This is a genomic window from Halomonas sp. 113 (assembly GCF_904067645.1).
GTDB lineage: Bacteria > Pseudomonadota > Gammaproteobacteria > Pseudomonadales > Halomonadaceae > Vreelandella > Vreelandella titanicae.
The window spans coordinates 4,156,601-4,617,973 of the sequence record NZ_LR881453.1 but is presented as its reverse complement, the minus strand read 5'-3'; the positions used below and the strand labels follow the sequence as shown (position 1 = coordinate 4,617,973).

Sequence of the window (461,373 nt, the reverse complement as noted above, 5' to 3'; positions counted from 1 at the left end):
AAGTGTGCTGCATCGTCAGCATGCTGGAACGTTGTAGGCGCGCTATAAACTAGCCAGTGGGGAACTGGCCAGCGATCCCTGGTGGGGAAATATGGTTGAGCTGCTGTATTGGCAGCAAGCCGCCGCGCCAATGCTTGCTGGCGCGCATAGACAAACCACGCCGCCGCCAGTTGCACGGTACCGGCAGGGGGCCGCCAAACGGTGCGGTGATCAATAGGGGCCGTCGCGAGCGGGGCTGCTAGACGTTCGCTGAGGAAAGCCTCAAGCACTTCCAGTCGCTCCTGCGGCGCGGTACCGGTTAACGCCAAGCTGAAGGTGTCTGTAGCCCCGGTTGGGGCGGCAGTCGCGTGGTAGTCGATAATCGAGTTAGCTAACTGATCCACCAGGTAGCCTTGGTTTAACGAATCAGCAACGTCGCTAAGGGCGTTAAACTGATGACGTGAAACGGACGATGGTAGCGGCCACAATAGCTCAACGGCGTGGGCCGTCCCGACCACCTTCGCGCGGGGCAGGCTGCCCCAGCGGGGCGTAATGGCAAGCGCCGGAGCGTTGGGTGGTAGCGGGTTAAACAGCGTTGCCATGCGTTGAATAAGGCGGGTCACCGCTTCTGTGGCCCTGGGGCTGATAATTGCAATGCTAACGCGGCCGCCGTGGTAGTGGTTGCGGTGAAACGTGGTCAGCGCCTCATGAAGCAACCAAATGTGATGGCCCAGCGTTTGTGCGTTGCCGTGGCGGCAGCCAGCACCGATATGCTGCGGGTCACTGAGCGTGGCGATGGCTGATAGCCGTTGCATTGCCGAGCTGTGTTGGCGGGCCTGCCATTCGGCGTCAATGGCGGCGACTTCGGTGCGAATGGTCGGCGGCGAAATAGTGGGCGTGGCCAACTGGCTGGCAACAGTGAGAGCCGCCGCTTCTAGGCTGTCTGCCGGGATCGAGAGATGCACATCGGTGACGTAGTCATCGGTGTGGGCGTTCAGGCTGCCCTGGTGCTGGGCAAACCAAGTGAGCAGGCTGGTGTTAGAGGAGGCTGTCAGTGGTGCAGTGGTGAGCACGTGCTCCAGTAAGTGGGCCAGACCTGGTAGGGTGGAAGGCTCATCCAAATAGCCCGCTGCAATAGTGATGCTAACGTGGGCATGGGTTAAATGGGGTGCGTGGGCCAGCATGCCCTGCACGCCGTTAGGCAGGGAGATGCAGGTCTGTGGGAAGCGTAGGTTAGCCATTGAGCAGGCTGCGTAGTAGTGCGCGCAGTTTGCCGGGGCGTACCGGCTTGTTTAACTGCGGCACGCCGGCATTGCGTAACCGCCTTTGCCAGTGATCAGAGCGGTCGGCACTGATAATGGCTGCGGGTAAGTGCGGGTCATGCCAATGGTGGCGAAGTTGTCGTATGGCCTCCAACCCGGTCACGCTATCGTCTAAGTGCAAGTCGACCAGCAACATATCCGGCGCCTCCAAGCAGGCTTTGGCGGCCACCATATCCAGCGCGGTATCGCAACTGACCTGCCATTCACTTAGCAACAGCGCCATGCCTTCAAGAATGGCTGGTTCGTTATCCAGGATCAGTACGCGCACCCCTTCGAACTCGGCGTCAGCGGAAAACGGCGCGCTGGGGGTGGGTATTTGGCTAAAGGAAACAGCGCTGGCACGGGGCACCCTAACCGCAAAACAGGAGCCTTGGCCGGGTGCAGAGCGCACAGAAAGCGGGTGCTCAAGGCGCTGGCTAATCCGTTCCACAATCGCAAGCCCTAGGCCAACGCCCTGGCGATCGCGCGCGCGGGTGGCATTGAGTTGATGAAATTCGCGGAAAATAAGCTGGTAGTCGCTTTCGGGAATACCAATACCGCTATCGACGACGTTTATAGCCAGGCTGGTGTCACCGTGGCGTCGTACGCCTAGGCAAATGCCGCCACGCTGGGTATAGCGGCAAGCATTAGCCAGAAAGTTGCGCACAATACGGCTGAGTAGATGAGGGTCGCTGGTCACCGCTTGATGGCAGGGCACATAGCGCAGCGTTAACCCTTTTCGTTGCGCCACGGGGGCAAACTCGTCAGCGAGATTGCTAAGAATATCGTCGAGATTAAAGTGGCGTAGTTGCGGCTGTACCTGGCCGTGATCCAGTTTTGAAATATCCAAGAGATCGGAAAGAATCGCTTCGGCGCCTTCCAGCGAGTTTTGCACCCTCTCAACCAGGGCTAGATTATCGCTGTCGTTCAAGCGCTCCTGTAGTGAGGCCACCAATAAGCGTGCAGCGTTCATGGGTTGCAGTAGGTCATGGCTAGCGGCGGCTAGGTAGCGGTCTTTGCTGAGGTTGGCAAACTCGGCAGCATCGCGCGCGCTTCTAAGCTCCTCATTGAGTCGTTCAAGTGCCTGGGTGCGATCAGCTACCCGGGCTTCCAAGTGGGCGTTGAGTGTTTCTAAGTGCTGGCGGGCGCGCTCACGCTCGGTAATATCTGCCACAAAGCCTTCGATCAGGTCTTCGTCTCCGGCAAGCTCGGCGGGCTTTTTGATCAGCGTAATGGCGACGGGAACTTGGTGATCAGAAGCTCCTTGCAGCAAGGTGGTTTGGCCTGTTACGTGCCCTTGAATGAGCAGCAGGTCGCGCAGCTGTTGCCCAGTGGTAGCATTAACAAAGAGCGCGTCAAAGCGGGCACAGCGCTCCAGGGTATGCGCTACGCTGCTATCGTCAAGCATGGCGGCAAGTGCCGGGTTGGCGGCGCGCAGTTTGCCAGAGAGCGATGCCTGAAAAATGCCGTGTAGAGCGTTTTCAAACAGCCATTTATAGCGATTGCGCTCAACTTCAAGCTCTTCTAAGCGCACTGAAAGCTCGCGATAGTAGCTTTTGCGCGCCGACTGCTGACCCAGCCCGAGCAGATCGCTGACCGAAAAGCCCGAAGGATCGTTGGCTTTTTTCATAGCGCCTCTTCGTACACCACCGCTACATCCCTTGAGTTGGAACGGCGCGGGTTGGTCAAAATACAAGGGTCGCCCAGCGCGTGGTTGGTGAGGAACGGCACGTCGCTGCGTGAGACGCCCATCTTGCTAAGCGTGCCTCCCAGACCAACCGCATGTTTTAAATCGACTAAGTACCGGAACAGCGATTTTTTGATCTGCTGCTGTGACAGCCCTCGGCAGTCGATACCGACGGCTTCGGCGACCCGCTTAAAACGATCGGGGGCGGCATCATAGTTATAGGCCACCACATGCTCTAACAGCATAGCGTTGCACAAACCGTGGGGGAGATCCAAGAAGCCGCCCAAACTATGCGACATAGCGTGTACTGCGCCCAATATAGCGTTTGAGAACGCCAAGCCCGCTTGCATGCTGCCCAGCATTACCTGAGCGCGCAGCTCGCCATCGGTAGGGTTCGCCACCAGCGCCTCAAGATGGCTGCTGATCAAACGCATGGCTTCCAAGGCGTGGGTGTCGGTGAGCGGGCCGCTGCCGGTTGAAACGAACGCTTCAATGGCATGCACTAACGCGTCGACCCCGGTACAAGCGGTCAGGTAGGGCGACATGGTCATGGTGACTTCAGGATCGATCAGCGACACATCCGGCACGACGGCCTTGCTGATAATCGAGAATTTCATGCGCCGCTGCTGATCAGAAATAATCGCAAACTGGGAAATATCCGCCGAGGTGCCCGCCGTTGAAGGAATAAAAATCAGCGGAGGAATCGGCACGCGAATAGTATCAACGCCTTCAAAATCGAGAATGTGCCCGCCGTGGGCCGTGACGATGCCAATCCCCTTGGCGCAGTCCATCGGGCTGCCACCGCCTATCGCCACAATCGCCTTGCAGCCGGTTGCACGATAGATCTCGGCACCGGCCATAATCTCATCTACCCGGGGGTTGGGGGAGACGGCGGTAAAACGCTCAACGGCAATGTTGGCTTCCAGCAGTTTGGCTTCAATATCGGCCACCCAGCCTGCCAGCAGTACGCCAGGATCAGAGACCAGAAGTACCTTTTCTGCCCCAAAAGTAGAGACGTAATTGCCTGCCGCGTGGCGGGCACCGTCGCCAAAAATAATTTCAGGCGCGACAAACTTACGAAGTTGCGTGAGTGGCGAAGTCATGGGGCGGTCTCGTTTATAATTGTTAACCATTATCTTAAGCACCTTAGGAGATTGTTGCGTTACGACCTTGGTGCCGTCGTTAGGGGGCAAGTCATCTTATTGATAAAAGACCAGCTCGCGAGCCAGCATGGTTTGGCGCGCTTGAGGGTGGCGAATGCCGTGGCATTCGTTACTGAATAGCAGTGTTTGCGCCTCGCCGCCCTGCTGTTCGATATGCCGCGCCATTGCATGAGTTTGCTCTGGCACCACTACAGCGTCTTTGCCACCCTGGATAAACAGTGCCCGCAAAGGGCGCTGGCAACGGGTGATGTGGTAAGCAGGGCTGCGCTGGGCGAGCTGGGTCTCGTCTCCGATTAGCCAGGCCAAGTAGCCGGATTCAAAGCGGTGTGTTTTTGCTGATAGCGATAACGCATCGGTTACCCCGTACAGGCTAGTGGCCGCAGCAAACAGGGGCATGGTGGCCAGGGCATTGAGGGAGGTAAACCCGCCAGCGCTTTGGCCACGGATAAAGCAGCGCGCTGTATCTATTGCAAAGCGCTCGCAGGCGGCATTAACCAGGGCGATCACATCGTCAGTATCGCTAATGCCCCACTGGCCCGCTAAACACTCACGGTAGCGGCGGCCAAAGTTGCCGCTGCCCCGTGGGTTGATATCCAGCACATGAAAGCCCTGCTGTTGCCAATAGGCTACCAGCGGGTCGTAAATAGGGTAGGTGGCGGCGGTAGGTCCACCATGAACGCGGACAATCAGCGGTGCAGCGCGGTTGACTAAGGCTGAGTAGAGAAAGCCGTGCACCGTTTCGCCTTCGTTGCCAACGGGGGCTTCCAGCCATTGCGCGATGGCGGAATTTTTGGCCACTAGGCTACCCGCTACGTTATCCACAACGTTACCCGCTAGGCAGCGGTGTGGACAATTTCCGGTAAAACGTATCAGCTGGGCGGCGCTGGTAGCGCTTTGCACAATAGCGTATTCACCGTGCCTTGCCAGCGTGATGCTTACCACACGACCAGGGGTAGGTAGCACTGCTTCCACCTGCTCGCCGGAGCGTCGGTAAAGCTGAGCCGCCCCCTGGTGCAGTTGGCAGTAAACCTGCCGATTGCCCCTCCAAGCGTGCTGGTGCTCACCCAGTTGCCACGGTGTGGTGATGTGATCAACCGAGGCGCTGCTCAGGCAAAGGGGGGTGGCCAGGTTTACCTGCCAGGGCTGCCACCAGCCAGCGTGGTCGCTCATGCAGATCAGCGCGTTATGAGGGCCAAACTGCGGCTGGCTAATCGCTGCGCCGAAGTCCCAGCGCTCAAAGGCTACAAGCCTACCGTTAGCCATCACCTGTGCGAGGTGCAATTGGCTACGCTGCCACGGCATATGAGGCAGTGACCAGCTCACCCACGCTAAATAGTTGCCGTCGTCGCTTAATATCGGCGCGCCGTAGAAGTCGGCGCCTTCTGCCAATACCTGCCGATGGCTGGCAGTGATGGCGATCAGACGCTGACCATGGGTATCTTCCTCAACCGCTAATACACGCTGGCGCTTAGGGTCTGCGCACAGCCCTCCGTAGGCTGTTTGTGGCCGCTTCTGCCAGCAGTGGCTGGCGCCGTGGTGGTCGCGGTGCATAATCGCCTGGTCGTGCTGGCGCACCCAAACGATGCCCTCCAGCAGTGGCGTATAGCTGCCGCCGCCGTACTGGTTCACGCGGCTGCCCACAGCGTCATCTACCAAACATTGCGGCGCCTCGTTGCTGTCAGCCGCCCATCGCCAAAGCTGCATGTCGCCCGTTTGCGGGCAGCGAGCCAGCCAGTAAACGGCCTGGGAGTCGCTGTGCAGTTCGCCCAATGTGTCAGTGGGTTCGGCGGCATCTGCCAGGGTAAGCCGCATAGGTGTGTGCTCCTTATTGTGGGGTATCCCACAGCAGCCGTGTTTCATAGTGAGGATAAAGCTGCATCACGCTACGGGTAAACTCGTATTCAGTAAGCGCTAGGGTATTAAAGGTATCAGGAATCTCGACGGCCAAGGCATGGTTGGCACCCAGCCCTTCGCTAGCCACGTTACTGAGGTGCTGGTCTAGCCATGCGAGGTAGTGAGCGGTTTGCTCTAAAACCGTGTTGGGCGGCGCGCTGGGGCCATGGCCGGGCACGGCGATTCTGGCGTTGAGAGCACGAAGATCGTTAAGTTCTTCCTGCCACTGTTGCAAGCCAGGGCTATGAGCCGTGGCGGCAGCACGCTGGTAGAAGCCCATATCGCCCAAAAACAGTACCCCGGTGGAATGATCCATAATGACCAGGTCACCACCACTGTGGCCGCGCATGGCGTATAGCGTGAGTGGGTAGCTTCCCAGCGTTACCTCGCCTGCCTCAAGCGTGTCGGGTAGGGCAGTATGCGTGCGCGCCAAGCTGCGTCCGGTCAGCCGCTCTACGTTATCGATCAGTGCTGCTCGGTCGCGGGCCTTCAGCGCACGAGTGCTGGCTAAGGTGAGGTGCTCTGCCTCGTCGAAGGCGGCATTACCGAAAAAGTGATCGGGGTGGTGGTGGGTATTCAAAACCCAGCGTACGGGGTGGGAGGTGTGCTGAGCAATCAGTTTTTTTAGTGCTTCGCCAAAGCGTGGGCTGCTGCCGCTGTCGATGAGGATGGTGCCGTTAGGCGTGGCAATAAATGCTTGGTTGCCGATATGGCCGCAGTTGCTGGTGGAAAGCTCTTCTCTTAAGCCTTCCACCATCCAGGTGTTCTCTGCAATTGGCTGGGCAGTTAGCGCACGTTCGCAGAACATGACCGGCTCGTTGGCCGCTAACGGTGTGGTTAGTAGCGACGCTATGCTCGCCAGTAAGCGCATTTTCATGGCTTCAGACCAATAGAGAAGCGGTTGCCGTTGTTGTCCCGGGCGCCAATGACATAGCCTTCCGCAGAGGGACGCATATGAAGCCCTAGGGTGGGGTTGGCGCTCACCGACGCTTCGATATCCAGCGCGGCCACTTTCTGGCCCTGCTGATCCAGCAGCTCAAACGACTGTACGTAAAAGGCGGGTTGGCTGGGGATTAAGCCGCTGTCCATGGGGTGAGAAAGGCGCACCCGCAGGCGCTGTTCGCTCTCATTGGCAAACAGCCGACCCTGCAGCTCGCCGAAGGTGTTTTCCCAGTCGTTGTCAGCGCCGGCAATACCCGGCGTGGTACAGCCGCCGCCTTCTGCTTCAATGTAGGTGCCGCCCACATGCCAGGTAGCCCCCTGTTTCACTGCTACGCGTACCGCGGAAGCTTGTTCCAAGCGAATATTTAACGAAAGCTTGGCGAGACCATGGCTCATCGGTGAGTAGTGAAATAGGCGGGGAATAGGATTGAGATCCACCCAGGCGATGATGTCGGTTATCGGCTCGCCGCTGGCTTCTAATCCGCTGGCGTCTAACTCAATGGGCACTTGGCCTGAGTCTTCGGCGAAACTTGGCGCGCTAACAATGACCCGCTCATCAAACACCACGGGGGCGTCGCCCAAAAAGCGCTCGCGGTATACAGGCCACATAAAGGAATTAAGCGGATCCTGTTCAGCGCTGTTCACTGCGGCCAACGCGGTGGAGGGCAACATAACTATTAACCAGATAAACGCCGCGAGGAGTGCAGTGAGAGCCTCGGTGAGCTGTTGTAACGTGCTGATGGGTGTTGGGGTTGCCATAGTGCCTCCCAGCTTAGGGATTACTGTCTGGTCGTTTCGATGCTGACCGTTTCTAACCAGGTGCGGATGGCCCACAGCCCTTCTTGGCTGACGTAGTCGGACATACGCGGCATGAGTACACGGCCGTTGCGCTCGGATCCGTTCGTAACCAGCTCTTTGAACCACTCATCGCCCCATGGGCCGTTCTCCAGCTCGCGCAGGTCGGGGGCGATGCCGCCGGATTTCGCTTCCAGGCCGTGGCAAGCGGCGCAATTGCTGTTATAAGCGCGGGCGCCAATGTCCACGGCTAGATCATGCTGGGGGTGATCACGATAAGGGTTCTCTTCCCGCCATTCGTCACCTAAGCGCTCGAGATCTTTAATATCAACGGCTTGCGGGGTAACGCTGCCGTGAGACCATGCCAGTGGTGCAGCCAGCAAAGCCATAAGGGCGATAGCCCCCGCTTGGCCTATGGGTGTTTTGGTAGAGGCCGTTTTTGAGATGGCCGTTGTGACTGTTTTTGAGTGGGTTTTTGAGATGGTGTTTGAGATGGTTTTTGTAAGCGTTGTCATGGAATAGCTCCTCAGGGGATCAATGTATCGTCACCTGAGTGAGCATAGGCAGGCGCACATGCCGAACCTATAGCACCTTAGGTATCGCTAGCCTCCTCCTTTGGAAGTAGTGCTAATTTAGGATGAGAACGCGACTGGAGGGGTAGATGGGTTTTTGATCCGGGCTTCTAAGCTGAGTTTAGTCTTGCTGGCACCACGCAAGCAGTAGCTTGGCCGCTTTGCAGCCATTGCATTGTGATCATTACTCGGATGGAAAACCCATGACATACGCTATCAATAACAACACGTCAGCCCGCACAATTTCGTGGCCCTTTCGCCTGCGTACCCTCACTGCCGCTGTTGCTTATGCTTCTGCTCTAGGTATTGGAAGCGTTGCACTGACAGCCCACGCCAGTGAGGTGACCTGGGACGATATTCTCAATGACCATAACACCACTGAAACGGTGCTGATGTACGGCATGGGCGTGAAAGCCCAGCGCTACAGCCCGCTTGATCAAATTAACGCAGACAATGTAGAGATGCTGACCCCTGCATGGTCTCACTCCTTTGGCGATGAAATGCAGCGTGGCCAGGAGTCACAGGCGCTGATCCATGAAGGCGTTATCTATGTTACCGGCTCCTATTCACGTATTTTTGCCATTGATGCACGTACTGGAAAGAGGCTGTGGTCTTATAACCATCGACTGCCCAGCGATATTCGCCCCTGCTGTGACGTGGTGAACCGAGGCGCGGCCATATACGGCGACAAGGTGTTCTTCGGTACGCTGGATGCGGGGATTGTGGCGCTCAATAAAGATACCGGGGAAGTAGTGTGGCGCGAACGCTTTGGTGACCACCGCGCGGGTTATACCATGACTGGCGCGCCAACGATTGTAGAGGATAGCGAAACGGGCCGCGTATTGCTGATTCATGGCTCGTCAGGGGATGAGTTCGGTATTGTCGGTAAGCTCTATGCCCGTGACCCTGATACCGGTGAAGAGATTTGGATGCGCCCCTTTGTTGAGGGCCATATGGGGCGTTTGAACGGTGAGGAGGGCACCCCGACGGGTGATGCCAGCGCGCCCTCCTGGCCCGATGACCCAGACAGCGAAACCGGCAAAGTACAGGCCTGGAGCCAAGGTGGCGGTGCGCCATGGCAGAGCGCCAGCTTCGACCCTGACACCAATACCATTATCATTGGCGCGGGTAACCCGGCCCCCTGGAATGGCTGGGCACGCACCTCTGAAGACGGCGACCCGTCTGACTACGACAGCCTCTATACCTCTGGTCAACTGGGTATCGACCCCTCGACCGGCGAAGTGAAGTGGTTCTATCAGCACACGCCCAACGACACCTGGGACTTCTCGGGCAATAACGAAATCGTACTGTTCGAATACGAAGATGAGAATGGCCAAACGGTGAATGCGGGCGCCCACGCTGACCGTAATGGCTTCTTCTATGTCACTGACCGCACCAACGGCGAACTTATCAACGCCTTTCCCTTTGTCGATAACATCACCTGGGCGACCCATATCGATCTGGAAACCGGCCGCCCGGTTGAGGCTGAAGGCCAGCGCCCACCGCGATTGGAAGAGGGCCAAACCCGCTCGGAGCCTGTTGAAGTATCGCCTCCATTCCTGGGCGGTAAAAACTGGAACCCCATGGCGTATAGCGAAGATACCGGGCTGTTCTACGTACCGGGTAATCACTGGAAAGAGGATTACTGGACCGAGGAAGTCGAGTATGTAGAAGGCGCCGCTTACTTGGGTATGGGCTTCCGTATCAAGCGTATGTACGACGATCATGTGGGTATTCTGCGCGCCATAGACCCGGTGACCGGCGAATATGCTTGGGAGCATAAAGAGCCTATGCCGCTATGGGCAGGCGTGCTAGCCACCCACGGTGATTTGGTGTTTACCGGTACGGGGGATGGCTACTTCAAAGCCTTCCATGCTGAAACCGGGGAGGAGCTTTGGAAGTTCCAGGTAGGCACCGGCATCATTTCACCACCGGTTACCTGGGAAATGGACGGTGAGCAGTACATCGGTGTCACCGCCGGTTATGGCGGCGCAGTTCCGCTTTGGGGCGGTGATATGGCTGAACTGACGCGACCGATTGCTCAGGGCGGCTCGTTCTGGGTCTTCAAGTTACCGTCCTTCGTTAAAGAGCTGGCGAACCGTTAAGTTATTAACACCTCTTGGGCGGCCTTTGCCGCCCTTTTTTGAATGAAGATAACGGTAATGGAGAACAATAATGATAACTCGTCATACTGTGCCTTTATGGCGCCGTCAAATAACGGCGATGTTTCTCTACCTTAGCGTGATAGGCAGTGTCGTTGCCGATGACTATGTTGAAGCGTATCAACCGCCAGTGCATAACGGCTGCGAGCTGGTGCCAGGCGCCCAGTGCGCCAATAGGGACTTATCTGGCGGTGACTTTGCTAACCTTGATTTGCAAGGCGCTAACTTTGCGGGCAGCAATTTAGACGGCTCGGATTTCCGCCACAGCAATCTACGCAGCGTCGATTTTGAAGGTGCATCGCTCCGCAACGCTAACCTTAATCGCGCGCGTATGCCCAACACCCACCTGCGTGGTGCCGACCTTTCCCACGCCAGTTTGGTTGGGTTGGATAGTTGGAGTATTTATGCCCAGGGAGCGACGTTTGATCATGCTGACCTGACGGGGGCCAATTTGGCGTTCGCCCGACTGTCTGGGGCCAGTATGCAGGGAGCGAAGCTGATGGGCAGCAACCTGGAAATGGCCTGGATGAATAAGGTCAACCTGATAGGGGCTGATCTGCGCGATGCTAACCTGCAAGAAGTCAAAATGAACATTGCCCGTCTTAACGATGCCGATATGACCGGTGCACGTATCCACTACGGTAACTTCCAAATGGCTCAAATGGAGGGATGTACCGGCTGCCCGTTTGATTGGGAGTGATACCATCATGTCGACACAACACTCGGCGCACTCTGTGCGCCGCTATATCATTTGTTTGGTGTGGATAAGTGGAATAGTTAGCGGCGTGGCGGAGGCTGACGTGCCTGCCGCGGCGTTTAACCAACAAGGCTATCGGTTACCGCCATTTAAAGCACCCGTCACTGCACCGCTACCCGGGGTGACCACGTTAGATGACGATACATTTCAAGTATTGCTGGAATCGTCGTCGGTCATCCTGGTGGATGTCTACGCGCTAACTTGGCATAACGGCCTTTTTCTGCAGGATAGCCCTCACTTAACGATCCCCGGCAGTATTTGGCTGCCTAACGTGGGCGCCCCTACTTTGGAAGATGAATGGCGTGATTACTTCACGCAAACACTCGATGCGCAGCGTGAGAACGCAGAGGTAGCGCCGTTGGTGTTCTTTTGCCGCAGCGACTGCTGGCTTTCCTGGAATGCTGCCCGGCGTGCTGAGGCAATGGGCTATGAAGAGCTGTATTGGTACCCCGATGGGGTGGATGGCTGGCAAGCGAGCGGTCATTCATTAGCAGCTGTTTGCCCGCAGCTGCCTGCCCATGCTGAGCGAGCCACCTGCGAGCCTTAATGGGTTTATTACTGATAAATAGGTTTATTGCCGATAAATCAGCTCGGGCGTTTGGCGGGGCGAAGGCTCCGCTGAACCATCCTGGCTCTGTAACTGCCTTGTTTGCAACTGCTTTGATTGGCGGGCATTGCGGGGAATTAGGGTCGCCTGCTCAGGCTTGCTTTGGGCGTTTTCTGTGATAAGGCTCTCTAGCAACCCATGCTGGGGGGAGTGCTGGCACACCGGGTCAGTGGCGTTCATATCGCCGGTTAACAAATAAGCCTGGCAACGGCAGCCGCCATGGTCTTTATCGCGCTCGTCACACTGCTGGCAGAGCGTGGGCATCCACTGAGTGCCGCGAAAACGGTTAAAGGCATCGCTTTGGTACCAAATGTCCTGCAGCGATGTCTCTTTTACGTTGGGAAATGCCATCGGCAGCTCCCTGGCGCTATGGCAGGGCAACACGGCACCATCCGGAGCAACGGTCATAAAGATGCTGCCCCAGCCGCCCATGCACGCTTTAGGCGCTTGCTCAAAGTAGTCTGGTACTACAAACAGCAACGACATATCGCGGCCCCGTGCCGCCAGTGTTTCCCGCCAGCGGTTGGTTTCCTCTTCGGCATGTACCAACTGTTCACGGGTAGGCATCAACGCTTGGCGATTTAAAAATGCCCAGCCGTAATACTGGCAGTTGGCCAGTTCAACCGCATCCGCGCCTAGCTCATCGCAGAGGGCTATCAGCTCGCCAATTTGATCGATATTGTGCCGATGCAGCACCACGTTCAATACCATAGGGTAGCCAGCGGCCTTGACCGCTTTGGCCATGGCCAGCTTGTTGGCATGGGCCTTGGTAGAGCCGGCCAGCGCCTGGGCCAGTTCGGGGTCGGCAGCCTGCAGGCTAATCTGAATATGATCCAGTCCTGCCTCTGCCAGAGCGTCTACCCGCTGAGCAGTAAGGCCCACGCCAGAGGTCAGCAGGTTGGTATAAAAGCCTAGCTTGCGTGCTTCGCTGACGAGCGCTTCCAGATCTTGGCGAATCAGCGGTTCGCCGCCGGAAAAGCCCAACTGAGCCGACCCCATGGCCCGCGCCTGACGCAGCACGCTAAGCCACGCTTCGGTATCCAGCTCGTTTTGGTAGCGGGTAAATGCCAGCGGGTTAGAGCAGTAGGCACACTGCAGCGGGCAGCGGTAGGTAAGTTCTGCCAGCAGCCATAAGGGCGGTGAGATAGCTTCGGCGGTTGGATTCGCTTTGTTTTGATTAACCGTATTACCATTAACCACAGTGCACCTCCTTCACGGTCAGCCAGCCGTTGCTGCGGGCTTCTTCAATAAACTGCACGACATCGTCTGCTAAGGTCTCGGCGCCTGGATATCGCCGCTGTAGGGTGGCGATAATGTCAGCGACGGATTGGCGGCCATCGACCTGTTCAAGAATCGCTCCGGCAGTCGTGCTGAGTTTGACCATACCTTCGGGGTAAAGAATGACGTGGCAACCCTGAATGGCCTCCCACTGTAACCGCCAGCCGCGTCGCAGTTGGTAAATGTCTTGCTGTGCCATGTTGAATTCCCCGGCGCTAGTCAATCAAGGTCGAGTAAAGTGAGTGCTCAAGCCCACGGTGATATACCGCTTCACGGGTGACGGTGTGGTAAGGCGGGCGGTCTAACTGATAGGCCATGGTCATCGCATCCAACATGCTCCACAGCACATCGAGCTTGAATTGCAGGATGTCCAGCGCACGCTGCTGCAGCGCCACCGTTGTACACACGCTTAAGGCGATTTCCAGCCCGTGCTCAACGTCCCGGCGGGCTTCGCTGAGGCGCTTACGAAAGTAGCGATAGCCCTGCTCGTTAATCCACGGGTAGTGCTGGGGCCAGGTGTCCAGGCGGTTTTGGTGGGCTAGCGGAGCAAACAGCTCGGTAAGCGATGAGATCGCGGCCTCCTGCCAGGGGGCTTGGGCTACAAAGTGGCGGTAGGCATCCACCGCAAAGCGCACACCGGGTAACACGCGCTCCTGGGAAAGCAGCGTATGGCGGTGTAATCCCACGGCTTCACCGAGGGCCAGCCAGGCTTCAATCCCACCTTCATCATCAGCGTGGCCGTCGTGGTCTAACAGACGCTGTACCCATCGCCTGCGGGTGGCTGCATCCGGGCAGTTGGCCAGTAGCGCGGCGTCTTTTTGGGGAATCATCAGTTGGTAGTAAAAGCGGTTAGCCACCCAGCCCTGCAACTGTTCTCGGCTAAGTTCTCCGTTGGCCATCGCCTGCTGAAAGGGGTGGTTAAGATGGTAGTACTGCCCTTTACTCATCAGCGCTTCACGGAACGCCTCCCGATTGAGCGGGGTGGCAGCAGCGCAGGGTGTTATCGCGGTTAGCGCCATGATCAATCTCCTAATATTGGCGATAGGGCTATAGCGTAAGTTTCATACCGTCGTAAGCCGTTTCGATGCCTGCGTCTTGAAGTGTTTGTGCCGCCTCGCTGGTGCGGTCTAAAATCGGGTTGGTGTTGTTGATATGAATTAAAATGCGCCGCGTACTGCAGGGTAGTTCTTTAAGTAGCTCATACATGCCGCCGCTGCCATTGAGCGCGAGGTGTCCCATCTGTTGGCCTGTTGAGGTGCCAACGCCTAGTGCCTGCATTTCGTCGTCTTCCCACAGGGTGCCGTCCACCATCACCACATCGGCAGCGTGTAAGAAGCGCATGGCCAGTGGCGTGGGGTTGCCAAGTCCTGGGGCGTAGCACAGCGACTTACCGCTGCGGCGGTCGACCATATACAGCCCTAAATTATCGCCACAGGAAGTAGCTCCGCGCCGTGGTGAGTAGGGCGGGGCATTGCTGTGTAGCGCAAAGGCGGTAAGTGCGATATCCGGCAGGAAGGAAATCGAAAACTCGACAACCTCCTGATGCTCTTTCAAGCTAACCGGCTGCCAGCGCAGCCCGCCCCAGTGCTCCAACATTGGGAACAGTGGAAACCCAGTAGATAAATCGTCATGTACATTGGGCGTGCACCATACATCCAGCGGACAGCCCTCTCTTAGGGAAAGTAGCCCGGTGACGTGGTCGATCTGGGCATCCACCAGCAGCACGCCACGAATACCGCTGCCACGCAGTTCGTTTGGCCATAATTCCGGGTTGGCGTTGAGCTGGGCGCGAATGTCAGGGGAGGCGTTGCATAGCAGCCACTGTTTGCCATCAACGCTTAACGCAATGGATGACTGAGTGCGTGATTGATGGTCGCCGCTGCCTTGGCGAGCGTGGAAGCAGTTCGGGCAGTTGCAATTCCACTGAGGAAAACCGCCCCCTGCGGCAGCCCCAAGAACTATCACCTGCATAGGCTGGCCTCTTAAGTTGGTGTTGCGGTGAAAGCCCCTGCCTAGTATGAGCGAGCTGATATAGACAGGGGGCACGACTTAGCGGGTAGAGATATAGAGCGTTACTTCAAAGCCAAGGCGCATATCTTGATAGGTCGGTTTCGTCCACATAAGGAACTCTCCTGCGTTGTTAAGTATGTTGTCGTGAGTGGTATTGCAACTGTCGTTACAAGTGTTACTACCTGTGTTGATGCAGGTACTATCAGCGGTTCAGCGTTATTGCCATACCCGCTTCTTCAGTTAAGCACAGGTAAAGACAACTGCCTGCGGTACTTTGGAAGTAGTTTTCTCGCTCTTTTCGGTGGGGCTTGAAGCCTCAACCAGCCCATGTTGTAGTTAAACAACCCAGTTGAATCAAAGGTTGAATAGTATCTGGCAGCCGCCCCGTTAGATCCTAGACTGCTAACAGGCGTTTATGACGAAGGTCGAAAATGGGCAGTGCTTACCTGCTGTGTGGCGGCGCTGTAGTAAGGTAACTGTAGGAAGGTAACAGCAGAAAAAAACAAAGGAGAAAGCGAGTGAAAATAGGCGCACCGAAAGAGAGTGCCCGGGGGGAAGCGCGCGTCGCGCTGACCCCTGAGAGCGCGAAGCAGATCCAAAAACTGGGCCACGAGTGCTTGGTAGAAACCGGCGCTGGCTTGGCAGCGGGCTTTAATGACGACACTTATCGTGATGCAGGCGTTACCGTCGTGGACGGGGCTGATGCGCTCTGGAACGACGCTGAGGTGGTCATTAAAGTCCGAGAGCCCTCTGATGAAGAGGCCGAGCGGCTGCGGGAAGGCCAAACCTTGATTGCCTTCTTCTGGCCAGCGCAAAACGAAGCGCTGCTCGAGAAGTGCAAGTCCCAGGGCGCCACCGTTATTGCTATGGATATGGTGCCGCGTATTTCACGGGCGCAGAAAATGGACGCGCTCTCCTCCATGGCCAATATCGCCGGCTACCGGGCGGTGATAGAGGCGGGCAACAACTTTGGCCGCTTCTTCACTGGCCAGGTAACGGCGGCAGGTAAAGTGCCCCCGGCCAAGGTGTTGGTCATTGGCGCTGGCGTGGCGGGATTGGCGGCGATCGGCACGGCCACCAGCCTGGGCGCCGTAGTGCGCGCCTTTGACGTACGCCCCGAGGTCTCTGAACAAATCGAATCCATGGGCGCGGAGTTTCTGTTCCTCGATTTCGAAGATAGCCAGGACGGTTCCGAAAGCGGTGGCTACGCCTCGCCCTCAAGCCCGGAGTTCCGCGAAAAGCAGCTTGAGTGTTTCCGCGAGCAGGCGGCCGATGTGGACATCGTGATTACCACCGCGCTGATTCCCGGCAAGCCCGCACCTAAGCTGTGGTTGGAAGATATGGTCGAGGCCATGAAGCCGGGCTCGGTGGTGATCGACTTAGCGGCTGAGAAAGGCGGCAATTGCGATCTCACTAAGCCAGACGAGCGGGTGGTGTCGGATAATGGCGTGGTGGTGATCGGCTACACCGACTTCCCCTCGCGCATGGCAACGCAATCATCGCTTCTCTACGCCACCAATATCCGCCATATGTTGACCGATCTGACGCCAGAGAAAGACGGCGTGATCAATCATAATATGGAAGATGACGTGATTCGTGGCGCCACCGTGACGCACCAGGGTGAGGTCACCTTCCCACCGCCGCCGCCCAAGGTGAAAGCGATTGGCGCGGCCAAGCCGAAGAAGAAAGAAAAAGAGCCCACGCCGGAAGAGAAAAAAGCCGCCGAACATGCGGCGTTCAAGGCGCAAACCAAGCGTCAAATCGGATTGCTGGCTGTCGGCGGTGCGCTCATGCTGCTGCTTGGCCAGGTGGCGCCGACCTCATTTATGCAGCACTTTATTGTCTTTGTGCTGGCCTGCTTTATCGGCTTCCAGGTGATTTGGAACGTGAGTCATTCGCTGCATACGCCTTTAATGGCGGTGACTAACGCGATCTCGGGCATCATTATTCTCGGTGCTATTTTGCAGATTGGCACGAGTAGCGTGATCGTGGGCATATTAGCGGCGATTTCGGTGCTGATCGCGTCAATCAATATTGTGGGTGGCTTCCTGGTGACACGCCGGATGCTGGCCATGTTCCAAAAATCTTAAGCGGCGGAGAGACGATATGTTAGGACAAGGATTCGTATCTGCCGCGGCAATCGCGGCGAGTGTGCTGTTTATTCTGTCGCTGGGCGGCCTGAGTAACCAAGAAAAAGCCAAACGAGCCGTGTGGTACGGCATTGTGGGCATGGCGGTGGCGGTGTTCTTTACCGCTTTAGGCCCGGGTATTGGCGGCTACTGGTGGCTGATTCCGATGATGGTGATTGGGGCAGGCATCGGCGTGTACGTAGCGGGCAAGGTCGAGATGACCGAAATGCCCCAGCTAGTGGCGGCGCTGCACAGCTTTGTCGGTTTAGCCGCGGTGTTTGTGGCCTGGAGTGCGGACTTAGAGCGCCGCCGGGTCATGGCGGCGCAGGCAGTGGATGGTGCCGCACAGGAGTTTTCCGCTTTTGCCGCGCTGGTGGCCACCAAGGCCCCAGACGAACTCACCTTTCTGCAAATTGAGGTGGTTTTCGCCATCTTTATCGGCGCGGTGACCTTCACCGGCTCGGTAATAGCGTTTGGCAAGCTGGCAGGTAAAGTCGACGGTAAACCACGCCAACTGCCTGGCGGCCATTTGCTCAACGCCGGGGCGGCCGTGCTATCACTGCTATTGGCGATTTTGTACCTCAACGGCGCAGGCTTCTGGACGCTGCTAGTGCTCGCAGCGCTGGCGTTCTTTATTGGCTATCATCTGATTATGGGTATTGGCGGGGCCGATATGCCGGTGGTGGTCTCAATGCTTAACAGCTACTCCGGCTGGGCGGCGGCGGCGGTCGGCTTTACGCTCTCCAACGACCTGCTGATTGTCACCGGTGCGCTGGTGGGCTCCTCCGGTGCGATTCTTTCTTACATTATGTGTAAGGCGATGAACCGCAACTTCGTCAATGTGATCCTAGGCGGCTTTGGCGGAAGCACTGGGCCAGCGGCGGAGATCGAAGGCGAGCAGGTGGCGATTGACGCTGGTGGTGTAGCTAGCGCCCTGAACGATGCCGATAGCGTGATTATCGTGCCGGGCTACGGCATGGCAGTGGCCCAGGCGCAAAGCGCAGTGAGCGACCTAGTGCGTAAGCTGCGTGCAGCGGGCAAGACCGTGCGCTTCGGTATCCACCCGGTCGCGGGTCGCTTGCCAGGGCATATGAACGTACTGCTGGCAGAAGCCAAGGTGCCTTACGATATCGTGTTGGAAATGGATGAAATCAACGACGATTTCGCCACCACCGACGTGGTGATCGTGATTGGCTCCAACGACATTGTGAACCCTGCGGCCGAGGAAGACCCCAATAGCCCCATCGCTGGTATGCCGGTATTGAAGGTATGGGAAGCCAAGCAGGTGTTTGTCAGTAAACGCGGCCAGGGCACCGGCTACTCCGGTATCGAAAACCCGCTGTTCTTCAAAGAGAACACGCGGATGTTTTATGGCGATGCCCGGGATAGCCTGAATACACTGCTGCCGTTGATTGATTAGGCCTTTGCAACTTTTAGCTACCCATGCAACTTAGCTAGACGCTAGGTTACTAAGAGCCATTAAGTACTGAGCCCGCGAGCAATCGCGGGCTTTTTAGTTGCGCGACTGCCCATGGATCGATGCCGATCAGTTCGGCGTCCATGTCGCGTTTCCTCCAGCGTATTAACCGCATAGCGGGCGAGTCGAATGCCAACTCGTCAGCCCAGGCGGCGAGGGCGGATTGCTCTCTCATCGAGTATCGTCTTCGGCAGCGTGAACCAGATACAGGTGCCTTTTCCCGGCTTGCTCTCGATGACGAGTTGGGACTCGTGGCGCTTCAGCACTTCGGAGACGATAGCGAGTCCCAGCCCGGTGCCTTCACCCCGCTCACGTCCAATCGTGGTGCGATAGAAGCGCTGTGAGATAAGGGGGATTTCTTTTTCGGGGATGCCGACACCGGTATCTCTGACTCCGATCTTGAGTCGGGTATCGTCGAACTCGAGAATCCGGATCGAGACCGTGCCGCCGGTGTTGGTGGCGGTGATGGCATTGTCGACCATATTGGTCAGCGCGTGATCGATCAGTTCGATGTCGGCGGAGACCTCGGCTATCGCCGCCTGGTTCTCCACACGAAGCTCGATGCCTTTCTCCAGCGCGCGAGGGTGAAATTTACCTAGAATGTCGTTGGCCAATTCGGCGAAGGAGAACGTGCTTGGGCATAGCGGTCGGCCAGCGATATTGGCGCGAGACATCTGAGAGAGCTGGTCGGCCAACTGGGCCAGTCGTTCCACGTTGGCGCGAATGGCGTCCAGACCGCTGCGTGTTTCATCGTCGAGAGGCCTGCGATCCAACTGCTTGGCATAGCCTAACAGGGAGGTCATCGGCGTGCGGAATTCGTGGGACAGGTTGGCGATGAGTTCCCGACGCTGGCGGTCGGTATCGTGCAGCGCCTCGACCTGGGCTTCGATGGTGGCCGCCATGTCGTTGAAGGCACGCCCGAGCCGGCCGATTTCGTCGTCGATCGACTCGGGACTGCGCTGCCGGTAATCGCCCTCGGCAAAGTGTTGGACGGTGCGGGTCAGCCGGGAAAAGCGGCGCGTCAGAAAAGCGAAGAGGGCGAGACCCACCGCCAGCGTCAATGCCAACGCCACGCAGCCTGCGATGAGCAGCGTGCGCGAGATGCTGCTCGTCTGCCAGATGTTGGCCATCGAGACGTCTGTGTTGGCCTCCAGTTGCACCATCAGATAGCCCGATTGCTGCTGCGGGCCGTAGGTGATCGGGGCAACCGAAAAAACGCCCTCGTCGCCCCGGCAGGGCATGTCTGCGTAGACCGGCAGCATGGGCATGTCGGAAAGCAGTTCGTCGATAGCACCCCGGTCGATTCGCCGGCCGAGTCCACAGCGGTCGGGGCCGTAAGCGCCAACCACCGTGCCGTCAGTGTCGAGCGCGTAGAGCGAAAGCGCCGGATTGATGGTCATGACCTGCTCTACGGCCGCTCGAGTCGAGGGGGCGTCGACGCCGTCGTCGAGCGAATCCTGCAGTACGCGGGTCAGGTGATGGGCCATGTCGATCTCATTGCGTTGCAGCCATTCGCGTCCCAACTGGTTGAACTGATCGACTGCCACCAGCGTGGTCGTGGTGGAGAGTGCGATCATGCTCACCAGATAGACGAACACGATGCGCGCGAACAGGCTGCGGTAGGTTCTGCGCAACGATTGGCCGAGGCTCATGGGGCGTTCTCGTCGGAGGCTGATGCCGGGGCGACGGCGGCGTCGGTGAACCGGTAACCGGTGCCCCATACGGTGAGAATGTACTCGGGCCGCGCCGGGTCTGGCTCTATCTTGCTGCGCAACCGATTGATGTGTGTATTGACGGTGTGATCAAAGCCGTCGAATTCCGGGCCCCATACGGCATCGAGCAACTCGCTGCGGGAAAATCCCTTACCAGGGTGGCGGGCAAAGAACACCAGTAGGGCGAACTCCCGGGTCGTGAGTTGAATCATGTTTCCGTCGAATTTGACGCTGTAACCGTCGATGTCGATCTCCAGCGCTTTTATCTTCATAAGCGTCGACGACGTACGCTCCTCCATCGCCTTTCGACGACGCAGAAGCGCTTGGATTCTCGCCAATAGGATGTCGGTGTCGAATGGCTTGGTGATGTAGTCGTCGGCACCGATTTCCAGACCGACGACCACGTCCCGCGTGCCGGCGAGCGCCGTCAGCATGATGATCGGAATGGTGGCGTCGTGAGTGCGAATGTCTCGACACACGGCGAGACCGTCGATGCCCGGTAACATCAGATCAAGAACGACGAGCGAGGCATTCCGCCATCGATGCAAGGCTTCTTCCCCGGTCGAAACCCAGGTCGGCTGATGGCCCGCCTGTACGAGAATGCTCGTTAATAGCCGACCGATATCGGGATCGTCCTCGACGCAAAGTATCGGGCACGACATATCGGTTCTCCTCTAAGTGAGCTGTGAATCCTAGCCCAATGTACCTCGTCAATCATCACGGAAACGTTATCACCGAACGTTATGATTCCGTGATGATTGAGCTGAATTTCCTGTTTATCTTGGGCAAGCCGTGTCGGACCGGACACGGTTTGCCTAGATAAATCAGGAGAGCATCATGACCCGCACGACACCCAAATATCTACTCGCCTTGAGTGCTGTACTGCTGAGTGGCGGCCTTGCCTTCACCACGCTCGCCAGTGCCCAGACCGACAATATGTCCCAGGACTCGATGAGTCAGGACGGCATGAGCCACGATGATGGCATGAGCCACGACGATGGCATGAGCCACGACGACGGCATGAGCCACGACGATGGCATGAGCCACGACGATGGCATGAGCCACGACGATGGCATGAGCCACGACGATGGCATGAGCCACGACGATGGTATGAGCCACGACGATGGCATGAGCCACGACGATAGCATGAGCCATGACGAAATGAGCAGCGACTCCATGGAGCATGCCAACTAAAAGTTGCGGTCCGGCAGCTAGGCGCTGTCTGGTTTGCCGGACGCTTTCGTTTCGAGGTCAATATCATGTCTGAGTCTGTCAAAGCTACGATCGATAGTGACTCGACCGGTAATGTGCCCGGTGCGCCGGCCACACGAGTGATCAAACGACATACGTTAGCGACTCGTCTGTGGCATTGGACGAATCTCGTCTGCCTGATCGTGTTGCTGATGAGCGGTTTGCAGATATTCAATGCACACCCCGCGCTCTATTGGGGGGAGCAATCCGATTTCGCCAACCCTTTCATCGCGATCCATGCGCGCACCGCTGAGGACGGCGAGCGCATGGGCGTGGTTCGCATCGCGGGGCAGGCGTTCGACACCACCGGTGTACTGGGGCTCTCCGATGACAACGGCCAACTACGCGAACGGGCCTTCCCCCGCTGGGCGACGCTGCCGGGGGACAAGTGGCTGACGATGGGGCGCAACTGGCATTTTCTGGCTGCGTGGATCTTCGTGCCGCTGGTTGTCGCGTATCTGCTCTATATCCTGCTGGTGCCCCAACGACGACGGGCGCTGTTTCCAACGTGGGTGCAGTTGAAGAACATTCCGCGGACACTACTTGATCATGCGCGGCTGCGTTTTCATCACGAAGCTGACTACAACGGTATCCAGAAGCTGACCTATCTTCTGGTGCTGTTCGGGTTGCTGCCAGTAATGATTCTGTCGGGGCTGACTATGGCACCCAGTGTCAACGCTGCCTGGCCGTGGCTCACCGAACTTTTCGGCGGACGACAGAGTGCTCGCACCTTTCATTTTCTCTGTGCAACGGCTCTCATTGGCTTTTTCGTCGTGCACATCGCGCTGGTGCTGGTATCCGGCGTTTTCAACAACCTGCGCTCGATGGTAAGCGGTCGCTACCGTATCCAGGTAGAAGCGCATGACGGATCGGAGCCGAGGCATGACTGACTCGAACACCAGACACTCGACATCACCAGCGCCTGACCGCGCTCGACGGCGGCTACTGGGTGGCCTGTGCGCGTTGGGGGCTGGCACCTTCCTCACCGGCTGCGATCGACTGTCGGAAAGCGCGCCTGTGCGCGCGGCGCTGAGCAACGTCGAGCAACTCTCTTACAAGGCCCAGCGTCTGATCGCCTCGCGCCAGGCACTCGCCAAGGAGTTCGACGAGAGTCAGATCGCGCCGGTGTTTCGTCCCAATGGCACCACCAACCCGCAGGAGGATTACTATCGTGCCTGGGTCGAGAATGGATTCGCCGACTGGCGTCTGACCATCGACGGGCTGGTCGAAGAGCCGATGACGCTGTCGTTGCCGGCGCTTCGGGAGATGGCTTCACGAACCCAGATCACTCGTCACGATTGCGTCGAGGGTTGGAGCTGTATCGGGCAGTGGACCGGCGTTCCTCTGGCGGATCTGCTTGATCGGGTGCGTCCGGCAGATACCGCGCGCTTCGTGGTTTTTCACTGTGCAGATCACACCTACGGTGGGTCGGATCTGTATTACGAGAGCCTCGACATGATCGAGGCGTATCATCCGCAGACGCTGCTTGCCTACGATCTCAACGGCGAACCGCTACCGGTGGCCAATGGGGCGCCGATCCGTCTGCGCGCCGAGCGTCAGTTGGGTTACAAGCAGGCCAAGTACGTGATGCGCGTCGAACTGGTGGAAAGCTTCAAACAGCTCCACGGCGGCAAGGGAGGATATTGGGAGGATAGGGGCTATGACTGGTGGGCGGGCATCTAGGCGATGACCGCCGAGCGCTTGAGGGCTTCACTTTAGGCTCGTCGTACAATCTTTAACGTGCTATCTGTTGTCTGAGGTCCCGATACTTCCGCTCGACGGCTGGGCCGACTAGATTCTGTGCAGGGTACTGCTACTCCTGCTATGGTCGAATACCCCCTTATGTATTGAGCAATCGCTACTATGAATCAACGCCCCAATCCCCGAGTGCTGCTGCGTTTGTTGGGTCTACTGCGCCCCTACCGCACGCGGCTGGCTCTGGCTGGCCTAGCGCTACTCATGGCATCGGGAAGCGTGCTACTGCTGGGGAATGGGCTGCGCTTAATCATCGACCGCGGTTTTCTGGACGCGGATGCGCAGGCGCTAGCGCAAACACTGGCCCTGATGCTGGTGGTAGTGGCCGTGCTGGCGTTTGCCTCCGCACTGCGCTACTACCAAGTGACCTGGATTGGCGAGCGCTTGGCCGCCGACCTTCGCCAGCGAGTGTTTGATCATTTACTCACTTTAGAACCCAGCTTTTTCGAGAGCGCAAGCGACGGCCGCGCCGCGGGGGAAATTGCCTCACGGCTGACGGCGGACACCAGCGTACTGCAGAGCCTGTTTGGCTCCTCGGTATCGCTGGCGCTGCGTAATCTGGTCATGCTGGTGGGCGCCGTGGTGCTAATGCTGGTCACTCAACCGTGGCTCTCGGCAATGGTGCTGATTGGCATCCCCGCCACTCTGCTGCCCATCGTGTGGTACGGCCGCCGGGTGCGGCGGCTTTCGCGCACCAGTCAGGATCGCGTGGCCGAACTAGGTCGCTATGCTGAGGAGGCGCTGAGCGGTATTAAAACGCTCCAGGCATTTACCCACGAGGCGGTGGATAAAAGCCACTATGGCCAGCGGGTTGAACAGGCCTTTGGCAGCGCCGTAGAGCGCACTCAGCAGCGCGCCTGGTTAACCGGTGTCGCCATGCTGGTGGTGTTTACGGCGGTTGGCTTAATGCTCTGGCAGGGCGGTCAGGCAGTGCTAAACGGAACCATGAGTGCGGGCGAGCTATCGGCGTTTATCTTTTACGCCGTGCTGGCAGCAGGGGCCATTGCCACCCTGGCCGAGGTGGCAGGGGATGTACAGCGTGCGGCAGGCGCTGCCGAGCGCTTATTGGAGCTGCTCGATACCCAGCCCGCTATCCAGTCGCCGGTAAATCCGCAGAGCCTGCCAAGCCCTTCGCGTGGTGAGATTACCCTGGAGAACGTCACCTTTACCTACCCTGGTCGGGAAACCCCAGCGCTGAACGGGTTTGATCTACATATCAAGCCGGGAGAACGAGTAGCGGTGGTGGGGCCTTCCGGGGCAGGTAAAAGCACGCTGTTGGCGCTGCTGCTACGCTTTTATGACCCCAGCCAGGGGCGCATTACCTTGGATGATAGGGATGTCCGTACGCTAGATCTTGCCGCCTTACGCAGTGCCATGGGGTTAGTGGCGCAGGAGCCGGTGCTGTTTAGCGGCTCGGTGGCCGAGAATCTTCGCTACGGAGACCCCGAGGCTGATATCGATAGATTGCGCCTTGCCGCTCAGGATGCCAGCGCCCTCGACTTTATCGATGCGCTGCCACAAGGCTTTGATACGCCCCTGGGGCCCGGTGGGGTGCAGCTCTCCGGTGGACAGCGTCAGCGGCTCGCTATTGCTCGGGCGCTGCTCAAAAATCCTGCGGTACTGCTGTTGGATGAAGCCACCAGCGCCTTGGATGCGGAGAGTGAGCGGCTGGTGCAGCAGGCGCTGGATCGACTGATGGTGGGGCGCACCAGCATCGTGATCGCCCACCGGTTGGCGACTGTCATCGCCGCTGACCGCTTGCTGGTGCTTGATGGTGGGAAACTGGTAGCGGCGGGCACTCACGCGGAATTGCTCACCACCAGCGCGCTCTATCGTCATTTAGCCGCGTTGCAGTTTGGCGGTGAAACGTTATAAAACGATTCTTTTAATGATGGGAATACCGATGTCGAGCTTCTGTCAGCGCCTTAATGCCGTAAATGCCCCTTCGATTGGTCTGGGCTGTATGAACCTCTCCCACGGTTACGGCAGCATTGTGCCGGAAAGCGCAGCCCTACGGGCGTTGGATGAGGCCTTTGATATGGGCTATCGCCACTTCGATACCGCCACGCTGTATGGCGCCACGGCCAATGAGAAAGTGGTCGGGCGCGCCCTGGAGGGCAAGCGGCACCAACTCTTTCTGGCCAGTAAATGCGGCATGGCGATGGACCCTGAGTCAGGCAAGCGGGTGATTGATGGCCGCCCGGAAACCCTGCGCAAGCAGTGCGAAGCAAGCCTTGAGCGCCTGCGTACCGACCATTTAGATCTCTACTACCTGCACCGCATGGATCGCCAAGTCCCCATTGAAGAGAGCGTGGGTGCGCTGGGGCGCCTGGTGGAAGAAGGCAAGATTGGTGGTGTGGGGTTATCTGAAATTTCTGCGCTAACGCTGCGCCGTGCGGTCACCGAATATCCCATTGCCGCGGTGCAGTCGGAATACTCGCTGTGGACGCGCAACCCGGAAATCGCCCTGATCGATGCGTGCCGCGAAGTGGGAACTGCCCTGGTGGCGTTTAGCCCGTTGGGAAGAGGCTTCTTAACCGGTGCCATTCAGGATCCAGCGCGCCTAGAGGAGGGCGATATACGCCGTCACATGCCGCGCTTCAGCGCCGACAACTACCCGCATAATCTAAAACTATTTGAACGCCTTGCGTCGCTGGCGCAGGCCTTAAGCGTCACGCCGGGGCAGCTGGCACTGGCGTGGCTGAAAGCCAAAGGCGACGATATTATCCCCATTCCCGGCACTCGCTCCGCTGACCACATGCGCGAAAATTTAGCCGCGGAAACGCTGCACCTGGATGTCACCAGCTTGTCTCAGTTGAATGCCATGATGATGCCAGACCAAGTGGCAGGCGCCCGCTACAACGAGGCCCAGCAGGCAGATATCGACACCGAAGAATTTTAACCACTGTAGCGCCAGCAGACTGCCGATGTATAAAAGCTATTAGATCGGTCACAAAAAGCAAATTGTGCCTATGAGGGATCTGCTTTAAAACAGTACCAAGTGAGTGAAGCGCCCTTCCCCTGCACAGCAGGCAGAGCGATAGCACTATCGTAAGCGTTAGGGGGCTCACCGTCAGTCGACTTGGTAGCCGCTCTTTTCAACATACCCAAGACGAACGCAACCAAGACACAAGCCGTTAAGACACAATGAAGTTAGAGGGAGAGAGCTATGAGTGGTAAATGTCCTGTAATGCATGGTGGTAATACCTCCACGGGCACGTCTAACAAAGACTGGTGGCCGGAAGGAATTAACCTGGATATCTTGCACCAGCATGACCGCAAAACGAACCCGATGGATGCTGATTTTGACTATCGGGAAGAGGTCAGAAAGCTCGATTTTGACGCGCTGAAGCAAGACGTTCACACGCTGATGACAGACAGCCAATCCTGGTGGCCTGCCGATTGGGGCCACTACGGCGGTCTAATGATCCGTATGGCGTGGCACTCTGCGGGTACTTATCGCCTGGCAGATGGCCGCGGTGGCGGCGGTACCGGTAGCCAGCGTTTTGCACCACTCAACTCCTGGCCGGATAACGTTAGTCTTGATAAAGCGCGCCGTCTGCTGTGGCCGATCAAGAAAAAGTATGGCAACAAGATCAGCTGGGCCGACCTGATGATTCTAGCCGGTACTGTTGCCTACGAATCAATGGGACTGCCTGCCTACGGCTTCTCGTTTGGTCGCGAGGATATCTGGCACCCGGAAAAAGATATCTACTGGGGCGATGAGAAAGAGTGGCTGGCACCTTCCGACGAGCGCTATGCGGACGTAGAAAAGCCGGAAACCATGGAAAACCCGCTGGCCGCCGTGCAGATGGGCCTTATTTACGTTAACCCTGAAGGTGTTAATGGTGTACCCGACCCGCTGAAGACCGGCCAGCAGATACGCGAAACCTTCGCTCGTATGGCGATGAACGACGAAGAGACCGCAGCCCTGACTGCCGGTGGTCACACCGTGGGTAAGTGCCACGGTAACGGCGACGCGGCAGCACTGAGTGCTGAGCCCGAAGCATCGGACGTTGAAAATCAGGGGTTGGGCTGGGGCAACCCAACCATGGGTGGCAAAGCGAGTAATGCCGTAACGTCTGGCATTGAAGGCGCCTGGACAACCAACCCAACGCAGTTCGATATGGGCTACTTCGATCTGTTGTTCGGCTACGAGTGGGAGCTGCGTAAGAGCCCAGCAGGCGCTCACCAGTGGGAACCGGTGAACATTAAGGAAGAGGACAAGCCGGTTGATGCCAGCGACCCCTCTATTCGCCACAATCCGATCATGACCGATGCGGATATGGCCATGAAAATGGATCCGACCTACCGCGCCATTTGTGAAAAATTCATGGCGGATCCGGAGTACTTCAAGCAAACGTTCGCTAAAGCATGGTTCAAACTGACCCACCGTGACCTAGGCCCGAAATCGCGCTACATCGGCCCGGAAGTGCCCGCTGAAGACTTGATCTGGCAGGATCCTATTCCGGCTGGTAGCACTGACTACAGCGAAGAAGTGGTTAAGCAGAAAATCGCCGAGGCCGGCCTGAGCATCAGTGACATGGTCAGCACCGCCTGGGACAGTGCTCGCACTTACCGCGGCTCTGACATGCGTGGCGGCGCCAATGGTGCCCGCATTCGTTTAGCGCCTCAGAAAGACTGGGAAGGCAACGAGCCTGCGCGTCTCGCCAGCGTATTAGCAGTGTACGAGAAGATTTCTGCCGACACCGGCGCAAGCCTTGCCGACGTGATCGTTCTGGCCGGTAGTTTCGCCATTGAGAAAGCCGCCAAAGCCGCAGGCTACGACGTTCGCGTACCTTTCCTGAAAGGGCGTGGCGATGCTTCTGCCGAGATGACCGACGGCGAATCGTTTGAGCCGCTAGAGCCGCTGGCTGACGGTTTCCGTAATTGGCAGAAGAAAGACTATGTAGTGAAGCCGGAAGAGCTGTTGCTGGATCGCGCTCAACTGATGGGACTGACAGGGCCGGAAATGGTCGTGCTACTTGGCGGTATGCGTGTACTCGGCACCAACTATGGTGGCACCAAGCATGGCGTGTTCACCGACCGTGAAGGCCAACTGACCAACGACTTCTTCGTCAACCTGACCGACATGGGCAACACTTGGAAGCCGGTGGGCAAAAATGCCTATGAGATCCGCGATCGTCAAACCGACGCTGTTAAGTGGACCGCTTCCCGTGTTGACCTGGTGTTCGGATCTAACTCGCTGCTGCGCTCTTACGCGGAAGTCTACGCCCAGGATGATAACGACGAGAAGTTTGTCAAAGACTTCGTCGCCGCCTGGACGAAAGTGATGAACGCGGATCGCTTTGACGTCGCTTAAGCGCTCACACTAAGTACTAGGCACTTTAGTTCTTGTGTAAGTAAGCCTGCATCTTAGGATGCAGGCTTTTTTATTAGGCGCTCACTAAAAGGCACCCAAGCGGGTGCCTTTTAGCCTTATTAATGATGAGAAATTAGAACTCTTCCCATTCTGCCACTTCATGCTTTTGCTGAGTGGCCTGGGGAGGGCGGCTAGGTGCTTGAGGTAGTGCAGTGCCTGTCCGCGCTTTATGTGCTGCCGTATAGGGTAGCGCAGAGTTCTCAGCGCCGCCTTCACTGAGCACAAACTCGCTCATCAGTTGATCCAGCCGTTGCGCATTATCGCGCATATTGGTGGCAAGCGTGGCGCTCTGGCTGACCATGGCAGCATTCTGCTGGGTCATCATATCCATCTCTGCCACTGCGGTATTGACCTGTTGGATGCCAGTGGTTTGTTCCCGGGCGCCGGCAGCAATCTCGGCGATCACATCCGACACTTGAGTAACGCTGTGCCGAATCTCCTTCATGCGATCAGCCGCCGCCTTGACAATATCACCGCCTTCTTTTGAATGACTCACGGACATATCAATCAGTGCACGAATATCATGTGCCGCAGATGCCGAGCGACTGGCGAGTGTGCGGACTTCGCTCGCTACAACAGCAAAACCACGGCCCTGTTCGCCGGCGCGGGCAGCCTCCACCGATGCGTTGAGTGCCAATATATTGGTTTGAAACGCGATCGAGTCAATCAAGCCAATGATGTCGCTTATTTTATTGGCCGAATCACTAATCGCGGCCATCTTGGCTTCCATTTGATTCATCGAATCGGTGCCTCGCTCTGAGGCATTGGCTGCTTCTAACGCGAGGCTATTCGCCTGCTCGGAGGCTTGGGAAGTATGCGTTACCGTTGAGTGAATTTGCTCCATTGAGGCGGACGTTTCCTGAAGATTAGCCGCCGCTTGTTCGGTACGTGACGAAAGCTCCTGAGTGCCATCCGCCATATCGCTGGCATCGGATAGTACCGTGCGGGCGTTTTGGCGCACTTCATGAAGGGTAGACTGCATACGCTCCACAAAGGCGTTAAAGCCGTGGGCGAGATCGCCGATTTCATCCTGGGTTTTGGCTTCTAAACGGCGCGTTAAATCACCTTTTCCTTTGGCAATATCCGCCATGGCACTGGCGGTATGCTTGATGGGGGCAAGTGAACGCCGCGCCGCATAGGCAACCACCACCAACAGCAATGCCAAGAGCAGTCCACCCGCCAGCAGCAGCGACTGCAGCAGGCTGTTAGTCACGGTCGTAAAGGCGGTGATGGGCACGGTGACCCCGACCACCCAGGAAGTGCCTTCCACTGGGCTCCACATAAGCACGGTCTGCTCACCGCTGGGCATGGTTATTTCACCGGAGCCCGCTGTGCCGCTGAGTATTTGCTGACTCAATGCATCCAGCCCTTGGTAGCCCTGCTGGTCGGCATCGGTGTAATTGAGCGACATGCGATACTCTTCAACCGGGTGAGCAATGACTTGCCCTTGGCTGTCGATTAACCAGCCGTAGCTGCCATCGCCAACATTAATATCGGAGGTAATATCAGATACGGCGGCCATGGAGACAGTCATACCCAGCAGTCCCGCTCGATTGCCACGTTCATCGAATACAGTATCAGCGACAATAGCCGTTGGCAGGCCACTCACCATGGAGATAACCGGATCGCTGAGCAGACTATCCTGGGTGCCGTCAGTCACTAAGGATTTGAAATAAGGACGTTCTGCTATCTCCAAGTTGACGCCTGCGTGAGTTAGGGTCGCTCCGGATGCGTCAGCAAAGAACAGAGACTCGATGGTGCCCCCCGGCGGATAGCGCTTTTCGAGCCAAGCGCGGTGAGACGCAAGCGGCACGTCTTCCACCAAACGCTCATCCTGAGCAAGTACGGAGATCCAATTACGGTACCCGGTAATCCAGCGGCTGATTTCATCTGCCCGCGCTTCTACCTGCCGCTTACCGGCATTATCAATTAACGCTGGAATGGCCTGATTAAGCTGTTGATTGACGACAAAGCCTAAAATAACGGCTACCACTAAGAGAGGTATAGCGACAGCGACCAGCAGTTTCTGCGTCAGTGAAAGACGAGAAATTTTTTTCATTTGTTGCCTCGATATGTTGGCCAGAAGCAAAGCACGAGGATGTTGATGAGTGCCATGCTTTGACTGTTTAATGGTTCCCTGGGTGTTATTCTTACTACCGCTAATCATTAACGGCCGATCCTGCACTTGCTTAAATATTTGAGTTTTTTAATATCTTTTTGGCTTACATAGTAATGTTAAACTAAAAGTCTGTTTTGGCTTTTAATGTAACTTTTGTTGTATTTTTGTATGGCGCTTGCGCGCTTCTTGTATTTTTTAGTGATTTTGTTAAATCATCGGGGTAGTCGACATCAGTGCACACGCCTGGGTCGTTGAGAAAGACATGAATAACACGTTTGCTATGCTTTTTGATGACAGGACTTGCACCTCTGTCGTTTTCTAAAAGTGCCAATTCGTGCCAGAATTCTCTTCCAAAAACAACAGGATGCCCTGGGTTTCCTTGGTGTAGCGGCTGTACGATACTCTCTGGAGTGGCCATTTTTGTTAATACATTGCATGTTTCTTCGCTTACCCACGGGAGGTCGGCTAGCCATACTGCAGCAGCATGATAATGATGCAAGCTTTCATCGCTGCAGAGTTGTCTAAAAGCATCGCTAATACTGTAACCAAGCCCTAAATGACTGCGCTGACTAACAATAATTTGATTAGTTGGTGTAAGGCCGAGTGACTGGGCGTTATCTTCGGGTTTGATAACAACACGGTTATTAGAAAAAGTTTTCTGAATAGTTCGTAAAGTGGAGCTAAGCAGCGTTTCCCCATTGCCTAACTTGGCGACTCTTTTATCGCTGCCAAAGCGGCTTGATTGGCCTGCCGCCATCACAATGGCTATGATATCGCTACAAGGCATGGCGTTCTTTTCCGCGAGAGAGGCGAGCAATATCGGCCATCACGGCTAGCGCAATTTCAGCCGGTGTTTTGCTGCCCAGATTAAGCCCAATGGGCATGGCAATTCTTGCTACTTGGCTTTCCGTCAGGCCGCCAGAACGTAGCAGTCGTTCGGCGCGCTGCTGTGATGTCTGCTGAGAGCCCATAACGCCAATGTAAAAGGCGTCCGTTCGGACGGCTTCGATCATCGCTAAATCATCGATACGCGGGTCATGGGTCAAGGCCACAACGGCAGTATTGGCATGGCAACCGCCCGAGGCAATAAACACCGAGGGCAGTACCGCCTGCACTTCCACTCCGGCGACAGCAAAGTTTTGCCTAGCTTCGTCTCTGGGATCGCAGACAATCACTTCAAAGCCAAGCGTTTGGGCAAACAGCGCACAGGGCGCAGAGACTGAAGAGATCCCCGCGATAATCAGTCGTAGCGCAGGGCCTATGCGAATATTGACGCTATCTGTATCGAAAGTAACGGTGGGCTCGGTGTTATTCGATGGGTTAAAGCGCTTGCCGCTGCCATCCAGTGTGATACAGCGGGTTAGCGGTTGGCGACCCAGTAGCGTGGCATGCATCACTTCTAGGTGAGTGAGGTTTTCGGTGTTGGGCGCTAGCCGTTCAACCAACACTTCAAGGCGACCACCGCAGGGTAAACGAATATCCGCTGAACCAGCGTCACCGCCATAGCGCACCCGTTGAACCGGTTCGTTAAACTCACCCTTTTGAAGCCTTGCGATAAAGTCTTCTTCGACACAGCCACCTGACAGTGACCCCAGATAGTCGCCTGTCGAACATGCGACCAGCATGGCACCCGGCTCCCGGGGGGCCGAGCCAAAAGTTTTCAGAACTGTGCATAGCCAAACGGTCAGCCCCTGGTTGGCCCATTTCAACGCACGTTCGATAACCTGTAGATCAAGATGGTGCATTAAATCGCCGCCTCCATGGGGAGTCGAAGGGCGGCTTTCAGTGCATCGCGAATGGTATCAGGGGTAAAAGGGGGATGGGTAAAGCGTACCCCCGTGGCATCAAAAAGCGCGTTGGCAATCGCGGGAGCGCCGGGCAGTGAGGCGGACTCCCCAACACCGAGTGGGGGCAGTTCAGGGCGATCAAGCAGCATGACGTCGATGGGAGGCAGCTCCGAGAAACGCAGAATAGGGTAGCCGCCCCACTCTCTGCTGGTCGGTAAACCATCCTCAAAGGTTACCCGCTCCTTTAAAGTGCGGCTGAGCATCTGGATCACATTGCCATGCACCTGATGGCGAACGCCGGCGGGGTTCACCATCAAGCCTGCATCCTGGCCTACATATAAGTTCTCGACGACAACCCGCCCACTCTTCACATTGACTTTTAGCTCAATCACCCAGGCGGCGAGCGCGGCGCCAAAGCCGGGAAATTTACTATGTACGTACTGGGCGTAAGCGAAGCCTCGGCCGTAGCGCCACTCGCCATCGCTACTCGGATTGGCGTTAGCGGTGCAGGGCTTCCAGTTCGCACGTTCGGCTAGCGCTTCGACAAGCTCGCAGGCGCGGTTATCTGCTAAGTAGCGTAACCGGTAGGCGACAGGATCTTCACCCGCCAAGTAGGCGAGTTCATCAATATAGCTTTCGTGGGCGAAGGTGCTGGGCAGCGCCGAGACACCACGCAGCCAGGAGGCGCGCATCAGGGTCGGGACGTCGTCGCACACTATTTGGCGATGAGGATAGCGGTAGGGCGGCACCGACGTTCGATCCCCCATTTCAAAGGGGATATCAATCGGTGAGGCAGCACCGGTCAGCAGTAGTGCCAGGGTGGGCGCACTGTTAGAGGGGTAGCGCGTATTAAAGCGATAGCCTGCTGGGCTGCCATCTGCGTTTAAGCCGCCCTGAATGGCCATATACTGAGCAGCCCCTTTAGGCTCCCAGGTGTGCTCCTGCTCACGGGTTAGTTGTACACGAACAGGTCGACCCACCGCCTGAGACAGCAGCACTGCATCCGCGCCAACGTCGTCGGCGCAGTTGCGGCCATAGCAGCCTGATGTTTCCATGCGGGTAATGGTGATAACGCCTTCGTCCAAACCGGTAAGGCGGGCGAGGTCGGCGCGCAGGCTGTGTGGATTTTGGGTGCCCGACCATACGTGAAGGCCATCTTCGTTGGCATCGGCGACAGAGCACGAAGGGCCGATGGAGCCATGCAGCTGGAATGGCCACACATAGTGACGATTGAGCGGATGCTGTGCGGCAGCCAGAGCGTTATCGAGATCACCCTCTTCGAGGAGTATGCGCTGCTTGCTAGGCAGGTCAAGCAGTGCTTGCTCTATGTTGTCCAACTGAGGCAAGCCTTCGATTGGGCGCCACTGGATCTTTAGCTGTTTGGCTGCGGCAGCAGCCTGCTCTTCACGCTCGGCCACCACGCCAACAAAGTCACCGACCACCACCACGCTTACCACACCTGGCAAATGCGCCACAGAGCTTTTATCTACCGCGATTAAACTGTTGCCAATAAAGTCGCCGCTATCATGGCCTACATAAGGCGGGCGAATCACTCGCCCATGCAGCATGTTGGGCAGACGTAGGTCGTGGATAAAGGTCAATTGCCCGGTGGCCTTGGCGGGTATATCCACGCGGGAGGTCGATTGGCCGACCAGGGTATAATGGCTGACCGGTTTAAGCGGCACCTCATCGGCAAGCTTTAATGCATGACGGGTGCCCCGCAGTAACTCCCCAAAGCTAACGGATGAGCGGTTATTATCACTTGGCGTAATGGCGCCGTTCTGGCAGCTAAGTAGCGAGCGTTCAGTGTCAAAGTGCTGTGCTGCCAGGGTTAATAGGTACTCCCGCGCCTGTGCCGCAGCTCGACGTAAAGGCTCGGCAGTGATCTGAATCGACGCACTGGCAATGGTGGGGCCTTGGTTGGGGGCTTCAACGGAGTTGCCCAGTACCATGGTAACGCTGTCGAACGCGACGCTAAGCTCTTCTGCGACAATTTGAGCGAGCGCCGTGCGTATGCCAGTGCCCAGGTCTACGTGGCCGTTGAAAGCCACGATATGACTATCGCTCAGTACGGCAATAAATATCTCAGGCTCATGTGGGGTGAAGTTTGAGTGTGTACCTGGCTGTCCGGGCGCGGGTTTAGGGGGCGTAACCGGGTCGCGATAGATCACCAGGACATCAGACCCATACAGCAGTGACTCTCTTGTATAGTCTGATTTATCAGCCATGTCTGCCTCCCACGCTCGCATTTAAGATGATCAGTGCGGATGAATTTTAGGTGATGAAAGAGCAATAACTAAGGTAAAATTATAGCGTGTACGCCATAAAAGCATGATGAATTGATCCAGCGCAAGGAGTATTTCATACGTTGATGCATCATTTTGTGAACCAGTGCCATACTCGATACACGACGTCGCCAATAGATTAAGGATATGGAATGACAACGGATAGTGCGTTCAAACACTCGTCTTCCAGCGAGCACTCTACACCTTCAGAGCAAGGGTATGATTTTTCTGAGCAAGTAGGGCATTTACTGCGTAAAGCCTACCAGCGGCATACGGCTATTTTTCAGCGCTACAGCAGCGATAAACAGCTCACGGCCATCCAGTTTGTAACGCTGTGCACGGTGATGGAGCGCGGCCCCAGCTCGTTAACCGATATCGTCAACGCCACGGCGATTGATCCAGCCACTATTCGTGGCGTCATTAAACGTCTTAAAGCACGGGGGTGGATCGCACTAACCACCGACCCCAATGATCAACGCAAAGTCATGGTCGTGATCACCGAGCCCGGTGAGACATTAGTCGAGGGCATGGTGCCCAATGCCAAGCAAATTAGCGATCAGACCATGAAAAATCTCAACCCGGCAGAGCGGGTTGCTTTAATGCATCTGCTGGAAAAAATGAACGCGGATGGGTGACCCAAAAGAGAGGCCCTCTCCCGCGTTTTATAGGTCCTCCTACCGCTTCATTAAGTAACCCAATGTTTCATCCAGTCCAATCACATCCCCATATTTGCTATCGATATCAAACAGGTTAGCTTCATGGGGCGCGGGGTGGCGGTCGCCCACGCAATCACGTACCACCATCACCCGAAAGCCGTGCTGTACGCCGTCAACGGCGGTGGCGCGAATGCAGCCGCTGGTGGAGCAGCCGGTGATGATCAGCGTATCGATACCCATGGCGACCAGCGTGGAGGCGAGCGAGGTGCCAAAGAACGCGCTGGCATACTGTTTGGTCATTACCAGCTCATCTTCACGGGGTGCCACCTCGGGGCAGAACTCGGCGTAAGGGTTGCCCGCCACCATCGCCCGCATGACCGGTGCCTTCTTGACCCAAATGCCGCCATCGATCTGATCCGGGGCGTGATAAAGGATGTTGGTGTGGATAACAGGCGTACCTGTACGCCGCGCGGTGTTTAATAGCGGCGGCATATTGGCCACGGCGTCCACCACACCCTGGGCAAATAACGGCGAGCCGGGGGTGGTGTAGCCCTGCATAAAATCAACTACCAGCAACACGGGTTTTTTACCAAAACCAATGCGCCCATCCCAGACGCCTTTGTAGTTGTTATCTAAGCTGTCATCTAAAGAGCTGTCACCAGCACCGCTGCTGCTGGTTGCCTGGCTGGGATTCGTCATGGCGCTATCTCCTAATAAGCCCCTGATAAGAGTGCACCCGCACCTGGGACAATAGGCTCCAGGTCGAGCGCCTTAAGCATGGCGTAGGTGGTCGCGATAGCTGCGGTTACCACCGGCTTACCGGTCAGGGCTTCGACCTTGGCGACGGCTGGCAGCGATGGCATTTGTACACAGGCTGACAAGACGATAGCGTCCACGTTACTTAAATCGAGACTGGCGACGATCTCGGGGAGATTGGCGGGGTCGTGGCGAGCGACATCCAGGTTATTGGGAATCTCAAGCGCGCGGTAGTCGAGCACATCGATCCCTTCCTGACGAATGTAGTCCACCACCATTTCGGTCAGCGGCTTCATGTAGGGGGCCACTACCACCACGCGCTTGGCTTTCATCACTCCCAGGGCATCCACCAGCGCACCGGCGCTGGTGACCACTGGCGTGTCGCAGCCGTTCTCTTCGGTGCGGCTGCGCAGACGCTTTTGCGACTCTCGGTGGTAGCCGGGCCCCATCGCCATAATGGCAACCAGGCAGGCATACCCCATCACATCCACCGCTGCATCAGAAAGCTCCAGGGCGCAGCGATCCGACTCTGCATCCATGGCAGCCAGTTCGTCCTTGCTGACGTTCTTCATGCGCATGCGGCTGGAGTGAAAGGTAAAGCGTTCCGGGCGGATTAACTGCCGCGCCGTAAGCATGGCGGGTATTTCGGTCTCCATGGTGATATTGGAGCTGGGGACGATCTGGCCGATACGGTAGCTTTTGATCTCGTTCTTTATATAGTTGCTGGTCATGGTATTTGGCCTCTCTTAGAGTTCGCTGCCCAGGAAGTCTTCAAACGCGGCAAAAAAACCGTCGAAGTCATCCCAGGGAATCATGTGACCCGCTTTTTCCGCGGTAGAAATACGAACCGTCGGTAGAAGGGCGCGTATTTCGGCGCGATCTTCATCCTGGATAACACCGCCTTTGCCTGCACACATCAGCAGCGTGGGCACTTTGATAGCGGGGAAATCCTGGTGGATATCGACGCTGTGGAACTCTTCAAACGCCTGAACAATGGCGGGCTCAAAGCAAGTATGTAACCACTCGGCGCGTAACCGCAGTTGCTCGTCGCTCCAGGTGGGGCAGTAGTGGCGCATGGTCTCGATATCGGCACCACGTGTGCAGTCGCGAATCGAATCCACGTACCAGGGCAGCTTGCTGGGGTACTCACGGCGTCCTGGCCCTGAAACCGGTGGGTCGATAAGTACCAGTTTGTCGATTCCCGTGGCGCCGCGACTCATGGCGCGTAGCGCAAAGCGCGCACCCATGGAGTGGCCCGCCAGAATGACATTGCTCAGACCCAGCGCATCAATAAAGGCGATCACATCGTCGGCGCAAGTGTCGGTGTCATAATCGAGCTCGGGTCCGGTAGACGACAAGCCGCGTCCACGAACATCCAGCACATAAGTGTCGAAATGCTGGCCGAGCCGCTCGGCCACAAAACGCCAGGTGATGGCTGGGCTGGTAATGCCCGGTATCAGTACCAGCGGTTGGCGCGAAGTCTCGGCGCTGTCGGCAAAGCGCAGGTAGTGCTGACGAATACCATTGGCGTGCACGTTGGCGCCATAGAGATAGGTGCTGTTCATGCTGGGCTCCCTTGACTGGTTGGTTGCTTCAGCGGTACTTCAAAGGGGTCATAGGCGAATACCCAGGCCGGGTCTTCGTCTTCCCGTAACCAGGTATTGTCGTGGGAAACCTGCTGAACCCGCGAGGCGCGTTCAAAACGGTTGGTGCGGTAAAGTTCGAATGCCTGCTGGTAGTGCTCGGCGCCCACTTCCTCCAGGCAGCGTACCAGCATGGCGGCATCCTCGATGGCCATGGCAGCGCCCTGGGCCATATGAGGCTTCATCGGGTGGCAGGCATCGCCCAGCAGCACCAGTCGATTTTCATGCCACAGTGGCAGCGGGTTGCGCTCCAGCAAGGGCCATTTGGTGACGGTTTCAGTGCAGTCAATCAGCGCTTGTACGGTGGGGTGGTAACCCTCGAATGCTTTGCGCATCTCTTCCCGTGAGCTGTCGACGAAGGAAGTGCCGTGGTTCCAATCGGGTTCAGGCACGCCGGTAACGTAGTAATACTCCTTCTCGTCGCCGGTCACGAAGTACACCATCATGTGCCGGTCTTCCGACCACCACTTCACGCAGGCTTCGAAATCCAGGTCATATGCCTTGAGTTTTTCGGCAGAGATAATTGCCCGGTGAGCGACCCAGCCGCTATAGATCGGAGCCTCTGGGCCCAGTAGCTTCTCGCGCAGCCGAGAATTGACACCGTCTGCGCCGATTACCAGGTCGGCCTCTTCCGTCGAACCGTCAGCGAAGGTCATGACGACCTTGTTGCCGCTGTCGTCGACATCGACCAGGCGCTTATCGAAATAGAGGTTGTCCTGGTCGAGCGTGCTGACCATCAATTCGTGCAAATCACCACGGTGTACGGTGATGTAGGCCGCCCCATAGTTTTCGCGAGCAAACTCGCCTAGCGGGATGCGAGACTGATACTCGCCGGTCATACCGTTGCGGCTAAACCAGTAATCGGGGTGTGAGCCCATGGCATTGAGCTTCTCCTCAATGCCGATCCGGCGCATTACTTTCATCACGTTGGGGCCAAGGTGAATGCCTGCCCCAAGGCGCGCAAACGCTGGTGCCTGTTCGTACACCTTGGTGGGGTAACCCGCTTTCTGCAGTAGTGCGCCTGCAGCGGCGCCGCCAAGGCCCGCGCCAATAACGGCTATGGTGGGTTTATTGTTCATATCCTGGTTTCCTCGCTGTTTTATTCGCCTATCACTCGTTTCTGAATGCGTTCGTGAATGCTATAAAACAACGTATACACCATTTATTTTTTGGTCAAGAATTAGTTTCGAAATTATTTTTTAACGAAAACAAGGCGGTATTTTTAAATAAATACATGAATTTAATGGATTTATTGCTGTTTTTTTGGTTTTATGCAAAAACTTGAACAACGTGTACATTGAGTGCTATACGTTTATTAGGCTTATTTTTATAGCGTACGCACCTTTAATGCTCGATGGGTATTAGCTCTGCACTCAGCTGGTGCAAGTCGATTGGCCGTATGTGAAAGGTAGATGAAAATAGGCTGGTTTAAGGTGCTACGAAGCGTGTTTGGCAGGCAGTATTTATTAGTAATATCTAAGTCATATCCAAGCCCTACTCAGAGCAAGAGGGCGGGCTTAACAATAACGATGATGATCCCCTATGATGCTAAAGCTAACTATCAATGGGCAAGAACGCGAGCTGGCCGTGCCGCCGCAGACACCATTGCTCAATGTGTTGCGTAACGACCTGGCGCTCAATGGACCCAAGTATGGCTGTGGTTTGGGCGAGTGTGGGGCATGCAGCGTATTGATTGATGGCATGGCCGCACGCACCTGCGTGCTGCCCGTGTCCGCTGCCGTTGGCCATGAGGTAACTACCCTTGATGGTCTTTCCCAGGGCGGTGAGCTTGACCCTGTACAACAAGCCTTTATCGATGCTCAGGCAGCCCAGTGTGGCTACTGTTTGAACGGCATGATCATCACTATTCGTGCGCTGCTAAATCATAATACCCAACCCTCTACGCAGCAGATTCGCACCGCTTTAGAGCATAACCTCTGCCGATGTGGCACCCATGTTGAAATTCTCCAGGCAGCGGAGCGTGCCGTGGTCATTAACGCGGCCGCGTTGCAGGAGGCTTCTCATGAGTGAAGGGTCGATGCTCCATGGTCAGCAAGAACAGGCCGGCATCCCCGCGCTGCTAGCGAAGGCACGTTTTGGTGTCGTCGTGCGTCCACCTTACTACCGGTGGAATGGTGAGCGTTTTGAGAGTGATCGCTTAGTTGGCGTCGATAGCAGCCGCATTGCCTCACTATCTGGATCTATTGAAGTCGTGGTGGAAGGGAATTTTGTGGGGGTGGTTGCCGATAGTTTGGCCTTGGCGACCGATGCCGCTAAACAACTGAAGGTTGAGTGGCAGGCCGTTCACCAGACGCCCGAACAAGCGCCTGAAAGCGATCAAGCGCCCTCTGATTCGCCTCTTGTTATGCCTGGCCAGTCGTACATGCATTCGAACCATGGGTATGGCTGGCCGAGTCGCATGCGCTGGGGCAGTCACCCCAGCTTGGTAATTGCCGATTGTTGCGACCAACAATTGAGTGTGTGGGGGCAAACCGTCACCCCAGCGGCGCTTAAACAGGATCTAAGCCGGTTAACCGCGCTGAATATTAGCCAGATTGAGCTTTATAGCGCCGATGGTAAACACGCATCAAATCAGGCCTCAGGGCTGGGTCGCCATTGCGGTGACGATGCCGCGGTGGATGCGGCGTTGATGTCGCGGACGGTGGGCGGCCCGGTAGCCGTCTGGCTTGATGCCCGCTACACCAAAGATGTTCAGGCATTGGGCCAAGCGCAGCGAATTAGCCTAAACGCGGATATTGCCAGTAGTGGTGAGATAGCCCGTTATCACTATCAGCAGGCCAATCTCACTGGTGAAGTGGCTGCCGTAGGGTTGTTGTTGAGTGGTAGGGCCGCGATAACACCGTCTAGCGCTGAGGCCTCCGCCGGCGAGCAAGACACAACGCCGTTCTCGCCCTATGTATTTCGTGACCAATACCTTGCCGCACGCTCCCAGTCAGACTCGCTCTCCACCAATTCCACCTTGATGGGTATACAGCAGACGTTCGCTCGAGAATCTTTTTTAGATGAGGTTGCCCGCGAGAGTGACCAAGACCCTGTCGTGCTGCGACTTCGACATCTTGACGATGCGCGTGGTATTGAGCTGATTGAGTCCGTTGCTAAACGGGCCGAGTGGCAAAGGGCGTTCAATCCATCAGCGGACTCTTTACCCCAGGATCTATTGCGCGGGCGGGGTTTTGCCTACTCCCAACTACCTGACCGCGAACAACGTGTGGAATCGGGAGTGCGCTCTGCCTGGATTGCCGATGTGGAGGTCAATCGCGTTACCGGCGATGTTCAGCTTACCCGTTTGGTCGTTGGTCAGGACGTCGGCTCTGATGTGGATACTGATCGCCTTCAGCAAACGCTACAGGCCCGGATCTTGGGTGAAGCGCGCCCCCTTTTGGGGCAGGCACCCAGTTTCGACGAGTGGGGTGACGGCAGTCGTACGCTGACTAAAAGTGAATATTCAGCAGGATTACCAACCACCGCTTCTTCGCCAAGCCCTGTTGAGGAAGGTGTTAATCAAACCGCCGGTGAAGACGTATTAACCGGTGCGGAGCTATCGCCGGGTGTTGCGGTAATAGCCAATGCGCTTTTTGATGCCACTGGCCTGCGTTTTCGCCAACCACCGTTTACCGCCAATCGCGTGCGCCAGGCACTCGAAGCTTCGTCCACCGAGGAGGCAGGGCGCCCATCTAAATTGAAACCGCCGCGGTCAACGAAACGGCGCTGGTTAGCCGCCGCAGCGTTTACCACTATTGCGGGCACTGTTGCCATGGCATGGCCGTGGAAAGGGGCCATTGCGCCTGTCTCTCGGCCAGCTAGCAACCTCTATTCCGCCGAGACCATTGAGCGTGGGCGACTCGTTGCGGCTGCAGGCGACTGCGCGGCGTGTCATACCACAGAAGGTGGCGTGACCAATGCCGGTGGGCGTGGGTTTGAGACACCTTTCGGGACGCTCTACAGCACGAACATTACGCCGGATGAGGCGACGGGGATTGGTCAGTGGTCTTACGCAGCCTTTGAGCGCGCCATGCGCCACGGCATTAGCCGCGATGGCAGCCACCTGTATCCCGCGTTCCCCTATACGGCGTTTGCCAAGACCAGTGATGCCGATTTACAGGCGCTTTACGCCTACTTAATGGCTCAGCCCCCCGTGTCGACTGAAAAAAAAGCCAATGCGCTCACTTTCCCCTTCAGTGTGCGTAGCTTAATGGCAGGCTGGAATACGCTTTATCACGACGCAACTCCTTTCCAGCCTGACCCCATGCAGAGCGAACTGTATAACCGGGGAGCCTACCTTGCCGAAGGGTTGGGCCACTGCAGCGCTTGCCATAGTCCCCGCAATGCCATGGGCGCTGAGAAAAGCGGCGAGGCGTACTTTGCCGGTGCCTTTGTAGATGGTTGGGAAGCACCACCGCTTAATACGCTGTCGCGTGCGCCCATCCCGTGGAGTGAAACATCGCTTTACGACTATCTGCGCCACGGTGAATCTGAGCTTCACGGCGTTGCCTCTGGCCCTATGGCCCCGGTGGTAGCGGGGCTGGCTGAGCTGCCTGAATACGATGTGCGGGCTATTGCTCACTATGTGGCCGCCCAGATGCAGGCGCCCACAAGTAATAGCGATGCGGCTGTGGCGGAAGCTACGCAGCGCGTGACCAGTGCAGCCGTTAGCTCAACAGAAATGGAGGCAGGGGAGCGGCTCTTCGAGGGCGCCTGTGCGGCGTGCCATGTCGATTCTGGCGTTCCTACCTTTTCGAGGGCGGGCACTAATCTGGCGCTGAATACCAATTTACACAGCGATCATCCCGATAACGTTATTCAGTCAATTTTGGGGGGTGTCCACGCCGAACATGTTCCCGGTATTGGTAGCATGCCAGGCTTTGCCGACAGCTTTAGTAATACCCAGGTCGCTGATTTGACGACCTATCTCCGAGCGCGTTTTGCCCCAGAGAAAGCGCCTTGGCAAAAAGTAAAACAACGTATCGCAGATATACGCCAGCCTCACCACAACAACACTCACTCTTCTCCCTGACGTAATAAAACGAGGTGGATTATGAAACGCAGTAAATGGATATGGCTAGTATGGGCAGTGGTCCTGCTGAGCTACCTGGTGCCTTATACCCTCTTGAGCGGTGTCGCGCTTTGGTACGGCAGTTTCCTGTTCTGGATGTTGGCAGGGTTGGCCATCATTGCGCTGAATGTGTTTATCACTAAAGATTTTGAGGAGCACAGCAATGACTGAGTCACTTATCTGGTGGTCCATTGCCATCTACTTATTAATCGCTATTGGCATTGCGATTATGTCTCGCCAAGGCCCTTCCGAAAGTATGTCGGGATACTTCCTGGGTAACCGACAAATGAACGGCTTTGTCTCGGCGCTGAGCTACAGTGCCACTACCTACAGTGCCTTTATGATGGTGGGCTTGGCAGGTCTTACCTATGCCGGCGGCGTTGGCGCGCTCGGTTTTGAAATCATCTATTTCGCCGGTGTCTCTCTGGTGGCTGTTTTCGGTCCCAAATTCTGGGCAGTCGGCAAGAAGTTCGGCTATGTGACGCCCAGCGAGATGCTGGGCCACCGCTACAACAGCAAACATGTGGCCATGGCTGTCTCGATTGCCAGTTGTATCTTCCTGATTCCCTACTCGGCCGTTCAGCTCGCGGGTGTCGGTTACCTGTTGCAGGGGATTACTGATGGCGCGATTACCTTTACTACCGGGGTGGTGCTGGCCACGGTGATCGCTATCTTCTTCTCCTATATCGCGGGGATTCGTTCGGTGATGTGGACCGACTCGCTCCAGGCCATCATGATGATTGTTGCCTCAACCCTGGTGGCCTTCCTGGTGATCCAGGGCTTGGGTGGTTTCGGCGCACTATTCGATACGCTGGCAACGGAACATCCGCAGTCACTCACGGTGCCTGGCCCTGGCCTGTTCAGCTTTGTCACTTTCCTGGGGCTCACCATTCCCTGGTTCTTCTTTAGTATCTCCAACCCACAGGTCAGTCAACGCCTGTTTATGCCCTCCTCGCTGCGCTCCATGCGCCACATGCTGATTGGCTTCCTGGTGTTTGGTTTTATCTACACCATGGTCTCTGTGCTTTGGGGTTTCTCTGCCTTAGCCGCTTTCCCAAGTCTTGCAAGTGCAGATTTAGCCACGCCCACGCTGTTGGCCTCGGAGTTTGTACCGCCAGTGCTTGGCGTCATCGTAATGATCGGCATCATGGCCGCCGCCGTCTCCACCATCGATTCGATCATGCTGACCCTGGCGTCCATGGTCTCCCGCGACGTCTATGCGAACGTTAAATCGAACGTCAGTGAAAAGCGCCAACTGCTGGTGGGCAAGTTCGTGGTGCCGGTGATCGCACTGATGGCGCTGGCCTTTGCCGAGCTGCAGCTTGACCTTATTGCGGTGCTGTCGGTGGCTGCTTCCTCTGGTCTGGTAGCCATGGTGCCCGCCCTTATCGGTGCCTTCTATTGGAAGCGCGGTACTGGCGTCGGTGCACTGGTAAGCGTGGTGGGCACCAGCGCCTTTGTACTGCTGATGTATGCCACTGGTAATTCACTGCTGGGCCTGCCCGCCGGTGTATGGGGCATTGTGGTCGCTAGTGTGCTGTTTGTTGGCGTTAGTTTAGCCACCAAGCCTCATCAAGCCACCACGGATGCTTTCTTTGCGGCTATCTCTGAAGAGCTGAGCAAAAAGCGCAGCACTACCACCGATCAAGCGACGAAAGAGGCGGCTGCCTAATTGACGTTCAGCTTTGACCCGATAACACCATAGAGCGCTTGGTGTGCCCAAAGGCGAGCACGAGCGCTCTCAGCTAACACTTCCCGGTACGTTACAGCTGTGCTTTCGCCTGGGGAGTTAGGAGACTTTATGGATCACGCAAGCTTTGCCGAAATTTGCCTCCATCAGCTAAAAATGTCCGGCGTACATGAAGGCGAAAAACTCGTCGTACTGACCCAGGGCAGCGAACGCCTTGATTATGCGGATGCCTTTATGGCGGCGGGGCAGCGTTTAGGCGCCAATATGTACCACATGCGGTTACCCGCGCCGTTACCTACCGGCGGCTGGGCCGTGGGAGCAACGGGGCTTGCTAGCATGCCCGATGCGGTGGAAGCGCTTAAAAACTGCGACATGTTGATCGATTGTATTTTCCTGCTGTTCTCTCCCGAACAAATGGCGATCCAAGCCGCGGGTACGCGTATATTGACGGCGGTTGAACCGCCAGAACTGCTGGCCAGAATGTTGCCCACCAAAGAGCTAAGGGAAAAGGTCGAACTGGCCGCCGCGCTGCTGGAAAAAGCCAAAGTGATGCGCATCACCTCGCCCCACGGCACGGATGTCACCTACCAACTGAATACTTATGAGACGGTTGCTGAGTATGCCTGTACCGACGAACCGGGGCGTTGGGATCACTGGCCCTCTGGCTTTGTGTTCACCGGCGGTGATGACGATGGCGTTGATGGCACCATTGTGGTGGCGCCGGGCGATATTCTGCTTCCCCAAAACATGTATGTTCGAGAGCCTATTACCTACACCATTGAAAAGGGCTGGATTACCGATATACGTGGTGGGCTCGATGCGGAGCTAGTGAAATCCTATATGGATAGCTTTAACGACCCGCGCGGCATGGGCATGAGCCACGTAGGCTGGGGCATGAACCCTAATGCCAAATGGCACCGCATGGTGCCGGGGGAGTTCCCGGGTGGCATGGGGATGGAACCGCGTAGCTTTTATGGCAACGTAATGTTCTCCACCGGCCCTAACAGCGAACTGGGCGGGTCTAACGATACCGCCTGCCATCTGGATATTCCCATGCGCAACTGCTCGCTCTTCCTGGACGATGAGCCCATCGTCATTGATGGCGATATCGTCGTTAAGGAACTGCAGATGGCTAGAAGCTAGCGCTCTTGAGACACGAGATACTGATAAAGCCCCTGGTTCGGGGCTTTTTTACTTTAGTGCCAAACCGTTAGCTGATGTCGGTAATCATCTTGCGCTTGGCTGGCGCTGGCAGGGGTTAACCAAACCTGGGTGCCGGGTAAACACTGGGCCAGCGTAGCGCAGGCGATGGGGGTGAGGGCGCCTAGGCGCGGGTAGCCGCCGATTGTCTGGCGGTCATTCATCAGCACGATTGGCTGGCCGTCCGGCGGCACTTGAACTGCTCCCAGCGGAATGCCTTCGGAAATAATGCCCTTTAGTGAGCCGTGTAGGGCTGGGCCGGTGAGGCGTACGCCCATCCGGTCGGCGCGATTATCCACTGTCCAGGGTTGGTTGAACGCCTGGAAAAGTGCATGGCCACTGAAGGAGGCGATTTGCGAGCCGAGCACGATGGGTAAGCGGCAGCCAGACGCAGGCATGCGCGGGCCCTGGCTTTCAGGAATGCGCCGCACTGCCGGAGCGGTGCCTTTCCAGGTTAACCGGTCGCCCACTTTTAGCGGTTTGCCATCTTCCTGTAAGCCCCCCAATTGCTCGCGGGCAGTGCAGGAGCGGCTGCCCAGCACTTCTGGCGCATTTAGCCCGCCGGGAAAGGCGAGATAGGCGCGCAAACCCTGGCGCGGTTGGCGAAATACCAGGCGCTGGCCCGGCAGTAGCTTGAAACTGGTATTGGGTGCAAACGGTTTGCCATCCAACTGGGCGTCTAGATCGGCGCCGGTCAACGCCAGACGCACTTCGCGTTCGGTTTCAAAGCTCAAGCCGCCGCCCATGACGATTTCCAGCGCAGCGCTGTTTAAAGCGTTACCCAGCAGCCAGTTAGCCCAGCGAAAAGAGATCCAGTCGGCAGCGCCGCCCTGAGTAACGCCTAAGTGGCCGACGCCAAATCGTCCGGCATCTTGAATCAGCGTTAGTGGTCCCGCTTGCTTAACCACCAGCCCCTTGTGTGCTTCATTCATGGTGACGTGACTCATGGGCGCTCCTCCATGGGCGTGGTATCGCCACCATCTGCTTCAAACTCTTCCCGGGAGATCGCTCTAAAGCGCACCTTATCGCCGGGGCGAAACAGGGGATCGCCACGTTTGGCGTGCTCGAATAGCGGCACGTTGGTGCGCCCTAGAATATTCCAGCCGCCCGGCGAGAGCAGTGGGTAGATCGCGGTTTGACGATCGGCAATGCCCACGCTACCTGCTGCGACTTTACGGCGCGGCGTTTTCAAGCGCGGCGTAGCGAGAGATTCGTCTACCAAACCCATAAAACCGTAGCCGGGGGCAAACCCCAGCGCGAACACGCAGTAGTCGTGGTTGCAGTGCTGCGCTATCAAGTCATCAATGCTTAAGCCTGCGCGTTTGGCGACCATGGGTAACTCGGGGCCCACGCTTTCGTCGTACCACACCGGGATATCGTGCAGCTCACCGGCTTGAGTATCCACAGGGGTAAGACCAGAAAGCGCCTTGTGAATAAGTTGAATCGCCTCGCTATGGGTTAACTGCTGGCAGTCGTAATGCAGCAACAGCGTGGTGTAAGAGGGCACTAGATCAATTAACGCTGAACCAAAGGTGCTACGCAACTTTTGGTCGGCAGCGATGACCCAGGCCATATTGGCCTCATCGATGGTGTCGAACAATCGCACCATCAGGGCGTCCATCGCGGCAGTTTCAACTCTTCTTTCACTAATGGGTTTCACGCCTGCTCCAGCGCCTGAAAGGCCTCGCGAATAGCGCGCACGGCGGCCACTGACTCGGGGTTATCGCCGTGAACGCAGAGCGTATCGCAGGCTAGGTGCAGCGGTGTTCCATCAAGCGCGGTGAGCGGCTCGCCTTTGGCCAGCATTACCGCTTGATTGACGATAGTGTTTTGGTCGTGGTGCACAGCGTTAGGCAGCCGTCGTGAGGCCAAGTGGCCGTTACCGTCATAAGCGCGGTCGGCAAAGGTCTCGAACCAGAGGGTAATGCCTATTTGGGCGGCCAACTCGCGATGTGGTTCGGGGTCGGCGGTGGACATAATCATTAACGGCAGGCTGGCATCATAAGCACGTACTGCGCGCATGACGCCTTCGAGCAGCGCCGAGTTGGCGGCCATATCGTTGTACAGCGCACCATGAGGTTTGATGTAGCTCAGTTGGGTGCCTTCCGCTTGGCAGATGCCCGCCAAAGCCCCCACTTGGTAGAGCACCATATCTTCCGCTTCTTCCGGCGAGCAGGCCATTGAGCGGCGACCAAAGCCCATCAAATCCGGATAACCCGGGTGCGCGCCAACGCGGACGCCATTTTGAACCGCTAGTTTGACGGTGCGGCGCATGACATGGGGGTCGGAGGCATGGAAGCCGCAGGCGATGTTGGCGCAGTCGACGAAAGGCATCGCATCGGCATCCAGGCCGAGGTGCCAGTTGCCGAAACTTTCGCCCATATCGCAATTAAGCAGGGGGATGGCCATAGCGACTCCTATGTCGATGCAGTGGGTGCGCTTGATTGGTTAGCGCTGAATTGTAGTCCACCACCAATATATGAACATGGCTTGCCCAGTGCCAATCGTTTTTGACGATACTAACTATCGGACGCTTCTATCATATTGTTATTTATTGGAAAAAGGGTTGACGCTTGGGCACGATACGCTTATCACATTAGGAGCGGGGCGTGATAATAACGTTGGTGAGATAGCGCTGCTGGGAGTGGCCTTAAAGTTGCATAGTGGTCTTGAAGTTGCGTAGTGGTGGTCAAGTTGCGTAGCTATCAGGTCGTCATGAGCCGTAGCACTCCGCCGGTCTCTTTGCGTATCAGCACAGCAGTGTTTTTACTCCAGTAAGTCATATTTGTAGGCGAGTCACTATGCTCGATTTTAAAGAACTTGAGGCGTTCGTATGGGCAGTGAGGCTCGGCTCCTTCCGTAAGGCGGCGACCCGCCTGCACCTTACTCAGCCCTCTGTTTCTGAGCGTATTTCACGCTTGGAAACCACGGTAGGAGAGTTGCTGCTGGAGCGTGCCGCCAGGCCTATTCAGCCTACTATGCGGGGCCGCGAGTTCTTTGTGCACGCTGAGCGGATGCTGCACCAGCGTGATGAAGCGATGAAGCTTTTCGATGACGAAGAGGCGTTTTCTGCACCATTGCGGCTCGGCACGATTGAAACCATCGCCCATAGCTGGTTTCCCGAATTTATGCGCCGTTTAACCGAGCGGTATCCGCGTTTGACCATTGAACTGACGGTCGATTACTCGCCGGTGCTCAATGAGCGGCTACTGGGCAACGAACTGGATATTGTATTGGCGATGAATGGCTATTCACCGCAAAAGCAGATCGAGTACGAGTCCTTGAGCCCTTATGAAATGGGCATGTTTGTCTCTCCGCGGCACGTCAAGCAACTGGGCGAAAGTGCCGACACTTGGGGCAAGCAGTTGCCGTTTATTTCATTTGGTAAGCAGGCTCGTCCCTATGCAGAGTTGGTGAGTTATTTGGCAGAGCAGGGAATCGCTAATCCTCGTATCCATAGCGTCAGCACGCTAATGACCATTGTACGCATGACCACCGAAGGGCTGGGGATTGGCGCGCTGCCTGTCGCCACCGTGCTGGATGAGTGGCAGCGAGGGGAGCTCTACCGTCTCTCGCTACCGGTGCCGTTACCGGCCATGCACTATGATGTGATATGGCGCAACGCTAACCACCCGCGCTTTTGTCGTGGCGTTGCCCGATTGGCTCAGCAGTGTGCCTGCAGCTATGCTCAGGCGCGCCGTGCCGATATGACAACAACACTTTTCTCCGGGCGCTGGGTTACTGCCAGTGCCTCCTCTGGTACCACCGAAGCAACACACTATTAGCACCATACTATTAATAGAAATAAGAGGGTTCTTATGATGCGCAAGACAATAACGACTTCATTGCTCCTGGCGACCGCCTGCGGTTTAACGGTGACGGCTCATGCCGCGGAATGGACCATGGCCACGCCTTACGGTGATGCCAGCTTTCATACCCAAAACAACAAGCAGTTCGCTGAGGACGTGGCCGAAGCTACCGATGGCGAGTTAACCATTACCGTACATAGCGGCGGCTCGTTGGTATCGCATGGTGAAATCAAGCCGTCGGTTCGCCGTGGCACCATTGATGCGGGTGAAGTATTCCTCTCCGTTCTTTCCAACGATGATCCCATTTTCGAAGTGGATACACTGCCTGGTGTGGCCGGCAGCTATGACGACGCCTACGCGCTGTGGGAAGCCACCAAGCCGATGATCACCGAGCTGTTTGCCTATGAAGGGTTGATTCCGCTCTACGCCGTCGCTTGGCCTGCGCAAGGTATCTATACCTCTGAACCTCTTACTGACCCTGAGCAGTTTGAAGGCTTGCGCGTTCGTGCACCTAACATCAATACCCAGCGCTTTGTCGATAATCTGGGCGGTAGCCCCACCGAAACCGAAGAGTCTGATATACCCACTGCGTTTAGCACTGGCCGTGTGGATGCCATGATCACCTCAAGCTCTACCGGTAACTCCATGGCGGCGTGGGATTACGTGACTGATTACACCGACGCTAACCTATGGCTGCCAAAAAATATCGTCTTCATTAGCCAACGTAGTTTTGATGGCCTGGATGAAGCGACTCAGGACGCTCTGATGGAAGCCGCCGCTGAGGCTGAAAAACGTGGTTGGGAGATGAGCCGCGAAGATAATCAGGCGAGCTTAGAAGCTCTGCAAGAGAACGGTATCTCTGTTTCAGAGCCTAACGAAGCCGTTTCAGAGGCACTCCAGGCAGCCGGTGACAAACTGTTTGAAGATTGGCAGTCCCGTGCTGACGACGAAGCCAAACAGGCGCTGGAATCCTATCGCGAGCAGCGCGACAGCTAAGCGCTATTTAGCCTAAACACGGTTTAAGCTAAGTACTTTTTAACTAGGCTCTATCGTGATGGTTTCCGCAGGGGCGGTGATTTTGGCGCTGCCCCTGCTTTTGCTACGCGCTTTTCCTAAGTACGTTTTATAAGTACGTTTCCCGCGTGCTTCGTGAGGCTGCGAACATGACGTTTAAATTCGACAAGCTCTATCGCCTGGGTGCTTGGGGTGCGGCGGCCTGCATGGTTGCCATTTGCACGCTGATAGCGCTTCAGGTGACCTTCCGCCTGGTAGATGCCCTGCTGGTGCTCGTGGGACTGAGCCGCCTAGGCATGAGTATTACCGGCGTTTCGGAAATCGCTTCTTATCTATTGGTGGGGGCGACCTTTCTGGGGTTGGCCTACACCTTTGTGCATCACGCCCATATTCGCGTGACGCTGTTGATTACCCGGCTACCACCGGCAATTCGTGTGTGGTTTGAAGTGTTTTGCCTCATCATCGCCCTGGCGATCAGCTTAATGCTCAGTTACGGCCTCATTGGGTTGGCGAGGGAGAGCCTGCAGTACAACGATGTCTCTTCAGGCTTTGTGTCGATCCCGCTTTGGATACCCCAGCTTGTGCTCGCGACCAGCGTAGGACTGCTCTGTTTGGCGCTGGCTGAAGCCCTGTTTATGGCGCTACGGATTGCCATTCGCGATCCTGCGAGTTTTCGTGAAGCGACTGCCCCAGATGAAAGCGAGGGCCACTAAATGGTGACGATAGCTATGTCTTGGTTGAGTACGTCGTCTGTGTTGAGTACGCAGCGGTTAACGGGACCACTGTTAACACTGCTTCTGCCGTTTAAATTGGAGAGATCCTTGTGCTGCTACTTAGTCTCGCCACCATTTTCACCCTCGTGGTTCTGCTAGGGAGCGGGGTGTGGATTGCCTTTGCGCTAATCGGCACTGCCTGGATAGCGCTAGAGTTCTTCAGCTCTTTCTCGCCAGGCGCTATTTTAGCCTCCGATTTTTGGGGCGCCAGCTACGGTTGGGATCTCACCGCGCTGCCTATGTTTATCTGGATGGGGGAAATTCTGTTTCGCTCTGGGCTTGCGGACAATATGTTTCGTGGCCTGTCGCCCTGGCTGAACCGACTGCCGGGACGTTTATTGCATACCAATATTATTGGCAGCGGCATGTTTGCAGCGGTGTGCGGCTCTTCGGCGGCCACCTGTGCCACGGTGGGCAAAATGACCCTGCCAGAGCTCGAGCGGCGGGATTACGACAGCAATATGGCGATTGGCACCTTGGCCAGCGCCTCCACTTTGGGACTTTTGATTCCACCCTCCATTGTGCTCATCGTTTACGGTGTGGTCACCGAACAGTCGATCTCCAGGCTGTTTATGGCCGGTATTGGCCCGGGACTGATGATCCTGGCCATGTTTATGAGCTACCTCATTTTGTGGGCGTTGCTCAAGGGCAACCGTGAAGGGCTTACCGGCGAAGATGAATCCGGTATGAGCTTTGCTGAAAAGCTGCGCAATACCTGGTCGCTGGTACCTATTCTGCTGTTGATCGGCGGGATTATCTTTTCGATCTATGGCGGGTTAGCGTCGCCTACTGAGGCCGCGGCAGTCGGTGTGGTATTGTCAATCGTGATTGCGCGCTTTAACGGTCACTTTGATCGCGACATTTTTAAAAGCTCGCTGTTTGCCGCCGTGCGTACCGCCTGCATGATCGCTTTTATTATTGCCGGTGCGTCGTTTTTAACCTCGGCCATGGGCTTTACCCAGGTGCCCATGAAGCTGGCGCAGGCGATTGGTGAGATGGGGCTTTCACCTACCATGCTGCTGATTGCGCTTACCTTGCTGCTGCTGGTGATGGGCTGTTTTCTCGACGGTATCTCGCTGATCCTGCTAGTCACCGCGATTATCATGCCGCTGGTGAGCGCCGCTGGGTTCGACCTGATCTGGTTCGGTATTTATCTGGTCGTGGTGGTCGAGATGTCCCAGATTACCCCACCGGTGGGCTTCAACCTGTTCGTGATTCAGGGGCTAACCGGTAAAGATATTCTGACCATTACCAAAGCCACGTTGCCGTTCTTTCTTCTCATGCTGTTGGCGATTGCCTTAATGCACATCTTTCCGGGTATCGCTCTCTATCTACCTGAGGCAATGACTCGGTGAGGTGCTTATAAAAGAAAGACGGTTAAGCATGAACTAGGGAGCCTCTGATTAACGTAATGAGCGCAGGCCAGACAAGGCAAAAATCAACGAAAAAGCGGAGTTTACGTGGGGGTAAATGAGCATTTTGAGGCGATTTTTAACGCCGTATGGGCAAGCGCAATAGTTAATCAGAGGTCTCCTAGAAAAAACGCTCTGGCCGGAACGCCTGATGGCATGCATGTTCTGGCCAGAGGTTTAAGATTTAGCGCGGGATTGGGGGTTAAGTTTTTTGAAAGCAATGTTTTTGTTGAATCCATCCGGGTCGCTGTACCCTTTACGCAACATCGTTAATGCTTTGTGTTGGGCTTCTCTACGGCTATTGAGTATAAGCGTATGACTTAGCAAGAGCTGCTGAGCATTTTCAAGCAGCTCTTTGGGATCAATAGCCGCGGGGGTGTCAATCATCAGCGTTTTAGCGATCAACTCCATTTTGGGCTGAACTTCTTGTAGAACGCTTTTAAATGAGAGAGAGGGCACATCCGCTTTCGTGCTTATATCGGCTATCAGGGCGGCCAGCTGTTCTTCAGGAGCTTTTGATAGGCAGGCATCCGCCGTGGGGCCGGATAGACGAACACACATATCCATTAAGCTATCGCTTTGATAGCAGGCGTGACTAAAACGCATGGTGTTGACCATCGCCGATGGGAGCCCCCATTTGGCTGCCAGCCATGCCCCAATAACGGTGTGGTCACCACCAAAGTAACGCTGCTCCTCCTCAATAAGCTGGGTATGGGAGATAGCACTATCACTATAGAGTTCGTCTGCTTGCTCGGGGTAAGTCGCACTCAGTGCCAATATGCCAATATCCTGTAGCAGCGCTGCTGTAAACGCATTACCTGCCTGTTTAGGGCACGCTTGTTCAGCAAGTTGGCGCGCTATCAGCGCAGACATGATAGACCGTCGCCAAATATGAGTATGCTGCGGCCCTTTACTGGGGTGCTGAAAAAGGTTAAAGCTCAACACGACCGTTAACGTTGCATCTAGTCCTAGCCGCTGGATAGCCTCCAGGCATGTTTGTGTCGGATTGGCGGAGCGGGTGTGGTGGACGCTATTGGCGAGAGATATTAACCGAGTGGTCAACGCTGGATCGTGTTCAATGGTGTCGGCAACATCGTTGATAGTCGCTTTTGACGATTGCGTTAATCTGAGGATGCGTAATGCGATTGAGGGAAGCGAAGGTAAGCGTTGGCACTTGAGGAAATCGCTGATCAGAAAACCAGGCAGTGCTTCAGTTAGCATTCCATACAGTGCTTCATCCTTGGTCGATGTATTAGTCACGTTATCTCCTGCGCACTTTGTAGCGTAGCCGCCAGCCATTATGAGGCGATATCTAATTTTACCATATATCCAGCTACTGTTGACGTTGTTATAGTTGGAAAAGAGCGGTTTGTGCTTTGTAGGCCGCTATATATACTTTATGAGGTTAGTGGCAGGCGTCCAAGCCGCTTCAGAATTAAAAAAGTGAGTGCAACAATGCACACAAAGAACGACGCGGCCGATATATTCCGCCAATTGGCAGAAGGCGTAGGGCACAGTGGGAGCCCGCGTTTTTATGCAACGTTGGTTGAACGTTTAGCGACGATACTAGGCGTTGATCATGTGTTAGTCGCCGATGTAACTCAATTGCATCGGGCTGAGACGTTGGCCGTTTGGTCAAATGGCAACTTGCTGAGCAATGTTACTTACACGCTGACCGGTACCCCTTGCGAGACTGTGTTAGGACGCGAAACCTGCCTTTATGACCATGATGTTCAGTCACGCTTTCCTGACGATAAACTGCTTTGTGAACTGGGTGCCGAGAGTTATTTGGGGCGGGCGCTCTATGCGGCGGATGGTTCGCTAGTTGGTTTGTTAGCGGTACTCAAAAACGCCCCCATGCAGTTGGACGATCTAGCCAATGAGATATTGCAAATCGCCGCCGCCCAGGCGGGTGCAGAGCTGTGCCGACAAAAAGCAGAGCAGGCATTAAGAAAGAGCGAAGAGGTCGCGCGGGAAAGTGAACGCCGTTTGGATACGCTGCTCAACCATCTGCCGGGCATGGCCTATCGCTGCCTGAATGACCGCAATTGGACTATGCAACTGGTGAGCCAAGGGGCCGAAACGCTGACCGGGTACCGGCCTGACGAATTACAGGGTAATCGGCTGATCAGTTTTGCTGCCCTGATTCATCCTGATGACCAGGACAGGGTCTTCCATGAGGTACAGTCGGCCATTGCCAACAGATGCCCTTACCGTGTGATCTACCAGCTGCGCCATCGCGACGGTGGTTATCGGTGGATGTGGGAGCAAGGCCAAGCCGTCATAGATGAGGCGGGCGAAATCGTATGCTTGGAAGGGTTTATCTCGGATGTGACCGACCAGCAAGAGTCGCAGCGGGTGCAAAACGCTGTGGTTCAAGTGGCTTCTACGGTCACGACCCAAGTCGGGGATGGTTATTTTCAGCAGTTGATTGTGACCTTGGTCAAGGTGCTGGAAGCCGATGCAGGCTTTATTGCGTTGCTGCATACTTCACCCCAGGGCGATGAAAATGTCTATGGGCAGGCGACGACTGTCAGCATGGTGGTTGATGGGGCTCAGCGAGAACAGCACACCTTTGCGCTGCGAGGCTCGCCCAGCGAGCAGGTAGTGTTGGAGCGTGAAGCAGTCATGCATGATGGTTCGCCGCTGTTATTACCAGGCACACTGCTACCCACAAGGGCATGGATTGGGCGGCGTTTGGATAATGCCAACGGCGAGGCCATTGGCGTGATGATGGTATTTTATCGACAGCCGCTGACCACCAATGCGTTCGCCACCTCTGTGCTGCAAATTCTTTCGACCGGTGCTGCAGCAGAGCTTGAGCGTCGGCGCGACCATCGGCACATGCACCAGTTAGCCTATACCGACAGTACCACCGGTTTACCTAATCGCGTCCGTTTTATGGAGTTGCTAGCGCAAATGTGGCAAGAAGCCCAGCAAGGCGAGCATGGGCTTTCACTGCTGTTATTGGATATCCGCCGTTTTAAAGAGGTCAACGATCTGCACGGTCACCAAGTGGGCGATCAACTGCTGGTGACAGTGGCTGATCGTTTAGCGAAGATCAGCCACTCATACGGCTCGTTGGCGCGTTTGTCAGGGGATGAATTTGCCCTGCTGGTGGCCGATACCACCCCTCGTGACATTGGCAGCCTTGTGGAGCAGCTACGCTTAGTGGTTAAGCCGCCGCTTCATCTGGAGCGGCGTGTCTTTCACCTCGATGTCAGCATCGGTTTTGCTCATTATCCGCAGCATGTGAGCGAGGCGGGCGAACTATTTAACGCTGCCAGCATTGCTCTCCACCACGCCAAGCGGCGCGAAAATAGTATCTGCCCCTACTCCCAAACGATGCGCCACGCGCTACATCGACGCCAACAGATGACCGAGCGACTCAGCGCGGCAATTACTGAACACAAGTTAGAACTCTACTTTCAGCCTCAGGTGAACCTTACCAGTGGTCAGTTGACCGGTGCAGAAGCCCTGTGCCGCTGGCACGATGCCGAGTGGGGCTGGGTGAGCCCCGGCGAGTTTATTCCCCTGGCTGAAGAGCGTGGTTTGATTCGTGCCTTGGGAGACTGGGTGCTGGAAGAGTCCGCAAGGCAGCTACTGGCATGGCGTGAACAGCCTGAGGGTGGGCTGCCAGGGAGGCTATCGATCAATATTTCCGCCCAACAGTTTGCCGATCCTGAGCTTACCCACCACATTGCGCAACTCACCGCCGGCGTTTCGTCGAGCGCTATCGCCCTGGAGCTCACTGAAAGTGATTTTATGCGCGACCCAGATCAGGCCGTTGAGATCACCCACGCCATGCGACAAGCGGGCTATGCTCTCTCTATCGATGATTTCGGCACCGGCTATTCTTCGCTTTCCTACCTACGGCGCTTCGCTGCCGACGCACTGAAAATTGATATTTCCTTTGTGCGTGAAATGCTCGAAAACAAAAATGACCGCACCATTGTTCAGGCCATCATCGCCATGGCAAAAGCGCTAGAGATGAAAACCGTGGCGGAAGGCGTTGAAACGCGCGACCAAGCGAATTTGCTTGCCGCAATGGGTTGCAATGAGGCACAAGGGTACTGGTTTGGCCGCCCGCTGCCTGCCGATGAGTTTGCGACGCAGTGGTTAACTACTTAGTCTTCTAGTTTGCTCATCGTCGTCTTCTATTAGCGTCATCGTCCTGTCATCACCTTTGGCATACCCTACGCGCCGCCAACCCGCGATGAAAGGAGTGCTCCCATGCGCCTGGCCCTGTTTGATCTTGACGACACCCTCCTGGACGGAGACTGCAGCGACCGCTGGAATTTATGGATGATAGAGCAAGGCTGGATCAGCGATGCCGAAGCGTTTATGGCGCGGGCGGAGAAAATGCACCAGGCCTATCACGCGGGGAAGCTAAAGCTTGAAGAGTATTTGGCCATGACCCTAGCACCGCTGCGAGGGCGCAGAGTGAGAGATGTGCAAAAAGAGGTCGAGCGCTTTGTTGCCACGCACCTGCAACCGCGTATTTTTGAACAAGCTTGGGCCTGTCTGGAAGCGCACCGCCAGGCAGGCGATACCCTGGTACTGATTTCCGCCTCGTCACGGCATCTGGTCGAGCCGATAGCGACCACTCTGGGTATTGAACACGTGCTGGCGGTAGAGCTAAGCGTGGAGCACGGCATCAATGAAGACGCGCGCTATACCGGCGGCAGCGAGGGTATTTTTTCTTATCGTGGCGGTAAGGTGCTGCGCTTAAAACAGTGGTTGGCCGAGCAGCAGTTCACCCCTAGCCACACTACTTTCTACTCAGACTCCCGCAACGACCTCCCGCTGTTGCAGTACGTGGATTGCCCTGTAGCGGTCAATCCCGATCCAGTACTCGCTGAAGTGGCTAGCGTTGAAGGTTGGCGGCGCTTAGACTGGCGGGCGCCCTCAAGCGCTTCGTCACCTAATGCTCTGCCAGGAAAATCGGCACATGTCTGATGCCTACTATCTAAAGTTAACCGAACAGCTTCGTACCTTGATCGACCAAAATGCTGCCCTGTGGGAAGGAAAGCTCCCTGCAGAGCGGTCATTGGCCGAGCGTTTTGCCACCACTCGTGTGACCCTGCGCCAAGCGCTTTCACAGTTGGAAATGGAGGGCTTAATCCACCGCAGCAACCGGCGCGGCTGGTTTATTTCTCCTGCCCGTTTAGTTTACGACCCCACCCGTGACGCGGGCTTTAACGACTATGTACGTGCACAGGGGCGGCAGCCACGCACGGCAGTATTGAAGCTGGAAACCCGTGCCCATCTGCCTGCCGCGCGGGCACTGAATCTGCCGGATGACCAGCCGTTTCAGCATATTCGCCGCCGCCGCTACGTGGATGACCGCGCGGTGCTGGTGGAGTCGCTGTGGGTGGTGCCCGAGCGTGCCCCAGAGTTGCTAGATATCTATAGTGGGCAATCGCTTTGGGGGCTGTTGCGCGAGCGCTGGGGGCACTACCTGGCCAATCGCTCTATTCGCATGGTCTCAGAAGCGCTTTCGCCAATGGATGCCGAAGAGCTATTCGTTGCGCCCGGCACTGCCGGGTTAAATATTAACCGTGCCATTTTAGACGACCAGCAGCGCCCTATTGAGTTTGATGAAGAGCACTGGCTGCACGATTCGCTGTGTATCAGTGTGGAGCTATCCGGTCAGCGCTAGCGGAAACGACCTAGTCGTGGTCATCATCAGTTAAAAAAACGGTCAAACAAGCGTCATCGCAGTGTCATTTAAAGCCTGCAGACTTCTGGTCTATACCAATTAGCCAGGAGCCCACCATCATGATGCCACGCCGTTTATTCCCCTCCACCTTGCTTGCAGGTGCCGCAGCCGTTGCACTTGCTTCAAGCGCCCAGGCCACTGAATTAACCGTGTATACCGCCGTTGAGTCAGATGACCTGCAAAAATACGCCGAACGCTTCAGCGCGGCGCACCCGGATATCGAGATTAACTGGGTGCGCGACTCCACCGGCGTGATTACCGCCCGCCTGCTGGCCGAGAAAGACAATCCCCAGGCTGACGTGATCTGGGGCCTGGCCGCTACCAGCCTGCTGGTGTTGGAAGAGGAGGGCATGCTGGAGCGCTACGCTCCCGCTGGCGTTGAGAATCTCGACCCCAAATTTGTCGATGTGGCCTATCGTGATGGTGAAGACCCAGCTTGGGTGGGTATGGACGCCTGGGTCGCTGCTATTTGCTACAACACCATTGAGGGCGAGCGCCAGGGCGTGCCGATGCCGACCTCTTGGGAAGATCTCACCCAGCCAGAGTTTGAAGGCCATGTGATTATGCCTAACCCCAACTCGTCGGGTACCGGCTACCTGGATGTGGCCAGCTGGCTGCAGCTATGGGAAGAGGATCAGGGCTGGGATTATATGGATCGCCTGCATAACAACATTGCCCGTTACACCCATTCTGGCTCTGCTCCCTGCAGCCTGGCGGCCACCGGTGAAACCGTGGTGGGCGTGTCATTTGCTTTCCGCGGTGCGCGCTTGAAGTCCCAGGGTGCGCCTATTGAAGTTATCTTCCCTGAAGAAGGGCTGGGCTGGGATATGGAGGCCGCCGCTATTATGACTGGTACCGACAAGCAGGAAGCCGCGCAAACGCTTATGGATTGGGCAATCTCCCGCGATGCCAACGAACTCTATAACGAAGGCTATGCAGTGGTTGCCTACCCAGGTGTGGCACAGCCGATTGAAAACTACCCCTCCGATATTACTGATCGCATGATCGACGCCGACTTCCAGTGGGCTGCCGTCAATCGCGAACGCGTGCTGGCCGAGTGGCAGCGTCGCTACGATGGTAAAACCGAGCAATAAGCCGCGATCAGTTGCCCCGGCCAGTGTGCCGGGGCATGGAGATGTTATGCACACGACAATGACATCGCTGCTGGCGGCCGACGCGCCGACAGTGATGACCCCCACGACGCCCCATTTACGCATTGAAGCGGTGACCAAGCGTTTTGGTACCTTTACTGCACTGGACAACATTTCCCTGACCATTAACGAGGGGGAGTTTGTCTGCTTTTTAGGTCCCTCCGGCTGCGGCAAAACCACCCTGCTGCGCACGATTGCAGGGCTGACCCAGCAAACGACGGGAACGCTTATTCAGCGTGACAAGGATATCTCCACGCTGCCCACCCAGGCGCGGGATTTCGGCATTGTGTTCCAGTCCTATGCGCTGTTTCCCAACCTAACGGTGTTTAACAACGTGGCCTATGGGTTGCGCAACCGGCGGGTAGAGCGGTCACGCATCCAAGCACGGGTGAGTGAGCTGCTTGCGTTGGTGAACTTGACGGGTAGCGACAACAAGTACCCGGCGGCACTTTCCGGCGGACAACAGCAGCGCGTGGCGCTGGCGCGGGCACTGGCCACCGAGCCTGGCCTGCTGCTGCTGGACGAGCCGCTTTCGGCGTTGGACGCCCGGGTGCGGGGCCACCTGCGCAGCCAGATTAAAGCCCTGCAGGCGCGCCTCGGGGTGACCACCATCATGGTGACCCACGACCAGGAAGAAGCGCTGACCATGGCCGACCGCATCGTGGTGATGAACCACGGCGTGATCGAGCAAGTGGGCACCCCGGCCGAGATCTACCACCAGCCTGCCAGCGCCTTTGTGGCCTCGTTCATTGGCAGCATGAACTTCCTGGAAGTGACCGCTCAGGGCGATAACCAAGCGCTGCTGGGTACCACGCCCTGCGCCTGCCTATCGCATACCCTGAAAGTGGGCCAAGCCGCCCAGTTGGCTATTCGGCCCGAGGCGGTGGCACTTAGCCGTCAAGCGGGAGCGCTGAATGGTGAGGTGATCGGCATCGAGTTTTTAGGTCCCTTTCAGCGGGTCACTTTGCGCCTAACGGACGTTGACCAAACGCTCATTGCCGATGTGCCTAGCCGCGATAGTACCGACCTAAGCCTTTACCAGGGGCAGGTTCTAGGCATTCACCTGCCCGCCGAAGCCGCTCGTCTTTACCCCGCCGGGAGCAGCCAGCAATGATCGCCGAGAGCTTTGTAAAATCGGCGACCAAGCCGTCGCTAGAGTCGCTGATCCGCTTGTTGGCGTTACTCGCTGGCGTTGCATTGCTGGTGGTGGGGCTGCTGTTCCCACTCGTGACCATGCTGATCAAGAGCCTGCAAAACCGCGCCGGCGACTTTATCGGCCTGGCTAACTTCGCGCACTATTTTCAAACCCCGGCGCTGGTCAATTCGATTGCCAACTCGTTGCGGGTGGCGCTGATGACCACCGGTGTGGTGGTCGGGTTAGCGTTTTTATGCGCCTACGGGATCACTCGAACCTGCATGCCGGGCAAGCGGCTATTTCGCATGTTGGCGATTTTGCCCATTCTGGCGCCATCGCTGCTGCCCGCGATTAGCTTGGTCTATCTGTTTGGCAATCAGGGGTTTCTGCGCGATTTACTGGTCGGCCACTCGGTTTATGGGCCTATCGGCATTGTGATGGGCATGAGCTTCTGGATATTTCCCCACGCGCTAATGCTGCTGACCACCGCGCTGACCAACAGCGATGCGCGGCTCTACGAAGCGGCCGAAGCGCTGGGAACCCCCAAGTGGCGTACGTTTTTGACTATTACGTTGCCCGGCGTGCGCTACGGGCTGATTTCCTGCCTGTTTGTGGTGTTTACCCTGGCGATTACCGACTTCGGCGTGCCCAAAATCATCGGCGGTCAGTTCAGTGTGCTGGCTACCGACGTCTACCGCCAAGTGGTGGGGCAACAGAACTTTCAGATGGGGGCTGTGGTGAGCGTGATTCTGCTGCTGCCTGCAGTGCTCTCGTTTATCGTTGACCGCTGGATACAGCGGCGCCAAGTGGCGCAACTCTCGGCACGGGCCGTGCCGTGGCAGCCTAGCCCCAGCCCGCTGCGGGATTGGATATTTACACTGCTGTGCTACGCGGTGGCGGGGGCCATTGTGCTGGTGATCGGCACAGCGGTGTATGCGTCGCTGGTGCAGTTCTGGCCCTACAACTTATCGATAACCTTTGAGCATTATACCTTCCAAGGCATGGCCGATGGTGGTTGGGGGGCGTGGTTTAACTCGCTCAAGTTAGCGTTTAGCGTGGCCTTGGTGGGCACGTTAGTGATCTTCTTTAACGCCTGGCTAATCGAAAAGAGTGAAGGCTTTCGCCCGCTGCGCCAAGGGCTGCACTTTATGGCCATGCTGCCCATGGCGGTGCCTGGCATGGTGCTGGGGCTTGCCTATATCTTCTTTTTCAATCAGGCGGGCAACCCGTTTAACTGGCTGTACGGCACTTTGATGATTCTGGTGCTCAACACGTTGGTACATTTCTATACGGTGTGCCACTTAACGTCGGTGACCGCGCTAAAACAGCTCGACCCTGAGTTTGAAGCCGTCGGGGCCTCACTGAAAGTGCCGTTTTGGACGACCTTCTGCCGGGTAACGCTACCGGTGTCGCTGCCTGCGGTGCTGGATATATCGGTTTACCTGTTCGTCAATGCGATGACCACGGTTTCCGCGGTGGTGTTTCTCTACAACAGCGACACGCGACTGGCCTCGGTGGCGGTGCTACACCTGGATGAGGCGGGCTACTTTGCCAGCGCTGCGGCCATGGCCGTGCTGATTTTCCTCACCTCGTTGGTAGTTAAGCTGCTTCACACCGCGCTCACCCATGTTTTATTGAACAACGCCCAGCGCTGGCGCCATGCGTGCTAGCTGACACCTAGACAGCCGCTGTGCTTACTATTAAAGTGTTTTAAAAATCTGGTATATACCAAAATGACCGATAACGTGTGCAAGGACGTAAAAGCCCCCTACCTATTAACCCCCGGGCCGCTGACTACTTCCCATGCGACCAAAGCTGCCATGCTGCGTGACTGGGGCTCCTGGGATGACGATTTTAACCAAGTGACTGCCGGCATTCGCACCCAGCTGCTTGCCATGGCCGAGGCAGCAAGCGACGAGTACGCCTGCGTGCCTATGCAGGGCAGCGGCACCTTTGCTGTTGAGAGTGCGCTGGCTTGCGCCACTGATCCCAACGGTAAAGTACTGGTGCTGATGAATGGTGCTTACGGCAAGCGAGCCGGCCAACTGCTGGATACCATAGGGCGCGTCTATATCACCTTGGATAAAGGCGACTATCTGCCACCCCAGCCCAATGAGGTGGCGGCGCTGCTGGAGCAATATCCTGATATTACAGCGGTATTTTTAGTGCACTGTGAAACCAGCTCGGGCATTTTGAACCCGTTAGAGGCGATTGCAGAGGTGGTGAACGCTCATGGTAAAACGCTCATCGTCGATGCGATGAGTTCCTTTGGCGGCGTACCCATCAGCCTCGCGAAAACACCCATCGATGTGCTGGTTTCCTCTGCCAACAAGTGCATCGAGGGCGTGCCTGGATTTGGTTTTGTGATTATTCGCAAAGCGCTGCTTGAAGCAGGCAAGGGGCGCGCCCACTCACTGAGCCTGGATCTGCACGACCAGTGGTCGTATATGGAACGCACTGGTCAGTGGCGCTTTACGCCGCCCACTCACACCGTGGTGGCCTTTCAGGCCGCACTTGCCCAGCACCGGGAAGAAGGCGGTGTGCCAGGGCGCTGCGCGCGCTATACCCGCAATCGTGATGCGCTGGTAAAAGGCATGCGAGCGCTAGGCTTCAGCACGCTGTTAGAAGACGAATGGCTATCGCCGATCATCACTACCTTCTTAAGCCCAACCGATCCAGCGTTTGAGTTTAACGCTTTCTACGCGGCGCTAAAGGCGCGCGGGTTTTTGATCTATCCCGGCAAGTTGACTGAAGTGGAGAGTTTTCGTATCGGCTGCATTGGTCAGCTAGGCACCACGGTGATCGCGGAACTGCTAAGCGCCATTCAAAACACACTTGCCGAGATGGGCGTTAGCCTTTTTCCAGGCCTATCTTCACAATCAGGGAGCGCCTAATGCAGTATCAATCTCCCCAATGCTTGCAAGCGGTTATCTGTGACTGGGCAGGCACGCTGGTCGACTTTGGCTCCTTTGCGCCTACCCAGATCTTCGTCGAAGCGTTTGCTGAGCTGGGCGTGGCGATTAGCCTGGAAGAAGCTCGCGGCCCCATGGGTATGGGTAAGTGGGATCATATTCGGACACTCTGCAACCATCCAGACATCGCCGAACGCTTTGTTCAGGCGGTAGGCCACGCGCCTTCTGATGACGATGTAACGGCGCTTTATGAGCGCTTTATGCCGCTGCAGATTGCCAAAATTGCCGACCACTCGGCGGTGATTCCCGGCGCGCTCGACACCTTAACTACGCTGCGCGCCCAGGGGCTGAAAATCGGTTCCTGCTCTGGCTACCCGGCGGTGGTGATGGAAAAAGTCGTCGCTTTGGCTGCGGATAACGGCCTGCAAGTTGATCACGTAGTGGCGACGGATGAGGTGCCCAATGGCCGTCCGTATCCTGCTCAGGCGCTGGCCAATGTGATCGCGTTAGGCATCAGCGATGTGGCAGCGTGTATTAAAGTGGACGACACCATGCCGGGCATTCTTGAAGGGCGCAGCGCGGGGATGTGGACGGTGGCGCTTACCTGCTCGGGCAATGCGCTGGGGCTAACCTATGCGCAATATCAAGCGTTGAGTGATGCCGAGCGCCACGCCGCCCACGAGCGGGTGGCCGCGCAGTTTGCCCCCTCAGCACCGCACTATTGCATTGAGACTATTGCCGAGCTACCCAGCGTTGTCGAAGCCATCAATGCCCGCCTTCGCCGTGGAGAGCGTCCTTGAGCCCAGCCGCGCTTGCTCTAGTGCTGGTCTCGGTATGTATGCACGCCGGATGGAATGTGTTGGGCAAACGCAATGCGCCGTCGTTAGCCTCTTTTACCCTGGCTTACGGCGCGGGTGGCGCGGTGATGCTGCCGCTGGTGTTGATTGGGCCGTCACTCACTGCATTACCAAGTGCATTCTGGGGCTGGCTGGCGCTTTCTGGGCTGTGTCAAATGCTCTACATGGGCGGCTTAGCCTGGGCCTACGCGCGAGGGGACGTTAGCGTACTCTACCCCATCGCCCGGGCATTGCCGGTAGTGCTAGTGCCGCTGGTATCCATTGCGCTGCTGGGTAGTCGGGTGCTGGATAGATGGGACGGCCTTGGCATGGTGCTAGTCGTGGCAGGCGCGCTTTGCCTGCCGCTTAGCCATCCGCAGGCGCGCAGGATATCCACCTATCTCACCCCGGCCATGGGGTTTGCGCTACTAGCGGCGGCAGGCACCGTTGGCTATTCGCTGATCGACAAGCAGGCCCTCGGGCTAATGCAGGGGGCAGGGCACAGCGGGTTAACCGCCGGGGCGGTGTTTATGGTGCTGCAAGCGCTGATGACGCTAACCTGGTCGGTACCACTGCTGGCGCTGCTGCCCGCAGAACGGCGCCGGCTACCCGCGCTCCGTCAGCAGGGATTTACCATGCTGATCGTTACCGGGTTGATGATGACCTGCACTTACGGTCTAGTATTAATCGCCATGGCGCTTACCAAAGAGGTGAGTTATGTGGTGGCACTGCGCCAGCTCTCCATTCCGGTGGGCGTGCTAATGGGTGTGCTGTGGCTGAAGGAGCCCGCATCCAGGGCAAAAGCTGTCGGCACTCTGGTGATGTTGGCGGGGCTGGTGCTGGTGGCGCTTTAGACAATTACGCTGGCGGCGCTTTTGGCACCGCCAGCGTAAGGTGATCTAGCCAGCCATCGTCGTTGTTTTCGGCTGCCAGCGGATTGTCAGTTCTTCGATGCTACTGGGCATCCCCAGCTGATTCCGCTTGGGGGCTGTCATTTGGTTGATAAGCAGTGGAATATAAGATGGTCAAGATAATGGCAGTGAATATATATATGAACGTGTTTACTAGTGGGGTTATCAAAGCAAAAGATATCAGGCTAAAGAATTGACCGCCAATCAAGCTAGAAAAAAGTCCAATGCAATATTCAAAAATAAATAGCAGAGCGATTAATAAGGCAAGTGAAAAGAATAGCGACCACTGGCAATTTTTAGTCATGCTCAAAGATTCTCTCAACGATATGCTTCTGTCAATCGCTACACCTACAAAAATAAGCGACAGCCTTAATGTGAAAAATAAAGTGATTAAGAAAAAAGTTAAGGGGATAACGCCCATTAAGACGTTATACATAATTAGGGTTAAAGAAGCTCCGATAAACATGCTTGGTATTATCCATAAGGCCAGGAATCCAATGCTATACAGGAGATATTTTATTTCTCGCTTTTTGAATTTCAATTTAAAAGCTTCTGGCTGTTCGTCGAGTAAGATTATCCGCATTGTATTTATTGAGATAATCGTCAGAATGGCCATGTCAGCAACAAAGAAAAGTATATATAAAAGTGAGCTGGCACTGCCGTATGAAAGACCTGTATAGACTGATCCGTAGCGTGCTAGTTGAAGTAAGATGTATAGGGTTAAAGGCAGAGTAACGCCTTTTGATATAGCGCTCCGATGCTGGGACATAAGATACAGTGAGCCGAGAGTGAATTTTGCAAACATACAAATTCCTTAGTTTTAGTGTGTTGTCAAGCAGACAGGTTGGTAGTTTTAAAAAACACCTATAAGAGAGGTGATAGAGTAAGGCGGTTGATTTCAGTAAATAAATGCGTTGGATTTTTTTTTTTTAGAAAGTTTTAATTTTTGTTAACTTTATGCATTTTGTATTTGGCAGCTGGGGAAAAACGGTAAGACGATAATGCTTCTGCAACGCTATCGTTAAGGAAGACAGCTAGATGCCTTCCTTAACGAGTATTGAATAAGGCAACTTCCCTGTTGTGTTTGCCGGGTGAGTTAAGGGGGTAAAACTATTTGTTGTTCATTTTATGACTAAGGCCAAGTTTCAGTTTCGGTGGGAAGGGGAGTATCGACTTGCCATTCCTCAGCAAGTCGCTGACCTTCTGCGATTTGCTCAGGGGTCAGCAGGGAAACTGCATAGTCTTTATTTTCCCGACCTACGGGGCTCCCTCTGTCATCAGCTATCGAGGCATATGTATACGCTAGAACCAAATTTTCAGGCACCCCTAAGCCTTGTCCGTAAAGGGAGCTTAAGTTGGCCATAGAGTTTGCTTCTCCTTGTTCAGCTGCAAGCTGATACCATTTAGCTGATTCGGAGTAATTTTGTTCAACGCCTTCCCCATTAAAATACATTAAAGCAAGGTTGTGTTGTGCTTTAGCAAACCCCTCATTTGCAGAAGAATTATATAAATCAAAGGCTTGGGAGCTGCTTTGAGGGACGCCTTTTCCTTCTTCGTATAAGACAGCGAGATTGTATTTTCCTATAGGATCGTCACTGTCTGCTGAAAGCTGTGCCCAATATACAGCTTTCTCCTCATCTTGTTGCACCCCCTGCCCATTGTAGTACATGTTAAATAAATAATTGGCAGAATTTGAAGCACCTTGCTCCGCAGCTAATTCAAACCACCTGGATGCTTCCGAATAATCACGTCTTACACCCCTGCCGTAATAATACATACGCGCTAGGTTATGCTGTGCACCGGCCATCCCTTGTTCTGCTGCTTGGCGGTACCAATAGATAGCTTTTGTATGGTTTGGTACCCTAAAACCGTTCTTATCTCTACCTGTCTCATAAATCCAAGCTAAGTTATTTTGGGCTATTTCATCTCCCTGTTCTGCTGCTAGTGTTAACCAATCAGCGGCTTTCTCGAAATTTTGCTCAACACCTCTACCTCTAAGATACATGTCGCCTAAGAGTGCTTGTGCATCTGGATTGCCCTCTTCAGCCAATGGTCTAAAGTTCTCAAGTGCAACAGTGTAGTCTTCGTTTCGTAAAGCCTCTCTGCCTTCCTCTAGAGAGCTGGCCATGACACTGAATGTTGTCAGTAACAAATATAAAGGTAATGCAGCTATGATTTTTTTAAATAAATTCATTCGGTTCACCATTTCAGAAGTTAGGTTCTTTAGCTTGGTAATCTAAGGGGTTGATATCTATGCCTTCTGGAGATTGAACCTCTTTTGCCCCTTTTTCTAAAGCATCTCTTAGCGCCGATCGCGGGTTGCTAGGCACGCCTATCTGGGGAGCATCAAATGCTCCCTCGGGTACAGGCCCCGGCCATCTTTCAAAATTAGGAATTAACTCGCCAGTATCTGGATTAAAAAGACTCCCATTATTATTCATATGCGAACAAACGCCGTGTATCGTCGCAGATTCCAAGAATTGAGCAAAGAATCCCACGCCAGGCTTTCTGCTTAGAACTGCCATAATAGAGTTGCGAGTGTTAGCAACCCCTGAATAATCTGGGACTTTCGTCCAGTCTTCAATGTCGCTAATACAACTATTAATAATTTGGTTATTGACGGAAGAGTCATATACAGAGTTTGCGCCTTCATGTGACCAACTGCTGCCACTCAACCCCAACGGATCCACCATCCCCGTCGGATTGGTCACATACCCATACAAATTCGTGCCGCCACTTAAACCAATCGGATCCTGGCTAATATATCGCCCTTGCTGCGGGTCATAATAGCGGTGGCGGTTGTAGTAGAGGCCGCTTTCTTCGTCGTGCCATTGGCCCTGGAACCTGATTGGTTGGGTGACGTTGCGCACGGCGCGTTGGTTTTTGACTGCGGCCCAGTCGTCAGGTTCGGCCAGCCAGCGGGGTTGGCCGTGGGGGGGGACCAGCTGCATCGGGGTGCCCAGGGCATCGGTGATATAGGCGCTGAGTACTTGGCCTTGTTGAGTGTCATCAATGCGCAGCATGGGCACAAAACTCCCAGGCTCATAGACCACGGTAGTGCGCTGGCTATCCGTTTCTTCCCTTACAATGCGGTCACCATCCCAGCCGTAGTGGGTGGTGGCGGTGGTGCCATTGGTGTGACGTACGGTTTTGCTGATGCGTCTTCCCAGGCCGTCGTAGCGGTAGGTGGCTTCGCGGGTCGCCCCCAGCTCGCTGGCGTGGGTCAGGTGCACTAAGCGGTTGGCGCCGTCGTAGCCCAGGGTTAGGCGTTCGCCGTTGGGCTGTTGGCGTTCGATCAGGTTGCCAGCGCCGTCGTAGCGGTAGCGGGTACCGTTTAATTGACCAAGGCGGTTATCAGGCAGGGCCTGTTGGCCTTCTAGCCGATTACCCGCCGCGTCCACGCTATAGCGGTGGGCGTGGTCGCCGTGCTGGCTGCCGATCAAGCGCCCGGCAGCGTCGTAACTGTAGGCGATGACTTTTTCTGCTGGATCACCTTGCAGGCTGCGGAAGCTCATACGGCCCAGGGCGTCGTATTGGTAGCTCTGCTGGCTGGTGGTGTCCGGGCTGCGCAGGGTGAGGTGATCCAGCTGACCGAGATTGGTGTAGCCCCGCTCCAACATTAATGGCTGGTGATGGTCATTGGCACTGGTACTAAGACGGCGCTGGGTCTCCCGGTGCAGGGCATCGGGTTCGAGGGCGATTTCCAGATCCAGGCCGGGGGCGCTTAGGCCGTGCAGGTGGCCGCTGCCGTAGGTGTGCCAGTTAAGCGCCGGTAGCTCGCCGAACTGGCTGGCTTGGGGCGCGCCGTTGGCGGTCAAGGTGTGCTGGTGCTGCCATATCCAACCGCTAGCTTCTTCTAGGCCGGTATGCCGCTGCTGTTCACCGATTAATCGCTGGGCGTGGTCGTAGCTGAACGTGACCTCGCCGTGATCGTTGGTGACGCTGACCAGTTGACCATTGGTGCCCCACTGGTACTGCTCCGTGCTGGCCGGGGCGTGCTCGGTCGCAGGTAGATGGCGGGCAGTCAGACGACCGGCTTCGTCATAGTCGTAACGGGTCACCAGCGGTTGGCCGTCCGGGCCTGGGCGGTTGGCTTCCAGCCGCTCGATCAATTGACCGGCTTCATCGTAGCGGTACTGCTGCTCGCGGCCATCGGGGCCGGTCTCGCTGGCTAAGCGATCCATCTCGTCATAAGCAAAGCGGTAGACCGCGCCATTGCCTAGGGTCAGCTCGCTGAGGCGGCCAATGTCATCGTAAGCGGTAAATTGTTGGCTACCGTCGGCCTCGATACGCTGCACCGGGCGGCCGTGGTCATCAAAGAAGAACTGCTGCCGAAACCCTTGGGGGCCTTCCAGCTCCACCAGTCGCCCTAAAGAATCCACATGGTGGTGCCAGTAGAGCCCGTCAGGAAGCTGGGTGGCGATGCGCCGACCCATCTCGTCGTGTTGGGTGCGGGTGGTCTCGTTCAGCGCATTGGTGACGCTGGCCAGATAGCCGTTTCGGTCGTAGGCGTACTCGGTACGCTGCTGTGAGCAGTCGATCTGGGCGGTAACTTGGCCCAGGGCGTTCCACTCGCGCTGGTGGGTGGCCCCGCCTGCATCGGTGAGAGTAGTCGGGCGATCGGGTAACTGTTCATTCTCATAAGCGAAGGCGGTGGTGCCTTCCGGCCCGGAGACCTCCAGCGGATGGCCGAGGTCGTTGCGTGTGATTTGCCAGCGCTGATCGTCAGGGCCTTCGATATTGATCGGTTGCCCCAAAGCATCGCGCTCAATCGCCCAACGCGTGCCGTCTGGGCCCGTCTGAGCGATCACCTGACCATGGTCGTCGCGCTCAATCAGCGTCTCGTGACCCAGCGGATCCACCGTCGCTACCTTGAGACCCGCCCGGTCATAGCGAAACTCGATCCGCGAGCCGTCGGCGCGGGTGTGGGCCGTCCAGCGGCGACCGGGCCCACTGCCCACGAAGTGGTAGCGCTCCTCCCGGTCTAGGCTGTCGGTGACCAGGGTGTGATCCATCTGGTAGCTGTACGTCCGCGCTAAACCGCCGGCTTCCTGCTGGCCGACCACCCGGCCATCCGGGGCGTGGCGATCCCAGGTGTAGTGCGCTTCCATGCCCCCGGGGACCCGGTGGGCGGTGAGCATATGGTCTTGCCACTCGAACTCGCGCACCACCTCGCCGTGGCGGTGACGTACGGCAATCAAATCCCCCACGGGGCTAAACGAGTAGCGCACCAGCCAGTCGTCCTGGGCGCTGCCGTCGTGCGCTTGCACCAGCTTGACGCCGGTTAGGCGCTGCCCGGCATCGTCGGGCTGGGCAGGAAGCAGGCTGTCGTAAACGAATTGGTAGCGACGCTGGGCGCTGTCGGTCACCGTGACCAGCAGACCGGCTTCCCAGTAGTACTGGGTAGCATAGCCGTTGCGGTCGCGCTCTTCGATTAAGGGCCAGCGAGCAGCGTTATCTTTTGAGCTATCACCTGAAGGCGTATCCGAGGTTGCCGCCACGTCTGCTGGATGGGCAAACACATAGTAAAGCCCGCTGGCATCGCTAAGAACAATACGTTCGGGATCCTGGCGCAGCGCCTCATCCAACACTTGCCAGCGAGGCGCGTTACTTTCTTCATCGGCTGAAGCACCCCCACGGCGTATCCATAGCTGCTCGGTGGGCGAGAAGCGTGCTTGGCCGGGGGCCAGTGGCCCAAAGGTAATCGCACGGCCCTGGGCATCGTGGACAATACAGGCGTCATCGTTAAGGGTGAGGGCGAGACTTTCGCCGGGTACCGACCAGCCCTGACCGAGTACCCCAATCCGCCCGTTGCTGGAGAGATAGCCACGGCTAAACACAAACGGCCGTGGCGCGGGTAGCGCAAAATCGGTCTCGGCGGGCAGCAGCTTGGCGCCCAGCAGCGGGTTCACCGGGCTACCCACCGCGGGTTGGCAGGCACTGCAGTCGTCGGCCAGGCCATCGGTGATGTCGATATCGTCTAACGCTAGCGGGGTCGCGGCGGCAATCTCACTGCTCAGCAGCGGTGCCTGGTGCGGCTCGAGGGTGACGTCCTCGCTCTCCTCAGGCTCGGCTTCCCCGGGTAAGCGGGGCAGTACAATGGCGTGGCCCTGGCCGCGCCCGGGGCTACCGCCGGAGTTGATCTTGACCTGGGGGCCGACAATGGTCACCCCGCCGGGGTCGAGCTTGATAAAGCTACCCCCGGCTTTAAGGGTGATTTCGCTACCCGCTTCCAGGACGATCTGGCTGCCCGCTTTGTGGTGCAGCTCGCGGCCGGTCTCGACCAGTTGGGCTTCACCGTAGACCTCATGGCGGGTCTGATCGACCTGGAGGTGGTCATCGCCCTTGATCTGAGTGTAGCGCTTGCCGTGTACGGTGAGATGGTCGTCGTTATGGATTTCGCTCAAGCGGTTGCGGTGGAGCTTAAGGTGGCTGTCCCGACGGATCTCCTCGGTGCGGTCGTTAAGGGTCAGCAGCTCCAGGTCTTTCTGGGCATGCAGCCAGATCTGCTCTTCGCCGGTGGCGTCCTCAAAGCGCAGTTCGTTAAAGCCTTCCGACTTATGGCTCTGGGTGCGGATCACCGTGCGGGTCTTGTTGGCCGGCAGTGGATAGGGCGGGGTATTCACCGCGTGGTAGGTGCGCCCGGTGACCAGCGGCTGATCGGGGTCGCCCTCTAAAAACGAGACAATGACCTCGTGGCCGATCCGGGGGATCGCCATACTGCCGTAGCCACCGCCTGCCCAACCCTGAGCCACCCGTATCCAACAGCTGGCGGTCTCGTTGGGTTCGGCGTAGCGATCCCAGGGGAACTGCACCTTGACCCGGCCGTGTTCGTCGCAGTAGATCTCTTCGCCTTCCGGCCCCACCACAAAGGCCACCTGGGGGCCGTCAACGCGAGGTTTAGGATTGGGCACCGGGCGGAAAGTCTGATCCTTCGGCATGATCACCACGTCGTTGTGGTAACGGGTCATCAGCTCGCCTGACTGGGCACTGCTCCCGTTATTTCCCCGCGCCATGCCATCTTCTTCCAACGCCTGGGGCTGTTCGCCGTGGTGCACCACCGAGACCACCTGCCACGCCTGGTTAAGGCTATCGATATCGTGGTCGGTGAGGGTAAAGCAGAGGCCAGGAGCAAGTTCCGGCAGGTCACTCTCGGCCTCGGCGGTAATGGCGTCGGCGCGCAGGGCCTCTAACCGGTGGCGGGTAAACGGCTTGCCGGAGGCGTCCTTCTTGTAGCGGCCAGGGTAGTCAAAGTGTTCGTAATCCTCCCGCTGGGCGTGTTCGCCCAAGTTGGGAGCGAGGTGCTCATGGATCTGCGCATAGGGCGGGTTTTTAAAGGTGTAGTCCTTGAGCATCGCCGAGGCGGGGCGCACGCGGTTGGCCTGACGCAATTTACGCAGGTGGCGTCGGGGCGGTGTGCCTCCGGCGCGGCCGTGGTAGGTGCGCTCGCCCACGCTGGGCAATACCACGGTGGCATCGGCAAACACCAGCTGGTGTTTGCCGCCCTCGGCGTTCTCAAACTCATGGAAATAGAAGCAGCCCTCTTCGGCGGCTAAACGCTCGATAAAGGCCAGATCGGTCTCCCGGTACTGAACCAAAAACTCCCGATCAAGGGGCGTGCGAGTAGTCGCAAAGCCGATATCGGTGAGGCTACGCTCATTAGCGAGGGTGGTGATGGCGTCAAAAGGCGAGGTGTCCTGAAAGATCCGCGAATTATGGCGCAGCGATAGCCGCCACAGAGCGGGGCGGATCTCGACCCGGTAAAAGCTGCGGCGGTGCCCCCTATCGCCGCGGTGAAGCTCTGAAATCATCCCATGCACCCGGCGTAGCGGCTCGCCGTCCTGCCAAATGGTCAGCGTGGCGTTTTGATCCAAGCAGTCGCTGGGCGATAGGTTGTGGGTACGGCTGGCAAACTCAACCGAGAGCGCAAACGGCTCCGACAGCGCCTCGCGATGGGTAAAGCGCACCACGGCGGTGTCATCGGCCCCGGGTAGGGTCAGGGTAAATTGCAGGCCCGTTTTGTCCGCCATCGCTCCGCTCCTTGGATCAAGTAAATGAGAAACGATCAGGGTAGCGGGCCGGGGCCAGAGAGCAAGGCCTGGAAGGCAAGTGACAGGGATCTCTTACACGTTTGTAAGAGATCTCTTACAAAATTTTAAGCGATGTCTTACAGCTTAAACGCTTAAAGGATGATCGTATGAAAATGAGCTGCACTCCGTAATGAATCCCGCCCTATTTCAGCGCCTGCCAAATCAGATTAAAACCGACTAAAAACATGGCAAAAATCACCAGCCGGTAGAACAGCGTCTCGTTGACGCGACTTTGCAGCCATAGGCCGTTGCGTACACCGATCCAGGCGATGGGTACTAGCAGTAGCGATGCCCAGGCGCTGGTAACGTTGATTTCGCCAAGCCACATATAGGGCGCTAGCTTGATCACGTTGACTACGGCAAAGGTCACTGCGCAGGTGGCGATAAACGTCTCTTTCGATAGTTTGCGCGGCAGCAGGTAAACGTTCAGCGGCGGCGCGCCCGCATGGGCCATAAAGCTGGTAAAGCCGCAGACGCTTGCCGCTGGCAATGCCCAGCGGGTGGAGATAGGTTTCTTGGCAACGGGCTTGAGCAGCATGTAAGCGGCGAACAGCAGGGTGATCACGCCGAGAGTCAGGCGTAAGCCCTGTTCACTCAAACTGCCAAACAGCAGCGTCCCTACCGTCACGCCGATAAACAGCCCCGGCACAAAGCGCCAGACCTCAGTGGCGTCCTGCTTGCCCCACCATGCTTTCACCGCAAACACGTCCATCACCAGCAGTAGCGGCAATAGTAAGCCAGCTGCCTGGGCGGGGCTGATCGCCAGCGCCATTAGCGGTACCGAGAGCGTGCCAAAACCACCCGCAAAGCCACCTTTTGAAACGCCGGTCAGGTAAACGGAAAATGCAATTAACAACCAGGCGATGACGGAGTATTCGGGGAGCATTGAAGCCTCTGGATAAATGAAATAGCTAACCGTAGGAATAGCGAACAATAAAAAGCCCCACATCAGCGGGGCTAGTTAGCATAGCATCCAATAAACGTTAGCGGGCGAAGAGTCGTTCCATCAAGCGTTCATCAGCCACTCGTGGTCGGGGTCGTTGTGGAATTTCCATGCCCGCTTGGGCCCCGCCATCACATTTAAGTAGTAGAGCGAGTAGCCATGGGAGGCGCCTACTGGATGGTAGCCCTTGGGCACCAACACACAGCAGCCGTTTTCCACCGCCATGGTTTCATCAAGGCTGCGGTCATCGGTGTAAACGCGCTGGAAGGCGAACCCTTGTTCAGGGTTAATGCGGTGGTAGTAGGTCTCTTCCAGATGTGATTCGTGGGGTAAGTTATCCACATCGTGTTTGTGGGGCGGGTAGCTCGACCAGTTACCCGCAGGTGTGAATACTTCGACTACTAATAGGCTATCGGCGGGCTCGGTTTCCGGCAGAATATCGTGAACATGGCGGGTGTTGGTGCCTTGGCCACGGGTGCTTTTTTTGATTTTGTCGGGAGCGATTAGCCTAGGGGCGTGATTGCCATGCCCTGGGGCGGCGCACACCGCTAGCTCTAAGTCTGTGGTTGCTTCCACCGAGTAGCTAACCCCATTGGGTAGGTAAACCGCGTAGGGTGGAATTTGTTCAAAGATATCCATGCGCTGGCCGATATCTTCAAAGCGGTGCTCGCCGCAGGTTACCGTGGCGCGACCGGTGAGCAGCACCAGGCAGATTTCCTGATCATCGCTGCTGGCCTCCAGGCGCTGACCCTTGGCGAGTTTATGCACCCGAAAGCCGACATGCTGCCAGCCAGCCGATTCAGGGGTAACGTCAATCACGGTGCCTTGGGTATCTGGGGCGGTGGGGCGTACCAGTAGGGAAGCCATATGTCGCTCCTTCTGATGGTTAGCTGCTCTGTTGGCAGCTAGCCGTTGTCGATATGAAGGGTCTCCACAGACCCGTTTGCGTCTGTTTAGATCGAGGCATCGAGCAGAATTTTGCGACCTTCACGCAATGAAAGCTCCGCTGCATCGGCTAAGCGCAACGCCTCTAGGCCATCCTGGGCACCTGCGAGTGGCGCACGTTTCTCCTTCCATGCGGCGACAAAGTCGCCAATTTCCAGTTGGTAGGCTTGGGCATAGCGCTCCAGGAAGAACCACTTGGGTTTGTCTTCCACTTGGCCTGCTTCACCGGTGAAGCGCAGCCGGGTGTCGCTCTCATTTTGGACCTGCAGCATGCCTTGGCTGCCAAAGGCTTCGATACGCTGATCGTAGCCGTAGCAGGCACGTCGTGAGTTGCTGATTTGGCACAGCTTTCCACTGGCTGTGGTAAGGGTGACCATGGCGGTATCCACATCACCCGCTTCGCCAATCGCTGGGTCGATAATGCTACTGCCGACGGCAAAGACACTTTCGATGGGTTCATCGAGCAGCCAGCGCGCCATGTCCAGATCGTGAATCATCATGTCCCGAAACAGGCCGCCGGACTCAGCCACGTACTCGGCGGGCGGGGGAGAGGGGTCGCGGCTAATAATCGTTAGCGTTTCAAGTGCGCCAATACGCCCTTTGGTAATCGCTTTTTTCAGTGCCGAAAACTGAGGATCGTGGCGGCGGTTAAAGCCTAACGCGCAGGTCACTGGATGCTCACTGAGTACCTGCAGAGCATCTCGCGTGCGGGCTAAATCCAGGGCGATGGGTTTTTCGCACAGAATCGCCTTGCCAGCGCGGGCGGCACGCTCCAGATACTCCGCATGGGTGGGCGTGCTTGAAGCAATCAGTACGGCGTCAATGGTGTCATCCGCGAAGATTTCATCCACAGAGGCCGCTCGGCTGGCGTACTGCTCGGCCAACGCTTCTGCGGCAGGCTGATGAAAATCGGCCACGGCGGCCAGGGTAACGTTCGGGTGCGAGTGAATGGCCTGGGCGTGCACCTTGCCGATGCGTCCAGCGCCGATAAGCGCGAGTTTCATAAGCTCTCCTGTTTTGTTGTTGGTGTTGGCTCGTTGTGGCGTTTAGGCCTTATGTTGTTTGTCACGGCCCTTTTCTTTGTCGCGTGTTTTGTCTTGCCGCACGCCCAGGGCAATTGCCAAGGTCTGGGTCAAGCAGAGCGACGCGGTCAAACTGCGGAAACTTTTTACTTCAGCTTCGTTGACAACGAAGACGACATCCGCGAAACGGGCCAGCGGGCTGAGGTTCGAATCGGTAATCACTACAATAGGTAGACCGCGCTGATGGGCGTCTTCGCAGGCTTTTTGGCTCTCTTCTGCATAGGGGGAAAAGCTGATGGTCAGTAGGGCGTCGTGTTGGCTCATAGCGCGCAGCTGCTCGCCGTACATCCCACCCAAACCATTGACCAGCAGCGCAGGCTTATCCACATGGGCCAGGGCATAGGTCATGTAGCTGGCGACCATGAAGCTTCGCCGTGCCCCCATCACATGAATCGCATGAGCCTTTTCAAAAATATCCAGCGCCTTCTCCAGGCTCTCTGGATCGATACGGCTGGGAAGCTGCTCCAGAACAGCGCGATTGGCATCGGCGAACTCCCACAACAGCTGGGTGCTGTCGGGTGTTTCCCCGGTGGCGCTACGTACTGCGCGAATCCGTTCTGTGTAGTTAGGCAATTCATCGACTAGGCGGCTGCGAAACAGCTGCTGCATTTCGGAAAAACCCTTAAAGCCCAAGCTATTGGCCAAGCGGATTAAGGTGGATGGAGTGACATCTGCCTGCTCAGCAATTTTGGCCACGGTTGCCAGAGCAACCTCCTGGGGGTGATCAAGCACAAAACGAGCGGTTTGCTGTAAGCGTTTGCTTAGCGTGGCGTACTCGGCGGTGATCAGCGTTTCCAGCTCGCGGTAGCTTTGTGGTGGCTGCGGCATACAAATTCCTTAGCGTTAACTCATGTACCACTCATTCACTCATGCACGACTGGGCAGTAGCACTGAGCAAAGTGGCTGGCTGTTATGCAGTCTAGTTGATTGGAATAAATATTCCATTTATACAAAAGTATAGAATAAATAATTTGCAGTAATTGCTATTTGGAATCTATATTTCATATCGCCAAGGCATTTAATGCCACTTCCCTACCAACAACGATAACGTTATGAGGAATTATTTATGGCACGTCTATCTCAATGGCTTCTAGCCTCTGCCGCCACCACGGTATTAATGGCGGGAACTGCACAAGCACAAGAACCGGAACAAGAAGCGAGCCGTTTCGTCATGGTGACCCATGGTGTTCCCTCTGATCCTTTCTGGTCCGTGGTGAAAAACGGCGCAGAGGCAGCCGCTGATCTCGTAGGCGCTGAGCTGGAGTACCGTGCACCATCGACCTTTGATATGGCCAAGATGCAGCAACTCGTACAGGCAGCGGTGGCATCTGATCCGGATGGCTTGATCCTCTCTTTTACTGACGAAAACGCCCTGGGCGGCGCTGTCCAAAATGCTGTCGATAACGGCATCCCAGTGATCACCATTAACTCCGGTGGTGACGTGGCGAGGGATTATGGTGCCCGGCTGCACGTCGGGCAGAGTGAATACGAGGCGGGCAAACAGGCCGCCGAGCGCATGCAGGAACTGGGCGTCGAGAAAGGCGTCTGCGTTAACCATGAGCAAGGCAACCAGGGACTTGATCAGCGCTGTGATGGCTTTGTAGAAGGCTTTGACGGCAATGCTGAGCAGCTAGCGACCACCTACGACCCCACCAATATTCGCAATGCCATTGTCGCTTACCTTAATGAGAACAGTGATGTGCGTGGTGTGCTGACCCTGGGTGCATTGGCCGCTGATCCGATGATTCGGGCCATGCGTGAGCAGGGGGCAACCGATATGTTCACCCTCGGCACCTTTGACCTTTCACCCGGTATTTTGGAAGCCTTGGATGCGGGTGAGCTGGACTTCGCGATCGACCAACAGCAGTACATGCAGGGCTACTTGCCCGTCATGTTCCTAGATCAGTTCGTCAAGAACGGACTGCTACCCGCAGGGGATGTTGCCACCGGCCCAGGGTTTGTCACTCAAGAAAACGCTGCACAAGTCATTGAGCTGAGTAGCCAGGGCATCCGTTGATAACTACCTAATCGAAAAAGGCTCGACGGTGTCGAGCCTTGGGGGTCGATCGCCATGAATTCTACTGAAACGAAACAGTCGGTTGCGCCAGCAACCGCTCCTCAAGATGAGCGTATCCAGAGAGTCTCTTTCTGGAAGAAGGCTCTTAATCGTCCGGAGCTGGGGGCGCTGGCCGGTGCCGTGTTGGTGCTTGCCTTCTTTATCGCTGCTTCCAGCGGCACTGGGATGTTTACCCCAGCGGGTATTATTAATTTTCTTGAAGTCGCCGCTCAGCTCGGCATTATCGCCACGGCGGCTGCGTTGCTGATGATCGGCGGAGAGTTTGATCTTTCGATTGGTTCGATGATTGGCTTGGCAGGCATTCTGATTGCCATCCCTGCGGTGGAGTATGGCTGGCCGCTGTGGGCCGCAATTTTACTGGCGTTCGCCTGTGCGGGCCTGGTGGGCTGGATTAACGGTAATCTGGTCAATAAAACGGGGTTGCCGTCATTTATCGTTACCCTGGGCTTCCTGTTCATTCTGCGTGGTCTGGCTATCGGTACTAGCCGGTTGTTGACGGGACGTACTCAGGTGGGGGGCGTTCAGGATCATATCCCCGGTGATTGGTTCGCGGCGCTTTTCTCTGGAGAAGTTGCTACGGGACTATTTAGTTGGATGGCGGAAAATGGCTGGATGGCGACCAACTTTGCGGGCAACCCCACGGTCACCGGTATTCCCGTCTCAATTGTCTGGTGGCTGGGCTTAACCGCTGTAGCGACTTGGGTGCTGCTGTGCACGCCTTACGGCAACTGGATCTTCGCCAGCGGTGGTGATGCCAATGCGGCGCGCAATTCGGGCGTCCCCGTCCACCGCGTCAAGATTTCACTGTTCATGTTCACCGCTTTCTCCGCCACCATCTTTGCCTGCATACAAGTCATGGATACTGGTTCGGCGGACACTATCCGTGGCCTGCTAAAAGAACTGGAAGCCATTATTGCTGTGGTGATCGGTGGCGCTTTGCTGACCGGTGGTTATGGCTCCGCTATAGGTGCCGCCCTGGGTGCGCTGATCTTCGGCATGGTGCAAATGGGCATTTTTTACACCGGTGTTAACACCGACTGGTTCCAGGTCTTCCTGGGCGTGATGTTGCTGGTGGCGGTGCTATTCAACAATTACATGCGCAAAAAGGCGATGGAGGCTAAATAACATGACTACACGCACTCCAATGATTGAAATGCGCAGTGTCAGCAAACACTTCGGCAGCGTCATCGCCATCAGTGATATCTCGATGCAGGTCTATTCCGGTGAGGTTATGTGCCTGCTGGGTGATAACGGTGCTGGCAAGTCAACGTTGATTAAAACCCTTTCCGGTGTTCACCAGCCCACCCATGGCGAGATGCTACTGGATGGCAAGCCCGCTCGTTTCAAGTCCCCGGCTTACGCGCTCGACGCCGGTATCGCGACAGTTTTCCAGGATCTGGCGATGGTGCCGTTGATGTCGATTACCCGTAACTTTTTTATGGGCCGCGAACCGACGGTGGGCTGGGGGCCTTTAAAGCGCATTAACTGGAAGTATGCCGACCGGGTTGCCAAAGAGGAAATGGCTAAAATCGGTATTGATGTGCGCGACCCAAGCCAGCCGGTGGGCACGCTTTCTGGCGGGGAGCGCCAGTGTGTGGCGATTGCCCGTGCCGTCTATTTTGGCGCTAAAGTGCTGATTCTTGATGAGCCTACGTCAGCGCTTGGGGTTAAGCAGGCCTCTGTCGTACTGCGCTACATTGCCAAAGCCCGCGCGGATGGCCTGGCGGTCATCTTTATTACCCACAATGTTCACCATGCTTACCCAGTGGCCGATGCGTTCACCTTATTGTCACGCGGCGGCAGTTTGGGCTCATTCCGCAAAGAAGAAGTCAGCCGCGAAGAAGTGCTCAACATGATGGCGGGTGGCGCTGAGCTTGAAAGCCTGGATGCGGAGCTTGCGGAATTCCAGCGGGACGATAAAGCCAAGAAGGCCAGCTTAGCCGAACAAGACGCCCAGCCCGTGAATGAAACAAGCAGCACTGAACCCCCTTCACCGCGAACGGCGAGCGGCTATTAAGGAGCCATGATGAATAAACCTACCCCATCATCCCCGTTCACGCTGGCCGTCTGCGCTGAAATGGTGTTCCGCCGCTTGCCCGTGTTGGAGCGTGTTAAGCGTATTTCTGAACTGGGTTTTCAGGTCGAAATCTGGGACTGGACTAAGCATGACATTGACGCACTGGCCAATAGCGGGGCGACATTTTCCTCCATGACCGGCTATGTCACCGGCACCTTAGCGGATGCCGCCGGGGCAGATGAACTGCTACGCACCGCCGCTGAGTCGGTTGAGGTGGCCAAACGACTGGGTATTCCACGTCTCAACCTGCACGGCACAGGGTTGGATGGCGAAGGTCTTCCCGTGAAACCTTGCCAACAGATGACCGGCGCGATGTGGTTAAAAGCACGCGATACCCTCAATCGGCTGGCGGATCTCGGCGAGCAGAACGACGTCACCTTTGTGCTTGAAAATCTCAATACCGACGTTGATCACCCAGGAGTGCCGTTTGCGCGCTTGGAAGATGTTCTAGCGCTGGTGGAAAGTGTTGATCGGCCCAGCTTGCGCATTATGTTGGACGTTTATCACGCCCAAATTGGCGAAGGTAATTTGATTGAATTGATTCGCCGCTGTGGGCCGTACATTGGTGAAGTGCAAGTGGCTGATGTGCCAGGGCGCTGCGAACCGGGAACCGGCGAGATTAACTACCCGGCCATTGCCAAAGTGCTGAACGACATAGGTTATCGCGGCACCGTAGGACTGGAAGGCTGGGCCTCTGGCGACGACGACCTCGCGCTCGACCGATTCCGTGCCGCCTTCACACTTTAATCCACGGTTGATAAGCCTTATCGATTGCCAGCCAAGACGCTTTTATGCCCAGTGCCATCCTGTGACTAGTACCACGAATTTGTGACGTGGGGAGACATTTATGCTGAATAACAATAGTCAACACCGACCGCTTGACCTGATTTGTCTTGGACGCGTGGCGGTCGATCTTTACGCCGAGCAGATTGGCAGCCGTTTAGAAGACGTGGCCAGCTTTGCCAAGTACCTAGGCGGGAGCTCGGGCAATATGGCCTACGGCACCGCTCGCCTCGGGTTGAAATCCGCCATGCTCTCGCGGGTCGGCGACGAGCAGATGGGCAACTTCGTGCGCGAAGAGCTGGAGCGGGTGGGCGTGGATACCTCCGCGCTTCAAACCGACCCCGAGCGCCACACCGGCCTGGTGCTGCTAGCCTTAAAAGACCGCGAAAGCTTCCCGCTGCTGTTTTATCGCCGCGACTGTGCCGATATGGCCATCGACGCCGACGCCATCGACCCTGAATTTATTGCTCGAGCAAAAGCGCTGGCAATTACCGGCACCCATCTTTCTACCGATACCACCCGGCGGGCGTGTCGCAAGGCACTGGACGCCGCCGCCCATTATGGCGTGAAGCGGGTGCTGGATATCGACTATCGCCCCGTGCTGTGGGGGCTGACTAACCCTGGTGATGGTGAAACCCGCTTTATCGCCGATGATAAAGTGACCACCGACCTGCAGCGCTGGTTGCCAGATTTTGATCTGATTGTAGGTACCGAAGAGGAGTTTCATATTGCCGGCGGCAGCACGGACACCTTAGTGGCTCTGCGCGCGGTGCGTGAAGTTAGCAAAGCTACCCTGGTATGCAAGCTGGGGCCCATGGGCTGTGTGGTGTTTGAAGGCGCGATTCCTGGCCGCATTGAAGACGGTATTTTAGTTAAGGGCGTACAGGTCGAGGTGCTCAATGTGCTGGGTGCCGGGGATGCCTTTATGAGTGGCTTGCTACGCGGCTGGCTGCGCAATGAACCCTGGCAAACCAGCGCCGGTTATGCCAATGCCTGCGGCGCGCTGGTGGTCTCCCGCCACGGCTGCGCCCCGGCCATGCCCACCGAAGACGAGTTATTTGATTACCTGGCGCGCCGCGATGAGGTGCCTCGTCCGGATACCGATCAACGCCTAAATCATCTGCACCGGGTCACCACCCGAGTGCCTGCTCAGTGGCCCGAAGTGTTGGGCCTGGCGTTTGACCACCGCCGTCAGCTCACCGATATGGCCCGCGAAGCGTATGCCGACAGTGCGCGACTGCCAGCACTCAAAAAACTCCTGGTCACCGCCGCCGAAGAGGGTGCCAAACTGGGCGGTATTTCCACGCCCGCGATCCTGGTAGACGACGTGCTGGGTCAAGACGCGCTCAATCAAGCCAGTGGGAAAGGCTGGTGGATCGGTCGACCGGTAGAGCTCCCAGGCTCACGACCTTTGCGCTTCCAGCATGGCGATGATTTAGGTGCCTGCCTGCGCAACTGGCCTAGAGAGCAGATCATTAAATGTCTGGTGTTCTATCATCCCGACGATGAACTCTCGCTGCGCCTGGAGCAGGAGGAGCGGCTGCGTCAGCTCTACCAGGCGGCCTGTGCTTATGGGCTGGAGCTGCTGATTGAAGTCATTCCGCCCGCCGACATGCCCAATGACGATACCACTTTGCCGCGCAGCCTTCAGCGGCTCTACAACCTGGGTATTCGCCCAGACTGGTGGAAACTACCTGCCATGTCAGACGCTGCCTGGCAGGCGGTTGGCGACACCATTGAGCGGGAAGATACCTACTGCCGTGGGGTCGTGCTGCTCGGGCTAGACGCCCCTATGGACGATATGAAACGTGGCTTTGAAGCAGCGGCCAATCATGCCTGCTGTAAGGGGTTCACCGTTGGCCGCACGCTATTTGCCAGCGCCAGCCGCGACTGGCTGGCTGGGCGTATCGACGATGCCCGCTTGGTAGAGCGGGTCGCCCAGAACTATGCCGAGTTGATAAAGGCGTGGCGGCAACTAAGGCAGGCGGAGCCGCAAACGCAGGCCCACACGGAGGAGGCGTAAAATGAGCACCATTCGACTCACCATGGCCCAGGCGTTGGTCAAGTACCTTGCTGCACAACGTATAGAGGTGGATGGCCAAGAAGTGGCGCTGTTTGAAGGCGTGTTTGCGATTTTTGGTCATGGCAATGTGGCCGGAATGGGGGAAGCGCTTTACCACGTGCAAGACACGCTTCCGACCTTTCGCGCTCACAACGAACAGGCCATGGCCCACGCGGCGATTGCCTTTGCCAAAGCCAATAATCGCCAGCGCTTAATGGCCGCGACCAGCTCGATAGGCCCGGGGGCGACCAATATGGTCACCGCCGCAGCACTCGCCCACGCCAACCGCTTGCCGATCCTGCTGCTGCCGGGGGACACCTTCGCCACCCGCGAACCCGACCCGGTACTCCAGCAGGTGGAGCATTTTGGTGACCCGACCATTAGCGTCAACGACTGTTTTCGTCCGGTGTCGCGTTACTTCGACCGTATTAATCGCCCCGAGCAGCTGCTGACCAGTTTGCCCCAGGCGATTGCTACCCTGCTTGACCCTGAGCACTGCGGCCCCGCGACCCTGGCATTGCCCCAGGATGTGCAAACCTTTGCCTACGATTACCCGGAGGCCTTTTTTGCTCCCAGGGTGCATCGCATTCGCCGCTCGCCACCGGATGCATACGAGCTTCGTCAAGCAATCGCCGCGCTGCAACAGGCCAAGCGCCCGCTGATTATCGCCGGCGGCGGCGTGCATTACGCCGCTGCCTGCGATGCCCTGGCAGAGTTTGCTAAAGCGCGGGGCATCCCGGTAGCCGAAACCCAGGCCGGCAAAGGCGCGTTGGCCGATAGCCACCCCTGCGCAGTGGGTGCCATTGGGGTGACCGGCAGCGCAGCCGCCAACCAATTGGCGGAGCAGGCGGATGTCATTCTGGCGGTGGGCACGCGGCTGCAGGACTTTACCACCGGCTCACGAGCGCTATTTGAAGGAAGCGATAAAACGCTTATCGCCCTCAACGTTGGCCGCTTCGACAGCCTGAAGCATCAAGCGCTGCCGTTAAGCTGCGATGCCTTGGTCGGGCTGGGTCAACTCGACGCGGCGCTGGGTGAATGGCGCGGCGGCGATGAATGGCGCGAGCAGACCGGCACGCTCAAGCGCGAGTGGGCCGAAATAGTGCGCAACGTGACCGCCGACCAAGGGCTGGCGCTGCCCACCGATGCCCAGGTGATCGGTGCGGTTAATCGCCAAGCAGGCAACGATACCACCGTGGTATGCGCCGCCGGTGGCTTGCCCGGCGAGCTGCATAAGCTCTGGCAATGCTCGGGCCCTGGCAGCTACCACGTGGAGTACGGCTTCTCCTGCATGGGCTATGAAATTGCGGGCGGGCTGGGCGTCAAGATGGCCAAGCCAGAGCGGGAAGTGGTGGTGATGGTGGGCGATGGTAGCTACCTGATGCACAACTCGGAGCTGGCAACCTCGGTGATGCTGGGCCACAAGCTGATTGTGGTGGTGTTGGATAACCGCGGCTATGGCTGCATCAACCGCTTGCAGCAGGCCACAGGCGGCGCGGGGTTCAACAACCTTCTGCAAGATTGCCGCACTGTGGAAGCAGGCGCTCCCAAAACCGATTTCGCCGCCCATGCCAAATCTCTGGGCTGTGAGTCTGAATCAGTGAGCGGCATTGCGGAGCTGGAGCAGGCGCTGGTGCGCGCTCGCAGCGCCACCTCGACCTATGTGATTGCCCTGGATACCGATCCGCTACCCAGCACCCAGGAAGGCGGTGCCTGGTGGGAGGTGGCCGTGCCCGAGGTTTCCGAGCGTGAAGCGGTCAATAAAGCCTATCAAGGGTACCGCGAAGCCAAGCAGCGCCAACGCCATTAATACCAACAAACATAATCATAAGGAATACGCTATGCCAACGGTTACTTTAGGCATCAACCCGCTCACCTGGACGAACGACGACTTGCCCAGCCTGGGCGGCGCAACACCACTGGAAACCTGTTTGAAAGAGGGCCGCGAAGCGGGGTTTAGCGGCTTTGAATTAGGTAACAAGTTTCCCCGAACGCCTGACGCCTTGAACCAGGTGCTTAGCGCCCACGACTTGGCACTCGTTTCGGGCTGGTACTCCGCGCAGCTGTTGGAGCGCACTCCTGAAGAAGAGATTGATGCCATTCAGGATCATATGAACCTGCTCAAGCAGTGCGGTGCCAAGGTGATGGTGCTGTGCGAAGTCACCCATTGTGTACACGGCGATCAGGAGCGCCCGCTTTCCCAGCGTCCGCACCTTTCCGAGCAAGAGTGGCAGCGACTGCTGCATGGCCTGGATGTCGTGGGCGACTACCTGAAATCCCAGGGCATTCAGCTGGTGTATCACCACCATTTGGGCACGGTGATCGAAAGCCAGGCCGACGTTGAACGCTTGATGGATAACACCGGTGAAGGCGTGGGGCTGCTGCTTGATTTTGGTCATTTGCGCGGGGCTGGCGGCGACCCGCTCGCCATCGCCAAACGCTACAGCCAGCGTATCCATCATGTGCACTGCAAGGACCTGCGCTTCCCAGTGCTGGAAGCGGTACGCAACCGCGACAAAAGCTTTTTAAACGGCGTGTTAGACGGCCTGTTTACGGTGCCGGGGGATGGCAATGTGGATTTCCTGCCCGCCTTAACCCACCTGCGCGAACAGGGCTACCAGGGTTGGTTAGTGGTTGAAGCCGAACAAGACCCGGAAGTCGCCCACCCGCTGACCTACGCCCGCCTGGGTTACCGCAACCTACGTCAACTTGCCGAGCGGGCAGGCTTCGACGTTGCCAGCTAAACAGCACCAGCGCCGCCTTTTAATCAGGAGTTTGTATGAAGACGCTATCCCACTATCTTAATGGCCAGCTCTCCGCCGTTCAGAGCCAGCACACTTCGCCGGTTTATAATCCGGCCACCGGTGAGCAGAGCGCCCAGGTGGCGTTGGCCACCGCCGATGAAACCCGCGAAGCAGTGCGTATCGCCGACGAGGCCTTTGCCGACTGGTCTAAAACTTCGCCGCTAAAGCGCGCGCGTATTTTGTTTAAGTTCAAGGCGCTGGTCGAGGAGCACACCGATGAGCTTGCACGACTGGTCTCCAGCGAACACGGCAAGGTGTTTTCTGACGCCAAAGGCGAAGTGACTCGCGGCCTGGAAGTGGTCGAGTTTGCCTGCGGCATTCCCCACCTTCAGAAGGGCGAGCACTCCATGAACGTCGGCACCGGCGTTGATAGTTACTCAATGATGCAGCCGCTGGGCGTGTGCGCCGGTATCTCTCCGTTCAACTTTCCCGCCATGGTGCCTATGTGGATGTTCCCCATCGCCCTGGCTTGCGGCAACACCTTCGTCATGAAGCCTTCAGAGAAAGACCCCTCTACGCCGCTGCGCTTAGCCGAGCTGCTTAAAGAAGCGGGCCTGCCGGATGGCGTTTTCAACGTTATCAATGGCGATAAAGAGGCGGTGGATGTGCTGCTTACCGATGAGCGTGTTCAGGCGGTGAGCTTTGTGGGCTCTACCCCAATTGCTGAGTACATCTACGCTACCGCATCAGCCCATGGCAAGCGTGTTCAGGCACTGGGCGGCGCCAAAAACCATATGGTGATCATGCCCGATGCGGATCTAGATCAAGCCGTGGGTGCTCTGATGGGCGCGGCCTATGGCTCGGCAGGCGAGCGCTGCATGGCGATTTCGGTGGCCGTACCCGTTGGCGAAGAGACCGCCAACCGCCTGCGCGAAAAACTGGTGGCCGAACTGGATAAACTCACGGTCGGGCCTGGCCTGGTCGATGGCCCCGATAATGATATGGGGCCGCTGATCACCCGCGAGCATCGCGAAAAAGTGGCGGGTTATATCCAAACCGGCGTGGATGAAGGCGCAGAGTTAGTGGTAGACGGTCGCCAGACCACGATTGACGGGGCAGGCGATGGCTACTTTATCGGCGGCAGCCTGTTTGACCATGTCACGCCCAGCATGCGTATTCACTCCGAGGAGATCTTCGGCCCGGTGCTGGCCATTGCCCGCGTGGCGAGCTTCGACGAGGCGGTCAGCATGATCAACGCCCACGAATACGGCAATGGCACGGCGATCTTTACCAGGAATGGCGATGCGGCGCGTCAGTACTGCGAGCAGATCCAGGTCGGCATGGTCGGCGTTAACGTACCAATTCCGGTGCCCATGGCGTTCCATAGCTTCGGCGGCTGGAAGCGTTCGCTGTTTGGCCCGCTGCATATGCACGGCCCCGACGGTGTGCGTTTCTACACCCGTATGAAAACCATCACCCAGCGCTGGCCCAGCGGCATCCGTGAAGAGACCAACCACTTCACCATGCCGACCATGTAAACAGTCTACGGGGCACGCCACCATTCAACGCCGGGCCCAGCCCGGCGTTATTGTTTTATAATAGGGGTAACGATAATGAAAACCCTCAAGATTGGCCTAATCGGCACCGGTTTTATGGGCAAGGCCCACGCCATTGCTTTTAATGCGGCGTCCAGCGTTTTTGAACTGCCCGCTAAACCCGTTTGCGAACTGCTGGCGGATGTCGACCTCGCTACTGCAGAGAGCCGAGCGCGGGCCTGGGGATTTGCCCGCGCCACCGACGACTGGCGTGCCCTGGTGGCCGACAGTGACGTGGATGTGGTGGATATCTGCGCGCCCAATTTCCTGCATAAAGAGATGGCGTTAGCCGCCATTGCGGCGGGCAAGCATGTTTACGCTGAAAAACCGCTGGCGCTGAGTACGGCAGACGCTGACGAGATGGTCGCCGCGGCTGAAAAGGCGGGTGTCAAAACCCTGGTGGGTTTTAACTACATTCGCAATTCCGCCACCCAACTGGCCCGACAGATTGTCGCCAGTGGCGATATCGGAGAGCTGATTCACTTTCGTGGGCGGCACAATGAGGACTACCTGCTCGACCCGGAAAAGCCCCACGATTGGCATACCAAACGGGCGACCGCAGGCGCCGGTGCGTTAGGCGATGTGGGGTCGCATATTCTTAATATGGCCGAGTTTTTAACCGGGCAGCGCATTACCGAGGTATGCGGCCAGCTACAAACCGTCATTGCAACGCGCCCCAATGCTAACGGCAGCGGGATGGCTGCGGTGGAAAACGACGATCAGGCCCAGGCCATGCTGCGGTTTGACCAGGGGTTAATCGGTAATATCGAAACCTCCCGGGTGGCGGCTGGCCGCAAAATGGGCTTGGCCTACACGCTAACGGGCACCAAAGGCGCCATTGTGTTTGACCAGGAGCGCATGAGCGAGCTGCAGCTATATCGCCACGGCGACGCCCACGGCAGGCGCGGGTTCACTACTCTGTTAGCGGGCCCCGAACACCCTGACTATGCCGCTTTCAGCCCCGCACCGGGGCATGGTCTGGGCTATAACGATCAGAAGATTATCGAGGTGCGCGATCTTGTGGAGGGCATCATCAACGACCGTCCCCTCTATCCAGACTTCCGCGAAGCCGCGCGGGTTAATCGATTAATAGAGGCCGTCGAAACGTCAGATCAGACGGGGCAGTGGGCGACAGTATAGCCGTTACTTCTACACTAAGCGCTTGGGCCTTTCTATAAAGGCCCAAGCGCAGGCTGGAAAGAAAAGTCACAAAATAATCAGCGTCGCGAGACCGAGGAATGACAAAAAGCCAACCACATCGGTAACGGTCGTCAAAATAACCGCACCCGACAACGCGGGGTCGATCTGGAGCTTTTTCAACACCATGGGGATGAGTACGCCGGATAAGTTGGCGAGACTCATATTGATAAAGATGGCCAGTGTGATCACCAGTGTAATCATGGCGTCGCCAAACCAGATATGGGCAATCAAGCCGACCACTAACGCCCAAACCAAGCCGTTACTCATACCCACCCACATCTCTTTGTTATACAGCCAGCGGACGTTGTTACCCGCGAGCTGCCCCAGCGCCAAGCCGCGTATAACCACGGTGAGGGTTTGACTACCCGCAATACCCCCCATACTCGCCACCACCGGCATCAAAATGGCCAACGCCACAATTTGATCCAATGCAGCCTCGAATTGACCAATAACGAAGGCGGCTAAAAAAGCCGTTAACAGATTAATACCCAGCCAAATGCCGCGACTTTTCGCACTGCGTAAAACGGGCGTGAAGACTTCCTCTTCGTTACTGACGCCGGACATATGCTTTAACGTCATGTCAGCGTCGTCTTGGGTGATTTCCAGTACGTCGGCGGCGTTTAGCTGGCCTACTAATAACCCATCGCTATCGCACACGGGCACAAAGTGTAGCTCTTTAGAGCGCAATAACGCCGCTGCATCACTGACTTTCATTTGATCATTTAGAGTGAAAAAGTCATCCATGTAATCATCAACCATCGCATCTTGTGGTTGCTTGATTAAATCAATCAGGGTCAAAGTGCCGAGTAAGCGTTTGTCTTTATCCGTAATCATGATCTGCTGCGACTCATCGTCGAGCAGATGGTGGATGCGGATATAGCGCTGTACGGCCTCTAACGACACGCCCTGTTTTACATTGACGGTCTCGGGATCCATGTAACGGCCAACAACGTCATCTTCATAGGCGTGAAGATTCTCAACCTGGGCGCGGATCTCTTGCTCTAGGCTAGCGTAGACGCTGGTTTTTATGGCTTCATCAGCAACATCTAAAACTTCAGCAACTTCTTGAGCATCCAAGCCTTTAACAATTGCTTCTACATCGCTGGCCGATAAATCCTCGATGTAGTCAGCACGGATGTCTTCGTCAACTTCGGCGAGAACCTCGCCGATTAACTCGTCGGGAATATACTCCCAAAGAAAATCTCGCGTTTTGGCCGGGAAGGATTCCAGTGTTCGCGCAATGTCTAAAATATCGAGTTCAGAGAAATGCGCTTTTAGTGCCGCTGCGTCTGGGTCATCTAGCAGGTTTTGAAGGTAGAGAAGCTGCTCTTCGGAATTGGTGTACTTTTCATCATCGCGCATAGAGTCCGTCCTTGTTGGAAGCTAAGTGTTGAAGAGGTGCAAACTCCTGGCGGCTCGCTTTATGAATGTTATAGACAGGTATGGTTGAACGCCACGCGAACACCTTAGGCCATGCGCTGCTGGGCAGAAACGGGCGGTACGTCGGTGCCAATCATCTCATCATCGGCGCCGGCCCAGGTCAGCGTGCCGTGGGTGAAATCCAGCGGCGCTGGGTAGTGGGCACGTTCGTCAAGGGTGAGGTGTGCGGGAAGCGTTGAAGACATGGCGTATCCGTGAACATCTTATACGCCAAGACTAAAGGGTGTGCATTATTTGTACAGCAGTAACCGCCTGATCGGCGTCATTGAGGCGCTGGATCAGACGGTTCGAGGTGGGTGTTTTATTCCTTATCCATTTCTAAACAGGAAACTATAGGCATTTAACGCAGGTACGCCGCCTAGGTGGGCGTAGAGTACTTTGGAGCCTGGCGGGAATTCGCCGTTGCACACCATGTCGATCATGCCGTGCATGGATTTACCTTCGTAAACGGGGTCGGTGAGTACACCTTCGAGGCGGGCACATAGGCGAATGGCTTCCAGCGTGCCTTCGTTGGGCAGGCCGTACTCGGGGCCGCCGTAGCGGGTATCCAAAATGACATCGTCATCGCTAACACCGCCTTCCAATTCCACCAGCTCGGCCGTATTGCGCGCAATGCGCAGGATCTGTTCACGGGTTTGCTCAGGCTTGGCAGAGGCGTCAATGCCAATCACTCGCTGGGCACGGCCATCGGCGGCAAACCCCACCACCATGCCTGCCTGGGTGCTGCCGGTGACCGAGCACACCACGATATAGTCAAACGTGAAGCCTAGCTCTTTCTCCTGCTGCCGCACCTCTTCAGCAAAGCCTACAAAGCCTAAGCCGCCGTAAGGGTGCTCGGAACAGCCAGCGGGAATCGGGAAGGGCTTACCGCCTCGCTGGCGAACATCCTCCATGGCCTGCTCCCAGCTAGGGCGAATGCCGATATCAAAGCCAGCGTCGTCCATTCGCACATCGGCGCCCATGATGCGTGACATCTCGATATTGCCCACGCGGTCATACACTGCATCGGAGTAGTTAACCCAGTTCTCTTGCACCAATACGCACTGCATGCCCAGGTGAGCGGCCACCGCGGCAACCTGGCGGGTCTGGTTGGATTGAATACCGCCAATCGATACCAGCGTATCGCAGCCCTGCTCAATCGCTTCGGGAATCAAGTACTCCAGCTTGCGCGTTTTGTTGCCGCCAAAGGCCAGGCCGCTGTTGCAGTCTTCGCGCTTGGCGTAGAGCTCTACTTCACCGCCTAAATGTTCACTTAGCCGCTTGAGCGGCGTAATGGGAGAGGGGCCAAAGGTAAGCGGGTAACGTGGGAAGCGTTCGAGGTTCATAGCAATCTCCAGCTTTAAAACATTGGGTGCGATATAGGGCGGCTAAGGTTGTTGTGAACAATGGACGTGCTCTCTGCTATTCATAGTAAGTGTTAGTCGTGATTTTTGTGTTGCAAAGTCGGCTGGTTTAAAGCAATAAAAGTTGATAAAACATATTTTATGTGGTCTTAAATAGTGTTTATAGATAAATAAGGTAAATAATAGTGCGCTCAAAAACCTGCCGTTCACGCCCTGAGCCTGATGATCAGGCCGCTGAGCTAGACCGAACAGATCGGCGTATCCTTAAACTGCTTCAGGAAGATGCCACACTCTCCAATGTGGCACTGGCAGAGCAGGTGAACTTGAGCCCGGCGGCGTGCTTACGCAGGGTGGAAAGGCTCAAGCGGGATGGGGTAATCAGCAGGGTGGTGGCGCATTTAGACCCGGAGCAGCTACAGGCAGGTATGGTGGTGTTGATTGGAGTCGTATTGGATCGCTCGACGCCTTCATCCTTCGCCGCCTTTGAGGAGGCGGCCCAGAAGGTGTCAGGCTGTATGGAGTGCCACGTGGTTACCGGGGAGTTTGACTATTTCATGTTGGTACGCACCCGGGACAGCCAAAGCTTCAACAGGCTGCACGCCGAACAGTTGCTCTACCTGCCCGGCGTGCGTCAGATCCGCTCGTTTATGGGGCTGCGACAGGTGGTCTCTACCCATAAGGTGCTGGTTTAGGCGTGTGTTAAGAAGACGAAGGCTCTGGCCGAGTAGCCAGCCAAACGGCAATCAGCATTAGTAGAGCGATCACGCCCCAGCGTGTCCAGCCGGGGCCGAGTGACCAAGCGGTGATCAGAGCACTCAACGCTATCATGCTAACAGCCGCCAACTTAGCGTGCCGGGGGATGGCGTGCTCTTGCTCCCAGGTAACCAGCAGTGGCCCGACATAGTGGCGGGAGCGGATCCAGGCCTCAAAGCGCGGTGAGCCTTTGGAGGCACAGTAAACAGCCATTAGCATAAACACGGTGGTCGGCAGCAGGGGCAGAAAGATGCCTAATACACCGATGCTAAAACTCATCCCTGCCAACACGACCCACATGGGGCTGATCAGTCTCATTCTTGCTCCCCAATTGGCACACGGTGATGCCTATATTGCCCGTTACGTATGGATAAGTATGGACTTATATGAGGGCTTTGCCACTCGACTCGTTGGCTGCTGAAAGCTGTCTTAAGGCGCCAGGGCGAGCAGAGGCTTGCCATGGGGGCCGCCCTCAATGTGCTGAAGTTCGGCTGCGTAAATCTTCGCAATGGTCGCGGGGTTAAGCACCTGGCTGGGTAGTCCGTGGTCAATACGCTGCCCTTGATGCAGCAACCATACCCGGTCAGCGTAGGTGCTGGCGAGATTAAGGTCGTGGAGCACGCAAACAATCGCCATGCGGTGCTGTGCGGCCCAGCCGCGTAGTTGCCGCATCAAGCGCTGCTGCTGGCCGATATCCAAGGCACTGGTCGGCTCATCCAGCAATAAAATACCACCATCCTTGGCGGTGGGAGAGCCCCTTGAGAGTAGTTGGCAGGCGCCCCGTGCGATCATCACCCGCTGGCGTTCGCCACCGGAAAGCGAGAGTACGCTGCGCTTGGCGAGGTGGGTTAGATCCAGGTCGTTAAGTAGCGCTGCGACCAGTGATTTGGCCGGGTTACTGCCTAGACTCAACAGTTCGTCGGTTTGCCAGTCAAAGCCGGGCAGTTCCTGCTGGGCGACCAGGGCACGCCGGTTGGCAAGTTCGGCGATGGGCCATTCACGCAGGGGTTTGCCATCCAAATGTAGCTCGCCCTGCTCGGCAGGGCGAAAGCCTGACAGCATGCTGAGTAGCGTGCTCTTGCCCGCGCCGTTGGGGCCGACAATGGCAAGTAGCTCGCCAGGGCGAATTGTGCCGTCTAGTGGGGCGATAGCGGGGGTGGTGGTTAAACCAGCCTGATGGAGCGTTAGCATGCTCGGTTTCTGCGCATCAGTAGGTACAGGAAGTAGGGGCCGCCCAGCAGGCTGGTAAGCAGTCCCACGGGTATCTCCGCCGGGGCAGCAACGGTGCGGGCTAGCGTATCAGCCACGACTAGAAGCAGCGCGCCACCGAGCATTGAGGCGTGCAGCAGCAGCCGATGGCCAGGCCCTAACCAAAGCCGTAGGCAGTGGGGTACCAGCAGGCCCAAAAAGCCAATTACTCCGGTGAGCGCTACACACAAACCTACGCCCAGCGAGGTCGCGACCACCACCCGGCGTTTTAAGCGGCTTGCATCCAGCCCCGCCGCATGCGCGGTAGCTTCGCCCAGCTGGAGCAGGTCGAGTTCACGTGCGCTGCGCATTAACAGCCACAGAGCAGCGGCAATCAGTATCAGGGCTAGCGCCGTGGTGCGCCACAGGGCGTTAGTCAGTGTGCCCATGCCCCATAAACTAAGCTGGCGAAGCTGCTCATCGCTGGCGATAAAGGCTAAAACCCCACCGCTAGCCCCGGCGAGAGTGTTGATGGCCAAACCAGCTAGTAGCAGGGTCATCACAGCGGCACTGCCGCCGCCCTGACGCTTGGCGATGCCAAAGACAATCAAACAGACGCATAAGGCGCCTAAAAAGCCTGCCGCAAACTGACCGTAAAGGCTGCCTGCGCTGCTGTCTTGAAAGAGCACAATCCACACTGCTACGAAAAGCCCAGCACCACTGGCAAGGCCGAGCAGGGTCGGGTCGGCCAGCGGGTTACGAAACAGCCCCTGCATGGCGGCGCCGCTACCGGCAAGCATCGCTCCCACGGCCACGCCCAGCAGTAAGCGCGGCAGGCGCAGCTGCCACCACACCTGCACGCTGAGTGGATCGGCTTGGCCGCGGAGTACTCCCCAAGGGGAGATGCCCAGTGCGCCAGAGGAGGCCGCCCAGCCTAAAGCCAGTAGCAACGCAGCGGTTAATCCGACGAGAACGCGGGTAGTGCGGCTAACCGGCAGCCGCACCCGGAAACGGTAAGTGTTAAGAATGGCTATCATGGGCTTAGCTGGGCAGTGCTGTTTTGAGCAGTACTGTTTTGAACGGAACTGTTTTGGACAGAATTAGCCTGGGCGCTAGTCGGTGCGCCCAATAGCGCTTCAACGTCCTGGCGCAGGGTGAGTAGCTGATCGGGCGTGCGCGGGCCAAAGCCAAGCAGCGCTTGGTCATCAATGACAATCAACTGCTGCTCTCGGCCTGCGGGGGTTAACGCCATACCGGGTAACTGCCATAGAGCGGCTTCGCCACCCATTGCCGCCAGGCCCCGCTCGGAGACAATCACAACCTCCGGCGCTTGCCGGGCCAGGGCTTCGGCACCCACGCTGTGGTAGCCCTGCATCTCGGCGAAGGCATTTGCCAGGCCCACCGCTTCGAGCGTGCTATGCGCTGCCGTGTCGCTGCCCGCCGCACGGGGGGTTAAGCCGCTATGCTGCATGATAAACATAGCGCGGGTCGTCGGTAGGGCGGGCAGGTTGGCTAGCCGGTCAAGTTTCTCGTTCAAGGCGTCTGCTAAGGCCTCTGCCGCGTCGCGACGGTCAGTTAATCGGCCGACGGCGTGGACTTTATCGGCGATGGCATTGAGGGTGGGTGGGGCGTTGATAATCTCTACGCTGACACCGACAGCCGCTAGCTGCTCCAGCACTTCCTTGGGGCCTGCGTGCCCGGCGGCTAACACCTGGTCAGGTTTAACCGATAGGACGCTTTCAGCGGAGAGCTGGCGCAGGTAACCCACCGAGGGCAGCTCCGCCATGGCGGGTGGATGCACTACAGTGTCATCCCGAGCGATAACGTTGATATCGGCATCCAAGGCGGCCAGGGTTTCGGCGATATCGCCGCCCAGCACCACCCAGCGCTCGTCAGCATGGGCCAGAGGTGTTCCAGCCAGTAGCCATCCCAGTACGACGATCCCCAACAAGCGTGTCTTTACATGGTTGAGGGTCATGCCACCGCCTCTTGGTTGCCGAGCTCACTTAGTAACTGCCTCCACTCGCGACGCTCCACACGGCCCTCCTGACGCTCTGCGTAAAGTTGCAGCACTAGCGAGCCTTCGGCATCGAAGGCTTCAATGCTGGTCACGCCGCCGTCGCGGTTGGGCTTGCTGACTTGCCATACTTGGTCAATCGCAGTGTCATCAAGGTGCAGGGTGAACTGCTCGCCAAATAGATTCAGCCAGCCGTGGGCGCGTTGAGGGGTGGGCAATGTGCCGGTGTGGATCTGCACGCAGCCGGGGCTAGCGACAAACAGCATCAACGGCAGCGCGCGAAGGCTGGCGTGCTGAAGCACTGTTTCCAGGGCATTGACGGGCAGCGTTTGGGTATAGCGTCCCTCCATTAACTGGTTGGCCTCAATACGCTCCAGATGATGGCGCTGGAGGAGGGCAAAGAACTGGTGCACATCGCGCATCGCGCCCCACTCGCTAGCGAGGGTCGGCGCTTCGGGCAGTGGGCGCTTCAAGCGAGGCATGCTCTGGGTAAACGCTGGCGTATCCCGAGTGCCCAAGGCCGCTAAGGCACCCCAGGGACGCGGCAGTGGGTTCTCCAGGGCAAAGCATTTGTGAACGGCGCAGCCATGTTGATTGAATATCTGCAGGCTCCAGCGCCACTGCGCCTCTTGAGTACTGGTGGCAGGCATAGAATCACGAATCAGGCAGGCCCAGTGCCAGCTCGTATAGAGCAAGCGTAGATCCAGGCCACCTGGGTCGAGTAACAGGCCTGTTTGTGGCCCGCCGCTAAGTTCAGGGTAGTCGCCGGTTTGCTCTAGCACGGCCAGCCGGGAACGGGTCAACGCTTTAACCCGCCCCAGTTGGGGCAGGTAGGCGGCGATATCGCTGGGCGAGAGCGGCAGCGTCCATACGTCGCGCCCTAAACGAGCGGCCTGCAGCTCGCCTTCACTGATCGATAAGCGTTCGGCAATCTCAATCGCAGGTAGCCGCGGCTGCGCGGCGCGCGCCGCGTCAAAGGCTTCGATAATCGCGATCTGTTGGGATGTAATCATGACGCACCTCTATCGGGTTGACTGCGTGGATTTACCACTGCCAGTTGAGGGTGGCGAACAGGCTGCGCCCATCGCCCAGGCTGCCGTCGGGGCGGTACCACACCTTGTCGCCAATATTGGCAAGGCGCAGCGAGGTATCCACGGCCGGGGTGATTTGCCAAGCGAGATGCACATCGTGCAACCCATAGCCGGGCAGGCGCTCGTCATCGCCCTGCTTATCGAAAGATTGGGCAAAACGCGCTTGCCAGCCCAGGCGGATATCGCTGTTATACAGAACCACCTCGCTTCCCAGGGTGGCTTCCAACGGTGTTTGACTGCCTAGGGGCTCGCCAGAATCGCGGTCTTTACCGGAGACTTCCGAAAGGCCCACAAAGCTTGTGAGTAGCGGGAAAGTGCTGGGCTGCCAGGTCACCCGGGCGTCATAGCCCCATAGCTGGGCGCGCTGAACGTTCACTGCCTGGGTGGTGCCCGCCATGATGTCGACGTGGGTGTCGATAAAATCGTCGGCGCGGGTGTCGAAGTAGCTGGCACGAACCTGCCAGTCGCCCTGATGCCAGACCACGCCGCTTTCCCAGGTGTGGCTGGATTCAGGCGAGAGACTAGGGTTGGGAATCCAGTAATTGTCCGGTGTGCAGAAGGCTGGCCCGGCGCAGAAACCGGCAAAGTGGCGCTCGTTGGCGTAAAGCTCGGATAGGCTAGGAGCGCGGAAGGCCTCAGCGTAGCCCGAAAACAGCATCAAGGCGTCATCGGGCCGCCAGGCAAGACGAAAGCGCGGTGACACTTGGTCGTGGACGCTATCGGATTCATTTTGGCCGCTGGCGTCGTAACGGTCGTAGCGGGCTCCCAGGCCAATATCAAACTGCCCGGCGCCGCCATCGGCTAAATAGCGCCCAGCGGTAAGAGTAGTGTCGAGATAGGCTGACTGGGTATCGATATCGGCTTTAGGAAAGCCATTGGCATCGCCACTTGGCCGTTGGCGGGCCTGCTCCAGTTCGGCACCGAACACCAGCGTTTGCGAGAGCCAGCCGTGATCCATAGTGTGGAAGCCGTCGCTCTGAAGCCCGACGCGCTCTAGGGTGCGGTTGGCCTCGGGCTCGTCGATATCCTGCTGGCTAAAGGTAAGCTGCGAAGTGACTTCGGTGGCAGCGCTGGGCTGCCAGCGGTGGCCCAACTGGACGTTGTTGCTTTCCACATCGCGGTCGCGCAGCGGATTGCTGGCATCGGTTGAAAGCTGTTGTGGGTTGGCGGGCTGGGTGGCGCGTTCGTCGTAGTGCTGCCAGCTGATAAATACCCGCTGGTCGTCGTTTGGCTCCCAACCGCCTTTTAGCAGCAGACTATTGAGCGTTGCATCCTCTTCGGCTTCATCGCCCCCGGCGCGGCGAATATCGCCGGATTCACTGCGGCCGATTGAAAACAGGCCATCCACCAGGCCGTTGGCGGTATTGCGGCGGCCGAAGCCAGTCAGGCTCCCCCGCATTTCGTTGCTGGCCGTCGCACCGCCTACGGAAAGGCGTACGCCGCTATCTTCGCCGGGGGCAAGCAGGTCGTTGGCATTCACACTGGTGAAGCTGACGACACCGCCCATGGCATTACTGCCGTACAAGCTGGAGAGCGCACCGCGTGCTATCTGTACTTCTTGAATCAGGCCAGGGTCGAGAAAGAAGTTACCGATGTGGCCGGTGGAGATATCCTGACGAACGCCATCCAAACGTACCAGCACCCCTTTGCTGCCAAAGCCGCGCATACCTAAGGTTTGGCCATTTCGGCGCCCTTGGCCAGCCACATGTAGGCCGGGTTGGCGGCTAAGTACGTCTTCAACCCGGCTGGCGGTGGCCAGCACAGCATCATCGCGATCAATAATATCGATAATCAGCGGTGCCCGTGAAAGGTCCGTAGGCGCTCGGGTGCCGGTGACCGTCACTGGGTTAAGCTCGGCGTCGTCTGCTTGGGCGGTTAACAGTGGAAGCAGCGTTAAAAAGAGGCCACCAAAAGCGCGTGTGTGGTTCATAAGCCAGAGATTTCCAACAGGGATAAGTGGAAGAGGTCGCTGGCTGGGTGCGATGGGCTACCTGGCTGGCTTTGCTGTATAAGTCTTTAAATTAATCAGGGGCTGAAATATTAAGAGCTTTAGGCGTTAAGAATTAACTTGCCGCTTTTAGTACGGCGCAACACATAGCGGCGCTGTTCATGGTGGATAACCAACTGGTCTGAGTTGCCAAGTAATTCTTTGCTATTCACCTCGTGGGCCACCTCGCGGGTCGTCGAGGCCGACGTATCTCCCTGGCCAGTGCCCTTAGCGGGTAACTGCATGAGAGAGTAACTCCTGTGTTAATGATAACTATTAGCGTTAATTTAGCAGAGTTGCAGACATCCCTCAATAGGGTTTGGGGAGTAAAAGTGACTAGCATTCGACCTTTCTTCATCTAAATGCAGGCGCTCCGTCATCGTGCTGTCATTAAGCTTCTTTAGTGTCTCGTAACGTTCAATCGTTGACCTACAAACGATCAGGGGGAGACTAAAATGAGTAAAGAGATCGAAGATCATCGCCTGTTTAACCACAGCGGCAACCAACCTTTCGCGGAAGTATTGGCGCGTCATGTATCCCGGCGTGATGTGATGCGCGGTGGTTTGAGCATGGCGGCTGCCTCGATGCTTAGTTTTGGTGGCGCTGCTCAAGCGCTTGCCTCAAGCAGCAGCCAAAAAACACCCCTGACACTGGCGTTTGAGGCGGTTCAAGGATCACGCACCGATGCCGTGGTGGTGCCGGAAGGTTATGTGGCCCAAGTCTTGGTGCCGTGGGGCACGCCGCTGAACCAAAATGTTACCTGGCAGCCCGAGCAGCCGATGACCGCTGAGCGTCAGGCGGAGAGTGTGGGCATGCACCATGACGGCATGGCCGGTTTTGCCCTGGATACCGACAACGCCTCGCGCCGTTTTGTGCTGGCGCTCAACAATGAGTATATCGACCAAGCAGCGCTATGGGCGCCCCAAGGAGGCCCCACTAATGCGGATGAGGGCCAGCGGCCAGCAGCTGAGTCGCGCACTGAGATCAACGCTCACGGTGTCACCCTTGTTGAGGTCGAAAAGAACGCCAGTGGCCAATGGGCGCATGTGCCGGGTTCGCGTTATAACCGTCGCCTCACCAGTGCGACGGTGATGGAACTTTCCGGGCCAGTGGCGGGCAGTGACTACGTCAAAACGCGCTTTTCGCCTGAGGGTACCCAAACCCGTGGTACCAACAATAACTGTGGTAACGGGGTAACGCCCTGGGGCACCTATATTGCCTGTGAAGAGAACTGGCCCAATGTGTTCGTTAATCATGGCGAACGCTTCCAGGACGACGCGCGGATTGGTATTCCCACCGATAAAAGCCGCTATGGTTGGGATACTTCGGCGGGAGACGCCTCTGAACAGAATGACGAATTTGCTCGCTTCGACATTACCCCGCGCGGCGAGCGTGCTGAAGATGATTATCGCAACGAAGCACGCACGTTCGGCTACCAGGTGGAGGTCGACCCCTATAGTGATGCATTGGCGGTTAAGCGTACGGCACTTGGCCGTTTCCGCCATGAAGGGTGTTGGTTAGGCAAGCTGGAAGCCGGTCAGCCAGTGGTTTACTACTCGGGGCACGATTCCCGCAACGAGTACGTATATAAATATGTTTCTGATGCTGCCTGGGATCCCGCCGATGCCAACCGTCCAGGTGAAGAGTACGATCGTCTTGCCATTGGCAACAAATATTTGGATAACGGCACCCTCTATGTGGCTCGTTTCCATGCCGATGGCAGCGGTGAGTGGCTACCGCTAACGCCTAGTGCTCAAACGCGCGATGGTCGCACGCTGGCGGCGGCGTTGGGGCTAGCCGACGACGATGCGGCAGGTATCATCATCAACACCTGCGATGCAGCGGATTTATTGGGTGCCACGCCAATGGACCGCCCTGAGTGGGCTTCCGTCGATCCTGCCTCCGGCGAGGTGTATCTCACCCTAACCAATAACACTCAGCGTACCGCTGAAGAGACAACCCCAACTTACACTAATGACGGTGAGCATCTGGAACAAGTAGGTGTTGGTTACGATTTAGCGCCCACCAATGCCGCCAACCCTCGCGCCAATAACGAAGCAGGGCATATTATTCGCTGGCGCGAAAGCCGGTTGCCCAACGCCTTTACTTGGGAGGTGTTTGTGTTTGGCGCGGCCGCTGACGATGCCGATAATCACTCGGGCCTGACAGAAATGAATCAGTTCGCCAGTCCCGATGGGCTCTGGTTCGACGAGCGAGAGGATGGTCAGGGTATCCTCTGGATCCAAACCGATAACGGTTATGATGGAGTAACCGAGTACACCAACGACCAACTGCTTGCCGTGGTACCTAACGGGCTCGACGATATTCAAGGCACCGGCCCGGTGATTAACAGCAGCAACCAGCAACAGCTTAAGCGCTTTGCGGTAGGGCCGAACGGCTGCGAAGTGACGGGTATTTTTGCCACACCGGATAAAACCGCGCTGTTTATTAACATTCAGCACCCGGGTAACTGGCCCGCGGATGGTAGTGAGCTAGTGCAAGACGCCACTGTTGCAGCCAGCGGCCAAGTACGCCCTCGGGCGTCAACCGTTGTTATTCAAAAACGTGATGGCGGGCCGATAGGAGTTTAAAAGCAGGCGTTGAGCAAAAAGCTTAGTAACTATATGAGATGCTTAAAACGCTATTAAGGGCTTCATTAAAAGCTTCGAACCTCTCATAGGTTCGAAGCTTTTTTGATTCTAGGCCTGCTGAACTTGCCGCTTTTTCTGCCGGGCTTCTAGCGCGTGAATGGCATCGACCTTCAATGGGAGCTGGTTGGCCCAGAGAATATCTTCTCGACAATGGCCAATATCCAACAGTACGTGGTCATCGTAGGCTAGTAGCGGCAGTATATGGCGGCGGAAAAGCCAACGCCGCCGGTAACGCCACCAGGCCATATCGAGCGTACGAATTAACCTCATCGACGGCATGGCAGGCATGTAAAAATGCAGTGCTGGTGGCTTGGGCGGCGGCGCCAGTTGGCGAGCTTTTTCCCAGGCGTTATGGGCATGTTGGGCTGGGCATTCACACTTCATCGCGCACCTCCTTTTATTCACAACGGCTGTACAGTCAATGGCGCCAGGGCGCTAACTGGGCAGCTGTGATCAGTGATTAATAAGTGGGAGGGTCGCGACCTCTGGTTATCAGCTTGGCGCTTTACCTTGGATCAATCAAACGAAAAGAACTACACTGTGAGTTAAGTTTTTCTGAAAGGTGGGTGTGATGAATCAACTCTCTAGCATAGCTCCCAGCCGGGCCGTCTTGCCGCTACTGGATAGCGAGGTGCTGCGCACCTTTGTGACCATTGCCGAAAGCGGCAGCTTCACCCGCGCCGCCCAGCAGCTATTTCGCACCCCTTCCGCGCTGAGTATGCAGATCAAACGCCTGGAAGAGATCCTCGGCCAGACGCTGTTTGTCCGCGAGGCGCGGCACGTACGCCTGACTGCTGAGGGGGAAGTGCTGCTGGGTTATGGGCGGCGGCTACTGAAACTCAATGCAGAAGCCGTGACCCAGTTTTTAGCCCCTACCATAGAGGGGCGTGTAGGGCTGGGGATAACGGATGACGTGGTAGGGCGTATTTTACCCACGGTACTCGCCCAGTTTGCCCGCTCGCACCCGGCGGTGCAGGTCGATGTCGTGGTGGGGCGCAGCAAAGATTTGCTCGCCCAGCTGGATGATGGAGAGCTCGATCTTGCGCTGGTAATGAGCGTAGAGCCTGGCCAGACGCCGCGCGGCGACATTGTTCATAGCGAACCGTTAGTATGGGCGGGCCGGGAGGATGGTGTTGCCGTACAGCGAACGCCACTGCCGGTGACCTTGGCCCAACAGGGGTGCGCGTGGCGTAGGATCGCGCTTAACGCCCTTGATCATGCCGGGGTTAATTACCGAATCGCATACTCCTGCGACCACTGTGCCGGGCAGGAAGCGGCTATGCTGGCCGATCTGGCCGTGACGGCTTTTCCAAAAAGCTTGATTCGGCCACCGCTCAAGCGTCTCCACAACGAGTCACTGCCACCGCTAGGGGATTATCAAGTAGCGCTGGTGAAGCGTGCAGGCAGTGGTGATGCCAGCGAGGTGTTAGCCGAACGCGTGGTGGAGGCGTTTCGTGAGGGGTGAAGGTAATGCTATAAGGCTAGCCCTCCATTAAGGTACGAAGCGGGAGTTGCTCTTTATTGATTGGGGTCTTGATAACGATGTAGCTGAAGTACTTTTCAATGCCGATTTCGTCCTCAATAAGTGCCTCCATCACTCGTTGGTAATGGGCAATGCTGCGCGCTATAAAGCGCAGTAAATAGTCATAACCGCCGCTGATAAGGTGGCACTCCATGACTTCATCGACCTGACGAATTTTTTGTTCAAAGCGTAGAAAGTCTTCTCGATGGTGATCTGACAGGGTGACCTCCGTAAAGACGGTAACGCTTTCCATCATTTTCGATAGATTGAGTCGGGCTTGAAACGAGGTGATATAACCAGCGGCTTCCAATCGTGTGACTCGCTGTAGGCAGGGACTAGGCGATAGACCGACAGCATCGGCCAAATGAACATTAGTCATTCTGCCATCTGATTGAAGCTGAACGAGAATATTGATATCGATACGATCAAGGCGAACGCTAGCCACCATGCAAAGTCCTTTATTTGTTAGAGGGGCAGGAAAAAACGCCCCGTTGATTTGAACTAATACCTTTGTCTAAAGCAATTCGCCGCGTAGAGCAAGCTGATGCTGATAAATAAAATCGCTTAGTGAGATACATGACTGCTTATAGGGCTGGTCGGCTTTGGCATTGCGAGAGATGCGGCAGTGCCCCCCTCGGCTATTATTCGAGGCGGGGCCAGCCGTTAAAAGCAGGACGTGTCTATTCGCCTCCATCTCCCGAAGCTTGGCGCGAGCGGCCACAAAGCTACCAGTGGTTAGCCGCTCAATGCCTGAAAGCCCAATACGCTGATTAAAAGCCAAGAACTCCTGCTCATTAAGGGAAGTCACCACTCTGAGCTGATAGAACTTGCGCAGATAGTGAATAGCACCAGGCGCATCTTCATAAAGTGTTCCAAAGCCTAACGAACTGGCGAACTCAATCCCTTCCTGCCAATCCGCCTCTAGCCCCCAGCGGTTGGCCAGTGCTCGGTAGACAGTGCAGTGCGCTGAAACGGCGCCCATCTGCTCATCCGTTAGCTCATGCAGTGCCTGTACATAGTCTGCTAATACCTGCTCCTGCGGTGGCGGGGCAGGCATCAACGCTAACAGTGGTGATAGGCCCCGCACAATGTCTCTATCGCGATCAATCAGCACACCATGGGCATCCATGCATAGCGTCGTATAGTCGGTCAATTGCATGACGTCCTGCTCTCCTGGCTGTTGCGATTAACTAGTGCGCGGCGCTGGATAACGCTTTGTCTAAAATTTCCAGTGCTTCGTCGGTTTGTTGGTCGCTTGTATTCAGCGGTGCCAGGAAGCGAATGACATTGCGGTAAACGCCGCACTTAATCACCAGCAAACCTGCTCCACGGCAGTTATCGATGACCTGTTGCACCAGCGTGGCATCCTCAGGAATGGCCTGTGGGCCTTTGATAAGCTCAATGGCGAGCATTGGGCCTTGCCCACGTACCTCGGCAATTAAAGGGTGCTTGGCTTGAAGCTGACGCAGTCCTGTTTCCAGGCGTTTCCCCATGGCTATACCACGTTCAAGCAGTTGCTCATCGGCAAAAATATTCAGCACCGCCAGTGCGGCTGCACAGCTCAGCGCACTGCCTCCATAAGTTCCTCCAAGCCCACCAGGCGCGGGAGCTTGCATCATCTCGGTACGCCCAACCACGCCTGAGATCGGCAAGCCGCCGCCTAGGCTTTTAGCGACAGTGACTAAGTCGGGGAGGATATTGCTATGTTCAAAGCCAAACATCTTACCCGTGCGCCCAAAGCCGGTCTGAATTTCATCGGCGATGAGTACGATACCGTGGCGTTCAGTCAATGCACGGAGTGCCTGCATAAATTCGACCGGCGCAGGCAGAAAGCCGCCATCACCCTGTACCGGTTCGATCAAGATAGCGGCGACCTGGTCGGGAACAACTTCAGTGGCGAACAGCGTTTCCAGTTCAGCAAGCACATCCTCACTGCTGACTCCACGCAGTGGATCCGGGTAGCTGACGTGGTGTATCGCGGGGGCAAAAGGGCCAAAATTTTGTCGATAGGGCTGGCTCATGCCGGTGAGCGTGGTGCCCAGTAGTGTGCGTCCGTGAAAGCCTCCGCGAAAGGCAATCACGTTGGGGCGCCCGGTGTGGGAGCGGGCAATTTTGATGGCGTTTTCCACCGCTTCAGCACCGGAGGTAAAGAGCACGCTTTGGTAGGCGTTGTCACCGCCGACCAACTGGGCTAGTTGGCTAGCCAGTTCTATATAGCCAGGGTAGGCAGCCACCTGGAAGCTCATGTGGGAAATACGTTCAACCTGGGCCTGAACCGCCGCCACCACCCGAGGGTGATTGTGGCCTACATTGAGTACGCCGATACCTCCCACGAAATCCAAATAGCGTTGGCCATCGGCGTCAAAGACTTCGCTGCCGCGGGCATGTGAAATCACAATAGGATGAGCATTCACTACACCGCGAGGAATAGATTGCTCGCGCTGGCGCAGCATTGAGTGAGAAGAGTTGGCATCGCTAGTCATCTGCAGGCTCCATGAAAATCTTAACTGTTATCGATACATGCTGTGGGTTGTGTTGGAGCTGCTTGCACAACGTGAAGAGCGAACGCCAACACGTTTCATAGGTTATCTTTGTTGTCAAAACTGTGACGCCAGACCTTGCCTCAGTAACCGCGTAATCCTTCGTATTTGCTAGCTTGTGCAGCATGATTCACTGTTATGGGGAGGGTAGTGTAATCTGCGTCTTAAGCGTGGATTTAGGCGCAACGCTTTGCCTTATAACCGTCAAAACGGTATCCGCTGCCGCTCAAACCACCGTAGGATGAAGTTTTAACTAAGGACACGATGCGATGGCACTGCTGTATAAATCTGACCCGGTGCGTGGGGCTCGGTGGAAAGCGCTTTTTGCCCAACACGCGCCTGATATTGAGTTCCGCCAATGGCCTGATATTGGTGATCCTAACGAGATTAGATATTTGTTAGCATGGCAGCCCCCAGAAAACTTAATGGATTGCCTACCGTCCCTGGAGGTGCTATTCGCCACTTCTGCGGGTGTCGATCAGTTTGATTTTGACGCACTGCCCCCGGAAGTGCTGCTGGTACGTATGCTCGACCCTGCCATTGAGAGTGGAATGATTGAGTACGCTACCTTTGCCACGCTGTGGCTGCATCGCCGCATGGGTGACTATGTGCGTCAGCAGCGCAAGGGGAAGTGGCAGGCGCATATGGTAGTGCCTGCAGCTCAGCGGCGTATTGGAGTCCTTGGTTTAGGCCAACTGGGCAGTACGATAGCCTCGCATTTGGCAGGCTACGGTTTCGCTGTTAGTGGCTGGGCGCGCTCGTCGCGACAGGTGCAAGAGGTTGCCTGTTATCATGGTGAGGCAGCGCTGGATGAGTTTCTCTCTTCCAGTGACATTCTTATTTGCGTGCTGCCGCTGACCGACGCCACCCGTGGTATTCTCAACAGAGATCTTTTTGCACGCCTGCCTGAAGGTGCGGCCTTGATCAATATTGGCCGTGGCGAGCACTTGGTTGACCACGATCTGACTCAAGCGCTCGATGATGGGCATTTAAGTGCGGCGGTATTGGATGTGTTGAGTGAAGAACCGCCCGCCGACGATCACCCTTTCTGGCAAGACGAGCGTATTTTGTTAACCCCCCATGTCGCTGCTATGACCCAGCCAGAAACCGCTTTTCCTGTTTTGCTCGATAACTTGCGCCGTCACCAGCAAGGGCATCTGATGGTCGGGCAGGTGGATCCTCAGCGCGGCTACTAGCACCGCAAAATAGCACTTCCCCACTCGCTCGCCGTGTATACTGCGGCGAGCGATCTGCTGTTATGAACGTTAGTACCACAAGATCCTGACTTAACCACCCAACATAATCGCTCGCCGACTTTTCGTACAAGGCCTAAACGCTTAATCATTAAAATTGTATATCTTAGAAAGTTCGCATAAATCCCAGTTTCCGCCAGTCAATACAGCACAGACTTTTTCATCTGGTTTGGTTTTTATACTGCCGGCCAACAAAGCGCCAATACCAATTGAAGCGGCTGGTTCAACTATCAATTTCGCGTCTTTGGCAAGAGTTCGCATGCCTGCAATAATATACTCGTCTTCTACGAGAATGATTTCGTCTACATATTCTTCAATAATCGGGTATGGGTTCTGGCCAGGTACACTTATTCTTAATCCATCCGCAATGGTGTTTTGTAAAGGAAGCGATATACGCTTTTTTTGTATCCTGCTTTGAAAATATTTAGGTGTTAAGGCGGGTTCTACACCTATTACACGTACCGATGGTTTGATTTCTTTGATAGCAGTGGCGATTCCTGAAATAAGGCCTCCACCGCCCATAGGGATAATGACCGTACCAACATCTTCCAAATCTTCCAGTATTTCACATCCAATTGTCCCCTGACCCGCCATTACCATCGGATCCTCAAAAGCGTGAACAACTGCATATTTCTTTTCTTCGGAAATTTCATATACTCTTTTCCATCGGGCAGCCGTATCGCCATCGAAAAGTATGACTTCTGCCCCAAGCGCTTTTGTATTGGTAATTTTAATTTTTGGCGTGGTTACTGGAAGCACTAATATTGCTTTTACACCAAGCAATCTGGCCGCGTAGGCAAGTCCCTGTGCATGATTGCCCGAAGAGGTAGCAATTATGCCGTTAGCGATATCTTCTTTTGGGAGAGATAGTGACTTGTTTAAAGCCCCACGGATTTTAAAGGCTCCGGTAACTTGTAGGTTTTCTGGCTTAAGATATATTTGACAGCCAAGCGCTTCATCCATTTTCTCACCGCGTAATAACGGTGTGTGTTTAATGTAAGGTTTTAGTCGTCCTTGGGCTTCACGAATATCCTGAATTGTAGGGCTGTCATACATAGTGCTTGTCTCCATGAATAATGTTAGTTAAAAAATTCGAAAAAAGTCCCAGTATTGCTTTTGATCGCATTGTTATAAATTTTTATGGCAGTGGTGTTGTCTTGTATGGCCATTCCTGTAGAGTCGAAAATTGTGATTTCTTTATCATTTTCTCTTCCAGGTTTTTTGTTCAGAATTATTTCGCCAATTTCGCCATGGATAGAGTCTTTGGTAATGATGTTTTTACTTAAAGGGTGCCATGTTTCTCCTTTTTCAACGCACTGCTCTATGGAGTCATTTACTATTTTGGCATTTCTGAATATCTCTGGGTCCAGTTCTTGTTTACCTTGCTGGTCTGTACCAATGGCAACAATGTGTGTGCCGGGCTTGATCCAGTCTGCATCGACCAGTGGACCTTTTCCACGGGTTGTAGTAACTAATATGTCAGCCTGCTCAACGGCCTCTTTTTTTGAATTTGCTAAGATCACAGGAATACCGAACTCACTTTCGATATCTTCCTTATAGCTGGCAAGCGTCTCCGGAGTTCTGCTCCAGGCATGGATTTCTTCAATCTTCATCACTTCATTGATTGCTCGAATTTGCATCCTTGCTTGGTTGCCGGTGCCAATCGTCGTGATTTTTTTTGAGTTCTTTCTTGCTAGCACTTTTACCGAAACAGCCCCCGCGGCTCCAGTTCTAAGTCCGGTGATCAAACTTCCATCCATAACACAGATCAACGCGCAACTCATCGCATCGAATAGGAGTATGGTTCCCATACCGCTAGGTAGGCCGTGTGCTGCCGGGTTATCAACAAAACCTCCTGAAGAGGATTTCATCGATATAATTTCATTAGCTTTATAGTAGCCAAGTTTAAAATCGATTTCTCCGCGAGGAGAAGGCAGATGTATCCCAATATAGTCAGGTTGTACCACCTCCCTGCTGCTGAATGCTTCGTATGCCTCCCGTACAGCATCTATGGTTTCCTTCATACATATTAATTTGCTGACTTCTTCCTTTTTAAGTAAAAGTGTCTTCATTTAAAGTGTCTCTTGATTTTGTAATCAGGTATAAGCTCAGCTATTAATAACGTTTGCATGCGACCTGACCACGAGTGACTTATGGGTATCTATATATTCTTCTAGAAGAGGTGACCGCCATAGCGCGGGCACCTCATTAGCCTTCCTAGAGCTAGTCCAGCCCACCCATATGAAACGCTTTCTCTTCCAGATACTCATCAAGGCCTTGGTGTGCGCCTTCACGGCCTAACCCCGACTGTTTCATTCCACCAAACGGGGCGACTTCCATTGAAATGGAACCGGTGTTGAGGCCGACCATACCGAACTCCAGTGCTTCGCCGACCCGCCAGGCCCGGCGCACGCTCTCGGTAAAAAAGTAGGCAGCTAGCCCGTACGGCGTTGCATTGGCAATGCGTAGGGCTTCTTCTTCTTGCTCAAACTGCATAATGGGTGCCACAGGGCCAAAGGTTTCCTCCTGTGTGATCAGCATGGCTTCGGTGACTTTTTTAATAAGTACCGGCGCCACAAAGCGATCATGGCCACTGGGTACATCGCCAAGCATCAGTTCAGCGCCATGGGATAAGGCGTCATCGATATGGCGAGCGACTTTGCTCACCGCTTGGTCGTTGATAAGTGGGCCGATAGTGGTGCCTTCCTCCATCCCGTCGCCACAGCGCAATGCTTCGATTTCGGTCGCTAGTCGGGCGACAAAGCGGTCATGAATACCGGACTGAACCAGAATGCGGTTAGCGCAGACGCAGGTCTGGCCCGCATTGCGGAATTTGCTCGCCATGGCCCCGGCCACCGCTAGCTCCAGATCGGCATCGTCAAAAATGATTAGTGGGGCGTTGCCGCCCAGTTCCAGGCTAAGGCGCTTAATATCGTCAGCGCTCTGACGCATTAGCAGGCTACCCACCCGCGTAGAACCGGTGAAGGAAAGCTTGCGTACGGTTGGGTTGGAGGTCAGTTCACCGCCAATCCCTTCGGGCAGACCGGTGACAATATTGATGACACCTGGGGGAAAGCCTGCCCGTTCTGAGAGTACCGCCAAAGCGAGCGCCGACAGCGGGGTGAGTTCTGAAGGCTTGATAACGATCGGGCAACCAGCCGCTAACGCTGGCGCGCACTTGCGGGTAATCATCGCTATGGGAAAGTTCCAGGGGGTTATCGCACCGCACACACCCACCGGCTGTTTAAGGATCACAATGCGTCGATCCGCGCTGGGGGAGGGGATGGTCTCGCCATAGGCGCGGCGTGCTTCTTCCGCAAACCACTTGATAAAACTTGCGCCATACTTAACCTCCCCTTGTGATTCGGCCAGCGGCTTCCCCTGTTCAAGGGTCATCAATACCGCCAGGTCGTCGCTGTTTGCCAGTATCAAGGCATGCCAGCGCTCCAGCAGTGCAGCACGCTCTGCCGCAGGGCGGGCACGCCACGCTGGCCAAGCCGCTTCGGCGGCCTCGATTGCACGCCGGGTTTCGCTGGCGCCCATGCTGGGCACGTTGGCTAGCGCTTTGCCGGTGGCGGGGTTAGTGACGATCAGCGTGTCAGCGCTATCGGCATCACACCATTGCGCGTTGATAAAGGCCTGCTCGCGTAGCAGTTCACGGTTATTGAGGGGTAGAGACGACATGTTTTTTCCTTGTCATATAAATAGGCTGGTTTTTAATCGATTGGCGCCATTCAACACCCTTATCTTAAGCTGGCGCGGTTGACGCTTGCGTGTGGCTTGACCATTGGCAATCTTCCAGCCAGCCGGGCTGTAACTCAGGCACTGAGCCGATCAGCTTGCGCGTGTAATCATGCTGTGGCTGATTGAGCACCCTGCTGCAGGGGCCGAATTCCACACATTCACCCTGGTAAAGCACCATGACGTCGTCACACAGTGAACGTACCGTCGATATATCGTGGCTGATAAATAAGTAGGTAACGCCAAGCTCTCGGCGCAGCTCTGCCAACAATTCAAGAATGGCAGCGCCGACGACGGTATCTAACGCCGATGTCACTTCATCGCAAAGAATCAGGTCGGGTTCCGCCGCGAGCGCTCGGGCAAGATTGACGCGCTGTTTTTGACCACCAGAAAGCTCGCTGGGCTTGCGGTCGAGCAGTGTGCGCGGCAGTTTGACGAGATCCATTAACTCTTCAACCCGACGCTTGCGTGCCTCGCGGCTCATATTGAAGTAGGTTTCCAGCGGCCGGTTGAGCAGCCGCCTGACCGAGTGGGCGGGGTTGAGCGCATTGTCGGCGCTCTGGAAGACGATCTGGATACGCCGAAACTGGTCGGGTGTGCGGCCACGCAGCGTCGGCGGTAGCTCACGGCAATTGAACTGAACCTCCCCCCGTGACGGGGCCACCAACCCAGCGACTGCCCGGGCAAGCGTTGATTTGCCGGACCCGGATTCACCAATCACGCCTAACGCCTGACCGCGATCAATGCGCAGTTGGATATGATCCAGCACGACATTTTTCGGCAGCCCATTGCGATCACAGCGCCCGTAGCCCACTTGCAGATCATCGATACGCAACAGTTCGTCGTCGCTTGTCGGAAGGCCAGTGGGCACGCGGGTCTCCGGTCGCGCCGCCGCCAATAAGCTACGCGTGTAGGCATGGCCTGGATTGTCCAGGATTTGCCCAATGGGCCCTTGCTCCTGCTCCTCCCCGGCCTGTAGCACCAGCACGTGATCGGCAATCTGTGCCACCACGGCGAGGTCGTGAGAGACGTACAGCGCCGTGGTACCCCGCTCGCGCATAACGCGCTTGAAGGCCCGCAGCACATCGACCTGGGTGGTCACATCCAGTGCCGTGGTCGGCTCATCCAAAATCACCAGGGCGGGATCGGTAATCAGGGCCATGGCGGCCATAAGGCGCTGTAGCTGGCCCCCGGAGACCTGGTGGGGATATCGGTCGCCGATATGTTCTGGGTCGGGCAGGGCCAGCTCGCCAAACAGCTGAATGGCTTTCTGCTGCGCTTGCTGGCGATCCATCACGCCATGGATAAGCGCGCCTTCGATGACCTGATCCATCAGGCGGCGTGAGGGATTGAACGCTGCTGCGGCGCTTTGGGCAATGTAGGTCACCCGGTGGCCGCGCAGTGCACGGGTTTCCACGGCTGAAAGCGAAAGTATGTCGGTCTCTCCCAACTGCACGCTGCCACCGGCAATCCTGCATCCGCGCCTGGCATACCCCATCATGGCCAGCGCAATGGTGGTCTTGCCCGAACCGGACTCACCGATTAATGCCATCACTTCGCCAGGCTTAAGCGCGAAATTGATCTGGCTGACGATAGTGCGCTCATCCTCACCAGGCGGGGTCGCACAGATATCAAGATCGCGTACGATCAGTGATTCACCTTGCATAGTGTCACTCCTTCTGGTTGTCGCGGCTGCTCGACAGGCTGTCGATCAATAGATTGGCACCGACGGTTAATGAACCAATGGCCAGCGCCGGGGCAATCACTGCCAACGCCCCCTGGCTAAGGCCACCGATATTTTCGCGCACCAGAGAGCCCAGATCGGCGACGGGGGGTTGCACGCCTAGCCCCAAAAAACTCATGCCACTGAGCAGCAGGACGATAAACACAAAACGCATGCCCATATCGGTGAGCACGGATTGGATCATGTTAGGAAAAATTTCCACAGCGGCTATGTAAAGCCGTCCTTCTCCCCGGGTACGAGCGACCTGCACGTACTCCAGGGTGGCGAGATTTTTAGCCAAACTATGGGCAATACGGAAAGAGCCCGGCGCATAGCTGAGCACTGCTGCCAGGATAAGCAGAGGAATAGAGGTGCCAAAGGCTGACACCATCACCAGGGCCATCATTTTGCTGGGGATCGAGATGAGTGTGTCGAATATCCGGCGGATACTCTCCTCCAGCCAGTTCGGCAGTAACACTGTTAACATGCCAAATCCCGCCCCAACCAGGCTCGACAATAGCGCGGCCACCAGCGCCAGACCCACAGTATAGCGAGCACCCGTTAACATGCGGCTGAGCATATCGCGGCCCATGTAGTCGGTGCCGAGCAGGTGGGTGGAGCTTGCCCCGCCGTATATCTGATCAGAGACAAAGGCCCCCATTGGGTAGGGGGCGAACAGTGGTCCAAATATGGCCACTAACAGCCAGAAGCTGAACAAGCCAAGACCGATCCAACGGGTTAGTTGCAGCCGGGAATGGTTGCGTTGTTTGGGTGAGGTAATCGGCAGGCGACTGCCCGCCATAGCCTGTTGATGTATGTTTCCCTTGGTGGATGTTATTGCCTTGATGTTATTCATTGGTTTCGCAGCCTCGGGTTAGAGAGGATCGCGCACAGGTCGGCCAGCAGGACCAGCAGTAGATATGCGCCGCAAAAAATCATTGCGCAAGCCTGTACCAGGGCGAGATCGCGGTTGGAAACCGCATCGACCATCAAACTGGCGATGCCTGGATAATTGAAGATGGTTTCGACAATAATGACGCTGCCGATCAGGTAAGAGAGGCTCATTGCCACTGTATTAGCAATCGGGCCGACGGCGTTAGGCAGCGCATGGCGCAGTACACGCCGCACAGGCGGAACGCCTTTGAGGCGGGCCATCTCAACATAAGCGCTGTCGAGTTGGTCAATTAAAGCGGCCCGCGTCATACGCGCCATTTGGGCAATTAATACGCTACACAGGGTGAGCACCGGCATAGCGTAAATTTTCATAAAGGCGCCCAAGCTGTCGACGGTTGACACATAGGAGAGTGCCGGTAGCCAGCCGAGTTGCACGGCGAAAATCAGCACCGCCAGGGTGGCGACCAGAAACTCGGGCACCGCCACCATCGACAGGGTGATCAGGTTCAGGGTGCGGTCAAGAATCCCCCCCCGACGCATGGCAGCAGCGATACCCATGATGAGTGCCACGGGGACTGAGATAACGGTTGTAATGCCGGCTAGCAATAGCGAACTGGGTAGGCGATCATTGACCAGTTGTATAACATCTACGCCGTTGCTGGCAGAGCGGCCAAGGTCGCCGGTGACAAAACTGCTGAGCCATTGCCAGTAACGCAACAAGGGTGGTTGGTCGAGACCTAGCTGGGCACGCAGTGCCTCTACCTGTTCAGGCGTGGCAAATTGGCCTAGCACCTGCTGGGCGGTATCGCCTGGTAGCAGCGAGGTAATCGCAAAGATCACCAGCGATACCATCAGTAGGGTAATAAGACTGGAAGCTAAGCGACCTAGCACCAGTCCAAAAAGAGAGTCACGCATCATTCTTCTCCGGCTCAAGAGCCATTGTTATCATCACCAGGGCTATGTTATGCGCACCAGTGATGATATCTATGGTCTGTAATCACAGTAAGGGAGCAGAAATTAGCCTTTCCACCAGACATATTCAGCGAACATATAGCCCATAAAGCCACCCAGAGGTACGGTGCGATCCATCCCGCCAATTCGTTTGTCGTAGCCTTCAACGCTGCTTATGAAGACGGGGATACCGATACCGCCTTCTTCATGAATCATGGTCTGCATATCGGCGTACATCTGTTTGCGGGTGGCTTCATCGGGTTCAGCCCGTGAGGCAATCACTAATTGATCAAACTGCTCGTTGTGCCAGCCGGCTTCATTCCATGCTGCACTGGATAGGAAAAACTGCGAGAGCAAAATGTTGTCCGTAGGGCGCGGATCGATATTGCCGAATCCGAGTGGATGCTTCATCCAGTGGTTCGACCAGTAGCCATCGGAGGGAACCCGGTTGATATTAAGGTTTAACCCGGCCTGAGCCGCAGACTGCTGAAGGAGCACGGCTATATCTTCTGACGATTTAGCTGCTGGAGAAGCTACTAGCGGTACGGTAGCACCTGCCAGCCCTGCTTTGGCTAGTAAAGAAGCTGCTCGCTCTGGATCGTACTCGCGCTGAGGAAGGCCATCGAAGTAATAGGGAGAGCTTGGGGTAATAGGGTGATCGTTAGCGATCTCACCATAGCCCCGCAGGGCGACGCGCTTGATCTGCTCGCGGTCGAAGAGATACTTCATCGCCTCGCGAAATTCAGGTCGGCTGGTAGGCTGTTGGTCAAAGCGCATAACCAAATCGGTGTAGTTACCCGCGTTAGTCGCTTTCACTTGGTAGCCGTCAATAGTTTTCATGCGCTCCGCAGAGTTGCCACTCACTTCATTAATCATATGCACATCGCCGGAGAGAAGCGCATTGACCCGCGAAGATTCGTCGCTGATACCCACCATCTCGATGGCATCCAGGTAGGGCTGACCATCGCGCCAGTAGTTCTCATTCCGAAGGCCTAGCGAACGCACGCCGGGAGTAAACTCTTGGCACTTAAAGGCGCCGGTACCTAGCCCTTTCGAGAAATCGTTAGTGCCGTCTACCACAATGGCCAGATGCGGAACGGCCAGGATAGAGGGTAACTCAATATTGGGAGAGGAGAGATTGAATTCGACGCGCTGATCGTCCAACGCTCTAATACTTTCAATTTGATCGACTAGGGTGGCGACCTTCGAACCCGTTGCGGGGTCTTTATGCCGCATGATCGAAAAAATTACGTCCTGAGGCGTTAACGGTTTACCGTCATGGAAAGTAACACCGCGACGCAGGGTAAAGATCCAATGGCTGCCGTTGTCAGTATTTTCAAACGACTCTGCCAGGCAGGGTTGGGGCGTCATACTCTCATCGAACTGTGTCAGTCCGTTATAAAACATGTAAGTACGGGCGTAGTCGATGGCCGTCGCTCCTAACGCAGGATCCAAAGTATCTTTAGTTGAGGAGGAGTGCGCCGCGACGCGAATACGGCCGCCGTACTGAGGTGTCGCGTTTTCGCTATCCGCCGCCCATGCCGAAGAAAAACCGGGAAAGGAACCGGCCGCGGCAGCAAAGACACCTGCCGCGCCAATGACTTTCATGGCCTCGCGTCGAGACATTCCGCGCTGCATGGCGTTGTAAACCTGCATGCTTTGTTCGGGAGAAACAAACAGATCATTGGGGTGTTTTTCACGTGTCATAAGCCTTCTCCTTACTGCGATTAAGTGTTTTTGTGAGTCTGGCAGCGTTTGTTTAGCTCTTTTTGTTGTAGTGTTTTTATAGTTTTGGTGTAGTGCCGTGTTGGCTTCGGTTATGGCTTAATGCAATCGATCCTGTAGTCGGTACCAGCTACCCACTAAAGGTAAAAACCACGGTTTACCAAAATGGCCGGGTATGGCTGGCCACTTAGTGTCTTGCCAAGGGTGGCTTTGGCGATTGCCTAGGATGACATCGGCGAGGACATGCCCCATATGCACCGACATCTGTACGCCATGGCCGCTATAGCCCATGGCGTAGTACATGCCGTTGTGCTGCCCTGCATGGGGAAACCGGTCTTGGCTCATATCTACCAGCCCGCCCCAGCAGTAGTCGAGCCGCACCCCTTTTAATTGGGGAAAGGCTGCTTCCAGCCCCCGGCGCAGTATCTCGCCGCTTTTGGCATCCGATTGGCTGCCGGACATGGCAAACCGTGCCCGCCCGCCAAACAGCAGCCGATTGTCGGCGGTAAGCCGGAAGTAGTGACCGACGATGCGGCTGGTGACATAGGAGCGTCGCTGGGGTAACAGCTGGGCACACTGGGCGGCTGAAAGCGGCTCGGTGACAACAATAAAGCTGCCCACCGGTACCAGGCGGCGGCGAAACCAGCTTAGCGGCCCTGTTTGCGAAGCACCGGTGGCCAACAGCACGTTTTCGGCACGAATATCCCCGCTGGGTGTGCCTAATCGATACGCTGACGCCTCACGGATTAAGCGGGTCATCGGCGTATGTTCAAATATATGTGCACCATGGCTGGCCGCCGCTTCGGCTAAGCCGATACCGAAGCGCCCCATATGCATTTGACCACCGTTATGCTGCAGCAACCCGCCATGGTAGAGCGGTGAATCGACCTCTTCTTTAACGGCGGCTGCGGACAGCATCTCCACGTCGCTATCCACATCACGGCGAATGGCATCGCAGGTGCGCGCCAGTTTTTCGTAGTGTTCCGGTTTAGCCGCCAGTTTCAGCTTGCCGTGGTGCAGGTAGTCGCAGTCGATAGCTTCATCGGCAATCACCTGTTCGACGCTGGAGACGGCATTGGCGTAGGTGGTGTAGTGAGCAATAGCGCGTTCGCGGCCAAGCTGCTCGACCAGACTGGCGTAGTCTTGAGCCACGCCGGTGTTGCACTGACCGCCGTTGCGCCCTGAAGCTTCACCAATGAGTTGGCCCGCTTCCAGTAGCGCTACACGGGCACCGCCTCGGGCTAGCGTGCGGGCAGCCGATAGCCCGGTAAAACCACCACCCACCACCGCAACATCGTAGTGCTCTTGAGTGAATGCTTGCTGGCCCCCGCTAAAGGACGGAGCCGTGGACAGCCAATAGGAGTTAAGTTGCATGGGCGACTCCTGCACGGTTCGCGTAATAAACGGCTTAAAGGCCGACGAGTGCTGGCAAGTCGCGGATATCGTTAATTTTGGTGGCCCCATAGCCGTCGCAATAGGGTTCGTGATTGCGTGCCACGAAGGCTTTGTTCTTAATACCCATTAGGTGAGCTGAAATAAGGTCATAGCGGAAGCTTGATGAGACGTGCAGCAGCTCTTCTGGGTGGCAGTCCAAACTGTCGATCATGGCTTCGAAGGCGGCTAAACGTGGCTTATAGACTTTGAACGTATCGGCGGTGAAGACTTTGTGAAAGGGCACCTCAAGCTTTTGCACGTTCGACATGATTTGGCTGTCATCGGCGTTGGAATAAATCACCAGAGGGATTTTGTCGGCAATTTTAGCCAGTCCCTCAATCACGTCTGGATGTGGACCCCAGGTAGGCACCGCCTGATAATAGAGCATGCCTTCGTTGTCACGGTATTCGATGCCCCAACGTTTGCAGGTGCGCTCCAGCGCCGCGCAGAGAACCTCGGCGTAGGGCTTCCACTCGCCGAGCACTTCGTCAAAACGATAGGCGCCAAAGTCTTGTACGAAGCGCTCCATGCGGTCAGCATCGGGGATGCGATCAGCGAAAATCTCGCGCGTCATGCGCCCCATCTGGAAGTTGGTGAGTGTGCCGTAACAATCAAAGGTGATGTACTTAGGGCGCATAATCTCGCTCATGGTGTTTGATCCTCTTTATAGTGATGGTGGTTAAGTCGTCCTTTAGCGCATCCACTCATTTCATTACAGCATTCTTGAGCAGGCGCCAGACGCTGAAAGTGCGCGCTTGGCTAACACAAACCGCATTTTTTTTGGATGGATGCAGCACAGAATGCGGCAAGCTGCTTACATCATTTCTGGCTGGCGAATACGGCTGCCATTGGAAAACCGTTTGATGTGGTAAGGCATGGGATCGACAACGGGTGTTGAGTTTGTCGCCAAATCGGCTGCCAGCCTTCCTGCTCCAGGCCCAATACCAAAGCCGTGGCCGCTAAAGCCAGCGGCGACAATAAAGCCTGGGATGGCATCAACTGGGGAAATGATGGGTATCATATCCGGCGTGGTGTCGATCATTCCGGCCCAAGCGCGGGCAATATGGACACCTTTAAGCGCGGGATACTCTGACTGCAGTGCAGCCAGGGCAGCCCGTGCTTGAGGCAGGTCAGGGGTGGGGTCAAGAACTCGCTGACGTTCAAACGGCGATATCTGATCAAACTGCCAGCTTCCTGCTGCTTCTGGACCGTTAAAGAAAGAAGAGCCAATGCGTATCTGCAGCTTCTTGGCTAATTTACTGCGGTAGGCAGCGTAGAATTTACGTGCGTAGCGAAGCCCTTGTGGGCTAATTTCTACTCGGCCAAATCCTGGAAGTGCCAAAGTGTAGCTACCATCAAGGCGGCGTCGCAGAGCTACCTTGGGGGTGGTAATACAGCCATTTGTTACCTCCGGTGCGGCGGTGGTCTGCAGCACGGTGCCCATGATATTGGCTGAGGGTAGCTCCACGCCGTGGCGACGACAGAAGCGAGAGCTCCAGGCCCCGCCTGCACAGATGACAGTCGAAGTTTTTATGAATCCGTGCTCGGTCCAAACACCGCTCACTCGTCCGCCCTGCATTTCAAGCCCGCGGACAGCACAATTTTGGTGAATATAGGCGCCTTGTTCACGGGCCCCAGTGGTGATAGCCGAGCAGGCCATCGAGGGTTCTGCAAGTGCATCGTTTGGGGACCAAACGCCGCCAATACATGGCGTAGTGGTGCCTGGTGCACGCGCACGTGCTTCTTCGGCACTTAGCATTTGGCTGGTAAAGCCCTGTTCGCGGGCTTGTCGTCCCCATGCCTCCCATTTAGCAAGGTTGGCTTGGCTATCTGTGGTGTAAAGAATTCCGTTGCGACGAAACCCCACGTCATGCCCAATCTCTTTGGAGAACGCTTCCCAGCGATCAACACTGTACATGGCGAGTGGTAGTTCGAACATGTCACGATTCTGCTGACGTACCCAACCCCAGTTACGGCTTGACTGCTCACACCCGATAAGCCCCTTCTCCAGCAGTGCAACCGATACCCCTTGTCGGGCCAGCTCATATGCTGCGGTTGTGCCCACAATACCGCCCCCTATTACGACAACATCAACCTGCTCAGCCAGTGCGGGACTATCTTGTACGGCGTCCACATTGATAAACATGCTGCTACCCCCATTTTGTAGATAAAGTACTCATCCAGTACGTTGCGGCTGCGCAATTCACTGGTTGAGGTCGATCAGCACGCTTTTGTGCTGCAGGCAGGCATCAAACGCTGCCCGACCTAGGTCTCGGCCCACACCAGAACGCTTGTAGCCGCCAGTGGGCAGAATGTAATCGTTACTTCGACCGTAGCGGTTAACCCATACCGTGCCCGCCGAGAGGCTTTTTACGGTACGTAGCGCGCGACCCAGATCAGCGGTATGAATACCAGCAGCCAAACCGTAAACATCGTGTTCGGCCAGCGCTAACGCCTCCTCTTCATTTTCGAAGGTCTGGATCGTTAACACGGGGCCGAAGATTTCTTCCTCTACGGCTGGATTGTGGCGGTCATTCATATGCAGCAGGGTGGGTTGGTAAAAGTGGCCACCATCATTTCGTTCAAAGCGTTCCCCACCGCTCAGCAGCTCAGCGCCAGCTTCACGTGCGCGTGCCACGATGGATTCAATACGCTCCAACTGGGTGTTGGAAATAATCGGTGAAAACCAACCGCCTGTTTTCCAGGTGTGACCAGGGGTGAGGGCTTGGAAAAGCCCACTAAGCCGCTCGATCATGGGCTCAAGCAGTTCGCGTTGGATCAATAACCGCGAACCTGCGACACACACTTGCCCAGCGTTGCCGGTAATCGCGGCGGCAAGGGTTTTTGCGGTTCGATCAATATCCGGGATATCCGCAAACACCAGTTGAGGGCTTTTGCCACCAAGCTCCAGGGTGACCGGTTTGGGCCCGGTTTCTGCACAGGCGCCCATGATGGTGCGCCCGGTGACCGTTGATCCAGTGAAGGTTACCTTGGCTACATAGGGGTGACGACATAGCGCATCGCCGGTCAACGGTCCATTACCCTGGATGACGTTGAACACCCCTGGTGGCATGCCTGCCTCAATGGCTAACTCTGCCAGCCGTACGGCGGTGAAAGGGGTCATCTCTGAAGGCTTAAGCACCACCGTGTTACCCGCCGCCAAGGCAGGGGCTACTTTCCAGCAGGTCATGCTGAGCGGGAAGTTCCAGGGCGCTATCGCGCCAACGACGCCCAGCGGCTCGGCAATCTGCATGCCCAGATGGTCGTGGGCAGTCGCGGCTACCTCGCCGCCGTGCTTATCGGCGAATTCAGCAAAAAAGCGAATGCCCTCAGCGGTGTAGGGCACATCCCATGCCCGTGCCTGATCAATTGGCCGAGTGGAGCCGAGTGATTCCAGCGGGGCGAGGTAGTCAATATCAGCTTCAATCAGATCCGCCCAACGTCGCATAATGCGTGCCCGTTCCCGCGGCGCGCAGCGTGACCACTCTCCGCGCAAAAAAGCTTGGTGAGCACTGGTCACCGCATCATCGACGCGACTAGCATCGGCCATGGGCAGTTCGGCATAGACGGCCCCGTCGGAGGGGCGCGATACGCTGAGAGCACTTGAGTCACTAACACGCTGTCCCTGAATAAAGTGCGCACAGGGAAGGGCAATACGCCCAGGATCGAAACTTGGCATGATTGTTCTCGATTTTAAAAGGAGTAGGCATGTTCCATTAGGGAACCAAAACGTAGCTACCATCCTAGGTCGTATGCCCCAGCATGCGGTGCTGAGTACAGGGGGGTTGGGCGCAGGTGATGCGCTCACCTGTAGCGGCGACGGTCAAATCTGCTGAATTGCGTAAAGCGCCCTTTTATGGCGTGGCATCGCACCGCCCTGAGTGCCAAAGTAGCGGCAAACTGTTCAACATTAGCTCAAGGAAAATAGTGCGATGACTGACTCTCCATCTACGGCAGCTTCAGCTAAAGCTCCCTCACGCTGTGATAGCGATGGTTTACAGTGGCGAACAATGACCGTTCACGATCTTAAGGCGGCGCATAGCCTGTCGCTCAGACTTGGCTGGCCTCATCGCATAGACGATTGGCGCCAAATGCTCGACGTGGGAGAAGGTGTCGTCTTAGAAAACCTCGAAGGCGAATTGATTGGTACGGGGTTCTGCCTCAATCAAGGACTCGTTGCCACAGTGGGGTTGGTGGTTATTAGCGACGTCTGGCAGGGCCACGGCTTGGGGCGTGAGATGATGAAGCGCTTGATGACAATCGCGGACGCGAGAACGATGCTATTAGTGGCTACGAGCGCTGGCTTGCCGTTGTACCAAAAGTTAGGGTTTGAGCCATGCAATCGGATCTGCCAATACCAAGGGGGGGTAAATGGCGCATCTCCGGCGCCGCTATTGCCTGGCTTACGCGCGATAGAGGCAAGCGATCATGCTGCACTGCTCGCCCTCTCGCCCGACAACCCGGCTTATGCGGCTGCCGTTCGATATGCAAGTGGTGGGGTAGTGATTGAAAATGAGGGCGTAATTGAAGGGCTGGCGCTTAAGCGTCCATTTGGACGCGGTGAGCATATTGGTCCCATTCTGGCACGCAGTGCCGAACAAGCCCAGGCGCTGGTATCGGCACTGCTGACGGATGCTGAGGGTGATTTTATACGCATCGACTTGGTTGATCCCGGCGACGATAGCTGGCTCACTGCAACCGGGCTTACTTGCGTCGACGAAGTCACTCGCATGCGCTGTGGCGATGCTGTAGCGGAAGGGCCACTAACGCGCTTTGGCTTGATTACTCAGGCAATGGGTTAGCCTTGGAGGCATCTTATGGACGCTAATATAAGGGATGCAGCCAACTCCATCGCTGCTCAGCTCTATGTCCAACGGCGTGATTTCCATCGCTATCCTGAGCAGGGGTGGATGGAGTTTCGCACCGCCAGCCATGTGGCTGAGCGGCTTAGCCAATTGGGCTTTGCCGTTCAGTTGGGGCCAGAAGTAGTGAGTGATAGCGCGCGTATGGGCGTGCCGGATATACAAACGCTGAACGAAGCGTTGGCACGTGCACGTACTCAGGGTGCCATTGAGCGCTGGTTGCCTGCCTTGGAAGGGGGCTTTACCGGCGTGGTGGGTACACTGGATACCCAGCGACCTGGGCCAACCCAGGCATTCCGTTTCGACCTTGATGCGTTGCCAATCGTTGAGTCCACTGAGGAACATCACCGTCCTTACCAGGAGGGTTTTCACTCGCTCAACCAAGGTTCTATGCATGCCTGCGGTCATGATGGCCATGCCACCATTGGGCTGGGGATGGCGGAACTGCTGTGCCAATTTTCCAGCCAGCTGTGTGGCAAAATAAAATTGATTTTTCAACCCGCCGAAGAAGGCGTTCGGGGTGCCCAATCGATGGTCGAAGCGGGTGTCGTGGATGACGTTGATAGGCTGGTTGCGACGCACTTGGGGCTCGGCCACGCCAGCGGTCATGTAATTTGCGCCGCCGATGGTTTTCTTGCCACCACCAAACTGGATGCGTACTTTTCAGGCACAGCAGCCCACGCCGGCGGGCAGCCAGAGGTCGGCCAAAATGCCTTGCTGGCAGCAGCCCAGGCTGCTCTTGGTTTGCATGCCATTGCCCCCCATAGCAAAGGCGCTGCGCGGGTTAATGTCGGCCAACTGCATGCCGGGAGTGGGCGTAATATCATTGCCGATAGTGCGCTGTTACGGCTGGAAACCCGTGGTGCCACAGCGGATATAAATGGCTATTTGGAAAGTCGTGCCCACGAGGTACTTAAAGGCGCTGCCGCTATGCAGGGCGTTAGCGTCTCTATTGAGCGCGTAGGCGCTGCTAGTGCGTGTGCCGCCAGCCCTGCTTTGGTAGAAAACATTGCTTCTTGCCTCGCCGATTATTCTGGTATCACCCAGTTAGTGAGACACGATATAACGCCAGCGGGCTCTGAAGATGCCACCTCACTAATGACTAGAGTGATGGAGCGCGGTGGCCAGGCAAGCTACATGATCTTCGGTGCCGATCTTGCGGCTGGTCATCACAACGCCTGCTTTGACTTTGATGAGGCAGTGATACCACTAGCAGTAGGCGCGTTGATGCAGATAGCTCTTGATTCCTGAATGTGATAGGCCGGCCGTTATTGGTGTGAAAAGCGCTATTCAACCAGCCCCGCTAGGCGGTTATGGCGCTTAGCAGGGCTGGTTGACGGAGGGTTTTAGGCAACCTGACTTTCAAACTCGTTAGGAATCAAAAAACCGCGCAGAATTTTCTCCATTCGTTTGCGTGCATCAGCATGCTCGCGATCAAGAAAATGTCCTGCGTTGGGCACGACTTCGAACTCGCATTTCGGCATATAGTCGTCGGCAATCAGAATGTCTTCCGGCGTTGTGTACTCATCCAGTTTGCCATTCACGAACAGGGTCGGTATCTCAATATTACCCAGTAGCTGCTCGTAGTCGGTGTCGTTCATGGAGAGTATTTGTTCAATATGAAAGCAGACTTGTTGAAGCTCTTGATCATCTAACCGTGAGAGATGCCGGTAATTAATATATTTTAGTAAGCGGGGTAAGTATTTGCCCACTTCTTCATTAAGCAGGTTAGCCGCAGTTTTAACATCGCCAATTTTAATATAATGGCGAGCACCATTGATATAGCGCAGCATGCCGTCGTTAAGCTGAGTTGAAAATGAGGCTAGCACTGCTCTTTTAATCGATGAGGGGGATTGCGCCAATGCCATCATGGCGGCATAGCCTCCCCAAGAAACGGAAAGTAACGACGTTGGTTGGTAACGTTCAATCAGAGCTAGGAGGATATTGACTTCATCCTCCTTGGTAATGATGCCACCCACAGGGTTATGTGGTTTTGACTGGCCAGCAAAAGGCAAGTCAAACAGGATAACGTTTAACCCGTCACTCAAATATTTGACACAGTTGGTAAAAGAGGCGGTAGTAGCTAGCGCGCCGTTGACCATAATAATACTTTCAGTATTTTGTGGCTGTTGATAGATTTCTACATGCACGCAATGATTGCCTATCTTAACGAGCTCGGTGTTGGCTTTCATGATGTTTTCCTTGCAGTAATTGGGTCAGTTAATGCGAGTCTAGTGCGTGCATGTCTGCGTAATGGGTTCTGAACCTAATAAGTTCATTAGCTGTCACAAGTGTGCAAGTTTTTTAGTATTTCTTTATTTGTGTTTACCTGATTGTTGAAGGTATAGGCGACTGCGTATGTAGGATATTGCTGACAGCATTTGTAAGAGATTCGCTATACTTATGTAAGAAATATCTTATAAGTAATTTTTTAATACAAAGTTGTTAAGTAATGTGTGGTCAAGTGAGATTGGATTAATTAACATATGTTAAATATGACTGATGGTTTTACGGCGATGAACGATAAGTTCAGCAAAAAGGTGAAAGAGTAAATAGATGAGGGTAACGGGAAAAGGGGGTGGGGAAATAGAAGAAAGAGGCAACCCCTCACCTATCTCCAGTGAGGGGCATAACGACTTAAAGAGCGACTTGATCAGTACGCGACGCAGAAACGTTGGTTGGTGTTATGTGGGTTTTCCAGCTCATCAATCATGGCGATGGCGTAATCCTGCACGGAAATACGGCTGTTGCCTTCGCTATCGGTGAGTAGCGTATCGCCGCCAAGCCGGAAACTACCCGTGCGCTCGCCGGGGAAAATCTCGGCGGCGGGAGAGAGAAACGTCCACGCTTGCGCCGCTTGCCCGCGCAGCGTTTCAAGGGCCGTTTTCGCCCCTTCCGCCGTGGCCCGGTACTCTGCTGGAAAACCCGGTGCATCTAACAAAAGCTTACCCGGCGCTACCTCGAGCGTCGCCGCGCCACCCACTATCAGTAGCCTGGGTACGGAAGCTTGTTGAGTGGCTGACAAAATCGAGTGAAAGCCTTTGAGGTAATAGCCGTAAACATCCTCTTGGGCATGGCCACTAAAGGCGCTGATAACGGCCTCGGCACCGCGTAGCTGCTCTGCAAGTGCATCGGTATTTAACACATCACTTTTAACGGTAGTGAGATTCTCCTGTGGCGCTACCCGCTCAGGTCGGGTCACTAACGCCGTCACGTGATGGCCGCGGGAGAGCGCTTCGGTTAATAGGGCGGATCCAATGAATCCGCTAGCGCCAATCAGTGCAATCTTCATAACAGTTCTCCTTAAGTAGGTTGTCGCTGCATTGTCGGACGCTTTATTGATTTGAAAAATAGCGATTAACGTAATTTACTGTTATCGATTTCATAACAGTAGGGCGATGAATGACCACCGCCAACGAGTTCGATTTAAACGGTTTACCGATCTTTGTCGCTCTGGTGGAAGCCGGCAGCTTTACCAAAGCAGCGGAGCGGCTAGGCTGCACGAAAACCCGTGTCAGCCTGCAAATTCGGCAGCTGGAAACGCGCCTGGGTGTCACGCTGTTCCTCCGCACCACGCGGCGGGTTCAGCTCACTCAGGCCGGAGAGGCGCTCTACCATCAGTGCCGCCCGCTGTTAATAGATCTACAGGGGGCGCTTGCCAGTGCTGTGAGCGACACCCAACAGCTGCACGGCGAGTTGCGTATCACGGCGCCCGAAGATTACGCCGCCGGGGTGTTGAGCGACGCGGTAGTGGCGTTTAGCCGCTTGCACCCTGCGCTGCATATAGAACTACGTAGCGGCGACCAAGTAAGCGATATGGTGCAGGACGGCATCGATTTAGCGTTTCGTCTAGGCTGGCTAAAAGACTCCACGCTACGCGCCCGTCGAATAGGCACTTTTCAACAGCATGTGGTGGCTGCTCCTGATTATCTGAAACGCTACGGCACGCCTTCACACCCCAAGGCGCTGGAAGACCATGCGTGGATCGCCTTTACACCGTTAAAAGCACCGTTAACTTGGGCTTTCCAGCGACGCGATGAGCGGTATGAGGTGCAAATGAGCGCAGGGTTGGCAGCCAACTCAACGGTGAGCTTAGTCGCACTGATGGTCGCTGGCGGCGGTCTCTCCGTATTGCCGGATATGACCGCGGCGCCAGAGATCGCGGCTGGGCGTTTAGTGCGAGTACTTGAAGAGTGGACACTGCCGGAAGGCGGCGCCTATGCAGTCTATCCGCCGGGGCGGCACATAACCGCCAAAGCGCGCGCATTTATGACCTTTTTTGACGCCTGGTTACAAAGAGAGTCCTAACGGGGTGCTGCACTTAATTCGCTGTCACTTTCATAAGTTAGGTTGGTTTCCCAGCTTTCGCTGCTAACGGCTATCGCTGCATGAATACCGGCGGTATCGCCTGCTTTGAAGGCCGCATAGATAGCTTTATGGTCCTTCAAGGCGGTTTCCGGTAGTGAGCGCATAGAGGTTTCCAGTGCGGCTTCGATCAGTTGCAGTAAGGTTTCGCCGACGCGGATGGTCATGGGGTTATGGGTGCTGTGCAGAATGGCGCGATGGAAGGCAATATCGTGCTTGGAGGTTTGAGCACCCGCGCGGATGGCTTCTTCCATGGCGTCGATACTCTGCTGAATACGTTGATGATCCTCTGCCGTTGCCCCGCTCATTGCTTGAAGTGTGTAAGCCGGTTCAAACATGCGGCGAAACTCCAGTACATCCCGCGTCATGCCTCGCGCCAGGATCATCCCGAACGCCATCGGGTCGACGAGCGGCGTGCCTGGTTCGCGGCGAATCATGGTGCCTTGACCCCGTTTGACCTCAACGATCCCTATCGCTTGCAGCATCTTGATGGCTTCACGCACGCTGGATTTACCAATGCCCAGGGTGTGAGTGAGCTCCGTTTCCGAGGGCAGGTAATCCCCTGGCTTGAGGTCGCCTCGTATAAGAGCGGTTTTAATACGCTCTAGCAGTTGCAGCGCAACTGAACTGCGATCCATTGAATCTCCAAAAGAGGTTGTACGGGTCGAGCTAATCTCGGGCTGGCGTTTAAAACTCATGAGGGCCTCGCGTGGCTCATCGGTGTTTCCTGCATTTTATCAATGCCCTAAGCCTAGCGGCTTAAGACAGCCGATTGCATATATTTAAAAGACATATTCTTATCTTCCATTGTTTTATGTGACTGCCTTGCTAATGGTTTGTTCTTTAGTCTAGTCTGAAATCAGACATCTGATGTCTGTTGTTTGTGACGCAAAGCATAAAAGATGAGAACCTGAATGACCAAAAAGCACATCGTGGTATTGACCACGGGCGGCACTATTGCCAGCAAGCCCAGTGATTCAGGCCGAAGCCAGTCAGGGGAGCTAAGCGGCGAGCAGCTGCTGGATCAGGTAGCGCTGCCGCAGGGTGTCGACGTCACGTTAGAGGTGATGTCGATCCTGCAGAAACCCAGTAATGCCGTCACTCTCGCCGATCTTGCTGAACTCCATTGCCAGGGGCGGAGAGCATTGTCGCGAGCCGATGTGGACGGTCTGGTGATTACCCACGGTACCGATACCTTGGAAGAGACCGCTTACTTTTTATCGCTCACGCTGCCAGCGGATAAACCTTGTGTGATCACCGGTTCCCAGCGGGCGCCTCACCAGTTAGGTACCGACGCCTTTAAAAATATCTGCGATGCCATCGTGGCGGCGGTTAGCCCCCAACTGAGTCAGCTTGGCTGTGTCGTGGTGTTCAACGAGTCGCTGTTTGCTGCGCGCTATGCCCGCAAGGTGAGCAGTTTCCAGTTGCATGGATTTGACGCCCCCGGTGCTGGTGCGCTGGGGTATATCGACGGGCAACGGCTCAAGCTTTATCACACGGGAACGGCGATAGCGCCCCCTATTGAAAGGTGGGATGCCCCGCTGCCGCGTGTCGACCTACTGCCCGCCTATCTGGATGCTTCGCCCACGCTGTTGAAAGCCTGCGTAGAGAGTGGCGCGAAGGGGGTGGTGATCGATGGCTTAGGCCGGGGCCACGTGCCACCTGGCTGGATGAACGAAATACGAGCATTGGTTAGCACAGGTGTCCCTGTAGCGGTCGTGAGTAGTTGCGCTCAAGGGCCGGTGAACACCAGTTATGAGTTTAGCGGCAGCCTGGCTGATTTGGTCTCGGCTGGGGTGATCACGCTCAACGATATCAGTGCACGCAAGGCAAGGCTTGCACTTGCCTTGCTGCTGAGTAGTACCCCGCGCGAAGCGCTGGGGGATGCGATGGAACGCTTAATGGCGTGAGCGGCCTTTTAACCTTGCTCAACTGCAATAACAGGAAACTAAAAAGCAATTCCCCATAATTAAATAAGGTGCTGGACATGAAACTAACGCTGACAAAAGCCACCCTCTCTGCTGCTATTGCCGTCGCTTCTCTAAGTGCGGCTCAACTCCATGCGGCCGACTATACCTTCAGCTTCGCACACGTGTTGATTGAAGAAACGCCGAACGGCCAGGCGGCGCTGCGCTTTAAAGAGGAGGTAGAGGAGAAGTCCGATGGTCGTATCGAGATTAACGTGCTGCCGGCCGCTCAGGTGGGTGGCGACGTTGAAATCATAGAGCAGATTCAGATGGGCCTGGTCGATATCGGTATTCCACCCACGGCCACGCTGGGCAACTTTGAGCCGCGCATGCAGATTTTGGATCTGCCGTTCTTAATTGCCGATTACGACACCATGGTGGAAACTCTGGACGGTGAAGTGGGTCGCGAAATCCTCGACACCCTGAACGGCCATAATATGTACGGCGTCAACTTCTGGGGCGCAGGTTTCCGTCATATCACCAACAATGACCGCCCGATCGAAACTCCCGAAGATATGGACAGCATCCGCATGCGTACCATGCAGGCGCCGATTATCATCTCCACCTATGAAAACCTGGGGGCTAACGCCACCGCAATGGCTTTCACCGAGGTTTACAACGGCCTGCAGCAGGGCGTGGTGTCGGGGCAGGAAAACCCACTGGCCAACATTTACACCATGCGTTTTCACGAGGTGCAGGATTATCTCTCGCTGACCAATCACGCCTACCACGCCTATGCGGCGGTAATAAATCAGGACTCCTGGGATTCACTGCCGGAAGATCTGCAAGCGGTCATGCTGGAAGCCTTCGATAACGGCCGAGACACGTCCCGTGCGCTAACGCTGCAGGACGAAGAGACCATCATGGAAGAGATCAAAGACGAAATTGCGATCAATGAGCTCACCCCAGAGCAGCGCGACGCCTTTATTGAAGCCAGCATGCCGGTGCACGAAGAGTATGAAGATATCGTCACCACGGAGTTGCTGCATAAAGTATATGACGCTGTGGGTATCGAGTATTGATCCAACGGGTCTACTAAGGCCTGGCTCCTCTCTTCTTACCCCTTTCAGGGTGTGGATATCTCATGTTCGAAGCGCTCAACAAATGTCTTGATCGCTTGGAAAGTGTGGCGATGGTCGTTTTCATGTCGATTGCGACCATCCTCACTACCATCCAAGTCGTGTATCGCTACGGCTTTAGCGGTTCGCTATTTTGGGCTGAAGAAGTCGTTATTTACTCCATTATCTGTATGAGTTTTATAGGTGCCAGTATGGGGGTGCGCCATGGCACGCATATTTCGGTGGATGTGCTGAATGCCATTGCCTCGCCCGCTGTGAACCGCTGGCTGCACATGATCGCAGCACTGATCGGTATCGTGTTCGCTGGCTTCATGACCTATTACGGCTTTGTTCTCTATTTCAGCACGTTGGATCGCGGACAGTTAACCGCTGCACTTCGCCTGCCGATGGCATGGTTCTATCTGCCGATTGGCGTTTCCGGTGTACTGCTGATTCTGCGTTATCTATGGGTAATCAATGAAGTCTGGAAAAAGCCTCCGGTGAGTCTCTCCGAAGAGCTTGTGGCTGAGTCGGATAAGCTCATTTAACCCTGGAGGGCGACCATGATTACTGCATTATTACCGATCTTTTTTGCCGTTCTACTGCTTGGGCTGCCAATCTTTGCTTCCTTGGCATTGGCGGTGTTTCTTGCCATTGAATTCTTTGGCGCTACCAATCCGGTAATCGTGCCGATGCGCATGTTTACCGGCATGAACAACTTCTCGCTGATGGCGATTCCGTTCTTTATTTTGGCGGCGGAACTGATGCGGATTGGCGGGCTTTCCGACCGGCTGATCAATCTTGCCAAGGCGCTGGTAGGGTGGGTGCCAGGCGGCTTGGCAGCAGCCACGGTGCTGTCTTGTCTCTTCTTCGGGGCCATTTCTGGTTCAAGCCCGGCCACGGTGGTGGCCATTGGCTCGATCATGTTCCCGGCGCTTGTCGCTGCTGGCTACGATAAACGCTTTGCGATTGGGTTGATCGCTACCGCCGGTACCTTGGGGCCGATCGTACCGCCGAGTATTGCGCTGATTATCTATGGCTCAGTGACCGGTACTTCAGTGGGGCGGCTGTTTGCAGCGGGCCTGCTGCCTGCCATTGTGATTGCTTCGATTCTCATCGCCTACTGCATCGTCTTTAGCAGCATCAAAGGCTATGAGCGCGCCCCTTTCCCCTCGCTGAGGCAAATCTTGGTAGCCTTTAAAGATGCTGCCTGGGGCCTTGGCCTGCCGGTGATTCTGCTGGGGGGCATCTACAGTGGCGTCTTTACCCCGACCGAATCGGCGGCGGTCGCCTGCGTATATGGCCTGTTTGTCGGCATGGTGGTTTATCGCACCATTAACGTAACGGAACTGGTGGGTACGCTAAGAAGCTCTGGGTTGATTTCCGCGACGCTGCTGCTGATTACTGCGGGTGCCTCTGCCTTCTCTTGGCTGCTCGCCATTACCGGTACGCCTAGCCAGTTGGCAGGCGAGGTGCTGTCGTGGACAGACGATCCGTTTCAGGTCATGGCGCTGTTTAATGTCGTGATGATCGTTGCTGGCTTCTTCCTCGATAGCGCCTCGGCCATCATTGTGCTCTCGCCACTGCTGCAACCGATTGCGGCCCAGGTAGGCGTGGACCCGGTACATTTTGGGGTGATCACGCTGATCAACTTCTCGGTGGGCATGATTACGCCGCCGGTCGGGTTGAACCTGTTCGTCGCTATGTCGATCTCCAAGATGTCGCTGCAGGAAGTATTCAAGGCCTGTTTGCCGCTGATTGGCTTGATGCTATTAGCGCTGATCATCATCACCTATATACCGTGGCTAAGTACCTGGCTGCCCTCGTTAATCTATTAACAGCTGGTTTAATGAAGCTAAACAATAAGGACAACGAACCATGAGCAAAACGATTGAACAAGCGGTGGCGGAGCAGGGCCTTACGTTACCGGCGATTCCAAGGCCGCGTGGCATGTTTCTGCCCTGGTCTCAGTTGGGCAGCCAGCTGTTTTTAGCCGGGCAGATTTGTGAGCGTGGCGGTGATGTTCTCTATCCCGGTAAGGTAGGGGCTGAGTTCGATCTTGAAACCGGCAAGCTGGCGGCCCAGGCGTGCGCCTTGAACCTGCTGGCCTCGCTCAGCAATGCCCTTGATGGCGATTTTTCCCGCGTGGTGCGATGCGTGCGCATGAATGGGTTCGTCAATGTGGCGCCGGGCTTTCATGATGTGCCGTTGGTCATTAACGGCGCGTCCGAACTTTTTGTCGCGCTGTTTGGCGATGCGGGGCGTCATGCTAGAACCGCCATTGGGGTAGCGACACTACCCGGCAATGCGGCGGTGGAAGTCGAAGCGATTTTTGAAGTGCGTTAAGCACCCACAGAGGTACGTAAAGCATGCAGGATTCACCCATTTTTCTACCGTTGCGTGAGCAGCGCGAGCGGCTGCGGGCGGGCACGCTGACCGCTACCGCGCTGGCCGAAGCGGCAATCGCTGCTTATCAGCAGCGCGGCAAACACGACCACGCCTACCTCACCTGGAACGGCGAGCAGGCACTGGCAATGGCAAAAGCTGCCGATGCGGTGCTCGCCCAGGGTGGTGATGCGGGAGCGCTAATGGGCATGACGGTATCGATCAAGGATATCTACGCCGTGACTGGGCTACCCACCTATGCGGGCTCTTCTCAACGCCTGCCGAAGCGCTGGGAGCGTCTCGGCCCGGTGGTGAGCACGCTATTGAAACAGCTGCCTTCTGTGATGGGCAAAACCCACTCCGTTGAGTTTGCCTTTGGCGGCTTGGGCACCAATGCCCATTGGGGAGCACCACGCAACCCCTGGGATGCACATCAGCACCGCACGCCTGGCGGCTCCAGCTCCGGCGCGGGTGTTTCTTTGGTGGGCGGCACGGCAAGTTTGGCATTAGGCACCGATACCGCCGGTTCAGTACGTATTCCCGCCTCAATGACCGGCGTAGTAGGCCTGAAAACCACCGCGGGGCGCTGGTCGACCGAGCAGATTGTGCCGCTTTCAAGCACGTTGGATACTCCAGGGTTACTGGCGCATCGGGTAGATGACCTTGCTTTTGCGTTCGATGCGTTGGATGGCGGCCTTAGTGGTCAGGATGATCGAGTGCCAGCAACGCCAACGCTTGCCGGGTTGACCTTTGGGATGCCCGAAACGTTTTTCTGGGAAGACTGCAGTCCAGGTGTCGCGGAAACCGTTCGTGCTGCTATTAAGCAACTGGAAGCCGCCGGGGCGCGAATAGTGACCCTCGAGTTGCCCGGCATCGACGAAGCGTACGAACTCTTCAAGCTGGGCGGTGTGGCTGCGCCGGAATTGGCAGCGTTTCTAAACACCGAGCTACCCGAGATGATTGACTCCCTGGATCCTAACGTCGCCGCCCGCGTTAAAGCGGCAGATGACATGCCTGCCTGGGAGTATGTGCGTCGTCGCACGGTGCTGGACTCGCTTGCCGCCTCTGCTGCCGCTCGCATGGCCGATGTAGATGCAGTCCTTACTCCCACGGTAGCGATTACCCCGCCCACTATCGAAAGTCTCGAGCCAGAAGGCGCCTATCCCAAAGCCAACATGCATGCTCTGCGCAACACCGTGATCGCTAATTTCCTAGGCCTGTGTGCCTTAACGCTGCCGGTTGGGAAAGACGCCGCAGGTATGCCCGTTGGCCTGCAAGTGCTGGCCGGGCCGTGGCAAGACGCCAACCTGCTGGCAATCGGTCAGGCAATTGAAAACGAGCTGGGATCAGGCTTGGAGATTCTTGGTCAACCGCCAGTGATATGAGCGCTGAGGCGGCCTAAGTACTCCCGCCGGTTTGGAGCGTAAAGCCCACATCGTGCTGGCGGCGGTAGACGTTTTTACCGCTTAGTCGCCGAATGAGTTCTTTGGCGGCTAAGCGGCCCATCTCTTCTCTGGGTGAAAGAATGGTAGTGAGCTGAGGAGTTACGTGCTGACCAAGGGGCAGGCCGTTAAACCCGGCAATGGCGATATCCCCTGGCACGTTTAGCCCTTGACGTTGAGCAGCTAGCAGGGCGCCTGCCGCCAGGTCGTCGTTGGCAAAGTGAATGGCTTGGGTATGAGGGTATTGCGCGAGCACTTGGGCCAGTCCTTCAGCGCCCGCCTGTAGGCTGCCCAGGGTATCTAGTTCCAGTAGTGGGGCGTCGATTCCTTTCTCCTTTAGTACCGCTTTATGGCCTTCGTAACGCATGCTGGCGCGATAATCCTGCGAGAGCCGGGCGCCTACATAAACAATCTGGCGGTAGCCTTTTTCGATAAGATGGCCGGCCATGCAGCGACCTGCCGCCACGTGATCCAGGCCAACGTTAAGATCCATGCCTTTGCCCAGCTCCATCACCTCCATAATGGGGTGATCCCAGTTCGCCAGCAACGTATGACACGCCTTGTTATGGCGCAGCCCAGCGGTGACCAGTGCAGAGCATGACCAGCCCAGAAAAGTACGTACCAACTGATACTCGCGGTCTAGATCGTAGTCGGTGTTACCTAGCAGTATCTGGTAGCCCTCGGCTTCCAGCGTCTCCTGCAGCCCCTTGATGACTTCCACAAACACGCTATTGATCAGTGACGGCACGATCACGGCAATCAGCCGTGATCGGGATGAGGCCAGACTACCGGCTACCAAGTTGGGTACGTAGCCCAGTTTCTCTACGGCTTGTAGAACACTCAGGCGTGCACTATCGCTGACCTTATCAGGGTTGTTCAGTGCTCGAGATGCGGTAATCGGTGATACCCCTGCCGCTTGCGCCACTTGGCTGAGCGTGACTTGGTCGGAGCTTCGGCGCTGCCTAGCAGGGCTGGGAGAGGCAGCGTTGGGGGAGTCTTTAGACATTGGTCGCACGTCCCTGATTTTCAGCTTGTCGTAACGCCAACAATAATCTAAAACGAATGGTAGCGCTATCATGACAGCGCTACCATTTAGCTTCTAATTGCACCGCGACGATAGCAACAAACACAACAACGTTCTCAGTAACAGTCTCAACAGCCGTCTCAACCACTGTCTCAACAACAAAGAGGTGCCGTTAGGTGAGCCAACACGATAAGCAATCACTTCAAGTAGGTCTTATTGGCCTGGGCGCCATGGGCATGGGTACGGCCACCGCTTTGCTCAAGCAGGGATTTAATGTGACCGGGTGTGATATTTCCGCTGGGGCACGCGATGCCTTCGCGGCAGCAGGGGGGCAAAGCGTAACCACTCCTGCCGAGCTGGCTCACTGCCATATCGTGTTGGTGGTTGTCGTTAACGGGGCGCAGGTTGAGCAAGTGCTGTTCGGTGAACAGAGTGTGGTAAGCCACTTGGCCCGGGGCAGTCTGATCATACAGTGCGCCACGGTGGCGCCCAGCCAGGCCAAACAGCTTGGTGAGCGTGTGGCGGCAGAGGGTTTGCTGCTGCTGGATGCGCCGATTAGCGGCGGTGCTGCTAAAGCCAAAAGTGGTGAACTATCGGTAATGGCATCCGGGGCAACGGAGGCATTTACCTACGCCGAAGCAGTGCTAAACGCTATGGCTGCCAAGGTTTATCGCCTTGGCGATGCGCCTGGCGTTGGCTCAAGTATGAAACTGGTCAATCAACTGCTGGCAGGTGTGCATATCGCCACCGCCGCTGAAGCCATGGCGTTGGGCATTCGTATGGGGCTCGACCCAGAGGTTATTTATGACGTCATTACCCACTCGGCGGGCAACTCCTGGATGTTCGAAAACCGCGTGCCGCATATCCTGAGTGGTGACTACACGCCGCTTTCGGCGGTGGATATCTTCGTCAAAGATCTCAACATCGTGCATCAAACCGGCCGCGAGCTGGCATTGGCAACACCGGTAGCGTCCAGCGCTCTGCAGCAGTTTACCGCTGCCAGCGGTGCAGGTTTTGGTCGCGAAGATGACTCGGCAGTGATTAAAGTCTACCAGCGGTTATCGGGCATCGCGTTGCCAGAAGCTGCCAACGACGCCCAGGGAGCCTAATAAAATGGGGATGGGAGCGAACATCGTACTGGGCGCTATTGCCGATGACTTCACTGGAGCGACCGACCTTGCCAATAACCTAGTGCGCGGCGGTATGCGCTGCCTGCAGGTGATTGGCGTGCCCCAGCAAGAAATCGACCTCGCTGATATCGATGCAGTGGTCGTGGCGCTGAAATCGCGTTCCTGCCCAGTAGACGAAGCCGTGGCGGACTCACTGGCTGCCCTTGAGTGGCTTCGCCAGCAGGGCGCCCGGCAGCTGTTCTTCAAGTACTGCTCCACCTTTGACTCCACCGACCAGGGCAATATCGGCCCGGTGGCGGATGCGCTGCTGGAAGCCCTGGACGCGTACCAAACAGTGATGGTGCCCGCCTTCCCGGTTAACGGCCGTACGGTCTACCAAGGCCATCTGTTTGTGGGCGACCGCTTGCTCAACGACAGCGGTATGCAGCACCACCCACTGAACCCCATGCAGGACGCGGATCTCGTGCGAGTACTCGCCCGCCAAACGCCGCACCCGGTGGGCTTAGCCAACCGCGCGGTGCTGGTTCAAGGCGCAGAGGCGACCCGCACTCACTTAACGATGCTGGCAGATCAGGGGGTTCGCCATGTGATCTGTGATTCCCTGGATGAGCAGGATCTGGATGTACTTGCCGAAGCTACGGTTGCGATGCCCTTGGTCACCGGCGGTTCAGGGCTAGGGCAGGCGTTGCCCGCCCAGTATCGTGCACAGGGCTGGCTGGGCACGATCAGTGAGCCGGGGCGTTTATCGCCTGCCTCGGGCGGTGCACTGGTGCTCTCCGGCAGCTGTTCCCGTGCCACGCTGGCACAAGTAGCGGATTTTCTGGCCAAGCACCCTGATGGCGGCTTCGCCCTTGATCCCTTGGCGTTGGCTGAAGGAGGACAACAGCAGGAAGAGGCGCTGGCCTTTGCCCGCAAGCGCTTATCTCAAGAGGCGCCGGTACTGCTCTATGCCTCGGCTGATACTGAAAAGGTTAACGCCGCCCAGCAAGCTCTTGGCGTTGCGCATGCGGGTGCGCTGGTGGAAAAAGCATTGAGCCAACTGGCAGTGACGCTGGTTAACGAAGGCGTGGGCCGGTTGCTGGTCGCCGGGGGCGAAACCTCCGGCGCGGTGGTCTCGGCGCTGGGCATTGCCACCCTGCGCATCGGCGAGCAGATCGACCCCGGCGTACCCTGGACCCAAGCCCCTCTAGCCGGTCGCAATGCGCCGCTGTCGCTGGCGCTGAAATCTGGCAACTTTGGTGGCGTCGACTTTTTTACTCGGGCGTTTGAGGTGCTGGTATGAGCATCCACTTGCATCGCCATCCCCAGAACAGTTTACGTGAGCAGATCAGCACTCTGGGGAAATCGCTGTTTGACCGCGGCCTGACCATGGGCTCTAGCGGTAATATCAGCGTGCGCCTGGACGATGGCGGCTGGCTGATGACACCCACTAACGCATGCTTGGGGCGGCTGGATCCTGCGCGAATCTCTCATTTGGACAGTAACGGCCAACTGATGAGTGGCGACTCGCCCACCAAAGAGCAGTTTTTGCATATGGCGATGTATGAGGAGCGCCCGCAATCCGGCGCGATTGTGCACCTGCACTCCACTCACTCGGTGGCGGTCTCTTGCCTGCCGGGCGTAGATCCCTGCGACTGCATACCACCACTCACTGCCTACTACGTGATGCGAGTGGGGAAACTGCCGCTGGTGCCGTATCACATTCCTGGCGACCCCAAACTGGGCGATGCAGTGCGGGGGTTAGCGGGCAAACACAGCGCGGTATTGCTGGCTAACCACGGCCCGGTGGTGGCGGGTAAAAACCTCGAGGCAGCGATCTACGCCACCGAAGAATTGGAAGAAACCGCCAAGCTCTACCTGCTGCTACGGGGTGAAAACCCGCGAGGGCTAACGCCGGAACAGGTGGCGGAGCTGGAAGCGCGCTTTCCACGGGATTAACGACGTACTTAACAATGACGTACTGAACAACAAGAGCACCACGATGATTCGATTAGCCGCCAACCTCAGCATGCTGTTTAACGAGCACGCCTTTATGGATCGCTTTGCCGCTGCTGCGAAGGCGGGCTTTAAAGGCGTTGAGTACCTGTTCCCGTACGCCTATGCCGACGATGAGTTAAGAGATGCGCTGAACAAGCACCAACTGGAGCAAGTGCTGTTTAATCTGCCGCCAGGTGATTGGGATGCAGGTGAGCGAGGCTTGGCGAGCTTGCCGGGTCGAGAAGGAGAGTTTCGTGACTCGGTGATTGAAGGGCTACGTTACGCCGAGGCGCTCAACTGCCCTCGGGTGCATGCCATGGCGGGGCTGCTCCCGGAAGATGCCGATGCCGCGACCCAGGCTGAACACCACGCCACCTATATCCGCAATCTGCATTTTGCTACGGAAGAGGCGGCGAAAGTTGGCCGAGAGATACTGATCGAGCCGATTAATACGCGCGATATGCCCGGCTTTTTTCTCTCTCGCCAGGCCCAGGCCATGGCGGTATTGGAAGAGGTTGGGGCAGAAAATCTAAAGCTACAGTTTGATCTCTACCACTGCCAAATTATGGACGGCAACTTGATTCGCCACCTTGAGCGCCAGTTCAGCTCCATAGGGCATATTCAAGTCGCAGGCGTACCCGGGCGCCACGAACCGGATGTGGGGGAGGTGCATTACCCGGCCATCTTCGAGCGCTTAAGCGCGCTGGGCTATAGCGGCTGGATCGGCTGCGAGTATCGCCCCCAGGCCGACACTCGCGCGGGGCTGGGGTGGGGCGAGGTGTGGGGCCTAACCACACACTGATCGGCACTATCTGCTCGACTCCCACTGATCGGCCCCAACTGAATGAACAATAACAACACTACAACAGGATCCTCACGATGCATATTGCCATTACCGGTGCTGCTGGGTTTCTCGGCCAGCGTTTAGTCAACCAATTGCTTGAACGCGGTGAGCTTCGCCAACAGCCCATTACGCGCTTGACACTGATTGATCAGATCGAAGCGCCGCAGCCTGCAGCGGGAAGTGTTGCTGTGACATCAGTGGCGCTGGATATTACCCAACCCGACGCACTGGATAGCGTGTTAGAGCAGCGACCTGATGTGATCTACCACCTGGCGGCGGTCGTAAGCTCCGCCGCAGAAGCCGATTTGGAACTCGGTATGCGGGTTAACTTCGATGCCACACGGGCGCTGCTGGAAGGTTGCCGGGAGCAGGAGCTATCCGATACTCGCTTGATTATGGCCAGCTCCGTGGCGGCCTACGGCGGTGAGTTGCCGGAGGTACTGGATGATATGACGGCACTCCATCCGCAAAACTCCTACGGTGCACAAAAAGCCATGTGCGAGCTGCTCATCAACGATTACAGCCGCCGAGGGCTCATTGATGGTTTAGTGCTGCGCCTACCGACGATTGTGATTCGACCCGGCCGCCCTAATGCTGCGGCCTCCAGCTTTGCTTCCAGCATCCTACGTGAGCCGCTCAAGGGCGAAGAGGCGGTTTGCCCGGTGCCTACCGAGCTGCCGATGTTTGTGATGTCACCGGGCAAAGTGGTGGCGGCGCTGATTCATGGTGCGGAAGTGCCGAGCGAAGCCCTGGCCTCTTTTCGCGCCTTTATGCTACCCGGCATTACCGTCACGGTGGCCGATATGCTGGCAGCACTGCGCGATGTGGCCGGCGAGAAAGCGCTTTCGCTGGTACGCCATGAGCCTGACCCGCGCATTGAAGCCATTGTGGCGAGCTGGCCTGCGCGTTTTGAAACCGCGAAAGCCAAGCAGCTTGGTTTTGTGGGCGACGACAACTTTAAACAGATTATTGATGCGTTCGTTACTGAACCGTCGTGAGTTCCGGCCTGCCACCCGAGGTAGGCAAAAGCCTGGGGCGACGCTAGCAATAGCGTGTGTCGCTCCACACTCCACCCTCACAACAACATAAAGAGGGCACTTCAATGACTAAGCAACACTCTACAAAGACACCCACAATTACACGCCATGCCCTGGTGGCGGCGATTAGCGGTATTGCTACCGTTGGCATTGCACTACAAGCCCATGCGGCGACGGAAGTGAACCTGGGGCACACCCTTTCTGATAGCTCCCACTACTCAGTGGGTGCAGATGCCTTTAAAGAGGCGCTGGAGCGTTTGTCTGATGGCGAATTTACGGTAACCGAGCACACCTCGGGGTCACTGGGCGGCGAGCGGGAGATGATCGAAGGTTTGCAAATTGGCACTGTCGATGTGGTGATTACCTCCACCGGCCCGCTAGGTAACTTCGTTCCCGAAACCTATGTGCTCGACCTGCCGTTCCTGTTCGAAAACTACGACCAGGCGCGCTGCGTGCTGGATAGTGAGCTTGGCGACGAGCTACTGGAAAAAATGGGCGATCACGATTTGATCGGCCTGGCTTGGACAGAGAATGGCTTCCGCCATTTGACCAATAGCCAGAGAGAAATTGCCACACCAGCAGATGCCGAAGGCCTGCGCGTTCGCACCATGGAGAACGAGGTGCATCAGGAGGCTTTCCGTCAGATGGGTGCTCGGCCAACGCCGATGGCCTTCCCGGAACTGTTCACGGCACTTCAACAGGGTACCGTCGATGGCCAGGAGAACCCGATTACGGTCATCGTCGCCACCAACTTCTGGGAAGTGCAGGATTATCTCTCATTAACCGGGCACGTCTATTCGCCGGCCATCGTCCTGGGGTCGCCGATTCTGCTAGATGGCTTAAGTGACGAAGAGCGTGGCTGGTTTAGGGAAGCTGCTGTCGCATCTGCTGAAGCAACCCGTGAAGAGGTCTCGCGGCTAGAGCGTGAAGGCGTGGCGCTGCTGGAAGAGAATGGTATGACGGTAAAGACCGACATTGATGTTGCTCCTTTCCAGGAAGCGGTTCAGCCCGCCTATGAGATATTTACTTCTGAGTACGGCACCGAAATGCTGGAGCGCATTCAGGACAAAGCCAGCAGTTGCTGAGCGCTTCTTCCTCCCCGGCCTTCGGCGTAGCCGGAGGCCGCTTTGGCATGGTGATCTCTTATGCTAGCGGTATTTCTTCGTTTTGAGCATCAGTTAACCCGGCTTGCAATGCTGATTGCAGTGGTGATGCTGGCGATATCGGTAACCCTCAGCTTTTATCAGGTGCTCACCCGCTTTGTGTTTAACGCCCCTTCTACCTGGACGGAAGTCGCCTCCCGCGCTGCCATGATCTGGTGCGTATTTATGGCCGCTGCCGCCACCTTTCGGGGCGGTTACATGATGGCGGTGGAGGTCGTTTATAAAGTGGTACCTGCGCGTTTTCTCACTCTTTTAGAGGTGCTCATTGTGGTGTGCTGCCTGCTGGTGCTTGGGGTGCTGATCCATTACGGCATCCAAATGACGATGCGGGTGAGCAATCAAACAATGTCGGGAATGAATATTTCGATGTCGTGGGCCTATGCGGCGATTCCCACGGGTTCAAGTTTTGCCATTGTGGCTGTTGCGGCTCGGCTTTTAGCGCAGCTCAGTGGACGTGAAAAGGTAGGGCCGGAGAATAGCGAAATTACTCCTGAGAAGGCGTTGGTTGAAGATGGCCATCTCCCTAAAGGAGGGGCGCAGTCATGAATATGGTTATTGGCCTGTCGCTGATCATTCTATTCACCTTCGGCGTGCCGATCGCGATTTCGATTATCCTGGCGTCAATTATCGGCATCGAATTCTTTACTCGCTTGCCACTGTTGCTGGTGCCGCAGCAGATGTTTATCGGTATTGATAAATTCCCGCTCATGGCGATCCCATTTTTTATTCTTGCCGGGAATTTGATGGCCGCAGGGGGCATCTCCCAGCGCTTGGTGGACTTAGCCAAATCTATCGTGGGGAAGGTGCAGGGTGGCTTGGCCATGTCCTGCGTACTGACCTGCATGATGTTTGCGGCGGTGTCAGGCTCCAGTGTGGCCACCACCTTCGCGATTGGCGCCATCCTGATTCCGGCGATGGTGAAACATGGCTACCCAAAGCCATTGGCTGCCTCCATTCAGGCGTCATCCGCTGAGCTGGGTGTGCTTATACCCCCGTCGATTCCTCTCATTCTGTATGGCGTGAGTACCGATACGTCCATTGGCCAACTGTTCCTCGCCGGCATTGGCCCCGGCATATTGATTGGCAGCGCGCTGATACTCTTTCTCTACCTGTTTTGCAAGGTGCGCGGTTACGGCAAGGACGACTATAAAGACAGCACCGGATTTATGATCTCGGTAAAGCGTGCCTGGGTGGCCATGCTAATGCCGGTGGTCGTGATTGGCGGTATCTATGGCGGGATATTTACCCCGACTGAAGCCTCCGCCGTGGCCGTGTTTTTTGCCCTGATCGTGGGCGGTTTCTACTACCGTGAACTGAAGGTCGATGACCTGTGGCCGATTATGCGCCAGAGCGTGATCTCTACCGCCGCCGTTATGTTGATTATTGCCGCGGCCTCGCTATTTAGTTTTCTGCTTAGCCGCACGGGGCTACCTGCACAAATCGCCACCCTGGTCACCAATACCATCAATGATCCTCTGATGTTTTTGCTGGTGGTCAATGCATTGCTGTTGGTTGTCGGCATGTTTATCGAAACTTCCGCCGCTATTCTGGTGTTGGCACCGATATTGACCCCGATTGCAATGCAGTTTGGCATCCACCCCGTCCATTTTGGGCTGGTGATGGTGGTTAATCTGGCGCTTGGCATGATTACGCCGCCGCTCGGCGTAAACCTCTTTGCTGCCTGTGCGGTTGCCAAAATCTCGATCGATCAAATGCTGCCATGGCTGGTGCGCTTTGTGCTGGTGGTATTGGCCTGCCTAATGGCGATTACCTATATGCCGTGGATTTCCATGGGGCTGGTGACTGCTTTTTACGGTTAATTTTTTACTGAATCCTGTCGCTTTTTAGCATTACCCGAACAATGACAATTAAAGGAGTGCGATATGCAAGATGCATTAGTGTTACCGCCTCAGCAGGCGCTGATTGGTGGTGAGTGGGTTGATACGGCCACTACCTTACAAGTAGAAGCACCAGCTTCGTGTGAGCCTTTGGCACGTATAGCACGTAGCCAGGAGGGTGACGTTAAGGCAGCCGTTGAGTCGGCACACCAGGCGTTTTCCGGCCAATTGGGCGAGTGGGCGAGTTGGTCTGCCCGGCAGCGCAGCGAATGGTTGCTACGCTTTGCAAATATTATCGAGGCGCATCACGAGCAACTGGCACAGCTTGAGTGTGCTGATACCGGGAAGCCCATGACTCAAGCCAGGGGCGATATTGGTGCCTGCGCACGCTACTTTCGCTTCTATGGTGGTGCGGCGGACAAGCTCCACGGTGAAACCATCCCCTTTGAGACCGACTTCGCGGTCATGACCCTGCGTGAGCCCTACGGCGTGTGTGCGCAAATTATTCCCTGGAACTACCCATCGCAGATCTTCGGGCGCTGTGTGGCCGCGGCGCTGGCCGCGGGTAACACCGTTGTGCTCAAGCCCGCGGAGGATGCCTGTTTAAGCGTACTGCGTTTAGCGCAACTGGCAGTGGATCATGGCCTTCCGGCGGGTGCACTCAACGTGGTGCCAGGGCTTGGTGCTGAAGCGGGCGCTGCCCTTGCTGCCCACCCAAACATTGATCATCTCTCCTTTACCGGCTCGCCAGAGACCGGCACCCATGTCGCCCAGGCGGCCGCGCAGCACCATGTACCCGTCACCCTGGAACTTGGCGGTAAGTCTCCCCAATTAGTGTTTGCCGATGCGGATATTGATGCCGCGCTTCCTGCGGTGGTGCGCGGCATTATTCAGAATGCCGGGCAGACCTGCTCCGCAGGCAGCCGTTTGCTGGTGCAGCGGGAGATCGCTGAGAGCGTGGTCGCTAACCTCAGCGAGCGCTTCGCTGCACTGCGCTGTGATGCAGGCGAAGCGGATGCTGACTGCGGCCCACTGATCAATGCGCGTCAAAAAGCCAAGCTGGAAGCGCGTTTGGCGGCCGCCGAAGCCGACGGTATTCGCGTGGCAGCAAAAGGTCAGTTAGCCGCAAGCGCGCCAAGCGGCGGCCACTTCGTAGTGCCTCAACTACTCACCGATATTCCCGAAGGGCATGAAGTGCTTCAAGAAGAGTTGTTTGGCCCAGTGCTGGTGGTGCAGGTGTTTGAGGACGAAGCGGAAGCTCTGGCGCTGGCTAATGCTACCGATTTTGGCCTCTGTGCCGGTATTTGGACGCGCGATGGTGGTCGCCAGCTCCGTTTGGCTAAAGGTATTCGCAGCGGTCAGGTATTCATCAATAACTACGGTGCCGCCGGTGGTGTAGAGCTACCATTTGGTGGCGTTGGGCGTTCCGGCCATGGCCGAGAGAAAGGCTTTGAAGGTCTGCGTAGCTATACCCGAATTAAGACGGTTGCTATCAAGCACGACTAATCACCATTAATGGAGCAATGACAATGACAACATCTCGCCAGGTAGGCATCGTCGGCGTAGGCCTTATGGGCCATGGGATTGCCAGCAGTCTGCTGCGCGCAGGCCACCAAGTCAGCTTTCTCAATCACTCGGGCAATCAGCCCGTAGATGACCTGCTGGTCGCCGGTGCTACCGCGTTGAATTCAGGCCGAGAGGTAGCACAGAGCGCTGAGGTGGTGATTCTGTGCGTGACCGGCTCACCCCAAGTAGAAGCGGTGCTATTTGAACCTAACGGCGTTTTGGAAGGGATAACGCCCGGTAGTATCGTGGTGGATTGCTCCACCGCCTTGCCCAGTTCAACAGAAAACGTCGCTGCCAGAGTCACAGAGGCTGGCGGGCGCTTTATGGATGCCGCCATGACGCGCACCCCCAAAGAAGCGGCTGAAGGGCGGCTCAACTTGATTGTTGGTGCGCCGAAGGCACTGTTCGATGAAACGCTGCCTCTGCTGCAGGGCTTTGCCGAAAATATTGCCCATGCGGGCGATGTGGGCGCGGGGCATACCCTTAAACTGCTGCATAATTTTGTTTCGCTTGGGTTTTCTGCGGTATTGGCGGAGGCCACTGTCGCTTCACGTAAAGCGGGCATCAGCGATACCGCCTTGCTTGAAGTGCTTGGCGCAGGCGGCGGCGGTGGGGTAGTACTCGAGCGGCTGCGCCCCTATATCGCTGACAATGACCCTTCAGGCTTTAAGTTTAGCGTTGCCAATGCCAGCAAAGACCTCGGTTACTACCATACGATGACCGAAGACCTCGCCGTGGAGGGAGGTATCGCTGAAGCCGTCCGCAACCTGTATAAATCGGTAGAGGATCAAAGCCTGCCAATACCCGCGCTAATCGGTGTGCTAGAGCGGCGTTAAAACAGATTGTGATTTTTCAATGGGCTGTGTTTGGCCTAGGTATTCCCATACGCCGCCAAAAACACATCCACGGCGCTACTGACCTGATGATGCAGCTCTTCATCGCTGGGGAGGTGGCGAACGCCCATGCGGACTTCTGTGACCAGCATGCCTTGCCACATACTGCACAGGTGGCTGGCGGCAAGCGTGGGTGTGCCAAGCGTTAAATGCCCGGTTTGGGCTAGTCCCTCCAATTTCTCCTGCAGCCACTGCTTAGTGGCCCAAGGGCCTGCCTCAAAAAAAGCCTGTAGCAGCTCAGGGTGCTGCTCTCCCTGAGTGTTCATCACCCGCTCAACCGCTAAGACATGGGGTTCCAACAAAAAGTGCACTAAGCTCATGCCGACTTCGATCAATGATTGGCGAACCCCCTCGTGGGTGTCGGGCAGTTTATCTAATCCCCTGCGGATGATTTCGGTTTCGCGCCGTATCACACTGCCAAACAGTGCCTCTTTGGTCACAAAGTGGCCGTAGACTGTGACTTTGGAAACACCCGCTTCTCGGGCAACGGCTTCCATCGTTACCCCCTCTAAACCGTGGCGAAAAAACAGACACGCCGCCGCATCCATCATGGCATCCCGTTTAACCATATCCTTGGGTCGGCCAGCGCGGCGCTTTGGTTCAGGCGATGTATGTTGGGGCTCTGTCATTCGGTGCAATCCGGGCTATTGAGTAAATAAATATTGAACGTGAGAGTACAAATATTATAGTGAACGGTATCGTTCAAGAATAAACCATTTCGAGGCCAACATGGGCACTCCTCTAAAAACTTCCTGGAACCACCGGTTTCGCGGCACGCTGGCGGCGCTGTTGATGGTAGGTGCCACACTGGCGACGGTATTTTCTCTCTCCAGTCAGCACAGCAGTGCTCAGCAGGCCCGCCAGCAAGGCGCTGATAACGCCCTGTTACAGGTGTCGACCAAGGCCCTGGAGCAAGCCGAGCAACTGCAACGCGATGTGCGCTTAACCGGACGTGTGGTGGCGCGCCAGTCGGTATCGCTGGCGTTCGAACCCGCAGGGCGGGTTAGTGCTGTGTCAGCAGACAGAGGCGATGCGGTTGCACAGGGGGATGTGCTTGCCACGCTGGATACCCGTCGATTGGAAAGCCGCTTAGCGGAGGTAGCTGCACGCAGTGAAGAAGCCCGTGCCAGCCTCGTCCTGGCTCAGCGCCAGGAGGAGCGTGAAGCGCAGCTAAACCAGAATAACTTTGCCAGCCGCACGGCGCTGGATCAGGCCCGGACAGATCGACTGACCCTCCAGGCTCGCCTGGCGGCGCTGGCAGCCGAGCGCGATAGCCTTACCGCCGATTTGGATGACAGCACGTTAAAAGCGCCCTTCGGCGGACGAGTGATCGAGCGCCATGTCAGTGTCGGCAGCTTGGTGAGTAGCGGCACTACCGCTTTCGATCTTATCGATGTCGAGCAGTTAGAAGCGCATCTTGGCCTACCCGCAGCGCTGGCCGCGACGTTTACGCCAGGTGAAGTCGTTGAGCTGATGGTGAATGGTGAGGAAGTCAGCGGTAAGGTACGTGCTCGGCTCCCCCAGGTTGATAGCGACAGTCGCACCCAGACGCTGGTGGTGTCGCTGGAAACCCCAGACCATGCCGTGCCCGGCGATCTGGCAGAGCTGCGCTACAAGATCACAGAACCCGCAAACGGATACTGGGTGCCGTTGGATTCCCTGCAAGCCGCCGACCGTGGCCTGTGGAACGTATTGGTGGCCGAGCCGTTAGAGAACGATCACTACCGTGTGGCCCAGGCCAGCGTGGAGCTATTGCATAGTGAAGGAGACCAAGCCTTTGTACGCGGCACGCTGGCGTCGGGCATGCGGCTGATTACCGGTGGCACCCACCGTGTAACGCCAGGTCAGCAGGTCACGCTAAGCGAGGAAGTGGCCTATGAAGCGCCTTGAGTGGTTATTTAACCGTCGACTGTTAGCGCTAGCCCTGGGCCTTCTCGTTGTCGCCGGGCTGTCGGCCATTCAAACGCTGCCACGCGCGGAAGACCCCCATTTGGTGGCGCGCATGGCCACCGTGCTTGCGCCTTTTCCTGGCGCCACCCCCGAGCAGGTCGAAGCTTTAGTGGCGCGTCCCATTGAGGATGAGCTACGCACCATCGCTGAGATTAACGTGCTGGAATCCACCTCTCGCCAGGGCATTGCGGTGATTAGCCTTGAGCTTGAGGATGCCGTGACCAATGTAACGCCGGTGTGGAGCCGCGTGCGCGACAAGCTGGCCGATGTCGCCCCTACACTGCCTGACGGCGTACAAACGCCGGAGCTGCTGGATGATCGAGGCTACGCATTTAGCATCGTGGCCGCATTGCGCTGGACACTGGATACCCCGCCCAATCCCCAACTGATGGAGCGCTACGCCGAGCGTTTGGAAGCAGCGTTTAGAAACGTCCCTGGCACGGAGTATACCCACCGCTTTGGCGTGGCGGGGGAGCAGGTAGAGGTGAGGGTTAACCCGCTTGAACTGAACGCCTTGGGGCTCTCCGTCGGGCAATTAGCGGCCACTATTGAGGCAAGCGATGGACGACGTACCGCAGGTGAAGTGGTCACCGACGGCCACCGGCTGACGGTGGGGCTAAGCGGTGAGTTTGATGCGCTCGATAGGCTACGCGAGATAGAAGTGACGACTCGGCAGGGGCACACCGTAAGACTTGGCGAGTTGGCTGAGCTACGCCGGGGCGTGCAAGACCCGCCCGCCGCAGTGGCACTGCTTAACGGCGAACGAGCGGTGTATGTCGGCGCACGTATGGCTCCCGGCCAGCGAATCGATAACTGGGTGGAAAAAGCACAAGAGCAGTTGGCGGTGTTCGCCGATGAATTGCCTGTCGGCATCGCGGTTGAAGAGGTTTTCGAACAGGCCAGTTACACCAACCAGCGCTTAAGTGACGTGGCTGGCAGCCTGCTGATGGGGCTAGCGCTGGTGGTGGCGATCCTGTTCATCACTATGGGCTGGCGCTCGGCGGTGACGGTGGGGTTGGCGATCCCCGCCACGGCTCTGCTCACCCTGGCGTTCTTCAAGCCGCTGGGTATCGATATTCACCAGATGAGCATTACCGGCATTATCGTGGCGCTGGGGCTAATGGTCGACAATGCCATTGTGATGACCAACGCCCTGCGCGAGCGCTTTTTGAAAGGCGATTCAGCGCTTGCCGCTACCCGGGACACATTGCGCCACTTAGCGGTGCCGCTGCTGGCCAGCACCTTAACCACCATATTGGCGTTTATGCCGATTGTGTTGATGCCGGGCCCAGCGGGGGAGTTCGTGGGGCCCCTGGCCATGGCGGTGATGGTCGCACTGGTAAGTTCTTATCTGGTTTCGCTGCTGCTGGTGCCTGCGCTGTCACCCATGCTGTTAGCCAGGGTCGCTGATAAACCTCCAACGCCTCGAAATAACGGCGTCAGTGGGATGCTCAAGCGCGGCTTCCGCCGTACGGTACGCAGCGCGCTGCGTCACCCCTGGGCCGCCATGATCATCACCCTGTGTGTGCCCGTGGGTGGCATGGCGTTGATGCCCACGCTGGATGTGGCGTTTTTTCCTCCCGCAGACCGCGACCAGTTTCACATTGAGGTGCGCCTGCCCCCCGCCAGCAGTATGGCCAACACCGAAGCACTGGCCCATGAAGTCGATGCCATGATTCGTGAGTTGCCGGGCATCACCCGCGTCTCGGCGTTTGTCGGTGAAAGCGCGCCAATGATGTACTACAACGTGCTTACCAATGAGGATAACAACCCGGCATTTTTGCACCTGATTGTGGACACAGCGTCTTTACAAATCACTAATGAACGAGTGCCCGCCTTACAGCAGGCGCTTGATCGGCGTTTCCCTCAGGCCCAAAGCGTAGTGCGCAAGTATGAGCAGGGGCCGCCGTTTAAAGCCCCGATTGAGCTACGTGTCTATGGTGATGATCTAGCGGTGCTGTCATCGCTGGGACTTGAGCTAGCGGGTCTGATGCACCAACTGCCTCAGGTGACCCATGTGCGCGCTGGCATGCAGCGTGATTTGCCCAGGTTAACCCTGGATATCGACCACACCGCACTGAGTGATGCGGGTCTAACGCCGCAGCGGCTAGCGGAACAAGTGGGGGCCGCGCTCTCGGGGCAATCGGCAGGCATGCTGCTGGAGGATACGCAGCAACTGCCTGTGCGGGTGCGCTACGCCGATGAGTGGCGCACTAACGCAGAACAGCTGGCGGCGCTGCGCCTGGTCAGCGATCAAGTAGCTGAGGGACTGCCACTGGCGGCGGTGGCAGAGGTGTCACTCACGCCTGCCTGGAGCGTGATTACCCGCCGTAACGCTGAACGGATGCAGTTGGTACAAGGGTACCTGGTGGCCGACGCTCTTCCGGCGGTCTCCATGGCTCAGTTGGATGCCAAGCTTCAGGCAGCGTTGGCGTCGGGGGCGTTTCAATTGCCCCCTGGTTACCGAATCGAAACCGGTGGTGAAGCCGCCGAGCGAGATGACGCCGTGGGCAAGTTGCTTGCCTCGGTGGTGTTGCTGGTCATAGCCATGGTGGCCACCGTGGTATTGGCATTTAACTCCTTTCGGCGGGCCGCCATCGTATTTATTGCCGGCGCCCAGGCGATGGGTATGGGTATTGTGGCGCTGCTACTAAGCGGGCATGCGTTTGGGTTTGTGATTATCGTCGGCATCATGGGGCTGGTGGGAGTAGCGATTAATGCCACTATTATCATTATTGCTGCCTTTGATGACGATGAAGCCGCCCGCCGAGGCGATATCGATGCCATGCTGGCGGTGATCAGTGGCCCCACCAGCCGGCATATCGTTTCGACCACGGTCACTACCTTTGCAGGCTTAATTCCGTTGATGTTGGCTACCGGCGGGCTATGGCCACCATTCGCGCAAACCGTTGGTTTTGGACTGCTCTTAGCGACGCTAGTGTCGTTTTTCTTTACCCCTGCCCTTTATCGGCTGTGGGTATCGAGATCTGTTGACGTTGAGTCTCATGACCGCACGACTATTTTACAAGGATGAGTAAAATAGAATGTATCAACAATCGGTCAAAAGCGTAATGAAGCGAGTGGATAACGCCCTTTATCTAGTCAAAGAGCAAGGGCGGTATCGCGTTTCAACGGGTGGCCTATTAAAATCGGCGCAGCAGGCTTAAGCCGGGTCGCGATCAACCGCAAACGCTGACCATGCCTGACGAACGGTCATAATTTCCAAGCGATTGATGTTGATATGGGCGGGCAGCGTGGCCAAGTAGTAAAGCTGCTCGGCGATATCCTCTGCTTGAAGTGGCGTCGTACCCCGGTAAAGTGCATCCGAAGCGGCCTGGTCGCCTTTAGTTCTGACCAGCGTAAACTCGGTTTCTGCCATGCCGGGCGCCAGGTCAGTGACTCGCACGCCAGTACCTAACAGATCGCAGCGTAGGTTGTAGCTGAACTGCTGAACAAAGGCTTTCGACGCGCCATACACATGCCCGCCAGGATAAGGCCACTGACCCGCCACCGAGCCGAGATTGAGAATACTCGCGCCTTTACCGGTTTTCAGCAGCAGCGGCAGCGCCGCGTGTGTCACATTGACCAACCCCGTGATATTGGTGTCGATCATGGTGTGCCAATCCTCCAGCGCCACCTTTTGCGCCGGTTCCGGTGCCAGGGCTAACCCCGCATTATTGATTAAACACGTCAGCGGCAGAAACGTTTCCGGTAAGTTGCTAATGGCATCAGTCACCGCATCACTATCGCGGACATCCAGCGCCAGTGTTAGCACGGGCACCTGCTTGGAAAGCTCCTCCTCAAGTGCTTTGAGGCGCTCTACGCGTCGCCCGGTTAAAATCAATGACCAGCCCGCTTTGGCAAAGCGCTGGGCAGCCGCTTTACCAAACCCTGACGTCGCTCCGGTAATAAGTACGCTAGGCATTGCAATTTCTCCACGTTATTCAAGCTATTTAAAGGCAAATAATTAAAGGCGATGGGCGCGTTCTTACATCACTGTAAGCAACGCTGGTTCAAGCCTTTAGGGCCAGTTCGTGCCTGTTACTGTGACATCGCTGTTTTCCAATGCGTCTGTCCCTTTGGCACGTAAAGACTGGCCCTACAGCCTAAACGGTTGACTCACTAGGCTGGCAAGCACGCTATTTCTTAACGGATTACTTAAGGTGCTTGCTATGAATACCAATATTGCCGCTTCACATCCACCCGAAAGCGGTGTGGATAATACTTATGTACACACCTTAGATCGCCAGTATGTGTTCCACTCCTGGGCACAGCAAGGCAGTTTAGACCCCATGGTGATTGCAGGGGCTGAAGGGTGTCGCGTATGGGACTATGTGGGGCGCTCGTATCTGGATTTTAGTAGCCAGTTAGTCAATACCAATATCGGCCATCAGCACCCCAAAGTGGTGAGCGCGATTCAAGCCCAGGCCGCGAGCCTGTGTACCATTGCCCCCGCCCATGCCAACTTGGCTAGGGGCGAAGCGGCCAAGCGCATTATCGCCAAAGCGCCCGCTGGGTTTAGTAAGGTGTTTTTCACCAATGCGGGCGCGGATGCCAATGAAAATGCCATTCGTATGGCGCGTCTTTATACCGGGCGAAGCAAAATACTATCCGCCTACCGCTCCTATCACGGCAACACCGGTTCAGCGATTGCTGCCACCGGTGATTGGCGGCGGGTGCCCAATGAGTATGCCAGCGGCCATGTGCACTTCTTCAACCCTTACCTTTATCGCAGTGAGTTTTGGGCGCGCAATGAAGAGGAGGAGCGTGAGCGGGCGTTGCAACACCTGCGCCGGGTAATTGAGTGCGAAGGTGCTAATGCGGTCGCGGCCATCCTGCTGGAAACCATTCCCGGTACGGCTGGCGTACTGTTACCTCCGAAGGCGTATCTTCAGGGCGTTAGAAAACTCGCCGATGAGTTCGGTATTGTACTGATTCTAGATGAAGTGATGGCTGGCTTTGGTCGCACAGGGCGCTGGTTCGCTTTTGAACATTACGACATGGCGCCGGACTTAATCGTCTTCGCCAAAGGGGTGAACTCGGGCTATGTGCCTGCCGGGGGCGTGATTATCTCTGAATCCATCTCACGCTATTTCGATGACCACTTCTTTGTCGGCGGTCTGACGTATTCCGGCCACCCGCTGGCAATGGCGGCGATAGTCGCGACCCTGGATGCGATGGAAGCAGAAGGCGTGGTTGCAAACGCTGACTCGGTGGGTAATGGCCCGTTAGCCGCAGGGTTGCAACAGCTTGCCGAGCGATACGCCATCATTGGTGATTGGCGGGGCGTTGGTGTGTTTCATGCTTTGGAGCTCGTCAGCGACCCGGTTTACAAAACGCCACTGCCAGGGGCGGAAGTGCTGCAACTCAAGCAGCAATTAATGGAAAACGGCCTGCTGGTCTTTACCGTTGAGAACCGTATCCATGTGGTTCCGCCGTGTATCGTAACGGCCGCTGAAGTAGAGGAGGGTTTAGCCATCTTGGATCGCGTGTTGAAAAACTGTACGGCATCACGCTAGATTGGTTTTTAAATGCCCGTTTTAAGTGCCCGTTGTTAAAGTACCCGTTCTCAAGTGCTTAGAGCGTTATCGTAGGCGAAACCCAGGCGCTGTATGCCTGGGTCGATACGCTCCCTCTCGATGGCGCCAAACCCTAGCCGGAAAAAGCGCCGCGTCGGGGCGGCATCGAAGAAGTGCTGGAAGCCGGGTTCAATCAACACACCCCGCTGGGCGGCATGCCAGGCTAGCCGCTGAGTATCGATGCCCGCATCCGCTTCCATCCAGAAGGCGCTGGAGCGACTGCTGCTGTGGCTGAGGCAGCCGGGCAATGCCTGGTCAATAGCGAGCCGCATCGTGTCGCGCCGCCGGTCGATCTCCTCCACATGGAGCTTTAGGTAGCGTTCGTAATAGCCTTGAGAAATAAACTGTGCCAGCTGGTGCTGTAACGCGGCGGGTGGGTGACGGTACATCATGCGGCGCAGCGCTCGCAGCTCGTCAATCACTTCAGCATCGGCCACGACATAACCCATGCGCAGCCCAGGCGAGAGCGCCTTGGATAAGCTGCCCATGTAGATAATTCGCGCGCTCTGCGCGCTGGCTTTGAGGGCTGGCAGCGCGAACTGGTCGCCATGAATCTCGGCGTCGTAGTCATCCTCAATCACGATTTGGTCGTGATGGGGTAGCTGGGCCAGTAGAGCTTCGCGCCTCTCGCGGCTCATGGTCACACCTGTGGGCACCTGATGACTGGGCATGACGTACAGATAGTCACACTGCTGAGACCCCTCAAGACGCATGCCTTCCGTATCCACGGTTTGCAACTGCAGGCAGGCACCGCGCTGGGCAAACACATTCATTGCTTCGCGGTAACCGGGAGATTCTAGCGCCACGCGAGTGCCCCGATGGCAGAGCAGTTGCGCGATCAGATAGAGTGCATTTTGCGTTCCCATGGTGATCAGAATCTCTTCTGAGCGAGCAAAAATTCCCCGGCGCGGCAAAATACGTTTGCGCAATTGCTCAATCAGGAGCGGGTCGTCCTGGTCAATACGATCGCGCAGCCAGGGTTTATCGCGTTGCGAACTCAATAAGCGCCGAGAAACATCTCGCCACTGGGCTAACGGAAAAAGTCGCGTATCTAACTGGCCGTAAATAAACGGGTAGGCATATTCCGACCAATTGCCGGGCTTGAGGATTCCTTGGTAGTTAGTAGGGCGCTGAGCAATGCGTTTGTGCCAGTTTGGTGCGCTTATTGCGCCGTTATTGGTTTCGGTTAACGCTGTTAGTGATGAACTAAGCGTTGATTGAGGGTCGCTATAATCAGGGTGTAAATAGTAGCCGCTACGAGGGCGACTTATTAAATAGCCATCCTCGACCAGCTTTTCGTAAACAATCGCCACCGTATTACGCGAAATACCCAGCTGTTGTGAAAGCTTGCGGCAAGAGGGCAGCGCGTCCTCGCTGGGTAAACTGCCCATACGAATCGCTTCCAGCAGCGTTTTGCGTAGTTGTTCTTGCAGGCAGGCGCCAGTGTTAGGGTCGACCTCAAGACACAGTGATGTCATGCACATCTCCTCTTCAAAACCCTGGCCATCTAGCCCATTCACTCAAGCATCTCTCCTTAAACAAAGCATCTTTCGTGCCAGCTCTGTTGTTGGCAGCGGCTATCGGTAACTGTCCTTTTAATTTGCGCTAACTGGCTCTAATCGCAGAGAGGATAAAAATCTAGGGTGAAGTCAGCTTCTGCAAACAGTGGGCGAGCGATGTTTTGACTGCTTTTTCTAAAACGTATTTTTTAAAAGCGTATTTTTGAAAACCTAGGGGATATCAGACGATGAAAAAAATAGCTGCCTTAGCCTCCGCAATAAGCATCGGCGCGCTTGCTTTAAGTGCGTCACTGACCGTTTCCGCTGCGGATTTAGATGAAATAGAGAGCCGTGGCTATATGAGCGTGGCCACCGAAGATAACTACGCGCCGTTCAACTTTATGAGTGGCAGCGACCCCGATGGCTTTATCAAAGATATATTGATTGAACTGGAGGAGTACTCTGACTTCGAGATCCGCCAGGATATTTTGCCTTGGACGGGGCTTTTGGCCTCGGTTTCATCGGGCCAATACGACATGGCACTTACCGGCGCGTCGGTGACCGACGAACGCCTGCGGGTATTTAACTACGCGCCGCCGTTTGCATCGGCACAGCACTTTTACATCAAGCGGGCAGGTGATGAGCGTATCAACAGCATTGAAGACTTAAGCGGTATGACGCTGGGTGTTCAGGCGGGCAGTGCCCTGCTATCGCGCCTACCAGAGTTGGAGGTCATGCTGGAAGAGAGCGGTGGCGAGCTGGGCGACGTGATGGAGTATGAGGCCTATCCAGAAATCTACGCTGACCTGGCCAACGGTCGTGTCGATTACGTGATTAACTCTATCGTGCCGGTTAATGATCTGATCCGTGAGCGTTCTGACGTATTTGAAGCTGGTCAAGCCGTCTCCGGTCCAGGCTTCGTGGCCTGGCCGATGCCTAAAGACAGCCCACAACTACTGACCTATATCACCGACTTTATGAGCCACCTGCGTGATTCTGGCCACCTGGCCGAGCTGCAGGAAAAGTGGTTTGGCGAGTCCTTTGATGACCTGCCGACAACCCCTATCACCTCAGTGGAAGAGTTCCACGAAATGGCCGGTATGTAAGCCATCACATTCGCCTGCCGCCCAGCCTGGGCGGCGGTTTTCTTATCGCGAATTAGGGGGTGAGCATGGACAGTAGCGCATGGGGGCTTCTCATCCAGGGCGCCTGGACAACGCTTTGGATATCCGGCATCTCCATTGCCATCGGTGTGGTAATGGGGCTTTTGATTGCATTGCTTAGGGTGGCCAAAATTCCCGTTTTGCATCAATTGCTAGGCGTCTACATTAGCTTGGCGCGGGCAACGCCGCTGGTGACGCTGGTGCTGTTTATCTTCTTAACCGCGCCGACCATGGGCGTTAACCTCAACCGCAATGTGGCCGGTATTATCGCGTTAACCCTCAATACCACTGCTTTTAACGCTGAAATCTGGCGCTCTGCCTTTAACAACTTCTCCAAAGAGCAGCGTGAAGCGGCCCTGGCCATCGGTATGACACCGTGGGTCTATTTCCGCCGTATTATGCTGCCACAAATCACCATTACCAGCCTGCCGGGCTTGGTGAATGAAATGTCATTTCTGATTAAAGGCAGCCCCGCTATTGCGGTCATCGGCGTCGTCGACCTGACCCGTGTGACCAACCGTATTTCGGCGGTGACCTACGACCCACTGCCACCCATTTTAGCGGCTGCGGCGCTGTATATGCTGATTATCAGTCTGTTGGTGTGGTTTCAACGTGTGGCTGAGCGTAAAGCCAGCCGGCTGGCCGTTTAAGGTGGTCGTTTAGGGAGTCTCTATGAGCAACTGGGAAATTCTTTGGTCATCTTACGATGTGTTTTTAAGTGGTTTTTATAACACCTTAAAGCTATTTGGTTTATCCGCTGTCTTGGCTTTTTTAATGGGCAGCGCCATGGTGTTTTTATTGGAGGGTTCCCGCCCACGGTTAAAGGTTCCGCTGCGGATTTTTATCGATGGCATGCGTATGCTGCCATTTTTGATCCTGGCCTACCTGCTGTATTACGGCTTACCTAGTGCAGGCATCCGCATGAGTGCCTGGACGGCCGGGATTATCGCCCTGGTGATCTACCATGGCGCATACTTCGCGGAGATTCTGCGCGGCTGCCGCGCTACCTTCGCCCAAGGGCAGGTAGAGGCAGCAATCGCCCAAGGGTTCTCGCAGCCCCAAATGTTTATGCGCATTATCTTGCCGCAGCTGATTTTGAAAACCCGCGGCTTATTGGGTAATCAGTTGATTATCCTACTCAAAGACACCGCCTTTCTGGTGATCATCACCATGCGCGAACTCACCGCGGCGGCGAGCAGCCTGTCGAGCACCTACTTCATTCCCATGGAAGCGTTCATCGTGGTGATCGGCTTCTACTGGCTGATCAGTATTGGTTTAGAACTATTTATCAAAATGATTGGCCGTTTTGGCGCCAAGCGAGGATTCGAAAATGCCTGAGACCGCTGCTGTTAGTATTCGTAACCTTTCCAAAAGCTTCGATGGCACCGAAGTGCTGCGGGATGTATCGCTGGAAGTTCAGCCCGGCGAAGTGGTGAGTATTTTGGGCTCATCGGGTTCGGGTAAATCTACCCTGCTACGCTGCATTAACTGGCTTGAGCAACCCGACTGGGGCGACATCCGTATTGCTGGTGATCGCATTGGCGTGAGTGACACTGGAAAACACATGTCGCGCCGTGAGCTGGCAGGCATGCGCGCGCGCTTGGGCATGGTGTTCCAAGGCTTTAACCTCTGGCCTCATTTAAGCGTGCTGCGCAATGTCACCGAGGCGCCTATTCATGTTCAGGGGCTAAGCAAAACCGAGGCTGGCGCGCGGGCCATGGCGCTGCTCGAAAAAGTCGGCATGGCCGACAAGCGTGAGCAATATCCCTACACACTCTCTGGTGGTCAGAAACAGCGGGTAGCGATTGCGCGGGCACTCGCCATGCAGCCTAAGGTGATGCTGTTCGATGAGCCCACTTCAGCCCTCGACCCCGAGCTGGTGGGGGAAGTGCTTGGGGTGATCAAAGACCTCTCCAAAGAAGGCTACACCATGGTACTGGTGACCCACGAAATGGAGTTTGCCCGGGCAGTCTCCGATCAAGTGGTCTTTCTCGACAAAGGCATCATCATTGAAAAATCCCACCCCAGCAAGTTCTTTGAGAACCCTAAAACCGACCGAGTACGGCGCTTTCTGGAACTTGAAGCGCCTGCGGTGTGAGCACACTGAATCTGGCGCTGGCTAGATCATTACCCCAACTGCCTGCGCCAGCGGTTCTCTATGGTATCCAGTTCTGCCGGGCCGTACTGTGCATGATCATGCGGCCCGTAGTAGGCCCATAATTGATCGCCATAATCGAAGTGCCACCACTCGCTGGGCAGGTTGGTGAAGCCTTGCTGCTGCAGGGTGTGATAGAGCAGGCGGCGGTTATCCCGCGCCTTATGTTGCTGCGGGGTAAGCATTTCCAGCTTTTCGAAATAGTCGCTATGGGAGGCGGGAAGCGCCTCGTCAAACAGGGTGCCCATATCCAGTGGCAGGCCATCGGCATCGCAAAGCGTGACATCGACGGCGCCGCCGGTGAGGTGCGGGCTGGGGGCTAAAGGGTCGCGACTGGGTACCGATACGAACTCTCTTGTACGCTCCAATAGCTCCGCTTCGCTGAGGTCTGGATGGTGGTGGTGGATGGCTTCATGCAGGGTATCAAACAAGTACTGCTGCACCCGCCATGGCCGCCAGCCATCCAGTACGATCAACCCGATGCCCTCGGGTAAGCTACGTGCCGCAGCGAGCAGCGCCCGATAAACCCCCTCACGAACGAAACACTCCGGCACCGCACCCGGAATACCCAGCCGAGCATAGGCGGGGAACACGCTGACCGGTGCCGGGGCGAGGCTCATCGGTACCAAGCGCTCGCCGTTATCTTCGATAGGCGCGCGGCGCAGCTGTTCCCAGCAGGGAGCTGAATGGCTGGGTATAGGCGGCAAGGCCTTCAATAGTGTGCTCAAAGGCATTATGTTATCCAAGCAGAGTGTTATCCAAGCTGGTTATTAAAACTAGTTGTCAAAACTGAGTAGGCAGCCATAGCGTCAGCGATGGAAAAAGGATTAATAGAATAAGCACCGCAATCGCCGTCAGCACAAAGGGCCAAATGGTTCTAAATAGCGACACTATCTCAAGCCGACTAACCGCGGCGGCCACGAACACACAGGCGCCCAGCGGTGGCGTGATCAATGCAATGGTAATGTTCAGTGTGATGATGACGCCCAGATGAATGGGGTCTATACCCGCCATCATAGCCACCGGCGCAAAGATCGGCGTCAGTAGCATCAATGCCGACACCTCCTCCATAAACATGCCCGTGATGAAGGTGATTGCACTAAGCAGTAATAAAATAACCACGCTATTGTCCACGTAGGGTGATAGCAGGGATACAAACTGCGCAGGTACTTGCGCATAGGAGAGCAGCCAGCTAATCGTCGCCGAGGCCGCCATGATGAGAAAAATCGCCGAGGTTAAGCGTGCCGTATCAAGGATGGCTTGCCAGCACTCTTTAAAGCGTAACCCTCCCAGCACAAAGCCACATAAGGCCACATACAGCGCTGTCAACGCGCCAGATTCTGTAGGCGTCACAAAGCCCAGCACGATGCCAGCAACAATAATAAAGGGAGCGATAAGCGCGGGCAGAGCGGCCGCGAAGGCTATGCCAAGTTGGCCGATTGAGGGCAACTGGCCACTTTTGGGTAATCGGTGGCGCCAGGCATACCAGGCGTTCATGCCCATAAAGGCAACCCCCAGCAGCAGACCTGGTACTACGCCCGCCAGAAATAGATCGCCTACTGAGGTGTTGGTCAGTGAGGCGTAGAGGATCATAAAGATACTGGGTGGAATAATCGGGCCGATCAGCGAGCTACCGGCGGTCAACCCAGCGGCAAAAGCCCTTGAGTAGCCCTCCTTCTCCATGGCAGGTACTAACAGCGACCCCAGTGCCGAGGTATCCGCCACCGCTGAGCCATTGACGCCTGCGAAGAACACGCTCGACACCACGTTGACGTGGCCCATGCCGCCCCGCAAGTGCCCCACTATCAGGCGGGCGAACCCCATCAGGCGCTCGGTTAAGCCGCTGACGTTCATCAGGTTGCCAGCGAAGATGAATAACGGAATAGCCATCAAGGAGAACACATTGATACCGCCAAAGAATTGCTGGGGCAGCATACGTGGAATCATCGAGGGGTCGACAAACAGAAAGCCTACTATCGCCGTGGTCAGCAGTGCGATGAACAGAGGAAGCCCAAGCAAAACGTGGCCGAGGAAAACCACCAGCATCGTCACAATCATAAGGAGTCCTCAACGGTTGTGGATGGAGAGTCCTCAACGGTTTTAAGTGGCGCGGGGCCATAGAGAAGCGCATGCCAAGCCAGTAATAAAAAGCCAACGGGTAGCGAGAGGAGGGGCACCGTGCGGCTAATGCCAAGCCCTGAGGTGGTAAACATGCTGACCGAGAGTGCATAGCGATAGCTGACCCAGGCCCCCCCCGCTGCAATCAGCAGGGTGAGCAGCCACTGGTACACGTTCAGCAAACGCGCGAGAGGGGGTGGCAGTAGCTTCTCCAACAGACCAACGCGCATGTGACCCCCTTCCGACCAGACGGTGCCAGCCGCGAGCATCACGGTGGCGATAATCAAAAATCGCGATATCTCATCTGTCCAAATAGGGGCACCACCGACGATGTAGCGGGCAAACACCCCATACAATATGGCCGCAACATTGAGGCATAGCAGCGCGCTCGCCAGGGTTAGGGACACCGGGCGGCTGATCGCCAGTAGACGGGATCGAAGCGTATTAAACATGGCAGCCTTCCAGGAAGCACAGAAACGTTAAGCACTAGAACATTCAGTACTGGGATATTAAGTACTGGAAATTAGGGGGCCGGTAAGGTACCAGCCCCTGTTGTTAACAGCCGTTAGTCGAGCAGTTCGCTCATGCCTGCATCTTCCAGGGCCATATCGATCCAGCGTTGCTCGATATCACGTTCTTCGAGCCACTCAAGATAGGCGGGCTGTCCAATGTCGCGGAAAGCGGTGAGCTCCTCTTCAGAAGGGCGAATCACTTCCATACCTTGCTCTTCCAGGTAGGCGATACGTGCCTCAACCTGTTCCTCGTTGTGCTCACGGGCATTGTGATTAGCTTCGGAGACGGCCTCCATAAAGGTGCTGCGAAGCTCATCGTCCCAACCTGCGATCATGTCGCTATTGCCCACCAGGAACTGATCGGAGTATTGGATATTGGCTAGGGTCAGGTAATCCTGCACTTCGTAGAGGCTGCCCAGGATGATATACATCGGCGGGTTCATCTGGCCGTCGGCCACTCCTGTACGCAGTCCCATGTAGGTCTCTGTCCAGGGAATGGGAGTACCGGAGGCACCGAAGGATTCATAGAGGGCTACCTGGCTGGGATCCATGGCCCGGAAACGCAGCCCTTCGAAGTCGTCCGGGTGGCTGATAGGCCGTTCATTGTTGGTGAATGCCAGGAAGCCCCCCTCTTCGACGACCGCCAGCATATCGATACCGGCACGCTCCTGCAGAGCATTACTGACTTCCTGCCAATACTCTCCTTCATCGAAGAAGCTACGCGCCGCCGCAAAGTCGTCGAACAGAAACGGAATAGCGCTGACGAAGATCTCATCAACGAGAGGAGAGACGCCTGCAAATGACGCCACGTTGAGCATGGGCGTATTCATGGTTTGTTCCATGCGCTCCTCTTCATCACCCAGCATGCTATTCGGGTAGAGCTCAAGCTGTATCTCACCGTCAGTTTTTTCGTCTACCAACGTTTTAAGGTTCTCTGCAAAGACGTGGACAGCATTCTTTTCGGGATCTGGGGCACCGTTGTAACTCAGATTAATGGTGGTAGCTGCAAGAGTGTTTCCTGCCATCATGGCAGAGCCAATCAGGCAAGCCGAGATGAGTCGTTTGGGTGAAAAGTGCTGAGTAAACATCGTAAGTCTCCTGGTTTATTGTCGTGAGCTATGAGGCGCTAAGGGCGCGTTATTGGATTTATAAGGAGTGCTTACTAGAAGACTATGTATTGAGGTGTTGACTATGCAATACCTAAACTGTGGCTTTTATTGCAACAGTCGTGGTGCATCGGCGGAGAAAAAGCGCATGCCTTTGTGCAAATGATCGATGCAAGTGATTGAGGCGACCGGGAGTTCCTGCCCTTTCAGGCTAACAATTTGTGCCCGCGTACCGTTCATCACCGGGTACTGCATGGGTAGTGTGAAGATCTCACCGCGCTCAATCTCATCCGCTACGGTGAGTTCGGGCATAAACGTAACGCCGATGCCTGAGCGGACGAAATTCTTTAACACCGAAACAGAGTTGGTGTGCAGGCGTGCTTCAAGATGAATGCGCTCCTGGTGGGCCACCATATTGACCATTTGCCGCATACCAAAAGGATTGTCCATTAACGCCAGGGGCCACCCCTTTAAGTCATGCAGGGTTACCGGGCGGTTAAGATCACTTAGTGGGTGATTGGGGGGCACAATCACATCGAGCGGCTGGCGCGTTTCCACGTGGCAGAAAAGTTGCGGGTCTACCGGCGGTGCATAAAGTAGCGCTATATCCACTTCACGATCTTTGAGTAACGACATCGCTTCGTTGACACCCGCCATGCGAATTTCGACATTGATACCGGAAAACGCTGACATAAAAGTGCCTAACGGTGCGGCGATCAGGTCAGCGATAAACCCTTCTCCCACGGCAATACGAACTTCCCCTTTCGTTAGGCTTTGAAGTGCCATTAGCTGGGAAAGCACCGCTTCTTCTGAAGCCCGCTGGGCATGAAAATGGTGCACCAGTAGCTGGCCCGCTGCGGTTGCGCGCATCCCTCTTCCGTGCCGCTCGCATAGCTGGGTATCCAACTCTTCTTCTAGTGCTTTTAGTTGGCGGCTAACGGCAGAAGCATCGACATTCAGGTGGGCCGCGGCGCGCCTGAGCGAGCCGCGGCGAATCACTTCATTGAGGTAGGTTAATGCACGCTGGTTAAGCATAAAACACGCCTGTAGTGGAGTGTTTTATATCTTACCCGCTATCACATTATTGCTGGCTCTTAATGTAAATAGTTTTTTAATGTGATTAGTTTTACGCGATCGGTTTTAGCCTGGAAGACGGCCATAGTCGTGAACGCTTATTCCACGGGGCTTATTCCAAGGACTCACTCCAAGGGTGTTATTCCACGGGCCGGGCACGCTGGATGATTGCCGCGCAATCCAGCCCGGTGGGTAGCGTGCCTGTATTGAGGCCACTGCGGTCGGCAAGGCGACCAGCGCAGAATGCATCGGCCACATAAGCGGGGGCGTGCTGAACCAGCAGGGCGCCCTGTAACGCTAGGGCCATGCCGTCCGCCAGTTGGCGGGCGCGGTACTGGAGCGTTTGAGTATCCTGCATCTGCCGCTGTAATTGGTGGATAAAACGGTCAAGATGCCCATTGGCGCCCTGTGAAAGGCCGAGTTCGGCGAAGTAGGCGTCGAGTACTTCGGGCTGTTTTTCAATCGCGCGCAGGATATCCAAGCACTGCACATTTCCGCTGCCTTCCCAAATGGCGTTGATGGGCGACTCGCGAAACAGGCGCGCCATTATGTGGGTCTCCATGACGCCGCTTCCACCAATCACCTCCATTGCCTCGTATGCGTGGTGGGGCGTGCGTTTACATATCCAGTACTTGCCCACAGGGGTGGCGATTCGCGAAAGCAGGCGCTCATGCTCGTTGTCCTGATGATCCATGGCGCGGGCCATACGCAGCATTAAGGTGGTGGCGGCTTCGCTCTCAATAGCCAAGTCAGCGAGCACATTTTGCATCAGCGGCTGCTCGCTGAGCCGCTTCCCAAAGGCATGCCGATGAGAGGCGTGATGAATGGCCTGGGCGGTGGCTTGGCGCATTCCGGCAGCTGAACCAATCATGCAGTCGTAGCGGGTCATGGCGACCATCTCGATGATGGTGCGCACGCCGCGGCCTTCATCGCCCACCATCCAGGCAAAGGCGCCCCGCAGCTCGGTCTCGCTGGAAGCATTCGATACATTGCCCATTTTACGTTTTAGCTGCTGTATATGAAGCGGGTTCTTACTGCCGTCGGGCCGCCAGCGTGGCAGCAAGAAACAGCTCAAGCCACTGGGCGCCTGGGCGAGTACCAGAAATGCATCGCACATTGGCGCGGAGACAAACCATTTATGCCCCACCAGCTCAAAAGCTTCCCCCGGCCCGCCTTGATCAATCGGGTAGGCGCGGGTGGTGTTCAAACGCACATCGGAGCCGCCCTGCTTTTCGGTCATTGCCATGCCCAGAGTGAGGCCCTGTTTCTCGAAATAGGGGACGTTGCGCGGGTCGTAATGTGGGGCGGTGATTTTATCGCCCCAGCTCTCAAGCAGGCTGGGTTGATGGCGCAGTGCGGGCAGGGCTGCAAAGGTCATGGTAATCGGACAGCCGTGGCCCGCTTCTACCTGGGCCTGTAAAAAGTAGTTGGCGGCCCGATAAACATGCGCACCGGTCCGAGGGGTTCGCCAGGGGCTAGCATGCAAGCCGTGCTCTATCGCCGTTTGCATAAGCTGATGATAGGCGGGATGAAACTCGATCAAATCGACCCGATGGCCTTGCTGGTCGTGGGTCACTAACTGGGGGGAGTAACGGTTGGCCTCAACCCCCAAGGCAATCGCCTCAGCAGAGCCCGCCCACTGGCCAAACGTCTTGAGTGGGGCATCGTCGTCAGACCCGCTTTCACGGTTAACGCCTTCCTGAAGAACGCGATCAGCTGTGTAGCTATTGTAGCTTTCCAGCGGTGGCGGCTGGTTTTCTACCTGGTGAGTGCTAGCTTGGAGTTGATCGGCCAGGGGGTAATGATGGTTCATGGCAGGCACCTAGCGCGTAACGACGATAAGGGTGATTGTTTAAACGAACGTTTTACGGCTCATATATTTTGGAGCGTTTATGAGAGCATAGTTGCTGGACGGAGTAGTTGCTGGACGGAAAAGTCGCTAAAAACGGAAGGCGAAGAGGGGGAGGGATGGATCCTGCTTTGCTCAGTCAGCGTATTTAACCGACAATGCCGCTTATCCTTCTCAGTCACGGGTACTATCGATGCAAGCAAACGCGATGCAGACAAACGGCTTTTTTGACGAAATTGGCGAAACTATCGGTGAAGCCATCCGCGTGGTGGTGGAGTTTCTGCTGGGCATTTTCACCAACTTCTTCGGTGCGTTCGGCGATTTCATCGATGGCCTGACGCGTTCGCTGGGAATCAGTGATTCCTTTTTCAGCATTGCTGTCTTAGTGATTGGGCTGCTGATTCTGTGGGGCGGTTTGCGCGCTTTTCTGCGAGGCTCGATAATCGGCGGTATTGTACGTACCGTATTGGGGCTGTTTATTCTTTCGTGGTTGATGATGTAGACACACTGAGAGGAGGAGTAGATGAAGCAGTTTGCGTTGATCGCCTATGATTACACCGATGAGGGGGCCTTAAACCGCCGCCTGGCTTGTCGCGAGCTGCACCTGGAAGGACTGCGTAATCTCTATCGGTCGGGTAATTTCGTAAGTGGTGGGGTAGTGCTGAACGATGAAGGTAAAATGATCGGTTCAAATGCACATTTCAGATTTGCTACTCGAGAAGATTTAGAGGCTTGGCTGGCGCAAGAGCCTTATATGACTGAGCGTGTCTAGGAGCAGGTCGATATACGCGAAGTTAAGCTGTTTGATCCCTCTATATAGTATGACGAACGAGCTCGGGTATTGTTTATAAAAAATGTCATAAAATAATGCCCCCGTTTCTCTCCTTGGTTAACACCCCATACACTGATGATGAGCAATCGCGTTGCCCTTGAGTCAGTTTCATCAGGGGCATGATAGATTGTCATTTGCTTATTTGGTGCATTTTGGCATCATTTGCACTCATTTTGTGCAAAGCGAGTGTAATGAAAACTTATCTTGGCAAGATGCGGGGGCAGCCAGTCAAGCGTGCCCGGGTAGGCTGGCAGGATGCTTTTTGGTCATGGGTCGGGGCCTTTACTGGTATGGCGGTCATTTGCTGGTTAAGCTCGGCGTGGCTGTCACAACAACTGCTCATCGTAGGCTCCTTCGGCGCAACCTCGGTGCTCATCTACGCAGCACCTGAAAGCCCTTTTGCCCAGCCCAGCCATGTACTCTTTGGCAGCGTGCTCTCCGCGGGTATTGGCGTTGCTTGCTACCAACTGCTGGGAGCGACCCCCCTCTCAATGGCTCTGGCCGTATCACTGTCGGTGCTGGGTATGCAGCTAACCCATACTGTTCACCCACCAGGAGCCGCGGCGGCTCTGATTGCGGTAGGCGGGGGTGCCAGCGTTCATCAACTGGGGTGGTGGTATCCTCTTTTGCCAATCGGAGCGGGCAGTATAGTGATGCTGGTAATCGCCATATTGGTCAATAACCTTGCCCGTCACCGCCGTTATCCGCGCTACTGGTAATGTTAAAATTGGCTCAGCTGTTGTTCCAGAGCAAAGATATGGGCATCTTTGGCGCCTAGTTCCCGCAGCGCCACGGCGAGGTTGACCAAGTAGTCGCGGTTGGGGCCGCTGGGCCCATGGGCGTTGGCAATTTGCTGGGCGATCTCATCAAGCGGCGCGTCGCCCAAAAAGGCCGGATTGTCATCGCTGGCCAGATAAATAAGCCCTTCGCTCTGTTCGGTTCCGTTGCCTTTCTCGTCCATAAACGTCAGCGGTACTTTTTCCCGCAAATAGCCGTTCTTCTCCCGCACATCCAACGGCGCGAGCACTTCCGGGGCAATGCGGTAGGCCATGCCGTGGCAAATCGAATCTTTGGCGCGGATCAGCGTTGCCACCCGCCCAGGCGCTTCAGGCGTGCCGCGGTGATCATGGGAGCCCTGCCAAAATCGCCGCTCCCAGCCGTGTATATACGCCGGGCGGCGCTCCAGGTAGGCAAAGTCAGCCTTCCAAATCAGTGAGCCGTAGCCGAATAGCCATATCGCCGCATGGCCTTCGAAGAAGTTTCTTTGCTGGTTAAGTGCAGTGGTATCAAGCATCGGTATCAGGCAGCGTTTTTAAGGCACATTTTTCAAGTAACATGGGGGCCAACGACGGTGTAAAACCACCATCTTAACATGTCACGGTTGATCACCCACACGATTGTCAAGACCACGACTGGAGGCAGCCATGCGCGCGATTTTTCTGGTGGATAACGGCTCGCTACGAGCGCAGGCAACGCTGAATTTACGCCGCGTGGCGGCTTCGCTTAGCGGGCTTGTAGGCGAAACCGTGCAGGCGGCCTCGCTGCTGCACTCCAATAAGATTCCTGCGGATGAGGTGGGAGGTATTCCCGCCACTACCCTTGGCCCCGCCGCGGAACGCAGTGCCGAACAGGGGGCAACGGAGATTATCGTGCTACCGTTCTTTTTTGGCCCCAGCAAAGCGCTGACGGGTTATCTGCCCGAGCGCATGGCCACGCTGCAGGAGCGCTTTCCCCACGTTAAGGTGCGGGTAGCCCAGCCCTTAGTGGATGAGTTCGGCGATAACGACCTGCGTTTAGCCCATCTGCTGGCCGATAACGTGCGCGACAAGCTTCGCCCAGGTACTAAACCGCATGTGGCGCTGGTGGATCACGGCAGCCCGATTCCTGAGGTTACCGCCGTACGCAACCGCCTGGCGGGGCAGCTTAGCGTGCTGCTAGCCGATGACGTAGCGTGTGTTGCCGCTGCCTCCATGGAGCGGCGCGAGGGCGATGAGTACCGCTTTAATGAGCCACTGCTGGAAAACTTGCTGGCGCTACCCGAGTTTAAGATAGGCTCGGTGATCCTGGCGATGCTGTTTCTTTCGCCGGGGCGCCACGCCGGGGAGGGCGGCGATATTGCCGAGATTTGTGCAGCGGCTGAACAGCAGTATCCAGGGCTTTCCATTACCACGACGAAGCTGGTGGGGGAGCATCAAGGGATCGTTGATATATTGCACTCGCGGCTGCGCCAAGCGCTTGATGATGAACGCTTTCTACTCGATATCCTGGCAATCGCCTGACGCCACTAGGGTTTGATGGGTGAATACACGCCTAATAGCGCGTAGAATCGCGAGCCTTTCTATTCGTTGTAAGCTGTCGTCGTTACTGACAATGCGCTAACCAGGGCTCCTTTTGTGATCGCTACCGCCAATATCACCATGCAGTTTGGGGCCAAGCCCCTGTTTGAAAATGTCTCCGTTAAATTCAATAACGGCAACCGTTACGGCCTGATTGGCGCGAACGGCTGCGGCAAATCCACCTTTATGAAAATTCTCGGTGGCGATTTGGAGCCCACTTCCGGCCAGGTGATGCTGGATAGCAGTACACGGCTGGGTAAGCTGCGTCAGGATCAGTTTGCGTTTGAAAACGAGCGGGTGATCGATACCGTCATCATGGGCAATGTAGAGCTCTGGTCGGTCGCCGCTGAGCGTGAACGCATTTACTCCCTGGCAGAGATGAGCGAAGAGGACGGCATGGCCGTCGCTGACCTGGAAGTGCGCTTCGCCGAGCTGGACGGCTACACCGCCGAGCCCCGCGCAGGCGAACTGCTGCTAGGTCTGGGAATTCCCATTGAGCAACACACGGGCCCGATGAGCGAAGTTTCTCCCGGCTGGAAGCTGCGCGTGCTGCTCGCCCAGGCGCTATTCGCTGACCCGGATGTACTGTTGCTGGATGAGCCGACCAACCACCTGGATATCAACACCATCCGCTGGCTGGAAGATATTCTTAAAGCGCGCAGCAGCACCATGATCATCATCTCCCACGACCGCCACTTCCTGAACAGCGTTTGTACCCATATGGCAGATCTGGATTACGGTGAAATCACCCTGTTCCCGGGTAACTACGATGATTACATGACCGCCGCCACCGCCGTTCGCGAGCGTCAGCACTCGGATAACGCCAAGAAAAAGGCCCAGATTGCCGAGCTGCAGCAGTTCGTGAGCCGCTTCTCCGCTAACGCCTCGAAAGCTAAGCAGGCTACGTCTAGAGCGCGTCAAATCGATAAAATCAAACTGGAAGATATCAAGCCTTCCAGCCGCGTAAGCCCCTTTATCCGCTTTGATCAGGCGAAGAAAATCCACCGTAATGCCGTCAACGTGGACGGCATTACCAAGAGCTATGAGGGCGACAAGCCGCTGTTCGAGCGTCTTTCCATGACCGTGGAAGCCGGTGAGCGCATTGCTATTATCGGCCCCAACGGCATCGGCAAAACCACGCTGCTGAAAACCCTGGCGGGCGAGTTACACCCGGACGCGGGCGAAGTGAAGTGGACCGAAGCCGCTGAAGTGGGGGTTTTTGCTCAGGATCACAGCGACGACTTTGCCGTCGATGCCACGTTGTTTGAGTGGATGTCAGCATGGACTCAAGGTGGCGAGCAGGTGGTTCGCGGTGCTCTGGGGCGGATGCTGTTTTCCAGCGACGATATTGGAAAATCGGTGAAGGTCATTTCCGGTGGCGAGCAGGGGCGCATGCTGTTTGGTAAGTTAATCCTTACTCAGCCCAACGTAATGCTGATGGATGAGCCGACTAACCACTTGGATATGGAGTCTATCGAGGCGTTGAACCTGGCCCTGGAGAACTACCCCGGCACGCTGATGTTTGTGAGCCACGACCGTGAGTTCGTCTCGTCACTGGCCACGCGCATTATTGATATGCAGCCGGAAGGCATTGTCGATTTCAGCGGCAGCTACGATGACTACCTGCGCAGCCAAGGAGTCGTGTGACGCTGTTTTTTTCAGCATGGTTCTTTGTAAGAATAGCTCTGTAAATCTATTCGCCGATAATTTGCTCAAAAGTGCTGTCGGTGGCGAGTTCGCGCTCGTCATTGAGCATTTTGCCGCTAAACACCGTCTGCATCTCTTTGGCGAGTTCTACGTAGACATGCATTTGTTGATTACGTCGCTTACGTAGCGGTGGTTTCACTAATAAGCTAATACCCTTGATGGGCTCATGAGTTTCCCCGCGCAGCAGGTCAGGCATTTCCCCCGGTGGAAAGGCGTTGGCGATAGTGACTGGGTTGGAAGGCTGTTGGCCGTCGATTAAAAATATCTTCTTGAGCGCGTCGTAGTGAGCGTCTTTCTCCCGCAGCCACTGGGTAAGGCGCTCGTCTGAATCTTCACTGGGTTGATCAAAGATTATAAAAAGCGAATGCTGCTTCACTTTTTTAGTTTGCTTTGAGGGTGCAGGGGTGTCAGGTTCTTGAGCTTTTTCAGAGTTGTCTGCTTGTACCGGACGAGGCGCAGCGGCTTTCGCTTTCGCTGCGCGCCGTCGGCGGCGCCAGGGCACAATGACATATATAAATATCGCTGTTGCCATTGCGCCTAATACCAGCGATGCGAAGGCGAGTACTATTATAGTAGTGGTGCGATCCATACTCTCAGAATCCTTTTTTTAATCAGCGCTCAGGCTTTATTTAGCCGACGACAGTTTGTTTACGCCCAAAGAACAGCCACGACCACGCGGCATTGACCATAAGCTGCAGCGCGTAAGCCGCTAAGCTTGCTGAGCGCCATACTGAGTCATTCGCCATATAAATACGCCAAGCGACGATAGCCATCAACAAATACAGTATGCCCCAAGCGAAGGGGAAAGCGATATTCGGTGGTGTCCAGCTTGGCTTACTTAGTTCGCGGAACCAACCATCAGGCCGAAAGCGCGCACCCAGTCGTGGCGGCAAGGCCGACGAGCAGTAGAGACACCAGCAGCGCTAATAGCGAAGCAAGCATTCATTACCTGTATGTTCAAACGAAAGAATCAATAGCCTAGCAGCGTTTATCCAAGAGGCTCAACACAAAGTAATCACGAGCCGCAATGAGTCAATTGTATTGCCTGAGTTTACCGTGTTCGCGCAAGGCAGTATTGTTTTGTCAAACAACCTAATGAAGCGCTACTCATGAAATACTGCTCAACAACCGATGATATCGATAGTACCTTTCTGGCAAGTGCGGGAAGTGCTGCTTGGCATCGGCATATGGCGAGCTTGGTACGCTCATCGGGACAGCGCGATTTCCCCGTTCGTCTGGAGCAAGTGCTGCGCGCGCTAACCGGTTTCGATACGATTCTGATCAATACCTACAAAGGGCGTCATAGACCACTACTGATTCACGACGATTACCCGTCAGAAAATCGCCCTCAAGCGATAGATCGCTACCTCAGCGGTGCGTATTTATTGGATCCTTTTTTTACCGCCATGAGTGGTGGCCTGGATAGCGGTGTGCACCGGTTGCGGGAGCTAGCCCCTGATCGTTTTGAATCCAGTGATTACTATGCCCACTATTATCGCGCGTTAGGATTGGCGGATGAGGTTGGTCTCTTCGCACGTGTGGGGGATGATGTCTTGATGGTGGTATCGCTGGGCTTTCAGGCAGAAGCTCCCTTGAAACGACGTGCATTGCAGGTGTTGAAGAATGTGGTGCCGATGATCGAAACCTTGTTGATGGAGTTCTGGAAATGGCAGGGCGTCCTCTTCCAGCCGACATTGGAAAAGGACGCCCCGGTGGAAGCTGCCTTCGTAAGCTTTGGCCGAGAGGTTTTAACGGCACGTGAACAGGAAATCGTTCGTCTGTTGCTTGCGGGGCACTCGACCAAATCAGCGGCCCGGGAACTGGATATCAGCGATGGCACTGTGAAGGTACACCGCAAGCATATTTACCAGCGTCTGGATGTCTCCAGTCAATCGCAGTTGTTCCAGCTATTTCTTGAACACGTGGCTCTCATTTCCCGGCAGTTGAGAGGTTAAGGTGCTAGGTTTGTAGCGCCATCCAGATGGTTTTGATCTCGGTATACTCGTCAAGCGAGTGAAGCGATTTATCCCGTCCATTACCGGATTGCTTAACCCCACCGAACGGCACTGTCATGTCCGGGCCTGCCCAGTTGTTAACGTAGACCTGCCCGGAGTGCAGCTTGCGTGAGACGCGCATAATACGATCAATGTCCTGGCTCCAGACGGCGGCCGCCAAGCCGTAGTCGCTGTCGTTGGCAAGTGTCAATGCCTCCTCTTCGGTATCGAAGCCAAACACCGACAGCACCGGCCCGAAGATCTCCTCGCGACCTATGGTCATGGCCGGGGTGACATCGTCAAACACGGTGGGAGGAATAAAGAGCCCGGAGCTATCTAATGGCTGTCCCCCGGTACGAAGCGTGGCACCCTCTTCCTGCCCCTGGCGGATATAATCAAGCACCCGCTGGTATTGAGTGTTATCGACCATCGCCCCCATAAAGCTTTGCGGGTCGAGTGGGTCGCCTGGTTGCATGGCAGCCGCAGCGTCCACCACTTTCTCGACGAAAGCGTGGCGAATGCTATTTTCCACCAACAGCCGCGAGCCAGCGATACAGACTTCACCTTGGTTATGAAAAATCGCAGCGGCTGCGTTTTGAGCTGCAACGTCTAGATTTTTGCAGTCGGCAAAGATGATGTTGGGGCTTTTGCCGCCGCACTCCAGATAAACGCGTTTCAAATTGGATTGGCCTGCGTACTGCATGAGCTGTTTGCCCACTTGAGTGGAGCCGGTAAAGGCGAGGCAGTCGACCTGCATCGACAGGGCTAGCGCTTTACCCACGGTATGGCCATAGCCGGGGAGTACTTGAAACACCCCGGCGGGTAGGCCCGCTTGTTGGCTTAGCTGGGCAAGGCGTAGCGCCGATAATGGCGATTTTTCTGACGGTTTGAGAATAACGCTGTTACCGGCCGCCAATGCCGGTGCAATCTTCCAGGTGGTCATCATGAGCGGGAAGTTCCAGGGGACGATGGAGACCACCACCCCGAGTGGCTCGCGCACAATCAGGCCGAGGTGTTGATCACCCGTCGGGGCCACCTCACCGTAAAGCTTATCGATACTTTCGGCGGTATAGCGCAGGCAGCCGATGGCGCCGTCAATATCCCCCAGCGCACTGGTAATCGGTTTTCCCATATCCAGAGTGTCTAGCAGGGCAAGCTCGTGCCTATGGGCCTGCATTAACGCCGCCAGTTCAAGTAACGTGGCTTTGCGCTGAGCTGGCGCGCGGCGCGACCACTCCCCCCGGTCAAAGGCCTGTCGAGCTGCGTGGGTAGCGAGCTCGGCATCGGCGTCATCGCAGCTGGCGACCTCTGCCAACACTTCACCGGTGGCTGGGTTCACCGTGGATAGGGTGGCGCCGCGCTGTGCATCGACAAAGGTGTCGTTGATATAGGCGCGGGTTTCAAAGGAGAGTGTGTCTGCCAGTGCTTGCCACTCGGCCAGGTTCGTTGGGACAGTTGTGCTCATTGGGTAACCTCAAGGTCGTTAGCGTTATGCAGTAGCGCGTCGCACAGCACCTGGGTGCCAAGTGCACACTGCTCTGGCGTTGAGTACTCGGCTTCGTTATGGCTAATGCCATCGCGGCAGGGAATGAAGATCATCGCGGTGGGCGCCACCCGTGATACATACACCGCATCATGGCCCGCCCCACTGAGCATACGGCGGTAAGCAATGCCGCGTGCCTTTGTGGCCTGCTCGATGGACGCAATGCACTGCTCGTTGAAGGCCACTACTGGGGAGTTCCAGAGGCGTTGCGGCGTTACTTTGACACCAAAGGCCTCTACTAAGGCCTCTAGCTCGCTATAGAAGCGAGCCTCCAGCGCGTCTAGCTGATCATCGTGCACATGACGTAGGTCGACCGTCATGGTGACCTGGGTGGGAATCACGTTGCGAGAAGGCGTATCGATCTCCAGACAGCCAAAGGTGACCTTGCTGTCGCCACTGGTGTCGCTGGCGGCGATAGCGTATAGCCGGTCAATGAGCCGGGCGGCAGCGGCCAGGGCGTCGTGACGATATGCCATGGGGGTGGTGCCCGCATGGGCAGCGTTGCCTTCGATCATCAGGTCAAACCAGCGCATCCCTTGCACCCCGGTGACCACACCGATATCTAAGCCCTCCTCTTCAAGCACCGGCCCCTGTTCGATATGCAGTTCCAGAAAACTGGCTAACCGAGGCTCGCCAATAGGCAGGCTTCCCTTCATGCCTGTCTCCTCAAGGGCCCGTTCAAAACTGATCCCCTGTTCGTCCTGGCGAGCGAGGGTCTCCTCCACAGTAAACACCCCCGCATAGGTGCCGGAAGCCATCATTGCAGGGGCAAAACGGCTGCCTTCCTCGTTCGTCCAAACGATCAGTTCCAGAGGTCGTTCGGTCACGATTTGGTGATCGTGTAGGGTGCGAAACACTTCCAGACCCGCGAGAACCCCCAGCACGCCGTCGAAACGACCGCCTTTGGGCTGTGTATCCAGGTGGCTGCCGACAGCGGCGGGCGCCAGATCCTCACGTGCGCCGGGCCGCCGGAAAAAAAGATTACCCACTGCATCACTGCGAACATGGCAGCCAATATCGGCGCACCACTCGATCAACTGCTGCCGACCGGCGGTATCTTCGGGGGTCAGTGCTAAGCGGTTGCTGCCGCCATTGGAGGTAGCGCCGATCTCTGCCATGGCCATTAAACTTGACCACAATCGCTGGCCATCGATGGAAACTTGCATGGCGTGTCTCCTGTTGTGTTTGTTGGGTTAAGGAGATCCACCATAGGAGGCCTTTCGCGCAGCCGATATACCCCAATGGGGATATATTCCCGACACTGTTTTCCCCGCTAGCCTGTGAAGTCACCTCAACAACGGCTTCCTAATAAGCGAGGGTATGACGATGACTCAACAGCAGGCGAAAGGCTCTTACGACGCGAAAGACCTTTGGCAAAAAGATAAAAATCACTTTATCCATCCCTTTACCGACTTCAGTGTGTTCCACGAAAACGGCTGTGACTTAATTACCGACAGTGATGGTATCTATGTCGAAGATGCACACGGCAACCGCTTTATCGATGGGATTGCCGGCCTGTGGTGTGTCAATGTGGGCCACGGCCGTGCCGAAATTGGCCAGGCGATGGCCGAGCAAGCCACACGCATGGCCTACTTTTCCACTTTTAATAATCTCTCCAATGCCCCGGCCACCGAGCTGGCGGCCAAGCTCTCAGAGCTTGCGCCTGCCCACTTGAACCATGTGTTTTATAGCTGCGGCGGGTCAACGGCAAACGATGCCACCATCCGGCTTGTGCATTACTACTTCAATCGCTTGGGCAAGCCTTCGAAAAAGCGGATCTTGTCGCGCACCAATGCCTACCACGGCACCACCTACATGGCGGCGAGCCTGACCGGTATCGCCAGCAATAACTGGCAGTTCGATACACTTGATCTGGTGACCCATCTGAGCGAAGCCAACTGCTATCGCCGCCCAGAGGGGATGAGTGAGGCCGAGTATTGTGATCACCTGGTCGATGAACTCGAGCAGACCATTGGCCGGCTAGGGGCGGATAACATAGCGGCCTTCATCGCAGAGCCCATCATGGGCGCAGGCGGTGTATTGGTGGCACCTCAGGGCTACCATTCCCGCGTGCAGGCCATATGCCGTGCCAACGATATTCTATTTATTGCCGATGAAGTGGTGACAGGCTTTGGTCGCTTAGGGCACTTCTTTGCTTCAGAAGCCGTGTTTGAGACCCAGCCCGATATTATCAATGTGGCGAAAGGGCTTTCATCTGGGTATGCCCCATTAGGTGCAACGCTGATATCTGACGCTCTGTATGCGGTACTAAGTACTCCTCAAGGCCCCGGCGGGGTATTGAGCACCGGCTTCACCTATTCCGGGCATCCCGTGAGCTGTGCTGCAGCGCTTAAAAATATCGAAATCATTGAGCGTGAAGGCATTTGTGAGAATGTTCGCGAAGTTGGCCCCTATCTTGAGTCCAAGCTCAAAACGCTCGCCTCTCATGAAACGGTAGGTGATATACGTGGCAGTCATTTCATGATGGCGATTGAAAATGTGGCTAATAAAACAACCAAAGAATTACTCCCCGTTGACGCGCGCGTAGGTGACCGCGTGGCCGCTGAAGCACAGAAACGTGGTTTGATTATTCGGCCGGTTGGTCATCTCAATATCATCTCGCCGCCCCTGATCTGGACGCGTCAAGTAGTCGACGACGTCGTTGCTATTCTCGACGAAGCGTTTGCCGCCACCACACGCTCACTTAAAGCGGATGGTTACCTATAAACACTGCTATTCGGGACGGGCGTTAGCGCCCGTCTTCAGTAGTGACCTACGACAACGATAAAGGGGAATAACCAATGGAAGAGTATGGAGTTTTAAGCCTTATACCCACGTTAGTGGTTTTAGTCATGGCGATTATTACCAAGCGCACGATTGAGTCCCTTCTGGCAGGCGCGCTGGTAGGCTTATTAATGTTTCAACCCCTCAATGTCATTACCCAAGGGTCGGATATACTGCTATCGGTATTGGGTAATGACACGGTGACGTGGATTATTCTGGTGTGCGGGCTATTTGGTAGCTTGATTGCCTTGCTGGTAAAAACCGGAGGGGTGTTAAGCTTTGGTGATGCCGTTACCCGACGCATCCATACCCGCCGACAAAGCTTGTTAGCTACCTGGGGGCTGGGACTAATCATTTTTGTCGATGACTATCTCAATGCGCTGACCATTAGCGCTTCCATGAAGAAAATCACTGATCGCTTTAACATATCCCGTGAGAAGTTGGCCTATATCGTTGACTCTACTGCAGCGCCGATCTGTATTCTCGTACCGTTTTCCACCTGGGCTGTGTTCTTTGCAGGTTTGCTGGAAGAGAATAATGTCGCTGGTAACGGCATGGAGCTGTACATCCAAGCCATACCGTTTATGTTTTACGCCTGGATAGCGGCGGCGCTGGTGCCCCTGGTGGCACTGGGCATTATCCCCAATCTTGGCCCGATGCGAGCAGCGGAGGCCCGCGCTGAAGCTGGCCAGCCGCAACCAGATGGCGCTGACGACAGCGCGCTGGAAATAGAAGATACAGGCAAAAAACGCCCTCATCTGCTCAATTTTCTGCTTCCCATTGCGACGCTGATTTTCTTCACCTGGTATTTTGAGATTGATGTGCTGCGCGGCGTGATTGTGGCGCTTGCAGTGACGCTAGTGCTTATCGCGGTGCAACGGCTGTTAAGCTTCAACGATACGTTTGACACCGCGTTGGATGGCTTCAAAGCCATGATTATGCCACTCGGCACGCTGGTGGCTGGGTTTGTGCTTAAGGAGGTCAATGACCTACTTGGCTTAACCAACTATGTGATCGAGAGTGTTCAACCTTTAATGACCGCGGGTATGCTACCGGCGGTTGTCTTCGTCACCATGGCCTTTCTCGCTTTTGCGACCGCCTCCTTCTGGGGACTGTTTGCCGTGGCGATGCCTATCGTATTACCGCTTGCCAGTAGTATGGATGCGCATATGCCGCTCGTGGTGGGGGCTTTAATCTCCGCCAGTGCCTTTGGCAGCCACGCCTGCTTTTACGGTGATTCTACCGTCCTTTCTGCCCAAGGGGCGGGGTGTACGCCAATGGCCCATGCGTTAACGCAACTTCCCTATGTCCTAATCGCCGCTGCCGTGGCAACCGGCTTCTTTATAGTGGTGGGGAATATATGAAACACGCGCCGACCTTTCCTACAACGGCCACCGAACCTCTGGCGCGTGAGCTAACACCCAAAGCATTGGGCTTTTCAATGCCGGCGGAGTTTGCGCCTCATGCAGCCTGCTGGATGCTGTGGCCACAGCGCCCAGATACATGGCGCTACGGTGCGAAGCCCGCTCAGCAAGCCTTTGTGGATGTGGCTGTGGAGATTGCTGAGAGCGAGATGGTCTTCGTGGGGGTTAACGATGAGCAGTATGAAAATGCCCGTAATCAGTTGCCTGCGCATATTCGGGTGGTTGAGTTGTCCAGCAATGATGCTTGGATGCGCGATGTCGGCCCCACCTTCATTACCCATCCCGATGGGCGACTCGCCATGGTGGACTGGGAGTTCAATGCCTGGGGCGGGTTGAAGGAGGGGCTCTACTTCCCATGGGACAAAGACAAGCGGGTTCGTTGTAAAATCAGTGAGATGCTGGGTATTCAACGATTCGAGGCCCCGCTCGTATTAGAAGGAGGAGCCATTCATGTGGATGGTGAAGGTACGCTCATCACCACGGAAGAGTGCTTGCTGAATCCTAATCGTAATCCGGAGATGAGCCGCGCCACGATCGAACACTGGCTGCAGGAGTATTTAGGTGTCAGTCACATCATCTGGTTACCGCGTGGCTGTTATCTCGACGAGACCGATGGTCACGTAGACAACCTGTGCTGCTTTATTGCGCCAGGCCAAGTGGCGCTAACGTGGTGTGAGGATGAGCAGGATCCTCAGGGCGCTATTTGCCGGGAAGCCTTGCGTGTGCTGGAAAACGCCACGGATGCTAAAGGCAGGCAGCTCACTATCCATAAGCTGCCGCAGCCAGGCCCACTTTATATTGCCGACGATGAAGCCAGTGGACTTGACCGCCTCAACAGCTCGCATCCCCGGTTACCTGGGGATCGAATGGCGGGGTCTTACGTCAACTTTTATATTAGTAACTCGGCCATTGTGATGCCCTTGCTGGATCCTCGTTACGATGAACAGGCCAAAGGCATTCTATCCCGGTTATTTCCCACGAAGAGGGTGATCGGCGTTGCGGCAAGGGAAATACTGCTTGGCGGCGGGAACATTCACTGCATAACTCAGCAGCAACCACGCGTATAGCGTTTCGCAGGAAAAACGCCTTGTTCAGCCACAGGCTGAACAAGGCGTGGTGATAAAAATCACTCTTGGTCGTTACTGGATACGGTCATAGCCATTATTCATAAATGGATAGTCGGTGTATCCCTTCTCATCACCGCCATAGAACGTTTCGTGGTTCGGCTCGGTGAGTGGTGCGTTAACTCGGAAGCGCTCCGGCAAGTCGGGGTTGGCGATGTAGGGGCGGCCAAAGGCCACGGCATCAGTGGTGTTTTCGCTGATGCGTTTATCGGCGCGCTCGGCGTCGTAGTTGCCGCAGTAGATCAGGCTGCCGCTAAAACGTTCGCGCATCTGCTCGCGGAAACCCGCGGGGAAGGTGATATCGCCGCCCGCCCAGTTGGGTTCGTTGAGGTGCAGGTAAGCCAGCCCACGCTTGGAAAGCTGATCGGCCATGTAGAAGGCCATCGCTTCCGGCTCGTCGTCGGTCAACCCAAAGAGTTCGATAAACGGCGTCATGCGGATACCAACGCGATCAGCCCCGTAAACGTCAATCACCGCATCAACCACTTCCAGCGGGAAGCGAGCCCGGTTTTCCAGCGATCCGCCATACTGGTCGGTACGCTTGTTGGTGCCCGTCGCCAGGAACTGGTTAAGCAAGTAGGCGTTCGCGGCGTGGACTTCGACCATGTCGAAGCCGGCACGCTTGGCGCGTTCGGCCGCTTGGCGATAGTCGGCAACAATGCCTGGGATCTCGTTGGTTTCCAGCGCACGTGGCGTGCTGGTGGGGTGCTGACCCGCGGTGCCATCTTCAAACTCTACGAAACACTGAGCGCCTTCACCTTTTAACGCACTCGGCGCAACGGGCTGCTGGCCGTCAGGTTGAACCATTTCATGAGAAACGCGCCCAACGTGCCAAAGCTGCAAGGCAATACGGCCACCTTTAGCGTGTACCGCATTGACCACGCCTTTCCAGCCAGCTTCCTGCGCATCCGTCCAAATGCCGGGCGTATACACATAGCCACGGGCAGTGGGAGAGATGTTGGTAGCTTCGCTGATGATTAGTCCCGAGCCAGCGCGTTGACCGTAATAAGCTTCCTGCATCTCGCCCGGTACGCTATCTGGCGTACGCGAACGAGTCAGTGGCGCCATAATGACGCGATTAGGAATCGATAGGCTGCCCAGTTGGAGGGGAGTAAACAGTGTTTCGAAAGCCATCAATTAAGCTCCTTTTGAATGCTTCGATGAAATAGTACGCACAAGAATAGACCAGTTTACTAGTTAGTGCCAGCCAGATATTTTTAAACGTATTTATGCGCTAGATAACCTTTTATGTGGCATCCAAACTCGCGATCTCTCTGGTACTCTTGCTGCTTATTACCAAGGATGTTGTTGATAGCATGTTAAAAAACGCCCCTCAGCGCCGCCCTTATCAGGTGGCGGAAACCATTAAATGCTGGATCGTGGACAGGCACCTAAAGCCGGGTGACCGGCTACCTAGCGAGTCGGAACTGATGGAGACCCTGCAGGTGTCGAAAGGGACAGTGCGCGAGAGTACGCGAGTACTGGAAGCCCAGGGGTTGGTCGAAACTCGCACAGGGCCCGGAGGCGGCGCTTTTGTGCGTGAGATGAGCGAGGCCAAAGCGGTATCGCTATTAAGTAATTACCTGTTTTTCAAAGAGATATCAATCAAGGATATCTACCAGATACGCTTGGCGTTAGAGCCTGAATTAGCTGCTTCGTTAGCGGGGAAAGTGGCTGCCAGCGATATGACACGCTTACGTGAAAGCCTGCATAGTTACGCAGACCCTGCGGACGATAGTGAGGCTGAGCGTCAGCAACACCTTGATTCGCTGCATTTCCATCTGATGCTGGCAGAACTGGCCGGTGGCAATCAACTGCTGACATTTATTATCCGCTTCACCATACAGGTGCTCTCAGATCTGACGATTTATCACCGTCTTTATGAGCCCGTTACCCACGATTTAGGACAGACTGGCTGTCGTTATCATGCAGAAATTTTGGATGCCATTGAGCTTGGTGATGCCGAAAGCGCCTATAACATCATGCGCGAGCATATGCTTGATGCCCAACAAGTGATGAATCAGCAGGAGGCTCAGGTACGCCGAGGCTTTTTACCTGAGCCACTAGCGTAACGAGCTAAGGGCGTAAAACATTATGGGTGTTTCAGTTGCTGTAAAAATGCCATGACCACTCGCGTCGCGGCTTCGCCGTCTTCGGCGGTAATAGCTTCGTCGGGATGGTGGCTAAGCCCATCTTTACAGCGCACAAACAGCATCCCTATATCGGTCAATGCCTGCATCGCTAAACCATCATGCCCTGCGCCGCTGAATAGCGGTGCTGCCGGTTGGCCAACCTCAGTGCAGGCTTCTTTGAGGGCTGACATCATCCAGTCTGCACAGGCCACCGCATCGGCGCTGTAAGTGTTTTCAATGTTAAGTGCCAACCCTCGGCGAGTGGCGACTTCCGTTAAGGCAGCTGTTACGACGTCTCGCCCTTGCTGGCGAATGCTCGCTTTGGGTGAGCGCAGCTCTATCGTGAACGTTACCTGAGCAGGTATAACGTTGACCGCATTGGGGTGGACATCGAGCCTGCCCACCACGCCGACCAACTCATCGGTATTCTGCAGTACGCTATCGATGGCAAGCACCATTTCCGCCGCGCCGACTAGCGCGTCATGACGTATGCTCATCGGTGTAGTGCCTGCGTGTCCGGCCTTGCCGCTTAGCGTGACTTGGTGGCGTTCAATGCCTGTTAAAGCCGTAACGATCCCCACGGCATGATCGCGCTGTTCCAGGATTGGCCCTTGTTCAATATGTACTTCTAAAAATCCCAAGGTGTTGGCGGGGTCGCGGGCGGTAGCGGGGATATCCTCAGGTGTGCAACCGAAGGCTATTAATGCCTCTCGCAGAGAGATTCCCTCGGCATCCTGGGCTTCCAGTTGGTCAGGTGTCACGCTCCCGGCCAGCGCTTTACTGCCGACCAGCGTGGTAGGGAAGCGAACGCCCTCTTCGTCGCCAAACGCGACCACTTCTATCCCGAATGGCAGCGTCACGCCTTCGCGTTTAAGTGCCTCCAAGGCCAATAGCGGTAGGGCCACGCCCAGCATGCCGTCGTATTTGCCGCCTTCTATCACTGAATCTTGATGAGATCCCATAATGAAGGTTTTCTCACCCGCTTGAGCCTTGGGGCAGCGACCCACAAGATTGCCGGCGGCATCCAGTTGGGGAGTAAGCCCCGCGTGTTCCATCCAGAGGCTGATTAGCGGCAGTACCTGACGATGCGCCTGGGAGCAAAACAGTCGCGTGACTCCGGGGCCTGGCTCAGAGTATTGGGCAGCTTCGTCCAGGCGGTCAATTAATGCCCTCCCCAGCTCGCCTTGGTTAAAAGCAGTGTGAGCAACCGTGTTGGTCATAAACTCTCCAATAGGCGCTGGCACGGGGTGCCAGCAACAGAATAGGCGTTCTTTTAGCGCAGTGGCAGCTGGCGCCAAAAGGCTTGAAAGTCACTGGCCATAAATCGGTCGGCTAACGCCCGCAAAGTACCCACGACGTCTTCCGACCAGTCGACGCGCAAATCGATGGGGGCTTGCTGAAACGACTCGATACGCAGTGCGGCCGAGCGTACACCGCGCTTATCGCCACCCGCTGATAGAGCAGCATCAAGAGCATCAATCAGATGCGTAAGCAGATGTTGGTCGTGATGAATAGGGAAGCGGGGCGACTCGTCGCGCTGAATGGCAGCGCTGCTATTAGTGGCGCTAAGGCGTAAAAATTGCTCTGCAAAAATCCTCACGACCTCGGTGCTCTGCAGCATATTCCCAGCGGCAGCGACGCTAGGGAAGCAGGTTTCAGCCACTTCCGGCACATTCTCTGCACCTGAATGTGCTGATGTGCGGCCCTGAGAATCCATCACCAAACATTGGCGCGATCCCGAGTCGTTGTCCTCGCTTACGGCGGCTCTAAGCGCCTGCCGGGCGCTGGCGCCCGCGGCAAGTGCTTCGTATATCCGAGCTGGGTACCACGGGTTGGTAAAGCGCCCTTGGGTGGCGCATGCCCCAATGCCTCGCCAACAGTGATGTACATAGCCTCCCACCGCCACTCCGCCTGTAGCGGTGATGGTAGCGACGGTGCCCGTGTCAGGATTGCAATGAACAAGTGAAAGCGTCATCGCGGTTTCCTATGTTGTTCAGTAACCCACGAGATGGCCAATCACCAACCCTACCCAGGCTAATACATACACCAACGCCATAAAGGGCATAATCGCCTTCAACCACTGGGCGTATGAGACGCGCCCCAACGCCAGCATGGCGAGTGTGCCGCCAGACGTGGGAACAATCAGGTTCGTTAAGCCGTCACCGACTTGGAATGCAGTGATCATCAGTTGACGGCTCATACCCACAAGATCCGCCACTGGAATCAGAATGGGCATTGTCACCAGTGCCTGACCAGAACCGGAAGGGATAAAGAGGTTGATAATACCCTGCACCACACTGGCCATAATCGCGGAAAATATTGACGGAATGCCGTCGATCATAGCGCTCAGCGAGTTAACGATGGTGTCAATAATCACTGCTTGCTCAAGGATGACCTGAATAGAGGCTGCCACCCCGATCACCAGCGCGCCTGCGGTCACGCTGGCTGCGCCCTCCATCATCTGTTTAACAATGCCGTTCGCCGATAGGCCGTTTAAGGCGCCAATGATGATCGCCAGCAGCAGGAACGTGCCTGCAATTTCATTGATATACCAACCGCGAGTGAACACGCCAATGAGCATAGCGACTAGTCCACCCACAAACACGACCATCGTAAGAATGTTGCGTTTGGTGAGAGAGTATTCGCTAAGCGGCTTGCTCAGTGCTTCCGCGTTATCCGGCTCTTCAAACTCCATTTTGACGACGCGTTTGCAGATATACAGCGAGAGCAGTGCAAGTGACGAAAGCACCAGCAACGTACGTAGCCAAGCGCCAGAGAAGGTCGGCAGTTCCGCGATCCCTTGAGCAACCCCCACGGTATAGGGATTGATGGGCGAGAGCGCAAAACCAATCCCAATACCACCAACGGCCATAGTGGTACCCACCAAACTGGAGCAGCCAATGGCGCTGGCGATGAGAACCGCAATGGGGACTAATGCAATGTTGTTTTCAAACCCGACGGCGACACCAAAAAAGCCGTAGATAAAGGTACCGACGACAATAATCACGTTACGCCGCTCAACGCCAACACGATTAACCGCTACGCCGATCGCGTTCTCTAACGCGCCGGTCTTTTGCAGAATATGAAACAGACCACCGGCGATAAAGACGATAAATAAATACTGCGAGGCGGAGATAAGCCCTTCAGGAATCGCCACAAAAATATTGAAGAGTGGGATGTTGGCAACGTCTTCCAAGTAGGCAAAAGAGCCCGGCACCACCACCGTTCGGCCATCTTGGGTAACACGTTCAAACTCACCAGCGGGGATAATGAAGGTCAGAAAATAGGTAGCAACCAGAATAATAAAGATTAGCACCATGGGGTCGGGAACCGCCTGATACCACTTTTTACGCGAGCCAGAGGCTGCCGCGGTTTGTTGTTCAGCCATGAGGATACCCTGTCTTGTGATGTGTCTCAGCGTTGACGCTCGTTGGCGCCTTATCTTGAATTTATCATGATAAATAGCAGGGTCAAGTAAGGCTGAATTTTCAAACGGCAGGAACACGCCGATTAGACTGATTTGGAGGCCTTAATCGCACGCTTGTTTGTGGAAAAGGGAATTAACGTCGTTGCCAAGGCCAGCGCCGTTTGGCAGGAGTGTCGATCTGCTGGAGCGCACTCGAGAGTGGCAACATAATGGCACCCAGTTGGCGATAGCAGATCGCGCTGCTGAGCACCCCTGGGCACTGTTTGAGTAGCAGCTCGCACTGTTGCGAGGCGATATAGAGCTGTTCGGTGACGGCTGGGGCAAACAGCGGCTTGGACTGTTGGCAGCAGCGAGTGAGCTCCCGCGACAGCATGGAAAGCATGCTGGTATCCATCCAGCAGGGCAGCGGGTCTTCCAGGCGGCCGGCAATAGAATGCTGCACCGCTTCAAAAGAAGTGCGCAAAAATATGACCGTTTGGCGAAGTTGCCGCTGCTCGCTAGTCATTCCACTGCTCCCTCACGCTGGTTGCTTCCTGTGGGCATAATGTGGGCATAGACCCGACCATCTACTATTTGAAGTAAAGAGAGTGTTTCTCATTTGCATCTTTATTGACGATAGCGCTACTCCATCGACCTGTCAATGCTATGGCTATAAGGCGCAGTAGCTTATGAGCTCGCCTCAAACAGCTGCCAGTCGTTATTGGTCAGTGGTTTTGCTCCATTTTCAGTCACCACCACGGTGTCGCTTATGCCAACGCCCCACTGGCCGGGCACCCGCAGGCAGAGTGGCAGGTGAAACACCATGTTGGTTTCAAAAGTGCGGGCCTGCCCTTTGGCGATAAAGCCGGTGCCCTCCACCCAGCTAGGCGGAAACTGAGCGCCCACGGCATAGCCAAAGACACCGGAGAAAAAATACTGGTCACGCTGGGGGGCGAGTAGGGCATCAGCCGCCTGGGCCGCGGCATCAAAGGTATTGCCCGGACGCATGGCGTCGCAGAGCGCTTCAAACAGTGAGCGGCACAGATCCCGAGTGGAGGAGAGAGCCGGGTTTGGAGCGCCCGTCACGGCAGTGCGCATCATGGGCGCCGTATAGCGTTGATAGGCGGCGCCGAACTCTAGGAAAACCGGTTCGTTAGGCTGTATGACACGCCGCTTATGGTTGACGTGAATCACACCAATACGGTGCCCACTGGTCACAATTGGCTGGAGGCTCATAAACTCGCTGCCGTTTTCGAGCAGCGCTTTGGCGCCCACGGCGGCAATATCGTTGTCGGTCATGCCGGGGCGAATACTCTGTATCGCGGTCTCTAACCCGAGAGCGGTGATTCGTGCGCTCTCTTGCAGCATTTCAAGCTCGGCGGGGCTTTTTACGATCCTAATCGCATCGACCACTGTGCCTGCTTCGCTAAAACGCTCACGGCCGATAGTCTGCATCAGCGCATCAATGACGCCAAAGCGTAGCCCGCTGCTCCAGCCATCAATACCAATTTTCGAGCAAGGGGAAAGCAGGTCTGCCAGTGGCGTGATGATTTCATCCAAGTTTTCCCAGCGGTAACCGATGATCTCATCGACCCGAGCGGTAACTACTGCCGCACCGGTTTCAATCGAGGCGACTTGTAGCACTAGCCGCGCTTGGGTGCAGACTAGGCAAGCGTGCACCGAGACTTCAAAAGTGTGGTAGCCGGTGAGGTAATTGATATCGGCGGGGTCGGTTAGCAGCAGCGCATCTAATCCATGCTCTGCCATGGCATTGCGCACCTTATCCAGGCGCACCTGGTATTCGGCAGTGGGAAAAGGCAGCTCACTTTGGGCGAGCGTTTCCGCAAGGGCTGTGCGGTAGTGGTGGTAATCCATAGCGACCTCCATTAATAGGTAAGGTCAGTATAGGCACCTGCTTTAAGCTCGCTTTTATCTGCCTCAACGCTAGCGGGTGAGCAGGAATACCCCTTGCACAAAATAGAAAACCCCAATACCGGTGACGATCCAACGTGTCCAGGTGCGGAAGTTGGCATCGGTGAGGCGGTGTAAAATGCGGTTGCCGGTGTGGGTGCCCAAGATCGCAAACGGCGCCGCTAGCAGCACAATGCCCCATTCGCCGGTACTAAGCGCCATGGCGGCACCCAGGTAGAAGATGATTTTAATGCTGTGAGCCACTACCTGAATCATTGCCTTGGTCGCCACGACTTGACGGCGATCCATGCGTGAGCGCACAAAGAAAATATCGATTAGCGGCCCGGAAACCCCTGCCGCTATCGTCAAACCACCAGAGGCGATGCCGCAGCACAGCGCGTGGCTGGCGCGGTTGGCATCCAGATGAAACCAGCGCTTGGGTATCCACACCAGAATCGGCATTAGGCCAATCAACAGCGATACGCTGGCGGCATTAGGGCTGTAGTTAAACAGCAGCAGTAAGCCCGCGGCACTCAGTACGCCAAGCGTCATAAAGGCGACAATACGCCAGACAATAAAGCGCCGCGATAGCCACGCTCGTGATCCATTCGCGGTGAGTTGGATAACGCCGTGCACCGCCATGGCCGTGCCTGCGGGAAAGATCAGCAGCAGAAACCACAGCAGTACCAAACCGCCCGCCATGCCAAACACACCCGACAGCATCGAGGTGAAAAACACCACGCTCACAAAAGCAATGCCTATCCATAGACTCATACTGTTCTTCCTTGCTCTTTTTTACTCTTTCTTAACGACGGCAAAACGGCCAGACCTGATAAAACTTGCGGCACTGAAACTCCGCTTCGCAGCTGTTGAGCTGGGCTTGGTAGCGATTAGCGCGAGCGGCTACTTGTCTCCCTGCGCTTAATACGTGGGACTTACCGCGATAAGTGCCACGTTGGTAGCCGCCCGCGCCTTCATGATAGGCGTAGTAGAGATGCTCAGGATTGGTTAGCGATATGCCCGCCTGCTGCTGGGAGCGGCGGTTGTACCAACCAATAAAATCCGTGGCGTGCTTCATATGGGTACGCCGGGCAAACAGGCTGCCCGCTTGATCCTCATACTCTTCCCAAACCGGGTCTTGGGCCTGGGCGTAGCCTTTAGCAGAAGAGGGGCGGGGGCCGGGGATAAAGCCTAGATAGTACTTGCGATCAGGACGGATATGACTGCGAAACGATGACTCCTGTTGAATAAACGCCATCTGGGTGGCGATCGGTGTGCCCCACTTTTCCTGCGACTCCCGGGCGTAATCGTACCAACTAGACTGCTCGCGGAAGATCTCGCAGATATTGCTTTGATCCTGGGGCGGGTTCGGCGCAAAAATGGCGCAGCCGGAAAGCAGCGTTAAAAGGCTCAGCGTTACCCATAGGCGCAGCTTAGTGAAAGCCGCAGGGAAGCAAGACGAGAAATCAGCGCTAAAGTGCTCAGTGATACCATCAACCGGGTGACGCATAGTAAGTCCTTGTGAATAGTCTCTTGTGGATAAGTCATTGGGAGCCTGTGGGTAAGCATTGGGTAACTGTATTTTATCAATAGCCCTAGCGTAACAGGGCCTCTAAGCAGCGGCGCAGCCGTTGTGCTTCGCGCACTAAGGTTTCACCCGAGAGCATACCCACCCCCATTACAAGACCAGACCGTGAGTCGCCCTTAGCGCATACCGGACTCAACGGACGCACAATTAAGTGCTCTTTTAATAGCGTTTGAGCAATCTGTACATCGTTTACCTGGGGCTCAAACCCAACGCATAGGCTAATAGCACTGCTCGGCGGCGAAACGCTGCGCACTAGCGGTAATGAGCGAAGCTGATCATGTAGCACCTGTTGGCGCCCCAGGTAGTCGCGCTGAATGCGTCGACACCAGGCGTCCAGATCGCCATCAAAAATAAACTGCGCCAGCACTGCCTGATCCAGCATGCGTCCTTCGCGGAAGAGTTCGCTGCGCAGGCGGTTCATTGGCCCCGCTAAATGGCGCGGCACGACTAAGTAGCCTAAGCGCAGGCCTGGAAACATCATCTTGGAAAAAGAGCCCACCAGCAAGTGGCGCTCCGAGTGCGGATAGAAGAGCAGGTTAGAATGGTCGTCGCGGTTAAACTCGTAATCATCTTCGACAATATATGCGGGCGCTAAGGCATCGCATAAGCGCTGTTTATCCGCCGCGCGGGTAGGCACGCTGAGCGGGTAGTGGTGCGAGCCGGTCAGGTAGGCCAATTGCACCGAGGTAGAAACCGGAGGAAGGCGGTGCCCCTGTCCTGGCAGCCACGCCACCGGTTCGATTTCCAAACCAGCGGCGGTAAAGACATTGCGCGCCCCCCAGTAGCAGGGCGACTCCATAGCCACGGTATCGCCAACATCAGCCAGCGCCACGGCGCATAGCTCAATGCCGTTATGGGTACCGTCGGTGATGATGATCTGCTCCGTGTCGCAGCTAATATTGCGCCAGCGCGCCAAAAAATCGCGTATCGCGCGCTTTAACGGCCCGTAGCCGCCGGTGGAGTATGAGAGCAGCAGTGCGTTTTGCGGCACCGTTACGCTTGAGTAGAGCTGGCGCCACTTACGCATCGGGAACTGGGCGATATCAGGAATACCGGGCACGAAGGCGCCGCTTTGAACTGCGCTAGCGCCAGGGCCATCCAGTACCCGCTGGGCACGTTGAGAGAGCTGCGCATTGCCACGCAGGGGAGAGTTTGGCGTCACGGGGCGGCTCGTCCAGGTGCCTTGGCCGTGGGCGGTTTTAAGCAGTGCCTCTTCGAGTAGCGTATGAATTGCCAGTGCCAGGGTTTGACGGGCAACGCCCAAGGCATCCGCCAACTGTCGGTGAGAGGGCAGCCGCAATCCGGAAGGCCACTGCTGGGTAATGGCTTGACGCAATGCTTGCTCTATACGCACCTGCTTACTCAACCGCTCCGGTTGGAGTGCATAAAGTTGTACAAGTTGGTGCACCACCTCCTTGCGTTCCATTTGGACTCCCCTTAATACCGCTTAACCCGCTAACCGCGGGCTCTTAGACGAAAGCCGTATAAAAATAATGCACCCTTTCGGTGCGTATAAAAAGTGGTCTAGTTAAACACAAAAGTGGTGCATTCGTGTTTTCTCTCTCGCCTGCTAGCTTGTGGCTATCCTGTGTTTAGCAACACCGTTTAAAACGCGCCTGCTTAAAGCGAGACGGCTAAAACAGGATCAGAATACTGCGCCCCTGAGCGCCTACGACAACATCCAATAACTCGCAGGACATTTCAAATGACCACACCCTCATCAGAACAGGAAGGGCTCGTCCGTGTATTGGCCCGTGGCGATGTATTAGCGCTGGCCTTCGGCGCGATGATCGGCTGGGGCTGGATTGTGCTTACCGGTACCGCGATTCAATCCGCTGGCAGCCTGGGCGCCATTATAGCCTTTATTATCGGCGGCTTAGCGATTGTCTTGGTCGGGCTCACCTATGCAGAGCTTGCCGCTGCGATGCCCAAAGTGGGTGGCGAGCATGTTTACAGCTACCGCGCTTTAGGTCATTTGCCCTCTTTTTTGTGCACTTGGGCGATTATTTTGGGCTACTTAAGCGTAGTGGCCTTTGAAGCCGTCGCCCTGCCCACGGTGATCGAACACCTGGCACCCAACTACGCCGTTGGCCACCTCTGGACGATTGCCGGTTGGGAAGTGAAAGCCACCTGGGTCGCGGTAGGCGTCGGCGGTTCGCTGGTCATGATGATCATCAACTACTTCGGCGTGACCACCGCGGCGTTGCTGCAAAAAGTGGTTACCGGGTTAATTCTGCTGGTGGGGGTGATGTTTGTCACCGGTTCGCTGTTTGAAGGCGAAACCATCAATATGATGCCGCTGTTCACTCAAGCCGATAGCGGCGTGTTCGCAGGCATAGTGGCGGTGCTGGTGATGGTGCCGTTCCTGTTTGTGGGCTTTGACGTTATTCCCCAGGCGGCGGAAGAGATCAACCTGCCCTACAAAGCCATCGGCAAGGTACTGATGATGTCGGTGATCCTGGCGGTGGTGTGGTACGCGCTGATCATTCTGGCCACCAGCCTGGCGTTGAACAGCGATGAGCTGGCGGCAAGCTCGCTTAGCGTGCCGGACGCCATGGGCAGCCTGTTTAATGCCGAGTGGGCCAGCAACTTAATGGTCATGGCGGGTATTGCGGGGATTATTACTAGCTGGAACGCCTTCTATATTGGCGGCTCCCGGGCAATCTATGCCCTGGCCAAAGCAGGCATGCTGCCTGCGCCGTTCGCCAAGCTGCACCCTCGCTACAGAACCCCGACCAATGCCATCTTTATGATGGGCTTTCTCTCCTGCTTGGCACCCTTCTTTGGCCGCCCGGCGCTGGTATGGATCGTTAATGCGGGGGGCTTAGGCATCGTGTTGGCCTACCTGTTTGTCGCCATCTCCTTTGTCGTGCTGCGGGTGCGTGAGCCGGATATGCCCCGCCCATTCAAAGTGAATAACGGCAAGCTGTGCGGCATCCTCGCGATCATCCTCTCTTTCGGTATGGCGTGCCTCTACCTGCCCGGTAGCCCGGCGGCGCTGAGCGTTGCGGAGTGGACTATTTTTGCCGGGTGGGCGGCGCTGGGCATCGTGCTGTATCTGCATGCGTTGCGCACCTATGGTCGCGAGTACAGCGACCGTCATATGAAAGTGGATCTGTAAGCCTCTTAACACGTTACCCAGGAGCAATGTATGAGCTTTATTGAACAGTGGTTGCACGATGGCGTCGCGGGCCTGATTGGCGATGAGTGGCGCGCAGGGAAACAGACATTTGCGGTCGATAATCCCGCCACCGGCGAAACGATTGCCCGCGTAGCCGATATGGACGGGGATGATGCCCGTGATGCGGTGGCCGCCGCTTATAACGCTGGTGCCGCTTGGCGCGCTACGCCGGTGAAGCAGCGCTCAGCGCTGCTGCGCCATTGGTTTGAACTGATCATTGAGCACGCCGATGACCTGGCCCGCCTGATGACCTTGGAACAGGGCAAGCCGCTGGCGGAAGCCAAGGGTGAAGTGATCTACGGCGCCTCGTTTATCGAGTTCTTCGCTGAAGAAGCCAAACGTATGGCGGGTGAAACCCTGCCCAGCCACGGTGCCGACAAGCGCCTGCTAGTGCTGCGCGAGCCGGTGGGTGTGGTGGCGGCAATTACCCCCTGGAACTTCCCTCTTGCGATGATTACCCGTAAGTGCGCCCCGGCCCTGGCCGCGGGCTGCACCGTGGTGATCAAGCCCGCTGAAGCGACGCCGCTCACCGCGCTGGCGGCCGCTTACCTTGCACTGGAGGCAGGCCTGCCTGCGGGCACCATCAACGTGATTACCGCTTCAAAACCCGCGGCCGTGGGTGAAGTGCTCACCACCGATCCACGGGTGCGCAAAGTGTCGTTTACCGGCTCAACGCCGGTGGGCAAACACCTGCTGGCCCAGTGCGCCAGCACGGTGAAGAAAACCGCCATGGAACTGGGCGGCAACGCACCCTTTATCGTCTTTGACGACGCCGATGTGGATGCCGCAGTTAATGGCGCGATTGCCTCCAAATTCCGCAACGCCGGACAAACCTGCGTATGCACCAACCGCTTTCTGGTCCAGGACGGCATTTACGACGCGTTCGTTAGCAAGCTGACCGAGCGAGTGAGCGCGCTAAACGTAGGTGACGGCCTGGCGGAAGGCAGCATCATCGGCCCGCTGATCAATCAAGCGGCGGTGGACAAGGTTCAGCGCCATGTCGATGACGCGTTGAACCAAGGCGCGCGGCTGCTCTGCGGTGGCAAACCCCATGCAGCGGGCGAGCGCTTCTTCACTCCCACGGTACTGGCGGACGTCACCACGAAAATGGCGGTGGCCGATGAAGAGACCTTTGGCCCGGTCGCGCCGGTGTTCCGCTTCCAGCGCGATGAAGAAGCTATCGCCATGGCCAACGATACGCCGTTTGGTCTGGCGGCCTACTTCTACTCCACTGACTACCGCCGCATCTGGCACACCATGGAACAGTTGGAGTACGGCATGGTCGGCGTAAATGAAGGGTTGATCTCCACCGAGCTGGCGCCGTTTGGCGGCGTAAAAGAGTCCGGGTTGGGGCGTGAAGGTTCCCATCACGGTCTCGATGAATTTACCGAACTGAAATACGTCTGCGTTGGCGGCTTATAAAGAGAACGATGATGACTAACCAAGAATTGAATGACCTGAAAAACCGCTACGTGGCCAACGGTGCCGCCACGACAACCACCCAGTTTGCCGAGCGCGCTGAAAACGCCGAGCTGTGGGACGCCGACGGCAACCGTTGGATCGATTTCGCCGGTGGGATTGGCGTATTGAACCTGGGCCACCGCCACCCGAAAATTGTCGCCGCGGTTGAAGCGCAGCTTAAGAAAGTTATGCACACCAGCGCCGCGGTAATCTCCTACGCGCCCTACGTGCAGCTGTGTCAAAAGCTGTGTGAATTGAGCCCGGTGCGCGGCCCCGAGCGTAAGGCGATGCTGGTCAATACCGGTGCCGAAGCGCTGGAAAACGCCGTGAAGATTGCCCGCGCCGCCACTGGCCGCACCGGCATTATCACCTTCGACGGCGCCTTCCACGGCCGCACCATGATGACTCTGGCCATGACCGGCAAGGTGCTGCCCTACAAGAACGACTTCGGCCCGATGCCGGGCGACGTGTTCCGCGCACCGTTCCCCAACCCGCTGCACGGCATCAGCGAAGAGGCGTCCCTTGAAGCCATTCGCACGCTGTTCAAAACCGATATCGCCCCGCACCGCACGGCAGCCATCGTGATTGAGCCGGTACAGGGCGAAGGCGGTTTCTACATCGCCTCGCCGGACTACCTGAAAGCGCTGCGCGCCCTGTGCGACGAGCACGGCATTCTGCTGATCGCTGATGAAGTGCAGTCCGGCTTTGCCCGCACCGGCAAGCTGTTTGCCCTCGAACACAGCGGTATCGAAGCGGATATCCTCACCACCGCCAAAAGCCTGGCCAACGGCATGCCGCTCTCTGCGGTTGTGGGCAGTGCCAAGGTAATGGACGCCTCCGGCCCCAACTCCCTAGGCGGCACCTACAGCGGCAACCCGCTCTCCTGCGCAGCGGCGCTGGCGGTGATTGAGGTGATCGAAGAAGAGAATATTCTTGAGCGCAGCGAGCAGATGGGCAAAATGCTCGCCGAGCGTTTCGCGGTATGGGAAGAGCGTTTCCCCGCCGTGGCCCACGGCCGTCAGCTAGGCGCCATGGCAGCGTTTGAATTGCTTGATAGCGACGGCAAGCCAGATACTCAGATGACCGGCGCGCTATGTGCCAAAGCCCGCGAGAAAGGCCTGATCCTGCTCTCCTGCGGGTTCTACGGTAACAGCATCCGAATTCTGGTGCCGCTGACGGTTTCTTCTGCGGTGTTGGAAGAAGGCTTGAGCATTATCGAACAGTCCTTGGAAGCGCTTAGCTAATATCGTCTAAGCAACACTAAGCCCGCCCTCGTCAGACAGCAAAAGCTGTTGGCGAGGGCGGGTTTTGTGCTTCATAGAGGAAGCTTGAATGTTTTTGAGTTGCCGTGTGCTTAGCCTTTGACCCTATAGTCTTTCATAAACCTAGACAACCACTGAGTGGGGGTAAGACCGAAGGCTTTCTTAAAGTGGTTTGTCATGTGACTCTGGTCATTGAAACCAGCTAACATCGAGGCGTACGACAACGAATAGCCCTGGGTCAAATAGTGTTTTACGCACGCAAGGCGCCGCATAGTTAGATAGCGGTATGGGCTTGTTCCGTATAGTGCCCTGAAGTCTCTTGATAAACTCCATTTTTCGCGGCCGCTTACGAATGCTAAGTCATCCAGTGTAATCTGAGAATCCAACGAATAGTGGATATATTCTCTAGCCTTTTCTGCAGCGCTATAGTCATATGCCACCCTTCCTCTTTTATGTCCTGCCACAGCAGCAAGAACGTTGGCTAGCTCAAAAAGGATGTCTTCCTCTTCAAGTTGCTCATGAGCCGTATCTAAATCATTCATAAGGAATTCTGTGGCGGCATAAAGTCGAGAGTCTGTGCTAATGCCATCCTTTATATAGGGTAAAGGGCGACCACCAAGCACAGTTTGAAGCACGCGTGGTTCAATATACATGATGCGGTAGTGGAAGCCTTCGTTCGTACCCGCCTCACCGTCGTGGAGTTCATCTGGATGAATCACAATGGTATTGCCCGGCAAGCTAGTCCTTTTTTCACCTCGGTAATTGAAACAATGCACCCCTGCCAGCGTTCTGCCAACAGCATACGTATCGTGCCGGTGAGGTTCGAAAGCAACGCCAGAGAAAAAGGCTTCGAATCTTTCTATCTGCGTATTGAAAAAAGAATTTAGCATAGGCGGTAAGTTGTCTGCTGTTGGCTGAAGACAGGGCAATCATGCAACGGAATATGTGGATAAGCAAAGCGGATTGGCCGTTTTGGCAATCAATATACTCTCTCTTTGAAAGACTTTCATGTTACAAGCTTTTCAGCTCAATACGTAATATAAAGTAGTAGCGATGAGTGTGGTAAAAATCAAACCGAATTTTAACATGATGGCTAGTATGACTACTGAAATAAAAGCCAAAAGGGATAGAGATAGCCCGTTAGTTATTTCTGGCATCACAATATAAGTAATGAAGCAAATGAAAATAGAGCTAGGTAGTACTTCATCGATCAGATTCTGAGTCTTTTCTCCAAAGTTGATAATGATCAAAGAGGGCAGAACTCTTACCATCAGGCTTGTTAATAAAAGAGCCATAATCACCCAGAGATTATTCATCATATTGTGCCCTCAGTACCTGCTCTTTAATAGATAATAGATAGTGGATAATAAAACTACAGATGGGATCCAAAAGTAGACAGAACCAAGGGTGTAGTAGAGAAAACCGCTTACTATAAAGCCTAGTATTGCTTTTGGAACAGTGATCAAACCGCTTTTATATGGTCGATTTTTAAGATACGAGATGGCAAGAAAAAGAAGCACTAAGCTTGCAGGGATGCTGGCATTAATCCCATCAGGTAAAAGGTTGGGGTAAAGCTCTGCTACAATACCGCCTGTTACCCCGAATAGTATCCAGCACCCGAAAATGGTGAAGCGAATTATTAGCATAGCTCTTTGGTTATGGCCTTGCTCAATTGCATAAGCTTCATCGCCGAGTGTATGCGACGAAAAAACCTTAAGCAGCTTGTTGGGTGGTAGCTTTTTTGAGCACGAAAGCGAGATAGCAAAGTACCTACTATTAATCATGACGGAAACGAAGAGAATAGTTAAAAAGGTGGCGCCAGAGCTAGAAAGAGGTAGTGCAGCGAATTGCCCACTACCAGAAAAGCCTAGTAGGCTTACAAGGAAGATTTCTAAAATGCTCCAGTCTGCTTTATAAGCAGTAAAGCCGAATAGCATGCTAACTGGTGCGATTGCAAAGATAGCTGTTGTTATATTAGCTGTTAGTCCTCGTTTCTCTGCTTCATTAGAAGTGGGGTCGGGCTTTGCAACGTTGAAGTATTCACTCATTTTTGCATTGCTCTTTTTAGAGACACTGACTGGCCTTTTTTTCGTGTGTTGGGCCATAGCTTCGGTTTTCCCATTTGTTTATTTCAACGACCCAAATGTCTCTATAACCTGTATGGTCAGTCTGCGGGGTGATATCTGTTGCATAATGAATATATCTTTCATCATCTATTAAGATTGCTTGGTTTTCTTGTAAAGTTGTTTCTAATACAATTTTGTTTGATTTTGGGTCAATGACCTGAGTGACTCCGCCGGATACATTATGTCGTTTTACTACAGCAATGACGCTGAATTCATGGCCGTCTCTGTGGGGCCCTTCAGGAACAGTTACACCTTTAAATTCATGATCACATACTACGCGAATTTGATTAACATTAGCTTGATATTGACCAGACTTGGCCAGAGTCAAGGAGTCCATAATCTTTGCGACTATGGGAGTAGGGTCAATTTCAAGCTGATCTCTATGTCGTTTTACACCTCCCGCTTCAGCTAAGCGTATATGTTTGGCAGATTGCACATACTTTCTTTGTGGCAATAGAGCAAGTACCCAGGATCCTTCCTCCCAATAGATGAAATATTGTGAAAGCCGAATGTGGCGTCTGCGACTCAAGCTGTGCTGATCACGAGGCATATTGTTGAATGAATCAATGATCTCCTTTGAAAGGATAGGAGTATTTATGACTGCAAAACCATGGGATTCAAAATCGTTTTCAATTTGTACGGCTGGATTAATATTTTTTGCTTCCATTTTCTAGTTCCTTATTACGTATGTTTTACAGCTCAAAAGTAGCCAGTTCGTACGGCTGAAGGCTTTGTATATGTTTTTTGGTGATTTCACGATAAAAGTCGCAAGTAGCTGGCTCGACAGCATCTATAGAGTCAAATTTCTTTTCTAAGCTGCCTAAGCACAAACCAGCACAGAATCCTTCAATTTCGCATCCATTACAGAACGATGGGTTGTTTCGTCGGAGGTCATTATGGTTTTGATAATTTTGTGAAGTTAGCAAGTCGGTGCGTTCGCTGATGTTACCTAAGATCGTTGAGCCAGCCTTGCAGGAAAAAACTGAACCATTTGGCTCAATGCTTAATTGGGCGCCTTTGGCAGAGCAATTTTTGAAGCCACGGTATGACACCGCATCGAACCCAAGCATTACTTGGAAAATTTGATGCCAATAGCCAGTCAGAATAATACCTTGTGTTCGACCGTACTCTATGACGCTCCATAGGCGCTCAACGATCCTTTCGGTACCGTATTTTGTGTAGAAAGTCGGGTCGAAATCGACTACAACGCCGATTTCAGTAGCGCCAACCTCGACAGCTAGATCTACAATTGAATAATCAAAGTCATCCCAAGTAGATGATGTTAGCGCTGAATTTAGCGCTACTCTATTGTTGTACTTTTGTAACATTAGCAGCCCTTCCATTACTGTAGGCATGCTAGGCTCTCCATTTTTTAAAGGTCTATTCGGGCTGTTAGGAGAGTCAACGCTGACACAAACTGCTACGTTATATTCTGAAAAAGTTTTTGCGACTTCATCAGTAATTAAAGACCCATTGGTCACGGTAGAGTATTGAAGAGCAATGCCATCGTATTCGTGACCAAATCGTTTGAGAACTTCATTTATAGTCTTCCAGTTCAATAGCGGTTCGCCACCAAAAAACTGAATCATTGCATTTAATGAACCGGATGCCTTTACTATTTGTAGTGCATCTTCAACATAGGAAATGCCTGATTTAGCCTTCATATGTCGATTCTTTGGATCAAACTGATGCGCAAAACGCTCTTCAGATGCATACATAGAATCATTAATATCAATCTTGATGCTTTCCCTGGCAATTATTCTAGATTCATCCAGAGAGTTCATCGTGTCTTCGACAGATAGTTCTTGCCCCTGCACTCCTTCAAAGCAGTACGTGCAGCCAAAATTACATGCATTCGCCATAACCAATTGAATGACGGTTACCAAGTCTGTTTTCTTTTCTTGGCTACCCTCTAAGGATGTTTGAGTAACTTCACTAGAAGGCACGATCAATTTTCGCAATGCTAATTGCTGAATTAACTCTTCAGTCCGGTCATTCGATTCTTTTGTCAGCAATGATTTTGGGATGGATCTGCCCGATTGAAAGGACATAAGTATGCCCATTGAAGCTTCGTCTAGAAGAGACAAGCCACCAAGTAGACGGTGGTACACAGCAGTATGTTCGTTAACTTGGCTGTGGATTAGCTCTTTAGAGAGGGTGTAATTTACCCACGACGTTGGTTGCTCCATCAGTTGAAGCTCCTTATATGGGAATTAAGATGAAGGACAGGCTTGGCCCATCCTTCAAATGGTTTTTTATTTAGTAAGTTTTGTTTTAAAAGTCACTTGATCACCTGCTGCGGGGTTGCCACCAATGGTTCCGCCAACCGTGCCACCGACTGTTCCTCCAACTGTGCCACCTACTGTCCCGCCAACCGTTCCTCCAACGGTGCCACCAACAGTACCGCCAAATCCTGGCTTAATTGATCGTTTCATGATCTGCTTTCTCCAGATATGTAGTTATTTGATTTGTACACTGACGATGAGTGCGCTGTAGAGCAGCAAGAAAAAAGCCGCTCTGTAGACAGCCTATGTGAAGCAGTTGATAGATGTATTGTAAGATCGTGCATGCCAAGCGGATGGATAAGATGCTGGCAGAGCGTTTGGTGGTTCGGGAGGAACGCTTCTTCGCCGTGGCCCACGGCCGCCAGCTAGGCGCCATGGCGGGGTTTGAATTGCTTGATAGCGAAGGGAAACCTGAGCAGCGGTCACCGGTGCGCTCTGTGCCAAAGCCCGCGAGAAAGGCCTGATGCTCTCTCCAGCGGCTTCTACGGCCACAGCATCCGCATTCTGGTACCGCTGACGGTGCCGTCTTCGGTGTTGGAATAGGGCTTGAGCATAATCGAACAGTCGCTGGGAGCGTTGAGCTAATACCTTTCTAAGCATTACCTAACCCGCCGTCGTCAAACAGCGAAAGCTGCTGGCGATGGGCGGGTTTTTGGTTTCAGTGTGACTTCAGCGTTTCACTTCTCTGAACTGCGCCACATCCAGAGAAAGTATTTTGATTAGTAGCTTAGGCGAGTTCAGCATATGTTGGTGTTTTCTGACACTTGTCCCGGATTCCTGTGCAAGATTACTCCGGTTGGTCGCAGGTTGTTCATGCTCCAGTAACGAACTAGAGACGGAAAGCTACTCAAGCCAGCGGCAGGGCCTGCTCGGCAACTGATCGTTGGACAGGCTCAATCGCTGACTGTCACAAGCTGCACCGCAGCGACGATCTGACGTATCATCACGAAGATCGAGTGGTTTGGCCTTTTTTTAGCTCGGTTTTGCAGTGGTCATGTCTTAAATTTAATTGAATACGAGCTGTGCCTAAAAAATTCGCGCCTGACGCATGTGACCTTATGAGTCAAAGTATGGATATAAAAATAGAACACCTATGACCACTCCTACCCAAATTGACACTACCAGCTTGCTCACCATATTGGGCGTTATAGCCGCAGTGTGGGCGCTGATCTCACCTACTAATAGGCTTCGACTTCGCTTCTGCATGACTTGGAGAGATTGGTTTGTCGGCGGCGTGATTTTCCTCCTCATTCACTATTTAGTTTTTGCGCCTGCCTTGGATGAGCTTGGGCTGTACTACAGCCTGGGGGCTTGGAAATGGGGACTCGATAGTTCGAGTGCGGTTTATCTGCTGCTTCTTTCTGCTGCCTGCTACTTTTTTTGGCGTACAAGATTTCCTACTCTTGCCCGAGAAAGAGTCCACATATTTCGTGAGTTGATTGAAAACTTACATCTCACCAAGCGCTACGACGAGTTGGTGCTGCTAGTTGAGCCTCAACTGCCGAAACTGATTTCCTTGACTAAGAAACAGCCCTTGCTCGGTGATAGGCCCACAGCATCATCGGGATGGCGAAAGCGCTTGAGTTCATTGCTTCAACAGTTGAAGTCGTGGAGCTTGGCCCGTGATGGCGCAGACACGCAAGCCCACGAGACTCTCTTGAATCTAGTCACCTCACCAGAGCTGACTATACATCTAGCGGTGGCACACCCACATTTTTGCCTTAAGCTCCTTGAAGCCGATGAAGCGATACGCTCCGACTTCATTGACCACTACATGGATGCACTGCTCGATGCTCCTGGAAGTCGCCTCTACGTGGAGCTGAAAAATAACCAAAACCTGAATGGTGGGAGTCGGTTGTACCTTCCGGAAAATAACAGGTTGCTTTGCTTTTTCTTTGCCGATGCAGAGGAGGCACTGAAGAATGGTCTAGATAAGGCCATTGGTGAGGCGGTATGCAGGCGTCTAGATGAAGATAGTAAACTGATTGAGAAACTCAACAAACCGTTGGGTTCCTACTATGAAGTGGGTAGGTTCCGCTGCCCAATCAATTCGGGAATTACACTCTTCGAAATCATGATTCACGAGGGCATCCATCAGGGCCTGCAGGATCACATGTGGTTGCACTATTTTGAGCACTTCGCGAAAAAAATCCTCAAACAAATGTCTATGCCGCCGGACGAGGAAGGCTTTCAAGAGTGGCCGACGCCTTTTCACTATCTTCTCTACCGCTTGGTCAGCATTGCCACAGATTGGGCTGAACAGTGCGCGCGGATTAATGACTCTGAGATTCCCGAGGTTACTCGTAACGATGATGGCTTTGATCCGCAATACATTTCTAAGGAAGCCACCAAGGTACTTGGCTCGATGCTAAAAGGCATCATTCCAAGTGAAAAACTTTCTGCATCATTCAAAACTTATCTGCTGGAAGTTGTCATTCACAGTTATATCAAGCTCCAGAGTGAACGTAACCTTGTGGATGTTTCATCGTCATTACTGACTGCGGTGATCTCGGGAACGGGCATTCCGACCAAGCGTGCATATCGAGTGGCCTTGAAGGATACATTCGAAAGGATTGACCACGTCATGAGGAATAATGCGTCAACATTCAAACAAGCCTTAGACGCCTCGCTTGTGCAATGATAATAACGGCTGAAGCCGGATAAGTCAGTGAGAACTATTAATTATTAATAACTCTCTCCCGGTGAGCTGGTCAGTAAAACCGTTCTGCTTACACCATGATTTTTCTTGATACAGCCATGACTTCTGGGGATAAGCTAGTAAGCCATAACCAATCGTAACCGCTACATATCCTCCAGCCCGCCCTCGTCAAAAAGCGATAGCTGCTGCCGATGGGCGGGTTTTTTGTGTCGAGTGCGTTTGAGAGGCCGACGCTGGCTGGCGAGCTTATCCACAATCGCTTGACTGGCTTCTCTGGCCTCTGGCGTGCGGCGCAATTCATACAGCATCTTCTTCCAGTAGCGCGCCTCACACTCAAAGTCGTTGGGCAGTGGATAGTATTCGCCAGGCTGAAAACCGAATCGTTGGCCCAGGCTTTCCGGCAGCGACCAGGGTTTGGCGCGCCACTCTAACGGCAGAACCGTTAACTCCGGCACCCAGCGGGCGATAAACTCGCCGCTGGGGTCGTTATCCTCCGCCTGTTTGATGGGGTTATACACCCGTAGTGCATTGGTGCCCGTTGCGCCTGCCTGCATCTGCACTTGGGGGTAGTGAATGCCGGGCTCAAAATCAGTAAACAGCCGCGCTAAGTGCAATGCTGGTTCGTACCAGTGCAGCCCAAGGCCAAAGGTGGCGTGGGAGATCAACATAGCGCGCATGCGAAAGTTGATCCAGCCGGTGGCGATCAGGCTGCGCATGCAGGCATCCACCAGCGGCACGCCGGTTTGCCCGCGCTTCCAGGCGATCAGGTTGGGGTGGTTGGGGTCGCGTTCGCGCAGGCCGCGCAACGCGGGGTGGAGGGTTTGTGACTCAATGCTTGGCTCGCTTTCGAGCTTTTGAATAAAGTGGCAGTGCCAGTGAAGCCGGGAGGCGAAGGCGCGCAGCGAGCGCGACCAAGCGGTGTCTTCAGCATGCTTTTTTCGTTGGCGGCGCAGCGACTGCACCACTTCGCGCATGGAGAGCGTGCCCCAAGCCAAATGGGGCGAAAGCCGCGAGCCAAATTCCCAGGCAAGCAAAGGTTTAGACAGCGAGCCGCGATAGCGCCGCCCGCGCTGGCTTACAAAGCTGCGCCACACTGCGCGGCCTTCGCTGCGGCCACCTGGCTGCCGCTCGGGGCAGGGCGTGGTATCAAACCCTAGCGTCAGGTTATGAAGGTGTTCAACGTCAATGTGATGAAAGGCTTGCCAACCCTCAGCCGCCTGGGTGTTTTGCGGGGCAGTGGCGGTGGGCGCCGTCATTAACGCTTCCCACTGCTTTTCCCATGCATCGCGCTCTGCCACCCGGGATTTCAGGCCGCGTATTACGCCGTGCTGGCGTGCTTCATGCCATGGCGCGTCTTGCTGTTGGCACCATGCCTTGACGCTTTTATCGCGGGCAAAGCTCCAGGCGTTGCCGGTCTCTTCATGGGAGTGAAGAGCAAACTCGCCGTAATGGGTTTTCAGGGCGTTCAGCAAATCGATAATATCGCCTTGCCAAAGACACAGCGGCAGGCCCAGTGTTTCCAATGCGTTTGAAAGGTCTATCAGTGAGTCCGCGGCAAACTGCCAGTGGCGCAGGGCACTATCTGGCGCTTGCCACTGGCCGGGTTCAATCGCAAAGACGGGCAGTACTGGGCCTGCCATGGCGGCGTTGGCAAGCGGCGCATGATCATGAATACGTAAATCGCGTTTGAACCAAACAACCTGGATAGGTGCCTTAGCCATGCCGTACCTTGCGGTTGAGCGGCTTTACGCCGCTAAGTCTATTCGCCACTAAAATGTGACGTTACCATCAAGCTACCGTTTGCCAAATCAACCCAACAGGACCAACCCAGCAGGGTCAACTCTGCAGGAACAACCCCCTAGGAGAGTAACGATGTATATTGCCATGAACCGTTTTCGGATTGCCCCAGGCCGCGAAGAGGACTTTTTAGAGGTGTGGCGTAACCGCGACTCTCACCTGGATGAAGTGCCGGGCTTCAAACAGTTCAAGATGCTGCAGGGCGAAAGCCAGGAAGATCACACCGTGTTTATCTCCCACAGCGTGTGGGAGTCGGAAGAAGCCTTCCGCGCCTGGACCAAGTCAGATGCGTTCCGGAAAGCCCATGCCAATGCCAAGTCACCCGAAGGTATTTATCTTGGCCCACCTAAGTTTGAAGGTTATGAAGTCGTGCTGTAAGTCATGCTTCATTAATCTAGGCAATAACTGGCGGCGTCAGCGGTGGCAAATAGCGCTCCAGCAGCTGAGCGGCATGCAGTATTTTTAGATCTTGGTATTTGCCTGCCACAAGGTGCAACCCTACCGGCAGCCCTTGGCTGTCCAGCCCGCAAGGCATGGAGGCGGCGGGCTGTTGGGTAAGGTTGAAGGGGTAGCTAAATGGCGTCCAATCCATCCAGTCTTTACAGCGCCCGCTTGGCGGCACGTTGTGGCCGGCTGCAAAGGGGGCAATGGGCATGGTGGGGGTAACCAGCAGGTCATACTGCTGATGAAAGGTTGCCATATGGGCCGTTAATTCGCTACGTTCCCGCCGCGCGGCGAGATAGGCGGAAAGCGAGATATCCTGACCCCGCCGTGCGATATCCAGAAATCCTGGGTCGAGTGCCGCTTGCTGTTGTTCATTGAGCTTTTCGAGTGCTTGAGTAGCGCCTGCGAACCAGAGCGTATTGAAGGTCTTGAGTGGATCGCTAAAGCCAGGATCAACTTGCACTACTGTGGCTCCCAGCGCTTCAAGGTGACCCACGGCCTCCTCAACTCGCTGAGCAATATCAGTCGCTACGTCTACATATCCGAGGTTGGCGCTAAAGGCGATTCGCCAGCCGCGTAGATCCGCAGGAGGTGGCGTTAGCCAGTCCGGCCCAAGTGGATTACCAGAGTAGCCATCCCGAGCATCGGGTTGCGCCATCACGCTAAGCATTAATGCGCTGTCCGCTGCGGTGCGGGTCATGGGGCCTAGATGAGAAAGCGTGCTCATGGTGCTGGAGGGCCACTGAGGCACCCAGCCGAAGGTGGGTTTAATACCAAACGTGCCGGTAAAGCTGCACGGAATGCGTATCGAGCCACCCGCATCGCTGCCTTGGTGCAGCAGGCCCAGGTTAAGCGCTGCGGCGGCCCCCGCGCCGCCGGATGAGCCCCCTGGGGTAAGTTCAGTGTTCCAGGGGTTGCGGGTAATACCGTGCAGCGGATTGTCGGTGACGCCCTTCCAGCCAAACTCCGGCGAAGTGGTCTTGCCAATCACGATAGCCCCGGCATTACGAAGATGACGGCTGATTGGCGCATCCACCTCCCAAGGGCCATCCGGTGTGGTGGTCTTTGAACCCAGGCGAGTGGGCAACCCTTTGGTTAAGGTTAAATCCTTAATGGTAACGGGGATGCCGTCCAGCGGGCCGCAGGGGGTGCCTGTCTGCCAGCGCCGAGCGGAGTCGGCTGCTAACCGGCGGGCCTCTTTGCCGTTAACACAGGTGAAGGCATTGACCTTTGGGGTATCCCGCTCAATACGCGCCAAGCAGTCATCGACCAGCGTTGCCGGCGAGAGCGATCCCTCGCCGAAGCGTGCCAATGCGTCGACTGTTGTGAGTGTTTCAAAGGTGTCAGCCATAGTTACTCCCCGCTTTCTACACCGGCTGCCTCTAACATCGCGTGCAGTAGGACGTTACAGCCAGCGTGGACATGCTCTGGTGTGGCGCTTTCGATCTCGTTGTGGCTGATACCATCCTTGCAGGGAATAAAGATCATCGCGGCAGGGGCTACGCGACCAACAAACATCGCATCGTGGCCTGCGCCACTGATGATATCCATATGCGATAGCTGAAGCTTTTCAGCTGCTTGGCGCACGGCATCAACACACGCTTTATTGAAGTGCTCAGGTGCAAAGTCGGCAGTGGGTGTCAGCTCGTACGCCAGCCCGTGACGTTGGCAAATTTCTTCAACAGCGGCGGTAACTGCTTGCCCCATTTTCCCAAGTGCTTGCGGTTCCCAGTGACGCATATCCAGAGTCATTTTGACCTGACCGGGAATCACATTGCGCGAACCGGGGTGCAGCGTCATGCAGCCCACCGTGCCGCGACCGTGGGGCTGATGATCGAAAGCGATACGGTTGAGCGCTTGGGCGACTTCGGCTGCACCCATCATGGCATCCCGGCGTAGGTTCATCGGCGTGGGGCCTGCGTGGGCTTCAAGTCCGGTCAGGGTTAAATCAAACCACTTCTGACCAAGCCCACCGATAACCACACCAATGGTGGTGGCGGTGTCTTCAAGAATAGGGCCTTGCTCGATATGAGGTTCAAAGTAGGCTTTGATTTCGTGTGGCGAGACTTCATCGCTACCACGGTAGTGAATGGCGTCCAGGGCATCGCTGACCGTGACGCCATCAGTGTCGGTACGCGCCATCATGGCGTCAAACTCAAGCACGCCACTAAACACACCTGAGCCCATCATGCAGGGCGGGAAGCGGCAACCCTCTTCGTTGGTCCAGGCGACGACTTCGATAGGGGATTGTGTGGTGATGTTGTGCTGGTTAAGGGTGCGAATCACTTCCAGACCGGAGAGCACGCCAAAACAGCCGTCGTACTTGCCGCCGGTAGGCTGGCTATCCAAGTGGCTGCCTGCCATCACTGCTTTGGCGTTGGGGTCGCTGCCTTCTCGGCGGGCAAAAATATTGCCGATATTATCAATGCGAATCGTGCAGCCCTCGGCGCGACACCATTGAATAGATAGATCACGCCCCTGACGTTCTAGATCGGTAAGCGCCTGACGATTGACGCCGCCTTTAGGAGTGGCGCCTAGTTTGGCCATCTCCATTAGTGCTTCCCAGAGGCGGTCGCTGTCGGTACGTAGGCTGGTGATATCAGTTGTTGGCGAAACGTAGGTGTTCATCTCAGTATCCTCGCAAGGTTAAACGGACAGGTTTTCCGTTGGTAAGTCATGTAGCTTGGATCGATGGTTCTGAAGGTTGGGAGAATCATTGCTGATCAGCATTTGCGCGGCCATTTCCGCTTCCAGTGCGCTCATATGAAGCTCGGCATCGGCCATATGTTCGGCCATTACCTGACGCACACGCTGAGTAGCTTCAGCGCGGTAGGCGTCCACCAGCAGGCGGTGGTAGTCCTGATTGGCGTGATCGAACTGCTTGCGTTCGGGCACGTAAGCTTTCTTTATCACTACCAAATCACGCAGCATGTCGTTTAAAAACTGGCACATAAACGCGAGCAAAGGGTTAGGGCAGACACGCGCCAACAGTTGGTGAAACTCCAGCTCCAAAAAGCGCTGGTGGCGGTGATCCTCTTCATCGCTCGCGCAGCAGGTGCAGGCCGACATATTTGCTTCCAACTGCTGAAAGTCGTGCTCGGTTAGCCTTCCCACCACTGATGCCGCCAGTTCTACTTCCAACAGTTTGCGCAACTGATAAACCTGCTTGCCATCCAACTGCTGAAAATGCAGGAAGTTACGCAACATTCGACTGGCGGGTTCCATGCCTGGTTGGTTGATCACCGCGCCCCCTTTAGGCCCGGTTTTTAAGGTAATAAGCCCCTCAACCTCAAGAATCTTAAGCGCTTCACGCACGGTGGCCTTGGCGCTACCGTATAGCTCCATTAGCGCTTTTTCGTTCGGTAGCCGGTCGCCTTCTCCCAGTGACTCGGCGGCAATCCAGCGCTTGATGTCGTCGCTAATCAGCTCGGCAAGCTTGGGTCGGCGCCTTGAAGCTGGGCCAGAGGTTGAAACTGTTTTTGAAACAGGGGCTTGAGTCATCAACACACTCCTTAGCTGTGGTTAGCGCTGCTGGATACTTCTTGGGTATGGGCGGGCAAACGTTCAGGGTGGTACTCAGCATCGTAGTCGTAGCGTGCCTGGGTAAACCGTTCCACTACTGCTGTATCGCGGCGGTGCAGCGCATAGCTTAGGCCTACAAACAGCGCCGCATTCAGCAATAGCCCCCAAATACCTGCATGGTAGCCAAAAGGTGCGCTTAGCGGGCCAAAGGTCATCAGTAGTACACAGGCAACGCCAGCCCAAAGCCCAGCGAGCGCCGCAGTGGGATGGGCTTTTTTCCAGCTGATAGCGCCGATGGTGGGAATAACCAGCTGTGCGGTGCCCGCCAGCGCCGCAATGCCGATAGTCACCAACACGCCAGGAACGGTAAGCGCCATGATGTAAGCTGCCAGAGAGAAGCCTACTAACGATAAACGACCGATATAAACGATCCGCGCTTGGCTTGCTTCCCGGTTTACATAGCGCTTGTAGATATCCATCGTGACGACGGTGGAGACCGCGTGAATTTGTGAGTTGGCCGTAGACATAGCGGCCGAAGCGCCTGCCGCCATAATCAGCGAGGCAAGCAGGTAAGGGGCGTAATCCATTAACATGATGGGCAGGATTTGATCGGGATTTTCCACATCGGGCTCAAGCAGCACCCCGGAGTAACCAGACAGCACCGAGCCCACATAGGCAAAGGCTGCCAAACCGAGTAGAAACGGCATTAAATTAAACAGCTTGCCGTGTTTGACCGAGTACATACGCAGCCAGATCTGCGGGCCCATAAAGGCACCAATGGCGGTAATGGCAAACAGCGAGAACCACATGGGGTAGCCCATCGTACCGTTAGGTCCGGGCATGGTGAGGTGTTCGGAAGATGTTTGCTGAAGCTGGCTAAATAGCGCTGCTGGCCCGCCTACCTGGTTGGAAATATAGTAGCCCGCGTACAGCATGCCAAAGAACAGCAGCGCGCCATAAATAACGTCGGTCCAGGCGATGGCGCGGATGCCGCCAATCCATACGTAGATAATAATGATGAAGTAGAACAGCAGCGCGGCGAGCCAGAACGGAATCAAACCACCGGAGGCAACTTCGATTAAGTAGGCGCCCCCGGTTAGCTGAATCTGCAAATAAGGCACGGTGAAAATCAGCGTAATCGCGGCAACGGTAATGCGCAGCGCCTCGCTGTTGTAAAAGTCGCCAATTAAATCTGAAGGGGTTAAGTAATTGAATCGCTTACCTAGAAACCACACTCGCTTACCGATCCAGTAGTACATAAAACCAAACAGCAGGTTCCAGGCTAGTGCGGTAAGAAATACCGGCCCATTGGTATAAAAGGTGGCATTAGAGCCAAGGAAGGCAAAGGCACTCCACCAGGTTGCCGCCACGGTGAAAAATACCGCAATACTGCCCATGGCGCGACCTTGAACAAAAAAGTCTTCACTGGTTTCTTGCGATTGGCGTGCTGATAGAACCCCCACCATCAAGGGGATAATCATAAATGCCGCAATAATTAATAGACTGCCGGTCATGTTTAATCCCCCGTCTTAGTGTTGTTTAGTGGCGCTTTCCGGTGTCGATGTTGGGCTGCCCCAGTTGGTGAAATAGGCCACCAAAAAAAGCGCCGTTAGCACAAACCACCAAAACAAGTTCCACACCAACAGGAAAGGGATACCCATCAACAGGGGCTCTATCCGGTTAGCCAGCATAATGACGGGGCTTTCCAGCATAAAGAAACTGAAAAGCATGACGCTGTAAATCAACAGCTTGAGGGGAGTTAAATACTTCATAGCGAGTTTGCCCTATGTCCATAGTGAATTGTTTATATTGAGTTTGTGAACGGTATTTTCAGTACGCAGCCACCAACAGCGAGCTTCTTGGAAGCATCGTTATAGGTGCCAATTACTGGTTGGGAGTGCTCCATAGATTTATTGTATTTATTCGTATAAATATAATGATTAGGTGCTTTTTTAACCGGCGTCAAGGTCAAGAAGCATGGCTAGATGCCTTGTTACGTATAAATTCTCTAACGTGAACAAAAGAAGAGCGTAATTTTATAAACGTGTCTGGTGGCGCATGCTGAGGCAATGCCCTATAGCGATGGAGCTGGACACCATGTTTGGAATAAAAAGCAAAACCCCCGCTGAAACCTCGAGTGCCCCGTCAGCAGAGACGCCCTCAAAAACGGCGCTTAACCAGCACTATTGGATGCCGTTTAGCGCCAACCGCGATTTTCGTGCTAACCCGCGCGTTATCGCCGGGGCGGAAGGGCGTTACTACATTGATGATCAGGGCCGTAAGCTGTTTGATTCCCTTTCCGGGCTTTGGACCTGCGGCGCTGGCCATAACCGTGAAGAGATACAGAAAGCCGTGGCGGCGCAGCTCGGCAGTCTCGATTTTGCCCCCGGTTTTCAAATTGGCCATCCGCTGGCGTTCAAGCTGGCGGAAAAGGTGGCTAGCCTCACGCCTGCCGGGCTGGATCATGTATTTTTCACCAACTCAGGATCTGAAGCCGCCGATACCTCAGTCAAGATGGCCAAAGCCTACTGGCGTTTAAAAGGCAAGCCGGAGAAGACTCGTATGATCGGCCGCGCCAAGGGCTATCATGGGGTGAATATTGGCGGCACCAGCCTGGGCGGTATCGGTGGTAATCGTAAACACTACGGTCAGTTGCTGGATGTATCGCATCTGCCGCATACGTTACAAGCGGGCCATGCTTACACCCGTGGTCAAGCGGAAACCGGTGCCGAGCTTGCCGATGCGCTGTTGGATCAAATCGCCCTGCACGACGCTTCAACCATTGCAGCGGTGATCGTTGAGCCGATGTCCGGCTCGGCGGGGGTGATCGTGCCACCTAAAGGCTATCTGGATCGGCTGCGTGAGATCTGCAGTGCCCACGATATTCTGCTGATCTTTGACGAAGTGATCACCGCCTTTGGCCGCAGTGGTGCGACCACCGGCGCCGAAGCCTTTGGCGTCACGCCGGATATCATGAACGTGGCCAAGCAGATCACCAACGGCGCCATCCCCATGGGCGCAGTGATCGCCTCTAGCGAGATTTTCGATACCTTTATGCACGCCGGTGGCCCCCAACACGCCATTGAATTTTCCCATGGCTATACCTACAGCGCTCACCCGGTGGCCTGCGCGGCAGGTTTGGCGGCGCTTGAGATGATGGAGCGTGAAAACTTCCCCGCCCAGGTTAGCGCCATTGCGCCCGCCTTTGAACAGAAGCTGCACGCCCTGAAAGGTCGCAATCATATCGTCGATATTCGTAACTACGGCTTGGCTGGCGCTATTCAGTTAACACCCCGCGATGGCGACCCAACGATTCGCCCCCGGGATGCGCATATGGTGCTTTGGGAGTCTGGCTTCTACGTGCGCTACGGCGGCGACACCCTACAGTTTGGCCCGCCCTTTGGCACCACCGAGGCCGAGCTAGAGCGGCTGTTCGACGCGGTGGCGACCACCTTGGATTCGTTGGCATAAGTGACTGATCTAAACTTCAGAGAGTTTGAATATGAGTAATGTTTCCCATCTGATTAACGGTGAATTAGTGCAAAGCCAACGCACGCTGGATGTCACCAACCCCTCAACGGGCAAGGTGGTTCGCCAAGTGGCTGACGCTGATGCCGCTGACGTAGAGCGTGCAATTGCCGCCGCCCAGGCGGCATTTCCCGCTTGGCGCGATACACCGCCCGCCAAGCGCGCCCAGGTGATGTACCGCTTTAAGCAGTTGCTCGAAGATAACGCTAACCGCTTGGTGCAACTGGTCAGTGAAGAGCACGGCAAAACTCCCGAAGACGCCATGGGCGAACTCAAGCGCGGCATTGAGAACGTCGAGTACGCCTGTGGGGTGCCAGAGCTGCTCAAAGGAGAGTATTCCCACAATGTAGGGCCGGGCATTGATGCCTGGTCAAACTTCCAGCCATTGGGTGTGGTGGCAGGTATCACCCCGTTTAACTTCCCCGCCATGGTGCCGCTGTGGATGTACCCCATGGCGATTGCCTGCGGTAATACGTTTATATTGAAGCCTTCGGAGAAAGACCCTTCGGCGGCCATGGCAGTAGCCGAACTGCTTCAAGAAGCGGGGCTACCCAAAGGTGTAATGAATGTAGTCCACGGCGGTCGCGAAGCGGTGGAAACGCTGCTGGATGCCAAGGCCGTTAAAGCCATTTCCTTTGTCGGCTCAACGCCAGTGGCTGAGGCGATCTACTCTCGTGGTTCCGCCGCGGGTAAGCGCGTTCAGGCGTTAGGTGGGGCGAAGAACCACGCCGTGGTGCTGCCGGATGCCGACCTGGAAAACGCCGCCAACACATTAATGGGCGCAGCGTTTGGTAGTTGCGGCGAGCGCTGCATGGCGATCTCGGTAGCGGTATGCGTGGGCGACGAGACCGCAGACCGTTTGGTTGAAACCCTACTTCCTAAAATCGCTCAATTAAAAGTCGGCCCCGGCACCAAGCGGGATCTGGATATGGGGCCGCTGGTGACCGCTGAGCACCGGGATAAAGTCCTCGGCTACATCGAAGATGGCGTAAAGGCTGGCGCGACACTGGTTGCCGATGGTCGCGACCTTCAAGTCTCAGGCTATGAAGAGGGCTATTTCGTGGGCGGCTGCTTGTTCGATAACGTCACCGCCGAAATGCGCATCTACCAGGAAGAGATCTTTGGGCCGGTGCTTTGCGTGGTGCGCGTGGGTAGCCTGGATGACGCCATGCAACTGATCAACGACCACGAGTATGGCAACGGCACCTGCCTGTTCACCCGCGATGGCGAAGCCGCCCGCCGCTTTACCGATGGTATCGAGGTTGGCATGGTGGGCGTGAATGTGCCGCTCCCGGTGCCCGTGGCGTACCACAGCTTTGGTGGTTGGAAGCGCTCGCTGTTTGGGGATCTTCACGCCTACGGGCCGGACTCGGTGCGCTTCTATACTCGCCGCAAGGCGGTCTCCCAGCGCTGGCCGTCGGTGAGCGAGGCCACCCGGGCCGAGTTCTCGTTCCCCAACAATCAAAGTTGACGTCTTAGAGTAACTAGGACATCTTCTCAGCACCGTCGCTCTGCGATGGTGCTTTTTTTGGTGCGTACTTCAGACGTATAGGGACGAGAACAGCGTGGCGAGAACCCAGGACGAAATTCGGCAAACCAACGTAAAAAAGATTCTCCAGGCGGCAGAGCAGTTGTTTGCCGAAAAGGGCTATGCAGGTGCTTCCATGGGCGAAATCGCACAACTGGCAGAGATTCCCAAGTCCAACGTGCACTACTATTTCTCGACCAAAAATGCGCTGTATCAAGATGTTCTGTTAGAGCTTCTTGAGGTGTGGAAACAGGATGCTCTCTGCTTCGAGCTCTACGATGATCCTCGCGTCGTGCTTTCCACCTACATTCGCGCCAAGATGAACCACTCCCGTAACCGCGCCCACGGCTCGAAAGTATGGGCAGCCGAAGTCATGCAGGGCGCGCCGATCCTTAAAGAGCGCCTGCGCGACAACCTCTATGAATGGGCCAAGCTCAAAGAGTCGAAAATTCGCGAGTGGGTCGAGTCAGGTCAAATCAACCCCGTCGAGCCTTCATACCTCCTTTATATGATTTGGGCCTCCACCCAGCACTACGCTGATTTTGACTACCAGATCTACCTGCTCAACGACGACCAACCGCTGGACGACTTACAGTTCGAAAAAGCTGTGCAGTCGGTCACCTCGGTGATCTTGAGGGGCATTGGGCTGACGGCTTAGTTCATCCAACACGGTTATAGAAACAAAAATTGTGACTAAAGTATAAGTTAAAAAGCTATATATATAGCTTATTGTGTTTTCATCTTTGGCATGACCTATATTAGTTAAGCTAAAGATGCTTAATTTTCTCATTAATAGTTGATGCATCAAGCTCAATAAACAATAAATAGAGGAATTTATGATGAAGCTTAAACAAAAAATAGCTTTTGGAAATGCGGCAGCCTACACCGCTATCGCCATTGCTTTAACGTTTGGGAGTATCTCGTTATCCAGTGCAAATCCAACCTCAATGCATCACGCCAGTAATGGTGAGGCCTCTATTGGTTATAGCGTTCAGGGAGAGGGACCCCTAATTGTTGTGATTGCATCGACTGGACGTGGTACTGCAGAGTTTTCGCCTTTAGCAGATCGTCTTGTAGAATTGGGTTATCGCGTTGCCCTGCCTGAGCCTAGGGGTATTGAGCCTAGTTACGGGCCAATGAGTGAGGTCGACTTTCACGACTTTGCAGATGACTTTGCAGCGGTGATTAATGCTGAAGGCGGCAGCGCTATTGTAGCAGGCCATGCATACGGAAATTGGATCGCAAGAACGATAGCTTCTGATCATCCGGAGCTTGTGCGCGGTGTTGCTCTCGTCGCGGCAGGAGCCAAAAATTGGCCTTCTGAGCTTAGCGATGCCATTACGATGATTAATGATCCAGATTCGACCCAAGATCAAAGACTTGCTGGGCTACGGCTTGCTTTTTTTGCCAACAGTAGTGATCCAACGGCTTGGTTGGAAGGATGGCATCCGGACGTCACGGTCAGTCAGCGTGCTGCACGCAAGTTAACTGACCGTGATAGTTGGTGGGTCGCGGGCTCTGCTCCTATTCTTGACCTGCAAGGTGGAGAGGACCCTTTCCGTCCTGATGCATCTCGCCAAGAACTGGCAGATGAATTTGGCAGTCGTGTGAGTGTTGTGATTATTCCTGAGGCGAGTCATGCACTGCCTGCGGAAAAGCCGATCGAAACCGCTGACGCTATAGCCGAATGGGCAGATCAACTGCCAAGCCAATAAGTGTAATCAATACTTAAAATACTCATAACAGATAGATGCATCGCGCAAGTTAGTGATGTGACTATCTTAGCTGATTTAATAATTAAAAGAGCGTGTTTAGATGCTTAAAGATAAACGAAAAACAATAGTTAAAATGCTGTTTTTATCGGGTTTTATATCACCTTATGTAAGTGCTTTAGACTTCAAGGTGGATGAAACGGATGTGTCTGTTTATGGCTATGCCAAGTTGGACGTTATCTATGATGTTAATGATGATTTAGGTAACAGTACCAATCGAGGAGGGGCGAGACTCTCGGGTGCTCCTGGAAGTGATGGGCATACGCGTCTACATGCTTACGAGAGCAGAGTGGGCTTCAGTACCGCAACGCTTGTTGAAGGAAGTCTGCTCAAGACAAAGCTGGAAGGGGACTTCTATGGTAATGGTGGAGGCGACTTTCGGTTACGTCATGCATACGGTGAGTGGCAAGGATTATTGGCGGGTAAGACCTGGACCAACTTTACGGGCTTAGTAGCAGTAACGCCGCTTGTCGATTTTACGGGACCAGGGGGGCGGCCACGCGCTGCTCGACAGGCACAGCTACGTTACACGATGGATAATTTTTCTTTCTCATTGGAAGACCCTGAGAAAATTGGTGGTTTAGAAGATGCGCCGGGGACTAAAAGCTCGTTGCCAGACGTTACCGCACGCTATACCGACCGGTCCGGCCGGTTCGGGTACTCCTTGTCTACTGTAGCGCGTTCACTAGAATATGACAGTGAGGGCACGAGTGCAGGGTCTTCCAGCGATAGTGCGTTTGGCTGGGGATTAGCCGCAGAGGCCGCGTGGGACGTAACGAGTGCGCTAACACTGCGCGCTGGATACGCCGAGGGGGATGGTATTGGTGGCTATATAAATGGTGGCGTTAATCCAAGCCCTGCGTATGTAAACGAGGGGGGCGATCTTGAAACGATTCGCACCTCGGGGGGGACGTTGGGGGCTAGTCTTGAAGCAGGCCCAGGGAACATTAATGCAGCTTACAGTTTGGTTAGTGCTGACCTGGATAGTAATCCGGCTTATCTAAATCGTAATGAGTCATTTGAAGAGGCGTGGCTGAACTATATCTGGTCGCCAGCCTCTCCCATTACCTATGGGGTAGAAGTTGGTTGGCATCGTCGAGAAACGGTAAATGGGGCCGCTGGAGATGCTGTAAGAATTCAGGGAATGGTTAAGTACGCATTCTAAAAATCCGGCTGTTCGACGAAAGGCTTAAAGATAAAAGCTATATATATAGCTTATAGTTGTTTTGTGTTGCACAGCTAGACCGGGTGCGTGGTACGCCAAAATAATCAGCCGCAGGTAAGTGGTTTTGACCTAACGTGTGGCTCAAAGGGGGTGTTGGCATGTTCAATACTTTGAAAAATGTATGTTTTGTATCAGTTCTAGCGATGGCTGCATCAACTGCGGTGGCAGTGGCGCAAGAGACCAATAATTTACCTCAATCCATGGTATGGAGTTCTTACGACCTAGGTTCAGCTGGATATTCTGAGGCGTCAGCTATCGCCAATGCGGTTCAGAATAAGTTTGATACGAGAGTGCGCGTATTGCCTTCTGGTACGTCGATAGGTCGGTTACTACCCATCAAAACAGGCAGAGCACAATTTGGATTTCTTTCCAATGAAGTTTTCTTCGCTTCTGAGGGGACACACGAGTTTGCGGATCCAACATGGGGGCCGCAAGAGATTCGAGTCATGTTGGGGCGGCCCGCCTCAGTCGGCTTGATTGCTGCTGGTGATTTGGGCGCTGAGGAAGTCGAAGACCTAAGAGGACATCGGGTTGGCTTTGTGCGAGGCAACCCCGCGCTTAATCTCAAAACCGACGCCTATTTAGCGTTTGGTGGATTAACCCGCGACGATGTCGATGTCGTGTGGTATGGCAGCTATGGCGCTCTTAAGGATGCCATCATCGCGGGACAGCTGGACGCCATGGGAATGGTACCAACCTCCTCTTTAGCTCGCGAAATTGAATCATCCTCTCGCGGCATGACGTGGTTGGAATTCCCGCCCGAAGATACCGCTGGGTGGGAGGCAGCCAGGTCGCTGATAAGCTTTGCTGAGCCCATTCAACAGGCGGTGGGGGCGGGCATCTCTGAAGAAGAGCCCGTATGGATGCTTGGCTATCGCTACCCCATGCTGACGACTTACGCAGATACATCTGAAGAAGAAGTTTATAACTTAGTGAAAGCGATCGATGAAAGTTATGGATTATTTAAAGATGCTACCTCGCAAGCAAGTAACTGGGATGTCTCAAAGTCTATTGTTCCGCCTGCTGATGCACCCTGGCATGAAGGTGCCATCCGTTATGCAAAAGAGCAGGGATATTGGACTGAAGAAGCTCAACAGTGGCAGGAAGCAAGGCTAAGCCGCTTTGAGCAAATTCAACAGGCCTGGTCTGAAGCGCGCGAGGCATTTGAGCAGTCTGGTCAACCCGAGGATGAGTGGCCGACTTTCTGGGACAGCTATCGCAATCAGCACGTGTCCACTTGAGGCCCATGCTCAGCTGAACAATAGGTTCAGCTGAGCATCGTTGTTTCATGAAGGTCTGCCTTCTTTAAGGTGGCGACGGATGCTAGCTTCAGGAATTTAAACGCTATGACGCAACTATCTGAAAAACCAGCTAACAATATGGTCACGGCACAACATAAAGTGGCGCGGGGAGTAGTGCTCAGCCTTGGTCTGATAGGCATACTTCTCAATATTGATCGTTTATTTAATACCCAAATGTTTGTCGGCTTTGTAATGCTGGATACCTCCTACTTCTATCTGTTGTTGGGGATTTTTCTTGCATTGGTCTTTCAGGTATATCCGTTGGGTGCGGGGAGGGCGAGTGCCGCGATTGATTGGAGCCTGACGCTTACCACGCTAATCGCCGCCGGGTATTTGGCGTGGAGCGGTGAGCGTATCCTGATGGAAGGCTGGGATATTATCGCGCCTCCGCTGGCTCAGGCCATTGCCGGATTACTGTGTTTACTCGTGCTTGAGGCATTGCGTCGGACCGGTGGCCTAGTGCTGTTGGCTATCTGCTTTGTGTTTTTCGTCTATCCGTTATTTTCCGAGAAAATGCCAGGCTTTCTGTGGGGGCCTTCTACAGATTTATCCGGCCTAGTCATGATGCATGCATTAGGTACAGAGAGCATCATTGGCGTACCCATGAGGGTAGTCGCTGGGCTGTTGATCGGCTTTTTGGTGTTTGGCTCTGCGCTGGTCGTGACCGGTGGTGGAGAGTTCTTTATGAATTTTGCCTCGGCGTTACTAGGCCGAACCCGTGGTGGTCCCTCCAAAGTTGCCATCCTTTCCAGTGGCTTTTTTGGATCGCTTTCGGGCAGCGTGATTTCCAACGTAGTGACTACGGGGCAAATGACGATTCCTACCATGAAGCGGGTTGGCTACCCAGCGCGTTACGCTGCGGCCATTGAGGCCTGCGCCTCCACTGGAGGAGCGCTAATGCCACCGGTCATGGGCACGGTGGCATTCATCATGGCCGAAAATCTCAACGTCTCTTATGCCACCGTTATGGTTGCTGCGATTGTACCGGCAGTACTCTTCTACCTCGCCTTGCTATTGCAGGCAGACTGCTATGCTGCACGCAACCAGCTCGCTGGTCAGGATGAAGCAGAGATTCCCAAGGTCGGTGCAGTTCTCAAGTCTGGCTGGCATTTTCTGCTATCGCTGGTTGTTCTGGTTTACTTGATTGTTAGCACTGGTATTGAAGCTCAGGCACCCTATTACGCCGCTGCGATGCTGTTTTTGACCAGCATCATAAAGGGTTGGGTAACCGGCAAAGATCGCATCACGCTGACTCACTTCAGCGCCCTGTTGGAAGACAGTATTCGTAATATCGCCAATATCGTCGGCATCCTTGCGGGTATCGGTTTAATTGTCGGCGCGTTGTCTTATACCGGCGTAGGTGGTGCTTTTTCCGGCGGATTGGTACAGCTGGCAGGCGATAGCACTGTCTTGCTTTTGATACTGGGTGCTCTGGCATCCTTCATACTGGGTATGGGGATGACCGTCAGTGCCTGCTACATCTTCCTGGCCATTGTATTAGGGCCTGCATTGACAGATGTCGGATTAGACCCAGTGGCCGCGCACCTGTTCATTCTCTACTGGGGCATGCTGTCTTACATCACGCCTCCCGTCGCTCTGGCTGCTTTTGCCGCCTCAGTAATCGCCAAATCAGAAGGAATGCGCACCGGCTTTCTCGCTATGCGTCTGGGTGCCATTAATTTTGTATTGCCTTTTCTTTTTGTGCTGAACCCCACCCTTGTTCTGCGTGGGGATATGGGCGACATCATTCATAACGTTGGCACGGCGTTAATTGCCGTTTGGTTAATGGCATGCAGTGCTGAAGGTTGGCTGCACGGCGTAGGGCGTCTTTCAGTACTTTCGCGGATATTGCTCTGTCTCGCGGCAATCGGCTTAGTGATGCCGGGATACATCACGGATGCTGGGGCTTTCGTGGTGCTAATGGGCGTCGCCATGACTACTCGTATGTTGCATAAGCGAAACCCTTCGGAAGCGTTGAAATCGGTCAATCAATGAAAGACGACTTTTCTCACATACCGCAACGGAGGAGTATCTAATGCCGCATACGTCATTACAGACTGCACCAATGCTGGATAAAGTTTCATTTAGCGTGGAAGGCGATGTCGCCATCATCCGTATCAATAATCCACCGGTTAATGCTGGCTCGCATGCGGTGCGCTCAGGCTTGATTAAAGCTCTAGCCCAGACGGCAAACCATACGCTGGCAGGTGTCGTGATTATCGGTGAGGGGCGTAGCTTCATTGCTGGTTCCGACTTGAAAGAATTCGGTAAGCCGCTTGGTCTGCCGGAACTGCCGGATGTCATCACCGCCATCGAAACACTGGAGTTGCCGGTTGTGGCGGCACTCCATGGGGTCGCGCTTGGTGGGGGGCTAGAGTTGGCGCTTGGCTGTGATTATCGCATCGCGTCTGTAGGTACCAAGCTGGGGCTTCCGGAAGTCTCGCTGGGTATGGTGCCCGGCGCTGGCGGCACGCAGCGCCTGCCGCGACTGATCGGGCGAAGCCGCGCTATGGAAATGATCTGCGGTGCGCAGAGAATTGAAGCTGATGAAGCCCTGGCGCTGGGGCTAATCGATGCCTTAGCCGAAGAGGATCTGCTGGCTACGGCGAAACAGTGGCTGAAAGCTGAGCTTCGCACCAAACGTCTGGCCAAAGCGATTCGGGTACCTGAAGAGTCCGCCGAACGGCTCAGCACTAGTGCTGAGCGTGCTCTTAAGCGCGGCAAGCACCGTCCAAATATTGCTGAGGCCATCCGCTTGGTGGAAAGTACCGCTGATGGTGGTGTTGATAAAACGCTTGCCGAAGAACGTCGCGTTTTCCAACAGCTGCGATTGAGCGACGACGCCTTCGCGCTGCGTTATCTGTTTTTCGCTGAGCGGCGGGCGGCTGCCGTCGACGGTCTTGATAGTACGCTAGCCCGCAATGTTTCCGGCGTGGGGGTTGTGGGCGGGGGCACCATGGGCCAAGGCATCGCATTGGCGTTTCTGGCCAAGCAGCATCACGTCGTGATTGCCGAGCGTGATGCAGAGGTCTTGGGTGCGGCGCTGAACCGCCTGCGTGACACTCTTCAGCGCCAAGTCGATAAGGGCCGGCTTAACAACGCCCAGCGCGATGAGCAGTTGGCGCGTCTATCTGGTGTGACGGAACTGGATGCCATGGCGGATTGCGATCTTGTCATCGAGGCAGTGTTTGAAGATCTGGATGCCAAGAGAATGGTGCTCAACGCACTTGAAACCGTGCTACCGGCCGAGACTTTGATCGCGACCAACACGTCCTACCTTGATATTGATGCTATGGCGCAGACGCTCGATCACCCGCAGCGACTATTGGGGCTTCACTTTTTCAGTCCAGCTAACGTCATGCCGCTGCTGGAAATTGTGCGAGCTAACGCAACGGCAGATTGGGCTTTGGCCTCTGCTTTGAAGCTGGCACGGCGGTTGGGCAAGCAGCCCGTCGTCTCGCGAGTTGCTGAAGGTTTTATCGGCAATCGTATCTACGCCGCCTATCGCCGCCGAGCTGAATTGTTAGTGCTTGATGGTGCGCGCCCTGAAGATGTTGATACGGCAGTAGAAGCGTTCGGTTTCGCCATGGGCCCGTTTGCGGTTTCCGACATGTCTGGGCTGGATATTGCCTGGGCCATGCGTAAACGCCAAGCCGCTGATCGAGATCCCTCAGCTCGCTATGTGACCATTGCTGATCGTCTTTGCGAAGCAGGCCGCCTAGGGCGCAAGACTGGTAAAGGCTGGTACGACTATAGCGATGGCCGGGGCAAGCCGGATCCTATGGTCACTAACATCATTGACGAAGCACGCCGAGAGGCGGGGGTTACTCCCACAACCTTCGACAGCGAAATGATCCAGCGGCAACTGCTGGCGGCAATGGTCAACGAAGCGGCCTGCCTTTTAGAAGAGGACGTTGCCCAGCGCCCCTCCGATATCGATGTCACGCTGGCCAACGGTTACGGATTTCCACGCTGGCGCGGTGGGCCTCTGTATTGGGCCAGCCGACAGCCAAGCGATGCGCTGGCTATCGATTTCGATAAATTGGCGGCGGGTATCGGCCACGAATATCGTGCGGGCCCGGTACGCGCAGTGCTCGAGTCACTTAAGGTAGAAACAGAGGAGAGCACCTGATGCAGGATGTCTTTATTTGCGATTACATTCGAACACCGATTGGCCGCTACGGCGGTGCACTGTCGTCGATTCGAACAGACGATCTGGCGGCTCTACCGTTAAAGGCCTTGATGTCACGTTATTCATCAATGGATTGGGGCTCGCTGGGTGATGTCATCTACGGGTGTGCCAATCAAGCTGGCGAAGATAACCGTTCGGTGGCACGCATGGCGCTGTTGTTAGCGGGGCTGCCGGAGAGCGTATCGGGTACCACCATCAATCGGCTCTGTGGCTCTGGAATGGATGCCGTACTCGCAGGGTACCGCCAGATTGCCTTAGGCGAGAGCGATTTGGCTATTGCCGGGGGCGTAGAGAGCATGAGCCGTGCGCCATTCGTGATGCCTAAAGCGATGTCACCATTTTCGCGTCAGGCCTCAATTGAAGATACCACCATCGGTTGGCGTTTCATTAACCCACTGATGCAGAAGCGTTTCGGTACTGATGCCATGCCGGAAACGGCCGAGAACGTGGCGGCGGACTTCGCCATCTCACGTGCAGATCAAGATGCTTTTGCCCTACGCAGTCAACAGCGTACGGCGGTCGCGATGCGTGAAGGCTGGCATGCCAACGAGATCATTCCAGTAAGCGTACCGCAGCGCAAGGGTGACCCGCTGATTATCGACTCCGATGAGCATCCTCGGCAAACCTCAATCGAAAAACTGGCGGCATTGTCGACGCCCTTTCGCAGCGATGGCAGCGTCACCGCTGGTAATGCCTCCGGCGTTAACGATGGTGCCGCGGCGCTGGTGTTGGCCAGTGAAGCCGGTATCGCGCGTCACGGTTTAAAGCCACTGGCGCGAATCGTTGGCGGTGCTACCGCTGGCGTACCACCCCGCATCATGGGTATGGGGCCTGCGCCAGCGACGGAAAAATTATGCGAACGATTGAAACTAACGCCCCGTGATTTCGATGTCATCGAACTCAACGAAGCCTTTGCTAGCCAGGCGCTGGCCGTACTGCGTCGATTAGGCCTGCCCGACGATGCGGAGCACGTTAATGCATACGGCGGTGCGATTGCGCTGGGTCACCCGCTGGGCATGTCCGGAGCACGGATCACCGGAACCGCAGCACGCAGACTGGCGGAAAATGGCGGAAAGAGAGCGCTGGCTACGATGTGTATTGGGGTCGGTCAGGGAATTTCAATCGCGCTCGAAGCGGTTTGAGCTTTTTAAATCAGCCAATAATTTTGACGAATAGGAATACCGCATGGGACTGGATATTGCGTTTAACAACGGTGTGGCCGAAATCACCATCAATTGCCCGCCTGTCAACGCTATTACGCTGGATATATATCAGCAGATCGGTGAAGCCTTTGAGGTCGCTGAAACTTGGCAAAATATCCACTGTATCGTTTTCACCGGCGCGGGTACTCGCGCTTTCTGCGCAGGCTTGGATCTCAACGAGTTTCTCGCTGCCACGATTGAAGAAGATCCGGCGCGAGCACGGATCGTACGTCGCTGCTTTGCCTCGATTCGCGAGGCAGCCATCCCAACGATTGCAGCAGTGAACGGGCCAGCACTAGGGGCTGGAACGGTACTGGCATCAGTTTGTGACATTCGCATTGCCGCTGAAACGGCTCGCTTCGGAATGCCGGAAATCAATGTAGGGCGCTGTGGTGGTGCGGCACACATGGGTCGGCATCTTCCGCAAGGAATGTTGCGGAAGATGTTCTTCACTGGCGAGCCGATTGATGCCCAGGAAGCCTGGCGTTTGGGTTTCGTACAAGAGGTTACGTCGCCAGAAGACCTGATGGAAACCGCCCGTGCTTTGGCAATGAAAATCGCCGCCAAAGCGCCTCTTGGGCTGCGTTATGGCAAGCAGGCGCTCAATCAGATCGAATTTCTGCCCGTGGATGAAGGGTATGCCATCGAACAACGCTTCAGCACTCTATTGATGGCGACCGAAGATGCCCGCGAAGCGACACGCTCGGTTGTTGAAAAACGCAAACCGGAATTCAGGGGGCGCTAATGCTAACGGCAAATATCAACGGTACACAGCTTGCTTACCAGGTTGAAGAAGTTTCACCCGACGCCCCTTGGATCGTATTCGGTAACTCCCTAGTGACCAATTTGTCCGTTTGGGGAGCCCAGGCAGAAGCCTTAAGGGGTCACTGCAACGTGCTGCGCTACGATCAGCGCGGGCATGGTGATTCGGCATTATCGCCAGTACCTGTCGATTTTAATCTGTTGGGAAGCGATCTGCTGAGGCTGCTTGACCAATGCGGTATCCAACGTTGTGTTTACGTTGGGTTATCCATGGGGGTTCCGACTGGCTTGGCAGCTTATAGCGAGGCGCCGGAACGTTTTGAAGCACTGGTCTTTATGGACGGGCAGGCGAGCTCGGCACCCAATGCGATTGAGACTTGGGGTGAGCGTATCGACTTCGCCCAAGAAAAAGGAATGTTGAATTTCGCTCAAGCAACGGCACAGCGCTGGCTAACGCCTGATAGTCACGCTGAACGACTGGGCCCGCTTGAACGCATGATTTCAGCGACGCCACTGGAAGGATTTGTTGCTGGCGCGACAGCCCTCCAGAAGTATGACTATGCCGAGGTAATTAAGCAGATCGATTGCCCCGTGCAATGCATCGCCGGTGCTGAGGACGGCAAAATGCCGGAGAACTTGCGTGGCTTGGCCGCTCAACTGGAAGGCGCGGATTTTGAGGCTATTGATAATGCCGGTCATGTTCCTTGTTTCGAACAGCCAGCGGCGGTCAATCGTGTGCTGACTGGCTTTCTACAGCGTGTGGGAGCTTGGCAATGAGCATGAAGCTGCATTGGTCGCCGCGCTCGCCATTCGTGCGCAAGGTGATGATCGTTTTGGATGAAGCAGGCCTTGATGAGCAGGTCGAGCGGGTGCGCTCGGTCGTCGCCATGGCCTCTCCGCCTAATCCGGATGTGTTGTCAGACAATCCGTTAGCGAAAATTCCTACGCTGGTCACCGAGCAGGGCATGGCGCTGTTCGATAGTCGAGTCATCTGTGAGTATCTCGATCATCAGTCACACGCAGGACTCTTTCCTGACGCCATGGATGTGCGTATCCAACAGTTGCGCTGGCAGGCATTGGCCGATGGGTTGACCGATATTCTGCTGCTTTGGCGCAACGAGCTACACCGAGATGGCGGTCCATGGCAGGTTGTCTGCGATGGCTACGAGACCAAGGTAAAAGCGACGATGGCGCAACTCGACCAAGAAGCCAAGGCGCTGAGTGCAACGGGCTTTGGTATTGGCCATGTGGCACTGGTCTGCGCCTTGGGTCAGCTTGACTTCCGGTGGTCTGGCAGTGGTTGGGAGCAGCGTTTTCCGGCCCTGTTTACGGTGTATCAGGATCTTTGTCAGCGCCCATCTGTCGCGGCTCATCCTATCGTTGACGATGCTCCCGCGGGAGATGACGTCAGCGTTCTGCAATTTTAATAGGAGTTCGATATGTCAGGACCGCTTTCACATATTCGCGTGCTTGATCTGAGCCGCATCATGGCAGGCCCATGGGCCGGACAGATTCTTGCCGACCTGGGGGCTGAAGTCATCAAGGTCGAGCGCGCCGGGGTAGGCGATGATACGCGTCGCTGGGGCCCTCCCTTTCTGAAGTCTGAGTCCGGGGAAGAAACTCAGGAGTCCGGCTACTATCTGTCGGTAAATCGCGGCAAAAAATCTGTCGAGGTGGATATCACGTCTGAGACTGGCCAGGCAAATATTCGTGAACTCGCCCGCACCTCGGACATTTTACTCGAGAACTTCAAGGTGGGAACGTTGGAGCGTTATGGCTTGGGCGCTGAGCAGCTGCACGAGGTCAACCCCGATCTGATCTACTGCTCTATTACCGGTTTTGGCCAGGATGGCCCCAGGGCCAATGATGTCGCTTACGATTTCATGATCCAGGCGATGGGCGGGCTTATGAGTGTCACCGGCGTGCCGGATGGTGAGCCGGGCGAGGGGCCGCAGAAAGTCGGTGTGCCAATCGTCGACATCATGACCGGGATGTACAGCGTCATTTCGGTACTGGCAGCGCTAGCTAATCGCAGTCAGAACGGGGGAGGAGAGCAGGTCGATATCGCCATGCTCGACGTCGCCACAGCGATGCTGGCGAACCAGGCGATGAACCACCTAGTATCTGGCAACACGCCAACCCGCAAGGGGAATAAACATCCCAATATTCAGCCGCAGGATGTATTTCCGGTACGCGATGGTTATCTCGTGTTGGCGGTTGGCAACGACGAGCAGTTCGTGCGCTTTGCCAAGGCTATCGGTAAGCCCGAACTCTCGGAAGACCCACGCTATGCCACCAATGCAGAGCGTGTGAATAACCTTGATGCGCTGCATCCTTTGATCAGTGAGCGTCTTCGCGAGAAGGATCTAGCGGATTGGCTGACCGCGTTTCAGGAGCTCAAGGTTCCCTGCGGCCCCATTAATACGGTGCCGATGGTGCTGGACGAGCCACAGATCAAGCACCGTCAGATGCTGCGCTACTTGCCTCATCCGCTGGCTGGCAAAGTGCCTCAAGTGGTCTCTCCCATGCGTTTCAAGGCATCACCTTTATCGTTTGATAACGCGCCACCTCTGCTGGGCGAACACAATGATGAAATTCTGAAGCCGCTTGGTATTGGTAAGGAGAATAAATGAACGGTGCTAAACGAATAAGTTTTCCGACACCGGAAACGATGACCGAAGCTCAGCTTGAAGTTTATGAACAAATCGTCTCTGGCCCGCGTCGTACGCTGGTCGGGCCGCTTCGAGCTGCGCTGCATAATCCAGTCCTGGCAGATCGCTGGCAACGATTGGGTCAGGTGCTGCGTTTCGAAACCTCGATCCCGACGCATCTGAACGAGTTGGCCATCTTAGTAACCGCTCGTCGCTGGAACAGCGAATTGGAGTGGGCGATACACGCCGGCGATGCAGATCGCGCGGGCTTATCCTCTGAGATTGCCGCCGCTATCCGTACCTGCTCGCTGCCCGATTTTGGCGAGGACGACGCGGCGCGGGAGATCTACGAATTTTCTCGCCAAGTCCTGCAGCAGGGCGACATCGAGGACGATGTCTATCAGGCCATCGTCGTGCGCTGGGGAGAGGTGGGGGCTGTCGAGTTGACCGCAGTAATTGGCTATTACTCGATGGTTGCGATGACACTGAACGTGCATCGCATTCCTTTACCAGACGGCGTCACCGCATCGCTGCCCGGCTCACCGATGACGCTGGCACAAATGCCGGCAGCAGATACAGCTGTTTAACGTTTTAAAGTCGCAGTGTCAGTGAGGCGCGGCTTTGAGCATCTAGCCAACCGCGATATTCTGAGCAGCGAGCAGGAGGTCATAATGAAGTGCACGACACGCTGGGTGCTGTCGACGTCGACCGTCTGTGTCGCGATGTTGCCGCAAATTGCAGTGGCGAATTCTGATGCCTGCGCCAGTTTGGTTGTTCAGTCCACTGACCGGATGGAGATCGTTGCGACGACCTGGGTTGAGGCTGGAGCCGACCATGACACCAATGCCGATCTACCCGCTTACTGCAGAGTCGATGGAATTATAGACGCTCATCTCGGTGCAGGAGACCGCCCGCTTGGCCAAAAATTTGACCTGCGGATGCCGGATAATTGGAACGGTCGGTTCTACTTCCAAGGTGGCGGGGGGCTCGACGGGCGAGTTCGCCCTGCTATCGGCAGCGGGCAGCCTGACGGGAACACGCCTGCTTTGGCCGAAGGTTACGCGGTTATCTCAACCAATGCGGGCCACGACTATCCAGACGGTTCCTTCGGATTCGACACGGAAGCACGAGAGGTCTGGGGTTACCGAGCGATTGAGGATGTGACCCTGGCCGGCAAATCGCTGGTCAGCGCGCATTTTGGCGAGGATCCGCATCATTCTTATCTTGTCGGCTGCTCGAACGGCGGACGGCAAGGCATGATGGCCAGCCAGCGCTATCCGGACCTATACGACGGCATTGTCGCGGGTGCTCCGGTCTTCCGTCTGAGTCGATCCCATATCGACACAGCCTGGGGGCTCCAGAACCTCACGGCGATCGCGCCCGAGAATGATGACGGCGACCCTATTCTTGCCCGAGCTTATAGCGACGCCAATCTTGCGCTGCTGTCGGATGACATCCTCGCAGCCTGCGACGGGCTTGACGGGCTCGAGGACGGACTGGTCTCGGACGTAGGGCAGTGTGACTACGATCCTGCCCGCCTACAATGTAACGGCGACAAGAACGAGAGTTGTCTTTCAACGGATCAAGTGCGGGTGATGCAGACCATCCATTCTGGCTCCCACGATAGCGCAGGCCATGCGTGGTACGTGCCATGGCCCTTTGACCCGGGTATCGCCGATGAAGGCTGGCGCAGATGGCGTCTTGGTGATTCCGAAACGAAAGAGCCCAATGCGATCAAGGCGGGTCTCAGCAACAACGGGATTAAACACGTCTTCATCACGCCGGCCGATGGCGATTTTGACATCCAGAATTTTGACTTTGATACCGATCCCCTGAGGATGGAGGCCTCTGCCGACTTTGCTGACGCCGTGTCTGCCGACTTGTCAGCCTTTCGCGATAGGGGAGGCAAGATCCTGATATATCATGGCGCGAGCGATCCAGCCACATCAGCCTTCGACACAGCACGCTACTACGATAAATTGACGCAAGAGTCGGGTGGGCTCGCAGCCACGACAGACTTCGCAAGGCTGTTCTTGGTTCCCAGTATGGGGCATTGCCGGGGCGGCACAGGTCTCGATGAGTTCGATGCACTGGCCGCCATCGTTGCCTGGGTTGAGGAAAATGACGCCCCCGAAACCTTGACGGCTAGTAGCACCGAGATGCCAAGCATAACGCGGCCTCTCTGCCCCTATCCGACCACTGCCTTTTATGATGGCTCAGGTAATACTAATAGCGCAGGCAGCTTTTCCTGCACATGAACCGGTCGGATCGGCTGGTTCTGCCGCCGATCTGACTAAGCGAAAGGGAACATAGATACGATGTTCTACGACCCTCGTACCGAATCCCACGGATTGCCCCACAACCCTTGGCTTGCCCTGATCGTGCCTCGGCCAATTGGTTGGGTTTCGACCTTATCGGTGGACGGCACGCCCAACCTTGCGCCCTACAGCTGCTTCAATGCGATTTCTTCGAAGCCACCTTTCGTCATGTTTTCGTCCGATAGCCCCAAAGACAGCGCGACCAATGCTGAGAAAACAGGCGTCTTTTGTATCAACATCGCCACCTATGCGTTGCGTGAGGCGATGAATCAAAGTGCAGCCGCCTACCCATCAGAGGTCGATGAATTTGAAGCTTCAGGCCTCACCGCCGAGCCCTGTCGAAACATTCCTTGCGTCCGGGTCAAAGAGTCCCCAGTGAGTATCGAATGTCGCCTGTCACAACTGATTACCTTGACGCCCTCGACCGGCGAGCAGTGCACCAACCGTGTTGTTATCGGCGAGGTGATCGGTATTCATATAGACGAGTCGATTCTGCGTGAAGGGCTTGTCGATGTAGAGCTCTTACGACCACTTGGCCGGATGGGTTATCGCGAATATACAGTTCCACCGCGCTCTTTTGAGATGCTGCGGCCCGTACTGGATTAAGTCTCGGCATCAGGCGCATCCAAAACGCGAACCCTAAATGAGCACGCATGAGCAATTATGAAAGTCTTATCTTGAATGTGGCAGATTATATTTCCACTATTACCATCAAACGCCCGCCAATGGACGGAAACAGATCTGCCTATCGCGAGTGACCATTTGTTTGAATTTTCTAACGGTTGATGATGTAGAGCCAGATCAAATAATCTTCCATCCTGATCATGAGTCTATAGAATAGCTTTATAGATGATAATTTGCTCATAACGCTGATGGGAGACATTTGTCATGCAGAAGTCTGGAAGCACAGCTGAGCTTTTGGGTAAAAGTGCAGTGGCTCGTTATATACAGTTAGCAGGATTGTTTCGACGCCTAATTGTAGCCGGCGAGTGGCGAGTTGGAAGTCAAATTCCTACGGTTGCGGAGCTCTCCAGTGAGTATCAAGTCGCGAATATGACCATTCGACAAGCTTTAACCCAGCTGGAAAGAGAAGGGCTGATTGAGCGCTTTCGAGCCAAGGGTACTTTTGTCCGCAAGCGCCCTGGGCAGGATCTTTGGTGTGAAGTACAGACAGACTGGAACGGTATGTTGATGTCGCGTGCAAACGCAAAAATTTCCGTTTTGTCTGATCAACATGGGACAACGCTTGATCAATCGCTACTTGAGTACGGTAGTGTTGCGCCTGCTTATAGGCACTTAAGGCGACTGCATACTCGGGAAGAAACTCCCTTTTTGATTGCCGATGTCTACATCGATGAAAGGCTACGCTCATTAATTCCAGAGGAGAGGTACACCACAACGACAGCGATGCGCTTAGTATCGGAACTGCCAGGCGTAAAAATTGTTGATGCACGACAGATTCTGTCTATTGGGGAGGCGGACCCAGAAACAGCATCATATTTAGAGATTTCATTGGGCGCTCCTATTGCGGTTGTTCAGCGCTTGGCAATCGATGATCAGGGTGTTCTGATTTTGGTGGCTAATGGACTTTATCGTGGAGATAAGGTGCGTATTGATATGAAATTACTCAAATAAAAAAACAACATCAAGAAAGTGGCCTCGCTAATCTGAAAAGGAGCGAATGATGGACAGTATAGGACAGCCTATTATCGGTGTTGGCGCTATTCTTGTCCGGCCTGACGGATCAGTACTGCTTGGGTACCGCGATAAGCCCGGTGAATCGCCAAGCTGGTGCTTACCAGGTGGCCATGTTGATGCGGGGGAGTCATTTGAGATGGCTGCTGTTCGCGAAATTGCAGAAGAAACGGGGATTTCCGAGCTGCAACGTGTGAAGATACTGGCGATAACCCAACACCTGAGTAGCTCAGTCTCTACAGTTACCGGTGCAGTGTTAGTTACGGTGAAGCAGGATGCCGAAGCAGCATTGCTTGAGCCAGAGGTGTTTACTCAATGGCGCTGGTTTAGCTCCGGCGCTCTTCCCTCGCCGTTATTCGCGGCAAGTCAGGCGGTATTGTCATATTGGCTTGGCGATGAGTCGCCAAGCGGCTGGGAGACATATCCTATCGCTCAAGCAGAGTGAGTTTTGCTATGTAGAGCGCAAGCTTTCCATCGGCACAGACGTATCAAACTTATGCCGCTTACGCGACAGTAGCGTGCGGAACTTGCGCAGATTATCATCGCCATAGAGCACGCGATCACAAAAGCTGTCGTACTCATCTAAATCAGCGACTGTCACTATCAATACAAAATCACACTCGCCGGTTACCTGATAGCACTGCTTCACTTCAGGGGCGCTCAGCGCTGTTGTTAAAAAACGCTGGTAGAGTGATTTGTTATCCCTCTCCATGGTGACTTCTACCACCATGTGCAAGCACTGCCCCAAGGCGTCAGGGTTGAGTAGTGCTACCTCCCGTTCAATGATTCCAGCGTCGCGTAATCGATTAACGCGCTTTAAACAGGCCGAGGGCGAAAGCCCTATCGCATCCGCTAGCGCCTGGTTGGTCAGGCTGGAGTTACGCTGAAGCTGGTCAAGGATTCGTCGATCAATGGCGTCCATGAAATAAAATGTCCTTTCTGAGCTCATAAAGAACGAATAGTGATTGTTAGTGCGGAATTGAAAAGAATATTCTGCATCTGCCCCATTATCATAACCGTTGTTCAAATGATGGCAACGGGGGCTTGATGCAGATAAAAATTCATCATCTATGGGCTTGGGTAACTCACCTATTACAAGACGCGCTGCGCGTGTACCTGACGCTGCTCAAAATCCTGATTCCAGCATTGCTTATCGTCAAAGCATTAGAGCTCTTGGGTGTTATCGGCTGGCTGGGAAAGGTATTAGCTCCCTTAATGAGCATACTCGGTTTGCCCGAGCAGTTGGGCGTTGTGTGGGCGGCGGCGCTCTTTACCAACTTGTACACCGCCATTGCGGTATTTCTTCAAGTAGCTGGTGATATGCACTTGAGTGCCGAGCAAGTGACAGTGCTGGGTGCATTAATGCTGGTAGGGCACTCAATTCCTGTTGAGGGGGCCGTTGCCAAGCGCGCTGGCGTACCTTGGTGGGCTACGTTAGTCCTGCGCGTAGGTGGGGCTTTGCTGCTTGCTTGGCTCTTGCACTGCTTCTATTCGTATTTTGGTTTGTTGCAAGCGCCAGTAGCATTGGTATGGCAACCAAGCTTGTCGACAGCGCCAACGCTAAGCAGTTGGGCTATTGCACAGCTTGAAACGCTAGCGCTTATCTTTGTGATTATTTTAACGCTGATTGTGCTCCTAAAACTTCTGAAAAAGCTCGGCCTGGAGCGCTGGATTCATCTTGGCTTGCTACCGCTACTCAAGCTATTAGGTATTGGCCGTTCGGCAGCGAATGTAACGGTGATTGGTTTTACGTTGGGATTAAGCTATGGCGCAGGGCTGCTGATTCGGGATGTGCAAAATGGCGTCCTCAGCAAGCGCGATAGCACGCTTGCACTATGCTTTCTCGGCCTCTGCCATAGCGTTATAGAAGACACGCTGCTGATCTTGATGCTCGGGGCCGATATAGCGGGCATTTTATGGGCACGGCTACTCTTTGCTGTTATTGTCACCGCTATGATTGCCCGTTGGCCCGCAACCACAATCAATAGGGCGCTACACCGGCTGCCGTAAGCGTAAAATGGATAGGCCCAATCCGATAAAAGCACTACCCATCAGGCGATTGACCCATGTCACCCGCGAGCGACTGCTCAGCCAGCGGGCGAGATGCTTGGCAAGGGTGCCGTAGGTCATCAAGGTGACAAAGGAGAGTGCCATGAAGGTACCTACCATGATGGAGAACTGAGGAAGCAAGGCGCGCTGCGTATCCAAAAACTGTGGAAACAGGGCAGTGAAGAACAGGATCGCCTTAGGGTTGCTCATGGCGACCAGTACACCTTCACTGACAGTGCGCCATCTGGGAGTGGGGTTTGCCGGGCTGGTTGAGACCGCAAGGGAGGTTTTGCTCCGCCACTGACGAATGCCCAGGTAGATCAAGTAGGCTGCGCCGCCCAGTTTAAGCAGGTTGAACAGCACTTCCGAGGCGTTCAACACCACCCCCAGCCCCAAGACTGCTGCACTGGCCAGTATGAGTAGGCCAGTGATATTCCCCAGCGACGAAAGCGCCACGCGCTTGGCTCCTCCTGCCATGCCATTGCGCACCGCGACTAGAAAAGCGGGCCCGGGGCTGGCAATGCTGACCAGTGCCACGGCAACAAAAAGCAACCAAGTGGAAAGCAGCATGGGCGCATCTCCTGACGGGGTTGAAGTGACTCATCGCATTAATCCTAATGGATAACACCCGTGTAGACGACTAAAAAGCGTATTTAAGGTGTGGCGAATAAAATGAATGTGTTTCGCGCAATATAGGACTTGTCCTTTCGGTTTCCGGGTCAGGAAGTGGTCGGGGCGGCGACTCAAACTCTCAGCAAGCCTCTAATATCTCTTTTGACAGAGACTCCCCGTTCAGTGTGCGTGCGTACTGTGACAGCTAAACTTTGCTGGCGACCAAAAGGGCGGTCAGCGATCTTAGGCAATTCTGCCCAAAATACCGGATTTTGTAAGACATTCGCTATTGGGTTTGTAAGATATCTCTTAAAAATCGATGACTGAATTGATTTTGCTAGGAGATGCTGTAGTTTTTCCCGGCGTTGCTATCAGGGTTAAAGTCCTAAGCAATAAATGGCATCGACTTAATACGACTTTTTATAGAAGAGCCCTTTCTCAACAAGATGAAAAAGGGCGATCCCTCATGGCGGCATTCAGTATTGATGGCGCTTGTGTTTAGCCTTACTGGGTTTCAGGCGCATGCCTTTATTTATTTCGATTATTACCAGCTTTCCTACCGTCATCTTTACAGTACTGCTAAGTGTCGCCGTTCTTTACTGGTTAGTTTCGCTATCGGGATTGGTCGATAGCGACGTAGTCGAGGGTGATGTTGGCGAAGGCGGTTCGCTGGCGCTGGGTGGTTTACTGGCAACGCTGGGCTTGCACGGCGTTCCCCTGCCGCTAGTGATTACGCTGCTGGCATTAACCGGCTGGCTGTTTAGCTATTTCGCAATGTTGTTGTTAGGAACACACCTAAACCCAGGCCTGTTGCTGTGGGTGTTTAATGGCGTCGTGCTGATATTAGGGTTTGTTGTCGCCACTATTATCACGTCCTTGCTGATTCGCCCTATGCGGCCACTTTTTCGCCCCGCTCAGCACCTGCCTATTGAACAGCGTTTGACAGGTAAGCAATGCACGGTTCGCTCGGCAGAGGTGACAAAAGAGAAAGGCCGCGCCGATGCGCATATCGATGGTGACCATCTTATTTTGCAAGTGCGAAGCGACTCAGCGCTGGTGCGTGGTGAGCGCGCCATCATTATTCAGTACCTGTTTACTGAAGATGCGTACTGGGTGGTATCTGAAAAAGATTTTGAAGCCGGCTTAGCCGATTAATTGCCTTGGTGCAGGAGATAAAGATGGATTTGTCGTGGATCATGCCACTACTGGTTAGTGTCAGTGTGATTGTTATTGCACTGCTTGCAATACTGGCACTGTTTAAAGCCTTTTATCGAAAAATAGATCAAGGTCAGGCGTTAATCGTCAATGACCTCTCCACGACTCCTAAGGTTTATTTTACTGGCGCCATGGTGCTGCCCGTTGTTCACCGTTCCGAAACCATGAAGGTGTCGGTGATCACCCTGGAGCTCAATCGTACCGGGAAAGAGGGGCTGATTTGCCGCGATAATTTGCGTGCCGATATTAGCGTAGCATTCTACCTACGCGTCAATGCCACTGCCGAAGACGTCTTGCGCGTTGCTAAATCCGTAGGTGTTGGTCGTGCGTCCGATCGCGATGCCGTTAATGAGTTGTTTAACGCCAAGTTCAGCGAAGCATTGAAGACCGTCGGTAAAAAGATGGACTTTATGCAGCTCTTCGAAGAGCGCCAGCAGTTCCGCGACGCCATTGTTGAGACCATTGGTCAGGATCTTAATGGCTATATTCTCGAAGACGTTGCGATTGATTATTTAGAGCAGACGCCGAAAAGCTCTTTGGATCCGAACAACATCCTGGATTCAGAAGGTATCAAATGTATCACCGAGATTACCGCCCGGCACAATGTTGAGACCAACCGCCTGGAGCGCGACCAAGAGCTGGAAATTCAGCGCAAGAATGTATCCGCACGCGAAGCAGCGTTAGAACTTGAGCGAACTCAGGCCGATGCCGAGGCGCGTCAGCGTCGTGAAATCGAAAGCTTGCAGTCTCGTGAGCAGTCCGAAGCCGAGCAGGTGCTTCAGCAAGAACGTGCGAAAAGCGAAGCCGCGCGGATTAAAACCGACGAAGAGCTGGCGATTGCTGAAGAGAACAAGCAGCGCCAGATCGAAATGGCCACCAAGGCCCGCGAACGTGCGGTACAGATCGAAGAGGTGCGCATTCGTCAGGCAAAAGAGCTTGAGGATGTAACCCGTGAGCGTGCGGTAGAAATTGAACGAATCGGTATGGAGAAAGCGCTGGAAGAAGAGCGCAAAGAGATTGCCGACATTACCAGCCAGCGTATTGCGGTTGAGCGCAGCGTGGCCGAAGAAGAAGAGAATATTAACGATGTGCGCAACCGCGCCGAGGCGGAGCGCCAGAAGGTCACTCGCTTGACCGCTGCTCAAGCCGAAGCGGAAGAGCGCAAGCTCAAAGAGGTGCGCGCCGCGGAAGCAGTCTTCGAGCGCTCCAAGCTGGAAGCGGAGGAAGCGGTTATTCGCGCCCAAGCCGATCTGGATGTGGCAGAGAAGAAATCCGCCGCAGAAGAGAAGCAGGCGCGTGGCCAACAGGCGCTTGCCGCCGCAGACGGGTTGGCCGAAGCGCAAGTGCTGGAAGCGCGTGCTCACGCCCAGCGCAGTGAAGGCTTTGCCCTTGCCGAGGTTAAAACGGCCAATGCGAAAGCTGACGAAGATGCCGGGCTGGCGGAGGTGCGTATTCTTGAACAGCGCCTTGAAGCCGAGGCCATGGGCGAGGAAAAACTGGGCACTGCGAAAGCACAGTCCAGAGAAGCAATGGCCAAAGCCGAAGCGAATGGCTTGGTCGAGAAGCTGCGCGCTTACGACAATATGTCCGAAGAGGCTCGCCACTTCGAAGAGTTCCGTATGAACCTGGAGGTTCACGAAAAAGAAGTCATGGCGCAAATCGAAGCTCAGCGCATCGGTATGCTCGAAAATGGCAAAGTAATGGCTGCCGCGATGCACAATGCCAAGTTTGAACTGATTGGTGGCGACAGCGATGTGTTTGAAAAACTCACCGCTGGCCTAGGCTACGGTAAAGCAGTACAGGGCGTGCTTGATAAGTCGCCAGCGCTGCAAGCCACCCTGGCGGGCTTGGCAAATCGTGCCTTGAACGCTGACGCAGGTAAAGCCTCCGAATCTGCCTAAAGGGTAGGGTGACTCTCTATGCAGAGAGTCGCTTTACCTCCTATGCAGAGAGTCTCGGCCTACGTCGTTCCAAGCGGCCGGTGATACCTTTCCAAGACCGCAATCGTCACCCCATTGCGGTCTTTGCTATTTCTAGTGAGCACTTTTTCAGGATGACTACTATGTCGAAGGAGCACTCTTCGGTTGAAAACATCGTCAGAGAAAGCACCGCATTCGAGACAATAAAGCGGCGCTTGAGAACCCAGGGCGGCGAACTGGGCGATTCGATCGGTAAACTGAATGACGCCCGCGCTGACGTTTTCGGTAGCAGTAGCATGGCGCTGTTGGGCCGGGCCCGGGTACGTACCGAAAATAACGCCATTGCCCGCGATATGGTGCGCATTGGCGAGCAAATCCTGTTTGGCTTTAACGTGCAATTGGGATTGCGCAAAGAGCTTGAGGCGAGCGATATCTTTGCGCTTTATCACCTAAAAGACGACGAAGAGGGGCTTGAGTTAAGCGAAGCGCCGATGGCGGATAGCTTTCTCACCGAGAGCCGCTTTGTTCAGGATTTCAAAGAACTCCAGAAATACTACAGTCACGCTACGCTGGTTCAACTGGTCACCCTGAACAACAAGCTGCTGATCGCTTTTCAAATAGGTGAAAAACTTAGCGATCTGCGTGTCTTCCGTTGGGAGTTAGCCGCCAGCGGCGAGGTGAGCCGCTATATCGATAACCGCGGCGAGCGCGACTTGGTGTTCCCCGACCGCTTCGCCTTCCCCTGGCAGACAGCAGGCCGGGATATGCAAGAGCAGGGTCGCGCACCCCATCTGAATATCCTTGATACCGTCTTCGTGGATAACCTGCGCGGACACATTACCTTCAAGATCGAGAACAACACCAGTAGCGGCGAGGGTGTCTTTAGCGACCCGGTGGAGTCAGACTCCCAGTCGCTGGACGATGCCAGCTTTGAATATGCTGATCTTGGTGCGGTGGTGCTGATTCGTATTTTGCCCTTCAATGAGCAACAGTGGCGCTACTACCTTTTCAACCGTGCTGAGCAGCACGTTAAACGTGTCGATGCCATGGCGGGCTCCGTCGTTGAGCTGCCGGAAAACCACGGCCTGATTTTTCCCTCAGGCTACTACTTAAATACGGGTGAGTTGACCACCTACGAAGTACCCGAGGAAGACCTGCGCTTCAAACGTATGGTGCGCTCGCCAAACGGCGAAGATGTTCTCTACACTTTCTACGCGCCGCAAACCGGGCAGGTGGTGCTTTATCGCTACAACTTGATCCGCAAGCAGGTCGATACCCCCATGGTGGGGCACGGGGCGGCGATACTTGAAAACGGCCATCTGGCGATTTTTTACGCTGAAGACGAGCCTACGCTGGTACACCCTATCCAGGTATGGGCCACGCCCTTTATGTCGGAGCGCTTCCATGCCCAGGATGCGGTGCGTAACGACACGCCTCTAGGCCGAATTGGCAACCCTGATCTGGTACGCGGCATTGCCGAGCTCAATAGCATCGTGCAGCTCGCTAACGAGCAGCAGGCGTCAGAGCGGCACTTTAACGCCATCATCCGGCGGGTCGACCGCACGCTGAACCAGTTCCACTGGATTGGTGAAGCTGACTTTAAAACCATTCACGCCGCGCTTGAACAGCTAAAGCACACCGCTGAACTGATGCTCGATGAGTATGAGAAAGTCCAGGCGATTCGTGCCCAGACAGCCCAGGCGCTAGATGAGGTTGAAAAACAGCAGGCGACGCTGCTGCGGGAGCTAAAGCCCAGCAGTTGGAAAACTCCCGACCTATTCGTCACCTACCTGAAGCACTTACGCGACCATCGTGGCCGACTGATGGCGCTGCGTGAGCGCCGCTACCTGGATGAAGAGCGCCTGCAAACCTTAGAGCAAGCGCTGGATAAAGCGGAACAATCGCTGACCCAGCAGACCTTTAGCTTTCTTGCTCAGCCAGAAGCTCTGGATGGCTACCGGGAAACCCTGGCGACGTTGAAAGAGCAGGTGGGTGAGGCAGAGAATCGCCAGCAGTTGGCGGAGTACGTGGAGCGTTATCGCGAATTAACCGCGGGCCTGGATATGATTCAAGGGTTGCTGTCGTCGATGTCTGGCGGCGATGCTATTGAGCATACGCGGATTACCGAGAACATCTCCAGCATCTACGCCTCGATTAATCAGCAGCGCTCCGAAGCGGAGATCCGTTTAAGAGAGCAGGGGAGCGCAGAGGCTCAGGCACAGTTTGCAGCCCAGATTCGCCTGTTTGAGCAGAGCCTGGCTAATGGTGTTGGTGCACTGCGGGAACCCGATGACTGCGACCAGTTGATGACGCGAATCCTTGACCAACTCCAGGAGTTGGAGAGTCAGTTCGGCGAATTTGATGAATTTTTAACCACCATTCTTGAGCAGCGTGAAAGTGCCCACGAGAGCATCGAAGCACGCCGCCAGCAGCTGCAGGATGAGCGTCAACGTCGCGTCTCTACTCTAACGGACGCCAGTCAGCGGATTTTGACCAACGTGGAGCGCCGTACGGAACGCTTTGAAACCCTCGAAGAGCTGCATAGCTTCTTCGCGGCGGATGCCATGGTCGGCAAAGTGCGCAGCATGATCGATGAGCTGCGCAATATGGGCGGCAATCTTGAGGCGGACGATATCGCCGGACGCCTGCGCTCCTCCCAAGACGCCGCCATGCGTAGCGTGCGCGACCGTTCCGATATTTATGAATCCGGTGGTGATGTTATTCGCTTAGGGCCGCGCCACCGCTTCAGCGTCAACCAGCAGCATCTTGATTTAACCCTGGTGCCTCGCCAAGAGCGCATCATGCTGCATCTGACGGGCACCCAGTATTACGAGCCGCTGGAAGATGAGCGGCTGACCGAGCTGCAAGACTACTGGAGTATGCTGCTGCCTTCTGAAAGCCCCGCGGTCTATCGCGCCGAGTATCTTGCTTATCGCTTTATGGACGAGTTGGCGCAGCCCGGTGCTAAGCCGATTAATGTGGAAGATTTCAGCGAGTTGCAGCGTCAGATTGCCAATTTTGCCTCGCCGCGCTACCGCGAAAGCTACGAAAAAGGTATCCACGATCACGATGCTGCGTTAATCGTACGCACCTTGTGGCCAGCCCGCCAAAGTGCTGGCTTGCTAGGGTTTGGGCCACTGCCGCGGGCATTGGCAATGCTGTTCTGGGCCGATCGTATTCATGATGAAGAGGCGACCCGTAACCTGCGCGCTCGCTGTCTTTCGGCAGGCATTCTGTGCCGCATTATGAATAACGAGGATCTGCTACGGGCTTTGATTCAGGAAGTGCAGCCGCAGCTTAACGCTTTTGTAGCGGCCCAGCAGATCAACTGCTCGGTGAGTGAGATAAGCAGTGCCACGGACTTTCTGGTGCGCCAACTAGCGGAAGAGGGGGAGCGTTTTCCGGTCACTCAGTACGCCGCCAGCCTGGTGGAAAGCTTTACCACCTCCATGCAGCAGCAGGGGCACTACGCACATTTCCAAGAGGCCCTGGCCGTGGTGGCGGGTAACCCCGGTGCCCGCTGGGTGATCACTTCCCACTGGCTCCAGGCTCACGCGGGGCAAGCCAAGCAAGAGGCTTTGCTGCACTACCTGCCTGAAGCGATTGCCATGCTCAATACGGCTGACCGGTTAGCCACCGCGCCCCATAATGTTGAACTAGCCTTCACCATTACCGGCTTGCTGGGCCAGCACGGACGGCTTGAGCAGCAGGAGCTCACGCTTCAGCTCGATGACTTTCAGGAGCGACTGCGCCACCACGAGCAGGTTGTTATAAGCAACTGGACGGCGTTACAAGAGCGTCGCCAGCTGATTTTACGTGAGCAGCGGGAGCGGTTGCGGCTTGAAGAGTACCTACCTAAACCGCTCAACTCCTTCGTGCGCAATAAGCTGATTACCGAAAGCTACCTACCCATTATTGGCGATAACCTGGCTAAGCAGATGGGCACGGTAGGTGATACGCGGCGAACGGATAATAGCGGTTTGCTGATGATGATCTCCCCGCCCGGCTACGGTAAAACCACACTTATGGAGTATGTGGCGAACCGCCTGGGACTGATCTTTATGAAGATTAATTGCCCCAGCCTTGGCCATGATGTGACCTCCCTGGATCCTGACGCGGCTACGCACTCCACTGCCCGGGCCGAGCTGACCAAGCTCAACCTCGCCTTTGAGATGGGCAACAACGTGATGCTCTATCTGGATGATATTCAGCATACTCACCCGGAGTTTTTGCAGAAGTTTATCTCGTTATGTGACGGCAGTCGTCGGGTTGACGGCATCTGGAATGGACGTACCAAGACCTACGATATGCGCGGTAAGCGCTTCTGTATCGCCATGGCGGGTAACCCCTACACCGAAAGCGGCGACGTGTTCAAAGTGCCCGATATGCTGGCCAACCGCGCCGATGTTTATAACCTGGGCGATGTATTAAGCGGCATGGAAGAGGTGTTTGCGCTCTCCTACATCGAGAACGCCATGAGTACCAATACCGTGCTTGCCTCTTTAGCCACGCGGGGCATGGACGATTTCTACCGCTTTGTTGATATCGCCATGGGCCGCGAGGTGCCAAGCACCGAGTTTGAACACGACTATAGCGCCGCAGAGCGTGAAGAGATCGTGGCGGTGCTGAAGAATATGTTTAAAGCCCGAGAAGTGGTGCTACGCGTCAATCAGCAGTATATCGCCTCCAGCGCCCAGGCAGATGAGTACCGCACCGAGCCGCCATTCCGCCTACAGGGCAGCTACCGCAATATGAATCGGTTGGCGGAGAAGATGTCACCGATCCTCAGCGACGACGAACTTGAAGCGATCATTGATGACCACTACGTCGGCGAAGCGCAACTGTTAACCCAGGGCGCCGAAGAGAATCTACTCAAGCTGAAAGAGCTTAGAGGCACCTTGAGCGAGGAAGAAAAACAGCGCTGGGAAGATATCAAGCGTGAGTTCCAACGTCGGCAACTAACTGGGGGTAATGAAGAGACCGGTGCCCTAGTGGTGCGTCAATTAAGCTTAATTGCGGAGGGGGTTGGTCAATGGGGGAAGGTAAGAACGGAGGATAGTTAATGTTGCCTGACGAATCGCTTCCACGTTTATCTATCAATATATGGGAAGGTGGAGGTGAATAAAAAACGGATCAAAGCGATATACCTACTGATTTCGATTGCTCTTGCCTTGATCATTGCATCACTGATGGTTTACGTAGCACTTGATCATAATACTCAAGGAGAGTTCTGCGCGTACACAACCGACATGTCTTCCTGCGATTACCAGCACGAGGCCATCGCTTCTGTATTTCTAGGATGGCTGTTTGCATCTTTGTTTGTCTTCGGAGTTCCGGCGGTTCTGGTGTGTATCATCAGTCGATGCATTGGCTTTTTCAGGCTATTGATAAAGCGATAGCCTGGGGACGATAACCATTTGATGGGATTACCTCGATACCGAGGTAATCCTCTTTCATATTATGAATATCCCCGACCTAACACCTGCCTAAAGCACTCACTCAATAGCGGAGTAAGGGTTTTCTGCCATTAAGAAAGCGCGTAAGTCGGCTTTTTGAGAGTGGCTATGCAGCCACTCGCTCACGTCACAGGCTTTTTGGTAGTCAGAATCACCAAACTTGCTGCGATACAGCTGCTCAAAGGTGTCACTGGTTTTTTCCTGACGTATCCGCTTTTGCCAGGTGTCTGTCAGTATGCTGTTCAGATTGCCCGCAAGTCCTTCGGCGACCAGCATTTCCCACTCGCCTTTATTCAGCCAAACGCCGCCTACCCGCGCGCTATAGTCGATCCTATGAGCATTATCTTTGGCGATTCGAAACTTGCTCATAATGCCGCCGGTCACTGGGCAAATAAGTGCGCCTACGGTATCTTCCACCTCAATGCTTTCAACGCAAATATCCTCAAACACATGTTCGGGATGACGTTCTTTCCAGCTAATGTAATCTTCAATCAAGATCCAATTGCCGCCGCAATTGTCGCAAGTATGACTACGGAAAAGAGCATCCAGAAAGCTGGGGACTAGTTTCCCTGCTGGCATGCGGTACATTTCATCGGCGCGTTCCTAGTGTTAAGTTTATGATATCTTTCTCATATACAAAAGTTGTCACAAAGATTAATTAAGAGCAAGCTATCACGCCGAGTAATTGACTCTTAAAACTTAACCGACGCCTGAAGGCTGACTTCCAGCGGGTCGCCGACCACTACCCGTGTGCTGCCACCGCTTGAGGGGTAGTAAGTAGTATCGAACAGGTTCTTGGCGTTGAGCTGCAGGTGCAGGTTGTCGCCTAGCCAAGGGGTATCCCAGCCGATAAACGCATCGGCGACGGTGTAGGCGTCTAGCTGGAAACTATTGTCGGCATCGCCTTCGCGCTCACCCACGTAGCGTACCCCGCCGCCCAAGCGCCAGTTGCCCATTTCCGGGCCGGTATTCAGGTCGTGAGCCAAGTAAAGGCTTGCGGTGTGGCGTGCGGCGTTGGTTAGCCGGTTACCTTCGGTACCTTCGGTATCTTTCAACACCTCGGTATCGGTATAGGCGTAAGCGCCTAACAGCGAAAGCTGATCGGTCAACTGGCCGGAAACCGTTAGCTCCACACCCCGGGAGCCCGCTTCGCCTACCGTGCGGGTGACGCCGTTGTCGGAGACGGCCACATTCTCCTTGCGGATATCAAATAGCGCAGCGGCTAACGAGAGCTGGTCGTTCCATAGGTGTTTGACGCCGATCTCACTGCCCATACTGTGCTCAGGATCCAGCGTCTTGCCCGTATCGCTGTCGGCGCCATTGGGCACAAAGGCTTCGCTATAGCTGGCATAAACCGACGTATCCGGAGTCAGGCGATGCAGCAGGCTGACCGACGGCAGGAAAATATCGTCGCTGATATCGGTGGCGGTCACGAAGGGGCGGCCACGGCCACCAAACTGCTCATAGCGGGTATAGCGCCCGCCTAGCCCCAGCGTCCAGCGGTCGTTGAAGTGCCAACGGTCATTGAGATAAACGCCGGTCGTATTAATCTCATCCAAGCGGTTGCTTCGCGAGGTGTTAAGGCGATCTCTATCCAGATTAAGACCGCCGTAGCTCATATCATAAATATTCTGGTCGGTGACCGCCGAGCCGCGATACACATCGCCCACGTAATCCCGGCGGCGTTCGTGATCAATCCCGACAGTCAGGTCGTGGCGCATGCCGGCCAGAGTGGCGGTACCGGTGGTATCCCAGGCGGTGTATTGCACACGGCGGTCAAAGCCGTAGTTGGCGTCTGCACGGCGGGTTAGTGCGCCGGTGTCTTCATTCACACGCAATACCCGCGGTTGGCCATCGCTGTACTGGCGGCGGTTCCAGCCGTAGGTCAATCTTGTCGACCAGTCGTCGTTGATATCCTGCTCCCACCAGGCGGTGACCGCTTCGTCGTGACCAAATACCCGCGACCAGGGTTCATCGAAACGGCGGTCATTGGGTACCTTGGCGGGTTCACCGTCGACAATCACCGTGCCGCGATCCAGGTCCAGGTCGTAGTCGCGATACTCATAGGAGATCTGCGCGCGACTGTCGTTGCCTTCCCAGCGTAGCGAGGGGGCAACGATAGTGCGTCGATTGTTACCGAAGGCTCGAAAGGAGTCTTCATCTTCATGGTGGACGATAAAGCGGAAGGCAAGCCCGGTATCGGCAAGTGGGCCAGTGACATCGACGCTGGCATTGCCGCCACCCAAGGAGGTGGCTTCGGCGCTGATTTCGCGCTGCCACTCGTACTCCGGGCGTTTGGTCACCAGGTTGATCACCCCGCCAGGATCCTGCTGGCCTTGAAAGAGTGAGGCTGGCCCCTTGAGTACTTCTACATGGTCTACCGTTGCCATGGAGAAGGTGCCCCGGGGCTGGCGAATGCCGTCGATCAACGTCGAACCATCGCTGTTGCTGCCAAAGCCGCGTTTGATATAGCCATCCTCGGTGCCCCCCATATTGTTGCCTTCGGTGACCCCCGCAACCATCGCCATCGCCTCAGTGAGGCTGTCGATATTATGATCGGCCATCACCTGGGCGGTGACCGTCTCTACGGTGCGGGCTTCTTCCAGAAACGACACCGGCTGTTTGCTGGCCAAACTAGAACGCTGGGCACGATAACTCTGCGGGGCCACGTCAGTGAGGCGATCCGAAGTGACGATCAGTGTTTCTGAAACTGTTTCTGAAGTAGTCTCGTTGGCTTGTTGCGCGAAGGCATATGGCAGCGGGTTCAGTAGTAGCAGCGGCGAAAACAGTGCAATGGTTCGAGAACGGCGCATGGGCGGTATAGATCCTTTTTGTCGTCAGTGGGTGGAATGAGCAAGCGTTATTGCGCGTTGAGTGCGCCCCAGAAATGTCCCTCGCGGCTTAGCGCTGGTGGGGCGGGCAGCAGCGCGTCGAAGGTAGCGGCCGGGTCGAGGACGGCGAAGCGTTCGGGGTAGAGCCATTGGGCAATGCGTTCTAGTGCCACAATGGCAAAGGGGCCTTGGTGGAAGCCGTGCCACAGCGCGTAGAACTGACCTTGCTGAACGGCGTCGAGATGCTGCCAGCCGGGCAGTTCGTGGCTAAGCGAGCGCAGGTCTTGGGCAATCTCTGCATCGCTAACCCCAAGCCCCACGCTGATACCATCCCCCGCTGCCCACTGCCCCGCGGTATTGATAACGACGTCGGGCGGGTGGCTCAGTACCCATTCGTTGCTTAGCGTCGCCGAAGCGCCGGGGGTTAACGCATCGGCGATATTCTCGCCGCCTGCCCGTGCGACCAGGTCGGCCAGCCCGTTTCTTAAATTGGTACGGCAGCAGTCAACTTTTACTCCAGGGGCGACATTGATCAGTACCCTGGGCGGTTCAGTGGGATGCTCTGTCAACCTCAGCTCTGCCAAACCCTGGTCGATACGCGCCAAGCGCTGTTCAATCAGAGAGATCATACGATTGGCCCGTGGCGTCGCGTTTAATGCCTCACCTAAAAGAGCCAGGCTTTTGGGCGTGTTTTCCAATGGGTGACGGTTAAAGTCTATAAACAGGTAGGCAATACCCAACTCGTCGAGTAGCTGCGCCAAAGGGGAGCCTTCAACGCTGCTGGCACGTGAGAGATCAAACAGCACCAGATCCGGGGCCAGATTCAGTAGCGCTTCGCTATCGAGCTGAGGGGTTGGCGCGTGTGAAAGCGTAGGCAACTGGGCAAGCGCGGGCCACTGGGTAGTAAAACGCTGGGCCATGGAAGGGTCGAACACGGCCAACGGATAGGCCCATCCCGCCAAGTGTTCGGTCGGGTTATCCAGTAAGGTGGCCAGTGCATAGAGCTGGCGCGGCTGGGTAAGAAATAGCCGTAATGGCGGTGCTGAAAGCGTTACCTGGCGCCCGGCGAGATCGGTAAGTTGTTTGGGAAAGCCCGCCTGTGAACCGGCTGCCCAACAAGCGGTAGTGCTTAACAGACTGATCCAACACAACAGATTGATAGCCAGGTGGCGCATTGGGTTATCCTGGATTGACGTCGCTAAATGGAGTGCGCAGTTTGCTCACTGACGCGATCGCTAAGCACAATTGGCCGCCCCAACGAGCATTGCTCGACCCGTGACTCGACCCCGTAGGCGGCGTGCAGTACGTCGGGGGTAATCACCGTGTGAGGGTCGCCGGCAGCCAACAGACCACCGTTGCCAAACAGCAGCACTTGGTCGCAGAAGCGCAGGGCCAGATTGATATCGTGGATAGCCATCAGGCAGACCGACTGCCGTTCCGCAATCACTGTGCGCACGGTATCGATCAGTGCCAGCTGCCAACGCAAATCCAGCGCACTGGTGGGCTCATCCAGCAGTAACAGCGCCGGTTGACGGGCAATCGCCTGGGCCAGACCCACCATCTGGCGCTGACCGCCGGAAAGCTCGCTTAGCGGGCGTAAGGCTAGCGGTCGAATGGCCAGCGCATCGAACACACGCTCAATCAATGCCTCAATCGCCGCGCGGCTTAAATCGGGGCGCACCGCACGGCAGGCGCTGAGCACCGCTTCATAAGCGACTAACGTGGTGGCCTGAGGGAGCATTTGCGGCAAATAGCCCACATGGCGCATCCGCGCTGCGCCGCTGAGGGTGGCGAGGTCGATATCGTTGAGCTGCATTCGCCCGCTGGCCGGTTGTAAGCCCGCGATAGCTTTTAACAGGGTCGATTTACCCACCGCATTGGGCCCCAGCACCGCGACCAGCGAACCGGGGGGCAGTGTGGGCAGGCTTAGCTGGTCGAAGACGCGCCGTTTGCGATAACCGGTCGTGAAGTTGCTGAGCGTAAAACCTGCCTTCATCGTGCTCGCCCCTGCATCATGATCAATGCCATAAAGAAGGGGATACCCACCAGCGAGGTCACCAGACCCACGGGAAGCACCAACCCATCGACCAGCGTTTTACTGGCGATAGAGGCAAGCGAAAGCACCAACGCCCCGGCCAGGGCGCTGCCTGGCAAGTAAAAGCGGTGATCTTCACCCAGCGCCAGCCGGGCCATATGTGGGCCGACTAACCCGATAAAGCCAATAGTGCCCACAAACGCGACCGCCGCAGCGGCAAGTAAACTCACCCGCAGTAGCGAGATAAGCCGCAGGCGTTCAACCGCAATGCCGAAGCTGCGCGCGTGTTCATCACCCGAGCGTAGTGCCGTCATCGCCCAGGCGCTGCGCAGCGAGAAGGGCAGGCAAACAGCCAACACGGCTGCCACGATGCCCACCGTCTCCCAAGAAGCACGGGACAGGCTGCCCATCGTCCAGAACACTAACTGCTGTAACGCATCGGGGCTGGCGATGAGCTGCAAAAGCGCGACCAGTGCATTCAGTACAAAGACCAGCGCAATACCGAATAGCACGATAATCTCACGGCTGGCCCCGTAGAGGCGCGACAGCGCATTGATGGTCAAAATCGACGCCGCCGCAAACACAAACGCCATCAAGGCGGTGGCGTAGTGGGCATTCAAGCCAAACAGGGAAAAGTTGAAGACAATCACCAGCGATGCGCCGAGGGTGGCCGCTGCGCCCACACCGAGGGTAAACGGACTAGCCAGGGGGTTATTCAGCACCGTTTGCATTTCCGCACCGGCCAAGCCCAGGGTGGCGCCTACCAGTACCGCCATTAACGCCGCAGGCATGCGGATCTCCCAGACAATGGCCTGCTGAATCGGGCCTTGAGCATGGGCATCAAACAACAGCGCGATTAAATCAGCCATTGGGATGTGTGCAGGGCCACTGGCGATATCAGCCAGCAGGGAGATTGCCAAAGCGATAGCTAACCCTGCGACAATCAGCAAACGGGTAACAATAAAGCGCCGATAGCTGGATGCCAACGGCGCAATAAGTGGCGAAGAGGCGGGCATTATAAAGGTGATTCCAAGTGTGAAGCGAAGGAAACAAGAGGAGTCTTATTTGCGACTAACACTCATTCTTGATTGTATTTTCATCTTTTAGTCGTAGTCTTGTCAACTGTAGGGAGACCTAGCGCCACCTGATTGCGGTGGTGCTTCCTCTATGCTCTATTGAAGCGCTAGGATCTGTCTGAAAACTGGCTGCGCTCGACCATACGGCGTTAAAAATCGGCTCAAAGTACTCATTTACACCATGTAAACTCCGTCTTTTCGTCGATTTTTGCCTTGTCTGACCTTCGCTCGCCGACTTTTCAGACAAAGCCTAGGCTTTATTAAATCGATACGCTTTATTTAAGCAGCTTTTGGCATACACTTACTTTTTGTTACATACAAATATAAAGGAGCTCATCATGACTGATATAGCCGCTTTGCTTGGCAGTGACGCCGAGAGTTTGCTTAATCACACGTGCCAGGGCGTACCCCGTGAGAGCTTGCACCTGCCGGGCCCAGACTTTATTGACCGTGTGATGGCGGATAGCGACCGCAGCCCAGCGGTGCTGCGCAATATGCAGAGCTTGTTTAATCACGGTCGTTTGGCGGGCACTGGCTACCTTAGCCTATTGCCGGTAGATCAGGGCATTGAACATTCGGCAGGCGCCTCTTTTGCTCCTAACCCACGCTACTTCGACCCGGCCAATATCGTTGAGCTGGCACTCGAAGGTGGTTGTAACGGCGTGGCATCGACGCTGGGCGTGTTGTCATCGGTGGCGCGGCGTTATGCCCACAAAATCCCGATGATGCTCAAGCTTAACCATAACGAAACGTTGAGCCATCCGGCGATATACGATCAGACGCTATTTGCTGATGTAGACCAGGCCCACGACATGGGGTGCGTGGCGGTGGGGGCGACGATTTACTTTGGCTCCCATGAGAGCCGTCGGCAAATCATGGAGATTAGCGAGGCCTTCGAGCGCGCTCACCAATTGGGAATGGTAACGGTCTTGTGGGCTTATTTACGCAATCCAGCCTTCAAGCAGGACGGTACTGATTATCACGCCTCCGCCGACCTCACCAGCCAAGCTAACCATATGGCCGCAACCCTCAAGGCGGATATCGTTAAGCAGAAACTGCCTGAGAACAACGGCGGTTACCGTGCAGTAGGCTTTGGCCATACTCACGACAATGTCTACAGCGAGCTAACCACTGACCACCCCATTGATTTGGCCCGCTACCAGGTTGCCAACTGCTTTATGGGCCGCGCGGGTTTGATTAATTCCGGCGGGGGCTCCAAGGGGCATTCTGATCTCGGCGAAGCGGTGCGCACGGCGGTGATCAATAAACGTGCCGGTGGTATGGGCTTGATCTCAGGGCGTAAGGCCTTCCAGAAACCCATGCAGGAAGGCGTTGAGCTGCTGCATGCGATTCAGGATGTCTATCTCTCTACCGATATTACGGTTGCCTGATGGCTGGCAGTTGGCTAAGCGTAGGCCCTTAAGTGAGCACTAACAAACTTGATGAATATTAATTAATATTAAATAATCGTCCTATTGAGATGTTTAAAACGGCATACGCTTAAAGGAGCTATATCATGAGTGGAAAGCCAGCAGCACGTATTACTGACCTTACCGCGTGCCCTATCCCAGGGCACGGTACAAACCCACTAGTCAGTGGCTCGCCTGATGTTTTTTACGATAGCTTGTCTGCCGCAAGGTTAGACGATAAATCTGCTTGCGGCAGTCCTATTACTCACGAAGTCTCGTCCACCGTATTCGTCAACGGTAAGCCAGCCGCTGTCCTGAGCAGTGTGGGTGCCCACGGTAATGAAGTCATCACCGGATCGGGGACGGTCATCATCGGTAAGTAGTGGTGTCTGCCGCCATTGATCGGAGCGCTGACGGCCGTAAAAAAAGCCTCAAAAATTGCCATACAGACCCTTGAAAATCGACTGACCGCTCCTATTTTTTACATCGTAGAGGCTGCTTCTGTGGGTTGCGTAAGAGGCTGCCTCTTATGACAATTCTCACAGTCTGCTTAACGTAGGAGGTGTTCGATATGTTCGATGATCTCAAGCGTTTTGAAACCGGCTCGCCTCGGCAGTTTGACTGGTTTAGTCAACTGTTGGACGGCTTCTTCCCCGATGGCAATGCGATGGATATTCGTGCGGTGCCGCGGGGTAGTTTCCCGATGATCAATGTGGCGCGTAGCGATGATGCCGTGCGTGTGTATGTGTTTGCTGCGGGGTTGGCACACTCTGATCTGACCATTGATATTCAAGACAATGTGCTGACGCTACGTGGCAAGCGAGACTCTGTGACGAGTGGTAATGAGGATGGCAGCTCGCGCCCGGTATTTCGCCGAGAGCGCGCCAGCGGTGAGTTTGTAAGGGCGATTGCACTCCCCGATGGCTTAGATGCCGAGCGGGCAGAGGCACGCCATGCCCATGGTGTGTTCGAGATCGTGTTGCCTAAACGCGAAGAACTCAAGCCGCGGCGTATTGATGTTCAGGCGGCGTAAATCATGTTTGTTAACCTTGTATAAGGAGGGATAAATCATGAATAACGTTGTTCGTTCATCCAACCACTCCCCGCTTTTACAGCGTGGCGAGGAGCAACCTTCTCAAGAAACCCTGCTGCCAGCGGTGGATATCATTGAAGAGTCCAATGCGCTCAAACTGGTGGCAGATATGCCTGGCGTTACTAATGAAACGCTGAAAATAGAGCTCGACAACAACGTGCTGAGCTTGGAAGGTGAGATAGCGCTAAATATGCCCGAAGGGCTGAGCGCGCTGCACGCCGAGGTTCGCGGCCAGCGTTTTGCGCGGCGTTTTAACCTCAGTCACGAAGTGGACAGTGATGCCATTACCGCCACTCTCGTCAACGGCGTATTGACGCTAACGCTGCCCAAGAAAGACAGCCACCGCACGCGCCGTATAGAAGTGCAGGCGGCTTGAGGCCTGGTCTCCGAGTACAAACTGAGCGAAAAGCCGAGTGTCCGCTAAATAGCGGGCACTCTTTTTTGTGAGGCGGTTGGCTATCGTTCCAGGTAAAACTCGCCTTTGCCCACCACTTTTGCGTTACCGCCCACCGTCACAAGGCCGGGCTTGACCTCGCCATTGGCAGCGGTATGGATAACGCTGGGCCGCCCCATTTCGACACCCTGATGAATTTTGCAGTGCAAGGTGCCTGGTTGCAGTGATGCCAAATAGCCGGTTAAGGCCGCTGCAGCGCTGCCGGTAGCGGGGTCTTCGCAAATGCTGGAATGCATACAAAACATGCGGCTGTGAACTACCGTTTCTGCCCCGCCTTGTTGTTCAATCACATACAGGTAAATCTGGACGGCACTGCTAGACATAACAGCACTTGCCCAAGCCGTCGTAGAAATACGCACGCCCTCTAACGCTGCCACGTCAGTGAGTTCGATCAAATGAAAGGGGAGCCCGAAGGAGGCAATCACCGGATCACCCTTCACCTGATGGATGTCCAATCCCAGCAGCTCAACGGCAGTGGTGCGGTCAATAGTGCTGTCTGTGATCATGGCGGGTTGGGCGGTCTTAAACGTTGCCCTATCTTGTTCATACTTAACCACTAGCTTTCCGATGGAAGGGTGGAGCACAACACCTTGCTCGCGGTTCACTAAATCCAGTTCCCTGAGCAGATGCGCAGTGCCTACCGTGGGGTGGCCTGCAAAAGGTAGTTCACGAGTAGGCGTAAAGATCCGCATCGGGTAGTGATTCGGTTCAGTGGCAGAACTTAAAAACACCGTTTCGGCTAGGTTAAGCTCATTTGCCAGCGCCTGCATGGTACTGGCTGCCAACCCATCAGCCTCTAGAAAGACGGCCAATGGGTTGCCGGTAAACGGCTGGTCGGTAAAGACATCGAGTAGGTAATACTCAGCGGTTGTCACAATTTCCTCCTTCACGTAGTGAATGATGCCAAAACGGTTTACGGCCCTCTTTTCTCGCCTGTTCGCGGGTGATGCCGATATCATCAAGTAGCCGATCATCCAATGTCAGCAGGTGGCGTCGGCTACGACGGTAGTGATGGTACTGCTGTAGTTGATAGCGCAACTGGTAACGAAGCTGGGTGAGGCTGAAGCGTGGCATGGCTAATCCTCCGTGTTATATGCCCAACCAGATTACTCAGTGCTATCATTTGAATACAGATATAGAGTTTACTGTTTTTAGGATACAGAAAGGCGTGTTATACCTCTGTATGGTCGCTGGTCAGGGCATCTGTATCGTTATCAGGCTGTATAGGGGGATGAGTGTCATGACACGCTATGAAGAGGTCGCTGGCATTTTGCGGGAGCGTATCGAGCACGGTATTTACCGTGTAGGCGATCGGTTGCCGTCTATTCGCGCGGTGTGCCAGGAGCTGGACGTTAGCATTTCGACGGCTCAGGAGGCCTACCGCCAACTAATGGACGTTGCATTGATCGAGTCTCGACCAAAATCGGGCTATTTCGTGCTGCCTAGCCGCGTGCCATCGGTGCTGCCGTCGGTCTCACGACCCGCACAGCGCCCGCTGGATATTTCCCAATGGGATCAGGTGCTGGAGCTTGTCGCCACTCAGCGTGATGACGTTCGGCTGCTTTTGGGGCGCGGCATACCGAATTTTGATTATGAGACGCTGCGACCGCTGTCGAAGATACTCGCTGGACTTCATCGTAGTAACGACCTGCATGGGTTCAACTACGACAAGTTGAACGGTAGCCCTGAGCTTCGCCAACAGGTGGCACGGCTGGCCATCGCCTCCGGCTGCCTGCTGCACCCGGATGACATCATGGTGACCACCGGCTGTCAGGAGGCGCTGGCCATCGCGCTGCGCACCCTTACCCAGCCCGGCGATGTGGTGGCCGTGGACTCACCCAGCTTTTACGGCACCATGCAGATACTCAAGGCCAACGGCTTAAAAGCGCTGGAGATACCCACCGACCCACAAACCGGCATCAGTCTGGAAGCCCTGGAGCTAGCGTTAGAGCAGTGGCCAATCCGCGCGATACAGGTCACGCCCACTTACAACAACCCGCTGGGTTACACCATGCCTGAAGCACGCAAGCGGGCGCTGTTTCAGCTTGCTCAACGCTTCGATGTAGCCATTATCGAAGACGATATCTACGGCGACTTGTCATTTAGTCTGCCAAGACCGCGCACCGTGAAATCCTTCGATGACGACGGGCGCGTAATGCTGTGCAGTGGCTTTTCTAAAACCGTGGGGCCTGGGTTACGGGTGGGCTGGCTGGCGCCAGGGCGCTACCGTGATCAGGCACTGCATATGAAGTATGTCTCCACCGGTGCTTCAGCCACGCTGCCGCAGCTGGCAGTGGCGGAATTCGTCGCCAAAGGGCACTACGAGCGCCACGTCCGTTACGCCACCCGCCAATATCAGCGTCAGCGCGATATCATGATCAGTTGGATTCAGCGCTACTTCCCCAAGGGCGCGGGTATTAGCTACCCCCAAGGCAGTTTTTTGCTATGGGTAGAGCTACCCGCCGCGGTGGACTGTGTGAAGCTCAATCAGCGCTTAGCGCAGCATGCTATCCATGTAGCGCCGGGATCACTGTTTTCAGCTTCGGGCAAGTTTCGTCAATGCCTACGCCTGAACTATGCGTTCACGTTAACACCCAGCATCGAAAACGCCGTGCGCACCGTGGGTGAGCTAGCCACCGAAATGGTGGAGGAAGCTCAGACGCATGCGACAAGCGTTATCTAAGTTCACGTCTAAACCGCAACCTTGAGCATTTATCTTTATCCATATTAGGCCATGGAAATTCATCCGCTATGTTCGAGGTACCCATGCGTCGTCATGCTCTAACCTATCGCGCGTTCGGAAGGCCGCTTGAAACATTGAACGTGGAAACCGCGGAAGTTCCACGTTTGGTTGAGGGCAAGCTCAGGGTGAGAATGTTATGTGCTCCAGTGAACCCGTCTGATCTGATACCTATCAGCGGTGCTTACTCGCACCGTATAACGCTTCCCGCGGTCGCCGGCTACGAAGGAGTGGGGCGCGTTATTGAGGCACCTAGACAGTATGCCTCTCTGATCGGAAAGCGAGTGCTCCCATTACGAGGCGAGGGCACTTGGCAGACGATTCTAGATTGTGATGCTGCACTCGCAGTACCTGTCCCCGATACCATTTCTGACGCCGTTGCCGCACGGGCCTACATTAATCCCTTGGCTGCCCTGACCATGCTTGAGACTTGGCCTGTCGAGGGAAAACGTGTTCTTCTCAGTGGAGCGGGTTCCAATTGCGCTGACTATCTTGGGGCGTGGGCATATCAGCACGGCGCCAGGGAGGTTATCGGCATATACCGCTCCGAGAGTAGAGTTGCCCGGCTGGAAAAGCTCGGTATTAAACCGGTATCGATTCAGGATATGTCCCTGACCTCGCGTGTGGCCCGTAAGTCTGACGTGGTGTTCGACGCTTTAGGGGGGCCAGTTGCGGCAAATATATTGCAACTCATGGCACCGGAAACGACATTTATCGCCTACGGGTTATTGACGGGACAGGCGATTCAAGTGGATTCGAAACCCAGGGCTCTCTATAGGAAGTTTCATTTGCGCGACCCTTTGTCCAGGGTGTCCGCGGAAGCTTGGCAGCAAAAATTCTTGGCTATCTGGGGGCTTTTAGACCAGTCAGCGATGCCTGATTATCAAGTGTTTCCAGGTCAGGACTGGCGGCAAGCTGTCGAGAGGGCGCTTTGCCCGAGTGGCCAGAAAGTGCTTCTGGACTTGTCCACTCTTGGGCAATGAAAGCTGCTTTATGTCAGATCCATAAACGGATTGTAGGCGACTTCCCAGTAATGACCTTCTGGGTCGCGAAAGTAACCGGAATAACCACCCCAGAATACCTCTTCCCCAGGCTTTATAAGCTCTGCGCCGGCGGCAACCGCTTGTTCAAGCACTTGGTCAACGGCCGCTTGGCTGGCGACATTATGAGCCAACGTTATACCGCTGAAACCGCTCGGTGCATCATCAGCAATGCCGATATCTCTGGACAGCGCTTCACGTGGGAAAAGTGATAGCCAGGCCCCCTCCATTTTGAAAAAGGCAACTTCCTCGCTGTCCGTTTCATGCTCCGGCAGGCCCAGACCTTCACGATAAAAACGGATGGCGCGTTGCAGGTCATGTACACCAAGGGTGATCAGACTGATTTTCGGCTTCATGAGGTGATCCTAATAGATAGCTTTAGCCGGGTCGCTGAAACTGCTGCCGCGACTGCTCTACGCGTTCGCGTGTAATGCAGTTTAGCGAGTGGTCGTTGAGCAGCCCCATTGCCTGCATAAAGGCAAAAGCGGTGGTGGGGCCGAAGAATTTCCAACCGCGCTTTTTCAGTTCTTTCGCCATTGCTACGGATTCGGGCGAGGTGGTCTGAGTCTGTGGTGTCGCTAATTCGGTCGGCTCATAGCGCCAGAAAAAAGCGGCCAAAGAGCCTTCTTGCTCAACCATTTCCTTTGCACGTTGGGCGTTGTTGATGGTCGCTTCGATTTTTCCGCGGTGGCGAATAATGCCTGCATCTTGGAGTAAACGCTGCACATCATCTTCATTAAAGCTGGCGACTTGATGGAAGTCGAAGCGGTGAAAAGCGGCGCGAAAGTTGTCGCGTTTATTAAGAATCGTGCGCCAGCTTAAGCCCGATTGAAAGCTCTCTAAGCAGAGCTTCTCGAATAGCCGCTGATCATCGTCTACCGGGAAGCCCCACTCATTATCGTGATAGGGCAGAAACTCTGCCGCGCCGCCACACCACTTGCAGCGGGGATGCCCATCGGGGGCGATAAAATCGTTGTCCATCAACTGCTCACCTATTAATTGAACCACTCTTGGGCAGTACGCCACAGGCATATGCCGATGAAATAAATCGATGTAATCCCCCACCCCCATAATGCCCAGGCGGCGTGCTCGGGGCTGGAGAGTACTAACGATGTTATACATGCGCACCATACGAGTGTGACGGTGATATTGAGCGGCATGAACTGGCGCACCCGAAAGGGGTGGAGGAATTTCATATTAGTCACGGTGAGGATGGCCAGAAAGGTGATAGCGGCAAAGGTGATAAAAGGCGGGAAATCGAGAATATAGAAATAGGCTGCGGCGATATTCCAGGCGGCAGGAAAGCCAACGAAGTAATTATCCTGGCTTTTCATATCAACATTGCAGAAACAGAACATCGATGAAAGCAAAATAATGAATACTGAGAGCAGTGCAAAATTGGGCGGCAACTCAATAAAGTAGTAGATGAAAAGGGCAGGGATAAAGGCCCAGGTCAGGTAATCAATCACCATATCGAGTGTTGAACCATCGAAATGGGGCAGTATGGCCTTCACTTCATACTTGCGGGCCAGAGTGCCATCGATTCCATCGATCATCATCGCGGCCCCTAACCAGAGCAGGCAGGCGACTGGATTATTGTCGACCAGAGCGAGCAGCGCCATGGTGCCGAGTAGCACGCCGCTGGCGGTAAATATGTGCACGCTCCATGCCTTCCATATCGAGGTGCGGGATTCTGTGTGCGAAGAGAGAAATTGAACCACATTAACCCCATTGGGAACGTGGGTCCCCTTTAAATTGAATTTATAAATAAGCCTGTAAAGAAAGATACACTACTACAAGAATGCTTCCAGAGAATATGTCGGAAGCCTATCCTGTGATGACGTGATTGATACTGGACTTCACACGCTATGCATTCACTAATGGTGTAAGCGCCGCCATGCCTCACTTAACCACTCACCTGCGTTCATTAGTTCGCTTTCAGTCGAGCCCGCATAGCCAAGCACTAACCCAGGGCGCTTATTTTTGGAAAGGTAATAGCGGGAAAGTGGAGAAAGCGTAATGCCTGCTTCACTGGCACGCTTAACGAGCATCTCTTCTTCCTCGATAGTATCGAGTTCAGCTAATAGATGCATACCCGCATGGCCGTCAGAAAGCCGAAGCCCAGCGGCCACTGCAGGCGTTAATGCCGTGCGTAAACACGCTTGTCGCTGACGATAAGCGGTCCGCATACGGGCGATGTGGCGAGTAAAATGCCCGCTGGTAATGAATTCAGCAAGCGCCGATTGCACGGGATAGTTACCTTCACGGTGCAGTCGGGCATGGGCACGTCTGAAGTCATGGGCAAGTGTATCAGGCAGCACCAAATAGCCTAAGCGTAAGCCGGGATAGAGCACTTTACTAAAGGTACCTACATAAATAACCGATGCCTGTTCGGCAAGACCCTGTAGAGAGGGCGTTGGTGGCGTGCCGTAACGAAATTCGCTGTCGTAATCGTCTTCAATGATCCAACTGCCGGTGCGAGAAGCATGCTCAAGTAATGCCAGTCGCCTGGGCACTGGCATGGTCACGCCGCTGGGATATTGGTGGGAGGGTGTCGCGTAAATTAGCCGAGGTGCTGGCGCATTCTCAGGGGCAAGTGAAGGGTTTAACCCTTCTTTATCGACGGGGATGGGCGTTACCGTTAATCCTGACGCCAGAAAACAGGCCTGGGCGCCACCGTAACCCGGCTCCTCCATCCAAACCGAATCCCCATGATCGGTGAGTAGTTGGGTAATCAGTTCAAATGCCTGCTGGGCGCCTTGGGTAATCACAATCTGTTCTGGTTGGCAGCGCACCGCGCGGGAGAGTCTTAGATAGTCACAAAGAGCCGCTTTGAGTACAGGTAGACCACCGCTGGTTTGATAATCCATCCATGCCATTTCCGCGTGATAATAGTGACGCCGTAAAAGGCGCTGCCACTGCTCGCGGGGAAACAGGTCGAGCGCCGGGACGCCTGGGGCAAAGGCGCGATGGTCGTGGCTCAACGTTCCGCTGAGTGTTAATAGCTTGTTACCCCGGCTTGAGTAGCGAACAGGCAAAGGTGGTGGAAGCTCTGCTCGGGTTAACAGCGCGGGGAGGTTCGCCACATAGAGCCCCGCTCCCTGGCGGGCAATCAGTAACCCTTCCGCCAGTAGCCGATCCATGGTGGCCAGCACCGTATTACGGCTAATACCCAAAGCGCGAGCCAAGTAGCGGGAAGAGGGGAGCGCATCGCCAGCCGTCAGCTCACCGTGTTGAATCCACTCCTTAAGCGAGCAGTAAAGCTGCTGAACAAGCGTGGCTGCTTCATTCGCAGTTAGCCTTAGCGCTAGCGCCTCCGCAATCCAGTCGCTGGCAGCGTCACGTCTTTTCACTGGTTCCCTCAATTTAGCGATAAGTGGCTCTTTATCATAGACCACTATGACGGCAAGCTGTGTTGAATCACCACTCAAAGGGAGCAGTCGTTATGGTTAATGTTCGTTCGGCGGTACTCAATGACTTAGAGCCTCTTAGCGCATTACTTGATGGCTATCGTCAGTTTTATAAGCAACCGACTGATATTCAGGCGGCGCGTGATTTTTTAGATCAGCGCATGGGGTTAGGGGATTCATTCATTCTGGTTAGCGAGAATAGCGAAGGCATGCTCACGGGGTTTGTGCAACTTTACCCAGGTGTTTCCACGGTGGGCTTAAATGCCCGCTGGACGCTAAATGACCTCTTTGTGCTGCCCAATTACCGTGATAAAGGCACCGGAAGGGCATTAATGGAAGCCGCCACCCAGCTTGCCCATGATCACGGCGTTGTACGTTTGATATTAATGACCCAGGTAGAGAACGAACGCGCCCAACACCTTTATGAATCATTGGGCTGGCAGCGTAATACGGCGTTTTACGGTTATTTGTTGGATATCAAATAAGGGGCAAACGATGACTAACGAGCATCAGTCTGCGGTGCTGGCGTTTCCGCCTGCTAAACCCGCCACAATGGCCGCCGCGATGTACGATAAGCTCTGCTATCACACGGATGCCTGGGATGTGGCGCAGGACTTGGCCAATGGTATTGCAGGTATTGTGGTGATCGATACCCGCAGCTTTGAACACTACTGCGCCGGGCATATTCCAGGGGCAATAAGCTTGCCGCATAAGGAGATGACGCCGGAACGCTTAGCTGGGCTGGATAATACCCTTGTTTACATCACTTACTGCGACGGTATTGGCTGTAACGGCTCAACTAAAGGCGCCTGGAAACTAGCGAGCGCAGGGCTGCAGGTAAAAGAATTGCTCGGAGGGTTGGATTTTTGGCGTCGTGATCAACACCTCATCGAAACAGGTGAACAACAGGGAAGTTTAATAAATGCAGAGCCTGTGGCATGTGGGTGTTAGCTTAGTAATGGTAGCGACAGGCAATGATAGTGAGAGTGGATTCATCGACGGCATAAATCAGACGATGCGAGTCGTCGATGCGTCGTGACCAGAAGCCAGAGAGGTTTTCCCTTAGGGGCTCAGGTTTTCCAATGCCCTCAAAGGGAGAACGCTGCGTATCTAAGATAAGTTTATTGATGCGCTTTAAGGTCTTTTTATCCTGCCCCTGCCAATAGAGGTAGTCGCTCCAAGCTTCGTTAGTCCAACATAGTAAGCGGTTACTCATCCATTAGCTCTCTTGGTTGAGCTTGCCCTGCACGGTATTGAGCAATGGACTTGTTTAAGTGCTCTGCGTTAGCAGGTGAGCGCATCAAGTAAACGGTTTCCATAAGGCTGTTATAGTAGTCAAGTGACATGACCACTGCATCTTCTGCGTCGCGGCGGGTGATAATCGTGGTATCGGCATCATTGACCACACCGTCCAGTACGCCTTTTAGACCATTACGCGCTTCGGTAAACGATATAACACGCATATTTTATATCCTGTACAGTGAGTGGTACAAGTATAGCGCTCTACTTCAATATGTACAGTATTAAGGAAGCTCTGAAAAAGTCACTGCCATCAGTGATAATACGGCTATCGTCAACTGCATAGGATTCAGTGCTGCCATGGATCAAATCACCTTCTCCGAAGCCGAGTACCAGAACAAGAAGAGAAAGACTCGCCGCGAACTCTTTCTGGAGCGGATGGACAAGCTGATCCCCTGGACGCAGCTGGAGAAGAAGATAGCCCGTTATTACCCCAAGGGCGAGAGCGGGCGGCCTCCGTATCCGTTGTCTGCCATGCTCCGCGTCCATTGCATGCAGTTGTTTTACAACCTGAGCGATCCGGCCATGGAAGACGCCCTCTACGAGATCGAGTCCATGCGCCAATTCGCCGGTTTGAAACTAGACCGATTGCCGGACGAAACCACGATTCTCAAGTTTCGCCATTTTCTGGAACACCACGGCCTTGGCAAGGTGCTGTTCCAGGAAGTGAACAACCACCTAGAGAAAAATGGCCTGATGCTGCGCGAAGGGAGCATTGTCGATGCCACTATCATCTCTGCGCCTAGTTCCACCAAAAACAAAAAAGGCGAGCGCGATCCGGAAATGCACCAGACTAAAAAAGGTAGCTCTTGGCACTTTGGCATGAAAATGCATATAGGTGTCGACGATAAGCTTGGGTTGATTCACAGCATCGAGACCACGGCTGCCAATGTCCATGACATTGTGCCTGCCGATAAGCTCCTTCACGGTGAAGAGCAACGCGTCTTCGGTGATGCCGGTTACCTGGGTATTCAAAAACGCGACGAGCACAAGCACCGCAACGATATCTCTTGGTATATTGCCAAACGGCTTGGCACCCGCAAGAAGCTAGATGCCAGGCGACAGAAAGTCGAAAACATCAAAGCCAGTATCCGTGCCAAGGTGGAGCACCCTTTTCGGTACATCAAACAAGTTTTTGGTTATGGCAAGGCTCGCTATCGTGGACTGGCCAAAAACACTCAGCGCCTGCACTTGCTGGCGGCGTTCAGCAACCTGCTGATCAGTGAGAAATACCTATGGGAATAGGGCGATTGCGCCCCTTTCCCGCTCAATGAGCGGGAAAGGGGCAAAAATACACAAAGAAAGGGAGAAGAGTGTCTGAATTTTCGATTTTTTGTCGGCTCAAGTAAGCGTTGATGAATATCGGCAGTTATTCAGACCTTCCTTAAAGACATCTTGAGTAGTGAGATGCTTGTGGGTTACTCCACCTTCTCCGGCAGCTTGCACACATCCACCCACTTGGCATTGACCAGCTCGGCCAATCGCTTGGGGCTTAGGCGTACGGCGCTAGTGGGCGAACCAGCGGCGGGCAGCACTTCGTCATAGGCGTGGAGCGATTCATCGCAGTAAACCGGCAGGTCGGTGGCGAGGCCAAAGGGACAAACGCCGCCAACCGGGTGGCTGGTGAGTTCCATCACCGTCTCGGCGTCAAGCATTTTGGCCTTGCCGCCGAAGGTATCGCGAATTTTGCGGTTGTCGATACGCGCATCGCCACTGGCCACAATGAGTAGCGGTTTGTCACCGACTTTGAACGCTAGGGTTTTGGCAATTTGACCTGGTGCTACGCCATGGGCATCAGCGGCAAGTTGTACCGTGGCAGTACTGGTTTCAAGCTCTTCGATGTTTACATCCGGCGCGTGCTCGGCAAAAAACTGGCGAACGGTTTCGATGCCCATCTTGGATTTCCTCGGTCATTAACATTCGTCGGTAACATTAGACGGTTCAATGACTAATCTAACGTGCCTTTGGTAGATTAGCCAAGCCACTGGGGCGTGGTGATTTTGGCAGGCTCGCGCTGCATGATGATCTCGCCGTGACGTACGGAAAGCAGCACTTCGCCTTGAGTGCGCAGCACACTGTAGTCATCCTCGCCCTCCAACAGGTTGAAGCTGGCGGGTTTGCCGACCTCGATGCCGTAACGCTCTTCAATATTGAGCGTGCGGGCGCTGTTATCGGTAATTAGTGAAAGCGCCTGGCTGAAGTCCTGATAGCCCATCATTTGGCAGATATGCAGGCCAAAATCCAGCGTTCGCAACAGCTTGCCATTCCCCAAGGAGTACCAGGGATCGAAGATGGAGTCCTCGGCAAAACAGACGTTAATGCCCGCTGCGTTGAGCTCCTTCACACGTGTCACGCCACGCCGCTTGGGGTAAGTGTCAAAGCGCCCCTGCAGGTGAATACTTTCGGTGGGGCAGGAGACAAAGTTAATACCCGAGCGTTTTAGCAGCAGAAACAGCTTGGAGCAGTAAGCGTTGTCGTAGGAGTGCATTGCTGTGGTGTGGCTAGCGGTCACGCGGCTGCCCAAGTCATTAAACAGTGCCTCGCAGGCCAATACTTCGAGAAAGCGCGAGTTGGGGTCGTCAATCTCGTCACAGTGCACATCCACCAGGCGGTCGTACTTGATCGCCAATTCGATCACTCGCTTCATGGAGGCCACGCCCAGCTCACGGGTGTATTCGAAGTGGGGGATGCCGCCCACCACATCGGCGCCGATCTCTAGTGCCTCCTCCATCAGCCGATCGCCGCCTGGGTAAGAGAGCAGGCCATCTTGAGGGAAGGCGACTACCTGAATATCAATTTTATCTTTTAACTCGTCGCGCAAGGCGCACAGGGTTTTAAGCCCAATCAGGCTAGGGTCGCTGGTGTCGGCGTGGGTGCGCACAAACTGAACGCCGTTGCCGATTAGCAGGTTTAGGGTTTTAAGCGCGCGCTCGCGAATATCCGCTTCGGTGAGCATAGGCTTACGCTCGCCCCAGCGCTCAATGCCTTCAAACAGCGTGCCGCTCTGGTTCCAGCTTGGTTCACCGGCGGTGAGGGCGGCGTCCAGATGAATGTGTGGCTCAATAAAAGGCGCACAAACGAGCTTAGCGCCCGCATCGATCTGCCCTTCGCTCGCTGTTTGTGGTGCGTCTTGCACGGTAATTGACGTGAATGTGCCGTTCTCAATCTCAAGTCGGTAAAGCTCAGGGCGCTGGCGTAGGCGGGCGTTGATAATTTGCATGCTCATATAAAAAACTGCTCGCTTATTGTTTGGCAGTGGATGGAAGGCTATCACCCAGCGTAGCGTGCTTTAGGCGCAGCAGCACGGCGTAGCTTCCTGCTGCCACTACAACACCTATCAGTGGTGGCAGTAACGGGGAAAAGTAAGCGGCTCCGGCGCCCAGCGCATACGCAGCTAACCCTCGGCGGTTGAAGTCGGGTAGTTGTGCTTTATCCAATGTGGGGTAGCGGCCTTTATGCTTGAGCCAAAAGTCCGCCATGATCACCCCGCCCATGGGCGGTATAAAGGTGCCGAGTAACACCAGAAATGGGATGAGTAGGTTATACATGCCGCCTACCGCCAGCACCGTGCCAATCGCCGCGCCGCCCACAGTGACCAGGCGGCGCTTTTCGGTGCGCAGCAAATTACAGCCCGCCACGGCGAAGTTGTAGATAGTGTTGTCCTGGGTTGTCCAGATATTCAGGAACAGCATCAGCACGGCGATGGTGACAAAGCCCTGAGCGATCAATACATCCACGATATCGGCCTGCTGGTAAATCATGGTGCCAAGAGCGCCGGTCAGAACCATTAAGCCGTTACCGACAAAAAAGGCCGCCAGGGTCGCGATAACGGCAATTTTCGGCGTTTTGGCGAAGCGGCTCCAGTTAGTCGCTTGAGTGCCGCCGCTAATAAAGGTACCGATAATCACAGTAATCGCCGCTGCTACGCTCATGCTTTCCGTGGGCGTCTGCTGGCTCAGTCCCGCAAAGCCGCGCACATCCACCAGGCCGGTAAACAGGCTGATGACGATAAACAGCATCATGGCGGGGACGGCAAAGCGCGATAGCCAGTCCATACCTCTATAGCCAATCATGGCGGTCACGCAGAAACCAAACCCAAATAGCACCATTAAGGGGATTTTCAGCCATTCAGGCATCCCGGTGGTGCGTACTAACACTAGGGCAATCGTGGCGGTGCCCCAGGCGTACCAACCGATCTGGGTAAAACCGAGAATAAAGTCGGAAAGTTTGCTGCCTTTTTCGCCGAAGCAGAAGCGCCCCATCAGCACCGAATTGAGCCCGCTTTTACAAGCAATATAGGCGAGGGCTGCTGCATACATCCCCAGCAGCAAGTTGCCAATCACGATGATCCATAGCAGTTGGCCAATCGGAAAGGCTTGGCCTAACGTGCCGCCCGCCCACATGGTGGCGGTGAAAAACGTAAATCCAAGCAGTACTGCCGAGGTAGAAAGCAGGCCCTTGCGGGCACTGGTAGGGACTTCACTGAGTGGATAGTCAGAATGATGCATCACGCTCTCCTAATATAAATCAGCGAACCTGTTAGCTATTTATAAAGCAAGAGATATGCCAAAAGAGTAGGTCAGTAAGAATGATTACGCTTGTCATTTTTTTTAAGACATGCCTACTCATTTTAATGATACTTTAGTAAATAAAACCTAATTGTTTGTGTACGTTTGCCGAATAAAATAGTGGTCAAAAAAGCTTGTTTGTTAAAGCGATGGTCGCTTATTGCGATTACGCCCAGATACGCCCGTTGCAGCTATAACCTTGAAGGAACCGGAGTAGATGCCAGAATCCCAGCATAGGAGTGCTTCACTGCCTGCAGCTAGACTTCCTTGGCATCATACCCTGGTGGGTAAGGTGGTGATTTTTATGCTGATGGGCGTGCTGTTTGCGTATGTAACGGGGGCGCTGTCGGGTTTTTTTATGGTTGAACGTGGGGCTCGGGAGCAGTGGTTGCGCGAAGCGCAGGTGAATGCCCAGATAGTAAGCGCGACTATTAGGCGTATTTATACGTCCGTGGCGGTTAAGACCGATGGCACGGGTCAAGTCACGCGTATCATTTCCCAGCGCCCGATTGGTGATGAAGAGTCGGTTCTAGAAACTGGGTTTAGCCCGATTGATGTATTGGCGTTGGCAAGTGCACAAACACGTAACAATGTGTGGCTGTTCGCGAAGTCATCAGAGGGGGCTCTCACCGTAGTGGCAGATGCGCTTAATACACCATCAGACTCGCCTGCCAACTTGACGGTAGATACATGGCAAACAAAAGCGGATGCCGCTGATTTTTATGTTGGATTTGCCAGCATTGGCGGTGAAGAGCACTTCATTAGTTCGCTGCCCATTGTTACCCCTGATGGTCAACTGTTAGGCGTTCTAGTAGCCACCATAGGCCAGCAAGAAGGGCTGTATCAGATGCGTAATGATCTGATCAGCAAAGCGTTTATAGCACTACTGGTGGTATTGGTCGCGACAGCCCTGCTAGTCACTATTTTGATGCGTCAGTTATTTACACCCGTGCCAGTATTAATTAAGTCGCTCACCGAAATCGCTAAAAACCAGACCGCTGACAGCACGCCTTATACCGACCGTAACGATGAAATTGGCCGGATGGCAAAGGCCATAGATGCGCTTCGTAAGAAAGTCATTGAGCGTGAACACTTACTTGAAGTTAAAGACGAAGCTCTCCGCTTTCAGCATCTTGCTCATCATGATGAGCTGACCAAATTGCCCAACCGTGTGCAATTAAATAATGCTTTAAAAACCGCTGTGCACTCACTGCTTCAAGGCGACGTATTTAATGTCATGCTATTTGATCTTGACCATTTTAAAGCAGTTAACGATAGTCTGGGGCACGCGGCGGGTGATGCTTTGCTCGTTGAAGTTAGTCAGCGGGTGCAGGGGCTGCTGACCGACGATGATTTGGTGGCGCGCCTTGGTGGCGATGAGTTTGCCATCATTCAACGCGTTGTGCGTAGTGCCACCAATGAGGCAAAAGTACTGGCAGAAGCAATTGTGTCTGTTCTACGTGAACCGTATCACTTTCATAACCAGGAAATTAACATTGGAGTGAGTGTTGGCATTGCAACCGCACCCGCTGATGGCCGCAATAGCCACGATCTGCTACGTCACGCAGATCTGGCGCTCTATGCGGCCAAGGCGAAAGGGCGCGACCGCTATATGCTCTATGCCGCAGGGATGACAATGGATTCCGGGATCATCGAACAAAGGTAAGCCTATGAAGTGGCTAGTAGCGTTATTAATGACCATTGCGGTGTGGCAAGGTGCCGCTGCTGGTGAGGAGATCGCCTCCTCGCCGACGTTGTCGCGTATTGTGTCTACTGGTGAGATTACTATCGGCCATCGTACCAGCGAAGTCCCCTTCTCCTACCTAGTTAATGACCAGCCAACAGGCTATGCGATCGACCTGTGCCTAAACGTCATCGAAGGTCTGGAGGAAACATTGGGCTTAGGTGATCTCAAGGTAAATTATGTGCCGGTAACGCCTGCAAATCGGTTCATATTAGTACGTAATGGTGAAGTGGATATCGAGTGTGGAGTGACCACCAATACCCCTGAACGTCGCCGTCAGGCCGCTTTTTCATACCCTCATTTTCTGACCGCAACGCGCTATGTATCCCTCGCCGAGCAGCATATGGACAGTTTGCAGGATTTGGCGGGCCGCAGCGTGGTATCAACAACGGGCACTATCAATATTGCCCAGCTCAACGAACTCAATCGCACCGAGGGGCTAGCAATATCGGTAATGCTAAGCCGTAATCATGAAGAAGCCTTTGATATGGTGGCTTCAGGACAGGCTTCCGCGTTTGTGATGGATGAGGTTTTGTTAGCAGGTTTGGTTTCGTCTGCCGTTGACCCTGCCGCTTTTCATATTTCTCAAGCAACACTGAGTAGTGCCGAGCCCTATGGCTTAATGATGCCGCCTGATGATCCTGTTTTTGTTGAGCTGGTCAATAAGGAACTGCGTAACATTTATCAGAGTGAAACTATTCACACTCTTTATGAAAAATGGTTTTTGCAGCCGCTCCCTCCCGATAACCGAGTATTGAACTTGCCGCTAGCGCCAGCGCTTGCCGCTATTTTCGCCAATCCTGAGCAGTACATAGAGTAGAGGAGGTGTGTTATGCGCCGAAGTTTATTGCTTGGGTGGTGTAGTTTGCTGGTAATGATGTCTGGTGGAGAGGCAGCACATGCAACGACACCTATCGATTCGCTTGAACGCATAGAAGCAACCGGCGTGTTAAGGGTTGGCTATGGTGATACAGCGCCATTCTCTTATTTAGATAATCAGGGTAACGTCGTCGGTTACTCTATCGATATTTGCCAACGTTTAGCGAAACAGCTGCAAGTGCAATTAGACCTGCCTTCTCTTGAAATAGCCTATGTGTATCGTACGCCCAGTAACCGGGTGCAACTGCTCAATAGCGGCGATATCGATATTGAGTGTAATGCCAGTACTAATACACAACAGCGGCGGCAGAGCGCGCAGTTTGCGCTTAGCCATTTCTTTGTCTCGGTGCGTTATGTGGCCCTGAAGGAAAATGGCTTTACCACCTTGGAGGACTTGGCCGGGCGTAGCGTGAGCGTGGCGCGTGGCACCGTCAATGTCAGCCAGATCAATCAGGTAAATCGAGAACGCCAGCTGAATTTATCGGTGGTGCCCGTAGGTACATTGCAGGAAGCGTTTGACTTAGTCGCTGATGGGCGCGTAGCGGCCTTTGCGATGGATGATATATTGCTGAGCACAATGATTGCTGAGTCCCAACACCCCGACGCGTACGCGCTTTCCGAAGAAGCCATTACGTCGACAGAGCCACTCGGTTTTTTAATGCGATTGGGCGACGACGCCTTTGCAACTGAGGTGAATAAGGCTCTTGAGCATATTTATACCAGTCCCGAAATGTCGCTGCTTTACGAACGATGGTTTCAGCAACCTATTCCTGGCAAAGACATTACGCTTAATGTGCCGATGAGCACCGTATTGGCTGAGCATTTTATCGCCCCTCGCGAGATGAATGCAGATTAAGTGCATTAGATAAATATAGATTAAGATTTAGCGCAGGTTCATACGGTCTGAGTGTTAAATAAACCACGCATTAACGTTTCCACGATACCGCTGCTCTCATCCGCCAGAGAATGCTGCTGGGGATCCTGCAGCCAGTCGAAACAGACGCCAATCAAAAAGCCATGAAATTGGCGCCGGGCGCTGGCTGGGGTTAAGTCAGCGCGTAAAGTGCCAGCGATTTGGGTTTGTTCAAACAATTGCTCTACTCGCGCCTCTGCGTGCTCAGAGAGTCGAGTGATCATGCAAATCCGCGGGTGCTCCTCTTCTAGTTTCTCGCAGCGGTGCAACACGATGGTGGCTGCTCTCTGCAGTGGCAGGTCGTGGGAAATGGCTGCCAGCGAGCGTAGAGCAATGTCGCGTAAGCAGTCTGCCGGTGCTGAGCCTAGGTGTTCCACCACCTCATCGACAATTTCATCCAGAGGGACACGCACGCGTTCCAAGAGTGCATCGAACAATGCAGCTTTGTCTTCAAAGTGCCAATAAATGGCCCCTCGTGTCACGCCTGCTGCCTGGGCGATGTGCGCCAAGGTGGTACGCGAAACGCCTTGGGCTAAAAAGGTGGTCTCTGCCGCGTCCAGAATGATTTCTCGGGTACGTTCGGCGTCGGCCTTACGACGGGACATAGCGGCTCCTATTATTAAAATAAGTGGTATTTTGGCAGTGATGGATAGCAAAGTCGCGGGTGGGTGATTATTATACACCTCACTGACATTCATGAATGTCAGTGAGGTGACTATATTATTCAACTTGTACCCTGAATGCAGGTTTGAAAATCATCACTGACCGCCATCAAGGAGCTACTCGTGCCCGTTACTCTTCTCCGTTCACTGCCCATCATACTGGCTCTGCTTGTGCTAACGGGCTGTGAGCAACCCCAGGCGCAGTCGACTGATGCCACACGACCGGTAAAATTGATGACACTGCAGTCGGCAAATGCTACGGCCTTACGGCAGTTTCCCGCGCGGGTGGAAGCCTCTACGCGCAGCAATTTGTCATTTCGTATGGCCGGGGAATTATTGGAGCTCAATGTGAGCCCCGGCCAACAGGTGAGCGAAGGCGAGGTGATTGCGCGCATTGATGATCGCAATGTGCAAAGCGAGCTGGACAGCGCCCGCTCGCGCTTGGAGCTCGCCGAGGCAACGCTAGAACGCATGCGCTACACCCTGCAGCGTGGGGCAGTCAGCCAATCCCAGTTTGATCAGTCGGAAAGCGAGTGGCGGGCCGCCCGGGCCACCTTCGAACAGGCACAAGAGCAGGTCGAGCATACAAAGCTACGCGCCCCTTACGATGGTGTGATTGCCCAGGTGCCAGTGAATAACCGCCAGATAGTTCAAGTTCAAGAAACGGTCGCGGTGATCCAGCAGCCAGGGCAGCTAGACGTGGTGTTTCATCTGCCCGAGCAGATCGTGCAGCGCATACCGCGAAATAATGGAACGCCCTTCGGTGATGCGTTGGCGTTTGAAGTGCGCTTTGGTAATAGCGATAAACCCTATCTTGCCCAGCTAGCCTCTTACACCACCCAAGCCAGCGCACAGAGTTTGGCTTATGAAGTCACCCTAACGCTGCCCCAGCCGGACGATATCACCCTGTTAGACGGTATGAGTGCCAATGTGCGGCTCGATTTGAGTTCGCTGCAAACCGAAAATAGCGCCCCGCTGTGGCTACTGCCCACTGATGCGGTGAGCTATGCCGGTGATGATCCCGACCAGGCTCAGGTATGGCGCTTCATCGAGCCAGAAAACGTGGAAGCGGTGCCGGTGGAGGTCGGTCGGTTAACCTCAAACGGCCTGGAAGTTAGCGGAAAGTTGGCAGCGGGCGATCGCGTTGTGGCGGCCGGAGCCCACCGTTTAACCGAGGACACCAGGGTGACCCCGTGGGAAAAAGAGCAGGGGCTTTAACATGGTCGACTACTTTCTACGCCACCGGGCGACCAGCTATTTAATGACCGTGGTGCTGCTGGCGGGTGGCGCGCTGTCGTTTTTGGGCATGGGCCAGTTGGAGTTCCCCGAATTTACCATTCGCAATGCGCTGATCACCACGCAGTACCCTGGTGCGACGCCTGAAGAGGTAGAGCAGGAAGTCACTTCGACACTCGAAGAGTCAATTCAGGAGATGTCATCGATCAAACGGGTTAGCTCGGTGAGTTCTGATGGCCTATCGCAGATCACCGTTGAACTCGAAAGTACGGTGCAGAACGAGGAGTTGGAGCAATTATGGGATTCGCTGCGCCGTAAAGTACAGGATGCCCAGGCCGCGCTTCCGCCGGGTGCGAGTCAATCTCGCGTAAATGACGACTTTGGCGATGTATTTGGTTTCATGGTCAACCTGACGGGCGATGGCTATAGCATGCCGGATCTGGCTGACCATGCTGATTTTCTCAAGCGCGAGCTCGCTTTGGTGAAGGGCGTCGCGAAGGTGTCGCTAAGCGGTGAGCACGAAGAGCGCATCTATATCGAAGTTGATCGCGAACGCCTGCGCGCACTGAATATTCCGTTAACACGATTACAGCAACTGCTTGAGACCCAAAATGCAGTGGCAGACTCAGGGCATCTTAAACAGGATGGCCGCCGTTTTCGTATCACCCCCACGGGCAGTGCGGCAGATATTGAAGCTCTGCGCGCCCTGATTGTCAGTGAGGGCGACGGTGAACTGGTGCGGCTGAGCGATATTGCCGATGTGAGCCGCGAGCTGGCGGAGCAGCCCCAGCAGCTTTACCGCGATATGGGCAGGCCGGCGATCTCGTTGGGCGTCTCCTTTGAAAGCGGAGTGAATGTTGTCGAGGTGGGAGAACGGCTACAGCAGCGTCTGGATGAACTGCAAACCCGCACACCACTGGGTATGGAGCTGAATGTCGTTTATAACCAGCCCCAGGTGGTCGATGACGCAGTATCCGGTTTCCTGGTCAGCTTGATCCAGGCGGTGGCTATCGTGATCGTGGTGCTGATGCTGTTTATGGGCTGGCGCAGTGGTCTGTTAATGGGCTTTATCCTGCTGATCACCATTATTGGCACCTTTATGTTGATGCGCTTTCATGGTTTGCAGCTGGAAAAAATCTCGCTGGGTGCGTTAATTATCGCCCTGGGAATGCTGGTAGATAACGCCATTGTGGTCACCGAAGGCATGCTGGTGGGGTTAAAGCGGGGCAGCACGATTCGTGATTCGGCGCATCAAGTGGTTCGCCAAAATGCCTGGCCCTTGCTGGCCGCAACGCTGATCGCGATTGCAGCCTTTGCGCCCATCGGTTTATCGCCAGACACCACCGGTGAGTTTATCGGCTCGTTATTTTTCGTGCTGCTCTACTCGCTACTGCTGAGCTGGATCACGGCGCTGACGTTAACGCCGTTCTACTTCAAGCTGTTTTTCCGCAATGTTGCCCCCGGCGATGGACAGGAAGACCCCTATAAAGGCGTGGTTTATCGTTTTGTAGGCCGCGTCATTATCACCGGTATTCGTTGGCGCTGGTTAACCTTGACGCTGATGGTGGCGATATTGGCCGGCGCGGTGGTCGGCTTTGGTTCGGTTAAAAATGCCTTCTTTCCGGCCTCTAATACGCCGATCTTTTTTGTCGATTATCGCACGCCGGAAGGTACCGATATTCTCGAAACCCAACGCCGCGTTAGCGAGCTTGAAAAGAGCGTGATGGAGATGGACGGCGTTCGCCACCTGACCACCACCGTGGGCGGTGGAGCGCAGCGCTTTACCCTCACTTATTCACCGGAAGACCGCTATGCAAGCTATGCGCAGTTGATTGTCGAAACCGACGATAAAGCGACTCAACACGACCGCATGGCTGACGTAGAGCAAGTGTTGGAGCGGGATCATAGCGATATTGACTACAAAATCGCCCCGTTGGAGGTCGGTCCTGCGCCCAAAGCCAAGCTAGAGGCGCGTTTCTACGGCAGCGACCCAGCGGTACTTCGCCAGTTGGGCGATCAGGTTGAGGCCATGTTCATCGATACACCGAATATGACCAGCGTGCGCACCAGTTGGCGTAACCGCGTGCAGGCGATTGAGCCCGTTTTTCTTGAAGATACTGCACGTAGGCTGGGTGTGACCCGTGAAGACCTGGCCAGCACCCTGGCGCTAAGTACCAGTGGCAGCCAAGTGGGCATTTACCGCGACGGCAGCGACCTGATTCCGATAGTGGCGCGGGCAATCCCCGCACAGCGTCACGATGTGGATAACCTAGGCTCACTTAACGTCTGGAGCGCAGAGCAAAACCGCTATATCTCCGCCGATCAAGTAATCGGCGATACCACCACACAGGTGGCGGATCCACTGATTATGCGCCGCAATCGCGAACGCATGCTGGCGGTGTATGGTGAGCCGGATCCGCTAAGCGGGGTGACCGCAGCCAGCGTATTGGCCGACATTCGCCCAAGGGTGGAGGCCTTGGATCTACCGGCAGGTTACCGGTTGGAGTGGGGTGGTGAGTTTGAGACCGCTGGCGAAGCGCAGAGTGGGTTATTTTCCTCACTGCCGCTGGGCATAGTGATGATGTTTATTCTCACTGTGGTGCTGTTCAATAACTTCCGCCAGCCGTTGGCTATCTGGTCGCTGGTACCGCTGACGATTATTGGCGTAGTGGGCGCGTTGTTGGTTACCGGGTTACCCTTCTCGTTTATGGCGCTGCTGGGTACGCTGAGCTTGATCGGCATGGTAATCAAAAATGCCATCGTGTTGGTAGAGGAGGTCAACGTGCAACTGCCGTTGCATCAAGACCGCTACCACGCTGTGGTGCGAGCTGCGGTCAGCCGCGTGCGTCCGGTCGCCATGGCCGCGCTGACCACCATGTTGGGCATGATCCCGCTAATTAGCGATGCCTTTTTCGCCAGCATGGCGGTCGCGCTGATCGGTGGCTTGGGTGTCGCCACGCTATTAACCTTAATCGTACTGCCGGTAGTTTACTGCGTGCTCTACCGGATTCGCATACATCCTGATCAATAACTCGAGCAGACTCCTTTCATCTTAGCCGTGGCCTTGACCAATCCACGGCTAAGATAGCCTCTGCAACGATATTCAATGCGCCTACCACTTCGCTCACTGCTGTTTGCAAATCGTTTCTATTTTCATTTGTGAAAATAATTTTCAAACTAGACTAAAGTCTATGCTGCCCAGGCCGATAGCAGTACCTCGTAAAAGATATTGGTCGATTTAAGTTAATCTAAAGCCGCTGGAAGTGCTCTAGCTAGATTATATAAATTGCCAAAAGCTAATGGATCTGGCCTGGAGGCATTCCGCATATGAATCGTGTACTTAGTAATCTATCCGTCAAACTGGGTTTAACCCTTGTTTTGGCCATCTTTTCATTATTAATAATAACCATTGCTTTTCTAGGCTATCAGGCAGGCGAAGAGGGCAGTACTTCGTTAAAAGAGCTTGATCTATCAGGTGATCGCACTTTAGCGCTTAGCCGCAGTCAACGATCCATAGCCTACGCTCAGCTTTTCTACGTTAGTAGCTTCGATGCGTTTGAGAAAGGTGATGCCAGTTCATTCCGTGACTACCTGGCTCGGGCCCAAGATGCTCAGCGAGTTGCGCAAGATTACTTTACAGAGTTTGAAGCCACCAAGCCTGAGTCGGCACTTTCTGATACCGTGACTGCCACCTATGAGAGCTTGATCCAACGGGGGATTATCCCCTTAGAGGAGGCATTGAATACGGGTAACAGCAGTCAGTTTAATACCGCAAGGGAAATGGTGAGTGACTTAAATCAGCAGTTAATTGAGGCTGTTAGTGCTTACAATGATCATCGGGCTGAACGAAACAAGTCGATGATTGCCGATTATGAGAGCGGCATGCAGTTTCTTACTTATATTGATATCGCTGTACTTTTGATTGCCGCGTTAATCGTTCTGTTTGTTCGCATCGCGATGGTGGGCTCTATTGTAAAACCACTAAACGAAGCAGTGGAGCATTTTGAGCGTATTGCCCAAAATGATCTCTCTGGTAAAGTAGATGACCGTGGTAGCAATGAGATCGGCAAGCTGTTTAGTGCTATGCAGCATATGCAAAGTAATTTGGTTAAAACCGTTTCTGAGGTACGCGATAGCAGCGGCTCGATTCATATCGGGGCGCGTGAGATTGCCAGTGGTAACTCGGATCTATCCTCGCGTACCGAGCAGCAGGCGTCTTCCCTGCAGGAAACCGCCGCCAGCATGGAGCAGTTAACCGCTACCGTTAAACAGAATGCCGATAATGCCCGCCAGGCCAGCCAGTTGGCGAACGATGCCTCAAGCACTGCAAGCAATGGTGGTGAAGTGGTTGAGCAAGTAATTACCACCATGCACGGTATTTCTAGCAGCTCGCAAAAAGTGGCGGATATTATTACCGTTATCGACTCTATCGCCTTTCAAACCAATATCTTGGCACTCAATGCTTCTGTGGAAGCAGCGCGGGCAGGCGAACAGGGTCGTGGTTTTGCCGTGGTGGCTAGTGAAGTGCGTAACCTGGCCAGCCGCAGTGCCGATGCCGCCAAAGAGATCAAAGCACTGATTGAGGCGTCATCCACCCAGGTGAAAGAGGGCTCAGCATTAGTCGAAAGCGCCGGTGCGACGATGCGGGATGTGGTCTCCTCTGTGCGCCGGGTGACCGATATTATGGATGAAATCTCCGCGGCTTCTCAGGAGCAGAGTTCGGGCATTGAGCAGGTCAACCAAGCGGTTGCCCAAATGGATGAAGTAACCCAGCAGAACGCGGCCCTGGTTCAACAGGCGTCGTCAGCGGCCAGCTCGTTGGAAGAACAGGCGGCGCGGCTTGAAAGCGTTGTCTCGGCTTTTCGTTTAACTGAGGGGGAGAGCCGTACGCAACACGCCCCGCTTACCTCGCCCCAGCACACGCCACAACACTCATCTCAACAGACACCAGCGCTGATGCGGCCAGCGACGCGTAGCCAAACCAGTAGCAAAACCGCGGCTAGCGCTGAAGATGATTGGGAAGCTTTTTAAGCCAGCGTTTCTCGCCGCTTAGGCTGCGTTCCCCCCTCCGCCATTGCTGTAAGAGGGGGGGAGTGAGCGCTTAGTTACCTGACGAGTTTAGTGCTACTGCAACTTCTTCAACCTGTAGCGCCAGACTCTGCAGGCCGCCGCCGGAGAGGTACCACAGCGCGGGCGTTAGCATAATGACCCGCGCTTTCTCAGCTCCCGCATCTAAGAGCGTTTGCGCTAAGGCATCCGCGTCGGCGGGTTCATTGCCAATCGCGGCGCTGCGATCAATCACCAGTACGACCTGCGGATCAATTTCGCTAATCGCCTCAGGAGAAAGCGGGGTAAAGGTACGGGTACCGCGGGTTTCAGAAGTGACACTTTCGGGCATCGCTAATGCTGCAATGCCCAGTACGTCGTGAACGACCGGGTGCTGATTCAGCATCAGATTGCCGCCGTTGTGGGTTACCACCAGCGTGCGAGGAGCGTTGCTTAGCGCTTCGCGCTGGGTCTCAATCTCGGCATGCAGTGTACCAAGCGCCTCTTCGGCTTTGCTTTCCACTGCTAAACGACTCGCTAGTTCGCGTACATTGGCGTCAAAAGTAGCCAGGTAGTCGTCACCCTGTAGGCTGGTGTTGAGCAGCGGGGCGATTTCGCCAAGCCCCTCTTCCCACTCACCCTGGCGGCCAGTGTAAAGAATCAGGCTAGGCTCGCTTTCGCCAAGGGCATCCATATTCGGTGAGCGCAGGCCGCCAATATCGGTGACGTCATCGGCTGCATACTGCTCAAGATAGCCAGGCAGGCTGGCTTTCGGTACACCCACTACCTGCTCGTTTAAACCTAGTGCATCCAGCGTATCCAGGCTGCCTAAGTCGAAGGTGGCGATTCGCTGGTCGGCGCTCGCGGTGGCGCTGGCAGTTGCTAAGAGTATAGCGGTGGTAGTGGTAGCGAACTTCATTGGGTTTCCTTTTGTGAGAAAGAATTTTATATGCGATATTTTCTCATGTTCTCAAGGATGCTGACTTTTGTCGCTACTGGGTGATGGAACAGTATGTTGCAGAAAACGCGACCGCCCTCACAAACTGAGGGCGGTGGGTAGCGCTAACGGCTGTTTAAAAAAAAGAGGGTAAAGAGGTTAAGAGGCGACCCGGAAAGGATTGCGTGGGTCGTTATCCCAGGCCAGGAAGGGTTGGCCGGTCTCCTGGGGCACCATGGTGATGCAGTTATCTACTGGGCAAGTGATCTGGCAAAGGTTACAGCCCACACACTCCTCTTCGATCACTTCATAGCGTCGCGCGCCGTCCTGCTCGGTGAGCTTGGCAATCGACTGGTGGGAGGTATCCTCGCAGGCGATATAACAGCGGCCGCACTCGATGCACAAATCCTGATCGATCTTGGCGATGGTTTTGAAGTTGATGTCGAGGTGTTTCCAGTCGGTGGTTTGCGGTATCGCCTTACGGGAGAACGCCTCGATGGAGTCGTAGCCTTTTTCCGCCATCCAGCGAGAGAGGCCGTCTTTCATCTCCTCCACAATCCTAAAGCCGTTGAGCATCGCTGCCGTACACACCTGCACGCTGCCGGCACCTAGGGCGATAAACTCCGCCGCATCCCGCCAGGTGGAAATGCCGCCAATGCCGGAAATGGGTAGCGTTGGAGTGGACGGATCACGGGCAATTTCTGCCACCATGTTCATCGCGATAGGCTTCACGGCGCTGCCACAGTAGCCGCCGTGAGTGCTCTGGTGGCCCACGGTGGGCTTGGCGACCATATTGTCCAGGTCGATACTGGTAATCGAGTTGATGGTATTGATCAGCGATACCGCGTCGGCCCCGCCGCGCAGCGCCGCCTGGGCACCGACGCGAATATCGGTGATATTAGGTGTGAGTTTGACGATGACTGGTTTGGAGTAGTGCTTTTTGCACCAGTAGGTGACTTTCTCGATCAGGTCGGGGTTTTGGCCCACCGCCGCGCCCATGCCGCGCTCCGGCATTCCGTGGGGGCAACCCAGGTTGAGCTCGATGCCGTCCGCGCCAGTGGCTTCCACTAGCGGCAGAATGTAGGCCCAGGCTTCTTCATTACAGGGCACCATAATGGAAACGATCAGCGCACGATCGGGCCAGTCCTTTTTCACCTGAGTGATTTCTTTAAGGTTGATCTCCAGCGAGCGGTCGGTAATCAGCTCGATATTGTTAAAGCCGATCACCTCGCGGTTTTTTCCGTAGTGGGCTGAGTAGCGGGAGGAGACATTCACCGCAGGCGGCTCTTCGCCAAGGGTTTTCCATACCACGCCGCCCCAGCCAGCTTCATAGGCGCGTACCACGTTGTAGGCTTTATCGGTGGGCGGTGCAGAGGCCAGCCAGAATGGATTGGGGGCTTTAATACCGGCAAAGTTAACCGATAGGTCAACGCCATTGACCACGCTGTCACCGCTGTCTTTCTTACCCGGTGGTGTAAAAGTGAGTGTGTTCATGCGGCCTCCTGCTTGGCGACAAGCGCCTGATGAATGGCGTGAGCCGCCAGTTTGCCGTGTTGCACGGCCTGAACGGTAAGGTCTTGACCGGGCTTCACACAGTCGCCACCGGCATACACATTGGGCAGTGAGGTTTGGAACATCTCATTAACGTGAATGCGCTCGCCGTCCCGGGCAAGCTCAGCGGCGGTGGTATCGCTTAGGCTCGCGCCTTCGAAGCCTTGGCCGATGGCGGTGAAGACAGCATCGGCGGCGATCTCAAAGGTTTCTCCAGTAGGGGTTAAGCGGCCCGCTTGATCATGGGTCTTGGCAAAGCGCATGCCCGTCACGCGGCCTTGATCATCCAGCAGAATCTCGTCGGGCTGGGCCCAGGTCACCATCCGCACGCCGTTGGCTTTGGCAATCTCTTGTTCATGGTCGGTGGCGGACATGGCTTCAATGCCGCGACGGTAAACCAGCGTTACCTCCGTAGCGCCTAAGCGGGCCATTTGGGTGGCCATATCGATAGCGGTATTGCCCGCGCCAATCACGATACAGCGTTTGGCCACCGCAAGGCTGCCCAGATCGTCGGTCTGGCGGAGAACCTTGATGTAGTCCACCGCAGGCATCAGACCGGGTGCTTGTTCCCCGGTTAAACCCAGGGCACGGCTAGCGCCCAGGCCCAAGCTGAGAAACACGCTATCGTACTGATTATGGAGCGTAGCAAGCTCCAGGTTTGCGCCCAGCCGTTGGTCGTACTGGATCTCGATGCCACCGATCTCAAGCAAGAATTCCACTTCCTTGCGGGCGAAGTCGTCGGTCATTTTGTAGCGGGCGATGCCGTGCTCGTTCAGCCCGCCAGGCTTTTGTTCGGCTTCAAAGATGGTCACCTGATGACCGAGCATCGCCAGTCGGTGCGCGCAGGAGAGCCCGGCAGGTCCGGCGCCGACCACGGCCACATGACTGCCGGTAGAAGTGGCGCGTTTGAAGGGGTGGCCGTCGAACTGCATGTGGTCGGTGGCATGACGCTGCAGCAAACCGATCAGCACCGGCTGGCATTCGGCGTCGTGGTTGCGCACGCAGCTGCGCTCGCAAAGAATTTCCGTGGGGCACACCCGGGCGCAGCTGCCGCCTAAAATGTTGGCTTCCAGAATGGTTTCCGCCGCGCCGTTGATATTGTTCTCGCTGATCTGGCGAATAAAGCTGGGAATATCAATATCCGACGGGCAAGCTTCGACGCAGGGCGCATCAAAGCAATAGAGACAACGCTGACTTTCGATCATCGCCTGGCGATGGGTCAGCGGCGGATGTAGATCGCTAAAGTTGCTTGCCAGCGTATCCGGGTCGTAGGTGCCGACCTCTTTTGCGCTGGGTAGGTGGTTCAGTGGGCTAGTCACAGTAAAGCCTCCGCTGTTGTTATGGGCACAGCTGTTATCTTTTTACGGCCATCGGCGCATTCAGCTCGGCGCGCTTGGCCAGCAATTCGAAGACACCGGGGTAGGCGGGGCGCTCCAAATAGCGGCCCGCACCGCGCTCGGCACGCAGCTCACCATCCCGCCACACCCATTTGCCCTTGCTAATGGTGTGACGGGCAATGCCGCGCACCGTTTTGCCCTCGAAAATGTTGAAATCGACGTTCTGGTGGTGGGTTTTGGCAGAAATCGTCCGGGTGCCGTTGGGATCCCACACCACGATATCTGCATCGGAACCTACTTGAATCGCCCCTTTGCGCGGGTAGAGGTTGAAAATCTTGGCGGTGTTGGTCGATGTCAGCGCGACAAACTCCTGGGGCGACAGCTTGCCGGTGTTGACGCCTTCATCCCACAACACGGCGAGGCGGTCTTCCACGCCAGCGGTGCCGTTGGGGATTTTAGTAAAGTCATCCTTGCCCGCGGCTTTCTGATCGGCACAGAAACAGCAGTGGTCGGTGGCGGTGGTTTGCAGATTGCCCGACTGCAAGCCGTGCCAGAGCGCTTCCTGGTGGCCCTTGGGCCGGAAGGGCGGGCTCATCACGTGGGCAGCGGCGCGGCCCCAGTCGGTATCCTGGTAGACGCTATCGTCGATGAGCAGGTGCCCGGCTAAGCATTCGCCATAAACCGGATGACCCTGCTGGCGGGCGTAGGCAATTTCATCCACGGCATCTTTGGTGGACACGTGAACCAGATAGATCGGTGCGCCCAGGGTGCTGGCAATGCGAATCGCCCGGCTGGCCGCTTCGCCTTCCACCTGGGGTGGGCGCGAAAGCGGATGGGCTTCCGGCCCGGTCATGCCCTGGGCGAGCAGTTTTTGCTGCATGTGGTAGACCAGCTCACCGTTTTCGGCGTGAACCGTAGGCACCGCGCCTAGCTCCAGACAGCGCGAGAAGCTTTCCACCAGAATGTCATCAGTGGCCATGATCGCGCCCTTGTAGGCCATAAAGTGTTTGAAGCTGTTCACCCCGTGTTCATGAACCAGGGTGCCCATTTCCTCTCGCACGCTATCGTCCCACCAGGTAATCGCCACGTGGAAGGCAAAATCGGTGGCGGCTTTTTCCGCCCAGCCTTGCCAGGTTTCGAAGGCCTCAAGGAGCGACTGACCTGGCTGTGGGATCACGAAGTCGATGATCGAAGTGGTGCCCCCGGCCAAGGCCGCGGCGGTGCCGGTATAGAAATCTTCGCTGGCCACGGTGCCCATGAACGGCAGTTGCATGTGCGTATGGGGATCGATACCGCCGGGCATCACCAGTTGATCGCTGGCATCGACAATTTCACACCCTTCAGGGACATCTAGATCGGTGCCAATCGCATGGACTTTACCGTCGACACACAGTACGTCTGCGCGGTAGGTATCGGCGTGGGTGACCACGGTGCCGCCCTTGATTAATAAGCTCATCGTTCGCTCCTGTTGTTTTTAAATAGAAAACTTAACCAGCAACCTGTTTTTTACCAGCAGAATCATTCACCGTCGGTCAGGCGGGTATAGGTTTCCGGGCGACGGTCGCGGAAGAACTGCCAGTTGTTGCGTACCTCCCGCACCATGTCCAAATCGATCTCGTGCACCAGCAGCTCGTCTTCTGTTTCGCTGGCCTGAGCTTCGATTTTGCCGCGGGGGTTAACGATATAGCTGGAGCCGTAAAAGTCGCCGATGTTCCACGGCGCCTCGGTTCCAACTCGATTGATCGCAGCGATAAAGCAGCCATTGGCGGCGGCAGAGGCAGGTTGCTCTAACTCCCACAGGTATTGGGAAAGACCGGCCACGGTGGCGGAAGGGTTGAAAATCACCTCAGCGCCGTTGAGAGCAAGCGCCCGCCAGCCTTCGGGGAAGTGACGGTCGTAGCAGATATACACGCCGATTTTGCCGTAGGCAGTATCGAACACTGGCCAGTTGGATTTTCCCGGCTTGAAGAAGAATTTTTCCCAAAAACCGGCTACTTGGGGAATATGGGTTTTGTGGTACTTGCCTAAGTAACTGCCGTCAGCGTCGAATACCGCTGCGGTGTTGTAGTAAACACCGGTTTCAGTCTCTTCATACACCGGCACGATGATCACCATGCGGTGCTCGGCGGCGAGCTTCTGCATCATCTGGCAGGTAGGGCCTTCCGGTACCCGCTCGGCGGCGGCGTACCACTTGCCGTCCTGGCTGGGGCAAAAGTAGGGCTGGTTAAACACTTCCTGGAAGCAAAGCACCTGCACGCCCTGGTCAGCCGCTTGCTGAATCATTGGCAGATGTGCCTCGTTCATGGCGTCGCGAATAGCTTCTGGTTCAAGGTCGGTGCTGGTTTTCAGGCCCATCTGAATCAACCCGATTTTCATCTTCTGCATGAGACGCTCCCTCTGATTGTTGATGTGTAGCGTATGTTTGTAGTGTTCTTGAAACTAGTTTTGTAAAGCTGACGAAATAGACAGCTTTTGTTGAAAGTAGCGCTGGGTAGGTGGTTTTAGCAAGTCTTTAAAGGAGATTTGTTAAATCGTCTTTAACTCATTGAGTTTGCTTATTTTTATTGTTCCATTTGGTGATATTCACTTTTTTGGTGAGGTCTTGCACTGTTTTGGATGGTTTTTTTATTCTTTTAAAATCATTGGTTTGGTATATTTCTAGCGAGTGTTTTTGGTTTTTTTCTGTTTGAAATTGGTGCAAATATTTTTTTTGATCTAGCTTTGTTTAGTTGGTTTTTGTTTTAGGTGGGGAAAATATAAAGATAAAAAGCTAACAATAATAATGTTGTCCAGGAAGGCAGCTTTTTAATCAATGAGTTAATTGATCTGCTTTTTCAAGTAGGCATGCTTATTGCTTGTTTTCTAAAAGCTATGGTTTCTAAGAACGATGGTTTTGAAAAACAATGGTTTCTAAAAGCCATGATTTCTAAGCGCCTTTTTGAAAAGCTCCACTGGCCGTGGGAGCTAGGCAGCGCAATAACGCAATGCTGAGGAGATAAAAAATGACCGAAACAACCTCTCAGATGGTGGATCGAGGTGGGCTGGTAGAGCTAGATGTAGGGGACGATGTACGCAGTAGTTCGCGCTTTAATGAGGATATTGCGCCTACCCAGGCCAGCGAGCGCACCTGGAGTAAGTGGAATATTGCGGCACTCTGGGTAGGCATGTCGATCTGCGTGCCCACCTACACCCTAGGCGGGGTATTAACCGCCTACTTCGGGCTGAGCGTGGGGGAGGCGTTGTTTGCCATTTTGTTGGCCAACGTGATCGTGCTGATACCTCTTACCTTAAACGCCTTTCCCGGTACGAAGTTTGGTATTCCTTTTCCGGTGGTTTTACGCTCTTCGTTCGGTATTTTAGGTTCCAACGTACCCTGTCTGGTGCGCGCCCTGGTCGGCTGCGGCTGGTTTGGTATTCAAACCATGTTTGGCGGTTTGGCCATTCATCTGTTGCTCTCCGAGTTGATTCCCGCTTGGGCTGCGATGGGCGGTGTTGGTGAAGTCATCGGCTTTTTTGTCTTTGGTGCGATGAATCTCTATGTGGTGATTCGTGGTGCAGAGTCGATTAAATGGTTGGAAACCTTCGCCGCACCGCTGCTGTTAGCCGTTGGTGTTGGGCTGATGATATGGGCGTGGCCAAATATGTCGATGTCCGAACTACTGGCACAGCCGCCGTCGCGGCCTGAAGGGGCATCGGTATACGGCTACTTCTTCGCGGGCTTAACCGCCATGGTGGGTTTTTGGGCCACGCTGTCGCTGAATATTCCCGATTTCAGTCGCTTTGCCAAAAGCCAAAAAGATCAGATCGTTGGTCAGGTGATTGGGCTGCCGCTAACGATGTTTTTCTTTGCCGCACTCGGTGTCGTGTTAACCGCTGCTTCCGAAACGCTGGTAGGGGAAACCGTTGCCGACCCGGTACGTTTGATTGGCTATATCGACAGCCCCTTCTGGGTGGTACTGGCGATGCTGTTGATCATTATCGCCACGATCTCTACCAATACGGCTTCTAACATCGTGTCGCCTACCAACGATTTTCAGAACATTGCGCCCAAATTGATTAACCAGACGCGCGGCGTGCTGATGACTGGCGCGGTGGGCGTGTTGTTGATGGGCTACGATCTGCTGCAAAAAGCGGGCGTTATTCCGCCAGGGGTTTCTCTGGAGCAGATGTACTCCAACTGGCTGCTGGGTTACTCCAGCCTGCTGGGGCCCATCGCGGGCATCATGGCGGTGGACTACTTCCTGATCAAAAAGCAGCGTTTGGATGTGCCCAGCCTGTATATGGATAACCATGCTTATCCTGCGGTGAACATCGCGGGTTTTATCGCCTTTGGCGTGCCGGTGGCGCTTACGTTGCTATCGCTGTTAACTGGCACCATGAACTGGTTCTACGACTACGGCTGGTTTACCGGCTCGGCGCTGGGGGCAATTGTTTACTATGTGGCAAGCCAAGTGTTGGTGTCATCGCCCCAGGCGGGGCCAGCGCCGATAATGGCCAATGAGGCAACCGAGCAGCGTTAAACATACTGCCGGGTTTAGCTGCTTTTGATTAAGCGTAGAAACGCATCGACCACTCGGTTGGGGCGGCGGTCGTGGCGGGTGATCAGCACAAAGGGGATGCGGTAGTGCTGCGTGTTGGCATGCAACGCTCGCATCTTGCCCGCTGCCACCCACTGTGCAGCTACGTGTTCAGGCAGAAAGCCGATAAATCGCCCGGTAAGAATCAAAAAAGCGGCGCCTTCTCGGTCGGATGCTGAGGCACGAAGGCTTAGCGCATCATGCGCCTGTCGGGCCTCAACCGGTAGCGGATAGCGGGGCGAAATAGCCGAGTGTTGGGCGATATCAGCACCACTGAGCGTGTCGTCGTCCTCCGTAAACAGGGGATGGCCAGCCGCACAGTAAAGATATGATGGCTCATCATAAAGGTGCCGCGCTTCTAAACTGGTGGGCAGGTTCACTGCAGGCACTACGCCGACGTGCAAGTGGCCATCCATCACCCCTCGAATGACCGCGTCAGAAGGCTCCATATGAATATGCAGCGTGACCTCATGCTCCGGCGCGCTGAGCTCAGCCAGTGCATTGGTCACGTGCATGGCGGGTAGTGTCACCAAATTATCGGTAATGCCGATATTCAGCTCGCCTTTAATCGTTTGGTGCAGGGCGTTAACGTCGCTTTTAAACGTTTCAAGCGCGGTCAGTAGCGTCAACCCTGCCTGATAAATCTCTTTACCCTCTTCGGTTAAACTAAACCCGCCACGCCCCCGCTGGCAGAGCGAAAACCCCAGCCTCCCCTCCAAGTCGTTCATGTGTTGGCTAATCGCCGAACGACTAATGCCCAGCGTGGTTTCCGCCGCGGTAAAGCCACCGCACTCAACGACCGTCTTAAAAATACGGATTAGGCGTATCTCGTAGTCGCTCATTTGGCCCAGCGATGCCATAACAATTTCCTGGTAGATTGGCTATCCATGCATAACGTCACGCTTTTCAGGGCATTAACGGTGATAAAAACTGATATACATCCTAAAAGCACCGCGGCACTATCGGATAAAGCCACGTGTCAGCGCGTGTTATGTATCATTTTTAGTTACTTTTTACACTGTATCAGGTGTCCCCCTGGGTTACCTGAATAAGGCTTCTGCGCGATGTCCGCTACCTCCAATGATGTAAATGATGATGTATTGAAAGCCACCAAGACTTATCGCCAACAGCGCCGCCATGTGATTGGGCTATATCTGCTAGCACTGCTTGTCATGATGGTGCTTTTCGGCTGGCTGCTGAGTGAACAGTATCGGCAAGAAATTGAGGCCGCCGAGTCGCGGATTACCGCCCGCGCTAATGTGGTTGCTGAGTGGGCAAAAGGCGTATTTGCACAAAGCGGGCAAGCGCTTTTTGGGCTTGCTGAGATGCTAACCCTGCAAGGCATGCCAGATAGCGATAATGCCCAGGCCCTTCAGCGCTCGCTAGAAAACCTGACCCTGTATGTGCCCATGGTGGACGAAATCGCTGTGTTGAGCGCTGAAGGCCGAGTAATGGCGAGTGGCCGCAGCAGCCGAAGAGCAGGTGCTGATATCAGCGATACGACGTTGTTTAATGCCTTTAAGCAAGCAGGACAAGAAGAACTGATTACCCCGCTTTACTGGTCTATCAGCGACCAACGCTACTATTTGTACCATGGTCGACGATTAGAAACCTCGTCCGGCGAGTTTGCTGGGGTGGTCATCTCTAGCATTGTACCTGAAGTGTTTGCCGACGCTCTGGAGCAGATGAGTGTCTATGACGGCGAGAGCATTGCCCTGGTCGACCCCGGATTAAAATTTATTGCTCGCTACCCGACCCCCGAAAAGCCATTTTCGATTGGCAGTCAAATTGAGAGTCCAGAAACGGCCGAGTGGCTTACCCGTGGTGAGTCCACATGGTCAATCAACATTGACTCACCTATTGATGGCCGAAAACGGCTGTTTCGCATGCTGAGAGTAGGCGAGTATCCGATGCTGGCTGTGGTTGGCGTTGATCTTCACGAATTGCTCTCGGCCTGGCGGCAGCGTGCTTTGATTTTAATGTTGGTGACGGCAGTGATTGCCCTGCTGGGTGCTTGGGGGGCGCGCCACTACCTGAATCGTTTAGCGTTGTCGCATCAACTGCGTCAGCGTATTGAGGAGCGTGAACAGGCTCGTGCCGAGGCCCAAATCGCTGCTGCCGCCTTCCAGACGCACTTAGGCATCCTTATTACCGATCCACAGGGCATCATTCTTAAGGTGAATGAGACCTTTAGCCGCATTACCGGCTATAGCGAAGCGGAGATAGTGGGTAACAATCCGCGCATGTTTAGCTCTGGGCTACAAAACGCCGCCTTTTACCGCCGTTTATGGAAGCGTGTTATCAAAACCGGCAACTGGGAAGGCGAGATATGGAACCAGCGTAAGAATGGTGAACTGTTTCCCGAGTGGCTAACCATTAGCGCTGTCTACAGCGTTGAGGGCACCTTAACTCACTACGTGGCCACCATGAGCGATATCAGCGAGCGTAAAGCCGCTGAGCAAGAGATTCATCAGTTAGCATTTTATGACACCTTAACCGGGTTGGCCAACCGGCGGCTGTTTATGGATCGCATAGGTAATGCCCTTAAAGAGCTTCAGCGCCATCAGCGTTGCGGCGCACTGCTATTTATCGATATCGATAACTTTAAGCAAATCAATGACACTCTGGGGCACTATGCGGGGGATCAAGTATTGCAGAGCGTTGCTCGGCGAATGGGGCAGATGTTGCGCGATACCGATACCTTGGCGCGGCTGGGAAGCGATGAATTTGCGGTATTAATCGAAGGCGTGGATAGCAATTACGCTCAAACCACCCGGCTGGCAGAGCGTATTGCGCACAAGCTGCTGGCAACTCTTAACGAATCAATCACTCTGGCCGAAGAGAGCATCACGGTGACGGGGAGCATTGGTATTGCGATCATGGCCAGCAATGAGTACGGCGTGGATGACTACCTGCAGCAGGTAGATATGGCGCTCTTTCAGGCTAAGAACAACGGCCGCCATGGCGTGTGCTTTTTTGACCCCTCGATGCAGGCTGCGCTACTGGCCCATGTGAAATTAGAAGCGGATCTGCGCCAAGCGCAGGCCAGCCAGCAGTGGCAGCTCTATTATCAGCCCCAAGTGGATCACCATGGCGTGATCACTGGCGTTGAGGCGCTGCTGCGCTGGCATCATCCTGAACGCGGCATTGTTTCACCAGGCGATTTCATTCCGCTGCTGGAAAGCAATGAGCTGATAAACGATGTAGGCGAATGGGTATTGGAAGATGCCTGCTATCAATTAGCGCGTTGGGCGCAGCATCCACAGCTCAGCAAACTGACCATATCGGTGAATATTAGTCCGCTTCAGTTTCGCGATGAGCAGTTTCTGGCTCGTGTAGAGGGGGTGTTTGCGCGCACTCAGGCGCCGCTTCAGCGGCTAAAACTGGAGGTGACCGAGTCACTGTTTGTGGAAGCGCGAGACGACGCCAGAGATAAAATGCTTGCCCTTAAAGCGCGCGGTGTACGCTTCTCTCTGGATGATTTTGGCACCGGCTACTCGTCCCTGGCCTATTTAGCGCAACTGCCGCTGGATCAACTGAAAATTGACCAATCCTTTGTGCAGCAGGTGCTCGAAAGCCAAGCCAACGCAGCGATTGTCGAGAGTACCATTGCCCTGGCAGAGAGCCTCAATCTAGAGGTCATTGCAGAAGGCGTAGAGACCAAAGCGCAGCAGGCGTGGCTACTGGCGCACGACTGTCACGCTTATCAAGGCTATCTGTTTGGGCGGCCGGTTACTGCAGAGGCCATCGAGAGATTGATTACGGGCGCTTAACCCAGCGTCAGTAAGCGGAGTTGGCCTTCGATATCGAGAGCGGGGCTCGTATCGGGAAGAATAACTTCCAGCCGGGAGTCTTGCCGCCACGCGCTGCTTTCAACGCTCAGCGTACCTCCGGCGCGGTTAAAGCGTTTCCAGCCGCTATCGGTATGAAACACGCCTTTAATGCGTGCCTCTCTGGGGAGTTCTCCCAAACAGGTGGCCAAGCTATCCAGGTCGAAGCGCTCGCTTGGGTGCCAACGTAACCCCGTACTGGTGTAGCCCAGCGAAGTGCCGGTTTCACGCTGGGGCTTGCCGGGCGGGGGCGGAAAATCAAAAAAAGACCCGGCTAAGCTGGGTGTTGTCGCCAACTGTTGATGGTTGGCGGGTACGCTGATATCGCTCCCTTCGGCGCGTCCGCTCTGGGTCAACAGTCCTATGGGTAGTTCGCCTTGGGGAGCTTCCTGCACCCATTTACGCGGCGGCCAGCGCTGTGCCACAAACGCATGAGCGGCGCCGAGCTGCTCGGGCGTGCTCTGGTCGAGCATGGTGAGTGCCACGGCATCGGCCATATCGAGCTGGTCGCGGAAGGTGTCGTGCGTTCGGGAGCGGGCGTCATCTAATCGGCGTGGGTCGAGAGTAGCAATAATATCGCGTACCTCGACCACTTCCTGGAAGGCTTCCCCTCGCAGTAGATCCAACAGACCTGCCGGGTGGCCAAGGCCTGAGGGCTCGATGATGACGCGATCAGGCTTGCTGCGTGCGAGTAAATTCACCAGCGCCGCTTGCAGTACAAAGGCGAGCTGGCAGCAAAGGCAGCCGCCGGGAAGGCCCTTCACCACCACATCGTCACGGGCATCAAACATCGCCTGGTCGATGCCGATTTGGCCAAACTCGTTGACCAAAATGGCCCATGTTTCATCCACAGGCTTCTGTTCGATGAGGCTGTGGATAAGCGTTGTTTTACCGCTGCCGAGAAAGCCGGTAATGATATGCACCGGCACTTTTGCCAACCGTTCTGACGCTGCCAACGCCTAGCCCCCTGTCATATTCATAAAGCGTACTACCTGCACATCGCCATCGGTGGTGAAGTGATGGCGCTCGGGCTTAAGCGGCAGGGCGTTGATGATCGCCTCTTTTAGCGCCTGCATATTACCGGGGTGACGGCGTAGCACGGCGCGAAGATCGACCGAGTGTTCGTTGCCTAAGCACAGCAGCAAGCGGCCTTCCACGGTCACACGCACCCGGTTACAGGTATCGCAAAAGTTGTGGCTATGGGGGGAAATAAACCCAACCCGGCTGTCGCTATCGGCCATCTTGAAGTAGCGCGATGGGCCGGGTGTGGTTTCGGTCGTGGGGATCAGCGGATAGCGCGTTTCGATCAAGTCTTGAACGTCATCGCTGGAGTAGAAGGTTTCCGCCCGTGAGTGGTCAGCAACATCGCCCAGCGGCATCTCTTCGATAAAGCTAATATCGAGGTTTTCCTGGCGTGCAAAGGTGACCAGGTCTATTACTTCGTCGTCATTGCGACCTTTTAAGATCACCGCGTTGAGCTTGATGCGTTTAAAGCCCGCTTCCTGGGCGGCATGAATGCCGTCGATCACTTTGGCTAAATCGCCGGTGCGGGTGAGCTGCTTAAAGCGCTCCGCATTTAGCGAGTCCAGACTAATGTTCAGCCGCCGCAGACCGCTTGAGTAAAGCTGCTTGGCGTGCTTGCGTAGGCTGGCACCGTTGGTGGTCATAGTGAAGTCGTTAAGGCCTGGCATGGCGCCGATCTCATCGACCAGTTGCTCAATGCCGCGGCGTACCAGCGGTTCGCCGCCGGTAAGGCGAATTTTCTCGACCCCCAACTCAGTGAAGGCGCGCGCCACCATGGCGATCTCTTCCAGCGTCAGTACCTGGGCGCGGGGCAGAAACGTCATCTCCTCGCTCATGCAGTACACGCAGCGGAAATCGCAGCGATCGGTGACCGAGATGCGCACGTAGCTAATGCGCCGACCAAAGTCGTCGATCAGTTGCTGGTCAGCGTCTGGCTGGACAGATCGCTGCTGATTAGCTTGTGGTTGTGCGGGTCGTTGCTCGGTCATAGCCATCCCGTTAGTGGTTGTATGCTGACTACCTCGCCTGGCTGGGCGCCTGCCTGGTCGTCGGCAAGCTCAATCAAGCAGTTAGCAGCCACCATCGAGGTTAAAATGCCCGAACCCTGGGCGCCGGTACTACGCACGAGTAACCGTCCTTCGCTATCAGTATGGTAAACGCCACGGATAAAGTCAGTGCGCTTCAAGCGACTTTTTATGGCGGTGTCGGCAATCGCAGTAAGGCGATGGGGTGTTGATGTCGGCTGCCCATACAGCCGATCCAGCAGCGGCGAGACAAACTGTAGAAAGGTTACCATGACCGCCACCGGATTGCCGGGCAAGCCAACAAACGGCGTGCGCTTTTCACCCAGCCAGCCGCAAGCCATGGGGCGCCCAGGTCGCAGCGCTACCCGCCAGAAGGCTAGGCGGCCTAACTGTTCCAGAGCCTCACGGGTAAAGTCAGCCTGGCCAACGGAAACACCGCCGCTGGTGATTACCAAATCGCTCTGCTCTGCAGCGTCTTCAAGGGCCGTTTTAATGGCGTTTAAATCGTCTGGGAGAATGCCCAGGTCAATGACATCGGCGCCGTGTTCGGCAAGCAAGCCCATCAGGGTGAAGCGATTGGCATCGTATATACCTGCTTTGGGCAGCGGCTCACCGGGAGCAGCGACTTCATTGCCAGTGGAAAAGATCGCCACCCTTGGGCACTGACATACGGCAACATCTGCGTAACCTAACGACGCTAAAAGCCCTAGGGCCGCCGCATCGAGCCGTGCTCCCGCAGGCAGTGCCGTGTCGCCGAGACCAATATCCTCACCGGCCTGGCGAACATGTTGGCCGTGTTTGAGGAGTTCTGGCGACGCGATGATCACATGCCCAGGCTGCTCATCTAACGGTTCGCGGAGCTGTTCACTCATCACCACGGTATCGGTGCCCGGCGGCAGTGGGGCACCGGTGGTGATGCGTACACAGTGACCGGCAGGTACTAATTCGCGGCGATACTGACCGGCCAACACCTCTCCAGCCAACGGCCAGCGGGTCTGCTTGGCTCCAACACCTTCTCTGGGCAAGGCTAGCGCTACGCCGTCCATGGCCGCATTGGTATTTTGCGGCACGTTAATGGGGGCTTTCACGGTTGTGGCCAATCGGCGACCATGAGCCTGCGCCAGCGGAATCCGTTCGCTGCCCAGCGGGCGTTCAATCAAGGTGGCGAGCGCCTGACGCGCTTCGTCCACGCTGAGCATCTGCTCGCCAAGATCAAAGCAGGAGAGGGTCATTTCACCTCCTTGCTCGAAGAACCCATGAGTATTTTTTCCAGGTGCAGCTTCTCTTCCTCAGTATTAAGGTTAGCAAAGGCATCAGGGCAGTCCGACATATCAACCTTGCACCAAGCATGGCGAGCGTACCAACGATCGATCTTACGCTCGCCCTCGGCCAAGGTGGCGGCCAAATCATCGGCCAGCGAGGTACGCAGTAGTGCAACTACCGGGTGCAGCCGTTCGCCATCAAAAGCCACAGCGATATCATGCTGGCCAATACCTTGTACCATGCGCGCCACTAAATCGTCAGGTAGGGCGGGGGAGTCGCAGGGAACGACCAGTAGCCACGGCGTTTTTGCCGCCTGCAGGCCGCTATAGATCCCCATCAAAGGGCCTTTAAAGCCGCCTTCGGCACCGTCCATTACAACATCCGCTATAACGCGATCGGCAAAAAAGCGGTAGGCGTCAGCATTGCGGTTGGCGTTAATCAGTAGCTCGGCCACCTGACCTTCAAGGCGCTTCACCACATGGCCGACGAGTGGCAGGCCCGCAAAAGGCTCCAGCCCTTTGTCACGACCGCCCATTCGGCGCCCTTCGCCGCCCGCGAGAACCATGCCAGTGAGGTCGTGAGTAGGGATCATGAGCTTGCCTTTTTTGATGAGCGGTATTCTTGCGATGAACGGGCATGGGATGGGCGCGGTGGAATAGCGTCCAGGGCTAAACGGTTTTGGGTGTTGATCGCTTGGAAATGGCGCCCTTTGGCGCGGGCAATTAACATCACGCCGAAGCGTTCGGCCAGTTCGACGCCTTTTTGGGTGACGCCTGAGCGAGAAACCAGCACGCTAATGCCCATTTGTGCCACTTTGAGTACCATTTCGGAAGTCAGTCTCCCGGTGGTGTAGAAAATATCCGCATTGGCGCTGTCGGCCTGTTGTAGCCATTGGCGCCCCGCCAAGGTATCCACCGCGTTATGCCGTCCTACGTCTTCAACAAAGTCGAGTACGTCGGTTTGCTGGCACAGCGCGCAGCCATGAACGGCGCCAGCGCTGCGGTAGGTCTCGTTGTAGGCGTTAAGGTTTTGCAGCAGCTGATAAAGCGTGGATTGTGCCAATTGAGTATCGGGCAGCGCCGTGAGAGCGGTTTGGTCGAGCAGTTTACCAAATACCGTGCCCTGGCCGCAGCCGGTGGTGACCGTACGGGTGCTTAAGCGTATTTCTAAATCCTCGGGCAGATGGCGAGTAATCACTACCGCGGCTTCTACTTCCCAATCGACTTGCACGGCCTCTAAATCAGCCGCGGCGTTCAGCAGCCCCTGATTGCGCAGATAGCCGACCACCAGAGCCTCCGGGTCGTCACCCAAGGTCATCAAAGTGACAATTTCACGCTTGTTGAGGTAGACCGTCAACGCTCTTTCAGCGGCAATCGCCTGCTGGCGTGCATCGCCATACTCGTCAACGATGCTGATCTCGGTAGTGGCCGGTAAGCGGGCTCGGCTTAACTGAAGGGCGTGCATCCGCAATCCTCGCTGCTGATATGAAAGCATCTGAGCCTGATAAAATACCTGAGTAAAAAGGTCAGAGTTGACGATGATGGCGCTGGAGAGGCTTACTTGTCTACCTGTTCGACTGCTATCCGTTCAAAGTCTAGGTGCTTCGCTTAAGTACTGTGCTCAAGTGCTGTGCTTAGATACTTCGCTAAGGGGTTTAACGCGATGTCTGATAATTTACGTTCACTGAGTATCACCCTGGTCGCCGAGGCTAAGCAGGTGAAAAGCTTTACGCTAACCCAGTGGCGTATTGCAGAGCTTACCCTGAGTGATCAGGGCCCCAATGTGCTTAACCTGCAGTTGTCGATGACCGAGCGTGCTGCCTACCGTTTCAACCTGACGTCTGCCACCCCACGGCTATTTGTGCGAGCGGGTTTTACTGGGCAAACACCCAAACCTGATGCGATTACCGCTAGTCAGGACGTGGCAGCCGGTTGGATGGACGGTGAGCAGCAGGTGCTCGAAGCACCAATGCCCATGGCCATTCAGGTCTGGATTGAGAGCTACCTCGCACGCCACGGCGAAGCGCCGATGGAGATGCGCAAGAAAAAACGCAAAGGAGCGGGGCGCGCCAAAGAGACCCCCACCAAGGAGCAGCCGCAATGAGCCGCCTAGAGCGCTGGTCGCGCCTAAAACGCAACGTTCCCCAAGAGCAAGATGCGCCGCCGGTTACAGAGCCCGTTGAGGAACTGGCGGCCAAATCGGATATTTCACCTGATGCCGCGCAGGAAGCGCCAGAGCAGGCATCACCAGAGCAGTCTCCTGCAGAACAATCGCCTTCAGAACCAGCACCTAAGCCCGGCAGCTTAGACCACACCTTGCCCGACCCTGAAACGCTGGAAGCGGGCAGCGACTTCAGCGCCTTTATGGTGCCAGGAGTAAGCGGAGCCCTGCGGCGGCGTGCTTTGAAACGCCTGTGGGCCACCGGCAACTACAACGTTCGCGACGGCCTGGATGACTATGATGCCGACTACAATCAGCTGTTAAAGCCCATGGACTCCGAGCTCGCCAGCAAACTGCGCCGCTGGACGCATAAAGTGGAAGAGGCGGTTGATAAGTCGCTAGACGAGCCCGAGTCCCCAAAAGAGTTGGCAGAGAACGAGCAAACAAGTGAGAAACCGGTCGCGCTAGAGGACGACTCCTCAACACCTCGCGATGATGGTGTCAAAACTGTAGAAAACACCTTACTAGACGACCAGTCTGATTATTTATCTGATACTAAGACGAAAACATGAGATTAGTGATAAAATTATAAAAATCAAATTATTGGGTGTGTTAACAGTCGCCAGCGTTGGCAGCGTTGACGGTAATTAATTTGGCAAAATACGTATTTCGCCATAGGCTGAACTTAGCTTCTATGCATTGTTATGCCACAATAGTTAGATGGTATAACTCAAAATTATAATAAGAATTATTCACTGACCGTGAGAGCGCATGAATCAACGAATCCAACTGGCGTCGCTAGACGACCAGCGCAATGCCGAGGCTCGGGAGACGGTACGCCAGCGTATCTCGTGGCCCGCTAACCTAACGCCTGCCAATGTGACCTATCACAGCCGTGGTCATGCGCTGCTGCTCGGCAGTGAGCGCGATACCCGACAAGCCGCGCGTATTCTGCAAGGGCGTGGTTTGGCTTCATTGACGCTGGTTTTCACCGCGCCCAACGCCGCAAATGTTGACGACGGGGTAAACGATAGCGACTTGCTTGCTGCCACCGAGATCCTCACCACCCAGGCGCTAACTAATGCCCAGGCTGAAAAGCTGCACATTAGCGGCCATTTGGGCATGTTCAAAGCGGTAATTGGTGGTGATGAGCCGCTTGATCTAGCCCGTGCGTTGATCGAGCGAGAGGCGTTCGACCTCATCCTGGATTTAAATACCACTCCTCGCCTACCCGTTGAGTTACCTCCGCCAGGTTATGTGGTGATGCAGTGGCAAAACGTTGAGCAACGCAGTGATACCCTTGACGATTTTGTAGGGCTAGTGGGCGAATTCGACAAGCCGCGCTACTTCCAGGTCAACAGCGACTTATGTGCCCACTCTACCAGCGGCAACATTGGCTGTACCCGCTGTTTGGATGTTTGCCCCGCGGATGCCATCTCCAGCATTCAGGGGCGGATTGAATCTCACATCGAGATTGATCCCTTTCTCTGCCAAGGCGTGGGCAGTTGCACCAGTGCCTGTCCCACTGGCGCTATCGAATTTCGCCTACCGGAAACGCGCCGCCAGCAGGATACGCTCTCTGCTTGGCTGGGCGCCTACCGCGAAGCGGGTGGTCAAGCGCCGGTGCTGCGTTTTATTACCCATGATTCCCAAGATGCTGAGCGCGCAGCGGGCGTAGTGCCCGCAGGTCATGTCATCGATGCACCGCTTGAGGAGCTGGGAGCAGCGGGGCACGACCAGTGGCTAACCGCTCTGGCCGCCGGTGCCGCCGAAGTGCGTATCCAACTGCACCCCAATATGCCCGCCCGCTTAAGTGCCTTTTTGACCGATCAGCTCACTCAAGCGCATGCCCTATTGGACGCCCTAGGCCATGACCGTGCTCGCATAAAGCTGATCGAGATAGCCGATGATGCAGGCAGGGATGCGCTACCGGCACTCACGCCGTTGACAGAGTCACCGCTAAGCCTGCCTGAGCCAGAAAAGCGTGCGCGTTTGAACCGCGTGCTGGCCCGGCTGGCCGAACTGGGTAACCCCAGCAGCGAGCGGGTTGCCGTGCCGACAGGCGCTGCCTACGGCGCCATTCAAGTCGATAGCGATGCCTGCACGCTCTGCCACGCCTGTGTCAGCAACTGCCCGACTCCGGCATTAAAGTCAGGCGGCAACACGCCCGCGCTGAGCTTCCTTGAAGCGGACTGTGTGCAGTGTGGTTTGTGTGAGCAGGCTTGCCCGGAAAATGCGATTACTTTGATGCCCGGCTTCCTGGCATCCGATGCCCGCGAAACGCGCCACATCTGTCACGAAGAAGCGGCCTTTGAGTGCATCAACTGCGGTAAGCCGTTTGCCACTGTCAGCACGGTCGCTACTATTAAACAGAAATTGGCTAACCACCCCTACTTCGCCGGCGAGGCGATGATCCGCCTGGAAATGTGCGAAGACTGCCGGGTAAAAGATGTCTGGAAAACCATGATTCGCGACCCTGACGCGCAACTGAAGGTATAAGCCGATGACGGATGCACTGCCTACGCTCAAAGAAGCGGATGCGCTACGCGCCGATATCTACCGGCTGTTAGCCACGCTACTGCGCCAAGCGCCAGATCCAGAACTGCTCGACTGGTTGGCTGAGCTAACTATCGAGCAAGATGGTAGCCGCCTGGCAGAGTGCTGGCAGTCGTTGGCGGTAGCGGCCAACGGTGCGGATGCTGAGAGACTGCAGCGAGCTCACTTTCGCCACTTGGTCGGTGTGATTCAAGGTGAGGTGGTGCCCTACGCTTCCTGGTACCGCAATGGCGAATTGATGGAGGCGGCGCTGGTGGCGCTGCGCCAAGACCTAAAAGTGCTTGGCTTTGAACGCAGTGAGCATACCCGTGATCCGGAAGATCATCTGGCTGCTCTGTGTGAAGTGATGGCGATGCTGATTGACGCTGAAAGTTCTGAACAAAGCTATTTCTTTAGCCAACATTTAGCCCCCTGGGCGGCCAGCTGTTTTGCCGACTTGGGGCAGGTAGACACCGCTTTCTATGCAGCGCTGGGGCAGTTGGGTAGCGCTTTTATGGAGAGCGAACAGGCTCGCTTGAGGGTTGATGCGGGCCATACGCCAGTGCGTATTCTTGAGCCTTAACGCAGGCTTCATAAAAGAAACAGCAAAAAAAGACCCGCACAAAAAAGCATGCAAGAGGAGAAACCCATGCAACCGTCACACAACGCTGAGCGCCGCCGGTTTATGAAAACCGTTGGGTTGGGAACCGCCGCTGCTGGCGCCGCGGCAGCAGTCGGTCATGTCACTCTGGCACAGGCTGACACTGCCCCGGTAAAAAACGAAAAACCAACGGTTAACTACCGTGAGACCGATCACGTCCGTGCTTATTACGCCTCGCTGCGTGACTGACGGCGGAATGCCAGGAGATTTGCCATGCGCTTAACTCGCAAAACAGACACCCCCAAGGCCTCAGGGCTGGGTATTTCCCGTCGCCAGTTCCTCAAACGCAGCGGTGCAGCCACTGGTGGAATGGCCGCCGTTGGCTTTATGAGTGCGCCCATGATGCAGCGCTCAGAAGCAGCCGACAAAACCCCCGTGCTGGACTCGCCGGTCGAGACCAAACGCACCATCTGCTCCCACTGTTCGGTAGGTTGTGGCGTTTACGCCGAAGTTCAAGAGGGCATTTGGACTAAGCAAGAACCCGCTTTTGATCACCCTATCAATCGGGGTGCGCACTGCGCGAAAGGCGCTTCACTACGCCAGCACGGCCACTCCACGCGGCGCCTCAAGTACCCGATGAAGTTGGTCGCGGGTGAGTGGGAGCGTATGAGCTGGGATGACGCCATTAACGAGATTGGTGACAAACTGCTTGAGCTGCGCGAAGAGCACGGCCCGGATAGCGTTTACTGGCTGGGCTCGGCGAAGTTCAGCAACGAGCAGGCGTATTTAATGCGCAAGCTTGCCTCGCTGTGGGGCACCAACAATACCGATCACCAGGCGCGTATCTGCCACTCCACCACTGTGGCGGGCGTGGCGAATACCTGGGGTTATGGAGCGATGACCAACTCGCTCAACGATATGCATAACAGCAGGGCGATTCTGTTCATTGGCTCCAACCCCAGTGAAGCGCACCCGGTGGCGATGCAGCATATCCTGATCGCCAAAGAGCGCAACAATTGCGACATCATCGTCGCCGACCCGCGCTTTACCCGTACTGCCGCCAAGGCCAACAAATATGTGCGTCTACGTCCCGGTTCGGACGTCGCCTATATTTGGGGCTTGTTATGGCACATTTTTGAAAATGGCTGGGAAGACAACGAGTACATCAATCAGCGTGTTTACGGTATGGATGAAGTACGCGCTGAAGTCGCCAACTTCCCGCCCAGCGTTGTAGAAGAAGTCACCGGTGTCCCCGAAGCCGAAATGTACGATGTCGCTAAACGCCTCTCCGACAACCGGCCTGGCTGTGTGGTCTGGTGTATGGGCGGCACCCAGCACACCACCGGCAACAACAATACCCGCGCTTACTGCATTCTTGAGTTGGCGCTGGGGAATATCGGTGTGGCGGGCGGCGGCGCTAACATCCTGCGTGGCCATGATAACGTACAGGGGGCGACCGACCTGGGCCTTGGCTGCGATTCATTGCCTGGTTACTACGGTTTGGCGGAAGGTGCCTGGCAGCACTGGGCGCAGGTGTGGGATCTCGACTACGAGTGGCTTAAAGGCCGCTATGACGATACCGAGTATGCCGATGGTAAGCCCATGTACACTGCCGGTATTACCGTATCGCGCTGGGTCGATGGCGTGCTCGAAGAGGACGAGAATATCTCCCAGCGTACCGCGCTGAAAGCAATGTTCTACTGGGGCCACGCGGTTAACTCCCAGACTCGCGGCGTCGAGATGCAAAAAGCGATGCAGAAGCTTGAGATGATGGTCATCGTTGACCCTTATCCTACCGTTGCTTCGGTTATGCATGACCGCAGCGACGGCGTGTATCTGCTGCCAGCGGCCACCCAGTTCGAAACCACAGGCAGTGTCACCGCGACTAACCGCTCGATTCAGTGGCGTGACCGCGTGATTGAGCCGCTGTTTGAGTCCAAGCCCGACCACGAAATCATGTACCTGTTTGCTCGTAAGCTGGGCTTCGGTAATGAGTTGGTCAAGAACTACCAGATGAACGGCGACGAGCCGCTCATCGATGACATTCTGCGCGAAATCAACAGCGGTATGTGGACGGTCGGTTACACCGGGCAAAGCCCCGAACGCCTCAAAGAGCACCAGAAAAACTGGCACACGTTCAGCTTCGAGAATCTGCGCGCAGAGGGCGGCCCGGCGGACGGTGATTACTACGGCTTGCCGTGGCCCTGCTGGGGCACGCCAGAGTTCGGCCACCCAGGCTCGCCTAACCTTTACGACACCAGCGTGCCGGTGATGGAAGGTGGCATGGGCTTCCGTGCCCGTTTTGGTATCGAGCGTGACGGCGTCAACCTTCTGGCGGAAGGTTCAGCGCCGGTAGGTGGCGATATCGACGACGGCTATCCAGAGTTCAACGACCAACTGCTCAAAGACCTAGGCTGGTGGGACGACCTGACCGCCGAAGAGAAACAGGCGGCGGAAGGCAAAAACTGGAAAACCGACCTCTCTGGCGGTATCCAGCGTGTCACCATTGAGCATGGCTGCGCGCCTTACGGCAACGCCAAGGCACGCGCTGTGGTCTGGACTTTCCCCGACCAAGTGCCGAAGCACCGTGAGCCGCTCTACACCACGCGTCGCGATTTGGTTGAACGCTTCCCTACTTGGGACGACTTCGACTCCATCATGCGCCTGCCGACCATGTACAAAACCATTCAGGATCGCGACAACACTGGCGAGTATCCAATGATTCTCACCTCTGGGCGCCTGGTTGAGTATGAAGGTGGCGGTGAAGAGACGCGCTCCATGTCGTGGCTTGCCGAGCTGCAGCAGGAGATGTTTGTCGAAATTAACCCGGCGGACGCCAACGACCTCAGCATCAAAGATGGTGACGATGTTTGGGTAGAAGGGGCAGAAGGGGGCCGTGTGAAGGTCAAAGCCCTGGTCACGCCTCGCGTCGATCGTAACGTAGCGTTTATGCCGTTCCACTTTGGCGGCATGTTCCAGGGCGAAAGCCTGCGTGACCGTTACCCGGATGGGTCTGATCCGTACATCATTGGTGAGGCGGCCAATACCGCCACCACCTACGGCTATGACCCGGTGACACTGATGCAAGAGACCAAGTGCACCATCTGCCGCATTGAGCGGGCTTAAGCTTCGACCGACCTGACAGCACGGCGGTGCGGGAGCCATCCCGCACCGGCATGAGGAGAACACCATGGCTCAAATGAAATTTATGTGTGACGCCGAACGCTGCATTGAGTGCAACGGCTGCGTCACCGCCTGTAAAAATGCCAACGATGTCGAGTGGGGCATTCAGCGCCGTCGCGTGGTCACGCTCAACGACGGTGAAGCGGATGAAATGTCCATCTCCGTCGCCTGCATGCACTGTGACGACGCCCCTTGCATGGCGGTGTGCCCCACCGACTGCTTCTACAAAACCGATGACGGCATCGTGCTGCACGACAAAGACCTCTGCATCGGCTGTGGTTACTGCCTCTACGCCTGCCCGTTTGGCGCCCCGCAGTTTCCCCAGCAGGATGCCTTTGGTGAGCGCGGCAAGATGGACAAATGTACCTTCTGCGCGGGCGGCCCGGCCGAAAGCAAAGAAGAGGAGTACGAGAAGTACGGTTCCAACCGTATTGCCGAAGGTAAACTGCCGCTGTGTGCTGAGATGTGCTCCACCAAAGCGCTGCTTGCCGGTGATGCCCAAGACGTGGCCGATATCTTCCGTCAGCGTGTTGTCCATCGCGGGCACAAAGATGGCGCCTGGTCTAATAACCCTCAGGCCAGTGCCGACAACCTAGCCTATGATGCTGCCCATAAAGGGTAAGGAGGCGTGTCATGAACCTGTTGACTGCACAGGCATCCGGTGGGGTGCCACGCTCAGGTAAAGGGCTCGCCCTGGGTATTTGGCGCTTTATGTTGGTGGCGTTTGCTCTGGTGCTTAGCCTCGGCTTCACGCAAGTGGCGTTGGCTCAAGCGGATCCTGACCGTGAAATGAACACCGCTGCCCCCGGCATTACCGCCGACCAGTGGCGTCAGGTACGTAGTGGAGAGACCGGGCCTAACTACCGTGACTCGCGTTATGAAAGCGACTACAGCTTGATCAATGCAAGCGGTGAAACCTGGCGGCAGATTCGCAACCGCTGGGTGTCGCCGTTTGGTTTGATTGCGGTATTTGGCATGGCGGCGCTGATCGCGCTGTTCTACTTCATTGTCGGGCGTAAAGAGCTTGAGGCGCCACGCACGGGGCGTCTACTTTTGCGTTGGACGCTGATGAAACGCGCGCTGCACTGGACGGTAGCAACGCTGTTTATCATTCTGGCGCTGACTGGGATGACGCTGCTGTTCGGTAAATTCGTGTTCCGCCCACTGTTTGGCGATGGGATTTGGGCCTGGATGATTGCGGCGACAAAAGTGCTGCATAACTACCTGGGGCCGATCTTTGGCATTCTACTGGTGATCCTGCTGATCAGCTTGATCAAAGACAATATTCCCAAAAAGCACGACTGGGTATGGTTCAAGAAAGGCGGCGGTATGATTGGCAAAAAGCATGTGGATGCTGGTTTTGCCAACGGTGGTGAAAAAGCCTGGTACTGGCTGTTAGCGACGGTGGGAATCTTAGTGGTTGCCAGTGGCTTCGTGCTCGACTTCCCCAACTTCGACCAGGGCCGTGACACCATGCAGTGGGCCAATATTATCCACGCAGTGGGCGCATTGGGGCTTACGGCGGTTTCCCTCGGCCATATCTATATCGGCACGTTGGGTACCGAAGGCGCGCTAGAAGGTATGACCACGGGCTATGTGGATGAGACCTGGGCCAAAGAGCACCATAATCTTTGGTACGAAGAGGTCAAAGACCAAACGCTATCGGAACAAGAGGTGGCGGCCCGCAAGTCATCTAGCGGCAGCAGTGAACCGTCGGCAACGCGAACCAGTTAATAAGCATTTAATGGTCGCTAAGACACCGCCTTTCGGCGGTGTCTTTTGTTATGCTTCACCTTAAGTTATTAAATAACCCAAGCCATGTATGAGAGGAACGGTTATGTCAGCGTTTGATGAGTTAGACCCAACCACGCGCACCGAGCTTGAAGCCGCCGCGTTTCGCCGCTTGCTACAGCATCTGGACGATAACAAAGATGTCCAGAATATCGACCTGATGATCCTGGCGGACTTTTGCCGCAACTGCTTATCGAAATGGCTGGTTAGCGCCGCGGAAGCGCGGGATGAAAGCCTCAGTTACGAAGAGGCACGTGAGTACGTTTACGGTATGCCTTACAGCGAGTGGAAGGAGCTTTACCAGCCGCCCGCTACGCCTGAGCAAATGGCGGCCTGGGAAGCTCACCACGCCAAAAAGAAAGCAGCCAAACAAGGGTGACGTCAATGAGTGAGCCAATGGTGCCCCTCAACATAGCCGTACTCACGGTCTCGGATACCCGCACGGAAGAGACGGATCGGAGCGGTCAAGCCTTGGTCGAGCGGTTAACCAACGCCGGTCATACTCTCGTTGAAAAGCGCATAGTGCCTGACGATGTCTATCGTATTCGTGCGGTGGTCGCGAACTGGATCGCCGAGGCGGATGTGCAGGTAGTCATCACCACCGGAGGCACTGGCTTCACTGGGCGTGACTCTACCCCTGAAGCCATCTCGGTGCTGCTGGATAAGCGCATCGAAGGCTTTGGAGAACGCTTTCGTCAGCTAAGTGGTGAGGAAATTGGCAGTTCCACCATCCAGAGCCGCTGCCTCGGCGGCTTAGCCAACGCCACGGTAGTGTTCTGCCTGCCTGGCTCAACCGGCGCCTGCCGCACCGGCTGGGACGGCATTCTGGCAGAGCAATTGGATAGCCGCCACAAACCCTGCAACTTCGCTAATCTGGTCATCCCAGGTCGAGGCCAGCATGGTTGAATGAGTGGCATATTTTCCAGGCTGCCGCTTGCTGTAGCAACAAGTTTGCGTGGCGACTTGTATTGGGGTTGCGCTGTCGTCGCGCTCTTGAAAGTTAGTGTCAATGCAATAGCTGCATTGGTTTTAACCGGCTAGCTCAGTGCTTCTTCCTTTAGAAAGTTTAGTAATAAAGGGTGATTCGCTAGAGCAATATTGATTCGAAGAGCTGACCCTGACTCGTCATTGCCTAAAGTAAACAAATTTCCAGGTGCTAGGAAAATCCCCTGTGCAGAGGCTTTTTTTGCTAGCTCAAGGCCGTCTACGCTTTTTGGTAAAGGGCACCAAATGTAGTAACTCCCGGTGGGTGGCTGAATTTGCTTGAAACCAATATTTTTCAACGAGGAGATCGCTGCTGCGCTAGCCTTGGCCACTCTCTCGCGTAAACGAGTCATTTGGCGACGATAGCGACCATGAATGATCATTTCATGGATCATCCTTTCAATAATGCTTGAACTGGTAACCACCGTGAGCATTTTAATATCAATCAGTGACCGAACCAGCGTCTGATTAGCTGCAATGTAGCCACAACGCATACTGGCAGATAGCGTTTTGGAAAAAGTGCCAACGTATATGACTCGGTTAAGGCCATCGAGCGAAGCAAGGTGAGGCGTTGATCGGGGGAGAATATCACCAAAAGGATCGTCTTCAATGATGGTTAAATCATGCTGTTCAGCGATACGTAATAAGGCATGCATATTCTGGAGAGACATGGATGTGCCGGTAGGGTTGTGAGCCATAGGCTGAACAAACAAAAGCCTTGGCCGGTATTCCCGGATACTCTGTTCCAGCATATCGAGATCCAGTCCTTGAGGTCCTCTAGTGATGCCGATGGTTTTGGCACGCTGTAGGCGTAATTTACCAAACATTGGGTAATAACCAGGGCTTTCAACTAGCACCACTTCACCGGGCTCTACAAAATGCCTAACAATCAGGTCGAGGGCATGGTTGGCACCGAACGTCATCAAGATTTGATTTGGATGAACGCTAATTGCACGATCGTTTAGCGTTCTGGCGATATCTTCTCGCAGGCCGATCAATCCCTGAGGGTTGCCGTATTCGAACTCATCTCTGGCGTCATTATCCTGATTGCTGCGTTTGAAATAGCGGCGTATGTCCGAGCTTTCCATCCAACTTGCCGGCAGACGTCCATCTCCGGCTCTGACTTCATAATGCTGATTCAATTGTTCTCTTAATAGAGAAACCAAGTCGACCGCTTCAGTAAAATGTTCAGGCTTGATAGCTGGGTGAGCTGGTCTGGTTGCTTCCACATAAAAGCCAGAGCCGCGCCGAGGGCTGATATACCCAGTCGCGACTAAGCGGTCATAAGCATCAATTATAGTATTTTTTGAAACCCCAAAGCTCAGGGTTGCATTGCGAATGGAGGGTAATCTTGTCCCCGCCGTTAGCTGTCCCTGCTCAATGCGCTCAATAACTGTATTGGCGACTTGTTGTGCTCGAGGTGGTTTTTGCTTCATAAAAGGCTCAATTGTACCCATTAATTAAAGGGTACAGTACATGGGTCAATTTTGAATATTGTACCTTGTCCAGTTTTCTCTATCACCCTAACTTAAGATAAGAGTATGTTTTATTTCTAACAATAATCGGTGATGCAGCAGTCTCTAGTTAGCGCTAGTAGCACTGCCATTCACAATGGAGAGCATCGTGAACTTAACAACCATAAATAAAAGCTGGTTATTTTTAAAAACAGTCGCAGCTGTGTCCGCTATGACAGCCTGTGTGGCTCCTTCTGTTGCTATTGCCGAGGATCTGCCCAGCGTAAACTGGCGAATGCAGGCGCTTTGGGATGCGGGGACAACGCCCTATGAATACGAAGAAAAATTCGTAGAGCGGGTATCCGAATTAACTGATGGAAAATTTGAAATTCGATTGTTCGCCGGTGGGCAATTAGTGCCCTCGGCCCAAGCATTTGAAGCTGTACGCGCAGGTGCCTTCCAGATGATGAAGACATTTGACGGCTATGAAGCAGGCTCTATACCTGCTTTCGCGTTCACCAGCACAGTACCGTTTGGTTTTCCTGAGTCTGACCAGTACGAAGCTTGGTTCTATGAGAAAGGGGGAATTGAGCTGGCTCGTCAGGCCTATGCGTCAGCTGGTCTCTACTACATTGCACCTACGGTTTATGGGCAAGAACCCATCCATTCTAAATTTCCTATCGAATCTCTGGATGATCTGGATGGCAAAAAAGGCCGTTTCGTTGGCTTGGCCAGCACGGTGATGAGCGAATTTGGTGTGTCTACGACAGGATTGCCTACGGCAGAGGTGTATCAAGCACTTGAAAAAGGGGTCATTGATCTTGCCGATCGCGGCGACCTGACCGCTAATTTTGAAGCAGGCTTGGGAGAAGTGGCCGGATATATAGCTGTACCTGGCTTTCACCAACCCACGACAGCTACCAGTTATGTAGCGAACCAAGCGGCTTACGATAGTTTACCTGACTCTTACAAAGCGGCCTTGGAAGTGGCTGCCCGTGAGATTTCGTCTTCTTTACGGCAGCACATCCTTGCCCAGGATACTGTTGCTCTCGAAGAGTTCGAAGCGCAAGGCGTACAGATCACCCATTTGAGCCCCGACCTCATTGCAGAAGGGCGCCCGACCGCGATGAATGCATGGAGGAGAGCGGCTGGAGATGACGAATTGGCTAACGAAATTCTCAATAGCCAAATCGAATTCATGCAAGAACTTGGCTTGATTGACTGAGTTCCTACCTTACGGTTCCGCGCGCTGGCAATCCGGTAATAGGCCGGATTGCCTTCCCATCGAGGTTCAATTATGGCTGTTCTTCTTGGCTACTGCCGCCTTATAACGGCTCTTAACCGTTGGGTGGCCACGGTTGTATCGGCTTTTGTCTTCATTATGGTGGCCGTCATCAGCTACGAAGTAGTGTCCCGCTATTTTTTCAATGCACCCACTACCTGGGCTATGGAGCTTGCGACACTATTATTTGGCCCTTACTTCTTACTGGCTGGCCCTTATATTCTACATACTGCTGGACACGTCAACGTTGACATACTTTACCGTAAACTGCCGTTTAAGTTGGCAGGCTTAGTAGACTGTCTAACATATGCGCTGATTGTTGTAGTAACGGTGATTTTTATAGATCAGAGCCTACCTATAGCGCTGAATGCCTACGCAAGTGGTGAAACTTCATTTACCTCTTGGAATCCCCCCGTCTGGCCGGTGAAAGCGCTTATTCCGATCGCTTTTTTATTGCTTCTCATGCAAGCGCTGGCTGAAATTATTTGGGCAGTTAAGCGTTTTCAAGGTCAAGAGGTGAAAGCATGAGTTCTACTCTTGTCCTTTCAATGATGTTTGTCTCACTGTTGGTATTGTTGCTCAGCGGGATGCCTTTAGCATTTGTACTGGCATTTTTGGCAATTTTATTCACAGTCATACTGTGGGGAGCTGATGCACTAGTGCTGACCGTTCTCCAAACCTTTGATGCAATGACATCAGACATCTTGCTGGCTATCCCACTCTATGTGCTGATGGCAAGCGTGCTTCAGCGCTCAGGTATTATTGAAGCGTTATATCGTGCAATGGAGCTCTGGTTCCGACGTTTGCCGGGAGGATTGGCCGTCGGTACCGTGGCGATCTGTACGGTGATGGCGGCGATGACCGGCATTGTTGGGGCGGCTGTTGCGGCAATGGGCATCCTCGCATTGCCATCTATGCTACAGCGCGGTTATGACCAGCGATTAGCACTGGGCACAATCTGTGCAGGAGGTACATTAGGCATTCTGATTCCTCCCTCAATTATTACGATTGTATATGCTTCTACTGCCCAGATATCAGTTGGCAAAATGTTTGCTGCCGGTATTGTTCCAGGAATAATACTGGCAGGACTGTATATTTTTTATATTATTCTGAGAGCAATTATCCAGCCAAACCTAGCTCCTCGGCAGTCTGGAGAGCAGACAAACCTAGGGGAGATGTTGAGTTCTCTTAAAGCTCTGATACTACCAGTACTGATTGTTTTATCCGTGCTGGGTAGTATCTATGCAGGTATTGCCACGCCCACCGAGGCAGCAGCAGTGGGTGTTGTTGGGGCGTTGATTTCAGCGGCCTTTCAGAAGCAGCTGACATTTAAAAACTTATCTGCTGCATCTATGGATACCTTGCGTGTGACCACTATGATTATGTGGATCACGATTGGGGCGAAGATATTTGTATCCATCTTCACCGGCACTGGCGGGGCGGACTCGCTTCTACAATTCATTCAAGACCTTGAAATGAATCGCTGGTTAGTACTGCTTTCCATGATGCTGGTTTTAGTCTTCCTTGGGTTATTCCTGGATGAAATTGGCATCATCCTTTTATGTGTGCCTGTCTTCTTACCTATCATAAACGCCTTTCAATTTGATCCGGTCTGGTTCGGAGTGCTTTTCCTTATTACTGCTCAGATGGGTTATATCACCCCGCCTTTTGGCTACACGCTTTTTTACATAAAGGGAGTACTGCCACCTGATATTGGTATGGGAACTGTATACCGGGCCATCGTACCCTTCTTAGTTTTGCAGCTCATTGCATTAATTTTATTTATGCTTTTTCCCGAAATCGTTACTTGGCTGCCTGAACAACTTTCACAGAAAGTACGCTCTTAAAAAAGGAGATAAAAACAATGACTACAACGACTTCTCGTATTCCAGGGTTGCACAAAATGTCACCTGAAGAGCGGCTACAAAAGGTAGTGGAAGTCACTGGGTTGAGCGAGGATGTTGTCAGGCACCTGGGTAACACGGGCAACCTGGATTCAGCCACAGCCGACTCCATGATCGAGAATGTCATTGGCACCATGAACATTCCTTTGGGTGTGGCGACCAATATGCTGGTAGATGGGCATGATGTCCTAGTGCCCATGGCGACAGAGGAGTCTTCGGTGGTAGCTGCTGTCTGTAACGCAGCCCGTCAGTGCCGTTCAACCGGCGGTTTTAAGACAGACATGTCGAATTCTCACATGATTGCCCAGGTTCAGTTGCTGGGTGTTCCGAATCCTGAATTCGCTCGTTTGCAGATACTAGAGCATAAGTCGCACGTTCAGTTGATATGTGATGAAACAGATCCGGTCTTGCTTAAACACGGCGGCGGGTTCCGTGATATGGAGGTGCGTGTTCTGAAAGGACGCACTGGGCCAATGGTGGTCACCCATCTGATTGTCGATACTCGTGATGCAATGGGCGCTAACGCAGTGAATTCCATGGCGGAAGCCGTAGCCCCCCATATTGCAAAATGGACGGGAGGGAAGACCTATCTGCGTATTTTGTCCAACTTGGCGGATCGTCGGTTAGCGAGAGCACGGGCTACTTGGGCTTTGGACGAAATTGGTGGTGCAGAGGTTCGTGATGGCATATTGGCCGCCTATGACTTCGCCGATATTGACCCTTATCGCGCAGCCACGCATAACAAAGGCATCATGAATGGGGTAAGTGCTGTGGTACTGGCAACTGGAAATGATTGTCGGGCCGTAGAGGCGGGAGCCCATGCTTATGCTGCCCGTACAGGGCAGTACAGCTCATTAACACGATGGGAAGCCGATGCTGACGGAAACCTGACCGGCACTATTGAAATGCCTTTGGCGGTAGGCTTAATTGGTGGAGCCACGCGCTCTCACCCTACAGCGCGTATTGCGCTGGATATAATGAACATAACGACTGCCGAACGGCTTGCCTGCACTATTGCTGCAGTCGGTTTGGCTCAGAACTTCGCTGCACTCAAAGCACTAGCGACGACGGGCATCCAAAAGGGTCATATGGCACTCCATGCGAAAAATATTGCGGTCATGGCAGGTGCGGTTGGTGACGAGATTGAGAAAGTAGCCGACGCGTTGGTGAAGCTTGGTAAGGTAAGGGTCGATGTAGCAGAAGAAATTCTCAACGAGGTGCGACAGTAACGCCTTAGCCAGCTTATATAGAACTGACTAGTCGTCTAGCTAGATGTAACCACTACGGGCTGTTTCTGAACGTTGATCGTGGCATTCTATCTACAGCGCTAATCTACTCTTTAAGGTTAACGACTCCGGTTTTTCTGTTTTAGAGACGACTATGCCATCACTTCATAATACCCGGTTCATGCTCGCCAACCTGGTCATCCCTGGCCGAGGTCAGCATGAGTGACTTGCAGCCGATATCAGCCGCGCTTGAAGCGCTACTGGCAGACGTCAACGTAATAGACGTAGAGAGTGTTCCGCTGGAAGCCGCTGCCGGGCGTGTGTTGGCCGAAGCCGTCACCGCACAGCTGGATGTGCCGCCGTTCGATAACAGCGCAATGGACGGATACGTTTTGCGCGCTGCCGATGCGGGGCAGTGGCTGCCGGTGAGCCAACGCATTGCTGCCGGCACGCAGGCGAAAGCGCTTGCACCTGGAAGCTGCGCACGTATTTTTACCGGCGGTGAGATTCCTCCCGGTGCCGACTGCGTGGTGATGCAGGAGCGCGTACAAGTTGACGGTGATCGTGCGCTGATACCTGCGGACATTCCCGCAGGTGATAATGTCCGCCGCCAAGGGCGTGACGTGCGCCAGGGCAGCATACTATTAGATGCTGGTGAGCGGCTCGAAGCAGCGGCCCTTGGCCACTTGGCAGGTCAGGGAATTACTCAGGTAAGCGTGCGCCGGCGCCCCCGTGTGGCGCTGCTTTCGACGGGCGATGAGATTATTGATCCGGGAACGCCGCTAAAGCCAGGTCAACTCTACAACTCCAACCGGCCGATGCTTAGGCGCCTGTTAGAGAACTTTGGCGCCGAGGTGGTGAGTACCGTTAGTGTGCCGGATGACTATGCCCGCACCGTGGCACTGTTAACGGCCGCCGCTGCTGAGGCAGACCTGGTGGTCACCACTGGCGGCGTCAGCGTCGGCGAAGAGGATCATGTCAAAGCTGCGCTGGAAGCGATTGGCCAGCTCGATATGTGGAAGCTGGCGATCCGCCCCGGTAAGCCGCTAGCACTGGGTCGTTTGCCTCGCGATGACGGCAGCCAGGCGCGGTTTGTCGGTTTGCCAGGCAATCCGGTCTCGGGGTTTGTGGGTGCTTGGCTGTTTTTACGTCCCTTACTGGGCGCAATGCTTGGTTGTCCAGCGCTAACATCGCTGCCAGCGGTGACCGCGAAAGCGGGGTTTGCTACCTCCACCGGCCCACGTGAACACTATATGCGTGTAACGCTTGAGTTCACGCCAAGCGGGGTGACGGCGACGGCCTTTGAGGATCAGAATTCCGGGGTGCTTTCATCCTGTATTAACGCCGATGCTTTTGCAGTGATTCCGGCCAATAGCGACATAGCCGAGGGCGATGCCATTAGCTGTTTGTGGTTGGCTGGCTAAGAGCAGGGGCTGAGAAAGCTAAGGATTAAGCTTGCGGGCATCCAGTAGCAGTACTAGCTGTTGCTGGACGAAGGTTAACCCGCATAGCGCCGTGGAAAATCGGCGGGAAAGCAGCAGTTTAGGCAGCGGGTAGAGCGTGTTGGCCGGCAGTTGCTGAAGCGTTATGTCACCGCTCACGCCCAGTTGCCAAGTGCTGTTGTTGTCGCTGGCTGCTTGAGCGTCGCGCAGGGTGAGCCAGCGGTTAGGTGGGGAGTCATGGTCTCCACCTTCATAGAGCAGCGTTTGAGCATTGGCAGTGCGCGGTGCCATGGGATGATCGGTCATGGCCAGCACATGGCGCGCTTCCAAGGCGGTACGGTAAGGCCCTACGCAAAACAGCACCAAGGCAACCTGGGCCTGTTCATGATGGCCGCGATGCAAGGGCACTTTAACCAAGCCCCTGCTGGTAGGCGTCGAAGAGCGCCTCTGGGTCAAGCAGGGCAAGCGCTTCTTGCTCATCTATCTGCCATAGCGCGCTGACATAAGGGCGCAACGTGCCGGAAAGCGTCTCTGGCGGCGCTTGCAGCATACTTTGAGTGACCTCGCACACATCATCAAGCTGTTCAATACGCACACCGCTAGTAATCCCTGCCGCGCTCACTAACAGAATCATCCCCTTACTGTTACCTTCCGGTGCAGGTAAACCGAGTAGTTGATGCAGGCTAATGACGGACTCGATAGTGCCCCGCAGGTGCAGCACACCTTCGGTAGAGAAAGGCAGTCCTGGCACGTAATAGACGGGTTGGTCGCTGGATAGAATTTCACTCACCGCGCTGCCGGGTAGTGCAAAAGGCTGGCCGTTGAGCCGGAAGAGCACTAGCTGTTGGGTAGGCTCATCAATATCTACCACCGCCTCAGCATCGCCGTGTACTGCTAATGCCTCGTCAAGGGTTTGGGTAGCGGGCGGCTGGTCATTTGCCTCGCCGTTGCGGGGAAATTCAGCGGTCATCGGCCAGCTCCGGCGATATCACTACCTGATTGCGACCTTGGTGTTTGGCGCGATAGAGCGCTTGGTCGGCGCTTAAACGCAGCGGCTCGGTAGAAGGTTGTGCGGGGAAGCTGCTAATGCCTGCACTGAAGGTGCAGCGAAAGCGAACCTCACCGGCGTGAAAATCGACCAGTGCAAAATCCTCGCGCAGGCTATCGATTAATGTGGCGGCTTTCTCGGCATTAATGCCCTTTAACAGCACAACAAACTCTTCTCCGCCGTAGCGGCCGATAATATCGGAGAGACGCAGGCGACTCTTTAATAGTCTTGCCAGGGTGATAATTACCTGGTCACCCGCCAAATGACCGTGGGTGTCGTTGACATGCTTGAAGTGATCAATGTCGATCATCGCCATGGCGTGCTGGCTATTATCACGGTGCGCCTGAGCGAGGTTTTTATTGATCAGTTCAGTGGTGGTGCTGTGGTTATACAGCCCGGTCATGCTGTCGCGGGTCATTAATGAGCGCAGCAGACGCAGGCGTTCGGCGCGCAGTTGCACGGCAGAGACCAGCTCTTCGGGCTGAACGGGTTTGGTGAGAAAGGCTTCAACCCCCGCAGACATAGCGGATATCTGCTTTTGGCTGTCGGTTTCACTGGAGAGATAGATAATCGGTAGACCCAGGTGTTCCGGCTGCTGGCGAATAATCGATGCCAGCTCTTCCCCAGAACACACCGGCATATACACATCGACCAACAGTAAATCGGGGCTAAAGCGCTCCATTACCGTGAGTGCATCGGCGGGATGGTGAACCTGATGAGTCAGCATTCCGCTCTCTTCAAGCAACAGAGCGTGGTAAGCGGCTGCTTCGGGCTCATCATCCACCACTAGCACCTTGAGTGGCTCTTCTGCCGCCGGAGCGGTCAGTTCATCCACTGCCAGCATCAGATCCAGCGGTTTTACCGGTTTGGTAAAGTAGCCGCCGCAGCCTGCACGAACGGCACTCAGGCGCGAATGAAAGTCGCTGTGGGCCGACAAAACGATGGCAGGAAGCGGTTGGCCTGTCAGTTTGTTCAAGCTGGTCAGGGTTTCAGTGCCTGCCGTCTGCCCTTGGGGGAACTGCACATCCATGATGACTGCGTCAGGGCGACGAGTGAGCACGGCGTTAAAGAATGTGTCTGTATCGATAAACTGAACGACTTCGTGACCAAAGCAGCGTAGGTGATGGATTAATTGATCGACCTGCTCGGGTTCATCGTCGCACAGATAAATTAACCGCTGGCGCTTATTGCGCAGTGGCTCAACCTGGCTGGAAAGCTCGAAGCTGTTTACGGCCGCCAGCGCTTGCTGTTGACCGTGGTGGGAGCGCAGGTGCTGCTGCTCGTGACCCATCTGGAGAAGCAATTGACTGATAAACGTATCGATATCGGCGCGGGCGGGGGAGGTAGTGAGCGCCTCCTGCGCCTGATCCGCCAGCAGGGCAAGCCGCTCAAACCCCAGCGACCTCCCGGTTCCTTTCAAACTATGAAAGAAACGGTGCAGCTCTGGCGCGAGCCGCGCCTGTTCTTCGCTCGTCGTGCGACTCTGCTGCCACAGCTCGGCGGTTTGCGCTAAGCGGGACGGAAGCTGCTCAATAAAACGCTCACGCAGCTGGTTCAGCTTATCGTGCAGCGAAGGGGCGGGCTTAGACATCAAACTACCTACGTAAGTGAACGAAAGCGGCGATCCATTCCATCAGTGATCCATTCCCTCTAGCGATGGTTACTCATCAAGCGCCTGTTTTACTGCGGCCTCTAGGTTGGATGCCAGCTCGGCATCTTTACGCAAACAGGCATGCAGGCCTGGTGTTTGCTGAAGCGTTGTGTCCGGCGTGTCTCCGGTGAGTAAAATAAACGGTAGGTGATTAGCCTGCTCGCGCAGCATCGCCAGCAGTGCTACCCCACTGATGAGGGGCATATGCATATCGCTGACAATCAGCTTGATATCGCTGCGATTATCTAGCTGCTCGACGGCTTCCATCGCGTTAATGGCCAGCAGCGTCTCATGGCCCTGATGCTCAAGCAGTGCCGCCGTCATTTCCCCGGCAAGCGGATCGTCGTCTACGACCAGGATAGGCATTCCATGACCTCATGGTAGTTGTGTCTTTGATGGCTATGTCATTAACAGTCGTGTCAGTATCACTCGTGATTAACCCAGTAGGGCCTGGAGTGTCTCAACTAAATTGTTTTGGTCAAAGCTACCTTTGACGATATAAGCGTCAGCACCGACTTCAATACCGCGTCGCCGATCAGCCTCCTTTTCCCGCGAGGTGATAATAATAATTGGCCGATAACGATAAACCTCATTTTCGCGCAGTCGGGCAGTCAGCGCAAAGCCATCCATTACCGGCATCTCAACGTCGGTAAGTACGGCATCAAACGGCTCTGCCAGTGCTTTGGCTAATCCGTCGCGACCATTTTCGGCCAGGGTAACGTGGTAGCCCCACGCTTCGAGTACATCTTTCTCTATTTCGCGGGTATTCAGTGAGTCGTCGACCACCAAAATGCGTTTCGCGAGAGCGGAGGATGCACGCTCTTCGTTAGCACGTTGGGCACTGTGTCGGGTGACTTCCAGTAAAGCGGGTACGTGGAGTAGGCTTACCAGCGCATTGCGTCCCATGGAAACCATGCCCGAGACCAGCGGTAAATAACGCAGATGTACGGGCAGTGGCTTGATGATCATATCGCGTTCATCAATCAGGGAGTCAATAATCAGAGCAAGCTTCTGGTGCCGCTGGTGGACGACCAGCAGTAGGGTAGTATCAGTACCGGACGCCGTCTCTGGTAGCTCAAGCAGTTGGGCTAGCGATACCACCGGCACAAATTCATTGCGTAAAATCAGCGTGCGCTGACCCGCAGCATCAATAAATGATTGTGATGAGCACTCTACCAACTCTGATACGTAAGGCGCCGTTACCCCTAGGTTGACGCCGCCGACGCTGACCAGCAGTACCCGCATCATCGCCAACGAGAGTGGCAGGCGCAGAGTAAAGCGGGTGCCGCTACCGCGTTCGCTGGCAAGCTGCAGGTCGCCGTTAAGCTCATCCACCACGGTGCGCTTGACTACATCCATGCCCACACCGCGGCCAGAAAAGTCGGTAATCATGCTCTTGGTAGAGAAGCCCGGCAGGAATATAAGCTCTAGCGTTTCCTGTACGCTCAGTGCATGGAGCTGCTCTTCGCTCACCAACTGCTTGGCGAGCGCTTTTTGACGTACCGCTTCAAGCGAAATACCCGCGCCGTCGTCACGCATCTCTACCACCACCCAGCCAGCATCCTGCCAGGCTTCGATAATCAACTGCCCACGGGGAGGTTTACCCGCTACCTGGCGCTCGGCAGGCAGCTCTAAGCCGTGATCCAAGGCATTGCGCAGCAGGTGAATAAGCGGATCCGACAGGCGATCAATCATCTGGCGATCAAGTTCGATTTCGCTGCCTCGCACCCGGCAGTCGACCTGTTTGCCGAGTGACTGGGCCAATTCCCGGGACATATGCGCGAGTGGATCAAACACCACGCTTAGCGGCAGCATGCGCATTTGCAGTGCGCGGTCGTGTAGGTCGCTCATCAGCGAATCGTGGCTTAACACGCTATCTTTCAGCTCACGGTGAAAGGCGTGAAAAGGCCCCTGCTGTTCGGCAGGAGGTGTGATGCTTAGCTCACGGGCTTGGTCAACCAGGGTATGTAAATGATGATGGCCGGAAAGCACTTCGCCCATCAAACGAATAACATCGTCCAGTCGATCCAAGCGAACCCGCACAGTATCGCTGAGCCGCAGTTCGCTCTCCGCCACCAGCGCAGCGGAGGAAGGCGGTGTTGAGGAGGACGGTAGCGCAGGCACAGAGGATGGCGCCGCCTCAGCGGGAGTAATGGGCGGGGGTGGGGCCTGACCGAGGGCAGCCGCTTCCAGGGCGCTACATAGCGCCTCATCAGCCGCGGGTAGGTCGTCACCTGTCGCTCCTTCGGCAAGTCGACTGACTAAGTCAGCAAGACCGTCAACCGCCTGGCTGAGCAGGCTGGTCACCGTTGGCGTTGCGGTTAGGGTGCCGTCGCGCAGAGCGCTGAGCAGCTCTTCAGTGCTATGTGCCAGCGCCGTAATTGGCACCAGTTTAAGCATTCGCGACGAGCCTTTCAGCGTATGCGCTGCGCGGAACAGGTCGTTGATCTGTTCGCGATCAGCATGGCCCTGCTCCAGTGCGCTAATTCCTTCTCGCAAGCGGGGCAGGTGGTCGGCTGCCTCTTCCACAAAGCGTTGTATAAAGCGGCGAATATCCAGCGCCATAATTAACCCACTCCCTGGGTGGTACTGGTTGATGCCAGTGTTAGGTTCACCGCGTCTAAATAACGTTCGGCTAGAAAGCGCGCATCGCCTGGCGGTAGTGGTGGGGTGATGGTGTCTAGCCCTCCATCAGAGGTGGGCGCGGTGGTCAGCAAACGAACCACCGCAGCATAGCGCTGCTTGCGCTGTAATGGCTTGTCGGCCAGTTCACCTTGGCGATAAAGTTCAGCTAAATAGAAATGGGCCGGCCAACACTCCGGGGCAGCGTAAATGGCCCGCTTAAAATGCTCGTAGGCGAGCTGGGGTCGCTGCTGCCAGCGGGCGACCAACCCGGCCAGCACCAGCGCATCGATCGACCACGGCTGTTGCTCAAGTAGCGCCTCAAGCAGCGTAGCGGCGTCGTCAAACGCATTTTGGTTGAGCAACCGATGGGCGGTGTGCAGTTGGTGGCTAATGCTGTCCGTTGGCTCTTTTTCCGTTGCATGCTGACGTGGCGCCTGGGGTGCCACGTCAGTGCAGTTGTCTAACGCTAGCTGTTTATTTGCGCTCTCAGCAACGCTAAGACTGTCTTCAGTAATACTGTCTTCAGCCATGTTGTCCATCGCAAGTAATGAGGGCTGAAGGGGCGTCTCTGGCACTATCGCGGGTTGCTCTGCATGGCGAAAGTAAAATACGCCCTGAGCTTCGGTCAATTCAAACACGCCGAGATCGTTACCCAGGGTTTCGGTGACGCCGCAGAGTAAAATGCCATTGGGGGCCAGCAACTGGCTAAGTTGCTGATGGATATGGCGCCGCGTCTGCTGGTCAAAGTAGATCGAGACATTGCGAAACAGAATTACATCAAAGGGGCCGACGGGGCTGTCTTCGTTGGCGTTTAACAGGTTAAACGGCCGAAAGGTTACCCATTGGCGCAGCGGTTCGTGAAGCTTGTAACGCCCCTTGTGGGGGCTGAAGTAACGCTTTTTGAAGGCGGGGGAGAGGGCGCGAAACGCCATGCCGCCATAAACTGCCTGGCGTGCCTTGGCGAGGACTTGGTGATCCAGGTCGCCGCCGGTAATAGTAAACAGTGCTTTGGCCCGCTCGCCAAAGCACTCAAATAGCATCATCGCTACGCTATAGGGCTCTTCACCGGAAGAGCAGCCCGCGCTGAAGATAGAGAGCGGCGGCTGCTCTGTTGTTAGGCGTTGCGGTAAATAGGTGTTGACCAGCCAGTCCAGGGCGTCAGGTTCGCGAAAAAAATAGGTTTCGTTGACCGTTAACTGGCTGACAAATTGATCGAATAGCGCCGTGTCACAGCTTAATTGCTTGAGGAGCTGAGTGATGTCGGTTAGCCCCGTGGAGGCCTGTAAGCTGGCTACTGCTCGGAATAGCCGGGCTTCGGCCAAGCCATCTAGGTGTAAACCGCAGCGTTGATGCACCAGAGCTTTGAAGGGAGCAAACGCACTCATGCCAGAGGCTCCGGTCGGCTATCCATGCAGCCATGGACATCGCGTAGCAGTCGATCCGGAAGGCTATCGAGCGGTAATTCATACTGTATGACGCCTGCTTTGACGGCTTCCTGATTCATGCCATAAATCACCGAGCTAGCTTCATCTTGCGCGAAAGTGGTTCCGCCTGCGCGATGTATCGCCCGCATGCCATTCACTCCATCGCGGCCCATGCCGGTCAAAATAATACCAATCGCATCGCTGCCGTAGACCGCCGCGACACTTTGCAGCAGCACATCGCAACTGGGGTGGTACAGGGAGCATTCAGGACTGGGTTGAAGCTGGAAGCGGTGGCGGGAGGATACGCATAAGTCACGCTCGGAAGGTGATAGGTAAATATGCCCAGGGCGTAGCCGTTCGCCCTCTTGACCCACGCTAACCGGCATAGTGCAAAGGGATGCCAGCCATTGCGCCATGCCATCAATAAATCCATGACTGATGTGCTGGGCGATCACAATGGGGGCTGGAAACCCGCTGGGTAGCCTCCGCAGCACCCGCACTAAGGCTTGCGGGCCACCGGTTGAGCAGGCGATCGCGACCACGTGCTGGAAGTTACGCGGCACCCCCCGTGGTGTTACAGCAAATGTCGCTCTTGGAGGAGAGGGGGTGGGTGCTAAGCCGCGTCGACGTAGACGAGTGATGACCGCCACGCCGGAAAGCAGGCGTACACGCTCCAGCAAGCGTTCGGCATCGGCTCCTTCCAGAGTGGGTTTAGGCATGACCTCCAACGCGCCTACCTCAAGGGCTTGATAAGCCGTTTGCGCATCGGAGCGGTCGCTGACTACCAGAATGGGCACTCCTTTGCTGTACATGATCTCTTCGATCGCGGACAAGCCGTCCATCACCGGCATGTTGAGATCCATGGTGATCAGCTGCGGCGCAAGGCGCTTGGCCAGTTCCACCGCTTCGCGACCATTAGTGGCTTCCCCCACGATCTCAATATCATCGTCCCGGCTGAGGATATCGCGTAGCACGTCGCGGGCTACTTGGCTGTCGTCGGCAATGACTACCCGAATTACACTCATCCGGTATCCTTATCAGCGATTTTTATTTGTTAGGGTGAACTCCTGCACCAGCGCGTTAAGCTCAGCCGACATATGGATCATGTCCTGGCTAATATCGGTAATACTGCGCACTGAGTGTGCGTTGCGAGAACTGGCCGTATCGATATCGCGTAGCGCCATCACCACCTGGCTGCTGGCGGTTTTTTGCTGCTGTGTGGAGAGCGATATCTGCTGGGCCGCGCTGCTGGTTTGACTCGCCGCCTTGAGCAGCGCCTCCAGATCCTGGGCGGTACTCATGCTTGCCTCAACGCCCTGCTCGATTGAGGAGGCACCTTTTTCAGAGGCCACCACCAAGCGATTAATCGCCGTCTGAATATCATCGGTATGCGCTTCAATCTCTTGGGTTGAGTCGGTCACGCTGTCAGCCAAGCGGCGTATCTCACTGGCGACAACCGAAAAGCGGCGGCCCGATTCCCCTGCGCTTGAAGCTTCCAAGGCGGCATTAAAAGCGATCAGCTTGGTCTGAGCGGCCAGGGTGTTGATCAGCTCCATAACCTTGTTGATCTGTTTGGATTTCGCCCCCAGCGTCATGATCTCTGTCAGGCTCTGTTCGCTGTCGCTACGGATATCCTGCATTTTTGACTGTAGCAGCTGCATGGCCGAACTGCCTTTCCGGCTGCGCTCCAGCGTCTGATTGGCAACGTCGACCACCGACTGAGAGTGATCGGCAATTTGGGTTGATGAGGTAGAGAGTTCTTCCATGGTGGAAGTTATTTCCGCTACCGAAGAGGCCATCTCCTCGACCGCTGCGGCCATGGTTTGGCTTGCTTCATGATCGATATCGCTGCCGTGCACACCGGAAAGCCCGGCGGTTTTCGCCAGCCGGTCGGCAACTTGCGTTAGTGCCTGAGCGTTTTTGGACACTGCCGCAATAGCGCGGGAGAGGCGCTCAAGGAGCTCGTTGGTTTGGTTGGCTAAGTCGCCAAGTTCGGCTTTGTCATCGGTGCTGACCCGCCGCGAAAGATCCAGGCTGTGGGTGATGTCTTTCAACTGGCGCTGGAAATCAATCAGCGGGCGGATGAGGCTGCCAGTCAGCGGGTAGAGTACCAGCAGCCCAACGAGCAGAATGAGCAGCCCTATACCGCTGGACTCCAGGAAGCGCTCGTGGGTGGACGCCAGGTACGCCTTTTTATCGACTTCCACCATTAGGTAGCGCTGCAGCTCGGGGAGCCAGATCGTGCTGACCAACACTTCTTGACCGTCACGGGTCGCTTCATGCACCTGTAGCTGCTCGTTTTGCAGCAAACGCTGCGACGCTTGCTCTGGTACGGCCTCGGTGGCTGTTGCGACAGTAGGAGCTGATTCATCACTACGATTGGCTTTGCCGCTGCGAACAAGCAGCTCACCTTCGGCGCTGAGCAGCGAGGCGTGTCCGCTACCACCTAAGCGAAAGTCATCAATCAAACTGGCCATTTGGGAGAGATCAAGCCCCGCACCGGCCACGACCAGCGGTCGACCGTTGGCGGCATTTACCGCGCTGCGATAATTGACGTACACAAAGGCATCGTCGGGGGAAAAAGTGTCGCTATCTAAATTTAGCTCGTAAGCGTTGTCGCTGTCAGTAAAGTGGTAGTACCAGTCATCTTCGTTGCCGGGGGGCTGGATAATGCGCTGCAGAAATTCACCGTTGCGCAGCTGGAAATAGTAGCCCCGACCCTGGTGTTGAGCGGCGATAAACAGCAGCTCGGTGTCTAACTGCTCCATAAGACGCGCTAGATACGCCGCAATGTCGTTTTGTCGCTCTTCCGGTAGGCCTTCGCGAACCCACTGCTCAATAAAGTAGCTATTGGCCAAGCTTTCGGAAATGGCAAGATCCTGGCTAAGGCTGAGGTTTATATGCGCTGCCAGCCCTTTGACCTGTGCCGGTAGCTCTTGATTAAGCAGGTTATCCAGCCGCGCTTGGCTGTGTGAACGTGCTTGAAGATAGAGCGCCAAAAGCATCGCGAATGCTAAGACTGTCCCAAAAGAGAGAAATAGACGAAGCCGTAAAGGTAGGGATTTCCAGCGCGCCATCATGTTCGCCGTTGCTCCAAAGTAAACGGTGGCCCTAACGGCGCTGCTCAATAGCGCTCAGGGTTAGAAGTAGAGTGATACTTACCATTCTACTTAGGGTAGTGGCAACGATTTCAGCTTTTTTTGTGAGGACTGGCTAGCCTGTAATAAGTGTATTTTGGTACTTGCGCTTACACGATCGCGTGGGGCACAAAGCAGGAGGAGTCTTTGGTGATGCGACCAACGTCTTCACGAATGCCCATGCCGCAGGCACGGTCGCCCACTACCCAACTGCCAATTAAGGCGTGGTTATTACCAAAGCGCGGCATCGGGTGGTAAGCCTGCCGAATCCATGGGCTGTCGGTATAGGGGCCGTCCACGGCCTCCCGCTGGCCAGTTGGAGTGATTAGCTCCACATTGCTGCCTTCCCGGGAGAAGAACGGTTTACGCACCCAGCCCGCAGGCAGTGGTGGGCTATTGGCATCCTCAAAAAACGCCGGTAACAGATTGGGGTGGCCCTTAAAGTGCTCCCATAAAAGGGGCAGAATCCCCTTGTTGGAGAGAATGGCTTTCCAGGGCGGCTCAAACCAGTGGGTGTTTAGCTGCGGGATATATTCGCCAAACGCATCGTCGGCCATCTCTTCCCAGGGGTAGAGTTTGAACAGGGCGTGGATAGGCTGGTCATCAAGGTCAACAAAGTGTTCCGTCCCTGGGCGTAGACCAATATCTTCGGTGAAGATAAAGGGCGCATTGAGGCCTGCCTGCACCGCCACGTCTTGTAAATAATGCACGGTGGCGCGCTCTTCGGCATTATCTTTGATACAGGAGAAGTAGAGCGTACGCGCTTCAATGCGATCGCCAAGGTGCGCCATAGCATTGATCAAGCGCTCTTGAATCGAGTTGTACTGATCCGCATGGCGCGGCAGGATGCCTTGTTGGATAGCTTGCTCAAGCCACACCCACTGAAAGAAGCCTGCTTCGTAGAGTGAGGTAGGGGTGTCGTAGTTGAGTTCCAGCAGTTTCGCCGGACCATCGCCTGAATAGGCAAAATCCATCCGCCCGTAGAGGTGCGGCTGACCCGACTTCCAGGAGTTGTGGATGCTGTCCCACATGTGTTCAGGCAACGCCAGACGCTGCATAAGCGCATTGGAGTGGCAAACCTTGTCCACCAGCTCCATGCACATTTCATGCACTTCCTCGGTAGGTGCTTCGATATCTCGCTCTACCTGCTCTAGGCTGAACTGGTAGTAGGCATCCTCTTTCCAGTAAGGCTCCCCGTCGATGGTATGAAAATGAAAGCCCAGCTCGTGGGCGAGGGCTTTCCACTCTTTCCTTTCAGGGATATCGATTCGCAGCATAGTAATGTTTGCCTGGGGGTTATGAGCCCCAGCCGCCGCGGGCAGAAGAGCGTGAGCCAAAGCCTCGGCGCTGAGACGCGGCTTGGCGGTTCTGAGCCACTGAGCTACGCATGGCATCGTTACGCTGAGTGACGCGCTGAGTCGCCTGGCTAGAGGCCGTGTTCCAGTTGCCCTGGTTCTGGCGATTGCGGTACACCGGCTCCTGATACACCCGCTCGAAGGAGCGTCCACGATTGGTGTTGGACATCATGCTGCCGACCATATAACCCATCATGGCAGGCATGAACCAGCTGCCGCCGGTGTTACCCGTAGCCGCTTGAGACTGCTCTTCGGTCGGCGCGGTACAAGCGCCTTCACCATTCTCCGCTTCGCACTCCTCCAGGGTGCTATAGCGCGGCACCTCTTTTAATGAGGCTTCGTAAGCATCTTCACAGGCGCTACGGGTATAGACATTCTCTGCAACACAATCCTCAACGCTTTGAAAGCTGCGCGGCTGGTCGAACTCTATATCGGTGATTTGCTCTTCCTGGGGCGGTTGGCCACAGGCGGTAAGACCAAAGGCGCTGGCGCCCATCATTGCCAGTGACAAGCGCCCGCTGCGCTTGCGGCGCGGCAAATGAGGGGTACTATCGTGTTTTGACATGCAGGCTCTCCTTTACCACGTCGTTACCAAGTCATCGAAGCGGCGTTGAGTAAGCCGACTGCCACGGCCACGCTGGCCATTAAAATGCCGTAGGCCTGGTGGCCTTCGGTAATGTGCTGAGACAGGCTTTCGCCCTGCTTGCGCAGAAACAACTTAACGCCAAAGAAGGTGGCCAGCTGAACGATAAAGGCGACAATGCCCCAGAGCACAAAATCGATGAAGCTAATGGAGTTTGCCATCGCGCTGTACAGCGGAATGGTGAAGCCTAAAATGGAGCCGCCATAGGCAGAAGCAGCGGCCGCATTACCTTCGCGAATCAGCGTCCACTCGTGGTGCGGGGTAATCCGGCTGTAGCAGTACATAAAGGCGGCGAGCAGGATAATCGCCGTGACTAGATAGGCGATAAATGATGGCAGGCCGTAGAGGTAATTCACCATGGTGGTTGCTTCCTTTTCAGTAGCTTAAAAATAGACTTGCGGGTCAAACAGCGTCGATATCGACGGAGGCCACATCTACCCCCACGTTGTGCACCACCATAAAGCTGCCTTCGCCATCGCTTTCTGCGCTCAGCAGTAAGTACTCCATACGCTCAGCGCCTTCGATGGTACGCTCATAGAGCATGGCATGGTGGGTCACATGGCGCGCCGACACGCTCTCGGTGGTCATTACCTGCTCTTCGAAAACCACCGGCGGCGACCACAGGCTGTCACCATTCCCCCACACTCGCTGATAGGTGCAACTGCGCGCCTCCTCAGTGGTTGAGGTGAGCGCGATGGTTTGGGCGCCGATGCTGTCGGGCTGTTTATCTTCACCGTTTATCAAATTATCAAATTCGGCATCCGAGAGATGGGCAACACGGTAAAAGTCGAACAGCTTATATTCAAGCACCTGACCGTTCTCAATATTGGCCTGCAGCCAGGTGTCGTTATCCAGATAGAAGCGCACCAAGTGCGCTCCTTGACCAAGATCGACGTGCCCCACGGCAGCTATATGATGGTAGGCATCGTCGTTCCAGCGAAACAGTGCATCGGGGTGGGCGCGCAGGCCGATCAGCTTAATATTGACGCGCCCATCCAGGCGTAGGCCCTCAAGGTCTTCCTGGCTGATACTCATAGGCAGGCCAGCGGCCACCGGGCGGCCTTCGTTAGGCTCGGGTGGTTTCTCCGTCGTAGCGCGAAAAAGTGCCTTGAGGGTGTTAAACATGGCCTGGCTCCCTAATAAATTTAAACGCTGATTTGCTCTTAACGCTTATTCCTGTGCGGCGTTTTTCTTCGCTTTCAGGCGCGCTAACACGTCGTCTGCTTTGCGATTCTGGCCACCCACCCCGGCTGCTTTCAGGCGGGCTTCCAGCGAGCTGCCGCTCTCTTCTGCGGCCATGTCGTCAGCGGCTTGCATTTGCGCTGAATTAAGCTGCTGGCGCTCTTTGATGCGCTCCAGTGACTCCATGGCGCTGCTCATGGCGCTGTTCTGGCCTGAGTGGCGAGCCGCAACGGCAGATTGGGCTTTTTGTGCTGACTCAGTCGCCTTAACGACGCTCACCTGCTGCTTGAGTTGGCGAAGCTGATTGTCGGTGCCGCGAATCGCGCCGCGTAGTTTTTCGATGCTGGCGTCGTACTCGCTGACAATAGCGCGCTCCGCTTCCAGGTCATCCTGCAGCGCCACCATGCGTTCAGCCACTTCCACGGCTAGCGCTTCTTCACCTTTATCCAGCGCGGCCTCAGCGCTTTTTTCCAGTTCGGCGATTTTGCTTTCCAGGGCGTCAGCTTTATTGCTGTTTAGCTGGCGCTGGCCCATCAGGCGGGTGAGTTCGGTTTTAGATTGGCTCAGGTGATTTTCCGAGTCGCGGATTTCCTGGTCTAAAATGCGCAGTGCTTGGGAATCCACCACGGCTTGACCGGTTTCATTCGCTTTGCCACGCAGGGCAGTCATAATTTTGCTTAACATATAAGTGTCTCTTCTTTAAGAATATCTTTAAATAAAGCGCCACTGTTTCAGTGTGCATGTCAGTGGCGATGACCGATTAACTCTGTTTTCGATAACCCCTGTTAGGCTTAGGCAAAGTGCGTTTGAATCAGTTCGGCGACGTCCATGGCCGCGCTGGCTGTGGCGTGTAGCTCGGCACAAATCGATTCAAGCTTTGAGTCGCCAAACAGCTGTCCGTAAGCCACATAAAAGTCGTGACCGTCGATCTCGACAATCCCCACGGAGGCCAGCGGTAACGCAATGCCTTGGCGCAGCAGTACTTCGTTGAGCTCAGCGGTGTTTTTAACGCTCTCCACGGCAACGATAGGTGCCATGGCGACCCACTCATTTTCGCTGCGCGACAGGGTAATCGGCAAGTTGCCGTAGTCGTTAAGCTCCCAGATCAGGGTCTGATTCGTCTCATCCAGGCTGATAGTGCCCTCAGGCCACTCAAGGGGCGCATCTCCAGCGCTGTTGTGCGCTGGCTGACTGACTAACTTATATAGCTCGGTGGCGGTGATGCCGTTGGTAACGGTAGGCGTAGTCAAGGCAATCTGCTCCATCGTTTGTTAAGTGACCTTACCTTAACATTTAGTAGAGCAAATGGTTCCTTTTCGCAAAAAAACGCCCCGCCTCTTTCCCTTATCGTGTCAGGTGAAAGAGTTGGGGCAAACATTTAGGGGTGGGTAACGCTTAGGAATGGCGACTAAGGCGTTTGGTAGGTGTCGTTGAACCGTTTGCGCAGTTCATTTTTCTGTACTTTGCCCATCGTATTGCGCGGCAGTTCATCGACAAAGAAGACCCGCTTGGGCTGCTTATACTTAGCTAGTCGCCCATCTAAATGGGTGATTACTTTCTCCTCTTCAAGCTGGTTTTCTCCAAGATCAGCGCCTTGCTGGCGAACCACCACTGCGGTAACGCCCTCGCCAAAGTCAGGGTGCGGTAGACCGATCACTGCGGATTCGGCGACTTGATCAAGCTCGTCGATCACCTGCTCCACCTCTTTGGGGTAAACGTTGTAGCCGCCGGAAATCACCAGATCCTTGTCACGGCCAACAATATGCACATAGCCCTGCTCGTCGACCATGGCGAGATCGCCGGTAATGAAAAAGCCGTCGTCTAACAGCTCTTCGCGGGTCTTTTCGGGCATTCGCCAGTAGCCGATAAAGACATTCGGGCCGCGAATCTGCAGCATGCCAATCTCACCAAACGGCACCTCCGCGCCAGTTTCTCGATTGGTAATGCGCATCTCCACACCGGGTAGTGGCATGCCCACAGTGCCTGCTCGGCGGGCACCGTCATAGGGGTTGGAGAGGTTCATATTGGTTTCAGTCATGCCGTAGCGCTCAAGAATCGCATGCCCCGTTTTGGCTTCAAATGCCTCGTGGGTCTCGGCGGTGAGCGGAGCGGAGCCGGAAACGAACAGCCGCATGTTGGCGGTAGCTTCTGGGGTCAGTCGTTCGTCCTGAACCAAGCGCGTATAGAAGGTAGGAACGCCCATCATCACAGTGCCACGGGGCAACTCTTCAAAAATGACATCGGCATCGAACTTAGGCAGGAAGAGCATGCTGGCGCCCGCCATCAAAGTGACGTTGCAGGCGACGAATAAGCCGTGGGTGTGGAAGATCGGCAGCGCATGAATCAGCCGGTCATCAGCGCTGAAGTGCCACGCTTTGGCCAGGGTCTTGGCGTTAGAGGCGAGGTTTTTGTGCGTTAGCATGGCGCCTTTGGAGCGCCCAGTGGTGCCTGAGGTATAGAGAATCGCGGCCAGGTCGCGTTCGCCAAGTGCCACGATGTCTTCTCTTGGTACTGCCGCTTGGGCGGTTTCCATCAGGCTACCATCGGCGGCGCTGCCCAGGGTGACCACCGCCGGACAGCCGGTTTCAGCAGCAAGCGACAGTGCTTGCTCTTCTATCTTGGGGCGACAAACGAACAGCGCGGGCTCGGCGTCATTTAAAAAGTAGCGAATCTCATCGCCGGTATAGCCCGTATTGAGGGGCAAATAGACGCCGCCGATGCGCAGGCAGGCCAGGTAAAGCAGTATCGCCTCAGGACTTTTATCCACCTGCACGGCAACGCGGTCGCCTTGCTTAACGCCTAGCTCGGTTAGTGCGCCGGCAAGCTGCGCACTGATGGTCAGCGCATCGGCGTAGCGATAGCGGCGGCCATCGCGGGTAGTAATAAAATCGGCCTCTGCGCGCTCGCGCATTTTGGCAGCAAAGGTTTCAAATAGGTTGTGGCTCATTTGGTGGTCTCTCCTTTGGCCAGCTTGCGAGCGCGTTTGGCGAGGTCGCGCACCTCATTCGAGCAAGCAACGGTCGCCTTGGCGGTATAGTTTTCGTGATTGCGCTCGATATCGTCCAGCACATACAGATAGTTAACCATCAGTCCAGCGGCTTGTTTAAAGCCCTTCTCGGAGATATCGCCCAACCAATTAATACGGTGGAGTTCAGCGCCGTTGCCGAGGTGAAAGCGGGCCACCGGGTTGAGCGGCAGGCCGTGGCGGTTCTTCTCTTCGACCAAGTAACGGGCGGCCAGTGGGCGAATCGCGGCTTTAAGCTGCTCTTCAAGCGCTTTGTCCTGATGCCATCCTGGGGTTTCAAGCCCTTTGAGTGATTTACGCAGCGACGAGGGAAGCTGCTCATCCTCACGCTGCTCCTGCAGCCACTGGGCGAAGCCAGGTACCGGCGAGAGGGTGACGAAGTATTTAAGCTGCGGCAGCTCCTGGGAGAGCTCTTGCACCACCTGCTTGATCAAAAAATTACCGAAGGAGATGCCGCGCAGGCCGGTCTGGCAGTTGCTGATACCAAAGAACGCCGCAGTATCGGCATCCTCGGGCTCATCGATGGCTTTTTTAGTATGACGACTCTCGCCAGAACCCTCTCCAGAACTTTCCCCCGATAAGATGGGCTGTATACGGCTTGGCAAGCCCTTGTGGAGGGCCACTTCCACAAAGATCAGCGGCTCGTCGCCAATGGCGGGGTGGAAGAAGGCGAAACAGCGGCGATCGCGGGCATCCAGGCGCCGGCGCAGATCATCCCAATCCTGTATTTCGTGTACCGCTTCGTAGCGGATGATCTTCTCTAGAATCGAAGCGGGAGTGTTCCAGTCAATGCGCTTGAGCATCAAAAAGCCGCGGTTGAACCAGGAGCCGAACAGATGGGCGAAATCGTCGTCGATGGGCGCTAATTCCGGCTGTTCGCGTAGTAGCCCCAGCAGGTCTTCACGCATTTTAACCAGCTCATAGGTGCCGTCGCTGGCCAGGTTTAAACGCCGAAAAAGCTCTTGGCGCCGGGGCTCGCAGGCTTCAAACAGGCGCTGTAGCGATTGGTTGTCGCGAACCTCTTGATATGCCAGGTAGGCCGCGTCAATGGGGCCAGGTTCAGCCGCAAAGTCAGCCATTAGGCGGGCAAAAAAGCTGCTTTTTTCAGCTGCCGAAAGGCGCTGATAAATCGCCAAGGCGCGGCTTGCCAGCGCGATGCTGGAGGCTTCGCCATCGCTTTCCAACAGCTTGTGGCAGGCGTTAACCAACTGCCCATGGTCGGGCGTTAAAGTCTCGGGATGGCGGCGCCGCAACAGTGCATCGCGCTGAGTGATGTTGTTGAACAGCTCCTGCAAAAACAGCATGTTCATGGTCGAACTCCTTAACCCATGATCAAGTTAGGTAGCCAAAGCGCGATGCCTGGGAAGAGACACAGCAGCAAGATACCCAGCACCATACATAGCGCGTAGGGCAAGCTTCCCATCAGAATGTCGCGCAGCGAAATATCCGGTGCGATACCTTTAATAATGAACAAATTGAGACCCACTGGCGGTGTGATCAGACCTATCTCCAGGTTGATGGTCAAAATCACCGCAAACCAGTAGGGGTCGAAATTAGCCGCCAGGATGATAGGTAACAGAATGGGCGCGGTCATCACGATCACGGCCACGGGGGGCAGGAAGAAACCCGCCACCAGCAGAAAGAGGTTAATCACCCCCATCAGCGCCCAGCGGTTGATCTCCAGATCAGCAATCGCGGCGGCGACGGTTTGGGTGATAAACATCGAGGAGAGCGCATAGGCGAACACTTCGGCGGTGGCGATCACCAGCATGATCATCACGCTTTCGCGCAGCGAGTCGCGCATAATCAGTTTTATCGGGCCCAACTGCCACATGCGGTAGATCAAAATAGCCAGCGCCAAACACAGAAATGCACCCACACCCGCCGCCTCTGACGGTGTTGCCACCCCACCGTACAAGGCAAACAGGATACCCGCGACCACGCCCAGGAAAGGCAGAACACGCACTAGCGCTTTCAGGTTGGTATCAACATTCTGCTTAACGTTCTGCTTTAGCCGTTCGACGGACTCCGCCATCGGGTTGTTATAGCCACCGGCCATCTTGCAGGCGATCATCGTCCAGATCATAAACAGGCCTGCAAGCATAAAGCCTGGCACCACCCCGGCAATAAACAGTCGACCAATAGAGGTCTCGGTGGAGATGCCGTAGATAATCATGGTGACCGACGGCGGAATCAGGATGCCCAGGGTGCCACCCGCGGCAATACAGCCCGCCGCCACGCCATCCGGGTAGCCGCGCATGCGCATTTCGGGAATGCCCATTTTACCAATTGCCGCACAGGTGGCTGGTGACGATCCCGAGAGCGCAGCAAAGATAGAGCAGGCGCCGATATTGGAAACCGCCAAGCCGCCGGGCAGCTTGCCCATCCATAGATCCAGCGAGCGATACAGATCGCGCCCGGTGGGGGAGGAGGCCACCGCGGCGCCCATCAGAATAAACATCGGAATGGCGACAAAACCAAACTCGGCGATGCGGTCAAAAAAGGTTTCCCCGAAGTAGGTGAGCTCAGCAAGGCCGCGGTCGTAGATCAGCGCCAGCAGCGATACACCGCCCAGGGCGAAAGCGATAGGGGTGCCAATGGCCATCAGCGCAATCAGCGCGATGGCGACAATAATGCCTAAGGTAATGGGATCCATGCTTAGTTCTCCCCACGCAAAATTTCAGCCACATACTGCAGCGACAGCAGGGTAGCGCCGACGGCCATGGGCAGCAGGGCGGGCCACAGCGGTGGATTCCAGACGGAACCCGTCGTCCACTCACCGTGAAGTGCCTCAAAAACATAGACCCAGCTGGCATACGCCAGTGCGGCACAGAAACCTAATCCAAACAGCGAAGCGATCAAACGCATGATGGTGCGGGTAATACCACCCAGCGCATCGGGCACAATAGTGATAGCCACGTGCCCGCCGGTCATCAGTACATAAGGGCTACCCATCAACATCGCTGCCGTTACTGAAAAGATGGTGAATTCGGTCTGCCAACTGGTGCTCATTCCAAGCAAGTAACGAATAAATACCATCTGGCAAATCACTAATACGCCAGCGATAAACATGGCGCAGGCTAAATAGGCGGAAAGCCGCGAAAGCTTATCCATGACGCGAATGTAGCCGCCGATGATGCCCCCACGCGTCAGGGCATTGTGAGTCGTTGCAGGTGCCATATTTCCCTCGTCAAGCTGGTTATTTCGCCAAGCTAAGCAAGCATCAGTTGAAAACGGCCACCCCGAAGGGCAGCCGAGCCGTTAGGCGTTTATAGGTTGCTTACTCGACGGCCAGCGCTGCATCGATAATGGCCTGGCCATTGGGAACATTGTCGGCAAAGTTTTTGTAGGAGGTTTCCTTGGCGATATCGAGCCAGGCGTTGTAGTCGTCTTCGCTCATGCTGACCACCTCAACGCCGTTCTCCTCGTAAAGATCGACCATTTCTTGATCAATGGCGGCGGCCTCTTCAGCAAAGAAGGCTTCTGCGGCTTCACCGGCTTCTATCAGCGCTGCTTGCTGTTCATCGTTAAGCTCTTGCCATACCTGCTCAGAAATAAGAATGGGTTCGTACATGTACCAGAGCGCGAAGTCACCCGGCTCGGTCAAGCATTCAACCTGTTCATAAAGCCGGAAAGAGATAAACGACATCGACGAGGTATTGGCGGCATCCAGCACACCTGTTTGCATGGCGGTATACACCTCGGAAGAGGGCATGGAGGCAATGGAGGCGCCAGCGGCCTCAAGCATTTGTTCAAACGCAGGTCCTGCAGCACGGAAATTTTGGCCCTCGACGGTATCCGGGGAGGTAACGCACTGTTCGCTAGATGCAAAGCCACCGGATAACCAGGCATCTGCAAGTACTCGAGCGCCGCCTTCGCGAATGACTTCTTTAATCATGTCCATATATTCAGAGTCATTCAGACGTTGGGCATGGGCCTGATTACGCACTAAGCCCGGCATCAGCGTAGCTGAAAATTCCGGATGCCGACCACTGGCGTAGTCCAGCGGTAGAGAGGTGATATCGAGGCGACCACGAGCGATAGCGCCCCACTGTTCACGCGCTTTGAACAGCGATTGGCCCGGATAAACTTCTATGGTCAGCCCTACATCCGCATCGGCTACTTTGCGGGCCATCATTTGCACCATTTCGTCGCGAACATCTCCCTGCCCCCCGGGGAATTGATGCGACGCGCGTAGCACGGTATCGGCAGAGGCGTGGGAAGCGGCAATGGCGAGACCGAGAGCGGCAGCAGTTGAGATCAAATAGCGTTGCATGAGGCGTCTCCAACAGTTGTTGTTGTGTGTTTGGATGGGCTATATGTATCTATCAGTCGAGCTGATATATATATCAATAGGCGCTATGTATGCTAATGTCAACTGTATGACAGCATTAAAACGGCTAAGACGAGCCGCGATCCAAGGAGGTAAAAGATGACCGGCACCAAGCGATCCAATGCTCAGCGATTAAGAGATTCTCTTGAGGATGACATCATCAATGGCCGCCGTTTACCGGGAGAGCGCCTGGATCCAGAGGCCTTGGGGCGCGAGTTTCAGGTTTCGCGAACGCCTGTGCGCGAAGCCTTTCAACAGTTGGTCGCCAGCGGCTTGGTCACCGTTTCCCCGAAGAAGGGCACCTTCGTTGCGAAAGTGGGGATTGATCAACTGATCGAGATGTTTGAGGTGATGGCGGAGCTTGAAGGCATGTGTGGCCGCTTGGCGGCGCGCCGGATTACCGAATCAGAGCTGGCCGCGTTACGCGAAGCGCATCAGCGCTGCGAAGCAGCGGCCCTGGCCGGCGACAGCGACGAGTATTACTACGAAAACGAAGGCTTTCACGACTGTATCTACACCGCTAGCCACAACACTTTTTTGGCCAGCGAAGCGCGCCAACTTAAACAACGTTTAAAGCCTTACCGGCGCCTGCAGCTCCAAGTGCGCCAGCGGGTCAATAATTCCCTTAGCGAGCACCAAACCATCGTCGAGGCTATTGAGCGGGGTGACTCTGTGGCGGCCCAGCAAGCACTGAGCGACCATGTATTGATTCAAGGCGAGCGCTTTAGCGATTTCGTTTCCAGCGTACGCAGGATGGAGTCACCGTTAGAGAGAACGGGCTGATTTGGGTTGCTAACCAGCCTCGGCAGTAGCTCTCCTGCTTGCGGAAGGGCTAGCCAACTTTTATCTGTGTGCCGTTAATCATTTGTTGGGTTTCACGAGGCTTGCTGCCAGCGATAGGTTAGAAATTCTCAACAATGGCAGGCTAGCGCTGCTGGCCGCTGAGAAAACGGTAATATCGAAGCTGAAACCAGCGCTTGCGTTGACTAGTGGCTTTGTGTCGTTGAACCAGCTTTGAGCATAGTCTCCGACCGTAGCGATGAAACTCGGGTCGGTCTTTCCTTCGGTCGAGGTTGGCGCCAAAAGCGACAGCGGCAAGACCGTGTCTGGGATATGTTGTTCGCCAACCAGATTGTAGCGGTAGGTGGTCTCAATCCGTACCAGTAACGGCTCCTGAATAGGTACTTGGGGTAGCGGCGCGAGCAGTTGATTGAAAAAAGGCTCAAGCCATTGGGTCACTGTGCGCGGAGTATCCCCGTCCAGGGTGTAGTTCGGAATACTGATCAGTGGTACCAGAGGGTTGGCGAATTTCGCCGGTGCTGTGGTGAATTCGAACGCTGGCGTGGTTTTAACATCAAGGTCTGGTGACAGATGTCGGTTGCGCATGACTTGGATTGAAGCCCACCCGCTTTGCAATGCGAACAGGTCGAGGTCGTTGAAGCCGACCTGACGTTCGGAGTCGGTGCGGGCGGTTTCGTAGGCAAGCCATTCGGGCAGGTCTGGGTTTGCCCCTTCGCGTCGCTTGTACTGCCACACTACGGCTCCCGTTGCGGGCGTGCTGTGGATTTCGTGTGGCTCGTAGCTCTGCGAGTTGATAAGTACTTGGGCCAGGGAGAGGAAATTGTCTTTGCTCTCCTGGCTGATCTCAAAACGCTGCGGAATGATCTCGACCTGGGCGTGGCCTTCGTCGGAAGGTGTCAGCAGTATCTCGAAGGTGTATTCAACGCGCGGTGCGGCCTTGGCGAACTGGGCGGTCAGTTTGCCCCTGGCCCACTCATCGTAGGCCGTGGCGACATTCGACGTCACGGCTTCGAAGGCCGCAATGGCGTCCTTGGCTAAGGCGACCGATGGATCCGCAGCAGAAGTCTTGCCGCTGACTGGCCGCAGGTAGGACTCCAGATCGCGCGCTACCGCTGGATAAATCGCTACAAATTGGGCCAGGGCATCGAAAAGTGCCTTATCCTTGCTTGCGCCTACCAGATCATCGTCGGAGATGCTGGCATCTTGGTTAAAGACGACATCGGCCATGACTGAATCCTGGGCCGCCTGCTGTAGCAGATACGTGAAGTCGTAGCGCCAGGATTTGAGTTCGGCTGGGCTTTGCGGCGTAGCCATACTCGGGATGCCGGTCTGCACTTCAACCGTAGCGGGTTGTGGCAAGGCACGTAACGCTACCGGAATGGAAAAGCTATCGCCCTTGGCAGGTTTAATGGGTGTGGTGATCGGCCCGGTGAGCAGAGAGATCCAGTTCGACTGTTCGTAGTTTTCGATCCCTGCGACGCCGCGGATGTCATACTCAATGTGGGTGAGGGTGTAATCGAGTTTCAACTCTACATAGCTCTCTGAGTCGGCTGACCGGGAGGTGGCAAGAAAGGCCAGAGTGCTGGTGTCTTCACCCTGGGTCAGCGGGATCTTGCCGGTGGTTAGGGAGAAGTTGTCGTTAGGTAGCTCTGTGCTGGCTCCTGTCAGTGTTGCACTGGGTTGGCCGAACAAGCGCGGTGGCACATCGGCGCGTCCCAGCGGAGGGGCGTATGAAGTACCCGTTACTGGTAGAACCGCCACTGCCGTCAGCGAGTTTGCGCTGCTGAGCCGGTTCAAAAGAGCCTGTTTTAGTTTCTCAATTGCAGCCGGTTGCAAGCTGTCGTCACCGCCAACAAGTACCGAGGTGGCGGTTGATGAAATGGCGTGAGCAAGGGCCTTCTTGTGCTCAAGCAGGCGCCACAGATACCCCGTTTTTTCGGGCTCGATGGGCAGGCCATCTTGCTTGGTCTCGGGCTCGTCGGTCAAACCGAGTAGCCGGTCGAGCTGGTAGAGCGGCGTTGAAAAGGACGCTGCCAGTACATCATCGACCGCTGTTAACACCTCCTCCAGCCAAACATTTGGATCAACGCTGGTGAAGGTGGTGAGTGTGCCTGAATCGGAAGCTGGATAGGGCGTGCCTGTTTCGTAAGGGCGCAAGTCGACCTCGATGGTGACCAAGTTCGACGCGATAGGTAACGGTGCAAAATAGCTCGCCGTGTTGCCAATCTTGTAGCCGATACCTGCCGGCGTTGCTGCATCTGGCTTGGCCATGCGCACCGCCCAGACGGTCGAGCCGTTACTGGTGCTGGACGTACTTGGGTCAGGTGAACCTGTACCGACTCGCATCTGCCAGTTCTCAGTCTGGAAGGTCTTTTCAAAACGCAGTGCGAACTCGGTCAGTGCCACTGGATAGGTTTGAGTCTCGTCCGTTGCCTTGAGGTTTGGCTGCGGCAGTTCGATAAGCCCATTGGCGGGAATGTTGGAGACCGCTCGCAATCCTCCACGCACGGTGCGCAGGTTAGGTGCTACCCATTCGGCCTGTCGGGTAAAGCTGAGGCCGAGTTCAAGCTGATGAATGTCTGCCGTGGTGTCGATCTCGTTGAGGTCGATGCTGCGGGTAATCGTCGTTTTGTCAGGTGGCGTTGCCGTGTGACCATCCGCACGTGCGGTCAGATAGGTAATCGCCGCGCTCAGATAGGCTAGGATCTGTTCACGTTCGGCTGACGTCAGCGGTTGGGTCTTCTCGGCCATCAGCGAATTTTCGAAGGCCATGGTGACCACCGGGCCGTCCAACCCCATCATCCCGAGTGATGTATAGTCCTGGATAAGTTGAAAGTAGACCCGCGTCAGTTGGGAGAGATCACAGCGAGCGGTGCGTTGCCATATTGGTAGTGTGTCTCCAGCACGGACTATATGCAGGTCACTTGCGCGGCTGAGTTGGGTATCTGGCTCATAAGGCGTCGGGTCGAATACCAGTTCGACGCTAAGTTGGGGCGCTCCAGCGTCGCCGGAGTAAGTATAGGCCCGGGTAGTCGAGGGCCAGGCATCGATAGGAATCAGCGCATCGGAACAGGTTAGCATTGTCCCCAGGGTGCCATAAGGCGGGGTTGTTTCCTGCTCAACCGTGTTAAAGGGGTTGGGGATCCGATTGCCGAACAGGTCTAGCCAGTCTAGCGCCAACGTTAGCGGCGTTCCGATACCAAGGTAAGGATTGCCAGAAGGATCAAGCAGGCTGGTATCGCCCGGTACGGCATTGGTCAATGCCTTACCGGTGAAGCCGAGGGTCTGGCTGTAGTGATAAGGCGTATCCTCTGCCAGCGCTTGTCGCTTTAAAATCCGCGAGCGTGGCGTAGAACTCGGTTCGGCCGGTGGATCCTTCGGGCCGAAGGAGGCTCCCATCTGACTGGCATCGAAATAGGGCGTAGCGACGATCTGCGCACTGAGCAACTGATAAAGTTGCAGTAACGTGTCTTGGGTATAGGTTTTCAGGTCTGCTGTTGTCGGGTTTTCCGGGAGCTGCGGTATCGCACCGCGCTCGCGTTGTAGACTGAAGCCAGCATTACCGAGACCAAGGTTGGGTTTGGCCGCTAAGGCTAGAGGATCGATGTTAACCACATCTCCAAAGAGCCCCGCCGTATTGCGCGCGCCGTAAATCAATGAGGCCAATGAAGTGTTGAAATAGCGTGCTATGTCGGTGAGCGTCGAGCCTGGGGCACCACCAATCTGGTAAGTGAAAGGTGGAAGGCGGAAAATCGACAGGGGAGCCACCGAAATTCCTGGATTCCAAGCCATAATGTCGGCCTTGGTTACGCCTTGGCCTGGAACGCAGCCAGCAGAGTAATAGTCGGCAAGCGTCTGTAGCGGGTCGGCTGTGGACGCCTGTTGCGGTGTCAATTGGGCAATGAGGCCGGAGATAGGGACATGAGCACCTGCGGTGAGCGTCTCCCTGGGGTTGGCCTTAGCCAGACCCGCCAAGTCGAGCCCATAGGCCGCAGTAATCTCGGAGAGTGTCAGGCCGGAGACATCGCCGCTGGGGGCTGGTGCCGAAGTGCCGGTTAGCTGCACCACCGAGGATTTTGGATCGATTGGTGCCGAGGTGACTAGGGCGTTCACTGCGTTGAAGACCCTTGTCGCCGATTGCAACGCAGCATCACGGCGTAAGGTGATCACCAGTGTCAGCGTCGCTGTACCGTCGTTATCGAATAAGCCCGTTGGCAGCCCAGAGCCGGTGACGAGGTTTTGATAGAACAGGAAACTACCACCTGAATTAACGGTACTAAGTTCCCACAGCAGCTTGATGAACTCCGCTGGGGCCATAGCGATCCCCGTCGGTGGTTCCTCGGCGAACTGGGCATTGGCACGAAATGCACCTGCCGGAGGGTTGGTCTCGGTGGAAAGGTTCGACTGTACGATGTAAGACAGGAAGTCAGACGGCGCCTGGCTGGTTAGCCCCGGTACGCCATTATTGATGTCGGCATAGGTCAGGAACAAGCCACTGACAAGGTCTTCGCCGATGCTTGCCATGGAGGTCAGTAATCGCTCCAGCAGTACCGACTCCCCTGGGTTGGGGCCAATAATCTCATAGGCATAAGGCGCGAAGTCCTGTGCTGGCGAGCCGCTATTCCCCGGCCCCGGCGGTACGATGTCATTGGCGTCAGGCCGCTGCGGTGCCTGATCAGCTGTTTGTGCTAATGCCTTGATGCGGAAGTCGATCCGTGTCGCGAAACTGTAGTCATCAATCGGTTGGAAGGCGGTCTTCTGCGTGGCCGGGTCTGTGGTGCCGACTTCCGGAATCAGCGGCGGCAGATAAGGTTGCATCTCGCTGAAGGACAAGCCCTGGGCTGCGAGCGCGGCCTGGTTTGCCTCAATGATCTGTTGTAGCGCTGGTGACAGTTCGAAAAGGATCGGGCTTGCCTGGGGCGCACTGGCTTGGTCGGCGACTTTGCTTTGTCCCGCCGGAGGCGCACAAACCGCTGCAAGCCCCGCGCTATCGGCGGTCTTCCATGGTACATAGGTCGCCATACCATAGCTGCGCGGTTCCAGTTCTGTCTCCGGTGTTATCATCAGCGCCTCGACGCGTGGCTTGTAGCCATTGGTGCGGGCGGTATCGACTACCTGGGTTAGCAAACCGGCTTGGGAAATGTTATCGAAACTTGCTGACGTGCTGCTGCCAATACTGATCCAATCGTAATCTGGCGTATCGGGGCGGCTAAGGGTGATCGTATAGTCGTCACTGCGGTTCGCCAGTGGTACCTGCTGGCCGGTCAACTGATAGAGGCTGTAAGCGGTTTGAGTATCCCAATAGGGTGCGCCGTAGAGAAAATCTTTTGGTAACGTGAGTCCTGGTGCCACCGGAAGCCGCATACCGTGCAACATATAGCGCGCAGCCATGCCGGCGGTTTGGCCGAGTGAGCCGGTGGCGACGATGGACGGCCAAAGGCTGTCCTCGGGGAGCACAGAGAGCCGCGGTACGGCGAAGGCTAGATCCGTGTCGGTTCGGAACAGATTCGCTTTGGCCATGGTACTGGCGGTCAAGAAGCTTTCCTTCGGCACATGGTAGCGTGCCAGGATCGTCGCGATGGTATCTTCATCCCTGGTCGTATAGGCAACATCGGGAACACAAGTCTGTACGGCTGCGGCGAGCAGTCCTGCTTGGGTGTAAAGCTGCGTCTCCTGAGCAAGCGCCTTGAGCGTTAGGCCCACACCTGCGGCGATAGCATTGAAGTCGTCGCCGGGCTGAGTGTTATAGACCTTATCGTTGAGCTCGACAGTGATTCCGGAGGCGATCAGGTTATTTTGGCTCCGGTTCTTAGTGATCAGGCTCGCCGGCTCAATGCCATAACGGCCAGCAATGGCTTGCAGCGTGTCACCCGACTGCACCATATATGGGATACTCGCCAGCTTAAGTGTCAGTCCCGCCGTCAGTGGATAGGTCATATTGGACGCGATCAAGTCTGCGGCATTGAGTTGATCAGCCAGCATATTATTCGCCCAGTTTACAATTGTATTGATCGAGGTCTCGTCGGTCAGCGGATAGGGGTAGTCATCGAAGACGTCGAGTGCCCGCTGAACCAGCTGCCTGGCCAGCAAGACAATGTAGTCGGTGAGTATCGTGGCTGCCATCGGCACTGAAGGGCTAGCGCTCTGGTCGAGTGTTTGTGTGCCATCGCCATCGGTCTCGCTATCAACATTGGCGGCCGTTTCGGCAAAAATTTGGCGTACTAACATCTGATAATCGGTGTCAGCACTAACATAGGCACTTAGGTCGATCGTTACTTCGCCAGTGTCCTGGGTAGGATCCGGCACGCTGAGGCGCAAAAATGGCAACGCCGGGAACAGCGTAGCGCCAGCATTGAGTGCCGATCGTCGCTCCTCGCTTAGATTGGCGTCGGGCAAACTGATCTTCACGGTGAAGTTTTCTGCCAGAAAGGCCTCAATCTGTGCAGGAGTGAAGGGTTCAATGTCAGGATCTGACAGGGTTTGCAGGATACCCTCAACCGCCGCACGTGACAGGGTGCCGGTGGCCGTGCTCGGCAGTGGCAGTCCGGTCTCATGCGTTACGCTATGCAGGATCCATGGCAATAGTTGGGCACAGAGCTTACCAAAGGAGGTGTCGGCGCCATCTCCCGCTGGGGATGTACCTTCAGTGGGTTGCTCTGGTGCATCCATTGAGAACAGTACTACAAGGGCACCTTCTTGCTGAGCGTAGCCAGCATTTTCCGCACCGAGAACCGTCATCTGGGTCGCTAGGGTGATCTCCAGAGTGTCCGGGCTTGCGGTGAGGCTTTGCTGGCGCTTCATACGCGCCAACCCTTGCGTGGCATCGAGGCGGAAAGCTCGGTGATAAATGCCGTAGTCGAATAGCGTGCGGGGCACAGGCAAACGACGCTGGCGCTGATAAGCGCCATCTGCAGTCACGCCAATAAACACTGCCTCGGGCAGTTGGCGTGATGGATCGTCCCATGGCGCCTGGCTATCACTGCCAATTGTCAGCTCTTCGCGAATCGTAGCCGCAAATGACAGGCTGATAGAGATAGAGAAGAGCCCGAGGTCGATTTTAACTTTGACCGAGACGTTAACCTCGGCGGCCAACATCAAGGGGATCTTACGGAAGCTTTCGTAGGTGATCTGGATATACACTTTCACCGTGATATCCAAATCAGCCTTGATAATTGCAAAGTTGATCGACCCATAGAGCCGGCCGATTAATCCGAAGGTGCCTGTCAGCTTGAAATAATAGTCACCCTGCACCTCGTTTGAGCTGCTGGAGCGGGTTAGTTGATAGGGGTGGGTTAGTTGATAGGGGTGCCAGGCCGCAAGCGTGCCCTCAATGATGCCGAAGATAGTGATTGAGAAACCGGCCTTCAGAATGCCGTACTCAACCGAGCGCCCGAGACCAATTTCTGCACCGAAGCCGAAGACGATGACCGGGTGGAAGGTACCTCTCGTCGTTACCGGTAGGTTCGGTGCGGTAGCGTTGGACAGCTTGCCGAAATAAAAGCCAGCAGAACCCAACACCGGAACACCATAGATGATTGCTTCAACTCTGAAAGATCGGCTGAAGTCCATATTTTTCGGGAAACCGAAGTCGATTAGGAAATCACCATTGGTGTAGATCTGGATGCCGATAACTGGCAGGGTGACCTTAAAGGCGCCAAAATCGAGGTTACGCAGAACCCCTGGCAGCGTGAATTCAATTTGATAAAGCCCGATATCGTCGGTGATACGTTTGTAGAGAACGTCGATCTCAAGACCATCTAAGACCTTGACCTTTTCCCCGTTGAGAGCAATGCGCAGGCCGTAAAGATTGGGATCGTTAAAGACGATCTGCATATCAACCGAATAGGTGTTCGTGGCCGGAATCTTAAGCACACCGAAGTGGAGCGCTGCCAACCAGTTAGAGGAGGGGTTGTAGTAGGGCTGTCCACTCTTTTGCTGGCTCGGATCGAACGGTATACCAGGGCCGTCGGAGGGCGGAATATCTGCCAGTGCTTTAATCACGGCTTTGGTGGAATCGAAAGCACCCGGGTCATAGATGGCCACCCGCTGACCGAGTGCCATCATGTAAAGATGGAAGTAGCTGTTCCCGCGCCCGGGAACATCCGGCATGTTCTTGACGTCCTGTCCTTCGCTCTCTTTGTTAAACAGCGGTTCATTCTCAAGACCGGGGATCTGCGTCTTACCATCGATCACCAGTGTGGTCTTGCCGTCGACCTGGCGGAAGACGAGACCATGGACAGTAAGGAAGCCCAGGTTGATCGATGATGGTAGCTTATAATGAGCGCTAATCCGGTTTTTGACGCCACTCTTCAGATCAAAGCTGATCGACAGCCCATCGAGTGAGATCGTATTGAGCATATCCCAGGGGCTCGACAGGGTGAAATAGGGATCGCCCAACATCTCCATCAGCGCCGTAACGAGACCGCCGACGGTCCAGCCGTTCATCGAGAAGGTGATGGTCTCTTCAGTGAATGAATATTCGGCGCGAAAGCCCTTCCAAGCCATCCACAGTACTTGACTGTACTGTTCGGCCGCGACGGCGTCACGCATTGCCTGGGTCATTGGCATCACAAGGCTCTGGACATCATTTTTGGCTGGGCCGAAACGGTAGCCGATCTCGACCGTGGCGCCGATGGTGTCGAGGGTAATGGTGCCAATGATCTGGCCGGAAAACTCCGTTCCCGCCTGACGGTTGCCATCATATTGCAAGCCGATGTCTGCCAGCGTTGCCACCGGGAAGTCTGGGGTCAGTTGGAAGTTCCAGCTAAGTTTTCCAGAGATTTTGTAAGACGATTGCTGCTGCTTTTCGGCAAGTATGGGAAGCGCTGCACGATACTGGGCATTGGTCAGTGCCCCGACCGGGCGCACGGGGCTTGTCCAGCCAGCGCCCAGGTGGCGGCCCGCCACATGCCTGGCTGGACGAATAAGCGCAGTGCTAGCCTTGTTGTCTTTGGGATTGGAAGAGACCACTGGGATTTCTGCATTCAGTGCAAATGCCTCGACGGTCAGATCACCGGGGATAAAATCTGGCAGTTGGTAGGCATCAAAAAATTGCCTCAGCAAATCGCTGATTGAGACCGGCTCCAAAAGAGCAGTGTCGAGACTCCAGACCGGCGGTTGTGCAGTACCGTCGTAGTCGACGCGCATAGAAGCAGAGAGCGGCCCAACCTTAACCTGGCCGTCGATGGAACCGGTGTAGACGGTCGCCCCCTTTTGATTATCCGTGCGGTTCGGTGTGCTGGCGCCGAGTTTAAAGGCCATGTTGCTGATTTCGACCAGCTTCTGCCCATCCGGTGTCTGGATAAAAGGCACGTCCAGCGAGGCATCTACGGTAAAGCCTAACTGGTAGGCTTTTTCACTGGTCTGAACGGCGATAATAATATCGGAAAATTCTACTTCTACGCCTTGTGGCATACCGATGGCGCCGCCGGTGACACCCATCAGGACGTCATTCATGGACGCCTTGCCATCGAAGTTGCCGTTAAAATTAAGATCCTGGTCGATCTGAATGCGGAATTCACCACCCGGCGAGCCATCCTTCTGGCGGAAAATGTCGGGGAATAACGTAAAGAGGGCGGAAAAATTGGCGAAGGTCTTGCTGGGTTTATCGCCCGCCATCTGCATACGCCAGTTGAACGAGAATGCTTGGATCTCGAATTGCTCGCCGGATGTTGGATCAATGAACAGCGGAATCGGTTTGCCCTGTACCGAACCAAGCTGGGCGGCGAGGCTCGTCACCCCCATTGTCGGGCTGGCTGGTCCGGCAATCTGAAAGCCCTGCATTTGCACGCTGGCGAGATATTCCTGCAGTACCGGCGGCACCGAGCGGAAATAGCTCTGGCCGGCCATCAGCGCGATGACTGCGCTCGGCGTAATCGGCTTGTCACTGTCGGCAGCCGCAATCGAGAAGGCGTAACTGTAACGGGCGCTGGTTCCTGACGGTGATTCGGCGGCTTTGGGAATCAGGCTACGCAGCAGCACAGGAATCTCTGTCCCCTCGTCGACGGACTGCAGCGTGACGACGGCTTCGACAAAATATTGCGGATTCTGGTTGTAGGTCTTTTCGGCAGCTTCCCCTTCTTCTGCCGGCAGCTCGCCTTCCACTGTTTTGACGACAAAGCCGATGCGGGGCAGTGACACATCAATGAAAAACAGCTTGAGGTCGCCTGCCGAAGGAATGCCAGCTGAGACATCCATTTCTGGAACGAAGGTGTTTTTAAGATCAGCCGAACTAAGCCTGACTGGTCCCGATAGCACTAGGTCGGACGGGTTCGGCAGGCCCTGGATCAGGTCGAGGATAAGCTTGACCGTGCTGGGCACCACAAAGTTGCCATACAGGTTCTGGCCCGTGGCCATGGGTACCGATGCCCCGTTGAAGTCTAAGGACTGTTCCGCCGTGGTATAGAAAAACCGTTGTTCGATCTGCTCCAATACGCTGTAGGGGTAGCCACTCATAGCGGTGAAGAAATCCTTCAACTGCCATTCTTGTGGCGCGACATCGATACCGAGAATCGGTGTATCGCTGTCGTTATCCTTGCCTATGATATAAGTCTGACTGGTCGGCGCGTTAAGGAAAGTCAGGGAGACCTCCGGGATAGAGAAGCTCCCGCTGGTTACTTCGCTGACCGAGGCGCGGCTGTAGGTGATCTCCAACCCGTTGGTATCGTCGCTAAGTCGGAAGGCAGCTTTTATGTCAGCCGTAAAGTTCTCCGGTGGCACCAATCCGGCGTTGACCCAGAAGGTGTCGTTGAGAATCACTGGGCCGTCTGGCGCATTGGCGAAGGCGTCGCGCAGCTTTTGGATCGGAGTTGGATCAGCCATGGGGGAGCTCCTAAATCGTCGCGATCAGCGCCATGTGGTCGGAGGTGGATATAATGCGGCCGTAGTTGTTCCACTGCCTAAGAATGGCTTGATCGCTGGCCTCGTTACGGGTCTGGTCGATGATCCGATCAGGCGGGTTAGCGTAGCGCTGATCTGCCATCTGTACGGGCCAAGTGTAAAAGCCTGCTGGAGCGTTGTGCGGCGGCGGATTAACCTGTGCAAAGGGCTGCGGCACAATGCCGTTCATTACGCTGACTTCACCCATCGGGCCGCCAGCGGTCATGCCGAAACGAACCAAGATATTGTCGTAGGAATAGTCGCGAACCGATGAAGAACCTGACCCGATGATGCCGTATCCAGGATAAAAGTCCGCCGTATTGCTTACATACCAATAGGTTGCTTGGGCTAGGGTGCGCATGTGGGTGGCGAAATAACCTGTGTAACCGCTAAAGGTTTGCGGATCGGTTGGGTCGTAGGGTACGGGGGCGGGGACTGTGAGCGCCATTTGATAGCCAAGACCGGTCAGGTTGACATAGGAAGCTTCTTGCTGAAGTTGGTGCTGGGCCGCATTTTGAATGTTCTCTGTCAAATTTAGATTGAAGTCGCCAAGCACAACTTTAACTTGGTTCGCCGTTGGAGCTACGGCAACTTCAGCTAGCTGCGAAAGCTGCTGAATGAAAGTGCGTGCACGCCCCTTGTTGGCGGGGCCATGTACAGCGAATAAATCAATTTGACGGATAACTGTACCGGTGCCGTCCAGTTCCCCGAATGAGACTTGATAGGGCGTGCGGTTATTTCCAAAATTGACCACGTTTCCGGCATTTGGATAGCCAGGGGCTACGTGGAATGTTGTATTCGCGGCGCAGATATCTTCCTGAGCACCCGCGTTTGGCAGTGTGGCAGGAACTTGCCGGTTGGGTAGCACGCCAGCAAACATACCCGGGTAGGCCGCAGTGGCTGGAGCCGGAATTTGGTTCGGATCTACGGCTGGGCCCTGCGCTCCAGGCCAGATCCTAGGGCCAGCGAAAGCCAAATGGGTACTGTCGTAGTAGACTGCAACGGAGTCAGAGACGCCCGTCTGTAGGGGCGGCACCAGCATCCAGTGGTTGTTTCCAGTTGCCCCGCGAATGATATCCAGAAGATCGGTTGCGCCTTGCCCACCCAAACCATCGTCAAGCAACCCAGGGATGTTGTTTTGGGGTTGATGGAGGGTTGAAACTTCTAGAATTACCAAAATGTCCGGCGCTATAGCGATTCCGCCCGGATGAATTGGCATGAGGTTTGACGAGATATAGGATTGATGGCCCAGGGACATTTCAAATGGTTTCACACCGTAGATCGGATCATCGTTAAAGCCGATTGCTTGCAGCTTGGTGATGTCGAACTGATCAATATTCCAAACCATTACCCGGGTCATGACGATGTCTCCTTGTCCTGCGGCTGATCAGGTGCGTGGCCTATTTGCTTTGCTGGAGCCAACAATTTTTTCTGAGCCGCATCCTTGTCGATATAGGCGGCGTACCACCCCAAGGCACCGCTGCCTGTTGGGTCACCGAATAGGAAGAAGTTAATTGGGCTGGAGGGCAACTTCGCCAACCCGAGGAAGGAGAGTGCGATATTGTTGAGCCGCAATACGAAAGCCCGTTGGTCAGCGGTTATGGCCTCCTGACGCAGCAGTAAGCTATCGATGGAAAGCTTCATGACTCCCTGAATGGAGAGAAGCTTGGCACCGGGCGCTGCGCCCGGCAGTTGCAGACCGACGAAGACCGCAGGGGCCGCCGCACCCTTGCCCGAGCTCGGCGCCCAGGCCAGTAGCATCTTTGAGGAGAAACCGGCAGCGGAGACTAGAGCTCCCGGCGTACCCATACTTACCGTATAGCTGATGCCGTACCAGGGGCCGGAGATTGCCTGAACTTTCGGCTCAATGCCCACGGGAAGGTAGCCAAAGTCGATTGGCCGCTTGTCTTCCGCACCGGCGATAAAGCCTGAGACGCTGAGGGCAAGATCCTTGAACAGGCTATGGTCGCGCGCCTTGCTAGCACCCGCATCCAACCCGAGCCGTTCGGTCTCAAAGGTAAAGGTCACCGCATTGGGCGCATCAATCGGCGAGCTCATAGCGATTTCCAGGCCCGAGAAGGCGAGGCCGCTCGGTGGGTCGTTGACCTTGGCACCCTCAGGCAGGCCGAAGGAGAGGAGGTCGACGTGACGAGTGGTATCGTTGTCGGCCACTGAAAGCTGGGCGAACTCGAAAATACCGTTCATTATAAAGCGGCTGCGGATAGTGCCGCTTTTATCCGTCGATAAGGTATTGAATACCACCCGCTGTAGCGCCAGGCTTGGCAATGCGCTGTTGTTCAGCTCGAACACATTGGTGTTGTTTTGTTCGAACACATAGACGGGAGTTGCCCCTTGGCGCTGGTAGCTGCCACGTAGCACCACCGCCGTCGCAGGCAGTTTACCAATTGAGCCGTAACCTTTGGTAACCGGCGACATAAACAACTGATTCATGGTGAGCTGAATACGGCTACGAAAGTCAGTCTGCGCGGCATTCTCGAACAGCGTCTGCAGCTGCAGCACGGTGAAGCCAAAGTCACCTTGGGTAGCGAGCGCCTGGGGCATCTCCGGATTGCCACCCGCAGCAACATAAGCTTGGTACTGGGGCAGTTGATAATCGATCAGGCCGAACAGGCTGCTTGGCACCTGCATGGTCACCTGGGTGCCGTCGACGCTCACCCGGCTGGCAGTTGCGCCGAAGTGATGCGCTTCGAAGCGAGAAAAATCGATGCCTGCCGTTAGTCCCTTGATTTGGTCGGGAAAGCCTGATGGATCCACCTTTGCCTTGAGGACGATAAAGCCTTGCCAGTTTGGATCCTGCACAATCCGGGCGAAGTTAGCGTAAAGCGTGTTGCTCCTTTCTTCTGCCTCTTTGATTCCTTCGTTTAGATAGGTTTGCAGATAGGACGAAAGCCCAGCCAGTGCAGTAGCGGCATCCCCCTGTCCAGTTAGCGAGAAGTCATCCACTCCGACCCACTGATTAGGATTTTTGACCCTTTCGGTCAATGCCCCATCGCAGTATTTTAGAATCAGGATATTGCTGTAGGCGGTAGTATTGAGGCTATCGCCAACCGCTGCCGTCATGCCCCAATCTGCGATGACCACATCACGCTCAAAGATAGCGGTGGCATTGGCTGGAGAAGGTTCACCAAGGTGCTTTGGATTGACGATGACGGCCAACAGTTGGTTGGTTTGGAAAAGGTTCTGTAAATCGGCATCGGGCTCGATAAAGCCAAAATCTACTTCGTCGGTTGCTGGCTTCTTCGCGTTCGACTTGGCCAAAAATATCTTCTGGTAGAGCGCCTCGGCCCCTCCCGCTGAGGCTGTGGCGATCTCGGCGTAAAGCCCCTGGGGGGTAGTCGATTGATGTGTCACATCGTGGGTGTTCGGTATTGCGCTGTTGTCCTTCGCCGCCCTAAGCTCGACCACGGCGCGGATACTGGACACCCCTAGTAGGGCTTTGCGCTCTGCACTCAGAATCTGGCTTTCGAAAGTACCGACCAGGTCGTCAGGGAAACCGTCGTTGTCCTTGGTCAGCCCGGCATAAGGTGCGAAGGGCAGCAGTAACTTTGCATTCGCTGGCTGAGCGATTGGCGACGGGGTTGGCAGCGGTGGAAGTACCGCAAGGGTGCCTGCTTTAGCACTTGCACCCGGAGCATATAGCGGGCTGCCTTGTGGCTGCGCTAGATAGGCTGCTGCACCTCTCGGGCCATTGATAATAGCGCCATGGCTAGTGGTGTAGTCTGTGATGAGCCGCTGCTTGGGCACGGCCGCGCCCGGATCGTCGAGACTGGCACTGGGGAAGGGGAAAACCGGCGCGTAGGCTGAGCAATTGGGTTGGAACTGTACCCGGTCGTAGGAGGCTCCGGCCTTGTAGGGGGTGATTTGGAGCAGCTCCGAACCGAACAGTCCAGGCAGTACCAGGCCACTTCCGTTAGTGCTGAGAGCATAGTCGCCGGCTGGCGCGAAATAGACCTTTGCAAATGGGCCATTAGCTCTATCCCGAGTTTGGAATACCAGCGCCCCGCAGTTTCTCACGGGTAAGTCATCTTCACCGTAACCACCTTGTGCCACCAGCCCGACCGGGTTGCCATGTTTATCACGAAACCAGCTGGCGATATCGGTACCGTCGGCAAAGCCAAACAGGCTACGGTAAAGGCCAATGCTGGGGTCAGAGAGTGCGCCAGTATTTAGCTTATCCAGGGGGTCGAGTGCGGCGGAAAAGCTGAGCGCGGGCAGTTCCTTGGTAACCTCGAATAATGGATATATTTGCCGCTGTTCAGCGCCCTTGCCATCAGCATAGAGATAGTGAAAGCCCGTCTCGAAATAGCTGATCGGACTCCACTTATTTGTCCGTGTCATTAATCCCTTAACGGTTAGACAGCCAGCGAGATCTCCCTGAAATGGAATGACCAGATCGCTCTCGGCCTCCGGTGCGCCGAAGCCATCGTCTGTGTTAAATGCAATCTGCTGCGCTCCGGATTGCCGGAATAGCAGCCCTTCGTCTCGCATCGTTAGCGTGACTTGGCGAGGGATCGATAGGGTAAGTTGGCCGAAATGTAAATTGTAATTGCTGGCTGTGGAAGTGGTGCTGAGGCCCTGGAAAAATGTGATTGTGGTCTCGTTTGGCGCTCCAAATGTCGGCGTTGCCGTGTCGGGCATCCACAACACCGCTGATCCGGTAAAGCGTTGCGGATTACCGATGCCGAACTTGTCATTCAGCCACTCCTGTACGGCAGTGATAAAGGTCTCAGCTTCAGCTTTGTTTTTTAGCGGTGGCGAGTCGGTCGAAAATAGGAAATAGCCCGCGTTGAAGGCTTCCGGCAAGCCCAAGGTGGCAGGGGGACTGCTATCGCCGCGGTAAATAAAGCCAACCCATCCAACTGTCTCTCTAGTTGGTTTTAGCGTATAGAGCGCGCTAGTGAAGTCTTGGGCAAAAAATGGCTCATCAGTCATGCGGATCTCCTTCGCGCGCTTCATCGGACACCCTTTGAGGGGCGGCGACTTGAGGCCAGGCGATGTTAGCCACCGAGGCTGAGACCTGTGTTTCCGGGGTGGTGGCGGTCTTAAAGAAACATTGCAGGAACAGCATGCCGGGCCCTATCTCGGTTGGCACAGCCAGGGTGATCTTCGCGCCCTTGGCTATGTGTAGGTTGCCGGCGCTGATCTCATCCGGGTAGACCTGCACCGGTGCGAGTTGGGTCGTCGTCATGGCGGCAACCGCGCTGCCTTGGAAGAGGAATTCGAAATTTGCCGTGTTGGCGGAGACTCCCCGCACAGTGGTATTGGCGGTGAGAGTAGCGTCGAGCTGGGTAACATAGTGGCCGACTACCGGCAGACCTTTGGCCTGCCAAGAAGCGATATCGCCTTTAAAGCAAAAAGTTTGCCCCGACTGCGTGGCGCTGACGTCGGCCTCCAAAGAAGAGAAATGCGGCGCGGCCTTAAGCTCAAGCTTGATTTTTCCCGTTGCAGTGGCTTCATCGTTGGCGAGATTCAGGATCAGCTCCGGCTCCGTATAACCGAGCAGGCGCTTGCCCATTTCTCGGCCAGCCAGTGCTAGCTTAACAACGACCTGGCCCATACCAGGGGCGACTTTTGCTTCAATGGTGAGAGGCCCCGCGGTGGCTTGATACGGGGCTAGGGCGTTGAAAAATTCAATCACCTCATCTGTGCTGAGTGCACGAGGACGCCCATTCAGCAGTTTTTCGGCTTGCGTCATGACTGCAGATCCGATCATAGGTCGATAAACCCAGTCCGTGCGCCAAGGTGACGACAGCGCTACGCAGAGACTGCGCAAAGACTACGCTCTGGCATTTGAGCCAAAGCGTAGGCGTTGTGGTTAGGATTAATTCGCTGAGGAAAGCGGCCAGCTCGCAACAAGGGCGTTGAAAGGCACTGTACTCGTGGCCGTCTTGATCTTTAAGTTTGCCGCTACCGCCCCGTTCTGCATTGATGTTGGTATCGTCAGCGTAAAGGTGCCGCCTTCTTCGATGGTGATAGAGCCTGCCTTAATTTCGAAAGGGGTTGTAATCTCTGGAGCAAACTGAGTCATGGTGCCCGACCATAGCGTCATCGATCCATAAATAATCGATACTGTTGCGTTCTGACGGGAATCACCGCTCACGGTGGTGTCGATAGATACTTCTGGGGTGATTGAATAGCTGAATTTCAGCGGCGCGCTTGTCATCAGTTCAGCTGTCAGAGTATCGCTCATGGTATTTTCTCCCTAATATAGGCATAAGTTAAAGATCATTTATATGCAAGGCGACGCACTACTTTAGTGGTCTAAGTAAGTATTGGTTCATGGGATGAAAAGTGTCAACGTCAATCCAATTAAAAAGTATTATTTTTTACTATTTATTTGGTTTTTTCATCTATGCTGTTGATTTTGTTTGAATTTTGTTTTTGTTAATAATAAGTGAAACATGCTGGTGATTGAAAGATCGTGATAATCAACAACTTAATATTTTTTCGGTATGGGATTTTATCTGCATGGTATTAAGTTATTGATTTTTGGCTTTGGACTTTCAGGTTGGTGAATAGTTAGCTTGTTAGTTAACCTTTGAGTTATAAGGTTGGGGCTATTGAATACGTCACCTGGCCGGCGCTGTGCCCTGACTATCTTGGAGTTTTCTTCAAGCATGTCTTAGTGAAGAGGCCTGATAGCAGGCGTTATGCGATGAACAGCACAGAGTTCGTGGGGATCCGTCAGCTTTTATAGACTTTTATAAAGATGTCCATATCGGTGGGGTAATAGTCCTTGCCGACATTGGGTGCAGCGCTGACACTCTCTCTAATGCTTCGATTCCCCGTTAGCGGAGAGAGACTGTGACTCGCCATGTTGCTCTATTTGCCTACCCCGACTGCCAACTGCTGGATGTCAGCGGCCCCTGGCAGGTGTTCGCCAGCGCCAATGCGCTAAGCCCCCAGCCGTTGTATCAGTTGACCCTGGTCGCCGATGCCGTCGGCCCGGTTGTCACCAACGGCGGCCTAGCCGTACATGCTACGCACACCTACCATCAACTTACTCATTTACTGCCCCTGGATACGCTGTTGGTGGCGGGCGGCAGTGGCGTGATGCAGCAGCGTGAAATAGCCGCAGTAACGCGGGTGCTTTGTGAGGTCGCCCCAGAGGTGAGGAGGCTCGGCTCTATCTGCTCCGGGGCATTTTTGTTAGCCGCTGCAGGGTTGCTGGATGGCTGCCGCGTCACCACTCATTGGCGCCATGCACCTCAACTGGCAGATGAGTACCCCGCACTAAGCGTCGAGCCCGATGCACTCTATATCGAAAGTAACGGCCGCTACACCAGCGCCGGTGTAACGGCGGGGATTGATTTGGCGCTTTCGCTGGTAGAAGCCGATCACGGTGCTGATCTGGCCGGTCGAGTGGCCCGTGAGCTAGTGGTGTTTTTGCAGCGCCCTGGTGGGCAGTCGCAGTTCAGCGAGATACTGCGACACCAACAAGAGGCGGGGCCGCTCCGCCGCCTGCTGGATCAGCTCCACGCCGACCCCAGCGTAGATCACGGGCTTGAGAGCATGGCCGATCTGATGGCGGTCTCCCCGCGCCATTTAACCCGGTTATTTAGGCGCTACTTAAATACCACCCCCGCTGCTTATCTAACCCAACTACGCCTCGAGCAAGCGCGCTTGGCGCTGCTCAACGGGCGCGAAAACGTATCCCTCGAGCGCCTGGCACAATGCTGGCGGCTGGGCGGCGCGGAGCAACTGCGCCGCCAGTTTCAGCGCTACTACGGCGTATCACCCTCGGTATATCGCCAGCGTTTTGCGTCTACCCATACAGATGATTCTATTCAGGAGAGAGTTTCATGCCTTTAACCGTCACCCTATTGTCGCTCTGCCAGGCGCTACTGGTTACCGGTAATGTTTTGCTGATTGCCGTCTCGCCGCTGATTGGGGCGTCTTTGGCGCCAAGTGCGTCATGGTCGACCGCGCCGGTCGCCACCCAGTGGCTGGGGCTGATGTGTGCCACCATTCCCGCCTCGTTAATTATGGCCAGACTGGGCCGAAAGCGCGGCTTTATACTGGGCAATATTTTGGGATTGGTGGGCGCACTGGTTGCCGTGCAGGCGCTGATTGGCGAGCGCTTTGGGCTGTTCTTGCTGTCGACCTGGCTAATCGGAATCGGCATTGGCTTTGGCCAGCTCTATCGCTTTGCCGCGGTGGAAGCCGCCCCCACGCCGATGCGTGACCGGGCGATTGGTTTGGTGATGGGTGGCGGTGTGTTAGCCGCGTTTGCCGGGCCATGGCTGGCCAGGGTGAGCCGTGAGCTGGGTGAGGTGCCGTTTCTGGGCAGCTTTGTGGGCTTGGCAGCGCTCTACGCACTGGCGTTAGTGGTGCTGATGCTGACGCAACTACCGCCTGCTTCCCGCACCCACGGCGAAGGCAATGCACTGCCGCTGGGTAAGATACTCCGCCAGCCTGGATTTATTGTGGCGGTGAGCGCGGCGATGGTCGGATACGGCGTGATGAATCTGGCTATGACCGCCACGCCGCTCGCCATGGCGGGGGCTGGACACCACTTTAACCATGTTTCAATGACCATTCAGTGGCACGTGGTAGCGATGTTTTTACCCTCGTTCTTTACTGGCCATTTGGTCACCCGCTTCGGTGCCAAACAAGTCATTGTGGCAGGCTGCCTGCTGCTGGTGGCAAGTGCCTTGGTCGCTCAGTTGGGTATCGGTTTAGCCGGTTTCAACGTGGCGCTGATTTTGCTGGGCTTGGGCTGGAATTTTACCTTTCTGCCCGCTACCGGGCTGCTCACTGAGAGCTACCGCCCGGTGGATAAAGCGCGCACCCAGGCCGCCAACGAGTTTTTAGTCTTTGGCACCGCTGCGATTACTGCGTTGCTCGCTGGGCCCTTGGTCAGCGGCTTAGGCTGGGCGACACTTAACCTAGTGTTGATCCCTATCTCGCTGGTGCCCTTGGCGGTGCTGGTGTGGCAGCACCGAACCAAGCTGGCAAACGCTTAAAAATCCCCCGGCGCGCACTGCAGGCAAGTAAGCCCGAGCGCGCGCCACTGGGCGACCACGGCATCACGGTCATCCAGCACCAGCCAAGGCGTAAAGCCGTCGCTGCGCATTTGATTGAGTAGCGCGGCTTTTACTTCTTCATCATCTACATGGTCATCGCCCTCAGGGCGCAGGTACATGGCATCAAAGGGGATAGTGTGGCGCTCTAGCCAGCGTTGGGTATGCTCACGATGGCTGTCGGGGCGACCGCTACAAATCACGATCTGCTGGCCTTGGGCTTTCAGTATCTTGACCAGCTTGGCCACCGCTTCGATCACCGGCGCTTCGGCCATATGGGCAAAGAAGGGCTCCCACTGTTTTTGGCTGCCCAGCACCCAGTCACTGACCTGGTGGGGGTGAAACTCGGCTAAGGTGCCGTCAACATCAACAATTACTGCGGTCATGCAAAACTCCCTAAGCTGGAAAGGGTGACTAGACGTGAATGAGCAGATAAACGCTGGGCAGTGCAGAGGCGCTCGCCTAGTAGTCCATGCCAGGCATTCAATTCGTTATTGGCCAGCTGGGTAAATAGCGGCACCACTTGAGTGGCGCCCAACTGATCGGCAAGCGCCACCAGGTGCGACGCGCGTAGGTGAACATTCCAGCGCTGCCAGCTGATTTGGTCTGCCGCTAGCTCGGCGCGGCGATCAGGGGTCAGATAACCGGTGTGGAGCAGGTGGTGGTCGGGCCACTGTTCCGGCGTATCACTGCGATCGCACATCAACATAAGGGTTGGCGAGTAAGCGTTCTGCCGCGCTAAAAGTGAGCGAATCGAGTGGTCGAGCCCAGGCCGACGCAGTGTTGCAGGCAGTGCCAAGAGCGCGGCCAGGTTGTCGCGAATCACCGGGTCGATGGCGAGCGTTAACTGCCGCCGGTCAGCCTCTTTCGCCAGCCAGAGTGCCATCTCCAGAGCGCGGCCGGTTTCCGGCACCGGAAATGCCAGCGGCTGATAAAGATGCTCACTAATGGCCTGTACACAATGTGCTTGGGGTTGGTCGTAGCTGCCGTAGGAGGCATCCAGTAGCGCAATAACCGCTTTCGGCGGAGTATCAAAAGGAAACAGTCGCGACTCAAAACAGGCGTCGCCGCTATAGTAAACACCGCCCCCTACCGCTAAATGTAGCCACACACCGCCTAGCGAGTGCCCCGCTTGGCCGGTGGTAACAATGATGCCTTCCACCTCTAGCGTGCCGCGTTCGGGCAGTGGGTGCCAGGGGCGGTTGTGAGGCAAGGCATTGGCTACCAGTGGTGTGCAATAAAGTGGCACGTTCTCCGCTAGCTCGGCCACGCCGCCGATATGGTCGATATGGTCATGGCTGATCAGTACGGCATCCACATCCAGGTTGTTCGTCCAAGTAATGGTGTCATCCGAGTGGAGTGCACCGCCTGCATCTAGCAGTAGGCGTTTTCCCTGGGCTTCTACCACTATCGCAGCAGGCCCTTTGGCGCCTAAACCACTGAGAATCTCGATATTGACACTCATTGGTCGGGCTCCAGGCACCAACCCTGCTGAAGGTCGACGACAACCTGGCTACCCAGGTCAGGCGCGGTGTGGTGGTAGGCCAGCAGTGTTTCCCCGCTGGGCAGGCGCAGTGCGAGCTCATAGCGCTCGCCGCGGAAAATCACGCTTTCCACCTGTGCGGCAAGCTGGTTATGAGTGGGAGTCGCGGTGGAAAGGGGGGCTGCGCTGATCTGAATATGTTCCGGGCGAACCAGTACCGTTTGGGTGCGCTCGGGCTCGATGGCGTTGAGCCCGCGCATTAGGGCCGCGCTCTCAAGGCGCTTTCCAGGGTGACCGGCGGCGACCTTTAATTGGCTGCCCTGGCCGATAAAGCCTGCTACCCAGGCGGTTCTCGGCTGCCTGTAAAGGGTTTCAGGGGCGCCCCATTGAACCAGCTTGCCCGCTTTCATCACGGCGATTTTGTCTGCCAGCGCCATGGCTTCGGTTTGGTCGTGGGTGACATAGACCAGCGTGGCGCCAGTGCGCTGATGAAAATCGCGGAAGCTGTGCTCCATGGTGGCGCGCAGGTGCCGGTCAAGGTTGGCCAGCGGCTCATCCAGCAGCACCACCGAAGGGTCGCTGACCAGGCAGCGCGCGAGAGCGACGCGTTGGCGCTGGCCTCCACTGAGGGCCTGGGGCATGCGATCGGCGTAGGCATCGAGCTCCACCAGGGCCAGGGCCTGCTGCACCCTGTGGTGGTACGCTGCCCCGCGCAGGCCGCGTAGCTTGACCGGGTAGCCGACGTTGTCAGCCACGCTCATATGCGGCCATAGCGCATAGGATTGGAACACCATGGCCATATTGCGCTGTTCAGGCGGCACATGGGTATCGGCGCTGGCCAGGGTGCGATTGGCTAATTGAATCGTACCATCGTTGATCGTTTCAAAGCCTGCCAGCATGCGTAGCATGGTGGTTTTGCCACAGCCACTGGGGCCGAGCAGAGCGACAAACTCGCCTGGATTGATCGTCAGCGACAGCGCATCAACTGCCGTCTGCTCGCCAAAGCGCTTGGTGACACGGTCGATCGTTAGCCCTGCTGTGTTTAACCCTGATGTGTCTAGCTCTGCCATGGAATGACTCCTTTGGGTAAACGCGGCGCCAGTAAACTGAGTGTCAGCATCAGCGAGGCGACCATGATCACCACCAGCACTGACACCGCAGAGGCCAGCACGCTTTCGCCGCCTTCGTCGAGGTTGAAAATCAGCACGCCGAGGGTTTCGTTACCGGCGCTCCATAGCAGGGCTGACACGGTCAGTTCGTTGACCGCCAGCAGAAACACCAGCAGGCCGCCTGCAAACAGCGCGGGTGCGACCAGGGGTAAAATAATGCTGCCCAGGCGCCGCCAGGGGCCTGCACCCGCGAGCTGTGCCGCCTCTTCAAGGGAAGGATCCAGCTGCGCCAGGCTGGCGGCGACGGGCTTAACGCAGACCACCAGAAAGCGCGCCAGGTAAGCGATAAAAATCAGCCCCAGGGTGCCGTAGAGCGCCACATTGATAATCGGCAGCGGGCGAACAAAGAGCAGGATGCAGGCAATGGCCAATACCACGCCGGGAAGCGCATAGGGAATCTCAATGGCACTGAGTACCACACCCCGCCAACGTTCCGGCAGGCGCTGTAGCCGGTAAGCCAATGGCAGACTGAGCAGCATCAGCACCACAGCCGCGCTGCCCGCCAGCCACAGACTGTTGTTCACCGCTCGCCATGTGGCGCCTTGGCGACCCACCACTTCGGCGTAAGCGTTCAGGGTGGCGGTCTCGGCGTTTAATGGCACGCCCATGGCGGGTACCAGCGAGCTGATGATCAGGGCAAGCAGCGGCGCGACCAGAATAATCAGTAAGATCCCGACGAGCGTGGCGGTCATCAGCGAGCGCCAGCTTCCCAGGGTGAAATCATGGGAGCGCCCACTATGGCCGCCCAGCCCGAAGCGGCTGCGATTCATCAATTGCTGCTGCAACGCCACTCCGGCCAATGCCAGTAAACCAATCAGCAAGGAGAGCGCAGCCATCTCTGCCAACACCCCTGTGCCAAAGTTGGCCATACGCTGGTAGATCAGTGTGGGCAGTACGTAATAGCCTGCGGGAATACCCAGCATGGCGGGGATGCCGAAGTTGCCGAGACTAGAGATAAACGCCATCGCGCCCCCGGCGATCAAGCCGCTACGGGTCACGGGTAGAATAATATGACCCCACACTTGGGTTTGTTTGGCGCCGCTAATGCGAGCGGCTTCAATAAGCTCTCGGGGTAGCGAAAGCAGACTGGTGCGCAGGGCTAAAAACACCAGCGGTGCGCTCTGGATGCCCAGCAGTAAGGCGATACCTTCAGCGGAGTAGAGTGGTTGCGGGCTGCCCAGTGGTGGCGCCAAGCCAATGCTTTTCAGTAGCGGGCTGGCCGGGCCAAAGAGCTGCAGCCAGCTCAAGGCGGTAACCTGGGGCGGAATCATCATCGGCAGCATAAAGCAGAACACCAGCCACGCTTTGCCGCGCACATTGGTGAGCGTGATGGCAAAGGCGAATAGACTGCCCAGCACCAGAGCGATCAGCATGCCGAGCCCCGAGGTATACAGGCTATGCCAGAGTGCTCGCCAAGTGCTGGCACTACTGAGCACCTGCCACAGCGGTGACTGGCGGCCCTGAGCAAGATCGCTCAACGCCTCCATCAGCAGACGCAGGCTAGGTGCCAGGCTCAGCAGTACAATGGCGATCAGCAGGCTTGAAAGCAGCCAGCGGTGCTGGCTGCCGTACTTGTTGTCGTTGCCGGTCTTGTTGTCAAAGATGAGAGCGGACGTCATGATTACCCGCCGAAGAGGTCACTAAAACGCTGTTTAAGCTCTTCTTCCTGCGCTAATGCCTGCTCGGTATCAACCGGCATCAGGGTAATGCTATTGCGCTCGGGGAAGCCTTCCGGTGGGGTAACGTCGTTGTGAGCAGGCAGATAGCCTTGCTGGCTGACCAGCTCCTGGCCCTGCTGGGAAAGCACAAAATCAACAAACTTTTGCGCGGCCTCGACATTCTCTGCACCTTGCATAATGGCGACCGGCTCGGTCACCGCGCTCACGCCCTCTTCCGGGAACACGAATTCGACCGGCGAGCCTTTGGCAGCTTCACGAATTGGCAGGAAATCCACCACGATGCCGTAGGGCTTGGTGCCCGCGGCCACGGCATTAAATACGCCACCATTGCCGCCCTGTGCTTCGGTACGGTTTTCATGAAGCGCTTCGTAATATGCCATGCCAAGGTCAGGGTTGGCAGTGATCGCCGCCATATGGATCAGTGCCGCGCCGGAGTAAAGCGGACTAGGCATGGTGACCAACCCTTCGTAGTCAGGTCCCAGCAGGTCTTGCCAGCTCTGCGGCTGATGCTCGGCGCCGGTGTTATAGACAATCCCGGTGGTGATCAGCTTGGTGCCGTAGTAGTAGCCTTCTGGGTCATACAGGTCGGCGTCATAGGCCTGGCGCTCATCGCTTAGGTAAGGCTGTAAATGGCCCTCTTGCTTAAGTGATTCCATGGTCATGCTGTCGGCAATCAGCAGCACGTCAGGGTTGCTCACCCCGGCTGAAAGTTCCGAGCGCAGCCGGGTCATCAAGCGCGTGGTACCGTCGCGTACCCACTCCACTTCAATATCAGGATAGGCTGCTTCAAAGGCGTCAACGGTTTGCTGTGCATCGCTATTGGGCTGGCTGGTGTAGAGCGTTAGCGTTTCGTTCGCCGCTACCTGAGCCGAAAGAGAAAAGCTGGCTACCGCGACGGCAGTAGTAAGGGCAGATGTCGGAATAGATAACAGGGGGCGCTTCAACATGGGTAAACCTCCAGTGAGTGAACCCCACCTAAGCTACTGTCATCTGCTTACAACAAAGTGACACTATGCTTTCGTTCAACATTTTGTGGCTTTCGTTTGCTGCACTTTTTGCTTTCGTTGTGCCGAGAGGGGTTATGCGCCAGTTCGAACGTCGACAACAGCTGTTACAGCGAATCCACTCACAAGGGCGCCAGTCGGTAGACAGCCTGGCAGGCGAGTTTGGGGTTTCTGTGCAAACCCTGCGTGGGGATATTCGCCACCTGGCTGATAAAGGCCTGGTGCTGCGCCGCCAAGGGGAAGTGCTGCCGTTTCCCGAGCAGGAAAATATCGGCTACGACCAGCGTCAGATCGTTAACGTGGCGGGTAAACGGCAGATCGCGGCGCGGGCAGCGAGCTTGGTACAGGATCATCAAGCACTGTTCTTAGGCACGGGCACCACGGTTGAGCAGTTGGCCGATGCGCTGAGTGATAAGCAAGGCCTGCATATCATGACCAATAACCTGCATGCGCTGATTAAGCTGTGCCAGTTGAGGTGTGAGTTAGTAGTAGCCGGTGGGCGAGTGCGTCGTCGCGACCAGGATGTGATTGGCGGCGATGCCTGGCGCTTTTTTCAACGCTACCGTGCCGATGTGGGGATTGTGTCGGTGGGAGGAATGGATAGCCATGGCCAGCTTTATGACTACAACGACGACGAAGTGATGGCCCGTGAGGCGCTGTTGGCCCATGCCGGTTATCGCGTGTTAGTGCTGGATAAAACCAAGTTCGACCTGTCACTACGCTGCGCCGCGGGTCAACTGGGTGATTATGATGCCGTAGTGACCGATGTACCGCTGCCAGACAAACTACGCAGCCCCTTGGCTGCCCAAGGCGTTCGGTTTTTGGGCTAACGGTGCACGCTTCTCGTTACTGCTATGCTGATAGATTGCTAGTGCCGAAGCGAGGAGTGCGATTATGGCAGGTGGATGGGCAAAAGATGGCGCCGAACAAGAGCAGATGGAAAGCACGCTAGAGGATGCGGTGCAGCGTGCGCGTAGCCAGTTGCCCCGCGGCGAAAGTCTTGAGGTTTGCGAAGAGTGTGGCAATCCCATTCCTGAACCGCGCCGTAAAGCGATTCCGGGCGTTAGACTGTGTGTGGTGTGTCAGGGTGAATTGGACAAAAAGCAGTCGGCCTATAGTGGCTACAACCGTCGTGGTAGTAAAGATAGCCAACTGCGTTGAACGGGCTTGTGTCTAAGCGTCCTGGTCGGTGTCCGGCAACTGCTTAAAATAGACATAGCGGTGAAGGCGAATTGCTGGGCGAATCAGCAGTTGGATGCTACCTATCACAAACAGCCACACGCCGACAGTTTGAACCGCACCCTGGTAAAAAAAGCAGACACTGCCGATCGTAAACCAAATGCCCAGCATAAAATCGTTGATCATGCTAAGCACCTCATAGCGTTGGTGCACAACGAGTTCGCGATGCCCAATGATGAAAGTCCAGTCGTTAGTCACCGGATCCTGTTGGCGCTGCATCATTAGTCTCCTGGTTGAATGTTCAATTAATGAAAATTGGGATGAGTTTCGTTTAACATGTGTACCAATATTCATTTTAACTAAACGCTATTGTGGCACACTATCGTCGTACTCAAAGGTAGTATTAGGCTTCTGATATTCATTGATGATACATGAAAGCCACAAGTAACCGGGTGAGGCATTGAGGGCGAGTAATGATCAATGACACGCTGCTGACAGCGGTGGAAAATGAGTTGCGTAGAGGGCCTTGGCGGTTACGTTTTGCTGATGAAGTGGAAGCAAGGTTTGAAGAAGATACTCAGCGCCAACGTAGCCGTAGCATGGTCATGGCAGGGTTGATATCGGCGATCATCTACTGCTTGTTTTTGATCAACGACCACAGCTTTCGACCGGATACTTTCGCCACAGCGCTAGCGTTAAGGGTGGGGGTAATGCTGCCTTTTGGTATGCCAATTCTGTGGTGGGTTTACCGTGGTGTGTCTCCAGCCCAACGTGAAACGTTAATGGCGAGTACGGTGATCGTTGCTACGGTGATTTCATGTTTGATCTTGGTGGAATCCACCGTTCCTTACTCTTACCTGGATGTTTTCTCTTTCGGCCTTATTTTGCTGGTGGGTAATATTGTTTACTCACTGCGGTTTAACTATGCCTGCGTCTCATCTGCCATTTGTATATTTATAATACTGCTTTTTGTTCTATCTTATGACCCCATGCCGCCAGAGGCGAAGCGGCTAGCAATATTTACTATTATCGCTCAGACGCTGTTTACGTTAGTGGCCAACTATCGTTTCGAGCAGAGCGAGCGAACCTCCTACTTGCATGTATTGAAAGAAAAGCTCCGCGCTGGCTATTACTTAAAAGATAACCAGGAACTGTCGCGCATGTCGGTGACTGATCCTTTAACCAATCTTGCCAACCGGCGCCAGTTCGATACGGTTTTTCCTGTGCGCTGGCAGGAGGCTACCGATAAAGGCCTTTGTTTAGGGCTGATGGTGATCGATATCGATCATTTCAAAGCTTACAACGACTACTATGGGCATCCTCAGGGTGACGAGTGCTTGCGCCAAGTCGCTACTGCCATGCAGGCCAATAGCCGTGATGCCGATTTAGTGGTGCGTTTTGGCGGTGAAGAGTTTGTAGTGCTAATAGCCAATGCATCGCCTGAGGCGGCAAAACCGGCGGCCGAGCGCATTCGGTGCAACGTGGAGGCCTTGGAAATTCCTAATCACGGTGTCTCGGCGCAAAGCGTTGTTACCGTTAGCGTTGGCGTTGCAGTACTCTACCCGAAAGTTAGCCTTGCCCCAGCCGAACTATTATCCCAGGCAGATGACGCGCTTTATGAAGCCAAGCGGCAAGGCCGCAACCGTGTATGGGTGGCTAGTGCGATTGATTCATCATCTGGCGATAATGCTATTGATGGCTTAAGCGTATCAGCCTAGTCGCGGAGATTAACGGGCCAACTGGCGGCTAGCCAAACACGTAAACGTTTGTGAGGAGAGAACTGTGGAGATTGATCAACATTACCGCGCGCTAAGCGTTGACACTCTATCCCAGCGGCTTGGTGATGTTGAGGCGGTGGTTAGACGCGTGGGCGAAGAACCCGCGAGCTGGGACATTCGCGAGGTGGGTGACGGCAACCTCAACCTAGTGTTTATCGTCTCCGGTGACGCGGGCAGTGTAGTGGTTAAGCAGGCGCTTCCCTATGTACGTATGGTCGGCGAGAGTTGGCCGTTGCCGGTCTATCGTGCCCACTTTGAGTACTACGCCTTGGTGCGTCAGGCCAAGCGTGCACCGGGCATTGCCCCTGAAGTCTACTACTTCGACAAGCCCCAGGCGCTGTTTGTGATGGAGTATCTGCACCCCCACACTATCTTGCGCCGTAAGTTGATCAACGGTGAGCGAGTCGCTCGACTTGGCGAAACCATCGGCAAGTTTTGCGCCCGCACGGCGTTTCGTGGCTCAGAGCTTTCGCTGAGTAGCCCAGAGAAAAAGGCGGATGTGGGGCTGTTTTCCGGCAATGTGGCGATTCCTGCCATTACCGAATCACTGGTATTTACCGACCCTTATTACGGCGCTGAAATGAATCACCACACCCCGGAGCTTTCACCGGTGGTGGACGAATTGCGTCGTAACGCGCGTTTAAAGGCCAGAGTACAGCGGCTGTTGATGAAGTTCACCGCGAACACCGAAACCATGCTGCACGGTGATCTGCACTCCGGCTCGATCATGGCCACGGATACCGACGTGCGGGTCATTGACCCCGAGTTTTCCCAGTACGGGCCGATGGCTTTTGACCTGGGAATGGCGGTGGCCAACTCCCTGATGGCCTACTTCAGCCAGCCCGCTCACCGTCAAGAAGGTGAGCTTGATGAGTATCAGGCGTGGATCCTTGATGTGGTCGATGCGTGCTTTAGCCACTTTGATGCCGAGTTCCGCCACCTGTGGCAAACCGAGCGGACGGGCATTCTGTTTCCCAAGTCGCTATTTGAAGAGCAGGGCAACAGCGCAGATGATGCCTGTGATGCACTGCTTGAAGAGATACGCCTGGATGCGCTGGCCTACTGCGGCATCGAAATGCATCGCCGTGTTTTATCACTGGCCCACAACGCCGATTTCGAAGAGATTGAAGACACCGCGCTGCGCGCCAAGCTTGAAGCGCGCAATGTGCTGATGGGCCAAACGCTGATTATGGAGCCGGAAGCCTATAGTGACCTTACCGCGCTGGTGGATTTAGCCAGGGCGTATAACCAGCAAGAGGTGCTGTAAGCGGTTTACAGGGGAGTTAGAACGAGCAGGTAGGGCCGGAACAAACCGTAGCGGGGGTCTTTCGCCATGGCCGGAAATGGCTCCATGCTATTCCGGCATTCCCGCCATCCCTGGCGGTCAGATGGCGAAAGTAGCGCCCAGGGATGGGTTTACAGCGCCCCCGCGTAGGTTTGTTCCGGCCCTGCCTAGGCTTACAGCAGAACTATTTAAAGCTGATCCAGGCGATCGAACTTCCCGGCGATATCGCTTTCGGTCCAGTGGGGTACCCAGCCTTCCACATTATCGAAGAAGCGCAGCGCAGTGAATTCTGGCGCAGGGCCCATATCGAACCAATGGGGCGTGTTGGTGGGTACGCTGATCAGGTCATTGCGGGTGCACAGCACCTGATACACCTTGTCATCGATGTGCAGACAAAATAGCCCTTGTCCTTTGACGAAGAAACGCACTTCATCTTCATGATGGCGGTGCTCGTTTAGGAACTTCTGCCGCATGGCGTCTTTGTCTGGGTGCGTGGGCACCATATGCAACACATCAACGGTTTGATAGCCGCCTATGGCTTTGACGCGGTCGATGTCGTCTTGATAAAGCGCCAAAATATCTTCCTGGGTGGCGTCGTCGGCAATTTCGCCCGGCGCTGCCCACCGCTCAAACAGCACGCCCACCTTGTTTAGCTCAGCGCTAATCTGCTCGCCGTCGGTGGTGTCGATCAGGGCATCGTTAGGGTTCTGATCAGCAAATACTTTTAGTTGCGACATCGTAGGTTCTCCTAAAGCGCAATTTCATCAAAGCGAGTAACGCAAGCATGGGTGTTGCCCGCCTGTGTGCCTTCACGCACCAACTGCAGGGTTTGCATGCCTGCCTGTTTGGCGGCGTCCAGTTCTTCGACCACGTCCGACAAGAACAGCACCGCTGCTGGCGGCAGGTCAAGCTCGGTGACAATGCGATGGTAAGCGGCAGCCTCACGTTTATGACCAATATGGGTATCAAAGTAGCCGCTAAACAGCGGGGTTAGATCGCCCGCATCGCTATAGCCAAACAGCAGCTTCTGCGCCTGCACCGAGCCGGACGAGTAGACGTACAGCGCCTTGCCCAAGTCTTTCCACTGGCGCAGTGCCGGTGCTACATCGCTATAGAGATGGCCTTTAAAGTCGCCGCGCTGGTAGCCATCGGCCCACACCATACCTTGCAGTGCTTTCAGCGGAGTAACTTTTTGGTCAGTCTCGATCCAGTGCAGCAATTGGTCGATCACTGCCTCCAGGGGGGCGTTAGGGGCGTCCATTTCACTGCGCACGGCATCAATCTGCTCGGCAACTGCAGGTGTGTCTGCATTCGCAAGTAGAAAGTCGGGCAACTTGGCGTGGGCGTAGGGAAAAAGCACCTTATGGACGAAGTTAATGTCCGTGGTGGTGCCTTCAATATCGGTCACAATGGCGCGAACAGTTGAATTACTCATTTAAGACCACCGACTCTCTTCAAGAACACAGGCAAGTAAAAACTCAATCGCTTCCAGGTGGCGGCGGCAACTGGCAATGCTATCGCCCACGGCATAAATGCCATGCCCTGCGACCAAAAAGCCCCAGGGCATCGGCCAGCCGAGGCGCACATGCCTGGCCAGCTCCACCATATCCTGTTCGTTAGGTATGACCGGTAATCGAATAGTAGCTTCGTGGGTCACATTGCCTGTCAGCGCTTTTTGCATTTCAAAGCCGCTCAATTCGATCCCTTCCGGAAAGCGCCGCGACAGTACGGTGCTGGCTACCGTATGCACGTGCAGTACACAAGCAATCTTCGGTTCATAGCGATAAAGAGCTGCATGCAAGTCGCTTTCTGCGCTCGGCTTACCATCACCTGATAGCACCTTGCCATCCAGGTTGCAGAGCAAGAGGTCATCGGCCTGAATGCGGGTTTTATCGCGGCCAGAAGCGGTGACAAGATAGCCCGCCTCGGTCCGGGCGGAAAAGTTACCGCCAGTGGCTGGCGTCCAGCCTTGCTGCGCCGCCCATGAAATGGCGGCCAGCAGTTCAGTTTGTAGCGTCATCATAGGATCTGCGTCGCCTCTTCTAGTGGCAGCCATTCTATATGATAAGCTTCGCGGCTGATAAGCCGTGTAGCTGTTCCGATCAAGTGCTCAAGGAGTCCATCGATGCCTCATCTTCAATCACGCAGTTTGCGGATCTATGCCGACCACCTTGAGTATTTGGATCAAACCCAACTGCCCCAGGCGGAGCAGTGGGTGCGCTGTGACTCGCCAGAAGAGTGGCAGCATGCGGTGAAAAGCCTGGCGATTCGCGGGGCGCCGCTGATTGGTTTGAGCGCCGCCTTTGTGCTGTCCCAATACGCCGCCCGCCATCCACAAAGTGATTGGCAGTTGGTAAGTGATCGCTTACGCGCCACGCGCCCCACGGCAGTTAACTTAATGTACTGCCTGGATGCCATGGAAGCCTGCTTTGAGCAAGGCGTCAACGCCCTGGCCGAACGTGCCGCTGAACTGTTTTCAGAAGACCGCGCGCTGTGCCAACGCATGGCTGAGCGGGGTGCTGACTTGCTGAAAACGGGTGACCGTGTGCTGACCCACTGCAATACTGGCGCGCTGGCGACCGCCGGGGTGGGGACGGCCATTGGTGCGCTGGCAGTGGCCAAGCAGCGCGGTGTAGAGCTGCATGTGTTTGTGGATGAAACCCGCCCGCTGCTGCAAGGCGGCCGTTTAACCGCCTGGGAAATGGCCGATCTGGGCATTCCCTACCAACTGATTACCGACAGCATGGCCGCCAGCCTGATGGCCGCGGGCAAGGTAGATAAAGTGATGGTGGGTGCCGACCGTATCTGCGCCAACGGCGACTTTGCCAATAAAGTGGGTACTTACATGCTGGCGGTGATCGCTCACTACCACCAGGTGCCGTTCTATGTGGTGGCTCCCTACACTACGGTTGATCCCGCTTGTGCTACTGGTGCGGACATTCCTATTGAACAGCGCGACCCCGCTGAGATCCGCGGCGTCGCTGGCGCCTTTGGTGAGGTTACCTGGGCACCCGATAATGCACCGGTATGGAACCCCGCCTTTGACGTCACTCCCGCCAAGCTCGTGACGGCTTGGGTGTTGGATACCGGCGTATTTGATGCCGCCGCGATAGCACGCGGCGAACACTGCCTGGGGCGCGGCGAAAGTTAATCGCTAGCCCAATAGCGTTAGCTCATAGACATGGCGGATATGCTGACCATCCCAGTCATAGCCAAGATGCCGTCCTTGCCTTGTGGCGGAGAGCACGGGCGGCCGTAGCACAGCGGCACACTCGCCTTCAGGGTCTCGAACGCTGGGGTAAACGATGCCGTCCGTGTGTTCCTCCCAGGCTTTTCTCCCCAAGGTTTGCCCAGCTGCCCAGCTATCCGGTCTGAGAAGCGTTTGGGCCGCATCCTGTCGGCGTAAATCAATTAGTTGGCCCGTTAAATCTGACAGATAAACACGCTGCTGAAGCATCATGGGCGGTTCGTTTGACTCCCCCATAAAGCGCTCTGCGTGGTAAACGGTTTCGGCAATGGCGGTGGCTTCGGTGAGTGCGCAGTAGTAGGCGCCAAAGGTGCCATCGCTAAAACGCGAACCGGTCGCGGGGAAGTGGCAGAAGGCCTCCATGACGGGCGTCCAGCCGGGGCCGTAGCGACGGTCGTCATCACGAACCAAGTGAATAGCTCCCGTTTCCTCACGTAGCCTTGCGGAGGTTTCACCCTCCAGCTCATTGAGTAAGTCCCAATCATCAGCGCTGCTGTTGACGCCTTCGAATAAATCAATGGGAGGAAATCGCGAGGGAATAACCCGATAGCTGGGGCGCCAAGTGATATTGCTCAGCGGGAATGTCACGCATGCCCCCCACCACGCGCTGCATCCAAATGTTGGCGAACAACGTAGAGGTCGGAGACTTGTCCGTTTAACAGGCGCTCCATTGGTGTGTGACCGGCAAAAAGAGGGCTGTTGTTGGCTCGCTGCAACCAGCTGTTAGCAGCTTCTTTACTGGGCAACAATATATGCAGTGCTTTATAAATGCCGAGAATCAACGACATCCGTTCCAAGTGATTGGCATCAAGCCTCGCCTGCTCAGGTGAATGCTTCCAGCGCCGATAGGTGGAATCAGGTACCCCGAGCAGCAGAGCGGCCTCGCTCTCTTTTAGACCCCATGCGTGTGAAATATTGGGGTAAGTGCGCATCGCAGCGGCCCCTATTTCACGGCGCTTATCGGCGGTTTTGTGTTGAATAGCCATATCTTTCTCCTCACTTACCTATAGTTTACGCCAAGTGAGCGGTTTTTGAAAAATATCGGCCATTTGAGCTTTCGTTGGTTTTTGTTGTGCTGATTCAGCTGTTTTGCTTGGATTCCTGATGCGCCAAGATGACGTCCAGAAAACCCTCTCCATAATCTTCCAACTTACGTGCACCAATACCCGAGATCGCGCCCAGTGCCGCCAGACTCTGGGGTTTCTGTTCGACCATTTCGGCCAGGGTGGCGTCGTGGAAGATCACATAGGCTGGCACGCCCTGGGCTTCGGCCATTTCCCGGCGGTGCCGACGCAGGGCTTCCCACAGCGGGCCGTGGCCCTGCGGAGCAGAGGTGCTTTTGCTTCCCCGTCGAGCGGTTTTGGCTTTGCTGGGTTTGTTGCTTGGCTTGCGCAGAGTTAGAGTCTGCTCGCCGCGCAGCACCGGCTTGGCATTGGCAGTGAGCTTAATGCCGCCGTGGCCCTCCATATCCACGCTCAAAAAGCCGCTGGCAATCATCTGGCGAAAGAGCGCCTTCCATTCGTTGGCGGAGAGGTCTTTGCCTATGCCGTAGGTGCTGAGTCTGTCGTGACCAAAGCGGGTGATGCGCTCGTTGCTTTTACCTAGCAGCACATCCACAAGGTAGGTCACGCCGAAGCGCTGCTCAGTGCGGTAGACACAGGAGAGCGCCTTTTGCGCCGCCACGGTGGCCTCCCAGGTCTCGGGTGGGGTCAGGCAGTTGTCGCAGTTGCCGCAGGGGGCGTCCAGATGATCGCCAAAATAGTGCAACAGTGCCTGGCGGCGGCAGCTGATGATTTCACACAGCCCGAGCATGGCGTCGAGCTTCTGTTGTTCGATGCGCTTTTGATGGTCGGCGGCGCTGGAGTTCTGCTGCATCTGGCGCAGCGTGATCACATCCTGAAGTCCATAGGCCATCCAGGCATCGGCGGGCAGGCCGTCACGCCCGGCGCGGCCGGTCTCTTGGTAGTAGGCTTCGATACTCTTGGGCAGGTTGAGGTGGGCCACAAAGCGCACGTCGGGCTTGTCGATGCCCATGCCAAAGGCGATGGTGGCCACTACCACGACACCATCTTCACGCAAAAAGCGGGTCTGATGCTGCTGGCGCTGCTCGGGGGGAAGCCCCGCGTGGTAGGGCAGTGCCGTCAGCCCCTGGCGTTCCAGCCAGGCGGCGGTCTCCTCCACCTTGCGCCGGGAAAGGCAGTAGACGATACCCGCCTCGCCGTCGTGGTGCTCGCGAATAAAGCGCAGCAGCTGTTCCTTGGCGTTACCCTGATTTTCGGCGATATGGTAGCGAATGTTGGGCCGGTCAAAGCCGCTGTTGTAAAGTGCCGCCTCCTGGAGCTGCAGATGCTCCATGATATCGCCCCGGGTGGGCACATCGGCAGTGGCGGTGAGGGCGATGCGGGGCACCTGGGGAAAGCGCTGATGAAGCTGGGAGAGCTGGCGATACTCAGGACGAAAATCGTGGCCCCACTGGGAGACGCAGTGGGCTTCATCAATGGCGAACAGCGCAATCCGGGTCTGCTCCAGCAGCATCTGCATACGCGCAGTGGCCAGTCGCTCGGGCGCGACATATAACAGATCCAGCTCGCCCGACCGCAGGCGGTTCTCCACCTCGACCGCCTCGTGATAATCGAGGCTGGAGTTCAGGTAAGCCGCCCTGACCCCGTTCTGCTCAAGCGCCGCCACCTGATCCTGCATCAGCGCGATCAGCGGCGAGACCACAATCGCGGTGCCTTCGCGCAGCAGTGCAGGGATCTGATAGCACAGCGACTTGCCTCCGCCGGTAGGCATCAGCACCAGCGCATCGCCACCGGCCATTACATGCTCGATGATGGCCTGCTGTGGGCCGCGAAAGCTGTCGTAACCAAATACTTCCTGCAACACCTTGAGGGCTGCCGGGTGAGGGTCGCCGTGCATCAATGCTCTCCTTATCTCGTGCTTGAGGAAGAATTGTCGCACGAAAACTCAAGGGATTTTGCCTAGCGAATCCCTGCGCGCAGATAACGACTGCACAAACTGGCGCTGGAAGAGCAAAATCTCTACCGAGTTGGTGACCTATAATGGCCGGATAAAGTTGTTCCAGTGGTGACTAATCGAGACCAGCCCGTAAGCAAGGTAGGTGGGCTTGGCGAGCGGTACATACACCTTCCACAAAATTTCCAGCCAGTACGAGAGGGAACCGCGCTCGCCAGCAGGCGAGCGCGCGGATAGCCAAGACTCAGGCCAGGAACTGGCTGCTCTCGACCAGTTCGGCGATGCCAATGCTCTCCACCGTGACATAGAGGCCGTCCCGGGCGATGACCACGTCATTGTCCATCTGATTGGCGCTGCCGAGCAGATCTTCCTGATCCGCGAACAACTCACCCATGAACACCAACCAGTCCTGATCCCCCGCATGCTGGTTGAAGTCCTTGATCACGGCACTGCCTTGATACCCCTCGTCGAACATGAACAGGTCGTCGCCCACTCCTCCATAGAGTACATCGTTGCCGCCACGCACAATCAAGGTATCGTCGCCCTCACCACCATAGAGTTGATCATCGCCCAGGCCGCCTACCAGCGTGTCATCTCCCTCGCCGCCATGTAGCAAGCTACCGCTCTCCAGCGCCGTCAGGGTGTCGTTTCCTACACCGCCGAAGGCCACTGTTCCAGTGAGTTCGTCGTCGCCAGCGCTGCCTTCTATATGTTCGCCATACTCCAGGTCTTGGCTGAATAGACCGAATGGGTCGAAGCGTTCGTCCTCGAGTCCGCGCTCGCCGACACTGTAGCGTTGCTGGGTCAGTGAAATGTCGAGTAGCGACAGGCCCTCGAACTCCACGTAACTGACATTTTCCACTTGCTTCAATCCAAGATCCTGCTTGGAATTGAGGAACAGCGTGCCGTCCGAGAGTTGATAGGCATCCCAATCCGCCCCATCGCCTTTGAGGCGCAGAGTGTTGACTCCCGAGCCGCCATCGACGCGATCGGCACCGCTGGATAGCCGAATCAAGTCATCTCCCCCACCAGTGTAGATGTAGTCGCTATGCTCACCGCTGCGAACCTTGTCAGCATGTTCGGTGCCAATTAGAAACGCGGGTTGGCCGAAATGGTTCGAGCTTGAGGTCTGCTTGTCCTCTACCCAGACCGACGAGCGTGATAGAGAGGAAAGACTGGAAACAACCACCGCGCTGTCACGGTCGGTGTATTCATAGAAGGGCGAATCAGCGATACGCTGAATGGCATCCGTGATTATGCCATCGACATGGGCATACCAGCTCACCGGAATGTTCAGCAGTGAGAAAGCTGGTAATGGCCACAATGGTGAACCATACATATCGTTGAACAGTACGACATTGTCCCCGCTCGACTCGTAAGAGGTGTTGGGGTGGGTCAGCAGTGGCCCTTGTTCCTGCAGCGCCTCGAGGAAGGTATCTGCGTCTCCTGCCACACGATACACCGCATCATTCTCGTAGCCGTAGTTGTACACCACCTCGGGGTCGTCATAGATCAGTGGCGACTCGTGACCGATATAGTTGGCCTCAGCGAAGAAGCCGTCGGCCAACTCCTCGCGAAAGCGCGCCATAATGTTCACCATCCCGCCCCCCAGGCTGTAGCCGGTGATCAGTGCGTCCTCAGCCTCCAGGCCGTTGGCCTGGCTGTAATTCTTGAGCGCAACGAGCAGCGGCTCAAGGTTGGGTGCTATGGTGCCAGCATTGAGTTGCAGGTAGTCGACAATATCCACCGGAGAGTTGGTGCCGGTGTAGGTCAGCGATACCCGGGTCAGTTGTCCCTGTTCATCGAACTCACCCAGCAGCTTGGCTTGGGGGCCAGTCGGCAGGGTGCCGGTAATCGGGCTCTCGATGATGTAGTGGCCGGCCCCATCGAGGGCGCTCGCGGGTAGGCCAAGCTCGGTCGGCGTCAGTTACCGCCATCCCCCGGGCAGTCCGGTATCTATCTCATTGGGGTAGGCACCATCGGGGAACAGGTCTGTGAATCCTTGTACTATTTCCCGAGTCTGCGGAATGCCAAGGGCGCCCGACAGGCTGGCGTAGGTGGCGAGCTTGTGGGATGTCAGCAGCAATTCGATGGATGCTTCACTGGTATAGTTTTTGTAGTCGAGCATTGCCATTAAGATACCTCCGTATCTCGTGCTATATGGTTGTTATTGTTGATCCATGATGCTGAAGTCACTGCATCTACGAGTGTGCCAAGGGCAACTCGAGGTATGAAATGACTGATTAAAACACTCGTATCATTCGAGTGTTTTAATAGCACAAGATATCCCCGCAGGAGGCAATGCGACATTAGTGGCGAGACCTTGGTCGAATGAGACAGGCCGCCTTATTGGGTAAGGCGCCCCCATCGTTGGTCGTAACATGGCCGTTGAACGGGGCGTTGATGGGGTCGTTGCAGAGGAGGGGGCAGGGAGATGCGCTTTAACCCAGTGTAAGTGGTTCTTTTGAGCCAAGCTGTAGTGGTACTTGCTGATTATAAAGGTTAAAAATGCTCACCTGCTTCGTTGCTAGCTTGCCGCCGTGAATAAAGTAGGTTTACCTAATCCCCGCCCGTAAAAACGACTGCACAAACTGGCGCTGGAACAGCAGGAAGGCGATCAGCAGCGGGGCGATACTGAGCAGTGTTGCGGCACTGACGGTGGCCCAGTTAACGCCGGTTTCGGGCGCGGAAAATACCCCTAAGCCTACCGTTAACGGGCGACTCTCTACCGAGTTGGTCACCACTAGCGGCCAGATAAAGTTGTTCCAGTGGTGGCTAATTGAGACCAGCCCGTAAGCAAGGTAGGTGGGCTTGGCGAGCGGTACGTAAACCTTCCATAAAATTTCCAGCCAGTTACAGCCTTCGATGCGGGCGGCGTCTTCCAACTCCCTTGGCATGGTTTTAAAGGTTTGGCGGAGCAGAAAAATACCCAAGGCGCTGGCCACGTAAGGTAAGCCAATCCCGGTGATGGTGTTGATCAGCCCCAGTTCGCTGGCGATGCGGTAGTTCTCGACAATCAGTACTTCGGGGAATACAAAGAGCTGAATCAGCACCAGCATAAACAGAACGTTTTTGCCTGGAATCGGAAAGCGTGCAAAGGCAAACGCTGCCAGGGTACAGACCACAAACTGACCGATCACCACCCCTGTTACCAGCGCAAAGGTGTTCAAGTAGTAGCGGGCAAAGGGCGCTTGAGACCAAGCGTTAGTGAAGTTCTCCAGCGTCAGCGGGGCGAAGAGCTCAAAGTTCACCATAAACTCGCTGGGGTGAAAGGCAGCCCAAAAAGCATACAGCAGCGGAAAAATCCAAATAATCGCCAGTAGCCACGCGGCCACTGTTTCCAGTGCTGGAATTGAGACGAAACGGGAGCGGGGCGCATAGGTAGTGGTCGTATTCATTGATAGTGCGTCCTGCGATCTAAAATCGTGAACTTAAGCGTGGCCACTACCGCAAGCACCAGCAGAATAACCACCGTAATGGTGGCTGCCGTGGTGCGGTCAAAGAACGAGAACGCATTCTCGTAAACGTAGTAGAGCAGCAGGTTAGTGGCGTTATTGGGCCCGCCCTTGGTCAAGATAAACAGGTGATCCACGACCCGCACCGAGTTAATCAGCGCATTGATGAGCACAAACAGCGTGGTGGGCATGAGTAGCGGAAAGGTGACACGCCAAAAGAAGCTCCAGCGGCTAGTGCCTTCTAAGTCAGCTGCCTCTTTTAACTCGGGTGGCATACTCTGTAGTGCCGCCAAGTAGAAGATCATAAAAAAACCGGCTTCTTTCCACACCGACATCACGATCACCGAGCTTAACGCAACACTTGGATCGCCCAGCCAGTTCACCCCGGAAAAGCCCAGCATGCCGAGCAGTTTATTGAATAGGCCAATCTGCGGCGCGTAGAAAAACATCCAGATATTGGCCGCGGCGATCATGGGTAGAATAGTCGGCGTAAAGTAGGCCATGCGCACAAAGCCCCGCCCGCGAAGCTTGCCATTGACGAACAGCGCCATACCCAAGGCCAGCGCGATAGACGTAGGAATCGTACCGACGGCGTAGATTAAGTTGTTAAGAGCTACTTTCCAAAACGTCGGGTCATCGAACAACACCTGATAATTTTCAAGGCCTACGAATTCAGTGGGTGCACCGCGAAAGCCGGGTAAAAACAGGCTGTTAATGACCGTTGTCACGGTTGGTAAATAAGCAAAAGTCGTCAGCAGTAGCGCAGCGGGCAGCAGCAGAAGCGCGCCATAGAGCTGCATTTTGCGGTGGTTGGTGAATGACATAGAGACGTACCGCAAGTTGGAAAAGCCGGGGCATGCCCCGGCGAACAGTGAAATGGCTAACGATTAGCGGGCGTAGCGGCGCAACACGCTGTCGGCTTCTTGCTGCGCCTGGCTAAGCGCTTCTTGCGGCGTCATTTGACCGGTCAGCGCCGCTTGCACGGCGTTATCCAAAGCGCGGCGAATGCGGCCACCCTGGTAAGTGGAAAGCTCCGCCGTGCCGTGTTCGAGCTGGTCGCGGGCAACCGCGGCGGGTGGGAACTCTTCCACATAGCCTTGTAGCGCGTCGGTTTCGTAGGCAGCGGGGCTAACGCCCATGTAGCCGGTCTCAATCGACCAGGCAGCGGCTCTCTCGGGAGCGGTCATCCAGCGAATAAAGGTCATCGCCGCGCGCTGCTCTTCTTCAGTGGCGTCTTCAAAAATGTAGAAGTTGCCGCCGCCGGTAGGGCTGCCGCGCTGGGTTTTCATCGGCAGCATGGCGACGCCAAAATCAAAATTGGCTTCGCTGCGTACGGCGGTCAGGTTGCCCGTGGTGTGCCACATCATCGCTGTGGACTCTTCCAGGAAGTTCTGGCGCAGGGTGCCCCACTCAATGGTGCCGTCGGGCATGGCATTGTGCTCGGTGGCCAGTGATACCCAGTACTCCAGCGCTTCAACCGCTGCGGGGTCGTCAAAGTAGACCTCGGTGCCGTCTTCGCTCATTAGCCGATGGCCGTTCTGAAAGGCAAAGGCCTGGAACATCCAGTAGGGGTAGCCAGTCGACGGCACCATCACGCCCCACTGCTCGCCGTTGGAGGCTTCGCGCACGGTCGCCGCCATCTCGGCCATCTCTTCCCAGTTTTCTGGGGGTGTTTCGGGGTCTAGGCCGGCGGCTTCAAAGGCGTCTTTGTTCCAGAACAGTACGATGGTGGAGCGCTGGAAGGGGATGCCGTAGGTTTTACCATCCAGTTGGCCATTTTCCATCAGCCCTGGGTAGAAGCCATCGAGCCATTCGCGCTCTTCATCGGTTTCGACCAGGTCGTCAAAGGCGACGATGGCATTCTGCTCAATCAGCTCGTACAGATCGATGGAGAACATGACCGACAGCTGCGGTGTATCACCCGCTTCCATCGCCGACATGGCGCGCACGCGGGTGTCGTCGTAGTTACCGGCGTAGATCGCTTCCACATTGATATCGGGGTATTCGCTTTCAAACTCTTCCACCAGATTATCAACGACGTCGGTGAGTGCACCGCCCACCGCGACCGGGTAGTACATGGTCAGATCGACGCTATCCGCGTTTACCTGGGCGGCGCTTAACAAGCCCGCTGCAAGGGCGGTCATTGCAAAAGGGGTACGCAAACGCATAAGAGACTCCGCAAGTGTCAATACTGCTGTCAGTGTTGGAAAGAGCCCACCGCCGGTGGACGAGGAACGCTTCGAGATGAGCTGGGTAAGGGGGTCGGTGTCAGGTCGTCCCGCCGCAGGCCGTCGGCATCGAAAAGGTGTGTATTCTTTGAAGTCCAATAGAGGCTGCATGGCTGGCCTGTCAGTGCCTGCTTGCCGCTAAGCCGCACGCGTAGGGTGTGCGACCCCACCGCGACATAAGCAATGGTGTCCGCTCCCAGATACTCTTCACTTAATACGTTTGCGGGTACGCCGGAACCGGGTGCGATTCGCAGCTCGACATCTTCCGGGCGGATGCCCAAGTGGCCACCAGCGGCATCCAAGGAGGCTACGGGGGTACTCGGTTCGCCTTCGATAACGGCACCCTGTTCACCTTTAACGAGTGGTAGCAAGTTCATCGCGGGGCTGCCAATAAAGCTAGCGGCAAAAGCGCTAGCGGGGCGGTTATAGAGCTCGTCTGGGGTGCCGTCCTGCACGATTTTGCCATGCTGCATCAGAATCACACGATCGCCCATGCTCATGGCTTCCACCTGGTCGTGGGTAACGTAGATAACCGTCATATTCAGGCGGTTCTGTAATGCTTTGATTTCCCGGCGCATGTCGCTGCGCAGCCGGGCGTCGAGGTTGGATAGCGGTTCATCCATCAGGCAGATAGGGTGTTCGGAAATAACCGAGCGCGCCAAAGCAACCCGCTGGCGTTGGCCGCCGGAAAGCTGGGCAGGTTTGCGATCTAGGTAATCGGTTAAATCAACCAGTTCGGCCACTTTGGCTAGCCGCTCGCGCTGCTCGGCTTTGGGTACCTTGCGGCTGCGCAGGCCAAACACGATATTGTCAGCCACACTCAAATGCGGAAACAGCGCGTAGGACTGAAACACCATGCTCAGCCCACGGTCGCCGGGCGGCAGGTGTGTGACGTCGCGCTCGCCGATATGTATACGTCCGTTGCTGGCCTCTTCCAGGCCCGCGATCATACGTAGCGTGGTGGATTTACCGCAGCCTGAAGGGCCCAGCAGAATAACAAATTGCCCAGGCGTGACATCGAAGGAGATTTCATCGACGGCAGTGGTCGCGTCCCAACGTTTAGTGACGCGCTCCAGGCGAATACGCGATTGGTTTGACATAGCACACACATCACCGGCTGTTGGTTGTTATTGGTTCAGCTTGTGTTGAAGGTGTTGCCGTTTCATGACACTTACATGGATGGTTGATGACACCCGCTGTGTCAAGATAAAAATTCACTTGGTCACTGTAATGCCATAGCGCTGAAGCCTGCGCACCACGCTGGATTGGCTGATGCCCAGCCGCTCGGCAATGGCATAGGTGCTGGGGAGTGTGTTGCACAGCTCTTCAAGCGTTTCACGCTCCAGCCGCGCTAGGTACTGCTTGAGGGTTTCCTGGGGCTCGAGTGCTACTGCCGACCTTGCTGGCGAGGCGCTCGGCAAGTTGGCCGGGAACTGTTCGGCGTGAGGGAGTGCGGTGGGCTCCTCGATTTGATCGGTGGGGCTGGAAAGCCAAGCTCTCTCTAGCCAGTTCTCCAGCTCGCGGACGTTACCCGGCCATTCGCTGCCCATCAGTGTCGACCAAACGCGGGTATCAAGAATTTTTTGCCGCCCGTAGCGCTGGTTGAGCCGGTTTAAACACGCTTCAACCAGGTCGGGGATATCCTCCCGGCGGTCACGCAGTGGCGGCAGGGTGACCGGGATCACATTGAGGCGGTAGTAAAGATCCAGACGAAAAAGTCCTGCTTCTACTTGCTTGCCCAAATCCTGGTTGGTCGCCACGACCAAGCGAAAATTGACCTTGCGAGAGCGGGTGTCACCCAGTCGGGTCAAGCTACCGTCCTGAATCACCTTGAGCAGTTTGGTTTGCATTAGCAGCGGCAGCTCGCCTATTTCATCCAAAAACAGCGTACCGCCCTCGGCCTGCTCTAACAGCCCGGCTTTGCCCTGGCGGGCGGCACCGCTGAAAGCGCCGGGCTGGTAGCCAAACATCTCGGACTCAAACAGATTCTCTGGAATCGCCGCGCAGTTAACGTCGATAAAGGGGCCGTCACAGCGCTGGCTCCAGCGGTGTAGCTGCTTGGCAAAGGCGGTTTTACCCACACCTGATTCACCCAGCATCAGCACATTGGCATCCGAAGGGGCGACCCGCTTAAGCAGCAGCGCAATTTCACGCATCACGCTGCTACGCACCTGCAAATTGTCCAGGGCGTCATCCAACGCCTGCTCTTCCGCGTCTGGCGCTGCCTGACTGCGCTTTAAGTGTTCGCTAAAGCGTTTTTGCAGCAGCGCATATTCGTCCTGCAGTAACTGCAAGTCGGTTAAATCCCGCGAGCGGCTGATAATGCGCTCCAGCTTGCCGTCGACGAACACTGGGTAGGCTTCGGCAATCACCCGGCGGCCTGTTCCGGTGACTTGCATAATCTGCGCAGGCCGACGGGTGCGCATCACTTCCATGGTGATGGAGGGTTTGAGCACCCCGGCCGCTTGCAGTTGCTGCACACTGCTGGAGAGCAGCTCTTCTCTGGATACCCCGTAAACCGCTTCTGCTCCTGGGCTAATATCCACTATTTGCCCATCGCCACTGACGATAAAGAAGTGGTCGTTTGCGGTCTCCACAATGGTTCGCAGCACACGCCTGTCTATTTCACTCATCGCAGCCAACTCCTCTGAGTGATTCATTTATGAATCTTTGATACAAAAATGAATTAAAAAAGCCTCTAGTTGATTCATTTTTGCATCGTTTGGTCGCTAATCCCACCACTTTATAGGCATCTACGACTTGGCATGGTCTGTGCAATGACTTTAGAAGAGTAGTGAAAAGAGCTAGGCCAATACCTACACCGTGCTCACCGCCAAAAAATATAAGGAGATGTGTATGTCGGAGTTTAATCAGCCCTTGGGCGGAAACACCATGCCGCGCTTTGCAGGCCCTGCCACCATGATGCGCCTGCCCACCCAAGAGACAGCCGAGGGTTTGGATGCGGCATTTATTGGAATTCCCATGGATATCGGCACTTCAAACCGCCCCGGCACGCGGCTTGGACCACGCCAGATTCGTGATGAGTCGCGCATGCTGCGCCCCTACAATATGGCGACCCGTGCCGCGCCCTTTGAAAGCTTGCAAGTGGCCGATATCGGTGACGTACCCATCAATACGTTCCACCTGCCGAAAAGCGTCGACATCATCACCGCCTTTTACGATGACGTGCTGAAACATAACTGCATTCCGCTGACTCTGGGGGGGGAACATACGCTCACGCTGCCTATCCTTCGCGCCATGGCCAAAAAGCACGGCCCGGTGGGATTGATTCATATCGATGCTCACGCCGATGTAAATGAGCACATGTTCGGTGAGCCAATTGCCCACGGCACGCCGTTTCGCCGCGCCCAGGAGGAGGGCTTATTGGCCCATGGCAAGGTAGTGCAAATCGGCCTGCGTGGTACCGGCTATGCCGCTGAAGATTTTGACTGGTGCCGTGGTCAGGGTTTTCGCGTCGTTCCCGCCGAAGAGTGCTGGTATCGCTCTCTAGCGCCGTTGATGCAGGAAGTGCGCGAGCAGATGGGCGATATCCCGGTGTACATCAGTTTCGACATCGACGGCCTGGATCCTTCTGTTGCCCCCGGTACCGGCACGGTGGAGATGGGTGGACTGACCTCTAGCCAAGGATTGGAGCTGGTTCGCGGTGCCGCCGGGCTGAATATTGTCGGCGGCGACCTGGTGGAAGTATCTCCACCTTATGACCCCAGCGGCAACACCGCGCTGATGGGCGCCACACTGCTGTATGAAATGCTTTGCGTACTACCGGGCGTTAAACACAGCGAGTGACGCCGACCGAATAGATATCAAAGAAATAGCGACTAAATAAAAAAGTACTGACCTAGCTACGCCGCCAGCCACCTCCAATAATCACTTCCAATGGGTGACCCCTATGTCGTATAGCAACGTTAAATCGGAACAGCCGACCTCGTCGGCACCGATACCCCGCGCGCACTTACTGAAATTTATCATTCCATCGCTAATTGGGGTGCTGCTGTTTCTCGTCCCTTTTCAAGTGGGCGATACCATCAATATCGGCATGGGGCTCATGGCCGATAGTCTGCAGGCTTTGCTGGGCTCGGCGCTGCCGGCCATTGCTGTCGTTGTGCTCTGCCTGTCGGTGGTAGCGACGATTTACGCCAAGCTAGCTAACCCTTCCTGGGCCAAAAAGGGCATGCTGCACGAAATGTTTCATGTCGGGCCAGTGTGGTTGGTGATGCGCGTTTTAGGCGCGCTGTTTGCTGTGATGACCTATTTTCAGTTCGGGCCTGAGTTCGTGACTGCTTCCTTTACCGGTGGCGTGATGCTCAATGACCTGGCGCCGGTACTGCTCACCTTCTTTTTCTTTGCCGCGCTGCTGCTGCCGTTTCTAGTCGAGTTTGGCTTTATGGAATTCATCGGCAGTATGGTACGTAAGCCGTTTCGGGTGATTTTTAATTTGCCGGGACGCAGCGCGATCGATGCCACCGCCTCATGGATGGGCTCGGGCACCGTCGGTGTGCTGATCACCACGCAGCAGTACGAGCAGGGATTCTATAACCGCCGTGAAGCCTCGGTCATTGCCACCAACTTCTCCGTGGTGTCGATTGCGTTTGCGCTGCTCGTCACCAGCTTTGTCGATATCAACCACCTGTTTGTGCAGTTCTACTTTACGGTAGTGGTTTCGGGGTTAATCGCTGCGGTCATTGTGCCGCGCTTGCCGCCGCTGTCGCGCAAATCCAATGACTATTACGAACCGGTGGGCTGCCAACTGAATGAGGAGCGCACGGAGAAAGTGGGTCTGTTCCGTTACAGCCTGATTCAGGCCACCAATCGCGCCGCCGGTGCTCCCGGCCCCCGTGAACTGGCACGTTTGGCGCTCCTCAACGTGATGGATATTTTCCTCGGCTTACTTCCTCTGGTGTTTGCTATTGGCACGGTGGCGCTGATTCTGGCGGAATTTACCCCGCTGTTTACCTGGCTTTCCTACCCCATGGTGCCGGTGCTAGAGCTGCTGCGGATTCCCGAGGCAGAAGCGGCGGCGCCCGCCACCCTGGTGGGCTTTGCCGATATGTTCCTGCCCGCGGTGCTGGCGACCAATATCGAAAGCGAACTCACCCGCTTTGTGATTGCCTGCCTGTCGCTCACCCAGTTGATCTACATGTCGGAAATCGGCGCACTGCTGCTCAAGTCGAAAATCCCTATTAAGCTCTGGGAGCTGGTCGCCATCTTCCTGCTGCGTACGGCCATTACGCTGCCGATCATTGCCTTTATGGCCCATACGTTTTTCTTCTAAGGGGCCTGTAATGAACGCTGATGCAACGAATACTGATGTAACGAGCAATCAAGCGACGATGACCTGTGCCGAGTTATTGATCCGCCTACTGCGCGATACTTACGGGGTACGTGCCCTGTTCGGCATCCCGGGCGTGCATACGGTGGAGCTTTACCGCGGCCTGGAAGGCAGCGATGTGAGGCACGTGACGCCACGCCATGAGCAGGGCGCCGGGTTTATGGCCGACGGCTATGCCCGCGCCAGCGGCCAGCCGGGAGTGTGCCTGATTATCACCGGGCCGGGGATGACCAATATAGCGACCGCCATGGGTCAGGCCCTGGCGGACTCGATCCCCATGCTGGTAATCTCCAGCGTTAACCGCCGCGATACGCTGGGCATGGACCAGGGGCGGCTGCACGAGCTGCCCAGCCAGCAGCAGATGATCAGCGGAGTGGCACGGTTTAGCCACACGCTGTTGGACGCCAATACGCTACCCGAGGTGCTGGCCCGGGCCTTTTCCGTGTTCAACGGCGCGCGGCCGGGCCCTGTGCACATCGAAATTCCCATCGACCTGTTCAATGCACCGGTGAACGTGCCGGTGAGTTGGCAGGCGCCCAGGCTTTACCGCGCCGCGCCTGACCCAGAAGGGCTTGCCGAAGCCGCCCGCTTGTTACACGCGGCGAAACAACCTCTGGTGCTATTAGGTGGTGGATGCGCTTCAGCCCCAGAAGCAGCGCGAGCATTAGTAGAAAAGCTCGATACCCCCACGGTAACGACCATTAACGCCAAAGGGTTGCTAGGACGTGACCATCCGCTCGATTTGGGCGCTAATGCCGCGTTGCCCGCAGTTCGTGAATTAGCCGCCAATGCCGATGTGATTCTGGCCGTCGGCACCGAGCTTGGCGAGACCGACTACGACGTGGTGTTTGATGGTGGCTTCCATCTCAACGGCACGCTGATTCGTATCGATCTCGACCCGGAGCAACTGGTGCGCAACCAGCGCGTAACGTTGGGGCTAGTCGGCGATGCCGGGCGTAGCATGGAGCTTTTGCTAGTTCACTTTCCCGAGAAGCTGAAGCGTAATGGCATTGAGCGAACCGCTGCGGCTTTGAGCGCTTTAAATCTGGAAAACGACCCTGCCTTTAGCGATTTCGTGCCACTTTATAAAACGCTAGCTGATTATCTGCCTGAGGCGATTTTGGTGGGCGATTCCACCGCGCCGGTGTATGCCGGTAACCACCTGGTCAGCCAGCCGGCCCCCAGGCGTTACTTCAATGCCTCTACCGGCTACGGCACCCTGGGCTATGGGCTACCGGCGTCGCTGGGCGCACAGCTGGCGCGAGCGGATCTGCCGGTGGTGGCACTGGTGGGCGATGGCGGGGTGATGTTTACGCTCTCGGAAATCGCCACCGCCGTAGAAGAGCGCCTGCCCGTGGTGATTGTGCTCTGGCATAACGCTGGTTACGAAGAGATTCGTCGCTATATGGATGCCAACGGTGTGGCGCGCCTGGGTGTGGATATTCAGGCGCCCAATTTCCTCACCCTGGCCGAGGGCTTTGGTTGTCCCGGCGTACTGGTAGAAAGCCCCGTGGAACTTGCCAAGGCGCTCGCCAACCGGGAAACCAGCGGGCCTCTACTGATCGAAATTGACGCCGCTGCCTGGCAGCGTGCGTGCGCATTTTCTGACTAGGATATTTCCATGCAGTCACTCAGCCAGCAACTTATCAATCAACAATTCATCGACAACCAGTGGGTGCCCTCGGCGGGCACCCGACTGCTCGACGTGATGAATCCTTACCGCGAAGAGCGGATTGCCCAGGTTACGGCAGGTGACGCCGCGGATGTCGACGCCGCCGTCAAAGCTGCAAAGCTGGCGCAGCCCGCCTGGCAGGCGCTGGGCGGAACCGCACGGGCTAAATACCTTGAGGGGTTTGCCGATGCACTGGCAACGCGCCGAGACTCGATTATCACGCTTTCAGCGACCAACAACGGCAAGCCGCTTGCAGAAGCGGAGATCGATCTAGACGATGCCATTGCCTGCTATCGCTACTACGCCGGGCAGGCCAAGGCACTGGATGCCCGCCAGGGCGAGTTGGTTAGTGTGGAAATGGAGGGCGTTGAGGCGCGCACTTATCACGACCCCGTGGGCGTCGTGGGGCTGATCGCGCCGTGGAATTTCCCGCTGGTGACCAGCGCCTGGAAGCTGGCGCCCGCCTTGGCGGCCGGTTGTGCCGCGGTGCTTAAACCGTCCGAAATTACGCCGCTCCCCGAGCGGGTGCTGGCAGAAATAGCCCTAGAGATTGGCCTACCTGCTGGGGTGCTCAACCTTCTAAACGGCGACGGTGAGGGCATCGGTGCACCGCTGACCAACCATCCGGATGTGGATAAAATTTCCTTTACCGGCAGCAACCGCGTCGGTGAAGCGGTGATGCAAGCGGCAAGCGCCCGTACCGCCAGCGTTTCTCTGGAACTAGGCGGAAAGTCACCGATTCTGGTGATGGAAGACGCCGACCCCGCCCAGGCCGCCGACTGGGTAATGGCCGGTATCTACTTCAACGCTGGGCAAATCTGCTCAGCAACCTCACGGCTGCTAGTGCACGAAAGTGTAGCGGAAGGGCTCTATGCGGCACTTGCCGAACGTATGGATGTGCTAACGCTGGGCGACCCGCTTGCAGAAGGAACTGACTTAGGGCCACTGACCAGCGCCAAACAGCGCGACGCTGTACAGCGCTATTTAGATATTGCCGAACAGGAAGGTCTTACGGTAGTGCGCGATGAGCAACACCGCTCGCTGCCAGAGAAGGGCTACTTCCTGGCGCCCACGCTTTACCGCGATGTGCCGGTGGAAAGCCGCCTGTGGCAGGAAGAGATTTTTGGCCCGGTGCTCTGCGGACACAGCGTGGCAAGCGAAGCTGAGGCGGTTCAGCTTGCCAACGACAGCGTCTTTGGTCTGGCAGCCACGGTGATTAGCGGCGACCCCGGGCGGGCAAAGCGCATTGGCCGCCAGCTTAAAGCCGGTAGCATCTGGTACAACAGCGAGCAGCTAGTACTACCTGAAACCGCCTGGGGCGGCTTCAAGCGCAGCGGTATTGGGCGTGAACTAGGCCCTTGGGGGCTAAGTGCTTATCTGGAAGTGAAGCATGTGATTGGGCCTGCCTAACGCTTAGGCGTGAGCTTTAGGCATGAACTTATGGCATCGCATAACGCCGAGTCGATTTCCCGGCTTTTACCACCTGCCCCGGCACATCATGGCCGATAAGGTCGGGAAGGGTGGCGGCGACTTCAAGCAGTGCATCCAGATCGACACCGGTATCGACGCCCATGGCTTCAAACATATGCACCAGGTCTTCGGTGCATACATTACCGCTAGCGCCGGGGGCGAAGGGACAGCCGCCCAGCCCACCTAGTGAGGCATCAAAGCGGCTAATACCTGCTTGCCACGCCGCCAGGGCGTTAGCCAGCCCCATGCCGCGAGTGTTGTGGAAGTGCAGAGTGAACGGCGTTTCCGGCCAGCGCTCAAGCACGGCTGCGCACAGGCGTTTGACCTGGGCAGGGTTGGCCATGCCGGTGGTATCGCAGAGCGTGACGCCCTGAATGCCAAGGTCGATAAGCTTCTCAACCAGTTCCAACACCCGTGCTTCGGGTACTTCGCCCTCAAACGGGCAGCCAAAGGCGGTGGAGAGCGAGGCGTTGATAAACGCACCGCTGACTTTGCTGACCTCCAAAATCGCCGCGAATTGTTCAAGGGATTGCTCTGGCGTCATGCGCAGATTGGCCAGCCCGTGGCTGTTGCTGGCGGACATCACCAGATTGATCTCATCCACTTGGCAGGCAAGCGCTCGCTCGGTGCCTTTTACATTAGGCACCAGCACGGTGATATCGACCCCTTCACGACGCTGAATGCTGGTGACTACGTCGGCGGCATCGCGCAGGTTGGGAATCGCTTTAGGTGAAGTGAACGACGTTGCTTCGATGCGTCGTAGGCCGGTGGTGGAGAGCGCATCGATCCAGCGGATTTTCTCTTCGGTGGGCACAAAGCGTGCCTCAATCTGCAGGCCGTCCCGGGGGGCGACTTCGTTGATTTCGATCTTAGTGGGGCATGGGGTTGGCTGGTTCATGATGCGTTCCTTAAATAATGCCCGCTTGGCGAAGCTTGGCGCGGGTTTCGTGATCAATGCCCAGCTCATCCAATACGTCGTCGGTATGTTGGCCAAGCGTGGGGCCGCCGTCGCCCAGCCGCCCAGGGGTAGCGCTCAGTTTGGGCAGTACGCCGGGTACTTTTAGCGGTTTACCGTTGGGGCGAGTGAACGTTTGAATCATCTCCCGCGCCAAATAATGGGGATCAAAGGCGATATCTTCCGCCGTGTAGGGGTAGCCGGCGGGCACGCGGGCGTCATCCAAGGCTTGCAGAATGGCATCCCGAGGACGATCTGCCGTCCAGGCCTGAATGGCAGCATCAATCGCCTCGGCTTGCTGGCTGCGCCCATCGTTGTGGGCCAGCGCCGGGTCATTGGCCAGATCATCACGACCAATCACGCCCATTAAGCGTTTGAAAATGCTGTCGCCGTTACCGGCAATCAGCACGTAATCGCCACCCTGGCAGCGGTAGGCGTTTGAGGGGGTAATGCCGGGCAGGGCGCTGCCGCTGGGTTCGCGAACTTGGCCGCTGGCATCGAACTCCGGCAGCAGGCTCTCCATCATGGCAAATACCGACTCATACAGCGCAACGTCGATCTCTTGGCCCAGGCCGCTGCGGTTGCGCTCCTGGAGCGCCAGTAGCGTGCCAATCACCGCGTAGAGCGCGGAAAGCGAGTCGCCGATGCTCACCCCCACGCGTACCGAGGGTTCTCCCGGCTGGCCGGTGAGGTAACGCAGCCCGCCCATGGCTTCGCCAATCACCCCAAAGCCGGGCTTATCGCGGTAAGGCCCCGTTTGCCCGTAGCCGGAAATATGCACCATGATTAAGCGTGGGTTGAGTTGGGAGAGCGCTTCCCAGCCTAGCCCCCAGTTGTCTAAGGTGCCGGGGCGGAAGTTTTCCACCACTACATCGGCCTCGGCTGCGAGCTGGCGCACCAGGCCTTGCCCCTCTTCGCTGCGTAAATCTAACGCGACCGAGCGCTTGTTGCGGGTTTGGACGTGCCACCACAGCGAGGTGCCGTCTTCAATCATTCGCCATTTGCGAAGTGGGTCGCCGGTGCCGGGGGGCTCGATTTTAATCACGTCGGCACCGAATTCGCCCAGCAGTTTGGTGGCGAAAGGCCCTGCAATCAGTTGGCCAAGCTCAAGTACTTTTAAGCCCTGTAGCGGAAGCTGGCGCGCTTCGGAAGCATTCATTAAGGCTCTCTCTTATCATTGAGTGTTCACTATTAGCCAGCATGCGTGAGCTAATCAGGGGCGACAATTAGGCAATGGGTAACAAAGGGTTCGTGGCTGGCGAAGGTGTGGGCTACCATAGGGAGCTTGCTTTCAAGGAGTTCGTAGGATGCGCCGCTTTGATTTTGTCACCCTTAAACTGTTTATCTCCGTGGCGGATGAAGGTCGACTGACGGCGGCGGCGGAGCGTGAACACTTAGCTCTCGCCGCGGTGAGCAAACGCATAAGTGACCTGGAAACGTTGGTCGGCACCACGCTGCTCTATCGTCGCCCCAGAGGTGTAGAACTGACTCCTGCAGGTCAGGCGTTTTTGCATCATGCCCGACGTATTATGGATAACATTGAACGCCTGCAGGCCGAGCTCAGCGAGTATGGCGAAGGCGTCCGCGGCCATGTGCGTATCCACTCCAATACTTCGGCGATCATTGCCTTTCTTCCCCAGGATCTCAGCGCCTTCTCACGCCTCTACCCGGAAATCAAAATTGATCTTCAGGAGCGGGTCAGCAGCGAAATTATCGCTGCCGTTCGCGACGGACTGACCGATATCGGTATCTTTGCTGGGCATGTCGCGGCGCCCGACCTTCAACAGCTCTCCTATCGACAAGATCGACTCGTGTTAATGACTCCTATCGATCATCCTTTGGCTGGGCGTGAAAGCATCGCCTTTAATGAAGCGCTAGCTTTCGATTTTATCGGCTTGCAGCAGGATGCCTCGCTGCAGTCGCTGTTGAACGAGCAGGCTAACCTAGCGGGTAAAGCGCTGCGAATGCGTATTCAGGTACGCAGCTTCGATGCCATTTGCCGCATGATCCACCATGGTATGGGTGTTGGCGTACTGCCTGAGCAAACCATCTATCGTGATCTGGGAGACTTACAGCTTAAAAGTATCCCGCTTAGCGATCCATGGGCTCAGCGCGAACTGGTGATTGGCATGCGTCGCTATGCCTCGTTGCATGTGACTGCCCGGCATTTGGTGGATCACCTTACCCAGAAAGAGGATGAGCAATAGCTCAAGAAATTCTCCTTATGGCTTCGTGGTTTGAGAAAGCAAAGCTCCAATAGCTACCCTTTCAATGGCCTAAAGCAAGCTAAACAGTGGTTGATTAAAGGAGCTCGGTATTCATCTTTGGTCGTACGGCCGTGATGGAATGGATTTAAAAGCCCGTTATAGCAGCGTTTCTAGCCATCGTGTTTTACGAAGTCAGCCTTCTTGAACGTCGATTTGAGCCCTTGGGATGCATGTTTCAAGATCACGTAAGCGTTACCTGAAAGTTACAAGAACCACACCCAATAACGACAACCGTAGAGAGTCTATCCCATGCGGAAACAACTGCTTGCCACGCTGGCTACCCTAGGCATGCTAACGACGGCGCCGTTCGTCTTGGCGAATCCTATCGAAATCCAAGTTAACAACACCATGAGTGAGGGCGGTTCGGAAAGCGCAGCGGTGGAGCGCTTTGCTGAGTACTTAGAAGAACAGGCACCGGGTCGTTTCGATGTTCGTCCCTTCCTGGCGGGTTCATTGGGCGGCGAAAATGCCGTTTTGGAACTACTGAACCTTGGTCAAACCCAGCTCTCTATCACTGGCGGTAACTGGCGCCAGCAGTACGCGCCTGAATACGATGCCATTACTGTGCCCTTTGTGTTCTCAACCTGGGACGAAGTCGATGCCTATATGGAGAGCCCCTCTGGCCAGGCACTGATTGAAAAGGCGGAGAGTCAGGGCGGCCTTAAATACTTCGGCACCCAGCACCGCGGCCCGCGCCACATGACCGCCAATAAAGCCATCGAAACCCCGGAAGATCTTGATGGTTTCCGCATGCGCCTTCCTGCGCTGCCAGTATGGATGGAAGTGTGGGAAGAGATCGGCGCCCAGGTCGTCAATGTGCCCGCTCCCGAAATTTACCTTGCCATGCAGACCGGTCAGGTTGACGGCCATGAGAACTCGCTCTCATCGCCCTATACCCGCCGCCTGTGGGAAGTGCAGGATCACATCATTATGACCAGCCATGTGCAGTTCCCGTGGAACTGGGTGGCGAGTGCGCGCTGGTGGGAAGGTCTTGAGTCAGACGACCAGGCATTGATCGAAGAGGCCATTCATGTCGCCCGTGAGCACGGTACCGAGCGTGAGCGCGAACTCGATGAGTACTACCTGGAAGCACTGCAGGACGAAGGCATGACGGTTATTGAGCCTGATATTGCCGCTTTCCGCGAAGCCGCGTTACCGGCGATTGATCGTGTCATGGCCGAAATGGCCGACGGCGTTCGCGAGGATGCACTGGGTAACCAGAGCGAGTAACCCTCCTTTGGCAGAAACAGCGGCGGCCCACTGGGCCGTCGTTGTTCTTCAAGATAAATAAGTTTTACAAGACAAATAAGTTTTCATAACCGAAAAAAAGACGTCAGGGTAAGGAGTTCTGCTGTGGAAGACGCTGTAGCACCCAGCCAAGGGCCGGATCGAATCGCTTTCTATACGCTGCGCGGCGTCACCCGCCTGTGCGATGGGGTCGGCGTGGCGTTAATGGCGGCCATCCTGCTATTGATCGTGGCGGCGGTCATTGCCCGCGACTTGTTGGGGCTGGGCATGCCCTGGACCGAAGAAGTAGCGTCTATGTTGGCCATCTACGCGATTGGCTTTGGCTCGCTATCGGCGTGGGTGCGCAGTGAACACCTGGTGGTCGATCTGTTTAGTCACAAGCTTTCAGGCCTGGGTAAAAATATTCAGTACCGGTTTACTGCACTGATTTCCTGCGGTTTTTTTGCCCTTGCTGCCTGGGGGGCATGGATTATGTCGGACATGAGCGCCAACAATAAAACGGTCTCGTTAAGTATCAGCTTCAGCTATCTCTATTACGGCATCTTTTTCAGCTTTGTGGGCATGGCGCTGATTGCCCTTTGGCAAACTTTTCGCGGCCCGGTGGCGTGGTTGGAAACGTCCCATGAAGAGGAGGCTTCTCAACCATGACCGAACTACTGATTTTCGTCGGTGGCCTGTTAGTACTGATGGCCATTGGTTTGCCTGTGGTGGTCGCCATTGGCGTGACCTCCTTTATCGCCCTGGTGGCTACTGGTACCGGTGGGCTGCCCGTTGAGTTACTGCCGCTGCGCATGGTGCAAACGCTCAATAACTTTACTCTGCTGGCGATACCGTTGTTTATTCTGGCCGCCAACATCATGAATATTGGCTCCACCACTACGCGTATTTTCGACTTCGCCACCGCGCTGGTGGGCTTTACCAAGGGCGGCCTGGGTCACGCGAATGTGGTGGCTAGCTCCATTTTTGCCACTATGTCGGGCACTGCCGTTGCCGATGCCGCAGGGCTTGGCAGCATCGAAATCAAAGCCATGAAAGAGCGTGGCTATGCGCTGGATTACTCCACCGGTGTTACCGCTGCTTCCAGCGTTATTGGGCCGATTCTGCCGCCCAGTATTGCCTTGGTTGTGTACGGCTGGTTAGCCAATGTGAGCATTGGCGGGCTGTTTATGGCGGGGCTACTGCCGGGTATTTTGATGGCGCTGCTGCTGATGGGGATGACCGTGCTACTGGCTGCCAGTGGCAAGGTGGTGATGCCCAAGCCCACACCCTTTGATGCTTGCGAAGTCGCCCGCACCGGTAGGCGTGCCATCTTGCCATTAATGATGCCGGCGATTATCGTCGGTGGTATTTGGGGTGGTTTCTTCACACCCACCGAGGCGGGGGCTATTGCCTCGCTCTACGCGGTAATTCTAGGCGGGCTGATCTACCGTGACTTGAACTGGCGAGACCTCTATAACGCTTTCCGCCGTACCCTGATGTTCAGTGCAGTGATCCTGCTGATTATTGCGGTCTCCAGCTTTTATGGCTGGATCCTGGTGCGTATGGGGATCCCTCAGGCGTTGGCGGGGCAGGTGGCCAGCATCGATATGCCAACGATCCTGCTGTTGCTCTGCTTTGCGCTGTTCTTCCTGCTTATCGGCTGCTTTATGTCGGTGATTGAAAGCATCCTGATTTTTACCCCGATTGTGGTTCCCGCGGCGCTAAGTGCCGGATTAGACCCCGTGCATTTCGGTATTGTGATGGTGATCACGCTTTCAGTAGGGGTTATTACCCCGCCCTTTGGCACCGTGTTGTTCCTGATGGTGGGGATCACACGGTTGCGCTACGGCCAGGTCGTCACGGCGATCATGCCGTTCTTACTGCCGATTATCGCCACCATTCTACTGCTCATCGCCGTGCCGGGGCTGGCTACTTGGCTGCCAGACGTTATGGGGTATTGATGTAAAAGGAAAGCGAATGAAAATGCCGCACAACACGTTTAAGCAGCAACTGCTGGCGGGACAGCCCCAAACGGGGATTTGGCTCGGCTTGGCGAGCGCCTACACCGCGGAGATTGCCGCCACGGCAGGCTTTGACTGGCTGCTGCTTGACGCCGAGCATGCTCCCAACGATGTATCGAGCCTGCTTGCCCAACTACAGGCACTGGCCCCCTATGGCAGCCACCCGGTGGTGCGCCCGCCCACCGGGGATACGGTGCTGATCAAGCGCTACCTGGATATTGGCGTTCAGAACCTGTTAATCCCCATGGTGGAAACGGCTGAGCAGGCTGCCCAGCTGGTGGCGGCCACACGCTATCCACCCCGCGGTAGTCGCGGCGTTGGTCATGTGCTGGCACGCGCCTCGCGCTGGGGGCAGGCAGAAGGCTACCTCTCCCGCGCCGATGACGAAATCTGCCTAATGCTGCAGGTAGAGAGCCCCCAGGCACTTGCCAATCTGGAGGCAATCGCCGCAGTAGAAGGTGTCGATGGGGTGTTCATTGGCCCGGCGGATTTATCGGCCTCAATGGGGCACCTGGGCAACGCCAGTCATCCTGACGTCACCGCGGCGATTAGCGATGCTATCACCACAATACGTGCGGCAGGGAAGGCCGCAGGTATCGTGACGGTGGATGAGCAGGCAGCCCGCGGCTATCTTGCAGCGGGCTGCACCTTTGTTGGGGTGGGTATCGATGCCCTGCTCTATGCCAATGCCCTGCGCGGTCTGGCGGAGCGGTTCAGGCACGAATGAACAAAGCGTCGGGGTTACTCTACGGCAGGCAAAATCCGACCTGGGTTCATCAGCCCTTTAGGGTCAAACAGGGTTTTAACCCCGTTGATCAGCTCCCGCTCAATCGGCGATAGCCGCGCCAGATAAGGCGCTTGCTTGGTGCGGCCAATGCCGTGCTCGGCGCTAATGCTACCGTGAAAATCGTCGAGCACTTCAAACAGCCGCTCTTCCAAGTCGTGCAGGTGGGCTTTCTTATCGCTATCCGCCATTGCCGTGGGCGGCAGTATATTGAAGTGTAGGTTGCCGTCACCCACATGCCCGTAGGCAATAATTTCGCACTCGGGGGAAGCGGCCATGACCACGTCACTGGCGCGGGTAACGAAGTCGGGTATCGCCGAGATGGGCACCGAGATATCGGTACGCAGGTGCTCTCCGCGCCGCCGTTGGCCTTCCAGCATGCTTTCGCGGAACTGCCATAGCTGGGCGGATTGGGTGTCGCTGGAAGCCAGCGCGCCATCCAGCACCAGCTCGCGCTCCATGCCGGTTTCCAGCAGCGCTTCCAACATCGAACCCAGATCCACTGGCCCCGTGGTCGCGACTTCCATCAGCACGTACCAGGGGTACGCGTCTTCAAGCGGGTCACGCAGCTCTGGCGTTGCTTCAATCGCCAGCTCGATACAGCGGCGAGGAATCAGCTCAAAAGCCGTCAGCAGGTCGCAGCACTCCCGGCGCGCCAGACCATACAGGTCGATGACCGCCTGGATGGAGGGTAGGCCCAGTAGAGCAGTCCGGTTCTGGGTAGTGCGTGGTGAAAGCTTTAACACTGCGCCCGTAACAATACCCAGCGTACCTTCACTACCCAGAAACAATTGCTGAAGGTCGTAACCGCGGTTGTCTTTGTGCAGCGCATTCAGGCTTTCCCAGACGCGCCCATCGGGCAGCACCACTTCAAGCCCCAGCACCAGCTCGCGCATCATGCCGTAGCGGAGTACGTTAAGCCCGCCCGCATTGGTGGCAATATTTCCACCAATCTGACAACTGCCTTGGGCGCCCAGCGAGAGCGGAAAGTCACAGTCATGATCAAAAGCCGCCAGCTTGACGTTCTCAAGGATGCAGCCAGCGTCTACGGTAATGGTGAAGTTAATCGGATCAATGGCGCGCACGCTATTTAAGCGCTCAAGACTGATCACCAACTCCTGACCGTTGGTGGCGGGCAAGGCGCCCGCCACCAGACCGCTATGGCCGCCCTGTGGCGTCATCGCGATTCCTTGGGCGTAGCAGCGCTTTACCACCTCGGCGACTTCTTCCGTGTTAGCCGGACGGGCCACCGCCAGTGGTGTGCCCAGCGTATCTCCCGCCCAGTCGCTAATGTAGCGCGCTATGGCGTCTGGCTCGCGCAGCAAGCCTCGCTCGCCGAGCAGGCTGGTTAGCTCATTTAGAAAGGAGGTGGTGTCTGTCATTACTTCTCTTCCTTCCAGGCCGCGCCCTCGGGGAAGCGGTGCTGTGCTTGGGATTCTGCGTGCATGGCGATACTGTAACCTGGCGCTTCAGGCACTTGGTAGCGGCCACGGTTGATTACTACCGGGTCAATAAAGTGTTCGTGCAGGTGATCCACATATTCAAGCACGCGACCTTCAAGGCTGCCGGATACCGCGATATAGTCGAACAGGGAGATATGCTGGGTGTACTCACACAGCCCGACGCCACCGCCGTGGGGGCAAATTGGCACGCCGAACTTGGCGGCCATCAGCGTTACTAAAATCACTTCGTTAAGCCCGCCCAAACGTGCCGCATCGAGCTGGCAATAGTCGATGGCATCCGCCTGGAAGAACTGCTTGAACATCACTTTATTGTGACAGTGCTCGCCAGTGGCGACGCCGATAGGCGCAACCCGGTGGCGGATTTCGGCGTGGCCGAGAATGTCGTCAGGGCTGGTGGGCTCTTCTATCCATAGCGGGTCAAATTCGGCCAGCCGACGCATCTTGGTGATCGTCTCGTCGACTTCCCACACCTGGTTGGCGTCCATCATCAGCACGTTGTCCCAACCGATCTCTTCGCGTAGCAGCGCCGCTCGGCGGGCATCCTCTTCAATGTCGCCGCCAATCTTCTGTTTGAAATGAGTCCAGCCTTCAGCCAGCGCTTCACGCGCCAGACCGCGCACTTTCTCGTCGCTGTAACCCAGCCAGCCCGCTGAAGTAGTGTAGGCGGGGTAGCCATCGTGGCGCATTTCGGCTTCGCGGGTTTCTTTGCCGGAGGCCTGACGGCGCAGCAGACAGATCGCTTCTTCCGGCGTTAGCGCGTCGGTGACGAAACGGAAATCAAGGCAGCGCACCAGCTGTTCCGGGGTCATATCCACCAGCAGCTTCCACACCGGCTTACCTTCGTTTTTCGCCCACATATCCCACACGGCGTTGACGATGGCGGCGGTGGCTAGGTGAATTGCGCCTTTATCGGGGCCAATCCAACGCAGCTGGCTGTCGCCAGTAATTTCTCGCCAGAACGTGCCCATGTTGTCGGTTATCGACTCAAGCGTTCGTCCCTCGATCAGCGGCGCTAGGGAGTGCAAAGCGGTCACCACAATCTCGTTGCCGCGGCCAATGGTAAAGGTTAAGCCGTGCCCCTCGGGGCTGGCGTCATCGGTGTGCAGGATGACGTAGGCGGCGGAGTAGTCCGGCGCGGCATTCATGGCATCCGAGCCATCCAGAGAACGCGAGGTGGGAAAACGAATATCCTGGATCTCGACGCGAGTGATGGTTGTCATTGTGCGCTCCTAGGCTGTGATATGAGTGGCGTATTGATTGTTAGAATCAGCGGCGCGCTAAGTGGCGCATCAGTTCGCGAATACCGTAGGTCCAGGGCGGCAATTGATCGCTTCTGCCTACCTGGTTGACCAGGGCGCCCAGGGCCGGGGTGGCGATGGTGACGCGATCACCCAGATGATGGGTAAAACCCTGGCCTTCCCCGTCGCGATCCTGAATGGGCGAAAACATGGTGCCGAGGAACAGCATAAAACCATCCGGATATTGGTGGTGGTCGCCGATGGTTTGGCTTACCAAGTCCAGCGGGTCGCGGCTGATTTCGCGCATATCGCTCTCGCCCTGGAGCAAGAAGTCGTCATCCTCACCCTCGATACGTAGCGATACCTGGCAGTTGCGCACGCTGTCGATATCGAAATGGTCATCAAATAGGCGAATGAAGGGGCCAATGGAGCAGGAGGCGTTGTTGTCTTTTGCCTTACCTAACAGCAAAGCGCTGCGCCCTTCCACATCGCGCAGATTAACGTCGTTACCCAGAGTCGCGCCGCGCACTTGGCCGTGGCTATCTACTGCCAGGACAATTTCCGGCTCGGGATTATTCCACTGCGAGGACGGGTGCAAGCCCACCGGGGTGCCAAAACCAACTGATGAGAGTGGCTGGGCTTTGGTAAATACCTCCGCATCGGGGCCGATGCCGACTTCCATATATTGTGACCACCCACCGCGCGCTTGAAGCGCTTTTTTAAGCGACATCGCCTCTTCAGAACCCGGCGCAATCTTGGAAAGGTCGGTGCCGATCAGTGCCTGCAGGTCGTTGCGCAGCTCCACCGCTCGTGCCGGGTCGCCGCCCGCTTGCTCTTCGATCACTCGCTCTAACAAACTCACAGCGAAGGTGACGCCGCAGGCTTTAACGGCCTGAACATCGCAGGGGGCTAGCAGGTAGGGCGCTTGTGGTTGGGGTAACTGAGAGTTTTCCAGCAGTGCCTCGACACTACCTAGGTTGGGGCCTTCCGCTCGCTGCACTACCGCTTGTAGGTCGTCGCGTTCCAGCAGGTCAGCCATGGTGGGCCCATAGGCGGTAATGTCGATCACCTGACCGTTGTTGACGGTCACTAGCGCGGGGCCAGGATGGCTGCCCTCCAGCCAAACGCGGCCAACCAGCAGCGCGTTACCCAGGTCGGCGGGAAGTGTGTCCGTCGATGAAAGTGGATTCATGTACTTCTCCATTCGCTCTTAGAATTAGTTTTAATCGTTAGCAGTGGGAGGCGACTGGCGCTAAACACGCCATCGCCTATCATGTTATAGATGTCGCTTTGTATGACAGGTATGCCAGTTCATTGCTTACTTTAGCGCACCGCTCCATTTCGGGTCGATAGTTAAATCTATCTAGAGGACGACGGTTTCGCTAAGTGTGGCTCTCACAATAAAAGCAAAAGTGTTAAGGAGAATTTCATGTTAGACGAGTGGAACGGTAAGCGAGCACTTATCACCGGTGCTAGCCGTGGCATTGGCGCGGCTGTGGCGAAGCAATTGGGGGCGCTGGGAGCGCATGTAGCGGTGCACTATCACAACAGTGAAGCGCCCGCTGAAGCAGTGGCTAAGGCGATTCGCGATGCGGGTGGGGAAGCCTTTACCGTTAAAGCAGACGTCAGCCACACCAGCGAGACCCAAAAACTCGTCGACGATGCCGCCGAGCGTCTGGGCGGTTTAGACCTGTTGATCAATAACGCGGGGGACATGCTGGGCCGGGTTGGCTTAGGTGAGATGGACGATGACCAATATGACCGGGTCATGGATCTCAATGTCCGTTCAGTGATTATGGCTAGTCGGGCGGCGCTACCGCATTTTCGTCGCGCAGGTGGCGGCAATATTATTCACACTACCTCGATTGCCGCACGTAATGGCGGCGGGGGAGGCGCTGGCCTATACGCCTCAGCAAAAGGCTTTGTGAGCACGATAACGCGAAATATGGCCAAGGAACTTGCCGGGGATAATATCCGCGTGAATGCTGTGGCCCCCGGTACGATTGCGACCGATTTTCATGAGCGCCACTCAAGCGATGCTCATCTAAACGCAGCTCGGGCATCGATTCCCATGGGGCGTTTGGGCACGGCGGAAGAGTGCGTGGGCGCGTACGTTTTTCTGGCGACCGATACGCTCAGTGGCTATGTCACTGGTCAAATCATTGAGGTCAACGGCGGGCAGTTAATGCCATGAATAGCTCCCCACGCTGTTATGAAATTGCTATCACCATGGGCGACCCTGCTGGCATCGGCCCTGAGATTATTTGCCGCGCGCTGAGTGCTATGTCCGCCACCGAACGTGCCACGGCGATGGTCATCGGTGACCCGGCTATTTATCGCCGTGCGGCGGCAAGTGTTGGTGTTGTGCTTGAGTTCGTGCCATTGGAGCAGGCAGAGAGCGATAAGGATTGTGTGGCGGTCGGTGTGGTCGAGGTGCCGAAAGGCGTTGAGATTGCTGATGGTCAAATTAGCGCCGGTGCGGGTGATATGGCGTTTCGCTGCGTTCATAAAGCCGTGGAATTGGTGCAGGCGGGGCGGGCGCAGGTGATTGTCACCGCCCCGCTGAACAAGGCGGCGTTGCATGAATCTGGGCACCATTACGATGGCCACACCGGGATGCTGGCATCGCTGACCGGTGCGCCCTCGTCGTTTATGCTGCTGGCATCTGAGACGCTTTCGACGCTGCATGTTTCCACTCACGTGTCGCTACGTGATGCGATCGACCGGGTGACCCCTGAACGCATCATTGCCACCGTTGAAGCAGGACACGCGCACTTGCTCGCGTTGGGTATGAATGCCCCGCGCATTGCCGTGGCAGGCCTCAACCCGCACTGCGGTGAAGGGGGGATTTTTGGCGACGAAGATAGTCGCTGTATCGCCCCAGCGGTGGAACGCTTGCGGGAACGGGGTTTTGATGTGAGCGGGCCGATCTCTGCGGATACGGTGTTTTACCGCGCTTCGAAAGGCGAGTTCGATTTGGTCATCGCCCAGTATCACGACCAGGGCCATATTCCCGTCAAACTGATTGCTTTTGATACCACGGTCAATGTCAGCCTTGGCTTGCCGCTGCAGCGTACCTCGGTGGATCACGGCACCGCCTTTGATATTGCCTGGCAGGGCAAAGCCGATGCCACCAACATGGGGTCAGCGATTGCCTATGCGCGACGGTTAGCCAGTGGCGCCAAGGCATGAGCGGCTGCCGATTGGCGATTATTGCCGATGATCTTTCGGGCGCGCTGGACACTTCAGCACCCTTTGCCGCGCGAGGCGCAGATGTCCGCGTGGTGATTAGCCTGGAGGCATTAGCGACAACGCTAGAGGCATGGCAAGGCCAGTGGCCAGAGGTCATCGCCGTGAATACCCAGTCCCGCCATCTGCAATCTGAGGAGGCGGCGCTTCGGGTAAGCGAAGCAGTGCGTTTGCTCACGCGAGTCGCGCCGCAGGAGTGGTTCAAGAAAGTCGATTCAACCCTGCGTGGCCAAGTAGTCGCAGAGTGCACAGCACTGCGGGAAGCGCTTGGCTTTCCCCTGCTGTTGGCTCCCGCGGTACCGGCCCAGGGGCGAGCAGTGCGTAATGCCGAAGTGTGGGTGGACGGCATTCCACTGGCTGATACCACCTACCAACAGGATGCCCTCTCAACACCTCTGATCGGCCCCATTGATCAGGCATTTGCCGTCAGCGGACAACCGCTGCAGCGCTATCGCTCTGGTCAGGGCGCTCAACTCCCTAACGGGGACTGTATCGCCGATGCCCAAAGCGACGAGGAGCTTGCTGCGCTCTATCAGCTCGTGTCGAGTGCTGGCTGCCGCCGAGCAATGGCGGGGGCTGCGGGGCTGGCAACGGCTATCGCCCAGCGCCTTTTCGGGTGGCCTGATGCACCGTTTCGAGCGTTGAATAGCGTCAATGCAGTGCTTTATGCCATCGGTTCTAGAAGCCCTCGTGCTGCCGAACAGCTCCAACAGTTGCGACAATACGTGCCCGGTTTGGCCGTGATTAAAGCGTGTACCGAGCCCTCTGCTACACCCTGTAATAGTAGCCCGGCCTTAGGGGCCTATGTGGTTGTGCCCGGAGAGAGTGAGGAACGCACGGCAAACCAAGTCGCCGAGTCGATGGCTTCCAAAGTGACCGACATTACGTCTGCCTGGCGGGACGATGATCCGTGTTTGCTATTTTTAACCGGCGGGGATACCGCCATGGCCGTGCTGACTCAACTGGGGGTGAGTTATATCTGTGTCGAGACGGAGTGGTCACCCGGGGTGGCGCTAGGGAGTATGGATGGCGATAGGCGAAAGCGAGTGATGACTAAAGCAGGTGGCTTTGGCGATCCTCAACTGCTGGTGCGCTTATACCATCAGTTCGCTCCACGGCTTGAATCATCATAGGCACTACTAAAATCGTTACCTGGATAGTTGCGCGATTGCGGGCAGCCAACTAAGTTTGAAGCTGGTGGTATGACACGTATACAGCGCTATGATCGGTTACGTTGGTTGCCGCCGCTTAAAAAATAACCAATACATCACAATAAATAGCAGCAAATCACACTATCCAACAACAAATCCAATGGTTGTGAGGAGTACACGATGAGCCACAAACGCCAACAATCGCTTAAGATGGTCCGCCTGCTGACCGCTACGCTTATCGCCGGTGGTCTCTCAGTGACCGGTGCTGTGCATGCGCAAGAAGAACTCACCTTTGCTCACGTCTATGAGACATCCGAGCCCTACCACGAGTGGGCACTGTGGGCGGCAGATGAAATCGAGGAGCGTACTGATGGCCGTTATTCGATCAGTGTCCACCCGGCGTCATCACTGGGTAAGGAGTCGGACATCAACGAAGGCCTACAGCTTGGCACGGTTGATCTGATCTACACCGGCAACCAATTTGCCGGTCGTTTCTATGGCCCGGTGGGGATCGCTGGCGCGCCCTATATGTTCCGCGATTTTGACCATTGGCAGGCCTATGCTGATAGCGACCTGTTCAAGGAAATCGCCCAGGGCTACCAGGATGAAACCGGTAACGTACCGCTGGCCATGAACTACTACGGGCGTCGCCATGTAACCTCCAACGAACCGATCAATACGCCGGAGGACATGCAAGACCTGAAAATTCGTACGCCCAATGCGCCAATGTACATGATGTTCCCCGAAGCGGTGGGCGCCAACCCCACTCCGATCGCTTTCTCCGAGGTTTATCTGGCGCTGCAGCAAGGTGTGGTGGATGCTCAAGAAAACCCACTGCCGACCATTCGCGCCAAAGCGTTTCATGAGGTGCAGGACTATATCAATCTGACCGGGCATATCACCGATTCGCTAATCACCATCGCCGGTGGCCCATTGTGGAATCGCCTCTCCGAGGAGGATCGTGAGGTTTTCCGTGAGGTCTACACCGAAGCCGGCGAGCGCATCACTCAAGATATCTTGAAATCCGAGGAAGAGCTGGTGGCTTGGTTCGAAGAGCAGGGTGTGACCGTCAACGAAGTCGATATAGAACCCTTCCGCGAAGCCACGATTCCTGCCCATAACGGTGAAGCGGCGACTTGGGATCAGGAAACCTATGATCGTCTGCAGGCTATCGGCCAGTAATCAGACTATCGGACGGTAATGCCGTGAGGCCTGAGTTTTCCAGAATCCGTACGTTTCCGGGATCGTTTTTTTCGTAGACCAAGACTCGCCCCGCCCAAGCCTCGGGTGGGGCGAAGCGGGAGCCTTCCATGATCCAAACTGACTCTACTGACGAGACCAGCCTTGCAGGTCTCGACGATGATTCCTTCAACATTCACGACTATGCCCTGGAGGATTTCCTGACGCTTGGGATCTTCTGGCTACTGGCACTGGATGTCTTTATGCAGTTTTTCAGCCGCTATGTGCTGGGTAATTCCATCGCCTGGACGGAGGAGATGGCGCGCTATCTATTGGTTATGGTGGGCTTTATGGGCAGCACCATGGCCGTGCGAAAGGGATCGCATATCGCAGTGGAATTTTTCTATCGCTACATGCCGGGGTGGCTGGGGCGCGTGATGTCGACGCTGGTAGACCTGATCAATATTGCCTTCTTCGCCAGCATGGCCTGGATCACCTTCAAACTGGCTGATCGTACCAGTGCCATGATGACCTCTGTGGATATCCCTAAAAGCTGGCTTTACTACTTGGTGATGGTGGGCTTTATCATCATGCTGGTGAGAGGGGTGGAGGTGGCTATTCGTCACTGGCGCTCGGGCACCAGTGAACTGCTCAATACCCAATAACAACACGCCAACACGCTACTCTCTCGGAGATCACCCCAATGCCCAACATTCTGGCTGTGAGGCGCGGCGGTGCGATAGTACCGCCATTGGTCGCGGCTGTCGCGATACTCGGCTGTATCGCATTGGCCGCCACCCAGCACTATTTACTGTTCCTGTTTGCGGCGCTCTTTACCCTGCTGGTGATAGGGGTGCCGATCGCCATTAGTCTTGCCGGCTCGTGCCTGCTGTATGTGCTGCTGACCGGCAGAGTACCCGATGTTGTCGTGATGCATCGCATGATCAACGGCGTCGACAGCTTTCCCCTGTTGGCGATTCCGTTTTTTATACTCGCCGGTAACCTAATGAACAATGGTGGCATTACCGTGCGGATATTTGACTTTGCCAAAGCATTGATGGGCTGGATGCGTGGCGGTCTGGGGCACGTCAATGTAGGCGCCAGCATTGTTTTTTCCGGCATGTCAGGAGCCGCAGTCGCCGATGCTGGGGGGCTAGGTACCATTGAAATCAAGGCCATGAAAGATGCCGGTTACGACGAGGAGTTCTCGGTGGGTATCACTGCGGCATCTTCGACCATTGGCCCGATTATTCCGCCGAGTCTGCCGATGGTTATCTATGGCGTAATGGCCTCGGTGTCGGTCGGCCAGTTGTTCGTCGCCGGCCTGGTACCGGGCCTGTTAATGGGGCTGGTGCTAATGGCCATGATCACGATCATTTCACGGCGGCGCGGCTATACCCGCGATGCGGTGTTCTCGTTTCCGGTGCTTGGTCATACGTTCAAGCGCGCCTTCCTGTCACTCTTAACACCGGTCATCATCGTCGGCGGCATAATGTCGGGGGCCTTCACTCCTACCGAAGCGGCGATTGCTGCGGTGGTCTACGCCTTGGTGCTGGGGGGAGTGGTTTATCGTAGCCTGACCTGGCGCCGCCTGCTCAAGGTGAGCATGGAAACTATTGAAACCACTGCCGTGATCCTGCTGATCGTCGCTGGTGCCTCGATATTTGCCTGGATCCTGACCAGCAACCAGGTCACGCAGCATGTCGTGACCCTGCTCGGGCCATTTGCCGATAACCCCATCGCCACGCTGATCATCATCAACCTGGTGCTGATTCTGGTGGGCTGTTTTATGGAGACCATCGCGGCGATCACCATCCTGGTGCCGGTATTGTTGCCGGTGGCCATTACTGCGGGTGTCGATCCGGTGCACTTTGGCGTGATCATGGTGCTAAACCTGATGATCGGCTTGTTAACGCCGCCGGTAGGCATGGTGCTGTATGTACTGTCGCGAGTGTCCGGAATTTCCTTCGAGAAATGCATGCGTGGCACGCTGCCGTTCCTGGTGCCGCTGGTCATCGCATTGCTATTGGTTACCTTCATTCCAGCTATCTCGCTGTGGCTGCCAACACTGATTTATCGTTAAGCATTACCGGGGCTGGCCAATGGTCAGCCAGTAGCCCGACTGAAACCAGGAGCTATCGATTAATGAGAGATACGTCGTCAAATTTTCGCGTCGCTCGCGAAGATCTTGCCCGCTTCATGCAAGCCGTTCTGAAGGCGGCAGGTGCTGATCAGGCATCAGCAAACGCGGTCACTCACGCGCTGATTACCGCCTCACGTATGGGCACCGACAGCCATGGCCTGCGTCTGCTGCCCCACTATCTGCAGGCGCTCAAGGGCGGGCGGATCAACGGCGCGCCCGACATGCAGTTCCACCAGCGCCTGGCGGCGACCGGTTTTCTGGATGCTGACGACGGGTTGGGGCACCTTGCAGGTTATACCGCCATGGAGCACGCCATGGCGATGGCCGAGACGGTGGGGATGGGCGCCGTCGCGGTGGGCAACTCGTCGCACTTCGGTGCGGCGGGGTGCTATGCGTTGGCAGCGGCTGAGCGCGGTTATCTCGGCATGGCGTTCTGCAATTCGGATCCTTTCGTGCTGTTGCATGAGGGCGCCAAACCCTTTCACGGTACCAACCCCATCGCCTTTGCGGCGCCGGTGGCGGGCGAGTCGCCTTACCTGCTGGATATGGCGACCAGCTCGGTGCCCTGGAATCGCGTGCAGCAGTACGGGGCGATTGGGCGTGAACTGCCAGACCAGGTCGCGGCGGATGCTACCGGGCAGGTAAGCCGCGTTCCTGGTGAAGTGGCCGCACTGTTACCGCTGGGTGGTAGCGGCTTCGGCTTCAAGGGCGCGGGATTGGGTGGCATGGTTGAGGTTCTGAGTTCGATGCTGTCGGGCATGCAGCATGGCTTTAAGCTGCTGCCTATGGGTGGGCCAGACATGGCGACGCCACGCGGGGTAGGGCACTTCTTCCTGGTCATGAAACCGGATGCGTTTGCGGATGCAGGCACTTTTGCGCAAGGAATGGCTGAGTATCTAGCCGACCTGCGCGCCCAGCCTGCTGCACCCAATGCCCAGGTAATGGCACCAGGTGATCGCGAATGGCGCTGCCAGGCTCAGCGCGACGCCGAAGGCATTCCGCTTGATTCTGCCAATCAAGTAGCCTATGCCGAGATCGCCGAGCAGTACCAAATAGCGCCGCTCTCTCGGCTGGTTTGAAGGATAATGACCAGAAATGCAGTAAAATGGCGGAAAATTCCAGGTTAACCAGGGGTGACTGCCTATGAGCAGATACCGGATCGAGCGTAAAACGCTATCGGAACAGGTCGCTGAGCAGCTTGAGGCGGAGATTCTCGAGGGGCGGCTGAGTGAAAACGATCAACTGCCTTCAGAGAGGGAGTTGATGGAGCAGTTTGGTGTTGGCAGACCCGCGGTGCGTGAAGCACTGTTCCACCTGCAACAGCTAGGACTTATCGCCATCAACAGCGGTACCCGCGCCAGGGTAATTCGTCCCACCGCTGAGGCGGTGATGGCCAGGCTTTCTGGGGTAACCCGACAGCTACTTTCTAAGCCCGATGGTCAACAGTATTTCCAGGAAGCGCGGGCCATGTTCGAGATATCTTTGGCTCGCTACGCGGCGCGTAATGCCAGTGAAGAGGATCTAGCGAGGCTGCGCGATGCATTAGCGGATAATCGCGATGCAATAGGTGATGAAGCACGCTTTAAACGCTCTGATAATGACTTCCATGGCGTGTTGGCCAGCATTGGCCGTAACCCCATTTTTGATGCTATCCATGTGGCGCTCTCTGAGTGGTTGGACGATCGCCGCGCGCTGGTACTGCAACAGAAGGACGAAGACAAAGCGGCTACCGCTGCGCATACCGAAATCATCGCAGCGATAGAGTCTCGTGACCCAGATGCGGCCGAGGCAGCCATGCGGCGCCACCTCGACCGTCACTACGGCACCTATATGCAGCTTAAAAAGCGCCTCTCGGACGCTTCTTAATTCTCATGCTACCCAATTAATCCTGCCGCCTTTTTTATTCGGCGGCAGGGATGGGATCACTCGGTCATTGTCGATTCAGCAATCTCTTGGAATTCAGTCACGAGATCTTCGCCGATGCGTGGTGCCCACTCTTCGTAAACCGGCTGCACGGCTTCCTGGAAAGCGGCAATCTGCTCGTCATTAAGACGGGTAATTTGCATGCCGCGTTCTTCAAGCTGATCCCGTGCCCAGTCGTCGTACTCGCTGGAAAGCTGGATTTCGTAATCCGCTGCTTGCAGCGCGGCTTCCTGAACAAGTTCCTGATACTCTGGATCGAGGCGATCCCAGGTACGCTGAGAGATCATCTTGATGAAGGGCGTATAAACGTGACGGGTTTCGGAGCCGTAATCCTGCACCTCATAGAAGTTGGAGGTCAGGATGGTGCTCCAAGGGTTTTCCTGGCCATCGACAACGCCTTGTTCCATGGCGGAGAAGAGTTCACCAAATGCCATCGGGGTCGGGTTGGCGCCCAGCGCTTCCCAAATAGCCAGGTGCACTGGGTTCTCCATGGTGCGAATAGACAAGCCACGAACGTCCAGGCCCGCCACATCTTCTGGTGAAGCGACTTCACGAGCACTATTGGAGAGCTGGCGGAAGCCGTTTTCAGAGAATGCCAGGGCTTTTAGACCAGTGCCATCGAAGGCATCAAGCATCTCCTGGGCAGCATCGCTACGCATGGCCTTTATAGCCGCTTCCCGAGTAGGCAGTAGGAAAGGAAGGTCAAAGACTGCCAGCTCCTCGACATAACCTGTAGCGGGTGAAGAGGAAGGGTAGGTCATATCCAGAGTACCGGTTTGCAGCATTTCCATCATCTGCACGTCATCGCCAAGCTGGCTGTTGGGAAAGATATTAACGCTGATACGCCCTTCGCTGCGCTGGTCGAGAATATCCGCAAAGTATTGGCTAGAGATATATTGAGGCGAGCTTTCCGCCAAGCCCAATCCCATGCGCAGAGTGACGCTGCCGTGGTCACCCACGGTACCGCCCTCTATCTCTGGCGGATCGGAAAGGTCAGGCGTTTGCGCGTAGGCAATGCCTGAGCTGAGCAGTGTAGCGCCGGTCATTAATAGGGTGCGTTTCCAAAGATGGTGCATAGTCGTCACTCTCCTGGCGTGCTGCAGGTCGCTACGCTAAGGGGATATTCCTAACGAGCTGCAGCGTGGTTGATTGTTGTTGTGTGTAAGCGGCACTCGCTTATAGAGGTGTAAGTGCCGCTCCCTTAGGTGAATGTCTAATGTTTTTGATATATGTTCAACATATACTTTTGTATGTATCGACGCCGCGGGTAAGAACGCGTACCGTCATGGCAACTCTTCCCTACATTTTAGGAAGCTTTCTTCATCGTTAGTGTTGGTGGGCAGTTTGAGTGCCTAAAGCGCGCCTGCCGACTTGTATATTTACTTTAGGCGTGGAGCGGAACCATGGCCAATTTTCAGCGAATAACTCCTGAGCAGTTGCGTTCACGCTACTGGTTCGATAACCCTGATCACCCCGGAACCACGGCGCTATGTATTGAGCGCTACCTCAATTACGGTATTACTCTGGATGAGCTGACCAGCGGTAAGCCGATCATTGGTATTTGCCAGTCGGGCTCTGATTTAACCCCGTGCAACCGCCACCACATTGACTTGGTCAAGCGGGTTAAAGACGGAATTCGCGCCGCAGGTGGCGTGCCGTTTGAATTTCCCATGCATCCTATTCATGAGAACGTGCGCCGACCCACTGCTGCGCTGGATCGGAACCTCGCTTACTTGGGCATCGTGGAAGTGCTCCATGGCTACCCGCTAGATGGCGTGGTATTGACCACCGGCTGTGATAAAACCACCCCGGCTGCGCTGATGGCCGCGGCAACGGTGAATATTCCGGCCATTGTGCTCTCCGGTGGTCCGATGCTAAACGGCTGGCGCGGTGCCGAGCGGGTGGGCTCAGGCACGATTATCTGGGAGCTTCGCAAGCGGCTGGCAGCTGGGGATATCGACTACGCAGAGTTCCTTTCCCGCGCCAGCGATTCAGCGCCTTCGATAGGCCACTGCAACACCATGGGCACCGCCTCTACCATGAATTCCATGGCGGAAGTCCTGGGCATGAGCCTGCCGGGGTCGGCGGTGATTCCTGCGCCCTATAAAGAGCGCGCAATGGTGGCCTACGACACGGGTACGCGGATTGTCGATATGGTGTGGGAAGACCTGCGCCCGCTGGATATTCTGACCCGGGAAGCGTTTGAGAACGCCATCGTGGCATGCTCGGCACTGGGCGGTTCATCCAATGCGCCGGTACATATCAATGCGATTGCCCGCCATGCAGGCATCGAGCTGGATAACGATGACTGGCAGCGCCTGGGCCATGAAATTCCACTGCTGGCCAACGTAATGCCTGCCGGTGCTTTCCTATGCGAAGAGTTCTACCGTGCCGGCGGCGTTCCGGCGATCCTTCACGAGCTACAGTCGGCGGGTAAGCTGCACGGCGATGCGCTGACGGTCAATGGCCGCTCCATCGGCGATAATCTGCAGGGCTGCGAAACCCAAGACCCCGATGTGATCTGTCGCTATAACGACCCCTTGGTGGATCATGCGGGCTTCCTCAATCTCAAGGGCAATCTTTTTGATTCGGCACTGATGAAAACCAGCGTGATTTCCCGGGATTTCCGCGAGCGCTTTCTGAATGACCCCAGCGACCCGGAAGCCTTTGAAGGCAAGGTGGTGGTATTCGATGGCTCCGAGGATTATCACGCCCGTATTGATGATCCAGCGCTCAACATTGATGCACGCACCATTCTGGTAATGCGCGGTGCAGGGCCGGTAGGGCATCCCGGTGGTGCCGAAGTGGTTAATATGCAGCCGCCGGAGGCGCTGATCAAGCAGGGCATCGAATCACTGCCCTGCTTGGGCGACGGCCGCCAGTCGGGCACTTCCGGCTCACCGTCGATTCTCAATGCTTCCCCGGAAGCCGCTACCGGGGGTGGCTTGGCGCTGCTGGAGAGTGGCGACCGTCTGCGGGTCGATCTCAAGCGCGGTGAGGTGCAGCTGCTGATCGAACCCAGTGAACTGGAAGCCCGCCGGGAGCGTTTAGCCCAGCAGGGCGGTTACCGCTACCCTGGCCACCAGACGCCTTGGCAGGAGATCCAGCGCAGCATGGTCGAACCGCTGGACCGCGGTATGACATTGGAACCCGCCACCAAGTACCGCGATGTGGCTCGCCAGCATCCGCCCAGGGATAATCACTGAAGAGGCGAATACTAAAGATGAGTCGTTGGAGTACCTTATCGCATCGCCAGCAGGGACTACTATTAACCGCTGGCGGGGCGCTGATCATGGCCCCGGATGCCCTGCTGATTAAAGTGGCCGATCTGCCCGATGCCGAGATATTGATGTGGCGTGGCTTTCTTTCGGGCTTAGGTTTTCTACTGATCGCCCTGATGCGCTATGGCCGTGGCACGCTGGCAGCCTACCGTCGCTGCGGCTGGACGGGTATCGCCGTGGCGCTGCTGTTCAGCCTGACCACCTGCGGTTTCGTGCTGGGCAACCAGTACACCAAGGCGGGCAACGTACTGATGATACTGGCCAGTTCGCCGTTAATCGCTGCCGTGCTCTCCTGGATCATCCTCAAGGAGCGTCTGCCAAGGCGTACCTGGTTAGCGATATTGCTGTGCATGGTGGGTGTCGCCATGATCGCCCTCGATGACGCGGGCGCAGGTTCTTGGGTCGGAAACGCTTTCGCTTTGATGGCGGCAACGACCCTGGCGATTAACTTTACCCTCTGCCGTACGCGGCCGGGGGTGGATATGAGCCCGATGCTGGTGTTCAACGGCCTTATTGTGGGTAGCACTGCAGGGCTGTTTTGGCTGGCGGGCAGCGAACCAACCCTGCCTGCAGCCAACCAGCTTGCTGTCGTTATCCTGCTCTGCCTGATTATTGTGCCTTGCGGCGTGACGCTACTGCAGCGTGGGCCGCTCTATCTGCCCTCCGCCGAAGTGGGCCTGCTAATACTGCTGGAAGTGGTGATAGGCACGCTGTTGGCCTGGTGGATTCTGGCCGAACAGCCCGCGCCGATGGCCATGGTCGGCGGCGTTCTGGTGCTGGGCACATTGAGTGCTAAGGGCCTCTATGAACGGCGGTTAGAGCTGAGGGTGCGGGCAGGTCTCGAACCTTCGCCACCGGTAACAGTGGACCGGTCAAGTACGTTATGATTGGCAGGAATCGAAATAGGGTCTTATCGCAGTGACGTCATCTCTCAGTAAGTCAGCCGTTCGTCCCAGTATCGCCGAACATCTCGCCGAGGAGATCTTCGGTGGTCGCTATCACCCTGGTGACCTGGTACCCCGGGAAATGGATCTATGCGAACGCTTTGCGATTAACCGCTCAGCGGTGCGTAGCGATCTTCGCCAACTGGTCGATGCCGGGATTATTGAGCGGATTTCTGGTCATGGTTCCAAGGTGCGCGAATACTCAGAGTGGCATATTCTTGATGCCCAGGTGACTGACTGGCTGACCCGCTACGCTGCCCCCAACCCGGATATTCAGCGCGAGATTCTTGCCTTCCGTCTGGACGTTGAGCCCTATGTGGCGATGACCGCCGCCAAGCGGGCCAAGGCGCGTGATTTAGTCGCCATCGAAGAAGCCTTTGAAGGGCTAGGGCAGAATCTACGCAATGCCACCTGCGAAGAGGAGCGGCGGCTGCACAGCGAGTGTGATGTCGCTTTTCACGAAGCGATTTTCAAGGCGACCCACAATATTGTCTGGGCGCAGCTATCACATATCCTGCGACCCTCCATCTACATGCTGATCTCCATGTCCAACGAGAACGCCCCAGATCCTGAAGAGAGCCTGGAGCGTCACCGTCAACTGATGGAGAGCATCCGGCTGCGCCGCCCCCGGGAGGCGTTTTTAGCGTCCCAAGCGGTGTTGGCAGGTACCGCCGCAGCGCTAGGGCTTGAGCACAGCGTTAGCTCATTAGGGCGCAGCGTTGAGCTGCCCCACACCACCCCCTGAACCCATTTTCAATGGTTAAAAACAAAGGCAAGCGTATGTCTGACTTCAACTCTGGCTTTAGCTCTGGCTTTAAGTTAGGCCTAGTGGGCGTGGGTAAAATTGTCCGCGACCAGCACCTACCGGCAATCGCCGCTACTCCAAACTGCCATCTTGTCGCTACGGCGGATCCTCACGCCTCGCTGCCGGAACTACCCGCCTATCAAAACCTGGAAGCGATGCTAGACGCCCACCCTGAAATTACCGCTGTCTCAATCTGCACGCCGACCCATCTGCGCTACTCCCAGGCGCGGGCCGCACTGATGCGTGGCAAGCACGTGCTGCTTGAGAAGCCACCGGGGGCAACGTTAAGCGAAGTGGAGGACTTGATTGCCTGTGCCAAAGAACAGGGCGTTAGCCTGTTTGCCGCCTGGCACTCGCGGTTTGCCCCTGGCGTTGCCCAGGCCCAGCAGTGGTTAGCCGAACGGCAGATGCAGCGGGTAGAGATCGAGTGGAAAGAGGACGTGCGGGTATGGCACCCAGGCCAAGCGTGGATCTGGCAGCCGGGTGGCATGGGAGTGTTTGATCCCGGTATTAATGCGCTGTCGATTGCGACCGCCATCTTGCCCCAGCCGTTTTTTCTGCAACAGGCGCGACTGCTGGTGCCGAGCAATGCGCAAACTCCGATTGCAGCGGATCTCACCTTTACCGACCCACAAGGCGCGTCCATTGAGGCGGCGTTTGATTTTCGCCAGAGCGGCCCGCCCACCTGGAATATGCATATCCACAGCGATGGCAGCCGCTTGAGTCTCACCCAAGGCGGCTGTCGATTGGTCATCGACGATGAACTGATCATTGAAGAGGAGGAGCGCGAGTATCAAGGTTTATATGCGCGCTTTGCCGAGCTGATCGCAAACAAGCGCAGCGAGGTGGATGTTGCCCCGCTGCGCCAGGTCGCCGATGCGTTTCTATACGGCCATCGTGAGCCTACCGAAGCGTTTATCGAGTGAAGGCTTTATATGGAAATATGAGGTAGCCAAGAAGCTATCTAAGTGGCCTTAATCGGATACGATCTTATTGCGTTTTATACAGCTGTCATACGCTTGGGGAACGAAACTATCTTCCCCCACGTCGTCTCGAGCTAACGTAAGAAACTCGCAAAGCGGTGGCAGCATATGGGGGGCTAGCTGATAGGCGTTTAACGTTTCAGTCAGGTAGCGCATATCTTTTTCAGCATTACCAAGACTGAACTGTAACTTTGTGCACTCCTTCTGCAGTACCCACTCCATAACGGGAGCGAGCATCGCGCTGTTGGCTCCCCCTTGTGAGCAAATTTCCAGGAGTTTGTCTTGTGAAACGTCCATGCCAGCCGCCATAGTGGCCGCCTCACTGACTAGGGCAGCAGCCCCTAACGAGAGAAAATTATTAATCAGTTTCAGTTTATGCGCTGAACCAACCTTACCCACATGAAAGATGTTTTCTGCGAAACTTTCCATGACCGGCGTAATACGCGCCACTGTGGAGGCATCGCCACCCACCATGACATTTAGTCGTCCATCTCTGGCTTCACGAGGCGTGCGTGCTAAAGGCGCGTCAACGAGTACCCCCCCTTGATGTTCTACGTTTTTCGCAAGGCGCTCAGTTGATTCGGGATGAGCTGTAGAGCAGTCGACGATAATAAGCCCTTCGTGGCTTCCGGCCATTAAACCGTCAGCCCCGCTGACGATTTCGTTGACCTGTTCGGATGTCTTTACGCAGATAAAAACAATATCACTATTTCTTGCCATCTCTACGGGAGTGCTAACTTCCGTCGCGCCTTCCTTGCATAGCGCTTCAAGGGGGGATCGATTCCTATGGGCCATCACCGTTAGCGGATAACCGTTACGTACGATATGTCTGGCCATTTCCTTGCCCATTAAGCCGAGCCCAATGAATCCGATGCGTTCTTGTTTCATAGTCGCCTCTGATGAGTTGGTTCACCACACCTGAATATCGCCCACTAGACCTTTGCATGAGCGGCTGTTATTGCAGCGCCCGAGGGAAAGTAACCCCCAGACGTTCCGACCAATCGGCTAGAGCTTCGGGAACACCGTCTGGCAGAGGCACGCCCTCCTGCGCATAACGCTTATGGAGGGCAAGCCCACGCTCGCCAGGAATCCGTACTGGAGGGCTACCTTCCGCAACAGGATTGTTACGGCAAGCATCCACCAAAGCGCCAGTTTCGCGTTTGAAGGCATCGAGCCCACCAAAGGCTTCGGGATCCATGATCTGCACCATGACCGAGGCACCCCATTGTGCAGGCGCCTGCACACGACCAAATCCAGCGAGCCCAGACGTTAAGGCTTCCACCATTAGCCCCAGCGCATATCCCTTGTGGCCATGGTCAAGCCCACCAATTGGCATGATGCTCCCCTTAGGCTCATCGAACAGCACGCTAGGTTGATCGGTCGCATTGCCCTGGTGATCCTTGAGCCACGGATACGGCAGTTGGCTGTTTTGTTTGTGCAGTCGGCCGACCATGCCATTAGTGGTAATGGATGTGCTGACATCTAACAGAACCGGGCCTGAAGCCGTCGGGTAGCCCACAGCGATAGGGTTAGGGGTATGGGTCGCTTGCAAACCGCCATGCGGGGCAACCGACTTAGTCGCCGGATCGGATGACTCGATCACCACCACGAGGTCTTGATCAGTGGCACGTTTCAGATAGGCCGCCAAGCAGGCGATATGATTTGAGCATCGAATCACGACCGTCCCTGTGCCGCAGGAGCGAGCCATCAATTCGGCGGTTTCCATTGCTTTAATGATCAACCAGGGGCCGGGAAGATAACGACCATCCCATGTCTGCACGGCAGCGCGTTTGGAGATTACCTCATACTCACCTGACACAGGCATCCGGCCAGACTGAATCTCGCCAAGGTAAGGGGATAGTAGCTGAAGCCCGTGAGTCGTGTGTCCCATCAAATCACCTTCGACGAGTATCTCGGCAACTGCTTGAGCCTTTTCTTCTTCGAGCCCGGCTGCCACAAGTAAAGCGGTGCTGAATTGAGTAATTTCCTGAACGTCGTAATGGTGGCTCATTGTATTTATTCTCCTAAATTTGTTGTTGTCAGGCTCTCTTAATCATTGCGCCGTCTGAGTTGATTGATTAAGGCGCTATGGTCTAACTCGCCATCCCCTTGATCGACGAGCTCTTCAAAAAGTGTGTTGACCAATGACGAAATCGGTAGCTTAAGATGTAGCGTTTCGGCAAAAGCCATCGCGGTCTGGGTATCTTTCAATTGCCATTTCGCTGGCCCACCCGGGGTAAAGTTTTCCTGAATCATACGCTGCCCGTGTATACGCAAAATGGTCGAGTCAGCAAACCCACCTTCAAGCGCACTGAGCATTCGCTCGGGGTTTGCCCCGCCCTGTTCTGCCAATAGTATGGCTTCTGCCACGGTAGCAATGGTGTTGGCCACAATCATTTGATTGGCGAGCTTAGCAAGTTCCCCGCTACCTGCAGGGCCAACATGAACGGGCCTGCCGAGAGATAAGAGAATGGGTTCTACTGCTTTAAAACTTACGGCATCGCCACCCACCATAATGGCCAGCGTGCCGTCGATCGCTCCCTGCTCACCGCCGGAAACCGGCGCATCAAGGTAATTAATCTGGCTCTTGGCGGCTTCTTCTGCTTGACGGCGAGCGGTTTCGACAGGTATTGAACTCATGACAATAAGTGTGGCGTCACGCTGCATGGCATTGAGTAGGCCGCTAGGGCCCAACAGCATTTCATCACACACAGGCCCAGAGCTAAGCATAACGATAACGACATCGCTTTCGGCAACGGCTTCTTCGGGCTTTTCTACGATGGTGGCACCCACCGACTCTAAACGGTTGGCTTTGCTTTTTGTTCGATTCCAGACAAGCACTTGGTGTCCTGCATGTGCCAAGCGTGCTGCCATCGGCGCACCCATAATGCCCGTGCCAATAAATCCGATAGTACGTGACGTTGTCATTATTAGTTCCTCTATCTAGATGAGCCCGTCAAGGCTTCCCGTAATCCTTGCTTAGCAGGTCGATACATTGCTTGAATTGAAGAGATGGGGCATCCACGTTCGTTATTTGGTTGTTAGCGCAGGTAAAGCGGTATATCGATATCACCTGATTCTCGGAAGTTAATCAGCCGGTCGAGTACCTTGGATTCTGAACGCTCTAAATGGGTTGCCAAGGCTTTGCCTGCTTGCGCAGGTTGTTGCAGGCGCATTTTTTCAAATATCCATAAATGTTCATCGAAGAAAGGGTCTTGATCGGGAAGCTTTAATACTCGTCCAAGCAGGTGTTTACTGACTAATAAGATAGGATGCGTGCGCCGGAGCATATTCATGACCTCCTGGTTATCACCTAAACTAACGGCGGTATGATGGAGATCATTTTCTAACTCATCTAGTAGCTCCCCCTTTATATCAGGATAGCTCTCAGCAGCGTTTTTGAGTTTGGTTATATAGCCTTTAATGGCACTTTCTGGCATATGTTCTGTAGCTCGCGCAATCATATAAGGTTCTAATTGGCGACGTGCTTCATAAAGATTATGTAACCGCTGATCATTCAGGGGCACCACGCTCCAGCTATTATATTTAATCTTCTCGACTAAACCGATAGACTGTAAATAGAGCAAGATTTGGTGAGTGACCGTACGGCTGACATTGAGCGTTTTGGAAAGCTGCAGCTCATTGAGTTCAAACGCACCCTTAATCGAACATAAAACGATGTCATGTTCAACGCTGTCGATATGCGCCCGCCAAGAAACGATACGATCTACTTTTGGGGCATGGCCAAGTTGTTTGAAATCATGCTCACTGAGCGCACGTCGCACTACCTCACCTGGCGATGAGCCTACTAAATAGCCGCGCCCCTCGAAACGGCAGATATACTGCTCTTCGTGCAACCGGCTTAATGTTTGCCGAACGGGCGAGCGACTAATACCAAACAGCTCCGCTATATTTCCCTCAAGCAGTACTAAACCGGGTTCAAGACGTTTCCCAACAATACTCTGCTTAAGAGCCGTGTAGAGTTGGTCGCGCAGCGTTTTTGTCATAGTCAGTTAATGGCTCTCTAATGGAAATTTAGGTGACGGCACCTACCAGCCAGGGAACGAATTCATTATTACCGTAACCCAGTGATTCGCTGGCGCTCATATCGCCCGAAGCGATGGCAATAATGCGCTCAAAAATCTGCTTTCCAACACTTTCTACACTGTCAGTGCCATCAACAATAACGCCACAGTTTATATCCATGTCTTCATGCATTTTCTCATACATGGAGGTATTCGTTGCGAGCTTAAGGCAGGGGGCGGGTTTGAAGCCTGAGACTGAACCTCGTCCAGTGGTAAAGCAAACTACGTTAGAACCGGAGGCGATTTGACCCGTGACCGAAATCGGGTCATAGCCAGGGCTATCCATAAAGTTAAAACCGCGCGTGGTCATCTTCTCAGCATACAGCAGCACGTCGTTAAGGCTCGACGTTCCGCCTTTAGCTACTGCGCCCAATGATTTCTCAAGGATAGTTGATAGCCCACCCGCTTTATTGCCTGGGGAAGGGTTGTTGTTTAGCTCAGCACCATTTATCTCAGTGTAATGTTTCCACCAGGTAATCCGGTCGAGTAGTTTCTGGGCGACGTTCTCATTAATGGAGCGGTCTATCAGGAGGTTTTCAGCGCCATAGATTTCGGGGGTTTCGGCGAGTATAACGCTGCCACCATGTTGCACGATAAGGTCGGCGGCATGGCCCAAAGCTGGGTTCGCGGTAATACCTGAGTAGCCGTCTGACCCGCCACACTGCAATGCAACCACTAAGTGCTCAAGGGGCGCAGGTGCACGCTGCTGTTGGCCGTGTTGGGTGGCCATTTGCATGATGTGATCACAGGCCGTTTTGATACTAGTGCGTGTCCCTCCCGCGTCTTGAATATTAAAGTAAGCTAGCCGCGAGGCATCTTCCAACCCCTTTCTTTTGACTAATGTTTTGACCTGGTTGGTCTCACAGCCCAGGCCAATGATGAGTACAAAGGCAAAGTTGGGGTGCTGGGCATATCCTGCGATAACACGCTCAAGAAAGGCAAAACCTTCTGAGTCAGTATTCATGGCGCAACCAGAACCATGGGTAATGGCCACTACACCATCGAACCCCATTTGGCTTAATTCCCCAGACTGATTGAGCACGTCCGCAGCGGCTTTAGCCACCGTGGCAGAACAGTTCACGGTAGAGAGAATACCAATATAGTTACGCGTTCCCACGCTACCATCAGCCCGTTGGTAGCCCTGAAACGTCCGTGAATGGCTAACGGTGACGGTTTTTTGATGAGGCTGAAAATCTTCTAAAGAAGAGCTGAGTTCAATCATGGTGAGGTTGTGGGTGTGCACATGCTCACCAGGATTAATATCCCGTGCAGCCAGCCCAATCAGTTGGCCATATTTAAAAACGGCCTCACCATTTTTGATATGCGTGAGCGCAACTTTATGTCCCGCATCAATATTTTCTTGAGCAAGCGTGCCCTTTTTATCAATGGGAAGATCTTTTGGAACTGCTTTTGAGGCAACGCCTACGTTATCCCGCGGATTGAGATGAATAATAACTGACGGGGAATTAATGAGATTCATCGTTTACCTCAAGCTGATTATTGGGCTTTTGTTGCAAGGGCCAGACGCAAGCTTAAAAGCGATCATTGTGGATGCACTCTAGCAAGTCGGCCGCGTACGTCGATTAGACTATTGTTCTATATAATGTTCATTGAGCGCAATGGTCATCTAGTCTAGATTGCTTTCATACACGCGGCGCACAAAGCTAATTGCCGATTGCGGCTCAGTTGGAAGGCCAGCTCACGATTACGCCGCAGATGGATGATGGTGCTTTGGATACCGCGCGGCCATCCATCGCTTCTTACGGCCTGTGTGTTACCAAGATCTCCCCATGGTCTTGCTGCCGGAGGCGCTGAAGGAGAGCAATCCCCTGAAGGTAATCCGCTTGGTGGATTGGCAGCGTGAACATGCCCATATTTGAGCCGCCGTTCACCGTTTTGCTAGGCGTTTTTTGTAAAGGCCTTGGCAGTTGCAAAATACATTACTAGACTGTTGTCATGCAGTCATACTGTATGACACCTTGAGTGAAGAGATTGCTGGGTTCACGAGCAAAACAATAATGAGAAATGACAATGCCCCACATAATCAATTATTTAACAAAAATTCAGTTCGGTGAAAGCGCTATTGCGGAATTAGCCAATGAGCTGCAATTGCTGAAGATAAAACGACCGTTGTTTGTGACTGATAAGGGGCTCAGTGCTACCCCTCTTATCACACACGTTATTGAGTCTGCTCAGCTTGATGATGGTGCATGTGTTTTCGATGATACGCCGTCCAACCCTACGGAAGTAGCGGTAGAGCAAGCGCTTACTTACCTGCGTGAAAGCAAATGTGATGGCATTATTGCCATTGGCGGTGGTTCCAGCATTGATTTAGCTAAAGCGGTCGCCTTACTTTTTAATCATCCTGGGCCGTTACGCCAATACGCTGCGATTGAAGGCGGCGTGACAAAAATTAAAGCCGATGTGCTGCCATTAATAGCAATACCGACAACGGCGGGAACCGGTAGTGAGGTGGGAAGAGCCTCATTGATTACCATGAAAGACAATCGCAAACTTGGCTTTCTTTCTCCTTATCTGATTCCTTCGGTCGCTATTTGTGATCCTCGTTTGACGCTAGGTCTACCCCCTTTTTTGACTGCCGCCACGGGTATGGATGCGATTGCTCACTGCGTTGAAACCTTTTTAAGCCCCAAAGTGAACCCTCCGGCTGAAGCGATTGCTTTGGATGGACTGACGCGCGCTAGCAAATATCTAGTAGAGGCAGTTGAAAACGGCGAAAACTTAACAGCTAGAAATGAAATGATGATGGCAGCCCTTGAAGGCGCCATGGCTTTTCAGAAAGGGCTGGGAGCGGTGCACTCCTTATCCCATGCATTAGGCGGCCTGCACGAGTTAAAACTTCATCATGGCACGCTCAATGCTGTGTTGATGCCGACTGTGCTTAGATTTAACCAGCCCGGCTGTGAGGAAAAGTTTGCTCGTCTCAAAGATGCGATGGGCCTCAACCCTAACGACGATTTAGCTGAAGCATTTGAAAAGCTCAATGTGAAATTGGGGATGCCTGCTAGCTTGAGCGAAATGGGCGTCATGGAAGAGCACTTGGATCAACTAGCTCAGTGGGCATTGGAAGATCATTCCACGGCGACCAATCCGCGCGCGCCTTCTAAGGAAGACTTTTATGACATGCTCAAAGAGGCTCTCTGATAAATAGAATTCTGTCCACTTAATAGTCCGTGAAGGAGGTCTTTGACAAGAAAAACGTAAAGTAATAAAGCATGCAGTTCCAAAAATGATAATTAATTATAAGCAATACATTACTAAAGGAAAATGAATATGATAATTACAAACCATTCCCTTAAAACTATTTTTGCTTCAAGTATAGCCGCAGCTGTTATGACAGCGTCTGGCTCTGCCCTTGCGGATTACCCCGAACGCCCCCTTACGTTGATTGTGCCTTGGGCTGCTGGTGGTGGCACTGATGCGACGGCGCGAACTATCGCCCGTGCTCTGGAAGAAGAGCTGGGGCAGAACGTCAATGTTGTCAACCGAACAGGGGGCAGTGGCGTTGTTGGTCATACCGCCATGATTAATGCTGAGCCGGATGGTTATACGATTGGCTTGGCTACTGGCGAAGTTAACATGATGCATTGGTTGGGTTTAACTAACCTTACGTATGAAGATTTTACGCCTATTGCTCAAATCAACTACGACTTTCCAGGCATACAGGTAGCAGCCGACTCTCCTTATGAAACCCTTGAAGAGCTCCTTGAAGCGATACGCTCTGAACCTAAAGGCACGTTTACCGCTTCGGGTACTGGCCAAGGCGGTGTGTGGCATCTAGCCTTTGCTGGCTTTTTGATGGATCAAGGTATTCCCGCCGACCAAGTGATTTGGATTCCTAGTGAAGGAGCTGCACCAGCGATGACTGAGCTGGTGTCTGGGGGGATTGATATCGTACCAAGCTCGGTGCCTGAAGCCCGCTCAATGATCGAGGCCGGCCGCGTTAAGAGCTTTGCGGTAATGTCTCCAGAGCGTATACCCAGCTTCCCTGATGTTCCCACCACTAATGAATTAATCGGTAGTAGCTATCAAGTGGGCGAGTGGCGTGGAATTGCAGGGCCTAAAGGCATGGATCCAGAGGTAGTAGCAACACTTGAATCAGCACTAGAGGCTGCTTACAACAGTGATACTTATCAAGGGTTTATGAGTCAGCAAGGTTTTGGTACCGAGTGGCGTAACGCGGAAGAGTTTGGCCAACTCATGGAAGATATGGATAGCGTATTCGGTGAAATTGTTGAACAAGTTGGCTTAGCTAACTGAGGAATGACAATGCGGGATTTTTTCGCCGGAATAGCGTTCGTTATTGCTGGGATTGTTACGATCATTACTGCCCAGCAGTTTCCTACCCTACCAAGCCTGCAGTATGGACCTTCGCTTTTCCCCTCCCTCATAGGGGGGGGATTTTGCCTCGGCGGGGCTGTACTTGCCTTGAATGCATTATGGCTTAGAAAAAAAGTTGTCGCGCAAGAAGCACACGGTAATCCATCCCTAGCTGGCTCATTGCCTGAGAAAAAGAATTGGGCAATGTTGTTGCCACCAGTATCGATTGTCTTTTATATCCTGGCAAGCGACTACCTTGGTGCAATGTTGACGATAATGATCATTATGTTTTTGCTGATGTTATTAAGAAAAACATCACCCTACATAGCATTGGCAACATCTCTAGCAGTGTCGTCAGCTATTTATTTTATCTTCTCGCGCTACTTGCTCGTTCCATTGCCGCAAGGTCTTCTATTAGGGGGTAGCCTGCCATGGATATCTTAATGAATGGGGTTGGGCTGGTTTTAAACTTTGAAACCTTGCTGGTTATTTTAGCGGCTTCACTGTTTGGTATATTTGTAGGTGCAGTCCCCGGCCTTACTGCGACAATGGCAGTAGCGCTATTAGTACCTTTGACTTTCTACATGGATACCATCCCGGCTATTGCTGCCATTGTAACGACATCGGCGATGGCGATCTTTGCGGGTGATATTCCGGGTACCTATCTAAATATACCGGGCACGCCTGCATCGGCTGCTTATGTAGGGGAGTCCTACGCATTAGCGAAAAAAGGCAGGGCAAGAGAGGCCTTAGGTATTAATTTAGTCTGTTCCGTTTTTGGCGGTATTTTTGGCACCATCGTTTTAATTGTTGTGGCTCAATCCCTTGCTGAGGTAGCGCTGCAGTTCAGTGCATTTGAGTACTTTTGGCTTGCGGTGCTTGGGTTAAGCTGTTCAATTTTTATTTCAGTTGGTTCTAGAACAAAAGCATTCCTCTCACTTCTTTTTGGCATTCTGCTTTCAACCGTCGGGCTTGATATGATGAGTGGTGCTCCACGTTTTACATTTGGAGTGCCCGACCTTATGGCAGGTATTAACTTTATACCCGTTATGATCGGTATGTTTGCTCTAAATGAACTGATGAGCTATTACGCTTCGAAATCTGAGAAGAAAACAATCAGTATCGTCGATAACGATAGTGTCTTCCACAATGTACCTGGGCATATTAAACGTTACTGGCGTAACATGATACGTGGTAGCTCAATCGGCACGTTGATTGGTGCACTGCCGGGCGCGGGTGCAGATATTGCGGCCTGGATCTCGTATGGTGTGGGAAAGGGTAGGTCAAAAGAGAGTGCCAAATATGGCACCGGTAATATAGAAGGCATCATGGATGCAAGCTCCGCTAATAATTCCGGCATCAGTGGTGCATGGGTGCCCGCTTTAGTCTTTGGGATTCCTGGTGACTCTATTACGGCCATCGTCATTGGCGTTTTATACATGAAAGGGATGAATCCTGGGCCCACTATTTTTATGGATGGGAGTGGGTTGATCTATGCGCTGTTTATGGTGTTTATTTTAGCTAACTTGATGATGCTACCTATTGGCTATATGGCTATCCGACTTTCAAAGTTTTTCATCCTAACACCCAGCCGGGTACTGATGCCCATAATATTATGCTTTTGCATTGTAGGGGCTTTCGCTATCAATAATAGCGTTGTGGATATTTGGTTAATGCTTATTGTAGGGCTAGTGGCTTATGTATTGGCTGTGAATGACTTTCCAATGGCACCAGCCATTCTTGGGTTAGTGTTGGGTTCCGTTGTTGAAAATAATTTCATGAGCGCAATGTTGCGTACCGGTGGTGACTTAACGAGCTTCTTTGCAAGACCAATCAGTGCGGGGCTTGGCATTGCGGTGATTCTACTATGGTGCTCGCCGCTTTTGATTAAAGCTTATCGCTATCAGCAGCATAAATCAGGAAGTGTATATTAGTCTGTCAGTTACTATGAAATAAGCGCAGCGAGGCAAATATGGCCTCGCTGCGCTAGTTCGTAAGTCTGTTTTATAAGACTATCGTGAAGCCATCGCTGGCTTTATTACATTATTCACGCTTGCCATCGACCAAGCGCGATACTCCCGCAGGATTGCCATCACGAACGGCCTCGGGCAGTAGCCCTTCCGGCAGCGCCTGATAGCACACTGGGCGCAGGAAGCGGAAAATCGCTGCGCTACCTACTGAGGTCGTGCGTGAATCCGAGGTGGCAGGATAAGGACCGCCATGCACCATGGCGTGGCACACTTCTACACCCGTTGGCCAGCCGTTGGCCAGGATACGTCCAGCCTTGCGCTCCAGCGTCGGCAGCAGTTGCTTGGCAGTCGCCAAGTCACCGTCATCCATCTGCAGCGTAATGGTGAGCTGGCCTTCCAACTGAGCCGCAACGCGGGCCACTTCCTGGGTGTCAGCACAGGCGATCACCAATGAAGTCGAACCGAACACCTCTTCCTGTAACGCGGGGTCACTCAGAAATGCCTCGGCTTGGGTAACGAACAGCCCGGCCTGGCAGGGGTGAGCTGTCTCACCTGCCTGGCCGCGTGCCACCTCGGTCACCTTGGCGTGGCTGGCGAGTCGGCCTACGCCCTGTTGGTAGGCATCATGGATACCCGGCGTCAGCATGGTCTGGGCAGCACTGCCCTTAACTGCTTCACCGGCCGCCGCAACAAAGGCGTCCAGTTCAGGGCCCTGAACCGCAATGACTAGCCCCGGGTTGGTGCAGAACTGCCCGGCACCCATGTTGAGTGAACCGACAAATCCCTCCGCAATCGCTTTACCGCGTGCCTTGAGGGCTTCCGGAAGTAGAAACACCGGGTTAATGGAGCTCATCTCGGCGTAAACCGGGATCGGCTGCGGCCGCGCCTGGGCGGTAGCCATGAGCGCCGTGCCGCCGTTACGTGAACCGGTAAAGCCTACTGCCTGGATGCGAGGGTCGGCAACCAGCGCCTGACCGATTTCGCGGCCCGAGCCAAACAGCAGCGAGAAGACGCCCTCAGGGAGTTCGCACTTAGCAACGGCGCGTTGAATGGCGCGGCCTACCAGCTCAGAAGTGCCGGGATGGGCAGAGTGGCCCTTGACCACTACCGGGCAGCCGGCGGCCAGCGCAGAGGCGGTATCGCCACCGGCAACGCTAAAGGCGAGCGGGAAGTTGCTGGCGCCAAACACCGCCACCGGGCCCAGGCCGATATGGCGCTGACGCAGGTCGGCGCGGGGCAGCGGCTCACGATCGGGCATGGCTGGATCGATACGTACATCCAACCATTCACCTGCGCGCACTACCGAGGCGAACAGCCGCAACTGGCCGCAGGTACGACCACGTTCGCCCTCTAAACGCGGGCGGGGTAGGCCGGTTTCGGCCATGGCACGCTCGATCAGCTCATCGCCGATCCCTTCGATCTCTGCGGCAATGGCTTCAAGAAAGCTGGCCCGCGCCTCTAAGGAGGTCTCGCGATAGCTATCAAAAGCCGCCTCGGCTAATGCACAGGCCTGTTCGACCTCAGTCTTGCTGCCGCCGGGGTAGGCGGGCGCCAGCGTTTCGCCGGTGGCGGGATTTACCGCATGAATGTCAGCCTGTTGGCCGCTAATGGCCTGCTGACCGGTCAGTAGTTTACCTTCCAGAGTCATACTTCCTCCTGCTGGGGTGGTTAGAGTACGTTAAAGCGACTTTACGCTGATGGGCGGTGCGTCTGCTTCCACCCGTAGAGGGTTGCGCAGGGCGCGACCAAACTCATTGATTTTGATTTCAAAGCGATCACCCTCGCGCACCTTGATGCCGTCGGCGAAGCTCAGTGTCGCGGTACCGAAAAAGTGCACATGCACATCGCCGGGGCGGCGGAAGCCCGGGTATTTAAAGTGGTGATACTCCAGGTTGGCCAGGCTATGGGCCATGTTGGCCTCGCCGGTGAGAAAGGGCTTCTCCCACACTGTTTCACCACTGCGATGAATAGCGCTGGTGCCTTCCAGATGAGCAGGCAGTTCGCCGATCAACAGTTCGGGACCAAAGCTGCAGGCGCGTAGCTTGGAGTGAGCTAACCACAAGTAGTTGAAGCGCTCGGTCACGTGATCAGAAAATTCGTTGCCGAGAGCGTAGCCGACCCGCCAGGGCTGGCCGTCATCACCAATCACATAGAGGCCCGCCAACTCAGGCTCCTCGCCCGCATCTTCGGCGAAGGCGGGGGATGGAATCTCTGCTTCTGGCGCCACCACACACTGGCCATCGCCTTTGTAGAACCACTCCGGCTGTGCACCTACCTGGCCTGCATCGGGTTTGCCGCCCTCCACACCCAGCTTGAACATGCGCATGGAGTCGGTCATATCTTCTTCAGCAGCTTGGGCTTTAGCGTGCATCGCCGAGCGGGTGTCGGCACTGCCCAGGTGGGTAAGGCCGGTGCCGGTGACCAGGCAGTGGGCCGGGTCGGTATGGGTCAGCGGGGGTAGCAACTGCTTAGTGTCGACCAACGCTTGATAATCCAGGCGTGTGTCGGTCAATGCTTCCGTCAACATGTCGCTAAGTGGCTTGCCGGCGGCAATGGCTCGATTGGCCAGGGTGTAGGTATCGCAGTCGAGCAGCCTGACCTGCTCTTCGCTTTCGACCAGGGCGGCGCGAACCTGGCCCTGATGGTCACACTGAATCAGTCGCATGGCGGTCTCCTTATGCAGAGTCAGTCAATAGTGTAGCGGTCATCATAGTGGCCAAATGGCCAGTTGCGGCCACATCAATAGCGCCGCGAGTACGCACAGCTGAATGGCCATAAAGGGTAGTACGGACAGGTAAATATCCTTGAGGCTGATATCCGGCGGTGCCACGCTTTTAAGGTAGAAGGCGGCGGGCCCAAAGGGTGGCGACAGGAACGATACCTGCATATTCACGGCGAATAGAATGCCGAACCAGATCGGATCGAAACCGAGCTGAATAACGATGGGTAGAAAGATCGGCAGAGCCAGCATGGCGATCCCGATCCAGTCTAGGAATAGCCCCAGCACGAGCATAATCGCCATCATCACCAGAATGATCACAATGGGCGCTACATCGAGTCCCAGGATCAAGCTCGAAACAAAGCGGTTGCCGCCCATTAAATTATAGACGCCCACCAGGGCGGCGGCGCCGATGCCGATCCAGATGATCATGCCGCAGGTATTCATGGTCTGCCCAAGGCTATGGTGCAACATGCCCGGGGTGAATTCGCCACGAACAATAGTGGCGAGGAGTACACCGAAAACACCCATGGCCGCGGCTTCGGTGACCGAGGCGATACCACCGTAGATAGTGCCCAGCACTAAAAAAGCGATCAGCCCTGGCAACAGAATGGCCTTAACCGCGTCCAGCTTAGTGGCGAAAGGGTTATCTTGGGTATCTCTATCTAACGGCGGGCCCAGTGCGGGATTTCTCAGGCAGCGCACCAGCACATAGGCAATGTAGCAACCCATCAAAATCACCGCTGGCGTCACGGCTGCGGCGAACAGGTCGGCAATCGATACGCTGGCGATCAGACCGTAGATAATCAGCACGATTGAGGGCGGCATCATGGTGCCCAGGGCGCCCCCGGCACACACCACCCCAATAGAGAGGTGTTTGTCGTAGCCCAGGCGGAGCATTTGGGGCAGCGCCAGAATCCCCAGTAGCACGATCTCACCACCGATAATGCCCGAAAGAGCGGCCAGGAAGAACGCTACCACGATGGTCTGCACCGCCACGCCACCTGGCAGGCGGCCGGCGAAGACGCGCATGGCGTTGAACAGGTCTTTGGCGATTCCGGAGCGATCCAGCAGTGATGCCATCAACACGAACATGGGCACCGCCACCAGCGAATACTCGGTGATAAACCCATAAACGCGGCTGGTGACCAGGGGTAGCGCCGCCTCACCGAACCAGCCGAAGGTGAACGCCATCGCTACCAGGCCGGTGATAAACGCCAGCGGCAGACCGGTGACCAGTAGCGCGAAAATGGCCCCGACCATGAGGATCGTTGCGGTTGAAATATCCATCAGCGCGCCTCCTCGATGTTGGCAGCGGGTTTCGCTTTAATCGATTCCCACAGATGCAGGCAGGCCTGTAGCGTCATCAACACCAGGGCAAACAGAATCATGCCCTTGACCATGGCGGGAAAGGGCGGATTCCAAGAGGTGCCGGAGCGCTCCAGCGACCACTCACCGAGCGGGTTATGCGAAGCTCCCCAGAACATATGAAAGGCGGCATAGCTCATTGTCAGGCAGAAAATCAGGGTGAGCAGGTCGTTGAAACGGTCCATCCAGCATTTCAACCTGGGCCCGGCGCTGTCGTAAAGCACCTTGACGCGGATATGGCTATTGCGCGCCATGGCCGCTGGACCGCCCAATACAAAGATAACGGCGATCAGAAACACGACGGTTTCGTGTACCCAGGAGGTGGGGTTGTTGAAACCGTAGCGCATAAAGACTTCGACGACGCTGATGCCCATCGCGACCAGCACGAGCCAGGAAACGGCACGGCCGCCCCGTGCAATTAAGCGGTCTAAAGCATTACGTTCGGGAGACACCTCCTCCACCGTTTCGAGGATCTCGGGGAGATCCTGGGTATTCGGCGCAGGGGTTTGATTGTCAGGCGTTTTTTGGGACATGGCGCGACTCTACGCGCAACGCTCGGGGTGTTTGCCCGAGCGCTGCGTTGGTTAGATTAATGAGGCCGGTTGTGAGCAGAGAGTTGAGAGCACAGAGTTAGAGCAGATTGCGCGAGCGCAAAAAGGCGGTCGCCGAGTCATAAATCTTCTGAGTCATCTCATTTTCACCCGCCCACTCTTGCCACTCCTGCTCAGCCGCGGTGCGGAATTTCTGACGCTCTTCTTCGGGCAAGTTGAAGGGGTGAACGTCTGGGTCATCCTGAAGCCGCTGCAGGGTCTCAATATCCTGCTCCTTGAGGCGGGCAATCAGGTCGTAGGCCATGCCATCAAAGGCGGTATTGAGGGTCGTCTGTAGCTCCTCGGGCAAGCCATCCCAGATGTCTTTATTGATCGACACAGCGATCATGGGCATGGAGTGAAAGCCAGGGTAGAGCGGGTAGGGGGCGAAAGCGTGTAGACCCATGGCGTCGTTATTCGAGAGCACCGTGGAGTCCGCGGCGTCGATCACGCCTTTTTCCAGACCGGTATACACCTCAGAGCCCGGCAGGTTGACGGGCGTGGCGCCAATGCGCTCGAAGATGTTGTACACCATGCCTTGAGGGGCACGGATTTTTAACCCTTCAAAGTCGGCGATGGATTCGATGGGCACCGTGGAGGGTACCGACTCCAGCGGAAAGGTCGCTGCGCTGATCAAATGGGCGCCATAGGGTTCGACCAGTTCGTTGTAAAGCTCTTCACCGCCGCCGTATTTCATGTACTCCAGGAAATCGTAGGGGTTCTGCCAAGCACCAACAAGGTTGCCGAGCATACCAAAAGCCGGATCCTGGCCAGAGAAGTAGCTTGGGTCGGTCATATGACCCTGCAGAATCCCTGAGCTAACGGCGGTCAATGTCTCAGTAGGGCCAACCACGGAATTAATCGGCATTACCTCGATTTCAACACGGCCATCAGTCATTGCCGTAATGCGCTCGGCCCACTCTTGTTTGATCTTAAAGCTGGGTTCGCCCGAGGTTTCTGACGCCTGAAATTTCCATTCGTACTCGGCTGCCTGGGCCGCAGAGAGGCCCAGCAGTAGCACGGAACCAGTGAGTAGCGAGCTGTATTTCGATTTGAGCATAGCACTATTCCTCAAGTTTTTTGTTGTGGAGAGCGTGGTGGTTAACGCTGTAATGCAACGGGCCAATGACCCACGTGGGAGGGTAATGTTGAACATTAAGAGCAATTGTTCAACATATACTTTTGTATGGTCGACTAGATTGACGGGGTAGTTTAGTGTCTTGCGCATTCGGCACCCACTCTCGACGCCAACTCTCAGGTCGTCAGCCGTCACCAAACTAAAACAAGGAGTTAACCTCATGGGCCAACGTCAACGTCCGCTGCGCAGTGCTGAATGGTTTGGCACGGCTGATAAGAACGGTTTTATGTACCGCAGTTGGATGAAAAACCAGGGCATTCCCGACCATGAGTTTCAGGGCAAACCGATCATCGGTATCTGCAACACCTGGTCGGAGCTCACACCTTGCAATGCGCACTTTCGTAAGTTGGCGGAGCACGTGAAGCAGGGCGTGCTGGAAGCGGGGGGCTACCCGGTGGAGTTCCCGGTGTTCTCCAACGGCGAATCCAACCTGCGCCCCACGGCGATGTTTACCCGCAACCTGGCTAGCATGGACGTGGAAGAAGCGATTCGCGGCAACCCCATCGATGCGGTGGTGCTGCTGGTGGGCTGCGACAAAACTACCCCGGCGCTACTGATGGGCGCGGCGAGCTGCGATATTCCCACCATCGTGGTCACCGGCGGGCCGATGCTCAACGGTAAGCACAAAGGTAAGGATATCGGCTCCGGCACCGTGGTCTGGAAGCTCTCCGAGCAGGTCAAGGCGGGTGAGATTTCACTTCACGACTTTATGGCCGCCGAGGCGGGCATGTCCCGTTCTGCGGGCACCTGCAACACCATGGGCACCGCCTCCACCATGGCCTGCATGGCCGAGTCGCTGGGCACCTCGCTACCCCATAATGCCGCCATCCCTGCGGTGGACTCCCGCCGCTACGTGCTGGCGCACCTTTCGGGTAACCGGATTGTCGAGATGGTCAACGAAGACCTGCGGCTCTCCAAAATCCTCACCAAGGAAGCCTTCGACAACGCCATCCGTACCAACGCGGCGATTGGCGGCTCCACCAATGCGGTGATTCACCTCAAAGCGATTGCCGGGCGCATCGGTGTGGATCTGACGCTGGACGACTGGAGCCGGGTAGGACGCGGCACCCCCACGGTGGTGGATCTGCAGCCCTCGGGGCGCTTTCTGATGGAGGAGTTCTACTACGCCGGTGGCCTGCCTGCGGTGCTCAGGCGCCTGGGCGAGGCGGATCGGCTGCCTTTCAAGGACGCCTTGACCGTCAACGGCAAAACCCTGTGGGAGAACGTCCAAGACGCCCCGCTGTACAACGACGAAGTGATTCGTCCACTGGATAATCCGCTCACCGCGGACGGCGGCATCTGCGTCGTGCGTGGCAACCTGGCCCCCAACGGCGCGGTGCTCAAACCCTCAGCGGCAACGGCCGAGCTGATGCAGCACCGCGGCCGCGCGGTGGTGTTCGAAGACTTCGACGACTATAAAGCGCGCATCAACGACCCGGACCTGGAGGTGGAAGCCAACGACATCCTGGTCATGAAGCACTGCGGCCCGCGGGGTTATCACGGCATGGCGGAGGTGGGCAATATGGGCCTGCCGCCCAAGATCCTCGCCCAGGGGATTACCGATATGGTGCGTATCTCCGATGCGCGCATGAGCGGCACCGCCTACGGGACCGTGGTGCTGCACGTGGCCCCGGAAGCCGCCGCTGGCGGCCCGCTGGCGGCGGTGCGTAATGGCGATTGGATCGAACTCGACTGCGCAAGCGGCCGGCTGCACCTTGATATCAGCGATGAAGCGCTGGCCTCGCGCCTGGCCGAAAGTGACCCCACTGCCGCCTCAACGCTGATTGCCAGCCAGGGCGGCTACCGCCAGCTGTATATCGAGCGGGTGCTTCAAGCCGACGAAGGTTGCGACTTCGACTTTCTGGTCGGCTGTCGGGGGGCTGATGTGCCGCGGCACTCGCATTAACTGGACTGAGCAATCACTTCCCGCAGAGTGCTCATTAATGCGGCGGCACCGGGGGAGAGTCGCTGGTGGCGTAAGCTCACCAGCCCATAGGGCTGAACGCTTAGCGCCTCGCTAAATGGCAGTAGATGAAAACGCTGCAGTGGGCAGAGCAGGTCAGCGGCTTCCCGTGTAGTCACCGTGATGGTATCGGATTTGTCGACGAGGGCCAGCGACAGCAGCAGGTCAGCGGTATCGACGATCTGGCGGGGCGGCGCGACCTGATGGTGCAGAAATAGGCTATCCACCCGCTGGCGCATCAACGCGCCAGCGGGCTGCAGCGACCAAGGGAAGCACGCCATATCAGCAAGGCTCAGCGTTTGTTTATCGGCTAATGGATGCCCTTGGCGGCACACAAAGCAGAGTTCCTCCTCGCCAATCTCCTCGAAGACAAAGCGCTCGGCATCGACGCCTGCGGGTATGCGAGTAATCGCGAAATCCAGTTCGCCTTCCAGTAGGCGTGGTACCAGCACTTTGCTGACATCCACATCTACGCTGATTTTTAGCCCTGGCCGGTCGCGGTGCACCCGCTCGATGGCGCTGGTGAGCAGCGTAACCGCTGGCGCCATTACCGTGCCGACGGCTACCGTGCCGGCACTGCCCTCGCCGAGAGCGTTTAGCTCCTCACCGGTGTGGCGTAGCGCTGAGAGCATGCTGTGGGCGTGGCGAATCATAATTTCGCCATACCAGTTAGGCGTTAGCCCACGGGGGTGGCGATCGAACAGCCGAATACCCAGGTTGGCTTCCAGGTCGCTGAGCAGTTTTGAGGCGGCGGGCTGGCTCATATTGAGCTGAGCCGCCGCGCGGTGCAGGTTGCGCTGCTCGTCCAGGGCTAAAAATAGCTGAAAATGACGCAACTTTAGTCGCACGTCTAAAAACCAGTTTTCGCCGAGAATGCCCATGGCATAAGCCTCGTGTTGTTATTGATACTTAGAAGTATATCGATAGTGAGGCATTTGTATATTGGTTGGTTATGCCAGACATGGCTACTGTAGTGTCTGTATCGGTCATGATGAACTGTGGTAACTCACTGAGTTTTCTGACCAAGCCTAACAACAATAATTTAGCAACAAAGTATGCCTCCAGGAGGAAGCTCATGCCTCTCATGTACAGCCAACGATTAAGAAATGGTTCACCTTTTCTGCTCGGTGCAATTGCCGCGGTACTGTTGGCAAACACTGCACAAGCCCAGAGCAGTTCTGAAGCCAGCGCGAGCAGCAGCGTCAGCAGTGGTATCCAAACGTCGGTGTTTGGTCATCTACCCGATGGTCGCCAGGTGGATGTCTATCAACTTACCAACGCCAATGGTATTGAGCTGCGGGTGACCAATTATGGTGGCATCATTCTGTCGCTGAAAACCCCTGATATGGACGGTAAGTTTGACGATATAGCGCTGGGCTTTGACTCTTTGGAAGCCTACCTCTCCGATGAGTACCGTCAGGCCAATCCTTACTTCGGTGCCATTATTGGTCGTTACGGCAACCGTATTGCGGGTGGGCAATTCTCCCTCGATGGAGAAACCTATTCATTGGCTACCAACGATGGCAGCAACCACCTGCATGGCGGCGACCAGGGATTCGATACAGTGCTATGGCAGGCCGAACCATTCGAGAGTGACGCAGGCAATGGATTGGTACTGCGCTATACCAGCGAGGATGGCGAAGAGGGCTACCCCGGTAAGTTGGAGAGCGAAGTTACCTATACGCTGACCGATAATGACGAGCTGATGGTGGATTATCGGGCGGTAACCGATAAAGCCACCCCGATTAACCTAACCCAGCACAGCTACTTCAACCTAAAGGGTGAGGGTAGCGACACCATTCTCGATCATCAGTTGATGATCAATGCCCCTGAGTTTACCCCGGTCAATGACACCTTGATTCCAACCGGTGAGATCCGCTCGGTGGAGGGCACGCCGTTCGACTTTACCCAGGCGACGCCTATCGGTGAACGGATCGAGCAGGAGAACGAGCAGCTTGCCTTTGGTGGCGGTTATGACCACAACTTTGTACTTGCCCGCGATAACGCTGCATCAGATGAGCTGGTCTTGGCTGCCAAAGTATGGGAACCCAGAAGCGGACGCCTGGTGGAAATCACCACCACCGAACCCGCGATCCAATTCTATTCCGGCAACTTCCTTAACGGCGACCTGACCGGCAAGCAGGGCCAGGCCTACGGGCACCGCTCCGGCTTTGCGCTGGAAACTCAGCACTACCCTGACTCTCCCAATCAAGAGGCGTTTCCCAGCACGATCCTAGAGCCGGGCGAGACTTATCGCTCACGCACGGTCTATCGCTTTTCCGCGCAGCAAGACCTGGGCTCGTAATCTCGATTCATCATTACTATTACCAACCGTCCGTGGTTAGTAATCAAAAATATCAATAAAAACAACGCTAAAAATAGCAGGAGTACAACAATGAAATTGACGACAACATTTACCCGTTTAGCACTTGGTAGCGCAATTATGCTGGCCTCACTAGGGTCAGTACAGGCCCAGGAAGACGAGGTGAAGATTGGCTTTATCGTTAAAAAGCCGGAGCAGGCGTGGTTCATTAACGAACAGGAGGCGGCTACTGAAGTAGGCGAAGAGCTCGGCTTCGAAGTGGTACGCCTTGGCGGCGAAGATGGTCAAGAGGTGCTTAGCGCTATTGATAACCTCTACTCCCAAGGCGCTGAAGGGTTCGTAATCTGCCCGCCAGACGTACGCTTGGGGCCAGCGATTATGAACCGTGCTAACCAGTACGGCATGAAAGTAGTCACTGTGGATGACCAGTTTGTTAACTCAAGCGGTGAGCCCATGGAGGGCGTGCCGCACCTGGGTATGTCGGGCACCAAAATTGGGCGTCAGGTGGGCGAAGCCATTAATGCCGAAATGGAAGCGCGCGGCTGGAACCCCGAAGAGGTAGCCGCGCTGCGGATCACCAACAATGAACTACCGACCGCCGTTGAGCGTACCGACGGCGCCACCGAGGCGCTGATAGCCGCGGGATTCCCAGAAGATAATATTTTCGACGCGCCTCAGCAGAGCACCGACACCAGTGGGGCTTTCTCTGCCGCCTCTCCGGTGCTTTCCCAGCGCGGCGATTATGAGCACTGGGTGATCTATGCCCTTAACGAAGAGAGCGTGCTGGGTGGTGTTAGGGCTACCGAGCAGTATGGCTTAGCGCCTGAAGATGTGATCGGCGTGGGTATCAATGGCTCCGGCGCCGCCTTTGCGGAATTCTCCCGGGATAACCCCACCGGTTTCCACGGTACGGTAGCGGTGAGCTCCACCATGCACGGCCGTCAGACTGCTGAAGATCTCTACCGCTGGATTAGCGAGGATCAAGAACCACCGGCCAATACCGAAACCTCCGGCACGCTAATGACGCGGGAAAACTGGCAGGAAGTGCGCGCCGCGCTTGGTCTGTAACGGTAAGTCTCTGCGGGAGTAATGAAGCATGTCTGATGCTTATCTACGGTTCGACGCGATTAGTGTCGTTTTCCCCGGCGTGCGCGCGCTGGATGGGGTGAGTTTCTCCGCCCACGCCGGTCAAGTGCATGCCTTAATGGGCGAGAACGGCGCGGGTAAATCCACCTTGCTCAAGGTGCTAAGCGGCGTTAACCGGGTGGCCGAAGGTGCACTGTGGATCGATGGCCAGCGCTATGTATTCAACAATGCCCGAGAGGCGCTGCGGGAAGGCATTGCGATTATTTACCAGGAGTTGACGCTCTCACCCAATATGTCGGTGGCCGAAAACCTGCTGCTGGGTCAACTGCCCACGCGGCAGGGGTTTGTTGACCGTCGCCGGTTGAAGGAAAAAGCGTTGGCGATACTGGCTGATCTTGGCGAGGGGGAGATCCACCCCTCGACCAAGGTGCGCGAGCTCTCCATCGGCCAGCAGCAGATGATCGAGATTGGCCGTGCGCTGCTGCGAGACGCCAAGGTTATCGCGTTCGATGAGCCCACCAGTAGTCTCTCTATTCAGGAGATTCGCCAGCTAAAACGTATCGTCCAACGACTGCGTGATGAAGGGCGGGTGGTGCTCTACGTGACGCATCGTATGGAGGAGGTGTTTGAGATGTGCGATGCGGTCACCATCTTCCGCGATGGCCAGCATATACGCACCCATGAGGATATGTCGGCGCTCAATCACGACCTGTTAGTGAGTGAAATGGTCGGCCGGGATATCGACGATGTTTACGGCTACCGCCCGCGCACACAGGGCGATGTGGTCTTGAACGTGGAAGGAATCCACGGGCGCGGCCTCAAGGCGCCGGTGAGTTTCTCCGTCAAACGCGGGGAAGTCTTCGGGCTGTTTGGTCTGGTGGGCGCGGGGCGCAGCGAACTGCTGAGGCTGATCTGCGGAGTCGAATCGCCCAAGGCCGGCAGCGTACAGTTCAACGGTGAATCGCGACGTTTTAAAAGCCCTGGCGAGGCGATACGCGCCGGTATTGCCATGTGTCCAGAGGATCGTAAATCCCAGGGTATCTTCCCGGTAGCCAGCGTGGCCGACAACCTCAATATTAGCTGTCGGCGCTTTTTCAAACGCTGGGGCATGTTCCGCCACCCCGGCCGTGAGCGGCGCAATGCCGAGTCGTATATCCAGCAACTCAGTGTCAAGACACCGGGGCCACGTACGCCGATCGGCAAACTTTCCGGCGGCAACCAGCAGAAGGTGATTCTGGCCCGCTGGCTTGCCGAGGAGATTGATCTGTTTGTGATGGACGAGCCAACCCGAGGCATCGACGTCGGCGCACGGCGGGATATTTACTCGCTACTTTACGATTTGGCCGAACAGGGCAAAAGCGTGGTGGTGATTTCCAGTGACCTGGCAGAAGTCAGCTCCATCTGTGACCGCATCGCGGTGATGCGCGACGGTGAACTGGTGGACATAGTGCCGCGGGAATCGGCTACGCCGGAACGTCTGCTGGGCTTGGCGCTACCTGCCTAAGTGTCAGCTTTTTTTAAGGTTTTCAAGATATTCGTTCTTAAGAGAACAAGTTCAGGACAACAACCATGACAACTAACAATGCAACCCAAGGCAAGACTGCGCCTGCCCGCCCGGCGGGCCGGCAGGGGCTGATCAAGCCACTGCGCACGCTGCTGGATACCTCAGGGCTGATTGCAATTTTCTTGCTGCTGTTTGTGGCCCTGGCGGTACTCATCCCTGACTTTCTGACCGGCCGCAACATGGTCGGGCTACTGCTCTCGATCACCCTAATCGGCAGTTTGGCCACTACCATGATGCTGGTGCTGGCACTGGGTGAGGTGGATCTCTCGGTGGCCTCTACGGTGGCCTTTGCGGGGGTGGTCGCAGCGGTGGTGACCTCCAGTACCGGTAGCGTGTTTATCGGCGTGATCGGTGGCATTGTCGCTGGGGGCGCGGTGGGCGCTTTTAACGGCCTGGTAATTGCCAAGTTCGGTATTAACTCGCTGATTGCCACCCTGGCGGCAATGGAGTTTGTACGCGGGCTGGCCTATATCACCTCCGGCGGCGACGCGGTAATGATCACCGTGCCGGGTTTCTTTGACCTGGGCAGTGCCTCGTTCCTCGGCCTAACCCTGCCGGTCTGGACCATGCTGGCCTGTTTCGTGATCTTTGGTGTGGTGCTCAACATGACCGCTTTCGGGCGCAATGTGCTGGCCACCGGGGGGAACTCGGAAGCCGCCGCGCTTGCCGGGGTTAATGTTCGCCGCCTCAAGATTATTGTTTTCGGCCTCCAGGGCGTAGTGGCGGGTGTCGTAGGTGTACTGCTAGCTTCACGCATGGGGCTGGGCGACCCCAATACCTCTATGGGCCTGGAACTGGCGGTGATTTCCGCCTGTGTGCTGGGCGGTGTGGCGCTATCCGGTGGCGTTGCCACCATTACCGGTGTGGTGGTCGGTGTGCTGATTATGGGCTGCGTCCAGAACGCCATGGGGCTGCTCAACGTCCCCACCTTTTACCAGTACCTGGTGCGTGGCGCGATTCTGCTGCTGGCGGTGATGTTTGACCGCTGGAAACAGACCCGTCGTCAGCGGGCCTGACGCTTAAACCGTTACCCCTTTATTAGTTGGTCACTTTTTTCCGGTTTGTACGGAGGCTTTGTTATGTCTGATCGTCAGCGCCCATTACGCTCTGCCCAGTGGTTCGGCACCGCCGATAAAAACGGCTTTATGTACCGCAGTTGGATGAAAAACCAGGGCATTCCCGACCATGAGTTTCAGGGCAAACCGATCATCGGTATCTGCAACACCTGGTCGGAGCTCACACCTTGCAATGCGCACTTTCGTAAGTTGGCGGAGCACGTGAAGCAGGGCGTGCTGGAAGCGGGGGGCTACCCGGTGGAGTTCCCGGTGTTCTCCAACGGCGAATCCAACCTGCGCCCCACCGCGATGTTTACCCGCAACCTGGCCAGCATGGACGTGGAGGAAGCGATTCGCGGCAACCCCATCGATGCGGTGGTGCTGCTGGTGGGCTGCGACAAAACTACCCCGGCGCTACTGATGGGTGCGGCGAGCTGCGATATTCCCACCATCGTGGTCACCGGCGGGCCGATGCTCAACGGCAAGCACAAGGGCAAGGACATTGGTTCCGGCACCGTGGTCTGGCAGCTCTCCGAGCAGGTCAAGGCCGGTGAGATATCATTGCACGACTTTATGGCCGCCGAAGCGGGCATGTCCCGTTCTGCGGGCACCTGCAACACCATGGGCACCGCCTCCACCATGGCCTGCATGGCCGAGTCGCTGGGCACCTCGCTGCCGCACAATGCAGCGATTCCGGCGGTGGACTCCCGCCGCTACGTGCTGGCGCACCTTTCGGGTAACCGGATTGTCGAGATGGTCAACGAAGACCTGCGGCTCTCCAAGATCCTTACCAAGGAAGCTTTCGACAACGCCATCCGTACCAACGCCGCTATCGGCGGCTCCACCAATGCGGTGATTCACCTCAAGGCGATTGCCGGACGGATTGGTGTGGATCTGACCCTGGACGACTGGAGCCGAGTGGGGCGCGGCACGCCCACGGTGGTCGATCTACAGCCCTCGGGGCGGTTCTTGATGGAGGAGTTCTACTACGCCGGTGGCCTGCCCGCGGTGCTTAGACGCCTGGGCGAGGCCAACCGGCTGCCCTTCAAGGACGCCTTGACCGTCAACGGCAAAACCCTGTGGGAAAACGTCCAGGACGCCCCGCTGTACAACGACGAAGTGATTCGCCCGCTGGATAATCCGCTCACCGCGGACGGCGGCATCTGCGTGGTGCGCGGCAACCTCGCCCCTAATGGCGCGGTGTTAAAGCCCTCGGCAGCCACGGCCGAACTCATGCAGCACCGAGGTCGTGCGGTGGTGTTCGAGGACTTCGACGACTATAAGGCGCGCATCAACGACCCGGACTTGGACGTGGAAGCCAACGACATACTGGTCATGAAGCACTGCGGCCCACGGGGTTATCACGGCATGGCGGAAGTGGGCAATATGGGCCTGCCGCCCAAGATCCTCGCCCAAGGCATCACCGATATGGTGCGTATTTCGGATGCCCGCATGAGCGGTACCGCCTACGGCACTGTGGTACTGCACGTAGCGCCCGAAGCCGCCGCCGGCGGCCCGCTGGCCGCGGTACGCAACGGTGACTGGATCGAACTCGACTGCGCAAGCGGCCGGCTGCATCTGGAACTCAGCGATGAAGAACTGGCCTCGCGCCTGGCCGAAAGTGACCCCACTGCCGCCTCAACGCTGATTGCCAGCCAGGGCGGCTACCGCCAGCTGTATATCGAGCGGGTGCTCCAGGCGGACGAAGGCTGCGACTTCGACTTCCTGGTCGGCTGTCGGGGTTCTGATGTGCCGCGGCACTCGCATTGATGGTCATTCGAAGATCCTGAGGTAGCGCCAAAAGGGTCGCGAGCTAAAGCTACCTCCCTCGGGGGCAATTATCAGCCTGGCAGAGATAGCTCCACGCAGAGTGACGAAGAGCTTAAAAAAGAGGACGCGCAATGACCGCCAGGTTGACCGACAAGCATATTCTGGTAACCGGTGCTGCCACCGGCATCGGCCGCGCCATTGCCGAGGCCTGCGTCCGCGAGGGTGCCACGGTCGCCTTGCTGGATAGAGACGGTGATAACGTCGAGAGGCTGGCAGCGCAACTGCGCAGCGAAGGACACAATGCTCAGGCGTTGGTGGCAGATATTGCTGATCGCGCAATGGTGGACGCCGCCGTGGCGAAGGCACGGGAGATTAACGGGCCCTTGACCACCTTGGTTAATAACGCCGGAATGAATGTCTTCCATGATCCACTCGCCATGCCGGATGACGCCTGGCAACTTTGCCTAGCGGTCGATCTGGAAGGTGCCTGGTTCTGTAGCCGGGCGGTGTTGCCGGACATGTTGGCGCAGGGCGACGGTGCCATTATCAACATCGCCTCCACCCACAGCTTCTCGATTATTCCCGGTTGTTTTCCCTACTCGGTAGCCAAGCACGGCTTGATTGGCTTAACCCGATCGCTCGGCATTGAATACGCACCGCGGGGCGTGCGGGTCAATGCCATCGCGCCGGGCTATATTGCCACCTCGGCGGTAGAGGCGCATTGGCAGTCCTTCGATGACCCCGTCGCGGCTAAGGCACGCATCGAAGCCTTGCTGCCACCAGGGCGGTTAGGGCAACCCGAGGAAGTCGCCATGACGGTGGTCTTCCTGGCTTCAGATGAGGCCCCCTTTATCAACGCCAGTTGCCTGACTATCGACGGAGGCCGCAGCGTGGTTTATCACGACTGACAGTTGTTATGGTCGTTGAGTGCTTGCAAGGAATATCTGGATATTAGTGGCGTGAATAGAGTTTAGGCTGTATCCACGGGTTTAAACGTTAGTGCTTAGTTTTCCTTCAGCGAGCTCAATCTCTTGAGTAGATTGTCTTGGAAGAAATATTCCTTTTATACAATCTGGATTAATGATGGCAAGTTGAATATGGTTTTCAGAAAAAAACTTGGCTCCATCGTATAGTGGATCGCCTTCGATAAACGCGGCTCTAACAGAGTCAAAGGGTTCACCCTGTTCCTTGGCTAATGCACATGCATAACGGATTACAGCACAGTCAAGCTAACGGGCTTTAAAATCAAAATCTGTTTTTCCAAACGATCTATTCTCAGGCAGTGGTGTACCTTCTGCCTCTAAATCGTCTTTTAGCTGCTGACAAGCTTCTTTAAGAAAATCATTATATTTTTGGTCAAGCAAATCCAGACAGTTGCCGAGCTCAATTACTGCGCCCAGTACAAAGGGATCTTTAACATTAGAAGCAGCCCGCTGGCTATCTTGAAGGGCATACTGATGCGCTCTTTCAAGATTATTTTCCCAAAAGTAAACGCCATTGCCCAGCCAATCATACTTATTATTACTGTGTTTGAATTCAGATTTTTGGTTCAGGATACTGATGGCAATATCTTTATCTAACCCATGAAAACCATAGACAATTGTCGGTTTTGATGAATACATTAGGTCTTAACGTGTGCCGTATGGTTGCCTTTAGACTTAGATGGACTGAAAAAACGCTTATCAAGACGTCCTTGTGAATCAAGGATGTGCGCATCTTTAAGCAATTTCATTCTTTGCTCATGAGTGCGGTTCTGCCCAGCTGCCTTAACTTTTTGTGTCAATTGATGAATAGACATAAAATACTCCCTTGTACATTTTCATGCTAATCGACCTTTTGGCTACAGGCAAGTAGCTGATCCAGACTTAGCCTGGCTATCTAACAGCGTCTCGCCATCGGTGGCATTTAGCGCCATGGTGATGCCTCCCATGCAGGTCATGTCGCGATCCCAGGCGCAGTGTTCGATGCGGGTGGTGCCCATCAGTTCGGCCACTAGGGCATCGTCAATGGCGGTGTGCATGGCGGCTTGCATGGCGTCAAAGCCGCGCACGCCGGAGCCGGTAATCAGCACGAGATCGGGGTTAAAGAGCGCCAGCACATTGGCAATGCCGAACCCCAGCGCCCGCCCAGCCTCGGCGTAAATACGCTGGGCTGTCGGGTCGCCTTTTAATGCTAACTGTGTCAGCGCCTGCATCTGCTGCTCTGAGGGGTGTGCGCTGTCGCCGGAGGGAAGCGCTAAATGATCCGCGGCGGCGCGATAGAGCGCATAATCGCTAGTGTAAGCTTCAATGCAGCCCCGTCGCCCGCAGGCGCACAGGGCGCCATCGGGTTGGTATTTGCTGTGCCCAAACTCCGCCGCTGAGCCATTGGCACCTAGAAAGGGCACGCCGTTAATCAATACCGACATACCGATACCGTAGCCCAGCATAATGACCACCAAGTTGGGGCAGTCTGCATAGGCGGGCTGTGCCGCTAGAACGCTGGCGATGCAGTTGGCATCGTTTTCCAGCAGTACGCTGCAGTGAAAACGCTCCGCTAATCGCGTCGATATCGGTGCGTTACGAAAGCTTAAAGCGGGGGACCAGATAATCGTACCGCTTTGCGACGAGACTACCCCCTGCACTGCCAAACAGATCCCCGCCAAGCGTTGAAATCCCTTTAGCTGTTGCGCGCAAACAGTGCTGATCTTCTCTTCCAGCAGCGCTTCCAGGTCGTCGGCGCTCAGCGTCAGGGTGGGCACTGCGTGGTGTTCGCTTTGGCGTACCTGACCCGAAAAATCGCCCACCACCAACTGGATCTCATTGATCGATAGCTTGATACACACCACGCAGGCGGCATTAGGGTCGAGTTCAATCAAGGTTTTTGGTCGGCCACGCCCGGTGGGGCGGGGTGTTTCGGGTGGCCGTTCCGTGATCAACCCCTGCTGGAGTAGTTCGGCGCTGATCGAGGTGACGGTGGCAGAGCTAATGCCATTGAGTGCGCCTAGGTCGATGCGTGCCACCGATCCTTGGTCACGCAGAGTGCGTATCACCGCCAGGGTGTTGTCGAGGCGGCTAGTATCAGTCGACGGAAGGGCCATAGGGTCGCCGTTATAGTTCGTGTTGAAAAAAAGCAGTGCTGCACATTGCTGAGCGCTCTCATCGTGGGGTGTGAGCGCAATTGTCAAAATACGACCTAAGTTGCATATGCAAATATTTATTTTAGCACCTAAAGTAAATCAAGCATCAACCTAAATCAATCGATGTTGATAAGCCCCCAACACAATAACAACAGACTTCATCAGGTGGCCTCATGCTGTTATCAGCGCGCAAACTCTGCCGCTCGTTTGGCGAAAACCAAGTGTTATTCGACGTTGATCTCGACCTGCAGGCGGGCGAAGTGCACGCCTTGCTGGGTGAGAACGGCGCCGGTAAATCGACCCTGGTAAAAATCCTGGCCGGTTACCTTCGCCCCACCTCCGGTGAGGTCCTGGTGGACGGCAGCCAACGGCACTATCGCTCCAGCGGTGAGGCAGAGGCCGACGGCGTGGTGATGATTCACCAGGAGTTGGCACTGGCGGAACAGCTCAGCGTAGAGGAGAACATCTTCTTGGGCCGCGAACTGCGCCGTGGAGTGTTTCTGGATCGACGAGCCATGCGGGAACGCAGCCGGACGGCACTGTTGGAGCTCGAAACCGACGTTGATCCACGTGCTCGAGTGAAAGACCTTAGCACCTCTGATCAGCAGATGGTGGAGATCGCCAAGGCGATCACCCGGGATGTGCGCGTGCTGATTATGGACGAGCCCACCGCCACACTGACGGAAAACGAAGTATCGGTGCTATTCGCACTCATCGACCGTTTGCGCCAACGTGGTGTGGCGATTCTGTATATCTCCCACAAGCTGCGTGAAATTGAGCAGATTGCCGACCGCGTGACGGTATTGCGCGACGGCCATTTGGTCGATAGCGGCTCCATGACTGGACGCAGCAAGGAAGAGTTGGCACGGCTGATGGTGGGGCGTGAGATCACTGAAATGTACCCACCGCGTACGCATCTCCCCTCCGATGCGCCGGTGGTGCTGGAAGCGCGGGATATGGTGGTGCCCGGGGCCGTTAAACAGGCCAGCTTTACCCTGCGCCAGGGGGAAGTGTTGGGGTTTGGTGGCATCGTGGGCGCTGGCCGAACCGCGCTGATTGAAGCCGTGCTGGGTCTGCGCAGTAAAAGCGCCGGTCAGGTGCTACGCAATGGTCAACCGGTGGTATTGCGACACCTGCGCGATGCGGTGCACCAACGAATTGCTTATCTCACCGAGGATCGCAAGGGCAAAGGCTTGGTGCTCAATATGGATCTGCGCTCCAACGTTACGTTGCTCAATTTACGCGCTCACTGCCATCCGCTTATTGACCGCCGGCGTGAAGAGCAGGCCTTTCAACAGGCCATCCAGCGCTTCGATATCCGCCTGCGGACGGCAGCGCGCACCGCTGCCGAACTCTCCGGCGGTAACCAGCAGAAGCTGCTGCTCGCCAAGGTGATGTCCATTGCCCCTGAAGTCGTGATTATCAATGAACCGACCCGGGGCATCGATGTGGGAACCAAGCACCAGATCTATCACTTTATCCATGAATTAACCGAGGCGGGCTGCTCGGTGATATTGATCTCTTCAGAAATGGGCGAGCTGATCGGCCTTTCCCACCGGGTGGCGGTAATGTGCGCCGGGGTACTCACCGGGGTGCTTGAAGGCGAGCAAATAAACGAACACGAAATCATGCAGTACGCATCCGGCATTAAGGGAGCAGAGGTCGATGAGCAGCGTCATGGCTAATAACAAAACGACTAATAAAGCAGCTAACCAAATGATCAAGCAAAAAGGCTTCGCCATAGACCTGAAAACCTGGGGGCCCTTTGTAGCACTGGTGGTTCTGGCGCTACTGGGCGTGCTGATTAATCCGGCTTTTCTAGGGCTGGATAATCTCTCCAACATGCTTACCCGCAGTGCCTTTATCGGCATTATTGCCATTGGCGCTACCTTTGTAATTACCGCCGGCGGGTTGGATCTTTCGGTAGGGGCAATGGCGGCCTTTATTGCCGGGGTGATGATTATTTTGATGAACAGCCTCGTCGAGCAGTTTGGCGCCGGGCTGACCACCGTGCTGTTCGGCGTGGGTGCCTCGCTGCTGCTGGGGCTGTGCGCTGGCTTTATCAACGGCATGGTGACTACCAAAGGCAAAATTGAGGCGTTTATTGTCACCCTCGGCACTATGGGGATTTACCGCTCACTGGTCACGTACCTCGCCGATGGCGGCACCCTCACCCTGGACTGGGCAGTGCGTGATATCTATCGGCCGATGTATTACGGCAGCTTCCTGGGCATCACCATTCCGGTCTGGGTGTTTCTATTTGTCGCCATTGTTGGCTACATTCTGCTCAACTACACCCGCTTCGGGCGCTACTGCTTTGCCATCGGCTCCAATGAAAAAGTGGCCGAATACAGCGCTATTCACGTCGATCGCATCAAAACCATGACCTACATGCTGCAGGGTGTGTGCGTGGCTTTGGCGACAATTATCTATGTGCCCCGGCTGGGCTCTGCATCGGGTGCCACCGGGGTACTCTGGGAGCTTGAGGCGATTGCCGCGGTGATCATCGGCGGCACCATGCTCAAGGGCGGGCATGGGCGTATCTGGGGCACGGTGGTGGGCGCCATCATGCTCACCATGATTGGCAATATTCTCAACTTGACCGATGCCATTTCTAACTATCTCAACGGGACGGTGCAGGGGATCATCATCATTGTGGCGGTCTACCTGCAGCGTGCCTCGTGGAGAAAAGCAGCGCCTTAAGGCACTGAAAAGAATGTAAAAACCAGAAAAACGTTCGCAACATCAACCCTTAGCAGCTCGCAACGCAGCAAGTAAAAACAGCAAAACAATTACAAACACGAAAGGAGCATCACTATGCGAACCATCAAGACAGCAGTGAAGGCCTGCGTCACTACTGCAGCACTCACTTCAGCAATAGGGCTCTCCGGCGCCGCGGTTGCCCAGGAGTACACCATCGGTGTCTCCATTCCCGCCGCCACCCATGGTTGGACGGGGGGCGTTAACTACCATGCCGAAGAGGCCAAAAAACGCCTCGAGGAGCTCTATCCTGACATTGAGATCACCATCTCCACAGCGGGCACGGCGGGAGAGCAGGCCAATGATCTAGAAGACTTGGTGTCGCTGCGCAACATCGACGCGCTGGTGGTGCTGCCGTTTGAGTCTGGGCCACTGACCGATCCGGTGCGCCGGGTTAAAGAGTCTGGGGTGTTCGTCACCGTGGTAGATCGAGGCCTGACGGAAGAGGGGATCCAGGATCTCTATGTAGCGGGGAATAACCATGAACTAGGCCGCGTTTCCGGTGAGTACATCCGCGAACGCCTTGATGATCAGGGCGACATTGTGGTGCTGCGCGGTATTCCCACGGTGATCGACGATGAGCGGGTGCAGGGCTTCCAGGAAGCGATCGAAGGCTCCGAGGTCAACATCCTCGATATGCAGCATGCCAACTGGAACCGTGATGATGGCTTTGAAGTGATGCAGGACTACCTATCGCGCTTCGACAATATCGACGCCGTCTGGGCCCAGGATGACGATATCGCGCTAGGGGTAATTGAAGCAGTGCGCCAAGCGGATCGTGAAGACGAGCTGTTTATCGTCGGCGGGGCGGGCATGAAGGACATTATTAAACGGGTGATGGATGGTGATGAGCTGGTGCCAGTGGACGTGTTGTATCCACCTGCCATGATCGCCACCGCCATGGACCTGACCGTACAGCACTTTGTCTCCAATGGCCCGGTGTTGGGTGAGTACATTCTAGGCTCGCCGCTGATTACCCAGGAGAATGCCGAGCAGTACTACTTCCCCGATTCGCCGTTCTGACCGCGTATTGATTGCGTAGTGATTAATAGGCGCGGGTAAAAGCACCATCCCAACCCGCGCCTACCCAAGCACTTAATCCAAACGATATTGAGAGAGTCCTATGAAAACAATCAAAGGGCCAGCGCTCTTTCTCGCCCAGTTCGCCGGTGATGAAGCCCCCTTTAATAGCCTCGACAGCATTGCTGCTTGGGCGGCGGGGCTTGGGTATCAGGGCGTGCAGATTCCCAGCTGGGATGCACGCATGATCGATCTCAAACGTGCTGCCGAGAGCCGCACCTACTGCGATGAGATCAAAGGCACACTGGCCGAACACGGCTTGGCGCTCACCGAACTCTCCACCCATCTTCAGGGCCAGTTGGTCGCCGTACATCCCGTTTATGACGAGATGTTCGACGGCTTCGCGGTGCCCGAAGTGCGCGGAAATCCCAAGGCGCGCCAGGCCTGGGCGGTTGATCAACTAAAGCTGGCCGCCAAGGCATCGCAAAATCTCGGCCTCACCGACCACGGCACCTTTTCCGGGTCGCTGGCGTGGCCGTTCATCTATCCCTGGCCCCAGCGTCCGGCGGGTTTGGTCGAGACGGCGTTCGACGAGTTGGCGAATCGCTGGCGGCCGATTTTGGATGCATTTGATGAAGCGGGCGTGAACCTCTGCTACGAGATTCATCCCGGCGAAGACCTGCACGACGGCATCACCTTTGAGATGTTCCTTGAGCGGGTCGGTAACCACCCCCGCTGCCACATCCTTTACGATCCCAGCCACCTGATCCTGCAGCAGCTCGACTACCGCGGCTTTCTGGACGTGTATCGCGACCATATTCAGATGTTTCACGTTAAGGACGCCGAGTTTAACCCCAGCCCCAAGCAGGGCGTTTATTCCGGCTATCAGTCATGGACAGAGCGCGCGGGGCGCTTTCGCTCCCTGGGCGATGGCCAAATCGACTTCAAGTCGATCTTTTCCTGGATGGCGGCCAACGACTATCACGGCTGGGCGGTGCTGGAGTGGGAGTGCTGCTTGAAGCATCCGGAAGTCGGCGCCCGTGAAGGCGCGACCTTTATTCGCGACCACATTATTGAGGTCACCGAGCGGGCGTTTGACGATTTTGCCAGCGGCGGGTCTGACGACGCTGCCAATCGCCGCATCCTCGGTCTTTAATAACGCGCCTCAATTAATTCAACCCCATTAATTCAACGACAGCGGAGGGCAATACGACATGAGCAATCAACACGACACGCCGCGTCGGCTGCGCCTGGGCATGGTCGGCGGTGGCCAAGGAGCGTTTATCGGCGGGGTGCACCGCATCGCCGCGCGGTTGGATGACCATTTCGAACTGGTTGCCGGGGCCTTTGCCTCTGACCCTGATCGCAGCCGGGCCGCCGCCGCGGAGCTGCACGTTGACGCCGAACGCGCTTACCCCGACTACCAGACCATGGCCGAAGCGGAGCAGCAGCGGCCGGATGGCATCGATGTGGTCGCCATTGTGACCCCCAACCATGTTCACTTCGACGTAGCGCGCACCTTTTTAGAAGCGGGTTTTCACGTCATCTGCGACAAGCCGATGACGATCACCCTGGACGAGGCGCAAACCCTCGCCGAGCTGGTGGAACGGACGGGGCTGTTCTTCGGTTTAACCCATAACTACTCCGGCTACTCGCTGGTACGCCAGGCGCGTGAAATGGTCGCCAACGGTGAGCTGGGTGACCTTCGCGTCGTCCAGGTGGAGTACCCGCAAGATTGGCTCTCCACCCGCCTGGAAGAGAGCGGCGTCAAGCAAGCTGAGTGGCGCACCGATCCCAAACGCAGCGGCCCGGCAGGTTGTTTGGGTGATATCGGCACTCACGCCTACCACCTGGCGCGCTATGTGACCGGCCTGCAACTGGAGTCACTCGCCGCCGATATGCACACCTTTGTCGAAGGGCGAGCGTTGGATGACAACGTACATATGCTGCTGCGCTTCAAGGGCGGCGCGCGGGGCATGCTGTGGTCTAGCCAAGTCGCGCCGGGCAACGAAAACGGTCTGCAGCTCCGCGTTTATGGCAGCAAGGGTGGCCTTGCCTGGCGCCAGGAAACGCCCAATCAGCTAGTGCATTCGCCACTGGGAGAGCCGCCACGGATATTGACCCGCAACGGCCCAGGCCTGGGCGAAGCGGCCATGGCGGCTGCACGCATTCCACCGGGGCATCCGGAAGGCTATCTCGAAGCCTTTGCCCAGCTCTATCGCGATTTCGCTGTGCAAATTCACGCCCATCAACGGGGTGAGCGCGCTGAGGCGCTGGCGTTGCAAACCCCGGGAGTCGCCGACGGTGTCGATGGCCTTACGTTTATTACCCGCGCGCTGGCCTCGTCCGCTGCCGGTGGGCAGTGGGTGGATATTTAAAACGCGGTTAAAGCACGCCTAAAAGAAAGAGGTGGGAAACAATATGAATCAACACTCAGCGCGCTATACAAGCCTTGAACAGCGTGTGGTCTTTATTACCGGCGGCGGCAGCGGCATTGGCGCCTCGCTTACCCGAGCCTTTCATCTTCAGGGCGCGCGGGTGGTGTTTGTCGATATTAACGATGAGGCCAGCGAGGCGTTGGTCGAAGAGCTCCGCGTCGAGACCGGCGAGGCACCGCACTACCACCACTGCGACATCCGCGATGTGGCCAGCCTACAGCAGGTTATCGCCGAGACCGGCCAGGATCTCGGGCCAATCCATACCCTGGTCAACAATGCTGCCAGCGATGATCGTCACGCCTGGCAGGATGTGGATGTTGCTTATTGGGATGAACGTATGTCGCTCAACCTGCGGCCGATGTTCTTTGCTGCCCAGGCAGCGGCTGAGCAGATGATGCAAGCGGGCGGTGGCTCGATCATTAATTTTGGCTCGGTCAGCGTGCAGATGGCGCTGGGTGGATTACCCGCTTATGTCACCGCCAAAGCGGCGGCGCACGGCCTGACCCGCAGCCTGGCCCGGGAGCTGGGTGAGCACAATATCCGCGTTAATACCTTGGTGCCCGGTTCGGTGATAACCGAACGCCAGCTCGAAAAGTGGATTAGCCCTGAGGATGAAGTCGCCATTCAACAACGCCAGTGCCTAAAAATGCGTCTTGAAGCCCAGCATATCGCCCCCGTCGTGCTGTTTTTAGCCAGTTCTGAAAGCCAGGCGATTACCGGCCAGGAGTTGGCGGTGGATGCCGGCTGGGCATGAGCCCGCTAACGTTGAAATAATATTAGGAGAACATTATGCAGGTAGCTAACAATGACAACGTGTCCTGTTCACGTCCGCGTTCCTTAGCGCTAGCCATTGCCGTTACTGCTGCTTTGAGTTCAGGCGCAGCGGCGGCTGAGACCACGGTGACAGTATTAAGAATTGAGAGCAGCAGCGCTGAAAAGGACTACTACAACGAAGTAGTTGCCGCCTATGAGGCGGAGCATCCCGACGTTAATGTCGAGTTCGAATACCTTGCCAACGAAGCGTACAAAACGCGCCTGCCTACCATGCTGCAGTCCAGCCAGCGCCCGGATATCTATTACACCTGGGGCGGCGAAGGGCTGCGCGATCAGGTGGATGCGGGGTTTGTCCGCGACTTAACCGAGCCGATGCGCGATGGCTGGCAGGATATTTACCCTGAGTCCGCAGTGCGCGCCTTTACCCTGGATGATCGTGTCTATGGCGCGCCGCTCTACGCCACGGTGGTGGGTATCTGGGCGAACACCGCGCTGACTGAGCAAGCGGGGGTCGATGCAGAAGCGATTAAGACCTGGGCGGATTTTGAAAACGCCGTGGTGGCGCTGCGGGAAGAGGGCATAACCCCGCTGGTGGTCGGTGGTCAGGATGGCTGGCCGCTGCACTTCTATTGGGGCTCTTTAGTCACCCGCTTGGCCGGGGGGGAGGGCATCGAAGCGGCCAAAAGCGGTGACAACGGTGGCTTTAACGGCGAACCCTTTGTACGTGCTGGTGAAATGCTGCAGTCGTTGGTTGAGCTTGATCCTTTTCAGTCCGGCTTTATGGCCACTTCCTACGAGCGCGCCAGCGGCATGTTTGGCGATGGCGAGGCTGCCTTCCACGTGATGGGTGACTGGGATTATCTGCCTTCCAAACAGCGCTCGGTGAGCGGAGAGGGTGTTCCGGATGACGACTTGCGATTTATTCCTTTCCCAGAGGTCGCGGATGGTGAGGGCAACGCACAGAGTTTTGGCGGCATGAACGGTTTTGCTGTCACTCGTGACGCCCCCGACGAAGCGGTGCAATTCCTGCGCTTTTTACTCAATGCGGAGAACCAGCGTAAAGCGGCGGCGACGGGGATCTTTGTGCCGGTTGCCGAGGGCTCCGCCGAAGCGCTTGAAACCCCCTATGCCCGCCGCGTCGCTGAAATTCTCGATGAATCCGACTTCCACCAAGTGTTCCTGGATCAAGCGCTGGGAACGTCCGTAGGCGCGACGATTAACGATATTAGCGGCGACCTCGCGCAAGGCGTTATTACTCCGGAAGAGGCCACAGCGCGGGTCGAAGAAGCCTGGCAGTTTAGATGATCCACCCGCTAAAAGAGCACGCGCGTTAACGCCCGTGCTCATCCATGCTCTGCCTCGGAGTTTGCCATGACCACGCTTGACCGAACCGCCGTGCCGCGGAGAGGGAATGCTGACCGGGTGAAGAAAGGTTTGGTGAGCGGTAAATTCACCGCGCTATTAATCCTGCTTCCACCGGCGTTAATCCTTTTTTCGCTGTTCGTCATTCTGCCACTAGCGGATGCCGTCTATTACAGCGGTTTCTCCTGGAATGGCTACGGTGCGCCCAGTGACTTTGTCGGCTCGCAAAATTATCAGCGCCTGCTTGATCACTCGGTGTTTCATACCGCGCTGTGGAATACCGCCAAACTGATACTGGTATCACTACTGATTCAGATGCCCCTGGCACTGGGGTTAGCACTGTTGGTGTACCGTAAAACGCCCACCAATACTCTGTTTAGGCTGGTGTTTTTCCTGCCCTACATCTTGGCGGAAGTGGCCGCGGGGCTCATCTGGAGCTTTGTTTTTGACGGCGACTACGGCATTACCAGTTCGCTGTTGCATGCCATGGGCCAGGAGTCGGTATATGTACTGGCCGACCACCAGTGGGCGTTTCCGGCGATTATGACCGTGATCGTTTGGAAGTACTTTGGTTTCCATATGATGATCTACATTGCCGCCCTGCAGAGCGTGCCCAAGGATCTGGTTGAAGCCGCCAAGCTTGAAGGGGCTAAACCCCGCCAAGTGGCGCTTTTTGTACAAATCCCGCTGATTAAGCATGCCATCGTGGTGAGTGGTTTCTTTGCCATTATCGGTTCGCTACAGATTTTCGACATTATTATCCCGATGACCAACGGCGGCCCCTCTAACTCGACTCATACCATCGTTACCTACCTGTACAGCTTCGGTCTCTCACGGCTCAATATTGGCTTTGGTAGCGCCGCTGCGGTAGTGCTGTTTGTGCTCGCTATCGGAATCGCCTTCTTCTACCAACGCACCACCGGCAAGGGGAGTAAGGCATGAAAAGTATCACTACCCGTAACACCCTGCGCGTGATCATTCTGATCGTGGTGGCGAGCGTGGTGATCGGCCCCCTGTTAGCGGCGTTTTTCGGTGGCTTTAAGGGCAATTCTGAGCTGCGCACCAATCCGCTGTGGCTGCCCGATAGTTGGGATGCCGGTAATTACATCGGCATCCTGATGGACGGCAATTTCTGGCGCTATTTGGGTAACTCTTTCTTCATCTCGTTAATGACGGTGTTTTTAACCCTGGTGGTGGGGGCCGCTGCGGCTTACGTGTTTTCGCAGATCCGCTTCTTCGGCGCCAAGTTGATCCTCTCCTATCTGCTGCTAGGGCTGATGTTTCCCTTCGCGGCGGCCATTTTGCCGCTGTTTATCAAGGTGCGGGATTTGGGCCTGCTGGATACCTATTGGGCGGTGATTCTGCCCCAGACGGCATTTGGTTTGTCGCTAGCCATCCTGCTCTTTAAGGCCTTCTTCGACCAGCTGCCTAAAGAGCTGTTTGAAGCGGCCTATGTGGATGGGTGCAGCTATTTGCGCTTCTTCTGGTCGTTCACGCTGCCGCTCTCGACCCCCATTTTGGCCACCGTGGGCGTGTTTGTGTTTGTGCAGAGCTGGAACAACTTCCTACTGCCGTTAGTGGTGCTCAACGACCGCTCTATCTACACCTGGCCACTGGGTATGATGCAGTTCCAAGGGGAGTACCTTACCCAGTGGAACATGATTCTAGCCTTCGTGACCTTGACCATCATACCGGCGGTTATTTTCTTTCTCGCCGCCCAGAAGTACATCGTGGCTGGCCTGACCGGCGGCTCGGTTAAGGGATAAAGGAGGATCCATAATGAACGATATTATTCATAACCCGATTCTGGCCGGGTTCAATCCTGACCCCTCTATTTGTCGGGTAGGCGACGACTACTACTTGGCCACATCGACCTTTGAGTGGTACCCAGGCGTTCAGATCCACCACTCCCGCGACCTGGCTAACTGGAAGCTGGTCACACGGCCGTTGAGCCGGGCCAGCCAGCTGGATATGCGCGGCAATCCAGATTCCTGCGGGATCTGGGCGCCCTGTTTGAGTTTCGCCGACGGCCTATTTTGGCTGGTCTACACCGATATGAAGCGTTACGAGGGTAACTTTAAGGATGGCCATAACTACCTGGTCACTGCCCCGCATATAGAGGGCCCCTGGAGCGATCCGGTCCATCTCAATTCGAGCGGCTTTGACCCTTCGCTATTTCATGACAGCGATGGCCGCAAGTGGCTGATTAACCTGCAGTGGGATTATCGCCAGCGGGAAGGGCGGGATCGCTTCGGCGGCATTGTGCTGCAACAGTACGATCCTGAGCAACGACGCTTGGTGGGCGATATCAACAATATTTTCGCCGGTACCGAACTGAAGCTCACAGAAGGTTCGCATCTCTACCGGCATGATGGTTGGTACCACCTCTTGGTGGCCGAGGGCGGCACTGGCTACCAGCATGCGGTGACCATGGCGCGTTCAAAAACGCTGACAGGCCCTTACGAGGTACATCCCAACAATCCACTTCTGACGAGTCGAGATGATCCTGAAAACCCGCTACAGCGGGCTGGCCATGCAGATTTGGTCGACTCCCCTGAAGGTGATACTTACTTGGTGCATTTATGCAGCAGGCCCCTGCCAGGCACCCGGCTATCGCCGATGGGGCGCGAGACCGCTATTCAGCGCGTGGAGTGGGGTGAAGATGGCTGGCTACGGCTCGCTGAGGAGGACAATGCACCAGCGTTAAAGATGGCGATGAGTGGGGTGACGCAGAAGCCGCCTGCTCATGCAGAGCGCTACGAGTTCAAATCAGCAACGCTACCCGATGCATTTCAGTGGCTGCGTTCCCCCTATCCGGAAAGGCTGTTTTCGCTCACCGAACGGCCCGGTTACCTACGTCTTTTTGGCCGTGAGTCGGTAGGTTCCTGGTTTGAGCAGGCGTTAGTGGCGCGCCGCCAGGACAGCATCTACTGCAGTGCCGAAACGACTCTCACCTTTGAACCCGAGGATATTCAGCAGTTTGCCGGGCTTATCGCCTACTACAACCGCTTCAAGTTCCACTATTTAGCGGTGACCTTGAACGATGCAGGCGACAAGGTGCTCAGCATTATCAGTTGCCTGGATGATTGGCCGAACGGGAACTTGAGTATCGCCGAAGAAGGTGTCCGCCTTACCCCAGATGCCAAGATTCGGCTTGGGCTGGATATCCACGCCCGGGAACTGCGCTTTCGCTATGCCCAGGGAGGTCAGCCCTGGCAATCGATTGGGCCAGCATTAGATGCTGGCCTGCTTTCCGACGAAGGCAGTGGTCGTGCCCACGGCTATTTCACCGGCAATTTTCTAGGCATGGCCGCCCACGACATTAGTGGACGTGGCACTCCCGCTGATTTCCAGGCGTTTTGCTATCGCCGTGCCCCTCTTTCAGAGACGAGATAAGCTCATGGCTGAAGTAACACTACGCGACATTGAAAAGACGTTTCATGGCAAAACCACGGTAATCCCTGATTTAAATCTGCATATCGAAGATGGCTCTTTCACCGTGCTGGTTGGGCCTTCTGGCTGCGGAAAATCCACCTTGCTGCGTATGATTGCAGGCCTGGAGACCGTGACTCAGGGCACGATCACTATCGGCGGCGAAGACGTTACCACCGCCGAGCCGAGTGACCGGGACATTGCCATGGTCTTTCAGTCTTACGCGCTTTATCCGCACATGACGGTCGCCCGCAATATCGACTTCGGCATGCGGCTGGCAAAAGTGCCCACCGAAGAGCGAGAAGCCAAAGTGGCCGAGGCCGCGCGCTTGCTCAATCTTGAGGATCTGCTCGAGCGTAAACCCGCGGAGTTATCCGGTGGGCAGCGCCAGCGGGTGGCGATAGGGCGCGCCATTGTGCGCAGCCCCGGTGTATTTCTCTTCGACGAGCCGCTCTCTAATCTGGACGCTTCGTTACGCAACCGCATGCGGGTCGAGTTGGCCGAACTGCATCAACGGCTCGAGACCACCATGGTGTATGTCACCCACGATCAGGTCGAGGCGATGACCCTGGCCGACTGCATTGTGGTAATGAACGCTGGGCAGATTGAGCAAATGGGCAAGCCCATGGCGCTTTATCAACGCCCCGAAACGCTGTTTGTAGCTGGTTTTATTGGCTCGCCGAAAATGAATTTGATCGAAGGTGAACTAGCGGCGGCTTACGGTGCCACCACTCTAGGCATACGGCCCGAGCATCTAGAGGTGAGCCGCGAGAAGGGCGAGTGGAAAGGACGTGTGCGATTCATCGAGAAGCTGGGTGCTGACTCTTTCGCCTATATAGATAGCGAGCAGACCGGCCCGCTCACCGTCCGTCTCTCTGGCGATGTCGATCTTAGCCATGGCGATACGCTTTTTATCACTCCCCAGCAGGCCCAACTCCACGCGTTTGATGCCGATGGAAAGCGGTTGCCTGATGGCGCGTTGCAGCAACCTTCAACCCGTCACGAAAGCTCCCTATATCACTGACGATTTTCAATTTTTCCAACTACCAATACGCAAAACAACGCTCAATAACAAATCCAAGGAGCTAGACAATGACAACACAAAGAACGCTAAGCCGCTCATCGTATATCTTGGTGATCTGTTGTATTGCCGCCATCGGCGGTTTCCTGTTTGGTTTCGACAGTGGCGTGATCAACGGCACTGTGGATGGCCTGCAGGCCTCTTTTAACTCCGATAGCGCAGGCACGGGCTTTAATGTGGCGTCGATGCTACTGGGCTGCGCGATCGGTGCTTTCTTTGCGGGTCGCCTGGCGGATCGCTTTGGCCGTCGCACGCTGCTGATCGTGGCGGCGGTGTTCTTTCTGATCAGCGCCTGGGGCTCCGGCGTTGCCGGTAGCTCGATGGAGTTTGTGATCTATCGCATTCTCGGTGGGCTTGCCGTAGGCGCCGCCAGTGTCATGACCCCGGCTTATATCAGTGAGGTAGCACCATCGGCCTACCGAGGACGCCTAGCCACTATTCAACAGGTGGCGATTATTTCTGGCCTTTTTATGGCATTTTTGAGTAATTATGTCTTGGCCTATGTAGCGGGCTCGGCCATGTCAGAACTATGGTTTGGCTTCGCGACCTGGCGTTGGATGTTCTGGATTGAATTGATACCGGCTTCTGTTTTCCTGGTGGCATTGCTGTTTATTCCTGAAAGCCCGCGCTACCTGATCAGCACCGGTAAGCAGGGCGAAGCCCGCCGTGTGCTTGGGTTAGTAATGCCTGAGCGTGATGTCAGCAGCAAAATTGATGAAATTAATACCACTCTGGATCAAGATCACAAGCCACGGTTGAAAGATGTGATCAACCGTTCCACGGGCAAGATACATGGCATCGTCTGGGTGGGTATTGGCTTGGCGGTTTTCCAGCAGTTGGTGGGCATTAACGTCGTTTTCTACTATGGCGCAGTGCTATGGCAGTCAGTGGGTTTCTCCGAAGGCGATGCGCTGCTGATCAACGTGATTTCGGGCGCTGTGAGTATTGGCGCTTGCCTACTGGCGATTGCGCTGATCGACAAAATTGGCCGCAAACCGCTGCTTTGGAGTGGTTCGGTTGGCATGGCGGGGACACTGGCGTGCCTCTCCTATGCGTTTTCTACAGCGACGATGGTGGATGGCAGCCTACAGTTATCGAGTGATATGGGCGTATTTGCACTGCTGTGCGCCAACCTTTATGTGCTGTTTTTTAACGCCTCGTGGGGGCCGGTGATGTGGGTCATGCTGGGTGAAATGTTCCCCAATCAAATGCGCGGCTCGGGGCTGGCGATTGCTGGTCTTTTCCAGTGGCTGGCCAACTTCGGTATCACCATGACCTTCCCGATTATGCTGGCATCTATTGGCTTGTTTGGGGCCTACGGGTTTTATGCGATCAGTGCCGTTGCCTCTGTCTTCTTTGTTATCTACTTCGTCAAAGAGACGCGCGGGAAAGAGCTCGAAGAAATGGCTTACGAGTAAGTCACTTTCACTTTGTTGCCCCGATTGCATGATTAACCGGGGATCATGTGTCTATTTTAAACAGTATAAGTCTAGTTTTTGTTAATAAAATCAAAGGGTTGGCGTGTGTTTAAAACATATAAGCAATTGTTTAACAATGCTTTTTGTTAACTATTGGCACAGGCTGGCACGGGCACTGCAATGCAGTAGGTAAGAGTGGAACAGGTAGGACGATCTGACGCTCTTACTCATTAAACCCAGTGCGATGCTCGCACAGATGTTTAAGTAGCAACGTTTGATAGGAGCAGTATCATGATGAAGACGGAATCTCTCAAGAAACTTGGCATCCTAGGTGTATCATTTGGCCTGTTGGCCAGCCCACTTGCGTTTGCTCAAGTGGACAGCAGTGACGAGTACGAAGAACCGACCCCGCAAGAAGAAACGACGCAGGATGATCAAGGTACCTACAACAGCTACGACACTGAGCAAGATAAAGGTTCGGATGTAGGCACTGAGTATGAAGAGGAAGAGCAAGAATTCACTTACGAAGAAGAGGAAGAGGAGCAAGAAGTACCCGCCACCGATGAAGAGGAGGATGATTCCGGCTGGTAATTGCAATCTTTAAGGAATAACTTTTCTCGGGCTCAAGGATGAGTCGACGGATGCCCCGCCAACTGCGGGGCATCTTTGTATGTGGCCGTTAACAGTATCAACCAAAGCGCACGATATAATTTCGCGCTAAGGTGTTAAGCATCGGCGCGCTTAACAATTTGAGAACGCTACCCACAAGGATGTCTCGATGCCCCTGAACTGGTCGCCCTTAAAATGGACAGACAAGCCCCAACTGCCCAAGGCCGAGGGCCGCATAGCGGCGATTGACCTAGCCCGTGGTATAGCCATCGGCTTGATGATTATTAGCCATTCAGTCAGTGGGTTAGTCGGCATTCGAAATGTACCCGATTGGGGGATGGTGCCGGTTCATTTTCTGACTAAATTCTCCTCTTCGCTGTTTATTGTGGTGTTTGGCATTGCCCTGGCGGTGGCGTTTCTGTCCCACACTCAAAGCGATGACTGGCCTAAGCGCCGGTTAAAGCTATGGCTGCGCGCTGTAGAAGTGTGGTTCTGGTACAAAGCGCTCCTTGTCATTGAGATGCTGCCGTTCTACTCGCCCAGCGAGATCGTCGATGCGTTGCTCTATGGCCGATTTGCCATTTGGGTCGAAATCTTAGGCTTCTACGCCATAGCGCTGCTTTGGGTGCCGTTGATTCTGCCGCTCTGGGCGCGGGCGCCGCTCTGGAGTCGGCTTGCCACCATTGGCGCATTAACAGCACTGACTATTTGGCTGCAAAGCCTTACGTTTGGCGGCAACGATATTCTGAAGGCGCTGCTGGTAGATCATGAAGACCATTACACCTGGGGGCAGATCAGTCGCGCGCCGTTGATTTTGGTGGGCCTACTCATCGGCGAAGCGTTGCTGCGCTGCTACTTCGACTCCGCCAAACGGCGCCGCTTAGTACTCACTCTGTTGAGCCTGGGTGCGATGATGGTGGCGGGGTTTTATGCGTTGGCGTTTATCAGTGGCGATGTACATGCGGCGATGCTGGCGGTGGCCAACAATGTCGGCAAACACCCGCCAGGGCTTGAGTTTATGCTGTTTAGCTTGGGTGGTGCACTAGTGCTGTTAGCCCTCGCTTTAGCCGGTGGCGCCAAAGCCGCGAAGGCACTTTTGCCGCTGACGATGGTCGGTTCAGATGCCCTTAAAGCGTTTATTTTCCATATTGTGATGATCTTTTTAGTGCTGCGCTTTTTGTGGGAAGGCGAGGGAATGTACACCTATCCACAGGCGCTTGGCGTAGGCGGGCTGTTAATACTTGGCGCTGCGGGGTGGATTTGGTTGACCCGTTGGATGGCTAACCACCGCTAAAAGCGATTAATAACTGCTGGAGTTATGATTTGCGACACTGGATACAATGTGGGCTGGTGGCAGTAGCGCTGATTATAGCGCTCCCTGCTCATGCAGATGAGTACGATACAAATTGGTACGATGCTCATTGGTACTATGAAGTCGATAAAAAGAGCGCCTGGCAGGGCGATTTAACCGCGCGCTTGAAGGCTATCGAAGACATCTTTGAGGGACGGCTGGGTGTTTATGTACAAAACCTCGCCAGTGGTGAAGCGTTTTCATGGCGCGCCGATGACTCTTGGTATTTAGCCTCGCTGATTAAAATACCGGTGGCAGCGCAGGTGCTTGCAGAGCGCCAGATGGGTACGCTGACGTTGGATGATCGGTTAACGCTTGCGCGTAGTGACTTTGTCGATGGCGCGGGCCCCACTAATTGGCACGACCCTGGCACGCCTATCTCTATCCGTTACTTGATGGAGCAGATGATTACCGTCAGCGATAACACCGCCACCGATATGCTGATTGACCGCGTGGGGCTGGCGGTAGTTAACGCACGCGCCCGTGCGATGATTGCCGCAAGCGGTGGTAACCCTGATGAGATAGGCCCTATCTCTAAACTGGTCGGCGTACGCCAAGGCGTTTACGGTGAACTCCACCCTGACGCTCGGGAGCTTGGCGGGATGGATTTTATCGCCCTGCGTCAGCACTCGGTGAGTCAGCGCGGGCAGGCGTTAGCCCGCGTGCTAGGCGTTAGTACGGCGTCCTTCACCCAGCCTGATTACGACCATGCGTTTGATGCTTACGAAGCCAGTGGTGAAAACGTGGGCACCCTAAGCGCCTTTGGCGACCTGCTCGCCAGCCTGCACCCTGTTCAACAGGGCAGTGCCATGAATGATTTAAATGACGAGCAGCGGCAAACGCTGTTGGCGGTTATGCAGCGAACCCGTTCCGGCAAACAGCGTCTTAAGGCGGGTATGGGAAGCGGTATAAGCTTCGCTCATAAAACCGGCACTCAGCAGCGGCGTAGCTGCGATGCCGGTATAGCCGAGCGCACTAACGCGGATACGGCAACACAAGGGCCCTGGGTGATTGTCACCTGTACTCGCGGGCCAGAGTCGGTAAGCGATCACGAACACGCCTTGGCCCGTGTGGGCGAAGCATTGCGTTATAGCGGAGCCCTGGGTAAGCCGTGGTAAACTACCGCCCCGAATGACCCCTCAGAACATCATTAGTTAGGAGTAACCTATGACACGCGCCAGCGCCCGCCACATTTTGGTCAGCAGTGAAGAGCAGTGCCTAGCACTGAAAGAAGAAATTCAAAATGGCCGCGACTTTGCTGAAGTCGCTAAAGAGCACTCCAGTTGCCCCTCTAGTCGTCAAGGTGGTGATCTCGGTAGTTTTGGCCCCGGCCAGATGGTACCCGAGTTCGATAAGGTTGTTTTCAACGACGAAGTAGGCCAAGTACACGGCCCGGTGAAAACCCAGTTTGGTTACCATCTACTGGAAATTACCGAACGCACTTAACTTTTCCTAACCAAACGCTCTTAATTGCGCCTAAAAGGCCGTCAAGCGTTGCGGTCATTCGACCGCAACGTGAGGAGTACGCCTTGAACGACCCGATTATTACTATTAACGGCCTGAACAAAACCTACGAGGGTGGCTTTCAGGCGTTGACCCATATCGATTTAACTATCCAGCGTGGCGAGATATTTGCCCTGCTTGGCCCCAATGGCGCAGGTAAGACCACGTTGATTAGTGTGGTCTGCGGTTTGGTTAACCCCTCCGCTGGTCATGTGTTGGTAGACGGGTTCGATAATATTACCCACTACCGCCAAGCCCGCGAGCGCATTGGGTTAGTGCCCCAAGAGCTGACCAACGAAGCGTTTGAAACCGTCTGGAACACCGTCAGTTTCAGTCGTGGTCTGTTTGGCAAAGCGCCCAATCCTGCGCATATCGAAAAAGTGCTTAAATCGCTGGCACTTTGGGATAAGCGCAACAACCGCTTGATGACACTCTCGGGTGGCATGAAGCGCCGTGTGCTAATCGCCAAAGCACTTTCCCACGAGCCGCGCATACTGTTTTTGGATGAGCCCACTGCAGGGGTCGACGTTGAACTGCGCCGGGATATGTGGGAAGTGGTGCGCCAGCTACGCGATAACGGCGTGACGATTATTTTGACGACCCACTACATCGAAGAAGCCGAAGAGATGGCCGACCGCATCGGCGTTATCAATCGCGGTGAGCTGGTGCTGGTGGAAGAAAAAGCGGCGTTAATGAGCAAACTGGGCAGCAAACAGCTAACCCTGAACCTGCACAGCCCGCTGGCAGAGATACCTGCAAACCTGCAGCGCTTTGAGCTAAGCCTGGCCGCTGAAGGGCATGAGCTGATCTATACCTACGACGGTAGCCAGGAAGAGGATGGTCACGCGATTTCGGAGCTATTGACCGCACTTGAGCGAGAGGGTGTCACCTTTAAAGATCTGAATACTCGGCAAAGCTCGCTTGAAGATATTTTTGTCGACCTGGTTAACCCAAAGGAGCGTGCATGAACCTTCACCCTGTTCGCGCTATCTACATGGCGGAAATGGCCCGCACGCGCCGCACGTTGCTGCAAAGCATCGTCTCGCCGGTCATCTCCACGTCGCTCTATTTTGTGGTGTTTGGTGCCGCGATCGGCTCACGCATCAGCGAGGTTAACGGCGTTAGTTACGGCGCTTTTATTGTACCGGGTCTGATTATGTTGATGCTGTTGACCCAAAGCGTCTCAAACGCCTCTTTCGGCATCTTCTTTCCGAAGTTTTCTGGCAGTATTTACGAGCTGCTGTCGGCGCCTATCTCGCATTTAGAAATTGTGATCGGTTACGTGGGGGCGGCAGCCTCGAAATCGATTCTGCTGGGGGCGATTATTTTGGCGACCTCGGGCTTGTTTGTACCGTTGGAAATCGCCCACCCGTTTTGGATGTTGTTCTTTCTGGTGCTGACGGCTGTCACCTTTAGCCTGCTGGGTTTTATCATCGGCATTTGGGCCGATGGCTTTGACCGCCTGCAGCTGGTGCCGCTGTTAGTGATCACCCCGCTGACCTTTTTGGGCGGCAGCTTCTACTCCATCGATATGCTGCCCCCGTTCTGGCAAACCATCACGCTGGCTAACCCCGTGGTGTACCTGGTGAGCGGCTTTCGCTGGAGTTTTTACGGTATCAGCGATGTAAGCCTTGCCGCGAGTGTGGGCATGATTGCCCTCTTTCTCGCGGCTTGCCTGGTCGCCATTGGCTGGATTTTCCGTACCGGTTACCGCCTCAAACCCTGACTCTTTTTTTAAACCCTGGAAGCTAGTAGACCTTTATGCCACTACTGCAAAGTATTGTGCACCGCCTCGATCCGACGCTTGACGGTGAGCGCCTAACCCTAACCGCTGCGCCTCAATCAGAGCAGGCAGCGCCCAGTGACGATTCGGTGATGGCGAGCCTAGTGGGTGCGCTCAATGACACCTACAACACCAAGCCCAAAGGCTGGGGGCGCTTTGCCGAAGAGGGTGAACAGGCAGGGCCGCTTGCCATGTGGCTGCGCGACTATTTTGCTGGCGATAAAAGCTTTGCTGAGCTTTCTGTTGCACTGGCTGAACGGCTCGCCAAGCAGCTTCAGGAGCAGTTGTCAGTAAGTGGTTACTTAGTGTTCAGCCACCAGCGCCAAGGTGATACTGAAACGCTGCTGATGGCATTGGTGCACCAGCGCGAAGGGATTGGCATTAATGAGGACCACCACGCGGTGCCTGCTGCCCAGCTCAACACCAGCCAGCTTACCCTGGCGGCGCGTATCAATCTTACCCAATGGCAGAGCGAGGCACCGAATGCCCAGTATGTCTCGTTCCTCAAAGATCGCGGCGGTAAAAAACTCGCTGAGGGTTTGGTTGCATTGCTGGGTATGGAAGAGGGCGTCGATGCCCCGGCCGAAACCCGCACGCTGCTAAAAGCATTTAGCGACTACGTCGAGAAAGAGGATTACGACGACGAGGTGAGCCGAGAAAAAACCGACACGCTGGTGGATTACGCCAATGAACAGCTTCGCCGTGGCGAGCCAATGACCTTGGAAGAGCTTTCTGGGCTGGTGGACGAACAGCAGCCAAAAGCCTTTTACGACCATATTCGCAACGCCGATTACGGGCTCTCGCCGGAGATCCCTCCCGATAAGCGCACCTTGAGCCAGTTCCGCCGCTTTACCGGCCGAGCGGGTGGCGTTTCGATTAGCTTTGATTCGCACCTGCTGGGCTCAAGCATCGAGTACGATGCCACTCAGGATCGCCTGATTATCAAGCAAGTGCCCAAGCAGTTAAGAGAGCAGCTTACCAAGAAGGATTGAGGTAAGGGCATCTAGTCAGTAGAGCTCTTTTTTTTGTTGATGTGCAGATAGCATGAAGGGGTATCGCGCTAGCTAGGCGCCACTGTGCTAGCATTTGAGTAGTGGAATAGGAGTTTGCATGAGCGAAGCGGATACCTCCCAGCCTGCTGACCACGACAGTCCTTGGAAAATGGCGCTTGATGGGTACTGCCAAGAATTTTTGGATCTGCTGTTCCCAGCCATTTATGAACAAGTGGATTGGTCGAAAGGCTTTAGCTTTCTCGATAAGGAGTTACAGCAGATCACAGCGGATGCCAACAGTGGCAGGCGTTACGCCGATAAGCTGATCAAGGTCTATGCACAGGACGGCAGCGAGACTTGGGTTCTGATCCATGTTGAGGTGCAGGGGGAGCCGGAGGAGGCTTTTGCTGAGCGAATGTACACCTATCAGTACCGGCTACGTGACCGCTACGGGGTGGATGTGGTGAGCTTGGCGGTGTTGGCGGATATCCGCGATAGCTTCCGGCCCACCACTTTTCGCTATCAGCGCTGGGGATGCGAGCTGACCTTTACCTTCCCCACGGCTAAACTGATGGATTGGGAAGAAAACTGGGCGAAGCTAGAAGCAAGCGATAACGTCTTTGCGCTGGTGGTCATGGCCCAGATCTACGCTAAGCGATTGAAGGACGGTGCAACGCGTAAGGATGTCAAGATTGCTCTCATTCGGCTGCTGTATGAACGAGGCTACAGCCGTGAACAGATTGTGCGGTTGTTCAATATCATCGACTGGATGCTCCAACTGCCGAGAGCTCTGGAGTCTGAGTTTGTCCAGGCGGTTTACGCCATACAGGAGGAAAAACACATGCCTTATGTCAACACTGTTGAGCGCTTTGAGCGAGAGAAAGAGCGTCAGGAAGGGCGTCAGGAAGGACGTCATGAAGGAGTGGAAGGTACGTTGCGTAAGCAAATTGCCTTGAAGTTTGGTGAGATGCCCGATTGGGCAGATCGGTGCCTGAGACTGGCTTCAGACGCACAACTAGACGAGTGGGTGGTACAGATCCTGACGGCAGATAGCTTGGAAACCTTGCTCGGTAAGCGCTAACCTGCTGATCATCCAACACGCCACGCACAAAAGAGGGCAGCCCCAGAGGCTGCCCTATGTGTTTTCATCTAGTGATGGCTCTTTGCTCTGGGATCCTCTGTGGGAATGTCCTAAGCGCTTCTGTACCTCGTACGGAGTAGCGACAAAGTACTTATGAATGCACTTCATGGATTAAGCGCGGTCAGAAGTCGATGATTATCAATGGAGAGTACGAATGCTGAACGCCATTAGTGATTTCTTCCAGCGCTCGCTGTCGCAACCCGAGCAGCGCGAAAATCAAACGCTTACCCTGGAACTGGCCACCGCAGCACTGCTGTGTGAAATCGTCCGCGCCGATTACGACACCACCAATGAAGAGCTTGCCGCGCTGCGCCTTATGCTTACCGAGCGCTACCGGCTAAGCGCAAGCGATGTGGAAGAGCTGATGGCGTTGGCACAAGCAGAAGTGGATGAGGCCGTCGATCATTACCAGTTTGTTAGCCTGATCAAAGAGCACTATAACTACGACCAGCGCTGTGAGCTGGTCGCGCAAATGTGGCAGCTGGCCTGGGCCGATGGCAGCGTTGACCCGCTTGAAGAGCACCGTATTCGTCGCTTGGCGGATTTACTGTATGTTAGCCATAGCGATTTTATCCGTACCAAACTGCACGTAGAGGAGCGCAATAAACCCGATGCATAACCGCAACGAAGACTCGAATTTAATGGATCTAATCAGCTCGATTGAGCGTATGGAGCAGGATGCTTCGCGGGTCAGCGTTGACGATGTTGTTCACGCCGTTGGGCGGCGCTCGTTTGGGCCGCTGCTGTTAGTTGCCGGGCTGATCACGCTCACCCCGATCATTGGCGATATACCCGGCATGCCGACCTTAATGGCCGCATTGGTATTGCTGGTTTCCGTGCAGTTGCTAGCGGGAAGTGAGGCGTTTTGGTTGCCCCGTTGGTTGCTAAAACGCTCTCTCTCCCGTCAAAAGTTTGATAAAGGCATTCAGCTGATGAAAAAGCCTGCCCGCTGGATAGATGGACTATTGCGGGTGCGATTACCTTGGCTGACGGGCTACATCGGTATCCGGGTAACTGCCTTGATGTGCTTATTGATTGCCTTGGCCATGCCGCCGATGGAGTTTATTCCCTTTTCGGCCAACGGAGCGGGGCTTGCGCTTACCCTGCTGGGGTTAGGCTTGGTTGCCCGTGATGGTATCGTGCTACTGCTGGGGTTCGTGCTGTTCGTCGCCACCTGTGTATTGATCACGATGAGCCTGATATAACAACTTTTATATAACAACAGGAGTATGCCATGACTGATCCGGTTTCAACGCCGCCGCCTAACCCCCCCGAGAGCCAGAATCGCTGGGAGCGACGCATTGAAACAGCGCTGTGGAATTCGCGCTTTTTGGTCATGCTGGCGGTCGTGCCCAGCTTATTGGGTTCATTGATGCTGTTTATCGTCGGTACCGTGGATATTTTCAAGGTAGTCGCCGACGTAATGGGTTACTACCTATTGGGTGGCACCCAGGACATTCACGACAGCCTGGTGCCCGATATCATCATTGCGGTGGACATCTATCTGATTGCCATCGTATTGCTGATTTTCGGCTTAGGTGTTTACCGACTGTTTGTCTCCCGTATTGACCAAGCCGAAGCGAGTAATCTGCGCCACCCGTTTAACGTCGCTTCATTAGACCAACTGAAAGATAAAATCGCCCGGGTGGTGATTCTAGCGGTGATCATTGAGTTTTTCCGCGCCGTGGTGGATATCCGTTTTGCCACGCCCCTGGAAGCTATCTACTTAGCGCTTTCAGTGCTGGCGCTGGCCGCCGCGCTCTACTTGATGAGCCTAGGCCATAAAGGCGAGTAAGCGCACCCGCGACCTGGCTGTACTACTCGTCATTTTCAGCTAACAAACCTTCTACCAGCCTGTTTAACCGCTGCTGGAACTGCCCGCCCGGCGAGGGTGGGTTAGGGTCTGAGGTGATCACTACAGTCATCTCACGTTCTGGAATAACGTAAAGCGCCTGACCGCCATAGCCACGCCCGTAGTACACGTCTTCGCCTGCCAACTGCGTAATAAACCAACCATAGCCGTATCCGTCGCCAGTCCAGCGCGATGTACCGCGCGGCTGCCATGATTCTTCCACCCAACCCTCCGGCAGAATGCGCTGCTTGCCTCCTGCCCCATTAACCACGATGCCATCATTTCGATACAGCTCGCCCACCTCTATCAGTGCTCGCGGCGAGAGCTGCATATCATTGCCGCCAAAGTAGATCCCTTGGGGGTCGCGTAGCCAGGGGCGAATGGTGATATTGAGCGGATCACCCAATAGGCGCTGGGCAAGGGAATGGGTCGTCTCGCCGCTGGCGTGGGTGAGTGCGGCGGAAAGTAGATGGCTGGTGCCGGTGGAGTAGAGCATTTGCCCACCCGGCTCATCCACGAATGGGCGCGTCATCGCATCGTTCACCCAGTTGGCGCTGGCCACCCAGGCGCCATAGTTGCTGCCAGAAGTGCGCTCAAGCCCCGCCTGCTGGGCGAGCAGGTGCGCCACGGTAATGTCACCAACTTGTGGATCAATACCGCTAGGTAGATGTTCGCCAAACAGCTCCATCATGGGTTGATCAGTTGATTCAATGATGCCTGCTTCAATCGCCGCCCCAGTAATGGCAGCCAGCACCGTTTTGGACAGCGACTTAATATTGGCAGGCGACGCCACCCCTGGCCCACCTTGGTGAAGCTCGTGGATAATCTCACCGTCGTAGGCCACTACCACGCTGTGCACGCGGTTAAGCTGGCGGGTTTGCCGCTCTAGCGTTTGGAGTGTGTTTGCAGAAGGTTCATTAGCGGCTGCATAGGCGGTGGGTAACAACGAAGTAACAGCAAACGAAACAAGCAAAGCAGTAGCGCGCATCGCAACACCTTCGGTATAAGTGGCAAAGGTTCGAGGTTTAGAAGTCGCAGAGGTTCCACAGCAAATAACCGCTAGAAGTAAGGCTAGGTAGTACTTTCTGAGCCTGGAACCAAGTGCCTATGTCTTAAAGGATCACATTTGATGTTTTATAATCATTTTTAGTGTATAATGGATTATAAATGAGCCATTGTTTAGAGGTTTCTATGGCCCTGACTCACTCTCTACTTGCCCCTGGTGAACTGTCCCAGCAGGTAGGTGCCAATGCACGAGAAGCGCGACTGGCGCAGAACCTTTCCCGTAAAACCTTGGCGCAGATGGCGGGTGTTTCCGAGTCCACCATTAAACGATTCGAATCCAGTGGGCAAATAACTCTCGATGGCCTAGTGCTCATTGCCACAGCGCTGGGTGCCACACGCGAAATTGCCGAGCTCTTCAAGCATGAGTACCCCATCTCACTTGAAGAGATCAAGCAGGTAGGGCGTGTCCGGGGGCGAAAATGAAGCGTATCAATACAGTAGAGGTACTGTTAGCAGGTAATCCTGTGGGGGAACTGGTCGCTAGCCGGCAGGGCATCTACTTTGCCTACCACCCCCATTGGGTGGCGGAAGGCTTCAATTTGTCGCCTCTGAACATGGATTTTACTACCCAACCACAGAAGGCGCCGGATCCACTTCTTTTTGCTGGTCTACCAGGAGCATTTGCTGACTCGCTGCCTGATGGCTGGGGAATGCTGCTCATGGATCGCTATTTCCTTGCCGAGCATGGGAAAGACCGGAGAGATATTTCTCCTCTTGATCGGCTGGCTTATATGGCCGACAGGGGAATGGGGGCATTGGAGTATCGTCCCGTTATTGAGCGTACCGCTGACGAAGATAATATTGACCTAGCCCAACTCTATCAGGCAGCAAACGCTGTTTACGAAGGTGAAACCGTGGCCACTCTTGATGCTCTGCGCCTAGCCGGAGGTTCCCCGGCAGGTGCCCGACCCAAGGTGATCGTTGCATTATCTTCTGATGGTAAGCAGTGCAGTACATCTTTTCAGGAACTTCCTGCGGGTTATCAACATTGGCTAGTGAAATTCCGTGCGCCAACCGAGCATCGCGACACCGGCGCCATCGAATACGCCTACTCGATGTTGGCAGAGCGTGCTGGGGTGAAAATGGCCGCGAGCAAGCTGATTGAGATCAACTCCTCAGCGGAAACCGAGCGATTCTTTTCTACTCAGCGTTTTGATCGTAACGGTAATCGCAAAATCCATATGATGACCGCTAGCGCCATTCTTTATGCCGATTACAGCGCCCCATCGCTGGACTATTCAGATCTACTCAAAGCAACCAACGCTTTCACCCGCCACGCAGAAGACGTTGAACGCATGGCGAGGTTGATGGTGTTCAACGCCCTTACCCACAATCACGATGACCACGCTAAGAACTTCGCTTTTTTGTATGACCAAGGTCGATGGACACTAGCTCCGGCTTATGACCTGACTTATGCCCCTGTCCGGGGCTACGCAGATGAGCATACAACATCTTTCAGTGGGGCAGGCCTGGCTACCCGTAAAAAGCTCAATCAGGTTTGTGCTTCCTTCAGCTACTTAAACCCGGATCTCTATATTGAGCAAACCCTTGATGCTCTTTCCGAATGGTCGTCCCTTTGCCGTGAATTAGAAATCGATGCCAAGCAGCAGAAAATGATTCAGCGAGCATTCGACGAGAACCGCCAGCGTCTCGGATAACGCTATCAATGCGGCCACGCTAATACAGCCACTTTCTAAGAGGGAAATGCAGCGACATTACGCAAAAGCAGAAAAAGCCTGCTAGGCTGGAGGTGTTGGCTAATGGGTAAGCAAGCCTTTGATTTCCCTAAAACGCAATAAGCAAGGAGTGCCCTATGCGTAATATTATCTACATTATTGGCCTTATCGTGGTTGTGCTGTTCATTCTGTCAATGCTCGGCCTGCGCTAAGCTACATAGAACTAGGTCTTATAGGGTCAGGCTTTAAAAACGAGCCTGAAGAACATAAGACCAAGCAAAAAACGCCCAAAGCTTTCGCTTATGGGCGTTTTTTTTGATCAGCTGTTTAGGGCAGCAATGCTTGGTGGCAGAGGGATTAGGCGCAGTCAGCGGCCCCTTGGCCAAACATATCAAACATCAATTCGCGGCCAAGGCAGGTTAATACAAAACGGCCATACTCATTAAAGGTTGCTGCCTCACTGTCTTCCATCACCTGTTGGCAGGTAGCCCAGGTGGGCGCGGCAGAACTAAGTGCCGACAACTCGCGGCGGGCTAAGCCGCGCTGGGGAAGGGTAATGGTTTCGAGCACATGACCATGATCGTAGAGCAGCTCAGCGGCAATCGATAAGCACTGGCGAAGGCTACGTTGAACGTTTGCGGTGGTCGATGACCCATAAGGCGCTTTTAAAGGGCGTTCTTTAGTCAGCTCGGGTGTCATAAGGCCCGGAGGCGTAGTTTCTGGATGTGTAGTTTCTGGAGGCATCGTGTGTTCTCCTGCGGTCAGCACCAAATCGGGCTTGTTGCAGCGCATTATAAACCAAGGTCGATGTTAGACCAAGGTCTATAATTCAGAGAGAATCTCCCGCTATTGAACTCATCAACGGTAGGTCAATGTGCTACGCTCGCTACCACGTATTTTAGCGAGTTAATAAGTCATGCATATCAGTGTATTCGGAACCGGTTATGTCGGCCTTGTTGCAGGTGCTTGTTTAGCCGATGTTGGTCATCAAGTCACCTGTATGGATGTTAACGCTGAGCGGATTGATCAGCTTAATGGCGGAGAGGTGCCGATCTTCGAGCCAGGGCTAAGCACTATCGTTGCCCACAACGTGGCGGCTGGCCGTTTACGCTTTACTACCGACGCTGCCCAGGCGGTAGCCGATGGCGAACTGCTGTTTATCGCCGTGGGAACGCCGCCCGATGAAGATGGCAGTGCCGACCTACGCTATGTATTAGAGGTGGCGCGCACCATCGGCCAGCATATGGATAGCTATAAGCTGGTGATTGATAAGTCTACCGTGCCGGTGGGCACCGCGGAAAAAGTCCACGCCGTTATCAGCGATGTGCTCGAACAGCGCGGTGCATCACTCGAGTTCGATGTGTGTTCGAACCCTGAGTTTATGAAGGAAGGGGCGGCGATAGATGACTTTACCCGTGGCGCGCGGATTATCGTCGGTACAGAAAGCGAGCGGGTGAAAGCGCATATGCAAGAGTGCTACGCCCCCTATAACCGCAACCACGAAAAGCTGATGTTTATGAGCGTGCGGGCCGCAGAGCTGACCAAATACGCCGCCAATGCCATGCTCGCCACCAAAATCAGCTTTATGAACGAGATCGCCAATCTTGCCGAACGACTCGAAGTGGACGTTGAAGACGTGCGCCGAGGGATTGGCAGCGACCCACGCATTGGCTACCACTTTATATACCCTGGCTGCGGCTACGGCGGCTCCTGCTTCCCCAAAGATGTCCAGGCGTTAGAGCGCACCGCGCGTCAATTAGGCTATACACCGGAACTGCTCAGCGCCGTCGAGTCAGTGAATTTACGCCAAAAGCAAACCCTGTTCACAAAACTGCAAGATAGTTTAGGCAATCTAAGCGGTAAGACCATTGCAGTATGGGGCTTGGCCTTTAAACCCAACACGGATGATATGCGTGAAGCCCCAAGCCGCACGTTAATGGAAGCACTCTGGCAAGCGGGCGCTAAGGTGCAGGCGTTTGATCCCGAAGCCATTGCGGAATGCCGCCGCATTTACGGGGAGCGGGATGACCTGATGCTAGCAGGCGACCGAATTCAGGCAGTGAAAGGTGCCGATGCTTTGGTTATCTGCACCGAGTGGAAAGAGTTTCGCAGCGTCGATTTTGATTGGCTAGCCGACCAGCTGGCTGAAAAAGTCGTCATCGATGGACGTAATTTGTATGCGCCAAGCGCCGTTAAAGAAGCGGGGCTGCGTTACATTGGGGTTGGGCGGAAGAACAGCTAAAAGGGGAATCTATTATTTTGATTTTTCTTATTAATTGGCGATGGCTGTTACGTTTCATTACTTTGAATAACGTATTGACACGAAAAAAGAAGAAGAATATTTAAGTTATTCTTCACCTAGCCGAGGTTTTAAGGTAATCGTATTAAAAACAGTGCTACGTATTGCTTAATGAAGGAACGCGAATCGTAGCTACATGTATTCAAAAAAGGCATTGGTTTATGGCTGCTATTACATCACTAGGCATCGGTTCTGGTTTGGATCTGAATGGCTTGCTGGAGCAATTAAAAACGGCAGAACAAGCAAAGCTTGAGCCTATTGCGGAACAGCTCCAGTCTGAAGATACGAAAATATCTGCCTATGGTAAGTTGCAAAGCGCGCTTGAGCAGTTTCAAAGCTCAGCCGAAGCACTCAATGATGGGGCGTCATTCGAGAGCCTAACAACCAATGTAGAAGGCAGTGCTGTTGGCGCTGTTAGCAGCAATGAGGCCCAGCCAGGTCAGTACGAAGTACAGGTCGGCCAGTTAGCTACAGCCAGTAGCCTAGTAACAGAGCGTTTGGAAACAGCAGACGAAAGCATAGTGACTGGGGAGCAGTCATTAACCTTTACTCTTGCTGACGGAGCTATGGACCCCATTACCATTGCTGATGGCAGTTCCCTTGAAGATATGCGTGATGCTATCAATCAACAGAGTGATGGCCGCTTAAGCGCCTCTATTATCAACGACGGTGAAGGGTATCGTCTTGCAGTAAATTCGACGGAAACGGGTGCGGACGCTAGTATTGAAAGCACAAACTTTTCAGACATTCTTGCTGGCGATGTACAAACGACTGATGCCCAGGTAGTTCAAGCGGGTCAGGATGCAGAGTTTAACGTCAATGGAATTGACATTGTCAGCCCTACCAATCAAGTGGAAGGCGCTATTCAAGGCATTACCCTGAACTTATCTGAGGCGGGTGCAACAAGCACAGTCAGCGTTGAGCAAGATAGTGAAGCTATCCGCGAGCAGGTCACGGCCTTTGTTGATGACTTCAACACGCTCAAGGACACCATTACCAGCTTGACAGCGTTTGACGAAGAGACTGGGCAGGCGGCGGGGTTGAACGCCGATGCCACGACTCGTGCAGTTGAACGAGAGCTTCGTCAAACAATTAGCAGTGTTGTCGGCGGCGATGGCTTTAGCGTGTTGTCGGATGTAGGAATTTCGCTTCAAGTAGACGGCAAGCTGGAGATTGACGAAGATAAATTAGATAGCATTGTTGCTAATCAGCCAGATCAGCTAGCCAATTTTTTTGCAGGCGATAGCGAAGAGGGTGGCATGGCAGGGCAAATAGCCTCATCGCTTGAAAGCTTGGTTGGAACAGGTGGCCGTCTTGAAAGTGCCGTTGATTCGTCTGAAAGTCGCTTTGCTTCGTTAGAAGACC

General features: G+C 55.5%; 398 protein-coding genes and 3 pseudogenes (2 of these 401 only partly in view). 207 read left to right on the top strand and 194 right to left on the bottom strand.

The window, feature by feature from the left end; all coding sequences use genetic code 11:
* The 7 genes from YERSI8AC_RS21585 to pedF form a co-directional block, all read right to left on the bottom strand.
* Positions 1-1,220 carry the 5' portion of an insulinase family protein gene (locus tag YERSI8AC_RS21585; protein WP_052475692.1) on the bottom strand. The gene continues 943 nt to the left of window position 1, outside the view, so only the first 1,220 of its 2,163 coding nucleotides appear in the window; its start codon is at positions 1,218-1,220; the stop codon falls past the left edge of the window.
* Positions 1,213-2,910 (bottom strand): PAS domain-containing hybrid sensor histidine kinase/response regulator, encoded by a 1,698-nt coding sequence (locus YERSI8AC_RS21580; RefSeq protein WP_041159021.1) that lies wholly within the window; start codon positions 2,908-2,910, stop codon positions 1,213-1,215. The genes YERSI8AC_RS21585 and YERSI8AC_RS21580 overlap by 8 nt, the downstream gene beginning before the upstream one ends.
* A complete protein-coding gene (gene ercA, locus YERSI8AC_RS21575) occupies positions 2,907-4,070 on the bottom strand; it encodes an alcohol dehydrogenase-like regulatory protein ErcA (protein ID WP_041159020.1) in 1,164 nt (387 codons plus the stop codon). Before ercA ends, YERSI8AC_RS21580 begins: the two co-directional genes overlap by 4 nt.
* Before the next feature lie 96 nt (positions 4,071-4,166).
* Positions 4,167-5,942 carry an alpha/beta hydrolase family protein gene (locus YERSI8AC_RS21570; protein ID WP_041159019.1) on the bottom strand — a complete coding sequence of 592 codons (1,776 nt, stop codon included), beginning with the start codon at positions 5,940-5,942 and terminating at the stop codon, positions 4,167-4,169.
* 13 nt (positions 5,943-5,955) lie between these two features.
* Complete coding sequence (locus tag YERSI8AC_RS21565; RefSeq protein ID WP_041159018.1) at positions 5,956-6,900, bottom strand: quinoprotein relay system zinc metallohydrolase 1; 945 nt, start codon at positions 6,898-6,900, stop codon at positions 5,956-5,958.
* The gene (locus YERSI8AC_RS21560) at positions 6,897-7,724 is read right to left on the bottom strand and encodes a quinoprotein dehydrogenase-associated SoxYZ-like carrier (RefSeq protein WP_052475691.1); all 828 of its coding nucleotides are present in this window, start codon (positions 7,722-7,724) and stop codon (positions 6,897-6,899) included. The genes YERSI8AC_RS21565 and YERSI8AC_RS21560 overlap by 4 nt, the downstream gene beginning before the upstream one ends.
* A 20-nt stretch (positions 7,725-7,744) precedes the next feature.
* The gene (gene pedF / locus YERSI8AC_RS21555) at positions 7,745-8,149 is read right to left on the bottom strand and encodes a cytochrome c-550 PedF (RefSeq protein WP_041159109.1); all 405 of its coding nucleotides are present in this window, start codon (positions 8,147-8,149) and stop codon (positions 7,745-7,747) included.
* A gap of 386 nt (positions 8,150-8,535) precedes the next feature.
* Here pedF and YERSI8AC_RS21550 point away from each other — a divergent pair, with 386 nt between their 5' ends.
* The 3 genes from YERSI8AC_RS21550 (at position 8,536) to YERSI8AC_RS21540 (ending at position 11,798) form a co-directional block, all read left to right on the top strand.
* Positions 8,536-10,437 (top strand): methanol/ethanol family PQQ-dependent dehydrogenase, encoded by a 1,902-nt coding sequence (locus YERSI8AC_RS21550; protein ID WP_041159017.1) that lies wholly within the window; start codon positions 8,536-8,538, stop codon positions 10,435-10,437.
* Between the two features lie 70 nt (positions 10,438-10,507).
* A complete protein-coding gene (locus YERSI8AC_RS21545) occupies positions 10,508-11,194 on the top strand; it encodes a pentapeptide repeat-containing protein (RefSeq protein ID WP_052475690.1) in 687 nt (228 codons plus the stop codon).
* A gap of 7 nt (positions 11,195-11,201) precedes the next feature.
* Entirely contained in the window at positions 11,202-11,798 is a 597-nt protein-coding gene (locus YERSI8AC_RS21540; protein ID WP_052475689.1) for a rhodanese-like domain-containing protein, read from the top strand.
* 24 nt (positions 11,799-11,822) lie between these two features.
* On the opposite strand, the gene pqqE is transcribed toward YERSI8AC_RS21540, so the two are convergent.
* From pqqE to pqqA, 5 genes are all read right to left on the bottom strand, one after another.
* The gene (gene pqqE / locus YERSI8AC_RS21535; protein ID WP_052475688.1) at positions 11,823-13,058 is read right to left on the bottom strand and encodes a pyrroloquinoline quinone biosynthesis protein PqqE; all 1,236 of its coding nucleotides are present in this window, start codon (positions 13,056-13,058) and stop codon (positions 11,823-11,825) included.
* Complete coding sequence (gene pqqD / locus YERSI8AC_RS21530; protein WP_041159016.1) at positions 13,051-13,335, bottom strand: pyrroloquinoline quinone biosynthesis peptide chaperone PqqD; 285 nt, start codon at positions 13,333-13,335, stop codon at positions 13,051-13,053. The genes pqqE and pqqD overlap by 8 nt, the downstream gene beginning before the upstream one ends.
* 16 nt (positions 13,336-13,351) lie before the next feature.
* Positions 13,352-14,155: a pyrroloquinoline-quinone synthase PqqC gene (gene pqqC / locus YERSI8AC_RS21525; RefSeq protein ID WP_041159015.1), complete on the bottom strand. Its 804-nt coding sequence runs from the start codon at positions 14,153-14,155 to the stop codon at positions 13,352-13,354.
* 28 nt (positions 14,156-14,183) lie between these two features.
* On the bottom strand, positions 14,184-15,107 hold the full coding sequence (gene pqqB / locus YERSI8AC_RS21520; protein ID WP_041159014.1) for a pyrroloquinoline quinone biosynthesis protein PqqB: 924 nt from the start codon (positions 15,105-15,107) through the stop codon (positions 14,184-14,186).
* 78 nt (positions 15,108-15,185) lie between these two features.
* Positions 15,186-15,257 (bottom strand): pyrroloquinoline quinone precursor peptide PqqA, encoded by a 72-nt coding sequence (gene pqqA / locus YERSI8AC_RS21515; RefSeq protein WP_009722990.1) that lies wholly within the window; start codon positions 15,255-15,257, stop codon positions 15,186-15,188.
* Between the two features lie 407 nt (positions 15,258-15,664).
* Here pqqA and YERSI8AC_RS21510 point away from each other — a divergent pair, with 407 nt between their 5' ends.
* Both YERSI8AC_RS21510 and YERSI8AC_RS21505 read left to right on the top strand, forming a co-directional pair.
* Complete coding sequence (locus tag YERSI8AC_RS21510) at positions 15,665-17,236, top strand: Re/Si-specific NAD(P)(+) transhydrogenase subunit alpha (RefSeq protein WP_022521513.1); 1,572 nt, start codon at positions 15,665-15,667, stop codon at positions 17,234-17,236.
* 16 nt (positions 17,237-17,252) lie between these two features.
* Positions 17,253-18,695, top strand: coding sequence for an NAD(P)(+) transhydrogenase (Re/Si-specific) subunit beta (locus YERSI8AC_RS21505; RefSeq protein WP_027958301.1), 1,443 nt, complete (start codon positions 17,253-17,255; stop codon positions 18,693-18,695).
* A gap of 197 nt (positions 18,696-18,892) precedes the next feature.
* Here the strand turns inward: YERSI8AC_RS21505 and YERSI8AC_RS21500 are convergent, their stop codons facing one another.
* Both YERSI8AC_RS21500 and YERSI8AC_RS21495 read right to left on the bottom strand, forming a co-directional pair.
* The gene (locus YERSI8AC_RS21500) at positions 18,893-20,404 is read right to left on the bottom strand and encodes a sensor histidine kinase (RefSeq protein WP_159177550.1); all 1,512 of its coding nucleotides are present in this window, start codon (positions 20,402-20,404) and stop codon (positions 18,893-18,895) included.
* Positions 20,401-21,126: a response regulator transcription factor gene (locus YERSI8AC_RS21495; protein ID WP_159177549.1), complete on the bottom strand. Its 726-nt coding sequence runs from the start codon at positions 21,124-21,126 to the stop codon at positions 20,401-20,403. Before YERSI8AC_RS21495 ends, YERSI8AC_RS21500 begins: the two co-directional genes overlap by 4 nt.
* 175 nt (positions 21,127-21,301) lie before the next feature.
* On the opposite strand from YERSI8AC_RS21495, the gene YERSI8AC_RS21490 reads away from it, so the two are divergent.
* The 6 genes from YERSI8AC_RS21490 (at position 21,302) to katG (ending at position 28,793) form a co-directional block, all read left to right on the top strand.
* Positions 21,302-21,658 (top strand): pentapeptide MXKDX repeat protein, encoded by a 357-nt coding sequence (locus tag YERSI8AC_RS21490; protein ID WP_159177548.1) that lies wholly within the window; start codon positions 21,302-21,304, stop codon positions 21,656-21,658.
* A gap of 65 nt (positions 21,659-21,723) precedes the next feature.
* Positions 21,724-22,605: a cytochrome b/b6 domain-containing protein gene (locus YERSI8AC_RS21485; RefSeq protein ID WP_022521518.1), complete on the top strand. Its 882-nt coding sequence runs from the start codon at positions 21,724-21,726 to the stop codon at positions 22,603-22,605.
* Entirely contained in the window at positions 22,598-23,398 is an 801-nt protein-coding gene (locus YERSI8AC_RS21480; RefSeq protein ID WP_138801174.1) for a molybdopterin-binding protein, read from the top strand. Before YERSI8AC_RS21485 ends, YERSI8AC_RS21480 begins: the two co-directional genes overlap by 8 nt.
* A gap of 180 nt (positions 23,399-23,578) precedes the next feature.
* Complete coding sequence (locus YERSI8AC_RS21475; RefSeq protein ID WP_159177547.1) at positions 23,579-25,345, top strand: ABC transporter transmembrane domain-containing protein; 1,767 nt, start codon at positions 23,579-23,581, stop codon at positions 25,343-25,345.
* Positions 25,346-25,373: 28 nt separating this feature from the next.
* Positions 25,374-26,372: an aldo/keto reductase gene (locus tag YERSI8AC_RS21470; protein ID WP_159177977.1), complete on the top strand. Its 999-nt coding sequence runs from the start codon at positions 25,374-25,376 to the stop codon at positions 26,370-26,372.
* Positions 26,373-26,639: 267 nt separating this feature from the next.
* Positions 26,640-28,793, top strand: a complete 2,154-nt coding sequence (katG, locus tag YERSI8AC_RS21465) for a catalase/peroxidase HPI (protein WP_138801172.1) — start codon at positions 26,640-26,642, stop codon at positions 28,791-28,793.
* A 133-nt stretch (positions 28,794-28,926) separates the two neighbouring features.
* Here katG and htc1 read toward each other — a convergent pair whose 3' ends face one another.
* From htc1 to YERSI8AC_RS21445, 4 genes are all read right to left on the bottom strand, one after another.
* Positions 28,927-30,912, bottom strand: coding sequence for a methyl-accepting chemotaxis protein Htc1 (gene htc1, locus YERSI8AC_RS21460; RefSeq protein ID WP_159177546.1), 1,986 nt, complete (start codon positions 30,910-30,912; stop codon positions 28,927-28,929).
* Positions 30,913-31,093: 181 nt separating this feature from the next.
* Positions 31,094-31,759 carry a nucleotidyltransferase family protein gene (locus YERSI8AC_RS21455; protein WP_159177545.1) on the bottom strand — a complete coding sequence of 222 codons (666 nt, stop codon included), beginning with the start codon at positions 31,757-31,759 and terminating at the stop codon, positions 31,094-31,096.
* Positions 31,749-32,717: an XdhC family protein gene (locus YERSI8AC_RS21450; RefSeq protein ID WP_159177544.1), complete on the bottom strand. Its 969-nt coding sequence runs from the start codon at positions 32,715-32,717 to the stop codon at positions 31,749-31,751. The genes YERSI8AC_RS21455 and YERSI8AC_RS21450 overlap by 11 nt, the downstream gene beginning before the upstream one ends.
* Positions 32,717-34,987 (bottom strand): xanthine dehydrogenase family protein molybdopterin-binding subunit, encoded by a 2,271-nt coding sequence (locus YERSI8AC_RS21445; RefSeq protein ID WP_159177543.1) that lies wholly within the window; start codon positions 34,985-34,987, stop codon positions 32,717-32,719. Before YERSI8AC_RS21445 ends, YERSI8AC_RS21450 begins: the two co-directional genes overlap by 1 nt.
* Positions 34,988-35,196: 209 nt before the next feature.
* Here YERSI8AC_RS21445 and YERSI8AC_RS21440 point away from each other — a divergent pair, with 209 nt between their 5' ends.
* On the top strand, positions 35,197-35,679 hold the full coding sequence (locus tag YERSI8AC_RS21440) for a MarR family winged helix-turn-helix transcriptional regulator (protein WP_159177542.1): 483 nt from the start codon (positions 35,197-35,199) through the stop codon (positions 35,677-35,679).
* A gap of 39 nt (positions 35,680-35,718) precedes the next feature.
* Here the strand turns inward: YERSI8AC_RS21440 and YERSI8AC_RS21435 are convergent, their stop codons facing one another.
* Genes YERSI8AC_RS21435 through YERSI8AC_RS21420 form a run of 4 tightly spaced genes read right to left on the bottom strand, consistent with a single transcriptional unit; the run spans position 35,719 to position 39,178 of the window.
* Positions 35,719-36,399 (bottom strand): N-carbamoylsarcosine amidohydrolase, encoded by a 681-nt coding sequence (locus YERSI8AC_RS21435; protein ID WP_159177541.1) that lies wholly within the window; start codon positions 36,397-36,399, stop codon positions 35,719-35,721.
* Positions 36,400-36,410: 11 nt separating this feature from the next.
* On the bottom strand, positions 36,411-37,187 hold the full coding sequence (locus YERSI8AC_RS21430) for a maleate cis-trans isomerase family protein (protein WP_009286021.1): 777 nt from the start codon (positions 37,185-37,187) through the stop codon (positions 36,411-36,413).
* 15 nt (positions 37,188-37,202) lie between these two features.
* A complete protein-coding gene (locus tag YERSI8AC_RS21425; RefSeq protein ID WP_159177540.1) occupies positions 37,203-38,021 on the bottom strand; it encodes an alpha/beta fold hydrolase in 819 nt (272 codons plus the stop codon).
* The gene (locus YERSI8AC_RS21420; RefSeq protein WP_009286019.1) at positions 38,018-39,178 is read right to left on the bottom strand and encodes an FAD-dependent monooxygenase; all 1,161 of its coding nucleotides are present in this window, start codon (positions 39,176-39,178) and stop codon (positions 38,018-38,020) included. Before YERSI8AC_RS21420 ends, YERSI8AC_RS21425 begins: the two co-directional genes overlap by 4 nt.
* A 463-nt stretch (positions 39,179-39,641) precedes the next feature.
* On the opposite strand from YERSI8AC_RS21420, the gene YERSI8AC_RS21415 reads away from it, so the two are divergent.
* The 5 genes from YERSI8AC_RS21415 (at position 39,642) to YERSI8AC_RS21395 (ending at position 46,006) form a co-directional block, all read left to right on the top strand.
* The gene (locus tag YERSI8AC_RS21415; RefSeq protein WP_159177539.1) at positions 39,642-40,130 is read left to right on the top strand and encodes a (2Fe-2S)-binding protein; all 489 of its coding nucleotides are present in this window, start codon (positions 39,642-39,644) and stop codon (positions 40,128-40,130) included.
* On the top strand, positions 40,123-43,134 hold the full coding sequence (locus YERSI8AC_RS21410; protein WP_236557385.1) for a c-type cytochrome: 3,012 nt from the start codon (positions 40,123-40,125) through the stop codon (positions 43,132-43,134). Before YERSI8AC_RS21415 ends, YERSI8AC_RS21410 begins: the two co-directional genes overlap by 8 nt.
* A gap of 21 nt (positions 43,135-43,155) precedes the next feature.
* The gene (locus tag YERSI8AC_RS21405; RefSeq protein WP_022521540.1) at positions 43,156-43,344 is read left to right on the top strand and encodes a hypothetical protein; all 189 of its coding nucleotides are present in this window, start codon (positions 43,156-43,158) and stop codon (positions 43,342-43,344) included.
* Positions 43,337-44,845 (top strand): sodium:solute symporter family protein, encoded by a 1,509-nt coding sequence (locus YERSI8AC_RS21400; RefSeq protein ID WP_159177537.1) that lies wholly within the window; start codon positions 43,337-43,339, stop codon positions 44,843-44,845. The genes YERSI8AC_RS21405 and YERSI8AC_RS21400 overlap by 8 nt, the downstream gene beginning before the upstream one ends.
* Positions 44,846-44,974: 129 nt before the next feature.
* Positions 44,975-46,006, top strand: coding sequence for a 2,5-dihydroxypyridine 5,6-dioxygenase (locus YERSI8AC_RS21395; RefSeq protein ID WP_022521542.1), 1,032 nt, complete (start codon positions 44,975-44,977; stop codon positions 46,004-46,006).
* 53 nt (positions 46,007-46,059) lie between these two features.
* Here the strand turns inward: YERSI8AC_RS21395 and YERSI8AC_RS21390 are convergent, their stop codons facing one another.
* The 3 genes from YERSI8AC_RS21390 to YERSI8AC_RS21380 are packed head-to-tail and all read right to left on the bottom strand — an operon-like array spanning position 46,060 to position 48,472.
* Entirely contained in the window at positions 46,060-47,010 is a 951-nt protein-coding gene (locus YERSI8AC_RS21390) for a biotin-dependent carboxyltransferase family protein (protein WP_223828084.1), read from the bottom strand.
* Positions 47,007-47,714, bottom strand: a complete 708-nt coding sequence (pxpB, locus tag YERSI8AC_RS21385) for a 5-oxoprolinase subunit PxpB (protein ID WP_422822541.1) — start codon at positions 47,712-47,714, stop codon at positions 47,007-47,009. The genes YERSI8AC_RS21390 and pxpB overlap by 4 nt, the downstream gene beginning before the upstream one ends.
* Before the next feature lie 5 nt (positions 47,715-47,719).
* On the bottom strand, positions 47,720-48,472 hold the full coding sequence (locus tag YERSI8AC_RS21380; protein ID WP_022521545.1) for a 5-oxoprolinase subunit PxpA: 753 nt from the start codon (positions 48,470-48,472) through the stop codon (positions 47,720-47,722).
* 392 nt (positions 48,473-48,864) lie between these two features.
* On the opposite strand from YERSI8AC_RS21380, the gene YERSI8AC_RS21375 reads away from it, so the two are divergent.
* The 4 genes from YERSI8AC_RS21375 to YERSI8AC_RS21360 all read left to right on the top strand — a co-directional run bounded on the left by YERSI8AC_RS21375 (position 48,865) and on the right by YERSI8AC_RS21360 (position 53,014).
* Entirely contained in the window at positions 48,865-49,848 is a 984-nt protein-coding gene (locus YERSI8AC_RS21375) for a LysR family transcriptional regulator (RefSeq protein ID WP_009286012.1), read from the top strand.
* A 36-nt stretch (positions 49,849-49,884) separates the two neighbouring features.
* On the top strand, positions 49,885-50,868 hold the full coding sequence (locus tag YERSI8AC_RS21370; protein ID WP_027957166.1) for a TRAP transporter substrate-binding protein: 984 nt from the start codon (positions 49,885-49,887) through the stop codon (positions 50,866-50,868).
* A 167-nt stretch (positions 50,869-51,035) separates the two neighbouring features.
* On the top strand, positions 51,036-51,599 hold the full coding sequence (locus YERSI8AC_RS21365; protein ID WP_159177535.1) for a TRAP transporter small permease: 564 nt from the start codon (positions 51,036-51,038) through the stop codon (positions 51,597-51,599).
* 110 nt (positions 51,600-51,709) lie between these two features.
* Positions 51,710-53,014, top strand: coding sequence for a TRAP transporter large permease (locus YERSI8AC_RS21360; RefSeq protein WP_159177534.1), 1,305 nt, complete (start codon positions 51,710-51,712; stop codon positions 53,012-53,014).
* A gap of 234 nt (positions 53,015-53,248) precedes the next feature.
* On the opposite strand, the gene YERSI8AC_RS21355 is transcribed toward YERSI8AC_RS21360, so the two are convergent.
* Complete coding sequence (locus YERSI8AC_RS21355; RefSeq protein WP_236557383.1) at positions 53,249-54,331, bottom strand: HDOD domain-containing protein; 1,083 nt, start codon at positions 54,329-54,331, stop codon at positions 53,249-53,251.
* 195 nt (positions 54,332-54,526) lie between these two features.
* Between YERSI8AC_RS21355 and YERSI8AC_RS21350 the strand changes: the two genes are divergently transcribed.
* The 9 genes from YERSI8AC_RS21350 (at position 54,527) to YERSI8AC_RS21310 (ending at position 65,681) form a co-directional block, all read left to right on the top strand.
* A complete protein-coding gene (locus YERSI8AC_RS21350; protein WP_159177532.1) occupies positions 54,527-57,202 on the top strand; it encodes a bifunctional diguanylate cyclase/phosphodiesterase in 2,676 nt (891 codons plus the stop codon).
* Positions 57,203-57,304: 102 nt separating this feature from the next.
* Positions 57,305-58,030 carry an HAD family hydrolase gene (locus YERSI8AC_RS21345; RefSeq protein ID WP_022521550.1) on the top strand — a complete coding sequence of 242 codons (726 nt, stop codon included), beginning with the start codon at positions 57,305-57,307 and terminating at the stop codon, positions 58,028-58,030.
* Positions 58,023-58,733: a UTRA domain-containing protein gene (locus tag YERSI8AC_RS21340; RefSeq protein ID WP_022521551.1), complete on the top strand. Its 711-nt coding sequence runs from the start codon at positions 58,023-58,025 to the stop codon at positions 58,731-58,733. Before YERSI8AC_RS21345 ends, YERSI8AC_RS21340 begins: the two co-directional genes overlap by 8 nt.
* Before the next feature lie 119 nt (positions 58,734-58,852).
* Entirely contained in the window at positions 58,853-59,887 is a 1,035-nt protein-coding gene (locus YERSI8AC_RS21335; RefSeq protein ID WP_022521552.1) for a putative 2-aminoethylphosphonate ABC transporter substrate-binding protein, read from the top strand.
* A gap of 46 nt (positions 59,888-59,933) precedes the next feature.
* Positions 59,934-61,058, top strand: a complete 1,125-nt coding sequence (locus YERSI8AC_RS21330) for a putative 2-aminoethylphosphonate ABC transporter ATP-binding protein (RefSeq protein WP_159177531.1) — start codon at positions 59,934-59,936, stop codon at positions 61,056-61,058.
* Complete coding sequence (locus YERSI8AC_RS21325) at positions 61,055-62,749, top strand: putative 2-aminoethylphosphonate ABC transporter permease subunit (RefSeq protein ID WP_159177530.1); 1,695 nt, start codon at positions 61,055-61,057, stop codon at positions 62,747-62,749. The genes YERSI8AC_RS21330 and YERSI8AC_RS21325 overlap by 4 nt, the downstream gene beginning before the upstream one ends.
* 63 nt (positions 62,750-62,812) lie before the next feature.
* Positions 62,813-63,973 carry a 2-aminoethylphosphonate--pyruvate transaminase gene (locus YERSI8AC_RS21320; protein ID WP_159177529.1) on the top strand — a complete coding sequence of 387 codons (1,161 nt, stop codon included), beginning with the start codon at positions 62,813-62,815 and terminating at the stop codon, positions 63,971-63,973.
* Positions 63,973-64,791 carry a phosphonoacetaldehyde hydrolase gene (gene phnX / locus YERSI8AC_RS21315; protein WP_159177528.1) on the top strand — a complete coding sequence of 273 codons (819 nt, stop codon included), beginning with the start codon at positions 63,973-63,975 and terminating at the stop codon, positions 64,789-64,791. Before YERSI8AC_RS21320 ends, phnX begins: the two co-directional genes overlap by 1 nt.
* A complete protein-coding gene (locus YERSI8AC_RS21310; protein ID WP_159177527.1) occupies positions 64,788-65,681 on the top strand; it encodes an EamA family transporter in 894 nt (297 codons plus the stop codon). Before phnX ends, YERSI8AC_RS21310 begins: the two co-directional genes overlap by 4 nt.
* A gap of 100 nt (positions 65,682-65,781) precedes the next feature.
* Here the strand turns inward: YERSI8AC_RS21310 and YERSI8AC_RS21305 are convergent, their stop codons facing one another.
* The 8 genes and pseudogenes from YERSI8AC_RS21305 to YERSI8AC_RS21270 all read right to left on the bottom strand — a co-directional run bounded on the left by YERSI8AC_RS21305 (position 65,782) and on the right by YERSI8AC_RS21270 (position 77,626).
* Positions 65,782-66,543 (bottom strand): hypothetical protein, encoded by a 762-nt coding sequence (locus YERSI8AC_RS21305; RefSeq protein ID WP_159177526.1) that lies wholly within the window; start codon positions 66,541-66,543, stop codon positions 65,782-65,784.
* A 327-nt stretch (positions 66,544-66,870) separates the two neighbouring features.
* Positions 66,871-67,932 carry a tetratricopeptide repeat protein gene (locus YERSI8AC_RS21300; protein WP_159177525.1) on the bottom strand — a complete coding sequence of 354 codons (1,062 nt, stop codon included), beginning with the start codon at positions 67,930-67,932 and terminating at the stop codon, positions 66,871-66,873.
* A gap of 13 nt (positions 67,933-67,945) precedes the next feature.
* Complete coding sequence (locus YERSI8AC_RS21295) at positions 67,946-71,650, bottom strand: RHS repeat-associated core domain-containing protein (RefSeq protein WP_236557471.1); 3,705 nt, start codon at positions 71,648-71,650, stop codon at positions 67,946-67,948.
* Between the two features lie 99 nt (positions 71,651-71,749).
* A pseudogene (locus tag YERSI8AC_RS21290) lies at positions 71,750-73,768 on the bottom strand (type VI secretion system Vgr family protein); the annotation flags it as partial.
* 202 nt (positions 73,769-73,970) lie between these two features.
* A complete protein-coding gene (locus YERSI8AC_RS21285) occupies positions 73,971-74,714 on the bottom strand; it encodes a sulfite exporter TauE/SafE family protein (RefSeq protein WP_138799218.1) in 744 nt (247 codons plus the stop codon).
* Between the two features lie 120 nt (positions 74,715-74,834).
* Positions 74,835-75,638 (bottom strand): 5-deoxy-glucuronate isomerase, encoded by an 804-nt coding sequence (iolB, locus tag YERSI8AC_RS21280; RefSeq protein ID WP_138799219.1) that lies wholly within the window; start codon positions 75,636-75,638, stop codon positions 74,835-74,837.
* Positions 75,639-75,724: 86 nt separating this feature from the next.
* Positions 75,725-76,720 (bottom strand): inositol 2-dehydrogenase, encoded by a 996-nt coding sequence (gene iolG / locus YERSI8AC_RS21275; RefSeq protein ID WP_159177523.1) that lies wholly within the window; start codon positions 76,718-76,720, stop codon positions 75,725-75,727.
* Between the two features lie 42 nt (positions 76,721-76,762).
* The gene (locus YERSI8AC_RS21270; protein WP_159177522.1) at positions 76,763-77,626 is read right to left on the bottom strand and encodes a MurR/RpiR family transcriptional regulator; all 864 of its coding nucleotides are present in this window, start codon (positions 77,624-77,626) and stop codon (positions 76,763-76,765) included.
* A gap of 238 nt (positions 77,627-77,864) precedes the next feature.
* Between YERSI8AC_RS21270 and YERSI8AC_RS21265 the strand changes: the two genes are divergently transcribed.
* The 9 genes from YERSI8AC_RS21265 (at position 77,865) to YERSI8AC_RS21225 (ending at position 89,276) form a co-directional block, all read left to right on the top strand.
* Positions 77,865-78,815 carry a sugar ABC transporter substrate-binding protein gene (locus YERSI8AC_RS21265; RefSeq protein ID WP_159177521.1) on the top strand — a complete coding sequence of 317 codons (951 nt, stop codon included), beginning with the start codon at positions 77,865-77,867 and terminating at the stop codon, positions 78,813-78,815.
* 54 nt (positions 78,816-78,869) lie between these two features.
* Positions 78,870-80,000, top strand: a complete 1,131-nt coding sequence (locus YERSI8AC_RS21260; protein ID WP_035581260.1) for an ABC transporter permease — start codon at positions 78,870-78,872, stop codon at positions 79,998-80,000.
* A 1-nt stretch (position 80,001) separates the two neighbouring features.
* Positions 80,002-80,892, top strand: a complete 891-nt coding sequence (locus tag YERSI8AC_RS21255; protein ID WP_159177520.1) for an ATP-binding cassette domain-containing protein — start codon at positions 80,002-80,004, stop codon at positions 80,890-80,892.
* A 9-nt stretch (positions 80,893-80,901) separates the two neighbouring features.
* Positions 80,902-81,699 (top strand): TIM barrel protein, encoded by a 798-nt coding sequence (locus YERSI8AC_RS21250; protein ID WP_089691901.1) that lies wholly within the window; start codon positions 80,902-80,904, stop codon positions 81,697-81,699.
* 100 nt (positions 81,700-81,799) lie between these two features.
* On the top strand, positions 81,800-83,758 hold the full coding sequence (locus YERSI8AC_RS21245) for a bifunctional 5-dehydro-2-deoxygluconokinase/5-dehydro-2-deoxyphosphogluconate aldolase (RefSeq protein WP_159177519.1): 1,959 nt from the start codon (positions 81,800-81,802) through the stop codon (positions 83,756-83,758).
* Between the two features lies 1 nt (position 83,759).
* Positions 83,760-85,607 (top strand): 3D-(3,5/4)-trihydroxycyclohexane-1,2-dione acylhydrolase (decyclizing), encoded by a 1,848-nt coding sequence (gene iolD / locus YERSI8AC_RS21240; RefSeq protein WP_138799226.1) that lies wholly within the window; start codon positions 83,760-83,762, stop codon positions 85,605-85,607.
* A 31-nt stretch (positions 85,608-85,638) separates the two neighbouring features.
* Positions 85,639-86,541 carry a myo-inosose-2 dehydratase gene (gene iolE / locus YERSI8AC_RS21235; RefSeq protein WP_159177518.1) on the top strand — a complete coding sequence of 301 codons (903 nt, stop codon included), beginning with the start codon at positions 85,639-85,641 and terminating at the stop codon, positions 86,539-86,541.
* A 35-nt stretch (positions 86,542-86,576) separates the two neighbouring features.
* Positions 86,577-88,079 (top strand): CoA-acylating methylmalonate-semialdehyde dehydrogenase, encoded by a 1,503-nt coding sequence (locus YERSI8AC_RS21230; protein ID WP_159177517.1) that lies wholly within the window; start codon positions 86,577-86,579, stop codon positions 88,077-88,079.
* A 75-nt stretch (positions 88,080-88,154) separates the two neighbouring features.
* Entirely contained in the window at positions 88,155-89,276 is a 1,122-nt protein-coding gene (locus YERSI8AC_RS21225) for a Gfo/Idh/MocA family protein (protein ID WP_159177516.1), read from the top strand.
* Between the two features lie 66 nt (positions 89,277-89,342).
* Here the strand turns inward: YERSI8AC_RS21225 and mgtE are convergent, their stop codons facing one another.
* The 3 genes from mgtE to YERSI8AC_RS21210 all read right to left on the bottom strand — a co-directional run bounded on the left by mgtE (position 89,343) and on the right by YERSI8AC_RS21210 (position 92,101).
* Positions 89,343-90,698 (bottom strand): magnesium transporter, encoded by a 1,356-nt coding sequence (gene mgtE, locus YERSI8AC_RS21220; protein WP_159177515.1) that lies wholly within the window; start codon positions 90,696-90,698, stop codon positions 89,343-89,345.
* A gap of 104 nt (positions 90,699-90,802) precedes the next feature.
* The gene (locus YERSI8AC_RS21215; RefSeq protein ID WP_167522524.1) at positions 90,803-90,961 is read right to left on the bottom strand and encodes a hypothetical protein; all 159 of its coding nucleotides are present in this window, start codon (positions 90,959-90,961) and stop codon (positions 90,803-90,805) included.
* A gap of 123 nt (positions 90,962-91,084) precedes the next feature.
* Positions 91,085-92,101, bottom strand: a complete 1,017-nt coding sequence (locus YERSI8AC_RS21210) for a 1-aminocyclopropane-1-carboxylate deaminase (RefSeq protein ID WP_159177514.1) — start codon at positions 92,099-92,101, stop codon at positions 91,085-91,087.
* A gap of 203 nt (positions 92,102-92,304) precedes the next feature.
* On the opposite strand from YERSI8AC_RS21210, the gene YERSI8AC_RS21205 reads away from it, so the two are divergent.
* Complete coding sequence (locus tag YERSI8AC_RS21205) at positions 92,305-92,811, top strand: Lrp/AsnC family transcriptional regulator (protein WP_159177513.1); 507 nt, start codon at positions 92,305-92,307, stop codon at positions 92,809-92,811.
* 7 nt (positions 92,812-92,818) lie between these two features.
* Here YERSI8AC_RS21205 and YERSI8AC_RS21200 read toward each other — a convergent pair whose 3' ends face one another.
* From YERSI8AC_RS21200 to hemP, 7 genes and pseudogenes are all read right to left on the bottom strand, one after another.
* The gene (locus YERSI8AC_RS21200; protein WP_236557381.1) at positions 92,819-93,190 is read right to left on the bottom strand and encodes a YbaN family protein; all 372 of its coding nucleotides are present in this window, start codon (positions 93,188-93,190) and stop codon (positions 92,819-92,821) included.
* A 111-nt stretch (positions 93,191-93,301) separates the two neighbouring features.
* Positions 93,302-94,003 (bottom strand): annotated as a pseudogene (locus YERSI8AC_RS21195) (ATP-binding cassette domain-containing protein); the annotation flags it as partial.
* 53 nt (positions 94,004-94,056) lie between these two features.
* Entirely contained in the window at positions 94,057-95,097 is a 1,041-nt protein-coding gene (locus YERSI8AC_RS21190; RefSeq protein ID WP_159177511.1) for a FecCD family ABC transporter permease, read from the bottom strand.
* A complete protein-coding gene (locus YERSI8AC_RS21185; RefSeq protein ID WP_159177510.1) occupies positions 95,094-96,038 on the bottom strand; it encodes a heme/hemin ABC transporter substrate-binding protein in 945 nt (314 codons plus the stop codon). The genes YERSI8AC_RS21190 and YERSI8AC_RS21185 overlap by 4 nt, the downstream gene beginning before the upstream one ends.
* Entirely contained in the window at positions 96,035-97,090 is a 1,056-nt protein-coding gene (locus tag YERSI8AC_RS21180) for a ChuX/HutX family heme-like substrate-binding protein (RefSeq protein WP_159177509.1), read from the bottom strand. The genes YERSI8AC_RS21185 and YERSI8AC_RS21180 overlap by 4 nt, the downstream gene beginning before the upstream one ends.
* Positions 97,091-97,121: 31 nt before the next feature.
* Complete coding sequence (locus YERSI8AC_RS21175; RefSeq protein ID WP_159177508.1) at positions 97,122-99,098, bottom strand: TonB-dependent receptor domain-containing protein; 1,977 nt, start codon at positions 99,096-99,098, stop codon at positions 97,122-97,124.
* Positions 99,099-99,217: 119 nt separating this feature from the next.
* Entirely contained in the window at positions 99,218-99,400 is a 183-nt protein-coding gene (hemP, locus tag YERSI8AC_RS21170; RefSeq protein WP_141440563.1) for a hemin uptake protein HemP, read from the bottom strand.
* 210 nt (positions 99,401-99,610) lie between these two features.
* Here hemP and YERSI8AC_RS21165 point away from each other — a divergent pair, with 210 nt between their 5' ends.
* A complete protein-coding gene (locus YERSI8AC_RS21165) occupies positions 99,611-101,746 on the top strand; it encodes a PhoX family protein (protein WP_159177507.1) in 2,136 nt (711 codons plus the stop codon).
* A 108-nt stretch (positions 101,747-101,854) separates the two neighbouring features.
* Here the strand turns inward: YERSI8AC_RS21165 and YERSI8AC_RS21160 are convergent, their stop codons facing one another.
* Positions 101,855-102,190 (bottom strand): hypothetical protein, encoded by a 336-nt coding sequence (locus YERSI8AC_RS21160; RefSeq protein ID WP_041158748.1) that lies wholly within the window; start codon positions 102,188-102,190, stop codon positions 101,855-101,857.
* A gap of 187 nt (positions 102,191-102,377) precedes the next feature.
* Between YERSI8AC_RS21160 and YERSI8AC_RS21155 the strand changes: the two genes are divergently transcribed.
* The gene (locus tag YERSI8AC_RS21155) at positions 102,378-103,271 is read left to right on the top strand and encodes a LysR substrate-binding domain-containing protein (protein WP_138799250.1); all 894 of its coding nucleotides are present in this window, start codon (positions 102,378-102,380) and stop codon (positions 103,269-103,271) included.
* 16 nt (positions 103,272-103,287) lie between these two features.
* Here the strand turns inward: YERSI8AC_RS21155 and YERSI8AC_RS21150 are convergent, their stop codons facing one another.
* The 3 genes from YERSI8AC_RS21150 to gabT (YERSI8AC_RS21140) form a co-directional block, all read right to left on the bottom strand.
* Complete coding sequence (locus YERSI8AC_RS21150; protein ID WP_159177506.1) at positions 103,288-103,776, bottom strand: Lrp/AsnC family transcriptional regulator; 489 nt, start codon at positions 103,774-103,776, stop codon at positions 103,288-103,290.
* 66 nt (positions 103,777-103,842) lie between these two features.
* The gene (locus YERSI8AC_RS21145) at positions 103,843-104,487 is read right to left on the bottom strand and encodes a hypothetical protein (protein WP_159177505.1); all 645 of its coding nucleotides are present in this window, start codon (positions 104,485-104,487) and stop codon (positions 103,843-103,845) included.
* A gap of 31 nt (positions 104,488-104,518) precedes the next feature.
* Positions 104,519-105,811, bottom strand: a complete 1,293-nt coding sequence (gene gabT, locus YERSI8AC_RS21140; RefSeq protein ID WP_159177504.1) for a 4-aminobutyrate--2-oxoglutarate transaminase — start codon at positions 105,809-105,811, stop codon at positions 104,519-104,521.
* A 326-nt stretch (positions 105,812-106,137) separates the two neighbouring features.
* Here gabT (YERSI8AC_RS21140) and YERSI8AC_RS21135 point away from each other — a divergent pair, with 326 nt between their 5' ends.
* Positions 106,138-107,064, top strand: coding sequence for a 2-hydroxyacid dehydrogenase (locus tag YERSI8AC_RS21135; protein ID WP_159177503.1), 927 nt, complete (start codon positions 106,138-106,140; stop codon positions 107,062-107,064).
* Between the two features lie 141 nt (positions 107,065-107,205).
* Here YERSI8AC_RS21135 and YERSI8AC_RS21130 read toward each other — a convergent pair whose 3' ends face one another.
* The 11 genes from YERSI8AC_RS21130 to YERSI8AC_RS21080 form a co-directional block, all read right to left on the bottom strand.
* Complete coding sequence (locus YERSI8AC_RS21130; protein ID WP_159177502.1) at positions 107,206-108,177, bottom strand: threonine/serine dehydratase; 972 nt, start codon at positions 108,175-108,177, stop codon at positions 107,206-107,208.
* A gap of 23 nt (positions 108,178-108,200) precedes the next feature.
* Positions 108,201-109,193, bottom strand: coding sequence for an ornithine cyclodeaminase family protein (locus YERSI8AC_RS21125; protein WP_159177501.1), 993 nt, complete (start codon positions 109,191-109,193; stop codon positions 108,201-108,203).
* 151 nt (positions 109,194-109,344) lie between these two features.
* Complete coding sequence (locus YERSI8AC_RS21120; protein ID WP_159177500.1) at positions 109,345-110,805, bottom strand: NAD-dependent succinate-semialdehyde dehydrogenase; 1,461 nt, start codon at positions 110,803-110,805, stop codon at positions 109,345-109,347.
* Between the two features lie 64 nt (positions 110,806-110,869).
* A complete protein-coding gene (locus YERSI8AC_RS21115; RefSeq protein ID WP_159177499.1) occupies positions 110,870-112,528 on the bottom strand; it encodes an ABC transporter ATP-binding protein in 1,659 nt (552 codons plus the stop codon).
* A 4-nt stretch (positions 112,529-112,532) separates the two neighbouring features.
* Entirely contained in the window at positions 112,533-113,441 is a 909-nt protein-coding gene (locus tag YERSI8AC_RS21110; RefSeq protein ID WP_159177498.1) for an ABC transporter permease, read from the bottom strand.
* Complete coding sequence (locus tag YERSI8AC_RS21105) at positions 113,438-114,394, bottom strand: ABC transporter permease (protein ID WP_159177497.1); 957 nt, start codon at positions 114,392-114,394, stop codon at positions 113,438-113,440. Before YERSI8AC_RS21105 ends, YERSI8AC_RS21110 begins: the two co-directional genes overlap by 4 nt.
* 102 nt (positions 114,395-114,496) lie before the next feature.
* The gene (locus YERSI8AC_RS21100; protein ID WP_159177496.1) at positions 114,497-116,137 is read right to left on the bottom strand and encodes an ABC transporter substrate-binding protein; all 1,641 of its coding nucleotides are present in this window, start codon (positions 116,135-116,137) and stop codon (positions 114,497-114,499) included.
* 117 nt (positions 116,138-116,254) lie between these two features.
* Entirely contained in the window at positions 116,255-117,529 is a 1,275-nt protein-coding gene (locus YERSI8AC_RS21095; RefSeq protein ID WP_159177495.1) for an NAD(P)/FAD-dependent oxidoreductase, read from the bottom strand.
* 34 nt (positions 117,530-117,563) lie between these two features.
* Positions 117,564-118,238 carry a haloacid dehalogenase type II gene (locus tag YERSI8AC_RS21090; RefSeq protein WP_159177494.1) on the bottom strand — a complete coding sequence of 225 codons (675 nt, stop codon included), beginning with the start codon at positions 118,236-118,238 and terminating at the stop codon, positions 117,564-117,566.
* 165 nt (positions 118,239-118,403) lie between these two features.
* Complete coding sequence (locus tag YERSI8AC_RS21085) at positions 118,404-119,735, bottom strand: NAD(P)/FAD-dependent oxidoreductase (protein ID WP_159177493.1); 1,332 nt, start codon at positions 119,733-119,735, stop codon at positions 118,404-118,406.
* Between the two features lie 57 nt (positions 119,736-119,792).
* Entirely contained in the window at positions 119,793-121,268 is a 1,476-nt protein-coding gene (locus YERSI8AC_RS21080; protein ID WP_159177492.1) for an aldehyde dehydrogenase family protein, read from the bottom strand.
* 253 nt (positions 121,269-121,521) lie between these two features.
* Between YERSI8AC_RS21080 and YERSI8AC_RS21075 the strand changes: the two genes are divergently transcribed.
* Positions 121,522-122,391: a GNAT family N-acetyltransferase gene (locus YERSI8AC_RS21075; protein ID WP_159177491.1), complete on the top strand. Its 870-nt coding sequence runs from the start codon at positions 121,522-121,524 to the stop codon at positions 122,389-122,391.
* A 15-nt stretch (positions 122,392-122,406) separates the two neighbouring features.
* On the top strand, positions 122,407-123,702 hold the full coding sequence (locus YERSI8AC_RS21070; RefSeq protein ID WP_159177490.1) for an amidohydrolase: 1,296 nt from the start codon (positions 122,407-122,409) through the stop codon (positions 123,700-123,702).
* A 95-nt stretch (positions 123,703-123,797) separates the two neighbouring features.
* On the opposite strand, the gene YERSI8AC_RS21065 is transcribed toward YERSI8AC_RS21070, so the two are convergent.
* Positions 123,798-124,643, bottom strand: coding sequence for an alpha/beta fold hydrolase (locus YERSI8AC_RS21065; protein WP_159177489.1), 846 nt, complete (start codon positions 124,641-124,643; stop codon positions 123,798-123,800).
* A 461-nt stretch (positions 124,644-125,104) separates the two neighbouring features.
* Complete coding sequence (locus tag YERSI8AC_RS21060; RefSeq protein ID WP_159177488.1) at positions 125,105-125,743, bottom strand: NAD(P)-dependent oxidoreductase; 639 nt, start codon at positions 125,741-125,743, stop codon at positions 125,105-125,107.
* A gap of 110 nt (positions 125,744-125,853) precedes the next feature.
* Here YERSI8AC_RS21060 and YERSI8AC_RS21055 point away from each other — a divergent pair, with 110 nt between their 5' ends.
* Positions 125,854-126,759: a LysR family transcriptional regulator gene (locus YERSI8AC_RS21055; protein WP_159177487.1), complete on the top strand. Its 906-nt coding sequence runs from the start codon at positions 125,854-125,856 to the stop codon at positions 126,757-126,759.
* Here the strand turns inward: YERSI8AC_RS21055 and YERSI8AC_RS21050 are convergent.
* The gene (locus YERSI8AC_RS21050; RefSeq protein WP_236557379.1) at positions 126,756-127,454 is read right to left on the bottom strand and encodes a FadR/GntR family transcriptional regulator; all 699 of its coding nucleotides are present in this window, start codon (positions 127,452-127,454) and stop codon (positions 126,756-126,758) included. The two genes, YERSI8AC_RS21055 and YERSI8AC_RS21050, sit on opposite strands and share 4 nt — an antisense overlap.
* Positions 127,455-127,730: 276 nt before the next feature.
* On the opposite strand from YERSI8AC_RS21050, the gene YERSI8AC_RS21045 reads away from it, so the two are divergent.
* The 6 genes from YERSI8AC_RS21045 (at position 127,731) to YERSI8AC_RS21020 (ending at position 133,611) form a co-directional block, all read left to right on the top strand.
* A complete protein-coding gene (locus tag YERSI8AC_RS21045; protein WP_159177486.1) occupies positions 127,731-128,726 on the top strand; it encodes an asparaginase in 996 nt (331 codons plus the stop codon).
* Positions 128,727-128,803: 77 nt separating this feature from the next.
* Positions 128,804-129,805: a TRAP transporter substrate-binding protein gene (locus YERSI8AC_RS21040; RefSeq protein WP_159177485.1), complete on the top strand. Its 1,002-nt coding sequence runs from the start codon at positions 128,804-128,806 to the stop codon at positions 129,803-129,805.
* 62 nt (positions 129,806-129,867) lie between these two features.
* A complete protein-coding gene (locus YERSI8AC_RS21035; protein WP_022521622.1) occupies positions 129,868-130,389 on the top strand; it encodes a TRAP transporter small permease in 522 nt (173 codons plus the stop codon).
* Between the two features lie 15 nt (positions 130,390-130,404).
* Positions 130,405-131,679, top strand: coding sequence for a TRAP transporter large permease (locus YERSI8AC_RS21030; protein ID WP_089691839.1), 1,275 nt, complete (start codon positions 130,405-130,407; stop codon positions 131,677-131,679).
* Between the two features lie 40 nt (positions 131,680-131,719).
* A complete protein-coding gene (locus YERSI8AC_RS21025) occupies positions 131,720-132,187 on the top strand; it encodes a RidA family protein (protein WP_159177484.1) in 468 nt (155 codons plus the stop codon).
* A gap of 23 nt (positions 132,188-132,210) precedes the next feature.
* Complete coding sequence (locus YERSI8AC_RS21020) at positions 132,211-133,611, top strand: amidase (protein WP_159177483.1); 1,401 nt, start codon at positions 132,211-132,213, stop codon at positions 133,609-133,611.
* A gap of 13 nt (positions 133,612-133,624) precedes the next feature.
* Here the strand turns inward: YERSI8AC_RS21020 and YERSI8AC_RS21015 are convergent, their stop codons facing one another.
* The gene (locus YERSI8AC_RS21015; protein ID WP_159177482.1) at positions 133,625-134,674 is read right to left on the bottom strand and encodes a LacI family DNA-binding transcriptional regulator; all 1,050 of its coding nucleotides are present in this window, start codon (positions 134,672-134,674) and stop codon (positions 133,625-133,627) included.
* Between the two features lie 194 nt (positions 134,675-134,868).
* Here YERSI8AC_RS21015 and ltnD point away from each other — a divergent pair, with 194 nt between their 5' ends.
* The 10 genes from ltnD to YERSI8AC_RS20965 all read left to right on the top strand — a co-directional run bounded on the left by ltnD (position 134,869) and on the right by YERSI8AC_RS20965 (position 145,083).
* On the top strand, positions 134,869-135,801 hold the full coding sequence (gene ltnD, locus YERSI8AC_RS21010; RefSeq protein ID WP_159177481.1) for an L-threonate dehydrogenase: 933 nt from the start codon (positions 134,869-134,871) through the stop codon (positions 135,799-135,801).
* A gap of 4 nt (positions 135,802-135,805) precedes the next feature.
* Positions 135,806-137,104 (top strand): 3-oxo-tetronate kinase, encoded by a 1,299-nt coding sequence (gene otnK / locus YERSI8AC_RS21005; protein ID WP_159177480.1) that lies wholly within the window; start codon positions 135,806-135,808, stop codon positions 137,102-137,104.
* The gene (gene otnC / locus YERSI8AC_RS21000; protein WP_022521629.1) at positions 137,101-137,760 is read left to right on the top strand and encodes a 3-oxo-tetronate 4-phosphate decarboxylase; all 660 of its coding nucleotides are present in this window, start codon (positions 137,101-137,103) and stop codon (positions 137,758-137,760) included. The genes otnK and otnC overlap by 4 nt, the downstream gene beginning before the upstream one ends.
* Before the next feature lie 43 nt (positions 137,761-137,803).
* Positions 137,804-138,601 (top strand): 2-oxo-tetronate isomerase, encoded by a 798-nt coding sequence (otnI, locus tag YERSI8AC_RS20995; protein ID WP_159177479.1) that lies wholly within the window; start codon positions 137,804-137,806, stop codon positions 138,599-138,601.
* A gap of 77 nt (positions 138,602-138,678) precedes the next feature.
* A complete protein-coding gene (denD, locus tag YERSI8AC_RS20990; RefSeq protein ID WP_159177478.1) occupies positions 138,679-139,641 on the top strand; it encodes a D-erythronate dehydrogenase in 963 nt (320 codons plus the stop codon).
* Positions 139,642-139,745: 104 nt separating this feature from the next.
* Positions 139,746-140,765 (top strand): TRAP transporter substrate-binding protein, encoded by a 1,020-nt coding sequence (locus tag YERSI8AC_RS20985; protein WP_159177477.1) that lies wholly within the window; start codon positions 139,746-139,748, stop codon positions 140,763-140,765.
* A 60-nt stretch (positions 140,766-140,825) separates the two neighbouring features.
* Complete coding sequence (locus YERSI8AC_RS20980; RefSeq protein WP_009285964.1) at positions 140,826-141,389, top strand: TRAP transporter small permease; 564 nt, start codon at positions 140,826-140,828, stop codon at positions 141,387-141,389.
* Entirely contained in the window at positions 141,386-142,663 is a 1,278-nt protein-coding gene (locus tag YERSI8AC_RS20975) for a TRAP transporter large permease (RefSeq protein ID WP_138799267.1), read from the top strand. The genes YERSI8AC_RS20980 and YERSI8AC_RS20975 overlap by 4 nt, the downstream gene beginning before the upstream one ends.
* A 63-nt stretch (positions 142,664-142,726) precedes the next feature.
* Positions 142,727-144,187 (top strand): aldehyde dehydrogenase family protein, encoded by a 1,461-nt coding sequence (locus tag YERSI8AC_RS20970; protein ID WP_138799268.1) that lies wholly within the window; start codon positions 142,727-142,729, stop codon positions 144,185-144,187.
* A 23-nt stretch (positions 144,188-144,210) separates the two neighbouring features.
* Positions 144,211-145,083, top strand: a complete 873-nt coding sequence (locus tag YERSI8AC_RS20965) for an NAD(P)-dependent oxidoreductase (protein WP_159177476.1) — start codon at positions 144,211-144,213, stop codon at positions 145,081-145,083.
* A 35-nt stretch (positions 145,084-145,118) separates the two neighbouring features.
* On the opposite strand, the gene YERSI8AC_RS20960 is transcribed toward YERSI8AC_RS20965, so the two are convergent.
* Positions 145,119-145,769: a TetR/AcrR family transcriptional regulator gene (locus YERSI8AC_RS20960; RefSeq protein WP_022521637.1), complete on the bottom strand. Its 651-nt coding sequence runs from the start codon at positions 145,767-145,769 to the stop codon at positions 145,119-145,121.
* Between the two features lie 100 nt (positions 145,770-145,869).
* Between YERSI8AC_RS20960 and YERSI8AC_RS20955 the strand changes: the two genes are divergently transcribed.
* Positions 145,870-147,030, top strand: a complete 1,161-nt coding sequence (locus tag YERSI8AC_RS20955; protein WP_159177475.1) for an efflux RND transporter periplasmic adaptor subunit — start codon at positions 145,870-145,872, stop codon at positions 147,028-147,030.
* Entirely contained in the window at positions 147,017-150,124 is a 3,108-nt protein-coding gene (locus YERSI8AC_RS20950) for an efflux RND transporter permease subunit (protein ID WP_159177474.1), read from the top strand. Before YERSI8AC_RS20955 ends, YERSI8AC_RS20950 begins: the two co-directional genes overlap by 14 nt.
* A 129-nt stretch (positions 150,125-150,253) precedes the next feature.
* Here YERSI8AC_RS20950 and YERSI8AC_RS20945 read toward each other — a convergent pair whose 3' ends face one another.
* Complete coding sequence (locus YERSI8AC_RS20945; RefSeq protein WP_022521639.1) at positions 150,254-151,015, bottom strand: SDR family NAD(P)-dependent oxidoreductase; 762 nt, start codon at positions 151,013-151,015, stop codon at positions 150,254-150,256.
* A gap of 247 nt (positions 151,016-151,262) precedes the next feature.
* Between YERSI8AC_RS20945 and YERSI8AC_RS20940 the strand changes: the two genes are divergently transcribed.
* Entirely contained in the window at positions 151,263-152,609 is a 1,347-nt protein-coding gene (locus YERSI8AC_RS20940) for an aspartate aminotransferase family protein (RefSeq protein ID WP_236557377.1), read from the top strand.
* 50 nt (positions 152,610-152,659) lie between these two features.
* Here YERSI8AC_RS20940 and pdxR (YERSI8AC_RS20935) read toward each other — a convergent pair whose 3' ends face one another.
* Positions 152,660-154,147, bottom strand: a complete 1,488-nt coding sequence (gene pdxR, locus YERSI8AC_RS20935; RefSeq protein ID WP_236557375.1) for a MocR-like pyridoxine biosynthesis transcription factor PdxR — start codon at positions 154,145-154,147, stop codon at positions 152,660-152,662.
* 269 nt (positions 154,148-154,416) lie between these two features.
* Between pdxR (YERSI8AC_RS20935) and YERSI8AC_RS20930 the strand changes: the two genes are divergently transcribed.
* From YERSI8AC_RS20930 to YERSI8AC_RS20915, 4 genes are all read left to right on the top strand, one after another.
* The gene (locus YERSI8AC_RS20930) at positions 154,417-155,274 is read left to right on the top strand and encodes a transporter substrate-binding domain-containing protein (RefSeq protein ID WP_159177471.1); all 858 of its coding nucleotides are present in this window, start codon (positions 154,417-154,419) and stop codon (positions 155,272-155,274) included.
* A gap of 65 nt (positions 155,275-155,339) precedes the next feature.
* Positions 155,340-155,981 (top strand): amino acid ABC transporter permease, encoded by a 642-nt coding sequence (locus YERSI8AC_RS20925; RefSeq protein ID WP_022521643.1) that lies wholly within the window; start codon positions 155,340-155,342, stop codon positions 155,979-155,981.
* A gap of 22 nt (positions 155,982-156,003) precedes the next feature.
* Positions 156,004-156,669 carry an amino acid ABC transporter permease gene (locus tag YERSI8AC_RS20920; protein ID WP_159177470.1) on the top strand — a complete coding sequence of 222 codons (666 nt, stop codon included), beginning with the start codon at positions 156,004-156,006 and terminating at the stop codon, positions 156,667-156,669.
* Positions 156,662-157,429 (top strand): amino acid ABC transporter ATP-binding protein, encoded by a 768-nt coding sequence (locus YERSI8AC_RS20915; RefSeq protein ID WP_159177469.1) that lies wholly within the window; start codon positions 156,662-156,664, stop codon positions 157,427-157,429. The genes YERSI8AC_RS20920 and YERSI8AC_RS20915 overlap by 8 nt, the downstream gene beginning before the upstream one ends.
* Positions 157,430-157,458: 29 nt before the next feature.
* On the opposite strand, the gene YERSI8AC_RS20910 is transcribed toward YERSI8AC_RS20915, so the two are convergent.
* The 6 genes from YERSI8AC_RS20910 to YERSI8AC_RS20885 form a co-directional block, all read right to left on the bottom strand.
* Positions 157,459-158,220, bottom strand: coding sequence for a M15 family metallopeptidase (locus YERSI8AC_RS20910; RefSeq protein ID WP_022521646.1), 762 nt, complete (start codon positions 158,218-158,220; stop codon positions 157,459-157,461).
* 49 nt (positions 158,221-158,269) lie between these two features.
* Complete coding sequence (locus tag YERSI8AC_RS20905; RefSeq protein ID WP_022521647.1) at positions 158,270-159,544, bottom strand: TRAP transporter large permease; 1,275 nt, start codon at positions 159,542-159,544, stop codon at positions 158,270-158,272.
* Positions 159,541-160,056 (bottom strand): TRAP transporter small permease, encoded by a 516-nt coding sequence (locus YERSI8AC_RS20900; protein ID WP_159177468.1) that lies wholly within the window; start codon positions 160,054-160,056, stop codon positions 159,541-159,543. The genes YERSI8AC_RS20905 and YERSI8AC_RS20900 overlap by 4 nt, the downstream gene beginning before the upstream one ends.
* Before the next feature lie 113 nt (positions 160,057-160,169).
* Positions 160,170-161,204, bottom strand: coding sequence for a TRAP transporter substrate-binding protein DctP (gene dctP, locus YERSI8AC_RS20895; RefSeq protein WP_009285955.1), 1,035 nt, complete (start codon positions 161,202-161,204; stop codon positions 160,170-160,172).
* Positions 161,205-161,330: 126 nt separating this feature from the next.
* The gene (locus YERSI8AC_RS20890; protein ID WP_009285954.1) at positions 161,331-162,257 is read right to left on the bottom strand and encodes a LysR family transcriptional regulator; all 927 of its coding nucleotides are present in this window, start codon (positions 162,255-162,257) and stop codon (positions 161,331-161,333) included.
* 178 nt (positions 162,258-162,435) lie between these two features.
* A complete protein-coding gene (locus tag YERSI8AC_RS20885) occupies positions 162,436-164,109 on the bottom strand; it encodes an isovaleryl-CoA dehydrogenase (RefSeq protein WP_159177467.1) in 1,674 nt (557 codons plus the stop codon).
* Between the two features lie 244 nt (positions 164,110-164,353).
* On the opposite strand from YERSI8AC_RS20885, the gene YERSI8AC_RS20880 reads away from it, so the two are divergent.
* From YERSI8AC_RS20880 to YERSI8AC_RS20870, 3 genes are all read left to right on the top strand, one after another.
* On the top strand, positions 164,354-164,647 hold the full coding sequence (locus YERSI8AC_RS20880; protein ID WP_027957100.1) for a hypothetical protein: 294 nt from the start codon (positions 164,354-164,356) through the stop codon (positions 164,645-164,647).
* Positions 164,648-164,668: 21 nt separating this feature from the next.
* Positions 164,669-164,917, top strand: coding sequence for a YciI family protein (locus YERSI8AC_RS20875; protein WP_159177466.1), 249 nt, complete (start codon positions 164,669-164,671; stop codon positions 164,915-164,917).
* A 251-nt stretch (positions 164,918-165,168) separates the two neighbouring features.
* Positions 165,169-165,696 (top strand): HPP family protein, encoded by a 528-nt coding sequence (locus YERSI8AC_RS20870; protein ID WP_022521653.1) that lies wholly within the window; start codon positions 165,169-165,171, stop codon positions 165,694-165,696.
* 2 nt (positions 165,697-165,698) lie between these two features.
* Here YERSI8AC_RS20870 and YERSI8AC_RS20865 read toward each other — a convergent pair whose 3' ends face one another.
* The gene (locus YERSI8AC_RS20865) at positions 165,699-166,271 is read right to left on the bottom strand and encodes a gamma-glutamylcyclotransferase (protein ID WP_009285951.1); all 573 of its coding nucleotides are present in this window, start codon (positions 166,269-166,271) and stop codon (positions 165,699-165,701) included.
* A gap of 130 nt (positions 166,272-166,401) precedes the next feature.
* Between YERSI8AC_RS20865 and YERSI8AC_RS20860 the strand changes: the two genes are divergently transcribed.
* Together YERSI8AC_RS20860 and YERSI8AC_RS20855 are read left to right on the top strand one after the other, a co-directional pair.
* Complete coding sequence (locus YERSI8AC_RS20860; protein ID WP_159177465.1) at positions 166,402-167,256, top strand: sirohydrochlorin chelatase; 855 nt, start codon at positions 166,402-166,404, stop codon at positions 167,254-167,256.
* 114 nt (positions 167,257-167,370) lie between these two features.
* Positions 167,371-168,960 carry an ABC-F family ATPase gene (locus YERSI8AC_RS20855; RefSeq protein WP_022521655.1) on the top strand — a complete coding sequence of 530 codons (1,590 nt, stop codon included), beginning with the start codon at positions 167,371-167,373 and terminating at the stop codon, positions 168,958-168,960.
* A 46-nt stretch (positions 168,961-169,006) separates the two neighbouring features.
* Here the strand turns inward: YERSI8AC_RS20855 and YERSI8AC_RS20850 are convergent, their stop codons facing one another.
* Both YERSI8AC_RS20850 and YERSI8AC_RS20845 read right to left on the bottom strand, forming a co-directional pair.
* Positions 169,007-169,609, bottom strand: a complete 603-nt coding sequence (locus tag YERSI8AC_RS20850) for a cell division protein ZipA C-terminal FtsZ-binding domain-containing protein (RefSeq protein WP_039857361.1) — start codon at positions 169,607-169,609, stop codon at positions 169,007-169,009.
* Positions 169,610-169,649: 40 nt separating this feature from the next.
* Positions 169,650-169,913, bottom strand: a complete 264-nt coding sequence (locus YERSI8AC_RS20845) for a TspO/MBR family protein (protein ID WP_022521657.1) — start codon at positions 169,911-169,913, stop codon at positions 169,650-169,652.
* 216 nt (positions 169,914-170,129) lie between these two features.
* Between YERSI8AC_RS20845 and YERSI8AC_RS20840 the strand changes: the two genes are divergently transcribed.
* Positions 170,130-170,975, top strand: coding sequence for a helix-turn-helix transcriptional regulator (locus YERSI8AC_RS20840; RefSeq protein WP_022521658.1), 846 nt, complete (start codon positions 170,130-170,132; stop codon positions 170,973-170,975).
* 4 nt (positions 170,976-170,979) lie between these two features.
* Here the strand turns inward: YERSI8AC_RS20840 and YERSI8AC_RS20835 are convergent, their stop codons facing one another.
* Entirely contained in the window at positions 170,980-172,479 is a 1,500-nt protein-coding gene (locus YERSI8AC_RS20835; RefSeq protein ID WP_159177464.1) for an aldehyde dehydrogenase, read from the bottom strand.
* Positions 172,476-173,723 carry a M20 family metallo-hydrolase gene (locus tag YERSI8AC_RS20830; protein ID WP_159177463.1) on the bottom strand — a complete coding sequence of 416 codons (1,248 nt, stop codon included), beginning with the start codon at positions 173,721-173,723 and terminating at the stop codon, positions 172,476-172,478. Before YERSI8AC_RS20830 ends, YERSI8AC_RS20835 begins: the two co-directional genes overlap by 4 nt.
* A gap of 154 nt (positions 173,724-173,877) precedes the next feature.
* On the opposite strand from YERSI8AC_RS20830, the gene YERSI8AC_RS20825 reads away from it, so the two are divergent.
* From YERSI8AC_RS20825 to aguA, 3 genes are all read left to right on the top strand, one after another.
* Positions 173,878-175,284, top strand: coding sequence for an aminotransferase (locus tag YERSI8AC_RS20825; protein WP_201304251.1), 1,407 nt, complete (start codon positions 173,878-173,880; stop codon positions 175,282-175,284).
* A 74-nt stretch (positions 175,285-175,358) separates the two neighbouring features.
* Positions 175,359-176,705 (top strand): Na+/H+ antiporter NhaC family protein, encoded by a 1,347-nt coding sequence (locus YERSI8AC_RS20820; RefSeq protein ID WP_039857355.1) that lies wholly within the window; start codon positions 175,359-175,361, stop codon positions 176,703-176,705.
* The gene (gene aguA / locus YERSI8AC_RS20815) at positions 176,702-177,832 is read left to right on the top strand and encodes an agmatine deiminase (RefSeq protein ID WP_159177462.1); all 1,131 of its coding nucleotides are present in this window, start codon (positions 176,702-176,704) and stop codon (positions 177,830-177,832) included. The genes YERSI8AC_RS20820 and aguA overlap by 4 nt, the downstream gene beginning before the upstream one ends.
* A gap of 72 nt (positions 177,833-177,904) precedes the next feature.
* On the opposite strand, the gene YERSI8AC_RS20810 is transcribed toward aguA, so the two are convergent.
* Positions 177,905-179,023, bottom strand: a complete 1,119-nt coding sequence (locus YERSI8AC_RS20810; RefSeq protein WP_159177461.1) for an alkene reductase — start codon at positions 179,021-179,023, stop codon at positions 177,905-177,907.
* 182 nt (positions 179,024-179,205) lie between these two features.
* Here YERSI8AC_RS20810 and YERSI8AC_RS20805 point away from each other — a divergent pair, with 182 nt between their 5' ends.
* Positions 179,206-179,961, top strand: coding sequence for a FadR/GntR family transcriptional regulator (locus YERSI8AC_RS20805; protein WP_236557372.1), 756 nt, complete (start codon positions 179,206-179,208; stop codon positions 179,959-179,961).
* 20 nt (positions 179,962-179,981) lie between these two features.
* On the opposite strand, the gene YERSI8AC_RS20800 is transcribed toward YERSI8AC_RS20805, so the two are convergent.
* The 8 genes from YERSI8AC_RS20800 to YERSI8AC_RS20765 form a co-directional block, all read right to left on the bottom strand.
* Complete coding sequence (locus YERSI8AC_RS20800; RefSeq protein WP_159177459.1) at positions 179,982-181,241, bottom strand: allantoate amidohydrolase; 1,260 nt, start codon at positions 181,239-181,241, stop codon at positions 179,982-179,984.
* 53 nt (positions 181,242-181,294) lie between these two features.
* Complete coding sequence (locus tag YERSI8AC_RS20795) at positions 181,295-181,996, bottom strand: DUF1028 domain-containing protein (RefSeq protein ID WP_159177458.1); 702 nt, start codon at positions 181,994-181,996, stop codon at positions 181,295-181,297.
* Positions 181,997-182,014: 18 nt separating this feature from the next.
* Positions 182,015-183,409 (bottom strand): YfcC family protein, encoded by a 1,395-nt coding sequence (locus YERSI8AC_RS20790; RefSeq protein ID WP_159177457.1) that lies wholly within the window; start codon positions 183,407-183,409, stop codon positions 182,015-182,017.
* 172 nt (positions 183,410-183,581) lie between these two features.
* The gene (locus YERSI8AC_RS20785; RefSeq protein ID WP_027957087.1) at positions 183,582-183,953 is read right to left on the bottom strand and encodes a hypothetical protein; all 372 of its coding nucleotides are present in this window, start codon (positions 183,951-183,953) and stop codon (positions 183,582-183,584) included.
* A gap of 161 nt (positions 183,954-184,114) precedes the next feature.
* Complete coding sequence (locus tag YERSI8AC_RS20780; RefSeq protein WP_201304249.1) at positions 184,115-185,302, bottom strand: M24 family metallopeptidase; 1,188 nt, start codon at positions 185,300-185,302, stop codon at positions 184,115-184,117.
* A gap of 69 nt (positions 185,303-185,371) precedes the next feature.
* A complete protein-coding gene (locus tag YERSI8AC_RS20775; RefSeq protein ID WP_159177455.1) occupies positions 185,372-186,112 on the bottom strand; it encodes a sulfite exporter TauE/SafE family protein in 741 nt (246 codons plus the stop codon).
* Positions 186,113-186,143: 31 nt separating this feature from the next.
* Entirely contained in the window at positions 186,144-186,848 is a 705-nt protein-coding gene (locus YERSI8AC_RS20770; protein ID WP_201304248.1) for a transglycosylase SLT domain-containing protein, read from the bottom strand.
* 85 nt (positions 186,849-186,933) lie between these two features.
* Positions 186,934-188,352 carry an aminotransferase-like domain-containing protein gene (locus tag YERSI8AC_RS20765; protein ID WP_159177454.1) on the bottom strand — a complete coding sequence of 473 codons (1,419 nt, stop codon included), beginning with the start codon at positions 188,350-188,352 and terminating at the stop codon, positions 186,934-186,936.
* 279 nt (positions 188,353-188,631) lie between these two features.
* Here YERSI8AC_RS20765 and YERSI8AC_RS20760 point away from each other — a divergent pair, with 279 nt between their 5' ends.
* The 3 genes from YERSI8AC_RS20760 to gabT (YERSI8AC_RS20750) are packed head-to-tail and all read left to right on the top strand — an operon-like array spanning position 188,632 to position 192,812.
* Entirely contained in the window at positions 188,632-190,047 is a 1,416-nt protein-coding gene (locus YERSI8AC_RS20760) for an APC family permease (RefSeq protein ID WP_159177453.1), read from the top strand.
* Positions 190,048-190,077: 30 nt separating this feature from the next.
* On the top strand, positions 190,078-191,529 hold the full coding sequence (locus tag YERSI8AC_RS20755) for an NAD-dependent succinate-semialdehyde dehydrogenase (RefSeq protein ID WP_159177452.1): 1,452 nt from the start codon (positions 190,078-190,080) through the stop codon (positions 191,527-191,529).
* Positions 191,530-191,540: 11 nt separating this feature from the next.
* A complete protein-coding gene (gene gabT / locus YERSI8AC_RS20750) occupies positions 191,541-192,812 on the top strand; it encodes a 4-aminobutyrate--2-oxoglutarate transaminase (protein ID WP_159177451.1) in 1,272 nt (423 codons plus the stop codon).
* 110 nt (positions 192,813-192,922) lie between these two features.
* Here the strand turns inward: gabT (YERSI8AC_RS20750) and YERSI8AC_RS20745 are convergent, their stop codons facing one another.
* The 5 genes from YERSI8AC_RS20745 to YERSI8AC_RS20725 all read right to left on the bottom strand — a co-directional run bounded on the left by YERSI8AC_RS20745 (position 192,923) and on the right by YERSI8AC_RS20725 (position 197,391).
* Entirely contained in the window at positions 192,923-193,720 is a 798-nt protein-coding gene (locus YERSI8AC_RS20745) for a helix-turn-helix domain-containing protein (RefSeq protein ID WP_159177450.1), read from the bottom strand.
* A 438-nt stretch (positions 193,721-194,158) separates the two neighbouring features.
* Positions 194,159-194,878, bottom strand: a complete 720-nt coding sequence (locus YERSI8AC_RS20740; RefSeq protein ID WP_159180198.1) for an AzlC family ABC transporter permease — start codon at positions 194,876-194,878, stop codon at positions 194,159-194,161.
* 16 nt (positions 194,879-194,894) lie between these two features.
* Positions 194,895-195,623, bottom strand: a complete 729-nt coding sequence (locus tag YERSI8AC_RS20735; RefSeq protein ID WP_159177448.1) for a 2OG-Fe dioxygenase family protein — start codon at positions 195,621-195,623, stop codon at positions 194,895-194,897.
* Positions 195,624-195,648: 25 nt separating this feature from the next.
* On the bottom strand, positions 195,649-197,145 hold the full coding sequence (locus YERSI8AC_RS20730) for a radical SAM/SPASM domain-containing protein (RefSeq protein ID WP_159177447.1): 1,497 nt from the start codon (positions 197,143-197,145) through the stop codon (positions 195,649-195,651).
* Positions 197,146-197,211: 66 nt separating this feature from the next.
* Positions 197,212-197,391, bottom strand: a complete 180-nt coding sequence (locus YERSI8AC_RS20725; RefSeq protein ID WP_159177446.1) for a hypothetical protein — start codon at positions 197,389-197,391, stop codon at positions 197,212-197,214.
* 113 nt (positions 197,392-197,504) lie between these two features.
* On the opposite strand from YERSI8AC_RS20725, the gene YERSI8AC_RS20720 reads away from it, so the two are divergent.
* Together YERSI8AC_RS20720 and YERSI8AC_RS20715 are read left to right on the top strand one after the other, a co-directional pair.
* The gene (locus tag YERSI8AC_RS20720) at positions 197,505-197,705 is read left to right on the top strand and encodes a hypothetical protein (RefSeq protein WP_236557370.1); all 201 of its coding nucleotides are present in this window, start codon (positions 197,505-197,507) and stop codon (positions 197,703-197,705) included.
* A gap of 629 nt (positions 197,706-198,334) precedes the next feature.
* Positions 198,335-199,882 (top strand): hypothetical protein, encoded by a 1,548-nt coding sequence (locus tag YERSI8AC_RS20715; protein ID WP_201304247.1) that lies wholly within the window; start codon positions 198,335-198,337, stop codon positions 199,880-199,882.
* Between the two features lie 161 nt (positions 199,883-200,043).
* On the opposite strand, the gene YERSI8AC_RS20710 is transcribed toward YERSI8AC_RS20715, so the two are convergent.
* Entirely contained in the window at positions 200,044-201,621 is a 1,578-nt protein-coding gene (locus YERSI8AC_RS20710) for a cryptochrome/deoxyribodipyrimidine photo-lyase family protein (RefSeq protein ID WP_159177445.1), read from the bottom strand.
* Between the two features lie 151 nt (positions 201,622-201,772).
* On the opposite strand from YERSI8AC_RS20710, the gene YERSI8AC_RS20705 reads away from it, so the two are divergent.
* Positions 201,773-202,075: an antibiotic biosynthesis monooxygenase family protein gene (locus YERSI8AC_RS20705; protein WP_022521683.1), complete on the top strand. Its 303-nt coding sequence runs from the start codon at positions 201,773-201,775 to the stop codon at positions 202,073-202,075.
* A gap of 16 nt (positions 202,076-202,091) precedes the next feature.
* On the opposite strand, the gene YERSI8AC_RS20700 is transcribed toward YERSI8AC_RS20705, so the two are convergent.
* The 5 genes from YERSI8AC_RS20700 to YERSI8AC_RS20680 are packed head-to-tail and all read right to left on the bottom strand — an operon-like array spanning position 202,092 to position 207,435.
* Complete coding sequence (locus tag YERSI8AC_RS20700) at positions 202,092-203,492, bottom strand: amidase (protein ID WP_159177444.1); 1,401 nt, start codon at positions 203,490-203,492, stop codon at positions 202,092-202,094.
* Positions 203,493-203,494: 2 nt separating this feature from the next.
* The gene (locus tag YERSI8AC_RS20695) at positions 203,495-204,769 is read right to left on the bottom strand and encodes a Zn-dependent hydrolase (protein WP_159177443.1); all 1,275 of its coding nucleotides are present in this window, start codon (positions 204,767-204,769) and stop codon (positions 203,495-203,497) included.
* A gap of 18 nt (positions 204,770-204,787) precedes the next feature.
* A complete protein-coding gene (locus YERSI8AC_RS20690; RefSeq protein WP_159177442.1) occupies positions 204,788-205,642 on the bottom strand; it encodes a FadR/GntR family transcriptional regulator in 855 nt (284 codons plus the stop codon).
* Positions 205,643-205,653: 11 nt separating this feature from the next.
* Positions 205,654-207,177, bottom strand: a complete 1,524-nt coding sequence (locus YERSI8AC_RS20685) for a sodium:solute symporter family protein (protein ID WP_159177441.1) — start codon at positions 207,175-207,177, stop codon at positions 205,654-205,656.
* Positions 207,178-207,192: 15 nt separating this feature from the next.
* A complete protein-coding gene (locus tag YERSI8AC_RS20680; protein WP_159177440.1) occupies positions 207,193-207,435 on the bottom strand; it encodes a hypothetical protein in 243 nt (80 codons plus the stop codon).
* 325 nt (positions 207,436-207,760) lie between these two features.
* On the opposite strand from YERSI8AC_RS20680, the gene YERSI8AC_RS20675 reads away from it, so the two are divergent.
* From YERSI8AC_RS20675 to YERSI8AC_RS20590, 18 genes are all read left to right on the top strand, one after another.
* On the top strand, positions 207,761-209,134 hold the full coding sequence (locus YERSI8AC_RS20675; RefSeq protein ID WP_159177439.1) for an aspartate aminotransferase family protein: 1,374 nt from the start codon (positions 207,761-207,763) through the stop codon (positions 209,132-209,134).
* A 31-nt stretch (positions 209,135-209,165) separates the two neighbouring features.
* Complete coding sequence (locus tag YERSI8AC_RS20670; protein ID WP_159177438.1) at positions 209,166-210,662, top strand: CoA-acylating methylmalonate-semialdehyde dehydrogenase; 1,497 nt, start codon at positions 209,166-209,168, stop codon at positions 210,660-210,662.
* 94 nt (positions 210,663-210,756) lie between these two features.
* Complete coding sequence (locus YERSI8AC_RS20665; protein ID WP_027957058.1) at positions 210,757-211,377, top strand: TetR/AcrR family transcriptional regulator; 621 nt, start codon at positions 210,757-210,759, stop codon at positions 211,375-211,377.
* Positions 211,378-211,555: 178 nt separating this feature from the next.
* Positions 211,556-212,434 carry an alpha/beta fold hydrolase gene (locus YERSI8AC_RS20660; RefSeq protein ID WP_201304246.1) on the top strand — a complete coding sequence of 293 codons (879 nt, stop codon included), beginning with the start codon at positions 211,556-211,558 and terminating at the stop codon, positions 212,432-212,434.
* A gap of 100 nt (positions 212,435-212,534) precedes the next feature.
* Positions 212,535-213,656 (top strand): DcaP family trimeric outer membrane transporter, encoded by a 1,122-nt coding sequence (locus YERSI8AC_RS20655; protein WP_159177437.1) that lies wholly within the window; start codon positions 212,535-212,537, stop codon positions 213,654-213,656.
* A 158-nt stretch (positions 213,657-213,814) separates the two neighbouring features.
* Complete coding sequence (locus YERSI8AC_RS20650; RefSeq protein WP_159177436.1) at positions 213,815-214,957, top strand: TAXI family TRAP transporter solute-binding subunit; 1,143 nt, start codon at positions 213,815-213,817, stop codon at positions 214,955-214,957.
* A 105-nt stretch (positions 214,958-215,062) separates the two neighbouring features.
* The gene (locus YERSI8AC_RS20645) at positions 215,063-217,012 is read left to right on the top strand and encodes a TRAP transporter permease (protein ID WP_223828092.1); all 1,950 of its coding nucleotides are present in this window, start codon (positions 215,063-215,065) and stop codon (positions 217,010-217,012) included.
* Positions 217,013-217,052: 40 nt separating this feature from the next.
* Positions 217,053-219,149 carry a 3-hydroxyacyl-CoA dehydrogenase NAD-binding domain-containing protein gene (locus YERSI8AC_RS20640; protein ID WP_201304245.1) on the top strand — a complete coding sequence of 699 codons (2,097 nt, stop codon included), beginning with the start codon at positions 217,053-217,055 and terminating at the stop codon, positions 219,147-219,149.
* Positions 219,149-220,351 (top strand): 3-oxoadipyl-CoA thiolase, encoded by a 1,203-nt coding sequence (gene pcaF / locus YERSI8AC_RS20635; protein WP_159177435.1) that lies wholly within the window; start codon positions 219,149-219,151, stop codon positions 220,349-220,351. Before YERSI8AC_RS20640 ends, pcaF begins: the two co-directional genes overlap by 1 nt.
* Before the next feature lie 43 nt (positions 220,352-220,394).
* Positions 220,395-221,156: an enoyl-CoA hydratase-related protein gene (locus YERSI8AC_RS20630; RefSeq protein ID WP_159177434.1), complete on the top strand. Its 762-nt coding sequence runs from the start codon at positions 220,395-220,397 to the stop codon at positions 221,154-221,156.
* The gene (locus YERSI8AC_RS20625) at positions 221,156-221,950 is read left to right on the top strand and encodes an alpha/beta fold hydrolase (protein ID WP_159177433.1); all 795 of its coding nucleotides are present in this window, start codon (positions 221,156-221,158) and stop codon (positions 221,948-221,950) included. Before YERSI8AC_RS20630 ends, YERSI8AC_RS20625 begins: the two co-directional genes overlap by 1 nt.
* Positions 221,947-222,600, top strand: a complete 654-nt coding sequence (locus tag YERSI8AC_RS20620) for a glutathione S-transferase family protein (protein ID WP_201304244.1) — start codon at positions 221,947-221,949, stop codon at positions 222,598-222,600. The genes YERSI8AC_RS20625 and YERSI8AC_RS20620 overlap by 4 nt, the downstream gene beginning before the upstream one ends.
* A gap of 12 nt (positions 222,601-222,612) precedes the next feature.
* Entirely contained in the window at positions 222,613-223,806 is a 1,194-nt protein-coding gene (locus YERSI8AC_RS20615) for a CaiB/BaiF CoA transferase family protein (RefSeq protein WP_159177432.1), read from the top strand.
* The gene (locus YERSI8AC_RS20610) at positions 223,803-224,411 is read left to right on the top strand and encodes a carboxymuconolactone decarboxylase family protein (protein WP_159177431.1); all 609 of its coding nucleotides are present in this window, start codon (positions 223,803-223,805) and stop codon (positions 224,409-224,411) included. Before YERSI8AC_RS20615 ends, YERSI8AC_RS20610 begins: the two co-directional genes overlap by 4 nt.
* An 84-nt stretch (positions 224,412-224,495) precedes the next feature.
* The gene (locus YERSI8AC_RS20605) at positions 224,496-226,082 is read left to right on the top strand and encodes a DUF6351 family protein (protein ID WP_159177430.1); all 1,587 of its coding nucleotides are present in this window, start codon (positions 224,496-224,498) and stop codon (positions 226,080-226,082) included.
* Positions 226,083-226,142: 60 nt separating this feature from the next.
* Complete coding sequence (locus YERSI8AC_RS20600; RefSeq protein ID WP_159177429.1) at positions 226,143-226,748, top strand: flavin reductase family protein; 606 nt, start codon at positions 226,143-226,145, stop codon at positions 226,746-226,748.
* A 282-nt stretch (positions 226,749-227,030) separates the two neighbouring features.
* Positions 227,031-227,777, top strand: a complete 747-nt coding sequence (locus YERSI8AC_RS20595; RefSeq protein ID WP_190374535.1) for a GntR family transcriptional regulator — start codon at positions 227,031-227,033, stop codon at positions 227,775-227,777.
* Between the two features lie 49 nt (positions 227,778-227,826).
* A complete protein-coding gene (locus tag YERSI8AC_RS20590) occupies positions 227,827-228,282 on the top strand; it encodes a nucleotide triphosphate diphosphatase NUDT15 (protein ID WP_159177428.1) in 456 nt (151 codons plus the stop codon).
* Between the two features lie 6 nt (positions 228,283-228,288).
* Here the strand turns inward: YERSI8AC_RS20590 and YERSI8AC_RS20585 are convergent, their stop codons facing one another.
* Positions 228,289-228,759 (bottom strand): Lrp/AsnC family transcriptional regulator, encoded by a 471-nt coding sequence (locus tag YERSI8AC_RS20585; RefSeq protein WP_159177427.1) that lies wholly within the window; start codon positions 228,757-228,759, stop codon positions 228,289-228,291.
* 125 nt (positions 228,760-228,884) lie between these two features.
* On the opposite strand from YERSI8AC_RS20585, the gene YERSI8AC_RS20580 reads away from it, so the two are divergent.
* Positions 228,885-229,847, top strand: coding sequence for a nucleoside recognition domain-containing protein (locus YERSI8AC_RS20580; RefSeq protein WP_159177426.1), 963 nt, complete (start codon positions 228,885-228,887; stop codon positions 229,845-229,847).
* Here YERSI8AC_RS20580 and YERSI8AC_RS20575 read toward each other — a convergent pair.
* A complete protein-coding gene (locus YERSI8AC_RS20575; protein WP_159177425.1) occupies positions 229,830-230,456 on the bottom strand; it encodes a LysE family translocator in 627 nt (208 codons plus the stop codon). The two genes, YERSI8AC_RS20580 and YERSI8AC_RS20575, sit on opposite strands and share 18 nt — an antisense overlap.
* A 564-nt stretch (positions 230,457-231,020) precedes the next feature.
* Here YERSI8AC_RS20575 and YERSI8AC_RS20570 point away from each other — a divergent pair.
* The 3 genes from YERSI8AC_RS20570 (at position 231,021) to YERSI8AC_RS20560 (ending at position 238,695) form a co-directional block, all read left to right on the top strand.
* Complete coding sequence (locus YERSI8AC_RS20570) at positions 231,021-231,653, top strand: hypothetical protein (protein ID WP_039857316.1); 633 nt, start codon at positions 231,021-231,023, stop codon at positions 231,651-231,653.
* Positions 231,654-231,676: 23 nt separating this feature from the next.
* Positions 231,677-233,614, top strand: a complete 1,938-nt coding sequence (locus YERSI8AC_RS20565; RefSeq protein ID WP_159177424.1) for a hypothetical protein — start codon at positions 231,677-231,679, stop codon at positions 233,612-233,614.
* A 161-nt stretch (positions 233,615-233,775) separates the two neighbouring features.
* Positions 233,776-238,695 carry a DNA repair ATPase gene (locus YERSI8AC_RS20560; RefSeq protein ID WP_236557369.1) on the top strand — a complete coding sequence of 1,640 codons (4,920 nt, stop codon included), beginning with the start codon at positions 233,776-233,778 and terminating at the stop codon, positions 238,693-238,695.
* A 432-nt stretch (positions 238,696-239,127) separates the two neighbouring features.
* On the opposite strand, the gene YERSI8AC_RS20555 is transcribed toward YERSI8AC_RS20560, so the two are convergent.
* The 5 genes from YERSI8AC_RS20555 to YERSI8AC_RS20535 all read right to left on the bottom strand — a co-directional run bounded on the left by YERSI8AC_RS20555 (position 239,128) and on the right by YERSI8AC_RS20535 (position 244,970).
* On the bottom strand, positions 239,128-239,667 hold the full coding sequence (locus YERSI8AC_RS20555; protein ID WP_236557368.1) for a TFIIB-type zinc ribbon-containing protein: 540 nt from the start codon (positions 239,665-239,667) through the stop codon (positions 239,128-239,130).
* A 113-nt stretch (positions 239,668-239,780) separates the two neighbouring features.
* Positions 239,781-241,901, bottom strand: coding sequence for a TonB-dependent siderophore receptor (locus YERSI8AC_RS20550; protein WP_159177423.1), 2,121 nt, complete (start codon positions 241,899-241,901; stop codon positions 239,781-239,783).
* A 47-nt stretch (positions 241,902-241,948) separates the two neighbouring features.
* Complete coding sequence (locus YERSI8AC_RS20545; RefSeq protein ID WP_159177422.1) at positions 241,949-243,094, bottom strand: ABC transporter substrate-binding protein; 1,146 nt, start codon at positions 243,092-243,094, stop codon at positions 241,949-241,951.
* Positions 243,095-243,117: 23 nt separating this feature from the next.
* Positions 243,118-243,915 carry an ABC transporter ATP-binding protein gene (locus YERSI8AC_RS20540; RefSeq protein WP_159177421.1) on the bottom strand — a complete coding sequence of 266 codons (798 nt, stop codon included), beginning with the start codon at positions 243,913-243,915 and terminating at the stop codon, positions 243,118-243,120.
* The gene (locus YERSI8AC_RS20535) at positions 243,912-244,970 is read right to left on the bottom strand and encodes a FecCD family ABC transporter permease (protein WP_159177420.1); all 1,059 of its coding nucleotides are present in this window, start codon (positions 244,968-244,970) and stop codon (positions 243,912-243,914) included. The genes YERSI8AC_RS20540 and YERSI8AC_RS20535 overlap by 4 nt, the downstream gene beginning before the upstream one ends.
* Before the next feature lie 398 nt (positions 244,971-245,368).
* On the opposite strand from YERSI8AC_RS20535, the gene YERSI8AC_RS20530 reads away from it, so the two are divergent.
* The 4 genes from YERSI8AC_RS20530 to YERSI8AC_RS20515 all read left to right on the top strand — a co-directional run bounded on the left by YERSI8AC_RS20530 (position 245,369) and on the right by YERSI8AC_RS20515 (position 247,908).
* Complete coding sequence (locus YERSI8AC_RS20530; protein WP_022521743.1) at positions 245,369-246,421, top strand: class I fructose-bisphosphate aldolase; 1,053 nt, start codon at positions 245,369-245,371, stop codon at positions 246,419-246,421.
* A 125-nt stretch (positions 246,422-246,546) separates the two neighbouring features.
* A complete protein-coding gene (locus tag YERSI8AC_RS20525) occupies positions 246,547-246,822 on the top strand; it encodes a PAAR domain-containing protein (protein ID WP_082116848.1) in 276 nt (91 codons plus the stop codon).
* Between the two features lie 188 nt (positions 246,823-247,010).
* Positions 247,011-247,472, top strand: a complete 462-nt coding sequence (locus tag YERSI8AC_RS20520; RefSeq protein WP_022521744.1) for an Hsp20/alpha crystallin family protein — start codon at positions 247,011-247,013, stop codon at positions 247,470-247,472.
* 37 nt (positions 247,473-247,509) lie between these two features.
* Positions 247,510-247,908, top strand: a complete 399-nt coding sequence (locus tag YERSI8AC_RS20515) for an Hsp20/alpha crystallin family protein (protein WP_022521745.1) — start codon at positions 247,510-247,512, stop codon at positions 247,906-247,908.
* An 80-nt stretch (positions 247,909-247,988) separates the two neighbouring features.
* Here YERSI8AC_RS20515 and YERSI8AC_RS20510 read toward each other — a convergent pair whose 3' ends face one another.
* Together YERSI8AC_RS20510 and YERSI8AC_RS20505 are read right to left on the bottom strand one after the other, a co-directional pair.
* Positions 247,989-248,861 (bottom strand): PhzF family phenazine biosynthesis protein, encoded by an 873-nt coding sequence (locus YERSI8AC_RS20510; RefSeq protein ID WP_159177419.1) that lies wholly within the window; start codon positions 248,859-248,861, stop codon positions 247,989-247,991.
* Positions 248,848-249,060, bottom strand: a complete 213-nt coding sequence (locus YERSI8AC_RS20505) for a DUF1127 domain-containing protein (RefSeq protein WP_022521747.1) — start codon at positions 249,058-249,060, stop codon at positions 248,848-248,850. The genes YERSI8AC_RS20510 and YERSI8AC_RS20505 overlap by 14 nt, the downstream gene beginning before the upstream one ends.
* Before the next feature lie 166 nt (positions 249,061-249,226).
* On the opposite strand from YERSI8AC_RS20505, the gene YERSI8AC_RS20500 reads away from it, so the two are divergent.
* Together YERSI8AC_RS20500 and YERSI8AC_RS20495 are read left to right on the top strand one after the other, a co-directional pair.
* A complete protein-coding gene (locus YERSI8AC_RS20500; protein ID WP_022521748.1) occupies positions 249,227-250,669 on the top strand; it encodes an aminotransferase-like domain-containing protein in 1,443 nt (480 codons plus the stop codon).
* Positions 250,670-250,737: 68 nt separating this feature from the next.
* Positions 250,738-251,709: a zinc-dependent alcohol dehydrogenase family protein gene (locus YERSI8AC_RS20495; RefSeq protein WP_159177418.1), complete on the top strand. Its 972-nt coding sequence runs from the start codon at positions 250,738-250,740 to the stop codon at positions 251,707-251,709.
* A gap of 8 nt (positions 251,710-251,717) precedes the next feature.
* Here the strand turns inward: YERSI8AC_RS20495 and YERSI8AC_RS20490 are convergent, their stop codons facing one another.
* From YERSI8AC_RS20490 to pdxR (YERSI8AC_RS20475), 4 genes are all read right to left on the bottom strand, one after another.
* Positions 251,718-252,122, bottom strand: coding sequence for a VOC family protein (locus YERSI8AC_RS20490; protein WP_022521750.1), 405 nt, complete (start codon positions 252,120-252,122; stop codon positions 251,718-251,720).
* Positions 252,123-252,144: 22 nt separating this feature from the next.
* Positions 252,145-252,747 (bottom strand): DNA-3-methyladenine glycosylase I, encoded by a 603-nt coding sequence (locus YERSI8AC_RS20485; protein ID WP_022521751.1) that lies wholly within the window; start codon positions 252,745-252,747, stop codon positions 252,145-252,147.
* A gap of 14 nt (positions 252,748-252,761) precedes the next feature.
* Positions 252,762-253,445, bottom strand: coding sequence for a phosphatidylcholine synthase (gene pcsA / locus YERSI8AC_RS20480; RefSeq protein WP_342211988.1), 684 nt, complete (start codon positions 253,443-253,445; stop codon positions 252,762-252,764).
* 198 nt (positions 253,446-253,643) lie between these two features.
* Positions 253,644-255,119, bottom strand: a complete 1,476-nt coding sequence (gene pdxR, locus YERSI8AC_RS20475) for a MocR-like pyridoxine biosynthesis transcription factor PdxR (protein ID WP_022521753.1) — start codon at positions 255,117-255,119, stop codon at positions 253,644-253,646.
* A gap of 92 nt (positions 255,120-255,211) precedes the next feature.
* Between pdxR (YERSI8AC_RS20475) and YERSI8AC_RS20470 the strand changes: the two genes are divergently transcribed.
* The gene (locus YERSI8AC_RS20470) at positions 255,212-255,661 is read left to right on the top strand and encodes a GNAT family N-acetyltransferase (protein WP_022521754.1); all 450 of its coding nucleotides are present in this window, start codon (positions 255,212-255,214) and stop codon (positions 255,659-255,661) included.
* A gap of 10 nt (positions 255,662-255,671) precedes the next feature.
* Complete coding sequence (locus YERSI8AC_RS20465; RefSeq protein ID WP_022521755.1) at positions 255,672-256,127, top strand: rhodanese-like domain-containing protein; 456 nt, start codon at positions 255,672-255,674, stop codon at positions 256,125-256,127.
* A 1-nt stretch (position 256,128) separates the two neighbouring features.
* Here YERSI8AC_RS20465 and YERSI8AC_RS20460 read toward each other — a convergent pair whose 3' ends face one another.
* Positions 256,129-256,392, bottom strand: a complete 264-nt coding sequence (locus YERSI8AC_RS20460) for a Txe/YoeB family addiction module toxin (RefSeq protein WP_022521756.1) — start codon at positions 256,390-256,392, stop codon at positions 256,129-256,131.
* Positions 256,385-256,639, bottom strand: a complete 255-nt coding sequence (locus tag YERSI8AC_RS20455) for a type II toxin-antitoxin system Phd/YefM family antitoxin (protein WP_022521757.1) — start codon at positions 256,637-256,639, stop codon at positions 256,385-256,387. The genes YERSI8AC_RS20460 and YERSI8AC_RS20455 overlap by 8 nt, the downstream gene beginning before the upstream one ends.
* Positions 256,640-256,775: 136 nt before the next feature.
* Between YERSI8AC_RS20455 and YERSI8AC_RS20450 the strand changes: the two genes are divergently transcribed.
* Positions 256,776-257,720, top strand: a complete 945-nt coding sequence (locus tag YERSI8AC_RS20450) for an IS5 family transposase (protein WP_159176486.1) — start codon at positions 256,776-256,778, stop codon at positions 257,718-257,720.
* 173 nt (positions 257,721-257,893) lie between these two features.
* On the opposite strand, the gene YERSI8AC_RS20445 is transcribed toward YERSI8AC_RS20450, so the two are convergent.
* The 3 genes from YERSI8AC_RS20445 to codB all read right to left on the bottom strand — a co-directional run bounded on the left by YERSI8AC_RS20445 (position 257,894) and on the right by codB (position 260,983).
* On the bottom strand, positions 257,894-258,370 hold the full coding sequence (locus YERSI8AC_RS20445) for a YbaK/EbsC family protein (protein WP_022521759.1): 477 nt from the start codon (positions 258,368-258,370) through the stop codon (positions 257,894-257,896).
* Between the two features lie 77 nt (positions 258,371-258,447).
* On the bottom strand, positions 258,448-259,701 hold the full coding sequence (gene codA, locus YERSI8AC_RS20440; RefSeq protein WP_159177417.1) for a cytosine deaminase: 1,254 nt from the start codon (positions 259,699-259,701) through the stop codon (positions 258,448-258,450).
* A gap of 16 nt (positions 259,702-259,717) precedes the next feature.
* On the bottom strand, positions 259,718-260,983 hold the full coding sequence (gene codB, locus YERSI8AC_RS20435) for a cytosine permease (protein ID WP_159177416.1): 1,266 nt from the start codon (positions 260,981-260,983) through the stop codon (positions 259,718-259,720).
* 277 nt (positions 260,984-261,260) lie between these two features.
* Between codB and YERSI8AC_RS20430 the strand changes: the two genes are divergently transcribed.
* Genes YERSI8AC_RS20430 through YERSI8AC_RS20420 form a run of 3 tightly spaced genes read left to right on the top strand, consistent with a single transcriptional unit; the run spans position 261,261 to position 264,522 of the window.
* Positions 261,261-262,709: a diguanylate cyclase domain-containing protein gene (locus YERSI8AC_RS20430; RefSeq protein WP_159177415.1), complete on the top strand. Its 1,449-nt coding sequence runs from the start codon at positions 261,261-261,263 to the stop codon at positions 262,707-262,709.
* A gap of 4 nt (positions 262,710-262,713) precedes the next feature.
* A complete protein-coding gene (locus tag YERSI8AC_RS20425) occupies positions 262,714-263,607 on the top strand; it encodes an amino acid ABC transporter substrate-binding protein (protein ID WP_159177414.1) in 894 nt (297 codons plus the stop codon).
* Between the two features lie 12 nt (positions 263,608-263,619).
* On the top strand, positions 263,620-264,522 hold the full coding sequence (locus YERSI8AC_RS20420; RefSeq protein ID WP_236557365.1) for an amino acid ABC transporter substrate-binding protein: 903 nt from the start codon (positions 263,620-263,622) through the stop codon (positions 264,520-264,522).
* A 38-nt stretch (positions 264,523-264,560) separates the two neighbouring features.
* On the opposite strand, the gene YERSI8AC_RS20415 is transcribed toward YERSI8AC_RS20420, so the two are convergent.
* Positions 264,561-265,184, bottom strand: a complete 624-nt coding sequence (locus tag YERSI8AC_RS20415) for a TetR family transcriptional regulator (protein WP_159177413.1) — start codon at positions 265,182-265,184, stop codon at positions 264,561-264,563.
* Positions 265,185-265,364: 180 nt separating this feature from the next.
* On the opposite strand from YERSI8AC_RS20415, the gene YERSI8AC_RS20410 reads away from it, so the two are divergent.
* The 3 genes from YERSI8AC_RS20410 (at position 265,365) to YERSI8AC_RS20400 (ending at position 271,508) form a co-directional block, all read left to right on the top strand.
* Positions 265,365-266,459 (top strand): efflux RND transporter periplasmic adaptor subunit, encoded by a 1,095-nt coding sequence (locus YERSI8AC_RS20410; protein ID WP_159177412.1) that lies wholly within the window; start codon positions 265,365-265,367, stop codon positions 266,457-266,459.
* A 1-nt stretch (position 266,460) separates the two neighbouring features.
* On the top strand, positions 266,461-269,508 hold the full coding sequence (locus YERSI8AC_RS20405) for an efflux RND transporter permease subunit (protein WP_159177411.1): 3,048 nt from the start codon (positions 266,461-266,463) through the stop codon (positions 269,506-269,508).
* Between the two features lie 296 nt (positions 269,509-269,804).
* Entirely contained in the window at positions 269,805-271,508 is a 1,704-nt protein-coding gene (locus tag YERSI8AC_RS20400) for a methyl-accepting chemotaxis protein (protein WP_141440600.1), read from the top strand.
* A 70-nt stretch (positions 271,509-271,578) separates the two neighbouring features.
* On the opposite strand, the gene YERSI8AC_RS20395 is transcribed toward YERSI8AC_RS20400, so the two are convergent.
* The 5 genes from YERSI8AC_RS20395 to YERSI8AC_RS20375 form a co-directional block, all read right to left on the bottom strand.
* Complete coding sequence (locus tag YERSI8AC_RS20395) at positions 271,579-272,442, bottom strand: ABC transporter substrate-binding protein (protein ID WP_159177410.1); 864 nt, start codon at positions 272,440-272,442, stop codon at positions 271,579-271,581.
* Between the two features lie 177 nt (positions 272,443-272,619).
* On the bottom strand, positions 272,620-273,954 hold the full coding sequence (gene preA, locus YERSI8AC_RS20390) for an NAD-dependent dihydropyrimidine dehydrogenase subunit PreA (RefSeq protein WP_159177409.1): 1,335 nt from the start codon (positions 273,952-273,954) through the stop codon (positions 272,620-272,622).
* Complete coding sequence (locus YERSI8AC_RS20385) at positions 273,951-275,330, bottom strand: NAD(P)-dependent oxidoreductase (RefSeq protein ID WP_022521816.1); 1,380 nt, start codon at positions 275,328-275,330, stop codon at positions 273,951-273,953. The genes preA and YERSI8AC_RS20385 overlap by 4 nt, the downstream gene beginning before the upstream one ends.
* A gap of 34 nt (positions 275,331-275,364) precedes the next feature.
* Entirely contained in the window at positions 275,365-276,804 is a 1,440-nt protein-coding gene (gene hydA / locus YERSI8AC_RS20380; protein ID WP_159177408.1) for a dihydropyrimidinase, read from the bottom strand.
* A 62-nt stretch (positions 276,805-276,866) separates the two neighbouring features.
* Positions 276,867-277,733, bottom strand: a complete 867-nt coding sequence (locus YERSI8AC_RS20375) for a nitrilase-related carbon-nitrogen hydrolase (RefSeq protein WP_138799335.1) — start codon at positions 277,731-277,733, stop codon at positions 276,867-276,869.
* Between the two features lie 617 nt (positions 277,734-278,350).
* On the opposite strand from YERSI8AC_RS20375, the gene YERSI8AC_RS20370 reads away from it, so the two are divergent.
* Complete coding sequence (locus YERSI8AC_RS20370; RefSeq protein WP_159177407.1) at positions 278,351-279,868, top strand: NCS1 family nucleobase:cation symporter-1; 1,518 nt, start codon at positions 278,351-278,353, stop codon at positions 279,866-279,868.
* Between the two features lie 14 nt (positions 279,869-279,882).
* Here the strand turns inward: YERSI8AC_RS20370 and YERSI8AC_RS20365 are convergent, their stop codons facing one another.
* Positions 279,883-280,785 carry a LysR family transcriptional regulator gene (locus YERSI8AC_RS20365; protein WP_022521820.1) on the bottom strand — a complete coding sequence of 301 codons (903 nt, stop codon included), beginning with the start codon at positions 280,783-280,785 and terminating at the stop codon, positions 279,883-279,885.
* 204 nt (positions 280,786-280,989) lie between these two features.
* Here YERSI8AC_RS20365 and YERSI8AC_RS20360 point away from each other — a divergent pair, with 204 nt between their 5' ends.
* The gene (locus YERSI8AC_RS20360) at positions 280,990-283,698 is read left to right on the top strand and encodes a bifunctional diguanylate cyclase/phosphodiesterase (RefSeq protein ID WP_159177406.1); all 2,709 of its coding nucleotides are present in this window, start codon (positions 280,990-280,992) and stop codon (positions 283,696-283,698) included.
* On the opposite strand, the gene YERSI8AC_RS20355 is transcribed toward YERSI8AC_RS20360, so the two are convergent.
* The 5 genes from YERSI8AC_RS20355 to YERSI8AC_RS20335 are packed head-to-tail and all read right to left on the bottom strand — an operon-like array spanning position 283,695 to position 288,530.
* Positions 283,695-284,711, bottom strand: a complete 1,017-nt coding sequence (locus YERSI8AC_RS20355; RefSeq protein WP_022521822.1) for a CobW family GTP-binding protein — start codon at positions 284,709-284,711, stop codon at positions 283,695-283,697. The two genes, YERSI8AC_RS20360 and YERSI8AC_RS20355, sit on opposite strands and share 4 nt — an antisense overlap.
* 3 nt (positions 284,712-284,714) lie before the next feature.
* Entirely contained in the window at positions 284,715-285,767 is a 1,053-nt protein-coding gene (moaA, locus tag YERSI8AC_RS20350) for a GTP 3',8-cyclase MoaA (RefSeq protein ID WP_236557363.1), read from the bottom strand.
* The gene (gene moeA, locus YERSI8AC_RS20345; RefSeq protein WP_022521824.1) at positions 285,764-287,035 is read right to left on the bottom strand and encodes a molybdopterin molybdotransferase MoeA; all 1,272 of its coding nucleotides are present in this window, start codon (positions 287,033-287,035) and stop codon (positions 285,764-285,766) included. The genes moaA and moeA overlap by 4 nt, the downstream gene beginning before the upstream one ends.
* Positions 287,032-287,658 carry a molybdenum cofactor guanylyltransferase MobA gene (gene mobA / locus YERSI8AC_RS20340; RefSeq protein ID WP_022521825.1) on the bottom strand — a complete coding sequence of 209 codons (627 nt, stop codon included), beginning with the start codon at positions 287,656-287,658 and terminating at the stop codon, positions 287,032-287,034. Before mobA ends, moeA begins: the two co-directional genes overlap by 4 nt.
* Complete coding sequence (locus YERSI8AC_RS20335; RefSeq protein ID WP_022521826.1) at positions 287,655-288,530, bottom strand: formate dehydrogenase accessory sulfurtransferase FdhD; 876 nt, start codon at positions 288,528-288,530, stop codon at positions 287,655-287,657. The genes mobA and YERSI8AC_RS20335 overlap by 4 nt, the downstream gene beginning before the upstream one ends.
* Before the next feature lie 198 nt (positions 288,531-288,728).
* On the opposite strand from YERSI8AC_RS20335, the gene YERSI8AC_RS20330 reads away from it, so the two are divergent.
* The 10 genes from YERSI8AC_RS20330 (at position 288,729) to moaB (ending at position 298,242) form a co-directional block, all read left to right on the top strand.
* Entirely contained in the window at positions 288,729-289,169 is a 441-nt protein-coding gene (locus YERSI8AC_RS20330; protein ID WP_022521827.1) for a DUF3305 domain-containing protein, read from the top strand.
* Complete coding sequence (locus tag YERSI8AC_RS20325; protein ID WP_022521828.1) at positions 289,166-289,798, top strand: DUF3306 domain-containing protein; 633 nt, start codon at positions 289,166-289,168, stop codon at positions 289,796-289,798. Before YERSI8AC_RS20330 ends, YERSI8AC_RS20325 begins: the two co-directional genes overlap by 4 nt.
* 199 nt (positions 289,799-289,997) lie before the next feature.
* A complete protein-coding gene (locus YERSI8AC_RS20320; RefSeq protein WP_159177405.1) occupies positions 289,998-291,725 on the top strand; it encodes a 4Fe-4S dicluster domain-containing protein in 1,728 nt (575 codons plus the stop codon).
* A 4-nt stretch (positions 291,726-291,729) separates the two neighbouring features.
* The gene (locus tag YERSI8AC_RS20315) at positions 291,730-292,344 is read left to right on the top strand and encodes a TorD/DmsD family molecular chaperone (protein ID WP_159177404.1); all 615 of its coding nucleotides are present in this window, start codon (positions 291,730-291,732) and stop codon (positions 292,342-292,344) included.
* Between the two features lie 66 nt (positions 292,345-292,410).
* Positions 292,411-292,611 carry a twin-arginine translocation signal domain-containing protein gene (locus YERSI8AC_RS20310; RefSeq protein ID WP_022521831.1) on the top strand — a complete coding sequence of 67 codons (201 nt, stop codon included), beginning with the start codon at positions 292,411-292,413 and terminating at the stop codon, positions 292,609-292,611.
* 24 nt (positions 292,612-292,635) lie between these two features.
* On the top strand, positions 292,636-295,488 hold the full coding sequence (locus YERSI8AC_RS20305; RefSeq protein WP_159177403.1) for a molybdopterin-dependent oxidoreductase: 2,853 nt from the start codon (positions 292,636-292,638) through the stop codon (positions 295,486-295,488).
* A gap of 64 nt (positions 295,489-295,552) precedes the next feature.
* Positions 295,553-296,167, top strand: a complete 615-nt coding sequence (fdh3B, locus tag YERSI8AC_RS20300) for a formate dehydrogenase FDH3 subunit beta (protein ID WP_022521832.1) — start codon at positions 295,553-295,555, stop codon at positions 296,165-296,167.
* A gap of 11 nt (positions 296,168-296,178) precedes the next feature.
* Positions 296,179-297,279 (top strand): formate dehydrogenase subunit gamma, encoded by a 1,101-nt coding sequence (locus YERSI8AC_RS20295; protein ID WP_159177402.1) that lies wholly within the window; start codon positions 296,179-296,181, stop codon positions 297,277-297,279.
* Positions 297,280-297,382: 103 nt separating this feature from the next.
* Positions 297,383-297,715 carry a DUF1244 domain-containing protein gene (locus tag YERSI8AC_RS20290; protein ID WP_022521834.1) on the top strand — a complete coding sequence of 111 codons (333 nt, stop codon included), beginning with the start codon at positions 297,383-297,385 and terminating at the stop codon, positions 297,713-297,715.
* Between the two features lie 5 nt (positions 297,716-297,720).
* Entirely contained in the window at positions 297,721-298,242 is a 522-nt protein-coding gene (moaB, locus tag YERSI8AC_RS20285) for a molybdenum cofactor biosynthesis protein B (RefSeq protein WP_022521835.1), read from the top strand.
* 131 nt (positions 298,243-298,373) lie between these two features.
* Here the strand turns inward: moaB and YERSI8AC_RS20280 are convergent, their stop codons facing one another.
* Entirely contained in the window at positions 298,374-299,756 is a 1,383-nt protein-coding gene (locus YERSI8AC_RS20280) for an aminotransferase-like domain-containing protein (RefSeq protein WP_022521836.1), read from the bottom strand.
* Between the two features lie 187 nt (positions 299,757-299,943).
* On the opposite strand from YERSI8AC_RS20280, the gene dctP (YERSI8AC_RS20275) reads away from it, so the two are divergent.
* The 5 genes from dctP (YERSI8AC_RS20275) to YERSI8AC_RS20255 all read left to right on the top strand — a co-directional run bounded on the left by dctP (YERSI8AC_RS20275) (position 299,944) and on the right by YERSI8AC_RS20255 (position 305,610).
* A complete protein-coding gene (gene dctP / locus YERSI8AC_RS20275) occupies positions 299,944-300,999 on the top strand; it encodes a TRAP transporter substrate-binding protein DctP (protein WP_236557362.1) in 1,056 nt (351 codons plus the stop codon).
* Positions 301,000-301,071: 72 nt separating this feature from the next.
* Positions 301,072-301,584 carry a TRAP transporter small permease subunit gene (locus YERSI8AC_RS20270; RefSeq protein WP_022521838.1) on the top strand — a complete coding sequence of 171 codons (513 nt, stop codon included), beginning with the start codon at positions 301,072-301,074 and terminating at the stop codon, positions 301,582-301,584.
* Positions 301,581-302,903: a TRAP transporter large permease gene (locus tag YERSI8AC_RS20265; protein ID WP_009285872.1), complete on the top strand. Its 1,323-nt coding sequence runs from the start codon at positions 301,581-301,583 to the stop codon at positions 302,901-302,903. Before YERSI8AC_RS20270 ends, YERSI8AC_RS20265 begins: the two co-directional genes overlap by 4 nt.
* 8 nt (positions 302,904-302,911) lie before the next feature.
* Entirely contained in the window at positions 302,912-304,189 is a 1,278-nt protein-coding gene (locus YERSI8AC_RS20260; RefSeq protein ID WP_258955994.1) for a hydroxymethylglutaryl-CoA reductase, degradative, read from the top strand.
* 215 nt (positions 304,190-304,404) lie between these two features.
* Positions 304,405-305,610: a molybdopterin molybdotransferase MoeA gene (locus YERSI8AC_RS20255; protein ID WP_159177400.1), complete on the top strand. Its 1,206-nt coding sequence runs from the start codon at positions 304,405-304,407 to the stop codon at positions 305,608-305,610.
* Positions 305,611-305,628: 18 nt separating this feature from the next.
* On the opposite strand, the gene YERSI8AC_RS20250 is transcribed toward YERSI8AC_RS20255, so the two are convergent.
* From YERSI8AC_RS20250 to dctP (YERSI8AC_RS20160), 19 genes are all read right to left on the bottom strand, one after another.
* On the bottom strand, positions 305,629-306,036 hold the full coding sequence (locus YERSI8AC_RS20250) for a hypothetical protein (protein ID WP_022521842.1): 408 nt from the start codon (positions 306,034-306,036) through the stop codon (positions 305,629-305,631).
* A gap of 1 nt (position 306,037) precedes the next feature.
* Positions 306,038-306,598 (bottom strand): chemotaxis protein CheW, encoded by a 561-nt coding sequence (locus YERSI8AC_RS20245; protein WP_022521843.1) that lies wholly within the window; start codon positions 306,596-306,598, stop codon positions 306,038-306,040.
* Positions 306,588-308,267 (bottom strand): diguanylate cyclase, encoded by a 1,680-nt coding sequence (locus YERSI8AC_RS20240; RefSeq protein WP_022521844.1) that lies wholly within the window; start codon positions 308,265-308,267, stop codon positions 306,588-306,590. Before YERSI8AC_RS20240 ends, YERSI8AC_RS20245 begins: the two co-directional genes overlap by 11 nt.
* Positions 308,268-308,336: 69 nt before the next feature.
* The gene (locus YERSI8AC_RS20235; RefSeq protein ID WP_159177399.1) at positions 308,337-308,693 is read right to left on the bottom strand and encodes a response regulator; all 357 of its coding nucleotides are present in this window, start codon (positions 308,691-308,693) and stop codon (positions 308,337-308,339) included.
* Positions 308,694-308,762: 69 nt separating this feature from the next.
* A complete protein-coding gene (locus YERSI8AC_RS20230) occupies positions 308,763-310,892 on the bottom strand; it encodes a hybrid sensor histidine kinase/response regulator (protein WP_022521846.1) in 2,130 nt (709 codons plus the stop codon).
* A gap of 2 nt (positions 310,893-310,894) precedes the next feature.
* The gene (locus YERSI8AC_RS20225) at positions 310,895-312,337 is read right to left on the bottom strand and encodes a CheR family methyltransferase (RefSeq protein ID WP_022521847.1); all 1,443 of its coding nucleotides are present in this window, start codon (positions 312,335-312,337) and stop codon (positions 310,895-310,897) included.
* Positions 312,334-313,401 carry a chemotaxis-specific protein-glutamate methyltransferase CheB gene (cheB, locus tag YERSI8AC_RS20220; RefSeq protein WP_159177398.1) on the bottom strand — a complete coding sequence of 356 codons (1,068 nt, stop codon included), beginning with the start codon at positions 313,399-313,401 and terminating at the stop codon, positions 312,334-312,336. Before cheB ends, YERSI8AC_RS20225 begins: the two co-directional genes overlap by 4 nt.
* 12 nt (positions 313,402-313,413) lie before the next feature.
* On the bottom strand, positions 313,414-315,456 hold the full coding sequence (locus YERSI8AC_RS20215; RefSeq protein WP_159177397.1) for a methyl-accepting chemotaxis protein: 2,043 nt from the start codon (positions 315,454-315,456) through the stop codon (positions 313,414-313,416).
* A gap of 167 nt (positions 315,457-315,623) precedes the next feature.
* The gene (locus YERSI8AC_RS20210; RefSeq protein ID WP_022521850.1) at positions 315,624-316,790 is read right to left on the bottom strand and encodes a glutathionylspermidine synthase family protein; all 1,167 of its coding nucleotides are present in this window, start codon (positions 316,788-316,790) and stop codon (positions 315,624-315,626) included.
* A gap of 19 nt (positions 316,791-316,809) precedes the next feature.
* Complete coding sequence (locus tag YERSI8AC_RS20205; protein ID WP_022521851.1) at positions 316,810-317,433, bottom strand: DUF1190 domain-containing protein; 624 nt, start codon at positions 317,431-317,433, stop codon at positions 316,810-316,812.
* A gap of 23 nt (positions 317,434-317,456) precedes the next feature.
* Positions 317,457-317,870, bottom strand: coding sequence for a DUF350 domain-containing protein (locus YERSI8AC_RS20200; RefSeq protein ID WP_022521852.1), 414 nt, complete (start codon positions 317,868-317,870; stop codon positions 317,457-317,459).
* A 43-nt stretch (positions 317,871-317,913) separates the two neighbouring features.
* Positions 317,914-318,636, bottom strand: coding sequence for a DUF2491 family protein (locus YERSI8AC_RS20195; protein ID WP_022521853.1), 723 nt, complete (start codon positions 318,634-318,636; stop codon positions 317,914-317,916).
* Between the two features lie 45 nt (positions 318,637-318,681).
* The gene (locus tag YERSI8AC_RS20190) at positions 318,682-319,377 is read right to left on the bottom strand and encodes a PspA/IM30 family protein (protein WP_009285863.1); all 696 of its coding nucleotides are present in this window, start codon (positions 319,375-319,377) and stop codon (positions 318,682-318,684) included.
* Between the two features lie 107 nt (positions 319,378-319,484).
* Positions 319,485-319,943 carry a DUF2170 family protein gene (locus YERSI8AC_RS20185; RefSeq protein WP_235270540.1) on the bottom strand — a complete coding sequence of 153 codons (459 nt, stop codon included), beginning with the start codon at positions 319,941-319,943 and terminating at the stop codon, positions 319,485-319,487.
* 158 nt (positions 319,944-320,101) lie between these two features.
* Positions 320,102-321,640, bottom strand: coding sequence for a malonate--CoA ligase (locus YERSI8AC_RS20180; RefSeq protein WP_022521855.1), 1,539 nt, complete (start codon positions 321,638-321,640; stop codon positions 320,102-320,104).
* Positions 321,637-323,028 carry a malonyl-CoA decarboxylase gene (locus YERSI8AC_RS20175; RefSeq protein WP_022521856.1) on the bottom strand — a complete coding sequence of 464 codons (1,392 nt, stop codon included), beginning with the start codon at positions 323,026-323,028 and terminating at the stop codon, positions 321,637-321,639. Before YERSI8AC_RS20175 ends, YERSI8AC_RS20180 begins: the two co-directional genes overlap by 4 nt.
* 11 nt (positions 323,029-323,039) lie before the next feature.
* Positions 323,040-324,374 (bottom strand): TRAP transporter large permease, encoded by a 1,335-nt coding sequence (locus tag YERSI8AC_RS20170; RefSeq protein ID WP_009285860.1) that lies wholly within the window; start codon positions 324,372-324,374, stop codon positions 323,040-323,042.
* 2 nt (positions 324,375-324,376) lie between these two features.
* Positions 324,377-324,898 carry a TRAP transporter small permease subunit gene (locus YERSI8AC_RS20165; protein ID WP_022521857.1) on the bottom strand — a complete coding sequence of 174 codons (522 nt, stop codon included), beginning with the start codon at positions 324,896-324,898 and terminating at the stop codon, positions 324,377-324,379.
* A gap of 100 nt (positions 324,899-324,998) precedes the next feature.
* Positions 324,999-325,994: a TRAP transporter substrate-binding protein DctP gene (gene dctP, locus YERSI8AC_RS20160; protein WP_022521858.1), complete on the bottom strand. Its 996-nt coding sequence runs from the start codon at positions 325,992-325,994 to the stop codon at positions 324,999-325,001.
* A 156-nt stretch (positions 325,995-326,150) separates the two neighbouring features.
* Here dctP (YERSI8AC_RS20160) and YERSI8AC_RS20155 point away from each other — a divergent pair, with 156 nt between their 5' ends.
* Complete coding sequence (locus YERSI8AC_RS20155) at positions 326,151-326,834, top strand: GntR family transcriptional regulator (RefSeq protein ID WP_022521859.1); 684 nt, start codon at positions 326,151-326,153, stop codon at positions 326,832-326,834.
* A 78-nt stretch (positions 326,835-326,912) separates the two neighbouring features.
* On the opposite strand, the gene YERSI8AC_RS20150 is transcribed toward YERSI8AC_RS20155, so the two are convergent.
* The 5 genes from YERSI8AC_RS20150 to YERSI8AC_RS20130 all read right to left on the bottom strand — a co-directional run bounded on the left by YERSI8AC_RS20150 (position 326,913) and on the right by YERSI8AC_RS20130 (position 343,941).
* Complete coding sequence (locus YERSI8AC_RS20150) at positions 326,913-337,673, bottom strand: LysM peptidoglycan-binding domain-containing protein (protein ID WP_159177396.1); 10,761 nt, start codon at positions 337,671-337,673, stop codon at positions 326,913-326,915.
* 10 nt (positions 337,674-337,683) lie between these two features.
* Positions 337,684-339,090 carry a hypothetical protein gene (locus tag YERSI8AC_RS20145; RefSeq protein ID WP_022521861.1) on the bottom strand — a complete coding sequence of 469 codons (1,407 nt, stop codon included), beginning with the start codon at positions 339,088-339,090 and terminating at the stop codon, positions 337,684-337,686.
* On the bottom strand, positions 339,087-342,683 hold the full coding sequence (locus YERSI8AC_RS20140; protein WP_138799354.1) for a hypothetical protein: 3,597 nt from the start codon (positions 342,681-342,683) through the stop codon (positions 339,087-339,089). The genes YERSI8AC_RS20145 and YERSI8AC_RS20140 overlap by 4 nt, the downstream gene beginning before the upstream one ends.
* A complete protein-coding gene (locus YERSI8AC_RS20135) occupies positions 342,676-343,446 on the bottom strand; it encodes a hypothetical protein (protein ID WP_138799355.1) in 771 nt (256 codons plus the stop codon). Before YERSI8AC_RS20135 ends, YERSI8AC_RS20140 begins: the two co-directional genes overlap by 8 nt.
* Positions 343,447-343,572: 126 nt before the next feature.
* Positions 343,573-343,941, bottom strand: coding sequence for a hypothetical protein (locus YERSI8AC_RS20130; RefSeq protein ID WP_022521864.1), 369 nt, complete (start codon positions 343,939-343,941; stop codon positions 343,573-343,575).
* 614 nt (positions 343,942-344,555) lie between these two features.
* Here YERSI8AC_RS20130 and YERSI8AC_RS20125 point away from each other — a divergent pair.
* Together YERSI8AC_RS20125 and YERSI8AC_RS20120 are read left to right on the top strand one after the other, a co-directional pair.
* Positions 344,556-345,563 carry a GlxA family transcriptional regulator gene (locus YERSI8AC_RS20125; RefSeq protein WP_159177395.1) on the top strand — a complete coding sequence of 336 codons (1,008 nt, stop codon included), beginning with the start codon at positions 344,556-344,558 and terminating at the stop codon, positions 345,561-345,563.
* On the top strand, positions 345,554-346,717 hold the full coding sequence (locus YERSI8AC_RS20120) for an MFS transporter (RefSeq protein WP_138799357.1): 1,164 nt from the start codon (positions 345,554-345,556) through the stop codon (positions 346,715-346,717). Before YERSI8AC_RS20125 ends, YERSI8AC_RS20120 begins: the two co-directional genes overlap by 10 nt.
* Here YERSI8AC_RS20120 and YERSI8AC_RS20115 read toward each other — a convergent pair.
* From YERSI8AC_RS20115 to YERSI8AC_RS20095, 5 genes are read right to left on the bottom strand one after another with little or no spacing between them, the layout of a single operon-like run.
* Positions 346,714-347,160 carry a phosphatase domain-containing protein gene (locus tag YERSI8AC_RS20115; protein ID WP_022521867.1) on the bottom strand — a complete coding sequence of 149 codons (447 nt, stop codon included), beginning with the start codon at positions 347,158-347,160 and terminating at the stop codon, positions 346,714-346,716. The genes YERSI8AC_RS20120 and YERSI8AC_RS20115 overlap by 4 nt on opposite strands.
* The gene (locus YERSI8AC_RS20110) at positions 347,157-348,239 is read right to left on the bottom strand and encodes an MBL fold metallo-hydrolase (protein ID WP_138799358.1); all 1,083 of its coding nucleotides are present in this window, start codon (positions 348,237-348,239) and stop codon (positions 347,157-347,159) included. Before YERSI8AC_RS20110 ends, YERSI8AC_RS20115 begins: the two co-directional genes overlap by 4 nt.
* On the bottom strand, positions 348,236-349,327 hold the full coding sequence (locus YERSI8AC_RS20105; protein ID WP_138799359.1) for an ABC transporter ATP-binding protein: 1,092 nt from the start codon (positions 349,325-349,327) through the stop codon (positions 348,236-348,238). Before YERSI8AC_RS20105 ends, YERSI8AC_RS20110 begins: the two co-directional genes overlap by 4 nt.
* Positions 349,315-351,045, bottom strand: coding sequence for an ABC transporter permease (locus YERSI8AC_RS20100; protein ID WP_159177394.1), 1,731 nt, complete (start codon positions 351,043-351,045; stop codon positions 349,315-349,317). The genes YERSI8AC_RS20105 and YERSI8AC_RS20100 overlap by 13 nt, the downstream gene beginning before the upstream one ends.
* A gap of 2 nt (positions 351,046-351,047) precedes the next feature.
* The gene (locus YERSI8AC_RS20095; RefSeq protein ID WP_159177393.1) at positions 351,048-352,052 is read right to left on the bottom strand and encodes an ABC transporter substrate-binding protein; all 1,005 of its coding nucleotides are present in this window, start codon (positions 352,050-352,052) and stop codon (positions 351,048-351,050) included.
* A gap of 134 nt (positions 352,053-352,186) precedes the next feature.
* Between YERSI8AC_RS20095 and YERSI8AC_RS20090 the strand changes: the two genes are divergently transcribed.
* Positions 352,187-352,939: a DeoR/GlpR family DNA-binding transcription regulator gene (locus tag YERSI8AC_RS20090; protein WP_236557361.1), complete on the top strand. Its 753-nt coding sequence runs from the start codon at positions 352,187-352,189 to the stop codon at positions 352,937-352,939.
* Between the two features lie 64 nt (positions 352,940-353,003).
* A complete protein-coding gene (locus YERSI8AC_RS20085; RefSeq protein ID WP_022521873.1) occupies positions 353,004-353,270 on the top strand; it encodes a DksA/TraR family C4-type zinc finger protein in 267 nt (88 codons plus the stop codon).
* Positions 353,271-353,282: 12 nt separating this feature from the next.
* Here YERSI8AC_RS20085 and YERSI8AC_RS20080 read toward each other — a convergent pair whose 3' ends face one another.
* Positions 353,283-353,567 (bottom strand): YrhK family protein, encoded by a 285-nt coding sequence (locus YERSI8AC_RS20080; RefSeq protein WP_022521874.1) that lies wholly within the window; start codon positions 353,565-353,567, stop codon positions 353,283-353,285.
* 194 nt (positions 353,568-353,761) lie between these two features.
* Here YERSI8AC_RS20080 and YERSI8AC_RS20075 point away from each other — a divergent pair, with 194 nt between their 5' ends.
* Both YERSI8AC_RS20075 and mtnK read left to right on the top strand, forming a co-directional pair.
* Positions 353,762-355,006, top strand: a complete 1,245-nt coding sequence (locus YERSI8AC_RS20075; protein WP_159177391.1) for a GGDEF domain-containing protein — start codon at positions 353,762-353,764, stop codon at positions 355,004-355,006.
* A 64-nt stretch (positions 355,007-355,070) separates the two neighbouring features.
* A complete protein-coding gene (mtnK, locus tag YERSI8AC_RS20070; RefSeq protein WP_159177390.1) occupies positions 355,071-356,333 on the top strand; it encodes an S-methyl-5-thioribose kinase in 1,263 nt (420 codons plus the stop codon).
* Between the two features lie 206 nt (positions 356,334-356,539).
* Here the strand turns inward: mtnK and YERSI8AC_RS20065 are convergent, their stop codons facing one another.
* From YERSI8AC_RS20065 to mtnB, 3 genes are read right to left on the bottom strand one after another with little or no spacing between them, the layout of a single operon-like run.
* The gene (locus YERSI8AC_RS20065) at positions 356,540-357,088 is read right to left on the bottom strand and encodes a 1,2-dihydroxy-3-keto-5-methylthiopentene dioxygenase (protein ID WP_022521878.1); all 549 of its coding nucleotides are present in this window, start codon (positions 357,086-357,088) and stop codon (positions 356,540-356,542) included.
* Positions 357,089-357,099: 11 nt separating this feature from the next.
* Complete coding sequence (gene mtnC / locus YERSI8AC_RS20060) at positions 357,100-357,786, bottom strand: acireductone synthase (RefSeq protein WP_022521879.1); 687 nt, start codon at positions 357,784-357,786, stop codon at positions 357,100-357,102.
* A complete protein-coding gene (gene mtnB, locus YERSI8AC_RS20055; protein WP_022521880.1) occupies positions 357,787-358,374 on the bottom strand; it encodes a methylthioribulose 1-phosphate dehydratase in 588 nt (195 codons plus the stop codon). It abuts the gene before it with no gap.
* Positions 358,375-358,476: 102 nt separating this feature from the next.
* On the opposite strand from mtnB, the gene mtnA reads away from it, so the two are divergent.
* On the top strand, positions 358,477-359,502 hold the full coding sequence (gene mtnA / locus YERSI8AC_RS20050; RefSeq protein ID WP_022521881.1) for an S-methyl-5-thioribose-1-phosphate isomerase: 1,026 nt from the start codon (positions 358,477-358,479) through the stop codon (positions 359,500-359,502).
* A gap of 3 nt (positions 359,503-359,505) precedes the next feature.
* On the opposite strand, the gene YERSI8AC_RS20045 is transcribed toward mtnA, so the two are convergent.
* The 5 genes and pseudogenes from YERSI8AC_RS20045 to YERSI8AC_RS20025 form a co-directional block, all read right to left on the bottom strand.
* Positions 359,506-360,186 (bottom strand): RES family NAD+ phosphorylase, encoded by a 681-nt coding sequence (locus YERSI8AC_RS20045; RefSeq protein ID WP_022521882.1) that lies wholly within the window; start codon positions 360,184-360,186, stop codon positions 359,506-359,508.
* On the bottom strand, positions 360,183-360,584 hold the full coding sequence (locus tag YERSI8AC_RS20040; protein ID WP_159177389.1) for an MbcA/ParS/Xre antitoxin family protein: 402 nt from the start codon (positions 360,582-360,584) through the stop codon (positions 360,183-360,185). The genes YERSI8AC_RS20045 and YERSI8AC_RS20040 overlap by 4 nt, the downstream gene beginning before the upstream one ends.
* Positions 360,585-360,678: 94 nt before the next feature.
* Positions 360,679-362,517, bottom strand: coding sequence for a DNA helicase RecQ (recQ, locus tag YERSI8AC_RS20035; RefSeq protein ID WP_022521885.1), 1,839 nt, complete (start codon positions 362,515-362,517; stop codon positions 360,679-360,681).
* Positions 362,518-362,579: 62 nt separating this feature from the next.
* A pseudogene (locus tag YERSI8AC_RS20030) lies at positions 362,580-362,766 on the bottom strand (carbohydrate ABC transporter permease); the annotation flags it as partial.
* 52 nt (positions 362,767-362,818) lie between these two features.
* A complete protein-coding gene (locus YERSI8AC_RS20025; RefSeq protein ID WP_159177388.1) occupies positions 362,819-363,898 on the bottom strand; it encodes a calcium-binding protein in 1,080 nt (359 codons plus the stop codon).
* Between the two features lie 201 nt (positions 363,899-364,099).
* Between YERSI8AC_RS20025 and YERSI8AC_RS20020 the strand changes: the two genes are divergently transcribed.
* Positions 364,100-364,480 carry a hypothetical protein gene (locus tag YERSI8AC_RS20020; RefSeq protein WP_159177387.1) on the top strand — a complete coding sequence of 127 codons (381 nt, stop codon included), beginning with the start codon at positions 364,100-364,102 and terminating at the stop codon, positions 364,478-364,480.
* 21 nt (positions 364,481-364,501) lie between these two features.
* On the opposite strand, the gene YERSI8AC_RS20015 is transcribed toward YERSI8AC_RS20020, so the two are convergent.
* The 6 genes from YERSI8AC_RS20015 to YERSI8AC_RS19990 form a co-directional block, all read right to left on the bottom strand.
* Positions 364,502-364,708, bottom strand: coding sequence for a hypothetical protein (locus tag YERSI8AC_RS20015; RefSeq protein WP_159177386.1), 207 nt, complete (start codon positions 364,706-364,708; stop codon positions 364,502-364,504).
* A gap of 421 nt (positions 364,709-365,129) precedes the next feature.
* Complete coding sequence (locus tag YERSI8AC_RS20010) at positions 365,130-365,972, bottom strand: carbohydrate ABC transporter permease (protein WP_022521888.1); 843 nt, start codon at positions 365,970-365,972, stop codon at positions 365,130-365,132.
* On the bottom strand, positions 365,969-366,853 hold the full coding sequence (locus YERSI8AC_RS20005) for a carbohydrate ABC transporter permease (RefSeq protein ID WP_022521889.1): 885 nt from the start codon (positions 366,851-366,853) through the stop codon (positions 365,969-365,971). Before YERSI8AC_RS20005 ends, YERSI8AC_RS20010 begins: the two co-directional genes overlap by 4 nt.
* A 63-nt stretch (positions 366,854-366,916) precedes the next feature.
* Positions 366,917-368,197: an ABC transporter substrate-binding protein gene (locus YERSI8AC_RS20000; protein WP_022521890.1), complete on the bottom strand. Its 1,281-nt coding sequence runs from the start codon at positions 368,195-368,197 to the stop codon at positions 366,917-366,919.
* A 29-nt stretch (positions 368,198-368,226) separates the two neighbouring features.
* On the bottom strand, positions 368,227-369,357 hold the full coding sequence (locus YERSI8AC_RS19995) for an ABC transporter ATP-binding protein (RefSeq protein WP_022521891.1): 1,131 nt from the start codon (positions 369,355-369,357) through the stop codon (positions 368,227-368,229).
* A gap of 114 nt (positions 369,358-369,471) precedes the next feature.
* Positions 369,472-370,890 (bottom strand): sigma-54 interaction domain-containing protein, encoded by a 1,419-nt coding sequence (locus tag YERSI8AC_RS19990; protein WP_022521892.1) that lies wholly within the window; start codon positions 370,888-370,890, stop codon positions 369,472-369,474.
* Between the two features lie 223 nt (positions 370,891-371,113).
* Between YERSI8AC_RS19990 and speB the strand changes: the two genes are divergently transcribed.
* From speB to YERSI8AC_RS19970, 4 genes are all read left to right on the top strand, one after another.
* A complete protein-coding gene (speB, locus tag YERSI8AC_RS19985) occupies positions 371,114-372,064 on the top strand; it encodes an agmatinase (RefSeq protein WP_022521893.1) in 951 nt (316 codons plus the stop codon).
* 103 nt (positions 372,065-372,167) lie between these two features.
* The gene (locus YERSI8AC_RS19980) at positions 372,168-373,550 is read left to right on the top strand and encodes a YjiH family protein (protein WP_159177385.1); all 1,383 of its coding nucleotides are present in this window, start codon (positions 372,168-372,170) and stop codon (positions 373,548-373,550) included.
* 10 nt (positions 373,551-373,560) lie between these two features.
* Positions 373,561-375,219 carry a 5-guanidino-2-oxopentanoate decarboxylase gene (locus YERSI8AC_RS19975; RefSeq protein ID WP_236557359.1) on the top strand — a complete coding sequence of 553 codons (1,659 nt, stop codon included), beginning with the start codon at positions 373,561-373,563 and terminating at the stop codon, positions 375,217-375,219.
* Between the two features lie 9 nt (positions 375,220-375,228).
* Positions 375,229-376,689, top strand: coding sequence for an aldehyde dehydrogenase family protein (locus tag YERSI8AC_RS19970; RefSeq protein ID WP_159177384.1), 1,461 nt, complete (start codon positions 375,229-375,231; stop codon positions 376,687-376,689).
* Between the two features lie 28 nt (positions 376,690-376,717).
* On the opposite strand, the gene YERSI8AC_RS19965 is transcribed toward YERSI8AC_RS19970, so the two are convergent.
* Together YERSI8AC_RS19965 and YERSI8AC_RS19960 are read right to left on the bottom strand one after the other, a co-directional pair.
* Complete coding sequence (locus tag YERSI8AC_RS19965) at positions 376,718-377,647, bottom strand: hydroxymethylglutaryl-CoA lyase (protein ID WP_159177383.1); 930 nt, start codon at positions 377,645-377,647, stop codon at positions 376,718-376,720.
* 10 nt (positions 377,648-377,657) lie between these two features.
* Positions 377,658-378,863 (bottom strand): CaiB/BaiF CoA transferase family protein, encoded by a 1,206-nt coding sequence (locus YERSI8AC_RS19960; RefSeq protein WP_159177382.1) that lies wholly within the window; start codon positions 378,861-378,863, stop codon positions 377,658-377,660.
* A gap of 148 nt (positions 378,864-379,011) precedes the next feature.
* Here YERSI8AC_RS19960 and YERSI8AC_RS19955 point away from each other — a divergent pair, with 148 nt between their 5' ends.
* From YERSI8AC_RS19955 to hpaI, 5 genes are all read left to right on the top strand, one after another.
* Entirely contained in the window at positions 379,012-379,911 is a 900-nt protein-coding gene (locus tag YERSI8AC_RS19955) for a LysR family transcriptional regulator (RefSeq protein WP_022521899.1), read from the top strand.
* Between the two features lie 309 nt (positions 379,912-380,220).
* Entirely contained in the window at positions 380,221-381,201 is a 981-nt protein-coding gene (locus tag YERSI8AC_RS19950) for a TRAP transporter substrate-binding protein (protein WP_022521900.1), read from the top strand.
* Between the two features lie 123 nt (positions 381,202-381,324).
* Positions 381,325-381,867 (top strand): TRAP transporter small permease, encoded by a 543-nt coding sequence (locus tag YERSI8AC_RS19945; protein ID WP_022521901.1) that lies wholly within the window; start codon positions 381,325-381,327, stop codon positions 381,865-381,867.
* Positions 381,864-383,159 (top strand): TRAP transporter large permease, encoded by a 1,296-nt coding sequence (locus YERSI8AC_RS19940; RefSeq protein ID WP_009287487.1) that lies wholly within the window; start codon positions 381,864-381,866, stop codon positions 383,157-383,159. Before YERSI8AC_RS19945 ends, YERSI8AC_RS19940 begins: the two co-directional genes overlap by 4 nt.
* A gap of 16 nt (positions 383,160-383,175) precedes the next feature.
* Positions 383,176-383,946, top strand: a complete 771-nt coding sequence (gene hpaI, locus YERSI8AC_RS19935) for a 4-hydroxy-2-oxoheptanedioate aldolase (protein WP_022521902.1) — start codon at positions 383,176-383,178, stop codon at positions 383,944-383,946.
* Positions 383,947-383,960: 14 nt separating this feature from the next.
* Here the strand turns inward: hpaI and YERSI8AC_RS19930 are convergent, their stop codons facing one another.
* Genes YERSI8AC_RS19930 through YERSI8AC_RS19920 form a run of 3 tightly spaced genes read right to left on the bottom strand, consistent with a single transcriptional unit; the run spans position 383,961 to position 387,896 of the window.
* A complete protein-coding gene (locus YERSI8AC_RS19930; RefSeq protein WP_022521903.1) occupies positions 383,961-385,385 on the bottom strand; it encodes an FAD-binding oxidoreductase in 1,425 nt (474 codons plus the stop codon).
* Positions 385,385-386,686 carry an L-fuconate dehydratase gene (locus tag YERSI8AC_RS19925; RefSeq protein WP_138799377.1) on the bottom strand — a complete coding sequence of 434 codons (1,302 nt, stop codon included), beginning with the start codon at positions 386,684-386,686 and terminating at the stop codon, positions 385,385-385,387. Before YERSI8AC_RS19925 ends, YERSI8AC_RS19930 begins: the two co-directional genes overlap by 1 nt.
* 46 nt (positions 386,687-386,732) lie before the next feature.
* A complete protein-coding gene (locus YERSI8AC_RS19920) occupies positions 386,733-387,896 on the bottom strand; it encodes a fumarylacetoacetate hydrolase family protein (protein ID WP_138799378.1) in 1,164 nt (387 codons plus the stop codon).
* 237 nt (positions 387,897-388,133) lie between these two features.
* On the opposite strand from YERSI8AC_RS19920, the gene YERSI8AC_RS19915 reads away from it, so the two are divergent.
* From YERSI8AC_RS19915 to nanR, 8 genes are all read left to right on the top strand, one after another.
* Positions 388,134-388,898, top strand: a complete 765-nt coding sequence (locus YERSI8AC_RS19915; RefSeq protein ID WP_159177381.1) for an SDR family NAD(P)-dependent oxidoreductase — start codon at positions 388,134-388,136, stop codon at positions 388,896-388,898.
* Positions 388,895-389,896 (top strand): 4-hydroxythreonine-4-phosphate dehydrogenase PdxA, encoded by a 1,002-nt coding sequence (gene pdxA / locus YERSI8AC_RS19910; protein ID WP_159177380.1) that lies wholly within the window; start codon positions 388,895-388,897, stop codon positions 389,894-389,896. Before YERSI8AC_RS19915 ends, pdxA begins: the two co-directional genes overlap by 4 nt.
* Entirely contained in the window at positions 389,893-391,086 is a 1,194-nt protein-coding gene (locus YERSI8AC_RS19905; protein WP_159177379.1) for a four-carbon acid sugar kinase family protein, read from the top strand. The genes pdxA and YERSI8AC_RS19905 overlap by 4 nt, the downstream gene beginning before the upstream one ends.
* A gap of 198 nt (positions 391,087-391,284) precedes the next feature.
* Positions 391,285-392,286, top strand: a complete 1,002-nt coding sequence (locus tag YERSI8AC_RS19900; RefSeq protein WP_159177378.1) for a sialic acid TRAP transporter substrate-binding protein SiaP — start codon at positions 391,285-391,287, stop codon at positions 392,284-392,286.
* A gap of 128 nt (positions 392,287-392,414) precedes the next feature.
* The gene (locus YERSI8AC_RS19895) at positions 392,415-392,948 is read left to right on the top strand and encodes a TRAP transporter small permease (protein WP_022521910.1); all 534 of its coding nucleotides are present in this window, start codon (positions 392,415-392,417) and stop codon (positions 392,946-392,948) included.
* 38 nt (positions 392,949-392,986) lie between these two features.
* A complete protein-coding gene (locus YERSI8AC_RS19890; RefSeq protein WP_022521911.1) occupies positions 392,987-394,366 on the top strand; it encodes a TRAP transporter large permease in 1,380 nt (459 codons plus the stop codon).
* A 62-nt stretch (positions 394,367-394,428) separates the two neighbouring features.
* On the top strand, positions 394,429-395,505 hold the full coding sequence (locus YERSI8AC_RS19885; protein ID WP_022521912.1) for an Ldh family oxidoreductase: 1,077 nt from the start codon (positions 394,429-394,431) through the stop codon (positions 395,503-395,505).
* 64 nt (positions 395,506-395,569) lie between these two features.
* Positions 395,570-396,292, top strand: coding sequence for a transcriptional regulator NanR (gene nanR, locus YERSI8AC_RS19880; RefSeq protein WP_022521913.1), 723 nt, complete (start codon positions 395,570-395,572; stop codon positions 396,290-396,292).
* Between the two features lie 56 nt (positions 396,293-396,348).
* On the opposite strand, the gene YERSI8AC_RS19875 is transcribed toward nanR, so the two are convergent.
* On the bottom strand, positions 396,349-397,425 hold the full coding sequence (locus tag YERSI8AC_RS19875; protein ID WP_022521914.1) for a TRAP transporter substrate-binding protein: 1,077 nt from the start codon (positions 397,423-397,425) through the stop codon (positions 396,349-396,351).
* 327 nt (positions 397,426-397,752) lie between these two features.
* Between YERSI8AC_RS19875 and YERSI8AC_RS19870 the strand changes: the two genes are divergently transcribed.
* The 4 genes from YERSI8AC_RS19870 to YERSI8AC_RS19855 are packed head-to-tail and all read left to right on the top strand — an operon-like array spanning position 397,753 to position 402,305.
* Complete coding sequence (locus YERSI8AC_RS19870; RefSeq protein WP_159177377.1) at positions 397,753-399,555, top strand: IlvD/Edd family dehydratase; 1,803 nt, start codon at positions 397,753-397,755, stop codon at positions 399,553-399,555.
* A gap of 17 nt (positions 399,556-399,572) precedes the next feature.
* Positions 399,573-400,517, top strand: coding sequence for a DMT family transporter (locus YERSI8AC_RS19865; RefSeq protein ID WP_022521916.1), 945 nt, complete (start codon positions 399,573-399,575; stop codon positions 400,515-400,517).
* A 31-nt stretch (positions 400,518-400,548) separates the two neighbouring features.
* The gene (locus tag YERSI8AC_RS19860) at positions 400,549-401,319 is read left to right on the top strand and encodes a FadR/GntR family transcriptional regulator (protein WP_022521917.1); all 771 of its coding nucleotides are present in this window, start codon (positions 400,549-400,551) and stop codon (positions 401,317-401,319) included.
* 35 nt (positions 401,320-401,354) lie between these two features.
* Positions 401,355-402,305, top strand: a complete 951-nt coding sequence (locus YERSI8AC_RS19855) for a Gfo/Idh/MocA family protein (protein WP_053856970.1) — start codon at positions 401,355-401,357, stop codon at positions 402,303-402,305.
* A gap of 48 nt (positions 402,306-402,353) precedes the next feature.
* On the opposite strand, the gene YERSI8AC_RS19850 is transcribed toward YERSI8AC_RS19855, so the two are convergent.
* The 5 genes from YERSI8AC_RS19850 to YERSI8AC_RS19830 all read right to left on the bottom strand — a co-directional run bounded on the left by YERSI8AC_RS19850 (position 402,354) and on the right by YERSI8AC_RS19830 (position 407,927).
* Entirely contained in the window at positions 402,354-403,250 is an 897-nt protein-coding gene (locus YERSI8AC_RS19850) for an NAD(P)-dependent oxidoreductase (RefSeq protein WP_022521919.1), read from the bottom strand.
* A gap of 67 nt (positions 403,251-403,317) precedes the next feature.
* Positions 403,318-404,373, bottom strand: coding sequence for an Ldh family oxidoreductase (locus YERSI8AC_RS19845; RefSeq protein ID WP_022521920.1), 1,056 nt, complete (start codon positions 404,371-404,373; stop codon positions 403,318-403,320).
* A 38-nt stretch (positions 404,374-404,411) separates the two neighbouring features.
* Positions 404,412-405,290 (bottom strand): NAD(P)-dependent oxidoreductase, encoded by an 879-nt coding sequence (locus tag YERSI8AC_RS19840; RefSeq protein WP_022521921.1) that lies wholly within the window; start codon positions 405,288-405,290, stop codon positions 404,412-404,414.
* Between the two features lie 113 nt (positions 405,291-405,403).
* Positions 405,404-406,369, bottom strand: a complete 966-nt coding sequence (locus tag YERSI8AC_RS19835) for a GntR family transcriptional regulator (RefSeq protein ID WP_159177376.1) — start codon at positions 406,367-406,369, stop codon at positions 405,404-405,406.
* A gap of 28 nt (positions 406,370-406,397) precedes the next feature.
* Positions 406,398-407,927 (bottom strand): UxaA family hydrolase, encoded by a 1,530-nt coding sequence (locus YERSI8AC_RS19830; RefSeq protein ID WP_159177375.1) that lies wholly within the window; start codon positions 407,925-407,927, stop codon positions 406,398-406,400.
* Positions 407,928-408,478: 551 nt separating this feature from the next.
* On the opposite strand from YERSI8AC_RS19830, the gene YERSI8AC_RS19825 reads away from it, so the two are divergent.
* The 4 genes from YERSI8AC_RS19825 (at position 408,479) to YERSI8AC_RS19810 (ending at position 412,722) form a co-directional block, all read left to right on the top strand.
* Positions 408,479-409,612: an iron-containing alcohol dehydrogenase gene (locus tag YERSI8AC_RS19825; RefSeq protein WP_159177374.1), complete on the top strand. Its 1,134-nt coding sequence runs from the start codon at positions 408,479-408,481 to the stop codon at positions 409,610-409,612.
* A gap of 189 nt (positions 409,613-409,801) precedes the next feature.
* Entirely contained in the window at positions 409,802-410,728 is a 927-nt protein-coding gene (locus YERSI8AC_RS19820; protein ID WP_223828101.1) for a tripartite tricarboxylate transporter substrate binding protein, read from the top strand.
* A gap of 9 nt (positions 410,729-410,737) precedes the next feature.
* Positions 410,738-411,232, top strand: a complete 495-nt coding sequence (locus YERSI8AC_RS19815; protein ID WP_159177372.1) for a tripartite tricarboxylate transporter TctB family protein — start codon at positions 410,738-410,740, stop codon at positions 411,230-411,232.
* On the top strand, positions 411,220-412,722 hold the full coding sequence (locus YERSI8AC_RS19810) for a tripartite tricarboxylate transporter permease (protein WP_009287504.1): 1,503 nt from the start codon (positions 411,220-411,222) through the stop codon (positions 412,720-412,722). Before YERSI8AC_RS19815 ends, YERSI8AC_RS19810 begins: the two co-directional genes overlap by 13 nt.
* Before the next feature lie 109 nt (positions 412,723-412,831).
* Here YERSI8AC_RS19810 and YERSI8AC_RS19805 read toward each other — a convergent pair whose 3' ends face one another.
* The 5 genes from YERSI8AC_RS19805 to YERSI8AC_RS19785 all read right to left on the bottom strand — a co-directional run bounded on the left by YERSI8AC_RS19805 (position 412,832) and on the right by YERSI8AC_RS19785 (position 418,495).
* Positions 412,832-414,406 carry an aldehyde dehydrogenase (NADP(+)) gene (locus YERSI8AC_RS19805; RefSeq protein ID WP_159177371.1) on the bottom strand — a complete coding sequence of 525 codons (1,575 nt, stop codon included), beginning with the start codon at positions 414,404-414,406 and terminating at the stop codon, positions 412,832-412,834.
* Between the two features lie 30 nt (positions 414,407-414,436).
* Positions 414,437-415,423 carry an AraD1 family protein gene (araD1, locus tag YERSI8AC_RS19800; protein ID WP_138799390.1) on the bottom strand — a complete coding sequence of 329 codons (987 nt, stop codon included), beginning with the start codon at positions 415,421-415,423 and terminating at the stop codon, positions 414,437-414,439.
* A gap of 42 nt (positions 415,424-415,465) precedes the next feature.
* Entirely contained in the window at positions 415,466-416,767 is a 1,302-nt protein-coding gene (locus YERSI8AC_RS19795) for a TRAP transporter large permease (RefSeq protein ID WP_009287507.1), read from the bottom strand.
* The gene (locus tag YERSI8AC_RS19790; protein ID WP_159177370.1) at positions 416,767-417,378 is read right to left on the bottom strand and encodes a TRAP transporter small permease subunit; all 612 of its coding nucleotides are present in this window, start codon (positions 417,376-417,378) and stop codon (positions 416,767-416,769) included. Before YERSI8AC_RS19790 ends, YERSI8AC_RS19795 begins: the two co-directional genes overlap by 1 nt.
* Before the next feature lie 97 nt (positions 417,379-417,475).
* On the bottom strand, positions 417,476-418,495 hold the full coding sequence (locus YERSI8AC_RS19785; protein ID WP_022521929.1) for a TRAP transporter substrate-binding protein: 1,020 nt from the start codon (positions 418,493-418,495) through the stop codon (positions 417,476-417,478).
* Between the two features lie 238 nt (positions 418,496-418,733).
* Here YERSI8AC_RS19785 and YERSI8AC_RS19780 point away from each other — a divergent pair, with 238 nt between their 5' ends.
* Complete coding sequence (locus YERSI8AC_RS19780) at positions 418,734-420,479, top strand: IlvD/Edd family dehydratase (protein WP_159177369.1); 1,746 nt, start codon at positions 418,734-418,736, stop codon at positions 420,477-420,479.
* Here the strand turns inward: YERSI8AC_RS19780 and YERSI8AC_RS19775 are convergent.
* Positions 420,476-421,417 carry a LysR substrate-binding domain-containing protein gene (locus tag YERSI8AC_RS19775; RefSeq protein WP_159177368.1) on the bottom strand — a complete coding sequence of 314 codons (942 nt, stop codon included), beginning with the start codon at positions 421,415-421,417 and terminating at the stop codon, positions 420,476-420,478. The genes YERSI8AC_RS19780 and YERSI8AC_RS19775 overlap by 4 nt on opposite strands.
* Positions 421,418-421,620: 203 nt before the next feature.
* On the opposite strand from YERSI8AC_RS19775, the gene YERSI8AC_RS19770 reads away from it, so the two are divergent.
* The 6 genes from YERSI8AC_RS19770 (at position 421,621) to YERSI8AC_RS19745 (ending at position 429,242) form a co-directional block, all read left to right on the top strand.
* Entirely contained in the window at positions 421,621-422,841 is a 1,221-nt protein-coding gene (locus tag YERSI8AC_RS19770) for an aldose epimerase family protein (RefSeq protein WP_422822540.1), read from the top strand.
* A gap of 90 nt (positions 422,842-422,931) precedes the next feature.
* Positions 422,932-423,927, top strand: coding sequence for an arabinose ABC transporter substrate-binding protein (locus YERSI8AC_RS19765; RefSeq protein ID WP_022521932.1), 996 nt, complete (start codon positions 422,932-422,934; stop codon positions 423,925-423,927).
* 28 nt (positions 423,928-423,955) lie between these two features.
* Positions 423,956-425,449 carry an L-arabinose ABC transporter ATP-binding protein AraG gene (gene araG, locus YERSI8AC_RS19760; protein WP_022521933.1) on the top strand — a complete coding sequence of 498 codons (1,494 nt, stop codon included), beginning with the start codon at positions 423,956-423,958 and terminating at the stop codon, positions 425,447-425,449.
* Between the two features lie 65 nt (positions 425,450-425,514).
* Positions 425,515-426,525 (top strand): L-arabinose ABC transporter permease AraH, encoded by a 1,011-nt coding sequence (araH, locus tag YERSI8AC_RS19755; RefSeq protein ID WP_159177366.1) that lies wholly within the window; start codon positions 425,515-425,517, stop codon positions 426,523-426,525.
* A gap of 63 nt (positions 426,526-426,588) precedes the next feature.
* Positions 426,589-428,334, top strand: coding sequence for an IlvD/Edd family dehydratase (locus YERSI8AC_RS19750; RefSeq protein ID WP_159177365.1), 1,746 nt, complete (start codon positions 426,589-426,591; stop codon positions 428,332-428,334).
* A 131-nt stretch (positions 428,335-428,465) separates the two neighbouring features.
* Positions 428,466-429,242 carry an SDR family oxidoreductase gene (locus tag YERSI8AC_RS19745; RefSeq protein ID WP_159177364.1) on the top strand — a complete coding sequence of 259 codons (777 nt, stop codon included), beginning with the start codon at positions 428,466-428,468 and terminating at the stop codon, positions 429,240-429,242.
* Positions 429,243-429,563: 321 nt separating this feature from the next.
* Here the strand turns inward: YERSI8AC_RS19745 and YERSI8AC_RS19740 are convergent, their stop codons facing one another.
* Genes YERSI8AC_RS19740 through YERSI8AC_RS19730 form a run of 3 tightly spaced genes read right to left on the bottom strand, consistent with a single transcriptional unit; the run spans position 429,564 to position 431,413 of the window.
* The gene (locus YERSI8AC_RS19740) at positions 429,564-429,956 is read right to left on the bottom strand and encodes a hypothetical protein (RefSeq protein ID WP_201304243.1); all 393 of its coding nucleotides are present in this window, start codon (positions 429,954-429,956) and stop codon (positions 429,564-429,566) included.
* Positions 429,956-430,132, bottom strand: a complete 177-nt coding sequence (locus tag YERSI8AC_RS19735) for a hypothetical protein (protein WP_022521938.1) — start codon at positions 430,130-430,132, stop codon at positions 429,956-429,958. Before YERSI8AC_RS19735 ends, YERSI8AC_RS19740 begins: the two co-directional genes overlap by 1 nt.
* 42 nt (positions 430,133-430,174) lie before the next feature.
* Entirely contained in the window at positions 430,175-431,413 is a 1,239-nt protein-coding gene (locus tag YERSI8AC_RS19730; RefSeq protein ID WP_053856972.1) for an ROK family transcriptional regulator, read from the bottom strand.
* Between the two features lie 212 nt (positions 431,414-431,625).
* Here YERSI8AC_RS19730 and YERSI8AC_RS19725 point away from each other — a divergent pair, with 212 nt between their 5' ends.
* From YERSI8AC_RS19725 to YERSI8AC_RS19615, 23 genes are all read left to right on the top strand, one after another.
* Positions 431,626-433,137, top strand: coding sequence for a sugar ABC transporter ATP-binding protein (locus tag YERSI8AC_RS19725; protein WP_022521940.1), 1,512 nt, complete (start codon positions 431,626-431,628; stop codon positions 433,135-433,137).
* A complete protein-coding gene (locus YERSI8AC_RS19720; protein WP_223828102.1) occupies positions 433,130-434,155 on the top strand; it encodes an ABC transporter permease in 1,026 nt (341 codons plus the stop codon). The genes YERSI8AC_RS19725 and YERSI8AC_RS19720 overlap by 8 nt, the downstream gene beginning before the upstream one ends.
* A gap of 114 nt (positions 434,156-434,269) precedes the next feature.
* Complete coding sequence (locus YERSI8AC_RS19715) at positions 434,270-435,235, top strand: ABC transporter substrate-binding protein (RefSeq protein ID WP_159177363.1); 966 nt, start codon at positions 434,270-434,272, stop codon at positions 435,233-435,235.
* A 100-nt stretch (positions 435,236-435,335) separates the two neighbouring features.
* Entirely contained in the window at positions 435,336-436,388 is a 1,053-nt protein-coding gene (locus tag YERSI8AC_RS19710; RefSeq protein ID WP_159177362.1) for a sugar phosphate isomerase/epimerase family protein, read from the top strand.
* A 58-nt stretch (positions 436,389-436,446) separates the two neighbouring features.
* Positions 436,447-437,610: a Gfo/Idh/MocA family protein gene (locus YERSI8AC_RS19705; protein WP_027956951.1), complete on the top strand. Its 1,164-nt coding sequence runs from the start codon at positions 436,447-436,449 to the stop codon at positions 437,608-437,610.
* A 43-nt stretch (positions 437,611-437,653) separates the two neighbouring features.
* Complete coding sequence (locus YERSI8AC_RS19700) at positions 437,654-438,424, top strand: SDR family NAD(P)-dependent oxidoreductase (RefSeq protein ID WP_159177361.1); 771 nt, start codon at positions 437,654-437,656, stop codon at positions 438,422-438,424.
* A gap of 35 nt (positions 438,425-438,459) precedes the next feature.
* On the top strand, positions 438,460-439,749 hold the full coding sequence (locus YERSI8AC_RS19695) for an ABC transporter substrate-binding protein (RefSeq protein WP_159177360.1): 1,290 nt from the start codon (positions 438,460-438,462) through the stop codon (positions 439,747-439,749).
* 66 nt (positions 439,750-439,815) lie between these two features.
* The gene (locus YERSI8AC_RS19690) at positions 439,816-440,748 is read left to right on the top strand and encodes a carbohydrate ABC transporter permease (protein ID WP_008959440.1); all 933 of its coding nucleotides are present in this window, start codon (positions 439,816-439,818) and stop codon (positions 440,746-440,748) included.
* Positions 440,745-441,572, top strand: a complete 828-nt coding sequence (locus YERSI8AC_RS19685) for a carbohydrate ABC transporter permease (RefSeq protein ID WP_159177359.1) — start codon at positions 440,745-440,747, stop codon at positions 441,570-441,572. Before YERSI8AC_RS19690 ends, YERSI8AC_RS19685 begins: the two co-directional genes overlap by 4 nt.
* A 13-nt stretch (positions 441,573-441,585) precedes the next feature.
* On the top strand, positions 441,586-443,202 hold the full coding sequence (locus YERSI8AC_RS19680) for a glycoside hydrolase family 43 protein (RefSeq protein WP_159177358.1): 1,617 nt from the start codon (positions 441,586-441,588) through the stop codon (positions 443,200-443,202).
* A 4-nt stretch (positions 443,203-443,206) separates the two neighbouring features.
* The gene (locus tag YERSI8AC_RS19675) at positions 443,207-444,262 is read left to right on the top strand and encodes an ABC transporter ATP-binding protein (protein WP_159177357.1); all 1,056 of its coding nucleotides are present in this window, start codon (positions 443,207-443,209) and stop codon (positions 444,260-444,262) included.
* Between the two features lie 68 nt (positions 444,263-444,330).
* Positions 444,331-445,737, top strand: a complete 1,407-nt coding sequence (locus YERSI8AC_RS19670; RefSeq protein ID WP_159177356.1) for a sugar porter family MFS transporter — start codon at positions 444,331-444,333, stop codon at positions 445,735-445,737.
* 291 nt (positions 445,738-446,028) lie between these two features.
* Positions 446,029-446,328 (top strand): hypothetical protein, encoded by a 300-nt coding sequence (locus YERSI8AC_RS19665; protein WP_022521951.1) that lies wholly within the window; start codon positions 446,029-446,031, stop codon positions 446,326-446,328.
* Between the two features lie 187 nt (positions 446,329-446,515).
* Positions 446,516-447,640: a heparan-alpha-glucosaminide N-acetyltransferase domain-containing protein gene (locus YERSI8AC_RS19660; RefSeq protein WP_141440659.1), complete on the top strand. Its 1,125-nt coding sequence runs from the start codon at positions 446,516-446,518 to the stop codon at positions 447,638-447,640.
* A 29-nt stretch (positions 447,641-447,669) separates the two neighbouring features.
* Entirely contained in the window at positions 447,670-448,815 is a 1,146-nt protein-coding gene (locus YERSI8AC_RS19655; RefSeq protein ID WP_201304242.1) for a serine hydrolase, read from the top strand.
* A 49-nt stretch (positions 448,816-448,864) separates the two neighbouring features.
* Positions 448,865-449,143, top strand: a complete 279-nt coding sequence (locus YERSI8AC_RS19650; protein ID WP_007112840.1) for a peptidylprolyl isomerase — start codon at positions 448,865-448,867, stop codon at positions 449,141-449,143.
* An 83-nt stretch (positions 449,144-449,226) separates the two neighbouring features.
* Positions 449,227-450,168, top strand: a complete 942-nt coding sequence (locus YERSI8AC_RS19645; protein ID WP_159177355.1) for an ABC transporter ATP-binding protein — start codon at positions 449,227-449,229, stop codon at positions 450,166-450,168.
* Entirely contained in the window at positions 450,165-450,926 is a 762-nt protein-coding gene (locus YERSI8AC_RS19640; protein WP_009287521.1) for an ABC transporter permease, read from the top strand. Before YERSI8AC_RS19645 ends, YERSI8AC_RS19640 begins: the two co-directional genes overlap by 4 nt.
* A gap of 35 nt (positions 450,927-450,961) precedes the next feature.
* Positions 450,962-451,975 carry a nucleoid-associated protein gene (locus YERSI8AC_RS19635; RefSeq protein WP_159177354.1) on the top strand — a complete coding sequence of 338 codons (1,014 nt, stop codon included), beginning with the start codon at positions 450,962-450,964 and terminating at the stop codon, positions 451,973-451,975.
* A 118-nt stretch (positions 451,976-452,093) separates the two neighbouring features.
* Positions 452,094-453,056, top strand: a complete 963-nt coding sequence (locus YERSI8AC_RS19630) for a hypothetical protein (protein ID WP_159177353.1) — start codon at positions 452,094-452,096, stop codon at positions 453,054-453,056.
* A gap of 214 nt (positions 453,057-453,270) precedes the next feature.
* The gene (locus YERSI8AC_RS19625; RefSeq protein WP_159177352.1) at positions 453,271-453,735 is read left to right on the top strand and encodes a tellurite resistance TerB family protein; all 465 of its coding nucleotides are present in this window, start codon (positions 453,271-453,273) and stop codon (positions 453,733-453,735) included.
* On the top strand, positions 453,728-454,321 hold the full coding sequence (locus YERSI8AC_RS19620; RefSeq protein ID WP_009287523.1) for an exopolysaccharide biosynthesis protein: 594 nt from the start codon (positions 453,728-453,730) through the stop codon (positions 454,319-454,321). The genes YERSI8AC_RS19625 and YERSI8AC_RS19620 overlap by 8 nt, the downstream gene beginning before the upstream one ends.
* Positions 454,322-454,350: 29 nt before the next feature.
* On the top strand, positions 454,351-454,911 hold the full coding sequence (locus YERSI8AC_RS19615; RefSeq protein ID WP_009287524.1) for a YqhA family protein: 561 nt from the start codon (positions 454,351-454,353) through the stop codon (positions 454,909-454,911).
* 22 nt (positions 454,912-454,933) lie between these two features.
* Here YERSI8AC_RS19615 and YERSI8AC_RS19610 read toward each other — a convergent pair whose 3' ends face one another.
* Complete coding sequence (locus YERSI8AC_RS19610) at positions 454,934-455,956, bottom strand: serine hydrolase domain-containing protein (protein WP_159177351.1); 1,023 nt, start codon at positions 455,954-455,956, stop codon at positions 454,934-454,936.
* 179 nt (positions 455,957-456,135) lie between these two features.
* Between YERSI8AC_RS19610 and YERSI8AC_RS19605 the strand changes: the two genes are divergently transcribed.
* Positions 456,136-456,456 carry a helix-turn-helix domain-containing protein gene (locus YERSI8AC_RS19605; RefSeq protein ID WP_236561340.1) on the top strand — a complete coding sequence of 107 codons (321 nt, stop codon included), beginning with the start codon at positions 456,136-456,138 and terminating at the stop codon, positions 456,454-456,456.
* Positions 456,453-457,691 carry a type II toxin-antitoxin system HipA family toxin gene (locus YERSI8AC_RS19600; RefSeq protein ID WP_159177350.1) on the top strand — a complete coding sequence of 413 codons (1,239 nt, stop codon included), beginning with the start codon at positions 456,453-456,455 and terminating at the stop codon, positions 457,689-457,691. The genes YERSI8AC_RS19605 and YERSI8AC_RS19600 overlap by 4 nt, the downstream gene beginning before the upstream one ends.
* A gap of 375 nt (positions 457,692-458,066) precedes the next feature.
* Here the strand turns inward: YERSI8AC_RS19600 and YERSI8AC_RS19595 are convergent, their stop codons facing one another.
* Complete coding sequence (locus YERSI8AC_RS19595; protein WP_159177959.1) at positions 458,067-458,408, bottom strand: hypothetical protein; 342 nt, start codon at positions 458,406-458,408, stop codon at positions 458,067-458,069.
* A 217-nt stretch (positions 458,409-458,625) separates the two neighbouring features.
* Between YERSI8AC_RS19595 and YERSI8AC_RS19590 the strand changes: the two genes are divergently transcribed.
* Together YERSI8AC_RS19590 and fliD are read left to right on the top strand one after the other, a co-directional pair.
* Positions 458,626-459,951 carry a UDP-glucose dehydrogenase family protein gene (locus YERSI8AC_RS19590; protein ID WP_159177349.1) on the top strand — a complete coding sequence of 442 codons (1,326 nt, stop codon included), beginning with the start codon at positions 458,626-458,628 and terminating at the stop codon, positions 459,949-459,951.
* A gap of 218 nt (positions 459,952-460,169) precedes the next feature.
* Positions 460,170-461,373 carry the 5' portion of a flagellar filament capping protein FliD gene (gene fliD, locus YERSI8AC_RS19585; RefSeq protein ID WP_159177348.1) on the top strand. The gene runs 146 nt beyond the window's last position, so 1,204 of the gene's 1,350 nt are visible here — the first part of the coding sequence; the start codon lies at positions 460,170-460,172; its stop codon lies off the right edge, out of view.

Bases quoted from the DNA above. Each gene is read 5' to 3' on its own strand.
- YERSI8AC_RS20675 (WP_159177439.1), top strand. From the start codon at position 207,761: ATGTTTGGAATAAAAAGCAAAACCCCCGCTGAAACCTCGAGTGCCCCG.
- iolD (WP_138799226.1), top strand. From the start codon at position 83,760: ATGAGCACCATTCGACTCACCATGGCCCAGGCGTTGGTCAAGTACCTT.
- YERSI8AC_RS19700 (WP_159177361.1), top strand. From the start codon at position 437,654: ATGAATCAACACTCAGCGCGCTATACAAGCCTTGAACAGCGTGTGGTC.
- YERSI8AC_RS19840 (WP_022521921.1), bottom strand. From the start codon at position 405,290: ATGACAACGTCACGTACTATCGGATTTATTGGCACGGGCATTATGGGT.
- YERSI8AC_RS21015 (WP_159177482.1), bottom strand. From the start codon at position 134,674: ATGTCTAAAGACTCCCCCAACGCTGCCTCTCCCAGCCCTGCTAGGCAG.
- YERSI8AC_RS19625 (WP_159177352.1), top strand. From the start codon at position 453,271: ATGCTGAACGCCATTAGTGATTTCTTCCAGCGCTCGCTGTCGCAACCC.
- YERSI8AC_RS20955 (WP_159177475.1), top strand. From the start codon at position 145,870: ATGGGCACTCCTCTAAAAACTTCCTGGAACCACCGGTTTCGCGGCACG.
- YERSI8AC_RS19680 (WP_159177358.1), top strand. From the start codon at position 441,586: ATGAACGATATTATTCATAACCCGATTCTGGCCGGGTTCAATCCTGAC.
- YERSI8AC_RS21260 (WP_035581260.1), top strand. From the start codon at position 78,870: ATGAATTCTACTGAAACGAAACAGTCGGTTGCGCCAGCAACCGCTCCT.
- YERSI8AC_RS19965 (WP_159177383.1), bottom strand. From the start codon at position 377,647: ATGAACCAGCCAACCCCATGCCCCACTAAGATCGAAATCAACGAAGTC.
- YERSI8AC_RS20490 (WP_022521750.1), bottom strand. From the start codon at position 252,122: ATGAAGCCGAAAATCAGTCTGATCACCCTTGGTGTACATGACCTGCAA.
- YERSI8AC_RS20330 (WP_022521827.1), top strand. From the start codon at position 288,729: ATGTCTGATAATTTACGTTCACTGAGTATCACCCTGGTCGCCGAGGCT.
- YERSI8AC_RS21485 (WP_022521518.1), top strand. From the start codon at position 21,724: ATGTCTGAGTCTGTCAAAGCTACGATCGATAGTGACTCGACCGGTAAT.
- YERSI8AC_RS20645 (WP_223828092.1), top strand. From the start codon at position 215,063: ATGACGCAACTATCTGAAAAACCAGCTAACAATATGGTCACGGCACAA.
- YERSI8AC_RS20375 (WP_138799335.1), bottom strand. From the start codon at position 277,733: ATGCAGAAGATGAAAATCGGGTTGATTCAGATGGGCCTGAAAACCAGC.
- YERSI8AC_RS21200 (WP_236557381.1), bottom strand. From the start codon at position 93,190: ATGAGACTGATCAGCCCCATGTGGGTCGTGTTGGCAGGGATGAGTTTT.
- YERSI8AC_RS20740 (WP_159180198.1), bottom strand. From the start codon at position 194,878: ATGAGTGAATACTTCAACGTTGCAAAGCCCGACCCCACTTCTAATGAA.
- YERSI8AC_RS19915 (WP_159177381.1), top strand. From the start codon at position 388,134: ATGTTAGACGAGTGGAACGGTAAGCGAGCACTTATCACCGGTGCTAGC.
- YERSI8AC_RS20940 (WP_236557377.1), top strand. From the start codon at position 151,263: ATGAATACCAATATTGCCGCTTCACATCCACCCGAAAGCGGTGTGGAT.
- YERSI8AC_RS19670 (WP_159177356.1), top strand. From the start codon at position 444,331: ATGACAACACAAAGAACGCTAAGCCGCTCATCGTATATCTTGGTGATC.
- YERSI8AC_RS20455 (WP_022521757.1), bottom strand. From the start codon at position 256,639: ATGCGTGTTATATCGTTTACCGAAGCGCGTAATGGTCTAAAAGGCGTA.
- YERSI8AC_RS20315 (WP_159177404.1), top strand. From the start codon at position 291,730: ATGACGGATGCACTGCCTACGCTCAAAGAAGCGGATGCGCTACGCGCC.
- YERSI8AC_RS19925 (WP_138799377.1), bottom strand. From the start codon at position 386,686: ATGACAACCATCACTCGCGTCGAGATCCAGGATATTCGTTTTCCCACC.
- YERSI8AC_RS20660 (WP_201304246.1), top strand. From the start codon at position 211,556: ATGATGAAGCTTAAACAAAAAATAGCTTTTGGAAATGCGGCAGCCTAC.
- moaB (WP_022521835.1), top strand. From the start codon at position 297,721: ATGAGTGAGCCAATGGTGCCCCTCAACATAGCCGTACTCACGGTCTCG.
- YERSI8AC_RS21380 (WP_022521545.1), bottom strand. From the start codon at position 48,472: ATGGCCATCCCCCTGCTTAATTGCGATATGGGCGAAAGTTTCGGCAAC.
- YERSI8AC_RS20620 (WP_201304244.1), top strand. From the start codon at position 221,947: ATGAGCATGAAGCTGCATTGGTCGCCGCGCTCGCCATTCGTGCGCAAG.
- YERSI8AC_RS20395 (WP_159177410.1), bottom strand. From the start codon at position 272,442: ATGAAGTTCGCTACCACTACCACCGCTATACTCTTAGCAACTGCCAGC.
- YERSI8AC_RS21365 (WP_159177535.1), top strand. From the start codon at position 51,036: ATGACGTTTAAATTCGACAAGCTCTATCGCCTGGGTGCTTGGGGTGCG.
- YERSI8AC_RS19995 (WP_022521891.1), bottom strand. From the start codon at position 369,357: ATGTCAAACCAATCGCGTATTCGCCTGGAGCGCGTCACTAAACGTTGG.
- YERSI8AC_RS21410 (WP_236557385.1), top strand. From the start codon at position 40,123: ATGAGTGAAGGGTCGATGCTCCATGGTCAGCAAGAACAGGCCGGCATC.
- YERSI8AC_RS19810 (WP_009287504.1), top strand. From the start codon at position 411,220: ATGGATATCTTAATGAATGGGGTTGGGCTGGTTTTAAACTTTGAAACC.
- YERSI8AC_RS21160 (WP_041158748.1), bottom strand. From the start codon at position 102,190: ATGAAGTGTGAATGCCCAGCCCAACATGCCCATAACGCCTGGGAAAAA.
- YERSI8AC_RS20295 (WP_159177402.1), top strand. From the start codon at position 296,179: ATGAACCTGTTGACTGCACAGGCATCCGGTGGGGTGCCACGCTCAGGT.
- YERSI8AC_RS21185 (WP_159177510.1), bottom strand. From the start codon at position 96,038: ATGACCCTCAACCATGTAAAGACACGCTTGTTGGGGATCGTCGTACTG.
- YERSI8AC_RS20970 (WP_138799268.1), top strand. From the start codon at position 142,727: ATGCAAGATGCATTAGTGTTACCGCCTCAGCAGGCGCTGATTGGTGGT.
- YERSI8AC_RS19765 (WP_022521932.1), top strand. From the start codon at position 422,932: ATGAAATTGACGACAACATTTACCCGTTTAGCACTTGGTAGCGCAATT.
- YERSI8AC_RS20150 (WP_159177396.1), bottom strand. From the start codon at position 337,673: ATGGCTGATCCAACTCCGATCCAAAAGCTGCGCGACGCCTTCGCCAAT.
- YERSI8AC_RS20915 (WP_159177469.1), top strand. From the start codon at position 156,662: ATGCCTGAGACCGCTGCTGTTAGTATTCGTAACCTTTCCAAAAGCTTC.
- YERSI8AC_RS21505 (WP_027958301.1), top strand. From the start codon at position 17,253: ATGTTAGGACAAGGATTCGTATCTGCCGCGGCAATCGCGGCGAGTGTG.
- YERSI8AC_RS20000 (WP_022521890.1), bottom strand. From the start codon at position 368,197: ATGCGTTTGCGTACCCCTTTTGCAATGACCGCCCTTGCAGCGGGCTTG.
- YERSI8AC_RS21050 (WP_236557379.1), bottom strand. From the start codon at position 127,454: ATGGATCGCAGTTCAGTTGCGCTGCAACTGCTAGAGCGTATTAAAACC.
- YERSI8AC_RS20040 (WP_159177389.1), bottom strand. From the start codon at position 360,584: ATGGCTATTCAACACAAAACCGCCGATAAGCGCCGTGAAATAGGGGCC.
- YERSI8AC_RS21090 (WP_159177494.1), bottom strand. From the start codon at position 118,238: ATGAGCGAGATTATGCGCCCTAAGTACATCACCTTTGATTGTTACGGC.
- hpaI (WP_022521902.1), top strand. From the start codon at position 383,176: ATGAAAATGCCGCACAACACGTTTAAGCAGCAACTGCTGGCGGGACAG.
- YERSI8AC_RS21375 (WP_009286012.1), top strand. From the start codon at position 48,865: ATGCTCGATTTTAAAGAACTTGAGGCGTTCGTATGGGCAGTGAGGCTC.
- YERSI8AC_RS20730 (WP_159177447.1), bottom strand. From the start codon at position 197,145: ATGGAGCAACCAACGTCGTGGGTAAATTACACCCTCTCTAAAGAGCTA.
- YERSI8AC_RS20075 (WP_159177391.1), top strand. From the start codon at position 353,762: ATGATCAATGACACGCTGCTGACAGCGGTGGAAAATGAGTTGCGTAGA.
- YERSI8AC_RS19605 (WP_236561340.1), top strand. From the start codon at position 456,136: ATGAGCCATTGTTTAGAGGTTTCTATGGCCCTGACTCACTCTCTACTT.
- pqqD (WP_041159016.1), bottom strand. From the start codon at position 13,335: ATGGCACAGCAAGACATTTACCAACTGCGACGCGGCTGGCGGTTACAG.
- YERSI8AC_RS20745 (WP_159177450.1), bottom strand. From the start codon at position 193,720: ATGCTAAATTCTTTTTTCAATACGCAGATAGAAAGATTCGAAGCCTTT.
- YERSI8AC_RS20870 (WP_022521653.1), top strand. From the start codon at position 165,169: ATGAAAACTTATCTTGGCAAGATGCGGGGGCAGCCAGTCAAGCGTGCC.
- YERSI8AC_RS20840 (WP_022521658.1), top strand. From the start codon at position 170,130: ATGAAATACTGCTCAACAACCGATGATATCGATAGTACCTTTCTGGCA.
- YERSI8AC_RS20715 (WP_201304247.1), top strand. From the start codon at position 198,335: ATGACCACTCCTACCCAAATTGACACTACCAGCTTGCTCACCATATTG.
- YERSI8AC_RS20950 (WP_159177474.1), top strand. From the start codon at position 147,017: ATGAAGCGCCTTGAGTGGTTATTTAACCGTCGACTGTTAGCGCTAGCC.
- YERSI8AC_RS21095 (WP_159177495.1), bottom strand. From the start codon at position 117,529: ATGCAACTTAACTCCTATTGGCTGTCCACGGCTCCGTCCTTTAGCGGG.
- YERSI8AC_RS19685 (WP_159177359.1), top strand. From the start codon at position 440,745: ATGAAAAGTATCACTACCCGTAACACCCTGCGCGTGATCATTCTGATC.
- YERSI8AC_RS20215 (WP_159177397.1), bottom strand. From the start codon at position 315,456: ATGATGGCGCGCTGGAAATCCCTACCTTTACGGCTTCGTCTATTTCTC.
- YERSI8AC_RS19870 (WP_159177377.1), top strand. From the start codon at position 397,753: ATGGCCAATTTTCAGCGAATAACTCCTGAGCAGTTGCGTTCACGCTAC.
- otnC (WP_022521629.1), top strand. From the start codon at position 137,101: ATGAGCATCCACTTGCATCGCCATCCCCAGAACAGTTTACGTGAGCAG.
- YERSI8AC_RS20820 (WP_039857355.1), top strand. From the start codon at position 175,359: ATGGAAGAGTATGGAGTTTTAAGCCTTATACCCACGTTAGTGGTTTTA.
- YERSI8AC_RS19745 (WP_159177364.1), top strand. From the start codon at position 428,466: ATGACCGCCAGGTTGACCGACAAGCATATTCTGGTAACCGGTGCTGCC.
- otnK (WP_159177480.1), top strand. From the start codon at position 135,806: ATGGGGATGGGAGCGAACATCGTACTGGGCGCTATTGCCGATGACTTC.
- moeA (WP_022521824.1), bottom strand. From the start codon at position 287,035: ATGACCCTCTCCTGCTTTGATCTTGGCGAGCAGATGCTCAGCGTGGAC.
- YERSI8AC_RS19890 (WP_022521911.1), top strand. From the start codon at position 392,987: ATGCCCAACATTCTGGCTGTGAGGCGCGGCGGTGCGATAGTACCGCCA.
- YERSI8AC_RS20105 (WP_138799359.1), bottom strand. From the start codon at position 349,327: ATGGCAGAGCTAGACACATCAGGGTTAAACACAGCAGGGCTAACGATC.
- YERSI8AC_RS21560 (WP_052475691.1), bottom strand. From the start codon at position 7,724: ATGGCAACCCCAACACCCATCAGCACGTTACAACAGCTCACCGAGGCT.
- YERSI8AC_RS21165 (WP_159177507.1), top strand. From the start codon at position 99,611: ATGAGTAAAGAGATCGAAGATCATCGCCTGTTTAACCACAGCGGCAAC.
- hydA (WP_159177408.1), bottom strand. From the start codon at position 276,804: ATGAGCTTATTAATCAAGGGCGGCACCGTGGTCACCCACGCCGATACC.
- otnI (WP_159177479.1), top strand. From the start codon at position 137,804: ATGATTCGATTAGCCGCCAACCTCAGCATGCTGTTTAACGAGCACGCC.
- YERSI8AC_RS21285 (WP_138799218.1), bottom strand. From the start codon at position 74,714: ATGCTCCCCGAATACTCCGTCATCGCCTGGTTGTTAATTGCATTTTCC.
- YERSI8AC_RS21035 (WP_022521622.1), top strand. From the start codon at position 129,868: ATGTTCGAAGCGCTCAACAAATGTCTTGATCGCTTGGAAAGTGTGGCG.
- YERSI8AC_RS20775 (WP_159177455.1), bottom strand. From the start codon at position 186,112: ATGAGTCTATGGATAGGCATTGCTTTTGTGAGCGTGGTGTTTTTCACC.
- YERSI8AC_RS20210 (WP_022521850.1), bottom strand. From the start codon at position 316,790: ATGCTGCGAATCGATATCCCTGAAAGGAAAGAGTGGAAAGCCCTCGCC.
- YERSI8AC_RS20865 (WP_009285951.1), bottom strand. From the start codon at position 166,271: ATGCTTGATACCACTGCACTTAACCAGCAAAGAAACTTCTTCGAAGGC.
- YERSI8AC_RS20535 (WP_159177420.1), bottom strand. From the start codon at position 244,970: ATGCCCGCCTCTTCGCCACTTATTGCGCCGTTGGCATCCAGCTATCGG.
- YERSI8AC_RS19845 (WP_022521920.1), bottom strand. From the start codon at position 404,373: ATGAGCCACCATTACGACGTTCAGGAAATTACTCAATTCAGCACCGCT.
- araH (WP_159177366.1), top strand. From the start codon at position 425,515: ATGACAACTAACAATGCAACCCAAGGCAAGACTGCGCCTGCCCGCCCG.
- YERSI8AC_RS20165 (WP_022521857.1), bottom strand. From the start codon at position 324,898: ATGGCACCTGCAACGACTCACAATGCCCTGACGCGTGGGGGCATCATC.
- YERSI8AC_RS19615 (WP_009287524.1), top strand. From the start codon at position 454,351: ATGACTGATCCGGTTTCAACGCCGCCGCCTAACCCCCCCGAGAGCCAG.
- YERSI8AC_RS20190 (WP_009285863.1), bottom strand. From the start codon at position 319,377: ATGTTAAGCAAAATTATGACTGCCCTGCGTGGCAAAGCGAATGAAACC.
- YERSI8AC_RS19900 (WP_159177378.1), top strand. From the start codon at position 391,285: ATGAGCCACAAACGCCAACAATCGCTTAAGATGGTCCGCCTGCTGACC.
- gabT (WP_159177504.1), bottom strand. From the start codon at position 105,811: ATGACTAGCGATGCCAACTCTTCTCACTCAATGCTGCGCCAGCGCGAG.
- YERSI8AC_RS20500 (WP_022521748.1), top strand. From the start codon at position 249,227: ATGACACGCTATGAAGAGGTCGCTGGCATTTTGCGGGAGCGTATCGAG.
- YERSI8AC_RS21230 (WP_159177517.1), top strand. From the start codon at position 86,577: ATGAAGACGCTATCCCACTATCTTAATGGCCAGCTCTCCGCCGTTCAG.
- mgtE (WP_159177515.1), bottom strand. From the start codon at position 90,698: ATGCGCGATGATGAAAAGTACACCAATTCCGAAGAGCAGCTTCTCTAC.
- YERSI8AC_RS21120 (WP_159177500.1), bottom strand. From the start codon at position 110,805: ATGTCGTCTCTACCCCTCAATAACCGTGAACTGCTACGCGAGCAGGCC.
- YERSI8AC_RS20310 (WP_022521831.1), top strand. From the start codon at position 292,411: ATGCAACCGTCACACAACGCTGAGCGCCGCCGGTTTATGAAAACCGTT.
- YERSI8AC_RS20565 (WP_159177424.1), top strand. From the start codon at position 231,677: ATGGATTTGTCGTGGATCATGCCACTACTGGTTAGTGTCAGTGTGATT.
- YERSI8AC_RS20520 (WP_022521744.1), top strand. From the start codon at position 247,011: ATGTTCGATGATCTCAAGCGTTTTGAAACCGGCTCGCCTCGGCAGTTT.
- YERSI8AC_RS20760 (WP_159177453.1), top strand. From the start codon at position 188,632: ATGACCACACCCTCATCAGAACAGGAAGGGCTCGTCCGTGTATTGGCC.
- YERSI8AC_RS20370 (WP_159177407.1), top strand. From the start codon at position 278,351: ATGACCGAAACAACCTCTCAGATGGTGGATCGAGGTGGGCTGGTAGAG.
- YERSI8AC_RS19855 (WP_053856970.1), top strand. From the start codon at position 401,355: ATGTCTGACTTCAACTCTGGCTTTAGCTCTGGCTTTAAGTTAGGCCTA.
- YERSI8AC_RS19820 (WP_223828101.1), top strand. From the start codon at position 409,802: ATGACAGCGTCTGGCTCTGCCCTTGCGGATTACCCCGAACGCCCCCTT.
- YERSI8AC_RS20270 (WP_022521838.1), top strand. From the start codon at position 301,072: ATGGCTGTTCTTCTTGGCTACTGCCGCCTTATAACGGCTCTTAACCGT.
- YERSI8AC_RS20890 (WP_009285954.1), bottom strand. From the start codon at position 162,257: ATGCTTAACCAGCGTGCATTAACCTACCTCAATGAAGTGATTCGCCGC.
- YERSI8AC_RS19600 (WP_159177350.1), top strand. From the start codon at position 456,453: ATGAAGCGTATCAATACAGTAGAGGTACTGTTAGCAGGTAATCCTGTG.
- YERSI8AC_RS19595 (WP_159177959.1), bottom strand. From the start codon at position 458,408: ATGACACCCGAGCTGACTAAAGAACGCCCTTTAAAAGCGCCTTATGGG.
- YERSI8AC_RS20405 (WP_159177411.1), top strand. From the start codon at position 266,461: ATGGTCGACTACTTTCTACGCCACCGGGCGACCAGCTATTTAATGACC.
- YERSI8AC_RS20550 (WP_159177423.1), bottom strand. From the start codon at position 241,901: ATGCGCCGTTCTCGAACCATTGCACTGTTTTCGCCGCTGCTACTACTG.
- YERSI8AC_RS19735 (WP_022521938.1), bottom strand. From the start codon at position 430,132: ATGTCTATTCATCAATTGACACAAAAAGTTAAGGCAGCTGGGCAGAAC.
- YERSI8AC_RS20600 (WP_159177429.1), top strand. From the start codon at position 226,143: ATGTTCTACGACCCTCGTACCGAATCCCACGGATTGCCCCACAACCCT.
- YERSI8AC_RS20880 (WP_027957100.1), top strand. From the start codon at position 164,354: ATGCAGACAAACGGCTTTTTTGACGAAATTGGCGAAACTATCGGTGAA.
- YERSI8AC_RS20570 (WP_039857316.1), top strand. From the start codon at position 231,021: ATGCCTTTATTTATTTCGATTATTACCAGCTTTCCTACCGTCATCTTT.
- YERSI8AC_RS20655 (WP_159177437.1), top strand. From the start codon at position 212,535: ATGCTTAAAGATAAACGAAAAACAATAGTTAAAATGCTGTTTTTATCG.
- YERSI8AC_RS21550 (WP_041159017.1), top strand. From the start codon at position 8,536: ATGACATACGCTATCAATAACAACACGTCAGCCCGCACAATTTCGTGG.
- YERSI8AC_RS19730 (WP_053856972.1), bottom strand. From the start codon at position 431,413: ATGGCCCTTCCGTCGACTGATACTAGCCGCCTCGACAACACCCTGGCG.
- moaA (WP_236557363.1), bottom strand. From the start codon at position 285,767: ATGACCGAGCAACGACCCGCACAACCACAAGCTAATCAGCAGCGATCT.
- YERSI8AC_RS20115 (WP_022521867.1), bottom strand. From the start codon at position 347,160: ATGACCGCAGTAATTGTTGATGTTGACGGCACCTTAGCCGAGTTTCAC.
- YERSI8AC_RS20200 (WP_022521852.1), bottom strand. From the start codon at position 317,870: ATGGTGAATTACCTCTACGGCCTGCCATCATTTATCGCCTATCTAGTC.
- YERSI8AC_RS20090 (WP_236557361.1), top strand. From the start codon at position 352,187: ATGCGCCAGTTCGAACGTCGACAACAGCTGTTACAGCGAATCCACTCA.
- YERSI8AC_RS20180 (WP_022521855.1), bottom strand. From the start codon at position 321,640: ATGAGCCACAACCTATTTGAAACCTTTGCTGCCAAAATGCGCGAGCGC.
- YERSI8AC_RS19805 (WP_159177371.1), bottom strand. From the start codon at position 414,406: ATGACTCTGGAAGGTAAACTACTGACCGGTCAGCAGGCCATTAGCGGC.
- YERSI8AC_RS21055 (WP_159177487.1), top strand. From the start codon at position 125,854: ATGACCACCGCCAACGAGTTCGATTTAAACGGTTTACCGATCTTTGTC.
- YERSI8AC_RS20545 (WP_159177422.1), bottom strand. From the start codon at position 243,094: ATGCGCCACCTGGCTATCAATCTGTTGTGTTGGATCAGTCTGTTAAGC.
- YERSI8AC_RS21395 (WP_022521542.1), top strand. From the start codon at position 44,975: ATGGATCACGCAAGCTTTGCCGAAATTTGCCTCCATCAGCTAAAAATG.
- YERSI8AC_RS19620 (WP_009287523.1), top strand. From the start codon at position 453,728: ATGCATAACCGCAACGAAGACTCGAATTTAATGGATCTAATCAGCTCG.
- YERSI8AC_RS19895 (WP_022521910.1), top strand. From the start codon at position 392,415: ATGATCCAAACTGACTCTACTGACGAGACCAGCCTTGCAGGTCTCGAC.
- YERSI8AC_RS20205 (WP_022521851.1), bottom strand. From the start codon at position 317,433: ATGTCAAAACACGATAGTACCCCTCATTTGCCGCGCCGCAAGCGCAGC.
- htc1 (WP_159177546.1), bottom strand. From the start codon at position 30,912: ATGAAAAAAATTTCTCGTCTTTCACTGACGCAGAAACTGCTGGTCGCT.
- YERSI8AC_RS21025 (WP_159177484.1), top strand. From the start codon at position 131,720: ATGAGCAAAACGATTGAACAAGCGGTGGCGGAGCAGGGCCTTACGTTA.
- YERSI8AC_RS21020 (WP_159177483.1), top strand. From the start codon at position 132,211: ATGCAGGATTCACCCATTTTTCTACCGTTGCGTGAGCAGCGCGAGCGG.
- YERSI8AC_RS19710 (WP_159177362.1), top strand. From the start codon at position 435,336: ATGAAAACAATCAAAGGGCCAGCGCTCTTTCTCGCCCAGTTCGCCGGT.
- YERSI8AC_RS21145 (WP_159177505.1), bottom strand. From the start codon at position 104,487: ATGCAATTGACCGACTATACGACGCTATGCATGGATGCCCATGGTGTG.
- YERSI8AC_RS21255 (WP_159177520.1), top strand. From the start codon at position 80,002: ATGACTACACGCACTCCAATGATTGAAATGCGCAGTGTCAGCAAACAC.
- YERSI8AC_RS20485 (WP_022521751.1), bottom strand. From the start codon at position 252,747: ATGGACAACGATTTTATCGCCCCCGATGGGCATCCCCGCTGCAAGTGG.
- YERSI8AC_RS20170 (WP_009285860.1), bottom strand. From the start codon at position 324,374: ATGGATCCCATTACCTTAGGCATTATTGTCGCCATCGCGCTGATTGCG.
- YERSI8AC_RS20540 (WP_159177421.1), bottom strand. From the start codon at position 243,915: ATGAAGGCAGGTTTTACGCTCAGCAACTTCACGACCGGTTATCGCAAA.
- YERSI8AC_RS19955 (WP_022521899.1), top strand. From the start codon at position 379,012: ATGCGCCGCTTTGATTTTGTCACCCTTAAACTGTTTATCTCCGTGGCG.
- YERSI8AC_RS21045 (WP_159177486.1), top strand. From the start codon at position 127,731: ATGACCAAAAAGCACATCGTGGTATTGACCACGGGCGGCACTATTGCC.
- YERSI8AC_RS19850 (WP_022521919.1), bottom strand. From the start codon at position 403,250: ATGAAACAAGAACGCATCGGATTCATTGGGCTCGGCTTAATGGGCAAG.
- YERSI8AC_RS21450 (WP_159177544.1), bottom strand. From the start codon at position 32,717: ATGCACCATCTTGATCTACAGGTTATCGAACGTGCGTTGAAATGGGCC.
- mtnB (WP_022521880.1), bottom strand. From the start codon at position 358,374: ATGATGACGCTACAAACTGAACTGCTGGCCGCCATTTCATGGGCGGCG.
- preA (WP_159177409.1), bottom strand. From the start codon at position 273,954: ATGAACACACTCACTTTTACACCACCGGGTAAGAAAGACAGCGGTGAC.
- YERSI8AC_RS21370 (WP_027957166.1), top strand. From the start codon at position 49,885: ATGCGCAAGACAATAACGACTTCATTGCTCCTGGCGACCGCCTGCGGT.
- YERSI8AC_RS20780 (WP_201304249.1), bottom strand. From the start codon at position 185,302: ATGGATTACCACCACTACCGCACAGCCCTTGCGGAAACGCTCGCCCAA.
- YERSI8AC_RS21565 (WP_041159018.1), bottom strand. From the start codon at position 6,900: ATGAAAATGCGCTTACTGGCGAGCATAGCGTCGCTACTAACCACACCG.
- YERSI8AC_RS20240 (WP_022521844.1), bottom strand. From the start codon at position 308,267: ATGTCTAAGCCCGCCCCTTCGCTGCACGATAAGCTGAACCAGCTGCGT.
- YERSI8AC_RS20625 (WP_159177433.1), top strand. From the start codon at position 221,156: ATGCTAACGGCAAATATCAACGGTACACAGCTTGCTTACCAGGTTGAA.
- YERSI8AC_RS20595 (WP_190374535.1), top strand. From the start codon at position 227,031: ATGCAGAAGTCTGGAAGCACAGCTGAGCTTTTGGGTAAAAGTGCAGTG.
- YERSI8AC_RS21135 (WP_159177503.1), top strand. From the start codon at position 106,138: ATGGCACTGCTGTATAAATCTGACCCGGTGCGTGGGGCTCGGTGGAAA.
- YERSI8AC_RS20695 (WP_159177443.1), bottom strand. From the start codon at position 204,769: ATGAACACCTACGTTTCGCCAACAACTGATATCACCAGCCTACGTACC.
- YERSI8AC_RS21490 (WP_159177548.1), top strand. From the start codon at position 21,302: ATGACCCGCACGACACCCAAATATCTACTCGCCTTGAGTGCTGTACTG.
- pdxA (WP_159177380.1), top strand. From the start codon at position 388,895: ATGAATAGCTCCCCACGCTGTTATGAAATTGCTATCACCATGGGCGAC.
- YERSI8AC_RS20065 (WP_022521878.1), bottom strand. From the start codon at position 357,088: ATGTCGCAACTAAAAGTATTTGCTGATCAGAACCCTAACGATGCCCTG.
- YERSI8AC_RS21430 (WP_009286021.1), bottom strand. From the start codon at position 37,187: ATGACCAGCAACTATATAAAGAACGAGATCAAAAGCTACCGTATCGGC.
- YERSI8AC_RS21545 (WP_052475690.1), top strand. From the start codon at position 10,508: ATGATAACTCGTCATACTGTGCCTTTATGGCGCCGTCAAATAACGGCG.
- YERSI8AC_RS20425 (WP_159177414.1), top strand. From the start codon at position 262,714: ATGAAGTGGCTAGTAGCGTTATTAATGACCATTGCGGTGTGGCAAGGT.
- YERSI8AC_RS21495 (WP_159177549.1), bottom strand. From the start codon at position 21,126: ATGTCGTGCCCGATACTTTGCGTCGAGGACGATCCCGATATCGGTCGG.
- araD1 (WP_138799390.1), bottom strand. From the start codon at position 415,423: ATGCGACTGATTCAGTGTGACCATCAGGGCCAGGTTCGCGCCGCCCTG.
- YERSI8AC_RS20100 (WP_159177394.1), bottom strand. From the start codon at position 351,045: ATGACGTCCGCTCTCATCTTTGACAACAAGACCGGCAACGACAACAAG.
- YERSI8AC_RS20670 (WP_159177438.1), top strand. From the start codon at position 209,166: ATGAGTAATGTTTCCCATCTGATTAACGGTGAATTAGTGCAAAGCCAA.
- YERSI8AC_RS20640 (WP_201304245.1), top strand. From the start codon at position 217,053: ATGCCGCATACGTCATTACAGACTGCACCAATGCTGGATAAAGTTTCA.
- YERSI8AC_RS20785 (WP_027957087.1), bottom strand. From the start codon at position 183,953: ATGACTAGCGAGCAGCGGCAACTTCGCCAAACGGTCATATTTTTGCGC.
- YERSI8AC_RS21475 (WP_159177547.1), top strand. From the start codon at position 23,579: ATGAATCAACGCCCCAATCCCCGAGTGCTGCTGCGTTTGTTGGGTCTA.
- iolG (WP_159177523.1), bottom strand. From the start codon at position 76,720: ATGAAACTCGCGCTTATCGGCGCTGGACGCATCGGCAAGGTGCACGCC.
- YERSI8AC_RS21065 (WP_159177489.1), bottom strand. From the start codon at position 124,643: ATGAAAGCCAACACCGAGCTCGTTAAGATAGGCAATCATTGCGTGCAT.
- YERSI8AC_RS20850 (WP_039857361.1), bottom strand. From the start codon at position 169,609: ATGGATCGCACCACTACTATAATAGTACTCGCCTTCGCATCGCTGGTA.
- YERSI8AC_RS20945 (WP_022521639.1), bottom strand. From the start codon at position 151,015: ATGCCTAGCGTACTTATTACCGGAGCGACGTCAGGGTTTGGTAAAGCG.
- YERSI8AC_RS20905 (WP_022521647.1), bottom strand. From the start codon at position 159,544: ATGATTGTGACGATGCTGGTGGTTTTCCTCGGCCACGTTTTGCTTGGG.
- YERSI8AC_RS20790 (WP_159177457.1), bottom strand. From the start codon at position 183,409: ATGGCTGAACAACAAACCGCGGCAGCCTCTGGCTCGCGTAAAAAGTGG.
- pcaF (WP_159177435.1), top strand. From the start codon at position 219,149: ATGCAGGATGTCTTTATTTGCGATTACATTCGAACACCGATTGGCCGC.
- YERSI8AC_RS21085 (WP_159177493.1), bottom strand. From the start codon at position 119,735: ATGTTTATCAATGTGGACGCCGTACAAGATAGTCCCGCACTGGCTGAG.
- YERSI8AC_RS20155 (WP_022521859.1), top strand. From the start codon at position 326,151: ATGACCGGCACCAAGCGATCCAATGCTCAGCGATTAAGAGATTCTCTT.
- YERSI8AC_RS19980 (WP_159177385.1), top strand. From the start codon at position 372,168: ATGTCGTATAGCAACGTTAAATCGGAACAGCCGACCTCGTCGGCACCG.
- YERSI8AC_RS20305 (WP_159177403.1), top strand. From the start codon at position 292,636: ATGCGCTTAACTCGCAAAACAGACACCCCCAAGGCCTCAGGGCTGGGT.
- YERSI8AC_RS20110 (WP_138799358.1), bottom strand. From the start codon at position 348,239: ATGAGTGTCAATATCGAGATTCTCAGTGGTTTAGGCGCCAAAGGGCCT.
- YERSI8AC_RS19865 (WP_022521916.1), top strand. From the start codon at position 399,573: ATGAGTCGTTGGAGTACCTTATCGCATCGCCAGCAGGGACTACTATTA.
- YERSI8AC_RS19825 (WP_159177374.1), top strand. From the start codon at position 408,479: ATGCCCCACATAATCAATTATTTAACAAAAATTCAGTTCGGTGAAAGC.
- YERSI8AC_RS19795 (WP_009287507.1), bottom strand. From the start codon at position 416,767: ATGGATATTTCAACCGCAACGATCCTCATGGTCGGGGCCATTTTCGCG.
- YERSI8AC_RS20925 (WP_022521643.1), top strand. From the start codon at position 155,340: ATGGACAGTAGCGCATGGGGGCTTCTCATCCAGGGCGCCTGGACAACG.
- YERSI8AC_RS20615 (WP_159177432.1), top strand. From the start codon at position 222,613: ATGTCAGGACCGCTTTCACATATTCGCGTGCTTGATCTGAGCCGCATC.
- YERSI8AC_RS20555 (WP_236557368.1), bottom strand. From the start codon at position 239,667: ATGCCAGCAGGGAAACTAGTCCCCAGCTTTCTGGATGCTCTTTTCCGT.
- YERSI8AC_RS19665 (WP_022521951.1), top strand. From the start codon at position 446,029: ATGATGAAGACGGAATCTCTCAAGAAACTTGGCATCCTAGGTGTATCA.
- YERSI8AC_RS20960 (WP_022521637.1), bottom strand. From the start codon at position 145,769: ATGACAGAGCCCCAACATACATCGCCTGAACCAAAGCGCCGCGCTGGC.
- fdh3B (WP_022521832.1), top strand. From the start codon at position 295,553: ATGGCTCAAATGAAATTTATGTGTGACGCCGAACGCTGCATTGAGTGC.
- YERSI8AC_RS20470 (WP_022521754.1), top strand. From the start codon at position 255,212: ATGGTTAATGTTCGTTCGGCGGTACTCAATGACTTAGAGCCTCTTAGC.
- nanR (WP_022521913.1), top strand. From the start codon at position 395,570: ATGAGCAGATACCGGATCGAGCGTAAAACGCTATCGGAACAGGTCGCT.
- YERSI8AC_RS20365 (WP_022521820.1), bottom strand. From the start codon at position 280,785: ATGGCATCGCTGGGCCAAATGAGCGACTACGAGATACGCCTAATCCGT.
- codB (WP_159177416.1), bottom strand. From the start codon at position 260,983: ATGCATCATTCTGACTATCCACTCAGTGAAGTCCCTACCAGTGCCCGC.
- YERSI8AC_RS20585 (WP_159177427.1), bottom strand. From the start codon at position 228,759: ATGGACGCCATTGATCGACGAATCCTTGACCAGCTTCAGCGTAACTCC.
- pqqB (WP_041159014.1), bottom strand. From the start codon at position 15,107: ATGCAGGTGATAGTTCTTGGGGCTGCCGCAGGGGGCGGTTTTCCTCAG.
- YERSI8AC_RS19990 (WP_022521892.1), bottom strand. From the start codon at position 370,890: ATGAGTGAAATAGACAGGCGTGTGCTGCGAACCATTGTGGAGACCGCA.
- YERSI8AC_RS21345 (WP_022521550.1), top strand. From the start codon at position 57,305: ATGCGCCTGGCCCTGTTTGATCTTGACGACACCCTCCTGGACGGAGAC.
- YERSI8AC_RS19705 (WP_027956951.1), top strand. From the start codon at position 436,447: ATGAGCAATCAACACGACACGCCGCGTCGGCTGCGCCTGGGCATGGTC.
- YERSI8AC_RS19960 (WP_159177382.1), bottom strand. From the start codon at position 378,863: ATGAATGCTTCCGAAGCGCGCCAGCTTCCGCTACAGGGCTTAAAAGTA.
- iolB (WP_138799219.1), bottom strand. From the start codon at position 75,638: ATGGCTTCCCTACTGGTACGCCCCACCGCCCCAGATACCCAAGGCACC.
- YERSI8AC_RS20805 (WP_236557372.1), top strand. From the start codon at position 179,206: ATGTTAAAAAACGCCCCTCAGCGCCGCCCTTATCAGGTGGCGGAAACC.
- YERSI8AC_RS20450 (WP_159176486.1), top strand. From the start codon at position 256,776: ATGGATCAAATCACCTTCTCCGAAGCCGAGTACCAGAACAAGAAGAGA.
- YERSI8AC_RS19695 (WP_159177360.1), top strand. From the start codon at position 438,460: ATGCAGGTAGCTAACAATGACAACGTGTCCTGTTCACGTCCGCGTTCC.
- YERSI8AC_RS20705 (WP_022521683.1), top strand. From the start codon at position 201,773: ATGTATATTGCCATGAACCGTTTTCGGATTGCCCCAGGCCGCGAAGAG.
- YERSI8AC_RS20580 (WP_159177426.1), top strand. From the start codon at position 228,885: ATGCAGATAAAAATTCATCATCTATGGGCTTGGGTAACTCACCTATTA.
- YERSI8AC_RS20710 (WP_159177445.1), bottom strand. From the start codon at position 201,621: ATGGCTAAGGCACCTATCCAGGTTGTTTGGTTCAAACGCGATTTACGT.
- YERSI8AC_RS20830 (WP_159177463.1), bottom strand. From the start codon at position 173,723: ATGCAAGTTTCCATCGATGGCCAGCGATTGTGGTCAAGTTTAATGGCC.
- YERSI8AC_RS21455 (WP_159177545.1), bottom strand. From the start codon at position 31,759: ATGCCTTGTAGCGATATCATAGCCATTGTGATGGCGGCAGGCCAATCA.
- cheB (WP_159177398.1), bottom strand. From the start codon at position 313,401: ATGAGTGTAATTCGGGTAGTCATTGCCGACGACAGCCAAGTAGCCCGC.
- YERSI8AC_RS19940 (WP_009287487.1), top strand. From the start codon at position 381,864: ATGACCGAACTACTGATTTTCGTCGGTGGCCTGTTAGTACTGATGGCC.
- YERSI8AC_RS21570 (WP_041159019.1), bottom strand. From the start codon at position 5,942: ATGCGGCTTACCCTGGCAGATGCCGCCGAACCCACTGACACATTGGGC.
- YERSI8AC_RS20860 (WP_159177465.1), top strand. From the start codon at position 166,402: ATGCGCGCGATTTTTCTGGTGGATAACGGCTCGCTACGAGCGCAGGCA.
- YERSI8AC_RS21175 (WP_159177508.1), bottom strand. From the start codon at position 99,098: ATGAACCACACACGCGCTTTTGGTGGCCTCTTTTTAACGCTGCTTCCA.
- YERSI8AC_RS21100 (WP_159177496.1), bottom strand. From the start codon at position 116,137: ATGACACGTGAAAAACACCCCAATGATCTGTTTGTTTCTCCCGAACAA.
- YERSI8AC_RS19905 (WP_159177379.1), top strand. From the start codon at position 389,893: ATGAGCGGCTGCCGATTGGCGATTATTGCCGATGATCTTTCGGGCGCG.
- YERSI8AC_RS20495 (WP_159177418.1), top strand. From the start codon at position 250,738: ATGTTCGAGGTACCCATGCGTCGTCATGCTCTAACCTATCGCGCGTTC.
- mtnC (WP_022521879.1), bottom strand. From the start codon at position 357,786: ATGAGTAATTCAACTGTTCGCGCCATTGTGACCGATATTGAAGGCACC.
- YERSI8AC_RS21215 (WP_167522524.1), bottom strand. From the start codon at position 90,961: ATGTCTTCAACGCTTCCCGCACACCTCACCCTTGACGAACGTGCCCAC.
- YERSI8AC_RS21440 (WP_159177542.1), top strand. From the start codon at position 35,197: ATGACAACGGATAGTGCGTTCAAACACTCGTCTTCCAGCGAGCACTCT.
- YERSI8AC_RS20920 (WP_159177470.1), top strand. From the start codon at position 156,004: ATGAGCAACTGGGAAATTCTTTGGTCATCTTACGATGTGTTTTTAAGT.
- YERSI8AC_RS20235 (WP_159177399.1), bottom strand. From the start codon at position 308,693: ATGCCTATCCTGGTCGTAGACGACGATCCGCTTGCCGGGGAAATGACG.
- YERSI8AC_RS19640 (WP_009287521.1), top strand. From the start codon at position 450,165: ATGAACCTTCACCCTGTTCGCGCTATCTACATGGCGGAAATGGCCCGC.
- YERSI8AC_RS21245 (WP_159177519.1), top strand. From the start codon at position 81,800: ATGCTGAATAACAATAGTCAACACCGACCGCTTGACCTGATTTGTCTT.
- ercA (WP_041159020.1), bottom strand. From the start codon at position 4,070: ATGACTTCGCCACTCACGCAACTTCGTAAGTTTGTCGCGCCTGAAATT.
- YERSI8AC_RS19740 (WP_201304243.1), bottom strand. From the start codon at position 429,956: ATGTATTCATCAAAACCGACAATTGTCTATGGTTTTCATGGGTTAGAT.
- YERSI8AC_RS20085 (WP_022521873.1), top strand. From the start codon at position 353,004: ATGGCAGGTGGATGGGCAAAAGATGGCGCCGAACAAGAGCAGATGGAA.
- YERSI8AC_RS20195 (WP_022521853.1), bottom strand. From the start codon at position 318,636: ATGTTTAACACCCTCAAGGCACTTTTTCGCGCTACGACGGAGAAACCA.
- YERSI8AC_RS21325 (WP_159177530.1), top strand. From the start codon at position 61,055: ATGATCGCCGAGAGCTTTGTAAAATCGGCGACCAAGCCGTCGCTAGAG.
- iolE (WP_159177518.1), top strand. From the start codon at position 85,639: ATGCCAACGGTTACTTTAGGCATCAACCCGCTCACCTGGACGAACGAC.
- YERSI8AC_RS19610 (WP_159177351.1), bottom strand. From the start codon at position 455,956: ATGCGCGCTACTGCTTTGCTTGTTTCGTTTGCTGTTACTTCGTTGTTA.
- YERSI8AC_RS20650 (WP_159177436.1), top strand. From the start codon at position 213,815: ATGTTCAATACTTTGAAAAATGTATGTTTTGTATCAGTTCTAGCGATG.
- YERSI8AC_RS19630 (WP_159177353.1), top strand. From the start codon at position 452,094: ATGAGCGAAGCGGATACCTCCCAGCCTGCTGACCACGACAGTCCTTGG.
- YERSI8AC_RS20280 (WP_022521836.1), bottom strand. From the start codon at position 299,756: ATGAAGCAAAAACCACCTCGAGCACAACAAGTCGCCAATACAGTTATT.
- YERSI8AC_RS19650 (WP_007112840.1), top strand. From the start codon at position 448,865: ATGACACGCGCCAGCGCCCGCCACATTTTGGTCAGCAGTGAAGAGCAG.
- YERSI8AC_RS21125 (WP_159177501.1), bottom strand. From the start codon at position 109,193: ATGAAGACACTTTTACTTAAAAAGGAAGAAGTCAGCAAATTAATATGT.
- YERSI8AC_RS21425 (WP_159177540.1), bottom strand. From the start codon at position 38,021: ATGAACAGCACCTATCTCTATGGCGCCAACGTGCACGCCAATGGTATT.
- YERSI8AC_RS19970 (WP_159177384.1), top strand. From the start codon at position 375,229: ATGCAGTCACTCAGCCAGCAACTTATCAATCAACAATTCATCGACAAC.
- YERSI8AC_RS20835 (WP_159177464.1), bottom strand. From the start codon at position 172,479: ATGAGCACAACTGTCCCAACGAACCTGGCCGAGTGGCAAGCACTGGCA.
- YERSI8AC_RS21580 (WP_041159021.1), bottom strand. From the start codon at position 2,910: ATGAAAAAAGCCAACGATCCTTCGGGCTTTTCGGTCAGCGATCTGCTC.
- YERSI8AC_RS21040 (WP_159177485.1), top strand. From the start codon at position 128,804: ATGAAACTAACGCTGACAAAAGCCACCCTCTCTGCTGCTATTGCCGTC.
- YERSI8AC_RS20175 (WP_022521856.1), bottom strand. From the start codon at position 323,028: ATGAACATGCTGTTTTTGCAGGAGCTGTTCAACAACATCACTCAGCGC.
- YERSI8AC_RS20590 (WP_159177428.1), top strand. From the start codon at position 227,827: ATGGACAGTATAGGACAGCCTATTATCGGTGTTGGCGCTATTCTTGTC.
- YERSI8AC_RS20400 (WP_141440600.1), top strand. From the start codon at position 269,805: ATGAATCGTGTACTTAGTAATCTATCCGTCAAACTGGGTTTAACCCTT.
- YERSI8AC_RS21115 (WP_159177499.1), bottom strand. From the start codon at position 112,528: ATGCAAGGTGAATCACTGATCGTACGCGATCTTGATATCTGTGCGACC.
- YERSI8AC_RS20245 (WP_022521843.1), bottom strand. From the start codon at position 306,598: ATGACCGCTGAATTTCCCCGCAACGGCGAGGCAAATGACCAGCCGCCC.
- YERSI8AC_RS19720 (WP_223828102.1), top strand. From the start codon at position 433,130: ATGGCTAATAACAAAACGACTAATAAAGCAGCTAACCAAATGATCAAG.
- YERSI8AC_RS20290 (WP_022521834.1), top strand. From the start codon at position 297,383: ATGTCAGCGTTTGATGAGTTAGACCCAACCACGCGCACCGAGCTTGAA.
- YERSI8AC_RS20420 (WP_236557365.1), top strand. From the start codon at position 263,620: ATGCGCCGAAGTTTATTGCTTGGGTGGTGTAGTTTGCTGGTAATGATG.
- YERSI8AC_RS20460 (WP_022521756.1), bottom strand. From the start codon at position 256,392: ATGAGTAACCGCTTACTATGTTGGACTAACGAAGCTTGGAGCGACTAC.
- aguA (WP_159177462.1), top strand. From the start codon at position 176,702: ATGAAACACGCGCCGACCTTTCCTACAACGGCCACCGAACCTCTGGCG.
- YERSI8AC_RS20795 (WP_159177458.1), bottom strand. From the start codon at position 181,996: ATGACGCTTTCACTTGTTCATTGCAATCCTGACACGGGCACCGTCGCT.
- mtnA (WP_022521881.1), top strand. From the start codon at position 358,477: ATGCCTCATCTTCAATCACGCAGTTTGCGGATCTATGCCGACCACCTT.
- YERSI8AC_RS19920 (WP_138799378.1), bottom strand. From the start codon at position 387,896: ATGAATCCACTTTCATCGACGGACACACTTCCCGCCGACCTGGGTAAC.
- YERSI8AC_RS20095 (WP_159177393.1), bottom strand. From the start codon at position 352,052: ATGTTGAAGCGCCCCCTGTTATCTATTCCGACATCTGCCCTTACTACT.
- YERSI8AC_RS20325 (WP_022521828.1), top strand. From the start codon at position 289,166: ATGAGCCGCCTAGAGCGCTGGTCGCGCCTAAAACGCAACGTTCCCCAA.
- YERSI8AC_RS20875 (WP_159177466.1), top strand. From the start codon at position 164,669: ATGAAGCAGTTTGCGTTGATCGCCTATGATTACACCGATGAGGGGGCC.
- YERSI8AC_RS21270 (WP_159177522.1), bottom strand. From the start codon at position 77,626: ATGCCGCAGCCACCACAAAGCTACCGCGAGCTGGAAACGCTGATCACC.
- YERSI8AC_RS20230 (WP_022521846.1), bottom strand. From the start codon at position 310,892: ATGGCGCTGGATATTCGCCGCTTTATACAACGCTTTGTGGAAGAGGCA.
- YERSI8AC_RS20140 (WP_138799354.1), bottom strand. From the start codon at position 342,683: ATGACTGATGAGCCATTTTTTGCCCAAGACTTCACTAGCGCGCTCTAT.
- YERSI8AC_RS20130 (WP_022521864.1), bottom strand. From the start codon at position 343,941: ATGAGCGATACTCTGACAGCTGAACTGATGACAAGCGCGCCGCTGAAA.
- pedF (WP_041159109.1), bottom strand. From the start codon at position 8,149: ATGGCTTTGCTGGCTGCACCACTGGCATGGTCTCACGGCAGCGTTACC.
- YERSI8AC_RS19875 (WP_022521914.1), bottom strand. From the start codon at position 397,425: ATGCACCATCTTTGGAAACGCACCCTATTAATGACCGGCGCTACACTG.
- YERSI8AC_RS20525 (WP_082116848.1), top strand. From the start codon at position 246,547: ATGAGTGGAAAGCCAGCAGCACGTATTACTGACCTTACCGCGTGCCCT.
- YERSI8AC_RS20015 (WP_159177386.1), bottom strand. From the start codon at position 364,708: ATGGCAATGCTCGACTACAAAAACTATACCAGTGAAGCATCCATCGAA.
- speB (WP_022521893.1), top strand. From the start codon at position 371,114: ATGTCGGAGTTTAATCAGCCCTTGGGCGGAAACACCATGCCGCGCTTT.
- YERSI8AC_RS19930 (WP_022521903.1), bottom strand. From the start codon at position 385,385: ATGACAGACACCACCTCCTTTCTAAATGAGCTAACCAGCCTGCTCGGC.
- YERSI8AC_RS20605 (WP_159177430.1), top strand. From the start codon at position 224,496: ATGAAGTGCACGACACGCTGGGTGCTGTCGACGTCGACCGTCTGTGTC.
- YERSI8AC_RS21105 (WP_159177497.1), bottom strand. From the start codon at position 114,394: ATGCGTGACTCTCTTTTTGGACTGGTGCTAGGTCGCTTAGCTTCCAGT.
- YERSI8AC_RS19770 (WP_422822540.1), top strand. From the start codon at position 421,621: ATGTACAGCCAACGATTAAGAAATGGTTCACCTTTTCTGCTCGGTGCA.
- YERSI8AC_RS20930 (WP_159177471.1), top strand. From the start codon at position 154,417: ATGAAAAAAATAGCTGCCTTAGCCTCCGCAATAAGCATCGGCGCGCTT.
- YERSI8AC_RS20685 (WP_159177441.1), bottom strand. From the start codon at position 207,177: ATGACCGGCAGTCTATTAATTATTGCGGCATTTATGATTATCCCCTTG.
- mobA (WP_022521825.1), bottom strand. From the start codon at position 287,658: ATGATCCCTACTCACGACCTCACTGGCATGGTTCTCGCGGGCGGCGAA.
- YERSI8AC_RS21400 (WP_159177537.1), top strand. From the start codon at position 43,337: ATGACTGAGTCACTTATCTGGTGGTCCATTGCCATCTACTTATTAATC.
- YERSI8AC_RS21390 (WP_223828084.1), bottom strand. From the start codon at position 47,010: ATGAGTCACGTCACCATGAATGAAGCACACAAGGGGCTGGTGGTTAAG.
- YERSI8AC_RS20145 (WP_022521861.1), bottom strand. From the start codon at position 339,090: ATGACCCGGGTAATGGTTTGGAATATTGATCAGTTCGACATCACCAAG.
- YERSI8AC_RS21445 (WP_159177543.1), bottom strand. From the start codon at position 34,987: ATGGCTGATAAATCAGACTATACAAGAGAGTCACTGCTGTATGGGTCT.
- phnX (WP_159177528.1), top strand. From the start codon at position 63,973: ATGCAGTATCAATCTCCCCAATGCTTGCAAGCGGTTATCTGTGACTGG.
- YERSI8AC_RS19715 (WP_159177363.1), top strand. From the start codon at position 434,270: ATGCGAACCATCAAGACAGCAGTGAAGGCCTGCGTCACTACTGCAGCA.
- pdxR (WP_236557375.1), bottom strand. From the start codon at position 154,147: ATGACATCACTGTGTCTTGAGGTCGACCCTAACACTGGCGCCTGCCTG.
- YERSI8AC_RS20010 (WP_022521888.1), bottom strand. From the start codon at position 365,972: ATGAATACGACCACTACCTATGCGCCCCGCTCCCGTTTCGTCTCAATT.
- YERSI8AC_RS20810 (WP_159177461.1), bottom strand. From the start codon at position 179,023: ATGGCTTTCGAAACACTGTTTACTCCCCTCCAACTGGGCAGCCTATCG.
- YERSI8AC_RS21250 (WP_089691901.1), top strand. From the start codon at position 80,902: ATGAATAAACCTACCCCATCATCCCCGTTCACGCTGGCCGTCTGCGCT.
- YERSI8AC_RS21060 (WP_159177488.1), bottom strand. From the start codon at position 125,743: ATGAAGATTGCACTGATTGGCGCTAGCGGATTCATTGGATCCGCCCTA.
- YERSI8AC_RS21500 (WP_159177550.1), bottom strand. From the start codon at position 20,404: ATGAGCCTCGGCCAATCGTTGCGCAGAACCTACCGCAGCCTGTTCGCG.
- YERSI8AC_RS21435 (WP_159177541.1), bottom strand. From the start codon at position 36,399: ATGACGAATCCCAGCCAGGCAACCAGCAGCAGCGGTGCTGGTGACAGC.
- YERSI8AC_RS20770 (WP_201304248.1), bottom strand. From the start codon at position 186,848: ATGCGTCACCCGGTTGATGGTATCACTGAGCACTTTAGCGCTGATTTC.
- YERSI8AC_RS20505 (WP_022521747.1), bottom strand. From the start codon at position 249,060: ATGCCACGCTTCAGCCTCACCCAGCTTCGTTACCAGTTGCGCTATCAA.
- YERSI8AC_RS20255 (WP_159177400.1), top strand. From the start codon at position 304,405: ATGAGTGACTTGCAGCCGATATCAGCCGCGCTTGAAGCGCTACTGGCA.
- YERSI8AC_RS20445 (WP_022521759.1), bottom strand. From the start codon at position 258,370: ATGGGCATCGAAACCGTTCGCCAGTTTTTTGCCGAGCACGCGCCGGAT.
- YERSI8AC_RS20415 (WP_159177413.1), bottom strand. From the start codon at position 265,184: ATGTCCCGTCGTAAGGCCGACGCCGAACGTACCCGAGAAATCATTCTG.
- YERSI8AC_RS21080 (WP_159177492.1), bottom strand. From the start codon at position 121,268: ATGCCAAGTTTCGATCCTGGGCGTATTGCCCTTCCCTGTGCGCACTTT.
- YERSI8AC_RS20575 (WP_159177425.1), bottom strand. From the start codon at position 230,456: ATGCTGCTTTCCACTTGGTTGCTTTTTGTTGCCGTGGCACTGGTCAGC.
- YERSI8AC_RS19885 (WP_022521912.1), top strand. From the start codon at position 394,429: ATGAGAGATACGTCGTCAAATTTTCGCGTCGCTCGCGAAGATCTTGCC.
- YERSI8AC_RS21350 (WP_159177532.1), top strand. From the start codon at position 54,527: ATGCACACAAAGAACGACGCGGCCGATATATTCCGCCAATTGGCAGAA.
- YERSI8AC_RS21415 (WP_159177539.1), top strand. From the start codon at position 39,642: ATGATGCTAAAGCTAACTATCAATGGGCAAGAACGCGAGCTGGCCGTG.
- YERSI8AC_RS20530 (WP_022521743.1), top strand. From the start codon at position 245,369: ATGACTGATATAGCCGCTTTGCTTGGCAGTGACGCCGAGAGTTTGCTT.
- YERSI8AC_RS21335 (WP_022521552.1), top strand. From the start codon at position 58,853: ATGATGCCACGCCGTTTATTCCCCTCCACCTTGCTTGCAGGTGCCGCA.
- YERSI8AC_RS19975 (WP_236557359.1), top strand. From the start codon at position 373,561: ATGAACGCTGATGCAACGAATACTGATGTAACGAGCAATCAAGCGACG.
- codA (WP_159177417.1), bottom strand. From the start codon at position 259,701: ATGAGCATGCAAATTATCAACGCCCGCCTACGCCAGCGCCCTGAGCTT.
- YERSI8AC_RS21470 (WP_159177977.1), top strand. From the start codon at position 25,374: ATGTCGAGCTTCTGTCAGCGCCTTAATGCCGTAAATGCCCCTTCGATT.
- YERSI8AC_RS19750 (WP_159177365.1), top strand. From the start codon at position 426,589: ATGTCTGATCGTCAGCGCCCATTACGCTCTGCCCAGTGGTTCGGCACC.
- YERSI8AC_RS20005 (WP_022521889.1), bottom strand. From the start codon at position 366,853: ATGTCATTCACCAACCACCGCAAAATGCAGCTCTATGGCGCGCTTCTG.
- YERSI8AC_RS21150 (WP_159177506.1), bottom strand. From the start codon at position 103,776: ATGGTGGCTAGCGTTCGCCTTGATCGTATCGATATCAATATTCTCGTT.
- YERSI8AC_RS19675 (WP_159177357.1), top strand. From the start codon at position 443,207: ATGGCTGAAGTAACACTACGCGACATTGAAAAGACGTTTCATGGCAAA.
- YERSI8AC_RS21320 (WP_159177529.1), top strand. From the start codon at position 62,813: ATGACCGATAACGTGTGCAAGGACGTAAAAGCCCCCTACCTATTAACC.
- YERSI8AC_RS21070 (WP_159177490.1), top strand. From the start codon at position 122,407: ATGGACGCTAATATAAGGGATGCAGCCAACTCCATCGCTGCTCAGCTC.
- YERSI8AC_RS21030 (WP_089691839.1), top strand. From the start codon at position 130,405: ATGATTACTGCATTATTACCGATCTTTTTTGCCGTTCTACTGCTTGGG.
- YERSI8AC_RS21130 (WP_159177502.1), bottom strand. From the start codon at position 108,177: ATGTATGACAGCCCTACAATTCAGGATATTCGTGAAGCCCAAGGACGA.
- YERSI8AC_RS21540 (WP_052475689.1), top strand. From the start codon at position 11,202: ATGTCGACACAACACTCGGCGCACTCTGTGCGCCGCTATATCATTTGT.
- YERSI8AC_RS20515 (WP_022521745.1), top strand. From the start codon at position 247,510: ATGAATAACGTTGTTCGTTCATCCAACCACTCCCCGCTTTTACAGCGT.
- YERSI8AC_RS19660 (WP_141440659.1), top strand. From the start codon at position 446,516: ATGCCCCTGAACTGGTCGCCCTTAAAATGGACAGACAAGCCCCAACTG.
- YERSI8AC_RS19635 (WP_159177354.1), top strand. From the start codon at position 450,962: ATGCCACTACTGCAAAGTATTGTGCACCGCCTCGATCCGACGCTTGAC.
- YERSI8AC_RS20630 (WP_159177434.1), top strand. From the start codon at position 220,395: ATGGGACTGGATATTGCGTTTAACAACGGTGTGGCCGAAATCACCATC.
- YERSI8AC_RS20610 (WP_159177431.1), top strand. From the start codon at position 223,803: ATGAACGGTGCTAAACGAATAAGTTTTCCGACACCGGAAACGATGACC.
- YERSI8AC_RS20465 (WP_022521755.1), top strand. From the start codon at position 255,672: ATGACTAACGAGCATCAGTCTGCGGTGCTGGCGTTTCCGCCTGCTAAA.
- YERSI8AC_RS20080 (WP_022521874.1), bottom strand. From the start codon at position 353,567: ATGCAGCGCCAACAGGATCCGGTGACTAACGACTGGACTTTCATCATT.
- YERSI8AC_RS21480 (WP_138801174.1), top strand. From the start codon at position 22,598: ATGACTGACTCGAACACCAGACACTCGACATCACCAGCGCCTGACCGC.
- hemP (WP_141440563.1), bottom strand. From the start codon at position 99,400: ATGCAGTTACCCGCTAAGGGCACTGGCCAGGGAGATACGTCGGCCTCG.
- YERSI8AC_RS19725 (WP_022521940.1), top strand. From the start codon at position 431,626: ATGCTGTTATCAGCGCGCAAACTCTGCCGCTCGTTTGGCGAAAACCAA.
- YERSI8AC_RS20700 (WP_159177444.1), bottom strand. From the start codon at position 203,492: ATGGCTGACACCTTTGAAACACTCACAACAGTCGACGCATTGGCACGC.
- YERSI8AC_RS20975 (WP_138799267.1), top strand. From the start codon at position 141,386: ATGAATATGGTTATTGGCCTGTCGCTGATCATTCTATTCACCTTCGGC.
- YERSI8AC_RS19775 (WP_159177368.1), bottom strand. From the start codon at position 421,417: ATGGGCATTCTCGGCGAAAACTGGTTTTTAGACGTGCGACTAAAGTTG.
- YERSI8AC_RS20910 (WP_022521646.1), bottom strand. From the start codon at position 158,220: ATGCCTTTGAGCACACTATTGAAGGCCTTGCCGCCTATACCCAGCCAT.
- YERSI8AC_RS21405 (WP_022521540.1), top strand. From the start codon at position 43,156: ATGAAACGCAGTAAATGGATATGGCTAGTATGGGCAGTGGTCCTGCTG.
- YERSI8AC_RS21180 (WP_159177509.1), bottom strand. From the start codon at position 97,090: ATGATTACATCCCAACAGATCGCGATTATCGAAGCCTTTGACGCGGCG.
- YERSI8AC_RS20980 (WP_009285964.1), top strand. From the start codon at position 140,826: ATGCTAGCGGTATTTCTTCGTTTTGAGCATCAGTTAACCCGGCTTGCA.
- YERSI8AC_RS21265 (WP_159177521.1), top strand. From the start codon at position 77,865: ATGGCACGTCTATCTCAATGGCTTCTAGCCTCTGCCGCCACCACGGTA.
- YERSI8AC_RS21155 (WP_138799250.1), top strand. From the start codon at position 102,378: ATGAATCAACTCTCTAGCATAGCTCCCAGCCGGGCCGTCTTGCCGCTA.
- pqqC (WP_041159015.1), bottom strand. From the start codon at position 14,155: ATGGCGCTAACCGCGATAACACCCTGCGCTGCTGCCACCCCGCTCAAT.
- araG (WP_022521933.1), top strand. From the start codon at position 423,956: ATGTCTGATGCTTATCTACGGTTCGACGCGATTAGTGTCGTTTTCCCC.
- dctP (WP_009285955.1), bottom strand. From the start codon at position 161,204: ATGTTTACTCAGCACTTTTCACCCAAACGACTCATCTCGGCTTGCCTG.
- YERSI8AC_RS20135 (WP_138799355.1), bottom strand. From the start codon at position 343,446: ATGACGCAAGCCGAAAAACTGCTGAATGGGCGTCCTCGTGCACTCAGC.
- YERSI8AC_RS19790 (WP_159177370.1), bottom strand. From the start codon at position 417,378: ATGTCCCAAAAAACGCCTGACAATCAAACCCCTGCGCCGAATACCCAG.
- YERSI8AC_RS21190 (WP_159177511.1), bottom strand. From the start codon at position 95,097: ATGATAGCCATTCTTAACACTTACCGTTTCCGGGTGCGGCTGCCGGTT.
- YERSI8AC_RS19690 (WP_008959440.1), top strand. From the start codon at position 439,816: ATGACCACGCTTGACCGAACCGCCGTGCCGCGGAGAGGGAATGCTGAC.
- YERSI8AC_RS20320 (WP_159177405.1), top strand. From the start codon at position 289,998: ATGAATCAACGAATCCAACTGGCGTCGCTAGACGACCAGCGCAATGCC.
- YERSI8AC_RS21330 (WP_159177531.1), top strand. From the start codon at position 59,934: ATGCACACGACAATGACATCGCTGCTGGCGGCCGACGCGCCGACAGTG.
- YERSI8AC_RS20335 (WP_022521826.1), bottom strand. From the start codon at position 288,530: ATGCACGCCCTTCAGTTAAGCCGAGCCCGCTTACCGGCCACTACCGAG.
- gabT (WP_159177451.1), top strand. From the start codon at position 191,541: ATGACTAACCAAGAATTGAATGACCTGAAAAACCGCTACGTGGCCAAC.
- recQ (WP_022521885.1), bottom strand. From the start codon at position 362,517: ATGCACGGCGACCCTCACCCGGCAGCCCTCAAGGTGTTGCAGGAAGTA.
- YERSI8AC_RS20765 (WP_159177454.1), bottom strand. From the start codon at position 188,352: ATGGAACGCAAGGAGGTGGTGCACCAACTTGTACAACTTTATGCACTC.
- YERSI8AC_RS21210 (WP_159177514.1), bottom strand. From the start codon at position 92,101: ATGAACCTCGAACGCTTCCCACGTTACCCGCTTACCTTTGGCCCCTCT.
- YERSI8AC_RS19830 (WP_159177375.1), bottom strand. From the start codon at position 407,927: ATGAATCTCATTAATTCCCCGTCAGTTATTATTCATCTCAATCCGCGG.
- YERSI8AC_RS21110 (WP_159177498.1), bottom strand. From the start codon at position 113,441: ATGAATAACATCAAGGCAATAACATCCACCAAGGGAAACATACATCAA.
- YERSI8AC_RS20680 (WP_159177440.1), bottom strand. From the start codon at position 207,435: ATGAAGTATTTAACTCCCCTCAAGCTGTTGATTTACAGCGTCATGCTT.
- dctP (WP_022521858.1), bottom strand. From the start codon at position 325,994: ATGCAACGCTATTTGATCTCAACTGCTGCCGCTCTCGGTCTCGCCATT.
- YERSI8AC_RS20825 (WP_201304251.1), top strand. From the start codon at position 173,878: ATGACGATGACTCAACAGCAGGCGAAAGGCTCTTACGACGCGAAAGAC.
- katG (WP_138801172.1), top strand. From the start codon at position 26,640: ATGAGTGGTAAATGTCCTGTAATGCATGGTGGTAATACCTCCACGGGC.
- YERSI8AC_RS20690 (WP_159177442.1), bottom strand. From the start codon at position 205,642: ATGACTCAAGCCCCTGTTTCAAAAACAGTTTCAACCTCTGGCCCAGCT.
- YERSI8AC_RS20965 (WP_159177476.1), top strand. From the start codon at position 144,211: ATGACAACATCTCGCCAGGTAGGCATCGTCGGCGTAGGCCTTATGGGC.
- YERSI8AC_RS20720 (WP_236557370.1), top strand. From the start codon at position 197,505: ATGTATTGTAAGATCGTGCATGCCAAGCGGATGGATAAGATGCTGGCA.
- YERSI8AC_RS20225 (WP_022521847.1), bottom strand. From the start codon at position 312,337: ATGAGTGCGTTTGCTCCCTTCAAAGCTCTGGTGCATCAACGCTGCGGT.
- YERSI8AC_RS20985 (WP_159177477.1), top strand. From the start codon at position 139,746: ATGACTAAGCAACACTCTACAAAGACACCCACAATTACACGCCATGCC.
- YERSI8AC_RS20560 (WP_236557369.1), top strand. From the start codon at position 233,776: ATGTCGAAGGAGCACTCTTCGGTTGAAAACATCGTCAGAGAAAGCACC.
- denD (WP_159177478.1), top strand. From the start codon at position 138,679: ATGCATATTGCCATTACCGGTGCTGCTGGGTTTCTCGGCCAGCGTTTA.
- YERSI8AC_RS20800 (WP_159177459.1), bottom strand. From the start codon at position 181,241: ATGACCAACACGGTTGCTCACACTGCTTTTAACCAAGGCGAGCTGGGG.
- YERSI8AC_RS21420 (WP_009286019.1), bottom strand. From the start codon at position 39,178: ATGAACAATAAACCCACCATAGCCGTTATTGGCGCGGGCCTTGGCGGC.
- YERSI8AC_RS21305 (WP_159177526.1), bottom strand. From the start codon at position 66,543: ATGTTTGCAAAATTCACTCTCGGCTCACTGTATCTTATGTCCCAGCAT.
- YERSI8AC_RS20735 (WP_159177448.1), bottom strand. From the start codon at position 195,623: ATGGAAGCAAAAAATATTAATCCAGCCGTACAAATTGAAAACGATTTT.
- YERSI8AC_RS19835 (WP_159177376.1), bottom strand. From the start codon at position 406,369: ATGACAAAAACGCTGCGCGACCAACTCTACACGGCTCTTAAGCAGAGT.
- YERSI8AC_RS19590 (WP_159177349.1), top strand. From the start codon at position 458,626: ATGCATATCAGTGTATTCGGAACCGGTTATGTCGGCCTTGTTGCAGGT.
- YERSI8AC_RS20430 (WP_159177415.1), top strand. From the start codon at position 261,261: ATGCCAGAATCCCAGCATAGGAGTGCTTCACTGCCTGCAGCTAGACTT.
- YERSI8AC_RS21340 (WP_022521551.1), top strand. From the start codon at position 58,023: ATGTCTGATGCCTACTATCTAAAGTTAACCGAACAGCTTCGTACCTTG.
- YERSI8AC_RS21225 (WP_159177516.1), top strand. From the start codon at position 88,155: ATGAAAACCCTCAAGATTGGCCTAATCGGCACCGGTTTTATGGGCAAG.
- YERSI8AC_RS20265 (WP_009285872.1), top strand. From the start codon at position 301,581: ATGAGTTCTACTCTTGTCCTTTCAATGATGTTTGTCTCACTGTTGGTA.
- YERSI8AC_RS19815 (WP_159177372.1), top strand. From the start codon at position 410,738: ATGCGGGATTTTTTCGCCGGAATAGCGTTCGTTATTGCTGGGATTGTT.
- YERSI8AC_RS20360 (WP_159177406.1), top strand. From the start codon at position 280,990: ATGTCCGCTACCTCCAATGATGTAAATGATGATGTATTGAAAGCCACC.
- YERSI8AC_RS20900 (WP_159177468.1), bottom strand. From the start codon at position 160,056: ATGTTTAATACGCTTCGATCCCGTCTACTGGCGATCAGCCGCCCGGTG.
- YERSI8AC_RS20725 (WP_159177446.1), bottom strand. From the start codon at position 197,391: ATGAAACGATCAATTAAGCCAGGATTTGGCGGTACTGTTGGTGGCACC.
- YERSI8AC_RS21300 (WP_159177525.1), bottom strand. From the start codon at position 67,932: ATGAATTTATTTAAAAAAATCATAGCTGCATTACCTTTATATTTGTTA.
- YERSI8AC_RS19780 (WP_159177369.1), top strand. From the start codon at position 418,734: ATGGGCCAACGTCAACGTCCGCTGCGCAGTGCTGAATGGTTTGGCACG.
- YERSI8AC_RS21075 (WP_159177491.1), top strand. From the start codon at position 121,522: ATGACTGACTCTCCATCTACGGCAGCTTCAGCTAAAGCTCCCTCACGC.
- YERSI8AC_RS20755 (WP_159177452.1), top strand. From the start codon at position 190,078: ATGAGCTTTATTGAACAGTGGTTGCACGATGGCGTCGCGGGCCTGATT.
- YERSI8AC_RS19950 (WP_022521900.1), top strand. From the start codon at position 380,221: ATGCGGAAACAACTGCTTGCCACGCTGGCTACCCTAGGCATGCTAACG.
- YERSI8AC_RS20120 (WP_138799357.1), top strand. From the start codon at position 345,554: ATGCCTTTAACCGTCACCCTATTGTCGCTCTGCCAGGCGCTACTGGTT.
- YERSI8AC_RS20885 (WP_159177467.1), bottom strand. From the start codon at position 164,109: ATGAACCATCATTACCCCCTGGCCGATCAACTCCAAGCTAGCACTCAC.
- YERSI8AC_RS19785 (WP_022521929.1), bottom strand. From the start codon at position 418,495: ATGCTCAAATCGAAATACAGCTCGCTACTCACTGGTTCCGTGCTACTG.